At 71.3% G+C, this 461,373-nt stretch carries 394 protein-coding genes, 28 pseudogenes and 1 riboswitch (1 of these 423 cut by a window edge); of the genes and pseudogenes, 213 read left to right on the top strand and 209 right to left on the bottom strand.

Going from position 1 to position 461,373, the window contains the following annotated elements:
* Positions 1-2,143, top strand: partial view of an aminomethyl-transferring glycine dehydrogenase gene (gene gcvP / locus F9278_RS06315; protein ID WP_152167385.1) — the 3' portion only. The gene continues 743 nt to the left of window position 1, outside the view; the window shows 2,143 of its 2,886 coding nt (coding positions 744-2,886); the start codon falls outside the window, past its left edge; the stop codon is at positions 2,141-2,143.
* A gap of 116 nt (positions 2,144-2,259) precedes the next feature.
* On the opposite strand, the gene F9278_RS06310 is transcribed toward gcvP, so the two are convergent.
* On the bottom strand, positions 2,260-2,460 hold the full coding sequence (locus tag F9278_RS06310) for a DUF5999 family protein (RefSeq protein ID WP_086756025.1): 201 nt from the start codon (positions 2,458-2,460) through the stop codon (positions 2,260-2,262).
* A gap of 422 nt (positions 2,461-2,882) precedes the next feature.
* Complete coding sequence (locus F9278_RS06305; protein ID WP_152167384.1) at positions 2,883-3,467, bottom strand: hypothetical protein; 585 nt, start codon at positions 3,465-3,467, stop codon at positions 2,883-2,885.
* A gap of 571 nt (positions 3,468-4,038) precedes the next feature.
* Here F9278_RS06305 and F9278_RS06300 point away from each other — a divergent pair.
* On the top strand, positions 4,039-5,553 hold the full coding sequence (locus F9278_RS06300; RefSeq protein ID WP_152167383.1) for a glutamate-cysteine ligase family protein: 1,515 nt from the start codon (positions 4,039-4,041) through the stop codon (positions 5,551-5,553).
* Positions 5,554-5,672: 119 nt separating this feature from the next.
* Positions 5,673-6,473: a CPBP family intramembrane glutamic endopeptidase gene (locus F9278_RS06295; RefSeq protein ID WP_152167382.1), complete on the top strand. Its 801-nt coding sequence runs from the start codon at positions 5,673-5,675 to the stop codon at positions 6,471-6,473.
* Positions 6,474-6,525: 52 nt separating this feature from the next.
* Here F9278_RS06295 and F9278_RS06290 read toward each other — a convergent pair whose 3' ends face one another.
* Together F9278_RS06290 and F9278_RS06285 are read right to left on the bottom strand one after the other, a co-directional pair.
* The gene (locus F9278_RS06290; RefSeq protein WP_152167381.1) at positions 6,526-7,335 is read right to left on the bottom strand and encodes a PhzF family phenazine biosynthesis protein; all 810 of its coding nucleotides are present in this window, start codon (positions 7,333-7,335) and stop codon (positions 6,526-6,528) included.
* A gap of 123 nt (positions 7,336-7,458) precedes the next feature.
* Entirely contained in the window at positions 7,459-8,238 is a 780-nt protein-coding gene (locus F9278_RS06285) for an SDR family NAD(P)-dependent oxidoreductase (protein WP_152167380.1), read from the bottom strand.
* Between the two features lie 193 nt (positions 8,239-8,431).
* Here F9278_RS06285 and F9278_RS06280 point away from each other — a divergent pair, with 193 nt between their 5' ends.
* Positions 8,432-9,070 (top strand): PadR family transcriptional regulator, encoded by a 639-nt coding sequence (locus tag F9278_RS06280; RefSeq protein WP_152167379.1) that lies wholly within the window; start codon positions 8,432-8,434, stop codon positions 9,068-9,070.
* 133 nt (positions 9,071-9,203) lie between these two features.
* On the opposite strand, the gene F9278_RS06275 is transcribed toward F9278_RS06280, so the two are convergent.
* The gene (locus F9278_RS06275) at positions 9,204-9,632 is read right to left on the bottom strand and encodes a type II toxin-antitoxin system Rv0910 family toxin (RefSeq protein WP_152167378.1); all 429 of its coding nucleotides are present in this window, start codon (positions 9,630-9,632) and stop codon (positions 9,204-9,206) included.
* Between the two features lie 311 nt (positions 9,633-9,943).
* Here F9278_RS06275 and F9278_RS06270 point away from each other — a divergent pair, with 311 nt between their 5' ends.
* Both F9278_RS06270 and F9278_RS06265 read left to right on the top strand, forming a co-directional pair.
* Positions 9,944-10,477: a Clp protease N-terminal domain-containing protein gene (locus F9278_RS06270; protein WP_152167377.1), complete on the top strand. Its 534-nt coding sequence runs from the start codon at positions 9,944-9,946 to the stop codon at positions 10,475-10,477.
* Positions 10,478-10,552: 75 nt separating this feature from the next.
* Positions 10,553-11,560: an EamA family transporter gene (locus F9278_RS06265; protein WP_152167376.1), complete on the top strand. Its 1,008-nt coding sequence runs from the start codon at positions 10,553-10,555 to the stop codon at positions 11,558-11,560.
* Positions 11,561-11,677: 117 nt separating this feature from the next.
* Here the strand turns inward: F9278_RS06265 and F9278_RS06260 are convergent, their stop codons facing one another.
* Entirely contained in the window at positions 11,678-12,379 is a 702-nt protein-coding gene (locus F9278_RS06260) for a pyridoxamine 5'-phosphate oxidase family protein (RefSeq protein WP_152167375.1), read from the bottom strand.
* A 35-nt stretch (positions 12,380-12,414) separates the two neighbouring features.
* On the opposite strand from F9278_RS06260, the gene F9278_RS06255 reads away from it, so the two are divergent.
* On the top strand, positions 12,415-13,746 hold the full coding sequence (locus tag F9278_RS06255) for an aminotransferase class I/II-fold pyridoxal phosphate-dependent enzyme (RefSeq protein ID WP_152167374.1): 1,332 nt from the start codon (positions 12,415-12,417) through the stop codon (positions 13,744-13,746).
* A gap of 16 nt (positions 13,747-13,762) precedes the next feature.
* Here F9278_RS06255 and F9278_RS06250 read toward each other — a convergent pair whose 3' ends face one another.
* The gene (locus F9278_RS06250; RefSeq protein ID WP_152167373.1) at positions 13,763-14,695 is read right to left on the bottom strand and encodes a DMT family transporter; all 933 of its coding nucleotides are present in this window, start codon (positions 14,693-14,695) and stop codon (positions 13,763-13,765) included.
* A 75-nt stretch (positions 14,696-14,770) separates the two neighbouring features.
* On the opposite strand from F9278_RS06250, the gene F9278_RS06245 reads away from it, so the two are divergent.
* Entirely contained in the window at positions 14,771-15,679 is a 909-nt protein-coding gene (locus F9278_RS06245; protein WP_152167372.1) for a LysR family transcriptional regulator, read from the top strand.
* A 30-nt stretch (positions 15,680-15,709) separates the two neighbouring features.
* Here the strand turns inward: F9278_RS06245 and F9278_RS06240 are convergent, their stop codons facing one another.
* Entirely contained in the window at positions 15,710-16,171 is a 462-nt protein-coding gene (locus F9278_RS06240) for a pyridoxamine 5'-phosphate oxidase family protein (protein ID WP_152167371.1), read from the bottom strand.
* A 109-nt stretch (positions 16,172-16,280) separates the two neighbouring features.
* On the opposite strand from F9278_RS06240, the gene F9278_RS06235 reads away from it, so the two are divergent.
* Positions 16,281-16,952, top strand: a complete 672-nt coding sequence (locus tag F9278_RS06235; RefSeq protein ID WP_152167370.1) for a cysteine hydrolase — start codon at positions 16,281-16,283, stop codon at positions 16,950-16,952.
* Between the two features lie 117 nt (positions 16,953-17,069).
* On the opposite strand, the gene F9278_RS06230 is transcribed toward F9278_RS06235, so the two are convergent.
* On the bottom strand, positions 17,070-17,573 hold the full coding sequence (locus tag F9278_RS06230) for a Rieske (2Fe-2S) protein (RefSeq protein WP_152167369.1): 504 nt from the start codon (positions 17,571-17,573) through the stop codon (positions 17,070-17,072).
* Between the two features lie 201 nt (positions 17,574-17,774).
* Here F9278_RS06230 and F9278_RS06225 point away from each other — a divergent pair, with 201 nt between their 5' ends.
* The 7 genes from F9278_RS06225 to F9278_RS06190 all read left to right on the top strand — a co-directional run bounded on the left by F9278_RS06225 (position 17,775) and on the right by F9278_RS06190 (position 23,977).
* Complete coding sequence (locus F9278_RS06225; protein WP_152167368.1) at positions 17,775-18,548, top strand: HipA family kinase; 774 nt, start codon at positions 17,775-17,777, stop codon at positions 18,546-18,548.
* Entirely contained in the window at positions 18,545-18,955 is a 411-nt protein-coding gene (locus tag F9278_RS06220) for a DUF3037 domain-containing protein (protein WP_152167367.1), read from the top strand. Before F9278_RS06225 ends, F9278_RS06220 begins: the two co-directional genes overlap by 4 nt.
* Positions 18,956-19,115: 160 nt before the next feature.
* Positions 19,116-19,877, top strand: a complete 762-nt coding sequence (fabG, locus tag F9278_RS06215; RefSeq protein WP_086801416.1) for a 3-oxoacyl-ACP reductase FabG — start codon at positions 19,116-19,118, stop codon at positions 19,875-19,877.
* Between the two features lie 12 nt (positions 19,878-19,889).
* Complete coding sequence (locus tag F9278_RS06210) at positions 19,890-20,657, top strand: SDR family oxidoreductase (protein WP_152167366.1); 768 nt, start codon at positions 19,890-19,892, stop codon at positions 20,655-20,657.
* Positions 20,658-20,844: 187 nt separating this feature from the next.
* Positions 20,845-22,425, top strand: a complete 1,581-nt coding sequence (locus tag F9278_RS06205; protein WP_152167365.1) for an ABC transporter substrate-binding protein — start codon at positions 20,845-20,847, stop codon at positions 22,423-22,425.
* Between the two features lie 141 nt (positions 22,426-22,566).
* Positions 22,567-23,250: a uracil-DNA glycosylase gene (locus F9278_RS06200; RefSeq protein WP_152167364.1), complete on the top strand. Its 684-nt coding sequence runs from the start codon at positions 22,567-22,569 to the stop codon at positions 23,248-23,250.
* 157 nt (positions 23,251-23,407) lie between these two features.
* Positions 23,408-23,977, top strand: a complete 570-nt coding sequence (locus tag F9278_RS06190) for a tetratricopeptide repeat protein (RefSeq protein ID WP_152167363.1) — start codon at positions 23,408-23,410, stop codon at positions 23,975-23,977.
* 179 nt (positions 23,978-24,156) lie between these two features.
* Here the strand turns inward: F9278_RS06190 and F9278_RS06185 are convergent, their stop codons facing one another.
* Together F9278_RS06185 and F9278_RS06180 are read right to left on the bottom strand one after the other, a co-directional pair.
* A complete protein-coding gene (locus F9278_RS06185; protein ID WP_152167362.1) occupies positions 24,157-24,672 on the bottom strand; it encodes a hypothetical protein in 516 nt (171 codons plus the stop codon).
* Between the two features lie 144 nt (positions 24,673-24,816).
* Positions 24,817-25,329, bottom strand: a complete 513-nt coding sequence (locus F9278_RS06180) for a DinB family protein (RefSeq protein ID WP_152167361.1) — start codon at positions 25,327-25,329, stop codon at positions 24,817-24,819.
* Positions 25,330-25,412: 83 nt separating this feature from the next.
* Between F9278_RS06180 and F9278_RS06175 the strand changes: the two genes are divergently transcribed.
* Positions 25,413-26,321, top strand: coding sequence for a Gfo/Idh/MocA family protein (locus F9278_RS06175; protein WP_152167360.1), 909 nt, complete (start codon positions 25,413-25,415; stop codon positions 26,319-26,321).
* Here the strand turns inward: F9278_RS06175 and lnt are convergent.
* Positions 26,267-27,835 (bottom strand): apolipoprotein N-acyltransferase, encoded by a 1,569-nt coding sequence (lnt, locus tag F9278_RS06170; RefSeq protein ID WP_152167359.1) that lies wholly within the window; start codon positions 27,833-27,835, stop codon positions 26,267-26,269. The two genes, F9278_RS06175 and lnt, sit on opposite strands and share 55 nt — an antisense overlap.
* Before the next feature lie 335 nt (positions 27,836-28,170).
* Positions 28,171-28,644, bottom strand: a complete 474-nt coding sequence (locus F9278_RS06165; RefSeq protein WP_152167358.1) for a nuclear transport factor 2 family protein — start codon at positions 28,642-28,644, stop codon at positions 28,171-28,173.
* Between the two features lie 127 nt (positions 28,645-28,771).
* Between F9278_RS06165 and F9278_RS06160 the strand changes: the two genes are divergently transcribed.
* Positions 28,772-29,365 (top strand): DUF4291 domain-containing protein, encoded by a 594-nt coding sequence (locus F9278_RS06160; protein WP_226966656.1) that lies wholly within the window; start codon positions 28,772-28,774, stop codon positions 29,363-29,365.
* 8 nt (positions 29,366-29,373) lie between these two features.
* On the opposite strand, the gene F9278_RS06155 is transcribed toward F9278_RS06160, so the two are convergent.
* Positions 29,374-30,591, bottom strand: coding sequence for a serine hydrolase domain-containing protein (locus F9278_RS06155; RefSeq protein ID WP_152167356.1), 1,218 nt, complete (start codon positions 30,589-30,591; stop codon positions 29,374-29,376).
* Between the two features lie 126 nt (positions 30,592-30,717).
* Positions 30,718-31,734 (bottom strand): expansin EXLX1 family cellulose-binding protein, encoded by a 1,017-nt coding sequence (locus F9278_RS06150; protein WP_404818861.1) that lies wholly within the window; start codon positions 31,732-31,734, stop codon positions 30,718-30,720.
* A gap of 202 nt (positions 31,735-31,936) precedes the next feature.
* On the opposite strand from F9278_RS06150, the gene F9278_RS06145 reads away from it, so the two are divergent.
* Positions 31,937-32,677, top strand: a complete 741-nt coding sequence (locus F9278_RS06145) for an SDR family NAD(P)-dependent oxidoreductase (RefSeq protein WP_152167354.1) — start codon at positions 31,937-31,939, stop codon at positions 32,675-32,677.
* A 139-nt stretch (positions 32,678-32,816) separates the two neighbouring features.
* Here the strand turns inward: F9278_RS06145 and F9278_RS06135 are convergent.
* The 3 genes and pseudogenes from F9278_RS06135 to F9278_RS06125 all read right to left on the bottom strand — a co-directional run.
* Positions 32,817-33,392: pseudogene (locus F9278_RS06135) on the bottom strand (chloramphenicol phosphotransferase CPT family protein); the annotation flags it as partial.
* Entirely contained in the window at positions 33,389-33,568 is a 180-nt protein-coding gene (locus F9278_RS06130; RefSeq protein ID WP_152167352.1) for a hypothetical protein, read from the bottom strand. The gene F9278_RS06130 and the pseudogene F9278_RS06135, both read right to left, overlap by 4 nt.
* Positions 33,569-33,703: 135 nt before the next feature.
* Positions 33,704-34,579 carry an undecaprenyl-diphosphate phosphatase gene (locus tag F9278_RS06125; RefSeq protein ID WP_152167351.1) on the bottom strand — a complete coding sequence of 292 codons (876 nt, stop codon included), beginning with the start codon at positions 34,577-34,579 and terminating at the stop codon, positions 33,704-33,706.
* Between the two features lie 359 nt (positions 34,580-34,938).
* On the opposite strand from F9278_RS06125, the gene F9278_RS06120 reads away from it, so the two are divergent.
* The 3 genes from F9278_RS06120 (at position 34,939) to F9278_RS06110 (ending at position 37,855) form a co-directional block, all read left to right on the top strand.
* The gene (locus tag F9278_RS06120; RefSeq protein ID WP_193241388.1) at positions 34,939-36,186 is read left to right on the top strand and encodes a Gfo/Idh/MocA family protein; all 1,248 of its coding nucleotides are present in this window, start codon (positions 34,939-34,941) and stop codon (positions 36,184-36,186) included.
* Positions 36,183-37,118: a DUF6807 domain-containing protein gene (locus F9278_RS06115; RefSeq protein ID WP_152167349.1), complete on the top strand. Its 936-nt coding sequence runs from the start codon at positions 36,183-36,185 to the stop codon at positions 37,116-37,118. Before F9278_RS06120 ends, F9278_RS06115 begins: the two co-directional genes overlap by 4 nt.
* A gap of 122 nt (positions 37,119-37,240) precedes the next feature.
* Complete coding sequence (locus tag F9278_RS06110) at positions 37,241-37,855, top strand: cupin domain-containing protein (protein ID WP_404819004.1); 615 nt, start codon at positions 37,241-37,243, stop codon at positions 37,853-37,855.
* Positions 37,856-37,901: 46 nt separating this feature from the next.
* Here F9278_RS06110 and F9278_RS06105 read toward each other — a convergent pair whose 3' ends face one another.
* The 4 genes from F9278_RS06105 to F9278_RS06095 all read right to left on the bottom strand — a co-directional run bounded on the left by F9278_RS06105 (position 37,902) and on the right by F9278_RS06095 (position 40,644).
* Positions 37,902-39,131 carry a DUF5667 domain-containing protein gene (locus F9278_RS06105; protein WP_152167348.1) on the bottom strand — a complete coding sequence of 410 codons (1,230 nt, stop codon included), beginning with the start codon at positions 39,129-39,131 and terminating at the stop codon, positions 37,902-37,904.
* Positions 39,128-39,679: an RNA polymerase sigma factor gene (locus F9278_RS06100; protein WP_193241387.1), complete on the bottom strand. Its 552-nt coding sequence runs from the start codon at positions 39,677-39,679 to the stop codon at positions 39,128-39,130. Before F9278_RS06100 ends, F9278_RS06105 begins: the two co-directional genes overlap by 4 nt.
* Positions 39,676-40,017, bottom strand: coding sequence for a hypothetical protein (locus F9278_RS46075; RefSeq protein ID WP_193241386.1), 342 nt, complete (start codon positions 40,015-40,017; stop codon positions 39,676-39,678). The genes F9278_RS06100 and F9278_RS46075 overlap by 4 nt, the downstream gene beginning before the upstream one ends.
* Before the next feature lie 156 nt (positions 40,018-40,173).
* Positions 40,174-40,644, bottom strand: coding sequence for a winged helix-turn-helix transcriptional regulator (locus tag F9278_RS06095; protein ID WP_152167346.1), 471 nt, complete (start codon positions 40,642-40,644; stop codon positions 40,174-40,176).
* Between the two features lie 102 nt (positions 40,645-40,746).
* On the opposite strand from F9278_RS06095, the gene F9278_RS06090 reads away from it, so the two are divergent.
* Positions 40,747-41,916, top strand: a complete 1,170-nt coding sequence (locus tag F9278_RS06090) for a thiolase family protein (RefSeq protein WP_152167345.1) — start codon at positions 40,747-40,749, stop codon at positions 41,914-41,916.
* Positions 41,917-41,951: 35 nt separating this feature from the next.
* Here F9278_RS06090 and F9278_RS06085 read toward each other — a convergent pair whose 3' ends face one another.
* Entirely contained in the window at positions 41,952-42,734 is a 783-nt protein-coding gene (locus F9278_RS06085) for a TVP38/TMEM64 family protein (RefSeq protein ID WP_152167344.1), read from the bottom strand.
* A 256-nt stretch (positions 42,735-42,990) separates the two neighbouring features.
* On the opposite strand from F9278_RS06085, the gene F9278_RS48100 reads away from it, so the two are divergent.
* The 3 genes from F9278_RS48100 (at position 42,991) to F9278_RS06075 (ending at position 45,394) form a co-directional block, all read left to right on the top strand.
* A complete protein-coding gene (locus F9278_RS48100) occupies positions 42,991-43,116 on the top strand; it encodes a hypothetical protein (RefSeq protein ID WP_264300229.1) in 126 nt (41 codons plus the stop codon).
* A 130-nt stretch (positions 43,117-43,246) separates the two neighbouring features.
* Positions 43,247-44,428 (top strand): elongation factor Tu, encoded by a 1,182-nt coding sequence (gene tuf, locus F9278_RS06080; RefSeq protein ID WP_152167343.1) that lies wholly within the window; start codon positions 43,247-43,249, stop codon positions 44,426-44,428.
* A 120-nt stretch (positions 44,429-44,548) separates the two neighbouring features.
* A complete protein-coding gene (locus F9278_RS06075; RefSeq protein WP_152167342.1) occupies positions 44,549-45,394 on the top strand; it encodes a spermidine synthase in 846 nt (281 codons plus the stop codon).
* Here F9278_RS06075 and F9278_RS06070 read toward each other — a convergent pair.
* The 3 genes and pseudogenes from F9278_RS06070 to F9278_RS06065 all read right to left on the bottom strand — a co-directional run.
* A pseudogene (locus F9278_RS06070) lies at positions 45,356-46,032 on the bottom strand (MFS transporter); the annotation flags it as partial. The gene F9278_RS06075 and the pseudogene F9278_RS06070 sit on opposite strands and share 39 nt — an antisense overlap.
* 2 nt (positions 46,033-46,034) lie before the next feature.
* Positions 46,035-46,309: pseudogene (locus F9278_RS48660) on the bottom strand (MFS transporter); the annotation flags it as partial.
* A gap of 104 nt (positions 46,310-46,413) precedes the next feature.
* Positions 46,414-47,481, bottom strand: a complete 1,068-nt coding sequence (locus F9278_RS06065) for a hypothetical protein (RefSeq protein WP_152167341.1) — start codon at positions 47,479-47,481, stop codon at positions 46,414-46,416.
* Positions 47,482-47,673: 192 nt separating this feature from the next.
* On the opposite strand from F9278_RS06065, the gene F9278_RS06060 reads away from it, so the two are divergent.
* The 3 genes from F9278_RS06060 (at position 47,674) to F9278_RS06050 (ending at position 50,672) form a co-directional block, all read left to right on the top strand.
* Positions 47,674-48,111, top strand: a complete 438-nt coding sequence (locus F9278_RS06060) for a DUF4442 domain-containing protein (protein WP_152173724.1) — start codon at positions 47,674-47,676, stop codon at positions 48,109-48,111.
* A 179-nt stretch (positions 48,112-48,290) separates the two neighbouring features.
* The gene (locus tag F9278_RS06055; protein WP_152167340.1) at positions 48,291-49,883 is read left to right on the top strand and encodes a carboxylesterase/lipase family protein; all 1,593 of its coding nucleotides are present in this window, start codon (positions 48,291-48,293) and stop codon (positions 49,881-49,883) included.
* Positions 49,884-50,021: 138 nt separating this feature from the next.
* On the top strand, positions 50,022-50,672 hold the full coding sequence (locus F9278_RS06050; RefSeq protein ID WP_152167339.1) for a DedA family protein: 651 nt from the start codon (positions 50,022-50,024) through the stop codon (positions 50,670-50,672).
* Between the two features lie 81 nt (positions 50,673-50,753).
* Here F9278_RS06050 and F9278_RS06045 read toward each other — a convergent pair whose 3' ends face one another.
* Positions 50,754-51,296, bottom strand: a complete 543-nt coding sequence (locus tag F9278_RS06045; RefSeq protein ID WP_152167338.1) for a gamma carbonic anhydrase family protein — start codon at positions 51,294-51,296, stop codon at positions 50,754-50,756.
* A gap of 97 nt (positions 51,297-51,393) precedes the next feature.
* Here F9278_RS06045 and F9278_RS06040 point away from each other — a divergent pair, with 97 nt between their 5' ends.
* The 3 genes from F9278_RS06040 (at position 51,394) to F9278_RS06030 (ending at position 53,432) form a co-directional block, all read left to right on the top strand.
* Complete coding sequence (locus F9278_RS06040; protein ID WP_152167337.1) at positions 51,394-52,173, top strand: acyltransferase; 780 nt, start codon at positions 51,394-51,396, stop codon at positions 52,171-52,173.
* Between the two features lie 78 nt (positions 52,174-52,251).
* Positions 52,252-52,827 (top strand): helix-turn-helix domain-containing protein, encoded by a 576-nt coding sequence (locus tag F9278_RS06035; protein ID WP_152167336.1) that lies wholly within the window; start codon positions 52,252-52,254, stop codon positions 52,825-52,827.
* A 44-nt stretch (positions 52,828-52,871) separates the two neighbouring features.
* A complete protein-coding gene (locus F9278_RS06030; protein WP_152167335.1) occupies positions 52,872-53,432 on the top strand; it encodes a YbaK/EbsC family protein in 561 nt (186 codons plus the stop codon).
* 76 nt (positions 53,433-53,508) lie between these two features.
* On the opposite strand, the gene F9278_RS06025 is transcribed toward F9278_RS06030, so the two are convergent.
* A complete protein-coding gene (locus tag F9278_RS06025) occupies positions 53,509-54,069 on the bottom strand; it encodes an NAD(P)H-dependent oxidoreductase (RefSeq protein ID WP_152167334.1) in 561 nt (186 codons plus the stop codon).
* Between the two features lie 151 nt (positions 54,070-54,220).
* Here F9278_RS06025 and F9278_RS06020 point away from each other — a divergent pair, with 151 nt between their 5' ends.
* The 4 genes from F9278_RS06020 (at position 54,221) to F9278_RS06005 (ending at position 58,475) form a co-directional block, all read left to right on the top strand.
* A complete protein-coding gene (locus F9278_RS06020) occupies positions 54,221-54,877 on the top strand; it encodes a TetR/AcrR family transcriptional regulator (RefSeq protein ID WP_152167333.1) in 657 nt (218 codons plus the stop codon).
* A gap of 100 nt (positions 54,878-54,977) precedes the next feature.
* Positions 54,978-55,934, top strand: a complete 957-nt coding sequence (locus F9278_RS06015) for an AAA family ATPase (RefSeq protein WP_226966654.1) — start codon at positions 54,978-54,980, stop codon at positions 55,932-55,934.
* A gap of 35 nt (positions 55,935-55,969) precedes the next feature.
* A complete protein-coding gene (locus F9278_RS06010; protein WP_404818860.1) occupies positions 55,970-57,382 on the top strand; it encodes a vWA domain-containing protein in 1,413 nt (470 codons plus the stop codon).
* Between the two features lie 103 nt (positions 57,383-57,485).
* Complete coding sequence (locus tag F9278_RS06005; protein ID WP_152167332.1) at positions 57,486-58,475, top strand: universal stress protein; 990 nt, start codon at positions 57,486-57,488, stop codon at positions 58,473-58,475.
* A 97-nt stretch (positions 58,476-58,572) separates the two neighbouring features.
* On the opposite strand, the gene F9278_RS05995 is transcribed toward F9278_RS06005, so the two are convergent.
* The gene (locus tag F9278_RS05995; RefSeq protein ID WP_152167331.1) at positions 58,573-58,989 is read right to left on the bottom strand and encodes a CoA-binding protein; all 417 of its coding nucleotides are present in this window, start codon (positions 58,987-58,989) and stop codon (positions 58,573-58,575) included.
* A gap of 165 nt (positions 58,990-59,154) precedes the next feature.
* Between F9278_RS05995 and F9278_RS05990 the strand changes: the two genes are divergently transcribed.
* The 5 genes from F9278_RS05990 to F9278_RS05970 all read left to right on the top strand — a co-directional run bounded on the left by F9278_RS05990 (position 59,155) and on the right by F9278_RS05970 (position 65,456).
* The gene (locus F9278_RS05990; RefSeq protein WP_226966653.1) at positions 59,155-59,847 is read left to right on the top strand and encodes a hypothetical protein; all 693 of its coding nucleotides are present in this window, start codon (positions 59,155-59,157) and stop codon (positions 59,845-59,847) included.
* Positions 59,844-60,389, top strand: coding sequence for a SixA phosphatase family protein (locus F9278_RS05985; RefSeq protein ID WP_152167329.1), 546 nt, complete (start codon positions 59,844-59,846; stop codon positions 60,387-60,389). The genes F9278_RS05990 and F9278_RS05985 overlap by 4 nt, the downstream gene beginning before the upstream one ends.
* A 73-nt stretch (positions 60,390-60,462) precedes the next feature.
* Positions 60,463-61,089, top strand: a complete 627-nt coding sequence (locus F9278_RS05980; protein WP_152167328.1) for a YigZ family protein — start codon at positions 60,463-60,465, stop codon at positions 61,087-61,089.
* A gap of 136 nt (positions 61,090-61,225) precedes the next feature.
* Positions 61,226-62,392 (top strand): exonuclease SbcCD subunit D, encoded by a 1,167-nt coding sequence (locus F9278_RS05975; RefSeq protein WP_152167327.1) that lies wholly within the window; start codon positions 61,226-61,228, stop codon positions 62,390-62,392.
* A gap of 73 nt (positions 62,393-62,465) precedes the next feature.
* On the top strand, positions 62,466-65,456 hold the full coding sequence (locus tag F9278_RS05970) for an AAA family ATPase (protein ID WP_152167326.1): 2,991 nt from the start codon (positions 62,466-62,468) through the stop codon (positions 65,454-65,456).
* An 11-nt stretch (positions 65,457-65,467) separates the two neighbouring features.
* On the opposite strand, the gene F9278_RS05965 is transcribed toward F9278_RS05970, so the two are convergent.
* Positions 65,468-65,923, bottom strand: a complete 456-nt coding sequence (locus F9278_RS05965) for an Lrp/AsnC family transcriptional regulator (RefSeq protein WP_152167325.1) — start codon at positions 65,921-65,923, stop codon at positions 65,468-65,470.
* A gap of 131 nt (positions 65,924-66,054) precedes the next feature.
* On the opposite strand from F9278_RS05965, the gene F9278_RS05960 reads away from it, so the two are divergent.
* Complete coding sequence (locus tag F9278_RS05960) at positions 66,055-66,555, top strand: rhodanese-like domain-containing protein (protein WP_152167324.1); 501 nt, start codon at positions 66,055-66,057, stop codon at positions 66,553-66,555.
* A gap of 65 nt (positions 66,556-66,620) precedes the next feature.
* Entirely contained in the window at positions 66,621-67,148 is a 528-nt protein-coding gene (locus tag F9278_RS05955; protein ID WP_152167323.1) for an immunity 21 family protein, read from the top strand.
* 82 nt (positions 67,149-67,230) lie between these two features.
* On the opposite strand, the gene F9278_RS05950 is transcribed toward F9278_RS05955, so the two are convergent.
* Together F9278_RS05950 and F9278_RS05945 are read right to left on the bottom strand one after the other, a co-directional pair.
* Positions 67,231-68,922, bottom strand: coding sequence for a DUF885 domain-containing protein (locus tag F9278_RS05950; protein WP_152167322.1), 1,692 nt, complete (start codon positions 68,920-68,922; stop codon positions 67,231-67,233).
* Between the two features lie 104 nt (positions 68,923-69,026).
* A pseudogene (locus F9278_RS05945) lies at positions 69,027-69,386 on the bottom strand (Lrp/AsnC family transcriptional regulator); the annotation flags it as partial.
* A 397-nt stretch (positions 69,387-69,783) separates the two neighbouring features.
* On the opposite strand from F9278_RS05945, the gene F9278_RS05940 reads away from it, so the two are divergent.
* Complete coding sequence (locus F9278_RS05940) at positions 69,784-70,779, top strand: trans-sulfuration enzyme family protein (protein ID WP_226966652.1); 996 nt, start codon at positions 69,784-69,786, stop codon at positions 70,777-70,779.
* A 14-nt stretch (positions 70,780-70,793) separates the two neighbouring features.
* Here the strand turns inward: F9278_RS05940 and F9278_RS05935 are convergent, their stop codons facing one another.
* The 5 genes from F9278_RS05935 to pdxR form a co-directional block, all read right to left on the bottom strand.
* Complete coding sequence (locus tag F9278_RS05935; protein ID WP_152167321.1) at positions 70,794-72,089, bottom strand: GNAT family N-acetyltransferase; 1,296 nt, start codon at positions 72,087-72,089, stop codon at positions 70,794-70,796.
* A 136-nt stretch (positions 72,090-72,225) separates the two neighbouring features.
* On the bottom strand, positions 72,226-74,850 hold the full coding sequence (locus tag F9278_RS05930; RefSeq protein WP_450371725.1) for a DUF7824 domain-containing protein: 2,625 nt from the start codon (positions 74,848-74,850) through the stop codon (positions 72,226-72,228).
* A 44-nt stretch (positions 74,851-74,894) separates the two neighbouring features.
* Positions 74,895-76,325, bottom strand: coding sequence for an SWIM zinc finger family protein (locus F9278_RS05925; RefSeq protein WP_152167319.1), 1,431 nt, complete (start codon positions 76,323-76,325; stop codon positions 74,895-74,897).
* Between the two features lie 134 nt (positions 76,326-76,459).
* Positions 76,460-78,055, bottom strand: coding sequence for an alkaline phosphatase D family protein (locus F9278_RS05920; protein ID WP_152167318.1), 1,596 nt, complete (start codon positions 78,053-78,055; stop codon positions 76,460-76,462).
* Positions 78,056-78,388: 333 nt separating this feature from the next.
* A complete protein-coding gene (gene pdxR / locus F9278_RS05915; protein WP_152167317.1) occupies positions 78,389-79,816 on the bottom strand; it encodes a MocR-like pyridoxine biosynthesis transcription factor PdxR in 1,428 nt (475 codons plus the stop codon).
* On the opposite strand from pdxR, the pseudogene F9278_RS05910 reads away from it, so the two are divergent.
* Positions 79,807-80,757: pseudogene (locus F9278_RS05910) on the top strand (DMT family transporter); the annotation flags it as partial. The gene pdxR and the pseudogene F9278_RS05910 overlap by 10 nt on opposite strands.
* A gap of 63 nt (positions 80,758-80,820) precedes the next feature.
* Here the strand turns inward: F9278_RS05910 and F9278_RS05905 are convergent.
* Positions 80,821-81,654, bottom strand: coding sequence for an alpha/beta fold hydrolase (locus F9278_RS05905; RefSeq protein WP_152167316.1), 834 nt, complete (start codon positions 81,652-81,654; stop codon positions 80,821-80,823).
* 159 nt (positions 81,655-81,813) lie between these two features.
* Here F9278_RS05905 and F9278_RS05900 point away from each other — a divergent pair, with 159 nt between their 5' ends.
* Together F9278_RS05900 and F9278_RS05895 are read left to right on the top strand one after the other, a co-directional pair.
* Positions 81,814-82,701, top strand: coding sequence for an RNA polymerase sigma-70 factor (locus tag F9278_RS05900; RefSeq protein ID WP_152167315.1), 888 nt, complete (start codon positions 81,814-81,816; stop codon positions 82,699-82,701).
* A gap of 232 nt (positions 82,702-82,933) precedes the next feature.
* Complete coding sequence (locus tag F9278_RS05895) at positions 82,934-83,695, top strand: GntR family transcriptional regulator (RefSeq protein ID WP_152167314.1); 762 nt, start codon at positions 82,934-82,936, stop codon at positions 83,693-83,695.
* A 128-nt stretch (positions 83,696-83,823) separates the two neighbouring features.
* Here the strand turns inward: F9278_RS05895 and F9278_RS05890 are convergent, their stop codons facing one another.
* Entirely contained in the window at positions 83,824-84,981 is a 1,158-nt protein-coding gene (locus F9278_RS05890; RefSeq protein ID WP_152167313.1) for an ROK family transcriptional regulator, read from the bottom strand.
* 279 nt (positions 84,982-85,260) lie between these two features.
* Here F9278_RS05890 and F9278_RS05885 point away from each other — a divergent pair, with 279 nt between their 5' ends.
* The gene (locus F9278_RS05885; protein WP_152167312.1) at positions 85,261-85,704 is read left to right on the top strand and encodes a hypothetical protein; all 444 of its coding nucleotides are present in this window, start codon (positions 85,261-85,263) and stop codon (positions 85,702-85,704) included.
* A 29-nt stretch (positions 85,705-85,733) separates the two neighbouring features.
* On the opposite strand, the gene mug is transcribed toward F9278_RS05885, so the two are convergent.
* From mug to F9278_RS05835, 10 genes are all read right to left on the bottom strand, one after another.
* Positions 85,734-86,231: a G/U mismatch-specific DNA glycosylase gene (mug, locus tag F9278_RS05880; protein ID WP_152167311.1), complete on the bottom strand. Its 498-nt coding sequence runs from the start codon at positions 86,229-86,231 to the stop codon at positions 85,734-85,736.
* 44 nt (positions 86,232-86,275) lie between these two features.
* Positions 86,276-87,718 (bottom strand): adenylosuccinate lyase, encoded by a 1,443-nt coding sequence (gene purB, locus F9278_RS05875; RefSeq protein ID WP_152167310.1) that lies wholly within the window; start codon positions 87,716-87,718, stop codon positions 86,276-86,278.
* A 59-nt stretch (positions 87,719-87,777) separates the two neighbouring features.
* Positions 87,778-88,128, bottom strand: a complete 351-nt coding sequence (locus F9278_RS05870) for a DUF4326 domain-containing protein (protein ID WP_152167309.1) — start codon at positions 88,126-88,128, stop codon at positions 87,778-87,780.
* A 31-nt stretch (positions 88,129-88,159) separates the two neighbouring features.
* A complete protein-coding gene (locus F9278_RS05865) occupies positions 88,160-88,957 on the bottom strand; it encodes an SGNH/GDSL hydrolase family protein (RefSeq protein ID WP_152167308.1) in 798 nt (265 codons plus the stop codon).
* Positions 88,958-89,051: 94 nt separating this feature from the next.
* Positions 89,052-90,068 carry a hemolysin family protein gene (locus F9278_RS05860; RefSeq protein WP_152167307.1) on the bottom strand — a complete coding sequence of 339 codons (1,017 nt, stop codon included), beginning with the start codon at positions 90,066-90,068 and terminating at the stop codon, positions 89,052-89,054.
* Positions 90,065-91,420, bottom strand: a complete 1,356-nt coding sequence (locus F9278_RS05855) for a hemolysin family protein (RefSeq protein ID WP_152167306.1) — start codon at positions 91,418-91,420, stop codon at positions 90,065-90,067. The genes F9278_RS05860 and F9278_RS05855 overlap by 4 nt, the downstream gene beginning before the upstream one ends.
* 177 nt (positions 91,421-91,597) lie before the next feature.
* Complete coding sequence (locus tag F9278_RS05850; protein ID WP_152167305.1) at positions 91,598-92,023, bottom strand: GNAT family N-acetyltransferase; 426 nt, start codon at positions 92,021-92,023, stop codon at positions 91,598-91,600.
* Positions 92,024-92,101: 78 nt separating this feature from the next.
* On the bottom strand, positions 92,102-92,983 hold the full coding sequence (locus F9278_RS05845) for an LLM class F420-dependent oxidoreductase (protein WP_152167304.1): 882 nt from the start codon (positions 92,981-92,983) through the stop codon (positions 92,102-92,104).
* A gap of 49 nt (positions 92,984-93,032) precedes the next feature.
* On the bottom strand, positions 93,033-95,603 hold the full coding sequence (locus tag F9278_RS05840) for an ABC transporter permease (protein ID WP_152167303.1): 2,571 nt from the start codon (positions 95,601-95,603) through the stop codon (positions 93,033-93,035).
* 4 nt (positions 95,604-95,607) lie between these two features.
* Positions 95,608-96,438, bottom strand: coding sequence for an ABC transporter ATP-binding protein (locus tag F9278_RS05835; RefSeq protein WP_152167302.1), 831 nt, complete (start codon positions 96,436-96,438; stop codon positions 95,608-95,610).
* Between the two features lie 219 nt (positions 96,439-96,657).
* Here F9278_RS05835 and F9278_RS05830 point away from each other — a divergent pair, with 219 nt between their 5' ends.
* Together F9278_RS05830 and F9278_RS05825 are read left to right on the top strand one after the other, a co-directional pair.
* Complete coding sequence (locus F9278_RS05830) at positions 96,658-96,897, top strand: toxin-antitoxin system HicB family antitoxin (RefSeq protein WP_152167301.1); 240 nt, start codon at positions 96,658-96,660, stop codon at positions 96,895-96,897.
* A 4-nt stretch (positions 96,898-96,901) separates the two neighbouring features.
* Positions 96,902-97,276 (top strand): fic family toxin-antitoxin system, toxin component, encoded by a 375-nt coding sequence (locus F9278_RS05825; protein WP_152167300.1) that lies wholly within the window; start codon positions 96,902-96,904, stop codon positions 97,274-97,276.
* Here the strand turns inward: F9278_RS05825 and F9278_RS05820 are convergent.
* Both F9278_RS05820 and F9278_RS05815 read right to left on the bottom strand, forming a co-directional pair.
* The gene (locus tag F9278_RS05820) at positions 97,245-97,949 is read right to left on the bottom strand and encodes a class I SAM-dependent methyltransferase (protein WP_152167299.1); all 705 of its coding nucleotides are present in this window, start codon (positions 97,947-97,949) and stop codon (positions 97,245-97,247) included. The genes F9278_RS05825 and F9278_RS05820 overlap by 32 nt on opposite strands.
* A 147-nt stretch (positions 97,950-98,096) precedes the next feature.
* Positions 98,097-98,783, bottom strand: a complete 687-nt coding sequence (locus tag F9278_RS05815; RefSeq protein ID WP_152167298.1) for an esterase/lipase family protein — start codon at positions 98,781-98,783, stop codon at positions 98,097-98,099.
* 169 nt (positions 98,784-98,952) lie between these two features.
* Between F9278_RS05815 and F9278_RS05810 the strand changes: the two genes are divergently transcribed.
* On the top strand, positions 98,953-101,106 hold the full coding sequence (locus F9278_RS05810) for a helix-turn-helix transcriptional regulator (protein WP_193241385.1): 2,154 nt from the start codon (positions 98,953-98,955) through the stop codon (positions 101,104-101,106).
* A 106-nt stretch (positions 101,107-101,212) separates the two neighbouring features.
* Here F9278_RS05810 and bioD read toward each other — a convergent pair whose 3' ends face one another.
* The 3 genes from bioD to bioB are packed head-to-tail and all read right to left on the bottom strand — an operon-like array spanning position 101,213 to position 104,427.
* Positions 101,213-101,932 (bottom strand): dethiobiotin synthase, encoded by a 720-nt coding sequence (gene bioD / locus F9278_RS05805; RefSeq protein ID WP_152167297.1) that lies wholly within the window; start codon positions 101,930-101,932, stop codon positions 101,213-101,215.
* A gap of 1 nt (position 101,933) precedes the next feature.
* Positions 101,934-103,223: an adenosylmethionine--8-amino-7-oxononanoate transaminase gene (locus tag F9278_RS05800; RefSeq protein ID WP_193241384.1), complete on the bottom strand. Its 1,290-nt coding sequence runs from the start codon at positions 103,221-103,223 to the stop codon at positions 101,934-101,936.
* Entirely contained in the window at positions 103,216-104,427 is a 1,212-nt protein-coding gene (gene bioB, locus F9278_RS05795) for a biotin synthase BioB (RefSeq protein WP_152167296.1), read from the bottom strand. The genes F9278_RS05800 and bioB overlap by 8 nt, the downstream gene beginning before the upstream one ends.
* Positions 104,428-104,640: 213 nt before the next feature.
* On the opposite strand from bioB, the gene F9278_RS05790 reads away from it, so the two are divergent.
* Complete coding sequence (locus tag F9278_RS05790; RefSeq protein WP_152167295.1) at positions 104,641-105,771, top strand: 8-amino-7-oxononanoate synthase; 1,131 nt, start codon at positions 104,641-104,643, stop codon at positions 105,769-105,771.
* A gap of 57 nt (positions 105,772-105,828) precedes the next feature.
* On the opposite strand, the gene F9278_RS05785 is transcribed toward F9278_RS05790, so the two are convergent.
* Complete coding sequence (locus F9278_RS05785; protein WP_152167294.1) at positions 105,829-106,053, bottom strand: DUF397 domain-containing protein; 225 nt, start codon at positions 106,051-106,053, stop codon at positions 105,829-105,831.
* Between the two features lie 9 nt (positions 106,054-106,062).
* Complete coding sequence (locus tag F9278_RS05780) at positions 106,063-106,923, bottom strand: helix-turn-helix domain-containing protein (RefSeq protein WP_152167293.1); 861 nt, start codon at positions 106,921-106,923, stop codon at positions 106,063-106,065.
* A gap of 246 nt (positions 106,924-107,169) precedes the next feature.
* Here F9278_RS05780 and F9278_RS05775 point away from each other — a divergent pair, with 246 nt between their 5' ends.
* Positions 107,170-107,628: an ATP-binding protein gene (locus tag F9278_RS05775; RefSeq protein ID WP_152167292.1), complete on the top strand. Its 459-nt coding sequence runs from the start codon at positions 107,170-107,172 to the stop codon at positions 107,626-107,628.
* 67 nt (positions 107,629-107,695) lie between these two features.
* Here the strand turns inward: F9278_RS05775 and F9278_RS05770 are convergent, their stop codons facing one another.
* The 3 genes from F9278_RS05770 to F9278_RS05760 all read right to left on the bottom strand — a co-directional run bounded on the left by F9278_RS05770 (position 107,696) and on the right by F9278_RS05760 (position 109,682).
* Positions 107,696-108,169 (bottom strand): C40 family peptidase, encoded by a 474-nt coding sequence (locus F9278_RS05770; protein WP_152167291.1) that lies wholly within the window; start codon positions 108,167-108,169, stop codon positions 107,696-107,698.
* Positions 108,170-108,172: 3 nt separating this feature from the next.
* Positions 108,173-108,343, bottom strand: a riboswitch (cyclic di-AMP (ydaO/yuaA leader).
* Positions 108,344-108,715: 372 nt separating this feature from the next.
* The gene (locus F9278_RS05765; protein ID WP_152167290.1) at positions 108,716-109,033 is read right to left on the bottom strand and encodes a hypothetical protein; all 318 of its coding nucleotides are present in this window, start codon (positions 109,031-109,033) and stop codon (positions 108,716-108,718) included.
* A 7-nt stretch (positions 109,034-109,040) separates the two neighbouring features.
* Positions 109,041-109,682: an ATP-dependent Clp protease proteolytic subunit gene (locus F9278_RS05760; protein WP_152167289.1), complete on the bottom strand. Its 642-nt coding sequence runs from the start codon at positions 109,680-109,682 to the stop codon at positions 109,041-109,043.
* 143 nt (positions 109,683-109,825) lie between these two features.
* Here F9278_RS05760 and F9278_RS05755 point away from each other — a divergent pair, with 143 nt between their 5' ends.
* On the top strand, positions 109,826-110,104 hold the full coding sequence (locus tag F9278_RS05755; RefSeq protein WP_152167288.1) for a type II toxin-antitoxin system Phd/YefM family antitoxin: 279 nt from the start codon (positions 109,826-109,828) through the stop codon (positions 110,102-110,104).
* 159 nt (positions 110,105-110,263) lie between these two features.
* On the opposite strand, the pseudogene F9278_RS05750 reads toward F9278_RS05755, so the two are convergent.
* Positions 110,264-111,270, bottom strand: a pseudogene (locus F9278_RS05750) (ABC transporter permease).
* Positions 111,271-111,572: 302 nt separating this feature from the next.
* On the opposite strand from F9278_RS05750, the gene F9278_RS05745 reads away from it, so the two are divergent.
* The 8 genes from F9278_RS05745 to F9278_RS05710 all read left to right on the top strand — a co-directional run bounded on the left by F9278_RS05745 (position 111,573) and on the right by F9278_RS05710 (position 118,881).
* On the top strand, positions 111,573-112,202 hold the full coding sequence (locus tag F9278_RS05745; RefSeq protein ID WP_152167287.1) for a TetR/AcrR family transcriptional regulator: 630 nt from the start codon (positions 111,573-111,575) through the stop codon (positions 112,200-112,202).
* A gap of 193 nt (positions 112,203-112,395) precedes the next feature.
* Positions 112,396-112,698: an urease subunit gamma gene (locus F9278_RS05740; protein ID WP_152173719.1), complete on the top strand. Its 303-nt coding sequence runs from the start codon at positions 112,396-112,398 to the stop codon at positions 112,696-112,698.
* 10 nt (positions 112,699-112,708) lie between these two features.
* Positions 112,709-113,020 (top strand): urease subunit beta, encoded by a 312-nt coding sequence (locus F9278_RS05735; protein WP_152167286.1) that lies wholly within the window; start codon positions 112,709-112,711, stop codon positions 113,018-113,020.
* Entirely contained in the window at positions 113,013-114,734 is a 1,722-nt protein-coding gene (locus F9278_RS05730; protein WP_152167285.1) for an urease subunit alpha, read from the top strand. Before F9278_RS05735 ends, F9278_RS05730 begins: the two co-directional genes overlap by 8 nt.
* On the top strand, positions 114,734-115,408 hold the full coding sequence (locus F9278_RS05725) for an urease accessory protein UreF (RefSeq protein ID WP_152167284.1): 675 nt from the start codon (positions 114,734-114,736) through the stop codon (positions 115,406-115,408). The genes F9278_RS05730 and F9278_RS05725 overlap by 1 nt, the downstream gene beginning before the upstream one ends.
* 256 nt (positions 115,409-115,664) lie before the next feature.
* Entirely contained in the window at positions 115,665-116,354 is a 690-nt protein-coding gene (gene ureG, locus F9278_RS05720; protein WP_152167283.1) for an urease accessory protein UreG, read from the top strand.
* Positions 116,351-117,127, top strand: coding sequence for an urease accessory protein UreD (locus tag F9278_RS05715; protein WP_226966651.1), 777 nt, complete (start codon positions 116,351-116,353; stop codon positions 117,125-117,127). Before ureG ends, F9278_RS05715 begins: the two co-directional genes overlap by 4 nt.
* Positions 117,128-117,291: 164 nt before the next feature.
* Positions 117,292-118,881, top strand: a complete 1,590-nt coding sequence (locus tag F9278_RS05710) for an alpha/beta hydrolase (protein ID WP_152167281.1) — start codon at positions 117,292-117,294, stop codon at positions 118,879-118,881.
* Positions 118,882-118,944: 63 nt separating this feature from the next.
* Here F9278_RS05710 and F9278_RS05705 read toward each other — a convergent pair.
* Both F9278_RS05705 and F9278_RS05700 read right to left on the bottom strand, forming a co-directional pair.
* Positions 118,945-119,259 (bottom strand): annotated as a pseudogene (locus F9278_RS05705) (hypothetical protein); the annotation flags it as partial.
* Positions 119,260-119,347: 88 nt separating this feature from the next.
* On the bottom strand, positions 119,348-120,076 hold the full coding sequence (locus F9278_RS05700) for a lysophospholipid acyltransferase family protein (RefSeq protein ID WP_152167280.1): 729 nt from the start codon (positions 120,074-120,076) through the stop codon (positions 119,348-119,350).
* 320 nt (positions 120,077-120,396) lie between these two features.
* On the opposite strand from F9278_RS05700, the gene F9278_RS05695 reads away from it, so the two are divergent.
* Complete coding sequence (locus tag F9278_RS05695) at positions 120,397-122,520, top strand: PP2C family protein-serine/threonine phosphatase (protein WP_152167279.1); 2,124 nt, start codon at positions 120,397-120,399, stop codon at positions 122,518-122,520.
* Here F9278_RS05695 and F9278_RS05690 read toward each other — a convergent pair.
* Genes F9278_RS05690 through F9278_RS46905 form a run of 3 tightly spaced genes read right to left on the bottom strand, consistent with a single transcriptional unit; the run spans position 122,493 to position 124,103 of the window.
* Positions 122,493-122,771 (bottom strand): hypothetical protein, encoded by a 279-nt coding sequence (locus F9278_RS05690; RefSeq protein ID WP_152167278.1) that lies wholly within the window; start codon positions 122,769-122,771, stop codon positions 122,493-122,495. The genes F9278_RS05695 and F9278_RS05690 overlap by 28 nt on opposite strands.
* Before the next feature lie 35 nt (positions 122,772-122,806).
* Positions 122,807-123,574, bottom strand: a complete 768-nt coding sequence (locus tag F9278_RS46910) for a PucR family transcriptional regulator (RefSeq protein WP_264300163.1) — start codon at positions 123,572-123,574, stop codon at positions 122,807-122,809.
* Positions 123,486-124,103: a sugar diacid recognition domain-containing protein gene (locus tag F9278_RS46905; RefSeq protein ID WP_226966649.1), complete on the bottom strand. Its 618-nt coding sequence runs from the start codon at positions 124,101-124,103 to the stop codon at positions 123,486-123,488. The genes F9278_RS46910 and F9278_RS46905 overlap by 89 nt, the downstream gene beginning before the upstream one ends.
* Before the next feature lie 198 nt (positions 124,104-124,301).
* On the opposite strand from F9278_RS46905, the gene F9278_RS05680 reads away from it, so the two are divergent.
* Entirely contained in the window at positions 124,302-124,553 is a 252-nt protein-coding gene (locus F9278_RS05680; RefSeq protein ID WP_193241383.1) for a hypothetical protein, read from the top strand.
* Positions 124,554-124,706: 153 nt separating this feature from the next.
* Here the strand turns inward: F9278_RS05680 and rocD are convergent, their stop codons facing one another.
* From rocD to F9278_RS05665, 3 genes are all read right to left on the bottom strand, one after another.
* A complete protein-coding gene (rocD, locus tag F9278_RS05675; RefSeq protein ID WP_152167277.1) occupies positions 124,707-125,933 on the bottom strand; it encodes an ornithine--oxo-acid transaminase in 1,227 nt (408 codons plus the stop codon).
* A 25-nt stretch (positions 125,934-125,958) separates the two neighbouring features.
* Positions 125,959-126,789 carry a dimethylargininase gene (ddaH, locus tag F9278_RS05670; protein WP_152167276.1) on the bottom strand — a complete coding sequence of 277 codons (831 nt, stop codon included), beginning with the start codon at positions 126,787-126,789 and terminating at the stop codon, positions 125,959-125,961.
* A 122-nt stretch (positions 126,790-126,911) separates the two neighbouring features.
* Complete coding sequence (locus F9278_RS05665; RefSeq protein WP_152167275.1) at positions 126,912-127,403, bottom strand: Lrp/AsnC family transcriptional regulator; 492 nt, start codon at positions 127,401-127,403, stop codon at positions 126,912-126,914.
* Between the two features lie 91 nt (positions 127,404-127,494).
* Here F9278_RS05665 and F9278_RS05660 point away from each other — a divergent pair, with 91 nt between their 5' ends.
* From F9278_RS05660 to F9278_RS05645, 4 genes are all read left to right on the top strand, one after another.
* Positions 127,495-128,262 carry a LytR/AlgR family response regulator transcription factor gene (locus tag F9278_RS05660; protein WP_152167274.1) on the top strand — a complete coding sequence of 256 codons (768 nt, stop codon included), beginning with the start codon at positions 127,495-127,497 and terminating at the stop codon, positions 128,260-128,262.
* Positions 128,263-128,271: 9 nt separating this feature from the next.
* Positions 128,272-128,646 (top strand): hypothetical protein, encoded by a 375-nt coding sequence (locus F9278_RS05655; RefSeq protein WP_152167273.1) that lies wholly within the window; start codon positions 128,272-128,274, stop codon positions 128,644-128,646.
* Between the two features lie 75 nt (positions 128,647-128,721).
* Complete coding sequence (locus F9278_RS05650; RefSeq protein WP_152167272.1) at positions 128,722-130,467, top strand: sodium/solute symporter; 1,746 nt, start codon at positions 128,722-128,724, stop codon at positions 130,465-130,467.
* Positions 130,468-130,545: 78 nt separating this feature from the next.
* Positions 130,546-131,766 carry a sensor histidine kinase gene (locus F9278_RS05645; protein WP_152173718.1) on the top strand — a complete coding sequence of 407 codons (1,221 nt, stop codon included), beginning with the start codon at positions 130,546-130,548 and terminating at the stop codon, positions 131,764-131,766.
* A gap of 18 nt (positions 131,767-131,784) precedes the next feature.
* Here F9278_RS05645 and F9278_RS05640 read toward each other — a convergent pair whose 3' ends face one another.
* The 7 genes from F9278_RS05640 to F9278_RS05610 form a co-directional block, all read right to left on the bottom strand.
* Positions 131,785-131,940, bottom strand: a complete 156-nt coding sequence (locus F9278_RS05640) for a hypothetical protein (RefSeq protein WP_152167271.1) — start codon at positions 131,938-131,940, stop codon at positions 131,785-131,787.
* 14 nt (positions 131,941-131,954) lie between these two features.
* The gene (locus F9278_RS05635; protein WP_152167270.1) at positions 131,955-133,847 is read right to left on the bottom strand and encodes a serine/threonine-protein kinase; all 1,893 of its coding nucleotides are present in this window, start codon (positions 133,845-133,847) and stop codon (positions 131,955-131,957) included.
* Between the two features lie 34 nt (positions 133,848-133,881).
* Positions 133,882-135,387, bottom strand: coding sequence for a PASTA domain-containing protein (locus tag F9278_RS05630; RefSeq protein ID WP_193241382.1), 1,506 nt, complete (start codon positions 135,385-135,387; stop codon positions 133,882-133,884).
* A 130-nt stretch (positions 135,388-135,517) separates the two neighbouring features.
* Positions 135,518-136,462, bottom strand: coding sequence for a cytochrome c oxidase assembly protein (locus F9278_RS05625; RefSeq protein ID WP_152167269.1), 945 nt, complete (start codon positions 136,460-136,462; stop codon positions 135,518-135,520).
* A gap of 202 nt (positions 136,463-136,664) precedes the next feature.
* Entirely contained in the window at positions 136,665-137,690 is a 1,026-nt protein-coding gene (locus F9278_RS05620) for a 6-phosphofructokinase (RefSeq protein ID WP_152167268.1), read from the bottom strand.
* Positions 137,691-137,955: 265 nt separating this feature from the next.
* The gene (locus F9278_RS05615) at positions 137,956-138,684 is read right to left on the bottom strand and encodes a type 1 glutamine amidotransferase (RefSeq protein ID WP_152167267.1); all 729 of its coding nucleotides are present in this window, start codon (positions 138,682-138,684) and stop codon (positions 137,956-137,958) included.
* A 46-nt stretch (positions 138,685-138,730) separates the two neighbouring features.
* Positions 138,731-139,969 carry a Mur ligase family protein gene (locus F9278_RS05610; protein WP_152167266.1) on the bottom strand — a complete coding sequence of 413 codons (1,239 nt, stop codon included), beginning with the start codon at positions 139,967-139,969 and terminating at the stop codon, positions 138,731-138,733.
* Between the two features lie 152 nt (positions 139,970-140,121).
* On the opposite strand from F9278_RS05610, the gene def reads away from it, so the two are divergent.
* Positions 140,122-140,661, top strand: coding sequence for a peptide deformylase (def, locus tag F9278_RS05605; protein ID WP_152167265.1), 540 nt, complete (start codon positions 140,122-140,124; stop codon positions 140,659-140,661).
* A 119-nt stretch (positions 140,662-140,780) separates the two neighbouring features.
* Here def and F9278_RS05600 read toward each other — a convergent pair whose 3' ends face one another.
* Positions 140,781-141,425 (bottom strand): TetR family transcriptional regulator, encoded by a 645-nt coding sequence (locus F9278_RS05600; protein WP_152167264.1) that lies wholly within the window; start codon positions 141,423-141,425, stop codon positions 140,781-140,783.
* 183 nt (positions 141,426-141,608) lie between these two features.
* Between F9278_RS05600 and F9278_RS05595 the strand changes: the two genes are divergently transcribed.
* Together F9278_RS05595 and F9278_RS05590 are read left to right on the top strand one after the other, a co-directional pair.
* On the top strand, positions 141,609-142,874 hold the full coding sequence (locus tag F9278_RS05595) for an acyl-CoA dehydrogenase family protein (protein ID WP_152167263.1): 1,266 nt from the start codon (positions 141,609-141,611) through the stop codon (positions 142,872-142,874).
* Positions 142,875-142,947: 73 nt separating this feature from the next.
* Positions 142,948-143,610: a thiaminase II/PqqC family protein gene (locus F9278_RS05590; protein ID WP_152167262.1), complete on the top strand. Its 663-nt coding sequence runs from the start codon at positions 142,948-142,950 to the stop codon at positions 143,608-143,610.
* Between the two features lie 10 nt (positions 143,611-143,620).
* Here F9278_RS05590 and F9278_RS05585 read toward each other — a convergent pair whose 3' ends face one another.
* From F9278_RS05585 to F9278_RS05565, 5 genes and pseudogenes are all read right to left on the bottom strand, one after another.
* Entirely contained in the window at positions 143,621-143,857 is a 237-nt protein-coding gene (locus F9278_RS05585; RefSeq protein ID WP_037704958.1) for a DUF6213 family protein, read from the bottom strand.
* Positions 143,858-143,882: 25 nt separating this feature from the next.
* On the bottom strand, positions 143,883-145,268 hold the full coding sequence (locus F9278_RS05580; protein ID WP_152167261.1) for an NADP-dependent succinic semialdehyde dehydrogenase: 1,386 nt from the start codon (positions 145,266-145,268) through the stop codon (positions 143,883-143,885).
* A gap of 65 nt (positions 145,269-145,333) precedes the next feature.
* A complete protein-coding gene (locus tag F9278_RS05575; protein WP_152167260.1) occupies positions 145,334-145,801 on the bottom strand; it encodes an NUDIX domain-containing protein in 468 nt (155 codons plus the stop codon).
* Positions 145,798-146,253 (bottom strand): annotated as a pseudogene (locus F9278_RS05570) (ATP dependent DNA ligase); the annotation flags it as partial. The pseudogene F9278_RS05570 and the gene F9278_RS05575, both read right to left, overlap by 4 nt.
* A gap of 64 nt (positions 146,254-146,317) precedes the next feature.
* Complete coding sequence (locus F9278_RS05565; RefSeq protein WP_152167259.1) at positions 146,318-146,719, bottom strand: hypothetical protein; 402 nt, start codon at positions 146,717-146,719, stop codon at positions 146,318-146,320.
* A 201-nt stretch (positions 146,720-146,920) separates the two neighbouring features.
* On the opposite strand from F9278_RS05565, the gene F9278_RS05560 reads away from it, so the two are divergent.
* Positions 146,921-147,679: a class I SAM-dependent methyltransferase gene (locus F9278_RS05560; protein ID WP_152167258.1), complete on the top strand. Its 759-nt coding sequence runs from the start codon at positions 146,921-146,923 to the stop codon at positions 147,677-147,679.
* Here the strand turns inward: F9278_RS05560 and F9278_RS05555 are convergent.
* The 4 genes and pseudogenes from F9278_RS05555 to F9278_RS05540 form a co-directional block, all read right to left on the bottom strand.
* Positions 147,670-149,733 (bottom strand): integrase, encoded by a 2,064-nt coding sequence (locus F9278_RS05555; RefSeq protein ID WP_152167257.1) that lies wholly within the window; start codon positions 149,731-149,733, stop codon positions 147,670-147,672. The genes F9278_RS05560 and F9278_RS05555 overlap by 10 nt on opposite strands.
* Positions 149,730-151,232, bottom strand: coding sequence for a hypothetical protein (locus F9278_RS05550; protein ID WP_152167256.1), 1,503 nt, complete (start codon positions 151,230-151,232; stop codon positions 149,730-149,732). The genes F9278_RS05555 and F9278_RS05550 overlap by 4 nt, the downstream gene beginning before the upstream one ends.
* Before the next feature lie 227 nt (positions 151,233-151,459).
* Complete coding sequence (locus F9278_RS05545; RefSeq protein ID WP_226966648.1) at positions 151,460-152,941, bottom strand: site-specific integrase; 1,482 nt, start codon at positions 152,939-152,941, stop codon at positions 151,460-151,462.
* Between the two features lie 56 nt (positions 152,942-152,997).
* Positions 152,998-154,134: pseudogene (locus tag F9278_RS05540) on the bottom strand (ATP-dependent DNA ligase); the annotation flags it as partial.
* Positions 154,135-154,909: 775 nt separating this feature from the next.
* Between F9278_RS05540 and ltrA the strand changes: the two are divergent.
* Positions 154,910-156,163, top strand: a complete 1,254-nt coding sequence (gene ltrA, locus F9278_RS05535) for a group II intron reverse transcriptase/maturase (RefSeq protein ID WP_152167255.1) — start codon at positions 154,910-154,912, stop codon at positions 156,161-156,163.
* Positions 156,164-156,236: 73 nt separating this feature from the next.
* Here the strand turns inward: ltrA and F9278_RS05530 are convergent, their stop codons facing one another.
* The gene (locus F9278_RS05530; RefSeq protein WP_152167254.1) at positions 156,237-157,193 is read right to left on the bottom strand and encodes an NAD(P)/FAD-dependent oxidoreductase; all 957 of its coding nucleotides are present in this window, start codon (positions 157,191-157,193) and stop codon (positions 156,237-156,239) included.
* 78 nt (positions 157,194-157,271) lie between these two features.
* On the opposite strand from F9278_RS05530, the gene F9278_RS05525 reads away from it, so the two are divergent.
* From F9278_RS05525 to F9278_RS05500, 6 genes are all read left to right on the top strand, one after another.
* The gene (locus tag F9278_RS05525) at positions 157,272-157,886 is read left to right on the top strand and encodes a helix-turn-helix domain-containing protein (protein ID WP_193241380.1); all 615 of its coding nucleotides are present in this window, start codon (positions 157,272-157,274) and stop codon (positions 157,884-157,886) included.
* A 114-nt stretch (positions 157,887-158,000) separates the two neighbouring features.
* On the top strand, positions 158,001-158,978 hold the full coding sequence (locus F9278_RS05520) for an NADPH:quinone oxidoreductase family protein (RefSeq protein ID WP_152167253.1): 978 nt from the start codon (positions 158,001-158,003) through the stop codon (positions 158,976-158,978).
* A complete protein-coding gene (locus F9278_RS05515) occupies positions 158,975-160,156 on the top strand; it encodes an acyl-CoA dehydrogenase family protein (protein WP_152167252.1) in 1,182 nt (393 codons plus the stop codon). Before F9278_RS05520 ends, F9278_RS05515 begins: the two co-directional genes overlap by 4 nt.
* Entirely contained in the window at positions 160,153-161,238 is a 1,086-nt protein-coding gene (locus tag F9278_RS05510; protein WP_152167251.1) for an acyl-CoA dehydrogenase family protein, read from the top strand. The genes F9278_RS05515 and F9278_RS05510 overlap by 4 nt, the downstream gene beginning before the upstream one ends.
* 194 nt (positions 161,239-161,432) lie before the next feature.
* Positions 161,433-162,311 carry a phosphatidylinositol-specific phospholipase C/glycerophosphodiester phosphodiesterase family protein gene (locus F9278_RS05505; RefSeq protein WP_152167250.1) on the top strand — a complete coding sequence of 293 codons (879 nt, stop codon included), beginning with the start codon at positions 161,433-161,435 and terminating at the stop codon, positions 162,309-162,311.
* Positions 162,312-162,427: 116 nt separating this feature from the next.
* Complete coding sequence (locus F9278_RS05500) at positions 162,428-162,622, top strand: hypothetical protein (protein ID WP_152167249.1); 195 nt, start codon at positions 162,428-162,430, stop codon at positions 162,620-162,622.
* A 45-nt stretch (positions 162,623-162,667) separates the two neighbouring features.
* On the opposite strand, the gene F9278_RS05495 is transcribed toward F9278_RS05500, so the two are convergent.
* From F9278_RS05495 to F9278_RS05485, 3 genes are all read right to left on the bottom strand, one after another.
* Positions 162,668-163,837, bottom strand: a complete 1,170-nt coding sequence (locus F9278_RS05495; RefSeq protein ID WP_152167248.1) for a phosphodiester glycosidase family protein — start codon at positions 163,835-163,837, stop codon at positions 162,668-162,670.
* A 552-nt stretch (positions 163,838-164,389) separates the two neighbouring features.
* Positions 164,390-165,811, bottom strand: coding sequence for an alginate lyase family protein (locus F9278_RS05490; protein ID WP_152167247.1), 1,422 nt, complete (start codon positions 165,809-165,811; stop codon positions 164,390-164,392).
* A 127-nt stretch (positions 165,812-165,938) separates the two neighbouring features.
* The gene (locus tag F9278_RS05485) at positions 165,939-168,008 is read right to left on the bottom strand and encodes a pectinesterase family protein (RefSeq protein WP_152167246.1); all 2,070 of its coding nucleotides are present in this window, start codon (positions 168,006-168,008) and stop codon (positions 165,939-165,941) included.
* A gap of 392 nt (positions 168,009-168,400) precedes the next feature.
* Between F9278_RS05485 and F9278_RS05480 the strand changes: the two genes are divergently transcribed.
* The 5 genes from F9278_RS05480 to F9278_RS05460 all read left to right on the top strand — a co-directional run bounded on the left by F9278_RS05480 (position 168,401) and on the right by F9278_RS05460 (position 173,479).
* Positions 168,401-169,420 (top strand): substrate-binding domain-containing protein, encoded by a 1,020-nt coding sequence (locus F9278_RS05480; RefSeq protein ID WP_152167245.1) that lies wholly within the window; start codon positions 168,401-168,403, stop codon positions 169,418-169,420.
* 249 nt (positions 169,421-169,669) lie between these two features.
* Positions 169,670-172,078, top strand: a complete 2,409-nt coding sequence (locus F9278_RS05475) for a nitrate- and nitrite sensing domain-containing protein (protein ID WP_152167244.1) — start codon at positions 169,670-169,672, stop codon at positions 172,076-172,078.
* 46 nt (positions 172,079-172,124) lie between these two features.
* Positions 172,125-172,553: a roadblock/LC7 domain-containing protein gene (locus F9278_RS05470; RefSeq protein ID WP_020114533.1), complete on the top strand. Its 429-nt coding sequence runs from the start codon at positions 172,125-172,127 to the stop codon at positions 172,551-172,553.
* Between the two features lies 1 nt (position 172,554).
* Positions 172,555-172,911 (top strand): DUF742 domain-containing protein, encoded by a 357-nt coding sequence (locus F9278_RS05465; RefSeq protein ID WP_152167243.1) that lies wholly within the window; start codon positions 172,555-172,557, stop codon positions 172,909-172,911.
* Complete coding sequence (locus F9278_RS05460; protein WP_152167242.1) at positions 172,898-173,479, top strand: GTP-binding protein; 582 nt, start codon at positions 172,898-172,900, stop codon at positions 173,477-173,479. Before F9278_RS05465 ends, F9278_RS05460 begins: the two co-directional genes overlap by 14 nt.
* A 16-nt stretch (positions 173,480-173,495) precedes the next feature.
* On the opposite strand, the gene F9278_RS05455 is transcribed toward F9278_RS05460, so the two are convergent.
* From F9278_RS05455 to tnpA, 6 genes are all read right to left on the bottom strand, one after another.
* Positions 173,496-174,101: a TetR/AcrR family transcriptional regulator gene (locus F9278_RS05455; RefSeq protein WP_152167241.1), complete on the bottom strand. Its 606-nt coding sequence runs from the start codon at positions 174,099-174,101 to the stop codon at positions 173,496-173,498.
* 30 nt (positions 174,102-174,131) lie between these two features.
* A complete protein-coding gene (locus tag F9278_RS05450) occupies positions 174,132-176,150 on the bottom strand; it encodes a galactose-binding domain-containing protein (RefSeq protein WP_152173714.1) in 2,019 nt (672 codons plus the stop codon).
* Between the two features lie 317 nt (positions 176,151-176,467).
* Positions 176,468-177,583, bottom strand: a complete 1,116-nt coding sequence (locus tag F9278_RS05445) for a LacI family DNA-binding transcriptional regulator (RefSeq protein ID WP_152167240.1) — start codon at positions 177,581-177,583, stop codon at positions 176,468-176,470.
* A 148-nt stretch (positions 177,584-177,731) separates the two neighbouring features.
* On the bottom strand, positions 177,732-178,124 hold the full coding sequence (locus tag F9278_RS05440) for an HGxxPAAW family protein (protein ID WP_152167239.1): 393 nt from the start codon (positions 178,122-178,124) through the stop codon (positions 177,732-177,734).
* Between the two features lie 120 nt (positions 178,125-178,244).
* On the bottom strand, positions 178,245-179,501 hold the full coding sequence (locus F9278_RS05435; RefSeq protein WP_152167238.1) for an RNA-guided endonuclease InsQ/TnpB family protein: 1,257 nt from the start codon (positions 179,499-179,501) through the stop codon (positions 178,245-178,247).
* Positions 179,498-179,926: an IS200/IS605 family transposase gene (tnpA, locus tag F9278_RS05430; protein WP_450371700.1), complete on the bottom strand. Its 429-nt coding sequence runs from the start codon at positions 179,924-179,926 to the stop codon at positions 179,498-179,500. Before tnpA ends, F9278_RS05435 begins: the two co-directional genes overlap by 4 nt.
* A 150-nt stretch (positions 179,927-180,076) precedes the next feature.
* Between tnpA and F9278_RS05425 the strand changes: the two genes are divergently transcribed.
* Positions 180,077-180,538 carry a MarR family winged helix-turn-helix transcriptional regulator gene (locus F9278_RS05425; RefSeq protein ID WP_152167237.1) on the top strand — a complete coding sequence of 154 codons (462 nt, stop codon included), beginning with the start codon at positions 180,077-180,079 and terminating at the stop codon, positions 180,536-180,538.
* An 86-nt stretch (positions 180,539-180,624) separates the two neighbouring features.
* Here the strand turns inward: F9278_RS05425 and F9278_RS46900 are convergent.
* Positions 180,625-180,708, bottom strand: a pseudogene (locus tag F9278_RS46900) (VOC family protein); the annotation flags it as partial.
* Here F9278_RS46900 and F9278_RS05415 point away from each other — a divergent pair.
* Positions 180,700-180,867 (top strand): hypothetical protein, encoded by a 168-nt coding sequence (locus tag F9278_RS05415; protein WP_193241378.1) that lies wholly within the window; start codon positions 180,700-180,702, stop codon positions 180,865-180,867. The pseudogene F9278_RS46900 and the gene F9278_RS05415 overlap by 9 nt on opposite strands.
* A gap of 36 nt (positions 180,868-180,903) precedes the next feature.
* Here the strand turns inward: F9278_RS05415 and F9278_RS05410 are convergent, their stop codons facing one another.
* On the bottom strand, positions 180,904-181,932 hold the full coding sequence (locus tag F9278_RS05410; protein ID WP_152167236.1) for a LacI family DNA-binding transcriptional regulator: 1,029 nt from the start codon (positions 181,930-181,932) through the stop codon (positions 180,904-180,906).
* A 280-nt stretch (positions 181,933-182,212) separates the two neighbouring features.
* Between F9278_RS05410 and F9278_RS05405 the strand changes: the two genes are divergently transcribed.
* The 7 genes from F9278_RS05405 (at position 182,213) to F9278_RS05375 (ending at position 195,646) form a co-directional block, all read left to right on the top strand.
* Entirely contained in the window at positions 182,213-183,529 is a 1,317-nt protein-coding gene (locus F9278_RS05405) for an ABC transporter substrate-binding protein (RefSeq protein ID WP_152167235.1), read from the top strand.
* Between the two features lie 64 nt (positions 183,530-183,593).
* Positions 183,594-184,556, top strand: a complete 963-nt coding sequence (locus F9278_RS05400) for a carbohydrate ABC transporter permease (protein WP_152167234.1) — start codon at positions 183,594-183,596, stop codon at positions 184,554-184,556.
* Between the two features lie 50 nt (positions 184,557-184,606).
* Positions 184,607-185,428 (top strand): carbohydrate ABC transporter permease, encoded by an 822-nt coding sequence (locus tag F9278_RS05395; protein WP_152173712.1) that lies wholly within the window; start codon positions 184,607-184,609, stop codon positions 185,426-185,428.
* Between the two features lie 85 nt (positions 185,429-185,513).
* Complete coding sequence (locus F9278_RS05390) at positions 185,514-187,457, top strand: glycoside hydrolase family 127 protein (protein ID WP_152167233.1); 1,944 nt, start codon at positions 185,514-185,516, stop codon at positions 187,455-187,457.
* A 2-nt stretch (positions 187,458-187,459) separates the two neighbouring features.
* Positions 187,460-191,599: an Ig-like domain-containing protein gene (locus tag F9278_RS05385; protein ID WP_152167232.1), complete on the top strand. Its 4,140-nt coding sequence runs from the start codon at positions 187,460-187,462 to the stop codon at positions 191,597-191,599.
* A gap of 108 nt (positions 191,600-191,707) precedes the next feature.
* Positions 191,708-193,849, top strand: coding sequence for a glycoside hydrolase family 127 protein (locus tag F9278_RS05380; RefSeq protein WP_193241377.1), 2,142 nt, complete (start codon positions 191,708-191,710; stop codon positions 193,847-193,849).
* A 114-nt stretch (positions 193,850-193,963) separates the two neighbouring features.
* A complete protein-coding gene (locus F9278_RS05375; RefSeq protein ID WP_152167231.1) occupies positions 193,964-195,646 on the top strand; it encodes a cellulase family glycosylhydrolase in 1,683 nt (560 codons plus the stop codon).
* A gap of 53 nt (positions 195,647-195,699) precedes the next feature.
* On the opposite strand, the gene F9278_RS05370 is transcribed toward F9278_RS05375, so the two are convergent.
* A complete protein-coding gene (locus F9278_RS05370) occupies positions 195,700-198,849 on the bottom strand; it encodes a glycoside hydrolase (protein ID WP_152173710.1) in 3,150 nt (1,049 codons plus the stop codon).
* A gap of 194 nt (positions 198,850-199,043) precedes the next feature.
* On the opposite strand from F9278_RS05370, the gene F9278_RS46895 reads away from it, so the two are divergent.
* Entirely contained in the window at positions 199,044-199,646 is a 603-nt protein-coding gene (locus F9278_RS46895) for a hypothetical protein (RefSeq protein ID WP_152173709.1), read from the top strand.
* Positions 199,647-199,835: 189 nt separating this feature from the next.
* Here F9278_RS46895 and F9278_RS05360 read toward each other — a convergent pair.
* From F9278_RS05360 to F9278_RS46890, 3 pseudogenes are all read right to left on the bottom strand, one after another.
* Positions 199,836-201,821, bottom strand: a pseudogene (locus tag F9278_RS05360) (beta-ketoacyl synthase N-terminal-like domain-containing protein); the annotation flags it as partial.
* A pseudogene (locus F9278_RS05355) lies at positions 201,818-203,041 on the bottom strand (AMP-binding protein); the annotation flags it as partial. The pseudogenes F9278_RS05355 and F9278_RS05360, both read right to left, overlap by 4 nt.
* A pseudogene (locus tag F9278_RS46890) lies at positions 203,025-203,405 on the bottom strand (phytanoyl-CoA dioxygenase family protein); the annotation flags it as partial. The pseudogenes F9278_RS46890 and F9278_RS05355, both read right to left, overlap by 17 nt.
* 27 nt (positions 203,406-203,432) lie before the next feature.
* On the opposite strand from F9278_RS46890, the pseudogene F9278_RS05345 reads away from it, so the two are divergent.
* The 3 genes and pseudogenes from F9278_RS05345 to F9278_RS05335 form a co-directional block, all read left to right on the top strand.
* Positions 203,433-204,098: pseudogene (locus F9278_RS05345) on the top strand (MFS transporter); the annotation flags it as partial.
* A 217-nt stretch (positions 204,099-204,315) separates the two neighbouring features.
* Positions 204,316-204,957, top strand: a complete 642-nt coding sequence (locus tag F9278_RS05340) for a DUF6629 family protein (protein ID WP_152167230.1) — start codon at positions 204,316-204,318, stop codon at positions 204,955-204,957.
* Positions 204,958-205,013: 56 nt separating this feature from the next.
* The gene (locus F9278_RS05335) at positions 205,014-206,507 is read left to right on the top strand and encodes a glycoside hydrolase family 3 N-terminal domain-containing protein (RefSeq protein ID WP_152167229.1); all 1,494 of its coding nucleotides are present in this window, start codon (positions 205,014-205,016) and stop codon (positions 206,505-206,507) included.
* Positions 206,508-206,680: 173 nt separating this feature from the next.
* Here the strand turns inward: F9278_RS05335 and F9278_RS05330 are convergent, their stop codons facing one another.
* Entirely contained in the window at positions 206,681-207,961 is a 1,281-nt protein-coding gene (locus F9278_RS05330; RefSeq protein ID WP_404819003.1) for a glycoside hydrolase 5 family protein, read from the bottom strand.
* Here F9278_RS05330 and F9278_RS05325 point away from each other — a divergent pair.
* Positions 207,921-208,877 (top strand): annotated as a pseudogene (locus tag F9278_RS05325) (BadF/BadG/BcrA/BcrD ATPase family protein); the annotation flags it as partial. The gene F9278_RS05330 and the pseudogene F9278_RS05325 overlap by 41 nt on opposite strands.
* A 254-nt stretch (positions 208,878-209,131) precedes the next feature.
* Positions 209,132-211,477, top strand: a complete 2,346-nt coding sequence (locus F9278_RS05320; protein ID WP_404818859.1) for a glycoside hydrolase family 3 N-terminal domain-containing protein — start codon at positions 209,132-209,134, stop codon at positions 211,475-211,477.
* Here F9278_RS05320 and F9278_RS05315 read toward each other — a convergent pair.
* From F9278_RS05315 to F9278_RS05290, 6 genes are all read right to left on the bottom strand, one after another.
* Positions 211,467-212,381, bottom strand: a complete 915-nt coding sequence (locus tag F9278_RS05315) for a carbohydrate ABC transporter permease (protein WP_152167227.1) — start codon at positions 212,379-212,381, stop codon at positions 211,467-211,469. The two genes, F9278_RS05320 and F9278_RS05315, sit on opposite strands and share 11 nt — an antisense overlap.
* Complete coding sequence (locus F9278_RS05310) at positions 212,378-213,397, bottom strand: carbohydrate ABC transporter permease (RefSeq protein ID WP_152167226.1); 1,020 nt, start codon at positions 213,395-213,397, stop codon at positions 212,378-212,380. Before F9278_RS05310 ends, F9278_RS05315 begins: the two co-directional genes overlap by 4 nt.
* A 2-nt stretch (positions 213,398-213,399) precedes the next feature.
* The gene (locus tag F9278_RS05305; protein WP_193241376.1) at positions 213,400-214,773 is read right to left on the bottom strand and encodes an extracellular solute-binding protein; all 1,374 of its coding nucleotides are present in this window, start codon (positions 214,771-214,773) and stop codon (positions 213,400-213,402) included.
* 149 nt (positions 214,774-214,922) lie between these two features.
* Positions 214,923-215,648: a peptidyl-prolyl cis-trans isomerase gene (locus F9278_RS05300; RefSeq protein WP_226966646.1), complete on the bottom strand. Its 726-nt coding sequence runs from the start codon at positions 215,646-215,648 to the stop codon at positions 214,923-214,925.
* Positions 215,645-219,949: a glycoside hydrolase family 38 N-terminal domain-containing protein gene (locus tag F9278_RS05295; RefSeq protein ID WP_152167225.1), complete on the bottom strand. Its 4,305-nt coding sequence runs from the start codon at positions 219,947-219,949 to the stop codon at positions 215,645-215,647. Before F9278_RS05295 ends, F9278_RS05300 begins: the two co-directional genes overlap by 4 nt.
* Positions 219,950-220,078: 129 nt before the next feature.
* A complete protein-coding gene (locus tag F9278_RS05290) occupies positions 220,079-220,963 on the bottom strand; it encodes a MurR/RpiR family transcriptional regulator (protein WP_152167224.1) in 885 nt (294 codons plus the stop codon).
* A gap of 181 nt (positions 220,964-221,144) precedes the next feature.
* Here F9278_RS05290 and F9278_RS05285 point away from each other — a divergent pair, with 181 nt between their 5' ends.
* Complete coding sequence (locus F9278_RS05285; RefSeq protein WP_152167223.1) at positions 221,145-221,933, top strand: sugar isomerase domain-containing protein; 789 nt, start codon at positions 221,145-221,147, stop codon at positions 221,931-221,933.
* Here the strand turns inward: F9278_RS05285 and F9278_RS05280 are convergent, their stop codons facing one another.
* A complete protein-coding gene (locus F9278_RS05280; protein WP_226966645.1) occupies positions 221,934-224,993 on the bottom strand; it encodes a beta-N-acetylglucosaminidase domain-containing protein in 3,060 nt (1,019 codons plus the stop codon).
* On the bottom strand, positions 224,981-225,385 hold the full coding sequence (locus F9278_RS46885; protein ID WP_226966644.1) for a hypothetical protein: 405 nt from the start codon (positions 225,383-225,385) through the stop codon (positions 224,981-224,983). Before F9278_RS46885 ends, F9278_RS05280 begins: the two co-directional genes overlap by 13 nt.
* A 231-nt stretch (positions 225,386-225,616) precedes the next feature.
* Here F9278_RS46885 and F9278_RS05270 point away from each other — a divergent pair, with 231 nt between their 5' ends.
* From F9278_RS05270 to F9278_RS05245, 7 genes and pseudogenes are all read left to right on the top strand, one after another.
* Entirely contained in the window at positions 225,617-226,111 is a 495-nt protein-coding gene (locus F9278_RS05270) for a VOC family protein (RefSeq protein ID WP_152167221.1), read from the top strand.
* A 32-nt stretch (positions 226,112-226,143) separates the two neighbouring features.
* A pseudogene (locus tag F9278_RS48655) lies at positions 226,144-226,224 on the top strand (hypothetical protein); the annotation flags it as partial.
* Positions 226,213-227,787 carry an FAD-dependent monooxygenase gene (locus F9278_RS05265; protein ID WP_404819002.1) on the top strand — a complete coding sequence of 525 codons (1,575 nt, stop codon included), beginning with the start codon at positions 226,213-226,215 and terminating at the stop codon, positions 227,785-227,787. The pseudogene F9278_RS48655 and the gene F9278_RS05265, both read left to right, overlap by 12 nt.
* A complete protein-coding gene (locus tag F9278_RS05260) occupies positions 227,784-228,626 on the top strand; it encodes a fumarylacetoacetate hydrolase family protein (protein WP_152167219.1) in 843 nt (280 codons plus the stop codon). Before F9278_RS05265 ends, F9278_RS05260 begins: the two co-directional genes overlap by 4 nt.
* 59 nt (positions 228,627-228,685) lie before the next feature.
* Complete coding sequence (locus tag F9278_RS46880; protein ID WP_226966643.1) at positions 228,686-229,018, top strand: helix-turn-helix domain-containing protein; 333 nt, start codon at positions 228,686-228,688, stop codon at positions 229,016-229,018.
* Between the two features lie 41 nt (positions 229,019-229,059).
* Positions 229,060-231,276, top strand: coding sequence for a glycoside hydrolase family 36 protein (locus F9278_RS05250; protein WP_152167218.1), 2,217 nt, complete (start codon positions 229,060-229,062; stop codon positions 231,274-231,276).
* A 47-nt stretch (positions 231,277-231,323) separates the two neighbouring features.
* Positions 231,324-231,857, top strand: a complete 534-nt coding sequence (locus F9278_RS05245) for a MarR family winged helix-turn-helix transcriptional regulator (protein WP_152167217.1) — start codon at positions 231,324-231,326, stop codon at positions 231,855-231,857.
* 15 nt (positions 231,858-231,872) lie between these two features.
* Here F9278_RS05245 and F9278_RS05240 read toward each other — a convergent pair whose 3' ends face one another.
* Complete coding sequence (locus tag F9278_RS05240; RefSeq protein ID WP_152167216.1) at positions 231,873-232,691, bottom strand: DUF4142 domain-containing protein; 819 nt, start codon at positions 232,689-232,691, stop codon at positions 231,873-231,875.
* 217 nt (positions 232,692-232,908) lie between these two features.
* Between F9278_RS05240 and F9278_RS05235 the strand changes: the two genes are divergently transcribed.
* The 5 genes from F9278_RS05235 (at position 232,909) to F9278_RS05215 (ending at position 240,985) form a co-directional block, all read left to right on the top strand.
* Positions 232,909-233,838 carry a cyclase family protein gene (locus tag F9278_RS05235; protein WP_152167215.1) on the top strand — a complete coding sequence of 310 codons (930 nt, stop codon included), beginning with the start codon at positions 232,909-232,911 and terminating at the stop codon, positions 233,836-233,838.
* Between the two features lie 162 nt (positions 233,839-234,000).
* Positions 234,001-236,883, top strand: coding sequence for a SpoIIE family protein phosphatase (locus F9278_RS05230; RefSeq protein ID WP_152167214.1), 2,883 nt, complete (start codon positions 234,001-234,003; stop codon positions 236,881-236,883).
* A gap of 146 nt (positions 236,884-237,029) precedes the next feature.
* Entirely contained in the window at positions 237,030-238,631 is a 1,602-nt protein-coding gene (locus tag F9278_RS05225; protein WP_152167213.1) for a sugar ABC transporter ATP-binding protein, read from the top strand.
* On the top strand, positions 238,628-239,734 hold the full coding sequence (locus F9278_RS05220; RefSeq protein WP_152167212.1) for an ABC transporter permease: 1,107 nt from the start codon (positions 238,628-238,630) through the stop codon (positions 239,732-239,734). Before F9278_RS05225 ends, F9278_RS05220 begins: the two co-directional genes overlap by 4 nt.
* A gap of 84 nt (positions 239,735-239,818) precedes the next feature.
* The gene (locus F9278_RS05215; RefSeq protein ID WP_152167211.1) at positions 239,819-240,985 is read left to right on the top strand and encodes a substrate-binding domain-containing protein; all 1,167 of its coding nucleotides are present in this window, start codon (positions 239,819-239,821) and stop codon (positions 240,983-240,985) included.
* Positions 240,986-241,031: 46 nt separating this feature from the next.
* Here the strand turns inward: F9278_RS05215 and F9278_RS05210 are convergent.
* A pseudogene (locus F9278_RS05210) lies at positions 241,032-241,622 on the bottom strand (PP2C family protein-serine/threonine phosphatase); the annotation flags it as partial.
* Positions 241,623-241,666: 44 nt separating this feature from the next.
* Between F9278_RS05210 and F9278_RS05205 the strand changes: the two are divergent.
* Positions 241,667-242,062, top strand: coding sequence for a hypothetical protein (locus F9278_RS05205; RefSeq protein ID WP_193241375.1), 396 nt, complete (start codon positions 241,667-241,669; stop codon positions 242,060-242,062).
* An 86-nt stretch (positions 242,063-242,148) separates the two neighbouring features.
* On the opposite strand, the gene F9278_RS05200 is transcribed toward F9278_RS05205, so the two are convergent.
* Positions 242,149-243,645 carry an FAD-binding protein gene (locus F9278_RS05200; protein ID WP_152167210.1) on the bottom strand — a complete coding sequence of 499 codons (1,497 nt, stop codon included), beginning with the start codon at positions 243,643-243,645 and terminating at the stop codon, positions 242,149-242,151.
* A 577-nt stretch (positions 243,646-244,222) separates the two neighbouring features.
* On the opposite strand from F9278_RS05200, the gene F9278_RS05195 reads away from it, so the two are divergent.
* The 6 genes from F9278_RS05195 to F9278_RS05170 all read left to right on the top strand — a co-directional run bounded on the left by F9278_RS05195 (position 244,223) and on the right by F9278_RS05170 (position 250,967).
* Complete coding sequence (locus F9278_RS05195) at positions 244,223-245,428, top strand: sensor histidine kinase (protein WP_152167209.1); 1,206 nt, start codon at positions 244,223-244,225, stop codon at positions 245,426-245,428.
* Entirely contained in the window at positions 245,425-245,826 is a 402-nt protein-coding gene (locus tag F9278_RS05190; RefSeq protein ID WP_152167208.1) for a roadblock/LC7 domain-containing protein, read from the top strand. The genes F9278_RS05195 and F9278_RS05190 overlap by 4 nt, the downstream gene beginning before the upstream one ends.
* Complete coding sequence (locus F9278_RS05185) at positions 245,823-246,200, top strand: DUF742 domain-containing protein (protein ID WP_152167207.1); 378 nt, start codon at positions 245,823-245,825, stop codon at positions 246,198-246,200. The genes F9278_RS05190 and F9278_RS05185 overlap by 4 nt, the downstream gene beginning before the upstream one ends.
* Entirely contained in the window at positions 246,175-246,768 is a 594-nt protein-coding gene (locus F9278_RS05180; protein ID WP_013005331.1) for a GTP-binding protein, read from the top strand. Before F9278_RS05185 ends, F9278_RS05180 begins: the two co-directional genes overlap by 26 nt.
* Positions 246,769-246,781: 13 nt before the next feature.
* Complete coding sequence (locus tag F9278_RS05175; RefSeq protein ID WP_152167206.1) at positions 246,782-248,122, top strand: cytochrome P450; 1,341 nt, start codon at positions 246,782-246,784, stop codon at positions 248,120-248,122.
* Between the two features lie 298 nt (positions 248,123-248,420).
* On the top strand, positions 248,421-250,967 hold the full coding sequence (locus F9278_RS05170) for a tryptophanase (protein WP_152167205.1): 2,547 nt from the start codon (positions 248,421-248,423) through the stop codon (positions 250,965-250,967).
* A 172-nt stretch (positions 250,968-251,139) separates the two neighbouring features.
* On the opposite strand, the gene F9278_RS05165 is transcribed toward F9278_RS05170, so the two are convergent.
* Together F9278_RS05165 and F9278_RS05160 are read right to left on the bottom strand one after the other, a co-directional pair.
* The gene (locus F9278_RS05165) at positions 251,140-251,586 is read right to left on the bottom strand and encodes a hypothetical protein (protein ID WP_152167204.1); all 447 of its coding nucleotides are present in this window, start codon (positions 251,584-251,586) and stop codon (positions 251,140-251,142) included.
* Entirely contained in the window at positions 251,583-252,005 is a 423-nt protein-coding gene (locus tag F9278_RS05160; protein WP_152167203.1) for a hypothetical protein, read from the bottom strand. The genes F9278_RS05165 and F9278_RS05160 overlap by 4 nt, the downstream gene beginning before the upstream one ends.
* 204 nt (positions 252,006-252,209) lie before the next feature.
* Between F9278_RS05160 and F9278_RS05155 the strand changes: the two genes are divergently transcribed.
* Genes F9278_RS05155 through F9278_RS05145 form a run of 3 tightly spaced genes read left to right on the top strand, consistent with a single transcriptional unit; the run spans position 252,210 to position 258,092 of the window.
* Positions 252,210-253,682 (top strand): hypothetical protein, encoded by a 1,473-nt coding sequence (locus tag F9278_RS05155; RefSeq protein ID WP_152167202.1) that lies wholly within the window; start codon positions 252,210-252,212, stop codon positions 253,680-253,682.
* Positions 253,682-255,073 (top strand): hypothetical protein, encoded by a 1,392-nt coding sequence (locus F9278_RS05150; protein ID WP_152167201.1) that lies wholly within the window; start codon positions 253,682-253,684, stop codon positions 255,071-255,073. Before F9278_RS05155 ends, F9278_RS05150 begins: the two co-directional genes overlap by 1 nt.
* Before the next feature lie 16 nt (positions 255,074-255,089).
* Positions 255,090-258,092, top strand: a complete 3,003-nt coding sequence (locus tag F9278_RS05145) for a CHAT domain-containing protein (RefSeq protein WP_152167200.1) — start codon at positions 255,090-255,092, stop codon at positions 258,090-258,092.
* Between the two features lie 19 nt (positions 258,093-258,111).
* Here F9278_RS05145 and F9278_RS05140 read toward each other — a convergent pair whose 3' ends face one another.
* Both F9278_RS05140 and F9278_RS05135 read right to left on the bottom strand, forming a co-directional pair.
* Positions 258,112-258,660 (bottom strand): hypothetical protein, encoded by a 549-nt coding sequence (locus tag F9278_RS05140; protein WP_152167199.1) that lies wholly within the window; start codon positions 258,658-258,660, stop codon positions 258,112-258,114.
* An 83-nt stretch (positions 258,661-258,743) separates the two neighbouring features.
* A complete protein-coding gene (locus tag F9278_RS05135) occupies positions 258,744-259,550 on the bottom strand; it encodes a helix-turn-helix domain-containing protein (RefSeq protein WP_152173705.1) in 807 nt (268 codons plus the stop codon).
* A gap of 196 nt (positions 259,551-259,746) precedes the next feature.
* Here F9278_RS05135 and F9278_RS05130 point away from each other — a divergent pair, with 196 nt between their 5' ends.
* The 3 genes from F9278_RS05130 to F9278_RS05120 all read left to right on the top strand — a co-directional run bounded on the left by F9278_RS05130 (position 259,747) and on the right by F9278_RS05120 (position 264,256).
* Positions 259,747-260,136: a nuclear transport factor 2 family protein gene (locus tag F9278_RS05130; RefSeq protein WP_152167198.1), complete on the top strand. Its 390-nt coding sequence runs from the start codon at positions 259,747-259,749 to the stop codon at positions 260,134-260,136.
* A 330-nt stretch (positions 260,137-260,466) separates the two neighbouring features.
* Positions 260,467-262,176 carry a serine/threonine-protein kinase gene (locus F9278_RS05125; protein ID WP_152167197.1) on the top strand — a complete coding sequence of 570 codons (1,710 nt, stop codon included), beginning with the start codon at positions 260,467-260,469 and terminating at the stop codon, positions 262,174-262,176.
* A 55-nt stretch (positions 262,177-262,231) separates the two neighbouring features.
* The gene (locus tag F9278_RS05120) at positions 262,232-264,256 is read left to right on the top strand and encodes an FHA domain-containing protein (RefSeq protein ID WP_152167196.1); all 2,025 of its coding nucleotides are present in this window, start codon (positions 262,232-262,234) and stop codon (positions 264,254-264,256) included.
* A 37-nt stretch (positions 264,257-264,293) separates the two neighbouring features.
* Here F9278_RS05120 and F9278_RS05115 read toward each other — a convergent pair whose 3' ends face one another.
* On the bottom strand, positions 264,294-264,677 hold the full coding sequence (locus F9278_RS05115) for a fic family toxin-antitoxin system, toxin component (RefSeq protein ID WP_152167195.1): 384 nt from the start codon (positions 264,675-264,677) through the stop codon (positions 264,294-264,296).
* Entirely contained in the window at positions 264,674-264,970 is a 297-nt protein-coding gene (locus F9278_RS05110; protein WP_193241374.1) for a type II toxin -antitoxin system TacA 1-like antitoxin, read from the bottom strand. Before F9278_RS05110 ends, F9278_RS05115 begins: the two co-directional genes overlap by 4 nt.
* A gap of 289 nt (positions 264,971-265,259) precedes the next feature.
* Here F9278_RS05110 and F9278_RS05105 point away from each other — a divergent pair, with 289 nt between their 5' ends.
* Positions 265,260-267,101: a VanW family protein gene (locus tag F9278_RS05105; protein ID WP_152167194.1), complete on the top strand. Its 1,842-nt coding sequence runs from the start codon at positions 265,260-265,262 to the stop codon at positions 267,099-267,101.
* A 164-nt stretch (positions 267,102-267,265) separates the two neighbouring features.
* Complete coding sequence (locus F9278_RS05100; RefSeq protein WP_226966642.1) at positions 267,266-267,556, top strand: hypothetical protein; 291 nt, start codon at positions 267,266-267,268, stop codon at positions 267,554-267,556.
* Positions 267,557-267,574: 18 nt separating this feature from the next.
* Here the strand turns inward: F9278_RS05100 and F9278_RS46875 are convergent.
* Positions 267,575-267,877, bottom strand: a pseudogene (locus F9278_RS46875) (thiamine pyrophosphate-requiring protein); the annotation flags it as partial.
* Between the two features lie 5 nt (positions 267,878-267,882).
* Here F9278_RS46875 and F9278_RS46870 point away from each other — a divergent pair.
* Entirely contained in the window at positions 267,883-268,029 is a 147-nt protein-coding gene (locus F9278_RS46870; protein ID WP_226967401.1) for a hypothetical protein, read from the top strand.
* Positions 268,030-268,080: 51 nt separating this feature from the next.
* Here F9278_RS46870 and F9278_RS05090 read toward each other — a convergent pair whose 3' ends face one another.
* Positions 268,081-269,598: a catalase gene (locus F9278_RS05090; RefSeq protein WP_152167193.1), complete on the bottom strand. Its 1,518-nt coding sequence runs from the start codon at positions 269,596-269,598 to the stop codon at positions 268,081-268,083.
* 625 nt (positions 269,599-270,223) lie between these two features.
* Here F9278_RS05090 and F9278_RS05085 point away from each other — a divergent pair.
* A complete protein-coding gene (locus F9278_RS05085) occupies positions 270,224-270,913 on the top strand; it encodes a trypsin-like serine peptidase (RefSeq protein ID WP_319023102.1) in 690 nt (229 codons plus the stop codon).
* A 162-nt stretch (positions 270,914-271,075) separates the two neighbouring features.
* Here F9278_RS05085 and F9278_RS05080 read toward each other — a convergent pair whose 3' ends face one another.
* The 8 genes and pseudogenes from F9278_RS05080 to F9278_RS05040 all read right to left on the bottom strand — a co-directional run bounded on the left by F9278_RS05080 (position 271,076) and on the right by F9278_RS05040 (position 280,043).
* Entirely contained in the window at positions 271,076-271,657 is a 582-nt protein-coding gene (locus F9278_RS05080; protein ID WP_152167192.1) for a hypothetical protein, read from the bottom strand.
* A gap of 202 nt (positions 271,658-271,859) precedes the next feature.
* Complete coding sequence (locus F9278_RS05075) at positions 271,860-272,468, bottom strand: response regulator (RefSeq protein WP_152167191.1); 609 nt, start codon at positions 272,466-272,468, stop codon at positions 271,860-271,862.
* A complete protein-coding gene (locus F9278_RS05070) occupies positions 272,465-274,090 on the bottom strand; it encodes an amylo-alpha-1,6-glucosidase (protein ID WP_226966641.1) in 1,626 nt (541 codons plus the stop codon). Before F9278_RS05070 ends, F9278_RS05075 begins: the two co-directional genes overlap by 4 nt.
* A gap of 120 nt (positions 274,091-274,210) precedes the next feature.
* Positions 274,211-275,059: a carbohydrate ABC transporter permease gene (locus F9278_RS05065; RefSeq protein WP_152167190.1), complete on the bottom strand. Its 849-nt coding sequence runs from the start codon at positions 275,057-275,059 to the stop codon at positions 274,211-274,213.
* Positions 275,056-276,040 (bottom strand): annotated as a pseudogene (locus tag F9278_RS05060) (carbohydrate ABC transporter permease). The gene F9278_RS05065 and the pseudogene F9278_RS05060 overlap by 4 nt, the downstream one beginning before the upstream one ends.
* Positions 276,037-276,273, bottom strand: coding sequence for a hypothetical protein (locus F9278_RS05055; RefSeq protein WP_193241373.1), 237 nt, complete (start codon positions 276,271-276,273; stop codon positions 276,037-276,039). The pseudogene F9278_RS05060 and the gene F9278_RS05055 overlap by 4 nt, the downstream one beginning before the upstream one ends.
* 413 nt (positions 276,274-276,686) lie before the next feature.
* The gene (locus F9278_RS05050; RefSeq protein WP_193241372.1) at positions 276,687-277,682 is read right to left on the bottom strand and encodes an SMP-30/gluconolactonase/LRE family protein; all 996 of its coding nucleotides are present in this window, start codon (positions 277,680-277,682) and stop codon (positions 276,687-276,689) included.
* Positions 277,683-278,444: 762 nt separating this feature from the next.
* Positions 278,445-280,043 carry a PucR family transcriptional regulator gene (locus F9278_RS05040; protein WP_152167188.1) on the bottom strand — a complete coding sequence of 533 codons (1,599 nt, stop codon included), beginning with the start codon at positions 280,041-280,043 and terminating at the stop codon, positions 278,445-278,447.
* 165 nt (positions 280,044-280,208) lie between these two features.
* Between F9278_RS05040 and F9278_RS05035 the strand changes: the two genes are divergently transcribed.
* The 4 genes from F9278_RS05035 to F9278_RS05020 all read left to right on the top strand — a co-directional run bounded on the left by F9278_RS05035 (position 280,209) and on the right by F9278_RS05020 (position 283,984).
* A complete protein-coding gene (locus F9278_RS05035; RefSeq protein ID WP_152173703.1) occupies positions 280,209-281,690 on the top strand; it encodes a CoA-acylating methylmalonate-semialdehyde dehydrogenase in 1,482 nt (493 codons plus the stop codon).
* 130 nt (positions 281,691-281,820) lie between these two features.
* Positions 281,821-282,399: a TetR/AcrR family transcriptional regulator gene (locus F9278_RS05030; protein WP_152167187.1), complete on the top strand. Its 579-nt coding sequence runs from the start codon at positions 281,821-281,823 to the stop codon at positions 282,397-282,399.
* A gap of 78 nt (positions 282,400-282,477) precedes the next feature.
* Positions 282,478-283,260, top strand: a complete 783-nt coding sequence (locus F9278_RS05025) for an oxidoreductase (RefSeq protein WP_152167186.1) — start codon at positions 282,478-282,480, stop codon at positions 283,258-283,260.
* A gap of 25 nt (positions 283,261-283,285) precedes the next feature.
* The gene (locus F9278_RS05020) at positions 283,286-283,984 is read left to right on the top strand and encodes an NHL repeat-containing protein (RefSeq protein WP_152167185.1); all 699 of its coding nucleotides are present in this window, start codon (positions 283,286-283,288) and stop codon (positions 283,982-283,984) included.
* Here the strand turns inward: F9278_RS05020 and F9278_RS05015 are convergent.
* Positions 283,953-284,471, bottom strand: a complete 519-nt coding sequence (locus F9278_RS05015; RefSeq protein ID WP_226966640.1) for a cupin domain-containing protein — start codon at positions 284,469-284,471, stop codon at positions 283,953-283,955. The genes F9278_RS05020 and F9278_RS05015 overlap by 32 nt on opposite strands.
* A 479-nt stretch (positions 284,472-284,950) precedes the next feature.
* Here F9278_RS05015 and F9278_RS05010 point away from each other — a divergent pair, with 479 nt between their 5' ends.
* The 3 genes from F9278_RS05010 to F9278_RS05000 all read left to right on the top strand — a co-directional run bounded on the left by F9278_RS05010 (position 284,951) and on the right by F9278_RS05000 (position 287,597).
* Positions 284,951-285,973, top strand: a complete 1,023-nt coding sequence (locus F9278_RS05010; RefSeq protein WP_152167183.1) for an ABC transporter substrate-binding protein — start codon at positions 284,951-284,953, stop codon at positions 285,971-285,973.
* 86 nt (positions 285,974-286,059) lie between these two features.
* Entirely contained in the window at positions 286,060-286,821 is a 762-nt protein-coding gene (locus F9278_RS05005) for an ABC transporter permease (protein ID WP_193241371.1), read from the top strand.
* Positions 286,821-287,597, top strand: a complete 777-nt coding sequence (locus tag F9278_RS05000; RefSeq protein WP_152167181.1) for an ABC transporter ATP-binding protein — start codon at positions 286,821-286,823, stop codon at positions 287,595-287,597. Before F9278_RS05005 ends, F9278_RS05000 begins: the two co-directional genes overlap by 1 nt.
* 300 nt (positions 287,598-287,897) lie before the next feature.
* Here F9278_RS05000 and F9278_RS04995 read toward each other — a convergent pair.
* The 6 genes and pseudogenes from F9278_RS04995 to F9278_RS04970 all read right to left on the bottom strand — a co-directional run.
* Positions 287,898-288,749, bottom strand: a pseudogene (locus F9278_RS04995) (aldo/keto reductase); the annotation flags it as partial.
* A pseudogene (locus tag F9278_RS04990) lies at positions 288,740-290,029 on the bottom strand (IS3 family transposase). The pseudogenes F9278_RS04995 and F9278_RS04990, both read right to left, overlap by 10 nt.
* Before the next feature lie 202 nt (positions 290,030-290,231).
* Positions 290,232-290,723, bottom strand: coding sequence for a ribonuclease E activity regulator RraA (rraA, locus tag F9278_RS04985; protein ID WP_152167180.1), 492 nt, complete (start codon positions 290,721-290,723; stop codon positions 290,232-290,234).
* Positions 290,724-290,742: 19 nt separating this feature from the next.
* The gene (locus tag F9278_RS04980) at positions 290,743-291,510 is read right to left on the bottom strand and encodes a citryl-CoA lyase (RefSeq protein WP_152167179.1); all 768 of its coding nucleotides are present in this window, start codon (positions 291,508-291,510) and stop codon (positions 290,743-290,745) included.
* Positions 291,511-291,630: 120 nt separating this feature from the next.
* Positions 291,631-292,416: an IclR family transcriptional regulator gene (locus tag F9278_RS04975; protein WP_193241370.1), complete on the bottom strand. Its 786-nt coding sequence runs from the start codon at positions 292,414-292,416 to the stop codon at positions 291,631-291,633.
* 144 nt (positions 292,417-292,560) lie between these two features.
* On the bottom strand, positions 292,561-293,355 hold the full coding sequence (locus F9278_RS04970) for an IclR family transcriptional regulator domain-containing protein (RefSeq protein ID WP_152167177.1): 795 nt from the start codon (positions 293,353-293,355) through the stop codon (positions 292,561-292,563).
* 175 nt (positions 293,356-293,530) lie between these two features.
* Here F9278_RS04970 and F9278_RS04965 point away from each other — a divergent pair, with 175 nt between their 5' ends.
* The 3 genes from F9278_RS04965 (at position 293,531) to F9278_RS04955 (ending at position 296,760) form a co-directional block, all read left to right on the top strand.
* Positions 293,531-294,733, top strand: coding sequence for a CaiB/BaiF CoA transferase family protein (locus tag F9278_RS04965; protein ID WP_152167176.1), 1,203 nt, complete (start codon positions 293,531-293,533; stop codon positions 294,731-294,733).
* A 37-nt stretch (positions 294,734-294,770) separates the two neighbouring features.
* Positions 294,771-295,235: a zinc ribbon domain-containing protein gene (locus F9278_RS04960; RefSeq protein ID WP_152167175.1), complete on the top strand. Its 465-nt coding sequence runs from the start codon at positions 294,771-294,773 to the stop codon at positions 295,233-295,235.
* A gap of 199 nt (positions 295,236-295,434) precedes the next feature.
* Positions 295,435-296,760 (top strand): MFS transporter, encoded by a 1,326-nt coding sequence (locus F9278_RS04955; protein ID WP_152167174.1) that lies wholly within the window; start codon positions 295,435-295,437, stop codon positions 296,758-296,760.
* A 55-nt stretch (positions 296,761-296,815) separates the two neighbouring features.
* Here the strand turns inward: F9278_RS04955 and F9278_RS48445 are convergent, their stop codons facing one another.
* The 8 genes and pseudogenes from F9278_RS48445 to F9278_RS04915 all read right to left on the bottom strand — a co-directional run bounded on the left by F9278_RS48445 (position 296,816) and on the right by F9278_RS04915 (position 304,743).
* The gene (locus tag F9278_RS48445; RefSeq protein ID WP_152167173.1) at positions 296,816-297,235 is read right to left on the bottom strand and encodes an MFS transporter; all 420 of its coding nucleotides are present in this window, start codon (positions 297,233-297,235) and stop codon (positions 296,816-296,818) included.
* 373 nt (positions 297,236-297,608) lie between these two features.
* Positions 297,609-298,273: pseudogene (locus F9278_RS04945) on the bottom strand (sigma-70 family RNA polymerase sigma factor).
* 548 nt (positions 298,274-298,821) lie between these two features.
* Complete coding sequence (locus F9278_RS04940; protein WP_152167172.1) at positions 298,822-299,376, bottom strand: NADPH-dependent FMN reductase; 555 nt, start codon at positions 299,374-299,376, stop codon at positions 298,822-298,824.
* A gap of 179 nt (positions 299,377-299,555) precedes the next feature.
* Positions 299,556-300,332: an alpha/beta fold hydrolase gene (locus F9278_RS04935; RefSeq protein ID WP_152167171.1), complete on the bottom strand. Its 777-nt coding sequence runs from the start codon at positions 300,330-300,332 to the stop codon at positions 299,556-299,558.
* Positions 300,329-300,787, bottom strand: coding sequence for a (2Fe-2S)-binding protein (locus F9278_RS04930; RefSeq protein WP_152167170.1), 459 nt, complete (start codon positions 300,785-300,787; stop codon positions 300,329-300,331). Before F9278_RS04930 ends, F9278_RS04935 begins: the two co-directional genes overlap by 4 nt.
* Positions 300,784-303,189 (bottom strand): xanthine dehydrogenase family protein molybdopterin-binding subunit, encoded by a 2,406-nt coding sequence (locus tag F9278_RS04925; protein ID WP_226966639.1) that lies wholly within the window; start codon positions 303,187-303,189, stop codon positions 300,784-300,786. The genes F9278_RS04930 and F9278_RS04925 overlap by 4 nt, the downstream gene beginning before the upstream one ends.
* Positions 303,182-304,033, bottom strand: a complete 852-nt coding sequence (locus tag F9278_RS04920; RefSeq protein ID WP_226966638.1) for an FAD binding domain-containing protein — start codon at positions 304,031-304,033, stop codon at positions 303,182-303,184. Before F9278_RS04920 ends, F9278_RS04925 begins: the two co-directional genes overlap by 8 nt.
* A complete protein-coding gene (locus F9278_RS04915) occupies positions 304,030-304,743 on the bottom strand; it encodes a CoxG family protein (RefSeq protein WP_152167169.1) in 714 nt (237 codons plus the stop codon). Before F9278_RS04915 ends, F9278_RS04920 begins: the two co-directional genes overlap by 4 nt.
* 346 nt (positions 304,744-305,089) lie before the next feature.
* On the opposite strand from F9278_RS04915, the gene F9278_RS04910 reads away from it, so the two are divergent.
* The 12 genes from F9278_RS04910 to F9278_RS48650 all read left to right on the top strand — a co-directional run bounded on the left by F9278_RS04910 (position 305,090) and on the right by F9278_RS48650 (position 319,043).
* Complete coding sequence (locus tag F9278_RS04910; protein ID WP_152167168.1) at positions 305,090-306,439, top strand: PucR family transcriptional regulator; 1,350 nt, start codon at positions 305,090-305,092, stop codon at positions 306,437-306,439.
* Between the two features lie 336 nt (positions 306,440-306,775).
* Complete coding sequence (locus tag F9278_RS04905) at positions 306,776-307,792, top strand: quinone oxidoreductase family protein (protein ID WP_152167167.1); 1,017 nt, start codon at positions 306,776-306,778, stop codon at positions 307,790-307,792.
* 112 nt (positions 307,793-307,904) lie between these two features.
* The gene (locus F9278_RS04900; RefSeq protein ID WP_152167166.1) at positions 307,905-308,768 is read left to right on the top strand and encodes a DODA-type extradiol aromatic ring-opening family dioxygenase; all 864 of its coding nucleotides are present in this window, start codon (positions 307,905-307,907) and stop codon (positions 308,766-308,768) included.
* Complete coding sequence (locus F9278_RS04895; protein WP_152167165.1) at positions 308,765-309,127, top strand: hypothetical protein; 363 nt, start codon at positions 308,765-308,767, stop codon at positions 309,125-309,127. The genes F9278_RS04900 and F9278_RS04895 overlap by 4 nt, the downstream gene beginning before the upstream one ends.
* Before the next feature lie 108 nt (positions 309,128-309,235).
* The gene (locus F9278_RS04890) at positions 309,236-310,360 is read left to right on the top strand and encodes an alcohol dehydrogenase catalytic domain-containing protein (RefSeq protein WP_152167164.1); all 1,125 of its coding nucleotides are present in this window, start codon (positions 309,236-309,238) and stop codon (positions 310,358-310,360) included.
* 209 nt (positions 310,361-310,569) lie between these two features.
* Positions 310,570-312,174, top strand: a complete 1,605-nt coding sequence (locus tag F9278_RS04885) for a class I adenylate-forming enzyme family protein (RefSeq protein WP_152167163.1) — start codon at positions 310,570-310,572, stop codon at positions 312,172-312,174.
* A gap of 44 nt (positions 312,175-312,218) precedes the next feature.
* Positions 312,219-314,006 carry an acyl-CoA dehydrogenase C-terminal domain-containing protein gene (locus F9278_RS04880; protein WP_152167162.1) on the top strand — a complete coding sequence of 596 codons (1,788 nt, stop codon included), beginning with the start codon at positions 312,219-312,221 and terminating at the stop codon, positions 314,004-314,006.
* A gap of 88 nt (positions 314,007-314,094) precedes the next feature.
* Positions 314,095-314,871, top strand: a complete 777-nt coding sequence (locus F9278_RS04875) for a crotonase/enoyl-CoA hydratase family protein (RefSeq protein ID WP_152167161.1) — start codon at positions 314,095-314,097, stop codon at positions 314,869-314,871.
* The gene (locus F9278_RS04870) at positions 314,868-316,580 is read left to right on the top strand and encodes a CocE/NonD family hydrolase (RefSeq protein ID WP_152167160.1); all 1,713 of its coding nucleotides are present in this window, start codon (positions 314,868-314,870) and stop codon (positions 316,578-316,580) included. The genes F9278_RS04875 and F9278_RS04870 overlap by 4 nt, the downstream gene beginning before the upstream one ends.
* A gap of 54 nt (positions 316,581-316,634) precedes the next feature.
* Complete coding sequence (locus F9278_RS04865) at positions 316,635-317,801, top strand: XdhC family protein (protein WP_152167159.1); 1,167 nt, start codon at positions 316,635-316,637, stop codon at positions 317,799-317,801.
* Between the two features lie 303 nt (positions 317,802-318,104).
* Positions 318,105-318,545: a helix-turn-helix domain-containing protein gene (locus tag F9278_RS46860; protein ID WP_152167158.1), complete on the top strand. Its 441-nt coding sequence runs from the start codon at positions 318,105-318,107 to the stop codon at positions 318,543-318,545.
* A 105-nt stretch (positions 318,546-318,650) separates the two neighbouring features.
* Positions 318,651-319,043, top strand: a complete 393-nt coding sequence (locus tag F9278_RS48650) for a LysR substrate-binding domain-containing protein (RefSeq protein ID WP_152167157.1) — start codon at positions 318,651-318,653, stop codon at positions 319,041-319,043.
* A gap of 190 nt (positions 319,044-319,233) precedes the next feature.
* On the opposite strand, the gene F9278_RS04850 is transcribed toward F9278_RS48650, so the two are convergent.
* The 3 genes from F9278_RS04850 to F9278_RS04840 all read right to left on the bottom strand — a co-directional run bounded on the left by F9278_RS04850 (position 319,234) and on the right by F9278_RS04840 (position 321,957).
* Entirely contained in the window at positions 319,234-319,689 is a 456-nt protein-coding gene (locus F9278_RS04850) for an SsgA family sporulation/cell division regulator (RefSeq protein WP_152167156.1), read from the bottom strand.
* A complete protein-coding gene (locus F9278_RS04845) occupies positions 319,689-320,270 on the bottom strand; it encodes an NADPH-dependent FMN reductase (protein WP_152167155.1) in 582 nt (193 codons plus the stop codon). Before F9278_RS04845 ends, F9278_RS04850 begins: the two co-directional genes overlap by 1 nt.
* A 226-nt stretch (positions 320,271-320,496) precedes the next feature.
* The gene (locus F9278_RS04840; protein ID WP_152167154.1) at positions 320,497-321,957 is read right to left on the bottom strand and encodes an MFS transporter; all 1,461 of its coding nucleotides are present in this window, start codon (positions 321,955-321,957) and stop codon (positions 320,497-320,499) included.
* 449 nt (positions 321,958-322,406) lie between these two features.
* Here F9278_RS04840 and F9278_RS04835 point away from each other — a divergent pair, with 449 nt between their 5' ends.
* Positions 322,407-323,096, top strand: coding sequence for a TetR/AcrR family transcriptional regulator (locus tag F9278_RS04835; RefSeq protein ID WP_193241367.1), 690 nt, complete (start codon positions 322,407-322,409; stop codon positions 323,094-323,096).
* A gap of 199 nt (positions 323,097-323,295) precedes the next feature.
* Here the strand turns inward: F9278_RS04835 and F9278_RS04830 are convergent, their stop codons facing one another.
* Complete coding sequence (locus F9278_RS04830; protein ID WP_226966637.1) at positions 323,296-324,978, bottom strand: ATP-binding SpoIIE family protein phosphatase; 1,683 nt, start codon at positions 324,976-324,978, stop codon at positions 323,296-323,298.
* 968 nt (positions 324,979-325,946) lie between these two features.
* On the opposite strand from F9278_RS04830, the pseudogene F9278_RS04825 reads away from it, so the two are divergent.
* A pseudogene (locus tag F9278_RS04825) lies at positions 325,947-326,777 on the top strand (IS5 family transposase).
* Here the strand turns inward: F9278_RS04825 and F9278_RS04820 are convergent.
* Entirely contained in the window at positions 326,695-327,261 is a 567-nt protein-coding gene (locus F9278_RS04820) for a BAR domain-containing protein (protein WP_226966636.1), read from the bottom strand. The pseudogene F9278_RS04825 and the gene F9278_RS04820 overlap by 83 nt on opposite strands.
* A 281-nt stretch (positions 327,262-327,542) precedes the next feature.
* Here F9278_RS04820 and F9278_RS04815 point away from each other — a divergent pair.
* Positions 327,543-328,528 (top strand): IS5 family transposase gene (locus tag F9278_RS04815; RefSeq protein WP_404818858.1). Its coding sequence is split into 2 segments (ribosomal slippage): positions 327,543-327,950 and positions 327,953-328,528, totalling 984 coding nucleotides; the frame shifts between segments, so codons are not numbered across the junction.
* A 23-nt stretch (positions 328,529-328,551) separates the two neighbouring features.
* Here F9278_RS04815 and exaC read toward each other — a convergent pair.
* The 5 genes and pseudogenes from exaC to xylB all read right to left on the bottom strand — a co-directional run bounded on the left by exaC (position 328,552) and on the right by xylB (position 335,263).
* On the bottom strand, positions 328,552-330,075 hold the full coding sequence (exaC, locus tag F9278_RS46855) for an acetaldehyde dehydrogenase ExaC (protein ID WP_226967264.1): 1,524 nt from the start codon (positions 330,073-330,075) through the stop codon (positions 328,552-328,554).
* A gap of 789 nt (positions 330,076-330,864) precedes the next feature.
* A pseudogene (locus F9278_RS48645) lies at positions 330,865-331,251 on the bottom strand (GAF domain-containing protein); the annotation flags it as partial.
* Between the two features lie 328 nt (positions 331,252-331,579).
* On the bottom strand, positions 331,580-332,179 hold the full coding sequence (locus F9278_RS04805; RefSeq protein ID WP_152167150.1) for an N-acetylmuramoyl-L-alanine amidase: 600 nt from the start codon (positions 332,177-332,179) through the stop codon (positions 331,580-331,582).
* Positions 332,180-332,433: 254 nt separating this feature from the next.
* On the bottom strand, positions 332,434-333,642 hold the full coding sequence (locus F9278_RS04800) for an ROK family transcriptional regulator (protein ID WP_152167149.1): 1,209 nt from the start codon (positions 333,640-333,642) through the stop codon (positions 332,434-332,436).
* Between the two features lie 175 nt (positions 333,643-333,817).
* A complete protein-coding gene (gene xylB / locus F9278_RS04795; protein WP_152167148.1) occupies positions 333,818-335,263 on the bottom strand; it encodes a xylulokinase in 1,446 nt (481 codons plus the stop codon).
* Positions 335,264-335,408: 145 nt separating this feature from the next.
* Between xylB and xylA the strand changes: the two genes are divergently transcribed.
* Together xylA and F9278_RS04785 are read left to right on the top strand one after the other, a co-directional pair.
* On the top strand, positions 335,409-336,575 hold the full coding sequence (gene xylA / locus F9278_RS04790) for a xylose isomerase (protein WP_152167147.1): 1,167 nt from the start codon (positions 335,409-335,411) through the stop codon (positions 336,573-336,575).
* Positions 336,576-337,020: 445 nt separating this feature from the next.
* A complete protein-coding gene (locus tag F9278_RS04785; RefSeq protein ID WP_152167146.1) occupies positions 337,021-337,305 on the top strand; it encodes a hypothetical protein in 285 nt (94 codons plus the stop codon).
* Positions 337,306-337,405: 100 nt separating this feature from the next.
* On the opposite strand, the gene F9278_RS04780 is transcribed toward F9278_RS04785, so the two are convergent.
* On the bottom strand, positions 337,406-338,695 hold the full coding sequence (locus tag F9278_RS04780; protein ID WP_152167145.1) for an SWF or SNF family helicase: 1,290 nt from the start codon (positions 338,693-338,695) through the stop codon (positions 337,406-337,408).
* Positions 338,692-341,538: a DEAD/DEAH box helicase gene (locus tag F9278_RS04775; protein WP_404818857.1), complete on the bottom strand. Its 2,847-nt coding sequence runs from the start codon at positions 341,536-341,538 to the stop codon at positions 338,692-338,694. The genes F9278_RS04780 and F9278_RS04775 overlap by 4 nt, the downstream gene beginning before the upstream one ends.
* 245 nt (positions 341,539-341,783) lie before the next feature.
* On the opposite strand from F9278_RS04775, the gene F9278_RS04770 reads away from it, so the two are divergent.
* The gene (locus F9278_RS04770; protein ID WP_037705135.1) at positions 341,784-341,972 is read left to right on the top strand and encodes a hypothetical protein; all 189 of its coding nucleotides are present in this window, start codon (positions 341,784-341,786) and stop codon (positions 341,970-341,972) included.
* Between the two features lie 57 nt (positions 341,973-342,029).
* On the opposite strand, the gene F9278_RS04765 is transcribed toward F9278_RS04770, so the two are convergent.
* Positions 342,030-342,893: a hypothetical protein gene (locus F9278_RS04765; RefSeq protein WP_152167143.1), complete on the bottom strand. Its 864-nt coding sequence runs from the start codon at positions 342,891-342,893 to the stop codon at positions 342,030-342,032.
* 374 nt (positions 342,894-343,267) lie between these two features.
* On the opposite strand from F9278_RS04765, the gene F9278_RS04760 reads away from it, so the two are divergent.
* Positions 343,268-344,464 carry an IS110 family RNA-guided transposase gene (locus F9278_RS04760; protein ID WP_152167142.1) on the top strand — a complete coding sequence of 399 codons (1,197 nt, stop codon included), beginning with the start codon at positions 343,268-343,270 and terminating at the stop codon, positions 344,462-344,464.
* Between the two features lie 8 nt (positions 344,465-344,472).
* Here F9278_RS04760 and F9278_RS04755 read toward each other — a convergent pair whose 3' ends face one another.
* Entirely contained in the window at positions 344,473-344,769 is a 297-nt protein-coding gene (locus F9278_RS04755; protein ID WP_152167141.1) for a hypothetical protein, read from the bottom strand.
* A 156-nt stretch (positions 344,770-344,925) separates the two neighbouring features.
* The gene (locus F9278_RS04750) at positions 344,926-345,534 is read right to left on the bottom strand and encodes a class I SAM-dependent methyltransferase (protein WP_193241366.1); all 609 of its coding nucleotides are present in this window, start codon (positions 345,532-345,534) and stop codon (positions 344,926-344,928) included.
* A gap of 143 nt (positions 345,535-345,677) precedes the next feature.
* Here F9278_RS04750 and F9278_RS04745 point away from each other — a divergent pair, with 143 nt between their 5' ends.
* From F9278_RS04745 to F9278_RS04715, 7 genes are all read left to right on the top strand, one after another.
* A complete protein-coding gene (locus tag F9278_RS04745) occupies positions 345,678-346,454 on the top strand; it encodes an MHYT domain-containing protein (RefSeq protein WP_152167139.1) in 777 nt (258 codons plus the stop codon).
* Positions 346,455-346,541: 87 nt separating this feature from the next.
* On the top strand, positions 346,542-349,082 hold the full coding sequence (locus F9278_RS04740; RefSeq protein ID WP_152167138.1) for a sensor histidine kinase: 2,541 nt from the start codon (positions 346,542-346,544) through the stop codon (positions 349,080-349,082).
* Positions 349,079-349,516 carry a roadblock/LC7 domain-containing protein gene (locus F9278_RS04735; protein ID WP_152167137.1) on the top strand — a complete coding sequence of 146 codons (438 nt, stop codon included), beginning with the start codon at positions 349,079-349,081 and terminating at the stop codon, positions 349,514-349,516. The genes F9278_RS04740 and F9278_RS04735 overlap by 4 nt, the downstream gene beginning before the upstream one ends.
* A 20-nt stretch (positions 349,517-349,536) precedes the next feature.
* Positions 349,537-350,034, top strand: coding sequence for a DUF742 domain-containing protein (locus F9278_RS04730; protein WP_226966635.1), 498 nt, complete (start codon positions 349,537-349,539; stop codon positions 350,032-350,034).
* Between the two features lie 189 nt (positions 350,035-350,223).
* Positions 350,224-350,829: a GTP-binding protein gene (locus tag F9278_RS04725; RefSeq protein WP_152167136.1), complete on the top strand. Its 606-nt coding sequence runs from the start codon at positions 350,224-350,226 to the stop codon at positions 350,827-350,829.
* 224 nt (positions 350,830-351,053) lie between these two features.
* On the top strand, positions 351,054-351,467 hold the full coding sequence (locus tag F9278_RS04720) for a roadblock/LC7 domain-containing protein (protein ID WP_152167135.1): 414 nt from the start codon (positions 351,054-351,056) through the stop codon (positions 351,465-351,467).
* A 146-nt stretch (positions 351,468-351,613) separates the two neighbouring features.
* The gene (locus F9278_RS04715) at positions 351,614-352,645 is read left to right on the top strand and encodes a DUF6397 family protein (protein ID WP_152167134.1); all 1,032 of its coding nucleotides are present in this window, start codon (positions 351,614-351,616) and stop codon (positions 352,643-352,645) included.
* 8 nt (positions 352,646-352,653) lie between these two features.
* Here F9278_RS04715 and F9278_RS04710 read toward each other — a convergent pair whose 3' ends face one another.
* Complete coding sequence (locus tag F9278_RS04710) at positions 352,654-353,529, bottom strand: acyl-CoA thioesterase (RefSeq protein WP_152167133.1); 876 nt, start codon at positions 353,527-353,529, stop codon at positions 352,654-352,656.
* 19 nt (positions 353,530-353,548) lie between these two features.
* Entirely contained in the window at positions 353,549-356,062 is a 2,514-nt protein-coding gene (locus F9278_RS04705) for a DEAD/DEAH box helicase (RefSeq protein ID WP_152167132.1), read from the bottom strand.
* Positions 356,063-356,228: 166 nt separating this feature from the next.
* Here F9278_RS04705 and F9278_RS04700 point away from each other — a divergent pair, with 166 nt between their 5' ends.
* Positions 356,229-357,023, top strand: coding sequence for a metal-dependent hydrolase (locus F9278_RS04700; RefSeq protein ID WP_152167131.1), 795 nt, complete (start codon positions 356,229-356,231; stop codon positions 357,021-357,023).
* Positions 357,024-357,076: 53 nt separating this feature from the next.
* Here the strand turns inward: F9278_RS04700 and F9278_RS04695 are convergent, their stop codons facing one another.
* The 3 genes from F9278_RS04695 to F9278_RS04685 all read right to left on the bottom strand — a co-directional run bounded on the left by F9278_RS04695 (position 357,077) and on the right by F9278_RS04685 (position 361,485).
* Positions 357,077-357,541, bottom strand: coding sequence for a DUF5709 domain-containing protein (locus F9278_RS04695; RefSeq protein ID WP_152167130.1), 465 nt, complete (start codon positions 357,539-357,541; stop codon positions 357,077-357,079).
* A gap of 231 nt (positions 357,542-357,772) precedes the next feature.
* Positions 357,773-359,554: an ABC transporter ATP-binding protein gene (locus F9278_RS04690; RefSeq protein ID WP_152167129.1), complete on the bottom strand. Its 1,782-nt coding sequence runs from the start codon at positions 359,552-359,554 to the stop codon at positions 357,773-357,775.
* Positions 359,551-361,485 (bottom strand): ABC transporter transmembrane domain-containing protein, encoded by a 1,935-nt coding sequence (locus tag F9278_RS04685; RefSeq protein WP_152167128.1) that lies wholly within the window; start codon positions 361,483-361,485, stop codon positions 359,551-359,553. Before F9278_RS04685 ends, F9278_RS04690 begins: the two co-directional genes overlap by 4 nt.
* Positions 361,486-361,844: 359 nt before the next feature.
* Here F9278_RS04685 and F9278_RS04680 point away from each other — a divergent pair, with 359 nt between their 5' ends.
* The 3 genes from F9278_RS04680 to F9278_RS04670 all read left to right on the top strand — a co-directional run bounded on the left by F9278_RS04680 (position 361,845) and on the right by F9278_RS04670 (position 365,890).
* Positions 361,845-362,540 (top strand): L,D-transpeptidase family protein, encoded by a 696-nt coding sequence (locus tag F9278_RS04680; protein ID WP_193241964.1) that lies wholly within the window; start codon positions 361,845-361,847, stop codon positions 362,538-362,540.
* A 79-nt stretch (positions 362,541-362,619) separates the two neighbouring features.
* Positions 362,620-364,320, top strand: a complete 1,701-nt coding sequence (locus tag F9278_RS04675; RefSeq protein WP_152167127.1) for a peptide-N4-asparagine amidase — start codon at positions 362,620-362,622, stop codon at positions 364,318-364,320.
* 145 nt (positions 364,321-364,465) lie between these two features.
* Positions 364,466-365,890: a cation:dicarboxylate symporter family transporter gene (locus tag F9278_RS04670; RefSeq protein ID WP_152167126.1), complete on the top strand. Its 1,425-nt coding sequence runs from the start codon at positions 364,466-364,468 to the stop codon at positions 365,888-365,890.
* Positions 365,891-366,017: 127 nt separating this feature from the next.
* Here the strand turns inward: F9278_RS04670 and F9278_RS04665 are convergent, their stop codons facing one another.
* Entirely contained in the window at positions 366,018-366,473 is a 456-nt protein-coding gene (locus F9278_RS04665; RefSeq protein WP_152167125.1) for a MarR family winged helix-turn-helix transcriptional regulator, read from the bottom strand.
* A 134-nt stretch (positions 366,474-366,607) separates the two neighbouring features.
* On the opposite strand from F9278_RS04665, the gene F9278_RS04660 reads away from it, so the two are divergent.
* On the top strand, positions 366,608-368,566 hold the full coding sequence (locus tag F9278_RS04660; RefSeq protein ID WP_152167124.1) for an ABC transporter ATP-binding protein: 1,959 nt from the start codon (positions 366,608-366,610) through the stop codon (positions 368,564-368,566).
* A 43-nt stretch (positions 368,567-368,609) separates the two neighbouring features.
* Positions 368,610-369,476 (top strand): endolytic transglycosylase MltG, encoded by an 867-nt coding sequence (gene mltG / locus F9278_RS04655; RefSeq protein ID WP_152167123.1) that lies wholly within the window; start codon positions 368,610-368,612, stop codon positions 369,474-369,476.
* 29 nt (positions 369,477-369,505) lie between these two features.
* Here the strand turns inward: mltG and F9278_RS04650 are convergent, their stop codons facing one another.
* From F9278_RS04650 to F9278_RS04610, 9 genes and pseudogenes are all read right to left on the bottom strand, one after another.
* Positions 369,506-370,582: an NAD(P)-binding domain-containing protein gene (locus F9278_RS04650; RefSeq protein ID WP_152173698.1), complete on the bottom strand. Its 1,077-nt coding sequence runs from the start codon at positions 370,580-370,582 to the stop codon at positions 369,506-369,508.
* Between the two features lie 81 nt (positions 370,583-370,663).
* Positions 370,664-371,225, bottom strand: a pseudogene (locus F9278_RS04645) (LLM class flavin-dependent oxidoreductase); the annotation flags it as partial.
* A gap of 22 nt (positions 371,226-371,247) precedes the next feature.
* Positions 371,248-372,276 (bottom strand): ABC transporter substrate-binding protein, encoded by a 1,029-nt coding sequence (locus tag F9278_RS04640; protein ID WP_152167122.1) that lies wholly within the window; start codon positions 372,274-372,276, stop codon positions 371,248-371,250.
* Positions 372,277-372,335: 59 nt separating this feature from the next.
* Positions 372,336-373,172: an ABC transporter ATP-binding protein gene (locus F9278_RS04635; RefSeq protein ID WP_152167121.1), complete on the bottom strand. Its 837-nt coding sequence runs from the start codon at positions 373,170-373,172 to the stop codon at positions 372,336-372,338.
* Positions 373,145-374,032: an ABC transporter permease gene (locus F9278_RS04630; RefSeq protein WP_152167120.1), complete on the bottom strand. Its 888-nt coding sequence runs from the start codon at positions 374,030-374,032 to the stop codon at positions 373,145-373,147. Before F9278_RS04630 ends, F9278_RS04635 begins: the two co-directional genes overlap by 28 nt.
* 968 nt (positions 374,033-375,000) lie before the next feature.
* Complete coding sequence (locus tag F9278_RS04625) at positions 375,001-375,768, bottom strand: enoyl-CoA hydratase-related protein (protein ID WP_152167119.1); 768 nt, start codon at positions 375,766-375,768, stop codon at positions 375,001-375,003.
* 35 nt (positions 375,769-375,803) lie between these two features.
* Entirely contained in the window at positions 375,804-377,117 is a 1,314-nt protein-coding gene (locus tag F9278_RS04620) for a ferredoxin reductase domain-containing protein (protein WP_152167118.1), read from the bottom strand.
* Positions 377,117-378,736: an amino acid adenylation domain-containing protein gene (locus F9278_RS04615; protein WP_152167117.1), complete on the bottom strand. Its 1,620-nt coding sequence runs from the start codon at positions 378,734-378,736 to the stop codon at positions 377,117-377,119. Before F9278_RS04615 ends, F9278_RS04620 begins: the two co-directional genes overlap by 1 nt.
* Before the next feature lie 832 nt (positions 378,737-379,568).
* Positions 379,569-379,775: a phytanoyl-CoA dioxygenase family protein gene (locus F9278_RS04610; RefSeq protein ID WP_152167116.1), complete on the bottom strand. Its 207-nt coding sequence runs from the start codon at positions 379,773-379,775 to the stop codon at positions 379,569-379,571.
* A 665-nt stretch (positions 379,776-380,440) separates the two neighbouring features.
* On the opposite strand from F9278_RS04610, the gene F9278_RS04605 reads away from it, so the two are divergent.
* Together F9278_RS04605 and F9278_RS04600 are read left to right on the top strand one after the other, a co-directional pair.
* Entirely contained in the window at positions 380,441-381,457 is a 1,017-nt protein-coding gene (locus F9278_RS04605) for an NAD(P)/FAD-dependent oxidoreductase (RefSeq protein WP_152167115.1), read from the top strand.
* Positions 381,458-382,058: 601 nt separating this feature from the next.
* Entirely contained in the window at positions 382,059-383,528 is a 1,470-nt protein-coding gene (locus F9278_RS04600; RefSeq protein ID WP_152167114.1) for a DUF1996 domain-containing protein, read from the top strand.
* Between the two features lie 89 nt (positions 383,529-383,617).
* Here F9278_RS04600 and F9278_RS04595 read toward each other — a convergent pair whose 3' ends face one another.
* The 4 genes from F9278_RS04595 to F9278_RS04580 form a co-directional block, all read right to left on the bottom strand.
* Positions 383,618-384,769 (bottom strand): N(5)-(carboxyethyl)ornithine synthase, encoded by a 1,152-nt coding sequence (locus F9278_RS04595; protein ID WP_152167113.1) that lies wholly within the window; start codon positions 384,767-384,769, stop codon positions 383,618-383,620.
* 28 nt (positions 384,770-384,797) lie between these two features.
* The gene (locus F9278_RS04590; protein WP_152167112.1) at positions 384,798-385,070 is read right to left on the bottom strand and encodes a hypothetical protein; all 273 of its coding nucleotides are present in this window, start codon (positions 385,068-385,070) and stop codon (positions 384,798-384,800) included.
* Positions 385,071-385,466: 396 nt separating this feature from the next.
* Positions 385,467-387,029: a mucoidy inhibitor MuiA family protein gene (locus F9278_RS04585; protein ID WP_152167111.1), complete on the bottom strand. Its 1,563-nt coding sequence runs from the start codon at positions 387,027-387,029 to the stop codon at positions 385,467-385,469.
* An 8-nt stretch (positions 387,030-387,037) separates the two neighbouring features.
* Positions 387,038-389,137, bottom strand: a complete 2,100-nt coding sequence (locus tag F9278_RS04580) for a DUF4139 domain-containing protein (RefSeq protein ID WP_152173697.1) — start codon at positions 389,135-389,137, stop codon at positions 387,038-387,040.
* Between the two features lie 223 nt (positions 389,138-389,360).
* Between F9278_RS04580 and F9278_RS04575 the strand changes: the two genes are divergently transcribed.
* From F9278_RS04575 to F9278_RS46845, 7 genes and pseudogenes are all read left to right on the top strand, one after another.
* Complete coding sequence (locus F9278_RS04575; RefSeq protein ID WP_152167110.1) at positions 389,361-390,701, top strand: ferredoxin reductase family protein; 1,341 nt, start codon at positions 389,361-389,363, stop codon at positions 390,699-390,701.
* 733 nt (positions 390,702-391,434) lie between these two features.
* Positions 391,435-392,001, top strand: a complete 567-nt coding sequence (locus F9278_RS04565; protein ID WP_152167109.1) for an MSMEG_1061 family FMN-dependent PPOX-type flavoprotein — start codon at positions 391,435-391,437, stop codon at positions 391,999-392,001.
* A 58-nt stretch (positions 392,002-392,059) separates the two neighbouring features.
* The gene (locus F9278_RS04560) at positions 392,060-392,929 is read left to right on the top strand and encodes an ABC transporter ATP-binding protein (RefSeq protein ID WP_152167108.1); all 870 of its coding nucleotides are present in this window, start codon (positions 392,060-392,062) and stop codon (positions 392,927-392,929) included.
* The gene (locus tag F9278_RS04555; protein WP_152167107.1) at positions 392,926-393,906 is read left to right on the top strand and encodes an iron-siderophore ABC transporter substrate-binding protein; all 981 of its coding nucleotides are present in this window, start codon (positions 392,926-392,928) and stop codon (positions 393,904-393,906) included. The genes F9278_RS04560 and F9278_RS04555 overlap by 4 nt, the downstream gene beginning before the upstream one ends.
* A pseudogene (locus F9278_RS04550) lies at positions 393,903-396,041 on the top strand (iron ABC transporter permease); the annotation flags it as partial. The gene F9278_RS04555 and the pseudogene F9278_RS04550, both read left to right, overlap by 4 nt.
* 175 nt (positions 396,042-396,216) lie before the next feature.
* Complete coding sequence (locus F9278_RS04545; RefSeq protein ID WP_152167105.1) at positions 396,217-399,645, top strand: hypothetical protein; 3,429 nt, start codon at positions 396,217-396,219, stop codon at positions 399,643-399,645.
* Positions 399,642-399,818, top strand: a complete 177-nt coding sequence (locus F9278_RS46845) for a hypothetical protein (protein WP_226966634.1) — start codon at positions 399,642-399,644, stop codon at positions 399,816-399,818. Before F9278_RS04545 ends, F9278_RS46845 begins: the two co-directional genes overlap by 4 nt.
* A gap of 404 nt (positions 399,819-400,222) precedes the next feature.
* Here F9278_RS46845 and F9278_RS48640 read toward each other — a convergent pair whose 3' ends face one another.
* From F9278_RS48640 to F9278_RS04520, 4 genes are all read right to left on the bottom strand, one after another.
* Positions 400,223-400,744: a hypothetical protein gene (locus F9278_RS48640; RefSeq protein WP_404818856.1), complete on the bottom strand. Its 522-nt coding sequence runs from the start codon at positions 400,742-400,744 to the stop codon at positions 400,223-400,225.
* Entirely contained in the window at positions 400,741-401,937 is a 1,197-nt protein-coding gene (locus F9278_RS04530) for a PP2C family protein-serine/threonine phosphatase (RefSeq protein WP_404818855.1), read from the bottom strand. The genes F9278_RS48640 and F9278_RS04530 overlap by 4 nt, the downstream gene beginning before the upstream one ends.
* A 113-nt stretch (positions 401,938-402,050) precedes the next feature.
* On the bottom strand, positions 402,051-402,815 hold the full coding sequence (locus F9278_RS04525; RefSeq protein WP_152167104.1) for an IclR family transcriptional regulator: 765 nt from the start codon (positions 402,813-402,815) through the stop codon (positions 402,051-402,053).
* 59 nt (positions 402,816-402,874) lie between these two features.
* Positions 402,875-403,729 carry a glycoside hydrolase family 16 protein gene (locus F9278_RS04520; RefSeq protein ID WP_226966633.1) on the bottom strand — a complete coding sequence of 285 codons (855 nt, stop codon included), beginning with the start codon at positions 403,727-403,729 and terminating at the stop codon, positions 402,875-402,877.
* 388 nt (positions 403,730-404,117) lie between these two features.
* On the opposite strand from F9278_RS04520, the gene F9278_RS04515 reads away from it, so the two are divergent.
* The 4 genes and pseudogenes from F9278_RS04515 (at position 404,118) to F9278_RS04500 (ending at position 406,968) form a co-directional block, all read left to right on the top strand.
* The gene (locus tag F9278_RS04515) at positions 404,118-404,732 is read left to right on the top strand and encodes a dihydrofolate reductase family protein (protein ID WP_152173695.1); all 615 of its coding nucleotides are present in this window, start codon (positions 404,118-404,120) and stop codon (positions 404,730-404,732) included.
* A gap of 88 nt (positions 404,733-404,820) precedes the next feature.
* Entirely contained in the window at positions 404,821-405,378 is a 558-nt protein-coding gene (locus F9278_RS04510) for an RNA polymerase sigma factor (RefSeq protein WP_152167102.1), read from the top strand.
* Positions 405,375-406,225, top strand: a pseudogene (locus tag F9278_RS04505) (zf-HC2 domain-containing protein). The gene F9278_RS04510 and the pseudogene F9278_RS04505 overlap by 4 nt, the downstream one beginning before the upstream one ends.
* Positions 406,226-406,317: 92 nt before the next feature.
* Positions 406,318-406,968 carry an ATP-binding cassette domain-containing protein gene (locus tag F9278_RS04500; RefSeq protein WP_226967263.1) on the top strand — a complete coding sequence of 217 codons (651 nt, stop codon included), beginning with the start codon at positions 406,318-406,320 and terminating at the stop codon, positions 406,966-406,968.
* 60 nt (positions 406,969-407,028) lie between these two features.
* Here the strand turns inward: F9278_RS04500 and F9278_RS04495 are convergent, their stop codons facing one another.
* Positions 407,029-408,723, bottom strand: a complete 1,695-nt coding sequence (locus F9278_RS04495) for a dolichyl-phosphate-mannose--protein mannosyltransferase (protein ID WP_152173694.1) — start codon at positions 408,721-408,723, stop codon at positions 407,029-407,031.
* A 319-nt stretch (positions 408,724-409,042) separates the two neighbouring features.
* Here F9278_RS04495 and F9278_RS04490 point away from each other — a divergent pair, with 319 nt between their 5' ends.
* Both F9278_RS04490 and F9278_RS04485 read left to right on the top strand, forming a co-directional pair.
* Positions 409,043-409,183 carry a hypothetical protein gene (locus F9278_RS04490; protein ID WP_404818854.1) on the top strand — a complete coding sequence of 47 codons (141 nt, stop codon included), beginning with the start codon at positions 409,043-409,045 and terminating at the stop codon, positions 409,181-409,183.
* Positions 409,184-409,313: 130 nt separating this feature from the next.
* Positions 409,314-409,880, top strand: coding sequence for a hemerythrin domain-containing protein (locus tag F9278_RS04485; RefSeq protein WP_152167101.1), 567 nt, complete (start codon positions 409,314-409,316; stop codon positions 409,878-409,880).
* Positions 409,881-410,118: 238 nt separating this feature from the next.
* Here the strand turns inward: F9278_RS04485 and F9278_RS04480 are convergent, their stop codons facing one another.
* The 4 genes from F9278_RS04480 to F9278_RS04465 all read right to left on the bottom strand — a co-directional run bounded on the left by F9278_RS04480 (position 410,119) and on the right by F9278_RS04465 (position 412,101).
* Positions 410,119-410,778 carry a GAF and ANTAR domain-containing protein gene (locus F9278_RS04480; protein WP_152173693.1) on the bottom strand — a complete coding sequence of 220 codons (660 nt, stop codon included), beginning with the start codon at positions 410,776-410,778 and terminating at the stop codon, positions 410,119-410,121.
* 317 nt (positions 410,779-411,095) lie between these two features.
* Entirely contained in the window at positions 411,096-411,413 is a 318-nt protein-coding gene (locus F9278_RS04475; RefSeq protein WP_152167100.1) for a hypothetical protein, read from the bottom strand.
* Between the two features lie 140 nt (positions 411,414-411,553).
* Positions 411,554-411,745, bottom strand: a complete 192-nt coding sequence (locus F9278_RS04470; protein ID WP_152167099.1) for a hypothetical protein — start codon at positions 411,743-411,745, stop codon at positions 411,554-411,556.
* A complete protein-coding gene (locus F9278_RS04465) occupies positions 411,742-412,101 on the bottom strand; it encodes an ATP-binding protein (protein WP_319023101.1) in 360 nt (119 codons plus the stop codon). Before F9278_RS04465 ends, F9278_RS04470 begins: the two co-directional genes overlap by 4 nt.
* 222 nt (positions 412,102-412,323) lie before the next feature.
* Between F9278_RS04465 and F9278_RS04460 the strand changes: the two genes are divergently transcribed.
* Entirely contained in the window at positions 412,324-413,586 is a 1,263-nt protein-coding gene (locus F9278_RS04460; RefSeq protein WP_152167097.1) for a helix-turn-helix domain-containing protein, read from the top strand.
* Positions 413,571-414,125 (top strand): GNAT family N-acetyltransferase, encoded by a 555-nt coding sequence (locus F9278_RS04455; protein ID WP_152167096.1) that lies wholly within the window; start codon positions 413,571-413,573, stop codon positions 414,123-414,125. The genes F9278_RS04460 and F9278_RS04455 overlap by 16 nt, the downstream gene beginning before the upstream one ends.
* 342 nt (positions 414,126-414,467) lie before the next feature.
* Here F9278_RS04455 and F9278_RS04450 read toward each other — a convergent pair whose 3' ends face one another.
* From F9278_RS04450 to F9278_RS04425, 6 genes are all read right to left on the bottom strand, one after another.
* Positions 414,468-414,701 carry a peptidoglycan-binding protein gene (locus F9278_RS04450; protein WP_152167095.1) on the bottom strand — a complete coding sequence of 78 codons (234 nt, stop codon included), beginning with the start codon at positions 414,699-414,701 and terminating at the stop codon, positions 414,468-414,470.
* 232 nt (positions 414,702-414,933) lie between these two features.
* Positions 414,934-415,749, bottom strand: a complete 816-nt coding sequence (locus F9278_RS04445; protein ID WP_152167094.1) for a hypothetical protein — start codon at positions 415,747-415,749, stop codon at positions 414,934-414,936.
* Positions 415,750-415,763: 14 nt separating this feature from the next.
* Positions 415,764-415,982, bottom strand: coding sequence for a DUF7620 family protein (locus F9278_RS04440; RefSeq protein WP_152167093.1), 219 nt, complete (start codon positions 415,980-415,982; stop codon positions 415,764-415,766).
* A gap of 1 nt (position 415,983) precedes the next feature.
* Positions 415,984-416,331 carry a hypothetical protein gene (locus F9278_RS04435; RefSeq protein ID WP_152167092.1) on the bottom strand — a complete coding sequence of 116 codons (348 nt, stop codon included), beginning with the start codon at positions 416,329-416,331 and terminating at the stop codon, positions 415,984-415,986.
* A 96-nt stretch (positions 416,332-416,427) separates the two neighbouring features.
* Positions 416,428-417,357: an LIM domain-containing protein gene (locus F9278_RS04430; RefSeq protein WP_152167091.1), complete on the bottom strand. Its 930-nt coding sequence runs from the start codon at positions 417,355-417,357 to the stop codon at positions 416,428-416,430.
* A 49-nt stretch (positions 417,358-417,406) separates the two neighbouring features.
* A complete protein-coding gene (locus F9278_RS04425; RefSeq protein ID WP_152167090.1) occupies positions 417,407-418,150 on the bottom strand; it encodes a hypothetical protein in 744 nt (247 codons plus the stop codon).
* Positions 418,151-418,268: 118 nt separating this feature from the next.
* On the opposite strand from F9278_RS04425, the gene F9278_RS48095 reads away from it, so the two are divergent.
* The gene (locus F9278_RS48095; RefSeq protein ID WP_264300162.1) at positions 418,269-418,400 is read left to right on the top strand and encodes a hypothetical protein; all 132 of its coding nucleotides are present in this window, start codon (positions 418,269-418,271) and stop codon (positions 418,398-418,400) included.
* A 106-nt stretch (positions 418,401-418,506) separates the two neighbouring features.
* Entirely contained in the window at positions 418,507-418,944 is a 438-nt protein-coding gene (locus tag F9278_RS04420) for a hypothetical protein (protein WP_152167089.1), read from the top strand.
* A gap of 4 nt (positions 418,945-418,948) precedes the next feature.
* Here F9278_RS04420 and F9278_RS04415 read toward each other — a convergent pair whose 3' ends face one another.
* Both F9278_RS04415 and F9278_RS04410 read right to left on the bottom strand, forming a co-directional pair.
* A complete protein-coding gene (locus F9278_RS04415; protein WP_152167088.1) occupies positions 418,949-419,158 on the bottom strand; it encodes a MerR family transcriptional regulator in 210 nt (69 codons plus the stop codon).
* A 133-nt stretch (positions 419,159-419,291) separates the two neighbouring features.
* The gene (locus F9278_RS04410) at positions 419,292-419,966 is read right to left on the bottom strand and encodes a hypothetical protein (RefSeq protein WP_152167087.1); all 675 of its coding nucleotides are present in this window, start codon (positions 419,964-419,966) and stop codon (positions 419,292-419,294) included.
* A 207-nt stretch (positions 419,967-420,173) separates the two neighbouring features.
* On the opposite strand from F9278_RS04410, the gene F9278_RS48090 reads away from it, so the two are divergent.
* The 7 genes from F9278_RS48090 (at position 420,174) to F9278_RS04380 (ending at position 426,044) form a co-directional block, all read left to right on the top strand.
* Positions 420,174-420,299, top strand: a complete 126-nt coding sequence (locus F9278_RS48090) for a hypothetical protein (protein ID WP_264300161.1) — start codon at positions 420,174-420,176, stop codon at positions 420,297-420,299.
* Between the two features lie 183 nt (positions 420,300-420,482).
* On the top strand, positions 420,483-420,950 hold the full coding sequence (locus F9278_RS04405) for a hypothetical protein (protein WP_152167086.1): 468 nt from the start codon (positions 420,483-420,485) through the stop codon (positions 420,948-420,950).
* 49 nt (positions 420,951-420,999) lie between these two features.
* A complete protein-coding gene (locus F9278_RS04400) occupies positions 421,000-422,784 on the top strand; it encodes a hypothetical protein (protein WP_152167085.1) in 1,785 nt (594 codons plus the stop codon).
* A gap of 30 nt (positions 422,785-422,814) precedes the next feature.
* Positions 422,815-423,159, top strand: coding sequence for a hypothetical protein (locus F9278_RS04395; protein WP_152167084.1), 345 nt, complete (start codon positions 422,815-422,817; stop codon positions 423,157-423,159).
* Positions 423,156-423,710, top strand: coding sequence for a hypothetical protein (locus tag F9278_RS04390; protein ID WP_152167083.1), 555 nt, complete (start codon positions 423,156-423,158; stop codon positions 423,708-423,710). Before F9278_RS04395 ends, F9278_RS04390 begins: the two co-directional genes overlap by 4 nt.
* A 95-nt stretch (positions 423,711-423,805) precedes the next feature.
* Positions 423,806-425,374 (top strand): AAA family ATPase, encoded by a 1,569-nt coding sequence (locus F9278_RS04385; protein WP_152167082.1) that lies wholly within the window; start codon positions 423,806-423,808, stop codon positions 425,372-425,374.
* 94 nt (positions 425,375-425,468) lie between these two features.
* Positions 425,469-426,044, top strand: coding sequence for a hypothetical protein (locus tag F9278_RS04380; RefSeq protein WP_226966632.1), 576 nt, complete (start codon positions 425,469-425,471; stop codon positions 426,042-426,044).
* A 9-nt stretch (positions 426,045-426,053) separates the two neighbouring features.
* On the opposite strand, the gene F9278_RS04375 is transcribed toward F9278_RS04380, so the two are convergent.
* Positions 426,054-431,150 (bottom strand): CHAT domain-containing protein, encoded by a 5,097-nt coding sequence (locus tag F9278_RS04375; protein ID WP_226966631.1) that lies wholly within the window; start codon positions 431,148-431,150, stop codon positions 426,054-426,056.
* Between the two features lie 170 nt (positions 431,151-431,320).
* Between F9278_RS04375 and F9278_RS04370 the strand changes: the two genes are divergently transcribed.
* Complete coding sequence (locus F9278_RS04370) at positions 431,321-432,055, top strand: DUF3168 domain-containing protein (protein WP_152167079.1); 735 nt, start codon at positions 431,321-431,323, stop codon at positions 432,053-432,055.
* A 1-nt stretch (position 432,056) separates the two neighbouring features.
* Positions 432,057-432,740, top strand: coding sequence for an RES family NAD+ phosphorylase (locus F9278_RS04365; RefSeq protein ID WP_152167078.1), 684 nt, complete (start codon positions 432,057-432,059; stop codon positions 432,738-432,740).
* A gap of 249 nt (positions 432,741-432,989) precedes the next feature.
* Here the strand turns inward: F9278_RS04365 and F9278_RS04360 are convergent, their stop codons facing one another.
* The 6 genes from F9278_RS04360 to F9278_RS04335 all read right to left on the bottom strand — a co-directional run bounded on the left by F9278_RS04360 (position 432,990) and on the right by F9278_RS04335 (position 442,568).
* Positions 432,990-434,105: a macro domain-containing protein gene (locus tag F9278_RS04360; RefSeq protein ID WP_152167077.1), complete on the bottom strand. Its 1,116-nt coding sequence runs from the start codon at positions 434,103-434,105 to the stop codon at positions 432,990-432,992.
* 68 nt (positions 434,106-434,173) lie between these two features.
* Positions 434,174-435,697, bottom strand: a complete 1,524-nt coding sequence (locus F9278_RS04355; protein ID WP_152167076.1) for a family 43 glycosylhydrolase — start codon at positions 435,695-435,697, stop codon at positions 434,174-434,176.
* Complete coding sequence (locus tag F9278_RS04350) at positions 435,694-438,984, bottom strand: discoidin domain-containing protein (protein WP_152167075.1); 3,291 nt, start codon at positions 438,982-438,984, stop codon at positions 435,694-435,696. The genes F9278_RS04355 and F9278_RS04350 overlap by 4 nt, the downstream gene beginning before the upstream one ends.
* A gap of 206 nt (positions 438,985-439,190) precedes the next feature.
* On the bottom strand, positions 439,191-440,324 hold the full coding sequence (locus F9278_RS04345; RefSeq protein WP_152167074.1) for a PP2C family protein-serine/threonine phosphatase: 1,134 nt from the start codon (positions 440,322-440,324) through the stop codon (positions 439,191-439,193).
* A gap of 266 nt (positions 440,325-440,590) precedes the next feature.
* Positions 440,591-441,613, bottom strand: a complete 1,023-nt coding sequence (locus F9278_RS04340) for a zinc-dependent alcohol dehydrogenase (RefSeq protein ID WP_193241961.1) — start codon at positions 441,611-441,613, stop codon at positions 440,591-440,593.
* A 130-nt stretch (positions 441,614-441,743) separates the two neighbouring features.
* On the bottom strand, positions 441,744-442,568 hold the full coding sequence (locus tag F9278_RS04335) for an IclR family transcriptional regulator (protein ID WP_152173692.1): 825 nt from the start codon (positions 442,566-442,568) through the stop codon (positions 441,744-441,746).
* Between the two features lie 57 nt (positions 442,569-442,625).
* Between F9278_RS04335 and F9278_RS46835 the strand changes: the two genes are divergently transcribed.
* Entirely contained in the window at positions 442,626-443,246 is a 621-nt protein-coding gene (locus F9278_RS46835; RefSeq protein ID WP_226966630.1) for a dihydroxy-acid dehydratase domain-containing protein, read from the top strand.
* A gap of 45 nt (positions 443,247-443,291) precedes the next feature.
* Here F9278_RS46835 and F9278_RS04325 read toward each other — a convergent pair whose 3' ends face one another.
* On the bottom strand, positions 443,292-443,780 hold the full coding sequence (locus F9278_RS04325) for a MarR family winged helix-turn-helix transcriptional regulator (RefSeq protein WP_152167072.1): 489 nt from the start codon (positions 443,778-443,780) through the stop codon (positions 443,292-443,294).
* Between the two features lie 66 nt (positions 443,781-443,846).
* Positions 443,847-444,569 carry an IclR family transcriptional regulator gene (locus F9278_RS04320; protein ID WP_152173691.1) on the bottom strand — a complete coding sequence of 241 codons (723 nt, stop codon included), beginning with the start codon at positions 444,567-444,569 and terminating at the stop codon, positions 443,847-443,849.
* Between the two features lie 110 nt (positions 444,570-444,679).
* Between F9278_RS04320 and F9278_RS04315 the strand changes: the two genes are divergently transcribed.
* From F9278_RS04315 to dmpG, 3 genes are read left to right on the top strand one after another with little or no spacing between them, the layout of a single operon-like run.
* Positions 444,680-445,492, top strand: a complete 813-nt coding sequence (locus F9278_RS04315) for a 2-keto-4-pentenoate hydratase (protein ID WP_152167071.1) — start codon at positions 444,680-444,682, stop codon at positions 445,490-445,492.
* Positions 445,489-446,427: an acetaldehyde dehydrogenase (acetylating) gene (locus F9278_RS04310; protein WP_152167070.1), complete on the top strand. Its 939-nt coding sequence runs from the start codon at positions 445,489-445,491 to the stop codon at positions 446,425-446,427. Before F9278_RS04315 ends, F9278_RS04310 begins: the two co-directional genes overlap by 4 nt.
* Positions 446,424-447,443: a 4-hydroxy-2-oxovalerate aldolase gene (gene dmpG, locus F9278_RS04305; RefSeq protein WP_152167069.1), complete on the top strand. Its 1,020-nt coding sequence runs from the start codon at positions 446,424-446,426 to the stop codon at positions 447,441-447,443. Before F9278_RS04310 ends, dmpG begins: the two co-directional genes overlap by 4 nt.
* A gap of 16 nt (positions 447,444-447,459) precedes the next feature.
* On the opposite strand, the pseudogene F9278_RS04300 reads toward dmpG, so the two are convergent.
* Positions 447,460-448,519 (bottom strand): annotated as a pseudogene (locus F9278_RS04300) (amidohydrolase family protein).
* Between the two features lie 197 nt (positions 448,520-448,716).
* On the opposite strand from F9278_RS04300, the gene F9278_RS04295 reads away from it, so the two are divergent.
* From F9278_RS04295 to infA, 3 genes are all read left to right on the top strand, one after another.
* Complete coding sequence (locus tag F9278_RS04295; RefSeq protein ID WP_226966629.1) at positions 448,717-451,398, top strand: LuxR C-terminal-related transcriptional regulator; 2,682 nt, start codon at positions 448,717-448,719, stop codon at positions 451,396-451,398.
* A 209-nt stretch (positions 451,399-451,607) separates the two neighbouring features.
* Complete coding sequence (locus tag F9278_RS04290; RefSeq protein ID WP_152167067.1) at positions 451,608-452,399, top strand: GNAT family N-acetyltransferase; 792 nt, start codon at positions 451,608-451,610, stop codon at positions 452,397-452,399.
* Entirely contained in the window at positions 452,396-452,620 is a 225-nt protein-coding gene (infA, locus tag F9278_RS04285; RefSeq protein ID WP_152167066.1) for a translation initiation factor IF-1, read from the top strand. The genes F9278_RS04290 and infA overlap by 4 nt, the downstream gene beginning before the upstream one ends.
* Here infA and F9278_RS04280 read toward each other — a convergent pair.
* Both F9278_RS04280 and F9278_RS04275 read right to left on the bottom strand, forming a co-directional pair.
* The gene (locus F9278_RS04280) at positions 452,617-453,252 is read right to left on the bottom strand and encodes a serine hydrolase domain-containing protein (protein ID WP_152167065.1); all 636 of its coding nucleotides are present in this window, start codon (positions 453,250-453,252) and stop codon (positions 452,617-452,619) included. The two genes, infA and F9278_RS04280, sit on opposite strands and share 4 nt — an antisense overlap.
* A gap of 50 nt (positions 453,253-453,302) precedes the next feature.
* Complete coding sequence (locus F9278_RS04275; RefSeq protein WP_226966628.1) at positions 453,303-453,533, bottom strand: hypothetical protein; 231 nt, start codon at positions 453,531-453,533, stop codon at positions 453,303-453,305.
* A gap of 189 nt (positions 453,534-453,722) precedes the next feature.
* Here F9278_RS04275 and F9278_RS04270 point away from each other — a divergent pair, with 189 nt between their 5' ends.
* Entirely contained in the window at positions 453,723-454,394 is a 672-nt protein-coding gene (locus tag F9278_RS04270; protein WP_226966627.1) for a TetR/AcrR family transcriptional regulator, read from the top strand.
* Between the two features lie 60 nt (positions 454,395-454,454).
* On the opposite strand, the gene F9278_RS04265 is transcribed toward F9278_RS04270, so the two are convergent.
* Positions 454,455-454,973, bottom strand: a complete 519-nt coding sequence (locus tag F9278_RS04265) for a TetR/AcrR family transcriptional regulator (RefSeq protein WP_152167063.1) — start codon at positions 454,971-454,973, stop codon at positions 454,455-454,457.
* A gap of 69 nt (positions 454,974-455,042) precedes the next feature.
* Here F9278_RS04265 and F9278_RS04260 point away from each other — a divergent pair, with 69 nt between their 5' ends.
* The 3 genes from F9278_RS04260 to F9278_RS04245 all read left to right on the top strand — a co-directional run bounded on the left by F9278_RS04260 (position 455,043) and on the right by F9278_RS04245 (position 457,616).
* Positions 455,043-455,312 (top strand): hypothetical protein, encoded by a 270-nt coding sequence (locus F9278_RS04260; RefSeq protein WP_152167062.1) that lies wholly within the window; start codon positions 455,043-455,045, stop codon positions 455,310-455,312.
* A 450-nt stretch (positions 455,313-455,762) separates the two neighbouring features.
* Positions 455,763-456,971, top strand: coding sequence for a cytochrome P450 (locus F9278_RS04250; RefSeq protein WP_193241364.1), 1,209 nt, complete (start codon positions 455,763-455,765; stop codon positions 456,969-456,971).
* A 39-nt stretch (positions 456,972-457,010) separates the two neighbouring features.
* Positions 457,011-457,616, top strand: a complete 606-nt coding sequence (locus F9278_RS04245; protein WP_264300160.1) for a nuclear transport factor 2 family protein — start codon at positions 457,011-457,013, stop codon at positions 457,614-457,616.
* A gap of 45 nt (positions 457,617-457,661) precedes the next feature.
* Here F9278_RS04245 and F9278_RS04240 read toward each other — a convergent pair whose 3' ends face one another.
* A complete protein-coding gene (locus tag F9278_RS04240) occupies positions 457,662-458,417 on the bottom strand; it encodes an IclR family transcriptional regulator (RefSeq protein WP_226966626.1) in 756 nt (251 codons plus the stop codon).
* 217 nt (positions 458,418-458,634) lie between these two features.
* On the opposite strand from F9278_RS04240, the gene F9278_RS04235 reads away from it, so the two are divergent.
* The 3 genes from F9278_RS04235 to F9278_RS04225 all read left to right on the top strand — a co-directional run bounded on the left by F9278_RS04235 (position 458,635) and on the right by F9278_RS04225 (position 461,055).
* A complete protein-coding gene (locus F9278_RS04235) occupies positions 458,635-459,351 on the top strand; it encodes a CoA transferase subunit A (RefSeq protein WP_152167060.1) in 717 nt (238 codons plus the stop codon).
* A gap of 1 nt (position 459,352) precedes the next feature.
* Positions 459,353-459,988, top strand: coding sequence for a CoA transferase subunit B (locus F9278_RS04230; RefSeq protein WP_152167059.1), 636 nt, complete (start codon positions 459,353-459,355; stop codon positions 459,986-459,988).
* Between the two features lie 380 nt (positions 459,989-460,368).
* Positions 460,369-461,055, top strand: a complete 687-nt coding sequence (locus tag F9278_RS04225) for a response regulator transcription factor (protein ID WP_152167058.1) — start codon at positions 460,369-460,371, stop codon at positions 461,053-461,055.
* Positions 461,056-461,373: the final 318 nt, after the last annotated feature.

Below are 461,373 nucleotides of genomic sequence, written 5' to 3'. Positions count from 1 at the left end.
CGTCACCGTCGCCGCCGATCTGCTGGCACTGACGCTGCTCGCCTCGCCCGGTGAGCTGGGTGCGGACATCGCGGTGGGCACGACACAGCGGTTCGGTGTGCCGATGGGCTTCGGAGGGCCGCACGCGGGCTACATGGCCGTAGGGGAGAAGTTCGCACGCAGCCTGCCCGGACGGCTCGTCGGGGTGTCCGTGGACGCGGACGGACACAAGGCGTACCGGCTCGCCCTGCAGACGCGGGAGCAGCACATCCGCCGGGAGAAGGCGACCAGCAACATCTGTACGGCACAGGTGCTGCTCGCCGTGATGGCCGGGATGTACGCCGTCTACCACGGGCCCGAGGGGCTGCGGACCGTCGCCCGGCGTACGCACCGCTACGCCACCGTGCTCGCCGCCGGGCTCGCGGCCGGTGGGATCGAGGTCGTGCACGGGGCGTACTTCGACACGCTCACCGTGCGGGTGCCGGGACGGGCCGGTGAGGTCGTCGCCGCCGCGCGGGAACATGGCGTGAACCTGCACCTCGTGGACGCCGACCAGGTGTCCATCTCCTGCGACGAGACCACGACCAGGGCGCAGCTGGGCGCCGTATGGACCGCGTTCGGGGTGGAGGGCGACGTCGAGGCGCTCGACTCGGCCGCCGAGGACACGCTGCCCGAGGCGCTGCTGCGCACGGACGACTACCTCACGCACCCGGTCTTCCACGACCACCGCTCCGAGACCGCGATGCTGCGCTATCTGCGCCGGCTCGCCGACCGGGACTACGCGCTGGACCGGGGCATGATCCCGCTGGGCTCCTGCACGATGAAGCTCAACGCGACCACCGAGATGGAGCCGGTGACCTGGCCGGAGTTCGGGCAGCTGCACCCGTTCGCGCCCGCCGGGCAGGCGCAGGGGTATCTCACGCTCATCCGTGAGCTGGAGGAGCGGCTGGCGGAAGCCACCGGGTACGACAAGGTGTCGCTGCAGCCGAACGCGGGCTCGCAGGGTGAGCTGGCCGGGCTGCTGGCCGTACGCGGTTATCACCGGGCGCGTGGCGACGAGCAGCGGACCGTGTGTCTGATCCCGTCCTCCGCGCACGGGACGAACGCGGCGAGCGCGGTCATGGCCGGGATGAAGGTCGTCGTCGTGAAGACCGCCGAGGACGGTGAGATCGACGTCGAGGATCTGCGGGCCAAGATCGAGCAGTACCGCGACGAGCTGTCCGTGCTGATGATCACCTATCCGTCGACGCACGGCGTGTTCGAGGAGCACGTGGCCGAGATCTGCGCGCAGGTGCACGACGCGGGCGGTCAGGTGTACGTCGACGGCGCCAACCTCAACGCGCTGGTGGGCCTCGCCAAGCCGGGCCACTTCGGCGGGGACGTCTCGCACCTGAACCTGCACAAGACCTTCTGCATCCCGCACGGCGGCGGCGGTCCGGGCGTCGGCCCGGTGGCGGTGCGCGAGCATCTGGCGCCGTATCTGCCGAACCACCCGTTGCAGCCGGCGGCCGGCCCGGAGACGGGCGTGGGGCCGATCTCGGCGGCCCCGTGGGGGTCGGCGGGCATTCTGCCGATCTCCTGGGCGTACGTCCGGCTCATGGGCGGTGAGGGGCTGAAGCGGGCCACTCAGGTGGCGGTGCTCAGCGCCAACTACATCGCCAAGCGGCTGGAGCCGCACTACCCGGTGCTGTACACCGGTCCGGGCGGACTGGTGGCGCACGAGTGCATCATCGACCTGCGGCCGCTGGCCAAGTCGACCGGGGTGAGCGTCGACGACATCGCCAAGCGGCTGATCGACTACGGCTTCCACGCGCCGACGATGTCGTTCCCGGTGGCCGGGACGCTGATGATCGAGCCGACCGAGTCGGAGGACCTCGGCGAACTGGACCGGTTCTGCGAGGCGATGATCGCGATCCGCGCGGAGATCGAGAAGGTCGGCTCGGGTCAGTGGCCCGCGGACGACAACCCGCTGCGCAACGCTCCGCACACCGCGGCGGCGCTCGGCGGGGAGTGGAAGCACGCCTACACGCGCGCGGAGGCGGTCTTCCCGGCCGGGGTGTCGCCCGCCGACAAGTACTGGCCGCCGGTGCGCCGGATCGACCAGGCCTTCGGGGACCGGAACCTGGTCTGTTCCTGTCCGCCACTGGACGCCTACGAAGAGTAGTCACACCCGGATACGCGTCGGGGCCGGTTCGGAGAGTGCTTCTCCGGCCGGCCCCTCTTCTGTCCGGGCGGACGTCCTGTGCGGGGACGCTCACCCTGTGCGCACGTGAGTGCGGCTCAGGCGGCGGTCACCACACTGCCCATCGGGCGGTGCGGGGCGATGATCTGGCCGTCCGGCAGGAGCTCACCGGTGTCCTCGAAGAGCAGAACGCCGTTGCAGAGCAGGCTCCATCCCTGCTCCGGGTGGTGCGCCACGAGTCGGGCGCCTTCCCGGTCGGCGGATTCGGCAGTCGGGCACAGTGGCTGGTGCTGGCACATGGTTGTTGGGATCTTTCGGCTTGTCGTGTGGTCTGAGATGGCTGGTTTGTCTGACCCGCGGCTTGATGCCCCGTTCATGGCCGCCCCCCGTTGATAAATCGGTCCGGTCCCAGTGTTGCCCCACGGGCGTCAATCCGCAGGCATTTCGCAGCACGGCTTCTTCACAGGTTGATGACGCATCCCTCGCGCGGACGGTTCATCCCGACCGCACTGTCCCTTCGGGTGGTTCGCCGTGGCCGGATAGGGCTAGTCCTGCCGCGGGAAGGGCGTCCGAATAGCTCGTACGAGCGTATTGGCGCCCGAAAGAGCGGGAATTCTCGGTAACGGAAACAAGTGCCCCGCCACCGGTATATCGGCGGCGGGGCGCGAGCGGTGCGTGTGACGGGGCGACCCTGGTTTCGGACGGGGTTTCGGGTGGGGTTTCAGGCGGGCGATCCGAGGAGCGGCGCGGGTGAAAGGCGGGTGGTCAGCACCGGGAGGAGGTCGGCGACCCGGTGCGGGCGGTGGGCGGCGATGCCCGGTGGCGCGGGTGCCAGCGGGACCAGCAGATCGGTCGGTGCCGGGTGGCCGGTGGTGCCGTCGGCGGTGGGGTCGGCGTGCAGCCAGAGCGTGAGCATGTACAGCTCGGGCACCGACAGCAGGCGAGGCTGGTAGGGCTGCTGCATGACCTCGGCCTGGCGCAGGGCGCGCTCGGTGGAGGCGATGTACGGGCCCTCGAAGAAGTGCGAGAACGCCCAGCCGTCCGGGGTCAGCCGGGTCTCGGCGGCGGCCACGGCGCGGTCGCCACAGCGGATCAGGAACCGCCATCCGGTGAGCCGGGTGGCACCCGTGCCCTCCGGGGTGACGCGGTCGAGCACATGGACGGGCAGGGGCAGTTCGGGTACGGCCGGGCCCTGGGCGTTCTTCAGGGAGGGGGTTCGCGCCTCGTGGACGGCGGTGGGGGAACCGAGTGCCGTGAGGACGGTGCGCAGGGCGGGCGCGGGAGCCGGGGGGACATGCAGCGGCATGGTGGGTCGCCTCTCAATTCGACAGGCACGGTGGCGCGAGGGCGGGGGCGGACGGCGCTGTCAGCTCTCGGGGATCGGAGAGACGGGTGCCCGGGGTCCGGATGCGTGGGTCGGGTCCGCCGCGCAGGACCTGACGGCAGGACCGAGGACCGCGAGTGCCGGCTCTCAGCCTCGTTTGCGGAGTTTATACGACACGTGTTCACCAGAGGTTTCGTCTAGCCGTTCCGAATATGAAGAGCAAGGCGGTATCCGGTCGCCGGAACATGGACGTCACCCCGCTTTTCCGTGGGGGTGTGTCGGTGACCTCGGATTACCGTCGTGTGGCGGACGGCCGGTTCTCGTCGGCGCTTTTCACGAAAGCGCCCAGGGCGGAAAGCGCGTGCTCATTCTTGCCCGGTGAATGTGCCAGAAGCACGCCGAGTGAATAAGGTTGGACGTGACCGCGCTCAGCCTAGCGTGTGCAGGTCGTGCGTGGGACGTTATCGGTGGCTCGGCCTGGGCATCATCATCCGTGGACCCGGGACAGCAGTGGCCGGTTCGTCGGCCTGCCCATCCGAGGAGGGACACTTCGATGGGGGAGAAGGTCGTGGCGGGGCCGTTTGGCCTCTCCGATCGCCAGCAGTACCGCGACAAGCTCCGCCAGTGCCTGGCGGGGCTGGCACGGCTGTTGGAGGAGAAGCGGTTCGACCGCCCCAAGAACCTCATGGGTGTGGAGATCGAGTTGAACCTGGTCGACGGCGACGGTCTGCCGAGAATGATGAATGCGCAAGTACTGGAGCGGATTGCCAGCAGAGATTTCCAAACAGAACTCGCCATGTTCAATCTGGAAGTCAACATTGCCCCACACCGGCTGGGCGGCCGGGTATTCGACCAGCTTTCCGAGGAGCTGCGCACCTCCCTCGCCTATGCCGACCGCAAGGCGATCGAGGTGGGCGCGGGAATCGTGATGATCGGCATCCTGCCCACGCTGGGCCGTGACGACCTGGTCTCGTCGAATCTCTCGGCGGGCGACCGCTACACCCTACTGAACGATCAGATCGTCGCCGCCCGCGGCGAGGATTTCACCCTGGACATCGACGGGGTCGAGCGGCTCGTCTGCACCTCGAAGTCCATCGCGCCCGAGGCCGCCTGCACCTCCGTGCAGTTGCACCTCCAGGTCACCCCGGGCCGGTTCGCCGATGTGTGGAACGCCGCCCAGGCGGTCACCGCCGCGCAGATCGCCATCGGCGCCAACTCGCCCTTCCTGTTCGGGCACGAGCTGTGGCGGGAGTCGCGCCCGCCGCTGTTCCAGCAGTCCACCGACACCCGGCCGCCCGAACTCCAGGCCCAGGGGGTACGGCCGCGCACCTGGTTCGGGGAGCGGTGGATCTCCTCGGCGTTCGACCTGTTCGAGGAGAACCTGCGCTTCTTCCCGGCGCTGCTGCCCATCTGCGACGACGAGGATCCGATGGAGGTTCTCGACGCGGGCGGTGTGCCCTCGCTCGCCGAACTGACCCTGCACAACGGCACGATCTACCGCTGGAACCGCCCGGTCTACGGCATCGCCGACGGGGTCCCGCACCTGCGCGTCGAGAACCGGGTGCTGCCCGCCGGACCGACCATCACGGACGTCATCGCCAACGCCGCCTTCTACTACGGGGTCGTCCGCGCCCTCGCCGAGGAGTCGCGGCCGGTGTGGACGAGGCTGCCGTTCGAGGCCGCCGCGGCCAACTTCGACGAGGCGTGCCGGCACGGCATCGACGCACGGCTGCAGTGGCCGCGCGGGCGCTACGGCGGCGTCGGACCGGTGGACGCGGTGAACCTCGTACGGGACGAGTTGTTGCCGCTCGCGGAGGTGGGGCTGGACGCCTGGGGGGTCGAGCCGGTCGACCGGGACTTCTATCTCGGGGTGATCGAGGAGCGCTGCCGACGTCGGGTCAACGGGGCGTCCTGGCAGGTGGAAACGTTCCATCAGGCGCTGGCCAAGGGGCTCGGCAGGGACGCGGCGCTGGCCGCCACCACGCGGCGGTACGGCGAGCTGATGCACTCCGGGGAGCCCGTCCACAGCTGGCCGGTCGGATTGCCGGAACCGGTACCGCTGGGCTGAGACGCCCGGTGAGCCACCTGTGAGCCCCTGCGGGCTCCTGTGAGGTAAGCCGCCGGAATGTACGGAACCGCCGCGGGTGATGATGGACCCTCGGTGGGGCCGGACAACTGGAGGCGTGGGTGCAGGGGCAGGCGGAGTCGGTTGAGGGTGCGTTGCCGGGGGAGCGGCCGGGGCGACGGATCCTGAGGGACGAGACACTGCTCGTCCTCGCGGTCTCGCTCGGCGCGAGCGGGGTGTCCGCGCTGATCAGCTTCATCGGCTCGGTCACCAGGCCGGGCGGGCTGAAGGACCAGGCGGCCACCATGAACGCCTCGGCCGCGCCGGGGCGGCCCTGGCTCGACCTCGCGTGGCAGCTCTTCGGGATCACGACCGCCCTGGTGCCCGTCGCCCTGGTCGCGCACTTCCTGCTGCGCGAGGGCGCCGGGCTGCGCACCCTCGGGTTCGACCGGACGAGGCCATGGCCCGACCTCGGGCGGGGCGCGGCGATCGCCGCGGTGATCGGCAGCACGGGCATCGCCTTCTATCTGGCGGCCCGCGAACTCGGCTTCAACCTCACGGTGGTGCCGGAGGCGCTGCCCGAGGTGTGGTGGAAGTACCCCGTGCTGATCCTCTCCGCGATCCAGAACGCGGTCCTCGAAGAGGTCATCGTGGTCGCGTATCTGCTGCGCCGGCTCCAGCAGCTGGGCTGGTCGCCGGGCAGCGCGCTCGCCGCCAGCTCGGTGCTGCGCGGCTCGTACCACCTCTACCAGGGCATCGGCGGCTTCATCGGCAACATGGTGATGGGCGTGGTCTTCGTCTATCTGTACCGGCGGTGGGGGCGAGTGGGCCCGCTGGTGGTGGCCCACTCGCTGCTCGACATCGGGGCGTTCGTGGGATACGCGCTGCTGGCGGGGAAGGTGCCCTGGCTGCCGACCCCGTGAGCGGTGGCGTACGGTCCCGGGCGGCGCGGTGGTCGCGGTGGGGACCGTGCGGTCAGGCGAGGAGTTCGCCGTCGATGACGGTGACCGCGCGGCCGGAGAGCAGGGTGCGGTCGCCGCGGAGCTCGGTCCGGACGTTGCCCGAGCGGGCGGAGGCCTGGAGGCCGGTGAGGTCCGGGTTGCCCAGGCGCGCGGACCAGTACGGGGCGAGCGCGGTGTGGGCGCTGCCCGTGACCGGGTCCTCGTCGATGCCGAGGTTGGGGAAGAAGCAGCGCGAGACGTAGTCGTGGCCGGCGGTGGGGTCCTCGGCGCGGGCGGTGGCGATGAGGCCGCGCGCGGAGTAGCGGCCGAGGGAGCGCAGGTCGGGGGCGAGGCCCAGGACCGTCTTCTCGTCGGCGAGTTCCACCAGCAGGTCGCCGAGGTTCGGGCCGGTGTCGACGGCCCCGAGCGGCTCGGCTCCGAGGGCCTCGGCGACGCCCTCGGGGACGGCGACCGGGGTGAGGGGCGCGGTCGGGAAGTCGAGGGTGAGGGAGCCGTCCGGGCGGGGTGTGGCGACGAGGACACCGCTGCGGGTGGCGAACCGGACCGGGCCCTCGTGGGTGTGCGTACTGGTCAGGACGTGCGCGGTGGCCAGGGTGGCGTGGCCGCACATCGCCACCTCGGCGACCGGGGTGAACCAGCGCAGTGCCCAGTCGGCCTGGCCGCCGTCGGGGAGGGGGTGGGCGAACGCGGTCTCGGCGTGGTTGACCTCCTTGGCCACGTCCTGCAGCCAGGCGTCGTCGGGGAAGGCGTCGAGGAGGAGGACTCCGGCGGGGTTGCCGGAGAAGGGGCGGTCGGTGAAGGCGTCGACGATACGAATGCGCATGGGACGACGCTAGGTGGTCCGAGGAGCCGCGGGCCAAGGCCAATTCCAGGAAGGTGGACCGGTTTTCGGGGGCCAGTGGGCTTCGGCGGGGCGCGCGGCCTCGTACGGTGTGGGGTCGGTCGGTCAGTGGACCGAGAAGCCGCCGTCCACGAAGATCGACTGCCCGGTGATGTAGCCGGCGGAGCGGCCCGCCAGGAACACGGCCGCCCCGGCGAAGTCCTCGGCCAGGCCGTTGCGGCCGGCCAGGGTGCGCGCGGCGAGGGCGGCCACGGCCTCCGGGTCGGACGACAGCCTGGTGTTGAGCGAGGTCGGGACGAAGCCGGGGACCAGGGTGTTGCAGGTGACGCCGTGCGGCGACCACTCCTCGGCCTGTGACCGGGCCAGTGACTCCAGGGCGCCCTTGGAGACGCCGTACGCGCCGCTGCGGACGAACGCCCGGTGTGCCTGCTGGGAGGTGATGTGGATGATGCGGCCGTAGCCCCGCTCGGCCATGCCGGGGCCGAAGCGCTGGCCCAGCAGGAAGGGTGCGTCCAGGTTCAGGGCCATGGTGGTGTCCCACACGTCCTCGCCCAGCTCGCTCATCGGCGGGCGCAGGTTGACGCCGGCGCTGTTGACGAGGATGTCGGGCTCGCCGAACGCCTCTACCGCCTGCTCGGCCGCCGCGCGTACGCCGGCGCGGGTGCTCAGGTCGGCGCTCACTCGGGCCGCCCGGCAGCCGTCCGCCGTCAACTCGTCGACCGTGGCCGTCAGTTCAGCCTCCTTGCGCGCGACGATCACCACGCTCGCTCCCGCGCGGGCGAGGGCTCCGGTGATGGCCTTGCCGATGCCGGAGCTGCCGCCCGTCACGACGGCGACGCGGCCGTCCAGCGAGAACAGTGACGCGAGGTAGCTGTTGGAGATCATTCCCGCACCCTAGGCGGCGGGGTGACCGGCGTGCGATGCGGCGGCGTGCGGAGAACGTGGCCGATCGCGGAAGCGGTGTCCGTGGCGGTGGGGTGGATCGCGAGGGAGACATGGACCGGGGGTTGTCATGCGACCGGTCCCGATATATCGTTGAGGCATCGCGACAGATCAACGATGGAATGGAGTGATTGCGATGAGTTCCCGTGGACAGGACTTCGGATTCGAGCGTGGACATGGACGCCGTGGTGGGGAGCACCCCCACGGCCGAGGTGACGCCGAGGCGCTGCGCGCCGCCTTCGGGCCCTTCGGGCCGGGCCATGGTGGTCCCGGGCCGTTCGGACCGTTCGGTGGGGGCCCCTGGGGTGGGCGCGGCCGAGGCGGACCGAGGGGCAGGGCGCGGCGCGGCGATGTGCGCGCGTCGATCCTGGCTCTTCTCAAGGACAGGCCCATGCACGGCTACGAGATGATCCAGGAGATCGCCGAGCGCAGTGGCGGGGCGTGGAAGCCCAGCCCCGGTTCGGTGTACCCCACCCTCCAGTTGCTGGAGGACGAGGGGCTGATCGCCAGCGCGACCGAGGGCGGCAAGAAGCTGTTCTCGCTCACCGAGGCCGGTCGCACCGCGGCCGACGAGGGGCCCGAGGCTCCTTGGGAAGAGGCCTCGCGCGGGGTCGACTGGGAGGCGCTGAGCGAGATCCGGCAGGCCGGCTTCGGTCTGATGGAGGCGTTCGGCCAGGTCTGGAAGACCGGCGACAAGGACCAGCGCGACAAGGCGCTGACCGTGATCAACGAAGCCCGCAAGAAGCTGTATCTGATCCTCGCCGACGAGGACTGAGCCGACTAGGACTGGGTCGACGTGGGTTGAGGCAGTGTGTGGGTGAGCGGTGAGTGAGGGCGCCCCGTGGAGGTTTCCGCGGGGCGCCCTCGCGTGTGCGTGGGGCGTGCGGGTGGTGGTGTGGGGCGCGGGATCAGCTGACGAGGGCGCTCAGTTTGCGCAGCGACTCGCCGAGCGCGGCCGTGGCGGAGTCCTTGAGCTTGCCCGCCATCAGGGAGACGGCGGCGCCGGTGAACCGGCCGTCGATACGGACCCGGGTGGCGTCGCCGTCGGGGGTGAGGGTGTAGCGGGTGGCGAGGTCCACGGCCATCGGGCCCTTGCCCTCGATGGCCAGGGTGCGGGCGGGCTCCAGTTCGGCGATGGTCCACTCGACCTCCGCCGGGAAACCCATCAGCCGCAGGTTCTCCTGGAAGGTGCCGCCCACCGCGAGGGTCTCCGGGCCGCCCTTGGGGAAGCCGGTGTGGGTCGCGTTCCACTCGCCGTACGCGGGCCAGTCGACGAGCCGGGCCCAGACCTGCTCGGCGGGCGCCTCGATGCGTGCCTCCGCGCTGACATCGGCCATGCGACAACCCCTTCGTCTCGGACGCTGGTGTCGCGGAACGTAGTCGTGGGGGCCGGAACATTCAATACTGATGAAGTGTCAGGGATCGGTCCGGGGCGTGTGCGGGGTGCGGGGCAAGGAGGCGCGCGCGCCTGAGGCGGAGCGGTCGGATCTCATCCGTAGGGAGGAGACGTGGCTCCTCCCTACGCAACCTGTGTCGGACGCGAAGATGCTTCCTTTCGTGGATGACCGGAGGGCGGTGGGACTGATGGGGTGAAGGGGTGCGATCCCGAATTCCCCGGCAGTCGGCCGTAGACCATGGTCCGGACCACGTGGAGATCGAGGACAGGCTCACGGACGAGCTGGCCTCGGTGGTCGCCGGTGCGCGCAGACGGGCCCTCCGCGACGGGGACCGGCAGATCGACACCGCCCATCTGCTGCACTCGCTCATGGAGTCCGACGCCGAGGTCCGCGCCGTCTTCGACGAGACGCAGGTCGCCCGGCTGCTCGGCTATCTGGTGCAGCGCAGCATCGGCTACGGACTGCGCTGGCAGATCGGTGTCGAGGACGCCGGTGTCGTCCCGGGGGCACCCGGCACCCCCGGCTGGTCGCCCGTGGCGGCTCGGGTGATGACACAGGCGTACGACCGGGCCGTGCTGCGGGGTGAGCGGGCGGCCCACGGTCTCGATCTGCTCGCCGTGCTGGTCGCGGCCGGCGGGTCGCGGGCCATGGAGGTGCTGGGCGGCGTGGGCGTCGACGCGGAGGCGGTGGCGCGGCGGATCGCCGTGATCGGGGAGGACCCGGACGAGGGGACGGGGACGGAGCCGGTCGAGGGGCACGTCGTGGGAGGTGGTCGGGGGCGCTGAGCCGGGGTCACCGGGAGTCCAGTCGCTGAGACAGGTGTCATTGGGGATGACGCTCCTGTCGTCGGCTGTCATCATGTGCCGGTGCATACGTCTCAGGGGAGTCGGGGGCACCGCGGGCGCGGTGTCGGGCTGGTGCTCGCGATCGGGTCCGCGATCGCCTTCGGTGGATCGGGGACCGCGGGCAAGCCGCTCATAGAGGCGGGGCTCGACCCGCTGCACGTGGTGTGGCTACGGGTCGTGGGGGCCGCGCTGGTGATGCTGCCGCTGGCGGTGCGCCACCGGGATCTGGTGTTCCGGCGGCCCGCGCTGCTCGTCGGGTTCGGGCTGTTCGCCGTGGCCGGTGTGCAGGCCTTCTACTTCGCGTCGATCTCCCGTATCCCCGTCGGTGTCGCCCTTCTCGTGGAGTACCTCGGACCGGCCCTCGTCCTCGGCTGGGTGCGGTTCGCGCAGCGGCGGCCGGTGACGCGGGCCGCCGCCGTCGGGGTCGTGCTCGCGGTCGGCGGCCTCGCCTGTGTCGTCGAGATCTGGTCGGGCCTGAGCTTCGACCCGCTGGGGCTGCTGCTCGCGCTCGGTGCCGCCTGCTGCCAGGCCGGGTACTTCGTGCTGTCCGACCAGGGGAGCGAAGCGGGGGCCGAGGCGCCGAATCCGCTCGGGGTCATCGCCTACGGGCTGCTGGTGGGCGCGGTGGTGCTCACGGTGGTGGCCCGGCCGTGGGGGATGGAGTGGGCGGTGCTCGGCGGCACCGCGCGGATGGACGGGACGCCCGTACCGGCCTGGCTGCTGCTCGGGTGGGTGGTGCTGATCGCCACGGTGCTCGCGTACGTCACCGGGGTGGTGGCCGTACGGCGGTTGTCCCCGCAGGTGGCGGGCGTCGTGGGCTGTCTTGAGGCGGTTGTCGCGATCATGCTGGCGTGGGCGTTGCTGGGGGAGCGGTTGTCGGCGCCGCAGATCGTGGGCGGGGTGGTGGTGCTGGCCGGGGCGTTCGTCGCTCAGCGGGCCGCGCCGCGGAGGGGGGCGTCTCCGAGGGTGGCGTCCGGTGGTGAAGAGGTCGAGCCTGAGCTGTCGGTGGGGCGGGGGCGGTGACGCCGTCGGGGGCCTGTGCGTTTCGGGCCGAGGGGCGCGTGTGGTCGCTCGCGCAGTTCCCCGCGCCCCTTACGGGGCGCGGCCCAAGCGGCACTTCGGTTCGTCAGCCCCCTCGCCCTACAGCGTCCTGAGGTACTCCGGGAGTTCGGTGCCCGGGGCCAGGTCGGGGTCCGGGATCGGGGTGTCGTAGCCCTTGCGGAGGGGGACGACTCCGGCCCAGTGGGGGAGGGTGAGGTCCTCGGGCTCGTCGTTGACGCCGCCGGTGCGGGTCTTGGCGGAGACCTCGTCCAGGTCGAGGCGGATCACGGCGGTGGCCGCGAACTCCTTGCCGTTGGCGGGCCGGGAGTCCCGCGAACGTCCCGGTACGACGTGGTCGACCAGCGCGTCCAGGGCGATCCGCCGCTCCTCCGGGTCGGTGACCTGGTGGGCGATGCCGTGCACCACCACCGAGCGGTAGTTGATCGAGTGGTGGAAGCCGGAGCGGGCCAGGATCAGCGCGTCCACGTGCGTGACCGTCAGACACACCGGGAGGCCCGGGTCGGCCTGGCCCGTCATCCGCAGCGGGCGCGAACCCGTCGAACCGTGCACATAGAGCGTCTCGCCGACCCGTCCGTACAGCGTGGGCAGCACCACCGGGGCGCCGTCACGGACGAAGCCGAGATGGCAGACGTATCCCTCGTCGAGGATCGAGTGCACCAACTCCCTGTCGTACGAGGCCTTCTGCGCGGACCGGGTCGGGACGGTGCGGGCGGTGGGGGTGTAGGCGGCGGGTGGGTGTGTCGTCCGTATCGGTGTGGTCGGCTGCTGGGGCCCCGTCATTGCCTGCTCCATTGCGCTAGTGCATAATCTTGTTTGTGCTAGGAGAATACATGGTGACCGGGCGGCGCGCAGCCGAGATCGCGGCGAGTGTCGAGCAGGCGGTGGGTGCGGGCGAGCTGGAGCCCGGTCAACTGCTTCCACCCATGCGGGAGTTGGCGGTGCGGCTCGGGGTGAATCCGAACACCGTCGCGGCTGCCTACCGCACCCTGCGCGAGCGCGGGGTCATCGAGACCGCCGGGCGGCGGGGGAGCCGGGTGCGGCCCCGGCCGGCGACGACGGGGCGAGAGTACATCCGGGTCGGGGTGCCGGAGGGGGTGCGCGACCTCGCCGACGGCAACCCCGACACCGCGTTGCTGCCGCCGCTGGCGGAGGTGTTCGCCGCCGCCGCCGAGCAGGGCGACCGTGAGCCGGTGCTCTACGGAGTGGGGGCCGTGGAGCCCGAGTTGGCGCGGATCGCGCGGGCCGAGCTGGACGCCGACGGGGTGCCGGACGGGCCGGTCGCCGTCACCTCCGGATCGCTCGACGCCATCGAACGCATCCTGGCCGTCCATCTCAAACCCGGGGACGCCGTCGCCGTCGAGGACCCCGGGTGGGGGAGCGTGCTCGACCTCGCCCCGGCGCTCGGGCTGCGTGTCGTCCCGGTCGGCGTCGACGACGAGGGGCCGCTCCCCGACGACGTACGCAAGGCACTGGCGGCCGGGGCGCGGGCGCTCATCGTCACCGACCGGGCGCAGAACCCGACCGGCGCGGCCGTGAGCGCTCCACGCGCGTGTGCCCTGCGGGCCGTGCTGCGGGACCATCCCGAGACCCTGCTCATCGAGGACGACCACGGCCACCGGATCGTCGACCAGCCCCTGCATCCGCTGGCCGGGGTCACCCACAGCTGGGCGTTCGTGCGGTCGGTCGCCAAGGCGTACGGCCCCGATCTGCGGCTCGCGGTGCTCACCGGGGACGCCGTCACCGTCGACCGGGTGCGGGGACGGCAGCGGCTGGGGCCGGGCTGGGTGAGCCGGCTGGTGCAGCGGGCCGTCGTACGGCTGTGGTCCGCTGGCGCGGTGGACGCCCCGGCCGTGGCGGCGGCGTACGGGCGGCGGAGGGACGTGCTGATCGGCGCGCTCGCGCGGCGCGGGGTCGAGGCGCGCGGCGTCAGCGGGATGAACGTGTGGATCCGGGTCCCGGACGAGACCGGCGCGGTGGCCCGGCTGCTGCACGCGGGCTGGGCCGTCGCGCCCGGCGCGCGCTTCCGGATGAGCGCCCCGCAGGGGATCCGGATCACGGTGTCCACGCTCACCGAGGAGGAGATCGGGAGGCTCGCGGACGCGGTGGCCTCGGCGGTCGGGCCCGGCGCGGGCGGAGGCTACGCCTGATTCCGCCCGCGTCGGCTCAGGCGCGGGATCCGGCCTGGGTCAGGGCCGCGCCCGCCAGGACGATCGCGGCGCCGACCGGTGTCGACCAGGTGAGGGACTCGCCGAGGAGGGCGACACCGGCGGCCGTGGCGATGACCGGGATGAAGTAGGTGACTATCTGGGCCGTCGTGGGGCCGACCTCGGAGACCAGGCCGTACTGGACGAGCATCGCGACACCCGTGCCGAGCGCCCCCAGCGCCACCACCGCCAGCAGCGGCAGGACCGGGAAACGGCTCGGCAGCGTGGTGAACAGCGGGGTGACGAATGCGAGTTGGGCGGTGGCCAGCAGGAGCTGGGTGCCGGTGAGGGAGAGCGGGGAGTGCGTGGTGCCGGCCAGGGTGCGGCGGACGTAGATCCAGCCGATCGGATAGCTGAGGGAGGCCAGCAGGGCCAGCGTGGTGCCGGTGGCGTCGAGGCCGTGGAAGCCCTGCCAGGCGCCGAGCACGGTCAGCACACCGAGGAAGCCGAGGCCGAGACCGGCGACCCGCACCCGTGTCGGGCGGTCCTCCGAGAGCGCGACCAGGGAGAGGGCCATGCCCCACAGCGGCGAGGTCGCGTTGCAGATACCCGCCAGCGTGGACGGGATGGTCAGCTCCGCGTAGGCGAACAGGGAGAACGGCAGTGCGTTGAGGAGGAACGCCGCCACCGTGAGGTGACCCCAGGTGCGGGCGCCGCGCGGCAGCCGCTCCCGCTTCACCGCCATCGCCGCCGCGAGGACCAGCGTGCCGAACAGCAGCCGCCCGAAAGTGACCTGGAAGGGCGCGTACGCCTCCGTACCCACCTTGATCAGGAGGAAGCTGAAGCCCCAGACGAGCGAGAGGAAGCCGAACCGCACCCGCCAGTCGACCGTGGCACGGCGTGGGCGGTCGGGGGTGGGCGCGGGAATCCGGGTGGGCGCGGCGGTGGTCATGGGCACCACGATGGTGGCGAAAGATCTCGTAGCGCAAGCGAGAATTCCTGATCTGAATCTCGTAGCATCACTTACATGTTGAATCTGGAGCGCCTGCGCACCCTCGACGCGCTCGCCCGGCACGGCTCGGTCAGCGGGGCCGCCGAGGGGCTGCATGTGACGACCTCCGCCGTCTCGCAGCAGATGGCCAAGCTGGAGCGCGAGGTGGGGCAGCGGCTCCTCGCCAAGAACGGGCGGGGCGTGCGCCTGACCGACGCCGGGCGGCTGCTGGCCGACCACGCCGGACGCATCCTGTCGCAGGTCGAACTGGCGCATTCGGACCTGGAGGCACAGCGCGGTCAGGTCGTCGGCGAACTGCGGCTGGCCGCCTTCCCGACCGCCGTCCGGGGGCTGTTTCCCGCCGTCTTCCGCGCACTCCAGGACGACCACCCGGCGCTGCGCGTGCGCTCGCGGGAACTCGAACCCGAACTCGCGATCCACGCCGTGATCCGGGGCGACGCCGATCTGGCCGTCGTCCTCGACTGGTACAACAAGCCACTGCCCGTGCCCGAGGGCCTCGCCAGGGCCGCCCTCCTCGACGACCCGGTGGAGGTGGCGCTGCCGGAGGACCACCCGCTCGCCGGGCGCGACGAGATCGAACTGCGGGAGCTGGCGGAGGAGCCTTGGGTCGCCTGGCCCGAGGGCGAGTTCTGCCACGAATGGCTGCTCTACACGCTGCGCGCCCATGGCATCGAACCCCGGATCGCCCACCGGGCCGGCGAGCACCATACCCAACTCGCCCTCGTCGCCGCCGGGTTGGGTGTCTGTATCGCGCCCAGGCTCGGCCGCGACCCGATGCCGGCCGGGGTACGGACCGTGCCGGTGCGCCATCGCGTCCATCGCAGCGTCTACGCGGTGTGGCGCGCGGACGCCGACCGGCGGCCGTCCATCAGGGCGGCGGTGGAGGCGCTGCGGGCGGCGGGGGACGCGTGCGGGGCGGGGTGAACTCCCGTAGCGGAACGAGCCCCGCCGCGGCTACCCCAGCTTGCGGAAGTCCCAGGACGCGATCGCGTCCGGGGTCAGCCGGAGCCAGGCGTGTCTGCCGTCGTGCGGCATCTCGTCGATGCCGAAGTTCCTGCGGGCGAACAGCCGCTCCACCTCGACGAGTTCGGGGACCGGCTCGCCCGTGCGCGGAGCCTCGCCGACGAACTCCACGGCGCCGGACAGCTCGACGCCCCGCAGCTCGCCGTACTCCTCGCCCGCGTCGACCACGACCGCGACGCGCGGATCGCGGCGCAGCGCGGACCAGCGCTTGCTGCGGGTGATCGAGTAGAGCCAGAGCGAGGTGCCGTCCCAGACGAACCAGAGCGGACTGATGTGCGGGGCCCCGTCGGACGAGACCGTCGCGACCCGGCAGGTGCGCTGCGCGCCCAGGAACGCGTCCAGTTCGGCGGGCTCCATCATGATTCTCCGGCCCCGGCGCTGCGTGACGGTCATCCCGAATCCCCTCCGCTGACGTGGCGTCAGAAGAGCATCGGCCGACTTCCGTCCCTGCGCAAGGGGCGTTACGCTCGCCCGCCCGATCGCCGACGACAGGGGGACCGTCATGCCGTCCTACGCGAGTGACCCGAAGCGGCGGCGGGAGCTGGGCGGACTGCTCGATCCCGCCACCGCCGTGCTGCTCACCGTCGAGTGCCAGCGGGGTGTCGTCGGACCGGACGGCGCGCTGCCCGAACTCGCCCACGAGGCCCGGTCGTCCGGGGCGCTCGCCAATGTGGCCCGGTTGGTCGCCGCCGCCCACGCGCGCGGGGTGCAGGTCCTGCACGCCGTCGCCGAACGGCGGCCCGACGGGCGGGGCGCCAACCACAACGCCCGGCTGTTCCGCGCGGCCGAACGGCTGTCCGTACGGCAGTTGACGGGCACCTCCGCCGTACAGGTCGCGCCGCCCATCGAGGTCGCGGACGAGGACCTGATCGTACGAAGGCTGCACGGGCTGTCGCCGCTGGCGGGCACCGACGTGGACGCGCTGCTGCGCAATCTGGGGTGCCGCACGCTGGTCGTCACCGGTGTCTCGGCCAACGTGGCCGTCCCGAACGCCGTGTTCGACGCCGTGAACCTCGGCTACACGGTCGTCGTGCCCGGGGACGCCATCGCGGGGGTGCCTGCCGAGTACACCCCCGCGATGATCCGCCACACCCTCGCGTTGGTCGCTACGGTCGCGACCACTGGGGAGGTGGTGGGGTGGTGGGAAGGGGCGGGTGACGGGGGTGGTGCCTAACTAACGTTTGGTGCACCTGGCAAACGTTTGGTCGGTGCCCAGCAAACGTTAGGCCGACACCTAACTAACGTTTGGCGAATCCAACAAACGTTTGGTCAGCCCCAGCCGCACATCAGATCACGCCAGCATGATCGACTCCCCCGACACGCTGACCTCCTTGGCCGGCAGTGCCTTCGTCGCCGGGCCGCTCTTCACGCTGCCGTCGGCGATCGAGAAGTTGCTGTTGTGACAGGGGCAGTTGATCACGCCGTCGGCTATCGACTTCACCGCACAGCCCTGGTGGGTGCAGACGGAGGAGAACGCCTTGTAGGTGCCCGCCTCCGGCTGGGTGATGACCACGCCCTCGCTCTCGAAGATCTTGCCGCCGCCCTCGGGGATGTCCGAGGTCTTGGCGATCTCCGTGCCGCCCGCGCTGTCGCCGCCCGTGGTTCCGCTGCTCGCCTCGGCGGTCGACTCGGCGCTCGCGTCACCGCCGGCCCCGGCGCCGGAGGAGACCGAGGTCGAGGAGTCGTCGTCCGACCCGCAGGCGGTCAGCGCGACGGCGAGCCCCGCCACGCCGGCCGCCGCCATGACGGTGCGACGGCCCGGAATGGAGGAGGGTTTGATCGTTTCGCTGGTCATGCTGTCGGTTCCTTCCGAGATGGCTTTGCACTTTCGCCCATGGATACGGCGGGCCTGTGCTTGAACGTTCAGACAGGGTGCACATCTTGGCCTGTCCGGGATCACGACGGCGTCAAAACCAGCTGTCTGAAAGCTGTCGGTTCACGGCGCCCGCGGACGGGTCGCCTCCGGGGGCGATCGGCCCGCCGGTAGCCTGGGGCGATGCTCAAGGAAGTCACCGCGACCCGGTACATCACGCCGTTGCGGGAAGGCGGTTCGCTGCCCGGACTCGTCGAGGCCGACGACCGCGGCACGTACGTCCTGAAGTTCACCGGCGCCGGGCAGGGCCGCAAGACGCTCGTCGCGGAGGTCGTCTGCGGTGAGCTGGCCCGGCGGCTCGGACTGCGGGTGCCCGCGCTGGTCACCGTGGGTCTCGACCCGGTCCTGGGACTCGGTGAACCCGACGAACAGGTGCAGGAGCTGATCAAGTCCAGTGGCGGCACCAACCTGGGCATGGACTTCCTGGCCCGCGCCCTCGGCTTCGACCCGCTCGCCTTCGAGGTGAGCCCCGAGGAGGCCGGACGGATCGTCTGGTTCGACGCGCTGATCAACAACGTCGACCGCTCCTGGCGCAATCCGAACCTGCTGATGTGGCACGGCGAACTGTGGCTGATCGACCACGGCGCCACCATGATCTGGCACCACCACTGGCCCGGCGCCCGCGCCTCCGCCGCCAAGCCGTACGACGCCGCCGACCACGCCCTCGCCCGCTTTGGGCCCGATGTCGCCGCTGCCGCCGCCGACCTCGCGCCCCTGGTCACCGAGGAACTGCTCGCCGAGGTGACCGCCGAGATCCCTGACGTCTGGCTGACGGACGAGCCCGGCTTCGCGACACCGGACGCGCTGCGGCGGGCGTACGCGGAACCGCTGCTCGCGCGGGCCGCCGACATCCACGAACGCGTCGAGGGGATCGAGCGCGGCGAGGGGGAGAAGTGAGCGACCGTTTCCTGGGGACCGGGGCCTCCGGGCAGGACGTCTACGAGTACGCGCTGCTGCGGGTCGTGCCCCGGATCGAGCGCGGTGAGTGCTTCAACGCGGGCGTGCTGGTCTACAGCCGCTCCCGGGCGCTCGTGGCGGCCCGTACCCATCTCGACGAGGCCAAGCTGCTCGCCCTGGACCCGGGGGCGGACGCGGCGGGCGTGCGCGCCGCGCTGCGCGCCGTGGAGGGGGTGTGCGCCGGGGGAGAGGCGGCCGGGCAGGCCGCCCGTGACGACGCCGGACGGCGGTTCCGGTGGCTTGTCGCGCCCCGTTCCACGGTCGTCCAGGCGGGGCCCGTGCACACTGGGCTCACCGCGGATCCGGCGGCGGAGGCCGAGCGGCTGCTCGCCCTGCTGGTGAAGTGACCCTGGGGAAGTGACCCGCCGACGTAAGGGATCACACCTGGTGGAACGTTGACACCGGGTGCCAGGACTTCTAGCGTCACGTGTGCTGAAGGTACTAAGCGGTCGCTCACCACCTGGGGGGCGCCGCAGGAGCCGCATCCAAGGGCGAGGAGAACCAGCAATGTCCACCACTGAGCAGCGTGTCGCCGTGGTCACGGGTGGCGCGCGCGGCATCGGCGCCGCGACCGCCGTACGACTGGCCGCCGAGGGGCGGGCCGTCGCGGTGATCGACCTCGACGAGGCCGCGTGCAAGGACACCGTGGAGAAGATCACCGCCGCCGGCGGTCGGGCGCTCGCGGTCGGCTGCGACGTCTCCGACGAGGCGCAGGTCGAGGCCGCCGTCACCCGGATCGCCGAGGAACTGGGCGCTCCGACCATCCTGGTGAACAACGCGGGCGTGCTCCGCGACAATCTGCTGTTCAAGATGAGCGCCTCCGACTGGGACACGGTCATGAACGTGCATCTGCGCGGCGCCTTCCTGATGGCGAAGGCCGTCCAGAAGTACATGGTCGAGGCCAAGTTCGGCCGGATCGTCAACCTGTCCTCGTCGTCCGCGCTGGGCAACCGGGGCCAGGCCAACTACTCCGCCGCCAAGGCGGGTCTGCAGGGCTTCACCAAGACCCTCGCCATCGAACTCGGCAAGTTCGGCGTCACCGCAAACGCCGTCGCGCCCGGCTTCATCGTCACCGACATGACGGCCGCCACCGCCGCCCGCGTCGGCATGGGCTTCGAGGACTTCCAGGCCGCCGCCGCCACCCAGATCCCCGTGCAGCGCGTCGGCCGGCCCGAGGACATCGCCGGTGCCATCGCCTACTTCACCGGCGAGGACGCCGGATTCGTCTCCGGCCAGGTGCTGTACGTCGCCGGCGGACCGCTCAACTAGGGAATCGGGAACATGACTTCGGTGGAACTCCCCGAACTTTCGGGCAAGGTCGCCCTCATCACCGGCGCCAGCCGGGGCATCGGCCACGGCATCGCCGAGGCCCTCGTCGCACGCGGCGACCGGGTGTGCATCACGGGCCGCAACGAGGACACGCTCAAGGAGGCCGTCGAGCGGCTCGGCGCCGACCGTGTCATCGGTGTCGCGGGCAAGGCCCATGACGAGGCCCACCAGCTCCAGGCCGTCGAGCGCACGATGGAGGCCTTCGGCCGCGTCGACTTCCTGGTCAACAACGCCGGGACCAACCCGGTGTTCGGCCCGATCTCTGACCTCGACCTGAACGTGGCCCGCAAGGTGTTCGAGACCAATGTGATCTCGGCCCTCGGCTTCGCCCAGAAGACCTGGCACGCCTGGCAGAAGGACAACGGCGGCGCGATCGTCAACATCGCCTCCGTCGCCGGTGTCTCCGCGTCGCCGTTCATCGGCGCGTACGGCATCAGCAAGGCCGCCATGATCAATCTGACCCTGCAACTGGCGCACGAGTACGCGCCGAGGGTGCGGGCCAACACGATCGCGCCCGCCGTGGTGAAGACCCAGTTCGCCAAGGCCCTGTACGAGGGCCGGGAGGCCGAGGCCGCGGCGGCGTACCCGCTCGGCCGGCTCGGAGTGCCCTCCGACATCGGGGGCGCCGCCGCCTTCCTCACCTCGGAGCAGTCCGACTGGATCACCGGCCAGACCCTCGTGGTCGACGGCGGCATCTTCCTCAACGCCGGGGTGGGCTGACAGAGTACGGCGGGCGCCGGTTCTCTCTTCACCGAACCTTCCGGCGCCCGTCCGCACCCCTCACCGGGACTCGACAACGCCGTCACAAGCGGACTGATCAAGGGCACTTTCAGCCGGGCGCCTGCGGTCGCAGGGGCCTGCGGTATCGTTCGCCCCCTCTTGGTACGGCATTTCGAGGAGCATGCACGTGTTCAACCGGAACCGATACTTGCCGCCACTCGCGGTGATCGCGTCCATATCCATGGTGACCGGATGTGGTGTGTTCTCCTCGGACGCCTCCGACGACGCGGACCCCATCATCGTGGGGACCACCAGTGCGCCGAGCACGCTGGACCCGGCCGCGGCCTGGGACAACTCCTGGGAGCTGATGCGCAACGTCTTCCAGCCCCTGCTCGGTTACGCGCCCGGCGCGTCCGATCCCGAGCCGGACGCCGCCGAGAGCTGCGACTTCACGGACAGCTCCAGCACGGTGTACAGCTGCACCCTGCGCGAGGGCCTGAAGTTCTCGAACGGGCACACGCTGGACGCGAAGGCCGTCAAGTACTCCTTCGACCGGATCAAGAAGATCAACGTCAACGGCGGCCCCGCGGGTCTGCTGACCACCCTCTCCCGGGTGCAGACGAAGGGCGACCGCGAGGTCGTCTTCCACCTCAACCAGCCCGACGCGACCTTCCCGCTGGTGCTCACCACGCCCGCCATGTCGATCGTGGACCCCGCGGACTACCCCGCGGACAAGCTCCGCGAGGACGGCGAGATCACCGGCTCCGGGCCCTACGACCTCGCCTCCTACGACGAGGGCAAGACGGCCGAGCTGGTCAAGAACGAGAACTACAAGGGCATCGCGGACCTCAAGAACTCCGCCATCACCATCCAGTACTTCCAGCAGTCCGACAAGATGGTCAGCGCCCTCAAGAACAAGGACATCTCGGTCATCTATCGAGGGCTCGGGGCCGCGGACATCGTGGACATCCAGGCCAACCACGACGAGGAGGGGCTCCAGATCGTGGAGAACCCCACCACCGAGATCAGCTACCTGGTGTTCAACCCCAAGGACAGCTGGGCCAAGAACCCCGCCGTGCGCAAGGCGGTCGCCCAGGTCCTCGACCGGCCCGCGCTCGCCCACAACATCTACAAGGACACCGTCGAGCCGCTGTACTCCATGATCCCCAGGGGTCTGGTGGGCCACACGACGGGCTTCTTCGACGACTACGGCAACCCCAGCGCGACCAAGGCGAAGTCCATCCTCACCGAGGCGGGCATCACCGAAACGGTTCCTCTCACGCTCTGGTACACCTCGGACCGCTACGGCTCCCAGACCAAGCCGGCCTTCGAGGAGCTGAAGCGCCAACTGGAGGCGTCGGGGCTGTTCAAGGTCACGCTGAAGAGCCGCCCCTGGAAGACCTACTCCGAGGGCTACCAGAAGGGCGAGTACCCGGTCTTCGGCCGTGGCTGGAACCCCGACTTCAACGACGCCGACAACTTCATCGCCCCGTTCGTGGGCGAGCAGAACGCGCTCGGTACGCCGTACAAGAGCCCGGAGATCACGGACAAGCTGCTCCCCGAGTCGCGCGCCGAGAGCGACCGCGGCGCGGTGTCCGAGGAGTTCGAGGAGGCGCAGCAGATCCTCGTGGACGACGCCCGGCTGATCCCGCTCTGGCAGGGCAAGGCGTACACGGCCGCGAACGAGGAGATCGCCGGCCTGGAGAACGTCATCGACCCCGCGACGATGATGATCATGTGGCAGCTCTCCTGGAAGACCAGCTGGTAGCACCGGTCATTCCGGGTGCCGGGGGCCGTTGTCAGTGGGCGGCTGTAGGTTCTGTGCTCTGAAGGCGGTCGTGCTTCGCACGGCCGTCCATGGCCGCGCGTTCCGCGGCCGTGAAGTGAGCGCACACCGGAGGAAGTTGACGTGACCGACATCGCCATGCTGCCCGAGTCCTGGCGCGGGGTCCTGGGGGACGAGCTTCAGCAGCCCTACTTCAAGGAACTCACCGAGTTCGTCGAGGAGGAGCGCGCCAAGGGTCCCGTCTACCCTCCCCGTGAGCAGGTGTTCGCCGCGCTGGACGCCACGCCGTACGAGAGCGTGAAGGTCCTCGTCCTCGGCCAGGACCCGTACCACGGCGAGGGCCAGGGCCACGGTCTGTGCTTCTCCGTACGGCCCGGGGTGAAGACCCCGCCGTCCCTGCGGAACATCTACAAGGAGATGCAGGCCGAGCTGGGCACCCCGATCCCGGACAACGGCTATCTGCTGCCGTGGGCCCAGCAGGGTGTGCTGCTGCTCAACGCGGTGCTCACGGTCCGCTCCGGTGAGGCCAACTCGCACAAGGGCAAGGGCTGGGAGAAGTTCACCGACGCCGTGATCCGCGCGGTCGCCGACCGGCCCGACCCGGCGGTCTTCGTGCTGTGGGGCAACTACGCGCAGAAGAAGCTCCCGCTGATCGACGAGGAGCGCCATGTCGTGGTGAAGGGCGCGCACCCCTCGCCGCTGTCGGCCAAGAAGTTCTTCGGCTCGCAGCCGTTCACGCAGATCAACGAGGCCGTCGCCCGGCAGGGCCACGAGGCGATCGACTGGACGATCCCCGACCTCGGCTGACCGGCCACCGCCCGTCGACCTCACCTTCCCGCTCGCCCGTACGACCGCCGGGGCGCCCCCGCGGTCGTACGGAGCGGCCTGACCGGGATTGCCGGTGCCTGCCGTTAGCGTCGGGAGGGACAGGGCGGGACAGGGGGCGACGAGTGCGGAGGACGCGGTGGTGGAGCGACAGGAGCAGGTGGCACCGGACGCCGTGCTGACCCGGATCGGGCAGGCGGTCATGCTGCACCACGGCGGTGACCGCGAGGAGGCCCGGGACCGGCTCCGGAAGCTGTGGGCGGAGATCGGGGACGACGGCGCCCCGCTCCACCGCTGCACCCTGGCGCACTACATGGCCGACACCCAGGACGACCCGGGCAGTGAACTGGCCTGGGATCTCCGGGCGTTGTCGGCGGCCGACGAGCTGTCGGACGGGCTGTCCGCCGGGCGGTCGGCGGGGCGGCACATCACCGGACACTCCGTCGGGCACCCCACGGGGCACCACGACGAGCTGGCGGTGCGCGCCTTCTACCCCTCGCTCCACCTCAACCTCGCCGCCGACTACGCGAGGCTGGGCCGCCACGACGCGGCCCGCAGCCATCTGCGGCTGGCCCGGGTCGCGCTGGCCACGCTGGAGGACGACGGCCACGGCGACGGCACCCGCACCGCCCTGGCCCGGCTGGAGGCCCGGCTCGACGAGGAGGGCCCCGCCGGGGAGACACCGGGGCCGCCGCGACAGCGGCCCTAGGCCTGCCCTAGGCCCTGTCGTCAAATTCCCGTCTGCCTCGCGACGCCATGCACGCTCCCCCAGTCTCGGCTTCTCTCGACCGGGAGGTACCCCCACGACGCCGCGAGGTTGCCTTCCGGGCGACGGCAGGAATTTGGCGACAGGACCTAGCGCCGGAGCGCGCGCCCCCGGTGGGTGCCTCAGCGGCCGTACACGTCCTTGCAGATGGCGGCCTGGGGGGTGTCCTTGCCCCAGCCGCCGTACCGGTGGCCGAGGGCACAGACGTCGGAGTTCCTCGGTGGCCGTGTCGGGACGGTTCTGGGGAGGGGCGGGATCTCGACATGGGGCCGGGAGGTGGGGGGCGGGCCGTGGCGCTCGGAGGGTTCCCGGCGTTCGTCGCGGGGCGGCGGTGGAGGCGCGGCCGGTGCGTCGGCCGCGGGGGCGGGCGCGGTGGTGGAGGTCGTCGGCACGGCGGGCCTCGGCTTCGTGGGCGCGCTCGGTGTGGGTTCCCGGGGCGGGCCGATCAGCTCCAGGGCCTCCCGCGCCGGGGCCTCCACGATCTGGGTCCGGGTGCTGCCCTCCGGGCGCGGCTCGGACGGCCGGGACGGGACGGTGGACGGCTCCGGCGGGGGCGGGGGCTGCGCGGCCACGCAGCCGGTGAGGGCCGAGACGGCCACGGTGACCAGGAGCGTTGCGGTGGTGGTCGGTCGATGCACGCGCGCAACTCTGCTGTGTCCGGGCCGCTTTGGGGAGGGGGCAGGCGGAGGATGCCCCCACATGGGTGACGCCCGGGACCGTCGACGACGCCACGGGCCCTCGCTCGGCACCCGTCCGCCCCGCCCGGTTCCTGCCCGCCCCGCTCAGTACCCCGTGGCCCCGTCGATCCGCTCCCGGAGCAGGTCCGCGTGGCCGTTGTGCCGGGCGTACTCCTCGATCATGTGGGTGTAGATCCACCGCAGGCTCGGTGTCCGGCCCGACCGCCGGTGCACGGCCTTGCTGATGTCGTCCAGGGCGAACCCCTCGGCGTTGCGCCGGGCGACCGCGATCTCCGTCCGCCAGGTGCCGTGCGCCTCCTCCCAGGTGTCCTCCTCGGTGAGGTGGAACTCCCCGTCCGGGTCCTCCTCGCTGAAGTAGATCGGCCCCTGGTCGTCGTCCACCAGCACCTTGCGGAACCAGATCCGCTCGACCTCGGCCATGTGCCGTACGAGCCCCAGCAGGGACAGCTCCGAGGGCGGCACCGACGCGGTCCTCAACCGGGCGTCGTCCAGGCCCGCGCACTTGATCGCCAGAGTCTCGCGGTGGTAGTCGAGCCAGCCTTCGAGCATGGTCCGTTCGTCGGCGGTGGCGGAGGGTTCGCTACGTGGGGTGGTCATACCGGCCATCGTGGCAGCCCCCGTATGCTGCCGACGAGGCATTTCGACGGCACTCCGTGGACCACCGTGGACGGGAGACCCCTGTGAAGGTCGGCTGCATCGGGCTCGGCGACATCGCGCAGAAGGCCTATCTGCCGGTGCTCGGCACCCGGCCGGGGCTCGAACTCCATCTGCAGACGCGGACACCCGCCACCCTCGCCCACGTCGCCGACAGCCTCCACCTCCCGCCCGGACAGCGGCACGCCGACCTCGACGCGCTGCTCGCCGAGGACCTCGACGCGGCCTTCGTGCACGCCCCGACCGGGGCCCACCCCGAGATCGTCGCGCGGCTGCTGGAGGCGGGCGTCCCGACGTACGTCGACAAGCCCCTCGCGTACGAACTCGCCGACTCCGAACGGCTCGTACGGCTCGCGGAGGAGCGGAACGTCGGGCTCGCCGTGGGCTTCAACCGGCGGTACGCGCCCGGGTACGCGCAGTGCGCCGATCATCCGCGTGAGCTGATCCTGATGCAGAAGAACCGCATCGGCCTGCCCGAACTGCCGCGCACGATGATCCTGGACGACTTCATCCATGTCGTCGACACCCTGCGGTTCCTGGTGCCGGGCGAGATCGAGGACGTGACCGTGCGCGCCCGCACCGAGGACGGGCTGCTGCACCACGTCGTGCTCCAGCTGTCCGGTGACGGGTTCACCGCGCTCGGTGTGATGAACCGGCTCAGCGGCTCGGCGGAGGAGATCCTCGAGGTCTCCGGGCAGGACACCAAACGACAGGTCGTGAACCTCGCGGAGGTCGTCGACCACAAGGGGCAGCCGTCCCTGAGGCGGCGCGGCGACTGGGTGCCCGTGGCCCGGCAGCGCGGCATCGAGCAGGCCGTCCTCGCCTTCCTCGACGCGGTCCGCGTCGGCAAGGTGCTCGGCGCGCGGGACGCGCTGGCCACTCATGAACTGTGCGAGCGGGTGGTGCGGGCGGTGGAGGACCCGCCCGCCTCCTGAGTGTCCGTTGGGGGAGAGCCGGTCCGCAGCCGCAGGGCCCGTACGCCCTCGAACGCGGCCCAGGCCATCAGGACCAGCAGCGCCGCGTGCACCGGCCAGTCGCCGAGGCGGACGTACGGCGTCGTACCGCTCGCCAGCGGCACGTCGTACACCGCGCTCGTGCTCTCGTCCGTGCCGAGCCAGGAGCCGACGCGTTCGCCGTCCGGGCCGTACACCGCCGAGACACCGGTGAGTGTCGCGTGGACCATCGGACGGCCGGTCTCGGCGGCCCGCAGCGCGGCCAGCGAGGCGTGCTGCTCCGGGGCCCAGCTCTGCTGGAACGTCGAGGTCGCCGACTGCGCGAGCAGCAACTCGGCGCCGTCCCGGGCGAGATGACGGCTCATGTCCGGGAACGCGGACTCGAAGCAGACCATCGGGCCGATCCGCAGGCCCTTCCCGGAGTCGAACACGACCTGTTCGGTGCCGCGTCTGCGGTCCTCGCCCGCCGCCTCGCCGACCGAGGTGGCCCAGCCGAGCAGGGAGCGCATCGGGATGTACTCGCCGAACGGGACCAGGCGCATCTTGTCGTAGCGGTCGCCGGTCGGGCCGTCGGGGCCGACCAGCACGGAACTCTTGTAGATGCCGGGACGGTCGGAGCGGCGGGCGTCCACGTTCACCAGGATGTTCGTGTCCGTCTCACGGGCCAGCGCGGCGATCCGGTCGGAGAGGTCGGGGCGGTCGGCGAGGTCGTAGCCGACGCTGCTCTCGCCCCACACGATCAGGTCGAGGTCCCGCCCGGCGAGCCGCCGGGTGAGCGTCTCCTCCCGGGCGAACCGCTTGTCGGGGCCGTCGGTGACACCGGGCTGGACGACGGCGACGCGCACCTCGCCGCTCACGTCGGGGCGCGGCGACCACAGCCACACCGCCGAGGTGGCGAGGGCCGCCGCGACGAGGCCGGCGAGCGCGGGTGCCCGGGAGCGGCGGACCGCGACCAGCACGGTGACCGCGACATTGACGGCCACCACCAGGAAGCTGAGCAGCCAGACACCGCCGACCGAGGCCAGCCGCAGCGCGGGCTCCACCTGCCACTGGCTGGAGCCCAGCAGGCCCCAGGGGCCGCCGAGGCCCTGCCAGGAGCGGACGAGCTCGATCATCAGCCAGCCCGACGGTACGACCAGCAGGGCGGCGGCGACCCGGCCCGGTGAGGGGGTGCCGCTGAGGAACCGGCGCACCAGCCAGGCCCAGGGGGCCCACAGTGCGCCCAGGAGGCCCGCGATGACGAAGGTGAACACATGGAGGTTCGGCAGCAGCCAGTGGTGCATCGCCAGCATGAACGCGAAGCCGCCGAGCCAGCCGTCGTACGCCGCTCGGCGGGCGGTGGGGGCCGTGCGGAGCAGCAGCATCCAGGGGGTCAGCGCGGTGTACGCGAACCACCACAGGGAGGGGGCCGGGAACGCGAGTACGGGGAGGGCGCCGGCCGCGACGATGGCTGCCCGCCGGCGCCATGGGGAGGTGAACCGGTTCGGCGTCCTCATGCAGCGCCTCCCTCCCCAGTGGTGAGTCCTTCCAGTGTGCGCGCCGGGGACGATCTCCGACAGGGGGCGTGACTTTGCTGCCGCTGGCCTTGGCCTGCTTCTCCCACCCACGCACCGCCCGTGCGGGTCGGCTGACAAGTACGGGTCTCCCGTGGGGGTGCCTCGCAGTCGGCGGCTGCGGGCCGTGGGGCCGGGTGGGTGACGGGCCGGGTGGGTGACAGGGCAGGTGTGTGGCGGGACAGCTGCGTGGCGGGCCAGGTGTTCGGCGGGAGGGCTGTGTGGCGGGCCGGGTGGGTGACAGGGCAGGTGTGTGGCTGTGGGGTGGGGTGGGGTGGTCAGGTGGGGGAGGGGTGGGGGGAGCGGCGCCATTTTTCTTGGACCGTCAGTTCGGTTATGCGCCAGCCGTCGGGGGTGCGGATCAGGGTGAAGGCGTAGCGCCCGCCGCAGACGAAGTCGGGGGCGGTGGATCCGCCGTCCTGGCCGGCGAGGCGCATCGGGTTGATGTAGTCGGCCTGGACCTGGGCGGTGTCGCCGGTGTCCTGCTCCAGATATCCGAAGCGCACCCGGCGGTTGACGATCAGATGCTGCCGCATCGGGAACAGTTCCATGCTCCGGGCCAGCCATCGGGCGACCTGCGCGGCGTCGCCCTCGATACCGCCCGCCGAGCGGTAGTCCGCGCGGCCCTCCGGTGCGAACAGATCCCGGTACGCCGTCCAGTCGCCGTCGTCCACCGCCACCGCGTACTCGGTGATCAGGCCGTCGACGGCGAGTCGGTCCATCACGGTCGCGAGCTCCACGCGCTGCGTCATCGGCTCAGTGTTGGGGCAGGAGGCGTGCCACGCCAAGGGGCGTGCGCCCGTTATCGATATTCGGTGGCCCGGAGGCACCGCCGTGATCGAACCTGGTCCGGTGAGTGAGAGTGAACGCCCCTCAGCGGTGACAGAGCCCAGATACCGTGTCCGCGCCCGCCATACCGCCGACACCGTCACCGTCTACCAGGCGTACCGCCCGGGGATCGGCGGCCCGGCCGCCCGGCACGGCCGTTTCCCGGCCGCCTGGAAGCGGGACCGGATGACCTGGATCAAGCCGTCCTTCCTGTGGATGATGTACCGCTGCGGCTGGGGGCTGAAGGAGGGCCAGGAGACGGTCCTCGCCGTCGAGATCGGCCGCGACGGCTTTGATTGGGCGCTGCGCAACTCCTGCCTCTCGCACTATGTGCCGGACCTGTACGAGAGCCAGGCCGCCTGGAAGCAGGAGCTGCGGCGGTCGCCCGCGCGGGTGCAGTGGGACCCCGAGCGGAATCTGCGGTTCACCCCGCTGCCGTACCGCTCGCTGCAGCTGGGCCTGTCGGGTGAGGCGGCGGCCCGGTACGCGGACGAGTGGATCGTCGGCATCACGGACGTGACCCCCCTGGCCAGGGAGGTCCACGGCCTCGTACGGGCCGGTGACCTGGCGGCGGCCACCGCGCTGCTGCCCGAGGAGCTGCCCTGTCCCGTCGCGGACGACATGCCGGCGCATGTGCGCGGCTGAGCCCTCGGTCAGCCCGGGTGCCGGCCGAGGAGTGCGCAGACCGCGTTCTCCTCGATCGTGCGGAGCCGCTCCAGCAGGTCGGGGGCGAGGGTGCGGTTCACCTGGGTGGTGAGGGAGAAGGTGAGCGACCTCCGGCCGTCGGGGGTCGCGGCGATCAGCTGGGTGTAGCCGGGGAAGTTCCCGGTGTGCCCCAGCACCACCCCGCAGCGGGTCTCGTAGCGGAAGATGGCGAGACCGGCCGTGTTGCGGCCGGGGCCGGCCGGTTCGGACGCCCCCTCGATCCAGCGGCGCTGCTCACGCAGGACCCCTCGTGACGTCAGCCGTCCGGCGGCGTAGCCGCGGATGAACCGGGTCATGTCGTGCGGGGTGGAGACGATCCCGCCCGAGGCCCACACACCGGACGCGCTGAGCGCCTCGCTGACGTCCTCCGGCGGCGCGGGCGGCTCGATGGCGTACCCGTGCATGTACGGCTCCGGCATCTCGTAGCCCAGCGGGAGGCTGGTGTCGCGCAGTCCGAGCGGCCGGTAGACGATCCGGTCGAGCAGTTCCTCGTACGGCCGGTGGGTCACGGCCTCCGCCATCAGCGCTACGGCGATGTTGTCGGAGTTGGAGTACTGGTAGCGCGAGCCGGGGCGGAAGCGCAGCCGTTCGTCCGCGACGAAGTCCAGCAGCCGACGGGGGTCGAAGGTGCGGCGCGGGTCCGCCGTGAGCAGTGCCAGGAACTCCGGGTCCTCGCTGTAGTCGGGCAGTCCGCTGGTGTGGTTGAGCAGCTGCCGCAGGGTGACCGACCGCCAGGCGCGCGGCAGCTGGGGCAGGGTGCGGCCGAGGGTGCTGTCGAGCCGGAGGGACCTCTGCCGCACCAGCCGCAGCGCCACGGCACCGCTGTACGCCTTCGCCGTGCTGGCGATCCGCATGTGGTCGGTGGGCTCGATCGGGCGGCCGGTCTCCAGATCGGCGACACCGGCGCGGAGGATGCGGGGCGCGCCGTTCCGTTGCAGTACGACGATCACACCCGGCGGCCCTCCGGGGGTGGCGACCAGGTCGTCGAGCTGCCGTTGCAGCGCGCGCTCGCTCACGTCGTCGGAGCCGGTGTCGGCGGCGCCCGCCGACGGGGCCAGGAGCAGACCGCCGAGGCAGGAGGCGCCGAGCAGGGCGATCAGGGAGCGGCGGAGGGGGAGAGGGAGGGGGAGGCGGGGGCGAGGGCGGGAATCGCGTGAGAGTGGCATGGGGGTCCCGGGATGCTCGGGGGCAGGGGCACCCTCAGCATTGGCCGGGACCTCGGCCGTGCGCGCGCGAGCTTGCGCTATCCGGCGGACGGGGAACGGCGGGCGTTGAGCGGGGGCGGGGCGCGGTCAGCGTGCCGTGAACTGCGTTCCGGTCGCCTGGGCGACGTCCGGCCGTACCGCGAGCCCCTCGACGGTCAGCCGCTCCCCGTAGATGTCGGTGATCCGCAGCGCGCCGCCGCACCCGGTGCCCTGCTCGGAGAGGAAGTAGTTGTACTCGGTACGGGGCAGTGCGGACCAGCCGCCGTCGTCGCGGACCTCCAGCCGGGCCACCGGGTTCCGGTGACCGATCACCTGGATGCCGCACCAGTACTGGCTGGACCCGGTCTTGTACCGGATCGACATCGGGTCGGCCGCGCCGGGGCTCAGCAGGCTCCAGGTGATCGGGATCTGGCCGCGCGAGGGGGCGGCGAGCTTGGCGAACGCCTCGGCGCTGAGGTCGAGTTGGCCGGGCTTGCAGGGCGCCGGGCACTCGTTGGTGATCCGTACGGTGACGGCGGCGCCGCCCGCCGCGCGGACCCGTACATAGGCCCCGCAGGCCTTGGAGACCTCGTAGTCGGTGGTGTTCATCGCGGCGGTCATCACGTCGTCGCTCGCGCCGAAGGAGCAGGCGCCGCCCTCGCCCGTCCCGGCGTCGTAGAAGGTGGCGACCCCCTCGTAGTCGACCCCGGGGCGGATCCGTCCCGCCAGGGGGCCCGAGGCGGAGCCGGCCTGCCGGGTGACGGCGGGTGACGGTCGGGTGGGCTCGGTGGTCGGGGTCGCCGACGGGGTGGTCTTCGCGGTCGACGGGGACGGGGACGGGGATTTCGAGGGTGTGGGGGACGCCTTCTTCCGCTCCGGTGCGGCGGAGGACGGATCGGTCGCCCGGGAGGTCGTCGCGGCGGGTGCGTTCCCGACCTTCCCGGCGGCCTCGCTGTCGCTCTCGCGGTCGGGGCCGAAGGCGATGACGAGCGAGGCGGCGAGCCCGACGGCCGCCACGGCGGCGACGGATATGAGGGCGGTGCGCCGCCCGGGTCCGCGGGAGGAGGCGCGGGCGGCGGAGCGAGGGGAGGAGCGTCGGGAGGAGCGATGGGAACGGGCTGCCACGTTCAAGTCCTTCGGTTCCATGCGTGGTTCGGGAGAAAGCATGAGGCGTGTGGGGCTCGCGTGAAAGGAGCTTGCCACTCATCTGTCGCCGCCGGGGCCGGAATGGTTGCCCTCGCCTTGTTGCGCGGCATACGCCGAAGACGGCGGGTGGGCCGCGATCGTAGGATGATCGGTCGCCGAGTGCGCTGTCAGGGAGGTTGGGATGTCACGTCCGGTCACGGTGGTCACGGGTGGGAGCCGGGGGATCGGTGCCGCGACCTGTCTGCGGCTCGCGGCGGACGGTCACGACGTGGTCGTGGGGTACGTCAACGACGGGGCCGCCGCCGAGTGGATCGCCACGGGTGTGCGGGCGAACGGGGCGCGGTGCGTCACCGTCAGGGCCGACACCTCGGTGGAGGCCGATGTGGACCGGCTGTTCGAGACGGCGGCGGAGCGGCTGGGGGCGGTGACGGGGCTGGTCAACAACGCCGGGGTGACGGGGCCGTTCGGGAGGCTGGCGGACACCGACACGGAGGTGCTGCGGCGGGTGGTGGAGGTCAACCTCCTCGGGGTGCTGCTGTGTTCGCGCCGGGCGGCCAGGGTGATGGCGGCCTCGGGGAGCGGTGCCATCGTCAACGTGTCCTCGGCGGCGGCCACGTTGGGCAGTCCCGGTGAGTACGTCCACTACGCGGCGACCAAGGCGGCGGTCGACACGCTGACGACGGGGCTGGCGAAGGAGCTCGGGCCGGACGGTATCCGGGTCAACGCGGTGGCGCCCGGGGTGATCGACACGGAGATCCATGCGCGGATGGGGGATCCGGAACGGCCGGAGCGAATCGCCGCGTCCGTGCCGCTGCGGCGGCCGGGGCGTGCGGATGAGATCGCCTCGGCGATCGCGTGGTTGATGTCGCCGGAGGCGTCGTACACGACGGGGGCGGTGTTGCGGGTCTCAGGGGGGCGGTGAAGCGCCGTGCGGGGTACGGTCGTTGGCCGGGTGCGGGTGCGGGTGCGGGTGCGGGTGCGGGTGCGGGTGCGGGTGCGGGTGCGGGTGCGGGTGCGGGTGCGGGTGTGCTTGCTCGCGCGGTTCCCCGCGCCCCTTTCAGGGCGCGGAGTCGCTCGAACGCCGTCGGTCTGGGGCGGTGGGGCAGGAACTCCTTGATGCGCAGGGCGCAGGGGAGGGGGTCCGTGCGGCTTGTGTCGCACTCGATGTCGTAGAGACCGTGGGAGTGCACCTGGTCCAGCTGCCGTGCGGCAAGTCCCGCCGGGCGGTCGCCCCGTTCCCGTTCGCGGCGTTCCAGTTCGGCGCGGGGGCAGTGCACGCCGACGAACACGACGTCCTGCGGCACGAAGAGGTCGAGGCAGTCCCGTAGCCGCCATTCCGCGCTCAGGACATGGTCCATGACGACGGTGTTTCCCGCGGCGGCCATCCCGGCGACCGCGCGGTGGTAGCCCCGCCAGGTGTCGTGCAGGACCGCGTTGAGTCGTTCCGGTGGCAGTTCTCGGGGTGTGCGCATGGCGTGGAACGTGTCGACCGGGATGTGGAAGGCCGGTTCGTCGAGGACGCGCAGCAGTTGCGTCGCGAGGGTCGACTTGCCCGAACTGGACGTGCCGTTGAGGAAGATGATCAGGCCGCCGGGGATGTCGTCCCGCTCGGCGGCCGGGCGGGACGGCGCGGTCACGCGGCCTCGATGATGTCTCCGCGTATCGCCGCCGCCCACTCCACGACCAACAGCTCGTACTCCGCCCGCTCCTGTGCCGAAAGCGATCCGCCCGCGTGTCGCCACAACGCTCGGATCTGGTCGTTCAAGTCGGCGGCGGACCGCACGGAACCACGGACAAGGGAATCGGGGGACATGCGGACAAGAGTAGGCGCCGGGACTGACACTGCGCTACTGGGCGGCTACGGATGTCGTATGTGGTTGGTCACTGAGGGGAGTTGGGGGATCGGGGAGTCCGGGGGAGGGGCGGCCCCGGTCGGGCCGGAGGGCGCTCAGCCCGCCGACTCGCCCGCGTGCGGGCTCAGGACGCCCATGGAGACCAGGACCACGATCACGATGCCGAGCGCGATGCGGTACCAGACGAACGGCATGAAGCTCTTGGTGGAAATGAACTTCATGAACCATGCGATGACTGCGTAGCCGACGAAGAACGCGATGATCGTGGCGAAGATCGTCGGGCCCCAGGAGACATGGCCGCCCTCCATCGCGTCCTTCAACTCGTAGCCGCCCGAGGCGATCACGGCCGGGATGGCGAGGAGGAAGGAGTAGCGGGCCGCGGCCTCGCGCTTGTAGCCCATCAGCAGGCCACCGCTGATGGTGGCGCCGGAGCGGGAGACGCCGGGGATCAGGGCCATGGCCTGGCAGAGGCCGAAGATCAGACCGTCCTTGATGCTGAGCTGTTCGAGGCTCTTGCGCTCCTTGGCGGCGCGGTGCTTGCCGCCCGTCTCGTCGCGCGCGGCCAGCCGGTCCGCCACGCCCAGGACGATGCCCATGACGATCAGCATCGTCGCCGTGAGGCGCAGATCACGGAAGGGGCCCTCGATCTGGTCCTTGAGCGTCACACCGAGGACACCGATCGGGATCGAGCCGACGATCACCAGCCAGCCCATCTGGGCGTCGTGGTCGGCGCGCATCTCCTTGTTGAACAGGGAGCGGGACCACGCCGAGATGATGTTGGCGATGTCCTTGCGGAAGTAGATCAGCACGGCCGCCTCGGTGCCGATCTGGGTGATCGCGGTGAAGGCCGCGCCCGGGTCCTCCCAGCCGGAGAAGGCCGCGGTCAGGCGCAGGTGCGCGCTGGAGGAGACGGGGAGGAATTCGGTCAGCCCCTGGACGAGTCCGAGGATGAGGGATTCAAACCAAGACATGAAGTTACGTGGTCCAAGCGCTGATCGTGGAGGGCCGACGGAAGACGTGCCGCGCCGCGGGGCGGGTGATCACAGGTTCTGGGGGGCAGCCTAGCGCCCCTTGGGGACAGGGCTGTCACAGGGGTTTCGCAGGGCCGGGCGAGGGGCGGGCGGAGGGTGTGCGGGGGACGGGTGGAGCGCGGGCGTTCCGAGGCGTGGAACGGCCGGATCCGCGGTGTTGACCAGTCACTATGTCCGCACATACGTTGCTGGCGAGGGAAAGCGCTTGCCGTGGTGAGGGTCGCCGTTCCGCCGGAACCCCCGCCACCAGGCGTTCGCCACCGTCCGATGTCACGTTCGATGGAGTGCTGATCACGTCCATGCCCACACCCAGCAACGACCCGAGCCCGACCCCGGACCAGCTGCCGAACAACGCCCCGGCCCCGCTCGCCGGCCGTCGTGTCCGCGCCGCGATCATCGGCATCGGCGCCATCGGCGGTGGCTCGCATCTGCCCGCGCTCGCGCGGCTCGCCGAGGAGGGCGAGACCGAGGTCGTCGCCGCCGTCGACATCGATGCCGACGCGGTGGCCAAGTTCTGCGCGGAGCACGGCATCCCGCACGGCTACACCGATCTGGACCGCATGCTGGCGGAGGTGCGGCCCGACCTGGTCAGCATCTGCACCCCGCCCACCCTGCACCGTGACCAGACCGTCGCCGCGCTGCGGGCCGGTGCCTGGGTGTGGTGCGAGAAGCCGCCGGTGCCGACGCTCGCCGACTTCGACGCCGTCGAGGCGGAGGAGGGCGCGGAGACCGGTGGGCCGTACGCCTCGATCGTCTTCCAGCACCGCTTCGGCTCGGGCGCGCGGCATGTGCGGAAGCTCCTCGCGGAGGGGAGTCTCGGGCGCCCGCTCGTCGCGCACTGCCAGACGACCTGGTACCGCGACACCGCCTACTACGCCGTCCCGTGGCGCGGACGCTGGGCCACCGAGGGCGGCGGACCCGCCATGGGCCACGGCATCCACCAGATGGATCTGCTGCTCGATCTGCTCGGCCCGTGGAGCGAGGTCCGGGCCATGGCCGGGCGGCTCGTCCATGACGTGGAGACCGAGGACGTCTCCACGGCCCTCGTGCGCTTCGAGAGCGGCGCGCTGGCCACCGTCGTCAACAGTGTCCTCAGCCCCGACGAGGTCAGTCGCATCCGCGTCGACTGCGAACGCGCCACCGTCGAACTGACCCATCTGTACGGCCACTCCAACGCCGACTGGTCCGTCACCCCGGCCCCGGGCACCTCCGACGCGGACGCGGCGGCCTGGCGGGACTTCGGCGAGGACGTGCCCAGCTCGCACGTCGCCCAGCTGCGCGAGCTGGTGGCCAGCATGCGCGCGGGCGAGCGTCCGTGCAGCAGCGGCGCCGACGGGCGGATGAGCCTGGAGCTGATCGCCGCGCTGTACAAGTCGGCGTTCACGGACGCGACCGTACGGCGTGGGGAGATCGGGCCCGGCGACCCGTTCCACACGGCCATGCACGGAGGCGCCCCCGGGTGGGCGCCCGGAACCGCCCAGGTGTCCGCCGGCGCGGGCTCAGGCGCCGCGAACCCCGCCGGCACGAGTGAGGAGATCTCCGCATGACCTTCCACGACGGGCTGCGCGTCGTCCACGCGCACGGCGACCGGATCACGGTCACCGAACCCGCCACCGGTGTCGAGCTGTTGAGCTATGTCTACCGGCCGGAGGCGGCCTGGGAGGCGCCGAAGCCGTATCTGCACCCAATCCGGACGCTGGCCGGGGATGTCGTCACCGACTTCCGGCCCAACGACCACCGCTGGCACAAGGGCCTGCAGCTCACCGCCTCGCACCTGTCGGGCCAGAACCTGTGGGGCGGCAACTCCTATGTGCACGGCGAGGGTTATCTGCCGATCCCCGAGCGGGTCGGCTCGATGACCCACATCGGCTTCGACGTCGTCGAGTCGGACGGCGAGCGGGTCGTGATCGCCGAGCGGCTGACCTGGCATCCGTACACCGGGGAGCTGTGGGCCGACGAGGAGCGCCGGATCGAGATCCACGACGTCGACACCGAGTCGGGTTCCTGGGCGCTGACCTGGACGAGCGCGATCACCAACCGCCGGGACGAGCCACTGCTGTTCGGCAGCCCGACGACCGCCGGGCGCGAGATGGCCGGTTACACGGGCCTGTTCTGGCGCGGCCCGCGGGCCTTCCGGGACGGGCGGATCATCGGGCCCGACGCCGAGGGACCCGAGCTGATGGGCGGGCAGGCGCCCTGGCTGGCCTACTCGGGCGAGCACGACGGCACCGACGGCCACGCCACGCTCGTCTTCGCGCACGCGCCCGAGAACGACCACACGGGAGCCGAGGGAGCCCACCCGGCGCACTGGTTCGTCCGCAACGAGCCGTTCGCCGCCGTCGCCCCCTCCTGGGCCTTCTACGACGAACTGGAGCTGGCCCCCGGCGACACGCTCACCCGCCGCTACCGGATCGTCGTGGCGGACGGCTCCTGGGAGCGGGAGGAGATCGCCAAGTACCTGGAGGCGCATCCGTGGTGAACGGCGACGAGGGCCACGAGGGCTTCGCGGGCTTCGAGGGACTGCCGGGCGGGGTCGCCGTCTCGCACCTGTCCGTGTACGACTGGCCCGCGACGGACGGGGTCTGCGGCGGAACTCCCCATATGCATCTGACCTGTTCGGAGGCGTACGTCGTCACCGGCGGGCGCGGGGCCGTGCAGACGCTGACGACCTCCGGGTACGAGGTGACGCCGCTGGCGCCCGGGACGGTCGCCTGGTTCACGCCCGGCACCATCCACCGGCTGGTCAACGAGGACGATCTGCGGATCACCGTCCTCATGCAGAACAGCGGGCTCCCGGAGGCGGGCGACGCCGTCCTCACCCTGCCCCCGGAGCATCTGACCGATCCGGAGACGTACGCCGCCGCCACCCGTATCCCGGTGGACGCGCCGGAGGAGGAGCAGGAGCGGGTCGCCCGCGCCCGGCGGGATCTCGCGCTGAAGGGCTACCGGGCCCTGCGCGACGCCTCCGGCCCCGAGCCGCTCGCCGCGTTCCACCGGGCCGCCGCCGCGCTCGTACGGCCCCGGCTCGCGGAGTGGCGGGCGCGGTGGGAGCGGGGCGCGCGGGCCGCCGCCGCGGTGACCGGGGAGCAGTTGGACCGGTTGGAGCGGGGGGACGTGTCGCACCTCGCCGACGCCGTCGTACGGGCCGAGGAGCCGTCCGCGTACGGGAAGTTCGGGATGTGCGGGCGGTTGGACGTCTACCGTCCGTCGCCCTAGCGGGCCCGGCCCGGGGCGGGCCGTGGATTCGGCCCGCCCCGAGCACTCAGACGCCGACCGGCCGGTGTGCCGCCCCGCCGGTGTCCACGAACCGCCCCGGGAGCACGGGCAGGTGCGAGGGGGAGGAGCGGAGGATCGGCGGGACCGGTGACGGCCGGGGCCGTGTCACCTCGTCGATGGAGTCGAAGGTGAACGTGACCCGACCGGCGACGTCGTCCAGCCCGGCCGGGAGCCGGTCGCGGACCTGTCCCCATTCCTCCCGGTGGGCGTCGGAGAACGACGACAGCACCCGCACCGGGTCGCGTGAGTCCCCCGTGCTCATCACGGCGACGAGCAGCCGCCGCCCCGCGGAGGCGTCCTCGTCCAGGTCGGTCAGGGTGCTGGAGAGCTCGATCGTGTACAGGTCGGCCTGCGCGTTGTCCCGGGCGATCCGGTCCGTCAGCGCGTCCAGTTCGTGCAGCCGCGTGGCCGCGAGCCCGAGGTAGACCTCGCCCCGCTCGGTGTCCCCGTCCGCCCAGGTGAGACGGAAGTCCTCGATGCCTCGCTTGACGCCGTACAGCGAGTCGCCGGGCAGGGCGTCCGTACTGGCGGCGGCGACGCCGGTCAGGGTTCCCGCCGTGACCCCGAGGGCGACACCGAGGACGACGAGCGTACGGGCCCATCGGGAACGCGGTCCGCGCGCGAAGTCGCGTCCGGGGCGCGGCTGCGTCCGCTGTTCCGGCACCCGGGACGCGGCGGCGGTCTCCCCGTGCGTCCGTTCCACGGCGGCGACCAGCCGCGCGCGCTGCGCGGCCTTCACCTCGGGATCCAGTGCCGGATGCGGCAGGGAGCGCAGCGCGTCCGCCAGGGCGACGAGCCGGGACTGCTCGGGTGCCGCGTCGGCCGAGTCCGTGCCGCTCCCTTGGCCCGGGGCGCCCGCGGGGTGCTCCAGGGCCTGTGCGAGCGCTGCCGCTCGGCGCTGGGGTGTCAGGACGAGCACCGTGCCCGCGCCGGCCCCGGAAAGGACCGCGTCGGAACCGTCCCGGGCGGCCGTCGCCACCGTCGGCACGGTCGGGACGGCGGCGTCCCCGGATCCGGCCGCGCCGGCGGACCGGCGCGCCGCCGCCGTGGCCGGGCGTGCGGCGGTCCGCCGGACCCTGGCCAGCATGGCGGCCTGGGCTTCGGCGGTGAGCAGCGGAAGGTGGGTGTCGAGGTGGGCCTCGGCCAGGGCGAGGCGGTCAGCGACCAGGGCGTCCGGTCGGGTGCCGGGCCTCGCTTCGGGTGTCTCCCGTGTCATCGTTCCTCCTCTCTCGTGCCGAAGAACTCCTGGAGCCGTCTGGCGGCATGTGTCAGTTGGGTGGTCACGGTGCTGCGGCTCTTGCCCAGTTCCTCGGCGACCTGGTCCGGTGGCTTGTGCAGCATCCAGCTCATGACCGCGATCTCCCGCATGGCCGGCGGAAGTTGCTGGAAGGCGGCGATGACGTCGTCATGGGCGATCTTCCCCTCCAGCGGGTCGGCGGCGCTCCGGTGCGGCCCGTCGACGCTCAACCGCTCCTGCAGACGGGCCTCCAGACGGGCTTCCTTCCGCCAGTCGCGGTGGTGTTTCGTGATGCCGTTCCTGAGCGTCCTGAACAGGTACGCGCGGGGGTTCCCGATCGCCGTCCAGCGCGTGAGGATCTCGACGAACGCGTTCGCGACGATCTCCTCGACGTCCGCGCTCGGCGCCTGGAGATGGACGAACGTCACCGCCTGTCTGTAGTACGTGTCGAAGAACTCGGTGAACCGGGCGTGCGGGTCCTCCGGCGCCTGGTCCGGGGTTCCGGCGGGCGGGATGCTGTCGGTCACCGGCCCCCGCCCGCTTCGACCGTGCCGGACGAACGGTTCGCCACGCGGGTGCCGCTGCCGCACGGGCGGCGACGGGGCCGGTGCGCGTGCGGCCGGCGGACCGCCGGCGACCGCTGTGCGGTCTCGCCACGGTTCTCGGGCAGCCGGAGTTCCCAGATCAGCAGAGTGCCCCCGCGTGTTCGGCGCTCTTCTCGTACGGTTCCCCCTGTGCGGGCGAGTTCCCTCAGGACGGCGCGGTTCAACCGCTGACGAGAACGGTCGCGGACCCACAGGGCGATCATCCGGGTGTGGGTCAGCAGACTGATCGCGAGGAGCGCGCCCGGGGCGAGATGGTGCACGGTGGTTGGTCCTTCACTGCGTTGGGGGAGATGACCCTGACGCATACAAGAGGGACTGACCCCCGCTCCTGACGAGACCGCCCGAATCGGAAAGACGGGCGATGCGTCACCCCCCCCGCGCGCGCGTGGAGCACGCCACCGGCCGGACGGGCCCTTCTAGACCGTTGCCGGGCCCTTCACCGACCAGCCCGGGGACTGCGGGTGGGCCGTCAGGTCCTCGTGGTGGACGTCGGCGCCGCAGGCCGTGCAGGTGACCGCCGGGATCAGTTCGTTGCCGCAGATGTGCTCGATCACCATCGGGCGGTCGTCCTCCTGTCGGAGATGGCGGTCGCCCCAGGCCATGAGGGTCATCAGGACCGGCTCCAGTTCGAGACCCGCCCGGGTGGGCCGGTACTCGAAGCGCTGCGGGCGCTCGCAGTAGACGTGCTTGTGCAGGACGCCCGCGTCCACGAGACGGCGCAGACGGGTCGCCAGTACGTCGCGCGGCGCCCCGATGTTGCGGATCAGCTGGTCGAAGCGGCCGTTGCCGAGGCAGACCTCGCGCAGGACCAGCAGCGAGTACTTCTCACCGACGATCGCCAGGGCGTCGGCGATGGAACAGGGGCGGGGATCTCCGGAGGCGGGCATACGCCCAGTCTAGGGGAGGGTTTGCTTTTCCAACTCATCGAGCTATGGTGAGTTCGGATTTCCTACTCACTGGTAGTCGCCCGGCAGTCGTGGAGGCCCACCATGCGTGACGCAGTCGTCGTCGAAGCCGTACGCACCCCGATCGGCAAGGGCAAGCCGAACGGCGCCCTCGCCCATGTCCACCCCGTGGAACTTCTCGCCCACACCCTGCGCGCCCTCGTCGACCGCGCGGGCGTCGACCCCGCGCTCATCGACGACGTCATCGGCGGCACCGTCGACCAGGTCGGCGAACAGGCCATGAACACCACCCGCTACGCCGTCCTCTCGGCGGGCTTCCCGGAGACGGTGCCCGCGACCACGGTCGACCGGCAGTGCGGCTCCTCCCAGCAGGCCGTGCACTTCGCTGCCCAGGGCGTCATCTCCGGGGCGTACGACATCGTCGTGGCCTGCGGGGTCGAGTCGATGAGCCGGGTGCCGATGTGGTCCAACGTGCCGCCCGGCAAGGACCCGTTCGGACCCGGTGTCGCCGCGCGCCACCCCGAGGGGCTCGTACCGCAGGGCATCAGCGCCGAGCTGATCGCCGCCAAGTGGTCGATCGGGCGGGAGGAGATGGACGCGTTCGCGGTGTCGTCCCACCGCAAGGCCGCGGCGGCCTGGGAGGCGGGCCTCTTCGACGCCGAGGTCGCGCCGCTGGACGGGGTGACGCGCGACGAGTGCGTACGGCCCGGCAGCACGCCCGAGATCCTCGCCGGGCTCAGGCCCGCCTACCACGACCCCGGGTTCGCCGAGCGGTTCCCGCAGATCGAGTGGAACGTCACCGCGGGGAACGCCAGCCCGGTCAACGACGGGGCCTCGGCCGTCCTCGTCACGTCCAGCGAGACGGCGGCCCGGCTCGGGCTGCGCCCGCTCGTCCGGCTGCGCGACTTCGCCGTGACCGGCTCCGATCCGCTGCTGATGCTCACGGGGGTCGTACCGGCCACGGAGAAGGTGCTCCGCCGGGCCGGACTGACCCTCGACGACATCGACCTCTTCGAGGTGAACGAGGCGTTCGCCAGTGTGGTGCTCGCCTGGCGGCAGGAGACGGGGGCGGACCTGAGGAAGGTCAACGTCCACGGGGGAGCCATCGCGCTGGGGCATCCGCTGGGGGCGAGCGGGACCCGGCTGACGACGACGCTGGTGCACGCCATGCGGGAGCGCGGCGCCCGCTTCGGGCTGCAGACCATGTGCGAGGCGGGCGGGCTGGCCAACGCGATGGTGGTGGAGGCGGTGTGAGGGCGGTCGGAACCCTCCGGGCCGCGCCCGAGGCCTCAGCGGGCCCGCAAGTGGTGACGCTTCCGCCAGGCCAGCGCCGCCCCGATCAGAGCCGGGATCGCGATGCAGGCCATGGCGATCAGGAAGGCCGGGGAGGTCGGTGAGGAGGCACGGGCGCCGGCGACCACGTAGGCGGCGGTGTTCGGGACGGAGCCGAGGGCCGTCGCCAGGAGGAAGGGGAGGTAGCCCATACGGGAGACCGAGGCGCAGTAGTTGGCCGCCCAGAAGGGGATCCCCGGGAAGAGGCGGGCCGCCAGCATCGAGCGGAAGCCGTGGCGGCTGAGCTGGCCGTCCGCCGACTTCAGCCAGCGGTGGCGCAGCAGCGGGCGCAGGGCGTCCTGGCCCAGCATGCGGCCCAGGCCGAAGGCGATACCGGCCCCGAGGACCGTGCCGCCGAGCGCCGACGCCAGACCCAGCTGGGAGCCGAAGAGCGCGCCCGCCGCGATGTTGAGGATCGGCCGGGGCACGAACGCCACCGTGCACAGCCCGTACGCCACCGCGAACATCACGACCGCCGCCGCACCGCTCAGCTGGGGCGGCCAGCCGTCGGCCAGCAGCCGCTGCGGCTCGAACAGCAGGACCGCCGACACGGCGCCCAGGAGCAGCGCCACGAGCAGGGAGAACCGGGCCCACGGCGAGAGCAGCACTCTGCCCCAGCGGGCGGCGCGTCCCAGCGGCACGGCCGGGACGGCGACAGAGGTGGCGGCGGCGAGCCCCGTGGCGGCGGTCCGGGGAAGGACCGTGGCGGTGCCCCCAGAGCGGGTGGTGGCATCGAGCATTCGACGACGGTAACCGACCTGTGCAGGGGAATGCCGTACGGAACGTCTCACGGGGGTCACAACGAGCGGAACAACAAGCTCGCCGGACACCCTGTGCCCAGCGCCCCGACCAGCACCGCGCACCGCGCCGCCTGCGCCTTCCGGAACACGGCCCCGGCCCCGGCACCGTTCACCTCGTACGTCCTCTTGTGAAGCATCTCTCTTCCCTGCCGCCTGGGAACCCGCGCGTACCGAAAACCATTCGACGCGGGCCGACTTGTCGACGATGATCGACGACATGTTCCGGCACGCCTTCCCTCTCGCCGCATCCGCGACAGTCGCGGATGCCCCGAAGGCTGCCCTCCTGATCGTCGTGGCCGCCGCGGACGGCGCCCGAGGCTGACCCTTCCCGGACATTCCGGCGGACCCCGCAGGGGGAGGGTCGGCAAGACCTGGGGGTCCCCGTCCCGGCAGCGCCCGTAGTCGCGCCGGGGCCTCACTCAGTACCGCTGAAGAGACTTCGAGGTACCGCCATGTCCAAGACGGCCTACATCCGCACGAAACCGCATCTCAACATCGGCACCATGGGCCATGTCGACCACGGCAAGACCACCCTGACCGCCGCCATCACCAAGGTCCTCGCCGAGCGCGGGGCGGGCACGTTCGTGCCGTTCGACCGTATCGACCGGGCCCCGGAGGAGGCGGCGCGCGGCATCACCATCAACATCGCGCACGTCGAGTACGAGACCGACACCCGGCACTACGCGCACGTCGACATGCCAGGCCACGCCGACTACGTCAAGAACATGGTCACCGGCGCCGCGCAGCTCGACGGGGCGATCCTCGTCGTCTCCGCGCTCGACGGGATCATGCCGCAGACCGCCGAGCATGTGCTCCTCGCCCGGCAGGTCGGCGTGAACCACGTGGTCGTCGCCCTCAACAAGGCCGACGCCGTCGACGACGGCGAGGACACCGTGCTGATCGACCTCGTCGAGCTGGAGGTCCGCGAGCTGCTCACCGCGCACGGCTACGGCGGCGACTCCGTACCCGTCGTACGGGTCTCCGGGCTCAAGGCGCTCGAAGGGGACCCGCGGTGGACGGCGTCCATCGACGCGCTGCTGGACGCGGTGGACACGTACGTCCCGATGCCGGAGAGATATCTGGACGCGCCGTTCCTGCTGTCCGTGGAGAACGTCCTGACCATCACCGGCCGGGGAACCGTCGTCACCGGGGCCGTCGAGCGCGGCACGATCCACGTGGGCGACCGCGTGGAGGTCCTCGGCGCCGAGGTGGAGACCGTGGTCACCGGGCTGGAGACCTTCGGCAAGCCGATGGCGGAGGCGCAGGCCGGGGACAACGTGGCCCTGCTGCTGCGGGGCGTGCCACGGGACTCCGTCCGGCGCGGACATGTCGTGGCCGCGCCCGGCAGCGTCGTGCCCAAGCGGCACTTCACCGCGCAGGTGTACGTGCTGTCGGCGCGCGAGGGCGGGCGTACCACGCCGGTGTCCACCGGGTACCGGCCGCAGTTCTACATCCGTACGGCGGATGTCGTCGGGGACGTCGACCTCGGGGAGGTCGCCGTCGCGCGGCCCGGGGACCGGGTCACGATGAGTGTGGAGCTGGGCCGGGAGGTTCCGTTGGAGCCGGGACTCGGCTTCGCGATCCGTGAGGGCGGACGGACCGTGGGGGCGGGGACCGTGACGGCCGTCGAGTAGACGGGCCGGTGGGTGTGGGGGACCGCGGGCCGGTTCGTGGCCGGTCGCGCGGTTCCCCGCGCCCCTTTCCGGGGCGCTGCGGTGGCCCTCCGGCCGGGGGCGGCCCGGCACAATGGCGCCGTGAACGAAGCCATACCCGTGTCCAGGGACATCGATCGAGGAACCGCCAAGCTCATGCCCGACGTCGACCGGGAGCGGGCGTGGCTGCTGACCGTCGACGGGGCGCCCCAGTCCTACGTCGATCTGGACGAGCCCACACATCTGGAGTTCGAGTACGCGCGACGGCTCGGGCATGTGCTGGACACGGTGGCGCGGGACGGGCGGGCCCTCGACGTGGTGCATCTCGGGGGAGGCGCGCTCACGCTGCCCAGATATGTGGCCGCCACCCGGCCGGGATCCCGGCAGGACGTCGTCGAGTACGACCAGGGGCTGATCGACCTCGTCGTCGAGCATCTGCCGCTGCCTCGCGACGCGAGGGTCGCGCTGCACGCGGCGGACGCCCGGGAATGGCTCGAAGCGGCCCCCGCAGGCTCCGCCGACGTGGTCGTCGGGGACGTGTTCGGCGGCTCCCGGGTCCCGGCGCATCTGACGACCGAGGCGTACGCGCGGGCCGCCGGGCGGGTGCTGCGCGCGGACGGGGTGTATCTCGCGAACCTGGCCGATGCCGCGCCCTTCGCGTTCCTGCGGTCCCAACTGGCCACCCTCGCCACGGTGTTCGAGGAGCTGTTGCTGATCGCCGAGCCGGGGGTGCTGCGCGGCCGGCGGTTCGGGAACGCCGTGCTGGTCGCCGCCCATCGGCCGCCCGACATCGCCGCCCTCGCCCGGCGCACCGCCGCCGACGTCTTCCCGGCCCGCGTCGAGCACGGCCCGGCGCTGCGCGCCTTCATCGGCGGCGCCGCACCCGTGCGCGAGGAGGACGCCGTCCCGTCACCCGAGCCGCCGGACGGAGCCTTCGGCATCGGCTGAACCGGGACCACCGACCGTCCCGGTGCCGGTCTCGGCGCCGGCAGCGGAGGCCTGCTCGCCCCCGGGCTCCGCCGCCTTGGCCAAGTCCACCGGCACGCCGCGCCGGGTCAGGTTCCGTATGTCCCGTACGCACAGGACCGCCGCCGTGGCGGCCACGCACAGGCCCGCGCAGCCCCACAGGGCCGCCGTACGCCCGAAGGCGCTCTCCGCCGGGCCCGCCAGCGCGGCGCCGAGCGGCACCATCGCCACCGAGCCGAACCAGTCGTAGGCCGAGACCGGGACAGCTTGTCCTCGGGGATCTCCTGGTGCAGGGCTGTCATCCAGGAGACGCCGGCCACCTCGATCGCCAGACCGCTGACGAACATGGCGAGGCACAGCACGGCGATGGGCGCCGGCACGGCGAGCGCGGCGGCCGGCAGGGCGTACGGGAAGACGCACAGGACGCCGACGAGGAGGAGGCGGCGCGGTTTCCGGCGGGTCATGAGCAGCGCTCCCACGGCGTTGCCGGCCCCGAACAGGCCCAGGGCGAGCCCCCAGGGGCCGGGGCCGCCGAGGCTGTCGCGGGCGACCTGGGGGCCGTAGACCGCGTCGGCGGCGACCATGACCGCGTTCACCAGGGAGAACTGGACCACGATCGCCGACAGTTGAGGGTGTTGGCCGCGACCATCACCCGGTGCCGGGGCAGACGGTCCGCGAGCGCGCCGCCGATCAGCAGGAACAGCACCAGCGGCAGGGTGCGCGCCGCCGCGACCAGACCGACGTCCCCGCCGTCGCCGCCCGCCTCCAGGACCGCGAACGCGGCCGCGATCAGGGCGCCGTGGCTGCCCAGGTTGGTGACGACCGCGGCCGCCGTCAGCAGGGTGTGGTTGCGACCGCCCAGGCGGGACGGCGACGGAAGGCGGCGGGAGTCGTCACGCGCCGACTGTCGCCGCCCCACCCGTACCTGCCAAACCGTTTTCGCAGCGGACACGGCGGGATCACGCCAGGCCGGGACGGCCGCCCCGGCGCCCGGCGGTGGCTCAGCCGCCTGTCGGCTCGCCGTACAGCCGTACCGTGCTGAGGATCTTCTGGACCGTCGCGTCCGGGACCTCGTCGGTGACGCCCTTGTGGCCGTGGAACGTCCAGGAGACGTAGTCACCGGCCGAGTTCTTGAACGCGAACGTGGTCGCCTTGCCGTCGGAGTCGCACTTGCTCTTCTTGGCGACACCCTTCGAGTACGTGGTCGCGACACTGCCCTCGACGCCCGACGCCGTGGTGTACGCCTCGGCCTTGCCGATGGTCATCTTCTTCTTGGAGGCGTCCTTCTGGTCGGTGTAGCCGCCGAAGACCCACCACGCCGAGTCGTTGCGGGCGATGTCCTCGGTGCCCTTGGCGCCCTGCTGGCCCTTGGTACCCACGGCGGCGAGGGAACTCGACTCCTCGTTGCCGTCCTTGTCGTCGTCGGACGTGCACCACTCCTCCTTGAGGACGGCGGGTGCCGACATGCCGATGAGGACCGACCCGTCGCCCTTCTCGTCGTCCTCGAACCCGATGAAGGTGTCGGGCGACCCCACGTCCCACTCGGCGGGCACGTCGAAGGCCGTACCCCACTTGGGGTTGACGACGACCTTCCAGCCCTCGACGGTCGGCTTCGCCCCGGCGTCCTCACCGCGCGGGTTGTCCTCGGTGCTCTCGGACGCGGTCGGCGACGGGGAGCCCGAGGACGCGGACCGGGTCTTGGAGTCGTCCTTGTCGCCGTCGCTCCCGAGGACCAGGAAGCCCGTCACTCCGGCCGCCACGACGACGGCCGTGGCCGCGACGATCGCGATCAGCTTCGTCCGGTTGCCGCCGCCTCCGCCCGGCGGCACCGGAGGGCCCGCGGGTCCCTGCGCACCCCACTGAGGCTGCTGCCCGTACGGGGCGTGCTGGCCCGTCGACTGGTATCCGGGCTGCTGGTAGGGGTTGGGTTGCTGGTACCCCGGCTGTTGGTATCCCGACTGTCCCTGCTGTCCCTGCTGTCCCGACTGGCCGTACCCCTGCTGCTGGTACGGATTCGGCTGCTGCGGTTGGTGCTCGCCCCCGGGCGGCTGCTGCTGTCCTGGCCACATGGCTCGTAACCATAGATGCGCCGGGGGGCGGGGTGCCACGGGAGCCCATGAAGCGCCTTTGCAGTCGGGACGAACGGCTCCAAAACGCCGGGGTCGGACGACTTTTGACCCGGCGCCCCTCGTCCCTCGCCCCGGCACCCCTGGCCAGAAATGGCTACTCGTGGGTAACATCGCGCCGTGAGCGCAGACCAGATGTCGATCGGCGAGATGCTCGCCGCCACGGTGCCGATGGCCAGGACCCTGAACCTGGAGTTCCTGGAGACCACGCCGGAGAAGGCCGTGGTGGCACTGCCGGACCAGGGCGAGTTCCACAACCACGTGGGCGGGCCGCACGCGGGCGCGATGTTCACGCTGGGCGAGACGGCGAGCGGGACGATCGTGCTCGCCGCGTTCGGGGACCAGCTCTCCCGTGCGGTGCCCCTCGCGGTCAGCGCCGAGATCGCGTACAAGAAGCTCGCGATGGGCCCCGTCACGGCCACCGCCACGCTCGGCCGCCCCGTCGCCGAGGTCGTCGCCGAACTCGACGCCGGGCAGCGCCCCGAGTTCCCCGTCACCATCGTCATCCGGCGCGGCGACGGCGCCGTGACGGGCGAGATGACCGTCGTCTGGACCCTGCGCCCCAATTCCTGACCCACGGCGCGTCGCGCCGCCCCACCGATGTCCTGAAAGCGCGGTGCGGGCGGCTTGTTCATGCAATTGACACGAGTCACCTTCGGCTCTAGCGTCCCCGCCGACACAGGCGCCGGACGTGCGCCACGACGTTCACCGCGGCGTCCCCCTCGACGGCCCGCACGAAGGAGTGACGGCTCATGTCAGCAACCGTGTCCCGGCGATCGGCCGCCCCGCGTCCCAGACGGCTGGGCGCGGCGGTGACAGCCCTGGCCGCCGCCCTCGCCGCCGCCCTGCTCACCCCCGCGCCGGCGCGGGCGGAGTCCCCGCCCCCGCCCCTCGTCCGCACCGGCTCCGGCTGGGTCCGCGGCGAAACCACCGCCGAGGGACGGCAGTTCCTCGGCATCCCCTACGCCCAGCCGCCCGTCGGAGACCTCCGCTGGACCGAGCCCCGGCCCGTCCGCCCCTGGCAAGGGGTGCGGGAGGCCCGTGAGTTCGGCGACAGATGCGCGCAGACCGCGAGTTGGGACCCCGGCTACGAGCAACCGGCCCACACCGAGGACTGTCTGGACCTGAACGTGTACGCCCCGAGGGGCGGCGACCGCCGGCCGGTCATGGTCTGGCTGCACGGCGGCGGGCTGACCGCCGGTGCCGGTGAGGACGTCGTGCCGGACGCCTTCGCCCGCCGTACCGGCACGGTCGTCGTGACCGTCAACTACCGCCTCGGCGCCATGGGTTTCCTCGCCACGGCCGACCTCGACGCCGAGTCGCGGGACGGTGTCTCCGGCAACTTCGGGATGCTCGACCAGCAGGCCGCCCTCCGCTGGGTCCGGGCCAACATCGGCCGCTTCGGCGGCGATCCGGGCCGGGTCACCGTCGCCGGCGAGTCCGCGGGCGGCCGGTCGGTCTGCACCCAGCTGGCCTCACCGACCGGGAAGGGCCTGTTCCGGGCCGGGATCGTGCAGAGCGGCGCGTACGGCGACTGCGCGGCCCGCACCCATGAGGCGGCGACGGCCCAGGGAAGGACCTTCCTCGCCAGGCTGGACTGCGCGGACACGGCCTGTCTGCGCGCCAGACCGGCCGAGGAGATCCTCGCCGCCCAGGCCGGGCTGAACTGGGGCCCCGTCGTCGGCGGCGCGTTCCTGCCCGTACAGCCGGCCAGGGCGTACGCCGAGGGCGCGGCGGCCGGGGTGCCCGTCCTCAACGGCGCCAACCAGGACGAGGGCCGCCTCTTCGCCTTCGGCCGCTTCGACGGCTCCGGCGCCCCGCTCACCGCCGAGCGCTACCCGGTCGTCATGCGCACCGAGTTCGGCGACCGCGCCCTCGACCGCTACCCGCTCTCCGCCCACGCCTCGCCCACCCTCGCCTACGCCACCGCCCAGGGCGACCAGCTCTTCGCCTGCTCCGCGCTGCGGCTGAACCGGACCCTCGCCGGACGCGGCCCGGTGTACGCGTACGAGTTCGCCGACCGCACCTCCCCGCCCTTCGCCTCGCTCCGCGCCCTGGGCACCGACTTCGACTTCGGCGCGACCCATGTCAACGAGGTGCAGTACCTCTTCCGTCACTTCGGACTGGAGTCGCCGCTCGACGCCGAGCAGCGACGGCTCTCCCGGCAGATGACCGACTACTGGGGTTCCTTCGTCCGGGACGGGGTGCCCCGGTCGGCCGGTCAGCCCGCGATCCCGGCCGGGGGCGGCGAGGTCCTCACCCTCCGGACCGCCGGCGAGGGCGGCAACGTGCTGAGCACGACCGTGCACGGTGAGCACCGATGCGACCTGTGGGACAACCCGTAGGACTCCGTCGCCGTCGAAGTAAGCGGGTAGGATGCCCCGGCGCGCGCCCCGTCGTGGGCGCGCGCCGGACACCGCGGCAGCGCGCGGGACCCTCACCCTTGATCCGCTACTTGCTCCGTTACACGGGAGGAACCGGCTTTGCACGTCCAGGAGTGGCTCGAAACAGTGCCTCCGCTCGCCATCTATCTGCTGGTGGGGCTGGTCATCGGCCTGGAGAGCCTGGGCATCCCGCTGCCGGGCGAGATCATCCTGGTCTCCTCCGCGCTGCTCGCCTCCCAGCACGGCGAGATCGACCCGGTGGTCCTCGGCGCCTGCGCCACCGCCGGCGCGATCATCGGTGACTCCATCGGCTACGCCATCGGCCGCAAGGGCGGGCGCCCCCTGCTGGCCAAGCTCAGCCGAAGGTTCCCCAAGCACTTCAGCGAGAGCAACATCGCCGTCGCCGAGCGCTCCTTCGACCGCTGGGGCATGTGGGCCGTCTTCTTCGGCCGCTTCATCGCCCTGCTGCGCATCTTCGCCGGGCCCCTCGCCGGCGTCCTGCAGATGCCTTACTGGCGCTTCGCCGTCGCCAACGTCCTCGGCGGCATCCTCTGGGCCGGCGGCACCACCGCCGTCATCTACTACGTCGGTGTCGTCGCCGAGGCATGGCTCAAGCGCTTCTCCTGGCTGGGCCTGGTCCTGGCGGTCCTGATCGGCGTCACCTCGATGCTGGTGATCAAGCGCAAGGCGAAGAAGGCGGCGGAAAAGGCGGAGGTGGCGGAGGGGTACCTGGTCACCGCCGGGGACTAGGGCCGGTCAAGGGGCGCGGGGCCGTATCGACGTGCGGCTCCGCCGCGTGGGCGCGATCAGCCGCACACGGCCTGCGGACCGCTACGCGCCGTACTCCTCCTGCGCCGCCCGGTGCGCCACGGCCAACTCCGTGTAGTGCGTCCCGTTCAAGGTCACCAGCTCCCGCTCCTCGTCGGTGAGGGGCCGCTTCACCTTCGCCGGCACCCCCGCCACCAGCGACCCGGGCGGCACCCGCATACCCTGCGGCACCAGCGCCTGGGCGGCCACCAGCGACCCCGCGCCGATCACCGCGCCGTTCAGCACGGTCGCGCCCATCCCGATCAGACAGTCGTCCTCGACGGTCGCCCCGTGCACCACCGCGTTGTGCCCGATCGACACCCGCTCACCGATCGAGACCGGGAACCCGGGGTCGACATGCAGCGTGCAGTTGTCCTGGACGTTGGCGTCCACGCCGATCACGATCGGCTCGAACTCGGCCCGCAGCACCGCCCCGTACCAGACGCTCGACCCCGGCCGCAGCGTCACGTCGCCGATCACCACCGACGTGGGGGAGACGAACGCCGCCTCCTCCACGTCCGGCTTCCTGCCGCCGAACGTCGTGATCAGGGCCCGCTGCCGGTTCATCGCCGCCTCCAGATGCTGGATGAAGATCAGTGCTCACCCGCACCGTAAGCCATGGCGCGGGCCTCGCGTGGGGTGAAGATCACAGCCGTACGACGTCATGGGTGTGCCGCCCGGTGAGTACGGTGAGCGGGTGCCGAAGAGCAAGAACACGTTCTCGTCCTGGCGGAGCCGCCTAGTGCAGCGGGCCGTCCACGCGGGCTGGGCGTGGCTGCGGCGCACGGGGTCCGTGACCGCCGAGCGGCCCGGCCGCTTCCGGTTCGGCGCGATGGGAACCGGTACCAGACTGGCCTTCCCGCTCGGCACGGTCTTCGGCGAGCCGTGGATCCGGCTGGGCTCCCACTGCATCATCGGCGAGCAGGTCACGCTGACCGCCGGGCTGATGCCCGACCTCGACCTCGGCGCGGAACCGATCCTGCGCATCGGCGACGGCGTCGTCCTCGGACGCGGCAGCCATGTCATCGCCGACACCGCCGTCACCATCGGCAGCGACTGCTACTTCGGGCCGTATGTCTATGTGACGTCCACGAACCACTCCTACGACGATCCGCACGAGCCGATCGGCAAGCAGTGGCCCCGGATGGACCCGGTGTCGATCGGCCCCGGATGCTGGATCGGCACCGGCGCGGTGATCCTGCCGGGGGCGCGGATCGGGCGGAACGTGGTGGTCGCCGCCGGAGCGGTCGTGCGCGGGGTGGTACCGGACCACTCGGTGGTCGCCGGAGCACCCGCGCGGGTCGTACGCCGGTGGGACCCGGTGGAGGGCTGGCAGCCGCCGATCCGGACGCCCGCGCCCGTGCCCATCCCCGACGGGGTCACGCCGGAGCAGCTGCTGGCGCTCGCCGAGTGGGACGCGGAGGGGGCGGGGGAGTCCGCCTGAGAGCCGGGCGCCGCCCAGTAGAGTGGGTGCTCCTGGTGCATCGCACTGAACTCTGCCATTGAGAATATTGGACGGAATGTGTCGGATCTCGACCTGCTGACCCAGTCCCTGGCGCGGAACGTGAAGCGCTGGCGCACCGAGCGGGGGTTCACCCTGGACACGCTCGCGGCCCGTGCCGGAGTCAGCCGGGGCATGCTCATCCAGATCGAGCAGGCCCGCACCAACCCCAGTATCGGCACGGTCGTCAAGATCGGTGACGCGCTCGGCGTCAGCATCACCACGCTCCTCGACTACGAGCAGGGGCCCAAGGTCCGGATCGTCCCCGCCGAGCAGGTTGTCCGGCTGTGGCACACCGAGGCGGGCAGCTACAGCAAGCTGCTGGCCGGTACGGAGGCGCCCGGCCCGCTGGAGATGTGGAACTGGCTGCTGATGCCGGGGGAGGGCAGCGGGTCGGACCCGCACCCCGTGGGCACCGTCGAGATCGCGCATGTCACGGCGGGCGAGCTGACCCTCACCGTGGAGGGCACCGAGTACCGCGTCCCGGCCGGCGCGAGCGTCACCTTCGAGGCCAACGCGGCCCACGAGTACGCGAATCGGGGGGACGTACCGACGGAGCTGGTGCTGACGGTGTCGGTGCCTCCCGTGCGGCACTGAGACACCGAACCGGCCCTCCCCGGGCCTTTGTTACCGTGCGGCCCATGCGCGCACCCATCGGAGACTTCGACCACGCCACCCCCGCCCCCGACTGCCTCGACGACCTCGTCGGCCCGGTCGCCGACGCCGTACGCGACTGGTCCGGCAGCGTGCCCGCCGATCAGATCCTCTACGTCGAGACGGACCCGGCCTGGGCGGACACGGCCGTCTTCGTCCAGCACTACGGGCAGGAGCTGCTCGAACGGTCCGCGAACTGCGTGGTCGTCGCGGGCAAGCGGGGCGGTGAGTCGAGTCTGGCGGCGTGTGTCGTGCTCTCCACCACCCGCGTCGACGTCAACGGCGTGGTCCGCCGCCGGGTCGGCGCCCGCAAGGCCTCGTTCGCGTCGATGGACACCGCCGTCGGCGAGACCGGGATGGAGTACGGCGGCATCACGCCCGTGGGGCTGCCCGCGTCGTGGCCGGTCCTGGTGGACTCGGCCGTCGTCGACCTGCCGTACGTCCTGGTCGGCAGCGGACGGCGGCGCGGCAAGCTGCTGGTGCCGGGGAAGGCGTTCGCGGAGCTGCCGAACGCCGTGGTGGTGGAGGGGCTGGGGGGCACCGCCTGAGCGGCGGCCCCGGAACGTCGACGCCGGGCCCCGGGCATGTGGCCCGGGACCCGGCGAGACACGGCTGAGGGCCGGATCAGGCGGCGGCGGTGCCCGCCTGGGAGGTCAGCTGCTTCAGGACCTGGGTCAGACCGGTGACGACCTCGGCGTCGTCGGCCGGGTGGGTCTCGGCGAAGCGGACGACGGAGCCGGGGATGGAGAGCTTGGCGTCCTCCAGGACCGTGGCGCCGGCGATGCCGACGGCCTTGCGGGTCTCGTCCTGCGCCCACACACCGCCGAACTGGCCGAACGCGGTGCCGACCACGGCGGCCGGCTTGCCGGTGAAGGAACCGGCGCCGTACGGGCGGGACAGCCAGTCGATGGCGTTCTTCAGGACGGCCGGGATGGTGCCGTTGTACTCGGGGGAGAAGAGCAGGAAGCCGTCGGCCTGGCCGGCGGTCTCGCGCAGCCGGGCGGCGGTGGCCGGGAGGGCGGCCTCGTTGTCGATGTCCTCGTTGTAGAACGGGACCTCGGCCAGACCCTCGTACAGCTCGATCTCGACGCCCTCGGGGGCGTGCTTCACGGCGGCCTCGGCGAGCTGACGGTTGTGCGAACCGGCGCGCAGGCTGCCGACGAGCGCGAGGATGCGTACGGACATGAGCTGACTCCTAGCAAGGATGTGCACGTGGGGAAAGACTGTTCAGGCCCGGGTCCAGTGGGGACAGCTAAGCGGACCGGGGTCCGTTGAAATTTGTAGCACCTATCCGGACCGGGGTCCACTTGTCTGTGGTGAGCGTTACGCTCCCTTCATGAAAGAGTCGCTGCCGCCCTTCCCGGCGCCTCAGGAACCCGACCCCCTCGACGGACTGCTGAACCTCGCCCCGACCGCCTCCGACCAGCCACGACTGCGCGCGGACGCGGCCCGCAACCGCACCCGGCTGCTGGAGGTCGCCGCCCGGCTCGCGGCGGACTGCGGGGCCGCGAATCTGACCATGGAGGCCGTGGCGACCGCCGCCGAAGTGGGCAAGGGCACAGTCTTCCGGCGGTTCGGCGACCGCTTCGGGCTCATGGTCGCGCTCCTCGACCACCAGGAGCGGGAGCTCCAGGCCGCGTTCCTGAGCGGCCCGCCGCCCCTCGGCCCCGACGCGCCGCCCGTCGAGCGGCTCCGGGCCTTCGGCGCCGCCGTCATCCGCCACGAGTACGGCCACCGCGATCTCTACCTCGCCGCCCGCGCGGACCTCTCCCGGCGCCACACCAGCCCCGCGACCCAGCTCCGCCTGGGCCATCTGTGCATGCTGCTGCGCCGCGCGGGGGCGACGGGCGACCTCGAACTGCTGGCGCAGACCCTGCTGGGGTATCTGGACATCGGCCTCGTCGACCACCTGGTGGAGCGGCGGGGGATGTCCCTCGAACGGCTGGAGCGCGGGTGGGGGGATCTGGTGGAGCGGCTGGTCGTGGGGGCGTGAAGTGTGAAGCGTGAAGCCGGCGACAGTCAAAGCGACCGCTTGGTAACTTGTCGGTGGTTGTCGGGGACCGGCCTCGCACACAGGGCCATGGGGAGGGCACATGACCTACGAGTCCGTGGACGGGGACAGGGACGGGTACACGGACGGGGGCGGGGGTGGCGTCGCGAGTGAGGCCCGCGAGCGGCCGGAAGCCGTCGGTACCGGCTTCTTCGCCTCCGTGGACGATGTCCTCGCCCGGCTCGCCGACGCGGGATACCTCGCCTCGACGGCCGTCGCCACCACCGTCTTCCTCGCCGACCGGCTCGGCAAGCCGCTGCTGGTGGAAGGCCCGGCGGGCGTCGGCAAGACCGAGCTGGCCAAGGCCGTCGCCCGGGTCGGCGCCGCCCGCCTGGTCCGCCTCCAGTGCTACGAGGGCATCGACGAGTCCCGCGCCCTGTACGAGTGGAACCACGCCAAGCAACTGCTGCGCATCACCGCCGGACGCGACGAGGCCTGGGACGACGCCCGCACCGACATCTTCAGCGACGAGTTCCTGCTCACCCGCCCCCTGCTGACCGCCATCCGGGGCGACGAGCCGACCGTGCTCCTCATCGACGAGACCGACAAGGCGGACGTCGAGGTCGAAGGGCTCCTGCTGGAGGTGCTCAGCGACTTCCAGGTCACCGTCCCGGAGCTGGGTACGATCACCGCCACCCGGCGCCCCTTCACCGTCCTCACCTCGAACGCCACCCGGGAACTCTCCGAGGCCCTGCGCCGCCGCTGCCTCTTCCTCCATCTCGACTTCCCCGACGCCGAGCTGGAGCGCCGGATCGTACGGCTGAGGGTGCCGGGCCTGGACGACACCCTCGCCGACTCCCTCGTCCGCGTGGTCGGCGCGCTGCGCGCGATGGAGCTGCGCAAGGCTCCCTCCGTCGCCGAGACCATCGACTGGGCCCGCACCCTGCTGGCCCTCGGCGCCGACACCCTCGACGAGACCGTCGTACGGGACAGCCTCGGCGTGATCCTCAAACACCAGGACGACATCGAGAAGGCCACGCGGAAGCTGACGTTGACGTGAACACCGGGGCTGGTGATGCGCGTGACGTGACTGACGTGACTGACGTGACTGACGTGCGTACGGGTTCGGGCTCGCCGCTGGCCGACCGGCTGACCGCGTTCGTACGGGCGTTGCGCGGCCACGGGATACGGATCGGGCCCGGTGAGACCGTGGACGCGGCGGCCGTGCTGGAGGTGCTGGGCCTCGCCGACCGGGAGCGGATCCGGGAAGGGCTCGCGGCGGCGCTGCTGCGCGCCGACCGGCAGCGTGCCGTGTTCGACACCGCCTTCGAGCTGTACTTCCCGCTCGGCGTGGGGGAGTTGACGGGCGCGCGGGGGGCCTCGGCCGGGGACCGGGACGAACTGCGCGACCGGCTCGCCGAGGCGCTGGCCGCGAACGACACGGTCGCGCTCGGCCGGCTCGCGGCCGAGGCCGTGGACCTCCTCGGCCGTTACGGCTCCCCCGGCTCGGACGGCTGGTCCGCCCATCAGACGCTGGACCGCCTCCGGCCGCAGACGCTGTTGGCACGGATTCTGGCGGACGCGCGGGAGGCCGGGGCCGGTGGTGGTTCGAGACTCGGCGCGGGTGGGTTCACGGATCGGCTGGACGCCGACGAAGTCAGGCGCCGTATCGAGGAGTTCCGGAACCGGGTGCGTACCGAGGCGCGGCGACGGGTCGCCGAGCGCCGGGGAGCGGAGATGATCGCCGCGCGGGGCATCGCGCCCGGCGCGGACCAGGTCGACTTCCTGATCGCGAGCCGGGAACAGCTCGTCGAACTCCGCCGTACCGTCCAGCCGTTGGCCCGAAAGCTCGCGACCCGGCTGGCCGCCCGGCGGCGTCGGGCGGCGCGCGGCCAGATCGACATCCGGCGTACGCTCCGGCGCTCGCTGTCCACGGGAGGGGTGCCGCTGCGCCCCGTCTACCGGCGGCACCGGCCCGCCCGCCCGGAGATCGTGCTGCTCTGCGATGTGTCCGGCTCGGTCGCCGGGTTCGCCCACTTCACGATGCTCCTGGTGCAGGCGATGCGGGACCAGTTCAGCAAGGTGCGGGTGTACGCGTTCGTCAACCGCGTCGACGAGGTAACCGGCCTGGTCACCAACGGTGAGGCCGACCCCGCCGAACTCGCCCGCCGGATCGCCACCGAGGCGGCGGTCTCCGGCTGGCACGGCAGCAGTGACTACGGGGCCGCGCTCGGGGAGTTCGCCGAGCGTCACCTCGACGCCGTGGGCCCCCGCACGTCGGTGATCGTCCTCGGGGACGCCCGCACCAACGGCTTCGATCCCAACGGGGCGGCCCTGGGACGGATCGTGGCCCGCGCCCGCCGCGTCCACTGGCTGAACCCCGAGTCGCCGGAGCAGTGGGGGACGGGGGACTCCGCCGCCCATGTCTACGCCGAGATCGTCGACATGCACGCCTGCCGGAACGCACGGCGGCTCGGGGAGCTGGTGACGCGCCTGCTGCCGGTGTGACGCGCGACGGAGCCGATTCCCGCCATGGTCCGACTCCCGGCCCTGCGGATCGGCCGCCCTGCGGCGATGCTGGAAACAGACCTCGACGTCAGGAGGTGCGCCCATGTTCCGCACCGTCACCGTGGGCATCGACGGTTCGCGCGAGAGCCTGGCCGCCGCCGAGTGGGCGGCCCGGGAGGCCCGCCTCCGCGCGCTGCCGCTGCGGTTGGTCAACGTCTGGGAGCCGGTGCCCGAGCCGATGGGGCGGGAGCCGGTGCTGGGGCCGGGCACGGGTCCGCCCACGGTGGTGGAGATCCCGGACGCCGTGGGGCGCAGCGCGTGGGGTGACACGGGCGTCGGGAAGGTGCTGAGGGACGCGGCCGACGGGATTCGGCTGCGGCACTCCGGCGTCGACGTGCGTGTGGAGCAGCTGACGGGCCGGGCGAGCGAGGAACTCGTGGGGGTGGCGCACGGCGGGGAACTGCTGGTTCTCGGTTCCCGGGGGCTGAGCGGCCTCGCCGGGTTTCTGCTGGGCTCCGTGGGCATGCACGTGGTCGCGCACACCGAGCGGCCGGTCGTCCTCGTCCGGGCCGGGGAGCAGGCCGCGGACGAACACATACCGGGGCCGGCCGGGGACGAGCACGCGCCGGGACCGGCCGGGGATCCGGGTGTCGGGGGGCCGTTCCGGCCCGTCGTGCTCGGGCTGGACACCGTGCAGCCGGATCACACGCTGATCCGGTTCGCGTTCGAGGCGGCGGTGGCGCGGACGGCATCGTTGCGGATCCTCCACGACTGGCGTCCCCCGCCGCACTCCGGCCTCCGGGAACGGCCCGGTCTGGAGGCCGATCTCGACGCGGACGTCGGACAGGTGGAGGCCGGGACCCTGCGGGAGGTGCTGGTGCCGTGGCGGCGGGAGTTTCCGGGCGTGGAGGTGGTGGAGGAGTCACGCCGGGGCAAGGCGGCGGAGCATCTGCTGGAGGCGTCCGGGGACGCCTCCCTGCTGGTCGTCGGACGGCGGATTCGGCATTCGCCGGTGGGGGCGCACATCGGACCGGTCGTGCACGCGGTGCTTCATCATGCGGGGGTGCCTGTGGCTGTGGTGGCGCATGAGTGAGGTGTCGGGGGAGGGGGAGACGGTGGCGGGCGGGGCGCCGGGTGCGGGTTCGGTGGGTTCGGTGGGGGCTCGCGCCGTTCCCCGCGCCCCTGCGAGATCAAAAGCCTTGTGCCAACCTCGGGATCTCGATCGCCGGGCAGCGGTCCATGATCATGTGTAGGCCCGCTTCGCGGGTTCGGTCGTATGCCTCCTCGTCGATCACGCCCAGTTGGAACCAGACGGCCTTGGCGCCGATGCGGGTGGCCTCGTCGGCGACGGGGCCCGCCAGGTCGCTGTTGACGAAGACGTCGACGACGTCCACGGGGAAGGGGATGTCGGCGAGGGAGGCGTAGCCCTGTTCGCCGTGGACGGTCTCGGCCTTGGGGTGCACCGGGACGACACGCTTGCCGAAGCGCTGGAGGACCTGCGCGACGCCGTACGCCGCGCGGTCCCGGTTGTTGGACAGGCCGACGACGGCCCAGGTGTCGCCGAGTTCCGTCAGGACCGTGCGGATCGTGGCGGGGTCGCCGTACATGCCGTCTCCTTTGTCGGTGGGCCGTGTGGGGGCGCCCTGTGAGGGGGCCCGCCTGCGGCAACAGCGGGCGGTGTCCGGCGATTCCCGGGGCCGGAGGTCGGTTCGATGTCCGGAAATGCCGTCCTCCGCACTGCGTTCGGCGCCTCCCGCGCCTACGCTCAGCCCGTGCTGCGTATCACCGACGCCCGGACCGGCGAGCCCGCCGAGATCCGCAGGGCGCTCACCCGGGTCCATGCCGATGTGTCGGAGGACGACACCTCGGCCCTGCGCGTCCTGCTGGTCGCCGACGTCCTCGCCCGTGCCCTGGAACTTGGCGGCAGCCCAGTCCTCCTCGTCGCCGACCCGCCCGCCGGGCTGCGCGAGCGCGCCGACGACCTCGGCATCCGGCCCAGCGAGGCCACCGTGACGAGGGGAGGGCAGCGAGTGCTGCGCGTGACCGGCTCGGGGAAGCCCATCGGTGCCGGTGCCGAGGTCAGGGTCGAGGTCGCCGCCGTGAGCGGAGCCGGGGAGCCCGCCGTGACGGGCTCCACCCTCCGGCTCGCTCTCCTCTCCCACCCCCACCGGACCCCCGTCCCGCTCGACGCCACCGCCCTCGCCGAGGCCGCCGACACGCTCGCTCACTGGCGGAAGGCGGTCGCGGCCTGGGCGACACGACCCTCGAAGCCGGTCCCCGAGCCCGTGCGGGAGGCACTGCGCGCCGCCTGGGAGGACGATCTCGACGTACGCGCGGTGCTCGGCGTGCTGCGCGAGGTGGAGGGGGCGCGGGACATGCCGGACGGCGCGCGATTCGAGACGTACGCCTACGCGGACCGGCTCCTCGGTCTGGAGCTGACCCGTGAGATCGGAGCAACGGCATGATCGTGCGCGCCGGCGCGGGCCCCCTGCGCAGACTCGTCGTCCTGCGCCACGCCAAGTCCGCCTGGCCCGTGGGCGTCCCCGACCATGAACGGCCCCTGGGGCCACGCGGTCTGCGTGACGCCCCCGCCGCCGGGCGCGCCCTCGCCGAGGCGGACTGTCTGCCCGATCTCGCCGTCTGCTCCACGGCCGTACGGGCCCGGCAGACCTGGGAGCTGGCCGCCGCGGAGTGGGGGACACCGCCGCCCGTACGGCACGACCGGCGGGTGTACGCCGCCGATGTGCCGGAGCTGCTCGACGTGGTGCGCGAGGCCCCCGACCAGGTGAGGACGCTGCTGCTGGTCGGCCACAACCCGGGGCTGGAGGAACTGGTCCTCGACCTGGCCGGCGACGCCCTCGACGACACCCTGGACGACATACGGACCAAGTTCCCCACCTCGGCGCTCGCCTTCCTCTCCTGGCACGGCGAGACATGGGCCGCGCTCGCCCCGGGCACGGCACTGCTGACGGACCTGATCGTGGCCCGGGGGAAGAAGAAGCCCTGAGCGGCGGCGCGGGGCCACCGCCCCGGTGGACGCCCCGCGCGGGCGTGCCCCGGCCTGCGCATAGGGTGGCCGGATGCAGGACGAGTACCGCACCGTCGCCCGCGCCGGCGTGCACGAGACCGAGGTCAACCGCTCGCGGTTCCTGTGCGCGCTCGCCCCGGCGGCCACCGAGCGGGAGGCCCAGGACTTCGTCGCGGCCGTCCGCAAGGAGCGCGCCGACGCCACGCACAACTGCTTCGCGTACGTCATCGGCGCCGACGCGGCCGTCCAGCGGGCCGGCGACGACGGCGAACCCGGCGGCACCGCCGGTGTCCCCATGCTGCAGATGCTGCTCCGCCGGGACATGCGGTACGTCGTCGCCGTCGTCACCCGGTACTACGGCGGGGTCAAACTCGGCGCGGGCGGCCTCATCAGGGCGTACGGCGGTGCCGTGGGCGAGGCACTGGACGAGCTCGGCACCCTCACGCGCCGGCGCTTCCGGCTGGCCACGGTGACCGTCGACCACCAGCGCGCCGGCAAGGTGCAGAACGACCTGCGGTCCACCGGGCGCGAGGTCCGTGACGTGCGCTACGGCGAGGCCGTCACCATCGAGATCGGCCTCCCCGACGCCGACGTCGACACCTTCCGCGCCTGGCTCGCCGACACCACCGCGGGCACCGCCGGGTTCGAACTCGGCGGCGAGGCGTACGGGGACACGTGACCGGGGTCTCACCCGCGTCGCGCGGCACGCGCGCGTGGGGCACACGCGCGTGGGACACGGCGGCGGGCGGCGTGCGCGGGGTCGGTTCGCCGGTAGCCGCCCGTGATGTCCGACCCGCCTGTTAGGTTCGGGGATCATGAGGCTGCTGCACACTTCCGACTGGCATCTCGGTCGGGCGTTCCACCGGGTGAACATGCTCGGCGCGCAGGCCGAGTTCATCGGGCATCTGGTCACGACCGTGCGGGAGCGCGACGTGGACGCGGTGGTCGTGTCGGGGGACGTGTACGACCGGGCGGTGCCCGCGCTGGCCGCCGTCGAGCTGTTCGACGAGGCCCTGCACCGACTGGCCGAACTGGACGTGCCCACGGTGATGATCTCCGGGAACCACGACTCGGCGCGGCGGCTCGGCGTCGGCGCGGGCCTCATCGGCCGGGCCGGCATCCATCTGCGGACCGCGGCCTCGGCGGCCGGGACCCCGGTGATGCTGCCGGACGCCCACGGCGAGGTCGCCTTCTACGGGCTGCCGTATCTCGAACCCGCCCTGGTGAAGGACGAGTTCGGAGTGGAGAAGGCGGGCCACGAGGCGGTGCTCACCGCCGCCATGGACCGGGTCCGCACGGATCTGGCCACGCGCGCGGAGGGCACCCGTTCCGTCGTCCTGGCCCATGCCTTCGTCACCGGCGGCGCGCCCAGCGACAGCGAGCGGGACATCTCCGTCGGCGGCGTCTCCTCCGTGCCGGCCGGGGTCTTCGACGGCGTCGACTATGTGGCGCTGGGTCATCTGCACGGCAGCCAGACCCTCACCGACCGCGTCCGCTACTCCGGCTCCCCGCTGCCGTACTCCTTCTCCGAGGCCGACCACCGCAAGAGCATGTGGCTGGTGGACCTCGGCGCCGACGGCTCGGTGGACGCCGAGCGGATCGACTGCCCCGTCCCACGCCCCCTCGCCCGGATCCGGGGGCGGCTGGACGACCTGCTCGCCGACCCGGAGCTGGCCAGGCACGAGGAAGCCTGGGTCGAGGCCACGCTCACCGACCCGGTCCGGCCCGCCGAGCCCATGGCCCGGCTCTGCGAACGCTTCCCGCACACGCTCAGCCTCGCCTTCGACCCCGAGCGCGCCCCCGGCGACCCCGACATCTCCTACGCCCGGCGCCTCGCCGGCCGTGACGACCAGCAGATCGCCGAGGACTTCGTGGCCCATGTCCGCGGCGGCACCGGACCCGACGAACACGAACGGACCGTCCTCAGAGACGCGTTCGACGCCGTACGGGCCGACGACACGCTCCGAGAGGTCGTGCGATGACGGCGAGGCGATCGGCTTCCGTCGGGCGCTGGGCCCTCCGGGCGGCCCGGCGAGCCGTTGCGGCAGGTGTGCGATGAGGTTGCACCGGCTCGACATCACCGCCTTCGGGCCCTTCGGCGGTGCCCAGTCCGTCGACTTCGACGCTCTCTCGGCGGCCGGGCTCTTCCTGCTGCACGGTCCGACCGGCGCAGGGAAGACGTCGGTCCTGGACGCCGTCTGCTACGCGCTGTACGGCTCGGTGCCCGGCGCACGGCAGAGCGGTCAGGGCATGACCCTGCGCAGTGACCACGCGGCGCCCACGACACGCACCGAGGTCCGGCTCGAACTCACCGTCGCCGGGCGCCGGTTGGAGATCACCCGGCAGCCGCCCTGGGAGCGTCCCAAGAAGCGCGGCGAGGGCACCACACTCGACAAGGGACAGACCTGGCTGCGCGAGTACGACGCGGTCGCTGCCTCCTGGAAGGACCTCAGCCGCTCGCACCAGGAGATCGGTGAGGAGATCACCCAGGTCCTGGGGATGAGCCGGGAGCAGTTCTGCCAGGTCGTGCTGTTGCCGCAGGGCGACTTCGCGCGGTTCCTGCGCGCCGACGCCGAGTCCCGGGGCCGGCTGCTCGGCCGGCTCTTCGACACCCACCACTTCGCCGCCGTCGAGAAGCGGCTCGCCGACCGGCGCCGGGCGACCGAGGCGCGGGTGCGCGAGGGCGACGCGGACCTGCTCGCCGACGCCCACCGCATGCAGCAGGCGGCGGGGGACGCCCCGGAGCTTCCCGAACTGACCCCCGGCGACCCGGGCCTCGCCGGCACCGTGCTGGGCTGGGCCGCCGTCGCCCGCAGCACCGCCCGTGAACGGCTCACCATCGCCCACTGCGCGCGCGCCGCCGCCGAGTCGGCGCGGGCCGCCGCCGACCACGTCCTGGACGACGTACGCGAAGTGGCGCGGCTGCAAAGGCGGTTCGTGGAGGCCCGGGAGGGTGCCGCGCTGCTGGAGGAGCGGGCAGAGGCCCACCGGGAGGACCGGGCGCGGATGGAGCGTGGCCGCAAGGCGGAGGCGGTGGTGCCCGCGCTGGAACTGCGCGAGGAGGCCGAGCGCGAACACCGGTGGGCGAGTGAGGAGAACACCCGCGCGCGTGCCGGGCTGCCGCGCGCGTACGCCGACGCCGGTGCCGCCGGGCTCGCCACCGCCGCCCGCGGGATGTCGCAGGAGCTGGGCGGTCTGGAGTCGGCCCGCCGGGCGGAACGACGGCTCGCCGTACTCCTCACCGAGCGGGCGGAGTTGGCCGACGAGGCGCGCGCCGACACGGACGTCCTCCAGGACACCGGCGACTGGCTGGCCGAGTGGGAGACCACCCAGGCGCGGCTGCGGGCCCGGATCGAGTCCGCCCAGGAGGCCGCCACCCGCGCCGAACAGCTCGCCGAGCGGCGGGAACCCGCCGAGAAACGGCTCGGGGCCGCCCGGCAGCGGGATCAGCTCGGCCGGGACACCGACGACGCCCAGGCGCGCGTGCTCCGGCTGGCCGAGCGAGCGGTCGAGGCCCGCGCGCACTGGCTGGACCTCAAGGACCAGCGACTGTCGGGCATCGCGGCGGAACTCGCCGCCGCACTCGTCGAGGGGCGGCCGTGCGCCGTCTGCGGCGGCACGGAACACCCCGAGCCGGCCCGGAAGGTCGCCGGACACGTGGACCGGGAGGCGGAGGAGCGGGCGCTCGCCGACTTCCAGCGGGCCGACGAGGAGCGTGCCGGGGCGGAGCGGCGACTCGGGCTCGTCCAGCGGGCGTTGGCCGCCGCGAGCGCCGAGGCCGGTGACACGCCCACCGATCGACTCGCCGAGCTGGCGGCCGAGTTGGAGGACGCGTACACGCAGGCGCGGCACGGTGCCTCCGGGCTGCATCCCGCGCGGGAAGCCCTGGCGCACGCCGAGCGGGAGCGGGACCGGCGGATCGCCGCCCGGCAGGAGGCGGCGGTGCGCGCCGCGTCCCGCGACACCCGACGGGACGCGCTGGAGCGCGAACAGACAGCCCTGGAAGCAGAGTTGACGCAGGCCCGGGGCGAGGCCGAGAGCGTGGCCGCGCGCGCCGCCGAGCTGGAGCGGACGGCCGCGCTGCTCACCGAGGCCGCCGAGGCCGTACGGGCGGCCGACGACACCGCGCAGCGGCTCAAGGACGCCGACGCCCGCCTCGCCGACGCGGCCTTCCGCGCCGGGTTCGACACCCCGGCCGCCGCTGCCGCCGCCGTCCTCGACGACGCCGCCCACCGCGACCTCCAACACCGCCTCGACGCCCGGCAGTCGGAGGAGGCGGCGGTGCGGGCCGTGCTCGCCGAGGCGGAGACGGCCGCCGCGGCACAGCTGCCGCCCGCCGACCTCGCGAGCGCCGAGCGGTCCGCCACGGCCGCCGCCCGGCGGCTCCAGGACACCGTCTCCGCGTGGGACGCCGCCGAGCGCCGCCGCGCCGAACTGGACGGGCTGTCCGCACGGGCCACCGCCTCCGTACGCCGACTGGCGCCGCTGCGCGAGGAGTACGACCGCGTCGCCCGGATGGCGGGGCTCGCGGCCGGCACCTCCGCCGACAACGAGCGCCGGATGCGCCTGGAGGCGTACGTCCTCGCCGCCCGCCTGGAACAGGTCGCCGCCGCCGCGACCGTACGCCTCCAGCGCATGTCGTCCGGCCGCTACACCCTCGTCCACTCCGACGACCGGGCCGGCCGTGGCCGCAGCGGGCTCGGGCTGCATGTCGTCGACGCCTGGACCGGGCGGGAGCGGGACACGGCCACGCTCTCCGGCGGCGAGACGTTCTTCGCCTCCCTCGCGCTCGCCCTCGGTCTCGCCGACGTCGTCACCGACGAGGCCGGTGGCGTACGCCTCGACACCCTCTTCATCGACGAGGGGTTCGGCAGCCTCGACGACCAGACACTCGACGAGGTCCTCGACGTCCTCGACGCGCTGCGCGAACGCGACCGCAGCGTCGGCATCGTCAGCCATGTCGCCGACCTGCGGCGACGCGTCCACGCCCAGCTGGAGGTCGTCAAGGAGCGGACGGGCTCGGTGGTACGGCAGCGCGGTCACTGACCCCGGTGGGATCAGTGACCCAGGGGCCTGCGGGGGAGCGGGGAGGAGTAGACGACGCTCGTCGTCACCGATCCCAGGGCGCCGATCTTGCCCGACACCTCCTCCAGATGGCGCATCGAACGGGCGGCGACCTTGATCACGAAGCAGTCGTCGCCCGTGACGTGATGCGCCTCCAGGATCTCGGGCGTGACGGAGACCAGGTCGTGGAAGGGCTTGTAGTTCCCGTTGGGGTAGCGCAGGCGCACGAACGCCAGGATCGGCAGCCCCAGCCGCTCCGGGTCCACGACGGCCGCGTACCCCTGGATGACGCCCGCCTCCTCCAGCCGCCGCACCCGCTCGGTCACGGCGCTCGGCGACATCGACACGGCACGGGCGAGTTCGGCGAAGCTGGCCCGGCCCTCGCGCTGGAGGACCTCCAGGACGCGCCAGTCGGTGGAGTCGGGATCGTACGGGGGATTCGCGGTCATTCCCGATGGATAGCAGGGGAATCCCCGGCCGATCAAGAGTCGAGCCGTGGATCGCCCCTTCAGGAAGTCGATCAACGCTCGTAGATTTCCGGTCAGGGAAACAAGGGCTTCCACGAGGGAAAGGCCAGCTCATGAGCGTCACCGGCACCGCCGCTACCACCACTTCCGCCGTCAACTCCGTCCTGCGGGTCGCCCCCGCCGCTCCGGCCGAGGCCGCCGCGTACTTCCGGGCCAGTCTCGTCTTCCACACCGATGTCTCCGACGTGGCCGCCGCCCTCGCCGCCGACGGCGACCCCGGCTTCGCCGTCCTCGACTCCCGCTCCACCGAGTCCTGGGAGCAGGGCCACATCCCGGGCGCGGTCCACCTCCCCACCGCGCTGATCCCCGAACTTGCCGAGAAGCTGCTCGACAGGTCCGTGCCGGTCGTCACCTACTGCTGGGGCCCCGCCTGCAACGGCGGGACCCGCGCCGCCCTCGCCCTCGCCGAACTCGGCTTCCAGGTCAAGGAGATGCTCGGCGGCTTCGAGTACTGGGCGCGCGAGGGCCTCGCCCACGAGACCTGGGAGGGCGCGGCGAAGCGCGCGGCCGACCCGCTGACCACGCCGGTGAACACCGCGGACTGCGGGTGTTGACAGGCTGTCAAGAAGGGCTCGGGGGCGGCGAGTTCGGCCGCGCGGTCGCCGTGTAGCTTCTGGGCATGGCTGGATACGCGGATACGGTGGTGGTGCCCGGTGCGGTGCGGTGGGTGGAGTCGAGCGGCGGACCGCTCATAGCGTTGCCGGAGGCGGTGCTGTCGTTCTGGGCCGGAGCCGACGGCGACGAGACGTCGTCCGACTACGACCGGGCCTGTGACGTCGACGGATACGTGGGCCTGCTGCCGGTCGGCGACACCCGCGCCCTGGTCCTCGGCCATGAACCCGCCTCCACCGCCTACCTCCCCGAGCACGGCACCTTCGTCCGCTGGTACGCGGCCGACTCGGAGGCCGAACTCCTCGCGGACGTCCCGGCGGCGCTCGCCTCCGCCGTCTGGGAGCCGGAGGCGGAGTGGCGGGTGCCCGGTCCGGTCGTCCTGTTCGACGCCGCCTGGCCCGGCCGCGCGTTCACGGACACGGACCACATACGGGTGGAGCTGGCCCCCGGCCGCTACGGGGTGCGCGCCGCCCATGTCTCGACGGGACCGGAGACCTGGCTCGGCCTCGTCCGGGTGAGCCCCCTGACGGGCTGAGGGGCTCCGCGGCTTCCGGCCGCCCGGACCGGTGCGGCGGCCGGGCCGGACCGAGGACGGCGGTGGGCCCGGCCGGCCCGGATCACAGCCGGGACAGCTCGTCCACCAGGTCGTCCAGGCCCAGGGACCCCTGGGAGAGCGCGGCCATGTGCCACGCCTTGGCGTCGAAGGCGTCGCCGTGGCGCCGCTTCGCGTTCTCCCGGCCCAGCAGCCAGGCGCGTTCGCCGAGCTTGTAGCCGATGGCCTGGCCCGGCATCGTCAGATAGCGGGTCAGCTCGCTCTCCACGAAGTCCGCCGGGCGGCTGCTGTGGGCGCCGAAGAACTCCTGGGCCAGTTCGACGGTCCAGCGCTCGCCCGGGTGGAACGGCGAGTCCGCCGGGATCTCCAGCTCCAGATGCATACCGATGTCGACGATCACCCGGGCCGCGCGCATCATCTGCGCGTCCAGATAACCGAGCCGCTCCTCGGCGTCCTTGAGGAAGCCCAGCTCGTCCATGAGCCGCTCCGCGTACAGGGCCCAGCCCTCGGCGTTGGCGCTCACCCCGCCGATCGTGGCCTGGTAGCGGGACAGGTCGTCCTTGACGTACACCCACTGCGCCAGCTGGAGGTGATGGCCGGGAACGCCCTCGTGGTACCAGGTGGAGACCAGGTCGTACACGGGGAAACGGGTCGCGCCCATCGTCGGCAGCCAGGTGCGGCCGGGGCGGGAGAAGTCCTCGGTCGGGGCCGAGTAGTACGGGGCCGCCGCGCCGCCGGGCGGGGCGATGCACGACTCGACCCTGCGGACCGGCTCGGCGAGGTCGAAGTGGGTGCCGTCCAGCGCCTCGATCGCCTCGTCCATCAGCGACTGCAGCCACTCACGGACCTCGTCGACGCCCTCGATGTGCCGCCCGTGCTCGTCCAGATGCGCCAGCGCCACCCACGGCGTCCCGGCGTCGGGCAGGATCTTCGCGGCCTCCTTCCTCATCTCGCCGAACAGCCGGTGGAACTCGGCCCAGCCGTACCCGTACGCCTCGTCGAGGTCCAGGTCCGAGCCCGTGAAGTAGCGGACCAGCCTGCCGTACCGCTCCCGGCCCGTCGTGTTCGGCGCGTCCGCGACCTCCGGGGCGTACACGTCACGCATCCAGTCCCGCAGCTCCACCACGGCCCTGGTCGCGCCGCGCGCGGCCTCGTCCAGCTCGGCGCGCAGCGCCTGAGGCCCGGCGGCGGCGAAGTCCTCGAACCAGCCGCGGCCCGAACCGTCCGTGTCCGCCCACTCGGTGAGCTGGCCGATGAAGGTCGCCGTCGGACGCGGGCCCGCGTACAGCTTGCGCTCCAGGCCCAGCGCCAGGGACTCGCGGTAACCGGCGTACGCCGTCGGCACCGCGCGCAGCCGCTCCGCGATCGCCGCCCAGTCCTCCTCGGTCTCGGCGGGCGTGATCGTGAAGACCTCGCGCACCTCGTGCGGCGGCGTCACCATGTTGCCGACCGCGCGCAGCCCCTCGTCCGCCTCGTGCACGGCCAGCTCCGCCGTCAGCCGCTCGCGCAGCAGGCGCGCGCACCGGCGCTCGGCGTCGCTGTCCGCGCCCGGCTGCCGCTCCGCCTCGTCGAGCCGTGCGAGCGTCGCCCGGATCAGCTCCGCACGGGCCTCCTGGCCCGCCGGCGAGGTGTCCGGCAACCTGCCGGAACTCTCCTTCACACCCAGATAGGTACCGGTCACGGGGTCGAGGGCGATGAGGTCGTCGACGTACGCGTCGGCGACCTCGCGGGGCAGGAAGCTCTTGGTGTCAGCCATGCCGACAATCTTGGTACGGCAGCGGGACGACGTCAGCTGCTTGACGGGCGCTTGAGCCTTACGTCGGCCGGATTCCGCTCATGGCGTGATCCGGGCCGGAGCCCTCACGGCGCGGTCCGTTCGGTGTCCGGCGGCAGCAGCGGCCCGCACTCCCACTGCTGGAAGATCAACCGGGTCTCCACCCGCGCCACCTCCCGCCGCGAGGTGAACCCGTCCAGGACCAGCCGCTGCAGATCCGCCATGTCCGCGACCGCGACATGCACGGGATAGTCGTCCGGCCCGGTCAGGTGGTAGACGGTCCGCGACTCCGGCAGCGCCCGGATCCGCTCCACGAACGGCCCCACCAGCTCCCGCCGATGCGGCCTGACCTGCACGGACAGCAAGGCCTCCAGCCCGCGCCCCAAGCTTGGCCGGATCAGGTGCAGCTGATGGGTGAGGATCACGCCCAAGCGGCGCGGCCTGGTGGACAAGCCACCGAGGCCGTGCACGCCGGGCGTCGACCCGCCCGGCCGAAGACCGCCGACCTGTCGACCACCTACCGTTCCTTGGCGGCGCGCCGGGGGTGATCCGGTTCACCGGCACGCCCCGAACGGTCTTGGGCGCACCGGTCGTCCGCTTTCGCATCTCGGGCGGTGACACGGATCCTGTCCATGGTCCGAGCCGAGTGGGCGGAGTCCCTCACGACCTGGCCAGTAGATGCGGCCAGAGGCGACGGGAGGCCCTGAACCATCTCACTGGTGGAACAGGGGCCCCGCACGCCGGCACCGCACCCGGCGTCCCAGGTCGCGCAGCAACGCTATCCCGCCCCTCACCGGCTGCCGCAAGCCAGCAAGGTGACGACCATACGATCGAGCTACAAGCGTGCTCGGCAACCCGACCGCCGCCCGCTTCGAGACCGCACTCGCCCGCCTCGAAGGCACCGGGAGCGCGGTCGCCTTCGCCAGCGGCATGGCCGCCCTGAGCGCCGTCCTCCTGGTCCGCGCCTCGATGGGCCTGCGCCATGTCGTCGCCGTACGACCGCTGTACGGCTGCGGCGACCATCTGCTCACCGCCGGGCTGCTCGGCACCGAGGTCACCTGGGTCGACCCGGCCGGGGTCACGGACGCGCTGCGCCCCGACACGGGCCTGGTGCTGGTCGAGTCCCCGGCCAACCGGACCCTCGCCGAACTCGACCTCCGCGCCCTCGCCCACGCCTGCGGCTCGGTCCCGCTGCTCGCGGACAACACCTTCGCCACGCCCGTGCTGCAACGCCCCGTCGAACAGGGCGCCCGGCTCGTCCTGCACAGCGCCACCAAGTACCTCGGCGGGCACGGTGACGTCATGGCCGGGGTCGTGGCCTGCGACGAGGAGTTCGCCGGGCGGCTGCGCCAGATCCGCTTCGCCACCGGCGGGATCCTCCACCCGCTCGCCGGTTACCTCCTGCCGCGCGGTCTGTCCACCCTCCCGGTCCGGGTCCGCGCGGCCTCGGCGACCGCCGCGGACCTCGTCCGCCGCCTCGCCGCCGACCCGCGCGTCGCCCGCGTCCACTACCCGCGCATCGGCGGCGCCATGATCGCCTTCGAGGTCCACGGCGACCCCCAAGAGGTCATCGCCGCCGTCCGTCTGATCACCCCGGCGGTGAGCCTCGGCAGCGTGGACTCCCTGATCCAGCACCCGGCCTCCATCAGCCACCGCGTCGTCGGCGAGACGGACCGCCGGGGCGCGGGCGTCGGCGACCGCCTGCTGCGGATGTCGGTGGGCCTGGAGGACGTCGAGGACCTGTGGACGGATCTGGACGGCGCGCTGGGGGCAGAGGCCGGCAGCCGCGCCCCTTCAGGGGCGCGGGGAACCCCGCGACCGGCCACAGCGCACCGGTAGCCGGCGACGGAGCGTCAACCCCGACTGCGCCCCTCCGCGGCTTCGACCACCCGCACCTCGTCCAGCCGCGCGGTGATCACCAGCGTCCCCTCCTCGATCTGATAGTCGAGCGGCAGCTCAAGCGCCCGCATCGCCGCGACCATCCCCGTGTTGGACGACTGCGTCACCACGTACACGTTCTCGCAGCCCGTACCGGCCGCCATGTCCACCAGCCTGCGGAGCAGCTCGCCGCCGATCCCGCGCCGCTGCCACTCGTCCTCGACGAGCAGCGCGATCTCCGTCTCGTCTCCGTCCCAGAGGAGGTGACCCAGCCCGACGAGACGGCCCGAGGCGGTCTGCGCGGCGAGCGTCCGCCCGAAGCGCGGGCTCAGCAGATGCTTGAGATACCGGTCGGCGTCCCCGACCGGCCCGTGGTACCGCATGCTCAACGTGCGCGCGGAGCACCGCTCGTGCATCTCCCTGGCCGCCCGCAGATCCCCGCCGTCGGCCCGTCGCACCGTGATGTCGTTGCCCTCGGGCAGCGTCAGCACGTCCTCGCCGCGAGGGACCCGCGGCCCCAGCCGCGCGTCCAGCTCCACCAGGGCCCGCGCCCGCGCGAACTCCGTCGGCGTGAACGGCAGATACGGCCGCTCCACCGTGATCACCCCACCCTCCGGCGCCCGCAGCCGCATCACCGTGTCCTCCAGGACCCCTTCGACCGGGGCGCTCTCCTGAGCCCGGCCCGAGCCGGGAGCGGTGGCGGGCAGCGAGCGGATGGTGCAGCGGCCCAGCAACTGCCGCAGCGCGAGCGGCAGTTCCGCCGCGTCCAGCGCCGTACGGGTGGCCAGGCCGAGGATCCGGGTCGGCGCGTCCACCAGGTCGTGGGCATCACCGCGCTCGATCCAGGTCTCGGAGCCGCCCGCCTCCGCCACGGCCCGCCCGATCGCGGTGGCCGACAGCTCCTCGGGCGCCCGGAGCAGGAACTCGTCCACCGTGCCCTCGGCCAGCGGATGCGTCTGGAGGCTCAGGATGTCGACCCGGTGCTCCGCCAGCGCCGTGCACAGCACGGCCAGTGAGCCCGGCCCGTCCTTCACGGTCGTCCGCATCCGCCACATCAGCGTCGCACCGGTGACCACCGGCGCGTCCGCCTCGGACGGCCCGGCCTGCCGCCCATCGGCGAGCGGCGGCCGGGCGTCGGTATCACTGGTCGGCGGCGCGTGCCCTTGGCGCCGTTCCCACCAGCCACGGAACCCGGCCGTGGCCGAGAGCAGGTGGTGGTGGATCGCGCGTCCGTTCCGCGCCCGCATGGCATCAGAGATGTCTGGAGTCATGGGGCCACTGTGAACGAACGGTGTTGCGTGATCACGAACGCTTTGTGACTGACCGGTAAAAGCATCGTTCCGCACCTTTTGTTGCATTTTGTATGACTGGTGCTGTCGGAACCGATGCCCATCGTGACCGCAGAGGTCAGACGGCCGTCTCCTCCAGCGTCGCGCGCAGCCGCCGGGCCTGGGACACCAGCTGGGACGAGCCCCGCCGCTCCGCGACCTCCGCGAGATACGGCAGCTCCCCGCGCGCCCCGGACCGCTCCACGCATTCGGCGGCGACGCCCACGAGATCCCCGAGACCGCGCGGAGCCGGAGCCGGCTTCGCCCCCTGCCCGTCCGCGAGTACGGCGAGCAGCGGCGGCAGCGCCTCCCGCAGCACCGACCAGGCCGTGCCGTACGCCCCCGTCGAGGCCGCCGTCCGTGTCGCCTCGGCCAGCCGCGCCGGTTTCACACTCCCCAGAACCGCCAGCGCCCCCAGATCGGTGCCCAGCCGCCTCGCGTCCAGCCGCCCCCGCGCCGCCAGCACCAGCAGGGCGTCCACGGCGGCGAGCCGGTCCTCGGCCCGCCGCGCGCCCAGCCCGTACGCCACACAGAGATGGACGGCCAGGCCCGCCTCGCCCTCCGCCTCGGCGAGCGCCGGCAGGAACCCGTACCCGCCGCGGGTGTCCTCGATGGTGGCCATGGAGAGATCGCGCAGGACGCGTCCCGCCACCAGCTCCGGCCGTCCCGGCACCATCGCCAGCCAGTGCTTCCACTCGTCGTCGTCCCCGTGCGGGCAGTAGTACCGGTCCGTGTACACGGACGACGGACGGCCCAGCCGACGGAACTCCGGCGGGAACGACTCGCCCCGCATCTCCGGCAGTTCACCGAACTCCACGAGCCTCCTCGGCCCGGCCGTACGGCTCCGCTCGACGGGCTGCGACGGTACGTCGGTCAGCAGCCACTCGGCCAGCCGGTCGCCCTCCCTGGTGCCCAGCTTCCGGGCCGCCGTCGCGGCGGAGGCGAGCGCCGACGGGTCGTCGCGCCGCACCCGCAGCAGGGCCTGCGCGAAGTCCGCCTCGCCCGGCCGGGCACCCGACCGCCGGTAGACGTCCAGCCGCTCCACCAGGTCCGCCGCCGCCAGCGAACCCGTGCTCCAGGTGGGTGTCGCCAGCAGGAACGGCAGCGGTTCGGTCCGGATCCGATACGCGATCTCCCGCAGCCGGGCGTCGAACGACCAGGCCAGACCGCTGTGCACACAACCCGCCGACTCGTCGGCCCGGTTGCGCGCCGGACGCAGGGTGTCGGTGCGCACCCGCTCGAAGAGCGTCGCGACGACGATCTCCAGACCGTGGGGCGACTCCCGGAAGTACTTGTCGACGGGCCCCGCGTCCATGTCCGTCCACCAGCGTCCGGCCGCCGCCGGGCCCAGTGCCTCCACCAGCGCGTCCCGGTCCCGGTGCGCGTGCCGTACGAGTCCGTCCAAGGCCCGCTCGAACGCGCCGACCCCGCCCTCCGAGGCCAGCAGGGCACCGATCTCCTCGGCCAGTTCGGTCACCGTCTCCGGCGCGGTGGCGAGCCGGGTCGGCGACGGCACGGGCGGGAGCAGCTCCTCGTACACCTCGGTGGCGGGTTCCTCGGCCCCCGGGGCACCGAGGAGCCGGAGGGCCCGGACACGCGGCCCCGGGCTCAACTGGGCGGCGAGGTCGGTGATCTCGTCCCGCGCCCGGCTCGCCCCGCCGTCCTCGTCGAGATCGCCGAGGTGGCGCTCCATCAGCTTCAGCGCCCTCTCCTGCACCTCCGTGTCCTCGTGCCCGAACGCCTGGGCGGCCACCGGCAGCAGCTCGGCCGCCGTGGACGGGTCCGCCTTGAGCACCTTGCCCAGCAGGACGAGCTGAGCCCGGACGAGCTTCTTCTCGGTGCGGAAGAGCACCGCGCCGGACAGCTCCGCGAACCGGCGCGACCCCAACGCGCCGTCCAGCGCGAAGCCCGCGAGGACCGACTGCGCGTGCGCGGCCACCGTGGAGGGCGCGTCGGCGCACAGCGCCGTCCAGTCCGCGATCCGCTCGCACCGCTCGTCGCGGGTGAGGTCGAGCGCGGTCAGCAGGCCCAGGAAGACCTTGTTGTCCGCGGTGGAGCCGCCGCCGCGCAGCAGCCGGGCCACACACCCGTCGACCATGACCTTGCGGTCGAGGAGGCCCTCCCGGGTCAGCTGGGTGAGCGCGTACGTCCAGTCGTTGAGCCCGACGCCGTACCGCCAGTTGCTGCGGGCGCCGATCTCCTCGGTCTCGAACAGCGCGGCCACCAGCTCCGCCAGATGCGGGTCGTTCCGCAGGTTCCCGATGACCGTCCCGGCCTGCCGGCGCGCCCGCCCGATGTGGTCCATCCAGCCGCGCACATAGGCCTCGGAGGTGGGCACGGGGCAGCCCGCGAGCCGTACGAGGCCGGCCATCAGGTCGTACGGGACGTCGGCCGAGAGCGGGCGCTCCGCCAGGCGGCGCACGACCTCGGCGAGCCAGGCGGGATCACGGTCGCCCAGGACCTCGATCAGGACCGGTGGCGGTGCCTGCCGCCAGCGCAGCTCGGACCCGGTGAGCCAGGCCGCCACGGCGGCGGCACCGGTCTGGCAGGCGGCACCGGCCGCGTGCAGCGTCGGATACGCGCGCTGGGCCGGGGAACTCCAGGGCTCCGCCCGCAGCTCCTTCCGCAACTGCTTCAACTCCGGCACGCACGCCCGCCGTTCGGCGTCCGTCATCCCGTCCACCAGCGCGACCAGGTCACTCATGTTCCCCGACCGCACCGCCCTCATCAGCGACCCCGACCCCGCAGTCATCGCGCACCCCCGTCGTTCCGTGCCCCGCCCCGTCCGGCGTCGGCCTCTGTGTCGTCCCGCTCCGCCGTCGCGCCCCGGCGGACCACGCGCACCGCCAGCGCGTGCTTGCAGGGGCCGCGACCGCCCCGGTACTTCGCCCACCAGAGGCAGGAGCAGGTCAGGGTGCCCGCGCTGTCCCGTACCCGGTGGACATGGCCGTCCTCGGCCGTGACCGTGCCGACGTCGCCGTCCAAGGAGACCGCCCCGGCCGCCACCAGGGCGCGGGCCGAGCGCAGCCGTGGATTGTGGCGCTCGACGCGGTCGGCGTCGTAGGGGAGTTCGCGGTGGAAGTACGCGGCCTCCGCCGTGTCGTAGCCGACGCGTCCCGAGGTGCCCAGCCGGGTCAGCGCCGCCCGCACCCGCTCGGCCGGCAGGCCGGAGGAGGCGGCCAGGTCGCCGACGTCTACGCGCGGCTCCCAGGCGAGCAGGACCCCGATCAGCTCCGCGTCCTCGGCCGCCTCGTCCGTGGCCAGGGCCTCCAGCACACCGCCCTCGCCGGAGAAGCCCCGCGCGGCCTCCGGGGACAGCGTGAGGGTGAGCCGCATCCCGGGGAGCACGACCTCCCAGGCACTGGCCAGGGCGGCTTCCCCGGTGGCCGGCGGGCCGTAGACACGCAGGGCCGTGGCATGGCGCAGCACCCGCCGCAGGGCGACCAGCCGCTCCGGGCCCGGCAGACACACCGCGCCGAGGACGGGCCGGGTCGTCGGCCGCAGGGCGCGTCCGGCGGGCACGACCCACTGGGCGCCCCGCGAGGCCCCGCGAGCGCCACCGCGCGGCAGCGACCGCAGGAACCGCACGGCCTCGGCGGCGGGCAGCTCGGCCCGCAGATCGAACCCGGCCGCTGTCACCTGGGCCTCGGCGAAACCGCGCAGCCAGCGGTCCGGCAGCGGCACCTTCTTCTCCACGACCGGACCGTCCAGGGTGGTCACCGCCAACTCCTCGGGGCCGACCCGCAGATGCAGCGGATCGTCCCCGCCGAGCCGGGACAGCGCCTCCCGCAGCGGGTTGTTGACGTCCACGTTGGTCGTGCCGTGCCCCACCTCGCCGCCGTCCAGGCCCGGCTCCAGCACGTCAAGCCGGGCGTAGACCCCGCCGCAGCCCGAGAAGGACTCGAACCGCAGCCGGTCCCCGTTGCCCGTCACCACCGGATCCAGCGAGGTCCGCAGCTGCTGCTGGAAGTACCGCGCCGTCGCCACGTCGGCCACCGCCAGCAGCCCGGCCGCCGCCACCTGAGGGGAGGTCAGGAAGCCCGAGAAGAACCGCGGATGGTCCTCGACCCCCGTCGGGGTCGCACCCCGGGAGGTCTCCAGCCCCAGCCGGCGTCCGCCCGCCACGGACTCCAGCACGGAGGGTCGCGTGTAGGCCACGGCCTGTAGAGATCGCGTCATGGGAAAACCGTAGGCGCGACCACTGACAATCGCCCTGACCTGCGCAAACGCGAGGGTCAGGGGCTCATGTCGTACGGGCTGCGGGCTGAGGGCTGAGGACTGAGGGCTGCGGGCTGAGGGTTACGGCCTGCGGCTTACTGTCCGACGAGCCCCGGATGCAGCACCTTCGTGTAGAGCACGGTCCCGTCCTGCTCCCGCAGCCGGACCGTCAACTCACCGCTGTGGCCGTCGATGTCGACCTCGCCGAAGAACTGGTAGCCGCCCGCCGGCGACACGTTCGCGGCGGTCGGCGCCTTCACGAACACCCGCTCGGGTCCGAAGGTGTTGTCCAGCGCGTTCGCCGGGAAGGCACCGGCGTTGAGCGGGCCGGAGACGAACTCCCAGAACGGCTCGAAGTCGGTGAACGCGGCCCGCGACGGCTGGTAGTGCTGCGCCGAGGTGTAGTGCACATCGGCCGTCAGCCACACCGTGCCGGTGATCTTCCGGTGCTTGACGAACCGCAGCAGCTCGGCGATCTGCAGTTCGCGCCCGAGCGGCGCGCCCGGGTCGCCCTGCGCCACGGCCTCGATGTTCGGCTTGCCGTCCCCGGTGTCCGGCACGACCAGTCCGAGCGGCATGTCGGAGGCGATCACCTTCCACACCGCACGCGACCGCGACAGCTCCCGCTTGAGCCATTCCAGCTGCTCGGCGCCGAGGATGCCGACCGGGTCGGTGGTCTGTGTGTCGGGCGAGTTGGCGTTGCGGTAGGTGCGCATGTCCAGCACGAACACGTCCAGCAGGGGACCGTGGCGCAGCACGCGGTGCACCCGGCCCTCCCGGGCGCCCGGCCGCAGCGTGGAGATGGGGAAGTACTCTCTGAACGCCCGCCGCGCCCGTGCCGCCAGCACGTCCACGCTCTTCTCGGTGTACCGGGTGTCGGTGAGGATCTCACCCGGGTACCAGTTGTTGGTGACCTCGTGGTCGTCCCACTGCACGATCCCCGGGACCTGGGCGTTGAACCGCTTCAGGTTCTCGTCCAGGAGGTTGTAGCGGAAGTTGCCCCGGAACTCGGCGAGCGTCTCGGCGACCTTGGACTTCTCCTCGGTGGTGATGTTCCGCCAGGTGCTGCCGTCGGGGAGCGCGGCCGTCGCCGCGATCGGCCCGTCGGCGTAGATGGTGTCGCCGCTGAACAGGAAGAAGTCCGGGTCCAGCGCGCCCATCGCGTCGAAGATGCGGTAGCCGCCGCGGTCCGGGTTGATGCCCCAGCCCTGCCCGGCCAGGTCGCCCGACCACACGAACCGCGCCCCGGTCCTGCGTTTGAGCGAGGTCGTACGGAACGTGCCGGTGACCGGTTCGCCGGTGCGGCGCGGGTCGTCCGGGTCGGCGAGGAGCACCCGGTAGTGGATCTGCTCGCCCGACGGCAGACCGTCGAGCCGTGTCGTACCGGTGAAGTCCGTGTCGGCGCCGAGGAGCGGGCCGTGCCATCGGCGCGCGTGGCGGAACGACTCGGTGGCGGACGTCTCGACGATCATCCGCGCCGGACGGTCGGACCGCACCCACACCAGCCCGGAGTGCGCGCTCACGTCACCGGTCTGCACACCCCACCCGGCCTTGGGCCGCCCCGACAGGGCCAGCGCCGGTACCGAACCGAGCGCGACGGAACCGGGCAGCGCCAGCGCCGCCGACGCGGCGAGCGAGCCGCGCAGCACGCTGCGGCGACCGGGCAGGGGACTCGGCGGACGGTGTGACATGAATGCGCCTCCAGTGACGGATCCGGCCAATGTGCACTGCCACAACTACTGGTACGCCGCAGCGCACACGGAAACGACAAGTGAACAACTGTCCGGCCCGCACGGAAAGCCGACGCCACGTCATGTCCGGGTGATTCGGCGCGTCGTCGGGTGCGGGTGGGTGGGGGCCGATCGCGCAGTTCCCCGCGCCCCCGAAAAGGGCCGCAGGCCCTTCAAGGGGCGCGGGGAACTGCGCGATCGGCCCCCACCCACCCGCAGATGGGGATGGGGTCGAAGGGGCGCAGCCCCCGGGGATGGGACGGGTAGGGGCGGCGGGGGCGAGGAAGACCACGGTCACCCGACCGCCGACGCCAGCACCCCCACCCCCTCCCGAATCCGCGCCGGAGACAGATGCGCGTACCCCAGCACCAGCCGCACCCGACCCCCCTCCTCCGGCACCCGCCCGTACTGCCCCAACCCCCGCACGGCGGCCCCCGCACCCCCAGCCCGAGCCAGAAGCCGCTCGACCGGCCCGTACCGACCCGGCAGCGAGACGATGACATGCAACCCCGCCGCGATCCCCGACACCTCCGCCCCGGGAAAGCTCTCGGCGAGCGCGGCCACCAACACATCACGCCGCTCCCGATACGCCCGCTGGCACCTCCGCAACTGCCGGTCGTAGTCCCCCCGTTCCACGAACCGCGCGAAGACCGCCTGATCGAGGGTGGGATGCCCGAGATCCATGGTCCGCTTCCGCTCGACCACCTCCTCCGCCAGCGCCGCCGGCACGAGCAGCCACCCCAGCCGCAGCCCCGGCGCGAGCGACTTGCTGACGGACCCGGTGTACGCGACCCGCTCGGGATCGAGCCCCTGGAGGGCGCCCACGGGCGCCCGGTCGTAGCGGAAGTCCCCGTCGTAGTCGTCCTCGACGATCAGCCCGTCCACCGCCCGCGCCCAGTCGAGCAGCTCGCCCCGCCGCCGCGCGGAGTACGCGATCCCCGTCGGGAACTGGTGTGCGGGCGTCGTCACCACCGCCCGCACCCCCGACTCCCGCAGCGGCCCGAGCGCGATCCCCTCCGCGTCCAGCGGCAGCGGCACGGTGTCCAGCCCGGCGGCGGCGTAGAGCGTCGCGTGCTCGGGGCTGCCCGGGTCCTCGACACCGGCGACACGCGTCCCGCGTGCGTGCAGCACGAATCCGAGAAGGGTCGTGGCCTGCGCCACGCCGGACACGACGAGGATCCGTTCCGGATCGGCGACCACGCCCCGGCGCCGGGCGAGCAACTCGGCGAGGGCCGTGCGCAGCCGGGGCAGCCCGCGCGGATCCGGGTAGCCCAGCGCCCGGTGCGGCAGCTCCGCGAGCACCCCGCGCTGCGCCGCGGCCCACGCGGCGCGCGGGAACAGCGACAGGTCCGGCGTCCCGGGCACGAAGTCGGCGCGGGCACCGGGGGAGCGCGGAGCGAGGTCACACGCGCGGGGCGGGGCGGCCCGCACGGCGGCGCCCACCCAGGTCCCGGCACCCCGGCCACTGCGCAGATATCCCTCCGCGACCAGTTGCTCGTACGCGTCCGTCACCAGGCCGCGCGACACCCCGAGATCGGCGGCCAGCTCCCGGCTCGACGGCAGCCGGGTGCCCCGCGCGAGCCGCCCCGACCGGATCGCCTCCCGCAGCGCCGCCTGCAACGTGCGCCCACGCGCGCGTGGGGACGCGTCGGCGACCGGCAGCAGCAGCTCCCAGGCGGCTGCCCAGGCGGCGGACTCCGGATTGGTCCCCGATGACGTCATGGAAGTGGACCTTAAACCGGGCCGCCCGCCTCCCTAGCGTCGCGACCATGAAGCCCACGCCCACCCCGTCCACCCCGTCCACCCCGCCCACCGAGTCCGCCGCCCCTGCCGCCCCCGCCGGCCGTGGCGCGCTCCTCGCCGCCCTCGCCTGCGTGCTCGTCGGCGGCTCCTTCACCGCCAACAGCGTCCTGGGCGACTACCCGTACGCGGGCGGCCAGTTCCTCCGCTACGGCTTCGCCTGCCTCCTCCTGCTCCCGCTCCTCGGCCGGGGCGGCACGGCACCCCTGCGCCGCCTCACCGCACGGCAGTGGGCGCGGCTGGGGCTGCTCGCGGCGGTCGGCACGGTCGGCTTCAACGTCGCCGTGATCGCCGCCGAACGCACGGCGGAACCGGCCGTACCGGGGGTCCTCGTGGGCTGCGCCCCGGTGGTCGTGGCCGTCCTCGTGCCGCTGCTGGAGGGCCGCCGCCCGCAACGCCTCGTCGTCCACGGGGCGTTGCTGGTCGCGGCCGGCGCGTTCACCGTCCAGGGCTGGGGGCGGACGGACGGCGCGGGCATCGCCTTCTCGGTGTGCGCGCTGGCCGGCGAGGTCGGGTTCGCGGTGCTTGCGGTGCCGGTGCTGCGACCGCTCGGTCCGAGGCTGCTGTCGGCGGCCGTCTGCGGGGTGGCGGCGGTCGAGTCGGCGGTCGTCGGCCTCGCCGTCGACGGCGGGTCCTGGCTGCGCCGCCCGGACGGCACGGAGACCGCCGCGCTGCTGGGGCAGGCGGCGGTCGTCACGGTGGTCGGGTTCGTGTGCTGGTACATGGGCGTGCAGCGCATCGGCGCCGAGCGCGCCACGCTCTTCTCCGGTCTCATCCCGGTGGCCGCCGCCTGCACGGCCCCGCTCGTCGGCACCGGCTCCTACGGTGCCGCCCAGGCCGTCGGCAGCGCGCTGGTGGGCGCCGGAGTCGCCCTGGGATCGGGGGCGTTGACCCGCCGCGAGGCGAGGCCCGCCGTCGCGAGCGGGTCAGCGGCTGCCGTCGAGGATGACGCGGGCGACCAGGGCCGGATCGTCGTTCATGGGGCAGTGGCCGCAGCCGGGCAGTCGCACGAGACGGGCGCCGGGGATGACCCGCTTGGCGCGGACACCCTGGCGGCGGACGAGCAGCCAGTCCCGGGTGCCCCAGGCCACGGTGATCGGCAGCCCGGGGACGTCGTCGGTGAACAGGACGCTGCCGCCGGCCCGGAGGGTCTCGTCGAACCCGGTGGCCCCGGCCAGCGCGAGCGTCTCGGCGACCACCGCCTCCGGTGAACGGCGGCTCGGGCGGGCGTAGATGGTGCTCGTCAGCGCGGTACGGCCGACCGCCGAGCGGGACAGGCGCTCGACCAGGGGCAGCGGCAGCCGCCGTGAGATGTGCCGCATGGTGAGCAGGACCCCGAACGCGTAGCGCCGCTCGGCCTCGTTCCAGAATCCGGCCGGGGAGAGGGCCGTGACGGACCGTACGAGCTTCTCGCGGCCCAGCTCCAGGGCGAGCAGGCCGCCCAGGGAGTTGCCGGCCACATGGGGGCGGTCCAGCTCCAGGGCCTCGCAGAAGGCGCCGAACACGGCGGTCGTCGTGGGCAGGTCGTAGGTGAGGCCGTCCGGCAGCGCGGGGGACTCGCCGAAGCCGGGCAGGTCCACGGTGATGACCTCGCGCTCGGCCGCCAGGATGTGGACCACGGGGTCCCAGGCCTGCCGGTGGTGGCCGATGCCGTGCAGCAGGAGCAGCGGCTCGCCCGCGCCCTCGCGCGCGTAGGAGACCGTCACGGGCCGCGGGCCGAGCGGGGTGGGGACCTGGAAGGAGACCGTGGCGGCGGACATGGTGCAGCTCCTCGTCTGGGAGGGGGCGCGCTGACGTGCGGCGTTCATAGACAGCTTGTCAGCAACTGCTACCGGCGGGTAGTCCCTGTGGGTAACAAGCCGCCGCGCGTCCCCGGAATCGCCTGGACAGGGCGGTGTCCCTCGGGTTGGGATGGAAGGGTGACCACCGATATCGCGACCGACGTCTTCGAAGAGCACCGTCCCGTCCTCATGGGAGTCGCCTACCGCATGCTCGGCAGGATCGCCGACGCGGAGGACGTGGTCCAGGAGGCCTGGCTGCGCTGGTCCGGCGCCGACCGGTCGGAGGTGCGCGAACCGCGCGGCTATCTGGTCCGGATCACCACTCGGCTCGCCATCGACCGGCTGCGCCAGGTGCAGTCGCGCAACGAGTCCTACCCCGGCCCCTGGCTGCCGGAGCCGTACGTCACCGACTACGGGGCCACCGTCCCGGACACCGCCGAGCGGGCCGTCCTCGCCGACACCGTCTCCCTCGCCGTGCTCGTCGTCATGGAGTCCCTCTCGCCCCTGGAACGCGCGGTGTTCGTGCTCCGGGAGGCCTTCGGCTTTCCGTACGCCGAGATCGCGGCCATGATCGACCGCGCCGAGCCCGCGGTGCGCCAACTCGCCGGGAGGGCCCGGCGGCACGTCGACGAGCGGCGCCCGCGCTACGAGGTCGACCCCGCCGAACGCCGAGAGCTGACGGAGAGGTTCCTCGCCGCCGCGACCGGCGGTGACCTCGACGGGCTCATGGCGCTGCTGGCCCCCGACGTCCGGCTGGTGGGCGACGGCGGCGGCATCGGCAAGGCACCGGTGCGGGTCCTCGAAACCGCCGACAAGGTGGGACGGTTCCTGCACGGCGCGGCGGGCAAGGGCATCCCGGACGCCGCGTTCCGCTTCATGGAGATCAACGGCGGCCTCGCGGTGGTCCTGTTGGCCGGTGACAAGGTCGACAGCGTGTTGCAACTCGACGTCGCCGACGGGCGCGTGCAGTGCGTCTACGTCGTGCGCAACCCGGAGAAGCTGCTCGCGCTCACGGCGGTGTCGTAGACCGCGCGGCGCCGAGCGACGCCCTGTCAACGGTCGTACGACGGCCCGTCGTACGACCGTGAAGGCTCGATGAACGCTGTGTCGCGTCCGACCTGTCGAATGCCTGAGGGTTCGATGATTGGTCTTGACCAAGGGTGGGGGCAGGCCTATGGTCGCAAGAAAGTGCAACAACCTTTAATAAACAAGGGCGCCAAAAACGCCGCCGGGCCACGGCGAAGCAGCGGAGGACAGGGTGGGGACCCAGCAGCTGGAATCGGTGCCGGAACCGAAGTACTGGCATCTGAAGACCGTGCTCACTGAGGCATTGGACTCCGAGTTCTCGGTGGGGGAGATCCTGCCCAACGAACGTGATCTGGCGGCCCGTTTCGGCGTCGCGCGGGCCACCCTCCGCCAAGCGCTGGAGCAGCTCGAACTGGAGGGCCGGCTGCAGCGCCGTCGCGGCGTCGGCACCACCGTGGCGCCCCCGCGCGTGGGGGTCGCGGTCGGCACCGAACAGCACGCGTGGCCGGGCACCGTCGGCGACGCGTGGCAGGCCGTGGACTGCGTGGACTCGGCACCGCCCGTCGCGGTCGCCGACATCCTGGACAGCGTGCACGGCGAGCAGGTGCACGTGGTGCGCCGCTCCCGGATGTCGCACGGCCAGCCCGTAGCCGCCGAACTGCTCTACATCCCGGCGGACTCGGTGCCCGCCCTCTCCGCCATAGACACTCCTTCCGGTGCCGCACGCGCGCGTGCCGTGCTGCGTGAGCTGCAGCGCCTGGAGCTGGAGGGGCAGGACCGCTCGGTGGAACTGGGCTCCGCGCGCGCGGACGACGCCAAGGAGCTCGACCGGCTGCCCGGTGCGCCCGTCCTCGTCGTCACCACCCGCTTCTACGCGGAGGGACGCACGGCGGCCGTCTCCCTGGCCACCTACCGTGCTGACACGTGCCGCCTGACCTTCGGCACCTCGGGCGACGTCGAGATCCACCACGGCCCGGAGCGCCGCGCCTCCTGACGAGCCGCACGCCCCCTTCGAGCCGCACCCGCCGCGCTCCGGACATCCGGAGCGCGGCGTTCTCGTACGCGCACTCGGACATCCGAGGGGCGCGGCGTACCAGTACCCGCACCCGTACGCGGTGTCGGTCAGCGGCGTGCCGTGACCGTGCCCTCCACCGCGAACAGCTGTTCCTCGACATGGTCCAGGGCCAGCCGGAGCGCGCCCATGGCGACGGCCGCCTCGCCCAGCCGGGAGAGGGCGACGCGGGGCGGGCGGAGGCAGTAGCGGGCCAGTTCGTGGCGGAGGGGGTCGAGGACGTCGTCGATGCCGGTCGCCCAGCCGCCGACGACGACGAGTTCGGGGTCGAGGGCGAGGACGAGGGCCGTCACGTCGTGGACGAGCCGCTGTATGAAGCGGTCGACGGCCTCACGGGCCCGTTCGTCGCCCTCGCGCGCGTGCTTGAAGACCTCGGCGACGGCCTGCTCGTCCAGCGGATGCAGCGGCTCGTCCGTGGTCGACAGCAGCGCCTCCGGGGTGGCCTCGCGGCCCAGCAGATGCAGCGCGCCGATCTCACCGGCCGCGCCCCCGTACCCCCGGTGCAGCCGCCCGCCGATCAGCGAACCGGCGCCCGGGCTCAGCCCCGCCAGCACGAACACCACATCGTCCGACTCGGCGGCGGCGCCCTTCCAGTGCTCGGCGACGGCGGCGGCGTTGGCGTCGTTCTCGACCAGGACGGCGCACTTGAAGGAACGGCTCAGCCGCTCACCCAGATTCAGGCCCGTCCACTGTGGCAGGGCCGCGCACAGCCGTACGGCACCGTCGGCCTCGATGACCCCCGGACTGCCCACGCCGACCGCCCGCAGCGAGCCCCGGGAGACGCCCGACCTGCGGAGCAGCTCGGCGACGGTGGAGCGCAGCCGCTCCAGCCGGTCGTCCGCCGACGCCGACTCGGAGACGTCCTTGGACAGCGAGCCCAGCACCCGCCCGTCGAGGTCCGCGAGCAGCGCGGTCACCTGGTGCGAGCCCACGTCCAGCCCCAGCAGATGGCCCGCCTCGGCCCGGAACCGGTAGTGCCGCGCCGGGCGCCCCTGCCGTCGGGCGGCGCCCTCCTCGGCGGCCCGCTCGACCACCAGACCGGCCTCGACCAACCCCTCGACGACGCCCTCGACCGTGGGCCGGGACAGCCCGGTGACCCTGGTGATCTCGGTGAGGGTCGCGTGGTCCGTGGCCCGCAGCGCGTGCAGCACCACGGCCGAGTTGATTCTTCGAAGCAGAGAGGGATCCCCGCCGGTCAGTCGCCCCAACGCCTGTCCTCCCAGCTCGCGCCCATGTCCGCCGGATGGTACCCGCCACGACGGACCCCGGCGAGTGCCTGGCGCCCCCGACCTGCGGAATCCGGGCGCCCGCGACCTGCGGAACCCTGCCCGCCGCCGATCCTCGGGATTCCCGCCGGCTCCTACCGCGGGTCAGCGGCCCGCCGGGCTCACGACCGCCCCATCCGCGGCGTCCGCCGGGGCGGATGGGGCGGCCCCGGCCTCCTGACGCCGTGCCAATTGTCAGTGGTGCCCGCTTTACTGGACCTCATGAGCATCACGCAGCATCTCGCCGTCATCGAGCGGCTGTGCTCCGAGGACTTCCCTGCGGAGCCCGGCCGCTCGGACGCCGGCACGGCCGGACCGGGCTGGCACATGGCCGAGTTAGAGACGAGCACGGACTTCTGGGAGGACGACGGAACGCGGCGGGAGGAGGCCGAGGAGCAGTACGAGGCGGAGCGGGACGCACTGTCGGAGCGGCTCGCCGCGCGGTGGGGTGCCCCCGATGTGTTCAGCCTCCGGAGCGTGCTCGACCGTTCGACGGACGGTGAGGACATACCCGAGCCCTGGGGACCGCTCAGCTCCCACGTCCCCGACGTACACCTGTGGCGGGCCGACGGCCACGGCCGCTGGGTGGCGCTCGGCGTCTCCCAGTGGGACAAGGAGCTGCCGTACCAACTCGTCGCGCTGATAACGGAGATCGACCCACCCTGACCAGCGGGGCGGGGCGCCGCGCCGGCCCGTCAGGCGTCCGCCGCCACCCGCAGCCGTCCGAACTCCTCCGCCATGGCCGCCGCCGTCCAGTGCGCGTTCAGCCCGCTGGGGTTGGGCAGCACCCACACGCGCGCGTCCCCGATCGTCCGCTCCTGCGGCCCGACCGCGGCCTTGCGCTCGCCGAACGCGGCCCGGTACGCGGTCACGCCGACCACCGCGAGCCAGCGCGGCCGGAGTCGCTCCACCTTGGCGGTCAGCAGCCGCCCGCCCTCGACGTACTCCTCCGGCGTCAGCTCGTCGGCGCGTGCCGTGGCGCGGGCGACGACATTGGTGATGCCGAGCCCGTACGACGGCAACTCGCCCTGCTCGGACGGCTTGAGGAGCCGGGGCGTGAAGCCGGACAGATGCAGGACGGGCCAGAAGCGGTTGCCGTGCCGGGCGAAGTGGTGGCCGGAGACGGCCGTCATCAGCCCCGGGTTGATGCCGCAGAAAAGAACCCGGAGGCCGTCCGCGGTGACATCCGGCACCAGCCGGTCGCGGGCGGCCTCCAGTTCGGCCCGGGTCCAGCGGGTCAGAGGATCGCTCCCGGCGTGTAGCCGGCGGCCTCCGGGCGCTGCTTCACGATCTCCTCGATCCGCGCGACGACCACGGCGACCTGGTCGGCGGCGGCGCCCGTGAAGGAGAGCTTGTCGGCCATGAGGGCGTCCAGCCGGTCACGGTCCAGGGGGATGCGGTCGTCGGCGGCGAGCTTGTCGAGGAGTTCGTTGCGCTCGGCGCCCTGCTCGCGCATGGCGAGCGCGGAGGCGACGGCGTGCTCCTTGATGGCCTCGTGCGCGACCTCACGGCCGACACCCGCGCGCACCGCGCCCATCAGCACCTTGGTCGTGGCCAGGAAGGGGAGGTACCGGTCCAGCTCACGCGCGACGACGGCCGGGAACGCGCCGAACTCGTCGAGCACGGTCAGGAAGGTCTCCAACAGACCGTCCAGCGCGAAGAACGCGTCCGGCAGCGCGACCCGGCGCACCACCGAGCACGACACATCGCCCTCGTTCCACTGGTCGCCGGCCAGCTCGCCGGTCATCGACGCGTACCCGCGCAGGATGACCATGAGGCCGTTGACGCGCTCGCACGACCGCGTGTTCATCTTGTGCGGCATCGCGGACGAACCGACCTGACCCGGCTTGAAGCCCTCGGTCACCAGCTCGTGCCCGGCCATCAGCCGGATCGTCTTCGCGATGGAGGAGGGCGCCGCCGCCAGCTGGACGAGGGCCGTGACGACCTCGTAGTCCAGCGAGCGTGGGTAGACCTGGCCGACCGAGGTGAACGCCTGTGCGAAGCCGAGGTGTCCGGCGATCCGGTCCTCCAGCTCCGCCAGCCTGGCGGCGTCCCCGCCCAGCAGATCCAGCATGTCCTGGGCCGTGCCCACCGGGCCCTTGATACCGCGCAGCGGGTACCGGCCGAGCAGCTCCTCGACCCGGCCGTACGCCACCAGCAGCTCGTCGGCGGCCGTGGCGAAGCGCTTGCCGAGGGTGGTGGCCTGCGCGGCCACGTTGTGCGAGCGGCCCGCCATGACCAGCTCGCCGTACTCACCGGCCAGCTTGCCGAGGCGCGCCAGGACGGCCACCGTCCGGTCGCGGACCAGCTCCAGGGAGAGCCGGATCTGCAGCTGCTCCACGTTCTCGGTGAGGTCGCGGGAGGTCATGCCCTTGTGCACGTGCTCATGCCCGGCGAGGTCGTTGAACTCCTCGATCCGCGCCTTCACATCGTGCCGCGTGACCTTCTCGCGCTCGGCGATGGAGGCCAGGTCGACGGTGTCGAGGACCCGCTCGTAGTCGGCGAGCGCCTCGTCCGGCACCTCGATCCCGAGATCCTTCTGGGCCCGCAGCACGGCCAGCCAGAGCTGCCGCTCCAGCCTCACCTTCTGCTCGGGCGACCAGAGCGTGGCGAGCTGGGCGGAGGCGTAACGTCCGGCGAGGACGTTCGGGATGCGGGGCTTGGCTGGCGCAGAAGTCACGTGTACGGATTCTACTGGCGATTCGCGCAGGTGAGCGCCGAGGGTCTCTTCGGAGGAACCTACGAGGGCCGGTCCGGGGCGTCCGCCAGCTCCGCCAGGATGTCGCCGTGGCACGGCTCCGGTGCGCACCAGCAGGCCAGGGTCTTGCCGCGCAGTTGCGGTACGAGGGCCATGAGGTCGGGGTCGGAGGTCAGGTACTCGCGGTACTTCGCCATCACCTCGGCCCGGGTCCCGTCGCGCTTCTTCTTCTCGGTGTCGTACTGGAACGGGTTGAAGAGCGGGTGCCGCGGCAGGTCCCAGTGGCCCATGGTCCAGCGGCGGCCGATGTACACGAGGTCGCCGGGGGCGAATTCCAGCCGGGGGCCGAAGTCGCGGATACGGCCCTTGAGGTTGATCACTGTCGTGGACACGTGGGCCTCCCGGTGCGGGTACGGCGGTTCCTTACGCTAGCGGGCCCTCGTACGGCAGCAACTCGGGTCGCTTGGCCGGCAGGCCGTCGCCCGAGGAGCGGCCGGTGAGGCGGCGGCCTATCCACGGCAGCAGATACTGGCGGGCGAACCGGGCGTGGGCCACCTGGCGGGCGGTCCAGCCGGGCGGCGGAGTGACAGGCATCGGCGTGCGCCACTCCGGGTCCTCCGCCTCCTGGCCGAGCGCCTGCCAGACCGCCTCGGCGACCCGGCGGTGCCCCTCGGCCGTCAGGTGCAGCCGGTCCACGTCCCACATCCGGGGGTCGGCCAGCGACGGCGCGCCGTACAGGTCGACGACGAGGGCGCCGTGCCGGGCGGCCAGCTCGTCGATGCAGTCGAACAGCTCCTCCATGCGCGGCCGGAACCGCTCCAGGACCGGGCCCTGACGGCCGGGGCTGCGCATCAGCACGAGCTGCTTGCAGGAGGGCGCGAGGCGCTCCACCGCCTCCTCCAGCAGACCGCGCACCCGGCCCATGTCGCACTTGGGCCGGAGCGTGTCGTTGAGGCCGCCGACCAGCGTGATCACATCCGCCCGCATCGCCGCCGCGACCCCCACCTGCTCGGCGACGATCTGGCCGATCAGCTTGCCGCGCACCGCGAGGTTGGCGTACCGGAAGCCGGGCGTCCGTGCGGCCATGCGGCCCGCGAGGAGATCCGCCCAACCCCGGTAGGAGCCGTCGGGGAGGAGGTCGGACATGCCCTCGGTGAAGGAGTCGCCGACCGTGACGAGGCTGGAGTAGGTGGGGCCGGAGTGGCTGGGATTCGTCTGCATGGCGACAGAAATGGTACCCCGTGCACATACCCAGCGGTCGGTCACCCTCCCCGCACACTCGCCTGACCCTCGCCACACGCTGGGCCGGCCCTCGTCACACGCTGGGCTGACCCAGCAGCTCCCGCAGTACGTCCTCCATGGTCACGATCCCGGCCAGTCGGCCGTCCTCGCCCAGCACGGCCGCCAGGTGCGTCCGGCTGCGGCGCATCGCGGTGAGCACGTCGTCCAGCGGGGTGGTCTCCCGGACCCGGGCGATGGACCGCATGTCCCGGACGGAGAACGGCACATCGCGCGGCGTCGTGTCGAGTGCGTCCTTCACATGGAGATAGCCCACGATCCGGCGCCCCTCGTCGACCACGGGGAAGCGGGAGAACCCGGACTCGGCCGACAGTCCCTCCAGCTCCTCCGGGGTGACCCCCATCCCCGCGTACACGACCCGCTCCAGCGGGAGCACCACATCGCGCACGGGCCTGCGGCCCAGCTCCAGCGCGTCGCGCAGCCGCTCCTGCGCGCGGTCGTCGATGAGTCCGGCCTCGCTGGAGTCCGCGACGAGACGGGCGAGTTCGGTGTCCGAGAAGGCCGCCGTGACCTCGTCCTTCGTCTCGATCCGCATCAGCTTCAGCAGGGTGTTCGCGAAGGCGTTGATCGTGAAGATCACCGGACGCAGCCCGCGCGACAGCGTCACCAGCGGCGGGCCGAGCAGCAGCGCGCTGCGCACCGGCTCCGCGAGCGCGATGTTCTTCGGCACCATCTCGCCGAGCAGCATGTGCAGATAGGTGGCGAGGGTCAGGGCGATCACGAAGGACACCACGTGCCCCGCGCCCTCCGGTACACCCATCGCGTGGAACACCGGCTCCAGCAGATGTTCGATCGCGGGCTCCGCGACCACACCGAGGACCAGCGTGCACAGGGTGATGCCGAGCTGTGCGGCGGCCATCAGCGCGGACACGTGCTGCAGACCCCACAGCACGCTGCGGGCCCGCCGGTCGCCCTGTTCGGCGTACGGCTCGATCTGGCTGCGGCGCACCGAGATCAGCGCGAACTCGGCGCCCACGAAGAAGGCGTTGACGACCAGCGTCGCGAAACCGATCAGCAGTTGGACGGCGGTCATCGCGTCTCTCCCTCGCGCGTCCGGTGCTCGTCTTGTTCCTCGTCGGACGCGGTCGGCGCGTGCAGCAGCACGCGTGCGGCCCGGCGTCCGGCAGCGTCCACCACGTCCATCCGCCAGCCGACGACCTCGACGGTGTCACCGACGGCCGGAATACGCCCCAGCTCGGTGGCGACGAGACCCGCGAGCGTCTCGTACGGCCCGTGCGGCGCGCGCAGGCCGACGCGGGCCAGCTGGTCGGTGCGGGCCGAGCCGTCGGCCGAGTACAGCTCGCGGCCGTCCTCGTCGGTGCCGACGGGTGCCAGGTCGGGTGTCTCGTGCGGGTCGTGCTCGTCCCGCACCTCGCCGACGACCTCCTCGACGATGTCCTCCAGCGTCACGACACCGGCGGTGCCGCCGTACTCGTCGATGACGACGGCCATCGTGCGCTTGCCGGAGAGCCGGTCGAGGACCCGGTCGACGGTCAGGGACTCGGGGACGAGGAGCGGTTCGCGCAGCAGTTCGGCGACGGAGGTGCGCAGCCGGCGCTCGGCGGGCACGGCCAGCACGTCCTTGATGTGCACGGTGCCGACCACCGAGTCCAGGCTGCCCCGGTAGACGGGGAAGCGGGACAGGCCGGTGGCCCGGGTCGCGTTCGCCACGTCCTCGCAGGTCGCCTGGGCGTCCAGGGCGATGACCTGGACGCGCGGGGTCATCACGTTCTCCGCGGTCAGGTCCGCCAGGTTCAGGGTGCGCACGAACAGTTCGGCGGTGTCCGCCTCCAGGGCGCCCTCCTTGGCCGAGTGCCGGGCGAGGGCCGCCAGCTCCTGCGGGCCGCGCGCGGAGGCCAGCTCCTCGGCGGGCTCGATGCCGAAGAGCCGTACGAGACGGTTGGCGGTGTTGTTGAGGTGGGTGATGAACGGCTGGAACGCGGCGCTGAACCAGCGCTGCGGATTGGCCACCTTCTTCGCCACCGGCAGCGGCGCGGAGATCGCCCAGTTCTTGGGCACCAGCTCGCCGACCACCATCAGCACGACGGTCGACAGCGCCGTACCGATCACCAGCGCCACCGAACTCGACGCGGAGGCCGGGATGCCGACCGCCTCCAGCGGGCCCGCGATCAGCTTGGCGATGGACGGCTCGGCGAGCATGCCGACCACCAGGTTGGTGACGGTGATGCCGAGCTGGGCCCCGGAGAGCTGGAACGTCAGGTTCCGTACGGCCTTGAGGGCGCCGGCGGCGCCCCGCTCGCCGCGCTCCACGGCCCGCTCCAGCCGGCCCCGGTCGACCGTCGTCAGGGAGAACTCGGCGGCGACGAAGGCACCACAGATCAGCGAGAGCAGCACCGCCACCAGAAGGAGGAGCACTTCTGTCATCGGGTCACCTCCGTCCCATGGTCGGACAGGGGCGGGAGGATCGCGCGATGTCGTGCACCGGCTCGGGTACGAGGTGTACCGAGGCGGGTACTGGGAGGCTCGCCCATGGGCGGACGCTCACAACCTTTCCGTAGAGGTTGACGGGTCCACCCATGGTAAAGGACCGGCAAAGGACCGTCAGTCCCCGAGCGGCTTCACCCAGCGGCGCCACTTCTCCTCGGGCGCGTACCCGGCCGCCCGCCACGCATGCTGGGCGGTCTCGTTGCGGACGAGCACCATCGCGTCCCCGCGCCGCCCGCCGAGCCGTACGAAGCGCTCCTCGGCGGCGGTGAGCAGTGCCGAGCCGATGCCCCTGCGCCGCCGCTCGGGGTGCACCGCGAGCCGGTACAGATGGCACCGCCAGCCGTCGAAGCCGGCGATGACCGTGCCCACCAGTTCGCCGTCCAGCTCGGCGAGGATCAGGGTCTCGGGGTCACGGGCCACCAGCCGCTCGACGCCCGCACGGTCGTCGCTGATGCTGGTGCCCTCGGCGGCCACCTTCCAGAAGGCGAGGACGGCGTCGAGGTCGTCGGGCGTCGCGGCCCGTACACGCAAGTCGATCATGAACCGATCCGATCACGGGGCCGGCCGGCGGACCTGGAATTCCAGAATCCGGACAGGGACGGCACGGCCCACCCGCGGTCACCGGCCCCGCAGCGCCTCGACCACCTTCGCGAAGACCTCCATGTTCGGCTCCAGGACGGTCAGATACGAGAATCCGTACCGCTCGCGCTGCGCCAGCACCTGTTCGACGATCTCCTCCAGCGTCCCGACGAGGACCAGCGGCAGCTGGAGGACCTGCTCCTCGTCGAGGCTCGGGAGATGGCCGAGCCACGGCCGCACGGCGGCGCCGCGGTCCTCGGTCAGTTCGACGATCTGGATCAGCAGGTTCAGTTCGGCGGGTTCCTTCCGCCCGGCCGCGAACTCCTGGTAGCGGCCCACCCGTTCGTCGAGTTCCCCGGCGGTCAGCGCCTCCAGCGTGCCGCCCGCCACCGTCCGCGCGCCCGTGAACGCCGCGATGTCCGCGTGCTCGGCGGTGATCCGCAGCATCCGGTCACCGTTGGCGCCGACGAGCAACGGCACCCGGGGCCGCTGCGCGGGCCGCGGCTGGTGCTCCTCGGAGCCGAACAGCCGGTCCAACTCCTCGACCGTACGCAGCAGATGGTCCACCCGCTCGCCCGCCGACCCCCAGGGCAGCCCGGCCTTCTCGTGCTCGGCCGGTACGTACCCGGTGCCGAGCCCCAGTTCCAGCCGCCCGCCGGTCAGCGCGTCCGTGGTGGCGACCTCGCGGGCCAGCAGCGTCGGGTTCCAGAAGCCCGCGTTGAGCACGAACGTGCCGAGCCGTGGCCGCTCGGTCGCCTCCGCCGCCGCGACCAGCGACGGGAACGGGGCCGGCATGCCCAGATGGTCCGGGACCAGGATCACGTCGTACCCGAGCTGTTCGGCCCTGCGGCACTTGGCGCGCCACTCCTCTCCCGACGTGGGGCTGAGCAGACTGACTCCGAAACGGAACGGGCGCGGCATGAACTCTCCTCAACTGCAAGGGACTTGAGCCGACATCCCGGCGAGTACATCATTCGTGCGCGATGGCCGCCAGCACGTTCATCCGGGAGGCGCGCAGCGCGGGCAGCAGGGCCGCCACGACACCCACCACCGCCGAGCCGACCACCACGGCGACGACCGTGCCCCACGGGATCGCCAGCGCCTTCATGCCCTGCAGCGCCAGCACCTGCTGCACACACACGCCCCAGACCAGGCCCAGCGCGAGGCCGAGGACCGCGCCGAACACGGCGATCATCACCGACTCCAGCCGGATCATCCGCCGCAGCTGCCGCCGGGCCAGCCCGATCGCGCGCAGCAGCCCGATCTCCCGGGTGCGCTCGACCACCGACAGGGCGAGGGTGTTGACCACGCCGAGCACCGCGATGACGATCGCCAGGCCGAGCAGCGCGTAGACCAGATAGAGGAGTACGGCGATCTGGTTGCGGATCAGCTCCTTGTAGTCGGCCTGGTCGCGGACCTGGACCTGGGGATAGGCGTCCAGGGTCCGTTCCAGGTCGGCGCGCAGCTCGTCGGCGCCGACGCCCGAGCCGGCGTTCACGTACAGCGACGAGTCCTGGCCGTCGGGCACGTACTTCTCGATGGTGCCCATCCCGAAGTACAGCCCGCCCTGCATGCCGAAGCCGTCGGCGGTGTCCTGGTCGGTGAGCGCGGCCACCTTCAGCTCGGCGCTCTTCCCGGCGGGGAAGCGGACCGGGATCGTGCTGCCCACCTTCACGTCGTGCTCCCGCGCGAAGTCCACGTCCATCGCGAGGGCGCCGTCCGCCAGCGCGGCGGCGCTGTCGCCCTCGGCGTAGGTGACGTTGGCGACCTCGTCGAGGTCCGGGTCGTAGGCCGAGGCGGTCGTCTCGATCCGGTCGCCGTCCGGCAGCCGTACCTCCACCGGGGTGAACCGCTGCCGTACGACCAGGCCGGCGCCGTCCGTGGCGCGGACCTTGTCGGTGACCTCCTGCGGGAACGGCATGAAGTTCTGGTTCTGGATGACGAAGTCGGCGCCGAGGGTCTTGTCGATCTCGTCGTCGAAGGACTTGGTCATCGACGCGCTCGCCACGGACATCCCGCCGACCAGCGCGATCCCCACCATCAGCGCGGCGGCGGTGGCCCCGGTCCGGCGCGGGTTGCGCAGGGCGTTGCGCTGGCTCATCCGGCCCACGGAGCCGAACAGCGCGGGGAACGCGCCGCCGAGGACCCGGATGACCGGACGTACGAGCAGCGGTCCCGCGATGACCGTCGCGATGAGGGTGAGGACCACGCCGAGGCCGAGCAGGGAGGCCGCCGTACCCGTGTCCGTCGACAGCGCGCAGCCCGCGAGCGCGGCGGCACCGGCCGCCCCGACGACCCCGCCGACGATCGCGCGCACCTTCAGTGGCCGTCCCACTCCGGCGATCTCGGCGTCCGAGAGCGCCGCCATCGGGGACACGGTCGACGCCCGGCGCGCCGGGAGGTAGGCCGCCACGAAGGTGACGCCCAGCCCGACGACGTACGCCGCGATGGGCGTGCCCACGCCGATCACCATCTCGGCCGAGCTGAGGTTCATCCCGAAGGCGCCCATCAGCTCGATCAGCCCGAAGGCCAGCGCGATGCCCGCGGCCAGGCCGAGCGTCGACCCGACCAGGCCGAGGAGCGCGGCCTCGGTGAGCACCGACCGCCGCACCTGCCGCCGGTCGGCGCCCAGCGCGCGCAACAGGCCCAGTTCGCGGGTGCGTTGGGCGATGAGCATGGAGAAGGTGTTGACGATGAGGAAGACCCCGACGAGTGTCGCGATCCCGGCGAAGCCGAGCATCACGTACTTGATGACGTCGAGGAATCCGCCGAGCGAGGCGGCGGCGGACTCGGCCTGCTCGTCGGCGGTCTGGTAGTCGTACGCCGTCGGCCCCAGCTCGTCGGCGATCCGCCGCTTGAGGGCGTCGTCGCTCACCCCCGGCTCGGCGGTCACCGAGATCGTGGTGGCGGCGTCGGGGTCGCCCAGCAGTTCGGTCTGGGCGGCCCGGGTGTCGAGGAAGACCAGCGCGGCGCCGGGGTTGGTGGTGGTGAAGGTGGCGATGCCGACGATCTTCACCTTGAAGGAGCCCGGCTGGGCGAGCACCGTCAGGGTGTCGCCGATGCTCACGTCCTTGTTCTTCGCGGTGTCCGCGTCGAGCAGTGCCTCGCCGGGGCCCTCCGGGGCGTGTCCGCCGGTCAGCTTCACGGGGCTGCGGTCGGTGACGTACCAGTTGGTGGCGATGGTGGGGGCGCCCGTGGTCGGACCCACCGACTCGTTCTCGGCGTCGACGACCGTGACGTTCTCCACGGCCGCGTCGACATGGGTGTCCGCGACGCCGTCGATGCCCGCGACCCGCTGCGCGAGCGAGGCGGGCACGGTCTCCACGGCACCGGTCGGCAGCTGGCCCGACAGATCGTCGTCCTTCGGGCCCACGGTCACATCGGCCGAGGTGGAGGCGAAGAGCCGGTCGAAGGTACGGGTGACCGTGTCCGAGAAGATCAGGCTGCCCGAGACGAACGCCACGGACAGCACGACCGCCAGCGCCGAGAGCAGCAGCCGCCCCTTGTGCGCGAGGAAACTCCGCAGGGTCGCCTTGAGCACGGTCTCAGCCCTTGTCGAGGTCGGTGGGACCGGCGGACCGTACGCTGCCGGGGGGCTGGGGGTTTCCCCCGGAAAAGAGGCGCATGCGTTCGAGCACCGCGTCCGCCGAAGGCCGCTCCATGCGGTCCACGATCCGTCCGTCCGCGAGGAAGAGCACCAGGTCGGAGTGGGCGGCGGCGCCCGGGTCGTGGGTGACCATGACGACCGTCTGGCCCAGCTGGTCGACCGCCTCGCGCAGGAAGCCGAGCACTTCGAGCCCGGCGCGGGAGTCGAGGTTGCCGGTCGGCTCGTCGGCGAAGATCAGCTCGGGCCGGGAGACGAGCGCGCGGGCGCAGGCGACACGCTGCTGCTGGCCGCCGGAGAGCTGGGAGGGCCGGTGCTTGAGCCGGTCCCGCAGCCCGAGCGTGTCGATGACCTGGTTCAGCCACTTCTCGTCGGGCTTCTTGCCCGCGATGTCCATCGGCAGGGTGATGTTCTCGGCCGCGTTCAGCGTCGGGATCAGATTGAACGACTGGAACATGAAGCCGATCCGGTCCCGGCGCAGCCGCGTCAGATCGCGCTCCTTGAGCCCGGTGATCTCGGTGTCCCCGAGCCATACCTGTCCGGCCGAGACGGTGTCGAGCCCGGCCAGGCAGTGCATCAGCGTGGACTTCCCCGAGCCCGAGGGGCCCATGACCGCGGTGAAACGGCCGCGCGCGATGTCCACGTCGACCGAGTCGAGGGCGAGCACCGTCGTCTCGCCCGAGCCGTACGCCTTCGTCAGGGCTCGGGCGCGGGCGGCGATACCGTCGGCTTCCGCGCGGCCGAGGGTGTGCTCAGCGGCAGCAGTGGACAAAACGGCCTCCAGGCTCGAACCAGTTCGAATTCCGGGCGTTCCCGGCCGAGCCTAGTGTGACGCGAGGCACAGTCGAAATCCTCCCGAAGTCCGAGACCGTCTCCGTCGCAGGTCGGGTTCCCGATATCGATGTAAGGGGCACGTGAAGTGCGCCCCTAAGGGGCGTGCGCGGCAAAGGCGCCCTTGCCTCCGCTAGCACTCCGGCGCTAGCGTCGAACCATGGCCAAGACCCAGCTGAACGTACGGGTGGATGAGGACACGGCCCGTGTCGCCCGTGAACGAGCCCTGGAGCGCGGGATGAGTGTGAACCGGTACATCGAGGAACTGGTCCGGCAGGACACCGGCGAGGCGGGCCACACCTTCGTCGAGTCAGCCGCCGACTTCATGAAGCAGTACGAGGCGGTGTTCGCCGAGGAGTTCGGCACCGAGCCCGAGGGCCGGCGCGAGGGACGTCGCTGATCCCTTGAGCCAGCTCCGCATCGACCTCGCCTGGCTCCTGATGGTCGCCGAACGCAAGACACCCGGGGACCCCCAGGTCACCGACTGGGGCGCCCTCGTCGCGGCCGTCGCCCGGCACGAGGCCCAGATCTTCGACGTCGCCGTCTACGACACCCCGCACGCCCGCGCCGCCGCCCTCCTCCAGGTCCTGCTGCACATCCCGGCGCTGGAGCGCTCCAACGCGCTGTTCGCCTCCGCCGTCGCCTACGGCTATCTCGTGGCCAGCGGCGTCAAGGTCGTCACCACCGCCGAGCAGGTGCGTGAACTGGCCCGACTGGTCAAGAGCGGCGAGGCCAGCGTGCACGAGATCACCCGGGAGCTGCGCCAGTGGAGTCTGTGAGACCGGTGGACTCCGGGGCACCGGGCCGCCGGGCCCGGCCCAGCACACAGTAGGAACTGGGCAGCCGCGGCCCCTGCTCGGGCACCAGCACCTCACGGACCGGCCCGACCTCGAAGCCGGCGGCCCGCATCACGGCGACCGGATCACGGGACACATGGCAGCCGCCGAACAGCAGCGGCCACACCGAACCGTCCAGCACCCGCTGGGTCGTCCGCATCGCCCCTCCGCCGCCCCGGCCGTGCTCGAAGAACCGCAGCTCACCACCGGGGCGCAGCACCCGCCGCACCTCGTTCAGTGAGCGCCGGACGTCCCGCACGCTGCACAGCACCAACGACACCACGGCCGCGTCGAAGGCCTCGCTCTTCACCGGCAGCGCCTCCGCCGCGCCCGGCACCACGTCCACGGGCACGTCGGCGCGCAGGGCGGACTCCAGGGCCAACCGCCGCAGGGAGTGCTCCGGTTCGATCGCCACCACCTCCGAGACCGTGCCCGGGTAGCGCGCGAAGTTCAGACCGTTCCCGGCGCCGATCTCGATCACCCGCCCCGAGAGCCCTTCGAGCAGCTCGTCGCGCAGCGGCCCGATCCTCGGCTCCGCCGACACGCTGAGTCTGGCGTAGAACCGGGCGAAGAGGGGGTGGTGCACGGCGTCCTTCGTGGCGCGGGCGCGGGCCATGAGGACCTCCCGAAGAGGACGGCAGATACCGCGATTGTCCCCCGGGAAGCACCGGCTCACCCGTCGCACAGCCGTGGGGAACGACTGTGCGACGGGTGTGGGGGAGCGCGGTGCGCCGCGCCGGCGGCCCGTGCGCCCGGCGCCCGGTCAGGCGATGAAGGCCCGGACCCGGTCGTACACACCGTGGTCGTTGTTCATGTCGGTGTGCGAGACGCACCCGACCCCGACGTTGGTGGCGCCACTGAGGATCGCGGTGGTGTCCGGGGTGAGCGCTTCATCGCAGTTCGACCAGTAGCTGGCGTACGAGACGCTGCCCGGGGTCTCGTCACCGGAGTTGAGCGAGGTCAGGAACGAACTGCCGGTGTACATCTCCGAGCAGGACGTGTAGAGCCACCGGCACCAACCGGCCACGGTCGTCCCGTGGTTGACACCGGCCGTCGAGACGAAGTCGTCCACGTACGCCGTCCCGCCGAGATTCTTCAGGTAGTAGCGGGAGTTGAGCGCGCCCATCGAGTGGACGACCAGGTCGACCTTGGCGGCGCCGGTCGAGGCGAGCACGCTCTGGATCTTGGTCTGCAGCTGCCGGGCCGTCGTCACGTTCGACTTGCCCCAGTCGTACGACCAGGCGTACAGCTCCGAGGCGGTGTAACCGTCCTCCTTGAAGTAGGAGACCCATTCGTCCCAGCTGCTGGACGAACTGCTCAGTCCGTGCACGAAGACGACCGGGTTGTGGGCGGCGGCCCGCGCGGGGGAAGCGGAGAAGGTGAGCGACAGAAGGAGCGTCGTGGCCACGGCGGAGAGAGCCGTGGCGGCACGGAGCATGCGGCGCTGCATGGTGCCTCCTGAAACGGGTGGGGTTGCCAGGAGTGTCGGGGCGGGTCTACGCGCGCCGCATCGGCGAAATCGCCGGTCTTTACTGGTCGGTTAACCCGCCAGTAACGTGATGGGTGTGGTGACTCCGGTGAATCCCCCGCACCTTCCGCGTCGCTCGCCACCACCCCCCATGAACGTGTGGTCGAGCCCGAACGCAGCGTCGGCCCAAGTGCCCACGCTGTCCGAAGGCGTGCGCGTACGCCTGCTGCACGCCGCCCACGGCGACCCCCGCGCCGCCGCGGAACTCGCCGCCGCCCTCACCCGACGCCAGCTCACGGGCCTCGACCCGCTCCCCGCCGAACCCCTGGCACTGGCCCCCACCCTGCTGCGCACCCACCGGCGGGACGTCCGGGCCCTGCCCGGCGACACCCGCTTCCTGCTGCTCCTCGCCGCCGCCGACCAGCACCCCGTGCCCACGCACGCCTACGCGCGGGCCGTCACGGCGGCCCGCCTCGACACCCGCCCCCTCGACACCGCCGAGGCGGCGGGCCTCGCGCACGCCACCGCCCAGGGCATCGTCTTCCGGGACGCCTGGACCCGGATCGCCGTCTACGAGTCCGCGTCCATGGCCGACCGGCGCGAGGCCCACCGCCTTCTCGCCGCCGTCCTCAACGGCGAGGGCGAGAGACCCGGCCGGTCCTGGCACCGGGCCGCCGCCGCCCTCGGCCCCAGCCGCCGCCTCGCAGGCGAACTCCGCCTGGCGGCACGGGTGGCACGTGCCATCGGCGACCCCGCCCTCGCCTCCGCCCTCGCCGAACGCGCCGCCACGCTCACCCCCGAACCCGCCGAACGCACGCCCCTGCTCGCCCAGGCCGCCGCCGAGGCCTGGCGGTCGGGCGACGGAGACCGGGCCCGCCGCCTCGTCGCCGCCACCGCCGACGACGCCCTCGCCGGACTGCTCGCCCTGCGTGCCGGAAACGCCGCCGAGGCCTTCGACGCCCTGCTCACCGCCACCGTCCGGCACGTCGGCGACCACACCCCGGACCGGTCCGCGCATCTGCTGGCACGAGCCACCGAGGCCGCCATCTACACCGGGGACCTCCGCCGCTGCCGGGAGGCCGCCGCCGTCGCCGACGCGCTCGGCATCCTGCCGCCCAGCACCCTCGGCGCGCTCGCCGCCGCGTTCGAGGGACGCTACGACGACGCCCGGGACGTCCTCGAAGCCGCCGCCGGACGCTGCGGCCCCGGCGGCGACCCCACCCGGCTCATCCACTCCGGGATCGCCGCCCTCCTCCTCGGCGACCACACCCGCGCCTTCACCGCCACCGCCCGCGCCGCCGCCTCCGCACGGGCCCGGGGCGACACCGTGAGCGTGCCGCAGGCCATGGAGTTCCGGGCCTACGCCGAGTTCTGGACCGGGCGCCCCAAGGCCACCGAGGCCGCCGCCCTGGACGCCCTGCGCCAGGCGTACGCCACCGGGCAGGACAACGGCGCCTGCCACCTCCAGGCCGCCCTCGCGATGTTCGCCGCCGTCACCGGCGACGAACAGGTGTGCCGGGAACGCGCCGAGTCCACCCGCGCGTACGCCCTGGAGCGCGGCCTCGGACTGCCCGCCGCGCTCGCCATGTTCGCGCTCGCCTTCCTCGACCTGAGCACCGGCCGGTACGCCGCCTCCGCCGCCCGCCTCCGCGCGCTGGCCGGCTTCGGCCCCGGACACGGACACCGGGCCATCCGGCACATCGCCACCCCGCACTACGTCGAGGCCGCCGTCCGCACCGGCGAGACCCGGGTGGCCGTAGCCGCGCACGCCGACTACGACCGCTGGGCCCGTACCGTCCGCAGCGCCGACGACCTCGCCCTCAGCGCCCGCTGCCGGGCCCTCCTCGCCACCGGGGAGGAGGCCGTCGAGCACTACCGCACCGCGCTCGACCTGCACGCCTCCGGCACCCGCGACTTCGAACGCGCCCGTACGGAACTGTTGTTCGGCAGCGCGTTGCGTCGTCTCCGCAACCGCACCGAGGCCCGCGACCGGCTGCACAGCGCGCTGGAGGCCTTCGACCACTTCGGCTCCCCGCACTGCGCGGCCCAGGCCCGCGCGGAACTCCGGGCCCTGGGGGAGCGCGCCGCCGCCGCGCCCGCCGCGGAGGACCTCGCGGCCCGGCTCACCGCCCAGCAGCTGATGATCGCCCGCATGGCGGCGGACGGTGCCACGAACCGGGAGATCGCCTCGCGGCTGCTGCTCAGCCCGCGCACGATCGATCACCATCTGCGGGGGGTTTTCTCGCGGTTGGGGATCAGGTCGAGGATCGAGTTGGTGAGGCTGCTGGGGGAGCGGGAGGGCTGACGCCGGGCCGCGCCCCGTCAGGGGCGCGGGGCTGTATCCATATGCGGCTCCGCCGCGCGGGCGCGACCAGCCACGACGAACCCGCAGCCGGCGCAGCACGGCACCCCTATGGCGCGATTCCCGCCGTGGTGAAGGAAACCGCGTCCCACACCCCACCCAGCGCCGGCGCCAGCCAACCACCCGCCCTCGCCCGGAAGTCGCGAGGCGCCATCGCCCCCGCGCCCGCCGGTACCGCCCCCAGCAGCGGAGCGTTCGCCACCACCGGCAGGTCCGCCAGGTTGCAGCGCGCGGCCAGGTCCGGGGCATCGGGCCAGCTGCCGATGACCACCCCCGCCAACTCCAGCTCCCGCGCGGCGAGTTCGCGGGACGTCAGCTCGGTCGCGTTGAGGGTGCCGAGGCCGGCCGGGGCGACCAGCAGGACCGGTGCCGCCAGCAGCCGGGCCGTGTCCGCCAGGGTGCCGCCCGCCTCGTCGAACCGTACGAGGAGGCCACCCGCCCCTTCGACCAGCACCAGGTCGTGTTCGACCGCCAGTTTGGCCGCCGCCTCGGCGACCTCCTCGGGGTGCACGGGCGCGAGCCCGGACCGCCGGGCGGCGGTCCCCGGGGCCAGGGGTTCGGGATAGCGCGCGAGTTCGCGCGCCGTCACGGCCCCTGCGAGCCGGGCCACCTCGTCCGCGTCGCCGCGCTCCTCCGGCCGTACCCCCGTCTGCGCGGGCTTGAGCACGGCCACGGACCGGCCCGCCGCCACGGCGACGGCCGCGACGGCTGCCGTGGTGACGGTCTTGCCGACCTCCGTGCCCGTCCCCGTGATCACCAGGACCTTCATGTCATCCCTCCCGCACGGCCGCGCACACCGCGCGCGCGATCCGTGCCACGTCCTCGTCGCCCGTGACGTACGGCGGCATCGTGTAGACGAGATCCCGGAACGGGCGCAGCCACACGCCCTCGCGCACCGAAGCCGCCGTCGCGGCGGCCATGTCCACCGGGCGGTCCAGCTGCACCACGCCGATCGCGCCGAGGACCCGTACGTCCTTCACGCCCGGCACCTCGCGGGCCGGCGCGAGCCCTTCCCGCAGCCCCGTCTCGACGCGTCTGACCTCCGACAGCCAGTCCTGGCCGAGGAGCAGTTCGATCGAGGCGCAGGCGACGGCCGCCGCCAGCGGGTTGCCCATGAAGGTGGGGCCGTGGGCGAGCACCGGCACCTCGCCCCGGGAGATCCCGTCGGCCACCCGGGCGGTGCACAGGGCCGCCGCCATGGTCAGATAACCGCCGGTCAGCGCCTTGCCGACGCACATCACATCCGGTGTCACCGCCGCGTGGTCCGCCGCGAACAGCGCGCCCGTGCGCCCGAACCCGGTCGCGATCTCGTCGAACACCAGCAGCACGTCGTGCGCGTCGCACGCCTCGCGGAGCACCCGCAGATACGTGGGGGAGTGGAACCGCATCCCGCCCGCGCCCTGCACCACCGGCTCCACGATCACGGCGGCCAGTTCGTCGGCGTGCTGTTCGATCGCCGCGCGCAGCGACTCCGCGTACGACTCCTCGTACGCGGCCGGCGGCGGGTCCGTGAACACCTGCCGGGGCAGGACGCCCTGCCACAGCTCGTGCATCCCGCCCTCCGGGTCGCACACCGACATCGGCTGCCAGGTGTCCCCGTGATAGCCGCCGCGCCAGGTCAGCAGGCGCCGCTTGCCGGGGCGGCCGAGCGAACGCCAGTACTGGAGGCACATCTTGACCGCGACCTCGACCGAGACCGACCCGGAGTCGGCGAGGAAGACATGCTCCAGACCCTCGGGCGACATGTCGACAAGGTGCTTCGCGAGCCGTACGGCGGGCTCATGGGTGAGCCCGCCGAACATGACATGGCTCATCCGGCCGAGCTGCTCGCGCGCCGCCTCGTTCAGGACGGGGTGGTTGTAGCCGTGGATCGCCGACCACCACGAGGACATGCCGTCGACCAGCTCGCCCGAGCCGTCCGCGAGCTTCAGCCGGACCCCGCTCGCCGACTCCACGACGAGCGGTTCCCGCCGGCCCGGCATGGGCCCGTACGGATGCCACACATGCCGCCGGTCCAGCTCGACCAGCTCGGCCACGCTCCGGTCGGGCAGCTCAGGCATTGGGCGCGAGATCGGTTCCGGTGCCCCGACGGCGTACGGCGACCAGGTCCGTACGCGCCTCGCCCGCCGGGGTCCTGACGGCCGGCGCCTCGGCGGCGGAACCGCACACCCCGCCCCCCGCGTGCGACCCGCAACCGGCGCCCGCGCCCTCGTCCGCGTGCGACCCGCAGCCGCCCCCGGCGGAAACGGCCGCGACGTGCGCCCGGTGCTCCGGCAGTGTCACCTGGTCGGTGCCCTCCACCTCGAACCCGGCGTCCGCGATCATCTCCAGGTCGGCCTTGCCGGCCTGGCCCTCGCTGGTGAGGTAGTCGCCGAGGAAGATCGAGTTGGCCAGGTGCAGGGCGAGCGGCTGCATCGTCCGGAGATGGACCTCGCGACCGCCCGCGATCCGCACCTCGCTGTCCGGGCAGACGAACCGCACCATCGCCAGGATCCGCAGACAGCGCTGCGGGGTGAGGTTCCACTCCTTGGCGAGCGGGGTGCCCTCGAAGGGGATCAGGAAGTTCACCGGCACCGAGTCCGGGTCCAGTTCGCGCAGCGAGAAGACCACGTCGACCAGGTCCTCGTCGCTCTCGCCCATGCCCGCGATCAGCCCGGAGCACGCCGACAGTCCGGCGGCGTGCGCCTTCCGCACGGTGTCCACCCGGTCGGCGTAGGTGTGGGTGGTCGTGATCTCGCCGTAGGTCGCCTCGGACGTGTTCAGGTTGTGGTTGTACGCGTCCGCGCCCGCCTCACGCAGTCGTTCCGCCTGACCGTCGGAGAGCAGACCGAGACAGGCGCACACCTCGACGCCCTCGTTCTGATCCTTGATCGCCTTGATGGTGTCGGAGACCCGGGCCACGTCCCGGTCGGTCGGACCGCGTCCGGACGCCACCAGACAGACCCGCTTGGCGCCCCCGGCGAGCCCGGCCGCGGCGGCCTTGGAGGCCTCGTCGGGCTTGAGCCAGCTGTACTTGAGGATGCCGGCGGTGGAGCCGAGCCGCTGGGAGCAGTAGGAGCAGTCCTCGGGGCAGAGACCGGACTTGAGGTTGACCAGATAGTTCAGTTTCACCCGGCGCCCGTACCAGTGGCGGCGCACCTTCCCGGCCGCGGCCACCACGTCCAACAGCTCGTCGTCGGAGGTACCGAGAACGGCGAGCGCCTCGGCACGGCTCGGCGGCTCGCGCCGGAGCCCCTTGTCCACCAGCGTGTTCAGCAGGTCCATGAGAGCCGATCCTGTCCTACGGGACCGCTTCCGGCCAAGGAGAGTTCGGACAACAGAGTGGGATCGGCGTGTGGGTATCACCACATCGTGAGCGGTCGGCGGGGCCGTTAGTGTCTGTGCACTGCCTACAAAAGCACCGGCGGCACCGTGCACCACGGCGCCGGCCCCGCGGCCTGCCCGCGGCACACCGCCCGCCCACACCCCGGAGGACCCATGGCGTTCGGCTGGATCGACGAGCAGGCGTCGGCGCGCCGCCGCGCCGGGCTCGTACGGACCCTGCGGCCCCGCCCCGCCGACTCGCCGCTCCTGGACCTCGCGAGCAACGACTACCTCGGTCTCGCCCGGCACCCCGAGATCACCGAGGGCGCCGCGGAGGCCGCGCGGCGGTGGGGCGGCGGTGCCACCGGCTCCCGGCTCGTCACCGGCACCACCGAGCTGCACGGCGAGCTGGAGCGGGAACTCGCCGACTTCTGCGGCTTCGAGGCCGCCCTCGTCTTCTCCTCCGGCTACGCCGCCAACCTCGCCGCCGTCACCGCGCTCGCCCCGCACGGCTCCCTGATCGTCTCGGACGCGGGCAACCACGCCTCGCTCATCGACGGCTGCCGGCTGGCCCGGGGCACCACCCAGGTCGTCGCCCACGCCGACCCGGAGTCGGTCCGCAAGGCACTGGGCACGGGCGGCGGGGTGCCCGCCGTCGCCGTCTCCGACACCGTCTTCTCCGTGGACGGGGACGCCGCCCCGCTGGCCGCCCTCGCCGCCGTCTGCCGGGAGTACGGCGCCGGGCTGATCGTGGACGACGCCCACGGACTCGGCGTCCTGGGCGACGGGGGCCGGGGCGCGCCGTACGCGGCGGGGCTCGCGGGCGACCCCGACGTGGTCGTGACGGTCACGCTGTCGAAGTCGCTGGGCAGCCAGGGCGGTGCCGTCCTCGGCCCGGCCCACGTCATCGACCATCTGGTCAACGCGGCCCGGACGTTCATCTTCGACACCGGCCTCGCCCCGGCCGCGACCGGCGCGGCGCTCGCCGCGCTGCGGCTGCTGCGCCGGGAGCCGCAACGGGCCGCGCGGGCCCGTGCGGTGGCGCGGGAGCTGCACACACGGCTGACGGCGTCGGGCCATGAAGCGGTGCGGCCCGACGCCGCCGTGGTGTCCGTACGCGCGCCGTCGCCGGATCAGGCGGTCCGATGGGCGGCCAACTGCCGGGCGGCGGGTCTCGCCGTCGGCTGTTTCCGCCCACCGTCCGTGCCCGACGGCGTCTCACGGCTGCGGTTGACCGCCCGCGCGGATCTCACACAGGGGCAGATCGATCGAGCCGTGGGGATCATCGGCGATACGCGACCGTGAGTCGGCGTCCCGGCCGAGCGTCGCCACGAGCGGAAGCGCACACGCTGTCGGTGGTGGTCACCGCAGCGTGGTGATGAATCCCTCCCAGGCGTCGGGGTCGAACAGCAGGGCGGGCCCCGCCGTGTTCTTGGAGTCGCGTACGGCCACCAGACCGGCCCAGCGGCCGGGCCCGGGACGGGCCGTCTCCACGCAGTTGTTCATTCCGGTGCTGCGACTGCTGCGCAGCCATCGCACTCCGCGCAGTTCGGTACTGGTGGTTACGTTCCGAGGCAGTGCGGACATGGTGCCTCCTTACGCGCCGGTGGCTAGTCCGGCGATGTAATCCAACGAGTCCTCGGGCGAAAGGGCGTGGATCTGAAGGGCGTTGAAGGCCTCGACATACGCCTTGAGGTCTTCTTTCCGTTCGAGGTAGAGGCTACTCGTCAAGTGGTCGAGAACAACCACGTCCAGATCAGATGTGCTCCGAAACGAGAAAATTACGAAAGGGCCGGTGACGCCGATATGCGCCCCGGCAGTGAACGGGAGCACCTGCAGTCGCACTTGGGGAAGCCGCGCCGCCTCGACCAGATGGACCAGCTGCCGCGTCATGATCTCCGGGCCACCCACCTCACGTCGGAGAACGCCCTCGTCGAGCACCGCGCTCAGCCTCATCGGCGGGCTCCCGCGCAGAACCTCCTGCCGCGCGAGCCGCACCTCCACGAGCGCGTCGATTTTGTCGTCTTCCAGCCCCTCCACCGCGGCCCGGGTCACCGCCCGCGCGTACTCGGGGATCTGCAGCAGCCCCGGCACCACCGAGGTCTCCAGCGTCCGCATCCCCCCGGCCTGCGACTCCAGACTGATGAAGTCCCGGTACGTCGGCGGCAGTACGCCCCGGTACGCGTGCCACCAGTTGTGCCGCCCGCCGCCGTCCTCGGAGCCCGCCAACGCCAGGAGCAGCTCCCGTAATTCGGTGTCGTCCACCCCGTACGCGTCCAGCAGCTTGCGTACGTCCGCGGGCTTCACCCCGCTGGCGCCCGTCTCGATCCGGCTCACCTTGGACTGGTGCCAGCCCACGCGGTCGGCCGCCTCGATACTGGTGAGCGCGGAACGGGTGCGCAGCACACGCAACTCGGCACCGAGCTTGCGGCGGCGTACCGCCGGACCGTACTGCATGGGATTCTCCTTCCGCCCGGCGCGCGAAGTCGGGGTGACGACAGAGGATGGACGAAGACCCCACCCGAATACGGTCGGCCGTCGGATAGTTCACCGCTTCGAGCGACAGATATATGCATATCTTGGTGGATCGCACCCGAGACAGCCCAGGTAGTGGCAGTCTGGCGCGAAGCACCAGTCCGGGACCGTAGTCGAACCATCCGCTCCCTGTCGGACACCGGTCCCGTGGGAAAGGGACGCCTCGCCATGGCAGATCACCTGGAAGCATCCGTCACTCTGCCGAGCGATCCCGCCTCGGTGTCCGCCGCCCGGAACTACGTCGCCGGCGTGCTCGCCGAATGGGGCCTGCCGGGCGACACCGACATCGCGGAGACCGTGCGCCTGATCGTGTCCGAACTCGCCACCAACGCCGTCCAGCACACCCTGGGCCAGTCGCCCACCTTCACCGTGGACCTCGCCCTCGACCGGGACGAGCACCTGCGCATCGGCGTCACCGACAGCCATCCACGCTTCCCGAAACGACTGCCGGCCGCCGTCCAACAGGACAACGGCCGGGGCATGGTCATCATCCGCTGGCTGACCGCCGAATGCGGCGGCAGGCTGAGCGTCAGACCCACTCGGGAGGGCGGCAAGACGGTGGCGATCGAACTTCCGTGGACGGTCCCCGTGCAACCGGTCACGGCGGGCGGTCCGCAGGAGACATGAGGACCGCGATCGGCGCGCACCAGAGGCGTCGGGGGCGGCGGAGCGCTCCGCCGCCCCCGACGGTGGGTCAGCGGACCCGGCCGTACCAGACGTTCTTCGTCCAGAGCTTCTGCAGCCGGACGACGTCACCCGTCTTCGGCGAGTGCCAGATCTTTCCCTTCCCCGCGTAGATACCGACGTGATAGACGCTCGAACCGGAGTGGAGGAAGACGAGGTCTCCGAGCTTGCGGTTGCTCGCGGAGATGTGCTTCGTCTTGTTGTACTGCTGCTGAGCAGTACGGGGCAGCTTCTTGCCCGCCTTCTTGAACGAGTAGAGCGTCAGCCCTGAGCAGTCGAACCTGCCCGGACCCGTGGCGCCGTACTTGTAAGGGGAGCCCTTCTTGGAAGCCGCGACCTTGAGTGCCTTCGACGCCACTGTGGCGGCCTCGGCGCCGGATGCGGCGCCCGGGACCACGATGCTGCCGCTCACTGCGGCGATGGTGAGAGCCGAGGCCGTGCCGGCCCGGGTCAACAGCGACGGGACACGATTCAGCGCAGTCATGCGCAACCCTTCGTCAGCCGCCTGTGAAGGATGACCTGTCGGATTCGGGCTGGCGAAGTTGCCCGGCCGCTGACGCGGCTTCACCCCAAGGGCTGCTCGGCCCGGTCATGGGTTGACCGTTCCGGCGACCCGTCGTGCTTGGGTCCTCCACTCCTGCCGATGCACTCCTGTCGACCGGTCATCCGGGTAGCGGCAGGACTCGGCGTCCACCCGGATCGCCCCGCCGCTGCGGCGGGGGCTTGTCGTCAGGAAGGGATCTTGGCGCACGGACGTCCGAAAATCCCAACGGAACCATGGATTTGTGGTCTTACTCACCACTCCCCCGTTCGGGTGGACAGGGGGATTTCGGCGGGTGTGTCCAAGTGGCCGAGGAGGTCCGCACCAGCACCGGAATGGCGTGCTCCGGCCATGTACCAGGCGTGTTGCGCAACTTGACAGGTCCTTGCGACGTATGGGCCGATGGGTCGATCGCGGTAGGCCGTCCGAAGGGCGTGAAACCCGGACCGGACGCCCCGTCAGTAGTACGGCGCGCGGGCCTGGATCGGTTCAGGTCGGTGAGTCCTCCGGTTCCGGGGGCAGGGCCACCCGGCCGGCCCGCCGTTCGCCGTCGAGGACCCGCAGGGCCCGCGCGAGCGTCGGGGCGTGCACCTCGTTCTCCCCGCGCCTGTGCATCAGTTCGAGCGCCTCGCGCAGGGCGATCGCCTTCGCGACGAGCGCCTGCGCCGCACGCAACCCGCGGTAGGTGTCGCCCGGACGGGCCGGATTGATCCGGCCGAGCAGATCGACCACGTCCAGGTAACGGTCGATCAGCTCCGCCTCGGCGCGGGTGAGCGCGGGCAGCGGCGGCAGTTCGGGTGGCAGCATCCGCGCCTCACCTCGCGCCGGGGAGCGTGGGCGAGCCCTTGCGGCTCCGGATCACCCGGTCGGCCAACCCGTACGCCACCGCCGCCTCGGCGTCGAGGAACAGGTCCCGCTCGATGTCGGCGGCGATCCGCTCCGGGCCGCGCCCCGTGTGCCGGACGAGCATCTCCTCCAGCATCCGGCGGTTGCGCGTCAACTCCGCCGCCTGGATGACCAGATCACTCGTCTGCCCCTCGATCCGGTCGGTCGTCCCCGGCTGGTGGATCAGCACCCGCGCCCCCGGCAGCATGAACCGCTTGCCGGGCGTGCCCGCCGCCAGCAGCACCGCGGCGGCCGAACCCGCCTGCCCCAGACAGACGGTCTCCACATCGCAGGTGACGAACCGGATCGTGTCGTAGAGCGCCGTCATCGCGCTGAACGAGCCGCCCGGCGAATTGATGTACAGCGAGATGTCGCGGTCCGGCGCCTGGTACTCGAGATGCATGAACTGCGCCATCACGTCGTTCGCCGACGTGTCGTCGATCGGTGTCCCGAGGAACACGATCCGTTCCTCCAGCAGCTTCGAGTACGGGTCCATCGTCCGGTGACCCGCACCGGTGCGCTCGGTGAACTCGGGCAGCACATGTCGGGCCGACGGTCGGTTCGCGGGCATGGGGACGCCTCCTCTGGAACGGCTTCTGTACAGAATGTACAGGACGTACGAGGGGCTGGGGAGGGGCCCGGCGAGAGACGGCGCCCCGCGAACGGGATCTTCCGCTCGGGGCGGCGCGCGGTGCCCGGTCTAAGCTGGACTCCATGGCCTACGAGATTCCGGTGACGCAAGCCAGGGCTGAGCTCGCCGATCTGATCAACCGCGTGGTCTACGGCGGTGAGCGAGTCGTGGTGACGCGGCACGGAAAGCCCCTCGTCGCCCTGGTCTCCGCCGCCGACCTGGAGCAGCTCGAAGCCCTCCAGGAACCCGCGGACGAGCCGGTGATCAGCGCCGTCTCCCGAGTCCGTGAGGTCACACCGGCGACGAGGGAACAGCAGCGGTTCGGCATCGCGGCGGAGCATCGGGGGACGGGGGCCTCCTAGCGGGTGCCGCGAAGGCGGTGGCGTGAAGGCGGTGGCGTGAAGCCGAGGGCGCGTGACGCTGCCCCGCCGCCCACATGGCAAGAGGCCGTGCGCCCCCGTCCGCTACAGCGGGGGCGCACGGACGGTTCCGGTGGTGGCCGGGCTCGGACTCGGGAGCGGTCAGCTCGCCGGAGCCGGAGCCGGAGCCGGAGCCGGAGCCGGAGCCGGAGCCGCCGCCGCGGCGGCGGTGGTCCGCCCGATGGGCTTCGGGCGCCGCTTGAGCAGATCGCCCAGGAGGACGGCGGCCAGGCCGAGGGTCGCCCAGGTGGTCAGGACCAGGGCCGGGGTGAGGGCGGCGGCGCCGTCGAAGAAGGACACCGAGCGCAGCAGGGACGCACCCGCCCCCGGCGGGAGCAGCTGACCGAGGTCGCCCACCGGCTCCGGCAGCATCTGGGGTGCCGAGGACGCGCCCGCGAACGGGTTGCCGAGGAACACGATCAGCAGGGCGCCCAGACCCAGGCCCGCCTTGCCGAGCAGGGAGGCGAATCCGGCCACGGTGGCGCCGACGGCCAGGGTCGCCAGGCTCAGCACGCCGGCCTCGGCCCACCGGTGCCCGCCGAGCACACCGAGCCAGCTGTCCGTGATCGCGGTGGCGGCCAGTCCGACCAGGACGGCGGCGCCGACCAGCGCGCCGGCCGCACGCCACCGGCGCAGCCCGAGCAGCGTGACCATGGCGCCGGAGGCGGTGCCGGCCAGGGCCAGCGGCAGCACGCTCGAACCGAAGGCCGAGCCGCGCGGGTCGTTCGCCGGACCGGCCACCACGTCGTCGGTCGTCACCTGGACGCCCTCCGCGGCGGCCTGCTGGACCACCGCCTGCTGCAGCAGCTGGGCGACCATCGGGCTCGCGGCCGACGCGGTGAGCAGCTTGGGTCCCGCCTGGGTGACGACCACCGCGCCGTATACGGTCCGGTCCTCGATCGCGTCCCGGGCGGCGGCCTCGTCGGCGTAGCGGTGGATCTCGAAGGCGCCGTCCCGCTGCTCGAGCTGCTGCTCGACCTGGGCGACGGCGGTCGCCGGTCCGGCCACGCCGAGCGGCAGGTCGCGGGGGCGGTGCGGGCGTTGGGCCAGGCGAAGGCCCACAGGGCGAGCGCCGCGATCAGCGGGATCAGGACGACGACCGCGATCATGCGGCGGCTCGGGGGTGCCGAGTGCGCCGAGGGCGCCGAGCCGGGGGTGGCGGGAGTGGCGGGAGTGGTGCCGGTGCCGGTGCCGGTGCCGGTGGCCTGGGCCGCGGTGGGTGCAGCGGACGGGGCGGACATGGTTCTCCTTGGGTGGGAGGGGAGCGGCCGGTGGGGTCGCTTCCGTGGGGGGAGAGGTCGCTCGGCGGCGACGATCTCCAAAAAGAAGGATCGTTCGTTTTTCTTGACTTCACCATGCTCCCGGTGGCTGCGCCTTGTCAAGAAGGAACGTTCGTTTTACGTTTGGCGGTATGCCCCGCGTATCCCAGGAGCGTCTCGACGCCCGCCGCCGCCAGATCCTCGACGCCGCCGCCCGCTGCTTCGCCCGCAACGGCTTCCACGCCACCTCGATGCAGGACGTGCTGAAGGAGGCCGACCTCTCCGCCGGGGCGGTCTACCGCTACTTCACCGGCAAGGAGGAGCTGATCGCGGCGATCGTCGGCGAGGTCCTCGACCGGGTGCGCGGAGCCTTCGAGGAGGCCGCCGCCCAGAGCCCGCCCCCGCCGCCGGACGTCCTGATCGGGGCCGTCCTGCGCCGGATCCTGCACGGGCAGCCGTCGCTGGGGGAGACCGAGGAGTCCCTGTATCCGAGGCTGATGGTGCAGGTGTGGGGCGAGACGCTGCGCAACCCCGAACTGCACGCCATCCTCGTCGAGGGGTTCGTCACGGTTCGTCAGCCCTGGGTGAGGATCGTCGAGGGGTACCAGGACGCGGGGATGATGCGCGCCGACATCCCCGCGCTGAGCGTGGCCCGCACGATGGTCGCGCTGGCGCAGGGCTTCGCGGCCCAGTACGCGCTCTTCGGGGACGTACCGATCCAGGTGGTCGAACTGGGTGTGAAGGCGCTGACGAGCATGGGCGACCCGGAAGCCCGGGACTGACCCGGACCGACGCGGGACCGAGTGGGACTGCCCCGGACCGGGCGGCCGGTGGTGCGGCGCGCGCGGATCACGGTCCGGTTAACGTCGCCGAAACGCCACCCAATTAGCCTGCGGCCACGCCACCAGCGATTTTGCCCGGTGGCGAGGCAACCGGATCCCGCACGGTCCGGAGCGAGGATGTGAGGTGGACGCCGTGCAACTGACCCCGCACGAGCAGGAGAGGCTGCTGATCCATGTGGCGGCCGACGTGGCGGAGAAGCGCCGGGCCCGCGGCCTGAAGCTGAACCACCCCGAGGCCGTCGCGCTCATCACCGCGCACCTCCTCGAAGGCGCGCGGGACGGCCGCACGGTGGCCGAACTCATGGTGTCCGGGCGGAAGTTGCTCACCCGGGACGACGTCATGGAGGGCATCCCCGAGATGATCCACGACGTTCAGGTCGAGGCGACCTTCCCGGACGGCACCAAGCTCGTCACCGTCCACGACCCGATCGTCTGAGGGGGCCTCGATGATTCCCGGAGAGATCCTCTTCGCCGCGGACCCGATCGTCTACAACGAGGGCCGTGAGGTCACCCGGCTCACCGTCCTCAACGCCGCCGACCGGCCCGTCCAGGTCGGCTCCCACTACCACTTCGCGGAGGCCAACCCCGGCCTGGAGTTCGACCGTGCCGCCGCGCGCGGGCTGCGGCTGAACGTCGCGGCCGGCACCGCCGTCCGGTTCGAGCCGGGGATCCCCGTCGACGTCGAACTCGTCCCCCTCACCGGCGCCCGTGTCGTGCCCGGACTGCGCGGGGAGACCGGAGGTGCCCTCGATGCCTGAGATCTCGCGTGCCGCGTACGCCGACCTGTTCGGCCCGACCACCGGTGACCGTATCCGGCTCGCCGACACCGATCTGCTCGTCGAGATCGAGGAGGACCGCTCCGGCGGCCCCGGACTCGCCGGTGACGAGGCCGTGTTCGGCGGTGGCAAGGTCATCCGCGAGTCCATGGGCCAGGCCCGCGCCACGCGCGCAGAAGGCACCCCGGACACCGTCATCACGGGCGCGGTGATCATCGACCACTGGGGCATCGTCAAGGCCGACATCGGCATCCGCGACGGCCGGATCACCGGCATCGGCAAGGCCGGCAACCCCGACACCATGGACGGCGTCCACCCCGACCTGGTCATCGGCCCCGAGACGGAGATCATCGCGGGCAACGGGCGGATCGTCACCGCCGGCGGCGTCGACGCCCATGTCCACTTCATCTGTCCGCAGATCGCCGACGAGGCACTGTCGGCCGGTGTCACCACACTGGTCGGCGGCGGTACGGGACCGGCCGAGGGCTCCAAGGCCACGACCGTCACCCCCGGCCCCTGGCATCTGGCCCGGATGATGGAGGCGATGGAGCACTACCCGCTCAACATCGGCTTCCTGGGGAAGGGCAACACGGTCTCGCACGAGGCGATGCTGTCCCAGATCCGCGGCGGCGCGCTCGGTCTCAAGCTGCACGAGGACTGGGGCTCGACCCCGGCCGTCATCGACGCGTCCCTGACCGTCGCCGACCGCACCGGTATCCAGGTCGCCATCCACACGGACACGCTGAACGAGGCCGGGTTCGTCGGTGACACGCTCGCCGCGATCGGCGGACGCGGTATCCACGCGTACCACACCGAGGGCGCGGGCGGCGGGCACGCGCCCGACATCATGACCGTGGTGTCCGAGCCGCACGTCCTGCCCAGCTCCACCAACCCGACCCGGCCCTACACCGTCAACACCGCCGAGGAACACCTCGACATGCTGATGGTCTGCCACCACCTGAACGCGGCAGTGCCCGAGGATCTCGCGTTCGCGGAGTCCCGGATCCGGCCCTCCACCATCGGCGCCGAGGACATCCTGCACGACCTCGGCGCGATCTCGATCATCTCCTCCGACGCACAGGCCATGGGCCGGGTCGGCGAGGTCATCCTGCGGACCTGGCAGACCGCGCATGTGATGAAGCGGCGGCGGGGCGCGCTGCCGGGCGACGGCCGCGCGGACAACCACCGGGTACGTCGCTATGTCGCCAAGTACACGATCAACCCCGCCCTCGCGCAGGGTCTCGCCCGCGAGATCGGTTCCGTCGAGACGGGCAAGCTCGCCGACCTCGCCGTCTGGGAGCCCGCGTTCTTCGGCGTCAAGCCACAGCTCGTGATCAAGGGCGGGCAGATCGCGTACGCGCAGATGGGCGACGCCAACGCGTCCATCCCCACGCCGCAGCCGATCCTGCCGCGTCCCATGTTCGGGGCCGTCGGGCGGGCACCCGCCTCCAACTCGTTCAACTTCGTGGCGCCGCTCGCCATCGAGGACGGGCTGCCGGAACGGCTCTCGCTCGGGAAGCGGTTCGTCGCCATCGAGTCGACGCGCGGGGTCACCAAGGCCGACATGCGCGAGAACGACGCGCGGCCCGAGGTACGGGTCGACCCTGACAGCTTCGCCGTGCACATCGACGGGGAGCTGGTGGAGGCGACTCCGGCCGCCGAACTGCCCATGGCCCAGCGGTACTTCCTCTTCTGATGGCCAGGGCGACTCTTCTCGTACTGGCCGACGGCCGGTTTCCCGCCGGGGGGCACGCGCACTCCGGCGGGGCCGAGGCGGCCGTCAAGGCCGGGCGGATCACCGGGGCGGCGGACCTGGAGGCGTTCTGCCGGGGGCGGTTGCACACGGCCGGGCTGGTGTCCGCGTCGCTCGCCGCCGCCGCCGCGCTGGGGGTCGATCCGGTCGAGCTGGACTCGGCCGCCGACGCCCGTACGCCGTCGCTCGCGCTGCGGGTCGCTTCGCGGCGGCTGGGGCGGCAGTTGACGCGGGCGGCGCGGGCGACCTGGCCTTCGGCCGAACTGGACGCGCTGGCGCGGGAGTTCCCCAAGGGGGCGCATCAGGCGGTGGTGTTGGGGGTGACTGCTCGTGCGGCCGGGTTGGGGGCGGACGACGCGGCGTACTGCTCCGTGTACGAGAGTGTGAGCGGGGTGGCGAGTGCGACGGTGCGGTTGCTGAGTCTTGATCCGTTCGATGCGACCGGGGTGTTGGCGCGGTTGGCTCCTGAGATGGATGTGGTGGTGGGGGCGGCGGTGGAGGCGGCTCGGGGGGTGGGGGGCGGGGGTGTCGGGGTTCTGCCGGCGGCTTCCGGGCCGTTGGGGGAGATCGGGGCGGAGGTGCATGCGGCTTGGCCCGTACGGCTGTTCGCCTCCTGAACCGTTCTCGCCCCCGCCGCCCCTACCCGTCCTGTGTTGTCGAGTGCGGGTCCGGTGGGGCTTCTCGCGCGGTTCCCCGCGCCCCTGAAGAGCCGGGGCTGCGCCCCGTGCTCTTCGGGCCGAAAAAGCAGGGCGCAGCCCGCTTTTTCAGGGGCGCGGGGAACCGCGCGACCAGCCCCCACCCACCCGCACCCGCCGACACACCGAATCCCCCGAGCCCTTCCGCGAACCCAGCAAACGTCAGGAGCCGCTAGCCATGCATCTCGATCACACCCACTCCCACGACGGCCCGGCGGCCATCGGCGCGGACGCGCACCGGCCCGATGGGACGCGTCGCGCGCTGCGGATCGGGCTCGGTGGGCCCGTCGGGTCCGGTAAGACGGCCACCGTCGCCGCGCTCTGCCAGGCCCTGCGGGACGAACTGTCGCTCGCGGTGGTGACGAACGACATCTACACGCGGGAGGACGCGGAGTTCCTGCTGCGCGAGGCCGTGCTGCCGCCGGAGCGGATCACGGCCGTGGAGACGGGCGCGTGCCCGCACACCGCGATCAGGGACGACATCTCCGCGAACCTCGAAGCGGTGGAGGATCTGGAGGACGAGGTCGGGCCGCTCGACCTCATCCTCGTCGAGTCCGGGGGCGACAACCTCACCGCCACCTTCTCCAAGGGGCTCGTGGACGCGCAGATCTTCGTCATCGACGTGGCCGGCGGGGACGACATCCCGCGCAAGGGCGGCCCCGGGGTCACCACCGCCGACCTGCTCGTCGTCAACAAGACGGACCTCGCGCCGCACGTGGGGTCCGACCTCGCCCGGATGGCCGCGGACGCGAAGGCGCAGCGCGCCGAGCTGCCGGTGGTGTTCCAGTCGCTGCGGAGCGAGGCCGGGGTCGGGGACGTCGCCGCCTGGGTGCGGGAGAAGCTCGCGGCGTGGACGGTAGGAGAGTGACGGAACGCGTACGAGGGACCTCCGGGGTCAGGGCCACCGCCCGTATCGCGGCCCGTGCCGACGGGCGGGGCGGTACGGCCCTGCCCGTGCTGGAGAGCGACGGGCCGCTCGCCCTGCGCCGCACCCGGGGGAGCGGCGACGAGGCGCGGATCATGCTCGTCGGGGCCATGAGCGGGCCGCTCGGCGGGGATCGGTTCGCCGTCGAGGCGGAGGTCGGCGAGGGGGCCCGGCTGCGCGTCGGGTCGGCCGCCGCGACCATCGCGCTGCCGGGGCAGGCCAAGGGCGAGGCCCGCTACGACGTACGGATCGATGTCGCCGCCGGAGGTGAACTGCGGTGGCTGCCGGAGCAGTTGATCTCCGCGAACGGCAGCGATCTGTCGGTGTCGACGCGGGTGGACCTCGCCGCCGGGGCGCGGCTGGTGTTCCGGGAGGAGCAGGTGCTCGGACGGGTGGGGGAGGAGCCCGGCCGTCTCACCAGCCGGCTGACCGTTCTGCTCGGCGGGCGTCCGTTGCTCGATCAGCAGGTGGGGTGCGGGCCGGGGGCGCCCGGCGGCTGGGACGGGCCCGCCGTGCTGGGCGGGCTCCGCGCGTTGGGGCAACTCGTGGTCGTACGGCCGGAGTTCGTCGAGCGGACGCCCGCGCCCAGGGTGCTGGGGGAGACCGCCGTCCTCACCCCGCTCGCCGGGCCCGCCGTCCTCGTCAGCGCGCTCGCGCCCGACGCGCTGCGACTGCGGCGGGTGCTCGACGAGGCCCTCGCCGAGCTGGACGGCTGAGAGGGGCCTGGCACCGGACATCCGCTGAACGGGACTTGCCGCACCGGTTATCGGATTAGTAAAGAACTGTTCGCCCCCCTGTCCTCAGATGCCTCACAGGTACGAGGATCCCCGTGACCATTCGAACATCGAATCTACGTACGGGGAGTTCCCTCTTGAGAGGTATGAGGCCGACCAGCAGGGCGGCAGCGTTCGGCTCCGCCGGACTGCTCGTCACGGCGACGCTGATAGCCGGTGCCGTGACCGCCCCCGTGGCCAGCGCCGCGGACGGCGGGCGGACGCAGGACCGCGAGGCCAAGGGCGTGGCGGTCGCCGCCGCGAAGGCGGCGAAGAAGGGCATCACCTGGCAGGACTGCCCCGAGAGCTGGGGCCTGGAGAAGCCGATCAAGTGCGGCTGGGTCACCGTGCCGCTGGACTACGCCAAGCCGAACGGCAAGCAGATCAAGCTGGCCGTGGACCGGATCGGCAGCACCGGCACGAAGAAGGAGCGGCAGGGCGCGCTCGTCTACAACCCGGGCGGTCCGGGCGGCTCGGGGCTGCGCTTCCCGCGCCGGGTCACCACCAAGGCCCCGCTGTGGGTCAACACGTCCGAGGCGTACGACTTCGTGGGCTTCGACCCGCGGGGCGTCGGCAAGTCGGCGCCCATCTCCTGCGTCGACCCGCAGGAGTTCGTGAAGGCGCCGAAGACGGACCCGGTCCCGGACTCCGAGGCCGACAAGCGCAAGCAGCGCAAGATCGCCGCCGACTACGCGGCAGGCTGCAAGAAGCGCAGCGGCGCGATGCTGCCGCACATGACGACCCCGAACACCGCGCGCGACCTGGATGTCATCCGGGCCGCCCTGGGGGAGAAGAAGCTCAACTTCCTCGGTGTCTCCTACGGCACGTACATCGGCGCCGTCTACGGGACCCTCTTCCCCGACCATGTGCGCCGCATGGTCGTCGACAGCGTGGTGAACCCCTCGCGCGAGAAGATCTGGTACCAGGCCAACCTGGACCAGGACGTCGCCTTCGAGACCCGCTGGAAGGACTGGACGAAGTGGGTCGCGGCCAACGACGCGACGTACCACCTCGGGAACACCCAGGCCAAGGTGCAGGCGAAGTGGCTGGAGCTGCGCGCCACCGCGAAGGAGAAGCCCCTCGGCGGCCTCGTCGGCCCGGCCGAGCTGATCTCCTTCTTCCAGAGCGCCCCGTACTACGACTCCGCGTGGGCGCCCACCGCGCGGGTGTGGAGCGAGTACGCCGCCGGTGACACCCAGGCGCTGGTCGACGCCGCCGCCCCGGACCTCACCGACACCGCGGGCAACGCCGCCTCGGAGAACGGCAACGCCGTCTACACGGCGGTCGAGTGCACCGACGCCAAGTGGCCCACCAGCTGGAAGAAGTGGGACCGCGACAACACCGAGCTGCACAAGAAGCACCCGTTCATGACCTGGGCCAACGCCTGGATGAACCTGCCGTGCGCCACCTGGCAGTCCCAGCAGTACACCCCCGTGGACGTGAAGACGAAGAAGGGCCTGCCGCCCGTCCTGATCGTCCAGTCCGAGCGGGACGCGGCCACCCCGTACGAGGGTGCCGTCGAGCTGCACAAGCGGTTCAAGGGCTCGCGTCTGATCACGGAGACCAAGGCCGGCTCCCACGGAGTCACCGGTCTGGTCAACCCGTGCGTCAACGAGCGGGTCGACACCTATCTGCTCACCGGCAAGGTGGGCAAGGCCGATGTGAAGTGCGCTCCGCACGCCACACCGACGCCGTAGGGCCATGAGAGGGGGAGGGGGTGACCGACGAAATCGGTCGCCCCCTCCCCCCTCTGCTCACACGGTCACCCCGACCGCCGCCCCGACCCGGTCGGCCACCGCCAGCAACTGCCGGGCGTGTTCCGGTCCGTACGCGACCATGTCCACCAGCACGTCGCGGCCGTCGCCGATCGTCGCCGCCAGCGCCGCGTCGTCACCCCGGTCGGCCGGTACGGTCCGTACCTCCTCCGGCCGGTCGGCGTCCCGGCCGCCGCCCCGCGGGACGGCCGTCACAGCCCAGCCGTCCCGCGCCGGCGCGTCCACGGCCACGCGCCCGATCTGTCCCGTCGCCCGATCACCACAGCCCGTCGTGTCATGCCCCGACCGTACGACGCCCACGCCCCGGCCGCGGTGAGGATCTGCTCCTGGCAGAACGCCCGGCCGCCCGGCTCCCTGAACCAACTCGGTGCCGTACGTGGCGCCTTGCTCAACTCAACGGCATGCGCGGAAACTTGCGCTCCTTCGCGGCCTTCGCCGCCGCGGCCTCCTCCGCCTTCACCACGGCCGCGTACTGGTCGACGTACTCCTGCTCGGAGAGCGTGAGGATCGCGTACATGATCTCGTCCGTGATGGCGCGCAGGACGGCCTTCTCGTTCTCCATGCCCTCGTAGCGGGAGAAGTCGAGGGGCTTGCCGAAGCGGATGACGACGGGGTGGATGTTGGGGATGACCTTGCCCGGGGGCTGCGCCTCGAAGGTGCCGATCATGGCGCAGGGGATCACGGGCACCCGGGCCTTGAGCGCCATGACCGCGACGCCGACCTTGCCCTTGTAGAGGCGGCCGTCGTGCGAGCGGGTGCCCTCCGGGTAGATGCCGAGGAGTTCGTCCTTGCCCAGCACGCCGAGACCCTCGCGGATGGCGGCCTGACCCGCGTCCTTGCCGGAGCGGTCGACCGGGATCTGCCCGGCGCTGTGGAAGAAGAACGCCGTCAGCCGGCCCTTGAGACCCGGGCCGGTGAAGTACTCGGCCTTCGCCAGGAAGGTGATGCGGCGCTTGAGGATCGCCGGCATCAGGAAATGGTCCGAGAAGGACAGGTGGTTGCCGGCGACGATGGCCGCGCCCGACGACGGCACGTGTTCGAGGCCTTCGATGCGAGGCCGGAAGACCAGTCTCAGCAGCGGCCCCAGAAGCACGTACTTGAGCAGGTAATAGAACACGGCGTCTCCCTCGCGCTACCGGATCGGCCAACTTTGCTGACGTTGCGTCAGGCGCATGAGCGCTGGTGAGCCTCGTCCCGCGTGTCGACGATTGATCGTAGCCCGACACGCCGCGTCACCGGGAGCACCCGTACCCGCCCCGCATCCCCTCACACGTACTTCCGGCCCCCGGCTCTCGACCGGAGACAGCCGCGCCGGAGTCACCGGAGCACCCCGCCTCGTCCCGCCCCGTCCTGTCCCTCCGGCCACGTGACTGATCCACATGCCGTCGTCCGCGTGGGGGCTTAGCGTCGGCATATGGGCGTCAGGTGTTGCGCCGCATGACCGGGTCCGGTGTGGAGCCGGGTGTGGTCGATCCGCTCGGTGAGACCTTGGCGGCGGCGGTGCGGCGGGCCGGCGCCCGGTCCGGCGGTGTCTATCTGCTGGACCCCACGGAGTCCGTCGTGGGCCTCATCGCCCTGTGCGGCATCCCGGTCGACGCCTTCGCACCATGGTGGCGGGCCCCCTTCTCCGTGCACGGTCCGACCCAGGACGCCGTACGCAACGAGCGGCTCGTCTGGGTCAGCTCCCTGGACGAGCTGGCCCGCAGCTACCCGCGCGTCGCGGCGAGCATCCCGTACCAGGTCGCCTTCGCGGTCGTACCGCTCAGAGACGTCCGGCACTGCCGGGGCGCGCTGCTGCTGATGTGGCCCCCCGGCCGCTCGCCCCGGCTCAGCCGCCGCGAGCGCGAGGACATCGTGGCCGGCGCCGGCCGGATCGCCCGGGTCCTCGACGCCGCCGCCCACCCCCCGGTCATTCCGGACCGGCCACGCTTCGTCCGCCCCCACCACGCGGAGCCGAGACCGAGGTCCGGGCTCGCCGCCGCCCAGCTGGTGGAACGGCTGCCCCTCGGCGCCCTCGGCCTCGACCTGGGCGGCTGCGTCACCTACATGAACGCGGCGGCGGCCGATCTGCTCGGCAGTCCGGTAGAGCGGCTGGTGGGGACCCAGCCGTGGAAGTCACTGACCTGGCTCGACAACATCGCGTACATGGACGCCTACCGCACCGCCGTGAGCAGCCGCGAGCCCGTCGCCCTGACCGTCCTGCGCCCACCGGACCAGTGGCTCGACCTCCGCCTGCACACGGACGACACCGGCACCAGCGTCCTTATCGCCCCCGACCCCACCACCCGGCCGCCCGGCGCCCGGCCGACCTTCACCGGCACCCCCTCGCACAGCCGTATCCATCTGCTGATGGCGCTGGCGGCGGCACTGACCGAGACCCTCGGCGTCCAGGACGTCGTCGACCTCGTCGCCGAGCGGATCCTGCCCGCGTTCGGCGCCCACGGCATGATCATGTCCACCGCCGACGCCGACCGCATACAGATCATCGGACACCGCGGCTACGACCCCGCCGTCATCGAGCAGTTCGACGGACTGCCCACGGACGCCGACCTGACCCCCGCCGGCCGCACCCTGACCACCGGCGCCTCCTCGTTCTTCGCCGACCGCGGCGAACTCTCCCGCCTCTACCCGAGGGCCCCGCAGATCACCGACAAGCACGCGTGGGCCTTCCTGCCGCTGCTCAGCTCCGGCCACCCCATCGGCTGTCTGCTCCTCGCCTACAACGAACCCCACCCCTTCACCGCCGCCGAACGCTCCATCCTCACGCCCCTCGCCGGGCTCATCGCCCAGGCCCTGGACCGCGCCCGCCTCTACGACGCCCAGCACAACCTCGCCCACGCCCTCCAGCAGACCCTGCTGCCGCACGCCCTGCCCACCGTCACCGGACTGGACGTCGCCGCCCGCTATCTCCCCGCCAGCCACGGCATGGACATCGGCGGCGACTTCTACGACCTGATCCGGCTCACCGACACCACCGCCGCCGCGGTCATCGGGGACGTCCAGGGCCACGACATGACGGCGGCGGCCCTCATGGGCCAGGTCCGGATGGCCGTCCACTCGCACGCCACGGCCGGCGCCACCCCCGACCAGGTCCTCACCCGCACCGACCGCGACCTCGCCGACCTGCACGCCAGCCGTTTCGTCTCCTGCCTCTACGCCCACCTCGACCTCGCCCGCCACCAGGTCACGCTCGCCAGCGCCGGACACCCGCCCCCACTGCTGCGCCACCCCGACCACCGCACCCACCCCGTCCACATCTGTCCCGGCCCGCCGCTCGGCATCGGCATCGGGACCCCCGCCTACCCGCTCACCACGCTCTCCCTGGGCCCGGAAACCCTCCTCGCCCTCTACACCGACGGTCTCGTGGAGGACCCCGGCAGCGACATCACCGGGACCATCGCCGACCTCGCCGAACACCTCGGCACGTCCGGCGACCTCCCCCTGCACCAGCTCGTGGACAGCCTCGTCCAGCACACCCGGCGCACCGACGACATCGCCCTGCTCCTGCTGCGACCGCACGCCGGTACGGCACCTCACATCGGCAGCTCGGGCCAGACGTAGTACGAGTCGAAGGGCCCACCGCTGATGTGGACCAGCCTGACGAAACTCGTCGCCACCAGCTCATCCCGGGCGAGACGGCCGGCGTTCCTGGTGTCGATACAGATGCCGTTGACCTTGTAGTCCGGCTCCAGCAGCTCCCTGAAGAACCGCTCGGGGTCGGGGCTCATGGCCTCCCAGTCCCCTTCGTCGAACTCGATCTCGAAGACTTCGAGGGTCTGCGGTTCACCGTCGTGCTTGCGGACCGTCGCCATGATGGATGTCCTTCCGGGAAGTGAACGACCTCCTCTCAGCTTGTGCGCCTGGGCCTCGGCGGCAAGTCGACCGCGATCTCCTTGGGCCGCGCGGGTGTCTCGGGCGCCCCGCCCAACTCGTCGGACAGACAGGCGAGATACAGGGCCATCGTGGCGCGGTGGTCACGCAGCGGCCGACCGGTCAGCCGCTCGATCTTCTGCATCCGGTAGACCACGGTGTTCCGGTGCACGTGCAGTGCCTCGGCCGCCCGGACGAGATTGAAGCCGCCCTCGCACCACGCGGTGACCGTGTCCCGGAGCACCGGCCAGTCCGGCTGGGCCCGCAGCTCGGCCGCGGTCGTCGCCAGCAGCCGCCCGCGCGCGGGCTGGCCCACCGCCGCCAGAACCTGGTGGATCCGCAGCTCGGCGATCAGATGGACCGGGGCACCGGCCCCGCCGGCCCCCGGCCGCCCGGCCGGACCGCCCGTCCGCCGGGCGGTCAGCCGGAGCGCGTCACAGGCGTCCTGGTAGGAGTCGTGGAGGGCGCCGACGGAGTCCGCCGGTTCACCGATCCCGGCGCGGGCCGTGAGGGAGTTCTGCGCGGCGATGACATCGGCGACCCGGCGGCAGTCGGCCACCAGGGACGCCGTCGCCCGGTCGGCCCGCAGCCGGTGCAGCACACCGATCCGGCCCGGGGCCGTGGTGGCGACGATGTCCTGCGGGTCGGCGAAGACCTCACGGACCGTGCGGAGCAGCTCCGAGCGGACCAATGCCATGTCCCGGGCAGGCGCTCCGCCGTGCCGTCGGCCGCCCGGCTCGGCCACGGTCACCTCGAAGGCCACCGCGACCCGGGGCCACCGCGACCCGGGGCAGCCGCAGATCGAACCCCAGCTCGGCCGCCCGGAAGTGCAGGAAGTCGCCCTCGACGACCTGGGGGTCGTAGGAGGAGAGGTCCGCGAACAGCTTCTCGGCCGCCCGCTCGGCGAGCAGCCGGGAACGCAGCATCACCGACTCCCGCAGCAGGATCTCCGTCTGCCGCTTCACCAGCAGACCGAACCGCCGGACCTGGGCGGGGGTCCCGGTGATCCCGACCGTGCCCACCGCCTGCCCGTCCGTGACCAGCGGCAGAGTGACCCCGGGCCGCACACCCCGCAGCCTGAGGGCCTCCGGGGCGCTGTGCGCGGCCGGTTCCTGGGTGCGGATCACCTCGACGGAGGCCTCGTGGAAGGTGCCGACCCGGCTGCCGTCGCCGCTGCCGATGACCATGCCCTCCGCATCGGTGATCAGCACGTTGAAACCGATGACCGCGGAGGTGTCCCCGGCGATCTCCTGCGCGAGTGACGGGCTCAGCACGGGTGTTCCTCCCGTCGGGGGATGGACCGGAGCTGGACGCACCGTACAGCGGAGGGGGCGCTGTCCACCACAAGTCCGTACGAAGCGAACAGTGACCCGTGACCGGCCCGCTCGTAGCCTTTGGGCCCATCACCTCCCGCCGAGGCACACCGCGGTGAACGGCGGGTTCCCGCAGGCCGATCTGGAAGGCCCACCCCGATGAACCGTCTGCGCTCGCTTGCCGCCGCCCTGTCCGCCACCCTCCTGCTGTCCACCGTCGCCGCCTGTGGTGGGGACGGTGACGACGGCCCGAAGAACGTGTCCGCGAAGACCGCCGCGCTGGGCACCCTCACCCCGGGCGTCATCAAGGTCGCCGTCCAGCCGTACGCGCCGTACACCAGCGTCCAGGGCGACAGGATCGTCGGGCCGGACGGCGACGTCCTCAACCGGATCGCCAAGAAACTCGGCTGACCGCCGGGCTTCTTCGCCCCCGCCGCCCCTTCCCTTCCCTTCCCTTCCCTTCCCCAGGGGCTGTGCCCCTTCGACCCCCGGGTGCGGGTTCGTCGTGGTTGCCCGCGCAGTTCCCCGCGCCCCTTTTGGGGCGCGGGTGTTGCACTCCGGCTCTCAGGAACCCTCTTCCAGAACCTCCCCCAGCGTCCCCAGCGCCGAGCGGAGTTCCGGCGCCGTGATCGTCAGGGGTGGGGCCAGACGGATCGTGGAGCCGTGGGTGTCCTTGACCAGGACGCCGCGGTCCATGAGGCGGTGGCTGATCTCCCGGCCCGTGCCGATCGCGGGGTCGATGTCGACGCCCGCCCACAGGCCGCGTGCCCGGAAGCCGAGCACACCCCGGCCGACGAGTCCGGTGAGGCCGTCCCGCAGGACCGCGCCGAGTTCGGTGGCCCGGCGCTGGAACTCCCCGGTGCGCAGCAGCTCGACCACCGCCGAACCGACCGCCGCCGCGAGGGGATTGCCGCCGAACGTCGACCCGTGCTCACCGGGACGCAGCACCGACAGCACCTCCCGGCGGGCCACCACCGCCGACACCGGCACGATGCCGCCACCGAGCGCCTTGCCCAGCAGCACGGCGTCCGGCTCGACGTCCTCGTGCTCGACGGCGAGCGTCCGCCCGGTGCGGCCGAGGCCCGACTGGATCTCGTCCGCGATGAACAGACAGCCCGTGCGGCGGGTCAGCTCACGGACCCCGCGCAGATAGCCGTCGTCCGGGATCAGCACCCCCGCCTCGCCCTGGATGGGCTCGATCAGCACCGCGGCCGTCGTCTCGTCGATCGCCGCCTCCAGCGCGGCGAGATCGTTGTACGGGACCACCCGGAAACCGGGCGTGAACGGGCCGAAGCCGTCCCGCGCCACCGGGTCCGTGGAGAAGCTGACGATCGTCGTCGTACGGCCGTGGAAGTTGTCGGCGGCGACCACGATGGTGGCGCGGTCGGCGGGGACGCCCTTCACGTCGTACGCCCATTTGCGGGCCACCTTGATCGCGCTCTCCACGGCCTCGGCGCCCGTGTTCATCGGCAGCACCATGTCCAGGCCGGTCAGCGCGGCCAGGGACTCGGCGAACTCGGCGAGCCGGTCGTTGTGGAAGGCCCGCGAGGTGAGGGTGAGCGTGTCGAGCTGGCGGTGCGCGGCCTCGATCAGCGCCGGGTGGCGGTGGCCGAAGTTCAGGGCGGAGTACCCGGCCAGCATGTCCAGATAGCGACGGCCCTCGACGTCCTCCACCCAGGTGCCCTCGGCGCGGGCGACGACCACGGGCAGCGGGTGGTAGTTGTGCGCGAGGACGGGCTCCTCGGCGCGGATGAGGTCGGCCGACGAACGCGTGTGGACGGGGGCGGTCATGAGCGGACCTCCTGGGTCGTGCGGGTCACGGGCGGATCTCCTGGGTGACGCACTTGATGCCGCCGCCGGCCTTCTGGAACTCCGACAGGTCGACGGGGACGGGAACGTAGCCCTGCCGGGCGAGCTGGTCCGCGAGTTCCTTGGCGCGGGGCGAGATGAAGACATGACGGCCGTCGGACACCGAGTTCAGACCGAAGGCCATGGCGTCCTCACGGGTCGCGATCACCGCGTCCGGGTACAGCCGGGCGAGGACCGCGCGGCTGCCGGGCGAGAAGGCCTCCGGGTAGTACGCGATGTTCCCGGGGGAGCCGTCGCTCCCGTCGTCGAGGACGAACAGCGCGGTGTCCAGATGGTAGAAACGCGGGTCCACCAGCTGGAGGCTGATCACGGGGACGCCGAAGAACTCCTGCGCCTGGCGATGGGCCTCCCGGGTGGTGCGGAAGCCGGTCCCGGCGAGCAGATGGCGACCGGTCGGCACCAGATCGCCCTCTCCCTCGCACACCGACTCCGACCGGAACACCTCGTACCCGGCGCTCTTGAACCAGGAGTCGTAGGCGGTGGACTCGGGGCGCCGCTCCGGCGCGTGGAACAGCGAGCCGAGGACCCGGCCGCCGAGGACGAGCGCGCAGTTGGCCGCGAACACCATGTCGGGCAGCGCCGCCACCGGCTCCACACTGTCCACGGTGTGGCCATGGGTCCGGTAGGCGTGGATCAGCTCCCGCCACTGATCCTGGGCGAGATCGACGTCCACGGGGGTGTCCGGATGCATCCAGGGATTGATCGAGTACTGCACGGCGAAGTGTCTGGGTTCACAGACGAGAAAGCGCCGAAGGCGCGGCACACGGCTGTCGGGCACAGAGGGTTTCTCCGCTTCCTGCGAGTGTCGGCTGGGATGACACCACGGTAGGAATCAGGCCAGGCGCACGACAAGGAACGAACGTTGCGTGTTCGCGCAGTAATGCTGCGTATCGATCGCACTCAGCGCATGTTCGCTGCGTCCTGGGTCGCACCGGCCTCCGGAGCCTCCGGCAGCAGGTGCGACAGCACCATGTAACTGATCGTCTTCCGGATGAACGGCTCGGCGCGGATCCGCTCCAGCACCTCCTCGAAGTGCTCCACGTCGACGGCCCGGACATGCAGCAGCGCGTCCGCGCCCCCGGTCACCGTCATCGCCGCGGTGATCTCCGGATGGTTGCGCACCACCTCCGCGAGCCGCCGGGGCGGCGCCGCGCCCTCGCAGTACACCTCCACATACGCCTCCGTGCGCCAGCCGAGCGCCGCCGGCTGCACCGTGGCCGTGAAACCGGTGATCACCCCGGTCTCCCGCAACCGGTCCACCCGCCGCTTGACCGCGGTGGCCGAAAGACCGATGGCCGAGCCGATCTCGGCGAAGCTGGTCCTCGCGTTCGCCATCAACGCCGTGATGATCTTCCGGTCGAGTTCGTCGAACGCCGCGGACTTGCTGCTCATGCGGGCACTGTATCCAGCGACCCCCCTGTGCGAGCCCCGCGCGGCGCGCGCCCGTGTGCAGGCGTGCGAATTGCTCCTACACTCCACGTTCATGCTGCGCGCGCTCGCCGTCGATGACGAGAAACCCTCCCTGGAGGAACTGCTGTACCTGCTGAACGCGGATCCACGGGTCGGCAGCGCCGAGGGCGCGAGCGACGCCACCGAGGCGCTGCGGCGGATCAACCGGGCCCTGGAGTCGGGCCCCGACGGGCCCGAGGCGATCGACGTCGTCTTCCTCGACATCCACATGGCCGGACTCGACGGTCTGGACCTCGCCCGTCTCCTCACCGGATTCGCCCGGCCCCCGCTCGTCGTCTTCGTCACCGCGCACGAGGGCTTCGCCGTCCAGGCCTTCGACCTCAAGGCCGTCGACTACGTCCTCAAACCCGTCCGCCGCGAACGTCTCGCCGAGGCGATACGCCGGGCCGTCCAACTCCGCGAGGCGACCACCGCCCCGGCCCCGCAGATACCGGTCCACGAACCCGACCCCGACCACATCCCCGTCGAACTCGGCGGGGTGACCCGCTTCGTCGCCGTCGACGACATCACCCACGTCGAGGCCCAGGGCGACTACGCCCGACTCCACACCCCCCAGGGCAGCCACCTCGTCCGCATCCCCCTGTCCACCCTCGAAGAGCGCTGGCGCGCACGCGGGTTCGTCCGCATCCACCGCCGCCATCTCGTCGCCCTGCGGCACGTCGGCGAACTCCGCCTGGACGCGGGCACGGTCAGCGTCCTCGTCGGCCCCGTGGAACTCCAGGTCAGCCGCCGCCACGCACGCGAACTGCGCGATCTGCTGATGCGCCGGACCACGGGCTGAGGAGCCGCCATGCCGCACGACCCCAGCGAGCGCCCCGCCGAGCGCCGTGTCGTCGTCACCGGGGTGCCCCGGCGCACCCGGCGCACCACCGGCCACCACCAGCGCCCCCGCACCGAGATCGACGAACAGACCACTCTCGGCCACACCTACGTCCGCTCCCTCATGCGCAGCCAACTCCGCGCCGCCCTCGCCGTGTTCACGGTCCTGGTCCTGCTGGTCGCCCCGCTGCCCCTGGTCTTCGCCGCGATGCCGGACGGCGCCGGCCTGGAATGGGCCCTCCTCGGCTTCGCCGTCTACCCCCCGCTGGTCCTCCTCGCGTACTGGCACGTACGCCGCGCCGAACGCAACGAACAGGACCTCGTCCGACTCGTCGAGGACCGCTGAGGCGATGAAAGCCACGGAAACGACGGAAGCGACGGAAGTGACGGAAGTGATGGGTGCGACGGAAGCAGTGGACCCGTGAACGAGAACTACGCCGTCCCGGCCGTCGCCCTCGTCGTCGTCGCGACCGTCTTCGTCGGCGCCTTCGGCCTGCGCATCTCCCGCACCACCTCCGACTTCTACGTCGCCTCCCGCACCGTCGGCCCCCGCCTCAACGCCGCCGCGATCAGCGGCGAATACCTCTCCGCCGCCTCCTTCCTCGGTATCGTCGGCCTCGTCCTCGTCCAGGGCCCCGACATGCTCTGGTACCCGGTCGGCTACACCGCCGGCTATCTCGTCCTTCTCCTCTTCGTCGCCGCCCCGCTGCGCCGCTCCGGCGCCTACACCCTGCCGGACTTCGCCGAGGCCCGCCTCGCCTCCAAGACCGTACGACGGCTCGCGGGGGCCTTCGTCGTCGGCGTCGGCTGGCTCTACCTCCTGCCCCAACTCCAGGGCGCGGGGCTGACGTTGAACGTCCTCACCGACGCGCCGGAGTGGCTCGGCGGGGTCATCGTCGCCGTCGTCGTCTCCGCCACGGTCGCCGCCGGAGGCATGCGCAGCATCACCTTCGTCCAGGCCTTCCAGTACTGGCTGAAGCTCACCGCCCTGCTCGTCCCCGCGCTCTTCCTCGTCCTCGCCTGGCAGGGCGACGGCGCCCCGCGCCACGCCTTCGACGAGCCCGCGACCTTCCGCGAACAGCGCGTCGTCCGGGTCGACGAGACCCTCGACCTGAAGCTCGAAAGCCCCCTGACCGTCACCGCCACCGGCACCATCGACGGCCGCCGCCACGACGACCGGCGCGTCCACCTGCCCACCGGCACCCACCGCGTCGAGCGGGGCACCCGGCTGACCTTCACCGAGGGCGACACCGTCCCCGTCGCCGATCGCGGCACCAACGGCGGCATGTCCACCTCCCTCGCCGCAGGCCGCGAGGAACGCCCCCTGTACGCCACCTACGGGCTGATCCTCGCCACCTTCCTCGGCACCATGGGCCTGCCCCACGTCGTCGTCCGCTTCTACACCAGCCCGCACGGCGTCGCCGCCCGCCGCACCACCGTCGTCGTCCTCGGCATGATCGGCTTCTTCTACCTCCTGCCGCCGCTGTACGGCGCGCTCGGCCGGATCTACGCCCCCGACCTCACCCTCACCGGCGACGCCGACGCGGCCGTCCTGCTCCTCCCGGACCGCATGATCGGCGGCCTCGGCGGCGACCTGCTCGGCGCGCTGGTCGCGGGCGGCGCCTTCGCCGCGTTCCTGTCCACCGCCTCGGGCCTGACCATGGCGGTCGCGGGCGTCCTCACCCAGGACGTCCTGCCCGCACGCGGCGTACGGCACTTCCGGCTCGGCACGGTCCTCGCCATGGCCGTACCGCTCGCCGCGAGCGGCCTGGTCGGCGGGCTGCCCGTCGCCGACGCCGTCGGCCTCGCCTTCGCCGTGTCCGCCTCCTCCTTCTGCCCCCTGCTGGTCCTCGGCATCTGGTGGCGGCGCCTCACCCCGCCGGGCGCCGCCGCCGGCATGCTCGTCGGCGGCGGCGCGGCCCTGCTGGCGGTCGCCGCGACCATGGCCGGATACCCCGGCACCGGCACCCTGCACGCCCTGCTGGCCTGGCCCGCCCTCTGGTCCGTCCCCCTCGGCTTCCTCACGATGGTCCTGGTGTCCCTGGCCACCCCCGGCAAGGTCCCGCCCGAGACCCCGGCGATCCTGGCCCGCTTCCACCTCCCCGAGGAACTGGTCGGCGGCCGGACCCGCGCGGCGACCAAGGAGGTCGAACTGTGGCGGGGATGAGGCCCCAAGGGGCGGGACCGGCGGGACGGAACCCGCGCGCGGTGTACCGGGAGCGGGAGGTGGGCGATGAGCGCTGAGGTGACCGGGTTCCTCGCGGGGTTCTGCGTGGCCGTGCTCCCGCTGCTCGCGGCCGGGTTCTGGCTCGGCCGGCGCACGGCCCGGACGCGCAGCAGTCTCGGCGGGCTCGGCACGCCCGTCGAGCACGCCACGTTCCAGACCCTGCACACCGCCACACTCGCCGCGCCCCCGCTGCGCGCCGGACTCACCGAGGAGACGGCCCGCAGATCCGCCAAGCGGCTGCGCACCCTGCTCGGCACGGACGCGCTCTGCCTCACCGACCATGAGTCGGTCCTCGCCTGGGAGGGCGTCGCGGAGCACCACCGCGCCGAGATCATGGGACGGCTGGCGGGCCCCCTGGAGACCGGCCGGGGCGAGGCCTTCCCGCTGACCTGCGACATCCTCGACTGCCCGGTGCGCTGGGCGGTTGTCGCCCCCCTCACGGTCGACGACCGTGTCCACGGCGCGCTCGTCGCCTGCGCGCCCCGGGAGTCCGCCGTCCTCGTGCGCGCGGCCGGCGAGGTCGCCCGCTGGGTCTCCGTCCAGTTGGAACTGGCCGATCTCGACCAGTCCCGCACCCGGCTGATCGAGGCCGAGATCAAGGCCCTGCGCGCCCAGATCTCCCCGCACTTCATCTTCAACTCGCTCGCGGTGATCGCCTCGTTCGTCCGCACCGACCCCGAGCGCGCCCGCGAACTCCTCCTGGAATTCGCCGACTTCACCCGCTACTCGTTCCGCAAGCACGGCGACTTCACCACCCTCGCCGACGAACTGCACGCCATCGACCACTACTTGGCGCTGGTCCGGGCCCGCTTCGGCGACCGGCTCTCGGTCACGCTGCAGATCGCCCCGGAGGTCCTGCCGGTCACCCTGCCCTTCCTCTGCCTCCAGCCCCTCGTGGAGAACGCGGTGAAACACGGCCTCGAAGGCACCACGGTGAACGCGGCGGGCAAGAGCCACATCAGCATCACCGCCCAGGACGCGGGCGCCGAGGCCCTGGTCGTCATCGAGGACGACGGCGTCGGCATGGAACCCGAGGTGCTGCGCCGCATCCTCGCCGGCGAGACCAGCCCCTCGGGCGGCATCGGGCTGAGCAATGTCGACGAGCGGCTGCGCCAGGTGTACGGCGACGACCACGGCCTCGTCATCGAGACCGCGGTCGGCGCGGGCATGAAGATCACCGCCCGGCTGCCGAAGTACCAGCCGGGCGTACACCCGGACGGGGGAATACCGCGAGGCTGAGGGCGTCCGGCGTGGGCCTCAGGTGCGCGACGCCACCATCCCCAGGGTCAGCAGACCCAGGACGACCCATCCGAACCACAGCCAGCCATTGCTGCCTAGCGCCACCGAGTAGGCCGTCACCGCGACCAGCCCACCGACGGTGAGCACCCCCATGGCCTTCGTCGAACCGGGCATCGCAACACCCTTCCTCAGGCTTCTTCTCCCTCCATGGTGCCTCCACTACCGGAAATGACAGTGCAGACGACAAAATGTGCGCCTTTTTTCCAGCCGTCCTCGCTGATCCAGAAACCGGAACCGGTCAGACCGGGCTCATAGCCGTACTGCTGCGGCGGCAGATTCTCCCGGCAGGCGTCGAGGGCCTGGTCCTGGGCCGTCTCGTACGTCGTGCCGGGGCTCATCTCGTGGAAGCCGAGCACTTTCTGCCGGTGGCGGTCCTGGCAGGAGACCAGCCGGATCCTGTTGCCGGAGATCGGGTCGAGGCAGTCCTGTTTCTGCAGGGTGGCCACATCGACGAGCACCGTGGAACCCACCGTCCGGTACGCACCGATCGGTCCGTACACCGGCCTGCGCTCGCCCAGCAGCAGACAGGCGACCCGATGCCCCGCGGCGTCGAAGCCGTCGTCGGTCGGCAGGACGGCATAGGTCCGGACGCCCACGAGCTTCTCGCGGGCCTCCACCGTGAGCTGCTCGCACCGCGCGGCCCCGCTCGTCCGGGCGTCCTCGGCGGACGACACCTCGAAGGAGGCCATCACCTGTCCGTCCATGGCCCGCCCCACGCACTCGGGCACGATCCGCAGCCGGGCGGCGTCCGTGAACGGGGCGTCGGTCCAGGTGACGTCCACACAGTCGCCGTCCTTCAGCGGCTCGGCCAGCCCCACGGTCCGCCCGTACGGCAGCCGCGCGCTCAGCGTGTCACCGCTGCCGCCCAGCCCGCCCGGCAGCTCCCTGACGTTCCCCATGGCCCACCAGATCCCGCCGACCACCAGGGCCAGCCCGAGAGTGGTGGCCATCCCCGCGAGAAGAGCCCGGCCGCGATGCCGACGGGGGCGCACGCCGGTACCGCCGGGCCGGGCGGGAGAGGGTTCCGGCGGGGGCGTCGGCGCGTGCCACGGTGTCCCGTGGGCCCCTGGCGCGGCGAAGACCTCGCGCTCCGCCGTGTGCGTGGGCTCGCTCGCCCAGTGCGGCTGCGAGCCCAGGTCGGGCGCGGTGCGGCGATGGGCCTGCGGGGTCACGATCGCGGACAGCGCCGCCTCGGCCTCGACGGCGGTGATCCGGCGTACGGGGTCCTTGGCGAGCATGGCGGCCAGTACGGGTTCCAGCGCGCCCGCCCGCAGCGTCGGGCGCGGCTCCTCCAGGACGACGGCGGTCAGCGCGGCGATCTCCGTGGCACGGTCGAAGGGGCCGTAGCCCTCGACGGCGTGGTACAGCGTGCAGCCCAGCGAGAACAGGTCGGACGCGGCCGTCGGCGGCCCGCCCTGCGCCCGCTCGGGCGCCAGATATCCGGCGGTCCCGACCAGGACGTGCGTACGGGTGTATCGGGTCTCCCGGGTGTCGGGCTGGACGGAGATGCCGTAGTCGGTGAGGAGCACGCGCGCGTACGGCGATCCGGTGCGGTCCGGGGCGAGCAGGATGTTGGCCGGCTTGACGTCCCGGTGCATGACACCGCGCTCGTGCCCGGCGGTCAGGGCGTCCAGCACGGACAGCCCGATCCGGGCGCACTCGGCGGGCGCGAGGGCACCGCGCCGTGCCACGAGGGCCTTCAGGTCGAGGGCGCCGGGCACGTACTCCATGACGATCCACGGCAGTTCGCCGTGTTCCAGGACGTCGTGCACGGTGACCACGTTCGGGTGGTGGCGGAGCCCGGCGGCGTGCCGGGCCTCGGCGCGGGCACGGGCCACCCGCGCCGTGCGCTCCCGCTCCGCCTCGCCCGGGTTGCCGAACACGATCTCCTTGAGCGCCACCTCGCAGTCCAGCTGCCGGTCGTGCGCCAGCCAGACATGGCCGCTGCCCAGCCGGTTCAGCAGGAGATAGCGGTCGGCGATGACCCGGCCGACTCCCGACTGCGGTGCTCCTGACTGCATCGGTCACTCCCGGAATTCAGGTCCGTCGGATCCGTCAGATCCACATGAACTGGGCCGGTTCCCCGACGGGTTCACCCGGGGGAGCGCTCGTCGGATCGGGGGCGCTCGTGGTCGGGGTGCCGGTGGGCGGGCCGCTGTCCTCCGGCGGGGTGGGATCGGGGTCGGGCGTCGGCGGCGGCCCGGTCGACCTGGTGGAGCCGGGAGGCGGCGAGGGAACGGCCGGGGCGGAGGTGGGCGTGGGGTCGGGCGGCGGCTCCCCGGACGACTTGGACGGCGACGGCACGAGCGAGGTGCCGCCCGTCGACGGGGGAGTGGTCGGTCCCGTGGGCGAGGACCCGCCGTCCGCCGGGGAGGAGCCCCCGCCCGACGGAGTCGTGTCGCGGCCCTTCGGCGTCGAGTCCCCCTCCGACGGCGACGACCCGCCCGGCGACGACCCGCCCGGCGACGACCCGCCCGGCGACGAACCGCCGGACGGCGAACCATCCGTCTCCGAGGGCCCCGTCGGCCCGGTCCCGGTGGACCCCGATCCCGACCCCGATCCCGATCCCGACCCCGACCCCGACCCCGACCCCGATCCCGATCCCGATTCCGAGGCCCTGCCCGGCCACTCCACATGCAGTGCCACCGCCGCGCCGAACGCCAGCTCGGCACCCGGTCCCGGGCTCGATCCGGTCACGGGCGCGTCACCCGGCGGCATCCCGTCCCCGGCGACGGTCACCGCCAGGCCCTTGTCCGCCATGGCCGCGCTCGCCTCGCCGAAGGTCATCCCCCGGACCTTCGGCACGGCCTGCCGTAGCCGGGTGTCGAACGTCGTGTCGGACTCGCCCGTGGTGCCGACCTCCCGGCTGATGCCCCGGTCCGGATCCTCGACATCGACGAGCCTGATCTCCCGCAGCCGCTCGGGAGCGGGCTTGACGACGACCACCGCGGACTTTTCGAAGCCCTTCCACTTCTTGTGGTCGCCGGCGAACTCGACCTTGACGCGCTCGGGGTTCCCGTCGAACGCGCGCAGCGGATTTCCGCAGCTGCACTTCACGGCGGGCAGGCCCTGATCGTCGACCAGAACCGCGATTCCGGATTCCAGCAACGCGTCGAAGGGGACGGCTTCGCCCTTCTTGTAGTCGTGGTTCTTCACGAGGGTGTCGTGGCGCAGGAGAACGGGTGTGAGTTCATCGAGACGACGTCCGATTCCATCGACATCGACACCAGCGATCCGGGCCCATTCCTGAGCCTTTTTCTTGTTCTCCGGAGCGGTGAGGAAATCCTCCAGCCTGCCCACGTCACAGATCTTCGGTTTCTGCGTGCCCCCGTACAGACCGGGGGTGTTGCCCTGCTGGAGACCGCTGTGCGGCTCAAGGGACCGCAGGTCGGGCTGGTCACGGCCCAGTTGTTCGCCCTCGTCGAAGAAGGGGGCGAGGGACGGGATCCCCGCGGCCACCGCCTGCACCGCGAGCAGTGAGGGGGCGGAGTCACCGCACCCGCCGAGGACCAGTACACCCACCAACAGCAGACATGTTCGCAAGCGTGTGTGAATTGTCATGACCGCTCCCCCCAGCGGTTTCCCCCGTCACCCCACAGAGCTGACGCGGGGCTCACACAACATGCTACTTAAGGGCAAAGCCTCGCCGTCAAGGAAAAAGAAAAAGGGGAAAGGGGAAGGGGAATGTGGCTCAGCGACCACGTGCGGCGAGTGAGGCGAGATAGGCGTTGTACGCCTCCAGTTCCTTGTCGCCGTCCCGGTCGGCCGCGCGGTCCGCGCGCTTGGCCTGCCGCTGCTCGGAGCCGTACCACTGGAACAGCAGCGCGAGCAGCACGAGCACCGAGGGGATCTCGCTGAACGCCCACGCGATGCCACCGGCCGCGTTCTGGTCGGCGAGCGCGTCGATACCGAGGGAGGCGGGCGGGTTCTCGTACGTCTTCACCATCGGCGCGGACGCCATCATCAGCGCGATGCCGAAGAACGCGTGGAACGGCATGCCCGCGAACAGTTCCAGCATCCGCATCAGATAGCCGGGCCGGTGCGGGCCCGGGTCGACGCCCATGATCGGCCAGAAGAAGAACAGCCCGACCAGCAGGAAGTGCGTCATCATCACGATGTGCCCGAGCGTCGACCCCATCAGGAAGTCGAACAACGGCGTGAAGTACAGCCCGTACAGGCTCGCGATGAACATCGGGATCGTGAACGCCGGATGCGTGACGATCTTCATGTACCAGCTGTGCAGGAACATCAGCAGCAGCTCACGCGGCCCCTTCCGGCCCCTCCCCGCCACCGGCAGCGCCCGCAACGCCAGGGTGACCGGCGCCCCCAGCAGCAGCACGATCGGCGCCAGCATGCTGATCACCATGTGCTGCACCATGTGCACGCTGAACATGACCATGCCGTAGTCGTTCAGCCCCGTGCACGTCACCAGCATCACCAGCAGCACACCCAGCACGAACGCGACCGTCCGTCCCACGGGCCACTTGTCCCCCCGCCGCACCAGCCGCACGACGCCCCACCCGTAGAGGGCGAGGGCCGCCAGACAGGCGACCAGGAAGAACGGATCCGCCGACCACGAGAGCCCCCGCCCGAGAGTGAAGGGCAAAAGCCCCATACCGTGCCCGCTGTGATCCATCCGCCGGCTCCTGTTTCATGGGGGTTGCGCGCTGTACGTCCGCCCCAAGAGTAGAACCGCCCCCGGTCACGATCATGACCGGGGGCAAGCCTTGAAGGGGCGCGGGGCTGTCTCGATATGCGGCTCCGCCGCGTGGGCGTGACAAGCCACGAACCACCCGCAGCCGACGGACCACCCGCTGAACCGAGCTCCTAGTCGGAACTCACAGCACACACTCCGCCTCGGCGTACCGCTCGGAAGGCACCGTCTTCAACGTCTCCACCGCCTCCGCGAGCGGCACCATCACGATGTCCGTCCCCCGCAGCGCGGTCATGTTCCCGAACTCCCTCCGGTGCACGGCCTCCACCGCGTGCCACCCGAACCGCGTCGCCAGCACCCGGTCGTACGCGGTCGGCGTACCGCCCCGCTGCACATGCCCGAGGATCACCGGCCGCGCCTCCTTCCCGAGACGCTGCTCCAGCTCGATCGACAGCTGCCGCGCGATCCCGGCGAACCGCTCGTGCCCGTAGATGTCCTTGCCGCCCTCGTCGAACTCCATCGACCCGGCCTTCGGCTTGGCCCCCTCCGCCGCGACGACGATCGCGAACCTCTTGCCCGCAGCGAACCGCTCGCCGACCCGCGCGGTCAACTCCTCGATGTCGAAGGGCCGTTCGGGGACGACGATGGCGTGCGCGCCGGCCGCCATGCCGGAGTGGAGCGCGATCCAGCCGGTGTGGCGGCCCATGACCTCCACGACCAGGACCCGCTGGTGGGACTCGGCGGTGGTCTTCAGCCGGTCCAGGGCCTCGGTGGCGACGCCCACGGCCGTGTCGAAGCCGAAGGTGACGTCCGTGACCGCGATGTCGTTGTCGATGGTCTTCGGCACACCCACGACCGGCAGACCGCTGTCCGACATCAGCCGGGCCGCCTTGAGGGTGCCCTCGCCGCCGATGGGGATGATCGCGTCGAGACCCAGCTCCTCGACATGGCCCTTCGCCCGCGCCACCCCGTCCCGCAGATGCGAGGGCTGGACCCGGGAGGAGCCGAGGATCGTGCCGCCGCGGGCCAGGATGCCCGCCACCGCGTCCAGATCGAGCTTGAGGTAGTCGCAGTCCAGAAGACCCTTCCAGCCGTCCCGGAAGCCGATGACCTCGTCGCCGTGGTCGACGACGGCGCGGTGCACGACGGACCGGATGACGGCGTTCAGCCCTGGGCAGTCGCCGCCGGATGTGAGGACACCAATGCGCATAGCCCGAATACCTTCTCGACGTGGGCCGGGGACCGGACCACGCTGTCCGGCTGGAATCCCCGCCACCCTACCGGCGGCAGGGGGCGGGCCCGTAGCGGGCGTCCGCCTGCTGGACGCCCCCGCACAGGTGAGCGGAGCCCTGGTCAGACGGGCTTTCACACATGAGCGGGGGCAGTGTCGGACGGGCTTTCGTACGGGCACTGAGGAACCGTTTCGCGGGCTCCTCGGCCCGTCCCGCGCGGCGTGTTACGCGGGCTGGGTCGCCTTACGCGGGCTGGGTCGCCGCCGAGATGCGCTCGTCGCGCAGCGCCTCGAACCAGCGGTCGTCGGTCGGCGGCAGCGCGTTCACATCCAGCGCCAGCTTCAGCAGCAGGTCCGCGATCTGCGGGTTCCGCGCCAGCACCGGCCCGTGCATGTACGTACCGAACACGGTGTCGTTGTACGCGCCCTCCGTGCCGTCGCCCGTGCCGTTGCCCTTGCCCAGCCGCACCTGGGCGAGGGGGCGGGCGGTGGGGCCGAGGTGGGTGACGCCCTGGTGGTTCTCGAACCCGGTCAGCTGCGGCAGCCCGAGGCGCGGGTCGATGTCCGCGAGGACGTCGCCGACGCACCGCTCGCCCTCGCCGCGGGTCGTCGTCACATCGAGCAGACCGAGGCCCGGCTCGCGCTGACCGAGGTCGTTGACGAACTCGTGGCCGAGGATCTGGTACCCGGCGCAGACCGCGAAGACGATCGCCCCGTTGTTCACCGCCTGGTACAGATGCCGGTCCCGGCGCAGCCGCTCGGCCGCGAGCCGCTGCGGACGGTCCTCGCCGCCGCCGATCAGATAGATGTCGCCGGAGGTCGGGATCGGCTGGTCGCTGCGCACGTCCAGCCGGGCCACGTCCAGGCCCCGCTGCCGCGCCCGGCGCTCCACGACGAGGACGTTGCCCTGGTCGCCGTAGGTGCTGAGCAGGTCCGGGTAGACCCAGACGATCCGCAGGCTGTTGTCACTCATGAGTCAGTGCCCCTCAGAGTCGTGGGAGTCGTTCGTCGTGGCGTGCTCAGTTGCCCACGCGGCGGCGCAGGTCCTGGAACGCGGTGTAGTTGGCGATGACCTCGATCCGGCCCGGCGGGCACATCTGCACCGCCTGGTCCAGGGTGTCGCAGACCTGGAAGTGCTGGTTCGCGACCTCCAGCCGCACCGCCAGGTCGAGCTTGCGGTCACCGAGCACGAAGATCGGGTGCCCGGTCAGCCGCGTGTAGTCGACGTCCCAGAGCCAGGAGGTGTCGGTGCCGTCGGCGCCGCGCGCGTTCACCGAAAGGATCACCGGCGACGGCGGCGGGTCGATCAGCGAGAACGTCTCCAGCCAGCCCGCCGGGTTCTTGGCGAGCAGCAGCCGCAGATCGCGCTGCATGAACTGCACCACGTCGTACCGGCCGGCCACCGCCTGCACCTGGTACATGCGTTCCAGGGCGACCTGCGGGGGCACCCCGAAGACGGCGGCGGTCGCGGCCGACGAGGCCGCGTTGGCCTTGTTGGCGCGGCCCGGCAGCTGGAGGTGGATCGGCCAGGCCGAGCCGTGCGGGTCGAGGACGTGGTCGCCGGAGAGCGCCCAGCTCGGCGTCGGACGGCGGAAACCGCACTCGCCGCAGAACCAGTCGTCACCGGGGCGCTGCATCACACCGCCGCAGGACGGGCAGGACCAGGCGTCGTCCTTCCACATCTGGCCGACCGCGACCCAGATCACGTTCGGCGACGACGAGGCCGCCCACACGATCAGCGGGTCGTCGCAGTTGGCCACCACGACGGCCTTGGTGCCGGCCAGGCCCTCCCGCCACGCCTCCGCCATCATGCGGGTCTCGGCGGCACGGTCGAGCTGGTCGCGGGAGAGGTTCAGCAGCGCGATGCACTTGGGGTCGGTGTCCCGCGCGACACCGGCGAGGTACTTCTCGTCGACCTCGATGACCGCGAACTTGGAGTCCGAGTTCCCGGCGAGCGCCGAGGTGATGCCCGCGGGCATGTTGGCGCCGAGCGCGTTCGAGACGACGGGGCCCGCGGCCCGTAGCGCCTCGGCGATCAGCCGGGTCGTGGTGGTCTTGCCGTTGGTGGCGGAGACCAGGATGACGTCCAGGCTCTGTGCGAGCCGGGCGAGGAGGTCGGGGTCGAGTTTCAGTGCCACCCGGCCGCCGATCACAGATCCGCTACCGCGCCCCGCGGCACGCGATGCCGCCGCGACCGCCTTGCCCGCCGTCACGGCCAGCTTGGCCCGCGGCGTGAGCGGGTCCGAGTTGCCTGCCATCAGTTCTCGATCCTCCTTGCGTACAGCGCCGCGCCCTGTCCCGGCAACGTGTGGACCAAAGCCTATCGAGATCCACTCACGCGCCCGAATCTCGATGGGTGCGTTGCACCGGCCGGCCCGGCCAAATCGGGTGGGAACGTACTCTTGCGGCCATGCGTAGCCGCTCGATTCCCGGCGCCCGAGGGCGCGTTCTCCCCATGACGCTGTTCGGGGACCCCGTATTGCACGCCCCCTGTGAAGAGGTGAGGGAGTTCGGGCCCGAACTGGTGCGGCTTGTGGAGGACATGTTCGCCACAATGTACGACGCGCGGGGCGTGGGTCTCGCCGCGAACCAGGTCGGCCGGGGATCGCGGGTCTTCGTGTACGACTGTCCGGATGACGACGATGTGCGGCACGTCGGCCATGTGGTGAACCCGCGGCTGGTGTCGGCGGAGGGGATCGTGCTGCGCGGGCCGGAGGGGTGTCTGTCGCTGCCGGGGCTGGAGGCGGGGGTCGAACGGTACGACGAGGCCGTGGTGGAGGGGTTCACGGTGGACGGGGACCGGGTGCGGGTGTCGGGGAGCGGGTTCTTCGCGCGGTGCCTTCAGCACGAGTGTGATCATCTTGAGGGGCGGGTTTTTGTGGACCGGTTGTCGGGGTGGCGGCGTTCTCGGGTGTTGCGGAAGGCCGCGCGGGCGCCGTGGGGGGTGTGAGTTCGTCGGCGGGTGCGGGTCCGTGGGGCTTCTCGCGCCCACGCGGCGGAGCCGCATGTCGACACAGCCCCGCGCCCCTTGCCGGGCGCGCTGGTGCCCGACTCCGCCGAAAAGGAGCCCTAGAAACCCGGGCCGCCGACCTTGTCGCCCGCCGCTGCCAGGCGGCCCCAGAGGAGGTCTGCCAGGCAGCGGACCAACTCCGCCCTGGTGCAGGGGCGTTCGCCCAGCCACCAGTCGCCGGCCGCGTGCATCATGCCGACGATGCCGTGGCCCCAGACGCGGGCGAGGCGGTGGCTGTCGGGGCCGAGGTCGAGGCGGTCCTCTATGACCTTGCCGAGTTCCTCGCCCATGCGGCGAAGCAGCGGGGCGGAGTGCTTGCCGACGTCGAAGCCCTGGTCGCCGGGCTGGCCGCCCTCGGCGGGGTGCATCAGGAAGCGGTAGACCTGCGGGCGGGCCTCGATGGCCGCCAGATAGGTGTCGAGGGTCGCCTCCACGCGTTCGCGGCGCTCCGCCGGGGCGTCCAGCGCGGCGCGCAGGGCGTCCAGGAGGGCATCGGTGTGCCGCTGGGCGAGAGCGGCGTAAAGTCCGCTCTTGTCGCCGAAGTGGCGGTAGAGGATCGGCTTGGTGATGCCGGCCTCGGCGGCGATGGCGTTCATCGATGCTCCGGGGCCTTCGCGGAGCACCACCCTGTCCGCGGCCTCCAGCAGCTCGCGCCGACGGCGGTCGGCGGACCGCTCCTGGTCGGTCCGCTGCGTGGTGTCCATGAGTCTCTCCCCCAAATGCTGATGACAGTGACGCCCTGCGCAAACTAGCACTGATCGGCGCGACCCGATCGAACGGGTCGAACGGGCTACCGGGCCCGCCCCGGGAGTTGACTTTTCCTACCGACGGGTAACAGACTCGCAGTTACCGCAGGTAACATCTTAGTGCAATGCTGGAGGCGCGTCATGGCCGAGTTCACCATGGAACTCAACGAGGAACAGCGAGAGGTTCGCGACTGGCTCCACGGATTCGCCGCCGATGTGATCCGCCCCGCGGCGGCCGAGTGGGACGAGCGCGAGGAGACCCCCTGGCCGGTGATCCAGGAGGCCGCCAAGGTCGGTATCTACTCCCTCGACTTCTACGCCCAGCAGTACTTCGACCCCACCGGCCTCGGCATCCCCATGGCCATGGAGGAGCTGTTCTGGGGCGACGCGGGCATCGCCCTGTCCATCGTCGGCACCGGCCTCGCCGCCGTCGGCGTCCTCGCCAACGGCACCGAGGAGCAGATCGGCACCTGGATCCCGCAGATGTACGGCGACGCGGGCGATGTCAAGGTCGCCGCGTTCTGCTCCTCCGAGCCCGACGCCGGCTCCGACGTCGCCTCCCTGCGCACCCGCGCCGTGTACGACGGGGCCAAGGACGAGTGGGTCCTCAACGGCACCAAGACCTGGGCGACCAACGGCGGCATCGCCAACGTCCACGTCGTCGTCGCCGTCGTCGACCCCGAACTCGGCTCCAAGGGCCACGCGTCCTTCATCGTCCCGCCCGGCACACCCGGCCTGTCCCAGGGGCAGAAGTTCAAGAAGCACGGCATCCGCGCCTCCCACACCGCCGAGGTCGTCCTGGAGGACGTACGCGTCCCCGGCTCCTGCCTCCTCGGCGGCAAGGAGAAGCTCGACGAGCGTCTCGCGCGGGCCCATGAGCGGGCGAGGAGCGGTGGCGAGCGAAGCGAGATGGGGGTCCCCCCGGCCGGAGGCTGGGGGAGGGTGAAGAACGCGGCGATGGCCACGTTCGAGGCCTCCCGCCCGGCCGTGGGCGCCATGGCGGTGGGCACCGCCCGCGCCGCGTACGAGGTGGCCCTCGACTACGCCAAGACCCGTGAGCAGTTCGGCCGGCCCATCATCGACAACCAGGGCGTCGCCTTCCAACTCGCCGACATGCGGACCTCCGTCGACGCGGCCCGGCTGCTGGTGTGGCGGGCGTCCTGGATGGCGATCAACGGCCGCCCGTTCACCGCGGCGGAGGGCTCCCAGTCGAAGCTGTTCGCCAGCGAGACGGCGAAGAAGGTGACCGCGCAGGCCATCCAGATACTGGGCGGCAACGGGTACACCCGGGAGTACCCGGTCGAGCGGATGCATCGGGATGCGGCTATTTACACCATTTTCGAGGGTACGAGTGAGGTGCAGCGGCTGGTGATCGCCCGGACCCTGTCGGGGATGCCGATCCGGTAGCGCCGAGGGGGTGCCCGTGTCGGTCGGGCTGTTGTTCAGCGGTGACGACAGATGAACCCGACAGGAGTGCTCGATGACGCGTACGGCCGGAGAAGTGCTGGAAGCGATGACCGCGCGGCTCGCCCCGGAACCCGACGCCAACCCCCTGCTGCCCCTGGTCGCCTCCGGTGCGGCCGGGCTCGGCACCCTCGCCGCGCTCGCCGGGGAACAGCGACTGGTGATCGCCGCGGACCTGCTCTCCTTCCGCCATCTGGCCGGGCGGGCGGCGGCCGGGGAACCGACGAGCGCCCCCTTCTTCGAGATGCTCGCGGAGGGGGAGGCGGTGGCGGCGGGGCGGCTCGGGGCGTTCGCCGAGGCGTGCGGGGTGGACGAGCAGAGGGCGGCGGCGTACGCGCCACTGCCGGGCTGTCAGGCCTACCCGTCGTACGTCGCCCGGCTCGCGCTCGGCGCGTCCCCGGCCGACGTGGTGCTCGCCCTGAGCGCCAACTTCGCGTCCTGGGGCGGCTATTGCGCGGTGATCGCCAAGTCCCTCCGCGATCACTACGCCTTCACCGACGAGGCCTGCGGTTTCTTCGACTTCTTCGCCGAGCCGGCCCCGGAGCTGGAGGAGCGGGCGAGGGCGGCGGTTCAGGCGGGGCTGGACGCGGGGCGGATCGACGAGGAGACGGCCCACGGCCACGGCCGACTGCTGCAGAGCTACGAATCGATGTTCTGGACCACACTGGCGCGCCCCTGAAAGCGGCGCCCTAGCCGGAGGCCGCCCCACTGCTGTGGGCGATGCACGCCACATCGATCCGGTCCGCCAGCTTCGCCAGCTCGATCGTGAGCGCCGCCACCGTGTCCTCGTCGAGTTCCTCACCCGCCTCCACGAGGTGCAGCCACCGGCCGCCCACCGTCCGCAGCAGCTTGCTCACATCGGCCGCGGACACCTGCAAGGTCCCGCGGTCGTCGACGATCAGAGGCAGAGTCACTTCGCGGTTCACAACGGGGATGGTAGCCGCGTGACGCTCACGCCCCGTGCCACACGGTGGTGATGTTGCAGAACTCCCGGATTCCGTGTCCGGACAGCTCACGCCCGTATCCGGATCGCTTGACCCCACCGAACGGGAACGCCGGGTGGGAGGCGGTCATCCCGTTGACGTAGACCGCGCCGGCGTCGAGGTCACGGACGAAGCGGTCGACCTCGGCGGCGTCCCGTGTCCACACGTTGGAGCTGAGTCCGAAGGGCGTGTCGTTGGCGATCGCGACCGCTTCGTCGAGGTCGGCGACCCGGTACAGCGTGGCGACCGGGCCGAACGCCTCCTCGTGGTGGACACGCATCTCCGGAGTGATGTCGGCGAGGACGGTCGGCGGATAGAACCAGCCCGGCCCGTCGGGGCGTTCGGCGCCGCACAGGACCGTGGCGCCGCTCTCCACGGCCTCGTCGACGAGTTCCTCCAGATCGGCGCGGCCCTGCTCGGAGGAGAGCGGGCCGACGTCGGTCCGCTCCTCCAGCGGGTCGCCGACCCGCAGCGCCCTCATGCCCGCCACGAACCGCTCGGCGAACGCCTCGTACACGTCGGCGTGCACGATGAACCGCTTGGCGGCGATACAGGACTGCCCGTTGTTCTGCACCCGGGCCGTCACCGCGATCTCCGCCGCCCGGTCGACGTCGGCGGACGGCATCACCACGTACGGGTCGCTGCCGCCCAGTTCCAGGACCGTCTTCTTCACCTCGTCACCGGCGACCGAGGCGACCGCCCGGCCGGCGGGCTCGCTGCCGGTGAGGGTGGCGGCCTTCACACGCGGGTCGCGCAGGATGTCCTCGACCGCTCCGGAACCGACCAGCAGGGTCTGGAAACAGCCCTCGGGGAAGCCCGCCCGGAGGAAGAGGTCCTCCAGGTAGAGCGCGGTCTGCGGGACGTTGGAGGCGTGCTTGAGCAGGCCCACGTTGCCGGCCATGAGGGCGGGCGCGGCGAAGCGGATCACCTGCCAGAGCGGGAAGTTCCACGGCATCACGGCGAGCACCGGGCCGAGCGGCCGGTAGCGGACCAGGGCGCGGGACGCGCCGGAGTCCTTCACATCCGCGTCGGACGGCTCCACGTCGGTGAGCAGCACCTCGGCGTGGTCGGCGTACCAGCGCATCGCCTTCGCGCACTTGGCGGCCTCGGCGCGGGCCTGCTTGACCGGCTTGCCCATCTCCGTCGTCATCACCTTGGCGATGTCGTCCGCGTCCGCGTCGAGCAGCTCGGCGGCCCGGTGCATCAGCCGGGCCCGTTCCGCGAAGGACGTGGTCCGGTACGCGTGGAACGTGGTGTCGGCGGTGGCGAGACGGCGCTCGATCTCCTCCTCGCCCAGGGCGTCGTAGGTCTTGAGCGTCTCGCCGTTCGCCGGGTTGACCGTGGCGATGGGCATGGGGGGCCTCCTGCGTGGGCTGTCCTTCGACCTTCCCGCGCGACGGCGCGTGCCGCAACGCGGACTCAGGCCGAGTGCTCCGGCAGACGGTCGAGAAACTCCGCCTGTGCCGGGACGATCACGGCCCGCGCCCGTTCCACGGTCAGCCACTCCACGCGGTCCAGCTCGGGGAACTCCTGGATCCGCCCCGACCTCGGCGGCCATTCCATGCGGAAGGTGCCCGGTACGACGGTCGCCGGGTCGAGGTCCGCCTCGATCGCCCAGGCCGTGACGATCTTGCCGTTCCTCTGCCGTACCTCGCCCAGCGGTACGGCCTCCCCGTCGGGCGGCGCCAGCCCCAGTTCCTCCTGGAACTCCCGGCGGGCCGCGTCCCAGGCGGTCTCGTCCGGCTCGTACTCGCCCTTGGGCACACTCCACGCGCCCGCGTCCCTGTGCGCGAAGAACGGGCCGCCCATATGGCCGAGCAGCACCTCCACGCCGTGCTCGGTACGGCGGTGCAACAGCAGTCCGGCGCTGCGCTTGGGCGTGGTCAACGCGTCACCTCGGGGTGTGCGGCGAGCAGGGTCTCGACCGTATCGGCTTCCGCCGGGGTCTTGTCCTCGCGATAGCGGACCACACGGGCGAAGCGGAGGGTGACACCGGCCGGGTAGCGGGTGGAGCGCTGGAGGCCGTCGTAGGCGATCTCGACGACCAGTTCCGGGCGTACGGTCACGCCCCAGCCGTGTTCCTCGACGGCCAGCTCGGTCAGCCGCCGGGTCTGCCAGGCCAGCAGGGCGTCCGTCAGACCTTTGAAGGTCTTGCCGAGCATCGCGAACGAGCCGTCGGCCGCGCGGGCGCCGAGGTGGAGGTTGGAGAGCCTGCCGGTCCGGCGGCCGTGGCCCCACTCGGCGGCCAGGACCACCAGATCGAGGGTGTGCACGGGCTTGACCTTCAGCCAGGACGCCCCGCGCCGGCCCGCGCTGTAGGGGGCGTCGAGGGCCTTCAGCTTCCCTGTCAAGTTCAGCGTGTTGAAGCGAGGCCGGCGGACGGACAGCGTCAAGGACCACGCCTCACCTCCTCGCGATGACGTGCACCTTGCCCCCGGCCTCTGCCAGCTGCTGGCGAAGCTCTTCGTTTTCAAGTTGTGCGAGATGGAGGGCGCCGACGAGAGCTTCATTGTCTGCCTTCAACTGTCGGATCTCTTCCGCATCATCCTTCCGTAGTCGCTTCAACCTGGCGACCTCCCGGCGGAGGCGTTGTTCGCTGTCTGGAGTGCCGCCGAGGGCTCGCACCTTCTGGTAGAAGAGGTTCTTGAGGTCGAGGTGCCGTTGGGTGAGCGCGTTTCTCGGAACTCCTGCCTCTACTGCCAGAGCGACGATGGTTAGAGCGCCGCTTGAGTTCTCCGATTCTCCAGTGAGGATTCGTTCCATGGCCGCTTTAATGCGGATGCGCTCGTCGTGTGTGGGACTCACTCTGTTTCCTTAAATTTCTGTTTGGGATCCCGGATTCGGCGGGACCCGGTGGGCGCAGTTGCGCAGTGATTCTCGAAGCCGACGAAACGACTCACCGTCTCGCTGCCCAGCCACCAGGGCCCGGGCAACTGCACGCGCTTAGGCGCCGATCTCGCTGTGCACCGTTGGCAACTCCACCCTCCGCCCGCAAAGATCGCGGGTATGGCATCCCACGTGAACCAAGCCCGCGCCCTGTCCTTTGATACCGTTGCCACGCAGTACGCTGCGACCCGCCCGGGCTATCCACCAGCCCTTTTTGACGCCGTAGAGGAACTCGCCGGCCGAGCGCTGGCCGACGCCGACGTGCTGGACTGTGGGGCTGGCACCGGCATCGCCACCCGGCTGCTGAGCGAACGCGGCGCCCGCGTCGTCGCCCTGGAGCCGGGCGCCGGTATGGCCGCGGAGCTGCGCCAGGCCGAGCTGGAGGTTCCGCTGGTGCGGGGTGAAGGGAACCGACTGCCCTTCGCCGCCAGCAGGTTCGACGTGATCACCTACGCCCAGGCTTGGCACTGGACCGACCCGGCCCGCTCCGTCCCCGAAGCACTGCGTGTGCTGCGCCCGCACGGCGTGTTGGCCCTGTGGTGGAACCAGGCCGACGTCAGCGTCCCGTGGATCGCGGCGGAGGAGGACCGGCTCGCGCCCTTCACTCGCGGTTTCCCGACGACTGTGGCCGAGCTCTTTGCTTCGTTTCCGGTCAGGGTGGCTACCCGCGAGATCACGTGGTCGCGCCGGATCACCGTCGAAGAGCACGTCCGCAACCTCGCCACCCACTCGCACTTCGTGGTCATGGACCCCGTCGAGCGGACAGAACTCCTCGACGCGAACCGTACCGCGCTTGCGCGGCTCTTCCCCGATGGCGAGCTTGATGAGCCGTACCGGTGCGGTCTGACCGTCGTACGGCCGGCCACCACTCATGCCTGATCAGAGCTGGAACTCAAAGGGTCACTGAGGATGACGCGAGAGCGGTCGTGGTGGTCGGCTTGGGCGCGAAGAAGGTCGGCTCGGGCGCGCATTCGATGACCGAGTGGATCTGGAACGTTGAGGGCTTGCCCGTTCAGGGATTCTGCCTCCTTCCTCATGAGCCGGGCATGGCTATCGAGCCGTGCCACGTTCGAGCATGACGAGACGCATCGGTCCAGGCGAGGCGATTCTCTGTTGGTGACACGATTGCAGAGCGCCCGGTCGGGTTTATAGACACACATGAGCATGGCCGATGGGTTGTCATAGACCGCCAGTGATGGGTTCTGAAGAAGTGCACGAGCCTGCCGTGCGGTGACCACGGATCCGGAGAATTCAGGGGCATGCTGGGCCGCGTTGATCGCTCTCCGAGCTGCTGAACCAGATACTCCTTCACCGTTCGCCAAGTCATCGTTGAGCGCGGCGAGAGTGTCGGCAACCGACAGGGCCGTTTCAACGTCCAGGAGGTCATGGATCCCGTCCCGACTTCGGGATGCGTATCCGACGCTCATGGCAGTACGCATATGTCCGTACTGAATAGCGAGTGCGACCAGGCCGCCCGGACGCCTTGCTATATGCCAGGCCAACGTTCGACGAAAACGTGATACCCCGACAGCTCCGTACTTGTCAGCTGGGATCACCTCATGAGGGCGCCCAAAACGCTTGGCAAGGTCCGAAGCCCACATGGTGAAGTTTTCGATCCTCTTGTTCATCGTTTCTGGTATAACGCCGCCGAACAAATATCCCTCCGGGGTCAGGCGCTCAACGATGCGAATAGCCTTGACCACCGGGTCAATTGCAACCCACGGCACATCGCGTAGGACACCTTGAGGAACGTGATTCCCCTCGTCGTCGAGTGCCGTCTTGAAGACGCGGCTGTAGATTAGGTGCCGTCCTGACCTCGGATCGGGGCAACATCCCTTTTCGAGTCCCTGAACTTCGCGGGGGCGCATTCCGGTCAGGTACGAGACCGCTACGTAAGCGGCAGTGAGCAGATGGCGCCTTAGGGCCTCAACCTCCGAGTAGTCGATGAATTCCGTCCATGGAAGTCCATCGATTTGTCCAACTACCTCAGTGAGGACTGGAGCTGGTCCGCTGGCAGACAGAAGATGATCCCTCCAAGACCCTTCGATAACCTGACGGTGGACCTGGCGAATCGAAGCACCTGTCACGAAGGAGATGTACTTTGCCGCGAGGCCACTCCGGTTTCCGGCAGCCATACTGGGCGGCGATATTCCGGCAGTTATCAGCCCTCTTAGATATTCCTCAAGCGCAGCCCCACCCGCTGGAGTGGAAGGTGTCAGTTCACTTTGGGTCAGTATCTCTTCCCTCCTGTCGATGGCGCGAAGGATGTCGTCGGAAAAATCGTCGACCACGCGGAGGGCCCAGATGAGCAATGGGCCCATGGTTTGAGGTGTGATCGGGGCGGTGACGTTCTCGCCAGTGGACGATCCGGCTGGAAGGAAGTCATCGGCTCCTTCACTGAGCCACGGTGGTTCGCAGATCCCGATAGGCAAGGGATTCGAAGAGTCGAGAGCCCACAGTCGCGTGATAGAGGCCAGCACCTTCTGGACGGAAACGCGTGGCTGGCCTCGGCTTCCAAGATGGAGGGCATACGCTCGCAAATTCTCAGGAGTGCAATCGCGCAGCGAGGCATGACCTGATTCCTCCAGCCACTGGCAGAAGGCCCGCCATTTCATAGCCATGGGATAGACCTGGCCTGGAGACACCGTGGTTCGCCAACGGGATGGCTTTCCTATCAGAAAGCTTGTGGGCAGCGATGTGTTGATCAGCAACCAGACCAGATAACGCAGCTCTGATTGAAACGAGACAGGGAAGCGATCCCAATGAATCGTCTCGATTGATGTCCCTGGCCCGTGCGCCAGGCCAGCCAGATTCCAGGACCGGTCTCCGAAGCGGGGTATCGGTCCGGTGAAACCCTCGGCTATCAGACCGGGGAGAATGGCATCAGCATCCGGAGCCGGATAGAAGTAGACCTCTTGAACGGAAACGGTCACAGATCGTACTGTCCTTCCAGGAGTCGCTTGACGACTTCCTTGTCGCCTGACGAGACTCTTGCCGACGCATCAGTCCAGATAGCGTCACCCAGCCGAGCCTTCAAGTCCTCCAGGCGCATAAAAGGAGAGCCCCACTCCTCTGCCCATATTTCGTCTCCCAGAACGGAGCGCAGACTGGCTATCGAGCGATGCAGATATCCCAAGCGGGGATGATGTTTTGGGTGTATCCGCGCGTTCGGGCAGGCCGTACACATCAAGAACGAGGCATTGCAGCCCATTCCCGGTGTGCTGAACGGACTGTTCTCGTAGTCGGAGCAGTCCGCGGTGGGCGTCTCCTGCCCGCCGGCCTCGGCGGACGCGGCCAGTTGCGCACGCAGGACGACCTGCTGAGCATGGGCGAGGGCGCTCTCGGCCCCTTTCGCGATGATCGGGACGGAGGCTTCCTGAACCTGGGGCTCGGGGAGGACGTAGACGCTGTCGTGGGTTTCCTGGCTGTTCTGACCGGGCTCTCGACGATGCAGTGCATTCACTGTCTTGCGCATCCTGCGCAGGGGCGCACCAGTCAGGCCGGTTTCGTTCAGCCAGCAGTCCGCAGCATTCTTCGTGAGTCCGATGCTGAACGGTGTGACGGGAGATAGGTTCCTCGACCCCGGCTGGGAGTTTCGCCAGACGAGGAGGAAGTCGAGGCTGTTGTCGGCAGCAGTGACGAAAGCTCTAGCGTGAGACGTCGCCTCCAGTGCCTGTGTGATCAGTCTCCCCGGGGTGTCGGCACCGCCGTCCGTGACGTTCCTCGTCTCGAAATGACGCCCCGCGCCCCGTCTTGGCTTTTCCAACTCCATCCGGTAGGTGGGGAATCCCCCGGATCCGCTGTCGGACATGGCCCGCGGTGTGCACATGTCTGATACGACCGTCGCGTTCAGCCCGAACTCCATGACAAGCAGAACAGACAGCGCATATGCTTCGGCGCGGCTCAGGAATAGGCGCATCCAGGTCCACTGGGCGTTGTCGCCCCCGAGCGCGGTGACGTACTGCGGAAGATTGCGCTTCCAGCCATTGTCGCGGCGGATGTGAGGAACGTAGCCGGTCCGGGTAAGGGCGTCCAAGGCTTCCCCGATGAGCCAATCCCGGCTCTGCGGTTCGAAGGCACCAGCGCGCCACTGATGAAGATGTGCAGTGTTGGATTGGATCCTGAGGTGGGCGGAGCGGAATATCTTCCGGGCCGCCGCACGTACCTCCTGAAACTCGTCCGGGGCCAGTGCTTGCTCCTTGGTCCTGACAGTTGGAAGCCGCTTGGCCATCGCGGATCTCGTCGCCTCGCTTAGGTCCGCTTGTTTGCGCAGGAAGCCGCCCAGAGAGGTGACTTGGTGGTAACCGTAGATGCCCTCAGGCCGACGCATCCGCCATCTGTTCCACAGAGCTGGCGTGAGGTCTTCAAGTCTCTGAGGCGGGATATCCTGTCCGGCGCAGAAGCGACCGAACGCGAGAAGGTAGAACCACATGGCTCGGCTGGACTTGAGGGAGTCCCAACCGCCCCCTGGAGCACACTTCTCGGAGAACCACCGTGCGAAGGCGTGTTGCAGCTCAGCGCTTACCGGAAGCTGGTCGAACTCGAAGGTGTCGATGTTTCCTTTCTTGTCGCGATGCTCGACTTTCAGCCCATCGTGCTGACGAGGGGCTGGCCGGTGATGTGACTCCGTCGGCAACGCGGCCTTCCGCCCTCGCCGGCTCACAGGACTGCCCAATCATCGCGCAGGTCCTGAATCCGGCTAGTTTCCGCTGCGAGTTGGGCGAGAATCCAGGATACGTCGTCAACTGCCGAGTCAGTCGAGTCGTCTGATGCTCGCCCAGGCGTGGCAATCAGAGAGTGCAATTGCAGGTCGGAAACGGGTGCCAGATAGATCTTGCGGGTGGTTTCGACGTCCGCGTGCCCGAGTAGGTCCTGGACCATGCGCCACGGATCTCCATAAAGGAGAAGGAAGTCCCGGCGCTCTTGAGGTGTCAGGCCGAGACGGACGTCCATGACATGGTGAAGCACAACCAGCATGTAGAGAGCGAAAGAATGCCGACACATGTGTGGGGTGCAGAAAGGAGGTTCAGCGATCGTTTTGGCCAGAACCTTCTGGCACCGGTCCGTAGCGGTGCGGAATATTCCCTCCCACGACGACGGCTGAAACGGTAGCCCTGACTCGTTGAGCCATACCCAAAGAGGCTCGGGACCGTCGGGTCCTTCCGTGAAAAGAAGAGCCCGCTCTTCGACACCTGCCTGTGCCAGTGCCGTCTTTCCGACCGTTCCGTCACGGTCGCGCCAGTGGAGAACCTTCATGCGGTGCCCCGAGACCGAAGTCACAAGACGCAGCTGCGGAAGTCTTTCATACCTTCCCTGACGTTGGGCCCGGCGGATGCTTGCCGCCCGGGTCGATTCACAGTACGTCTCTATCTCACCCACGACCGGGCTCGCGACGTAAAAGGTTCGAGCACGTTTCGACTTCGTTACCACCGGAGCAAGCCGACTTGCATAGTACCGGCGCTCGTCCATCGTCAAATTCGGGATCTCCAGTGTCAGTAGAGAGGCCCCCTCGGTAAGCCGAACCCCGGACGAGAACAACAGATTGGCGAAGGCCGAATTTCGATCCGCCAAGCGACCAGCCCAGGCCGCGTCGGGAACCCCGTCGGCAGAGAACCCGCGCAAGCCAACGTCTACCCACCGACGGAACGTCCTGGGCGTCAGCCAGCGCACATTACTGGACCTCGCGTCTTTGGCCCGGGCGGCAGGCACCTCCACGATCTGCCCGTGCCGCCCGATCGCCTCACGCGTCTCAATCGGACTCACGGACACGTACTGCTGCTTGACCGCCCACGAGTACAAGCGACCCAAAGCAGCGAGGCCACGGTTCCAACGTGCGCCGCCGACCTTCTCCGGATTGCGAATAGACCTCGTCCGCCAGTCCTCAAAGTCCCACAGATCGCTGGAAGTTGCCTCATCCCAGTTCTTGCCCCGGACCCACAGGAAATCGAAGAAGACGCAATAGTCGGTCGTATAGTTCCGCTTTGACTCCGGCTCAAGCCGGGAAAACGACGAACGGGCCAGAAACTGGCTCAGCCGTCCGTCGACCTGGCAGTTGGGCGACAACAGAATCGGAGTCCCTGGCCGGATCCCCGCACGTGTCTCGCGCTCCTCCAAGTCCTCCCAGCCGCCCAGCGCCGACACTCGGGTCGCCTCGACGACCCGCCTCGCCGACACCCAGTAGACACGCCACCCTGACACCACGAACCTCCCTGCTGACCTGCTTCAACACGCAGATTCAACAGGGAATTCAGCACGACGCCCTCGTGGCCGCGTTCCAGGGTGTCGGCGAGGAAGCGCTCCGCGGTAGGCAGATCGGCGGGGTCGGTCACGAGGGTGCGGCGGACCCGCATCGGCTCGGGGACGAGCCGGGCCAGTTCGGTGTGACGGTCGGTGCAGGGCAGATCCAGGAGGTCCCGGCCGTCCACGGACAGCGCGTCGAAGAAGACGGGGGAGACGGGCACCTGCTCGGCCGCCGTCGTCACGTCCAGCCGTGACCCGACCCGTCCGGCGGTCTCCTGGAAGGACCGAGGCCGTCCGTCCCCGTCGAACGCGATCACCTCGCCGTCGAGGATGAACCGATCGCCCCGCAACTCCCGCGCGGCGGCCGTGAGTTCGGGCAGCCGGTCGGTGATGTCGTCCAGGGGCCGGGTGTAGACCCGTACGGCGTCGCCGTCGCGGTGGACCTGGACACGGATGCCGTCGAGCTTCTCCTCGACCGCGCAGCCGCCCAGCTTCGCCACGGCCTCGGCGACGGAGACCGCGCTGTGCGCCAGCATCGGCAGCACGGGCCGTCCGACGGTGAGCCGGAACCCCGCCAGGGCCGAAGGGCCCTCCGCCAGCAGGGCCCGTGCCACGGTCTGGAGGGAGCCGGCCAGCATCACCGCCCGCCGTACGTCGGCGGCGGGCGCGCCGGTGGCACCGGCCAGCCCCTCCACGGCCACGGCGTCCAGGGCGCCCTGGCGGACCTCGCCGGTCAGCAGGCCGAAGAGGTAGCGCTGCTCGTCCTCGGTGGCCGCCGCCAGCAACTCGCCCACCAGGCGCTTGCGCGCGGCCTGTGAACCGGGTCCTGTGGTGCCGCCGATCGCCGTCAGCCGGGCGTCGACCTCACGGACGGTGAGGGTGGGTTCGGTGGCCGGGGGGATCCGCTGGTCCAGGACCTTCCAGCCGATGCCGAGCCGGCCCTGGGGGAGGCGGCCGGCGAGGTAGGGGATGACGATCGGCACGTCGTCCGCCTCGGCGTCCCGGAAGAGGTCGGCGAGCAGGGTGGTCTTGCGGGACCGGGCCGAGGTGGTGGCGATCTCCTGGGAGGTGCGGGCCAGCCGGGCGAGCAGCATGAGGCCATGGTCCTACGGAGTTGAGCCGGGCGCCTATGGGTGGTGCCGGGCGCCTATGGGTGGTGCCGTGCGCCTGTGGGGTGGGGTGCCTGTGCGTCGGCGGGTGCGGGTCGGTGGGGCTTCTCGCGCAGTTCCCCGCGCCCCTGGAGGCGATGGCCCTGCGGGCCGGTCGCCTCGGTGCCGCGTGCGCCCAGCATGGGCGGTTGCTTGGGGGTGGAAGTCCCCTGGGGGAAGAGGTGGTGCTAACCCCGAGCCGGAGGCAAGGGCGTCATCGTGAGGTGGGGTCTGGAGGAAGCCCGAGGCGAGACCTGGGTACCGAGGAACACGAACCGTGTATGAGGCGTACTGGTCGGGTGAGCCTGCACGCGAAGGTGAAGCCCGTCACTGCCAAGAAGGCCAGTGCGTAGACGCGGCGGGGATCCAGGGACAGTGATCGTTCTTACCTGGGGAGATCTGTCCGGGTGTCGGTTGTGCTGAAGATGTCGCCGCGCCGACGGTCCGTGCTGGAAGGTGCGGGCTGACCGGGCAGAAGTCAGCAGAGGCCGTAGTACCAGCCGGGATGGGCACGGTGGCTGGGAAGGGCTGAACATCGAGTGGAACGGGTGATGTGGTGGTTGCTCGTGCTGGTCACAGGGACCGCAGCAACACTGCTTCGGCGGTGCCGCGGGGGGAGGAGCCGGTGCATCCGGCGGAGCCCACGGCGGAGCGTAGTGGCCGGTCGGCGCACTCCACGGAGGACGTTCACCGCGAACAGCGTTCCTCGCTTTGGGAGTTGATGCTCTCGAAGGAGAACCTGCTCGCGGCGCTCAACCGTGTCGAGGTGAACCGGGGTGCTCCCGGGGTGGACGGTATGACCACGGCCGAACTCAGGCCGTGGATCGCGGTGCACTGGCCCGAGGTCCGGGCCGAACTCGATGCGGGCATCTACCGGCCGGCGCCGGTCCGTCAGGTGATCATCCCGAAGCCTGGCGGCGGTGAGCGGATGCTGGGGGTGCCGCGGGTGCTGGACCGCTTGATCCAGCAGGCCGTCGCGCAGGTGCTCGTGCCCATTTTCGATCCTGGTTTTTCGGGGTCGTCCTTCGGGTTCCGTCCCGGCCGGTCCGCCCATCAGGCGGTCAGGGTCGCGCGGCGTGCCATCGAGGACGGCAACCGGTGGGTCGTGGACCTTGATCTGGACCGGTTCTTCGACCGGGTCCAGCACGATGTCCTGATGGCACGGGTCGCGCGCAAGGTCACTGACCGCAGGGTCCTGAAGCTGGTTCGCAGGTATCTGGAAGCCGGGGTCATGGTGGACGGCGTGAAGACGCCGGGCAGGGAGGGGACCCCGCAGGGCTCCCCGCTCTCGCCCGTCCTGTCGAACATCATGCTCGACGACCTGGACCGGGAACTGTTCAGGCGCGGTCACCGGTTCGCACGTTACGCCGACGATCTGCGGATCTTCGTGCGGAGCAGGCGGGCTGCTCAGAGGGTGCTCGACTCGGTCACGGCCGTGGTCGAGCAGCGGCTGAAACTGAAGGTCAACCGGGTGAAGTCGAAGGTGGTCCCAGCTTCCGTCATGACGATGCTGGGGTTCGGCTTCTACTTTGTCCGGGGTGGGAAGGTCAGGGTCCGGGTCGACCCGAAGGCGGTCGAACGCCTGAAGGTTCGGCTCAAGGAGCTGACCTCGCGCCGGTGGAGCGTTGCGATGGCTGACCGCATCGCGCAGATCAACCGCTTCACCACAGGCTGGATGGGCTACTTCCAGCTCGCGGACACTCCCAAGGTGTTCCAGGAGCTGGACAAGTGGTTCCGTCGCAGGATGCGGCAGATCCGCTGGAAGGAATGGAAACGGTACGCGACCAGACGTCGTAACCTGCGGGCGCTCGGGATCGGTGAGCGTGATGCTCGGGAATGGGCGGCCAGCAGCAAAGGCTACTGGCGGGTCGCGAAGTCACCTGTTCTGGACAGGGCACTGCCCATCTCCTACTGGGACGACCTGGGCCTGAAGATGCTCAAGCCGACCTGGCAACGGTTGAGACCAGCTTGGTGAACCGCCGGATGCGTGACCCGCATGTCCGGTGGTGTGGGAGGAGGGACGGGCGACCCGTCCCTCCTACCCGATTCTATTCCCGTGTTGCCGCGTCCAGGTCCGTCATCAGGAGGTCTCCGTTGATCGTCGCTCCCGCCCGGTAGCCGGACGACGCCGCGTTGATGACCTGTTCCGAGAAGCCCATCGCGTTGCCCGCCGCCCAGACTCCCGGGACCGTGGTCAGGCCGGTGGGGTCGACCACGGGGTAGGCGCCGAAGGGGGTCTCGTGCAGGTCGGCGCCCAGTTCTTCCAGGAGGCTCGTCCGCGGGATCGGGCGGGGGGCAGTGAAGAGGACCGAGCGAGGGTGGGTCGTGCCGTCGGTGAGGCGGACGCCGGTGAGGCGGTCGTTCTCGACGATCAGGTTCGCCACCTTCCCGGGCACCACCCGGACCCCGGCCGCGGCGAGGCGGCGCAGGTCGTCGTCGGAGAGATCGGACTCGGGGACGGTGTGCGGGAACAGGGTCACGTCCTTGGACCACTGGGAGACGATCAGGGCCTGGTGGACGCTCATCGGGGTCGTGGCGAGGACGCCGAAGGGCTGGTCGCGGACCTCCCAGCCGTGGCAGTAGGGGCAGTGCAGGACGTCCCGGCCGAAGCGTTCGGCGACGCCGGGGACGGCCGGCAGCTCGTCCTTCAGTCCGGTGGCGACGACCAGGCGCCTGGCGTGCGCTGCTCGGCCGTCCGCGAGGGCCACGGTGAAGCCCTGGCCCTCCTCGTCCCGGGTCACCTCCACCACCCGGTCTTGGACAAGTTCGACGCCGTACCGGGCGATCTCCTCCCGGCCGATCGCCAGGAACTCCGCCGGCGGCATGCCGTCCCGCGACAGATAGCCCTGCATGTGCGCGGCGGGCGCGTTGCGGGGCTCGCCCGCGTCGACGACCAGGGTGCGGCGCCGGGCCCGGCCGAGGACCAGGGCGGCGGAGAGTCCCGCGGTACCGCCGCCGATGACGATCACTTCGTACTGCCGGGGCGCTTCGTACTGCTCGGTCATGGTGACCACCTCCACGACCGACGGTCGCCCGCCCGCTGCCGTATTGACAAATGTCTTTGCCGAAACTGCAATTGCCGTATGAGCGATTTCGGTGAGGCGAGTGACGTGAGTGAGCCGGTGGCCGGGACCGACGAGGTGCTCGCCGGGGTCGGGCCGCGGCTGCGGCGGATCCGGAAGGAGCGGGAGGCGACGCTCGCCGGGCTGTCGGAGGCGACCGGCATCTCGGTGAGCACGCTGTCGCGGCTGGAGTCGGGGCTGCGCAAGCCCAGCCTGGAGCTGCTGCTGCCGATCGCGCGGGCCCACCAGGTGCCGCTGGACGAGCTGATCGGGGAGCCGCCCGTCGGTGACCCGAGGGTGCGGTCGAAGCCGCTCCAGCGGCACGGGCGGACGTACTGGCCGCTCACCCGGCAGCCGGGCGGCCTCCAGGCGTTCAAGGTCCTCGTGCCGCAGTCGAAGCAGGAGCCGGATCCGCGCACCCACGAGGGGTACGAGTGGCTGTATGTGATGTCCGGGAAACTACGTGTCGTGCTCGGCGAGCATGATGTGGTGATGGTGGCCGGGGAGGCCGCCGAGTTCGACACCCGGGTGCCGCACTGGTTCGGGTCGACGGGGGAGGGGCCGGTGGAGTTCCTGAGTCTCTTCGGGCCGCAGGGGGAGCGGATGCACGTACGGGCCAGGCCCTCGCGGTCGTGACGCACGCTACTGGGGTCCAGCTGTTCCCTGGATGGCAAGCGACCGCTTAGTATGCATGCGTCAGTCGACCCCGGGTCAGACGAAGCAGTCCGAAGCAGTCCGTGGAGGCACCGCATGCAGGCATGGCAAGTGCACGAGAACGGCGAGCCGAGCGAGGTGATGCGGCTCCAGGACGTGGAGCGGCCCACGCCCGGCGACGGCCAGGTCCTGCTGAAGGTGCGCGCCGCGAACATCAACTTCCCCGACGTGCTGATGTGCCGGGGGCACTACCAGGTCAGGCCGCCGCTGCCGTTCACCCCCGGCGTGGAGATCTGCGGCGAGACCGAGGACGGCCGCCGGGTCATCGCCAACCCGGCGCTGCCGTACGGCGGTCTCGCCGAGTACGCGGTCGCCGATGCCGCCGGGCTGCTGCCCGCGCCCGGGTCGCTGGACGACGCCGAGGCCGCGGCCCTGCACATCGGCTATCAGACGGGCTGGTTCGGCCTCCACCGCCGGGCCCGGCTCGAAGCGGGGGAGACCCTGCTCGTGCACGCCGCCGCCGGAGGGGTCGGCAGCGCGGCGGTACAGCTCGGCAAGGCGGCCGGGGCCACGGTCATCGGAGTCGTCGGCGGCGCCGACAAGGCGGCCGTGGCCCGCGAGCTGGGCTGTGACGTGGTGGTCGACCGGCGGAGCGAGGACGTCGTCTCCGCCGTGAAGGAAGCCACCGGAGGCCGGGGCGCGGACGTGATCTACGACCCCGTGGGCGGCGAGGCCTACACGCAGTCGACCAAGGTCGTCGCCTTCGAGGGACGCATCGTGGTCGTCGGCTTCGCCAGCGGGACGATCCCCAGCCCCGGCCTCAACCACGCCCTCGTCAAGAACTACTCGATCCTCGGCCTGCACTGGGGCCTGTACAACACCAAGAACCCGAAGCTGGTCCAGCACTGCCACGAACAGCTCACCGACCTGGCGGCCCGGGGGATCGTCAAGCCGCTGGTGAGCGAGCGCACGCCGCTCGACGGGGCCGCCGCCGCCGTACAGCGCGTCGCGGACGGTGTGACCACGGGCCGGGTCGTCGTGGTGCCCTCGCCGGAGAACGGAGCCCTCGCATGACCGACGCAGCCGACCTCAGGCGCCGCACCGCCGAGTTGCTGGCCGCGTACCCGCCGGCCACCACCGACCGGCTGGACTTCCTGCGCGCCCGCTTCGACGCCGGGCTCGCCTGGGTGCACTACCCCGAGGGCCTCGGCGGACTCGGCGCCCCGCGCTCCCTCCAGGTCGTGGTGGACGCCGACCTGGAGGCGGAGGGCGCCCCCGGCAACGACCCGCGCCGCATCGGCATCGGCCTCGGCATGGCCGCGCCGACGATCCTCGCCTACGGCACGGAGGAGCAGAAGCGGCGGTATCTGCGCCCGCTGTGGACCGGTGAGGAGGTCTGGTGCCAGCTCTTCAGCGAGCCCGGCGCCGGGTCGGATCTCGCCGCCCTCGGGACGCGGGCCGTGCGGGAGGGCGACGACTGGGTGGTCAACGGGCAGAAGGTGTGGACGTCCAGCGCGCACATCGCCCGCTGGGCCATCCTCATCGCCCGCACCGACCCGGACGTGCCCAAGCACCGGGGCATCACCTACTTCATCTGCGACATGACCGACCCGGGCATCGAGGTCCGGCCGCTGCGACAGGTCACCGGCGAGGCCGAGTTCAACGAGGTGTTCATCACCGACGTGAGGATTCCGGACACCCGTCGTCTCGGTGCGGTCGGCGACGGCTGGAAGGTCGCGCAGACCACGCTCAACAACGAACGCGTCGCCATCGGCGGGATGCGGCTGCCCCGCGAGGGCGGCATGATCGGCCCGGTCGCCAAGACCTGGCGCGAGCGCCCCGAACTGCGCACCCACGACCTCCACCAGCGGCTGCTGAAGCTCTGGGTCGAGGCCGAGGCCGCCCGGCTCACCGCCGAGCGGCTGCGCCAGCAGCTCGTCGCCGGACAGCCCGGCCCCGAGGGCGCCGGCATGAAACTCGCCTTCGCCCGCCTCAACCAGGAGATCAGCGGCCTGGAGGTCGAACTCCGGGGCGAGGAAGGCCTGTTGTACGACGACTGGACCATGCGGCGCCCCGAGCTGGTCGACTTCGTCGGCCGTGACGCCGGCTACCGCTATCTCCGCTCCAAGGGCAACAGCATCGAGGGCGGGACCACCGAGGTCCTGCTGAACATCGTCGCCGAGCGCGTCCTGGGCCTGCCCGGCGAACCGCGCACCGACAAGGACGTCGCGTGGAAGGACCTCGCCCGATGAGCGCACAGCCCGACCTGCTGTACTCGGAGGACGAGGAGGCCCTCCGCGCCGCCGTCCGCGACCTGCTGAACGACCACTGCGACGCGGCGGGCGTGATCGCGCGCGCCGAGACGGACGCCCCGCACGACCGTGAACTGTGGAAGCTGCTCGCCGACGGCATGGGCCTCGCCGGGCTGCTCGTCCCCGAGGAGCAGGGCGGCCAGGGCGCCACGCACCGCGAAGTCGCCGTCGTCCTGGAGGAGTTGGGGCGGTCCGTCGCCCCCGTGCCCTTCCTCACCAGCGCCGTCGTCGCCACCGAGGCGCTGCTCGCGGGCGACGCCGGCGACCTGCTCGCCGACCTGGCCTCCGGCCGCCGGATCGGCGCCCTCGCGGTCGCCCTGAACGTCTCCGCGGGCAGCGCCTACAAGGTCGTACGGTTCGAGGACGGCGCCCTGCACGGGGAGCTGACCGGGATCGCGGACGCGGCCGTCGCCGATGTGCTGCTGGTGCCCGCCGACGACGGGGGCCTGTACGCGGTGGACGCCTCCGCCGCGACCGTCACCCCGCAGGTGTCCCTGGACCTGACCCGGCCGCTGGCGAAGGTCACGCTCGACGGGGCGCCCGGCCGGCTCCTCGGCGACGCAGAGCCCGCCGTACGCCGGGCTCTGCGGGCCGGGGCCGGACTGCTGGCGTCCGAGCAACTCGGGCTCGCGGAATGGACGTTGACCGAGACGGTCCGCTACCTCAAGGAGCGCAAGCAGTTCAACCGGCCCGTCGGCGGCTTCCAGGCGCTCAAGCACCGGCTCGCGCAGCTGTGGCTGGAGGTCGTCAACCTGCGCGCCGCCGCCCGGAACGCGGCCGACCAGCTCGCCACCGGCGGCGCCGACGCCGATCTCGCGGTGGCCGTCGCCCAGGCCTTCGCGGCGCCCGTGGCCGTCCACGCGGCCGAGGAGGCGCTCCAGTTGCACGGCGGCATCGGCATGACCTGGGAACACCCGGTCCACCTGTGTCTGAAGCGGGCGAAGGCCGACTCGATCGCCTACGGCACGGCGGGCGCCCACCGGGCGGCCCTGGCCGAACTGGTCGACCTCCAGGCTCCCTGAGGCGCCCCGCCCGACAACCGGCGAAGGACAGACGAAGCCCGCCCCACCAGGGGCGGGCTTCCTCGTGTGCGCGCGACGACCCGAATGAACGTACGGCGGCGGTCCGGCCAACTCCCCGCACGGGACTGCTCATCGGCCCCATCCGGCTCGCATACTCGCTGAGTCCGGCACCGGCCCCACCCGGGAGGCAGAGCATGGCCCGCACCACTCGACGCAGAGCCCTCACCACCCTCGGCGCCGCCCTCGCGGGCGCGGTCGCCCTGCCCGCCACGAGCGCGCTGGCCGGCGAACAGCGGCACCGCCCCCGCCCGTTGTGGCGCGCCCACGCGCACAACGACTACGCGCACCCGCGCCCCCTCCTCGACGCCCTCGACCACCGCTTCGGCAGCGTCGAGGCCGACATCTTCCTCGTCGGCGACCAACTCCTCGTCGCCCACGACGCCACCGACCTCGACCCCACCCGCACCCTGGAATCCCTCTACCTGGACCCGCTCGCCGCCCGCGTCCGCGCCAACCGCGGCTCGGTGTACCGGGGGCAGCGGGGGCCGCTGCGACTCCTCATCGACATCAAGACCGAGGGCGCGTCCACCTATCTCGAACTCGACCGTCATCTGCGGCGCCACCGGCAGCTGTTCACGACGTACGCGCACGGCCGGGTGCGCCCGGGTGCCGTCACGGCCGTGATCTCCGGGGACCGGGCCGCCCGGGTGCCGATGCAGGCGCAGACCGTGCGGCGCGCCTTCTACGACGGCCGGCTCGCCGACCTCGTCGGTGCGACACCCGCGCCCGCCTCCTTCATCCCGCTGATCTCCGACAACTGGTCGCTCAACTTCACCTGGCAGGGCGTCGGTCCGTTCCCCGACGCCGAGCGCGCCAAGCTGCGGCGGATCGTCTCGACGGCCCATGGGCGCGGGCAGACCGTGCGGTTCTGGGCGACGCCGGATCTGGCGGGCCCCGCCCGGGACGCGCTGTGGGGTGAACTGGTCGCGGCGGATGTGGACTTCCTCAACACGGACGATCTCGCGGGCCTCGAAGCGTTTCTGGACGGCCGGCGGGTGGGGCGGGCGGCGTAGGCGCGACACGTCGACACCACTCGTTCGGCGGACAGGTCCGCCGCACGGACGAACCCTCCGCTACGTCACACTTGCGGCCGAATGCCGCGAAGTGGGCGTGGCGGAGGAGGTTGACGATGGCCATTTCCATCTCTGTGGTGGTGCTGCTCGTGATCCTGACGGTGGTGTTCATGCGCAACGGCGCGCTGAAGTTCTCGCATGCGGCCGTGTGCGTGCTGTTGGGGTTCTACATGGCGAGCACGAGTCTGGCGCCGACGATCCACAACGGCCTGACGGCCACGGCGGACATTGTGAGCAGCCTGAAGCCGTGACTCAAGACCCCGGGCGAGCCCCTTGCTCCCAAGGGGCTCGCAGCCTCACGGCCTGGCGAAGACGCCGATGCCGTTCGGGACGGCTCGTTCCGTGCCGTCGGACGGATGGTTGCGGACGGTGACCGCGGTCGCGCCCGGCGCGCGGGCGACCAGCGTGGAGGAGCCGCCGCCGTCGAGGCTGAACGCGTCCACCGAACCCAAGTCGCGCATCTCGGCGGCGACTTCGGCGATGGTGAGGCCCGTGCGGTACGCCGCCGCGCCGTCCAGGGCGAGCAGCAGCAGGCGGTGGCCGCCGTCGGCGATGCCCGCGGCCGTGCGCACCGCCGAGGTCGTGTCGTTCAGGCCGGGCAGTGGCCGGCCACCGCGCAGGACCGGGTAGCCGCCGAGCGCGAAGGTGTACGGGGTGCCGGTCGAGGCGACGAGGAGGTGCCGTACCTCCACCGTGTCCCCGGGGGCGAGCTTGCGCAGCTGCTGGGCGCCCGCCTCACGGCCGACCAGGACGGTGGCGCCGGCCGCGATGGCGCCGCTGCCGGGCGTGCCGGCCGAACCGACCACCCGGCCGTCCTCCACCAGCACCTCGTGCGTGTCGGTGCTGCACGGCGCCGCCCGGTCGGTGTCCGTGCCGCAGACCGCGCGCATCCGGGAGACGGTGCCCCAGTCCGAGGTGAACGCCCCGACGGAGCCGACCGGCAGCGCGTACTGGTTGAGGCCGCGCAGCGGGAGATCGCCCTCGGCGGTGGTGACGGAACCGTCGAGGGCGATGCTGTCGAGACGGGCCGTGCCGTCGGTCGTCACCCCGAGCACGTCCTTGGTGGTGGTGCCGGGCGGCAGGGCGGGGCCGAAGCGCTGGCCCTTCGGCACGGCGGCCTTGAGCGCGTGCCCGGCCGCGATCGCCGGGCCGACCGGCGCCCCGGTCGCCGCCACACCGGGGTGCTGGGTCTCGGTGATGTTGAAGAAGTCGCCGTTGACCCCGGCCACCGCGCCCGCCGACGTGGCCAGCCGGGACACGGTCGCCCGCGCGGCCACCTTCCCCGGGTAGAGGAGGCCGACGCCCACCTTGGGGTTGCGGAGATCGACGGTCAGTACGTGGGCGTGTGTCAGGCCCTTGGCGGCCTGGATGTCGAAGTGGGTGTACTCGATGCCCGGCGCGACGACCACGGCCCTCGGCGCGCCCACGGCCGGTGCCGCCCCCACGAGGGCCGCACCGGTCAGCACGCTCCACGCCGAGAGAACCGTCAGTACCGTTCTGGACCGTCCAGCACGACGTGCCACGGTGCCCCCTGATGTCTCGTCAACTGTCCCAGGACTCAGGGGAAGTGCACCAGACGACTACCGGTCCGGCGGTTGCCCGGCCTCGACGACGCGGGAACGGATCAGAAAACGCACCCGTTCGGGTGACAGTTGGATTCCAGGCTTGGCATGCGTTGGGCCGACCGGCTTAACGTTGCCGTGCGAACTGGGACGCGGGTGCGGTGCCAGCGTGCGGGGCCCCTGCTCCACCGGAGTGATGGTTCAGGGCCTCCCCGTCGCCTCTGGCCGTGTCGATGCGGCCAGTTCGTGCAGGGAACTGGCCTCCCGGGCTCGGACCACGGACAGGATCCGTGTCGCCGCCCCGGGGTTGAGTACGCCGGGGACCAGTGCGCCCAAGACCGTTCGGGGCGTGCGGCTGGAAGGGGCTCTGCCTCGCTCAGTCCACAGGAACGGTCAGCTCTACGCGCGGGATCATGGCTGTGCCTACGCCAGGTTGACGAGAACGTCGCATGCCGATCAGTCGGCTGCGCCGCCGCCCGAGTGAAAGCGGCGGCGCAAGAGGAGGAGGCCGCCCGCGAGGGCCGCGACCCCGCCCGCGGCGGTCCAGGCCGGGAAGTCGGAGGTGCCGGTGGCTGCCAGATCCTCGCCCCGGCCGGCCCGGCCGCCCTGGGCGCTCGCGGAGGGGGAAGCCGTTTTCGAGCCCGGCGCGGTCGTGGTCCTGTCCCTGCTGAATGCCAGGGTGCCGAAGCCCAGCTGGTCGAAGCCGCCGCTGTTGGGGCCGTAGTCGCCGCCACCGCCCTCGGGGGACGACTTGGCCGCGATACGGGTGACGTAGGAGGCGTCGAGACCCCGGCGCCTGGTGTAGTGGTTGGCGATCATGGCCCAGATGGGGCGGGTCATGTTCGGGTCGACGCCGGCCGCCCGGGACGCCGTCTCCCGGCCGGACCAGCCGTTGATGGCGCCCTTCGCACGGGTGTTCTCCGTGTAGGCGACCTGGCCGCCCATGCACCACTTGGCCACGTACTGGGCGCCCTTGAGGAAGCGGTTGTCGTCGTAGCCGTACAGGTCGATGCCCTGGTTCCAGGCCATCTCGCAGAAGGTGCCCATCAGGCCGACGCCCAGCAGTGCGTGGCCCTGGTCGCGGCCGGCCTCCAGCCACTCGGCGAGGCCGTCGTCGTGGACGACCGGGACGGCCTTCTCGACCGCGCCGAGGCCCTCGCCGTTCTTGAAGTAGTCGACGGCACGGGCGACCTGCGCCTTGTCGTCGCAGAAGATGCCGGCGGCCAGGACGCAGGCCATGTTGGCGAGGTCCCAGTTGGGCCAGTAGTTGGTGATCACGGCGCCGTTGTGGCGGACCAGGAAGTCGTCGCTGATCGGGGCGAAGACCTCGCTCAGCATCTCCTGGAAGCGGTCGAGCGCGAAGTCCGGGTGGTCGCGGACGAGTTCGGCGGCGTTGGCGATCTGGTAGCCGTAGAGGCCGGCGGCGAGGAAGCGGTCGGCGTTGCCCGCCAGGGAAGTGAGCCTCGCCGACCAGTCGTTGAGGATCGCCACGGCGGTGTCGGCGTGGGCGGCCTCGCCGGTGATGTGATGGCGCAGACCGTTCTGGTAGGCGGCGTGGATGTCGTTGTAGAGGATCACGTAGTTCTGGCCGGTGCCGCCGCGGACCACGGTCTCCTGCGGGTTGGCCTTCCAGCCGCTCTGCGCGTGCCGGTTGGCGGTCAGCCGGGCGAAGCCCGCCGTGTAGGGCTGGGCGCCCGCCTTCACCTTGGCCGCCATCCGCCGGAGGTCCGCCCCGGTGTGGAGCAGACCGGGGTGCGCGAAGCCGCCCGCCGCGGCGGCCGGGGTCGCGGCCGGGACCGTACCGATGCCCAGTCCCGCCGCGCCCGCGGCGACACCGGCGAACTTCAGCGTGCTCCGGCGGCTGATCTCTGCTGTCACGTGGGGGTCCTCGGGTCTCGGGTACGGCTGCCTGACGCACAGGAGACGCACCGGCCCCGGGGCGATAACAGAAACCCGGGGCGGTGCGTCGTCGTGTGCGTGGCGCTGTCGCCCAGGGCCCCAGCCGTCAGGCGCCCGGCGTCCAGCCGCCCAGCCAGTCCGCGACCTCCTGGTCGGCGGCCTGGGCGTCGGTCAGCTGCGGCCGGTCGGCGTTCGCGCTTCCCGAGCCCGCGCCGGTGTTCCTGTACTCGGCGAAGCGGTCGTCCTTCCAGGAGAAGCCGCCCATGTCGGACCAGGGCGTGGACTTGACCGCGGCGCTGAGCGTGGAGTTGCGGACCGTGGTCTGCGGGTCCACGGTGGTGTCGCCGCCGGGGTGCCAGTTGCGGCCGAGGAAGAAGCTCCCGGCGGACACGTCACCGTTGACGGTGGAGCGGTTGATCAGGATGCCCTTGCGGTTGCCGGGTGTGCTGGGGGCGGTGACGTACCCGGCGGAGGTGCCGTTCCAGCGCTTCTTCAGGGTGATGACCGACTTGTCGACGACCACCGTGGCCCGGCCGAAGATGAAGTCGACATTGCCCGTGACGTACGAGTTGGCGATGTAGACCCGGCCCGGCTTGTCCTTGGCGGCGGTCTCCAGCTCCAGGGTGTCCTGGTCGCCGTTGACGATGACCCCGTCGAGGACGATCCGGTCGGCCTGGGTGAGCAGTGCGACGGCCTGGTGGCCGGAGAGGGACTGGTTCGCGGCCTCGTCGAAGTCGTTGGTGACGGTCAGATTGCGGACCTGGGAGTCGTCGGACTGGACGGACACCGTGGCGCTGCCGGGCGTGCCGTAGGTGCCGGAGCCGTCCGGCTTCTGCGTCCCGGCCGCGTTGCCGTAGACGATCGTGGTGTCCTTGCGGCTGCCACCCGAGCCCTGGACGGTGACGTGCGGCTTGTTGGAGGGGATCTTGACGACCTCGCGGTAGGTGCCGGGCGCGACCGAGATCACCACGCGTGCGGTGTTGCCGACGGGCACCGCGTCGACGGCCTTCTGCACGGTGGTGTACTGACCGCTGCCGTCCTTGGCGACGGTGAGCGTGGTGGCCGCGGCGGCCTTGGTCCCCGTATCCGTCGTCGCCGTCGTGCCGAGGGAACTCCGGGGTCCCGCACCGGACTTGAGGAGGGCCGGCACATCGGCCGCCTTGTCGAGGGTGTAGCTGTAGTACGTCTTCGGGTCGAAGGCCGTGCCGCCGCTCTCGTTGCGGCCGGAGGTGCCGGAGAAGACGTTGCCGCGCTGGACCAGGGCGGCCGTGGCGTCCTTGGTGACCGGGTTCTTCAGGCCCTGGAAGTAGCTGTTCTCCAGGACCATCTTCGTGTTGCCGCGCGCGTAGTTGCCGTACGACGAGGTGATGTCCGTGCCGGAGACGTCCTCCAGGAAGTTGTTGTAGAGGTGCGCGTGGGCCACGTTGTCGGTGGACGGGTTGCGCTGTTCGGTCTCGCGGAACCAGTTGTGGTGGATCGTCAGATCGGCGGTGGTGTTGGTGGTCCAGCCGATGCCGAAGGTCTTGTTGTTCTGGCTCAGCTTGTTCCAGGACACCGTGACGTAGGTGGTGTCCTTGCGGCTGTCGATGAGGCCGTCCGCCATGTGCCGCAGATCGTTGTGGTCGATCCAGACGTGGTGGGCGCCGTCCATCTGGATCGCGTCGAAGTCGTGGTCCTTGTCGTTCCAGGTGCCCTGGTAGGAGTCACGGATCGTCAGATTGCGGATGATGACGTTGTGGACGCCCGAGCCGAGGAAGAAGCCGCCGCCCACGATCTGGCCCGAGGTGCCGGAGCCGACGATCGTCTTGTCGGAGGCGACCTTGATCTCCTTGCCCACCGGGTTCATGTCGATCGTCGCGGCCACGACGATGACATACGGCTCGGCGGCGGTGGCGTACTTCTCCAGATCGGCCAGGGTCCTCACGGTGACCGTCTTTCCGTCCCGGCCACCGTAGGTCCCGTTCTGGCCCAGCGCGTTCACCGAGGCGAAGCCGTCGGCGGTCTCGGCGGCCCAGGCGGGAGCGGCAGCCGCGGCACGCGGCCGGGCGTCCTCACCGAACACACCGAACACCGTGCCGTAGGCCAGGGTCCCGGCGGCGACCAGGGTCAGGGGGACACCGGCCACGAGGGCGGTGCTCCTTCTGCGGTGGCGGGCCTTGCCGTGGTTCTCGCTCACGCGTCGCTTCCGTTCCGTACGGGGATGGTCGTCAGCCCAGCAGTCGCCGCCGAATGTGAAGAGGTTGCCGCGCCCAGGTGCTGATTTCGGCCAGTCCGCGGGGACTTCGGGTCGGGGCCGGGAGTGGCCGGGCATCGACCCCGAGGTGCCGGATGGAACGGTCCATCCGCCGATATCGGTGCTCGGGGCGGCCGTTGACACGTGTGTCCTGGTCAGGGCCGGTCGTCACAGCACTACATCGATTCCGTTGTTCACTTGACTACCGGGCGTCACACGCGATTGGCTCCGCCCAGCGAAAGTCAGCCAGTCGCCGCACGTCATCGCGGTGATGACGACACCTTCGCCCTCCTCAGACCTCCCACCCCGGTAGCACAGCGAGGTGCCGCACCCCCATGAACCCACCCCCCGCACCCCATGGGATCTTCCGCGCCGTCCGCGCCGTCCGTGCCGTGGCACTCGCCGCCGCCGTCTGCCTGACCGTCACCGGCTGCTCGGTGTTCGGCGGTTCGGAGAGCGATTCGGACACGGACACCTCGGGGGCCCCGGGCGGCGGGATGAAGGTCGCGCTGATCGCGCACGGCGCCGAGGGGGACGCGTTCTGGGACCTCGTCCGCAGGGGCGCGGAGGCCGCGGCCGCGAAGGACGGCATCGAACTGACCTTCGTGAGCGACCCCGACGCCGAGGGGCAGGCCGCGCTGGTGCGGGAGGCGACAGCCGACAAGGTCGACGGCATCGCGGTGACTCTGGCCAAGCCGCAGGCGATGCGCGGCGCGGTCGCCGCGGCCCGCGCCGCCGGCATACCCGTGGTGGGCCTCAACTCCGGCATCGACGCCTGGAAGGCACAGGGCCTGCTGGGCTTCTTCGGCCAGGACGAGAGCGTCGCGGGCCGGGCGCTCGGCGACGAACTCGACGCCCGCTCCGCCGAGCACGCCATGTGCGTCATCCACGAGCGCGGCAATGTCGCCATGGAGGCCCGCTGCGCCGGCGTACGGAAGACCTTCGGCGGGCGCACCGAGAACCTCTACGTCGACGGCACCGACATGGACGCGGTGACCGACGCGATCGCCGCGAAGCTCCGGCAGGACCCGACCATCGACGAGGTCGTCACCCTCGGGGCGCAGTTCGCGCTCGCCGCCGTGGACTCGGTGGACGATTCGGGCAGCAAGGCCCAGGTCGCCACCTTCGACCTCAACAAGGACCTGGTCAAGGCCGTGAAGAACGGCGACATCCAGTTCGCCGTGGACCAGCAGCCCTACCTCCAGGGCTATCTCGCGGTCGACGGGCTCTGGCTCTACCGGAGCAACGGCAACATCAGCGGGGGCGGTGTCGCGCCCGTGCTCACCGGCCCCGCGTTCGTCACCAGGAAGAACATCGCCGGAATCGCCGAGTTCGCGGCCGACGGGACCCGTTGACGTGTACCGCGCAGACAAACGGAACCTTCCGTTCGGGCATGACCGCGCCACGGAACCCAAACATCCGGAACGGTCGTGTAACGGCGACGCCAAACTTCCGACCACCCCTGCGACGTGCGTTCACTTGTGCGGATAACATCCTGCGCATCCCCTGTGCGCCGTACTGACAGGTGTCCACCCGCCGTCCCCGGACCCCTGTCGCCCCGCCCCTGATCCCTTCCGCTCCCCGCCAACCGCCCAAGGACGACGATGCCCCCACGGACCGGCGCCCGGCGCCGTCTCGGCTCCATACGTCTCTCGCTGATCCTCCTGGCTCTGATCCCCAGCGTCACGCTGGCCGTGAGTTGGGGTGTGACGACGACCCAGATGTTCTCGGAGGGACTGCGGCTGCGGACACAGACCGGACTCAGCAAGTCCACCGGCGCGATGGGAACCGAAGCCACGCTCGCCCTGCAGCGCGAGCGGGCGCTGTCCGCCGCCTACATGGCGGCCCCCGGCAGCTCCATGGACGCTCTGGAGCAGCAGCGCAGGGAGACCGACAAGGCGGTCGCCAAACTGGACCGCCGCGCGAGCGAGATCGAGGACGCCCCCGCCCGCATCGGCGACCAGCTGTACGCGGTCATGGGCGCGTCGAACAGCCTGGAGTACTACCGCGACCAGGTGGACACCCCCACCGACATCACGCCCGAGCAGATCCTGGACCACTACAGCGAGATCATCGACGGCCAGATCCACGCCTTCCAGGCGCTCTCCCAGGTCGACGACGGCGACCTCACCTCGCAGGCCGGCCCGCTCGTCACCCTCGCGCAGGCCGCCGAACTGGTCTCCAAGGAGGACGCGCTCCTCACCCTCAACTGGCCCTCGGGCCGCCTCGACGAGCCGACCAGCGAGCGCTTCGCCCAGATCGTCAGCGCCCGCCGCTGGCTCGTCGACAACCAGCTCGTCCCCTCGCTCGACGGCGAGGTGAAGATCCAGGTCGAGCGGATCATCCAGGGCGCGGACTGGCAGGGGCTCCAGGCTGTCGAGGACGAGGTCCTCGCGGCCCGCGCCACGGGCTCCGGGGCCGCGCGGAAGACCGAACTGCCCGACGCCCAGGCCCGCTGGGACGCCTCGATGACGAAACTGTCCGCCCAGTACGAGCAGTTGATCCGCACACAGACCAAGGCCCTGCTGGACCGCAGCGGCGAGGAGGCCCGTGAACTACTGATCACGGCCGGCTCGCTGAGCACCGGCGGTCTCGCCGCGCTGCTGCTCTGCGTCGTGATGTCCTGGCGCATCACCCGCTCCCTGTCCCGTCGGCTCACCGGCCTGCGCACGGCCACCCTCAGCCTCGCCGAACACAGGCTGCCCGACATCGTCGCCCGTCTCGACCGGGGCGAGAAGATCGACGTGGACGAGGCCGCCGCCCCGCTGGACTACGGCACCGACGAACTCGGCCAGGTCGCCAAGGCGTTCAACGCCGCCCAGCGCACCGCCGTGCACACCGCCGTCGAACTCGCCGACACCCGGCGCGGCTTCCAGCGCGTCATCCTCGGCATCGCCCGGCAGAGCCAGAACCTCGTCAACCTCCAGCTCACCAAGCTCGACAAGCTGGAACGCCAGCACCAGGACCCGGAGATCCTCAAGGGCCTGTACGAACTGGACTCCACCGCGAGCCAGCTGCGCCGCTACGAGGAGAACCTGGTCATCATCAGCGGCGAGCGCCCCGGCCGCAGCTGGACCGAACCGGTCGCCCTGATCGACATCCTGCGCAGCGCCGTCGGCGAGGTCGCCGAGTACCAGCGGGTCGAGGTGCACGCCGACGACGACGTGTGGATCGCCCCGCCCGCCGTGGCCGACGTCATCCACCTCCTCGCCGAGCTGATCGACAACGCCACCTCGTACTCGCCCGCGCCCAGCCCGGTCAGCGTCCGCGCCGCGACCGTCGCCAAGGGACTCGCCCTGGAGGTGGAGGACCGGGGGCTCGGCATGTCCGAGGAGGACTACGCCGCGTTCAACAGCCAGCTGGCGGTGCCCCCGCAGTTCGACGTGGTCGCCCTCGCCGACGACCTCCGGCTCGGCATGTTCGTCATCGCCCGCCTCGCCAACCGGCACGGCATCACCGTCACCCTGCGGGCCTCGCCGTACGGCGGCACCACCGCGATCGTGCTGATCCCGGACGAGATCGTGGTCCGCGACGCCCCCGACCCCGACGAGGACGTCACCGACACCGCCGAACCGCCGTCGCGCACCTCGCTGGTGGCCGCCCGGGTCGCCGCCGCGGCGGAGCCCGAGCCCGAACCCGTACGACCGGAACCCGGCCGTGTGCCGGAGGAGCGGCCCGTCGCGCACGCGCGGACCGCCGACGCCGTCAAGGACGCGAACGGGTCCCGGCCGACCGCCGACCGGAAGCCCAGGCCCGGGAAGAAGGGGGGCCTGGTGCCGCTGCCCCGCCGGATCCCGCAGACCAGCCTCTCCGCCGAGCTGAAGGAGGAGTCGGAACCCTGCCTGGACGGCGACGCCGACGACTTCACGGCCGAACGCGCCGCCTCCTCACTCGCCGGATTCCAGCGCGGAACCCTCCAGGCACGTGACGACGACGCGGAACCCGAGTACGCATCAGGGGAGGAATCCGCATCCGAAGACCCAGGAGACCGGATCCCCGCCTCCGGCACCTGACGTCCCACCGACTCCCCACGCAGACCGCTCATTGAAGGACACAGAGATGACACGCCCCATCCCCGCCACGCACAGTCAGCTCGACCAGCTGCTCACCGGACTGGTGGACCGGGTCGCCGAGGTCGACCACGCCGTCGTGCTCTCCGAGGACGGACTGGTCGTCAGCAAATCCACCGCGTTCCTGCGCGACGACGCCGAGCGGCTCGCGGCGACCGCGTCCGGGCTGATGAGCCTCAGCAAGGGCGTCAGCATGGACTTCCGCGGTGGCCCCGTCCGCCAGCTGCTCATCGAGATGGGCAACGCCTTCCTGATCCTCACCAACGCCGGACCCGGCGCCAACCTCGCCGTGCTGACCCGGCAGGGCGCGGACGTCGGCGTGGTCGCCTACCAGATGAACATGCTGGTGAAGAAGATCGGCGAGCACCTCAGCGCGGCCCCACGCGCCGGTGTCGTCGCGGCCGACAGCGGCGAGTGAGGTGAACGGAGGCGACGCGGCGGGCCGCCTGGTTCGCCCGTTCACCCTGACGGGCGGCCGGACCCGGCCCGCCCGTGGCGACTTCACCCTCATCACCATGGTGACCGCCGTGGACCCGCAGCCGGCCGGGGGCACCCGGCCGCAGCCGGAGCACGCGCGGATCCTCAAGCTGTGCGCCGAGCCGATCGTGGTGGCGGAACTGTCCACCGGTCTCGACCTGCCGGTCAGCGTGGTCGCCATCATGCTCTGCGACCTGCTGGAAGCGGGCCGGATCAGCGTGCGCCAGCCACGTCTGATCTCCCGCACCCCCGACCTGGACCTGCTGAAGAAAGTGAGGGACGGCCTTGGCCGGCTCTGACCCCACCCCCCAGGGGATTTCGGCTCCCGACACGGTGAAGATCCTCATCGCCGGTGGATTCGGCGTGGGAAAGACGACCATGGTCGGGTCGGTCAGCGAGATCGTCCCGCTGCGTACCGAGGAACCCCTCACCACCGCCGGTCTGGACGTCGACGACCTCGACGGCATTCCGGAGAAGAAGTCCACCACGGTGGCCCTGGACTTCGGCCGGATCAGCATCGGCCAGGACCTCGTGCTCTATCTGTTCGGCACGCCCGGACAGCAGCGGTTCTGGTTCATGTGGAACGACCTCGCGATCGGCGCCCTCGGCGCCGTCGTCCTCGTCGACGTCCGCCGCCCCGAGTCCAGCTTCGCCGCGATCGACTTCTTCGAACGCCGCAAGATCCCGTTCGTCATCGGCGTCAACGGCTTCCACGGCGAACACCCCTACGAGCCCGACGACATCCGCGACTCCCTGGCCCTCCCCGAGAACACCCCCGTGATCCTCTTCGACGCCCGCGAACGCACCTCGTCCCGCGACGTCCTGATCGCCCTCCTGGACCAGTTGATCGCGGCGTCGGCCCGCTGAGGCCGGCGCCGGGACCCTACGGACGGACCTCCTCGCGCACCAGCCCGGCCACGTGGTCGGTGATCGTGTCGAGGATGTCCGTCCAGGTCGTGTCGGAGCCGAGGACCAGGTAGTTGAGGGTGAGGCCGTCGGTCATGGCGGCGAGGTAGCGGGCCAGGACCGGGACGGGGACGGTCAGTTCGAAGCCCATCGAGTGCCGTAGCCGCTCGATGAGGTCGGCGTAGGTGACGCAGTACATCTCGTACTGGCGCCGCGCCAGATGCTCGAAGCCGGGCTCGCGCAGGGCGTACTGGGTCAGTTCGTAGGTGAGCATGTGTTCGCCCGGGTGGGCGGAGACATGGTCCCAGTACGCCTGGAAACCGGCCCGGACGGTCTCCCTGAGCGTCTCCCGGGGCCGGATCGCCTCCCGTACCAGCGTCACATAGTGACCGGTGATGGTGGTGATGACGGATTCCAGCAGTTCCTGCTTCGACTCGAAGCAGTAGTGGAAGACGCTCAGTGACACGCCCGCCTCGGCCGCGATGGACCGGGTCGTCGTCCTGGGGACGCCGTCCCGGGTCATCGCGCGGATCGCGGCCTCGGTGAGCTGTCTGCGTCGTTCGGCCGACGGCAGGCGTGCCATATGGATCCCTCTTCCCCCGTGGTGGTGCGGTCAGCCGCTGTGGACGCCGACCTCGTAGAGGGAGTAACCCCAGTCAGTGCCGCGGTCGGTCCCCAGCATCCGAACATATCTCGCCGTCACGGCCGAGAACTTGGCCGTGTCCAGACCGCCGTCGCCCGCGGTGGTGGACCACACGGTCTTCCAGGTCGTGCCGTCGGTGGAGACGTCGATCTGGTACGCCTTGCCGTAGGCCCGCTCCCAGTCGAGGGTGACCTTCTTGACGGTGCGCGAGGAGCCGAGGTCCACCCTCCACCACTGGGAGTCGCTCCAGTCGCTCGCCCAGCGGGTGCCGCCGTCACCGTCCACGGCCCGGCCGGGCTGATAGCTGGTGACGGGGTTCGACTCGGACGAACTGGCCGTCGCCGTCCTGCCCTTGGCGAGGTTCACGCCGGCCTGGTGGGCCTCGGAGGAGCCCCAGGTGTCGAGGTAGGACTCGGCGCCCTTGAAGAGGTCGTCCACGACGCCCTGGCCGCCGACCAGCCGGATGTCCTCGATCCAGTCCGGGATCATGCCGACATGGGCGGCGCCGTCGGTGTTGTAGTTCCAGGTGCGGGTGCCGGTGGTCTGCTTGTCGACGGTGGAGCCGCCGTCGGCGGTCTTGAAGGGGTACGTCACCGGGTTCGCGGTGTCGGCGCCGCGCGGGGCGGGGTGGTCGCCGATGCCGTTGAAGTCGGTGCCGTAGCCGTAGCCCACGTTGTACTTGGTCCGCAGGGCGTCGGTGCGCTCGGCCTCCTCGCTGAACTCCTCGGAGCCGTGCATGTACTGGGCGACGAAACCGCCGAGGGAGTAGACCCGCTCGGTCCAGTTCAGGTCCATCCAGCTGTGCGAGGACAGCACGCCCGGGTAGGACGCGGCCTCGAAGATGTCGAGGACCTGACCGGTGGCCTTGACGCTCATGTGGTCGATCTCCAGCATCATCTTGCGCTGCATCATGCCCTGCACGGCGTACTCACCCAGCTCGGTCAGTCCGCGCACATTGCACTGGGCGTCCGCGTCGTACTCCGGCACCTCGGTGCCCGCCGGCAGATCCTCCTCGGCCTCCGTCGAGGCGTCACCGATCGGGTTGTCCTTCTGCGGGCCCTTGCACGTCTCGGTCTGCCAGAACGTGCCGGTCGACAGGAACTGGCCGACGTTGATCGCCGTACCGAGACCGTGCTCGTCGAAGCGGACGCCGCACAGCGCGTTGTCGAACTTGTGGCACAGGAACATGCTGCGCACACCCAGGTCGTACAGCTCGTCGAGGCCCTCGTCGATGTCCTCCTTGCTGCACTGCGGGATGTCGAGGATCTGCTTGCAGCCGAACGGCTCGGAGGTCTCCACACCCAGGACGACGGCGAGCTTGCCCGCCGCGATCACCTCACGGGCCTGCGCGCTGTCGGTGACGATCCGGAACCAGCCCTTGCCGGTGCCGCCGTACTGCGCGTCGATGTAGTCCTGGAGGTCGTAACTCAGCTTCGCCTGAAGCCGGATCGAGGTCATCTCGTCACAACTGCGGTCCTTGAACGGGTAGATCGAGCAGATCATCCCGTTGGTGACCAGGTCGTTGACCAGCACCCGCTGACCGCCGCGCCAGGCGCGCTCGATCCAGGCGTAGTAGTTGGCCTGGTGCGTCATCGAGTCGTACGCCGGCCAGTCCTTGAACGTCGGGTAGCCGACCGGGTCGTGCTTGCCGTCGCCGCCGTGGGTGATGTAGTCGAAGAGCGCCAGGGAGCCGTCCGGGTAGTGCTCCGGACAGTCCTTCAGCGCGTCCGCGATGCCGGACGTCGAGAACACCTTGCCGCAGATCAGCCGGCCGCCGAACGCCTCGTTGGAGAACAGGTGGTTGTGCGCGTCGACGAAGCCGCGCACATCACCGGTCGCGGTGGTCCCCTTGAACGGCTCGCCCGTGACGTTGATCTGCGAGTCGGGCGACGGCCGGTTGGTGGGCAGCCACCAGTCGCCGGTCGCGGCCGAACTGGACGACGGGCTGAGCAGCATGCCCATCGCGGTGAGGAACAGCGCCAGCACCATGAGGGGTCTGCGTCTGCGGTGGGCGCGGGGAGGCCTGGTCATCACTCACGTCCTCGGTCTGGGGGAAGCACGGTCGATCGGCCAGACCGTTCCGGGACGCGTTGAACACCCACGACGCCATAGCCCGATTGTCATGGCTGGCACAAGCGATGTGACGAGAATCGCTACTGCGGTGATCCGAGTCAATAGTCCGGGACGGTTGACCTGATGGAGTCCGAGGGTCTACGGCTCCCCGTACGCCGGGTTGACGCTTCGTCAAGATCCCGTGAAGGAGCGGCGGTTGTTCCGCCGCCCCCTCTGCCGAGTGGTGCGTACGCTCACGAAAGCGTGCGTACCGACTGGCGGATCACCAACTGGGTGCTCAGCACCACATGGTCGTCGCCCCCGAGGCGCTCCTCGCGCTCCAGCGCCAACCGGACCGCCGTACGCCCCAGATCCTCGTACGGCACCCGGACCGTGGTGAGCGCGGGGGAGAGGTCGGCGGCGAAGGGGACGTCGTCGAAGCCGACGAGGGAGACGTCACCGGGGACGTCGAGACCGGCCTCGCGCAGCGCGGCGAGCGCCCCCGTGGCGACCATGTCGGTGCCCGCGAAGACCGCCGTGAAGTCCAGGCCGGCGGCCAGCGCCTCCCGCGTGCGCTGGTACCCCGAGACGCGGGTGTACGGACCCGGCAGCTCCAACTCCTCGGCGGGCGTGACCCCGTGGGCGCGCAGGGCGTGCAGGAAGCCGTCCCGGCGCTGGTCGGAGGTGCTGAGACCGGGGACCCCGCCCAGGAAGAGGACGCGCCGGTGCCCGGCGGTCAGCAGATGGTCGGTGGCCTGGAAGGCGCCGCCCCGGTTGTCGTACTGCACCACCGTCACCGGCAGATCACCGGGCAGCGGCGGGCGGCCCACCAGCACCAGCCGGGAGCCCGCCGCGTCCAGCGCCGTGGCGTACTCGGCCATCCGCCGCCGGTACGCCTCGTCCTGCGGGGCCCCGCCCACGAGGAGGACCGCCGCCGCGTGCTGCTCGCGCATCAGCTGGACCAGATCGTCCTCGCGGGTCGAGTCGTCGTGCGTGGCGCACACCAGGCTCAGCCGGCCCCGGTCGGCGGCCTCCTGCTCCACCCCCGCCGCGACATGGGCGAGGGAGGGGCCCGTGATGTCCTTGATGACCAGGGCGACGGGGCCGGCGACCCGGCCGGAGAGCGCCTTGGCGTGCACGTTCACCACATAGTGCAGGGACTCGACCGCCGCCATGACCCGGGCCCTGGTCTCCGTGGACACCGGGTAGTTGCCGGCCAGTGTGCGGGAAACGGTTGCTACGGACACGCCGGCCCGTGCGGCGACATCCCGAATCGTGCTGGGCCGCTCGCCGCCCGTGGCGCTGCTCCGCCGACGCCTGACCCCGCCGGAATCGGCGCTGTTCCGGCGACCGTTTTCATTGACCGTCACGGTTCGACGTTACTGCATGGGAGGCTGGTCGCGGGGCTCGGCCCGGGAACTGGGGCCCGTAATACAGTAAGCGTTTACTGTCGTCGGGGTGGGATGACGCTGCCGCTCGGGGGCCTGGTCGCCCGCCGGGGCGTGGTGACGATGCCGCTCAGGGCGCCTGGTCGCCCGCCGGGACCGCGGCGGGCGCGGCGCCGGCGCCTTCGACGGGGGCGGCCGGGCCGGGGACGGTCGCCGGCAGCGGGGCCGGGGTGCGGCTGCGGCCGGCCAGACGGCAGCCGAGGCAGTCGACGTGGCCGCCGGGGGCGGAGCGGTCACGGGCCCTGAGGCGCCACTGCTCCCGGGGGCGGGGGCCCGGCGCCTTGCCCCAGCCGCTGAGGTGCAGACCCCAGGTGGCCAGGAGCGCCAGCACGCAGAGGGCGGTGCCCAGGACGAACCCCGGGGTCCAGCCGCAGATGCCCAGTCCCAGCGCCGTGGACCCGACGGTGCCGATGGCGGTGCCGGTCCAGCCGGCGACGGTGTGGCCCTCGTCGTAGAGACTCATGTGTCTGCTCCCCTCGCGCGCCGTAGTCGCACCGCGTCATGCCGCGGTGCGACTACGGCGTCGGACTATGATGTCTTAGCGAGTAAGGAACCTACGCTTGTCTTTGCCCCGGAGGCAATATCAGTGACTCCACCCACGCGTGAACGCGCGGGCTTCCTGCGTCGGTGGCCAGGCCGCCGCGCAGAGGACCAGCCCGGCCCTGCTGAGGACGTTCGTCGCGCCGACGTGGTCCGCGTTCGCCGTGAACCCGCACGCCGTGCATGCGGACTTCGCTTGGGTGGCACGGTTCCCCTTCGCGACATGCCCGCATTCGGGGCACGTGCGGGAGGTGTTGCGCGCGTCCACCGAGACCACGGGGCGACCTGCACTCTCAGCCTTGTTCGCCAGGATTCTGAGGAACTGCGTCCAACCCGCGTCGAGGATGCTGCGGTTGAGTCCCGACTTCGCGGCAGCGCCGTTCGGCAGGAAGCCGCCGGGCCGGTCGGGGTCGGGCTTGGCGACAGGGCTCTTGGCCATGCTCGCCGTGTTCAGCCGTTCACGCGCGATCACGTCGTGGCCACGGACCAGCGTGCGGGCGGTCTTGTGGTGGAAGTCGGCGCGCTGCCGCCGGATCTTGCCGTGCAGCTTGGCGACCTTCCGGGCGGCGGCCCGATGTGCCTTGGTGCGCTGCAGGGTCCGCTTGGGGAACGTCGCGAGGTGCCGCTGCGCTCCGGCCAGTTCGTCGGCCATCGCTTGAAGGAAGCGCGGGTTGGCGACGTGTTCGCCGTCCGAGGTGGTCAGGAAGTGGGCGACGCCCAAGTCGATACCGACGATCGCCCCGGTGGGCGGCAGCTCCTCGGCGCGTACCTCGTCGCAGGCGAGGACGACGTACCAGCGGTTTCCCTCGCGCTTCACGCTGATCGTCTTGACCTGGCCCAGTACGGGCCTGTGCTGGTGCACGCGGACGTGCCCCACGCCTTGGAGGCGGACACGGGTCCGCGTGTCGTGGGGCGTCGAGTCCCAGCGGCAGCCGTCGCCGTCCTTCGGGAACGCCACGGTGTCGAAGTGGCCGACGCCTTTGAAGCGTGGGTAGCCCGGTGTTCGCCCAGCCTTGAGGCGGCGGAAGAACGCCCGGAACGCCTTGTCGAGGCGGCGCAGGGTGGCCTGCTGTGAGGAGAATGACCAGCGTCCTTGACGCTCTGGGTCGAACGCGCGGACCTCCTTGAGCTGCGCGGACTGGTCCCCGTACGTGACGCTCGTCTTTGAGGTGTGCCGGTAGGCGTCGCGCCGCTCTCGCAGGGCGCCGTTGTACAGCGAGCAGTGGTCCCTCAGTATCTCGCCCAGTGCGGCCGTCTGACGGGCCGTGGGGCGCAGGAGGAACTTGTACGCGCGGATCACGAGCCGTCCCCCTTCTTCCGCGGGCGTTCCCACTGGGTGTCGATGTACCTCTCGACCGTGGCTGCCGACACGGCGCCGACCGATGCCGCGAAGTACGACGACGACCACAGCGCGGGCATCCGTGACTTCAGGTGCGGGAACTCCTCGCGCGGCACGCGGGAGGTGAAGCCCTTGAACTGGTTGGCCACGTACGAGGCCGACGACTTCGGGTCGTGCTGCACGAAGGGGTGGACGTGGTCGGGCATCACCTCAAGGGCGATGATCTCCCAGCCGCGTTCCTGCGCCTTCTGCCGGATCAGTTCGTCCAGGCGTTCCGCGACCTGGCCGCCGAGGACCGGACGGCGGTACTTCGGGCACCACGCCACCTGGAGCCCGAGGTCGTATACGCCGCCGGAGAATCGGCGAGCCTTCCTGGTCACAGTCACGCGATCGCTATACACGCGCCGCAGGTCTAGTGCGGCAGAAAGGTCGACTCAGGTGAACAGAGCGGATCCATGCGCACAGCCGAGGTCAGAACAGGGCTCAGAAGCCATTCCCCACCCCGCTGAAGCGGGGCCTCCCCTGGCTAGGTTCTGATGGAGGCCGAGCGCCTCCCCACCGTTCCCGACGCGATCAGTGCGATGGACGGCCTGATCGCGACGATGATCGTCGGACAGCAGGAGTTCGCCCGGAAGCTCGGGCTGAGCGTCACGGACCTCGTCTGTTTCGCGTACGTCCTCGGTGCCGTGGACGAACCGGTTGGCGCCGGTGATCTGGCCGAACGCGCGCATGTCACCACGGGCGCGGTGACGGGCGTCCTCAACCGTCTGGAACGCGGGGGGTTCGTGACCCGGCAGCCGGACCCGGCCGACGGGCGCCGGGTCCGGGTGGTGCCGGTCCCGGACGCCGCCGAGCGGGTGGTGGCGGTCTACGGGCCCTTCTATTCCCGGCTCGCCGAGCTGTTCGGCCGGTATTCGGCGGACGAACTGGCCCTGCTGGTCGACGGGTTCGCGCGGGCGGAGGAGCTGGCGCGGGGATATCTGGACGAGAGCCGTTAGGGAGGGTTCGGCTGCCTGGCGGGGAGGTTCACGGGAGAGTGGGCAGGCGCGACACCGGTCGTGCGCGCCTGCCGCATTACGGCCCCTCAGCCCCGCGGTGCGACGCGGACACGGTTGCCGTCGGGATCGGCGGCGAGGAAGGTCGGCCCGAACCCCGCGTCATGGGGCTCGCTCACCCGGCGCTGCCGCCCGCGGCCCAGGAGTGGTGGGCGGCGCGGGCCGCCCACCGGGTGCGGTTCCCCTCCGGGCATTCTCCGCACCTCTCGCACCCCGACCGGGTGGCGGCCGCCCTCGCCGAAGCGGTGGTCCAGGGCGCCGTGGACGGCTGACCAGCCCGGCCGTGGTGCCCGCGTCGACGGCCGACGTCACGACAGCGGTGCCGTGGAGCCCCGGATCACCACCTTGCAGGGGAGGGTCTGCACGCCGGTGTGGGCCGTGCCGGCGATGGCGGTGAAGAGGGCGTGGGCGGCGACGCGGCCGACCTGTTCGAGGTTCATGTCGACGCTGGTCAGGGGTGGGCGGGAACCCGTGGTCATGATCTGCCAGTTGTCGAAGCCCATCACGGCGATGTCCTCGGGGACACGGTGGCCGCGTTCGCGCAGGACGTCCATGACGCCTCGGGCGATCTGGTCGCTGCCGCACAGGACGGCGTCGATGTCGGGATGGCGGTCGAGGAGCATCGCGGTGGCGGCCCGCCCCCACCCCTCCGACCAGGCCCCGAACCGGGGTTCGCCGATCAGGGAGAAGCCGGCGTCGCCGAGCGCGGCCCGCGCCCCCTCCGCCCGGTCCCGCGCGGCGAGATAGCCGGGGTCGCCGGTGATGTGGGCGATCCGGGTGCGGCCACAGGCGAGGAGATGGTCCACGGCGATACGGCCCGCGCCCACGTTGTCCGGGACGACGGAGAAGTCCTCCGGGTCCTCGGAGGGGGCGTAGGCGTAGACGACCGGGACCGGCAGCTCGCGGCCCAGCGAGGGGCGGGGGTCGGTGCGGCTGCCCACCACGATGAGGCCGTCGACCCGGCGGCCCAACAGGGCCCGCAGATGGTGCTGTTCACGGATCGCGTCGCCGCGCGCGTCGCACAGGAACACCGCGACCTCGCCCGCGCCGAAGGCGTCCTCGGCACCCATCAGGATCGGTATGCCGAATCTGCCCTCCAGATCGCTGGTGAGCAGGCCGACCGTGCCGGTACGCCCGGCGAGCAGCCCGCGCGCCACCTGGTTGGGGCGGAACGACAGCCGCTCGGCGGCCTCGACGACCCGCTGCCTGGTCTCCGCGCGGACCTGACTGCGGCCGTTGAGCGCCTTGGACGCCGTGGCGATCGAGACTCCCGCCAGCCGGGCGACGTCGCCGAGCGTGGCGGGCTGCGAACGAGAGGGGCCGGCGGCCTGTGCCATGGGTGATCTCCTGTCTCGCCACGCGTGCCGACCTCGCCGAGGATGACACGCCCCACCCCGAACCGTACGGGAAACGTTTCGGTCAAGATGGTGGCACGTGTTTCTGTGAGCCGCCGACAACCGCTCTCTGCAAGGGGATTGACGGGTGTTCGCGTGCGTCCTAGCGTCTCAGAAAGCCTTTTCGGTTTCTTTTCGTTCCCATCACTCGGTTCAGTGCCACCACATCACCGGCCGACCGGCTGGCCCCGCACGGCCTGCCGCGAATCAAGGGGGATCGAACATGGGGAGCACGGTCGGACCACGTGGCCGCGCGGGCCGCCTCGCCATCGGGGCCGTCGCACTGCTCGCCGCGGCGAGCCTGGTCACCGCCTGCGGGTCGGGGGACGGCGGTTCGGACGACGGCGCAGGCGGCGGTGCGGCGAACGCCACCGGCGCCGACGACGGCGCCACGCTGACGATGTGGACCCGCGCCGCGACCAAGCCGCAGAGCGAGGCCCTGGTCAAGGCGTACAACGCGAGCCACAAGAACAAGGTCGAGCTGACCGTCGTGCCGACCGACGACTACCAGGCCAAGGTCGGCGCCGCCGCCGGCTCGCGCGACCTGCCGGACCTGTTCGCCTCCGACGTGGTCTTCGTCCCCAACTACACCTCCAGCGGCCTCTTCGCCGACCTCACCGAACGCGTCGACGCCCTGCCCTTCGCCGACGACCTTGCCCAGTCGCACATCAAGGCGGGTACGTACGAGGGCAAGAAGTACGTGGTGCCGCACACCCTCGACCTGTCGGTGCTCTTCTACAACAAGGACCTCTACCGGAAGGCGAAGCTCGACCCCGAGAAGCCGCCCACGACCCTGGCCGAGTGGGACGAGCAGGCGCGCGCCGTGGACGCGCTCGGCGGGGACGTCAACGGCACCTTCTTCGGTGGCAATTGCGGCGGCTGCGGGGTCTTCACCTGGTGGCCGTCCATCTGGGCCGGGGGCGAGGAGGTGCTGAACGAGGACGGCACCGAGGCGCTGCTCGCCTCCCCCACCGCCAAGAAGGTCTACGACACCTACCGGGGCTGGGTCGACGACGACATCGTGGCACCCGGCGCCAAGGACGAGACGGGCACCACCTGGACCGGGATCTTCCCGAAGGGCGAGGTCGGCGTCATGCCCATGCCGTCGACCACGCTGGGGCTGATGCCGAAGGACCTGGACCTCGGGGTCGCCCCCATCCCCGGGCCCGACGGCGGCAGGTCCACCTTCGTCGGCGGTGACGCCATCGGAATCTCCGCGACCAGTGAGAAGGCCGACCAGGCCTGGAACTTCCTCGCCTGGACCCTCGGCGACAAGGCACAGGTCGACGTCGTCGCCGCGCACAAGGACGTCGTGGCCCGCACCGACCTGGCGTCCAACAAGCACTCCGACGCCGACCCCCGGCTCGTCGCCGTCAACGAACTCGTCGCCGACGGACGGACCCCGTACGCCCTGAAGTTCGGCCAGACCTTCAACGACCCCAACGGGCCCTGGCTGACGCTGATGCGCGACGCCGTCTTCGGCGACGGGACGTCCGTGGACAAGGACAACGAGGCGGTCAGCGAGTCCCTCGCCGACTGAGTGGGTCACATCGGAGACGAGGGCACCGACGAGGGCACTGACGAGGGCACTTCGGAGGAGAGGCATGCGGGTGAAGGTGGCCGAGTCCGCGCCGACCGCGCACCGGGCCCGGCCCGAACACCGGGGCCGCCCGCCCCGCGCTTCGGCGCCCCGGTGGCGGTCCCGCAAGGTCCGGGGCCTCGCCTACGCGGCCCCCACCGCCGTGTTCGTCACGGTCTTCTTCCTGCTGCCCCTCCTGCTCGTCGGGCAGATGTCGCTGAGCGACTGGCCGCTGCTCGCCGGCGACCGGGGCGTCAACGCCCCCGAGAACTACACCGACATCACCGACGCCCCGCTGTTCTGGCCCGCCGTCCGCTTCACCCTCCTCTACACCGGCGTCGTCACCGTCGTCCTGCTCGGCCTGGCGCTGCTGCTCGCCCTGCTCGTCCAGGAGTCCCGGCCGGGCGCCGGCTTCTTCCGTACGGTCTACTTCCTGCCCAGCGCCCTGGGACTGGCCTCCGCGTCCCTGCTCTTCTGGGGGCTGTACAGCCCGACCACCGGCCCGCTGAGCGACCTCCTGGAGGGACTCGGTCTCGCCGACGACGAGGTGTCCTTCCTCGGCACCCCGACCGCCGCCCTGATGTCGACGGTGTTCCTCATCGTCTGGAAGTTCGCCGGGTTCTACATGCTGATCCTGCTCGTGGGCCTGCAACGCATCCCGCACGAGGTGTACGAGGCGGCGCGGATGGACGGCGCGAGCCGCGCCCAGATCTTCCGCTCCATCACCCTGCCCCTGCTGCGCCCGTCCCTCGCGCTCACCCTGCTCCTGTGCGTCACCGGATCACTGCTCGCCTTCGACCAGTTCTTCATCCTCACCAAGGGCGGCCCCGACAACAGCACCGTCACCGTCGTGCAGTTGATCTACCGCGAGGCCTTCCAGCGGCTGGACCTCGGCACCGCCGCCGCCCTGTCGATCCTCGTGCTCGCCGTGCTGCTCCTGCTCAACGCCCTCCAGTTCCGCGGCCTGCGCCGCGCCGACGAGTCATGAGACCTCAGGAGAGCCGACCCGTCATGAGACCTCAGGAGAGGGGACCGACCGTGCTGTCCCGCGCCCTCGGCCGTACGCCGTACTACGTCGTCGCCGGAGGGCTGGCCGTCATCTTCCTCTTCCCGCTGCTGTGGAACACCTGGGCGTCGGTCGGCCCGCAGCCCGGCACCGCGCAGGAATCGGGGTACGGGCTCGGCAACTACCGGACGCTCCTCGACTACGACGCGGGCCTGTGGCGGTACCTGCTCAACAGCACGTTCGTCTCCGCGCTGACCGTCGCGCTCACCCTCGGCGTGTCCCTGCTCGGCGGCTACGCCTTCGCCCGCTTCGACTTCCCCGGCAAGAACGCGCTGTTCCTGCTGACCCTGGCCATCCTGATGGTCCCGTACGCCACCCTGCTCATCCCGCTCTACGTCCTGCTCGACAGGCTGCATCTGCAGAACTCCCTGATCGGGCTGAGCCTGGTGCTCGCGATGTTCCAACTCCCCTTCGCCACCTTCATGATGCGGATCTCCTTCGAGGCGGTGCCACGTGAGCTGGAGGAGTCCGCGCTCGTCGACGGGTGCGGCACGGCGGGCGCGCTGCGCCGGGTGCTCCTGCCGGCGGTACGGCCGGGACTGATCACCGTGGGGCTGTTCGCGTTCCTCGCGGCCTGGAACGACTTCATCGCACCCCTGATCCTCATCTCCGACAGCGAGAAGGCGCCGCTGCCGCTGGCCGTCGCCACTCTGCGGCAGCAGAGCATGGGCGCCGTCGACTACGGCGCGACCGAGGCGGGCGTGGTGGTCCTCGCCGTGCCCTGTCTGCTCCTCTTCCTGCTGCTGCAACGGCACTACATCCGGGGCTTCATGTCCGGCGCGCTCAAGGGCTGAACCCGCCCGACCGCCGGAGGACGTGGACGGCCCACCGACGACCGAAGGGACGAACCGAAGGCATGAACAGGTGAGGGACATCGCGGTGACGTCATCCGTCCTGCCCGTCGCGCCGACCCGTGGCCGCCTCAGACCGCTCGGCCTCGACGAGGTCAGGATCACCGGCGGGTTCTGGGCCCGGCGACGGCACACCAACACGACCGCCACGCTCGGCCACTGCCGTGACTGGATGGACCGCGTCGGCTGGACCGGCAACTTCCGGGCCGCCGCCGAGGGCAGGATCGAACGGGACCGGCGCGGCCGGGAGTTCGCCGACTCCGAGATCTACAAACTGCTCGAAGCCATGGCCTGGGAGGCCGCGAACGGCGGCGGCACCCCACTGGACACCGGGATCACCGCCCTCACCGACCTCGTCGCCCCCGCCCAGGACCCGGACGGCTATCTGAGCACCGCCTTCGGACGGCCGGGGCAGCCGGCCCGCTACAGCGACCTCGAAGAGGGCCACGAACTGTACTGCCAGGGCCATCTGATCCAGGCCGGTGTCGCCCAGGCCCGCGCCCGGGGCGAGGGCGAACTCGCGAAGATCGCCCAGCGCGCCGCCGACCACGTCTGCTCCACCTTCGGCCCCGGCGGCATCGAGTCCTTCTGCGGCCATCCGCAGATCGAGTCCGCCCTCGTCGAACTGGCCCGGCTCACCGGCCGGCAGCGCTACCTCGACCAGGCCGCGCTGTTCGTCGAGCGACGCGGCCACGGCACCCTCACCGAGGGCGAGTTCGGCGCCGCCTACTTCCAGGACGACGTCCCGGTCCGCCGGGCCACGGTCCTGCGCGGCCACGCCGTCCGCGCGCTCTACCTCGCCGCCGGCGCGGTCGACGTGGCCGTGGAGACCGGCGACGAGGAACTGCTCGCCGCTGTCGTACGGCAGTGGGAGGCCACGGTCGCCCGCCGCACCTACCTCACCGGCGGCATGGGCTCGCACCACCGCGACGAGTCCTTCGGCACCGACTTCGTGCTGCCCCCCGACCGCGCCTACTCGGAGACCTGCGCCGGGGTCGCCTCCGTGATGCTCGCCTGGCGGCTGCTGCTCGCCACCGGCGAACCCCGCTTCGCCGACCTCGTCGAACGCACCCTGTTCAACGTCGTCGCCACCTCCCCGGCCGAGGACGGCCGCTCCTTCTTCTACGCCAACACCCTGCACCGGCGGCACCGGGGCAGCGCACCGCGACCGGACGTCGACAGCCCCCGCGCCGACTCGGGCCTGCGCGCCCCCTGGTTCGCGGTGTCCTGCTGCCCGACCAACGTGGCGCGCACCCTGGCCCAGCTCCCCGCCTACCTCGCGACGGCGGACGACGAGGGCGTCCAACTCCACCAGTACGCCGACGCCGACCTCGCCACCACCCTCACCGGCGGCCGGGGCGTCGCCCTGCGGATCCGCACCGACTACCCGTCCGACGGCGGTGTGACCGTCCGGGTCGGCCGCTCCCCGGCCGACCCGTGGACCCTCTCCCTGCGGGTGCCCGCCTGGGCGGCGGGCGCCCCCGCGTGGCTGACCGACCCCGACGGCATCCGACGCCCGGTCGCCCCGGGCACGGCGACCGTCACCCGGGTCTTCCGGCCCGGCGACGAACTACGGCTCGAACTGCCCGTCGCCCCGCGCTGGATCCACGCCGACCCCCGCATCGACGCCGTACGCGGCACGGTCGCCGTCCAGCGCGGCCCGCTGGTGTACTGCGCCGAGTCCGTCGACCTCCCGGAAGGGCACGACGTCGACGCCGTACGGGTGGACACGTCCGTCGCGCCGGAGGACGGGCCGTCGGGCGGTGGCCCGGAGGGCGCGGTGGTGGTGGCCGGGGAGGTCGCCGTACGCGCGGGGCGGGGCGAGGCGCCATGGCCGTACGCACCGCTGGAGGAGCACGGCGAACAGCGGCCCGCCGACCCCGCCGGGATCGTCCTCGTGCCCTACCACTCGTGGGCCGACCGGGGCCCCTCGACCATGCGGGTGTGGCTGCCGACGGGGGAGGCGGAGTAGGCATGCGCGGACCACGAAGACGGCGGCAGCGCCGAACCCTGGCCGGAGCGCTGGCCGTCGGGCTGCTCGTCACGCTCGCCGCCGCCGTTCCTGCCGAGGCGGACAACGCGGGGATCGGGTATCCGGTCTACTCCGGATCGGCCGATCCCGTACCGGAGTTGCCCGCCGGCTTCACCGTCCGCCGCACCATGCGCGCCCAGTACGACGCGGACCGGAGAGCCGGGGACGGCACCGACTTCTGGATGGACCGGATGCTGGCCCGCGAGGGCGACGACCCGGCGGGGGACTGGCTGTTCACCCGGGGCCGGGCGGTGTTCATGAAGGAGCACGACCCCGGGCGGCTCGGCTTCGGCGGGAAGGTCGCCTACTGGGAGAGCATCGACAACCGGGCCGCGTACACGATCGACCTGGCCGTGGACGGCGAGCGACTCGCCCTCCGTGAGGACATCAACTCCCGGACGCAGACCCCCAGTCATTGGCGCAGCCAGTTCACCCATGAGGCGACCGGGCTGAAGGTCACGCAGACCAAGTTCATCACCGACGCCAATGTGGCCGTGACGAACCTGGCCCTCGCCAACGGCGGGTCCGGCAGCCGCGAGATCACCCTGCGCGCCTTCTCCCCGTACACGGGCACTGCGGAGGGCCGCGAACTCACCGGCGCGGTGGCCGCGAAGAACAACCTCACGACCGTCTTCCCCCGGCTGAGCGGTGACGGCTTCGCCCCCGAGGGCGAGGCGCTGACGCGCACTCTCACCGTCCCGGCGGGCCGCACCCTCACCACGAAGGTCCAACTCGGCTTCGTCACCGAGGAGATCACCGACTCCCGGCCCGCGTACGACTCCGTGCGCGGGGCGACCCCGGCCGCCGCCTTCCGCCGGCACGTCCAGGCGTACAACCGCTGGTGGGCCGAGAACCTGCCGTTCATGGACCTGCCGGACGACAACATCGAGAAGACGCTCTACTACCGCTGGTGGCTGCTGCGTTACAACTACCTCGACGCCGACATCCCGGGCGGCGACTACCAGTTCCCCACCTCCATGGAGGGCGTCCTCGGCTACAACAACGCCATCGCGCTGACCGTCGGCATGTTCGTCGACGACCTCAAGTACCTGCGGGATCCCAGCTATGCGTACGGGCCGTGGGTGTCGGCCGGTGAGGTGTCGAAGAGCGGCAAGTACTCCGACAACCCCGGCGACCCGGAGAACTGGTCCAACAGCTACACCCAGTACATCTCCGAGGCCGCCTGGCGCTCCTACCAGGTGCACGGCGGCCCGGACGGCATCCCGCGCAACCTCGCCCGGTACGCGGAGAAGGACGTCAAGGGCCAGCTGGCGGCCTACGACCACGACGGCAACGGGCTGATCGAGTACGACTGGGGCGCCATGACCGGCAACGACGCCGACGCGGTGTCGTTCGACTGGAAACCGGGGAACCTGGACCGGGCCGAGTCGGCGTACGTGTACAGCAACGCCACGGCGGCGGCCCGCGCGTACGACGTGCTCGGCGAGACGGGCAAGGCCGAGGAGATGCGCGGGATCGCGCGACGGGTGAAGGACGCGGTCCTCGCGCACCTCTGGGACCCGGAGGAGAAACTGCTCAAGCACCGGCACGTCGCCAGCGACAGCCTGGTGCCCTGGAAGGAGATCAACAACTACTACCCGTACAGCGTGGGCCTGATGCCCACGCCGGACGAGGACCCGCAGTACCTCGAAGCCCTGCGGCTGTGGGCGGACGCCGAGCAGTACCCCGTCTTCCCGTTCTTCACCGCCAACCAGGCCGACAAGGCGGAGGCCGCCGAACAGGGGCACCCGGGGAGCAACAACTTCTCCGTCATCAACTCCACCGTCACCTTCCGCTTCCTCTCCTCGGTGCTGCGGAAGTACCCCAACCGGTACATCGACCGCACCTGGTACAAGAAGCTGCTGTCCTGGAACGCCTGGGCCCACTACGTCGACGGCGACAACAGATGGCCCGACCAGAACGAGTTCTGGGCCGACGGCAGCGCCGACCCGCAGCGGATCGGCTACCGCTCCTGGATCCACCACACCATCCTCGGCACCACCAACTGGACCGTGATCGAGGACGCGATGGGCTTCCGGCCGCGCGACGACCGGAGGGTCGAACTGTCCCCGATCGACGTCGACTGGCCGCACTTCGCCGTCACCGACATCAACTACCGGGGCACCGACGTGGCGGTGATCTGGGACGAACCGGGCGACGGGAAACGGCCGTACGGACGGCAGGTCCCCGAGGGCTACTCCCTGTACCTCGACGGGAAGCTCGCCCTCACCGCCGACCGGCTCACCCACCTCGTCTACGACCCCGTCACCCGCAGGGTGACCCTTCCCGACGGGGGAGGGGCCAAGGTCCGAACGACCGGGCTGCGCACGGTCGTCGCGGCACCGCAGGACGTGGAGTACGGCCGGAAGGACCGGGTCACCGACCTGTTCGCCAAGGCCGGGCAGGACCTCACCGGCACGGCCACGGTCAACCTCGCCGCCGGTGCCACCGCCCGCGCCTCCCACGAGGCCGAGGGCCGGGGCGTGGCCGGGGCGGTCGACGGCTTCACCGTCAACGAGCCCCACTGGGGCGCACGCGGCTCGGGCAACGCCGAGGACTGGTACGAGGTCGACTTCGGGCGGACGAGAGAGGTCGACGACGTCCGGCTGTACTTCGCCGCCGACAAACGGCCGGGCGGATATGCCGAACCCGCCCTCTACACCGTGCAGTTCCAGGACGGTGAGGGGCGTTGGCGGGATGTCGTCCGGGCCGCCCGGACGCCCGTCCATCCCCGGGCCAACCTCAACCAGGTCCGCTTCAAACAGGTGAGCACGCGGAAGCTGCGGGTGCTGATGCGGCACCGCGACGGGCACACCAGCGGCCTCAAGGAGTTCCAGGCCTTCGCCACGGGTGTCCGGCCCCCGGCGGCCCGCAACCACGCCCCCTATGTCGAGGCGTGGCAGGACACCACGTACAGCCGCCCCGGACAGGTGCGGCTGACGGGCGTCGTCGAGGACGACGGCCTGCCGGAGCGGAAGCTCTCCGCCGCCTGGACGATGCGGGACGGGCCCGAGGGCGGCACGGTCATCCTCGACGACCCGAACACCCCGGGCACGGTGGCGCGCTTCACCGCGCCCGGCACCTACACCCTCGAACTCACCGCCACCGACGGCACGTCGACGACAACGAAGAAGGTCGTGGTCAAGGCCGAGGGGCTGTCCGGCGGGCAGGTGAACGTGGCACCCTTCGCGACCCCGACCGCCTCCCACACCTCAGGCTGGGAGTCCGTGGCCGCCATCAACGACGGCCGCGAACCCGCCTCGTCCGCCGACGCCCCGCGCTGGGGGAGCTGGCCGGAGAAGGGTACCCAGTGGGTCCAGTACACCTGGGCGGACCCGGTCCGCGTGGACGGCTCCGACCTGTACTTCTTCCGTGACGCCCAGCCGGGCGCCGGTGACGGGGTCGGCGTTCCGGCGTCCTGGGTCATCGAGTACCGGGACGGCGACACCTGGCGCGAGGTCGCCTCACCCAGCGGCTACGGCACCGCCGAGGACGGCTACAACCGGACCACCTTCACCCCCGTCACGACGACGGCCCTGCGCGCCCGGCTCACCGGGCACCCGAACCTGGCCCTCGGCGTCCAGGAGTGGAAGGTGTACGCGGAGACACCGGAGGCCGTGCGCGAGGTCCACATCCCCACCCCGCGCGGCACGGTCCCCGAACTGCCCGACGAGGTCACGCTCGTGTACGCGGACGGCGGCACCGCCCGCTCACCCGTCGTCTGGCCCGCCCTCACCGAGGAGCAGGTCGCCGAGGGCGGCACGAGCGTACGGGTCACCGGTATCGCCGACCGCGCGTCACGGCCGGTCGACGCGACCGTGTGGGTGCGGCAGACGGACGCCGTGGAGGTCACCGGCGTCGCGGAGGAGCGGATCACCACCCGCGTCGACCGGGCACCCGTACTCCCCGCGACCGTCGTCGCCACCTACAACGACGGCTCCAAGGACAGCCGGATCACCGTCACCTGGGACCCGGTCGAGCCGGAACGGTACGCCGAGCCCGGCACCTTCGAGGTGACGGGGACCGTGGCGGGCACGACGTACCGGGCCACTGCCGCGGTCACCGTGTCGGGGCCGCCGTGACCGGGCCGGCCCTTTGCAGGGGCTGCTCGTAAAGGGCGCGGGGAACTGCGCGGGACCAGCCACGCACCAGCCGCACTCGCCCACCGACAGAAGATCGGAGTCGACAGCATGTCCCAACCCCCCACCCGGCGCAGGATGCTGAGCCTCGCCGCAGGAGCAGCCGCCGCCGGCCCGCTGGCGCAATCCACCTCGCTCGCACACGCCACCCCGTCGGCCCAGGCCGTCACAGCTGCGGCGCCCGTCCCGGCCACCTGGGCGGTCCACCCCTTCCCCCTCGACCAAGTAACCCTCGGCGACGGCGTGTTCAAGGCCAAGCGCGATCTGATGCTGACCTACGCCCGCTCCTACCCGGCCGACCGCATCCTCTCCGTCTTCCGCGCCAACGCCGGACTCGACACCCGCGGCGCCCGGCCGCCCGGCGGCTGGGAGACCGCCGACGGCAATCTGCGCGGCCACTACGGCGGCCACTTCCTCACGCTCGTCGCCCAGGCGTACGCGGACACCCGGGAGGCGGCCCTCAAGACCAAACTGGACTATCTGGTCGGCGCCCTGGGGGAGTGCCAGACGGCGCTGGCGGAGCGCGGCAACCCGAGACCGAGTCACCCCGGCTTCCTGGCGGCGTACCCGGAGACGCAGTTCATCCTGCTGGAGAGCTACACCACGTACCCCACGATCTGGGCGCCCTACTACACCTGCCACAAGATCATGCGGGGCCTCCTCGACGCCCACACCCTGGGCGGCAACGCGCAGGCCCTCACCATCGCCGCCAGGATGGGCGACTGGGTGCACAGCAGGCTAGGAAGGCTGCCCAAGGCGCAGCTGGACCGAATGTGGTCCATCTACATCGCCGGTGAGTACGGCGGCATGAACGAGGTGATGGCCGACCTCCACGCCCTCACCGGCAAGGCGGAACACCTCGCCGCCGCCCGCTGCTTCGACAACACCGCGCTGCTCGACGCCTGCGCCCAGGGCCGGGACGTCCTCGACGGGCGGCACGCCAACCAGCACATCCCGCAGTTCACCGGGTATCTGCGGCTGTTCGACGAGACGGGGGAGGCGCGGTACGCCGAGGCGGCCGGGAACTTCTGGGGCATGGTCGTGGGGCCCCGGACGTACAGCCTGGGCGGCACCGGGCAGGGCGAGATGTTCAAGGCGCGGGGCGCGATCGCGGCCACGCTGGACGACAAGAACGCCGAGACCTGCGCGACGTACAACATGCTCAAGCTCAGCCGGCAGCTGTTCTTCCGGGAGCCGGACGCGGCCCGGATGGACTACTACGAGCGGGGGCTCACCAACCACATCCTCGCCTCCCGCCGGGACACGGCGAGCACGGGCAGTCCGGAGGTCACCTACTTCGTCGGGATGGGGCCGGGCGTCGTGCGCGAGTACGGCAACACCGGCACGTGCTGCGGCGGCACGGGCATGGAGAACCACACCAAGTACCAGGACTCGGTGTACTTCCGCTCCGCCGACGGCGACGCGCTGTACGTGAACCTGTATCTCGCCTCGACCCTGCGGTGGCCGGAGCGGGGGATCGTCCTCGACCAGACGAGCGCCTATCCGGCCGAGGGGGTGCGCACCCTGACGTTCCGGGAGGGCGGGGGCACGTTCGATCTGCGGCTGCGGGTGCCGTCCTGGGCGACCGGCGGCTTCACCGTGACGGTCAACGGGGTGCGGCAGCGGGTCGAGGCCGTGCCCGGGTCGTATCTGACGCTCGGCCGGACCTGGCGGCGCGGCGACCGGGTCGCCGTCTCCGCGCCGTACCGGCTCCGGGTGGAGCGGGCCCTGGACGATCCCACGGTCCAGTCGGTGTTCCTCGGTCCGCTGCTGCTGGTCGCGCAGAGCACGGAGGCCGGGTTCCGCAACTTCTCCTTCTACAAGGACTTCACCCTGCGCGGCGATCTCGCGGACGTGCTCCGGCCCGAGGGCAGACCGCTGCACTTCACCACGCACGGGCTGACCCTCGCGCCGTTCTTCGCCGGGAACGACCTCCGCTACCACGCGTACTTCAGGCGCTCCGAGCCCGTCGTCGTGTTCGGCACGGCCGCCTCCGGGGTGCCGAACCGGGCTCGGGGCGACGGGCTGACCTTCCTCGACGTGCTCTGGGCGCAGGCGCCCTTCGCCACGTCCGAGGCCTTCGTACGGGCGGTGCGCGCCCTCGCCGACGGATGGGTGGCCGAGGGCCGCCTCACCGGCGCCGAACGGGACGCGATCGTCGCGGCGGCGGTCCGGGCGGGCCTGCGGGGCTGACCGCGCGAAGGGCCGACGTGTGAGCAGGCTTGACGTGTACGGGGCGAGATGGGTTTATGGGAGCGCTCCCATAAACCCCTCGCTCCTCGACGCCCACCCCCACCTGGAGTCGCAGTGAGAACTGGAACAAGCACGCAGCGAAGGAACCCCCGCAGCGCCCTCGGCGCTCTCCTCACCGGCCTGGCGAGCCTGCTCGCGCTCACCCTCCTCGGCGTCCTCGCCCCGACAGCGGCCCTGGCCCGGTCCGCGCCCGAAGTCCGGGCCACCGGCCTGCACATCGGCGGCGGACGGCTGCTGGAGGCCAACGGCAACGACTTCGTGATGCGCGGCGTCAACCACGCCCACACCTGGTACCCGGGCCAGACGCGGTCACTGTCCGACATCAAGGCGCTGGGCGCCAACACCGTCCGCGTCGTCCTCTCCGACGGGCACCGCTGGACGAGGAACAGCCCCGCCGACGTCGCGAGCGTCGTCGCCCAGTGCAAGGCCAACCGGCTCATCTGCGTCCTGGAGGTGCACGACACCACCGGATACGGCGAGGAGGCCGCGGCCGGCACGCTCGACCACGCCGCCGACTACTGGATCAGCCTCAAGGACGTCCTCGCCGGCGAGGAGAACTACGTCATCGTCAACATCGGCAACGAGCCCTGGGGCAACACCAACCCCGAGGGCTGGACCGCCCCCACCAAGGCCGCCGTGCAGAAGCTGCGGGCCGCGGGCTTCCAGCACACGATCATGGTGGACGCGCCCAACTGGGGCCAGGACTGGCAGGGCGTCATGCGCGCCAACGCCCGGTCCGTGTACGAGGCCGACACCACCGGCAATCTGATCTTCTCCATCCACATGTACAGCGTCTTCGACACCGCCGCGGAGATCACCGACTACCTGAACGCCTTCGTGAACGCCGGACTGCCCCTCCTCATCGGCGAGTTCGGCGGCCCCGCCGACCAGTGGGGCGATCCGGACGAGGACACCATGATGGCCACCGCCGAGCAGCTCGACCTCGGCTATCTCGCCTGGTCGTGGAGCGGCAACACCGACCCGATCCTCGACCTGTCGATCGGCTTCGACCCGACGCGGCTGAGCGCCTGGGGCCAGCGGATCTTCAACGGCGCCAACGGCATCGCGCAGACCGCCAAGGAGGCCACGGTCTTCGGCGGCGGCACCCCGGGCGACACCCAGGCACCGACGACCCCCGGCACCCCCACCGCCTCGGCGGTGACGGCGACCTCGGCCACGCTCTCCTGGACCGCCGCCACCGACAACGTCGGGGTCACCGGTTACGACATCGTCCGCGTCAGCGGCTCCACCGAGACCAAGCTCGCGGCCTCCACCACCAACTCCGTCACCCTGACCGGCCTCACCGCCGACACGGCGTACACCTTCGCCGTCTACGCCCGTGACGCCGCCGGGAACCGGTCGAACCGCTCGGCCACGGTGAACGTCACGACCGACGAGGGCGGCTCCACACCCACCGGGAACTGCTCGGTCGCCTACCGGGCCACCAACGAGTGGCAGGGCGGCTTCCAGGGCGAGATCGTCATCCGCAACACCGGCACCACCGCGATCAGCGGCTGGACCCTGGCCTTCACCTTCGCAGACGGCCAGACCGTCACCAACATGTGGGGCGGCACGCCCACCCAGAGCGGCGGCGCGGTGAGCGTGAAGCCCGTCTCCTACACGAACACCATCCCGGCCGCCGGCTCCGTGACGGTCGGCTTCATCGGCGCCAAGGGCACCACCAACACCGCGCCGACGACGTTCACCCTCAACGGGGCCACCTGCGCGAGCGGTTGACCCCGGGGCACGAGCCGACCGGCGGGGACCGTCACCGGTCCCCGCCGGTCACCTCAGCGTCGTACGAGCGCGATCCGGTACGTCCGGGTCCGCGTACCGTCCTCGCTCGTCACCGTGACGACGGCCGAGGCGCTGTCGCCACGCTCCACCTCGACGGTCGCGTACGGGTCCCGCGCCGTCGCCGTGACCTCCGCCCGGCTCGGGTCGTCCGTGACCACCCGGTAGGCGGTGGTGTCGGGGTCGAACGACCCGATCGGCTCGCCGGCCACCTCGACGGACCCGGCGGCGGCGTCCGAGGAGACACCGGGGGACTTGGCGTACACCTCGATCTCGCCCAGGGTGATGTAGCCGCCCGGCCGCGCGGTCATGACCACGCGGACGCCGGTCACCGGGCCCGCGTCGAGCGGGACGTCGATCACCGGGGTGCCCTCGGTACCGACCGCGACGGACCCGCTCGCGTCGGTCCACGGACCGTTCTCGGTGGCCCGGACCTGCACCTTCAGGCTCTCCGGGAAGGAGATATTGGTGCCGTCCCGGTGGAAGTGGGCGACGACCCGGGTGAGGTCGCGGGCCTTCGGGAGGCCGAAGGTGATGGTGTCGGACGGGTTCTTGGTGCCCGACCTCCAGTTGGACCAGGCCTTCTCGGCGGTGGTCCCGTTGCGCAGCCGCTCGGCCGAGTAGCCGCTCTCCGTGAAGGTCGCGGCGACCGAGACCCCGGTGTCGGGCGCGATGTTGGCGGCCGTGCCCTCGGTGACCTGGACACGTACGGTCGCGGTGGCGGTGGAGCCGTCCACGATCCGCGCCGTGCCGGACAGGGTGACGACACCGGTCTCGTCGAACGCCCCCTCGGGGGCCGCCTCCCAGGTCACCGGGAGGGTGGTCCGGCCGCCGTGCCGGCCGACGCCGACGACCGTCGCCGGGAGTTCCGGAGCACCGCCCACGAACGTCTTGGCGCGTCCCGCGACGGTCGAGGCGACGGTGTCGACGGTGACGAGCGCCTTCGCCCGGACCTTCCGGCCCAGCGCGTCCGTCGCCTCACCTCTGACGCGTACGGTCCCGGGCTTGCGCCACTTGCGGTCCGACGGCACGTCCCACACCACGGGCAGCGAGCCACGGGCGCCGTCCGGGAACACCGGGGTCACCGTCTCCGGCAGCCTCGGCGGAAGCCCCGGCACGGTGAACGCCTCGGCCTGCTCGGTGCTCAGCACGGTCTCGTCGGACACGGCCCAGCGCTGGTTGGCGGCCGAGGTCGGGGTGTACGTCGACACCTTGGCGCCGTCCGCCGACGACTGCCCCGTGACATCGAGGAGACGGCCGGTGGCGGCGTTCACGAACGTCCAACTGCCGTCGCCCGTGGTCGACATGACCCACTGAGCGGCGTCGGGGACCGCACCGTCCGCCGGGTCTTCGAGGACGGCCTGGTTGTCGCGTACGGCGAGCCGCCCGCCGGTGTCCGCGTTGGTGAGCGTGTAGCGGGCGCGGTTGCCGCTGCCGGGGGTGAGCCGCTCCACGGACCACAGCTGACGGGCCTGGGCCGCGTCGGTGGTGCGGAGGACGACTCCGGTGCCGTCCTCGGACGGGGCCAGCGACTTGCCGCTCTGCGCCCCCTGGAGGCGGTGGACGTGGCCGGGCTGGACGAGGGCGGCGTCCTTCGCCACCCCGCCGACACCCTCGACCAGGAAGGTGGTGACGGACTTGGCGGGCACGTCGAGCGTGGCCGAACGGTCCTTCACCGGCACCGGTGTTCCCTCGACGAGGGCACCGGCGTCGCTCGTCACCACGGGCGTGACGGTGGCGTCGGAGGAGAACTTGCGGAAGCGCGAGAGGTCGAGGGTGACGGAACGCGCGGTCGTGCCGCTGTTCACATGGACCACGGTGGCCGCGCGGCCGGACTCCTTGACGGCGGCGACGCTGGACGGGTCGTCGACCTTCACGAAGTGGTCACCGGGGCGGATGTGATGGGTGAAGTTCCGGATGGTGTGGAACTTGGAGTTGGCCCGGATCGGGCAGGTCTCCAGGGTGTCGGTGGCCGTGCAGTTGAACGGGACATGGATGCTGCCCCAGTTCTTGCCGGCCGCCGCCTGCGGGATCGAGTCCTCGATCGGCTGCCAGAACACCCAGGCGGAGGGCTCCAGTTCCCGCATGTCGTCGACCATACGGGTGGCGATGCCGAGGCCCGGTTCCATACTGGTGAAGTCGCTGCCGGTGCCCCAGGTGCCCTCGACCTCGCTCATCCAGAGCTTCTTGCCGGCGCCCTTGGCGATGTCACGGGCGGCGGTGCGCATGCCGGTGCCGTAGGTGTGCACATTGAGCTGGGGCACCGCCGCCCGCGCGGAGGCGTCGTAGGCGTTCCAGTTCTGGGTGAAGATCGTGGGGTTGGTCTCGTCCATCGCGGAGATGTCGGCGTCGGTCGCCGCGCCCCGCAGCGCCTTCTCCAGGGCCAGGACCACCTTCTGCTGGAGCGCCGGGCCCGCGTGCGCGCCCTCCTGACGGCCGCCGGTGGGCTGGCCGTTCGCGCCGATCTGGGTGCCCCAGTAGTTGGTGTTGGGCTCGTTCAGCGGCGCGATGGTGTCGAAGTCGATACCGTGCTCCTCTTCGAGGCGCTCGGTGACCTTCACCAGATAGGTGGCGAACTCGTCGACACGGTCCGCGCGGATCTGGTCCGTGTTCGCGTCGAAGCCGCCGGAGACATAGCCGCTGACGGTCTGGAACCAGGGCGGCGAGTTGCTGAACGCCTCCCAGGTGTCGACCTTGTCCTTGATCTGGTCCACCCACCAGCGCTGGCCGGAGTCGGCGTCCCAGTTCCAGTGCTCCGGGTCGTTCGGGTCCCACCACTCCATGTCCTGCCGGGTGGTGCCCTCGGGGGCCTTCCAGAAGCCGTCCATCGTCGCGCCGGCCTTCATGTAGTCCTTGCGGACGTCGGGGGCGTTGCCGCCGCCGATGTTGTAGCGCGCGATGGTCAGACCGAGGCCGTCCTCCCCGAACAGCATGTCGACCAGCTGTCTTCGGATCGGCTCCGGGTAGTTGCCCGTGGCGTTGGCGAACCAGACGAGGCTCGTGCCCCAGCCCTCGAACTCCTGCTGCTGGTACGACGGGTCGACGCGGACGGTGACCGCGCTCGGCGCCGCCGAGGCGGAGACCGCCGTGTCCGCGCTCGCGGTGGGCGCGGCCATGAGGCTCGCGCCGAGGACCCAGGGGGCCATGGACGCCAGAGTCCGGACGATGCGATGTCGTGGGGTCACGACACTCCTTTCCACACCACAGAGGCGGCGCGATTTCGTTGACATGCCCAAAACACGTGCTTAGCATTCAGGAAACTGAAAGCGCTTTCTAGCCCTGGTGTGCAGGAATTCCCCCCCCGACCTCCTCCCCCCCCACGAAAACCGGAGGCATTCCCATGAACTCACCGCGCAGGAAGGTGGTCGTCGCGGCGCTGGCGGCGGCGCTGCTCGCCGGACCCGGTGTCGCGCAGGCGGCCCCGCAGGCCGCGCCCGTACCCGCGGAGCGGGCGGCGGCGGCCACCATCACCTGGACCCTCGTCCGGGCGAGCAACCCGACGCAGGACCAGCAGTCGGCGTACGCCACCATCACGGCCGCCATGAACGCGGCCGTCGCCCGCTACAACAACCTCAGCGACCTCGGCAAGACCATCACCGTCCGCTACGAGCCGGGCGTCCCGACCGCCGACGGCAACATCAACGGCACCATCCGCTTCGGCTCCAACCGCAGCTATATGAACGAGCGGACCGCGCTGCACGAGATCGCGCACACCATCGGCGTGGGCACCAGCGCGGGCTGGTCGCGGCTGGGCGGCACCGGCACCTGGACCGGCTCGCGGGCCACCGCGCTCGTCCGGCAGTACGAAGGGGCGAGCGCGAAGATCTCCACCGGGGGCGGCCACTTCTGGCCGTACGGGCTCAACTACGACAACGAGTTCTCCGGCACGGCGGCCGACCGGCATGTGCGGATCGTGTCCGCGATGGTGGGCGACGGGCTGTAGCCCGCGTGTCAACTCGGCCTGTGGCGGTGGAAGTTGGTGCCTGGTGACAAAGGTGCCGACGGTGGCTGCGTTGTTGTGAGCATGGGACGGTGGGGTCGCTCGCGCGGTCCTACCGTCCCCGCATGAACACGAGTCGCAGCAAGGGAAAGAACCTGAGAGCGCTGCGCGGCGCAGCGCGTCGCGGTGGAGGGTGCCGAGGGCGAGGGCACCGGGGGCGTTGTCCGTGATCGCCCGGGTCAGGACGGGGTGGGGGGAGAGTTCGAGGAAGGTGGTGTGGCCGTCCGCCGCGGCTGCGGCGACGGCCCGGTCCAGACGCACGGGCCGCCGCAGGTTGGCAGCCCAGTGCGCGGCGTCGAACACACAGTCGCCGCGCGGGTCGTCCAGCACGGTGGAGCAGACGGGGACTTCGGGGCGTCCTCCCCGGATGTCGGCCAGCTCCGCCGTCAACTCGACGAGCAGCGGCTCCACCTGCGGGGAGTGCCCGGCCCCGACCACCCGCATCGCCCGCGCGGCCCGCCCCTCCCCCTCCAGCCGGCGCACCAGCCGGGCCACCGCCTCCTCGTCCCCGGTGACCACCTTCTGGCCGGGCGAGGAGTGCACGGCGACCCACACACCCGGGAAGTCCCGCTCCAGCGCGCCGAGTTCGGAGTCGTCGAGGTCCACGACCGCCATCGCGCCGCCCTGCGGCCCGCTGAGCAGCCGGGCCCGTACGGCGACCACCCGGGCCGCGTCCGACACCTGCAGCGCGCCCGCGCACACCGCGGCGGCCACCTCGCCCAGGGAGTGGCCGATGATCGCGGCGGGCTCCACCCCGTGCGCCCGCCACAGCTCGGCGAGCGCCAACTGCGCACAGAGCAGCACCGGTTGGGCGACCTCCAGGCGGTCCAGGGGGCCGCCGGAGGACAGCTGGTCGTGGAGGGAGAGCCCGGCGCGTGCGTAGGCCGTCGTCAACAGGGCTTGCTGGGCTGCCGGGTTGGGGGCCAGGAGGCCGTTGGAGCGGCCGTCGGAGTTGACGGCGGTGGCCCGGACGACGGCGAGGATCCGGTCACCGTCGCGTTCGGCGTCGGACAGCCGCTTCAGCAGCACCGCCGCACAGCCCTCGCCCCGGCCGATGCCGTCGGCCGCCGCCGAGAACGGCTTGCACCGGCCGTCCGGCGCGAGCGCGCCCGCCCGCCGGAACGCCACCGTGACGGTCGGGGACAGCAGCAGATTGACCCCGGCGGCGATCGCGAGATCGCTCTCGCCCGTGCGCAGACTGACACACGCGTGGTGCACGGCCACCAGCGACGACGAACACGCCGTGTCCACGGCCATGCTGGGCCCCCGCGCGTCCAGCACGTACGACAGCCGGCCCGCCGCCACGCTCAGCGCCCCGCCGGCCGGCGCCCAGGGGTCGACGGCGCCCGGGTCGGCGCCGGTGAGCTGCCCGTACTCCGGCGCGGAGACCCCGACGAACACCCCGGTGGCGCTGCTCGCGAGGGACCCGGCCGGGACGGCGGCGTGGTCGAGGGTCTCCCGTACCACCTCCAGCAGGATCCGCTGCTGCGGGTCCATCACCGCTGCCTCGCGCGGGCTGATGCGGAAGAAGTCCGCGTCGAATCCGGCGACATCGTCCAGATTGCCGCCGTAGGGGAGCGCGTCGGTGGGCGGGTACGGCGTGAAGTCCCGCCACCGGTCCTCGGGGACGCGCCGGATCGCGTCCACGCCGTCGAGCAGCGACCGCCAGTAGTCCGCCGGGCCGTGCACACCACCGGGCAGCCGACAGCCGACCCCGACGACGGCCACCGGCTCACCGGGCATCACGGGCGGGGGGTTGAGGGAATTCACGGGCCTCACGGGTCTCGCGGGTGTCCTGGGGGTGGTCACCCGGACCCGGGCGTCGGCGTGCGCCGCCGTGTCGCGCAGGCGGGCCACCAGCGCGTCCCCCGTCGACGCCTCCCACAGCAGGGTCAGCGGCAGCTCACGGCCCGTGGCCCGCGACAACTCCCCGGCCAGCACGACCGCGTCCCGCGAGGACATCCCGAGATCCGTGAACGGCCGGTCCATGGGCACGTCCTCGGCGGCCGAACCGCTCCACGCCGCCACCCGCTCGGCGATCAGCCGCCGCAACGCGCCCTCCTCCCCGGCGCCGACCCGCCGCCACGGCGTGCCCTCGCCGTCCCCCACGACCCTCATCCCTCGGCCCCCACCGCGTAGGCACCCGCCAGATACCGTTCACGGGTCAGCGCCCGCGCGACCTTTCCGCTGGAGGTCCGGGGCACCGTGCCCGGTGGGACGAGGACCACGTCGGAGAGCCGCAGCCCGTGCCGTGCGGAGACGGCCGCGCGCACGGTCCGGACCAGGCCGGGGACGTCGATGTCGGCGAGCGGCACGTTCCGGGGATGCTCCGCGACGACGACCACCCGCTCCCCGCCGCCGCCCGGCACCCCGAACGCGGCCAGCCGGTCCCGCCGTACGGCCGGATGCGCGTCCTGGGCCGTGGCCTCCACGTCCTGCGGATAGTGGTTGCGCCCGTCGACCACGATGAGATCCTTCAGCCGCCCGGTGACGATCAACTGCCCGTCCAGGACCGTCCCCAGATCACCGGTCCGCAGCCACTCGCCCGGCCCCGTCGTGGCATCCGCGAGCACGGCGCCGAAGACCCGCCGCGACCGCCGGTCCTGGTTCCGGTAGCCGCGCCCCACGTTGGGGCCCTGCACCCAGATCTCGCCGACCTCGCCCTCCGCCAGCGCGGCCCGTGACACCGGGTCGGCGATCCGGACCCGCTGGCCCGCCGGAGCGCCGCAGCCCGCCAGCAGCACGGCCCGCGGATCGTCGGGCCGCGCGGGCAGCGCCTTGCCGGTGGCCGGCGCGTCACGGTCGAGCGCGAACCCGCGCATCGGCCGCCCGGGGCGGGCCGCGCACACGAAGACGGTCGCCTCGGCCAGCCCGTACGACGGGCAGTGCGTCTCCGGGGCCAGGCCCTGCGCGGCGAACGCGGCGTGGAAACGGTCCGCCGTGCCCGGCCGCACCGGCTCGCTGCCGTTGATCAGCGCGGTGACACCGTCCAGCCGCAGCCCGGCCTTCTGCTCCTCGGTGACCGTCGAGACGCAGTAGTCGTAGGCGAAGTCGGGCGCCGCGCTCAGCGCGCGAGGGTGCGCCGCCAGCAGCCGCAGCCAGCGCACGGGCTCGTGCAGGAACGCCATCGGATCCATGAGTACCGACAGCAGCCCCCGCACCACCGGCGCCGCGACACTCAGCACCAGCCCCATGTCGTGGTAGAGCGGCAGCCAGCCCACACAGGTCACCGGATGCGCGTCGGCACCGTAGGCGGCCAGCGCCTGGCGGGCGTTGGCGACGACGTTGGCGTGCGTGATCTCCACGCCCGCCGGGGTACGGGTCGAGCCGGAGGTGTACGCGGTCGTTGGCGCCCGGCTTCGCGAAGTGGTCGCCCCGGGAGGTACCGGCGGCGCACTCCTCCTCGATCAGTCCACGGCACGCGGCGGACGCCCGGTCCACGACCGCCGGATCGGTGAACGCGCCCTTGAGCACCACGATGCCGGGGCCGTCCAGCAGGGTCCTGACCAGCTCGCTCCGCACGGTCCGGCGGCCCTCGGGAGTGGCCGTCAGGGCGCGGAGCCGGTCGCTGTCGTAGAGCGGCACGTTCCGGTCGATCCGTTCGGCCGAGGGGTGGTCGGCGGGGTCGGTGCTCCGCTCCACGAGCGCGCGGAACGTGTCGAGATCGCAGTCCGCCTCGGTCAGAGAAGAGTCCTCGTGAATGCCACGCCCCCGACCACGACCACACCCATGACGCCGCCCCCGACACCGGCCCCGGCGAACGCCCCGCGAGAACGGCGGACCGCGACGCTCGTCATGGCCTGCGTCGGCGTGTTCGTCGCCTGTCTGCCGGTGACGAGCGTGTCGGCGAGCCTGCCCGCGATCCAGCGAGCCCTCGGCGCCTCGACCTCCCAACTCTCCTGGGTGTCCGACGCGTTCGTGCTCCCGATGGCCGCGCTCATCCTCACCGCCGGTGTCTTCGGCGACGTCCACGGCCGCAAGCGGGTCTTCCAGGCGGGCCTCGCCCTCAGCGGCGCGGGTGCCCTCGTCGCCCTGTGCGCGCAGTCCGTGCAACTGCTCTGGGCCGGTCAGGCCCTGGCCGGGCTGGGCTCGGCCGCCCTGCTGCCCAGCACCCTGGCCCTGATCAGCCACGCCGTCCCGGACCCGCGTGAACGGGGCCGGTTCATCGGACTGTGGGCCACGTCCCTGACCGCCGCGCTGGCGCTCGGCCCCGTCATCGCCGGTGTCGTCCTGGACCACTTCGCCTGGTGCTGGATCTACCTCCTGCCCGTCCCCGCCTCCCTCGCCGCGCTGGTCTGCGCGGCGAAGCTCCTGACCGACTCCCGGGCCCCGGGCAACCGCCGACCGGACTGGCCCGGCCAGTTCACCGCCGCACTGACGATCACCGCACTCGTCTTGCTCCACCGCTGTCTGAGCGAGAGGATCGGCGCCCTCGAAGGAGTCCGGTCCGTCGAGACCACCCTGACCCTCCGTCAGGTCAAACAGCTCACCTACGAACCCGCACGCTGACACCCGGACGGCGTGCGGGGCTCACGGGAGTGTCCGACCCGGGACGGCGGTGCGCGCGACATAGCGTGGCCCGCGCAGATGACGGCGGACCCGGGATGGCGCGATGTGCTGGAGTGCGACGGCCGATCTCGTGGCGGGCGCCGGTGTCGGAGCCGTCGGCGTGGCCTGTGCGGCGCTGGTGCGCGACCGGCGGGATCTGCCGCTCGCGGCGCTGCCGCTGCTGCTCGGGGCCCACCAGATCGTGGAGTCGGCGGTCTGGTCCTCGCACGGCGGCAGCGGGCCCGCCACCGTCGCCTGGGCCGTCATCGCACTGCCGCTGCTCGCCGTGTGGGTACCGGCGGGCGTGTGGTGCGCGGCCCCGCCGGCCGCCCGGACCCGGCTCACCGCGCTCCTCGCGATCGGCGTCGCGACCGCCGCCGCGCTGGCCCATGGCCTCGCCACCGGCCCGGTGACGGCCGAGATCCGGGGCCGTACCGTCGGCTACACGGTCGACCTCTCCCACCCGGCCCTCCTCGCCGCCGGCTATCTCCTCGCCACCGTCGGCTCCCTGCTCCTCTCCGGCGACCGGCGGCTCCTGGTGCTCGGCGTCCTGGCCGCCGTCGGCGCCGCGATCTGCTGGGCGCTGTGGCGACTGGAGTTCGTCTCGACCTGGTGCGCCTTCGCCGCCGTCTGCTCGGTGGTGCTGCTCGGCTGGGTGCGCGCACGACGGCGGCCGTGCTCCGGGGGCACCGCGGATCCTTGGTGAATCAATCATCCACCGAACTGTTGACTTCCGGCTTGTCCAGCCAGAGGATTTCGGAGGTGACACATTCCGCCGCCGGGCCCCTCGGCCCGGTCCTCCCCGCGGCCCTCGACGAGGCAGCACACCGCTGCCTCGTCGCGGGCTTCGACGGTACGACGACCGTCCCCGACACCCTGAAACGGCTGATCGACCGCGGCCTGGGCGGGGTCATCCTGTTCACCCGCAACATCCGCGACGCCGACCAGGTCCGCGAACTCACCGGCACCCTGCGGGCGTTGCGCCCGGACCTGCTGGTGGCCATCGACAACGAGGGCGGCGGCATCGGCCACCTCGTCGCCGCGGGCGCCCCCGAGGTGCCCGGCTCCTGGGCGCTCGGCGCCGCCGACGACCCGGGCCTGACCGCCGCCTGCGCGGACGCCCTCGCCGGGCATCTGCTCTCGCTCGGCATCACCGCCTCCTACGCCCCCGTCGCCGATGTCCAGAGCCGCCCCGAGAACCCGATCGTGCGCACCCGCGCCTTCGGCGGCGACCCGGAGCTGGTCTCCCGGCATCTGCGGGCCTGGATCGAGGCCACCGAGGCACGCGGCGTGGCCTCCTGCGCCAAGCACTTCCCCGGCCACGGCGGCACCGTCACCGACAGCCACCACGAACTGGCGGTCGACCCACGGCCGTACGAGGACCTCGACCTCGCGCCCTTCCGGGCCGCCGTCGACGCGGGCGTGCCCATGCTGATGAGCGCGCATGTCGTCTTCCCGGCCCTCGACCCCGACCGGCCCGCCACGCTCAGCCCGCGCATCCTCTCCGATCTGCTGCGCGGCGAACTCGGCTTCGACGGCGTCCTCGTCAGCGACGCGCTGGAGATGAAGGCCATCGCCGACCGCTACGGCGAGGCCGCCGGCGCCCGGCTCGCGCTCGCCGCCGGGGCGGACCAGGTCATCGTCGCCGTACCGGATCTGGAGGTCACCCTCGCCTGCCGGGACGCCGTGCTCGACGCGCTGCGGACGGGCGACCTCGCCGAGGAGCGGGTGACCGAGGCGGCGGAACGGGTACGGCGGCTCGCGCTGGGGTACGCGGTGCCGTTCCGGCCGGGTGCCGCGGGCGGGTGGGACGCGGATGCCGGGCTGACGGCGGCGCGACGGGCCGTACGGCGTGGGGGGTCGTTGCCGGGAGCGGTGCCGGGCGCCCATGTCGTCGACTGCTTCCCGCCCCCGCATCCCGCCCTCAACTGGGGCGGGGAGGATCTGCTGACCGAGGTCCGCGCCCTCGACCCCACCGCCACGGGGACCGCTGTCGCCGGGGAGCCGGACGACATCGGGGCCGTCGTGGGGGAGGTGCTGCGGGCCGCCGGGGCGCGTCCGCTGGTCCTCGCCCTGTGCGACGCGGAGCTCTACCCCTGGCAGGGGCGCCTCAGGGACGCGCTGCTGGGGGTGCGGCCGGATGCGCCGGTGGTGTCGACGGGGCTGCCCGAGGTGGGTGACGTGGTTGCCGCGTATGGGAGGGGGCGGGTGAATCTGCGGGCCCTTGCCGAGGTCCTGGTGGGGCGCACGGCCTGAGCGAGGCCGGTCCCCGGCGGGGGGTGGTTTCCGCCGTGGACGGGCCTCCGGTCCGTGGGGCTTCTCGCGCGGTTCCCCGCGCCCCTGAAACGTAGGGGCTGCGCCCCGAGCGTTTCACCGGGGCGCGGGGCCGGGGCGGGCGTTCATGGCCGTCCGGCACCCCGCCCCGCCCCTCACTTCCCCTCGATCAACTCCGTGATCCCCCGCGCCGCCAAGTACGCCGTGTCCTCCGCTCGCTCCGCCAGAACCACGGCCGGGCGGACGCCCTCCTGGCGCAGGCGCGTCCAGGTGTCGAAGAACGCTCCGCCCGGTCCGGACACCGAGCGGGTGGCCGGGGCGCAGTCCAGGACCAGGGCCGTCGTGCGGGGCGTGGGTGGGGCCGTGGTGGTGCGGATCTCGGTGGCCGTCGTCGACAGGGCCTCCGCGATCGGCTTCGGCCGGCCCGTGGAGTCGAACAGGCCGAGTGTGTACTCCAGTTCGGGGAAGTCGGCCAGGGCGCGGTCGACGTCGTGGGAGCACCACCAGGTGACGCCCCACAGCCGGTCGCAGCCGGCCGCGTTCAGCAGGGTCGCACGGGCGAAGTCGGGGGCGTCGGCCGCCGGGATGTGCGGCTCGGGGGCGCCGGTCTCCTGCACCCAGACCGGGCGGTCCGGGTCGGTGGCGTAGGCGGTGGCCAGCTCCGTGCCGTACTCCGCGAGGTGGTGCACCTGCGGTGAGCGCGGGCCGTAGCGGCCGGCGCAGTTCGCGGAGAACACCCAGGGGTGGACGGTGGTGAGGTCGCCCTTGCGGGCCGAGGCCTCGGGGGTGAAGGGGTGGTCGTCGCCGTACCAGGCGTCGTCGTACGCCGAGTGCGTGACCAGGCCCCCGCCCTCGCCGAGCCCGTCCCGGGCGGCGGCCAGCAGGGTGTCCAGGTAGTGGTCGACCTCGGCCACGGTGACCGGGTTGTGCGCCACCAGGTTGTTCAGCTCGTTGCCGAGCTGGAGGCCGATGAGGTGGGGGTGGCCGGAGAGGGCGCGGCCGAGCGTGCGCAGCAGCAGGGCCTGCGCCTCGATCGCCTCCGGGTCGGTGAAGACGTTGCGGTGGTGCCAGCTGCGGGTCCACTCCGGATAGAAGTCGAAGCTCGACAGATGGCCCTGGACGCCGTCCACCAGCACGTCGAGACCGCACTCGGCGGCCAGGTCGACCAGCCGGACGAGCTGGTCCACGGCCGAGGCCCGGACCAGGGTGCGGTTGGGCTGGAGCAGCGGCCAGAGGTGGAAGACCCGGACGTGGTCCAGGCCCAGTCCGGCGATCTGCGCCAGGTCCTCGCGCACGCGCCCGGGATCGAAGTCGTGCCAGGCGTGGAACCAGCCCCGGCGTGGGGTGTAGTTGACGCCGAAGCGGAGTGCGGGCGCGGGCGAGAGCGGCGTGCTGATGGCGTCCTCCTCAAGAGACGGACCTTGTCTCCGGCGAATGTATCAACCACCATGGACGGCAATGAATAGTGATTTGAACCAAGGTTCGGTGGAATCCCCGGCGCCGGCCGAGCGGCCGGTCACCGACGGCTCCCCGAACGCCCCGGCCTATGTCGTCGGCATCGACGCCGGTGGCACCCGTACCCGTGCCGTCCTCGCCGGTCTCGGGGACGGCCGCGTCCGGGGCGGGGGCGCGGCCGGGCCGGGCAACTCGCTCACCGTGCCCGGACCGGCCCTCGCCGACCACCTCGCCGAGGCCGTCGCGCGGGCCGTGCCCGAGGAACTGCGCGGGCGGGTGGTCGCGGTGGCGGGCGGCTTCGCGGGGGCCGGGCACCAGGCCCAGGGCGCCGACGAACCCGGCCGGCTGCGGGCGCGCGCCGCCCTCACCGCCGCGCTCGCCCGGCTCGGCATCGACGCGCCCGCGGTCGGCGTCCACAGCGACATCGAGACCACGTTCGCCGCGGCCCCCGGCCATCCCGCCGACGGGCTGGTCCTGGTCGCCGGCACCGGCGCGGTCGCGGCCCGGATCACCGCACGGGTGCCGACCGCGACCTCCGGCGGCGACGGCTGGCTCCTCGGCGACGACGGCGGCGGCTTCTGGATCGGCCGCGCGGCCGTACGGGCCGCCCTGCGCGCGGCGGACGGCCGCAGCGTGCCCACCGCGCTCGTCCTCTCGGTCGGCCGCGACCTCGGACTGCCGGAGGAGGTGCTGCCCGCGGCGGGGTACGGGACCATCGGCGCCGTCGCGTGGAGTGCCGAGCGGCGCACCGCCTACCGCGCCCGTCTGCTGCCCGCCGTGATGGACCGGCCGCCCGTCCGGCTGGCCGACCACGCACCCGGGGTGGTGCGGACGGCCGAGGACAAGGACGCGGTGGCCGTGCAGATCCTCCAGGAGGCCGCCCGCCGCCTGGCCGAGACCGTCACCGCCCTGGCACCCCGCCCCGGCGAACCGCTCGTCGCCACCGGCGGCCTGCTCGCCCCGCACGGCCCCCTCCTGCTCCCGCTCACCGAACGCCTGGCCCCCCCACGGACTCGCCGTCACCGCGGTCTCGGACGGCTCCCCGGGCGCCGTCGCCCTGGCCCGCCTCGCCCACACCACCGGCCACTGACCCGGCGACACCCCCCGCCGTCTTCCGCCCCGTACCGCCCCGATGCCGACAAGGACGACCCATGCCCCCGCAGGACCAGCCGGTCGCCCCGGCCGCCACGCCGACCTCGCCCGCGCGGCCCCCGTACCTCGACCCCGCCGCCCCCCTCGACACCCGGGTCGCCGACCTCCTCTCCCGAATGACCCTCCGCGAGAAGACCGGCCAGCTCAACCAGCGCATGTACGGCTGGGACGCCTACCGACGCACCCCGGCCGGTGACTTCGCGCTCACCGACGCCCTGTACGCCGAGACCGAACGCTTCGCGGGCCTCGGCGCCCTCTACGGCCTGATGCGCGCCGACGCATGGTCCGGCGTCGACCACGGCGTGGGCCCCGGCGCCGCCGACAGCGCCGATCTCGCCGACCTCGTCCAGCGCCACGTCCTGGAACGCAGCCGCCTGCGCATCCCCGCCCTGTTCGTCGAGGAGGTCCCGCACGGCCACATGGCCCTCGACGGCACGGTCCTCCCCGTCAATCTGGCCGTCGGCGCCACCTGGGACCCCGCCCTGTACGAGCGGGCCGCCGCGCACGCCGCCGCCGAACTCCGCGCCCGGGGCGGCCACCTGGCCCTCGTCTCCGCGCTGGACATCGCCCGGGACCCGCGCTGGGGCCGTACCGAGGAGTGCTTCGGCGAGGACCCGTACCTCGCGGCCCGCCTGACCGAGGCCCTGGTGCGCGGCATGCAGGGCACCAAAACGCAGGACACCGGCGAGTCGTTCGCCGCCGACCGCGCCCCCGTCGTCCTCAAGCACTTCGCCGGACAGGGCGCCACCGTCGGCGGTCGCAACTCCGCCGAGTCCGAACTCGGCCTCCGCGAACTCCACGAGATCCACCTCCCCGCCGCCCACGCCGGGGTCCGCGCCGGCGCCGCCGCGGTGATGGCCGCCTACAACGAGGTCGACGGCGTCCCCTGCTCCGGCAACCGCGCCCTCCTCACCGCACTGCTCCGCGACCGCTGGGGCTTCCAGGGCCTGGTCATGGCCGACGGGCTCGCCGTGGACCGCCTCGCCCGTATCACCGGCGACAAGGTCTCCGCGGGCGCCCTCGCCCTGGACGCCGGGATCGACCTCAGCCTCTGGGACGAGGGCTTCACCCACCTGGAGGAGGCCGTCGAAAGCGGCCTGGTGAGCGAGGCCGCGCTGGACGCCGCCGTCGCCCGCGTCCTGCGCCTGAAGTTCCGCCTGGGCCTGTTCGAACACCCCTGCACCCGCCGCGGGCCGATCCCCGAACACACCGGCCGCGCGCCGATCCCCGGGCAAACCGACCGATCCTCGGTCCTCGAACACACCGGCCGCGCCCTGAGCACCGACCTCGCCCGCGCCTGCGTCACCCTCCTGCACAACCCCACCGGCGTCCTGCCCCTCGCCCCCTCGGTACGCCGGATCGCCGTGCTCGGCCCGCACGCGGACATCACCGCCCATCAACTCGGCGACTACACCGCCCCGCAGCGCCCCGGCACCGGCGTCAGCGTCCTCGACGCCCTGCGCGAGCTGGCCCCGCTCGGCACGGACGTCCGGCACTCCCGGGGCGCGGCCCTCACCGGCGGCGACCGTACCGGCATCCCGGCCGCGATCGCCGAGGCAGCCGCGGCCGACCTGGCCGTGCTCGTGCTGGGCGGCAGCAGCGCCCGTACGCCCGACACGGAGTTCGACGCCAACGGGGCCGCGCGGACCGTCGTGTCGGAGATGACCTGTGGCGAGGGCGTCGACCTCGCGGGGCTGCGGCTGGGGGAGGCCCAGCACGCGCTGCTGGACGCGGTCGTCGCGACGGGCACACCGACGGCGGTGGTCCTGATCCAGGGCCGCCCGCACGCGGTCCCCGCGACGGCGGACGCGCTGCTCACCGCCTGGTACCCGGGCCCGTGGGGCGGCACCGCGATCGCCGAGGTACTGCTCGGCCTCACCGAACCCATGGGCCGCCTGCCCGTCTCGGTACCGCGCTCGGCGGCCCAACTCCCCGTCTACTACAACCACAAGGACACCGAGTACGGCTCCTACGTGGACGAGAGCGCCGAGCCCCTCCACTCCTTCGGGCACGGCCTGTCGTACACGAGCTTCGCCTACGGCACGCCACGCCTCGTGGGGGCGGCCGGCGTAGAGGTCGAGGTCGCCAACACGGGGGAGCGGCACGGGCGTACGGTCGTCCAGGTGTACCTGCGGCGGCTGATCACCCCCGTATGGCCGCGCACCCTCGAACTGTGCGCGTTCGAGGGTGTCGGCCTGGCGCCCGGTGAACGCCGTACGGTCTCCTTGTCCTTCGAGGTGCCCGACGCGGTCGGCGCCGTCGAGATCCGGGTCGCCGGGTCGGCGCGGGGGGCACGCGACGCCGTACCCGTCGTGCTGGACCTCGGGCCGGGCCTCAGAGCTTGACGGCCCCGGACGAGACGCCCTTGTAGAACCACCGCTGGGTGATCACGAACAGCACCAGCACCGGGATCACGGAGATCACCGAGCCCGCCATCACCATCCGCTGGTCGTAGCCGAAGGACGAGGACTGGAGGCGGGCGAGGCCCAGGGTCAGGGTGAAGTGGTCCTCGGTGCGGAGCACGATCAGGGGCCAGAGGAAGTCGTCCCAGGCGCTGATGAAGGTGTTGATGGTGACGACGAGGATGGCACCCCACGCGGACGGCAGATACAGATACCGGAACCGCTTCCACTCGCCCGCCCCGTCCAGCATCGCCGCGTCCTCGATCTCGCGCGGCACGGCGAGGAACGCGGCCCGCATGATGAGGACGTTGATGGCGGCGACGAAGCCGGGCAGCCAGACACCCGCCAGATTGTCGACCAGACCGAGGTCACGGACGCTGAGGAACAGCGAGACCATGATCGACTCGAAGGGGAACATCATGGACGCCATCAGCAGCACCCAGACCAGCTTGCGGCCCTTCCAGCTCGGCTTGGAGAGCATGTAGCCGGCGAGGGTGGAGAAGACCAGCTGGCTGGTGACCGACAGCGCGACGACGACCATGCTGTTGCGGATGTACGTCCACACCGGGACCTGGTCGAACACCTCGCGGTAGGCGCGCAGGGTCGGGTCGCGTGGGAAGAGGGAGGCGTTCGCGCCGAACACGTCCTCGCCGACGCCCTTCAGCGACGACAGCAGCTGCCACAGCAGCGGGCCGACGGTGATGCCGAGCACGAACAGCAACAGCAGGTAGCGGACGATCAGTTCGCGCGGGCGGCCGTAGTCCCGCCAGCGCGGCATCAGCCGTCGTCGCTTCCGCACCGGAGCCACGGCCGCCGTCGTCGCCGGCTCCTTCACGGCCGTGGTCATGACTCGTCCTCCTTCGTCAGGCGCTGTGCGAGCAGCGTGAGGCCCAGGGTGAGCACGAAGAGGGCGACGCTGACCGCCGAGCCGTAGCCGGCGTTGCCGGTGAGCGGGTCGAGGGCGACGTCCCGGATGTAGAAGGGGAGGGTGCGGTCGGCGCCGCCGGGGCCGCCGGTCGCGCCGCCGAGCATGTAGATCTCGGTGAACACCCGCAGCGAGCCGATACCGGTGAGGGTGCCGACCAGCATCATCGAGGTGCGCACGCCCGGCATGGTGACGTGCCAGAAGCGGCGGATCGCGCCCGCGCCGTCCACGGCGGCGGCCTCGTGCAGCTCCTTGGGCACGTTCCCCAGCGCGGCCAGATAGAAGATCATGTACCAGCCGAGGCCCTTCCACAGGGTGAGCCCCATCGCGCACAGCAGGATCAGCCAGGAGTCGGAGAGGAACGGGATCGCCGACCGGATGATGTGGGCCTTCTGCAGCCAGGTGTTGACCAGGCCCTGGTCGCTGAGCAGCCACTGCCAGCTGAGGCCGACGACCACGCTGGAGGCGAGGACCGGGGTGTAGAACGCGGAGCGGAAGAAGCCGATGCCCGGCAGGTTCTTCTCCACCAGCACGGCCAGCGTCAGGGGCAGAATCACCATCAGCGGGACCACGATCAGCGCGTACAGCACGCTGTTGCGGGTGGCGAGCCAGAAGTCGGAGTCGCCCAGCATCCGGGTGTAGTTGTCCAGGCCCACGAACGAGGCGGCGCCGCCGAGCGGTTTGGCGTCGGTGAACGACAACAGGAGCGTGTTCAGGAACGGGTACAGCCCGAAGACGGTGATGCCGATGATCGCCGGTGACATCCACAGCCACGGCAGCCACCAGCGGCGGTACAGCGCGGCGCCGCCCGCGTCGGCGGAGGGGCCCGGCCCGAGGGCCCGCAGCAGGCGGCGCCGGCCGCTCGGTTCCCCGGGGCGGGGGTCGCGGGAGGAGACCGCGACCCCCGATCCCTTAGTGGGGGGAGAGAGGGTGGTCATACTCAACTGCCCTGCTCGATCAGCACGTTGGCTTTCTTCTGGGCCTCGTCCAGTGCGTCCTGGGCGCTCTTCTTGCCCTGCATGGCCAGCTGTATCTGGGCCGTGATGGCGTTCAACTCGCCGGGGGTGAGGGCGATCTCGTCGGCCGTGGAGGTCTTGCGGTCACTCGCGACGATCTTGCGGGCCTCGGCGAACGGGTCGTCGCCCTCGACCGACTGGAAGAACGGGTCGTCCAAGGAGGCCGTGGTGGAGGGGAAGATGACGACGTTCGGGTCCTTCGCCCACTCCAACTGGTTTTGGGCGTTGGTGAGGAACTGCGCGAACGACAGCGCGGTCGCCGCGTTCTTGCTGGTGGACGCGACACCGATGTACTGCGGGGCGCCGACGGTGTGACCCAGGTCGTCCAGCATGAAGCGGGCGACGCCGGTCTTCTTGTAGACGCTCGGGTTGTTCTGCTGGATGAAGCGCAGGAAGTTGGGGTTGGTCGGGCCGTAGACCAGCTTGCCCTGGCCGTAGACGTTGGCCGGGTCCTGGGTGGAGGAGAGCGAGTCCCTCGGCATGCCGCCGGCCTTGTAGAGCTTCGTCATGGCGTCGACCCACTGCGCGGTCTTCGGGTCGTCGGCGAACGTGAACTTCTTGCCGTCGGAGGAGAGGATCTTGATGTCCATCTGCTGCCAGTCGGCCGGGATGCGCAGCTGCGGGTTGGCGAGGAACGCGTAGTACTTGCCGTCCGAGACCTCGGCGATCTTCTGGGCGTCCTCGAACAGACCCAGCACGGTCGTCGGAGGTTTGGCCGGGTCGAGGCCCGCCTTCTCCATCAGCTCGGTGTTGAAGGTCTGCACGATGCCGCCGGAGTACCAGGGCAGGACGCTGTGCACCTTGGTGCCGGAGGCGTCCGCGTAGACGCTCGACTTCCACAGGTTGGGCACGAACGGCCCGCCCGCGTCCGGGGCCTTCTTGTCCAGATCGAGGAGGTAGCCGGTCTTGGTGAGCGCGATCGCCGTGTTCACGTTGATGTTCACCACGTCCGGCAGCGTGCAGCCCTGCGCGTCGGCGACCAGGCGCTGGGTGAAGGTGGCGTCGCCCGGGTCGTCGACCCACTTCACGGTGGTGTCCGGGTGGGCCTTCTCGAAGGCCTTGATCACGCCGTTGAAGTAGTCGCCGAAGTCCTTCTTCAGGTTCGTCGTCTGGAAGGTGATCGTGCCCTTGACGTCACCGGTCAGCTTCCCGGACCCGACGTTGCCCTTGTCGACCTCGCAGCCGCCGGCGGTGGCGTCCCCGCTGTCGGAGCCCCCGCCCGACAGGCCGCAGCCCGCGGCGGTCAGGGTGAGGGCGATGACACCCACCACACATCCGGTCAGTCGTCTCGCGCGCATGTCGCCTCCTGCGATCAGTCAGCCGCTGGGTCGGGTAGCTGGTTCAAATCACCAACTTGGACTCCGATTGATGAAAAGGTGGACCAGAATTCATCGGAGGTCAATGGCTGGCCGTGTTGCGTTTCGGTTCCGAGGGGTTTGCCGGGCGTTCAGTGCCGGTGCTCGTGATCGGGGTGCGAGGGGTCGCCCGGGTGCTCGTGCCCCGGCGTGTACTCCACCTCGGCACGGGCCCGGTCCAGCCAGTCGAAGAAGGCCTGCCGGCCCATCGCCCGCCGCAACTCCCGTACGACGTCGTCGTGGACCTCGTCGTACGGCAGGAAGTCCCCCGGCGCCGCCCCGCCGTAGGGGTCGACACCGCGCCGCAGCGCCTCCGAGGTGAGGAAACGGTCCGGATTGCGGTCGTAGTAGCCGCGTACGGCCTTCTCCGGCACCCGCTGCTCGGCCTCCAGCGCCGCCAGCAGGGTGCGCGCGGCGGGGGAGTGGGCGAGCGCCACGGCGATGATGCTGCCCAGGTCGGCGACCTCGGTCCCGCGCACCGCGAGCGCGCGGGCCAGCGCCGCCTCGGCCGGGGGCGTCAGCCCCCGCGCGGCACAGGCCCGCCGGGCCAGTTCGTCCGCGACCACGACCTGCGTCGCCCATCGCCGCCGCTGTCGCTCCGCCCGCGCCCGCCCCTCCGGCCGCGCCTCCCGGTCCCGCGCGGGCACGGCGTCCAGCACGGCGTCGACCCGGCCGCGGGGCACCGGCTCCCCGGCGACGAGCGCGGCGGGCCCGGTGGGGTGCGCGTGCGGGTGTGGGTGCGGCGCGGTGTGGGGATGCGGCTCCGCGTGGCCGACGGCCGCCGGTCGTGGGTCCAGGACCTCGGGATGCTCGCTCATGGCCTCACCTCCAGGACGACGGCCTCCGAATAGGCCACGCAGCCGTGCCAGCCGGCCTTCGCCATCAGCCAGTACGAGCCCGGTGGCACCGCCGAGCCGTCGACCTCGACCACCTGCTCGGCACTCTCCCCGGGCGCCAGGGCGAACCCCTGGAGGCCGGGTCCGACGCCCGCCCAGGTGCCCCAGGACGACAGCGCCCACAGCTGCCCGCTCACGGGCCCCCGGGTCGGGTTCCGCAGGTGGACCGGCACCCGCAGCCGTTCGCCCCGGCGCACCTCGACCCGGTCGACGCCCAGCCCCAGCACGAGACTCGGCCCGGTCCGTCCGTCGGGTTCGCCCTCCGCCGCCTCGCCGGGGACGTCCAGGGGGACCACGTCCTCGAACGTCTGCCCGCCGTAGGTCAGTCGGGCGGCGAGCCCGTAGCGGCCGGGCACCGGGTCCGGTGGCGGTGTCACCGTGACCTCGGTGAGCGAGAAGCCGCCGGGGCCGAGCGCGTACGGCAGTTCGGCGGGCTCGGCGCGCCAGCCGGGCGGCACCTCCAGGGCCACCGTGCCCGACACGGGCGCGTCGGTCAGCTCGGAGGAGACACGGACCGTCGCGGTGACCGGACCGTCGGCGGTGAGGGCGGCCGGCGAGAGATACACGGCGACGGGCAGGTTCCCTCGGGGCGCGGGGCCGGAGTTGTGCAGCCAGTAGCGGGTGTGCACCGGCTGGGCGGGCTCGTGCGCGGCGACACCGGGCCCCTCGGCCCGTCTGCCGCCCAGCGGCGAGGCCAGCACGGTGGCCACCTCGAACCCCGTGAGGTCCAGCTCCAGTACCCCGTCCGCGCCGGGGGCCAGCGCCTCACCGGGCCGCTCCAGCACATCCGCCCGGCTGCCCTCCGTCCACGCGGAGGGGCCCGTCACCCGTGCCCGCACCGGCCGTCCGTCGACCTCGTGCGCCCGGACGACGACGCCGCGCGCCGGATCCGCCGGCGCGGTACCGCCCCGGGCCAGCGGCGACCCGGCGGGCTTCAGCGCGTCCAGCAGCACCCGGCCCTCGGGCTCCAGCGTCAGCAGTGCCACGGTCCTCGGCAGCCCGGTCGGTGTCCCGGCGGGCTTCCGCAGCCGTGCCGTGAGCGGATGGTCGGGCTCCCGCAACCGGCCCGTCAGCGGCCGGTTGAACGCGTGCCCCGCGCGCGGCCAGCCCAGCGCGCGCCAGTCGCCCTCGCCCGCGACGACCGCGTACGCGAAGGTGTGCGACCAGCGCTGGAGCTGGAAGCCGGAGCCGTCGGGGGCGGTGCGGCGGGGCGGGTCGACCCAGATACCGGAGGGCCAGCCGGTGCAGGACCGCATCAGCGACATGTAGAGGTCGCCGGAGGAGGTGACCACACAGCCCGGGGTGCCCCGGTTGAGGATCGCGAAGCCCCGCCCGTCCCAGGCGTCGCCCGGCGGCAGCGCCTCGCCGCCCCCGGCCGCGACGGCCCGTACGGTCGCGTCGTCCAGGTCGGCGATCAGCGCGTCCACGGCCTTCGCGTCATCCTCGGGGCGGGCGCCCGCCACCACGAGCAGCGGCAGTCGCTCCAGGTCGCGAAGATCGGCGCCGGGCACCCACTCCTCGCGCAGCGAGGCACGCGGGGCCACCCACACCGACGCCAGGCCGTCCTCGGCGAGTTGGCGGCGCAGCTCGCGGGCGGCGGCCGGGTCCCAGCCGAGAGCCTCGGCGACCAGGGAGTTGCGCTCGGGGCCACCGATCGCGATCCGGAGGTCCGGCAGATTGGAGTCGACCTCCAGATCGCCGTAGCGCGGACCGCCCGCGAGCGTCGAGGTGGCCGTGACGCCCGCGCGGACCAGGGCCGCCGCGAGCGGGGTGCCCAGTTCACCGGCGGTGTCCCAGTCGCCGAAGACCAACTCGGCGACACCGACGGACCGATGGCCCAGCAGCGTCCCGGTGTCGTCGTGGACGGCGACCCGGGCCGTGGAGCCGAGCCCGAACCAGGTGTTCGCGGGGTTGTCCAGCGTCCACGGGAACTGCTCGCTGTCGACCTCCACGAACCCGAAGCCGCGCCCGATCACCGCGTCCGCGACCTCGTGCACGGGCAGTCCGCCGCGCACGTCCGAGGGCCAGCGCACCCGGATCAGCCGGTCGGCGCCGTCGTAGCCGTCCACGGTCGTCGTCACGTCAAGCCGGTCGACGCCCGCCCAGAGCGTGAGCCGCTGGGTGTAGCGGAAGAGCCCCAGGTCGGCGCGGACGGTGATGCGCGAACCGGCCGCCGAGTGCTCGACATCGATGTCAGCCGTGACGTCCCGGCTACGGACGGCGGTGGTACCGGTCGGGGTCAGATGCCAGGGCCCCTCACCGAAGCGCGGATGCCTCGGGTACTCCTCCTGCACCACCAACTCGTTGCCGATGTCCCCGGCGCGCAGCAACTCCCGCCAGGCATCGGCCCCGGCGCGCGCCCGCAGACCGCTGACGCCGCCTCCTCTCGCGGGGTCGACGGTCACCTCGTAGAACTCGTTGCGGATCGTCGTGCCCGCACCGGCCGTCCAGCCGGTCACCGCACCCTCCGCGAGGGAGAGTGCCTTGAGACCCATGCCGGGCACCTCGGGCACGACGACCGTCAGCTCGCCGTCCTCGGACACGGCGGGCAGCGGCAGCCCGTCATGGTCCAGCGGGACCCGGCCGGGGTCGGCGACGGTGAGTACGTCCCGTCTCCGCCAGGTCGCGGAGTTGAAGACCACCAGGTCGGTGCCGTCGCCCGGCAGCGGCACGACCCGGTCGGCGAGCGCCTGGGTGGCGTCGGCGTGCACGGTCTCGGCCAGGTCGTACAACTCCCGCCAGCCGGTGAGCAGATCGATGTACACCTGGTCCGACTCGGAGCCGGTGATGGCGTCGTGGTGGGCGCCGTAGATCAGCTGCCGCCAGGCCTTGTCGAGGGCCGCGTCCGGATACGGCTGCCCGGTGGTGAGGGAGGCCAGGGTCGCCCAGGCCTCGGCGTCGGCGAGCAGCGACTCGCCGTACCGCTGGGCCTGCTTGGTGTCGATGTAGGAGACGTCCTTGCCGGTGTACACCGGGTTCATGTCCCGCGTCTGCGGGGACGCCGTGCGCCCCTCCCGCTCCAGCTCGGCCCGTACGGCGGTGAAGAAGTCCCGGGGGATCCCGCTGATGAACCGGGGCCAGACGTACCGCTCGTTCCAGTCCCGGTGGATGCCCATCACCCAGCGGCAGGGCGGGGCGTAGTCGCCGCCGACCGGCAGCAGCACGTTGCGGGTGAGCGCGACCTTCTTCAGGCCCCGGAAGAGCTTGAGCGCGGCGGCCTCGGCCTCGGGGAGCGTGGGCGCGTTGTCGATGGCCCAGCCCGCGCCGTAGTGGTTGACCATGTACGCAGTCAGCAGCCCGCGTCCGCTGGGGGCGATCCAGCTGAACTCGGCCGGGAACTGCATCCGTCGCGGGTCGCGCGGCTCCTCGCCGAACACCGACAGCGTCGGCCCCCACTGGTGGAAGGGCCCGCGCGCCCACGAGCTGGACGTGACCCCCGCGTCCGCCATCAGTCCCGGGAACTGCGGGTCGTGCCCGAACGCGTCCAGCTGCCAGGCCGTCTCCGGCGACGCCCCGATGATCCCGCGCTGGAAACCGTCGCCGTACAGCGCGTTGCGTACGGTCGCCTCGGCGCCGGTGAGGTTGGTGTTGGGCTCGTTGTAGGTGCCGCCCATGATCTCGACCCGGCCGGTGCGGATCAGCTGCCGCAGGAAGGACCGCTCCTCGGGGAAGGCGTCCCAGTAGGGCTTGAGGTAGTCGACCTCGGCGAGCACGAAGGTGTACGCCGGGTCGCGCCGGGCCAGATCGCAGTGGGCCCGCACCAGGCTCATCCCGCTCTGGCCGCGCGAGTCGAAGGTCCGGGCGGGCAGTCCGGTGCGGCCGGGGTCGTCGGCTACGTCCCAGGTCTCGGTGTAGGCGGCCTGGGTGTTCCACCAGACGGGGTCGTAGTGGAAGTGGCTGACCATGAACATGGTCCAGCCGGGCTCGGCGACCGTGAACTCGGCCGCCAGCCGGGCCACTTGGTCCCCGTCGGTGGCGGTGACGGTGATCTCGCGGCGGTCGCCGGGGGAGAGGCCGTCCGTGGCCACGGGTATCTCGGCGCGTACGGTGCCGTCCTCGTCGGCGGTGACGACCGTCTCCCCGACGGCGTGGACGTCCGGGCCCGCCAGGGTCAGCCGGACCGGTCGGCCCGCGTCGTGCGCGAGGGTCACGGCGACCACCTGGTGCGGCTGTTCCTCGGTCCCGACGAAAAGCTCGGTCGACTCGACAGAGATGACGCGCATGAGGCTCCTACGAGTGCTCGGCGGAGTCCCATCCTGGCAGCGTGGGGTGGTTCAATCAACCATGCATCGGAATATTGGTTGATTCATCCATGCAAAGTCGCGCGGACCGTCGGCCGGTGCCCCGCCCGCTCAGCGAGGCCGCCGCGCCTTCACGGCGTGTGCCCCCGCGATGTGGTCGGTCAGCGCCAGGGAGGCGCTCGCCCGCTGGTACGAGAGCTGGCCGACGCGCACGTACAGGCAGTCGATGAGCATCAGCACCGAGTGGCGGGCGCCGATGCTGCCGGTGCGGAAACTGGTCTCCGAGGACGAGGAGATCAGCCGGATGTCGGCGGCGCGGGCCAGCGGCGAGCGCGGGTCGGCGGTCAGCGCGACCGCGGTGGCGCCGCGCTCCTTGGCCAGCTCGAACGGCTCGATCACCTCCCGGGTGGCCCCCGAGTGGGAGATGCCGATCGCCACGTCCGCCGGGGTGAGCAGGGCGGCCGAGGTGGTCGCCGCGTGCACCTCGGTCCAGCCGCGCACCGCGCAGCCGATGCGGAACAGCCGGGTCTCCGTCTCCTGCGCGACCGCGCCGCTGCCACCGACGCCGTACACGTCCACCCGCCGGGCACGGGCCACGGCCTGGGCCGCGCGCTCGACCGAGTCCAGGTCGATCCGGTCGATGGTCTGCTGGATGGCCCGCAGATCGGCGGTGCCGACGACCTGCACGACCCGCTCCAGGCTGTCGTCGGGGGAGATGTCCGGCCCGATCTCGGTGTTGCCCCACTCGGAGGACTCGCCCCGGCCCCGCTCCTGGGCCAGCTCGATCAGCAGATGCTGGTACGAGTCGAGGCCGATGGCCCGGCAGAACCGGGTGACCGTGGCCTGCGAGGTGCCGGTACGGCGGCCCAGCTCCGCGGCCGAGCAGTGGGTGACGGCGGCCGGATCCTCCAGGATCAGCTCGCCGACCTTCCGCAGGGAGCCGGCCAGCCGGGGCAGCTCGGTGCGGATCAGGGTGGTGACATCGGTCGAGGGCATGCGAAGAAGGTATCAGCCACCCGTTGACACCACGGCTGAATACCAGGACCGGTCTTTGCTCTCGCACCCGGGGACACCAGGGGGGTGAACTGCGCCATTGCCCTCGATGCGCCGCCTGTGATTCAGTGATTCACTGATAGGTGAGTATGGGGTGGTTCAATCCACCAGTGGGGAGTCTCAGGTGTCCGTCGAGTCCGCCAGCGAGTCCGTGACCGAGCCCGTGAGCGCCGACCGTTTCGCGCGCGAGGGACTGGCCGTCCTGCACCGCCTCACCGAGTCCGCGCGCGCCGACGTGAGCGCCGCCGCCGCCCTGATCGCCGACTGTGTCCGCGAGGACGGTGTCGTCCAGGCCTTCGGCACCGGCCACTCCCAGGCCATGGTCCTGGAACTCGCGGGCCGCGCCGGCGGCTTCGTGCCGACGAACCGGATCCAGATGGCCGACCTCGTCCTCTTCGGCGGCGACCACCCGAGCGGCCTCGACGACCCGCTCCTGGAGCGCGAGCCCGGCGTAGCGGTCCGCCTCTACGAGCTGGCCGACCCCCGCCCCCAGGACCTCTTCGTCGTCATCTCCAACTCCGGCGTCAACAACGTCATCGTCGAGATGGCCCTGCACGCCAAGGAGCGCGGCCACCGCCTCCTCGCGATCACCTCCCTCGCGCACACCACCTCCGTGCCCGCCACCCACCCGAGCGGCCGGAAGCTCGCCGACCTCGCCGACGTCGTCCTCGACAACGCGGCCCCGCGCGGCGACGCCCTGCTGGAGCTGCCCGGCGGCGGCGCGGTCTGCGCCCTCTCCACCCTGACCGGCGTCATGCTCGTCCAGATGACGATCGCCGAGGCCGCCGCCCAGCTCCTCGCCTCCGGCGACCGCCCCCCGGTCTATGTCTCCGCCAATGTGCCCGGCGGCTTCGAGGGCAACCTGGAACTGGAGAAGCGGTACGCCGGACGCATCCGGCGCACCGCCAGCTGATCACCCCACCGGTACGGGGGTGAGCGCCACCGCCAGGGGATAGGCGCCGGTCGTCAACGGCGTCCCGGCCGTGCCGGACGCGGTGTCGACCGGCACCAGCCGGTTCCCGTCGGCCGTGGTGACGTACGCGGTGCCGCCGTCCCAGCCCAGGCCGATGTCGAAGGCGGACCTGCCGACGGTGACCCGCGCACCGGGCGCACCGGTCACCGTGTCGACCGGCGTGGCGTAGTCCCCGGTGCTGGGGCTCACCCACAGCGTCCGCCCGTCCGGTGACAGCCCGAGCCCGTACGCCTGGCCGGAGACGAGGAGCGTCGGCTCGGTGTCCTGGGTCGCCGTGTCGATCGGAGTCACCGTCGACCCACCGGAGTTGGACACGTACACCCGCTTCCCGTCCGGCGCGGCGACGACATTGAACGGCCGCGGGCCGACGGGGATCGCCGCCCCCGCCCTCCGCGTGCTCAGGTCGACCGGCGAGACGGTGTTGTCGTGGATGTTCGCCACGTACAGCGTCCCGCCGTCCGGAGTGATCGCCATGTTCTCCGGCCCCGACCCGACCGCGACGGCCGCGCCCGCCTTCAACGTGCCGGTGTCGACCGGCTGCACTGTGCCGTCGGTGTAGTTGGCGACCCACAGCGTGCCCCCGTCCGGCGTGAGCGCGAGCCCGGCGGGCACGCGTCCCACACCGACCGTGGCGGTGACCTCGCCGCGCGCCACATCGATCACGCTGACCGAATCGGAGCCCTGGTTCGCGGCATAGGCGGTACGGCCGTCGGCGCTCACCACCACCTCACCGGGGTTGGCGCCGACGGCGATGTCGGTGCTCTTCCCGGAGGACAGGTCGATCGAACTGACCGAAGCCCCGCTGAAGTTGGCCGTCAGGGCTCTCGGCGTGCCCGCCCCGTCGGTGACCTGGACCGGGACGGCCCGGTCCAGGACGCCCGCGCCGGACAGCACGACGGAGTGCACACCCTCGGTGACACCGGTCAGGGTGACGGTGGCCGTGGCGCTGCCCCCGGCCGGGACGGACACGGTGCCCTCGGTGGACGAGGCGGTGACCCCGTCCGGCACGGCGAGCTTCCAGGTGACCGACCGTGCCTCGGCGGCGGACGAGAAGCGGAGGGTCACCGCCTCGGAGGCGCCGGGCCTCAGGGAGATCGCCCCCGGTGCGAAGGAGGCGTCGACACCGGGATCGGGGGCGTGCTGGAGCATCGCCGTGTACAGGAACTGGTCCATCACCCCGGCCGACACCTGCTGTGGAATCGCGTCCAGCGCCTTCCGCTCGCCCCGCAGCCGGTTCCAGTACGCCGACACGGCCTCGGAGTCACCGCGCTTGCCGGCCAGCAGCAGATTCACGGCGGTCAGCCCGGCGGTGCCGTACGCGCCGACCTTGTCCAGCCAGGGCGAAGTCTCCTTCAGGAACCCGGGGTTGGCGAGCCGGGCGCGCAGTTCGGCGGGGGTGGCGGCCATGTCGGTGAAGTACGACCGGAGCGCGGTGGCCGCCCGGTCGAGTCCGCTGTCCTTCTCGTACGCCTCACGGAACGCGGCGACGAGCCCGGTGAGGGTCGGGGACTCGGTGGCGTCGAGCTGGGAGGAGTAGCTGTTCTCGGCGAAGATCCGCAGCCATTTCGCGGCGCCGGGACCCGCCGCCAGATCCCGCACGGAGGCGAGGAAGGCGGCCCGCGGGTCGTAGGCGTCCGCGTTCCACAGATAGGCCGCCGAGGTGAACAGCGCGAGCCTGCTCGCCTCGGCCTGGACCATCGGGTTGGCGGTGACACCGACCGACTCACGCGCCACACCGGCCTCCCGGCCCGTGTAGGGCCCGAGGAGGAGACGGCTGGTGACGTAGTCGTTGACCGGGTAGTTGTCCCACACCAGGATCGGATGCCCGTACACCTCACGGGCCTGCCGCAGCTGCGCGGCGGTGATCGTCGGCGCGATCACCCCGACCCCGGTCCACTCGACGACGACGTCCGGGTCCAACTCCTCCCGCAGCGCCTTCTTGTACGGGGTGTCCGCGAGGTCGGAGTACTCGGTGGGGACCATCTCCAGCGGGTCGAGTCCGGTGCGGCCGGCGGAGAACTCCTCCCACACCCGGTTCAGCAGATGCGCCTGGGCGGCACCCGCGCCGCCGCCCCCGCCGCCGAACTCCTCCTCGTCCGCCGCGCAGTTCCACTTGGTGTAGCTGATGTCGTCCAGCGGGACGGCGAACGAGCGCACCCCGATGTCGTACAGCGAGGCGAACTTGCGGACCAGCGCGGTGATGTCGTCGCCGGAGGAGTAGCAGACCGACAGACCGGGCGAGAGGGCGTAGGTGAAGCGGACGTGGTTGGCGGCGGCCCGGTCGACCAGTTCGCGCAACTGCCCGAGCCGGTCGGCCGGGTACGCGTCGCGCCACCGCTCCCGCAGATAGGGGTCGTCCTTGGGGGAGTAGACGTACACGTTCTGCTTGGTGCGGCCGTAGAAGTCGAGCTGGCTCAGCCGCTCGGCCTGGGTCCACGGGGTGCCGTAGAAGCCCTCGATCACACCCCTCAGTCTCGCCGTGGGCCAGTCGCGGACGGTGACCTCAGGCAGGCGCTTGCCGGTGAGGAGCTGGCGGAGGGTCTGGGCGGCGTAGAAGGTGCCGGTGGTGTCGGTGCCGGAGAGGGCGAGCAGGGCGCGACCGGAGTGTCCCGCCTGTCGTCCGGAGGCGAGGACGTACCCCTCCGCGGGCAGCCCGGCGGGGGACTTGACGCCGAGCCGCTTCAACGCGCCCGCGGTGGCCGGGTTCTCGCCGGGCCCGCCGACATAGACGGTGAGTCCGGCGGCGGGCGGACGTTTCCCGGCCGGCACGGTGACGATCCGGTCGGCCCCGGCCGCCCGCAGCGCGGCCTCGACGACCCGGCGGGCGGCGGGGTCGGTCTCCGGCCCGACCACCTCCACCACCCGGTCCGGGACGGCGAGTCGACGCCCACCGCCCTCGATGTGCCGGGGCGTCGGCCACACCTCGGGGACGGCGGGGGAGGCTGGCGCGGCGACGGCCACCGACGGAAGCGAGGGAAGGGTCAGGCTCAGAGCCAGCAACAGCGCCCACCGCAACCGGCGGGGTCTGTGGGGGTGTTCGGTACGTGGGAGGAAAGAGGTGATTGAAGCCATCGAGGAATGCTAGAGATGCTGAATCGATCATTCAAGAGCCCGAACTCGACCGGCCGCGGTTCTCCTCCGGCCCCTCCGTCGGCCACCTCCGCCCCCGCATCGACCCGCCGCAACGCGCAACCGGCGATGAGCTGGGTCATCGAACCCGAGAACGCGCCCGAGGCGGCGACGACCAGGCTGCCGACCGTGATCGGCGGCCCGCCGGCGACCAGCGGGCGCCCGCGCCCGAAGAGGTCGCCGAGCACGCCGAAGTTCAGTTCCAGGATCGCCGTCGGCAGGGTGAACGCGGCCGGGATCCAGGCCGGTGCGGCGACCGACACCCCGAGATCCCGCTGGATCTCCCCTGGGTGGGGTGGTTCATGAGGGCTCTCCAGGGCGGTAAGTCCTGAATATTCGGATGTATGTTTCGTCGAGCAGGACGCTGCATCTTCCTTCACTCTCTCGTCAAGAGGCGTGCCCCTTTCGGTTGCCCACTGGCTCGATTGACGCACTGCACTTCCCGACCTAAGGTCCTGAATAACGGAAAAGCAATCCTGAAGAAAGAGACACTCATGTCGATCATCGGCCTCGGACACACCGGCTTCTGGGTCGACGACCTGGAGAAGATGCGCGACTTCTACGCCCGGGTCCTCGGACTGACCGTGACCGACGAGGACGAGGAGCGGGGCATCGTGTTCTTCTCGTCCCGCCCCGAGGAGGAGCACCACGAGTTCGTGCTCCAGCGCGGCCGGACCGCCGCGCCCGGCGCCAAGCTCAGCCACCAGGTGTCCTGGCGGGTCGACTCGCTGGAGTCGATCATCGACTTCCACCACCGGTTCCGCGCCGAGGGCATCGAGGTCCAGCAGGAGGTCACCCACGGCAACGCGATCGGGATCTACTTCTTCGACCCCGAGGGCAACCGCAACGAGGTCTATCTGCGCGTCGAGCGCGACGTGCGCCAGCCGTTCCGCAAGAGCATCGACCTCGACCAGTCCCCGCGGGACATCCTCGACGAGGCCGAACGGCTGCTGACCGAGGGCGGCCCGGCCTACCAGCCCGTCCAGTAGCCCCAGCCACCGCCGCACGACGGAGCGCCCTCATGACAGAGCCCTCACCGCCCGCCGTCCTGGTCGTCGGAGCCGGCCCGACCGGACTGACGGCCGCCCATCTGCTCGGCTCCCGGGGCGTCCGCGTCCTGCTGGTGGAACGGAACGCCACCACCAGCGACGCCGCCAAGGCCATCAGTCTCGACGACGAATCGCTGCGCACCCTGCAGTCGGCCGGCCTCGACGAAGCGGTCCGCCCGATCATCGTGCCCGGCACCGGCACCAAGTACTTCGGCATCGGCGGACGCCCGCTCGTGCACGCCCGCGGCACCGGCGACCAGCGTTTCGGGCACCCCTTCAAGAACCCCTTCGCCCAGCCCGACCTGGAACGGGTCCTGCGCGAGAGGCTGCGCCGACTCCCCACGGTCGACGTCCGCTTCGGCACCCGGCTGACGGCTCTGGACCAGCGCCCCGACGGCGTACGGGTCTCCCTGCGCGCCGGCGGCGAGGACGGACCCGTCGAGACCTCGGACGTCTCCTACGTCCTCGGCTGCGACGGCGGTCGCAGCACCGTGCGCGAGCTGCTGTCCGTCCCCATGCGCGGGCGCAGCTTCCCCGAGGTGTGGCTGGTCGCCGACACCCTGGGCGACGGGCACGACCAGCGCTACGGCATGCACCACGGCGACCCGGACCGGCCCGTCGTCATCGTCCCCGGGCGGGACGGCCGCTGCCGCTACGAGTTCCGCCTCCGGCCGGACGAGTGCGCGGCGGGCACCCCACCCCCCTTCGCCCTGGTGCGCGAACTCCTGCGCCCCTACCGGGAGATCGCACCGGAGGAGGTGGAGCGCGCCGTCGCGTACAGCTTCCACGCGCTGCTGGCCGACCGGCTGCGCGACGGCCGCTGCTTCCTCCTCGGCGACGCCGCCCACATGATGCCCCCGTTCGCCGGGCAGGGCCTCAACTCCGGGGTGCGCGACGCCGCCAACCTCTGCTGGAAGATCGCCGACGTCCTCGCGGGCCGGGCCGACGACACCCTCCTCGACACCTACGACACCGAGCGCCGCCCGCACGCCCGAGCCGTCATCGACCTCTCCGTACGCCTCGGCCGCGTCGTCATGACCACCAGCCGGACCCGCGCCCGTCTGCGCGACCTGCTGGTCCGTGCGGCCATGCGCACCCCGCCCGGACGCCGCTATCTCACCGAGATGCGCTACCGCCCCGACACCCGTCTGCGCGACGGGGCCGTGGTCCATCTCGACGACCGCCCGCGGCCGTTGACCGGAACGGCGCTGCCGCAGCCCCAGGTGCTGTGCGGCCCGCACCACCGGCGCACCCGACTCGACGACGTCCTCGGCCGGGACTGGAGCCTGCTCGGCATCGACGTGCCGGACGCCGCCTGGCCGGCCGTCACCCGGTCCGGCCTTCCGGACGCCACCCGCGTGGACGTCCACCTCGGCGACCGTGCGCCCCGCGACCGTGACGGCCGCACCGGCATCGCCGACGCCGACGGCCGCCTCGACACCCTTTTCGCCGCTCTGACCGGCCACTTCGTCCTCGTCCGCCCCGACCGCGTGGTGGCGGCCGTGTTCACCCCGGACCGGGCCGGGCTCGTGGGCACACGGCTGCGGCACGCCACCGGAGCCGGCGGACACCCCCGAACCCACCTTCACCCCCACCCTCAGGGAGTACACCGATGAGGCTCGCCACCGTCCGTCTCGCCGACGGGTACGAGACCACCACCGTCGCCCGGCAGGAGGGCCAGGAACTCGTCCTGCTGCCGTACGCCGACGTCGGTGCCCTGCTGGCCTGCGGGGACCGCTGGCGGGAGTGGGCCGCCCGGGACGGCGAGCGCGTCCCGCTCGCCGACGCGTCCCTCGCCCCCCTGGTGCCCCACCCGAACAAGATCGTCTGCCTGGGCCTCAACTACGCCACCCACATCAAGGAGATGGGCCGCCCCACCCCCACCCACCCCACCCTGTTCGCCAAGTTCGACGGCTCCCTCGTCGGCGCGCGGGACGACATCCACATGCCGTCCGTCAGCGACGACCTCGACTGGGAGGCCGAACTCGGCGTCGTCATCGGCCGTCCCGGCCGCCGCATAGCGCGGGAGGCGGCCCTGGACCACGTCGCCGGCTACACGGTCGTCAACGACGTCACCGTCCGGGACTGGCAGCACCGCACCAGGGAGTTCCTCTCCGGCAAGACCTTCGAGGCGACCACCCCGGTCGGCCCCCTGCTCGTCACCCCCGACGAACTCCCGCCCGGCGCCTCGGGCCTGACCATCTCCTGCGCGGTCGACGGACACGTCACACAGAAGTCCAACACGGCCGACCTGCTCTTCGACGTGGCCGAGATCATCGCGTACGTCAGCACCATCATCACGCTGCTGCCCGGCGACCTGATCTGCACCGGGACCCCGGGCGGCGTGGGCGCGGGCCGCGATCCGAAGGTGTTCCTGCGGCCGGGGCAGGAACTCGTCACCACGGTCGAGGGCATCGGCGAACTGCGCAACACCGTGGTCAAGGACCAGCCGTAACCGCCGCACGAGGGAGGCGACCGGGCGCGGTCGACGACGATCCGCGCCCGCCCGCCACAGTGCCCCGCACGGCAGGAAACGCCTCCCCCGCCTACCGCGACCGCAACTCCACGGCCGACCGGGCGCTCGACATCCTGACCATGTTCGACGACACCGGCCTCGTCTTCTCCGGCACGGCGGTGGCCGAGCGGCCCGGCGCCGCCCGCTCCACCGCGTACCGCTACCTCCAGAGCCTTGTCGCGACATCACCGACCGCATCACCGTCGTCGCGGGCTGACCCGCCAACAGACGCCCACGGACGCCCACGGGGGCCTCGCGAGCCACGGGGCCTCGCGGAATCCGGTGGGAGCCACCGGCATCTTGCGGTGACCGGCTGGAACTGGCTAGCGTGAGCGAGGTCGAGTAAACGTTTTCTGTATCGTGGAGCGCCCTCATGACCCTCACCCATCTGTGCTGGGGGAGCGACGAGTTGTCGCTCCTCGTGTCCCTCGACCCGGCCGGACCGGCACGGCTGTCGGCCGTGGGGGAGGTGGCGGGGCTGCCCGACCCCGGGCGGGAGCCCGGGGTGTGCGAGCGGCTCGCGCGGCGGGCGCTGCCCCTGGTGGAGGTCCAGGTCGCGGGCGGTGGGCGGCTCGGCACCTCGGGCAAGCGGCATGTGGACGGGGCGCTGTCGCGAGGGCTGCGCTGCACCGGCCACGAGGAGGAGGCCGACTCCGGGACACGGACGTTGCGTGTCCGGATGGCCGACGACGCCACCGGGCTGCGGGTGACCGCCGTGTACCGGCTGCGGGACGGCGTACCCGTGCTGCACGCCGAGGCCCGGGTCAAGAACGCCGGCGATTCCCCGGTCACCCTGGAATACGTTTCCTCTCTCGCTCTGTCCAACCTGGCCCGCAGTCTCCCGCCCGGCGAGCGCTGGGAGGACGGCCTCTCCCTCTGGCTGGCCGCCAACCCCTGGAGCGGCGAGTTCCGCTGGTCCCGGGCCACCCTCGCCGCACGCGGCCTGTACGACGTCGGCATGGTCGCGTACGGCCAGACCGGGTCGAAGAACCGTGTCGCCGTGACCAGCACCGGGGCATGGTCCTCGTCCGAGTACCTGCCCATGGGGTGTCTGGAGGAGACGGCGACCGGCCGGGCCCTGCTCTGGCAGATCGAGCACAACGGCTCCTGGCACGCCGAACTGGGCGACCGCTTCGACGACGTGTACCTCACCCTGTCCGGCCCCACGGACCGTGAACACCACTGGCGCCGCCGCCTCGCCCCGGGCGAGTCCTTCCGTACGGTCCCGGCCGCCGTCGCCCTCGTACCGGAAGGCGGCCCGGAGGCGGCCCTCGCCGCGCTGACGGCACACCGGCGGGCCACCCGCCGGCCGCATCCGGACCTCGACCGGCTCCCCGTCGTCTTCAACGACTTCATGAACAGCCTGATGGGCGAGCCCAGCACCGAGGCGCTGCTCCCCCTGGTCGACGCGGCAGCGGCGGCGGGCGCCGAGGTGTTCTGTGTCGACGCGGGCTGGTACGACGCCGAGCCACCGGGCGCGGTCGGCCCCGGCGGGGTGCCGGGCTGGTGGGACGCGGTGGGGGAGTGGGAGGAGTCGAAGTCGCGGTTCCCCGGCGGGCTCCGCGAGGTCGTCGACCGGATCCGCGCGGCGGGCATGGTGCCGGGGCTGTGGCTGGAGCCGGAGGTCGTGGGGGTGCGCAGCGCGGTCGCCGCCGAACTGCCCGACGAGGCGTTCTTCCGACGGGACGGCGTCCGCCTCGTGGAGTGGGGCCGCCACCAGCTCGATCTGCGCCACCCGGCCGCCCGCGCCCACCTCGACGGGGTCGTGGACCGGCTCGTACGCGACTACGGCGTCGGCTATCTCAAGCTCGACCACAACATCGACATCGGCGCGGGCACCGACGGCCCCGACGGTACCGACAGCCCCGGCGACGGCCTCCTCGGCCACAACCGCGCCCATCTCGACTGGCTCGACGGTGTCCTCGACCGCCATCCCGGTCTGGTCCTGGAGAGCTGCGCGGCCGGCGGCAGCCGCACCGACCACGCGATCCTCTCCCGGCTGCCCATCCACTCGGTCACCGACCAGCAGGACTTCCGGCTGCTCCCGGCCGTGGCCGCCGCCGCCCCCACGGCCGTCACCCCGGAACAGGGCGCGATCTGGGCGTACCCGCAGCCAGGGCACACCGCCGCCGAACTCGGCACGGTACTGGTGTCGGCGATGCTCGGCCGCGTCCACCTCAGTGGCCGTCCCGACCTCCTGGACGACGCGCGATCGGCCCTGGTCCGCGAGGCCCTCGCCACGTACAAGACCTACCGCCACCTCCTGCCCACCGCCCGCCCGCACTGGCCCCTCGGGTTCCCGGGCTGGCGCGACGGTCTGCTCGCCCTCGCGCTGACCGCCGAGGACGGTACGACCCTGTTGGCGCTGTGGCGGCGCGAAGGGGCGCCCGCGACGGTGGAGTTGACGCTGCCGGGGGTCGGCGGCGGTCCGCCCCGGGTGCTGTTCGAGGCGGGGGAGCGTACGAACCTCGACTGGAACGCGTCGGGTCATGTGCTGCGGGTGACCCTGCCGGTGGAGGGGTCGGCGGTGCTGATCGCCTTCGACGGGACCTCGCGTTCGGTCGTTCGGTCATGGGGAGGGAAAATCTGAGCGGATCCGCCGACGGGCGGCAGGACGCGGCGGGATAGAAAGGGACCATGACTGAACGCGATGGTCTGGCAAGTGACGTGGACGACGTCGATGAGGTGACGCGCGCGGTGCTCACCGCGTCGCGGCTGTTGGTCGCGATCTCCGCACGGTCACTCGCCGCCGTCGGGGAGCGGGTGACGCTGCCGCAGTTCCGGATGCTGGTGGTGCTGTCCACGCGGGGCGCCACGAAACTCGTCGTGCTCGCCGATCAGCTCCAGGTCGCCCCGTCCACCGCGATGCGCATGGTCGACCGGCTGATCGCGGCCGGACTCGCCGACCGGCAGACCAACCCCGACAACCGCCGCGAGACCCTGCTGCGGCTCACCGACGAGGGCCGGCGCGCCGTCGAGGAGGTCATGGCCCGGCGGCGCACCGAACTCGCCACGGTCGTCGAGCGCCTCGCTCCGCACCAACGGGCGGCGCTCGTCGACGCGTTGACCGCGTTCAACACGGCGGGCGGGGAACCGGCGGCCCCGGCGCCGGACGACACGGAGACGTACCCGCTCGGCTGGGTCGACACATGGGTGGGCCGGGGAGCCTGAGCCCTCGCGGGGCGGTCAGTCCACGGTGGAACCGTCCGCCCCGGTCGCGGAGTTGTCCGCCGAGCCGCTCCCGGAGCCGTCCGTCGAGCCGTCCGTCGAGCCGTCCGTGGGCGGGGCCGTCGGGGCGGTCGTCCGCACGTTCAGATCCGGGCGGGGCGTCAGCACGACCATCGGCGCTCCCGGCTGCGGCACGGGCGGGGTGACCTGCTCCGAGGGGAGCTTCGGCGGGTTGGTCTGCTGGTAGTTGACCTGGTCGTGGTTGACCAGGCCGGTCTTCTCCAGCACGGTGATGTGGTCGAGCACGGTGTCGTTGGCGAGGTCGGCCAGCTGGCGCACCATGGTGTTCCGGGTGCTGGCGCGGATCTTGGCGATGGTCGGGAAGATCTGCCCGTGGGTGACCCGCATGATGGTGACCGCGGTCGAGTCGAACTCCTTGCCGGTGGCCGCGTCGGCGGTCGCCACGAACTGCTGCTGTTGTGGGCTGGCCTGGTTGTTGAGGGTGATGCCCAGTTCGGGCGCGATCTTGCGGCACAGCTCGTCGAGGCCCGCGTGCCCGACGACCAGATGCTCACCGGCCTCCTTCATCTCCGGTGTCGTACCGCGCTCCATGGCCATCTCGCCGAGCGGGTACTCCCACAGCCCGGCGGCACGCACCTTGATGACGAAGTCCCGGTCCGCCTCCGTGAGGGGGCCGTACTGGGTGTTGGCGATGATCCGCTCGGGGGTGGCGGACGTGTTCTCCACACCGACCATGGCGGGATAGGCGAGCGCGGCGACGGTCATCAGCAGACCGCCGCTCACGAAGATCGTTCCGATGCTCCATGTGCGACGCATGTAAAGGGCACCTCCTGGCAGGGGAGTCGGTCGCCAAGGGGTACGGACGGGACCGCCGAATGAATCATTGCGCTGGGTAAAATTTGCAGTGTGCTCGAATCCAGTGGCGAGGACGGCGACGGTGTGGGCGACATAAGGTGCTTTTCGGGTACTTCCGCTGTCCCTTTGTGACACCGAGCGCGAACGGTGAGTGGTGAGCGGTGAGTGGTGAGCAGGGATGAACGCCTACAACGGGCCCGCCGTCTCCCGGTCGGAGTTCGACGCGCTCTTCGAGGCGGTCCGTACGTGGGGACGCTGGGAGCGGGCCGATCGCGGGGCCTGGAACCGGGTGACCGCCGACCATGTGCGGCGGGCCGTGGGGAGCGTGCGGTCGGGGGTGGTCGTGCCGATGGCACTGCCGTGGAACACCCGGCCGGGTCCGGACAACCGGAAGCCCGCCCTGCACCACATGACCGATCTGGGGGATGTGGAGAGCCCGGAGCCCACGACCCACAAGGACTTCATCGCCGCCGACTACCACGGCAAGGGCGTCACCCATCTCGACGCCCTCAGTCACATCGCCTATCGCGGACTGCTCTACGACGGCCGCCCGGCCCGGGAGGCGGTGGGCGCCGCCGGGGCCCGGTTCGGCGCGGTCTCCGCGCTCGGCCCGCTCGTCACGAGAGGGGTGCTCCTCGACCTGCCCGCCGTCCTCGGTGTCCGCTGGCTGGAGCCGGGGCGCGCGGTGCGTGCCGGGGACGTCCTCGCCGCCGAGGAGGCGCTCGGTGTGACCATCGGCGACGGCGACGCGGTGCTGCTGCGCTCCGGACACGTCCGCCGCCGGCGGGAACTCGGCGCCTGGGACCCCGACGCGGCGAGCGCCGGGTTCCATGTGGACGCCGTGCCCCTGCTGGCCGAACGGGGGGTCGCGCTGCTCGGGGGCGACGGTGACAGTGATGTGCGGCCGTCTCCCGTGGCGGGCGTGCACTCCCCGGTCCACGCCCTGGCGGTGACCGCGATGGGGGTGCCGTTGCTGGACAACCTCGACCTCGAAGCGCTCGCGGAGGCGACCGCCGAGGCGGGGCGATACGAGTTCCTGCTTGTCGTGGCCCCGCTGAATGTCCCGGGCGGAACGGGGTCACCTGTCAACCCGGTCGCGGTTCTTTGAGGGGCGGGTTCTTTGTCCGCGGGTGGGTGGGGCGCCCGCCCCTACCCGGTCACCGCGTGTGAGGAAACCCCTGAACCGTGACTCATGTTGCTGATGCCCGTATCCTCGTCAATGCCAGATATTTCCGATAAGCGGATTGTCCAGGGCGCGAGTGAGGCCAGCGTGGTGCGGTCCGACGACGAGCCGATACTCCCGGGACGTGCGACAGACGGCACGGGTCCCACCCTTTTCCGTGAGCGGTTTCTCCAGGGCGAGCCGCTGGAGACCGGCGTGCGCACCTCGATCCTCAGCTCCTGGCGGCGCTGCCGGTCCCTGGGGCTGTCGCCGGACCGTTCCGACCTCCCTTTCCGCGACGACTTCGACCGGGACGACCGGATCGCCCGCGCCGCCGTACCCGTCCTCGACCGGCTGGAGTCCAGGTTCGCCGGCAGCGCCATGAACATCTCCGTCGCCGACGCGAACGGCACGGTGCTGCTGCGCAGGTTCGGACAGACGTCGCTGGCCAGAGGGCTTCCGGACATCCAGACCGTCCCCGGGTTCGTGTTCGCCGAGCGGTTCGCCGGCACCAACGGCATCGGGCTCGCCCTCGCGGAACGCCGCCTGATCCGGGTCTACGGCGCCGAGCACTTCGCCGAACGCTCCCAGGCCAGCGCCTGCCGCGCGCTCCCCGTGCGCGACCCGCTCAGCGGCCGTATCGAGGGCGTTCTGTGCTTCGGCTACCCCCGAGGCTTCGAGCACCCCGCCCTCGACGCCGTGATCCGCAAGGCGGGCGCCGCCATCGAGCGACGGCTGCTGGGCCAGAGCTCCGTACGGGAGCGATCCCTGCTGCGGGCCTACCTGGACGCCGGGGCCGAGGCCGGCGCCGGCCCGCACCACAGCGTCGGCGTCGACGAACTGGCCCTCGGACTGCGCCCCGTCGACCGGGCCACCCTCCTGGAGAAGGCCGCCGAGCTGATCTCCCGCGCACAGCGAGCCGCCGTCGACGTCCCCCTGACCGACGGCAGGCGGGTCACCCTCGTGAGCCGCCCGATGACCAGCGCCTCCGGCGTCGAGGGCATCGCCGTCGAGGCCGTGCTGCCCGGTGTTCCACGGCACGAGCCGCTCGCCGCCCCGCGCCCGGCCGGGCAGGTGCTGAACGTCCCCGTCGAGCCCGCGCCCGCCCTCGGGCCCTCCGACATCCCGGCCGCCCGGCGCCTGTCGAGCAGCCCCCTCGCCGTGGCCCCCGGCCCGCTGCCCGCCGTCCCGGCCCCCGGCCGGATGCGCGGCGCCGCGTCCCCCGGCAGGATCACCGCGGGCGTCGACGGCACCGCGACCGGCGGTCCCGGCTCCGTGCCCCCCGAGAGAGGACTCCTGATGGTGGGGGAGCCCCATGTCGGCACCTACGCCCTGGCCGCGCGCCGCCGACTGGAGCTGCTGTCCGAGGCCAGCGCCCGGATCGGCACCACCCTGGACGTACGCCGCACCGCCCAGGAACTCGCCGAGACGGCCGTCCCCCGCCTCGCCGACTTCGTCACCATCGACCTCGCCGAACCCGTGCTGCGCGGCGAGGAGGCCGCCGACCCGCGCACCGATCTGCGCCGCACGGTGGTCCACGGCATCCGGGACGACCTCCCCTTCAGCCCCGTCGGCAAACAGGTCGACTACGGCCCGAACGTCCCGCAGCTGCGCTGTCTGACCAGCGGGGAAGCGGTCCTGGAGCCCGACCTGAGGACGGCCGCGGGCTGGCTCGCGCAGGACCCCGAGCACACCGACCGGCTGCTCGGCCACGTCCACTCCCTCATCGCGGTGCCCCTGGTCGCCCGTGGCGTCGTCCTCGGCGTCGCCGCCTTCTACCGGGCGCAGGACCCCGCCCCCTTCGGCGACGACGACCGCTCGCTGGCCCGCGAACTCGCCAGCCGGGCCGCCCTGTCCATCGACAACGCCCGCCGCTACACCCGTGAACGCACCATGGTCCTGGCCCTCCAGCGCAGCCTGCTCCCGCAGGGGCTCCCCGACCAGGACTCCGTCGAGGTCGCCCACCGCTATCTGCCCGCCGAGTCCGACGTCGGCGGCGACTGGTACGACGTCATCCCGCTCTCCGGCACCCGCGTCGGCCTCTTCGTCGGCGACGTCGTCGGCCACGGCATGCTCTCCGCCGCCACCATGGGCCGCGTCCGCACGGCCGCCCGCAGCTTCGCCGAACTCGACTTCCCGCCGGACGAGGTCCTCACCCACCTCGACAACCTCGTGGGTCGTCTGGACCGCGAGGACCCCGTCTCCGACGGCGGCGGCATCATCGGCGCGACCTGCCTGTACGCCGTCTACGACCCGACCTCGCAGCAGTGCACCCTGGCCCGCGCCGGCCATCCGCCGCCCGCCGTGGTCCAGCCCGACGGCACCGTGTCGTTCCCCGAACTGCCCGCCGGACCCCCGCTCGGCCTCGGCGGCCTGCCCTTCGAGTCCGTCGACATCCATCTGCCCGAGGGCAGCCGGCTGGTCCTCTACACCGACGGACTCATCGAGGACCGGGACCGCGACGTCGACGTGGTCCTCGACCAGCTGCGCGCCGCCCTCGCCCACCCCGAGCACACCCCCGAGGAGACCTGCCGGGCCGTCCTGGACACCGTGGCCTCCGCCCACCCCTGCGACGACATCGCCCTGCTCGTCGCCCGCACCCACGCCTTCGACCCGGACCGTGTCGCCGGCTGGGAACTGCCCGCCGACCCGGCCCGCGTCAGCGAGGTCCGCGCCGCCGCCATGCGCCAACTCGCCGACTGGGGGCTCCACGAGGCCGCGTTCGCCGCCGAACTGATGCTCAGCGAACTGGTCACCAACGCCGTCCGGCACGGCGGCGGACCCATCCGGGTACGGCTGCTGCGCGACCGCTCCCTGATCTGCGAGGTCGCCGACACCAGCAGCACCGCCCCGCATCTGCGCCGGGCGGCCACCACCGACGAGGGCGGACGCGGCCTGTTCCTGGTCGCCCAGCTGTCCCAGAGCTGGGGCACCCGCTACACCCCGGAGGGCAAGGTCATCTGGGCCGAGTGCGGACTCGACGGCGGCTGACGGGACCGACGCCCCGGGCCGGGCACTGACCCGTTGGGGTCATCGGCGGTGGCTAAATGCCGTAAATGAAGTGATATGAGCGGTTAGCATCGCTGGCGCAAGTCGAAGTCGGGAAGAACCCGCCAGGCCGACCCCCGGAGCTGTCCGTGCACGACGCTCACGACACCTCTGCGCAGCCGGCCCCGCCCAGCGGGCCGGAACCGCTGGTCCGTGTCCGCGGCCTCACCAAACGATTCGGCGGCACCCTCGCCCTGGCCGGGGTCGACCTCGACGTCCGCGCGGGCAGCGTCCTCGCGCTCCTCGGCCCCAACGGAGCCGGAAAGTCCACCCTCATCAAGATCCTCGCCGGTGTCCACCACGCCGACGCGGGCCTGGTCACCGTGGACGGGCACCCGCTCGGGAGCCACGCCGCCGCCTCGCGGATGTCCTTCATCCACCAGGACCTCGGGCTCGTGGAGTGGATGACGGTCGCCGAGAACATCGCCCTGAGCACCGGGTACGCGCGCCGCGCCGGACTGATCTCCTGGCGGCGCACCCGGGACCGCTGCACCGAGGCCCTGGCGCTCGTCGGCGGACACCTCGACCCCGACGCCCCGATCGCCCGGCTCGCCCCCGCCGAACGGTCCCTGGTCGCCATCGCCCGCGCCCTGGCCACCCGGGCGCGGCTCGTCGTCCTCGACGAACCGACCGCCCGCCTCCCCGCCGCCGACTGCGCCCGCCTCTTCCGCGTCCTGCACACCCTGCGCGACCGGGGCCACGGCATCCTCTACGTCAGCCACCGCCTCGACGAGGTGTACGAGGTCGCCGACACCTTCGCCGTCCTGCGCGACGGCCGTCTCGTCAGCCACGGCTCCACGGCCGGCCACAGCCCGCCGCGCCTGGTGCGCGACATCACCGGCGAGGAACCGTCCGGCCCCGGCCCCGCCGAGGCACCGACCGGTCACCCTCCCGCCGCCGCACGGCCCTCCCGCCGCCCCGCCGCCGCACGGCCCGGTGACCCGGTGGTGCTGACCCTCGACGGCGTACGCGCCTCCGGCACGGCACCGGTCGACCTGGAGCTGAGAGCGGGGGAGGCCCTCGGCCTGGTCGGACTCTCGGGCGCCGGACACACCGACCTGGGCCGGGCCCTCGCCGGCGCCCGGCCCCTCCTCGGCGGCCACGTCCTGCTGGACGGCGGCCCGTACCGCCCCCGTACGGTCGCCGACGCCGTCGCCCACGGAGTCGCCCTCGTCCCCGGCGACCGGCAGCGCGAGAGCTGTCTCGCCGAACTGACCGTCCGCGAGAACCTGTTGGCCAACCCCCGGGCCGGGGACGGGCCGGTACCGCGCTGGATCCGCCCCCGCCGGGAACGCGCCGAGGCGACCGCCCTGATCGACCGGTTCTCGGTGCGGCCCCGGGACAGCGAGGCCACCATCGCCACCCTGTCCGGCGGCAACCAGCAGAAGGTCGTGATCGGCCGCTGGCTGCGGACCGGACTGCGGCTGCTGATCCTGGAGGAGCCGACGGCGAGCGTGGACATCGGCGCCAAGGCGGCCGTCCACCGACTGCTCGACGAGGCGCTGGCCCGGGGCCTCGCGATCCTCCTCATCTCCACCGACTTCGAGGAGGTCGCGGGGGTGTGCGGACGAGCCCTGGTCTTCGTCCGGGGAGCGGTGACGGCCGAGCTGAGCGGTCCGGCCCTCACGGTCGCGGGACTGACCCGGGCGGCCTCGGCCATGCCCCCCGCCGGCACCGCGACGACCCCGTGACGGCCCCGCCCTCCCCGCCCACGCACCGCCGGCGCCCCCGGCGCGGGTCCGGCCTCGGCCTCGGCACCGGCGGGCATCTCATCGGCGCCTACGGCCTCCTCGGCCTCACCGCCCTGCTCGTCCTGGTCTTCTCGCTGGCCCTGCCGCGGACCTTCCCCACCCTGGACACCCTCGACTCGATCCTCTCCGCCCAGTCGATCCCGGCCGTCCTCGCGCTCGCCGCCATGGTCCCCATCGTCACCGGCGCGTTCGACCTGTCCATCGGCTACGGCCTCGGCCTCGCGCACGTCATGGTGCTCTACCTCGTCGTCGAGGCGGGCTGGCCCTGGCCGCTCGCCTGTCTCGTCGTGATCGCCGGCGGTCTGGTCGTGGGCGTACTCAACGGCGTCGTCGTCGAGTTCGGCCGGATCGACTCCTTCATCGCCACCCTCGGCACCGGCAGCATGATGTTCGCCGTGACCGGCTGGATCACCGACGGTGGCCGGATCGTCCCCGGCCCCCAGGGCCTGCCGCCCGCCTTCACCGACCTCTACACCTCCACCTTCCTCGGCCTCCCCGTCCCCGCCTTCTACGTACTGGCGCTCGCGGTCGTCCTCTGGCTGGTGCTGGAGCGGCTGCCGATCGGCCGCTGTCTGTACGTCGTCGGGTCCAACCCGCGCGCCGCCGACCTGGTGGGCATCCCCGTCCGCGAGTACACCGTCTGCGCCTTCGCCGCGTCCGGCCTGATCGTCGGCTTCGCCGGGGTGCTCCTCGCGGCCCAGCAGCAGATCGGCAACCCCAGCGTCGGCCTCGACTATCTGCTGCCCGCCTTCGTCGGAGCCCTCCTCGGCTCCACCGCCATCAAACCCGGCCGCCCCAACGCCCTGGGCACCCTCGTCGCCGTCGCGGTCCTCGCCGTCGGCCTCACCGGCATCGCCCAGCTGGGCGCCGACTTCTGGACCGTGCCCCTGTTCCACGGCGGCACCCTGCTCCTCGCCGTCGGCCTGGCCGGCTACGCCGCCCGCCGCCGGATGCGCACCGGCGCCTTCGCCGCCCGCGACGCGCCCGCCGAGGCCTCGGAGCCACCGCCCGCCCCGCCGCCGACGGCCGGAAGCGCCCCATGACCCCCGGCGCGCCGCCCGCCACCGAGTCCGCCGCCGCCGCGATCCGGCCGCGTTCTCCCGCTCGTCCCTCCGCGAGGAGTCTTCGTGCACCACACCCGCAAGGCCCACTCCGGCGCCACCCCGGCCCGGTACGCGGCGACCGCCCTGCTGACCGTGACCAGCGCCCTGCTCGCCGGCTGCGAACGCGGATCGTCGAGCGGCACGGACGCCACCGCCACCGGCAGGAGCGGCTGCCCCGAGGCCCACGCCGAGGCGCGGACCGCCGTCGGCCGGGCGGAACGCACCGACGTCCCCTGGAACGGCCCGACCACCGGCCCCGAGGCCGTGACCGGCCGGACCCTCGTCTACGTCGCCCAGACCATGACCAACCCCGGAGTGGCGGGTGCCGCCGAGGGCGTCCGGGAGGCCGCGCGGGTCATCGGCTGGAACGTCCGGGTGATCGACGGCGGCGGCACCCCGGCCGGCATCCAGGCGGCGATGAGCGAGGCGGTGACCCTGCGGCCCTCGGGCATCGTCATCGGCGGCTTCGACCCCAACGCGACCGCGCAGCAGATCGCCCGCGCCGAACGGGCGGACATCCCCCTGATCGGCTGGCACGCCGTCGCCGCGCCCGGCCCCAGCCGGCGCCCCGCCCTCTTCACCAACGTCACCACCCAGGTCGAAGAGGTCGCCCGGATCAGCGCCCAGTGGGTCATCTCGACCTCCAACGGCGACGCGGGCGTCGTGATCTTCACCGACGCCTCGATCCCCTTCGCCAAGAACAAGTCCGACCTGATCAGGGAGGAACTCGCCACCTGCGCGGGCGTGGACCTCCTGGCGCACGAGAACATCCCGATCTCCGACGCGAGCAGCCGCACACCCCGTGAGGTGTCCTCGCTCCTCTCCCGTTTCCAGGGCCGCTGGACGTACTCCGTGGCCATCAACGACCTGTACTTCGCCGACGCCGCGCCCGCCTTCCGCGCGGCCGGCAAGGACGGCTCCGGACCGCCCTTCAACATCGGCGCCGGGGACGGCGACCCCTCCGCGTTCCAGCGCGTCAACAGCGGCCAGTACCAGGCGGCCACCGTCCCCGAACCGCTCTCCCTCCAGGGCTGGCAGATCGTCGACGAGTTCAACCGCGCCTTCTCCGACCGGCCCGCCAGCGGCTATGTGGCGCCCGTCCACATCAGTACGGCCGACAACAGCGACGGCGCCACGAGCTGGGACCCGACGGGCTACCGGGAGGGGTACCGGAAGATCTGGGGCAGATGAGACCGAGGCGGAAGGGGCCCGCGTCGGATCGGGGCGCCGCCCCGGGTCACAGCCGCAGGACGATCAGCGCGGTGTCGTCGGTGTTGCCGGAGGCCGGAAGGAGATCGCCGAGCAGGGCGTCGGCCAGGGTCTCGGGGTCTTGCTCGCGATGGTGGGCCAGGGAGTCCGCGAGGCGCTCCAGACCGGTGTCGATGCCCTCGGTACGGCGCTCGATCAACCCGTCCGTGTACAGGACCAGGGCCGAGTCCTCGACGAAGGGGATCCGGACCTGGGGGCGGGCCACCTGGACGGGCCGGGCGGCGAGCGGCGGGTCGGTGGCGCCGTCGAGGAAGGTGACGGTGCCGTCCGGGTGCTCCAGGGCGGGCGGCGGGTGGCCCGCGCGGCTGTAGGTGATGGTGTGGCTGTCCCAGCCGATGAAGGTCGTCACACAGGTGGTCGACTCGGCGCCCTCCACGGAGCGGGCGTACACGTCGAGGGCCTCCAGGGCCTGGGCCGGGCCGTCGGCGACCCGGGTGGCCCCGCTCAGCGCGCTGCGCAGCTGCCCCATGGCACAGGCCGCCGCCAGACCGTGGCCCACGACGTCGCCCACCGCCACCGCGAGGCCCTTGCCGGGCAGTCCGACCAGGTCGTACCAGTCCGATCGCGGAGGACATGGTCCGCGTCAGTCGTCCCGGGGCTCCGATGAGCGCCACGCTGGCGGTGATCAACCGTCTGGGCAAGGCCATCGACGGGCCTGCCGGTGACCTCGAAGCGGCGGCCGAACGCGTCGCGGGGCGCGTAGGGGCCGCTGTCGGGGCGCTCCGAGCCTTCCTTCAATGGGCGGCCGACACTCCGCGCGGCGAATGGCCGGAGGGTGCGGCGGAGGTGCTCGACCAAGTGGTGACCGCGTGCTCGCAGCCGCAGAACTTCACTGCCGAGTTCCAGGAGGTGATCGCACTGATCAACATGTTCGGCTCCTCCAGCAGGCATCTGCGCAGGCCCGCCCGGCGGATCGCCCGGTCCTTCCAGACCTTGTTCCGCAGCGTGACCGCGCTGGAAGAGTGGCGGAGCACGGCCGTGGAGATCAGGCAGGGCTGACCTCCACGGCTTCCGTAGCACCGAGGGGCGCCCGGATTCACTCCGGGCGGCCTTCTCGTCGGCTGTGGCCGGGGCAGTCCCGACGGTCAGAAGATGCCGGGGCCCGGGGTCAGGATGCCCTTCGGGTCGTACCGGTTCTTCCAGGAGCGGAACTGCGGCCACAGCGAGCCGTAGTGGGCCTGCCAGTCGGCCGCGGTGAAGGGGCAGGCGCCGTGCGGGTAGCGGACGCCGCCGACCGCGGCGGCGTCCTGGTAGTAGCGGTAGTTGCGGTCCATCATCCGCGTCGCGAAATCGGGGTCGGGGCCGGACCGCGCCGCGTCCGTCAGCACGCTGACCAGCCAGACCCACGGGCCGGTCGTGTCGTCGGGGAGCCGCAGCAGGGGGCGGCCGTAGGTCGACCGCAGCATCGGGAACACCAGGCCGAAACCGGTCGGTCCCAGGTCCTCGGCGGTCAGGGACGAGAACACCGTCTCGACGTAGTCCTCCACGGCGCCGTCCGGCAGGAAGAGGTCCGACCAGGGCTTGACCTTCGCGTCCCAGTCCAGGTTCGCCGCGAAGGAGTCGTACAGGTTCGTGACCAGGGAGATGTAGTCGAGATAGGGGGCGTCCTCGAAGACGGCCGAGTCGGCGGCCGGGCCGAGTCCGCGCAGCAGCCGGGAGCCGTCGGGGGTCTCGTCGGGGTTGTGGAAGACGGTCGCCCACAGCGTCAGGGGCTGTGCGGTGCCGGGCTGGGGGATGCTGCCGAGCGAGTCGAACTCGCCGCGGTTCGCGAGGACGCGGACGTCCTGGAAGAACGTCGGGATGTCCGCGTAGCCGATCCGGTACGTGCGGGCCAGCTGCTTGGCCGGGACCAGGTCGACGGTCGCCCGGGTGATCACGCCGCACTGGCCGAGTCCGGCGAGCGCCGCCTCGAACAGGTCGCTGTTCTGGGTGTCGGAGCACCACTTCGTCCGGCCCCCGCCCGTGACCACCTGGAGCCGCCGGGCGTGGTCGACCTGGGCGCCTGCCCGGTAGGCGGACATCATCCCGATGCCGCCCATGGACAGGGTCCCGCCGACCGTCGTTCCGAGGTAGCTGGTGATCGAGGCGGGGGTGAGGCCCTGCTCGTACGCCGCCGCTATGAGGTCCTTCCACAGCACGCCGGCGTCGACGTCGGCGCCGTTCGTGCCGATCGAGTGGATCGTCTCCAGCGACCGCATCTCGATGACGAGGCCCCCGCTGACGAGCGGCTGGCCGAACATCGCGTGGTGGGCGCCGGCCGGTGCGACCTCGATGCCGTGGTCGGCGCAGAAGCCGACCATCTTCCCGATGTCCTGGACCGAACCCGGCCGGAGCACCGCGCAGGGTCTTCTGACGAAGATGTTGCCCTGGTCGTGCGCGTTCGCCGCGAGGGACTCCGCGTCGAAGGCGAGGGTGCCGTCGAGGGACGGCGCGGCGGCGAAGGACGTGCTGTCCGCCGCCGCGGCCTCGGCGACCCACTGCCGGTTGACGAGGTCGAAGCCGGCCACGAGGGCGAGGGTCCCGGCCGCGAACCGGGTGAGGAACTGACGCCTGTTGACGGCACCGTCCGCTGGGTGTGACATGCCTGTCTCCGTGATGTGCACGCGGCGGGGCGTCGGCGCACCGCCGCTGGTTCGTCTTGCCCTTGGCGCGAAATCAGCTGAGCGAGCCGTGTGGGCCGACGGCGACCGGCGGTTGTGCGTGCGCGCACGAATGCCCTGCCCCGAGTCCGGAGCAGGGCCGGTGGTCTCCCCCCACAGCGTTCCCCCCGAAGTTCCGCTTGCGGCCCATCATCGCTCCCGGAGGGCCGCCGCGCGATGGGTGGAACCGCCAACTGTGGCCGAATCCAAGGCCGGTGAGCGCCGATGTCACACCGCGCTTCGGATACCTGTCGGTCGGTCGGATTCGGCCATGGCGCGAATCGGTGTACGGGATGTTCCGGTTCGGCGCAACTGTCGGGAGGGCCGCCCCTGTTGACGATCCGTCATCAGCGTGAGTGATGATACGATCACCGCACTTACCGAACGGACGGATGGGTGCAAAACGCGCATCCATCGTCTTTGGTGAATTCCTCGTGGCAACCCTGGAATGGCTGACCTTCGGTATGTGTGAATTGACAGGAATTCAGTAGCTGGCTCTCAGCCGCCTGAAGAGGGTCTCATGACGCAATACATGCAAAATCCGGCGCTCTGGGCACTCCTTGTCGTAACCCTTGTCGCCGTCGCCCTCATTGTTCGTCAGCGACGGGCGGCGCGCAGATTACGACAGGAGATCGCAGGGCTTCGAAACCACTACGGTGAGTTGGAGAGCCAATACTCGGAGTCCGTTCGCTCGGCCCAGCAGGAGGCCGAGGGGGCGACGAGGACCGCCCTGAAGTCCGCCATGCGGACCCTCCAGGGTCTCGCCGCGGAGCAGCAGCGCATCATCTCGGGGCTGCAGCGCAAGTACGGCGATTCCGTCATGCTCCAGGACCTCCTGGAGATCGACCACATGAACGCGCAGTTCGGCCGGCGCGCCCAGTCCATCGCCGTGCTGTGCGAGGGCTGGCTCGGCCGGCACCGTGACGTGGCCTCGGTCTACGACGTGGTCCGCAGCGCCCAGGGCAGGATCCGCCACTTCCACCGGGCGCACATCCTGTCCAAGGTCGACTTCGGCGTCACCAGCCGGGCCGTCGAACCGGTGGCGCTGGCCCTCGCGGAACTGCTCGACAACGCGACCAGCTACTCCAGCCCGGACACCGTGGTCGAGATCAACGTCCGTTCCGTGCCCAAGGGCGTCTGCATCATCGTCGACGACGCCGGCGTCGGGATGAACGAGGAGGAGAAGGCCAGGGCCGAGAAGCTGCTCACGAGCGAGCGCGCCACGGGCGTCTCGGGCCTCGGCAACCCGCCGCAGTTCGGCTTCGCGGTCATCGGTGTGCTCTGCGAGCGGTTCGGCTTCACGGTGTCGGTGGACTCCACCTCCCCCTACGGAGGTGTGCGGGCGGTCGTGCTGCTGCCCGACGAACTGCTCACCAGCATGCCCGAGCCCAAGCAGCCCGAGGCGTCGATGGAACCCATCGCGTCCCGGCCGGAGCCGGCGGCCGTCGAGACGGCACGGTCGGCGTACACGCCCGACATCGAGCCCTCGCTGCCCGTCGGCACGACCGAGGACGGTCTGCCCAAGCGGCGCCGCAAGCGCCCGATGGCCCTGGTCTCGACCGGACCGTCCGCCTCGCCCACGCCCAAGCGGCGCAGCGAGGACACGGCAGCGATCATGGCCGCCTTCAAGCAGGGCACGGACGCGGGCCGCGCCACACATCCCGAGGCGGGGGAGCGTCCGGGCGGTACCCGTGACGCAAGCAGCGAAGGGCACGACGTCCCATGAACAACGATCTTTCGTGGATGCTCGACAGCGCCTTGGAGATCCCCGGAGCGCTCCACGCCGTCCTCGTCTCCTCCGACGGGCTCCTGAGGGCCCGTTCGAAGGACGTGCACAAGGACGACGCGGACAAGGCCGCCGCCGCGATGAGCGGCATGCAGTCCCTCAGCCGGTCGCTGGCGTTCTTCTGCTCCCGGTCGGACCTGCGGTGGCAGCAGACCCTGGTCGAGTTCGACGGCGGCTGGATCTTCCTCATCTCGGCCGGTGACGGCGCCTACCTCGCGGTGTCGGCCTCCTCCGACGTCGACATGGCGGACATCACCTTCCGGATGCAGCAACTCGTGGGCCAGCTCGGCAAGGTCATGACCGCTCCACCCCGGGAGAACAGCGTGGTAGGGCCATGACCGACTCCGACAAGCAGGAGCACGAAGCCGCCGAATTAGTGCGGCCGTACGTCATCACCGGCGGTCGCAGCCTGCCCGGCGAGAGCCAGTTCTCGCTGATCACGCTGGTCACGGTGGTGGCCGACCAGCAGCAGCGGCCCGCCCGCCTCTCGCCCGAGGAACAGAACCTGCTGCGGATATGTGTCGGCGGCTATCTCTCCGTCGCCGAGATCGCCGGACACATCCAACTGCCGGTGGGCGTGGTGAAGATCCTGCTTGCCGCCCTCTCCGAGGCCGGCTATCTCGTCACCCGCTCACCGGAGACGCGTGCACCCGTCGCCAACCTGAAGATTCTCGAGGAGGTGCTCAATGGTCTCCAGTCCAAGTTTGGATGAGCGGGCCTACGTCCCCGGCGGAGAGACGCAGACCGCCGTGAAGATCCTGGTCGTCGGGCACTTCGCGGTGGGCAAGACCACGTTCATCGGGTCGATCTCCGAGATCTCGCCGCTCTCCACCGAGGAGACGATGACCCAGGCCGGCGAGGCCATCGACGACCTCAAGGGCGTCCAGGGCAAGACCACCACCACGGTCGCCATGGACTTCGGCCGCCTCACCGTCAGCGACCGCGTCGTCCTGTACCTCTTCGGCACCCCCGGCCAGCAGCGCTTCGTACAGATGTGGGAGGACATGGCACGCGGCGCCCTCGGGGCGCTCGTGCTGGTCGACCCCGAGCGCCTGGCCGACTCGTTCGCCGTGATCGACCTGATCGAGCAGTACGGACTCGACTACGCGATCGCGGTCAACCATTTCGACGGTACGTCGATACGTGACGCGAGGGCGCTGCGCGAAGCGCTTGATCTGCTCGACGACACCCCCATCGTCACCTGCGACGCGCGGGACGAACGGTCGTCGGCCGAAGCACTGATCACGCTCGTCCGCTATTTGATGGACCGCGCCCGTTAGGAGCAGAGCAGACATGACATCTGATTCCGCCTTCCCCGCCCCACCACCCGGCTGCCCGGCCCACGACAGCGGACTGCGGGTCCCGCTGTACGGCTCGGAGTTCGCGGCCGATCCGCAGGCGTACTACGCGCACATGCGGCACTACGGTCCCACCGCCCCGGTCGAGATCGCGCCCGGTGTGGACGCGACCCTCGTCACCGACCATGCGACCGCCCTGAAGCTGCTCCAGGACTCCGGCAACTTCCGCAAGGACGCCCGCCGTTGGCGCGACGTCGCCGAGGGCAAGGTCGGCCCGGACAGCCCCGTCGTCCCGATGCTGGGCTACCGGCCCAACGCCATGTTCACCGACGGCGCCGAACACGCGCGACTGCGCCAGGCCATCACCGACAGCCTCGCCAAGGTCGACTCCCGCCGGCTGAGCGACATGACCAAGCGGGCCTCCGACTACCTCATCGCCCAGGTCGCGGCCCGTGGTTCGGTCGACCTGATGAACGACTACGTCAAGCAGCTGCCGCTGCTCGTCTTCAACGAGCTGTTCGGCTGCCCGGCGGACATCGGCGACCGGGTCGTCTTCGGCATCTCCGGAGTCTTCGAGGGCGTCAACGCCGAGAAGGCGAACGCGGTGCTGGGCCAGGCCGTGTTCGAACTGGTGGCGCTCAAGCGGGCCAAGCCCGCCGACGACGTCACCTCGTACCTGATGCGGCACGAGGCGCGGTTGACCGACGAGGAACTCGTCCACCAGCTGATCCTGCTCCTCGGCGCGGGCGCCGAACCGCTGCGCAACCTCATCGGCAACACCCTGCACCGGCTGCTCCTGGAGGACCGGTACGCCGACGGCGGTCTCATCGAGGAGGCCATCGACGACACGCTGTGGGACAACCCGCCCATGGCGAACTACGCGCCGCACTACCCCGCGGCCGACGTGGAGTTCGGCGGGACCAGGCTGCGGGCCGGTGACCTGGTCCTCGTCAGCATGACGGCCGCGAACACCGACCCGGCGCTGGCGGCGGCCCGTCGGGCCGGCGGTGGGCGGGCCCACCTGTCCTGGAGCGCCGGCCCGCACGCCTGCCCCTCCAAGGAACTCGCCCGGCTCGTCACCATGGTGGCCATCGAGAACCTGCTCAACCGGCTGCACGACATCGAGATCGCGGTGCCCGAGGACAGCCTGACCTGGCGTCCCGGCCCCTTCCACCGCGCGCTCGCCGCACTGCCCTGCCGCTTCACCCCGCAGGTGGTGCAGCGGCCGAACCCGCCCCGTACGACGGAGGCGTCCGCACGTGGCGAGAACGCACCGGCGGGCCGGAAGGCGGAGCGAGGTGTGTGGGGCTCCTTCCTTTCCTGGTTGAAGGGGTGACGCACGCAACAGCCTGTAACAGAACGCACTGCATGAGTATTCAACCAAAGGGGTAGTAACGCGGCGGCATTCGTGGTGACCAACGAACAAAGGGAGGTGTCGTGGACCACATATCCACCGGCGCCGCTTCTGCTCGACATCCGGACATTTCCCGCCGTACCCGACGACACATCGCCTTACCTCACGCGGAGGCCACAAGGGGCGTGACCCGCCACCAGTCGACGCGAGACGAGATACCCGCCCAGGTCGGCGGGTATCTTTCTGTGTCCTCTCGCGCTCTCGGCACCCGGGAGCACCGGTGAGCGCCACCGGGTCCGGCACCGGGAGGACCCGGGAGGACCGGACGCTGGGCGAACTCGTCGCGGGCCAACTGCTGCGGCTCTGCCGGGAGTCGGGGCTCGCACGAACCGACGCCGAGACCTACGCGCGTCTACTGACCGACTCACTGGGCGCGGTGGCCGAACGGCCCCTCCGACTGCCGCCCCCTTCCCGGACCTTCCTGTCGGACGACTCCACACCGGTGGAGTTCTCCCTCTCCTTCACCCCGGACGCGCCGGCGTCGGTACGGGTGCTGCTGGAACCGGGATGCGGTACCGGCAGCCTCCGGGAGAACGGCCGCGCCGGACTGGACGCCGTCCGGTCGATGGCCCGGCGCTGGGGCTTCGCCACCGACCGACTCGACGCCCTGGAGGACCTGTTCCTCCCCCCGGACCCGCAGGGCCCGCTGGCCCTGTGGATCGCGCTGGAGCTGCGCCCCGGCGGTGTCCCCAAGGTCAAGGTGTATCTGAACCCGGCCGCGGCGGGCCCTTCGAGAGCCGCCGGGACGATACGGGAAGCACTGGACCGGCTGGGCCACCGGCGCGCCTTCGACGCGCTGCCGCCGGCCGACGCCTACCCGTTCTTCGCACTCGACCTGGGCGACTGGGCGACACCCCGGGTGAAGATCTACGCGACACACCGCGGGCTGCCGCTCACCGCCGTCGGTCATCTGTGCCGGACGGAAAACCGCCCCGACAGCGCGCTGTTGGAGGAGTTCCTCCGCACCGTCGGCGGCTTCGACGGCACGACGGGGAGCCCGTCGGCCGCGGCGGTCCGGTTCGACCGGCGGCCCGTCCTCACCTGTCACTCCTTCACCCGGACCACCGGCGGCCCCACCGGTTTCACCCTCCATGTCCCCGTCCGGGACTACGCCCGCGACGACGAGGAGGCGCTCCGGCGGGCGCTGACCGTCCTCGGCCGCCACGGGCTGGACACCGGCTCGCTCGCCCGGTCACTGACCGCCGTCACCCCCCGGTCACCCCGGGACGGTGTCGGGCTCATCGCGTACGTGGCACTGGCCCACGAACGCGGCCGGCCGCCCCGGGTGACCACGTACCTCTCGTCGGAGGCGTACGAGGTCCGGTCCCCCAACACTTCGTCGAACATCCCGCCGACCGGCGGCGAAGCAACCCGCAGTACGTCAGGAGCAAGGATCTGTATGGAGCCCTACCGCATCAAGGTCGTCGAGCCCATCGCGCTCACCACCCGGGAACAGCGTGAGGCGGCGCTGGAGCGCGTGCACTACAACCTCTTCGACCTGCGCGCCGAGGAGGTGACCATCGATCTGCTCAGCGACTCGGGCACCGGTGCCATCTCGGCCGCGCAACTCGCGGCGGGCATGGAGGGCGACGAGTCCTACGCGGGCTCGCGCTCCTTCTACCGCTTCCACGAGACCGTGACCGAGCTGACCGGCTACCGGCACATCCTGCCGGCCCACCAGGGGCGCGCCGCCGAGCGCATCCTGTTCAACACGCTCCTCGAACCCGGCGGCATCGTCCTGGCCAACACCCACTTCGACACCACGCGGGCCAACGTCGAACTCTCTGGATGTCAGGCGCATGACATCCCGTGCGTCGAGGCCCGGGATCTCGACAGCGAGCGCCCCTTCAAGGGCAACATCGACCTGGACCGGCTCCGGAGCACGCTCGAAGGGCCGGACGGCTCCCGCGTCCGCGTCGTGATCATGACGATCACCAACAACGGAGGCGGCGGGCAGCCCGTCTCCATGGAGAACCTGAAACAGACCGCCGAGATCTGCCGCCGCCACGGCGTCCCGATGATCCTGGACGCCGCCCGGTTCGCCGAGAACGCCTGGCTGGTGACCCGGCACGAGGAGGCCTATCGGGGCCTTACCCCGCGCCAGGTCGCCGAGGAGGCGTTCCGGCTGGCCGACGGCTGTGTCATGAGCGCCAAGAAGGACGGCATCGTCCACATCGGCGGCTTCATCGGGCTCAACGACCCCGAACTCGCCGAGAAGTGCGAACGGCTCCTCATCGCCACCGAGGGCTTCGCCACGTACGGCGGACTCGCGGGCCGCGACCTCGACATGATGGCCACCGGTCTGCTGGAGGTGACCGAACCCGCGTACCTCGCGGAACGCGCCGACGTCGCCTCCCACCTCGCCGACCGGGTCCGCGCGGCGGGCGTCGACATCCTCGAACCCCCGGGCCTGCACGCCCTCTACCTCAACGCGGGCCGTCTGCTCCCGCACATACCGCCCCACCACTACCCGGGCCACGCCCTCGCCTGCCGCCTCTACCTCGAAGGCGGCATCCGTTCGGCCGAGCTCGGTTCCCTGTACCTCGGCGAGGAGGACGAGGACGGCAACCCCACCAAGAGCGCGCCCTACGAGCTGGTCAGACTGGCGCTCCCGCGACGCGTCTACACCCGTAGCCACTACGACCATGTCGGCCGGACCCTGGAGCGCATCGCCAAGAACGCGGCCTCCGTCCACGGCTACCGCATCTTCGAGCAGTCCCCGATCCTGCGCCACTTCCGCGCCAAACTCCAGCCCGTGACCAACTGACCCGCACCTCCGCCAGACCGAAGGGCGCCTGACGGGTATCCACCCGGACAGGCGCCTTTCTGGCCTGCCGACGGGGGTCGTCCGTGGGGCGGTCGTAGGTCGTTCGTGGGCCGTTCGTGGGGCGGTCGTAGGTCGTTCGTGGGTCGTTCGTAGGTCGTTCGTCCGGGCTCTCTCAGGACTCGACGCGGTACAGGCTGCCTACCGGGTCGACGACGACTTCGAAGCGAAGGCCCACCCGGAGGCCGTAGTCCGAGGAGCGCTTCCAGGTCGTCTCGAACGTCCCGAATCCCGGTCCGCTGATCCGCAGACCGACCAGGACCCCGGCGTCCTCCGCGTCCTCCCAGGCGGTGAGGTCGGTGACCTCCGCCGTCGACGCGACCCCGACCGTGTCGAGCCGCCGGTTGCGCTCCCGCTCCAGGCCGGCGTAGGCCCACAGGGCGATGCCGACAGGTGTGCAGAGCACGGTGCACAGGATGCCCCCGAGCAGCAGTTCGGCGTCGGCGAGGAACGCGCGGACCAGCATGACCGGTCCGCACAGGCACAGCGCCGCCGCCGAGGTGTACAGGAGCAGGGCGCCGAACAGACCGATCCTGTCCACCCGGGTGGGCCCGGGGGTCACGGGGTCACGCCGTCCCCGGCGTAGAGGTAGGCACCGGGCCGGGCGGGGTCGGCGATCAGCAGCACCTGGTCGCCGACGCGGGGTATCCGCAGCTTGGAGACGATGGTCTGAAGGGTGATCGGGTCGGTGGCGCCGGGCAGTTGGAGGACCAGGTCGACGACCGGGTCGAAGTTGACCAGCTTGCCGGTGTCGCCGAGCGAGACGACGATCGCCGGTGTCGTCGGTACGCCCGCGGCGAGCAACTGCCGCACCTCGACGGCGGAGTTGTACGAGCCGATCGACTGCTGGACCCTGGCGAAGTCCTCGTTGCCGAGGAACGCGCGTGTGGTCCGGCCGTAGAAGCCCTTGCCGCTCGCCACCTTGCCGGCGATCTCGGCGGCCTTCTCCTCACGGCTCTTGCGCCGCCCGAAGATTCCCATGACGTTGCTCCCTCGTTTCCGGATTCTCGATGTGCCGATGTGCCGATGTGCCGATGTGCCGATGTGCCGATGTGCTGATGTGCTGATGGGTCGGCGATGTCGGCTTTGCTGCCTGTGCCGGTTGACGGTGTGGACGCTAGGTGGCCCGGGACACCTACCGATCCCAGGTTCGGCCGCCCGTCGCCCCCGGCGTACGCTCCCCACATGCCGTTTCCGAGCCAGTCGGCCGACGAGCGCCGACCGCGTGCCCTGGTCATCGACCACGCCTGGCGCGCCCTCGGACCGGGCACGGAACCGCTGAGCGGCCCCGGTGGGGCGCCGTTGACCCGGACGGTCAAGCTGATCGTGCTGCCGCTGATCGTCAGGCCGGCGCTGCGTCCCGAACTCGCGGCGGACTTCCTCGGCCCCGAGCAGGCCGCACACCTCGACGGGCTGATCCGGGAGGCCGGCGCGTGCCTGGCGGCGACGGCACAGTGGTTCACGCGGCTGAAGAAGGCCCGCCGGGCACTGGGTGTCGTCGAGGGCAATCCCCAGGATCTGTACTTCCAGCGCTGCTTCGAACTGGCCACCGAGCACGGACCACCCTCCGCCGACGCGGACACGATGGCGAGGGCCGTGGTCGAGGAGGTGGCGGAAACCCTCGGCGGGCGCACGGTGGACGCGCTCAAGGACTATCTGGCCGACACCGGCCGACGTCTGAGACTCGACGGCGAGCTGGCCTCCGCCTGGGAGAACCGCCACTCGGGCCCGGCCATGGCCCCGGCCACGCCGTCGCCCCCGGCCATGGCCCCGGCCACGCCGTCGACCCCGGCCCCGGCCCCGGCCCTGGCTTCGGCCCCGGCTTCGGCCCCGGCTCCGGACATGAGCGCGGCGGTCGCACGGGCCGCCGAGGTCCTCGATGCCTGCGCCGCGCCGGGCCGGGCGGGCGACCCGTCGTCGTACGCGGCCATGGTGGAGGCGGGCCACGGAGAGCTGTTCGGCCGGGCTCTGTGGGCGCGGGCGAACGGTGTCTGGGGCCGCGGCGACCTGCCGGCCCCGCTGGGGCTGACCGGGCGCCCGGTCCCGCCGCGCCCGGAGATCGGCCGGGGCGCCTCGACGGCCACACTGCCCGCGCCGCTGGACCGCACGCTCTTCGAGCGGCTCTTCGTCGTCCTCCAGTCGTCGGCCCGCCGGGAGGAACTGCCGACGGTGCCGGAACTCGTCGCGCGGGAGGCCGGCCGCAGTTGCGCTCCGCTCGGTCTGCGCGACGAGAGTCTGCGTGTGGTCGTGGTCCTCGGCGGCCTGCTCGCGGCCGGGCTCGATCCGCTCGGCACCGGGCAGGCGGTACCGGGGCGCACCGCCGCGCACCGGGCCGTCAACAGCCGCTGGCGACGGGAGGCGTCGGTCCTGCGCGCCCGCCGGATGACCGTCTCGCCCCGTCCCGACCCGGACGGCGGCGCCCTCGATGCCCTCGCCCAGGACCTTCGTACGCCATGGGCCGCGTACATGCGGCGACTGTGGGTGCGGCTGCACGGGCGGGACGTCCGCGACGCACCCCTCGCGGACCCCGCGTCTGCCTGGGCGGTGCTCGACGGGGTCGCCCGCTCGGTGATGATGGACCACCGCGCCCGGGTTCGGTCGGCACTGCGCACCCTGTCGACGGGCTCCGCGCGACCGGCCGGAGCGAGGAGCGCGTGATGGCGGGGGCAGGGCGCGTCGATGTGCATGTGGTGTGGGACGAGGTCGAGGGCGAGGACGACGGCACGATTCGGATAGCCGTCTACCCCTCGGCCGGCAGCGGCGGGGATGGCGGCTGGGACGGTGCCGGTGCCGGTGAGTACGGCGATGTCCTCGCCGTGGGCCCCGACTTCACCCGGGCCGTCCTCGATGTCGCGGGCGCCGTGCTGACCTGGCCCGTCCTCGGCGATCCCGGTCCGCCGTCGGCGCATGTTCATGACCCGGGGCGGGCCCAGCAGTGGCTGTGGGCGCTGTACGGCGAGGGGGTCGCCGCCGCCGTCCACGACTGTGCGACACGGGAACCGGGCGGCGTACCGACACGGGAACCGGGCGGCGCACGGGTGGCGGCCGACCCGACCGCCCTCGCGGGCTGTGCCGCCCGGCTCGCCTTCGCCCACTGGGCGGCCCGGTGGTGGCCGGCCTCGTACGCGGACGGCATACCGGCGCTCGAACCGGACGTGCTCGGCCTGGAGACGGCCGCACTCACCCACCGCTGCCAGCAACTCTTCGACGACGAGGGCGATCAGCCCGACGACTGCGCGGCCGAACTGATCACGGAGCATCAGGCTGCCCTCGACCCGCTGATCCAGTGGTGGCGCGCGACCCCACGACCGGCCGTCGGCACGGCACTCCACCTGGAGGGCGTCCTGCGGCTGATCGACGACGCGGCGGACGGCGCGGGACTGGACGGGCCCGCCCTGCGGCACCTCGGCGCGGCCCTTCAACGACCCGGCCCGACCGGCGCACCGGCCGACCCCGGCGCGCTGTTCGCCCGGCACGACGGCTACGCACTCGCCGCGGGCGAACCGCTCACGGCGGGCGGCCGAGTCATCGCCCGGGGCACGGGGACCAACGACTGGCGCCGCTACCCGCCCGGCCTCGTCGACGCGACCGAGTCCGCGGTGTCCTGGACGGTCCGCGCGCTCGGCGCACGGCGGCGCATCGAGGTCGAGGTCGTCGCACACGGCGCGGCGCCCGCCACCGGCACCTCCCTCGTCGCGGAGGTCCATGTGAACGGCGACGGCCCGCACCGGGTGCCCCTCAGCCGACGGGACGACATGTGGGCCGGGCGGTCCGGCCTGGACGCCGCGATGCCGTCCGAGATCCGCGCACCGCGTATCGAGGCCGGCGTCCTCCTTCCCGGCTTCGACCCGGGGCCCGGTACGTCCGGCGGTGCCGAGGACCGCGTCGGCCGGGACGCCGTCCGCGCCCTGGTCCGGCGACGCCTGACCGCCGCGACCCAGCCTCCGGCGCACGGCGGTTCGCCGTACAACGGTTCGCCGTACGAGACCTGTTCGGCACCGTTCCTCGCCGAGACCGTGGCCGCCGCTGCCACCGACGCGGACTACTGACAAGGACTGCTGACGTATGCCGGACGAGCACATCGAGTTGCAGGGCGAGGGCGAGGGTGCGGGTGCGGGAGCGGTGTGGCTGTACGGGGAGCCGTTCGACAGCGGCTTCGCGCTGGCCGAGGAACATCAACTGGCGTCCGACCTCACGGCCGCGTACGCCGTCTACGAGGAACTGCTCACCGTGGCCGAGTCCATCGAGGACTCGCCCGACGTACGGTTCCTGCGCGCGCATCTGCTGTGCGACCTCGCGAGCGTCCGGCTCACCGCCACGGACCTGCCCGGGGCCGAGGACGCCGTCGAGCGCTCCCGTGCGCTGCTCGACGGCATCGCCTCCGCGCCGATGGGGCCGCGAGGCCGCCAACTGTGGCTGGAGACCCTGCTGAAGACCATGATCGCCAGGGCCGACGTGCTCCGCGGAACCGGGCGCCTGGACGAGGCGCTGGCCTGTCTCGACGAGGCGGTGGCCAGGCTGTCCCAGTTCGACGACCCCGAGGGGCTGCGCGCGGCCGAACTCGGTCTGAACCGGATCCTTCTGCTGATGGACCGGGGTGAGTGGGGAGCGGCCGAGGAGTACGCCTCGGTGCTGCTGTCCGCCCTGGAGTCGACCGAACTGGAGGCCGTGCCAAGGCTGTTGACCGCCCTCGCCATGATCTGCTCCTCGACCGGGCGGTACGACCAGGCCGAGGACCATCTCGCCCGCGCCGAGGAGCGCTTCCGCGCGCTGGGGGACACCGGCGAGCAGTGGACACTGCTCGCGCACCGGGCGTCCGTCGCGCTGAACCGGGGCGAACTCGACCTCGCGGAACGGCTGTTCACCGAGGCGTCCGCGTTCTTCGAGCGACAGCGGTGGTACGGTGACCTCGCGGTCTGTGAACAGGCCCGAGCCTTCCTCGCCGGCCGACGCGGCGCCCTCACCCGCGCGGGCGACCTGACGACGGCGAGCCTGGCCCGGTTCGAACAGCTCGGCGCCTCGATCGCCGCCGCCGACACCATGCTGCTGGCCGCCCGACACGCCTACGACCGCGCCGATATCACCGAGATGCGGCGACTGGCCCAGCAGGCCCGTGACGTCTACGAGGAACGGGAGATGTACGAGCGCTGCGCCCAGGTCGACCTGCTGCTCGCGGGCGTTATCGAGGACAACCTGAACCGGGCGGACCACGGCGACCACGAGCGGCGGTCCGTCGACACCGCGCTCTCCCTCGCGGTCCCCGCCGCACTGGCCCTCCAGGCGGCGCGCTATGACTTCGTCACCGCGCACGCGCGCAATCAGTGGCTGCAACTAGCCGACGAGGCAATGGAGTTGGTGTTCCGTCTCGCCGTACGCCGACAGGATCAGGGGCTTCTTTTCGAGCTGGTGGAACACCGAACCGCAGGCGCCTCCTTGGCGCTTGACCGCCCGGCATTCGAGCGGGACGGCGCGTCAGGTATGTCGGGCCAGTCGGGCCAGTCGGGCCAGTCGAGCCTTTTGGGTCTGTCGGGTCCGTCGGGTCTGTCGGTCTTTCCGGGTGCGGCCATGAAGGCGTACGGGCGCGTCGACGGTCCGATGGTGCTCGGGGGCGTGGCCGCGGAGGCCGCCGCCTCCGTGGGGCTGCGTGTGGCGCCGCCGCCGAAGGTGCGGATGGCGGCACAGGGCCCCGGCCGGGTCGCGCTCCAGGAGTACATCGCGGCGGCCGAACTCCGCTATCGGCGACGGCTCGTGGACGAGGAGGAGGTCCCGTTCTGGATCACCGACGACCTCACGGAACGTCCGGTGGTGCAGGTCCGGCTGGCCGACGCCGACGATCTCTTCATGACCTGGACGTGGGCCGGCGGTGCCCGGGGGTTCGGTACCGGGCACGCGCCCGCCGGTGAAGTCGACCGGGCCGTGGGGGAGTTGGCCGCCGCGCTGCCGGAGACGGGCGGGGGAGCGGAGGGGATGCGGTGCGCGCTCGACTCGGGCGCGCTGACCGACCGGCGCACCGAGCACCGGCTCGCGCGACTGCTGGCCGAGGCGCTGTGGCCGGAGGGACTGACCGCGCAGATACGCCAGGTGTCGGAGCGCCTGGGCCGTCCACTGGTACGGATCCAGCCGTCGCCCCGGGTCGCCCAGGTCCCCTGGGAACTGCTCGCCGTCGACGACACGGCCGACGTACGGCTTATCGAGCTGGCGGACATCGTGACCACCGCGCCGGCGTCGCTGCGACGGCGGACGGCCCCCGCCGCGCGGCCGACTCCGGACCCGGATCCCGACGCCGACGCCGACGCGGTCGTTCTCGTCCTGGATCCCCGGGTGCCCGGATTCCGGGCCGACTCCCCGCTCGGCTCGGTCCTGGGACCGCCCGGCGCGGACCCGGAACTGCTGTCCTTCGTCCGGCGCCGTCTCGACGCGGGTGCCGTCGTACCGTCCGTCACCACCCCGGCGGAGGCGTTCCGCCGCACCGACCTGGACCGGGACTGGCTGAGCGGCGTACTCCGCAAGGGAGCGCGCCGACTCATGTACGTCGGGCATGTGAGCGGCGCGCCGGTCGAGGGCGGGCAGAGCGAGGACGGCGCGCTCCATCTGTGCTGCGGTCCGCAGCACGACGGCCTGGCCGAGCCGGTCCGCACCCATCGACCGCTGTCGGCCAAGGACCTCCTGCTGGGCACAGTGTCCCTGCGCGCCGACGGTGAGCCGGGGGCGAGGGTCTGGCCCGCGCCGCCGCGGGTCGCCCTCATCGGCTGTGAGAGCGGTGGCGACCTGCGTTTCGCCGAGTCGTTCGGCCTGGCGACGGCGATGCTCCACAACGGCGCCGAACTCGTCACCGCCACCCGCTGGGCTCTGCCGACCAGCTTCGCCTTCCACCGGCTGGCCGGCCTGCCCGAGTCCGTACGCCCGCTGACCGAGGCGGTCGTCGCCGTCGACACGGCCCACGAGGATCCCGACCCCGTGCACCGGCTCGGGCGCTGGCAGCGCGAGCAACTCCACCACTGGCGCGCCGGCGGCCGGATCGAGCACTCGCCCCTGCTGTGGGCGGCCATGACCTGCGTCGTCACCTGACGGGTCACGGGCGGTGGGGTCATGACAGGCTCAAGGCGGCCTCGATCTCCCGGGCCAGGGCAGCGGTCGCCGCCTCGCAGGCCCGGCTCCGGGTCCGGAACGCTTCCTCCCAGCTGTCCGGGCTGTCCGGCTCGCACTGTTCACGCCGGTGGTAGCGGTCCTCGGTGACGCGGTCGAGCGCCAGAAGAGCGTCCTGCAGCCGGTCTGCCGCCACCCGGACCTCCGTGTCGGTGGTGAAGACCTTCGCCGCTGTCGACATCGCCGCGTACTCCTGCCACCGTCCGACCTTGAGGCGGCGGGTCTCGGTGCGCACCTCCGCCTCGACCGGGTGGGAGAGCGCGTTGTGCAGGTCCCAGGTGGCCGACTGCCACAGGGAAGCGCATTTGAGAAGCTGAAAGTAGACGTCACGCTTGTTGTCCAGCCTCCACCGCAGCTGTGCCGCGTCGAGTTGATCACGCGTCTGCCGTCGCTGCGACCTGGCTGTCACCGATCCCGCCCAGACCGCGCCACCGGCGCCCAGGGACGCACCGAGAAGACCGACCAGTCCGGTGAGCAGTTCAGATGCCATACCGTCATCATCGGCGGAGCATGAGGAACCCAACCAGACCAACGGGGTTCAGGGGTCAGGGGTCAGGGGTCAAGGGTCAGGGGTCAGGGTTCAGGTCGCGGCCATGGGCGAGGACGACTGGTCCCGTCGGCCTCCTCGAAGTAGGCGGCGCACTCCGTGTCCGCCGGGTAGTACGACTCGATCGCGACCTCGTCCAGCGTGATGTCCATCGGGGTGCCGAAGGTGGTGATGGTCGAGAACAGCCGCAGTTCTCGACCGTCGAGGCGGAGGATCATCGGGATCACCACATCGGACGCGATCGAATCGTTCGTCCCGGCCTCGGCTTCGGGCTCCAGCAGTTCTTCGTAGAGCGCGGTGAGTTCGGCGTCGGGGGCGATGGCGAGCTGACGCGTGATCCGGGAGCGGAACACCGCGCGGACGTCGGCCAGATTGACGACCAGACGGGCGAATCCGCGCGGGTCCAGTCCCAGCCGCAGCAGGTTGACCGGCGGCCGGAGCAGATCCGGATGGACATCCGCGAAGAACGGCTCGACCGCGCGATTGGTCATCACGATGTTCCACCGGCGGTCGAAGGCCAGCGCCGGGTACGGCTCATGTGCGCGGAGGACCCTCTCGACCGCGTCCCGGGCCACCGTCAACGCGTCGTCGTCGAGGGGGCGTTCGGTGTATCTGGGGGCGAAGCCGGCCGCGAGCAGCAGCAGGTTGCGGTCGCGCAGCGGCACATCGAGGTGGTCCGCGAGCCGGAGGACCATATCGGCACTGGGGTTGGACCTGCCGGTCTCGACCAGGCTGATGTGACGCGCCGAGACGTCCGCCGCGATCGCGAGATCCAGTTGGCTGAGTCGTCGGCGATGCCGCCACTGCCGTAAGTGTTCCCCGACGGTACGCATGGTCATCGACAGCACGTGCCGTGGAGCCGTACGCCAGGAGATCGGACTCCGCGATGAGATCCGAATTCCGCGATGAGATCCGTCTCCGCCATGACATCCGTCTCCGCCATGACATCCGACTCCGCCATGACATCCGACTCCGCCATGAAATCCGACTTCATCGACAACCTGTCGGGGCCGCGGAAACACTGCGGCCATGACCACAGACAACAAGGGCATCGTTCAACGGGCACTGACGGAACTGATCGGGACGGGCGGCGTCGAGGCGCTCGAACCCTTGCTGCGCGACGACTTCGTCCATCATCGGCCGGACTCGACGTCCTCCACCAAGACGGAGTGGCTCGCCGCCGTCCGGGCGGCCCTTCCTCCGCTGGCCGGTATGCGGGTCGGGATCCACCATCTGCTGGCCGACGGCGATCACGTCGTGATGCACTCGCGGCGGCAACTCCCCGATGCCGGGCCGGAGATCACGGTCGTCGACATCTGGCGGATCGACGACGGGCTGATCGCCGAGGGATGGGAGATCATCGAGCCGACGGCTCAGGCAGCCGCCAATCTGGTGTGGTGGGAGCCGGTCGAGCGCTGACCGGCCGCACACGCCCCCTCGACACCGGCAACTCCCGAAACTTGTTACTGGCTACTTGTTACTGGCTACTGGCTACGTTCTCCCGAGAACGCCCGCCGGGTGGAGGCGCTCCGGGCGAGGTGTCGCCTCGGGTGCTGGCATCGGGCTTGATGCCCGGCCATAATCAACGGGGCGGCAAGACGGTGTTGTTCGAGGTCACTGGCGTCAACTGACGCCTCCGCACGGACATTCAGCATCTCCGGTCCGGCCGATACCCTGCGCATGCCTGGAACCTCGAAGCATTCATCGTGTTGCCGCGGACGGTTCGCAGAGACAGGGGAGTTGACCTTCATGCCCAACCAGGACGCGGCCTCGCCGGACGGCGGTGGCGAACGGCTGGTCGCCGGCCGGTACCGACTGCTGTCCGTACTCGGCGAGGGCGGCATGGGCACGGTGTGGCGCGCTCTCGACGAGGTGCTGCGCCGCGAGGCGGCCGTCAAGGAGGTCCGTGCCGCCGCGGAACTGCCCGCGCAGCGCAGCGCGCAGCTGTACGCCCGGCTGGAGCGGGAGGCCTGGGCGGCGGCGCGGGTCAACGCCCGTGGGGTGGTGTCCGTCTACGACGTCGTCACCTTCGACGGCCGGCCGTGGATCGTCATGGAACTGGTCCGGGGCCGCTCCCTGGCCGATGCCATCAGCTCCGGGGGCGCCCTGCCGCCCAAAGAGGTCGCGCGCATCGGCGCCGAAGTGCTGGCGGCACTGCGCGCGGCACACGGCGCGGGAGTGCTGCACCGCGATGTGAAGCCCGCCAACGTCCTGCTGGCCGACGAGGGCCGGGTCGTGCTGACCGACTTCGGGATAGCCACCGTCGAGGGCGACTCACCGCTGACGATGACCGGTGAGGTGGTCGGCTCGCCCGAATACGTGGCGCCGGAACGGGCGTTGGGCCGGACCCCGGGTTCCGCGTCCGACCTGTGGTCGCTGGGCGCCCTGCTCTACATGGCCGTACAAGGCCGTTCGCCGTTCCGTCGGACGACGGCCCTGGCCACGCTGCGCGCCATCGTGGACGACGAGCTGCCGCCGCCGCACCGCGCCGGGCCGCTCGCACCGGTCATCGAAGGGCTGCTGCACAAGGACCCCGATCAGCGGATGACGGCGGAGGAGGCCGGGCGCCAACTCGGCCTGATCGCCGGGGAGTCGGCGCTCCCGTCACGGGAGGACGCCTCTGCCGACGCCACACTCGCCGATGCCACGGGCTCCGATGCCACGGGCTCCGACGCCACGGACTCCGTCACCGCCTTGGTGACCGCCGATGTCACCACCGCTGAGGAACTCCCCACCACCGCGCCCGCGCCCGCGCCCACGTCCGCCTCCACGCCTGCCTCCACGCCCGTGTCCGTCAGGTCCGCGCCGCTGGGGGTGTTCGGGCCTCCTCCTGGAGGGGCGGGGTTCGGACCACCGATCACGGTGCCCGACCCCGGCTTCGGACCCGACAAGGGCTCCGCTTCCGTATCCGCCCCCACCGCCGCCCCCACTGCCACCCCCACTCCCACCTCCGCCCCCACTCCCGCCCCCGGGCGGCGCAACCGTCGTACCGGGTATCTGATGGGAGCGGCGGCGGCCGTGCTGGCTCTGCTCGGTGGTGGGCTGACGTACGCGCTCGTGGGCCGGGACGGCGACGAGGACGGTGGGACGGGGACCGGCGGGAACGCGGCGCAGCCCGTGTCGGTGACGGTGACGGGCGGTGCGACCACGTACGACGGGAGCTGCCCGCCGGCGGACGGCCGGGCACCGTGGTTCACGGCGACGTTCAAGACGTCCCAACGGCCGGTCCAGTTCTCCTACCGGTGGGTCTCGGAGAACGGGTCGGTGGTGGACCGGGAGTGGCGGACTCTGGCGTTCCGGGAGGGCGACGAGACCACCAAGAGGGAGACGGTGCGGCTGTCGACGTACGCGCAGGAGGGGACGTTGAGCAGCGGGATGGCGGTGGAGATCCGGTCGCCGTTCGACGCCAAGTCCAACTCGGTTTCTTTTTCGGTGACTTGCCGTGCGAACAGTGAGTGATAGGGCGACACACCGTACATAATCGAACTAATTTGGCCTCTCCGAAGGAGTTTCCGTGCTGTCGGTCATAGTGGGACGCAGCGGTCCATTCGCCGGTCAGAGCGTCGTCCTCGGCGACGCTCCGCTGACGTTCGGGCGCAAGAGCGACAACGACGTCGTCATCGTCAGCGTCAGCGCCTCCCGGTTCCACGCCGAGATCGTCACCGAGAACGGCGCGTACGTGCTCCGCGACCGCGACAGCAGGAACGGAACGTACGTCAACGAGCTGCGCGTCACCCGGCACGAGCTGACGCCCGGCGACACCATCCGTATCGGCGACGAGACCTTCCTGTTCGAGACGCAGGAGGCCGTGGAGACGGTCATGGACCTCTCCCAGCTCGCCCTGCCCCGTGCCGACGCCGCCGCGAACCCAGGTGTGCTGCGGGTCACGGTGTCCGGCGGCGGCCCGGTCGGCCTCGCCTTCGCGCTGCTGCTGGAGGACGCGCTCCCGGGGCGGGTCTCGGTCACCGTCCACGACGGCCGGTGGGTCCGCGACGGCACCACCGTGGTCTGGAAGGACGAGACCCAGGGCAACGTGCGGCGCCAGCAGGTCGTCACCGTCCAGAGCCGGCAGTATCTGGCCCTGTCAGAGGAGATCCGGATGGCGCTGTTCGGGGACGGCGGCCAGTTCTCCGAGATGTGGCCGCTGGGACCCGACTCCGTGGACGGGCGCCCGCCCCGCAACATCCGCATCGCCTACATCGAGGACCGGCTGCTGGAACTGGCCAACAGCAAGCCCGCGATCCGTCTGGTGCCGAAGAAGTTCGACCCGGTGGAGCAGGGGCACCTCATCGCCCGCGACCATGTGCTGGTGATCTGCGAAGGCGGCCGGTCCCGCACCCGCGAGCACTTCGCGGACCGCTTCGGCGCGGCCGACGCCACCATCTACTCCCTCGACGGGGAGCACCTCCAGGACGTGATCCTGGGGCTGCGGGTCAAGTCCCGGCTCTCGGACCCGATGAGCGTGCTGCTCACGGTGGCGCAGAACCGCTTCCTGCTCAACTCGCTGCGCGGCGAGGGCTTCCTGAACATGCGGCTGACCCGTGAGGAGGCGCGCAACGTCATCGGTATCGACCCGGTGCGGCAGGTCTTCGAGGAGTGCATCGCGGCCCGGCCGTGTGTGATGAGCCGGCACGAGGACAACGAGTTCGTCTGCCCGACGCACGGGACGCTGTTCCTGCCGGCGCTGCTGCGCGGCTCGCCGCTGTGGAAGCGGATCCAGGAGGGGCTGCGGCTGTTCGGCGTCGACGAGGACGACCTCAGCGCGATCACGTCGTTCCGGCTGGACATGGTGCAACGCCCCAGGTTCACCGCCCAGTTGACCCGCCCGACCGCCGACCGCCCCGGGACGTACGGCTTCCTGCTGGGCGACGCGGCCAACGCCATCCACTTCTGGCCCGGCCGCGGTCTCAACAGCGGCCTCGCCTCGGCCGTCTCCCTGGCCCGCTCCCTCAGCCGCGTCTGGCGTGGCCGCCCGCTGCGCGACGCGGACTTCATCCGGCACGAGGCGGCCATGTCGATGCTGCAGTACCGCCACAAGAGCCGCGCGTGGAACGCGATGGTCACGACGGACGAGCGGGGCGTGACCCGGGCGATCAAGGACATCATCGACCGCAGCATGGAGGCTACGGCGGGACCGGCGGGACCGGCGGCCGGAGTTGCCCGGCCTGCCGCCGGAGGCGCCGGGCCGGCGCCCCGGGTTGCCGGGTCGGCTGCCGGGGGCTCGGCGTCCGCTGGGGCGTCGGGGGCCGACGTGGAGATCCTGCTGGACCGTATGCGGTCCATCCGCGAGCGCCTCGCGGAACGCCTGCCGGGCCTGCCCGACGATGAGCAACTGCGGTCCCACCTTGCCGCGTTGGCGCCCTCGACCCTGCGGACGCTCCAGGAGAGCGGCGCGTGGGACACCCTCATCGTCGGCGGCGAGGAGGCGGACATCGACATCTTCTACCAGCAGGACGCCCCGGTCTTCGTCCCCGCCACACCCCGCGCCACCGACCCACTCCCCGACCCCCGCACCTCGGCGATCCTGGGCCCGTCCTGACAGTCGCCTGTTCCCACGGTCCCCGGTTCGCCGCGTACTACGCGGCGCTCCAGTCGCGCAGCCGACGGGCGATCCGGGCGACGCCGAGCGTTCCGGAGGCGGCGTCGCGTACGAGCGCGACGGCCGCCTCCGGCGGGTAGTCGAGGGCGCGGGTGTTGAGGATCAGATAGGCCTCGGTGGCGTGCCAGGCGAAGGCCGCGTTGGAGTGTTCCAGGCACGGCAGTTTCGCGAGGGTCTGCAGGAGTGCGGCGGCCTTGAGGTACGGGGATCCGTACATGTCGTGCTCCAACGCCTTGGCGTTGACCCGGGCGACAGCGGCGTAGAACGGTCCGTAGTCGTCGATCCGTGGGCCACCGTCGAGGCGCTCGGCGGCGTGCAGCAGGAACGTGACATCGAGCGGGACGGGGCGCGGCGGGGTCATGTGACGCGGCCTCGCTCCCGGGCGTCGAGTTCCTGCCGGGCCTGCCGCTCGGCCGCCCGCTGCTCGGCGCTCGGATCCACGGTGCCGGACCCGGCCGCGAAGGCGGCGCCGCTGCGGGCCGTGGAGGCACCGAAGCCCTCCAGGAACCGCCGCTCCACGGCGGTCGCACGGTCGTAGGCCGCCGAGAGGATGTACTCCTGCATGCTGACCCCGGCCTGCTTCGCGGCAGCCGCGATGGCGGCCCGCTGCTCGGGGTCGGGGAAGCGCAGACTCATCGCTTTGGGATCCGCCATGGTATCGATGGTACCGGTGATACCGCGACATGTACGGCTATATCGATCGCACGCCCAGGGCTGGCGGGGGTGGGGACGGGGACGGGGGCAGGGACAGGGACAGGGACAGGGGCGGGGCGCGGCGACGGAAGTGATCTGCGACATACGCCCTCGTCGCCCGTTATGGGTAACTTGAGGTGCTTGCTCCGTCCGTGGCACCGCCTCGCCGAGCGCACCGCCTCATCGAGCGCACCGCCTCGCCGAGCGCACCGCGAGTGCACCGCCTACCGATCCCCGGTCCGGGAGACCCATGCGCCCTCGAATAGCCTCCGTGCCGCCCCTTGCCCTGACGGGCGGTGTGCTGACCGTCGGCCTCGGTGGCCTGTATCTGGCCGCGCTGCTGGTCACGGGCGGTGAGATCGAAGCGGGTACGACCGTGCGCGGCGTGGACATCGGTGGCCTCAGCCGCACCGAGGCCATCCGCAAGCTGGACGCACACCTGGCGGTGGCCGGCTCACGGGAGCTGGCCGTGACGGTCGGCGACCGCGCCGGGACCGTCGACCCGCGGCAGGCCGGACTCACCTTCGACGCCGAGGGGACCGTCGACAGGGCGACGCGCACAGCCTCGGATCCGGTCGGCGTGGTCGGCGGGTTCTTCCGGTCGGGGGGTGACATCGAGCCGGTCGTACGCGTCGACGAGGACAAGGCCCGCACCGTTCTCGGGAAGCTGGCGCGGAACCTCGACCAGAAGGTCCGCGAGGGGGCCGTGACCTTCGACGACGGCCAGGTCGAGCAGGTCGCACCGCACCGGGGCCACGCCCTGGACGTGGACGCCGCGGTCGGCACCCTGCGGACCTCCTTCCTCCACGGCGCGGCGGACACGGTCACGGCGCTGCCCACCCGCGAGACCGAGCCGAAGGTGGCGGCCGAGGAGGTGCGGCGGGCGGTGCGCGAGTTCGCGCGGCCGGCCATGTCGGGACCCGTCACGCTCACCGCGGGCGGCAGACAGTTCACGGTCACTCCGGCCGTCGTGGGCGAGTACCTGACGATGCGGCCGGACGACTCCGGCAGGCTGATACCGACGCTGGACGGCAAGGGCCTGCGCTCGGCACCCGCGGTCGCCGGCCCCCTGGACGACATCACCACCAAGGCCGAGAACGCCGAACTACGGCTGGACGGCGACCGAGCCGTGGTGGCCGACGACGCCCGGACCGGCGTACAGGTCACCGACAAGGCGCTGGGCAAGGCCGTGCTGCCGCTGCTCACCGAAACGGGCGCCGGCGCCCGTACCGGGGAAGTGGCCGTGCGACGGATCCAGCCGGAGGTGACCCGCGAGAACGCGGCGCGGCTCGGGCTGACGGAGAAGATGTCGTCCTTCACGGTCAACTTCGAACCGGCCGCGTACCGCACGAAGAACATCGGGCGGGCCGCCCAGCTCATCAACGGCTCCGTCGTCATGCCCGACAAGACCTGGAGCTTCAACCGGACCGTGGGCGAACGCACCAAGGCCAACGGCTTCGTCGAGGGCATCATGATCCTCGACGACCAGTTCACCAAGGCATCCGGCGGCGGGGTCTCCGCCGTGGCCACGACCGTGTTCAACGCGATGTACTTCGCCGGCGTCGAGCCCGTGGAGTACGGCGCCCACTCCTTCTACATCGAGCGCTACCCGGAGGGCCGTGAGGCCACGGTCGCCTGGGGCAGCCTCGACCTCCGGTTCACCAACGACTCCGGCAACGCGGTGTACATCCAGGCCGAGGCCACCGACACGTCGGTGACCGTCAGCTTCATCGGCACCAAGAAGTACGACGAGATCAAGTCGGAGAAGGGCCCCCGGACCGACGTCAAACCCCCGGCGAAGAAGGTCAGCACCGACGAGAAGTGTGTGCCCCAGACCCCGCTGGAGGGCTTCGACGTCACCGTCGACCGGGTCTTCTACAACGACGGCAAGGAAGTGAAGCGGCAGCCGTTCCACACCCACTACACCCCACGCGACGAGATCACCTGCGAGACGCCGGACGGGGAAAAGCCCGACGAAGAAAAGTCCGACGAAGAAAAGCCGGACTCAGAAAAGCCGGACGCGGCGGAGCCCGCCACGGAGGCGCCCCGCACGGAAGCCTCCGACACATCCAACGCCTCGACTGTTCGCTGAACGCATGCCCGAGCGCGGCAGTTCGCAGCGAGCCGAGGTGCCGGAGCGCCCATGACCTCTCTTGTGGGACGCGGGGCCGGCGGCGGTACCGCCGAGGAGGAACTCCAGGCGGAGAGCGAGGAGTTGGTCAGGCCAGGGCGGACGGTGGCGAACGGGCCGAGGTGGTGGCGCGGGCCCGGTGGCGGGAGTGGCTGGAGCGGGTGTTCCAGGAGCACCGTGATGACCCGCAGCTGCTGCGGGTCATGATCGAGGAGGCGTCGTTCTCCCAGGACCTGCTGGACGCGATCGAACGACACGGAAGGGACCGCGTCGAACAGGTCCGCGAACTCCTCGGCCGGCACCCGGACGTCCGCGCACGATTCCGGTCGAGACGTTCGAGAACGAGCTGGTGGACATGGTCACCCGCTATCTGCGCGGTGACTGATGGCCGGTCACCCGTGACCCGTGACCCGTGACCCGTGACCCGTCAAGCCGCCGACCAGGTCGACCTCGAAGGGGTGGCGCAGGCCGACCATGTGCGGGCCGATGGAGCCGGTGACGTACGGCAGGTCGTCGTCGAGGGCGTCCTTGCCGAGCAGCGCCTCGGCCACTCCCGCGCCGAGCCGGTAGGTGACCGCCAACACCTCCTGACGGGCACCGCGGGCACCCTGCCCGACCAGGATCGCGTCCTTCTCGCCCGCGTTGAGCACGTAGGCGGCGCGGATGAGATCCTCCTCGGCCGACACCGGCGCGCAGTGCGGCACACCGAGGCGGGAGGGGACCATCTTGAAGGCGTGTCAGGGTGGTGCGCGTCGACCTCCTGCTGATCGGACCGGAATCGGTGGGTGAATCGGTGCGTGAATCGGTGCGTCTCCGCGTCGGCGAAGCCGGCACGGCGTCGGAGCCGGCGTCGGAGCCGACGCCGGAGCTGTGCGGAAACCCACCGTGATCATGCGTGACCGTGGGTGACCGTGGGGGTCGGTTCGTCAGGTCGTCGTGCTCAGGCCTTGTCCTGCATGCCGCGCCGGGCGGGACTGCCCTGCTCGGCGGCTTTGGGATCCTTCTCGCCCGCCTTGGCGCGTACGCCCTGGGCGATACGGTCGCCGATGCTCTTGTCGATGTTCGACCAGTACTCGAAGGCCCGCTTCAGGACGGGCTCCGAGACGCCGTTGAGGAGATGACCGACGACGTTGTCGACCAGACGGTCGCGGGCGGCGTCGTCCAGAACCTCGCGCACCATGGTGCCGGCCTGGCCCCAGTCGTCGTCCTCGGCATGGCTGACGTAGGCCGTACGGGTGAGGGCGCCGTCGGCCTCCCAGCTGGGCGGGGAGTGGCGCGCGGTGTCGGCGGCGGGACCACCCTTGGAGTTGGGGGCGTACACCGGGTCGGCGGTTTTCCGGTACGCCATCGCCCCGTCCTTGGAGTAGGTGTGGACGTCCACGACGGGGGCGTTCACCGGAAGCTGCTGGTAGTTGCCGCCGATCCGGTGGCGGTGCGCGTCCGCGTAGGAGAACAGCCGGGCCAGCAGCATGCGGTCCGGGCTGGGACCGATGCCGGGGACGAGGTTGTTGGGCTGGAAGGCCGCCTGCTCGATCTCCGCGTGGTTGTCGGTCGGATTGCGGTCGAGTGTCATACGGCCGACCGGGATCAGCGGGTAGTCGCCGTGCGGCCACACCTTGGTGAGGTCGAAGGGGTTGAAGCGGTAGCTCGCGGCCTCCTCGTACGGCATCACCTGCACATGCAGGGTCCAGCTGGGGAAGTCGCCGTCGCGGATGTGCTCGAACAGATCACGGGTGTGGTAGTCCGTGTCGGCGGCGGCCATCTGGTCGCCCTCGTGCTGCGTGAAGTACTCGATGCCCTGGTCGGTCTTGAAGTGGTACTTCACCCAGAAACGCTCGCCGGCGGCGTTGATCCACATGTAGGTGTGGGAGGTGTAGCCGTTCATGTGGCGCCAGGACCGCGGGATGCCGCGGTCGCCCATCAGCCAGGTGACCTGGTGGGCGGACTCGGGGGAGAGCGTCCAGAAGTCCCACTGCATGTCGTGGTCGCGCAGGTTGTTGTCGGCGCGGCGTTTCTGGGACCGGATGAAGTGCTGGAACTTCATCGGGTCCTTCACGAAGAACACCGGTGTGTTGTTGCCGACCATGTCGTAGTTGCCTTCGGCGGTGTAGAACTTCACCGCGAAGCCGCGCGGGTCGCGCCAGGTGTCCGGGCTGCCGCGCTCACCCGCGACGGTCGAGAAACGGGTGACCAGGTCGGTGCGGGTTCCCGGCTGGAAGACGGCCGCCTTGGTGTAGGCGCTGACATCGTGGGTCACCTCGAAGTGCCCGAAAGCGCCGCTTCCCTTGGCGTGGGGCTGGCGCTCGGGGATCCGTTCCCGGTTGAACTGGGCCATCTGTTCGATCAGATACGCGTCCTGCAGCAGGATCGGACCGGCGGGCCCCACGGTGAGCGAATGCTCGTCGCTCTCGACCGGGGCGCCGGAATCGGTCGTGGTGACAGGGGGAGTCTCCGTCATGAATCTGCCTCTCGTCGTACGAGCGGTGGCGTACCGGGCACGTCGTCCGCGCCCGGAGCCTGTCGGTCCCGTGCGGGCCAGGTGACCTTCATCGGCCGCCGCAAACATCGCCTTCCCGACCAATGTGCGGTTGTTCCGAGAACCGTGCCCGCCTCCTCGCCCGGATGGGTGCGCATGGGTGCGCCTCCCCGGCCAGGGGTTGATTTGCGCCCATCGTGACGTGCACCTGTCGAACTTGCGGGTGGGCTGGCACTCTGCGTTGCGCGAGTTCGTCCTCGTCCCCCACCGCAAAGGGAGTACGCGTGACAGACATACGCCGCGGGGCCCGCCGCCCGCGCAAGTCCCGCTCCGTCCTCGCCGCCCTGCTCGGCGCCGCCGCCCTGCTCGGCGCCGCCGCCCTGCTCGGCGCCGCCGCGCTGCTCGGCACCGGCGTGGTCGCCTCGCCCGCCGGGGCGGCCACGGCCTCCGCGGACCCCGCGTCGTTCTGGACCACGGAACGGATGCGTGGGGCCGCCCCGCTGGATCTGCTGCCCGTGGACCGCGTCGGGGTGAAGGCACCCTCGCTCGCCAAGGGCGAGAAAAGGACCGTCGCCCCACCCTTCCGGGCGCCCCCACCGATGTCGGGGTGCTTGCCTTCCCCCAGAGCGGCGGGCCCTGGACCGGCGGCGGCGCCGTGGTCTCCACGGCCGGACGGGTGTTCTTCACCTACCAGGGACGTACGGCGTCGTGCTCCGGCAACGCCGTCACCAGCGCCAACAAGAGCACCGTCATCACCGCCGGGCACTGTGTGAAGCTGGAGGGCGCCTGGCACACCAACTGGGTCTTCGTGCCCGGCTACCACGACGGCCAGGCCCCGTACGGCAGATGGAGCGCCACGAAGACCATGTCCACACCGCAGTGGACCGCGAGCGAGGACATCAACTACGACGTCGGCGCGGCCGTCGTCGCCCCGCTGGACGGGAGGCTGCTGACGGACGTCGTCGGCGGGCAGGGACTGGCCTTCAACACCGGCTACAACCAGACCATGTACGCCTTCGGGTTCCCCGCCGCCGCCCCGTACGACGGGGAGAGGTTCATCTACTGCAGCGGCACCACGAACCGTGACTTCCTGCTCTCCGACGACCACGGCATCAACTGCAACATGACCGGCGGCTCCAGCGGCGGCCCCTGGTTCACCCAGTTCAACGAGTCCACGGGCACCGGCCTGCTGTCCTCGGTGAACAGCTTCAAGTACAACTTCCTGCCCAACCGGATGTACGGGCCGTACTTCGGCACCGACGCGCAGAACCTGTACCAGAGCGCGCAGTCGTCCTGACCGACGGTCGGAACAGTCGCATCGAACTGGGCCCGCACGACGCCGCGGGCCCAGTTCTCGGTGCGTCCACGGAACCTGAGCAGCTCCGCGACGATCGAACCCCTCGATCCCGACCTCCGCTCGGCGCGGTCAGGGCGCTGGGCGCTGCGGAATCGCGGTGGTTCACCGCATGACGGGACGGTTGGCGGACGTGTACTCGTCCGCGAGGGTGAAGACGCTGGCACAGCAAGGGCATTCCGCTTTGCCGAACAGGTAGGTGATTCCGTCGGCGAGTACGTCCTGTCCATCGCGGACAGCGATGCGATGCATCCACCGGCCGGTTCCGGTGAGTTGCTCGGCGGCCACCGGCCGCAGGTCCCGTCGTATCTCCTCATCTCCGTCCCACACCTGCGAGTAGTGCCCGAAGTCGCCGATGGCGGTCGTCACTCCCACGCCGCAGTGGGGACAGTCCACGTGGTTGATGTCGTCCGTGAAGCCCTCCAGGGTGTTCGCCCAGTGGTACTCCTCGTCGACGGCGAGCAGGGCGCGGAAGGACACGAGGTAGTCGACCGGCCGCGTCCGCAGGTACCGGTCCAACACCCCACGCAACTCCTTGATCGCGCCGGCGCAGCCCGCCAGCAGATCGTCGCAGCCGTGCAGCCCGGCCGCGCGCTCCAGAATCCTCCCGGCCAGGCCGCGCGCCTGCGCGCTGCGTGGCGCGAGGGACACCAGACGTGGCAGCGCGGCGAAACTGGCCGGGGACACCAGGTCATCCTCAAGGACGAGGCGCCAACCCAACTCCTTCCAAGCTTCGGGATCGTCGTGGAGTTCCACCCGCTCCAAGAGCTTCGGAACACGATCAACCTCGAACCAGCAGTCACGCATCTCGGCCCAGTCCACCACTTCTGCATTGAATCGCAGGACCGTCGACAGCGTCGGCGCGGACCTGGCACCCACCACGCTCGGGTCAGGGTCTCGGCGGGTTCGGCTGGACGAGGCCGGTCTGGTAGGCGATGACGACCAGTTGGGCGCGGTCGCGGGCGTGGAGCTTGGCCATCGCGTGGTGGATGTGCGTACGTACGGTCAGGGGGCTGAGGTAGAGCCGCGCGGCGATGTCCGCGTTGGTGAGTCCGTCGGCGGCCAGGGCCATGACCTCGCGTTCACGGTCGGTGAGGTCGGCCAGGTTCTTCCGAGCCGCGGGGTGGGTGCCCGGCTGGGGGGCGGTGAGGAAGCGGGTGATGAGGTTGCGGGTCGCCTGGGGAGAGAGCAGGGCGTCACCGGCGGCGATGGTGCGGATGCCGGCGACGAGGCCCTCGGCGCCGACGTCCTTGCCCAGGAAGCCGCTGGCTCCCGCGTGCAGGGCCCTGGCGACGTGTTCCTCGGTCTCGAAGGTGGTGAGGATGAGGACGCGGGTGTCCGAGAGGACGGGATCGGAGCAGATCGCAGAGGTGGCGGTCCGGCCGTCCGTGCCGGGCATACGGATGTCCATGACGACGATGTCGGGGTGGTGGACGCGGGTGAGGGCGACCACCTCGTCTCCGTCGGCGGCCTCGCCGACCAGGACGCGGATGGTCATGGGGTGCTGTCCTCGGCGGGCGCACGGAAGCGGGCGCTGACCTCGTCCGCGAGGTGTTGGTGTCCGGCGCGGCGCAGGCCGTCCTCGATGAGTACCGTGGCAGGCGCCCAGATCGGGCCGCGCCAGTACCCGTCGGGCCCGTAGTGCGGGGAGGCGGGGTGCTCGGTCGCCAGGCCGAACGCGGTGAGATGGGTGTCGATGCGTTCGGCCGGCCGGTCGTGGACCTTGGGGGGCGCGCGGTCGCCGAGCACGATGGGCATCAGGTCGAGGAGGCTGGCGCTCGCGGAGGGGGTGCCGCCGTGCGCCGGACGGCTCAGGAACCGTTCGCCGTCCCACAGTTCGTCCAGCAGGGCGGCCTGAAGGGCGTCGGCCGTCTCGGTGCGGCGACGGGCATCGTCGTCGAAGCCCAGTTCGGCGGCCAGCCGGGCCAGTTCGTCGAGCTGGAAGATCAGCACCGAGGTCAAGTCGGCGGTGACGGCCACGCGGTCGGGATCGAAGGTGGTGGCGTTGTCCCAGCCGCTGTCGTTGCCGTGCTGATAGTGGGGCAACGAGGCGCCGGGGGCGCGCCGTACGGTGAGCCAGAAGTCCGTCCAGCGGGTCAGTCCGCCGTACGCCTCGGTCAGCTGCTCCGGGGTGGGCGGATCGGGGAGCCGTCGCCTGAGGTGGCCGAAGGCCCAGCCGTGGATGGGTGGTTTGACGAAGTTGTGGAGCACCTCCGAGTGGGCGACGGAGCCGGGCAGCGCGCCGCTCTCGTCCTGGTGGTCGAAGGGCAGCGAGAACCGGTCCCAGGCGAGGCCGGGCGAACCGGGCCCCAGGGCCAGGGAGTTGAGGCAGTGGTCCCAGCTCCAGACCTTGTCCATCCAGTGCTTGGACATCAGTACCGCGGGCCGGCCGACCAGACCCGCCGGGCGCACGGTCGCCGACCACAGCACATGGGCGGCGAGTTCGGCGGCCGGCGCGCTGTCCGAGCGCCAGGGGACCACCGTGTCGACGAACTCGGAGAACGACCGCCGCGCGGCCCGCGTCACCTCGTCGAACGTCGCCGCCGAGCGGTAGGGCGACCGCGCGCTGTCGAGTTCCTCGATGACTGTCTCCCACGTTCCGTCGGTCCCGGCGGTGACGGTGATTCCGCGGTCGGCCACGCCCAGCGCCTGGGCGCCGTGCGCGTCGGCGACCGTGCCGGACAGCACGGTGATCCGGTAGCGGCGGCCGGTCTCGTACGAGGTGAACGTGTGGGAGACGTCCACCGGGTCGCGGAAGAAGTAGGTCCCGCTGAAGGGGGTGAGGATGGATGCCACCGCGCTGATACCGAGTCCGAGGCCTGTGCCGTGCACGCGTACGGTGTCCGGTGACTCGTAGGCGAGGTCGACACGCCCGCCCGTACCGGTCCAGCTGAGCCGGCTCGGTGTCGCCAGGACAGCGGTCTCCGCCCGCTCGCCCGTCGCCGCGTCGAGGGGGACGAGGCGCAGGACGGCGTGCATGCCGTTCTGGTGCGAGACGAGGTGGAGGTCTTCGGCGCGTGTCTTCTCCGCCAGCACGGGCGAGATGCCGAACCAGGATCCGTGTGTGCTGAAGGGTATGTCGTGGACGGAGAAGGCCGGGCCGGGTGGGGCGGCCTGCATGAGGGCGGTACTCGTTTCTCGAGCGGGGTGGTCGGCGGTCTGCCGGGGGCGACGGTGCTCGCGCGGCGGCTCGTGAGCGAGGTCGCGCGCGGTCGGTCCACTGTCTGTCCTTGACAGTTGTCAGTCCTTGACGGCGCCGGCGGTCACACCGGCGGCGACATAGCGCTGGGCGAGGACGAGGATGACCGCGGCGGGGAGGGAGGCCACGACGGCGGTGGCCATGATGGCGTTCCACTGCTGGTTGTTGTCGCCGATGTAGTGGTGGATGCCGAGCGTGATCGGTTCGTGGGCGCCGCCGCCCGCGAGGGTGCTGGCGAAGACGAAGTCGGACCAGGACCAGGACCACAGGAACGCGAACAGGGAGACCGTGACGACGGCGTTGCGGCTCATCGGCAGCACGATCGACCAGAAGGTGCGCAGCGGCCCCGCTCCGTCCGTCTTGGCGGCCTGGAGCAGTTCGCCGGGGATGCCGGACATGAACGCGGTGAAGATCAGGACACCGAAGGGGACGGCCAGCGTGGAGTCGGCGACGATCAGGCCGGGGACGGACTGGAGCAGACCGAGCTGGAGGTAGATGGCGTAGAAGCCCATCGCCATGATGATGCCGGGGATCATCTGGGCGGCCAGGAGCACGAAGTTGAGCAGTCCGCCGCCGCGTGGGCGCAGCCTGGCCAGCGCGTAGCCGGCGGGTGAGGACAGGGCCACGGTCAGCGCCACGGTGCCGAGGCCGATGACGAGGCTCGTACCGAGGTAGGGCGGCTGGTCGTCCAGCACGGCCCGGTAGCCCTCGAAGGTGGCGTGGGCCGGGAACAGGTCGGGCGGGCTCTTGCGCATGTCCTGGTCGCGGGTGAAGGACACGTTGAGCATCCAGTAGACCGGGAAGAGCATGATCCCGGTCAGCAGGAGGCCGATGGCTGACTCTCCCCAGGTAGAGCGGCGTCGGCGGGGGATCGTTCGCGCGTGCGTCATGACAGCGCCTGCTTTCGCTGGACCCGGACGTAGACCAGGCCGAAGGCCAGGGCCGCGACGACGAGCAGGTTGCCGACGGCCGCGCCGGGGCCGAAGGCGGGGAGCAGGTTGCCGAAGCCGAGCTGGTAGGACCAGGTGGCGAAGGTGGTGGACGAGTCCGCCGGGCCGCCCTTGGTCATGATCCAGATGGTGTCGAAGACCTTGAGCGTGTAGACGAGGCCGAGGAGGAGGGTGATGGCGGAGACCGGGCGCAGCAGCGGGAAGGTGATGCTCCGGAACCGCCGCCAGGGGCCCGCCCCGTCGAGGGCGCCGGCCTCGTACAGGCCGGCCGGGATGGACTGCAGTCCGCTGTAGAGCACGACCAGGTTGAACGGGACGCCGATCCAGATGTTCGCGATGATTACCGAGGTCAGCGACCAGGACGGCGAGGTCAGCCAGTTCACGGGGCCGATGCCGATCGCGTGGAGCGCGGCGTTGACGATGGCGGAGTCGCTGTTGAGCATCCACGACCAGGTGGAGGCCGACACGATCAGCGGGAGCAGCCAGGGCACCAGGAACAGGGCGCGCAGGGTGGCGGAGAGACGGAAGTGCGGGTGGAAGAAGACCGCCAGCGCCAGGCCGATCGCGTACTGGACGACCAGGCACACGACGGTGAAGACGACAGTGCAGCAGAGCCGGAGCGAACGTCGGGTCGTCGAAGACCTTCTGGTAGTTGGCCAGTCCGGTGAAGGGGGCGTCGCCCTGGACGAAGGAGCGGACGGTGTAGTCGCGCAGGCTCAGATCGGCGTTGCGTTAGATCGGATAGGCGTAGAAGAGGATCAGATAGAGGGTGACCGGGGCGAGGAACGTCCAGGCCGCCCACTGCGGGGAGGCGGGACGGCGCCGGGGCGTGGTGCTGGCCCGGGGTGGGGCGGCGACGGTGGCCGCCCCGTCCCGGTCGGGCACCCGCCGACGGTCCGGCAGAGGTGTCGTGTGCTTCATCGGCGGGCCGGAGTCCCGATCACTTGACGGCGGACTGGGCCGCGCCGAGCGCGTCCTTCGGCGACGCCGACCCCGTTGTACTGCGGGTACGGGTCCCAGATCGTGTACGTGCCGCCGTCCTCGGCCTTCGTGGAGGTGTCGCCCCCACCGGAGGAGCACGCGGTGGCACCGGCGGTGACGGTGACGACGGTCAGGACTGCGGCGGTGAGACGCCGTCTGGCAGATGTGTTCATCGCGGTTCCGCATGGGTTTTGGCACAGGTGTGCCCTGGGATCGGCACAGGTGTGCCCTAGCTAGGCGCACCGGAGGTTGTCAAGGCCGTGCACGCCGACGTGCTGCGCGCCCCAGTCGTCCATCAGTAACTGCTGTGCCTGGGCCGTGCCACCGGCCCTGGTGGTCAGCGCGACGCTGGCGCCCCTGATCGCGAGGTAGGTGACGAAACACGCTGAGGGCGGCGATGAGCACGGTGGCACCGATGTCGGTGGCGGCATGCGGACGGTGGCCGCCGGCGGTCGAGGGGGCAGCGGGCCTGGCGGGGCCCTCCTCGGCTGGAGCGAGTGCGTTGGGCCGGGCTGGGCCGGCTCGGTTCGTGGGAGGTGGGCGGTCTGCGGCGGCCGGGTCGTGTGCCCTGGCCGCCGCAGGTGTGTCAGGCCGGGTCCGGGATCGCCGTGATGGCGTAGTCGGTGTTGGCGGGGTCCGCGGAGTAGAAGTGGGCGTTGGTCAGGTAGAGCGTGTTGCCGTGGCGGGCGACCGTGGTGGGGGTGTCGAACCGGGGATCGGTCACCTCGTGCGCGAGCCGGCCCTCAGTACCGGTCTTGTTGAGGTGCAGGACGGACAGCTTGTTGGGCGTGTTGCGCACGACGTAGAGCGTGCGGCCCTCCAGGCGCATGCCGTCGCCCCAGGACATGTCCGCGCCATGGACGTCGACCGGCGTGGCCCGGCCGGTGGCCGGGTCCACCCGGAACAGTGTGCCGGTGTTGGTCTGGATGACCAGGAGCGCCTTGCCATCGGGGGTGGGGGTGATGCCGTTGGCGTTCCAGCCCTGGTCGCCGTCACCCTTGTAGGGCATGCCCTCGAGGGGGATGGTCCTGACCTGGCTCTGCTCGGGCAGCTCACCGTGCTGGCCCAGGGGCAGCTTGTACAGGTTCGGGGACAGGGAGTCGGTGACGTAGATGGCCCCGTCGAGAACCGCGAAGTCGTTGACGGCGGTCGAGGTGTCCTTGGCGAGCTGGTAGGTGGCCAGCAGATTGCCGCTGCGGGAGTCGATCACCCGGACGTCTCCGCCGTAGCCACCGGCGACGAAGAGGCGTCCCTTGCCGTCGAGCATGATGCCGATCGATCCGACGCCGGTTGCCGGGGTGAGTACCTTCCGCTCCCCGGTCCTCAGGTCGAAGCGGTAGATGGTGCCGTCCGCGAAGGATGTGACGTAGGCGGTGGAGCCCTTGATCACGATGCCTTCGGGCCGCTCGCCTCTCGGCATCGGCAGGGTCGTCGGCCACTGCGACGGGTGCGCGGAGGCAGTGGCGGCCACTGCGGGCGCCTTCCCAGCGAGGAAGGGGGACGACTCGTTGGCGTAGGCGCTCGGCGCGGCGGCCAGCGCCACGGCGATCAGACCGGCGGGCAGGGCAATGGGCAGTTTCATGATCCAGATTCCTTCAGGTTCAGATGCTTGGGCCGGACGGTGGCCGGCACGGGAGGCGCGCATCGCAGTCCCTATATGAAAGTACTTTCAATATAGTGCGCTATGGCCACTTGAGTGTCAAACATCAGCCAGACCGAGGAACAACATGACGACAGGCAGGCAGCACCGGCACTGCCCAGCGCCACCGGTACCGCGACCCTGCGCGACGAGCGGCTGACACTCGAGCCCGGATCACTGACACGGCCCGTGAGTTGTTCGGGGAACCCGGCTTCCCCGTACCGTCTCGCGGCCATCACGACGCCCGCCGGGGTCCTGCAGCACCGCCTGACGGGACCCCTGGCGGAAACGGGAATGGTGTGTCGCCCGCACGCTTGTGGGCGACGAGACCCCTTCATACGTGGGGCCTCATGAACAGTTCGCGGTGTTGGATCGCCGAGCAGCGGGACGCCCCGGTGCCGCGTGTTCTGTCTCGGGCCGGGCAATCCGGTTCGGCCACCTGCCCGGCGGGTGCGGTCGCCGGTGCCCGCGGCGGTGACCATCACGCCCAGTAGCAGGCCGAGTGTGTCGACCACGACGTGCCGCTTGCGGGCATAGGGCGCTCGGGATGGGGTGTAGAGGCTTCCCCACGTGGGCTCGCGTCGGCGTGTGAGTCGCGCTCGGCGGCAGTGAGGCGGCAGGTGAAGGTGGGCCACAACGCTCCGCGCAAGCAGCCGCAGGGTGTGGGCGGGCCGTTCTTGTGCAACGGCGAGCCTCGCGAATGCGTCAGCGGGCGTCGATGACCATGAGCGCGGTGTGGAGCGAGGTGCGTGACTCGACGGAATCGAGGGAGACGCCCAGAATCCGTTCGATGAAGCGCAGACGGCTGTAGAGGGTGGGGCGGCTCAGGCCCGCAAGGCGTGCGGTGTGTGTCTTCGAGCCGGAACAGTCGAGGTGGGTGCGCAGCAGGGCCAGGAGGTTGTCGCCGGTGCGGGTGTCGTGGTCGAGCAGGCGTCCCAGTTCGGTCTCCGCGAACCTCTGGACACGGTGGTCGTCGCGCAGGAGAGCGACAAGTCCACGTAGACGTACATCGGTTGAGCGGTAGAGGCGGTTGGGTTTGGGCATGGTCAGGCCGACGTCGGCGACGTGTTCTGCCTCGGCGAGACCCTGTGCCGCTCCGATGAGGCTGGACGATGAGGGTGCGGTGCCGGCGGCCCAGCCGTCTGTGCCGCTTCGCCCGGTCAGTCGGTCGCGCAGGCCGGTGCACACGGCGTCGAGTACGTGATCGGCTCCCTTGGACGCGCACGAGATGACCGCCGAGACGGTCCCTTCGCGGCGGATGGAGGCGATCGCGGTCTCGCCTGTGGCGGCCACTGCCTGGCGGACGGCGTTCAGGAGACGACGGTCGACCTCCCCCTGCGTCAACGCGTCGGTGTTGGGGCGCCGCGGGACGCGCACGGACAGCGGGGCGTACTGGTTGTTCGGGGTGAGACCCAGGGCGGCCGCCCGGGCCATGGCCTCGGGTTCCTCGCCGATCCGGCCGCTCAGCAGGTCGTCGAGGAGGCCGCCGAGCGCCTGGACCACGAGGGCGTCGCGCTCCTGCTGGATCATCCGGTGCAACTGGAGGGACTGTGCGGCGCGTTCGAGGACCATGCGGGCGCGGGATGCGTGAGGTGTCCGGGCGGGCAGGACGAGTCGGCCCCACCGTTCGGAGCCGACGCCCACGGGGACGGCCGACCAGGCGGAGCCGTGTGCTGGGGTGCTCGCGGAGTCGTGGAGGCGTGAGCGTTCGGCCCACTGGCGCAGGAGGTCGGCGGTCGGGGTGTGGAGCGCGCAGTAGGCCAGCACGTGTCGGCTGACGTCTTCCAGGACGAGAGGTGCGCCCAGGGTCTGTGCCGCGCGCGTGACGATGTCGGTGGTGGAGGCACGGGCGATGTTGAGCGAGGTGAAGACCTCGTGGGTGGTGCGGGCGAACTCGACCTCCTCGTACTGGTCGGCCACGATCAGCCGGTGCACCTGCTGGGTGACTTCGACGAAACGGATTCTGTCGGTCAGGGCCACGAGTGGCAGGGCGAGCGAGTCGGCGAGGGTCGCCAGATGCTCGGGCACGGTGCCGAGACGGGCGCCCAGTTCGACGACGAGGCCCGCCACGTCCTGCGCGGCCAGCATGGTCAGGTAGGCCTCTGCCTGCCATGCGCCCTCGGTCAGGGGAAGACCGGTGGTCAGGACGAGTTCTCCGCCCTCCAGCAGGTCGGTGAGATCGGTGAGATCACTGATGTGCACCCAGCGAACCGGGCGGTCGAGGTGTTCGCGGCCGCCGACGAGGTGCGGCCGGCCCGCGGCCATGGCGGACAGCTGGAGGACTTCCCGGATGCTCGGCTGCATTGACGCATCGTAAAGAACTCCCCTCACAGGTGAACAGATCGTCGGAGCGGGTTCTGGAAGCCTCGCAGCAGGCGGGCGGACGGCCCTGCTCGGAGCGTCGGCTCCGTCTGTTGTGAGTGATCGAGTGAGGGTGAGGAAACCGTGGCGATCAGCGACCTGGCACGCATGGGCCATTGGGTCAACAACAAGGCGTTTCCCGGCACCAGCGGACGTGCCGCCGCAGTGACCAATCCGGCGACCGGCGCGGTGACGCGCGAGGTGGCGCTGGCCGACGTGGCGGACTCCCGTGCGGTGATCGAGGCGGCCGCGGCCGCCTTCCCGGCCTGGCGCGACACGTCACTGGCCAAGCGCACAGCGATCGTGTTCCGCTTCCGCGAACTGCTCAACCAGCGCAAGAACGAGCTCGCCGAGATCATCACCAGCGAGCACGGAAAGGTCCTGTCCGACGCGCTGGGCGAGGTCACCCGCGGACAGGAGGTCGTGGAGTTCGCCTGCGGCATCCCGCACCTGCTCAAGGGCGACTTCAGCGAGAACGCCTCGACCGCGGTGGATGTGCACTCGGCCCGGCAGCCGCTCGGCGTGGTCGGCGTCATCGCGCCGTTCAACTTCCCCGCCATGGTGCCCATGTGGTTCTTCCCCGTGGCCATCGCGGCCGGCAACACCGTCGTGCTCAAGCCGAGCGAGAAGGCGCCGTCGGCCGCACTGTGGCTGGCCGCGCTGTGGGCAGAGGCGGGGTTGCCCGCCGGTGTCTTCAACGTGCTGCAGGGCGACAAGACCGCCGTCGACGAGTTGCTGTCCCACCGGGCCGTCAAGGCCGTCAGCTTCGTCGGCTCCACCCCGGTCGCCCAGTACGTGTACGCCACGGGAACCGCCAATGGCAAGCGGGTCCAGGCTCTCGGCGGAGCCAAGAACCACGCCGTCGTCCTGCCCGACGCCGACCTGGACCTGGCCGCCGACGCCATGGTCAACGCCGGGTTCGGGTCGGCGGGCGAGCGCTGCATGGCCATCTCGGCCGTGGTGGCGGTCGGCGCCGTCGCCGACGAACTCGTCACGAAGATCGCCGAGCGGGCCCGGACCGTCAGGACGGGCGACGGCACCCGGGGCTGTGACATGGGGCCCCTGGTGACCGCCGCGCACCGCGACCGGGTCGCCTCCTACATCGACCAGGCCGAACAGGACGGCGCGAGCCTGGTCGTCGACGGCCGCGAGGTGCGCGCCGACGGCGGCCGGGACGGGTTCTGGCTCGGCCCCACGGTGATCGACCACGTCACTACCGACATGAGCTGCTATACGGACGAGATCTTCGGGCCGGTCCTGTCCGTACTCCGGGTGGACTCCTACGACGAGGCCCTCGAACTGATCAACTCCAACCCGTACGGCAACGGGACGGCGATCTTCACCAACGACGGCGGAGCCGCCCGCCGCTTCTACAACGAGGTCGAGGTCGGCATGGTCGGCATCAACGTGCCGATTCCCGTGCCGGTGGCCTACTACAGCTTCGGCGGCTGGAAGAACTCCCTGTTCGGGGACACGCACGCGCACGGCACCGAGGGAGTGCACTTCTTCACCCGCGGCAAGGTCGTCACCTCCCGCTGGCGGGCCCCCAGCCACGGCGGCCTCAACCTCGGCTTCCCTCAGACCGTCTGAAGGAGACACCGCCGTGGCTCCTCAGCCGCACACGGATGATGCCCTTCCAGGCACACCGCACCGGCCTCGACGGAGCACGGCGGCGTCCAGCTTCTTGACCTGAAGGTACAGAATGCGTACTGTTCCGGCCATGGGACGGCCGAAGCAGTTCGATCCGGACATCGCGGTCGAGCGAGCCATGGAGGTGTTCTGGCGGAAGGGGTACGCCGCCACAACGCCCCAGGACCTGGTCGACGCACTCGGTCTGGGCAAGGGGAGTCTCTACAACGCCTTCGGCAGCAAACGAGCGCTGTTCGAACTGGCTCTGCGTCGCTACCGCGACAACCAGACGGAACTGCTGGCGCAGTTGCTCGACGAGACAGGTCCGGTGAAGGACCGGCTGCGCACCATGCTGCGACTCCTGGCGGAGATGGATCTGGCCGACCCGGACCGTCGCGGCTGTATGGCGGTGAACACCGCTGCGGAACTGGCGGGAACGGGCGAGACCGCGACCGCGGTGGTCCGCCGGATGTTCGACCGAACCGAAGACGCGTTCCGTCAGCTGATCGTGCAAGGTCAGCGTTCGGGGGAGATCGCATCCGACCGTGATCCCGAGGCCCTCGGGAGTCTGCTGCTGAACAGTGTCGTCGGGCTGAGGATCCTGGCCCGCGTCGCCGACGGGCCGGACCGCCTGTCCAGGGTGATCGACGCGACCGTCGACGCCCTCTGATCACACGAACCGAACCGAACCGCCGACTGGCCGACCCCTGCCCAAATTTTGTACTCACAGGTAAAGAATTGGTGGATCATGAAGCTCAACCTCGACTCCAAGACCGCAATCGTGACGGGTGCCGGCCGAGGCATCGGACTGGCAACCGTCAGGACACTCATCGCGGAGGGCGCCCGCGTCGTCGGCGCCGCCCGCACGGTCACGCCCGAACTGAAGGAAACGGGAGCCGTCCCCGTGTCGGCCGACCTCAGCACCGCCGACGGGGTGAGCGCATTCATGGAGCAGGCGCTCGCTGAGCTGGGCGGCCTCGACCTGTTGGTGAACAACGTCGGCGGAGGTGACGCGCTGGAGCCGGTCGGCTTCCTTGGCACGGACGACGCGGCATGGCAGGCCATCTTCGACCTCAACCTGCTCAGTGCGGTTCGCGTCACCAGGGCAGCCATGCCCAGCCTCATCGAGCACCGCGGCTCGGTCGTCAACGTCTCGTCCGTCAACTCAAGGCTTCCTGCCGCGGGTCCGGTGGCCTACAGCGCGGCCAAGGCGGCACTGACAGCCCTCGGCAAGTCGCTGGCCGAGGAGTTCGGCCCTCAGGGCGTACGAGTCAACACCGTGTCGCCCGGTGTCGTCCGCACGTCCGTCTGGGAGGACCCCGACGGGTTCGGCGGCAAGATCGCCGCTCTCGCGGGCGCTGAGCATGCCGCGTTCCTCGAGCAGATTCCGCAAGCGTTCTCGATCACCACCGGCAGGATCAGCGAGCCCCACGAGGTGGCATCACTGATCGCGTTCCTGCTGTCCGATGTAGTCGGCAATGTCACCGGTGCGGACTACGTCATCGACGGTGGCACGCTCAAGGCCACCTGACCTGCGAAGAGTCCCGCGTGCCGGGATGCGCCGGAACGCCGCCAGTCCCGCCGGCTTCTTCCCCGAGGGCATAGCGATCGGCAGCGGCCCCACCGCGTACATCACCTCTCTGGCAAACGGTGACGTGTACAAGCTCGACCTCGACACCGGCACAGGCCGGCTTCTCACTCGCGGACCGGGCGCAGGCGCGGCCGGCATCGCCCTCGACACCTTCGGCCGTCTGTTCGTCGCGGGCGGGCAGGCAGGCACTGCCTGGGTGATCAACCCGGCGACCGGGGGAGTCGTCACGACCTACCGGCTCGCTGCGGAAGGCTTGGTCGTCAACGACTTCGCCTTCACCCGGGATGCGGCCTGGGTCACCGGCTCACTGGTCCCCGTGCTGTACAAGCTCCCCTTCGGCCGCCGAGACGGCCTGCCCTCGCAGGCCGACGTGGTCCGGGTGCCGCTCGGCGGTGACATCACCTTCCAGGAGGGCTTCAACGTCCCCGCCCAACGCCCGCTTCACCCATCCATCACCGCGGAACGCCGAGTGCACCGTGGTTTCCATCCCGGCGTAGTCCCGGCAAGCAGCGACGAAAGGCATGGGACGGCGCAGTCCAGGTCGCCCGTGCCGGCCGGTCCCGCTCCCTGCGCACTGTGCCGCAGGGAGCTGTCCTGTTGGGCAGGTTGTGGTGTCCCGGCCCGTCAGGGCGTCAGTCACCGGGAGTTGTTCCGATCAGGATGAAGGCCATCCGGGCGGGCTCGGTGCCGAGGTTCCGCCAGGCATGCCGGGTCTTCTGCTGAATGACGACGTCACCGGCTTCGAGGGGAGTCGGGTCGCCGACCTCGAGCTCGAGCCAGATCCGGCCCTTCAGGACAATGCCGTAGTCGACGGAGTCGGTGAGGTGGAGGCCGCTGCTGTCCGTCTCGAAGCGCTCGGCCATGCCGGGCTGGTGCTCAATGGTCTCCGCCGCCGCTGCCTCGGGGTCGAACCCGTCCGCGGTCATGACCGACACCGGTGGGAACTCGACCACGATCAAGCGCGTCTGACCTGGGTCAGGGTGCGCGAGTACGCCCTTCGGTGCCGCCTCGTCGACGTCGGCCCGGGGGATCGGGTCCGTTGCCCACAGGATCGAGGTCAGCATCCCCGGGATCGACTCGAACTGGTGCTCGGTCGGTGCCGGGCCGTCGGTGAGCACGACGGCCTTGCCGTCCCGATGACCGGTTACCACGCGTCTGACGAGAGCGACCATGTGGTCCGTCCCTTCCGGATCTGTGATCCGCCCGAAAAATGTCTCATGGGTGAGACGTGGATGACACATTCGTGGACTTTTACGCTTCTGTCAATGGTTCGGTCGCCGTCACGACGCGCGTTGTGGGTCGTGATGTGAGGCCGCGCCGAAAGGGGTTTGCTTCTGACGGACTCATGGGTCTCGACCTTGGGATCATGTGGATCATCCCACGTCGGACCGCTTGCGCATGTGCTCGCAGTTGAAGTTGTCGGCGGCTGCCGACGTATGGATGAGGTGCCCCGTGGTGGGTCACTGTCGGGATGCGTGGCGCTCGCTGTTGTCGCTCACCCGAGACTTCTCGTCTTGGTGAGGAGACAATAGGTATTGACGTGAGGTGGGGGTCACACCATTCTGATGCTCCCGGCACAGTCGACGGGCAGCGAGGCCCGGTGTCGACGTAAGGGGTAAGGAACGGTGCAATGGGAAAAACGAAGATCGCAACAGTTCTCGCTCTAGTGGCGGCCGTGAGCGGAGTGCTCAGTGCCTGCGGCGGCGAACCGGCACGAGCCGCCGGCGATTGCCGCAACTTCAAGATCGCCGTAGCCGATGACGACGTCCGCCGCACGGCGCTGTGGGCGATCAGCCACGATCAGATCGACACATCCAAGTTCCCTGGTCTGAAGGTGAGTTATCTGACCATCCCGGCGCTCATTCAAGCGGTCGGAACGGATCAGTACGACGTCATCGAATCGTCTCTGATCGGCGTCCCCCTGGCGAGGAGCAAGGGGATCGACCTCCGCATCCTCGCTGTCTCCTCGGGACGTGCGTCCCACAACAAGCCCACTCCGAGTGCGCCCGGCATCTATGTGCCGAAGGGCAGCGACATCAACAGCGTCAAGGACCTGGCCGGCAAGAAGATCGGCGTCACCAGTTTCGGGTCGACGACGACGCTGAACAACCAGATCGTCCTCCATGAGAACTACGGCTTCAACGCGGAACTGCAGGGCGGCGACATGAAGTGGGTCGAGCTCGACCCCGCCCAGTTGACCACCGCCCTCGACCGCGGACGGGTCGACGCTGCGGCAGTGACCAGCTTTCCCGCGTACGTCCTGGGCACCGATGGCAAGCATCGTCGCGTCATGGACACCGACGCCGAATGGCGAAAGGCGACCGGCGGTCACAACATCGTCGGCGGGGCCTACGTGGCCCTTGCCGACCAGGTTGATGCGAACGAGACTTGCTACCAGGCCTTCCAGGCCATGCTCACCAAGTCGATCGACTACGCGAAGGCGAACCTCGAGAAGATCGCCGTCGACGTGGCGGAGCAGACCGGACTCCCCAAGGGATTCATCCTCACGCAGTGGGGTGAAGGGACGGTCTACGACTACCTCGGCAACCTCGACGGCAGGGCGGTCGCCGACGCCCAGTCCTTCCTGGACAAGGCCGCCCAGACCGGGGACATCCCCAAGCCCTTTGAGATCCAGGACGTGGTCGTACGATGACGAAGGCACTCATGCGCGCGCCCAGAGCAGTTGAGGGCAAGGTGGCCGACCGGGGAGCGAAGAGGCCGCCGGCCAGGTCTCGCATCATGAGCCGTGTCCTCGCCAATGGCGTTCCACTGCTGGTCGTCGTCGTCTGGTACTTCGCCGCCCAGAACCAGCCGGAGTACCTGCTGCCTGCCCCCTTGGAGGTGGCGAAGTCCCTCAAGGAGATGCTGATCGGGAACCTCGCCGATCAGACGTTCATCTCTATGGTCCGGATCGTCCTGGCCGTGGTCATCGCGATGGCGATCGGTGCCGTCCTGACTCTCATCGCGCATCTCCTTCCCGTCGTGGACGGCCTCTTCGGCTCTCGGCTGCTTCCGTTCGTCAACGCGGTCCCGTCAGTGGGGTGGGCGATCCTCGGCGTCATCTGGCTCGGTGTGTCCGACGGCGCCGTCGTCTTCGTCGTCGTGCTGATCCTCCTCCCGTTTTCGATGGTCACCCTGCGCGAAGGGCTCCGAGCGATCGACCCCGAGCTGCGCGAAATGGGGAGAAGCTTCACACGGCGAAGGTATCTGGTGGCCCTGAAGGTTGAGCTGCCGTTGCTGTTCCCCTACGCGCTGGCCGCCGCTCGACTTTCCTTCTCGGTCGGATGGAAGGTGGCGATCATCGCGGAGTTCTTCGGGGCCGAGCGCGGTCTTGGCCTCGTCATGAACCAGGCCCGCCAGAATTTCCAGACCGAGACCGTCTTCGCGTCCATTCTGGCGGTCGTGACCATTGTTTTCGTGGTGGACCATCTCGTCTTCGATCCGCTCGGGAGACTCGCTTCACGGCGATCGGGAACGCTTGTCGAGGAGAGGAACAACTGATGACTTCCACTCAGACCGCCGCCCTGGCGGTGAGGATAGAGGACATGCAGATCCAGTTCGGGTCTGAGACGATCATGTCCGACTTCCATCTGGATGTTCAGGAAGGCGAATTCCTCTGCGTCCTCGGCGCCTCGGGTTGCGGTAAGTCCACGACTTTGCGGATCCTGGGTGACCTGATACCGCCCAAGGCCGGAGAGGTCACCGTCTTCGGAAAACCACCTCACGAGGCTTGGTCGGAGCTCGCTTACGTGTTCCAGAGCCCTCGTCTGCTCCCCTGGTTGTCGGCCCGCGACAATGTCGTCCTGGGGATGACCCTCAGGGGAATGAGGGGACGCCGCCGAGAATTCCGTGAGGTCGCCGAAGAGAAGCTCAGTCTCCTCGGCCTGAGTCACGTCTCCCGCAAACCCGCTCATCAGCTTTCCGGAGGAGAGAAGCAGCGGGTCGCCATCGCGCGAGCCGTTGCGGTTCAGCCGCGGATGCTCTTGATGGACGAGCCGCTCAGTGCCTTGGACATCAAGACGCGGACGAAGCTCCGGGCCGATCTCGTGACGCTGTGGGAACGCACCGGCACGACGATCGTTTTCGTCACGCACGACGTCGAAGAGGCCGTGGCGCTGGGCACCCGAGTGGTCGTGCTCTCTTCTCGTCCCGCTGAAGTCATCCACGACGTGCGGGTCGACGCCGCGCAGCCACGGGATCTCAGCTCCATGGACATGGTCGACCTTCGGCGGGAACTCACCCGAGGGCTCGATCCGGCCGAGATCACGGGCGTGTGAACGCCACGAGGTTGCGCGACGGTGACGCGTCTGTCTGCTTCTGAGAGGCGATGACGCGAGGCGTTGCGCACCGTGCATCAAGCGACCGTCCGCCGATGTCGTCGACAGGGCGGACGGTCGCACGTCCGTTGGGCCGCCATCTCGTACCGGCCCGCAGACCGCGGGGGAGACCGTCACGATCGTTCCCCCTCCAAGACCGCCCCGACCAAGGGGGAACCGGAGTTCACGGCCCGAATCACCGGCTTCGCATCCAGGTGGTAGACACCGAGATCGGTCCGGGCGCGGGGTTCCCCGGCCGGCTCAGCCGTTGACGAAGGTGAGGCTGGCCGCGTCGTTGCGGGGCCCCGCGACCTGCTCGGGCGGGGCGGCGGCCTCGATGGCGGCGAGGTCCTCGGTGGACAGCACGAGGGCCAGGGCCGCCAGGTTCTCCTCCAGGTACCGCTGCCGCCGGGTTCCGGGGATCGGCACCACGTCGTCGCCCCGGTGCTGCACCCAGGCAAGGGCGAGCTGGCCGGCGGTGACTCCCTTGGCCGCGGCCAACTCGTTCAGCCTCGTGACGATCGCCAGGTTCCGTTCGAGGTTGCCGTCGGCGAAACGCGGCTGCCTGCGCCGCATGTCGGTCTCCGCGAGCGCCTCGACCGAGTTGTAGCGGCCGGTCAGGAAGCCGCGCCCGAGCGGGGAGAACGGGACCAGGCCGATGCCCAGCTCGCGGCAGACCGGGGCGATCTCCGCCTCCAGGTCGCGGGTCCACAGCGACCACTCGCTCTGCAGCGCGGCGATCGGGTGCACCGCGTGCGCCCGCCGGAGGGTCATTGCGCCGGCCTCGGACAGCCCGAGATGGCGGACCTTCCCGGCCCGCACCAGCTCGGCCATGACGCCGACGGTCTCCTCGACCGGCACCTCGGGGTCGACGCGGTGCTGGTAGTAGAGGTCGATGTGGTCGACGCCGAGCCGGCGCAGTGACGCTTCGCACGCCTGCCGCACATAGGCGGCGTCGCCGCGGACCCGGGTGGGCTCGCCCAGGCGGTTGGCGAAGCCGAACTTCGTGGCCAGCACCACCTCGTCGCGACGTCCGGCGATGGCTCGTCCGATCAGTTCCTCGTTGTGCCCGGCACCGTAGAAGTCGGAGGTGTCCGGCAAGGTCACCCCGCGGTTGAACCGCCCCGGGTTCGTTGGAGATCTCTGTTGGTGGCTGTGAGCTGGGGTTTCGTGGTTGCTCGGTAGTAGTTGGCTTCGTATTCGACGGGCGGAATGTGCCCTATCTCACCGTGGAGCCGGCGGTGGTTGTACCAGTCGACCCACTCGGCGGTGGCGAGCTCGACGTGCGAGAGCGTCTTCCACGGCCGCTGCGGTTTGATGACCTCGGTCTTGAACAGACCGATCGTCGACTCCATCAGCGCGTTGTCGTACGCGTCGCCGACCGAGCCGATCGAGGCCGCGATGCCAGCCGCGTCGAGGTGTTCGGCGAGGCGAAATGAGGTGTATTGCGACCCGGCGTCGGAGCGGTGGACCAACTCGCCAGGGGCCGGCGGACGGCCGTCGCGGTCGCGCTGCCACAGCCCCATGTCCAGGGCGTCCAGGACGAGTTGGGTCTCCTTCGACACGACGCGGACCAGCCGACAATGCGACGCGAGAAGGTGTCCACGACGAACGCGACATAGACGACGCCCGCCCAGGCCGCGACGTGTGTGAAGTCGGCAACCCAGGTGCGGTTCGGAGCCGGGGCGACGACTCGCGGTCGAGCAGGTCCGGGGCCCGGGCGGCGGCCGGATCCGGCATGGTGGTGATGACCTTCTTGCCGCGGACGGCGCCGGCGATGCCGAGCTCGCGGATGAGGCGCTCGATCGTGCAGCGGGCCACCTCGTGGCCCTGGCGGTTGAGCTGTCGCCAGACCTTCCTGGCGCCGTAGACCCGGTAGTTGGACTGGTAGACCTCCTTGATCTGTTCCTTGAGTTCTTCGTCCCGCACGGTTCGTGCCGAGAGCGCCAACAGGCGCTTCCTGGCCGCGTAGTAGGTGGAGGGGGCGATGCTGATGCCGTGTGCTGCCAGCACGGTGCAGATCGGCTCGACACCGCCGAAGCGGTCCCGCGTCTCGTCGATGAACGCTACGAGCGCGTGTGTGGCCGGTCGAGCTCGGCCGCGAAAAAAGCCGAAGCCGCCTTGAGGATCTCGTTCGCCCGCTTCAGCTCGGCGATCTCCTTCTTCAGGCCCTTGACCTGCGCGGCCTCCTCGGTCGTCGTCCCCGGCCGCTGCCCGGTGTCGATCTGGTCCTGGCGGATCCACTTGCGCAGCGTCTCGCGCGAACCGATGCCGAGCTTCTCCATCACCGCGTTCAGCGCGGCGGTCTCGGTCGGATAGCCGTCGCGGATCTCCGCGACCATGCGGACCGCGCGCCTGCGCAGCTCGGGCGGGTACATCGAGGGTCGTGCCATGACTCGGAGTCCTTACACGGAATCGAGTCTCCATTCGAACCGGGGCGGTTCACGCGGCGCGTCCTGGGCATCCTCGCCACCGAGGGTCAGCGCCGTGATCCGACTGCCCGGCCCGTCAGTTGCTCCGACGCCCGGGGCGGTCGGGCTGCCCCGGCCGCGCCCCGTGCCTGTGGGCGGGGACGCAGCGGGACGACGGGGGTCGCTAGCCGCGCGTCGCGGGCAGGACAACGACCCCGTCGTCGTCGCTGACGACCTCGTCGCCGGGAGAGAAGGTTGCCCCGCCGAAGCTCACGGGGACGTCCCGCAGGCCCGTCCGGGCCTTGCCACTGCGGCGCGGGTTGGACCCGACGGCCTTGATGCCGAGGTCCACCTGGCGGAGCGCGGCCACATCGCGCACCGAGCCGTGGATGATGATTCCCTCCCAGCCGTTGGCCGCGGCCGTGACGGCCATGTTGTCACCGAGCAGCGCGGAGTGGCACGAGCCGCCGCCGTCGACGACGAGGACGCGGCCGGCGCCGGGTTCGGCGACCGCCTCCTTGACCAGGATGTTGTCGTCGTGAACGCGGATGGTGGTGGCGATTCCGCGGAAGACGCGGCGGCCGCCGTACTGGTGGAGCTGGGTGTCGCAGGAGTCCAGGCCTGCGCCGTGCTCGTCGTAGAGGTCGGCGGTCGGGACAAGGGGCAGCGTGGTCATCGATGTTCTCCGTGCGGCTCTAGGGCTCGTAGGTGACGGCGGCTTCGGCGGCCGAGGCCAGGCCGAATCCCATGGGCGAGTCCATCTCTTCGAGCAGGTGGGCGACGAGGCTCATGGTGCGGCCGACGAGGGGGACACCCTTCATGGCCCGCAGGGGAAACCCGACGTCGAGCAGGGCTGCCGGGATCGCCCCCGACACGTTGAGCGGCAGCTCACGGCCGTACACGAGCGGGACCGCTCGGGTCATGGCGTGGAGTGCGCTGGTGTGGACACCCTGGGCGCCCAGGCTCTCGGTGAACTCGAGCAGCCTCGCCGCGCGCGGGTCGCCGGCCTTGTGCACCGGATGTCCGACGCCCGGGGCGGCGGCGCCCTGGTCCTTGAGCTGTTGCAGCACGCTCTTTGCCGCGCCGTCCAGGTCGTCGTCCGCTGCCAGGTCGACGATCTGCTTCAGCGCCCGCGCGGTGGTCTCGGAGCTGCCCAGGACGACCGAGCCGGCGCCCAGCAGACCCGCCGCGACGGCGCCCTGGAACGCCTCCGGCGCGCAGGCGTAGGTCATGCGCGCCGCCTGTACGGAGGGGACCAGGCCGTGCTCGCCGATCGCCACGATGCAGGCATCGAGGATGCGCGCCTGCGTCGCGGACGGTCGGCTCCCGGTCAGGAGCACGTAGAAGAACTCGGCGGTGGTCGTCCGGCCGATCAGCTCGTCCGCGAGGTCGAGACCGCGCACGACGATGCGGTCGGGGGTCACCTCCGCCATCGAGGTCTTCATGTGTGTGGATCGAGCCATGTCCTCCACCCTCCCTCTCTTGCGCTATGCGCCATGCTTTGCGCTTAGCGCAAGAGTACAGGAGGTACTCCAGGCGCGGGAGGGGTGGTGGCGGGCGGCGGCAATGGCCAGGGCGCTCGCCTACGAGGCCGGCTCCGCCTCGGGTTCGTCGTTCTCGACCTCGGGCGGGTACGTACCGCCGGTGCGGTCGGTGATGCGTCCCGCGGTGGCACTGATCAGCCGGCCGACCGGCTCGATGTTGCCCTCGTCCAGTTCGCTCGAGAAGGCCAGCGTGCCCACGGACAGATGCGGCTTGCCCGCCCGGTCGAAGACCGGTGCCGCGGTACCGCTCTGGGCGAGATTGAACTGCCGGACGCTCGTGCTGAAGCCGCGCCTGCGCACTTCGGAGAAGACCTTGGCCAGCTCGTCGAGGTCGACGACCGTGTGTTCCGTGAACCTTTCCACGGCCCGGCTGCGGGCCGCGGCGAGGAAGTCACCGAACGGCCGATGGGCGTACGTCGCCTGCATGAGTGCCGGGGCGGAGAACGGGAAGCGGTCGCCGACGTCGACGATGACCCGCACCCCTCGCCGGGGATCCGACACCGCGATGACCGTGTAGCCCCCCGATCCGTCCTGCCTGGCTGCGAAGACGACGTAGCCGAGACGGCGGCTGAGGTTGTCGATCTCCTCCTGGACCACCTCTACGGCCGAGTCGTCGCTGACCCCGGTCAGGGCCAGCAGGCCGGGGCCGAGTGTCCAACCGCCTCGGGATTCCAGCTTGTTGACCCAGCCGGCGCGCTGCAGCGTCGTCAGGATGTTGTAGCAGGTCGAACGATTGAGCCCGAGTTCGTTCACCAGGGCGGTCGGCGAAACGGCTCGTGGCAATTCCGCGGCAAGGCGCTCGAGGATGCGGATCGCTGCGCTCACAGCGGGAACCTCGTTAGGCACGGGCATCTTCCCTGTTAGACGCGGGCCTCCTCGCCACGCTGCCGAGTCGAGCCCGCTTGCGTTAGTCCTAGTGAGAGGACTCTACATCCCGTACGCGGGACACAGGGAGGTTTGGCCACGGCTTCACTGGGAGCGTCCTCGGACGGAGTGTGCCAGTACGGGGTGCTGGCGGAGGGCCTCGCTGATCTGGAAGCGAGCTCGTTCCAGCAGGTTCCGCCGCGTCTCGAGCAGTTGGTCGAAGCCCGTCTCCGTGGGTGTCGTCGCGCAGTTGACGGCGGCGATCACCTGTCCGTCCGTGTCGAGGATGGGCATGGCGACCGAGATGACGCCGTAGGTGAGGAGTTCGTTCGATCCGGCGATCCCGCTGGTCGCGGCGTGCTTGATCGCCGCCAGGAGATCCTGGTGGTCGACCAGGGTCTTGTCGGTGTAGCGCCTGAGCTCGGATCGCGCGAGGACGTCCTCGACGACGTCCGGCGTGGAGGCGGACAGGATCGCGTGCCCCAGGGAAGAGGCGTACGCCGGATACCGGGTGCCCACGGTGGGAGTCAGTTGATACGGCCGTTTCACGGAGACGGTCGCCACGTACACCACGTCGACGCCGTCGAGAACGCCCACGGAAGCGCTGTCGCCGGTCCGGTCGACGATCTCCTGCAGGAACTGGTGCATGACCTCCTGCATGCTCACGGACGACAGGAACGCCTCACTGAGCCTGAGGACGCGCGGGGTCAGGAGGTAGCGCTTGCCGTGGGTGGTGATGAAACCCAGTTCCTTGAGTGTCAGGAGCGACCGGCGCGCCGCGGCGGGGGTCACCCCGATGATGCGGGCGACCTCACTGATGGTCAGTTCCGGCCGCTCCCTGTTGAAGGCCTGGAGAACCTCCAGGCCTTTCGCGAGCGACGAGACGTGATCGGATCCCATTGGCCCTCCCCTCGGCCGCTACGCGGCGACATTGTGCGCTATGCGCAATGAGGATAGCGCGCAGCGCCAACCAGGGCCATTCTCGCCCCCTTGACCTGCTTGACGTCAGTTCGGACGCCCTCGTACTGTGCGCTATGCGAAAAGTTGGTCGCTATGCGAAAGAGTGGGTACGGTCATGGAACGCGAATCCTCGGCACCTCCCGACCCCGCGGACCTTCCCCTACGGGGCCTGCGCGTGGTCGAACAGGGCTCCTTCATCACCGGCCCGCTCGCATCCCTCCTGCTGGGTGACATGGGCGCCGATGTGATCAAGGTCGAGCGGCCCGGCACGGGGGACGTCTTCCGCTCCTACGACGGCACTCTGTACGCCCCCACGTTCCGCGCGGTCAACAGGAACAAGCGCAGCATCACCCTGGACACCCGGGACGCCGAGGACCGTGCGGTCTTCGATGACCTGATCGAATCCGCCGACGTCTACATACACAACTTCCGGCCTGGCGCCGCGGAACGACTGGGCGTCGGGAGCGAGCGGCTGCGGGCCCTCAACCCGGACCTCGTGTACTGCGCCATCAGCGGCCTCGGCAGCACCGGCCCCTACGCGGCGCGCCCCGCATACGACACGGTTGCGCAGGCCTACAGCGGGATGCTCAGCCTGACCCTGGACCGGTCCGATCCCCGGATCAGCGGGCCGGCAGTCGCCGACGCGGTCACCGGGCTCTACGCCGCCCAGGGCGTCTTGGCGGCCCTGGTGCGGCGCGGTATCCGGGGTGGCGGCGGGCTCGTCGAGATCTCGATGATCGAGGCCATGGCGCACTTCCTCGCCGAGCCGTACTCCAGCTTCTTCGGAACGGGCGAGAATCCTGGGCCGTACGGCAGGGCAGCGGTCTCGCAGAGCTATGCCATGCGCTGCTCGGACGACCGTCTGATCGCCCTGCATCTGTCCTCGCCACCGAAGTTCTGGCTCGGGCTCATCAACGCGGTGGGGCTTCCCGAACTGGCCGAGGACCCGCGCTTCGCGGCCCATGCCGCACGGATCGCGAACTACGACGAGCTCCGGGCGATGCTGCAGGCCGCGTTCGCGAAGCGGCCTCGCGACGAGTGGCTCGTGGAGCTGTCGTCGGCGGACGTTCCGCATGCCCCGGTCCTGGAGCCGAGTGAGGCCATCCAGGACCCGCAGTTCCAGCACCTCGGGGTCGTCATATCGGCGCTTCACCCGACCGAGGGGCTGGTCGAGCACATTCGTCCCCCACACCGCTTCGACGGCGCCACCGCCACGCAGATGCTCGCGCCGCCCACCCTCGGCGAGCACAACGACGAGATCAAGAGAGAGCTTGCCGAGCGGAGGCAGGCGAAGCCGCGAGCGGGCGACGGGGCCTGACCGGGCTCCACCCCCGCACCGAGTGCAGGAGAGCGTCATGCTGCGAATCGATGGCCGGCAACACGTCAAGGCCGGGAAAGAACAGGGGGTGACCACCGGCGCCACCATCGCCGAGCCGGTCACCGCCACCCTTGAGACGGATTCCCCCGAGGCTCCCGGGCCGACCGCACCACCGGCCGACGGCGTGCTGACCTTCCAGCGGTGTCGCTGGTGCCGTACTCCCAACTACCGCCGTTCGCTCTGCCGTGCCTGCGGCTCCACGGATCTGGTCTGCGAACGCGGCTCGGGCAGGGGAGTGGTCGTTCGCCGCGACATCACCCTGCACAACACCTGCTTCGTGACCATGGAGGAGGGGTTCAGCCTTTTCTGTAAAGTCACGGGGGCCCCGCCGATGGGAGTGGTGTCCGGGGCCCGGGTGCGCGTGGTGTCCGCCACCGAACCCCCGCGTCAGGCCCTTCCCGTCGTCGAGTTCTGCGGCTCCACGTCGGCCTTCCACCGCTGAGAGCGGCGGAACCCCGGTCGATCCCATGCCGTGCTTCCGCCGGCTGCCTGTGGTCCCCAGCGTTGCTGCAGCCTTCTTGACCGCCTTGACACCCTCAATTTAATGTCTCTCATGCAGGACGTGACGTCCTTGATATAGGACGCCGACTCCGTTGCCTCCTCGTTTCCCGGGTCGTCAGCGGCCCCGAAAGGAGACATCAATGGCCGAAATCGCCGCCGCCCGAACCGCACGGGCCGGAACACTGACCCGCACCCAGCGCCGCTCCCTGTTCGCCGCCAATCTCGGCTGGCTTTTCGACGGGTTCGAGACCTACGCGCTCATTCTGACCGCCGGCGTCGTGCTGCGACAGCTCGACCCGTCCGCGTCGGCGACCCAGGTTTCCTTCCTCACTGGCGTGACCATCTCCCTCACCCTTCTCGGCTGGGGATTCGGCGGGATCCTGGGCGGGATCTTCGCCGACTACTTCGGCCGCCGCCGCGCACTGCTGACGTCGATGGTCCTGTACGCGACCTTCACCGGCCTCACGGCGCTGTCGTGGTCCTGGACCTCGTTCCTGGTGCTGCGGTTCATCACCGGCTTCGCGCTCGGATCCGAGTGGGGCACCGGCACCGCCCTGGTCGCCGAGACCTGGCCGAAGAACGCGCGGGCGAAGGCCGCCGGCCTGATGCAGTGCGGACTGGGACTCGGCTTCTTCGTCGCCTCGGCATGCTGGTACTTCATCGCCCCTCTCGGCGCCGACTCCTGGCGCTACCTCTTCCTGATCGGCGTGCTGCCCGCGCTGTTCGCTTTGTGGCTGCGGCGGAAGGTGCCCGAGTCGGAGCAGTGGACCGCCGCACATCAACGCCGACGCGAGCTGCGCGAGCGTGGCGACGACGAACTGACCGCGGGGGAGCGGTCCTTCACCCGGCTGACCCTGTACCAAGTGCTGTCCGACCCGAAGCTGCGCATGCTGACGATCCTCGGCTCGCTCATGTCCCTGGCCACCACACTCGGCTGGTGGGGCGTCTCCACCTGGGTGCCGGCCTACGTCGGTTCCCTCGCGTCCGACTCCGGGCAGGACGCCGCCGCCTGGGCGAGCCGGGCAGGCATGATCTACAACGTCGGCGCGGTCGCCGGCTACATCGCCTTCGGTTTCCTCGCCGACCGGTTCGGCCGGAGACCCGCGGTCCTGCTGTATTTCGGCGCCTCGCTCGTGCTCACCCCGGTGCTGTTCCTGTGGACGCACGATCTCCGGTTGATCGTGCTCGTCCTCGTCGTGAACGGGTTCTTCACCCTGGGCCAGTACACCTGGATGCCGGTGTGGCTGCCCGAGTTCTACCCGACGCACCTGCGGGCGACCGGTGCGGCGTTCGTGTTCAACGCCGCGCGCTTCATCGCGTTCCTCGGCCCACTGACCGCGGGCGCCATCATCTCCCGGCTCGGCGGCTACGGGATCGCGGCCACCACCGTCGGTCTCATCTACGTGCTGGGGCTCGTCGTCGCGCTCTTCTGCCCCGAGACCAAGGGCAAACCCCTGCCTGAGTGAGTGCCTCCGTGCACAACCCCGGCTGACCCGGGGGGCCCTCCGGCGGAGCATGCGATCACGGATGGGCGAGCACCGTGCCGATGACCGCGCTGGACACCGAGGTGCCGATCGAGCGCATCAGGCTGTTGAGACCGTTCGCCGCCGCTGTCTGGGAGGGATCCAGGGCGCCCCAGGACCGCAGGATCACGACCGCGGCGCTGAACAGACCCAAGGTGATGGTGCTCGCCCAGCCCCAGTCGCCACCCTTGCTGATCGGCAGCAGCAGCGCCACCAGGCCGGCGGACAGGCCCACCGCACCCAGCAGGTCCAAGCCGCCCGGGGCAGACGGTGGGGACTGCGGCACCACCCACATCGTCAGCGCCATGACGAGCAGGCCGATGCCGGCCATGGTGCAGAAGAGCACGTGCCAGTCGACGTGTTCGACGAGCAGGACGCACCCGCGCATGATGCTGAGACCCAGCGCGATGGCCCCCATCACGAAACCCTGCAGAGTCCGCCCCACCACCATGACGACGAGCTGCGAGCGTCGCGGTGATCGCCCAGCTCGCGTAGGACGACGAGGTGCGCAGCAGGGCCGGCAGGGCAGCCAGGACCGGAACGAGCGCCGTCTGGACGGCGCACATCATCCCCGCGAATGCGAGCGCCGCCAGCGCGGCGGCCTCGCCCGGACGGTCGCCCGCCACGATGCCTCCACCACGGCGTGTGGCCGACGGCGGCTCGGCGATCCGCTCGACTGGCGTGCCACATGGATACCGGACACGCCGGACGACGGTGGCAGCATGTCGAAAGCCCTTCTGCTGGATGCGGATGTCCATCGGCAGGTGTGCGCTGTGGCCGCGGGACGTTGCTCAACGCGGACGCGCCGGCGCCCTTCCGGGCAACAGACCCCGCGGACGCGGCGGATCGGTCTGGTTCGAGCTGACGGGCGGCACGCGCGGGGGGACGGACCCGCGCCCACGCGCATAGTCCTGCAGCAGCACGCGCAGTTGGCCCCGGCCCCGGTGCAGGTGGGTGGCCACCGTGCCGATGGGGGTGCCCATGATGTCGGCGATCTCCTGGCGGGTGTACCCCTCGACGTCCGCCAAGTAGACGGCGATCCGGGGCTCCTCCGCTATCGCCTGGAGCGCGGCCTTCACATCCGCATCGGGCAGGAGGTCGAGCTCCTGGCGCTCGGCGGAGCGCAGCCCGTCGGCATGTGCGACCCGGCCCGGGCCGGCTGCCGGTCGTCGGTCTCCTCCGTCCGGCTGCGCTGGGGCTCCCGTCGCATGGTGCGGTAGGTGTCGATGAACGTGCTGGTGAGGATTCGGTAGAGCCATGCCTTGAGATCGGTGCCCTGCCGGAACTGGCCGAAGGAGGTGTACGCCTTCGCGTACACCTCCTGCACCAGACCCTCCGCGTCGGCCGGGTCGCGCGTCATGCGCACCGCGGCCGAGTACATGCCGTCCAGGAAATCCAGGGCCTGCGCGAAGTGCGCGTCGTGCTCCGCGGCGGACTCGTGCGTCTCCCGGCGCAGCTCACTCTCGCGGTCATCGGCGCCGGCCTCCGGATGTCTCGACACGTCATCGCGGCCATCGGGAACTCTGTACGCCGGGCCTGGTCGCGCAGGGCGGCGGTGACGGCCGTGTCCGACGTATGTCTGTCCGCCGAAGTCACACGGCTCGTCAGCGCACCGTCCGCGGTGCCGACCGGTGCCCGATGAGACGCCCCTGGCTGCCGAGCGCGGCATCTGGGCGGTGTCCCGGGTGCACGGACCGCCCTCACCGCGCTGGAGAGGGCCGGCCGCGGAGGCGTCACGGACGGTGTCGAACCCGTCGGGCGTCGTCCCTTGGAACTCCGGTTCTTGAGTCTGCATGGCATCTCCTCATGAACTGATCGATGATCGATCATTCAGGTGGGGGTGTTGGGCGGCTTCTCAGAATGTGCGTCAGTCGGGGCCACTGACCTGCGGGTGCCGGTGCCCACCGGTCCGGGCTGTCCGGGAAACCGGACCGGTGGGCTGTCATCGGGCGGCCGGGCAGAGCAACCGCCGCGAGGGGCGGGTCATCGCGGCCTGGTTTGCCGTCAGGCGTCCGTCAGGCAGACGTCTGCCAGGGCGGTGAGTATCCGGGGCATGGATTCGGCGATTTCCTGGTCCTTGGCCGCGTGGGTGGCGTCAAAGCGGTCTCCGGAGAAGGGCACGGCGAGCTTGATGCCCTCGACGACAGCTCCACCGGCGATGCCCGCAACCTTGCGGGCATCATCCTGGGCCCACACGCCGCCGTACTGTCCGTGGGCGGCGCCGATGACGCCGACCGGCTTCCCGCTGATGGCGCCCTGGCCATAGGGACGTGAGAGCCAGTCGATGGCGTTCTTCAGCAGGGCCGGCATCGCGCCGTTGTACTCGGGTGCGCACAGCAGGAGGGCGTCGGCGGCCCCGGCCGCGGCGCGCAGCGCGTCGGCGGCGGGAACGTTCCCCGGCGTGTCGATGTCCTGGTTGTAGAAGGGGAGTTCGGCCAGTCCTTCGAAGATCTGCACCTCGACGCCGACGGGTGCGTGCGTGACGGCCGCTTCAGCGAGCTGCCGGTTGTGCGAGCCGGACCGAAGGCTTCCGACCAGAGCGAGAATCCGGGTGGGCATGACTGCTCCTTGTTGATGAGTGGTGTGACTGGTACTGGTGCGCGCCTCGTCGTCGAGGTGTTGGGGGCTGACAGTCCCCGTTCGGCGGAGCGAATCGCCGCCGTGACCTCGTTTCCGGCGATCGCGGCGGCGATGAGCCACGCCTGTCGTCCCGGCATCCGTGGCGGGGACGGTCACGTTCACGGGGCGAGGTGCTCGCTGGCCAGTGCCCGGGCCTGCGGGCTCTCCACGAGGCTGAGGTGCCGGACCTCGGGAAGCACCTGGAGTCGCGATCCGGCGATGCCGGCGTGCAGGGCCTCGGCCATAACCGGCGGGGTGGCGTAGTCGTCCTCACCGACGAGCACCAGGGTGGGGGCCGTGATCTCCCCGAGCCGTGCGGAGTCGTCGTAGGCGCGCAGGGCCCGGCAGGCCGCGGCGTGCGCCGGGGAGTCGGTCCGGGTGAAGATCCGGGAGATACGTTCGACCTCGGCCGGGTCCTGCTTGAGGAAGCGTGGTGAGAACCAGCGGTCGACCTGGAAGGCGAGTTGCTGCTCGCGTGGGACCGTGATGGCCTTTGCCGCCCGCTCGCCCCAGGCAGTCTCCTTGCCCGGGCCGTAGTCGGCGGTCGTGTCGGCCAGCACCAGGCTGTGCACGAGGTGGGGATGGCGCACCGCGAGGGCCACCGCCGTGCAACCGCCCATGGAGAGCGCTGCGACCCGGGCCGGCCCGGCGCCGAGGTGGTCGACGAGGGCCGCGACGTCGGCGGCGAGATCAGGGACCGAGAACTCGGTGCCGTCCCACACGGAGTCGCCGTGCCCGCGGGCGTCCGGTGCGACGACCCGGAAACGCGGCGTCAGTTCGTCGATCCATCGGCGCCACAACTCACCGGCCTCGGCGAGGGGGTGGAGCAGGACGACGAGCGGACCGGATCCTTCGTCGAGGTAGTGCATGGAGCCCCAGGGGCGTTCCAGGATCACGGTGCGGTCCTGTCCGCCGCGAGCCGCACGGCCTTGATGATCTCCGGGTAGGTGGCGCAGCGGCAGATGTTGCCCTCGAGGTGATCGGCGATCTCCTCATCGCTCGGCGTCGGGTTCTCCGCCAGCAGCTCCTTGGTCATGAGCACGAAACCGGGGATGCAGTACCCGCACTGCATCGCGTCGCTGTCGACGAAGGACGAGACCACGGGGTCGTCCTCCGCGAGCCCGTCGGCGGTGGTCAGCGGGACACCGTCGTACCGCACGGCCGAGGCCAGGCAGGAGGACACGCTCGTGCCGTCGGCGAGGACGGTGCAGGCACCGCAGGCGCCGACACCGCACCCCTCGCGTGTGCTGGTGATGCCGATCCGCTGGCGCAGCGCGTCGAGCAGCACCGTGGTGTCGTCGACTGCGACCTTGTGCGGTGTGCCGTTGACCCGCAGAGTGATCTCGTTCATCGCTTCGCCTTCCGGGCGTTCTCAGAGGCCGCGAGGTGGTGCAGCACCCGCTCCGGCGTGAGGGGCAGGGTCGTGATGCGGACGCCGCAGGCGTCGCGGACCGCGCCGGCGTAGGCCGGGGCGATCGGCAGGATGGTGGTCTCACCGACGCCCTTGGCGCCGAACGGCCCCTCGCGGTGCGCGCTCTCGACGATGATCGGGGTCATCTTCTCGGGCACGTCCTTGATCGAGGGCAACTGGTAGTCCAGGAGCGTCGCGTTGGTGATCTGACCCTGGTCGAAGACCAGCTCGTCGAACAACGTGTGTCCGATGCCCATCACCGCCGCGCCGGTCAGCTGCTGCTCGACCAGCGTCGGGTTGATGGCCCGGCCGACGTCGCCCGCGATCGCGAGGTGCTGGGTGCGGATCCGCCCGGTGTAGGTGTCGACCGCGATCCGGACGGCCGCGGCACCGGCGAACCAGTGCTCGGTCACCTTCTCCGACAGGCCGGTGTCGTGGTCGTAGGGCACCCACCAGCTGGTGAAGTTCTCCGAGGTGGTGACCGTCGCCCCGCGGGCGCCGAACTTGGCACGCACCAGTTCGGGCAGTGTGACGAGCTTGTCGCTCTTCTTGTGGGTCACGCCCCGTGCGTCGAGCACGAGCTCCCTCGCGGGCACGCCCCACTGCTCGGCCGCGAAGCCCAGCAGCTTGGTCCGCATCGCCTCGGCGACGAGCCGCACGGCGTTGCCCGTGTGGTAGGTCGAGCGGCTTCCCGCGGTGATCGTGTCGTAGGGGGTCGCGTCGGTGTCGGCACGGACGACGTGGATGCGGCGGCTGTCGAGGCAGAGGACCTCGCCGGCGATCTGCGACATGATCGTGTCGCTGCCCTGGCCCATGTCGACCGTGCTGATCAGCAGTGTCGCGGAGCCGTCCTGGTTGAGGTTGAGCGTGGCGTTGGCGATGGTCGGCGTGAGGACCGCCTTCATGCCCACGGCGACGCCCTTCCCGTGCACCCACCGGCCGTCGCCCTGCGGTGTGGGCTTGTCCCACCCGATCGCCTTGGTGACCTCGTCGATGCAGGTGAGGAAGTCGGCGCTGTGCATCTTCGTACCGACGGTGGCGATGTCGCCCTCGCGCAGGAGATGGCGCCGGCGGTAGAGGTAGGGGTCCTCCCCGAGTTCGCGGGCGAGCTCGTCGACGAGGGTCTCGTGCGACCACGTGACCTGGGGGACGCCGAAGCCGCGGAACGGGCCGGCCGAGACCTTGTTCGTGTAGATGCAGCGTGACCGCACGTCGACGCTCGCGATCCGATAGGGCCCGGGCGCGACCAGGCCCGACTTGGCGGCGATCCGCGGTCCGACGTCGGCGAAGGCACCGGTGTCGTACCGCACGTCGGAGCTCACGGCCACGATGTTGCCGTCGGCGTCCGCGGACATCGAGCCGATCACCTCGGCACCGTGCCGAGTGGTCAGCAGGAACGCTTCCTCACGGGTCGCGTCGATCCGGACCCGGCGGCCCGTGGTCCAGGCCAGGGCTGCGGCCAGCGGCTCCAGACGGTCGTACATCTTGCACCCGAAGCTGCCGCCCAGCGGCCGTGTCATGATCCTCACGCGGGACAGTGGCAGGTCCAGCAGATCCGAAACCGTCTGCCGGACGTACGACGGTGTCTGGGTGGTGGAGAGCAACTCCAGCCGGCCGCTGTCGACCCACGCCGTCGTCGACGGCAACTCGATGGGCACGTGATGGGTGGGCGGCGCCCAGGTCGTCGCGGAGACGGTCGTCGCGGCCCGCGCGTGCTCGGCGGCCGAGTCGCCGAGCACCTGCCGGTACTCGTAGGCGACGTTCGTGCCCCGCACGCCGTGCAGGTGGGCGAGGTCGGCGAACACCGAGCTCGGGCGCAGCTCTTCGTGGACGAACGAGTCGCCGCGCAGCGCGTCCTCGACGTCGTATACGGGTGGCAGCTCCTCGTACTCGACGGATATCTCGTCGACGGCGGAGCGGGCGGTCGCGAGGTCGGTGGCGAGCACCGCCGCGACCGCCTCGCCGACGAAGCGGGTCTTGTCGACCGCGAGGCACGGCTGGTCGGCGAAGGCGGGGCCCGTGTAGATGCGGTCACCGAGCACCTTGTACAGGTCGCTGCCGGTGACCACCTCCAGTACACCGTCGATCTCGAGGGCCGCCTCGGTGTGCACGGCCACGATCCGGGCGTGGGGCATCGTGCTGCGATGGACGCCGACGAACACGGTGCCGGGCGCGATGCCTTCGTCACCGGTGTAGCGGATGGTGCCGCGCACCCGGCCGAGTGCGTCGAACCGCTTGCGGCGCTCGCCGACGCCGTAGCGGGGATCGGGCTCGTCGGCAGCGGGCTCCACCTCGACGGGCGGGGTCTTGGCGCGCGGTGTGGTGTGGAGGTTCTTAGTCACGGGGGAGCTCCTTCAGGCTGCGACGGACGGCCTCCTCGACGGCGACCCGGCCCAGGTGCGCCTTGTACGACGCGCTGCCCCGGATGTCGGCGATCGGGTCCATCGCGGAGTTCGCGATGTCGATGGCGGCTTCGACGGCCTGCTGCTCGTCCATGTCCGGCGTGAGGTCGTAGGCCAGGTAGACGGTCGTGGGGGCTACGGCCCCCAGTCCGATCCGGATCTCGACGAAGTCACCGTCGGGGACCGCGAGGACCGCTGCGGAGGCGCAGGGCCAGTCGTGCTCGCTGAGGCTGCGCATCTTGGCGAAGCTTCCCCGCGCGCCCTCGGGCTGGCGCGGCACGGTGATGGCCGTGATCAGTTCGCCGTGCTCGACGGCGGTCTCCTGGAAGTCGGTGAAGAACTCACGGATCGACACCTCACGCGTGCCCGCGGCGGAGGCGAGGTGGACGGTGGCGTCGAGGACGACCAGCGCGGTCGGCGGGTCGAGCCGGTAGTCGCCGTGGGCGATATTGCCACCCGAGCTCGCAGTGTTGCGGACCCGGGGATGGGCGGCCTGCCCGTAGGTCTCGGCAGCGAGCGGAGCGAGCCGCCGCACCTGCGGATCGGTCTCCACCCGGCGCAGGGGCACCAGTGCTCCGACGGTGAGGCCGTCGGCGGTGGCGGTGAGGTCGCGCAGACCGGGAACCCGCCCGATGTCGACGAAGTCCTCCGTGAAGAGCAGGCCCTGCTTGCGCAGGATCTGGATGGCGGTGCCACCGCCGTAGACCATCACGTCGTCCAGCTCGCCGAGCAGGGAGGTCGCCTCTTCGAGGGACTCCGGGCGGTGGACGCGGACGGCGGTCACCTGCGGCCGCCCTTGCGCCCGCCGACCAGGATGCCGTAGGCGAACGACGCGGCGACGGCGAGGCCGAGCACGAGCCAGTTCTGGCGCGGCTGCTCCTCGACCGGAGCCACGGCGAACCGGGCTGCGCCGGCCGGCTGCGGCACCGGGGCCGTCGTCAGGCCGCCTGAGTCGACCGGCTGGGTGGCCGGGACTGCGCGGAGCTTCTTGTCCCCCTCGCCCTTCCCGCTCTGCGGCACCGGGCGGCCGGTGCAGATGGCGGTGAGGGCCTCGGCGAAGTGCTTCTCCACCTCCGCGGTGCGGCGGCGGATCACTGACTCGCCGAGTCGGCCCAGCTTGCCCCGGATACCGAGCTCGAACTCGTAGCTCACCTCGGATGTGTCACCGGTGGCACCCTGCGGGGTCACGGTGAGCGTCGCATCCATCCGGATGGTGCTGCCCAGACGGCGGTCCTCACCGCGCAGGACGGCCTTCACCACCGCCGGCTGCGCTGAGTTCTCGGACATCGTCAGGGAGGTGATCTCCGCTGTGAAGCCTGCCTTGAACCGCACGTGGGCGACCTCGTTGACGAGGCTGCCCTTGTAGTGGGTTTCGTCGGTCTGGACCAGTTCCTCGCACCCCGGAATGCAGGAACTCATCGTGGTCGGGTCGAGGAACAGGGTCACAACCTTGTCGGCTGCGGCTGGAATCGTGAACGAGGACGCTAGTTTCATCGAATGACCGCCATAGAGGATCGTATGTTTTGCATAGAGGACGTTAGAAGGGTGCCTCTGCGACGTCAAGGTGCACGGGTCCGGGCGCTGGGCTGCGGCTCCACCGCGGCCGGCCTCCCGCCTAGCCGCCGACCAGGCCTGCGGCTACCCTTGACAAGGCAGAAGGTGCGCGGAAAGATCCCCCGACCTCCTGGGGTCAGGACCTCGGTGCCGAGACCCCGGCAAGGTGCACGGTTCGACCTCGCACCGCCTTGCTCCGACGGCGCGGCCCGAGCGGAGCGCACCCGCACATGGCACTGCTCCCACCGCGGGGCGGGCGGGCACATGCGACCTGGTGGTGTGGGACATGGCTGCTGACCCGGGCATGCGCGTCGGATCTCCGCGCGTCGGATCTCCGGCGGTGCGTGAGGACTGGTTGGAGCAACTCCGTCCCGACCCCGCAATGCCCGTTCCGGAACCCGTGGCCGACCCGGAACTGGTCGACACCGTGCTCCGCCGCCTCGGACCGGGTGCTGTCGCCTGGGCCGCGCAGGTCGGCGCCGAGGTCGCCGCACGGCTCTCGGAGGGCATCCCGCCCCTCGGCAACGACCCCACCCTGCCCCCGGCCACGGAGTCGATCACGCTCAGCGCCCTGCTGGAGATGAGCGGGGCCGGCGCCGTTCCCGCGATCACCGACGACGCGAAGCGCAACATCACCCAGTGCGCGAACGGTGAGATCACCCTGGAGGAACTGGTCAACGGCCTCCGGCTCGGGCACGCCTGCATGTCCGAGGTGTTCCTGGCCGCCTGTGAGCAACTGGCTCCCCTTGAGCGCCGGGGGGCCTCCCTCCGCTCCGTGTCCGCACGGCTTTTCCAGCACTGGGACCGGTTCGCCAGGACGGCTTCGGAGATCTACAGCCAGGAGCACGCCCGCTTCACGGCCAGCCCGGCGGCCGCACGCGTACGAGCCGTACAGGACCTCCTCTCGCGGGACGAGGGAAGTCTCGCCCCGCGCGGCGGCCTGATCGACGAGTTCGAGGGCGTGCTGCAGTACTCGCTCCAGCAGGTTCACCAGGCCGTTGTGCTCTCCCATGACGGCAGCGGTAGCTCTACGGTCGGCGCCGAGGACCTGCGGAGGCTCGGCTACCGGATAGCGAGGGCGTCGCAGTCCCTCCAGCGCCTCGTGCATCCGGCGGAAGACGAGGTCTGGGTGTGGCTGGGCGGTGTCGGCAGAGGGCTCGAAGCCGTCGACCCGGCGGTGTCCCTGCCGGGCGGGGTCGTGGTCTCCGTCGGAGGACGCGGGGCCGGGGTCGCCGGTTTCCGGACGACCCTCCGGCAGGCGTGCGAGGTCCGTGACCTGCGCGCGCGGGTGAGCAGCCCACCCGCTCTGTGGCGCTACCGGGACTTGGAGGTCGTGCTGCTCATGGCAGCCGACTTCCCGCGCGCACGCGCCTTCGTGGCCGGCCGACTCGACGGGCTGCTCGGGCGGGACCGGCAGGCGGCCGAGCTTCGGCACACCCTGAAGACCTACTTCGACGCGCACTCGAGCCCGAACGAGACGGCGCGGCGGCTGCACATCGCGCGGAACACCGTATCGGCCCGCGTGCACAAGGCCGCAGAGTGCCTGGGGCGCGACTTCGCCGGCGACATCTTCGACCTGCACGCCGCGCTCGTGCTCGCCGACGTCTTCGGCGACGAGATCCTGTGCCAGGGCTGACCGCCTCCGGAGCGCGTGTCGGGCCCTGCGTCGCCCGGTCGGCTCTGTCATTGCGCTGATCGCCCAGTCGGCATCGTAGGAACTGGGCAATCGGACCACTCGGCACCGGACCGTGCGCCGTCGGCTCAGTCGCAGCACACATCGGGGGATGGACGGAACCTTCCGTTCGACCTGGTCCACGGTTTTTAGTTGGCGCGGACAGAATGACGCCTCAATGACCTGGGGAGTGGAGCCGATGTCCGCTATGTTGGATCAACAGTGCGGGGTGTTCATGCCGGGACGCATGCTCCGCCTCGACCTGACGAGCCCTTCCGGCCTGTCCGTCGGGGGGCTGGTATGGGAGTGACCAGCCCGGGCGCGGCACCCGGCATCACGGTCCGCGCCGGTGTCCTGGAGGAGTACAGGACCGCGCCGGTGGTCCGGTCCCGGGCCCTGCCACCGACCCCGCCGGGACACACGCTGATCCGCACGCTCGCGGCGCCGATCAGCCGACTGGATCTGCTCTGCGCCTCCGGTCGGGCGTACCTCGGCGCGCCCGCGCTGCCGTACGTTCCGGGCGTGCAGGGCGTCGGTGCGGTCGTCGGCCCGGCCGGGGACGCGGGCGGCCTGGTCTGGTTCCGCACCTGGGCCGGCATGGCGCCGGGCGACGGCGCCCTCAGCGAAGTGGTGGCCGTGCCGGACGAGGACGTGTTCCCGGTGGTCAACGACGTCGACCCCGGGTTGCTCGCGGCCCTGGGCCTGTCCGCGGTCGCCGCTCTGATGGCGATGACCTGGACGGGTGGACTGGTCGCCGGTGAGTCGGTCCTGGTGCTGGGCGGCGGCGGTGTGGTCGGGCAGTCCGCGATCCAGCTCGCCCGGGCACGCGGCGTGAAACGCGTCGTGGCGCTCTGCCGCTCCGACCGGAGCATGGCTGCGGCCCGGTCCCTGGGTGCCGACTGCGTGCAGATGCGGGACGACGAGAGCCCCGCCGAGCTGGCGGCCCGGATCAACGAGCTTTCGAGCGACCCGTTCGACCTCGTGCTCGACGGGCTGTGGGGGGAACCGGCAGCGGCCGCCATGCTGTGTCTGCGGCCGCGGGGGCGTCTGGTGAATCTCGGCGCCACGGCCGGTGACCAGGCGGTCTTCGCCTCGTCCGTCGTACGCGGAGGTGCCCGGCAGATCCTCGGCTACTCCAACAACGACCTGTCCCGCGAGCAGCTGCTGGCCGCGCTCGACGAGATCGGCGAGCTCGCGGCGGCCGGCCGCCTGGAGGTCGCCTTCGAGCGGGTCCCGCTCGACCGGCTGCCGGAGGCCTGGTCCGCACAGAAGACCGGTACCGCGTCCGCGCGGCAGGTCGTGACGTTCGGTCCGTAGCGGTGCAGCCGCATTTGCAACCACCTACCGGGGCGGTCCGTGGCCGCTCGACCCAGCCGGTCCGGACGGACTGTGACCTGCTCCTGATCATGCCCACCTAGAGGAGACTCCGATGGCGACTGTGTGCGCAGTGATCGCCTCAACGCACCATCCGTTCTACTACCGGGCCAGCACGGCCACCGGAGCCGACCGCCCGCCGTTCGCCGACGAGTGGGTCGCGAAAATCGAACGGTTCCGCGCGACGCTGACCTCGGCCCGCCCCGACGTGCTCGTCATGGTCGGCGCGGACCACTTCCACCAGCTGTGGCTGGACAACATGCCCCAGTTCCTCGTCGGCAAAGCCCCCGTCTACGACGCCAACTGGTGGAACGAGGAACGGGAGTTCGGGCTTCCGCGCATGAAGTTCCAGGGCCATGAGGAACTGTCGGCCCACATCCTCCGGAAGGGGATCGACGCGGGCTACGACCTCGCGTTCAGCAACGAGCTGCGGATCGACCACTCGATCACCTGCCCGATCATCACCCTGAGGCCAGAAGCGGATCTGCCGATCGTACCGATCTACACGAACATCTTCGCGCCGCCGCTGCCCAGGCCGGAGCGGTTCATCAGGCTGGGCGAGACGATCCGGGAGATCATCGACTCGTGGCCGGAGAACCTGCGGGTGGCCGTGATCGGGACCGGCCACCTGTCGCTCGAACTCGGCGGGCCCCGCCAGTTCGGCGAGCACGGACCGGACCCGGAGTTCGACCGCAAGGCCGTCAACTGGATCGCGTCGGGCGACTTCGACGGATGCCTCTCAGAGGTGACGCTCGACAGCCTGCACCTGCCGGGCAACGCCACGCACGGATTCATGGACTTCATGCTCATGATGGGTGTCGCCGGGGAGAACGCGAAGGCGGACTACGTCGACACCCTCGACCTCTACCACACGATGGAGGCCTACTTCACGTGGTACCCGGAAGGGGCCCCGCAGTGAGCAGATATCTCGTCAACAAGTTCCTCTTCACCATTGACCGGGACAGCGAGCTGACGGAGCGGTACCACGAGGACCCGCGCGGAACCGTCGCGTGGTGGGAGGAGCACGAGGCCAACCGGATCCTGGGCGCCCGCGACGACGAGCGCAGCACCTGGCTCGCCTTCGACGACGTCGAGCGGGAGGCGCTCAGCACGCACGACTACGTCACTCTTTTCCACCTGGGTGCCCACCCCTTCCTCACCGTGACGCTGTTCATCGCGCTTTTCGAGCACGACTTCGACGAACCACTGGGATTTCACAGGGAGTACGCGCGCCGCCTGGCGCACGTCACGCTGCCCCATCCCGACATCTCCACCTGACCCGCAAGGTGCAACAGGCCTTCCCTCTTCTTTTCACACTGCTGCTTTCTCTTCACACTGCTGCGTCTGCCCAGGGGTGAGGGGGTCCCGAACAGTGAGGTTCAGACCATGCCAAAGATCAATGTCGCCCGTCTCGTCGCCCCGGGCAAACCGCTTGAGGTCGGCTTGGCCGACAAGCCGGTTCCAGGCCCGAACGACGTCCTGGTCAAGGTCGCGGCCTGCTCGCTCGTGCCCAACTCGTTCAACGTCATCAATGGCTACACCCCGTTCGTGATGCAGGACTTTCCCGCGGTGTTCGGGCTCGACGTGGCGGGGACGGTCGAGGCGGTGGGTGAGCACGTCATCGATCTCGAGGTGGGGGAGCGGGTCTACGTCGACCCGTGGCTGACCTGCAACACATGCCACCAGTGCCGGCGCGGGCGGACCGACCTCTGCCCATACGGCTGCCTGCGCGGTTACATGGCGCCGACGGAACACGGTGGGCAGCTGATCAACCAGTACCCGCTGGGCGGCCTGTCGGAGTACGTGCTGTCCCCGGCGGCGAAGGTCGCCCGCCTGCCGGAGTCGATCGATCTGCTGACGGCCTCGCGGTTCGGATACGTCGGAACCTCGTTCGCCGCTCTCCTCAAGGCCGGCCTCGGCCCCGGCAAGAGCCTGTTGATCAACGGGGTGACGGGAACGCTGGGTGTCGCCGCGGTGGCGATCGCCCTCGGCATGGGCGCGACGAAGATCCTGGGCGTCGGGCGCAACCGCGAACTGCTGGAGCGGGTGCGGCAGATGGCCCCCGGCCGCGTCGAGACGATCTCGTCCGAGGACGGAGTCGACCTCGTGGCCTGGGCGAAGGAGCGCACCGGCGGCATCGGCGTCGACGCGATGTACGACTGCCTGGGCATGGGCGGCGACGCCGGTGGCACCAGCGCGCTCCTGCGGGCGGTCAAGGACGGTGGAGGTGCGGCCCTGGTCGCGGGCGGTGCCGTGGGTGACGTCACGCAGACCTACATGGAGGTGCTGATGCAGGACGTCCACGCCAAGGGATCCAACTGGTTCAACGCGGCGGAGATCGACCGGATGATCGCCATGATCGCCGCCGGCGTGATCGACCTGTCGTACATGGAGCACCGCAGCTTCGCCCTGTCCGAGGTCAACGAGGCTTTCGAGTTCGTCGGGTCGCGGCCGGGGGGCTTCGTCAACGTGGTGGTCCTGCCCGGGGAGAGCGGCACCGCGGCCGCGTGAGAACCGTGTGCGCAGCGATGGACGACGAGCGGAACGACCTCTCCCGGAGGGCTGGCGACCTCTCCCGTAGGGCTGAGGAGTGAGCGGCGCGGCGATCAGGCGGTTGGTGACGGGCCGGCGCGCGGGAGTGACCGGATCCACTGAAACCGCCGGCCCGCGACGGATTGCGGGCCGGCGCCCAGTTCGGACTGGGTACGAAAGGAGCAGTTATGTCGACGGGTAGTCCGTTGACGGTGTGTGCGGCGTTCGATCGGGTGGCGCGCGTGTTTCGCGACTCCGAGGCCGCGGCGGACAGCGTCTCGCGGTTGACGTTCGGTGAGCTGGACGAGGCGTCGCGCCGCATGGTGTCGTTGCTGCGCGCCGAAGGTGTCGTGCCCGGCATGCGCGTGGGGTTGCTGACCCTGCCTTCGACGGTGCACCTGGTGGCGTGGCTGGCGGTGGTGCGGTCAGGTGCGATTCCGGTGGTCTTCCATACCCGTGAGGCGGCGCAACTCCTGGCGCGGCTGTGCGACAAGTTCGACATCGGCCTCGTGCTGCACGACGCGTCGCTCACGCCGACCCTGACCGCGATGGGCGAGGTGTGCGCCGGTCCGCTCAGGGGGATCCCGCTGCGATCCGGCGCCACGGGTTCCGCCGAGGCACTGGTGTCGGGGCGGGAAGTCCCGCGGGACCTGGCAGGGTTCGCGCCGGCTCACGACCTGCCGGTACCGGCCGAGGACGACCCCGCTGTGATCATCCTGTCCTCGGGGACGACGTCGCTGCCCAAGGGGGTCCTGCACAGCCATCGGGGTGCGGTGGACGCGGCACGCACCGCCCTGGGGATCTACGCCGGCCTGCGTCCGGGACAACGGGTGATCGTGCCCTACAGCACCGCCTTCACGGGGTGCTATGCGACGTGGGTGCCGTTCCTCAACGCGGGCGCGTGCTGTGTGTTCCTGGAGAAGTTCGACCTGCCGGAATACCTGGCCGCCATCCGGCGTGAGCGGATCACGCACGTGTCCCTCACCCCGACCATGTGGCGCAAGCTGCTGACGCTGGACTCGAACGCGGACACCTACGCCAGCGTCGTCCAGGCCCAGTTCGCCGCGGAGCCGATGGACAGCACCACACTGCGGCGGATCCGGGACACGGTGTCGCCGAACATCGTCCAGGCCTATGGCTCCACCGAGATGTTCGGCATGGTCAGCGTCAACGTCGCCAAGGACATGCGGGGTGAACGCCTCAACAGTGTCGGACGCCCGTGTCTCAACACCGAGGTGCGCATCGTCCGGGAGGGCGGCAGCGCCCATGACCTGATGCCGGTCGGCGAGGTGGGCGAGGTGATGGCGACCTCGCCGAGTGTGGGCGAGGGCGTCTGGGGCGACGAGGCGTTGACAGCGAAGCTGTTCCACGTGGACGAGGACGGCCGCCGCTGGTGGCGTTCCGGCGATCTGGGCCGACTCGACGAGGACGGTTTCCTGTTCCTTGAGGGCCGCAGCGACGACATGATCATCTCGGGCGGCATCAACATCATGCCCAACGCGGTCGAAGAGGTGCTGCTGGGCCATCCGTCCGTGACTGAGGCGGCAGTCGTCGGTCTGCCGCATCCGGAGTGGGGCCAGCAGGTCCACGCCTTCGTGGTGACCGGTGACCCGTCGTTGACGGCGAAGGCCCTGGAGGACTTCATGGCCACGTCGCCACTGTCGGGCTACCAACGCCCGCGCAAGTTCCACTTCGTGTCGTCGTTGCCGAGGACGGCGACCAACAAGCTGAACCGCCGGCGGCTCCGCGAAGCGGGAGAACCGGCTCGGGAAGCCGTGACCGAGTCCGGCTGAACGGTTGTCCGCAACCGAGTCGGAGGAAGCTGGAAAGGACTGTCATGCCTGATTACCAACCTCCCCTGGACGATCTGAAGTTCGTCCTCAACGATGTCCTCGCCGTGGGACACCTGACGGAGTTCTCCGGTTTCGAGAACGTCGACGAAGACCTCGTCTCGTCCACGATCGATCTTTTCGGCGATTTCGCAGCCAAGGAGATCGCACCGTGGAACGCCGAAGGCGACCGCGTGGGCGCAACACTGGGCCCGGACGGTGTCGTGTGCGCGCCCGGCTTCGTCGACGCCTATCGTGGCTACGTCGACGGCGGCTGGCCTTCGCTGACCTGTCGCACCGAGGATGGTGGCGACGGCATGCCGGGCTTCCTCTACACCATCATCGAGGAGGTACTCGCCGGCGCCAATTTCTCCTTCGCCATGGCCCCACTCACCTCACCGGGCGCGTACGAGGTGATCAGCCGGCGTGCCTCCGACGAACTCAAGGCCCGGTACCTGCCGAAGATCGTCACCGGTGAGTGGATGACGGCGATGTCGCTGACGGAACCCCACTGCGGAACGGCGCTGGGTCTGTTGCGGACCCGGGCGGAGCTGAACGCCGACGGCAGCTTCCGGATCACCGGCACGAAGATGTTCAACAGCTGGGGCGATCACGACCTGACCGAGAACATCGTCCACCTCGTCCTCGCGCGGCTGCCCAACGCACCGGAAGGGATCAGGGGGATCAGCCTGTTCCTCGTCCCGAAGTACCTCGTGGGGCCCGACGGCGAACTCGGTGAGCGTAACGGGTTCTCCGTCAGCTCGCTGGAGAAGAAGCTCGGCGTCCACGCCAGCCCGACCTGCGTGACGAACTTCGACGGTGCGACCGGCTATCTCGTCGGAGCCCCGAACCGCGGCATGGCGAACATGTTCATCATCATGAACCACATGCGGCTGGCGACCGGAGCCTGTGCCGTGGGCGTATCGGACGCGGCCTACCGCAACGCGCTGAACTACACCCGCGAGCGCCTGGCGGGACGCTCGGTGACCGGCCCCAAGCATCCCGAGCTGCCCGCCGATCCGATCATCGTGCACCCCGACGTACGCCGGATGCTGATGACGATGCGTGCCCTGGTCGAAGGCGGGCGGGCCTTCTGTTTCTGGGTGAGCCTGAACCTGGACCTCGCCGCGGTTCACCCCGACCCACTGGAGGAGGAGGCCCACGAGGCACTGGTCTCGCTGCTCACGCCCGTGGTCAAGGCGTTCTTGTCCGACAAGGCATCCGAGTGCACCGACATCGCGCTGCAGTGTTTCGGCGGACACGGCTTCATACAGGACAACGGTGCCGAGCAGTACCTGCGAGATGTGCGGATGCTGCGGCTGGGGGAGGGAACCAGCGGCATCCAGGCGATGGACTTCATCGGCCGCAAAGTGGTGGGCGACGACGCCCAGACCCTGAGCCGGTACTTCGACTCGATCCGGCAGACGCTCGACCTGCTCGACGGGACCGGTCTGCCCGGCATCACCGACGAGCTGCGACAGGCCCTGGACTCGGTCGTGCGGCTCACACAGGAGGAACTCCCCCGCTGGAAGAGGGACCCGGAAGGCATGGCGGCGGTGTCGCTGGACTACCTGCACATGGTGGGGTACCTCTCCCTCGGGTTCATGTGGGCGAAGATGGCCGGCACTGCGGACAAGGGTCTGCAGGGGGCCCCGGCGGACCCGACGTTCCTCCAGAACAAGCTGCGGACCGCACGCTTCTACTGCTCCTACCTGCTGCCCGAGATCGAGACGCTCGCCATCCGGATCCGGGCCGGCGGGAGCGCCGTCATGGCCATCCCCGAGCATGAGTTCTGAGTCGGCGGCGCAGCCGGGCCGACCCTCACTCCCGCACCCCCAACGATCGCCGTCCGCGACCAGCGGCGGCACATCACAGAGGAACGTCATGACTGAACAACCGCTCGTCCGCACAGAGATCAAGGGCTCCATCGCCATCGTCACCCTGAACCGGCCGGAGAAGCGCAACGCCCTGTCCCAGAAGCTGTACTACTCCCTGAAGGATACGTTCAGCGAACTCCCGGACGCGGTGCGGGCGGTCGTGTTCACGGGTGAGGGCAAGCACTTCTGCGCCGGGCTCGACCTGGCCGAGCACCGGGAGTCGGAGCCGTTCGAGAGCAGTCTCTTCTCGCGGGCCAGCCACGAGATCGTCAAGTCGATCCGGTACTGCGGGCGTCCCGTGATCAGTGCCCTCCAGGGCGCGGTCATCGGCGGCGGCTTCGAGATGGCGTCGGCGACGCAGATCCGCGTCGCCGACACCACGACGTTCTTCCGCCTGCCCGAGGGCAGGCGCGGATTCTTTCTCGGCGGCGGCGGGACCGTCCACGTCTCGCGGCTCCTCGGACCCGACCGGATGACCGAGCTGATGCTCACCGGCCGCAAGGTCGACGCCGAGGAGGGGCAGCGGCTGGGCCTGAGTCACTACCTCGTGCCCGAGGGCGAGTCCCTCGCCAAGGCCCTGGAACTGGCCGAGCAGGTCAGCGAGAACGCCCCCATCGCCAACTACATGATCGTCAACGCGATCAGCCAGATCAGCGAGATGCCCAGCGAGGCCGGCCTGTTCACCGAGAGCATCGCCCAGGCGCTGTCCCTGACGCGGGCGGACGCGAAGCAGGGGATCGACGAGTTCCTGATCAACAAGCGCGACGCCAGGTTCGGGGCATGAGCGCGCCGGGAACGGCAGCGGGAACGAGCGGTGGGCCGGAGATGCTGGTCGAGCGCGACGTCGCCATCCCCATGAGCGACGGTGCCGTGCTGCGGGCGAACGTCTACCGGCCCGCCGACGGCGGCCGTTGCCCGGTGATCGTGTCGGCGACGCCGTACGGCAAGGACGTGCACGTCCGGAATCTGTTCCCGTCCGTCTGGCAGGTGCTGCTCGATCACTACCCGGAGGTTCTCGAGGCCTCGTCCGGGCAGCACATGATCTGGGAGTGCATAGATCCCGAGGTGTGGGTCTGTCACGGCTACGCCGTGGTGCAGATGGACGTGCGGGGCACGGGCAAGTCGGCAGGCTTCATGGAGCCGAACTCGCCGGCGCAGATCGACGACTGCTGCGACGCGATCGCCTGGGCCGGCGAGCAGCCGTGGAGCAGCGGATCGGTGGGACTGGTCGGGCTGGGTTACATCACCGCGGCGAACTGGCGGGTCGCGGCGCGCAAAGCACCCTGTTTGAAGGCGATCATCCCCTGCCAGGGGACCTACGACTTCTACCGCGACCGCACCCACAACGACGGCATCTACTCCAGCGGCTTCACCACCCACTGGTGGGAACGCGAAGGGAAGAACAACCAGCACGGCAACCCCGCCTGCACGTTGCCCGACATGTACACCGGCGAGGTCAACACCGGTCCGCCGCTGAGCGAGGAGGAACTGGTCCGCAACCGGGTCGACTACCCCGGCGAGATTCTCGCCCATCCGTTGCTCGACGAGTGGCACCAGGCCCGGACCGCCGATCTCGCGGCGATCGACCTGCCCGCGCTGGTGGTCGCGAACTGGGGCGGGCTCGGGCTCCAGTCACGCGGGACGATCAACGGCTGGAAGGGGCTGTCCTCACCTGAGAAGTGGCTTCTGGTGGAAGACGGCTCCTACTTCTTCACGTTCTTCACCCCCGAACGGGTCGCTCTCTTCCGGGCCTTCTTCGACCGCCATCTGAAAGGGATCGACAACGACTTCGACCTGTCGCGGGTGAGTGTCGCGGTCCGGACCGTCGACGGCGGGGCCGACATCGTCGAAGGCTCGGACTGGCCGCTGCCCTCCACGACCCTGCGGTCCCTGCACCTGGACTTCGCCGAGAACATGCTGTCGCCGACGGCACCAGAGCGGCCCACCCAGGCCTCCTACTCGCCGTTCGAGGACGCTGTGATCCTCTCGACGGCCCCCCTGGAGGAGGAGCTGACCCTCGCCGGGCCCCTCGCGTCGCGGCTCTGGCTGTCGTGTGAAACCCCCGACACCGACTTGTTCATCACGGTCCAGGCGTTCGCTCCCGATGGCGAGGAGGTGACGTTCCTGGCCGCGGTCGACCCGGCCGCGCCGCTGACGCAAGGCTGGTTGCGGGTCTCCCAGCGCAAGCTCGATCCCGACCGCTCGACCGAACTGGAACCTCTCCATACCCACGACGAGCGACAGCCCCTTGTGCCTGGAGAGGTCTACGAGGTGACCGTCTCGCTCTGGCCGACCAGCCTGCGGCTCCCGGCAGGCAGCCGCCTGCAACTGACCATCGCCGGCCGGGACTTCGAGCGGGCGGAGGGTCAGAAACCCGTGGTCTTCATGTCGCACGACGATCCGCGGGACCGTCCGGCGGAGATCTTCGGCGGACGCGTCACGCTCCACTCGAGCCCCGAATGGCCTTCAGCCGTGGTGCTTCCCGTTCTGTGAACCCCGCCACCGGCGACGTATCCGCGGCTCGACCGGAACCGGTTGGAGAACGACATGCTGGACATTGCCCAAGCCCTGCACCCATGGATCGCGCAAGGACGCGACGTCGCCGTGGCCACCGTCGTGGCGGTGAGCGGCAGCACGCCTCGTCCACCCGGCGCCGCGCTCGCCGTCGACGCCCACGGTACGGCGATCGGGTCGGTCTCCGGCGGCTGCGTGGAGGGGGCCGTGTACGAGTTGTGCGAACAGGCCCTGGCTGACGGCGAGACGACGTCGGCACGCTTCGGCTACAGCGACGACGACGCCTTCGCCGTGGGCCTGACCTGCGGCGGAGTCATCGACATCCTCGTCACGCCGGTCCGCTCGGACACTCCCGGACGGAACGTGTACGCCACGGTGCTTGCCGCCGCCGAGGCGGGGGATGCCGTGGCACTGGCTCGGATCACGGACGGGCCGACCGAGGTGATGGGGCACGCTCTTCTCGTACGCCCCGACGGCTCGTACGAGGGTGGCTTCGGCGCCCACCCCGGACTGGACCGCACGGCCGCCGCTGAGGCCCGAGCGCTCTTGGACGCGGGGCGCACCGGGACGGTCACCGTCGGGGCCGACGGCTCGTACTGCGGACGGCCGCTCACTCTGCTGGTCGAGTCGACCGTTCCGGCACCGCGCATGATCGTGTTCGGCGCGATCGACTTCGCCTCGGCGCTGGTGCGGCTCGGCAAGTTCCTCGGTTACCACGTGACCGTGTGCGACGCCCGCCCCGTGTTCGCCACCAGAGCACGGTTCCCGGACGCGGACGAGGTGGTCGTCGACTGGCCGCACCGCTATCTCGCAGCGACCGCCATGGACGGACGCACCGTGCTGTGTGTGCTCACCCACGATGCCAAGTTCGACATCCCGCTCCTGCGGCTGGCACTGCGGCTACCGGTCGCGTACATCGGGGCCCTGGGCTCCCGCCGCACCCACGAAGATCGCCAACGGCGTCTGCGCGATGCCGGAGTCACCGTGGGGGAGTTGGCACGCCTGCGCTCTCCCATAGGCCTCGATCTCGGGGGGCGGACCGCGGAGGAGACCGCACTGTCCATCGCCGCCGAAGTCGTCGCCGCCCGGCGCGGCGGCACCGGCGCGCCGCTGACCGGCGCGCACATCCCGATCCACCACGACGGCCCGGCCAAGCCGCTCGGCGCAACCGCCGCACGGAGCCGTGCGGCCTTGGGCTGAAGCCTCTTACCCGGCCTCGGGACGTACGGCGGCCGGCCGAGACCGCCATCAGAAGACGCCGACATGAGCGACAGCTGCCGCGGCGTCAGGAAAACCGGAGAGCAGGGCGACGATGCCCATCCGGAGGTAGATCGACCGCCGTCAAGGCGAGCAGGACACTGCGCGGTGCGAGGCCGACGTACAGGGTGTCGGGTGTGCCACCCTGGGGGCGAGTCCGCTGCCGCAGGGTGATCAGTACGCCGCTGACCAGGGCCGACGGTCCGGCCAAGGGGAGCATGGTGACCAGCCAGGCCACCACGGCGGGTGCCACGACAACCTCGAAAACCAGCATCACCGTGCACGCGGTCACAGGGCCAGCGGCCTTGCGGCCAGCGGACCGACACCGATGCCGCCGATGCAGCTCACCGAGGTACGCGGTGGCCGTCGCGGTCGTCAGGCCCACCGAGGCCCCCATTGAAGATCCTGGCCACCAGCAGTCCTGGCAGGCCCGCAACGAGCCGTGCTGCGGCTTGCCTCCACCTTGTCCAGTCGGCGTTGTCCGTCTCCATTCGGTCGCTGGAACGGGAGTTGGGCGGCCGGCTGTTCGATCGCACCACCCACCGCGTCGAACTCATCGATGCGGGGCGGGTGCTGCTGGCGGAGGCGCGTAGCGCGCTGAGCGCGGTGGATGCCGCCCGAGACGCCGTCGCTGCTGCGCACGGCGGACTGGGCGGCACCGTGCCGCTCGGCAGACGCACTCGCTGACGTTGATCGACTTGCCGCCGTGCTGACTCGTTACCGCCAGGAACACCCGCAGGTGCAGATCATCCCAAGCGCTGTTATGGGCGGAGTGGTCGAACTGGCCGCCGTGTGCTCGACGGCACGCTCGATCTGGCCTTCGCCGCCCTGCCCGGCGACTATCTGCCCGGCCTGAAGGCACACCCAATAACCTCCGAGCCGATCTTGCCGGCCTGCCCGGACGACCACCCGCTGACCCGGCGCCGGGTCGTCCTGCTCGCTGAACTCGGCGGCGAGAGTTTCGTGGGATTTCCTCCGGATGGGGGACCCCGTTCAGCGCGGACCGGCTGTTCCTGGCAGCCGTGGTGCGTCGGTGATCGCTGTGGAAGACCCCGGTATCCCCACGGTGCTCGAACTGGTCAAGGACAAAAGCGGCTTCGCGTTCTGAGCGTCTCGATGGCCGCGGGCTCACGCCCCGTCGCCCTCCGGCCGTGCGCCCGGAGGCGTGGTGGGAGGTCTCGCTGATCACGGACACCGAGGGCCGCCCGTTCGCGGACGGCCCAGGCGTTCATCGACCTGCTGATCGGCGCCTTCCCACTCGTCCGGCCGCAGCCGCACCGCCCGCTCGGCGAAGGCATCGCGGATCGTCGGGGGTAGCGCGATGCCGCCGAGCCTTCCGTGACGTGGTCGCCGACGGAGACCACGAGCCGTTCCTTCATCGGGTCATGTCCGGCTTGTCAGGGCCGCTGAGAAGTTGCTGGACGGTTCCGTCCATATCCAGATGACGTTCCTCGGTGCCGACCGGCACCACCGCCAGAGTTCTCCGCAGGAAGGCGTCAAGGGATCGCCCCGAGGCCACTACGACAACCGCTTCCTTGTTCCCGCGCGGGCGTAGGCCGATGCATACCTTGCCCAGAGAGGCATGCTGTGACGGCCAGATCTGGACGTCACCGACGCCGACGAGGCGATTCCGTCCGCCCAGGAGGAGATCGCGACCGATGACCCATCGCACCCTCGCGTCAGGGGACGGGTGGAATGTCATGACCACAGCATACGGATCGGCGCTGCTGTATCGCAGATCAACGATCACGGGCTGGTCCACCCCATCTTCGACAAGGAGGTGGACGAGTATCCTGCACACCACCGAAGTGAGATCATCCAGGTTCTCCATCACATCACCACGCGGTCTCTGACCCTGACGGTCTTGAGGGCGAGGGCCCAGGACTCGAGCTGGTCGAACAAGACGGTGGCGGCGGCGCTGTGCTGCTCGCCGGGCTTGAAGACGGAGAAGTCCTCGAAGTCGGTGAACAGCGAGAAGGACAGCTGCTGGCGTACGTGGGCCAGTTGCAGTTCACTGGCAACGGCCCGCAGGTGCTCTTTGGCCCGTGCGCCGCCGAGGGAGCCGTAGGAGACGAAGGCGGCAGCCTTGTTGTTCCACTCTCGGTACAGGTAGTCGATCGCGTTCTTCAGCACGCCGGAGGTGGAGTGGTTGTACTCGGGGGTGACGAAGACGTATCCGTCGAACTCGGTGATCTTCGCCGCCCATGCCTTGGTGTGTTCGTCCTCGTACTGGCCCATGGACGGCGGGATGGCCTCGTCCAGGTGAGGCAGGGGGTAGTCGGCAAGATCGACCGGCTCGTAGTCGGCGCCGGTGCGGGCCGCTGCGCGGGACACCACCCAGTCGGCGACGGCCTTGCCGTTGCGGCCGGGACGGGTGCTGCCGACGATGATGGCGATCTTCAGGTCAGTCATGCGGTGTTCTCCTTGATGGGTTGGTCGGCCGGGTGCCGAATCAGGTCTGAAGGTGGCGCCGATCGAGGCGTTGAGCCGCGGGCGGCGGCCTGCCAGGCGCAACAGTGGTGCGGTGGGAGTGACGGCCCATGTGGCCCGAGACGTGTGTGGGTCTGAAGGGCGCCAGGCTGTGGGCGGCGGTGGCGGCCGCACGACAACACCCTGCGGTGATGGTCGGCCTGCACGACTAGGTCTCCGCCGAGCGGCGGCGAGAGACGAGCACCGTAGCGACGCAGCCCACCACGCCGGTACTCAAGAGCACGCCGGTCGTCAGCAACGCTGCCCTGAGCCCGGATGCTGCCGAACCGCCGTTGTGCAGTTGGCCCACGTAGATGGAACCGAGGATGGCGGGACCGAGCGCTCCACCGAACTGCCTCATCGCCGTGCTGGCCGCGGAGGCCATACCTGCCAGATGCCAGGGGGCCGAATTCACCGACACCACGGTGCCCGAGGTGAGCATCAGTGCGACGGAGACGCCGAACACAGCCAGGCGCCAGGCAAGATCCGGGAAGCTCGTTGAGGTGTCGATGTTCGCGAGCAGCAGTGTTCCCACCGCGCCGATCACCAGACCGGCAGTCAGGACGTGGACCGGCTCGACCATGCCCAAGAGGCGTCCCGCGAAGGGGCTGACCAGCGCGGCTGTTCCTGGAACGAAGATCAGCCTCAGTCCGATCTCCAGTGCGGAGCGAGGCTGCCCACTGCCCAGGTACAGGCTCAGCAGAAACGTGATTCCCACGATGGCGAACAGGGCGATGAGCGACGAAAATGCTGCCACGCTGAAACCCGTCGAGCGGAAGAGACGCAGGTCCATCAACGGAGCTGGGGATCGCAACTCGGACAAGATGAAAGCTGCGACGGACACGGCGCCCACGGCAAAGCCTGCCTGGGCGACAGGCGACCCCCACCCCTGCGCCCCGCCTTCAATGACACCAAAGATGATGGACGCGATACCGATCGTCGCGCTGATCTGCCCGGGCCAGTCCAGCTGCCGACCCACCGCATTCTTCGACTCGGGCAGCGTAAAATGTGCGAATACTCCTGCCGTCACCGCAAGAAGGCCAGTGGGCAAAAATATCCAGCCCAAGTCGGCGAATTCCAGTATTGCGCCACAAATCAACGGCCCCGCAGCGAGACCTCCCACGATTCCGGTCGCCCAAATACTGATGTAGCGCCCGCGTGCACGGGGATCGGGGACTGCGTGCGCAATCAAGGCGAGAGTCGTCGGCAGCAACAAACCTGCCCCCAGCCCCGACACTGCCTGACCTGCCCAAAGTGTCGGAACAGCGGCCGAGCCGAGCAGACTCGCCAGCCCGGCGGTGACCGCACCGATCGCCGTGAGTATCAATCCGATCGAGAAGACGCGCCGTCGCCCGTACAGGTCGCCGAAAACTCCGCCCGACAGAACTGCCGCCGCCATGGGAATCACATAGCTATCGGTCACCCATTGCAATTCCGTGGTGTTCGCGTGGGTGGCCTGGGCAATGGTGGTGAGAGCGCCGCTTACGCCGTTGATGGGCAGGTAGGTCACGAACACGCCGAGGACAGCGATGATGACCGTTTTTCCCACAGGGTTCGGGGAGTCCGGCTTTGCTTTTCTGTGCTTCGCTTTACCTTTTTCACTGGCGGGAAAGGTGGATGTGGAAGCCATTAGGATTCCCCTTTTTGTTAATTCTGTATGAATCGCCGATGCAGGTTGTGTGCAACAGGCGGCGAGCGGGCCGGTCCTCGGGAGGTGGAATTGCCGTTTTGCTGGCCGGACGAGTTGGCGCCTGTCGCGTGGCGCGTAGAGATTGCCGCCGGTGATGGTGCCGAGCCGCTCTTGGGCGGCCGTGTTTGACGTCCTGGGGTCGTGGGTCAGGTTCGGCGGTCGACCCGTAACCGTCCACTGTGTCCGCGCAACAACCGCGACGGTGACTTCGGGTGCCGTTTCAGCGCGTGGGCTAGGTCCGCACGCTGGGTGGCTGCCGGCCGACAGCGGAGCCGCGGATGGTGCGGGCGGGCGTACAGGCCGTCGACGAAGCGCATCACGATCACCGCCTACTCCATCTTATCGAGCTACTTTCAATATAGTGTGCTATATCTGCTAGTGTGTCAACCGTGAGTGATGTGCAAGGTCGACGAGACGGGCAGGCAGGTTCTTCGGGCTCGGCGCGACGGCGCCGGTACAGATCTGCACTGCGCGACGAGCGTGCGGCCGACACGCGTGGGCGCATTGCCGCCGCGGCCCGTGAGCTGTTCGCCACACGAGGGTTCGCCGGTACGACTGTGGCGCTCATCGCCGAGCATGCCGGGGTGGCCACACCAACCGTGTACGCCGTGTTCAGCAGCAAAGGCGAAATCATGCGCGAGCTGGTGAGCCGCCTCGAAACCGAGGCCGACGGTGAAGACTGGCGCGCACGTATCGAGGCCGAGCCTGACCCCCGACGCAAGCTGGAGTGGTACGCGGCATGGCACCGCACCCTGTTCGCCACCGGCCGGGACGTGCTGGCCGCAGCACTCAACGCCGGTGGCGACCCTGCTGTCCTGGACCTACGAGAACAGGGCGACCGCAACGCGCAGGCCTGGCTGGAACCCATCATCGACGCGCTGGCCGCCGCCGACATGCTCGCGCCGGGCCTGACCCAACAGCAGGCCGTCGACCGCGGGTTGATGCTGAGCAGCCTGGAGCTCTACTTCCGCGCCACCAACGGACGCGGATGGTCCGATGAGGCATACCAGCAATGGCTCACCGAGCTGCTCCATCACCAACTGCTGGTCACTCCCGGCGTCCCGGACGGCAAGAACTAGACCCCAATGCGGTGGGTGGTCCACTTGCCGACTTCGTTGGAGGACCGCCGTCGGTAGCCGCTGGGTCGGATGAGTAGGTGGCGGCGAGCCGCCGGTTCTGATGGCCTCGTGGTGATGAATGCGCGAGCAGTGACGACCACCGGCGACCGACGTGGTTGGTCGACGTCCAGGGAGCCCCTGGGCATTTGTTGCTCTCCGGTCATGTGTCTGTCGCGGCGCGCCTTGTCTGGGCAGTGCTATGTGGACGGCCAGGGACCGCTGTGCCGGCCGGATGCGGGAGGCTCTGTTCTGCCCAGATGCACTTGCCGTCGCTGAGGTAGCGAGCGCCCCAGCGGTCGGAGAGGGCTGCTACCAGCTGCAGTCCTCGGCCTCCCTCGTCGGTGTATGTGGCACGGCGGATGCGGGGGGTGGTGAGGCTGCCGTCGTAGACCTCGCAGATCAGTGTCCGGCTGCGCAGCAGGCGCAGGCGTATGGGGCCCTTGGCATGCCGGACGACATTGCCGACGAGCTCGCTGGCCAGGAGTTCGGTGGTCATGACGAGGTCGTTCAGTCCCCAGCCGGCCAGTTGCTCGCGGACGTGTTGGCGGGCCTGTGCGGCTGCCCGGGGATGTCGGGGCAGGCTGTACGTGGCGATGTCGCCGGTGGCCGTGGGCATGGTGCGGGCTATGAGGAGTACCGCGTCGTCGTCGGTTTGTTCATGGTCGGGGAGCAGCGCCGAGAGGACCTGGTCGCACAGGTCGTCGAGGTGTCCGGAGGTGGTGTCCGGGTCTCCGTTCGGGAAGCAGGGCGTCAGGGCCGCGGCGCGGGCCAGAGTCTGCTGGAGCTGGGTCAGTCCCTGTTCGAGGTCCCCGGTGGAGGCTTCGAGAAGGCCGTCGGTGCAGAAGGCCAGGAGGCTTTCCTGTGGCAGTTGCAGTTCGTGCAGAGTGAAGGGCGGTTCGGCCGCGCCCAGAGGCGGGTCGGGGGCCAGGACCGGGCGGTGGACCGTGCCATCACGGTGCAGGACGAGCGGTGGGGGGTGACCGGCGAGGGACAGTGAGAGGGTACGGCTGACGGGGTCGAAGACGGAGTACAGGCAGGTTGCGTAGGAGTCCTGACCGAGCTCGTGGACGATGTCGTTGAGGCGGCTGAGCAGCTCGTCGGGAGGCAGTTCGAGGTCGGCGAGGGTCCGCAGGGCCGTGCGCAGTCGGCCCATGGTGGCCGCTTCGGTGATTCCGTGCCCCATCACGTCACCGATCACCATGGCGACCCGGTCGGCGGACAGCGGGATCACGTCGTACCAGTCACCGCCCACCTGGTCGCCACGGCCTGCGGGCAGGTAGCGCGCTGCCGCGTGGACGGCAGGCAGGTGCGGCAGCTCCCGGGGCAGCAGATCACGTTGCAGCTCCTGCGCGCGGGAGTGTTCACCGTCGTACAAGCGGGCCCGCTCCAGCGCCTGGCCCACCAGACCGCTGAGGGCCATCAACAATGTGCGCTCCTCACCGCTGAAGGAACGAGGCCGGTCGAAGGAGACGACACAGCAGCCCATGGCGCGCCCGGAGCCGATCAGAGGCAGGAACGCCCACGCCTTCTTCGAGGACGCGACCGCCACGTCCGCCATGCCCGGATAACGCCGCCTGAACTCGTCGATCGATCCGATGAAGGCGGGTGTACGTGTGCGGAGCACTTCGGCGTCCACGGAATGGGATGACAGCGGGCGGCCGTCCAGCCGGCGTGTGAATTCCGGTGGAACTCCGACCATGCCGACGAGGCGCAGACGGTTGCCTTCGACGACATCGATCCCCAGCCCGTCGGCGTGGAGGGGAGGCAGGATGTGCCTGGCGACAGCTTCCACGACGTCCTTGGACGTGAGGGCATCGGCGAGCGCTGCGGTCAGTTCGCTCATCAGGACACTCCGCTCGGCCCCGGTCGCCGGACCATCGCCCGGGGGTGCCACCGGCGTGCCCTCCAGGCGCGCAGCGGCCCATTTGGCAAGCGAAAGCAGAAAGGACCGCTGTACCTCCTCCGGCTCGGTGGCCCGTGTGGTGAGCACCGACAACGCACCGACCGGCGCGTCCGCGCCCTCCAGGGGCACCGATGCCGTGCCGGTCGCCCCTACCCCCAAGCTGTCGCTCGCCATCCAGACGAAGGCGCCATGCCGCACGGCGCTTGCGGGAGCCACGTCCTGATCACTGCGTAGATCTCTCCACGCCTCGATGCTTTGCTGGTCAAGGCCCGAGGCCGCAGCAAGGCGCAGCGGGCCGCCGGCGGAACCGCGCCGATGCACCAAGGCGCCCAGGCCGGCCAGACACGTCGTCGCCTGCCGAAGAGCCAGCGCCAGCGTCTCCGCGTCAGAGCGCAATTCCGGCGAAGCTGCCATGAAGCTCAGCTCCGCCGACTTCGGCCACTCGACGCGACCCCCAGGTGCGGCATCTCTGGCAGCCACGACACCTCCTGCTCACCCAAATTTTGGGGCATGACCCTAAAATATCCCTAAATCAGGTAAAAAGGGTAATCCCTCGTGTCAGCCTTCACCCCCTTCACGACTCATCGCGAACTGCTTGACGTGGCGGCGTTATGGGCCTCGCTGCCGTTAGCGCGGTGTTCAGTGCGTTGTGGCAAACCGGATCTTGTTCGGGCGGCAGTGGGTGATCGTCTGGACGGAGGTTCGGGTGCGGTCGCGGGCATGAGAGAACGGGCCCCTTGGTAGTGACGCGGTTACGACACCAGCACGACCGAGGAAGCCCGTTGCCTGATCAGTTCAGCAGTATCTCTGTGCATGCGTCCACCGCGGTCACTCTTGGGTGTGACTGCTACGTGCACCGGTTCGGTTCGCTCGCTCCGGGACGGCGGGCAGGCTGCTGTCCGAGTGACATGACGGATGCGGAGTGGGCCGAGGTCCGCTCCGCGGTGCCAGTGCCGGCCTGGCTGCTCAAGCAGGGCGGGCGTCCGGAGGCGTACTGCCACCGGACAATGCTCGACGCGGTGCGCTATCTGGTCGACAACGGTATGAAGTGGATGGCCATGCCGGTCGACTTCCCGTACTGGCGGGCGGTCTACGACTTCTTCCGCCGCTGGCGGACCTACGACTACGTGCGTGAGCTGTACGAACGCCTGCGACGTTCGGCGAGGGAACGCTCAGGGCGCAACGCCGAGCCCAGTGCCGGAGTCATCGACAGTCAGTCGGTGGACGCCTCCGAGACCGTCGGCGAGGACAGTCGCGGATACGACGGCGGGAAGTCACGTGACGGGCGCAAGCGTCACATCCTGACCGACACCGAGGGCCTGCTCCTCGAGGTCACCGTGACCACGGCCGATGTACACGACTCCAAGGCCGCCCCCGCACTGCTGGAGACGTTCATGGACCAGCCGGGACGGCTGCTGCAACTGGTGTGAGTCGACAGCGCCTACCAGGGTCCGGCGCTGGCGAAAGCGTTCGCCCGCCACGGAGTCCGGACCGAGGTCGTGCGCCGCTCCGACGGCCAACGCGGATTTGTCGTACTGGCCCGCAGGTGGGTCGTGGAGCGCACGCTGAGCTGGCTCTCCCGCTCACGCCGCCTCAACCGCGACCACGAACGCCGCCCCGACCACCACGCCCAGATGGTGTGGTGGGCCGCCGTGATCAGACTGTCCCGGCGCCTGGCCGCAGACGCTCCGCGCCGGCCGGAGAAGCGTCCCGGCCGACTACTCCGGGCTCGGGCATGAACCGTCCGTCCTTCGCCCGCACCAGCCAGCCCCGCTTCTCCAGCACATAGGCACGGTGCCGGATCTTCTCCACCTCGTTCTTGATCTCCGCTTCCCGGCCCACCGCCCGCGTCAGCTCCACCCCGTTCACCGGCCCCGAAGCGGCCACCACCGCGGCGAACACCTCCCGATACAGGCCGCCGAGCACCTCCTCACCCATGCCCGAGCGCCACACCGGCGGCCGCTCACCATGCCCCGCGCCGGAGCCGCCCGATCCCACGGCGGCAGCCATCTCACCATCAGACGGCACCGGAACCGGCGTATTCACCGGGCTCTCCCCGGCCAGCACCGACACAAGCTCCTCACGCCCCACCCGGGCCCGCTCGACCCGCTCCCGCGCGGCATCCACCTCCGCCTGAGCCTGCTCCAGGACCTCCGTCCAGGACTCCAGATCCTGCCTCGCCCGCGCCTCACGCTGTTCCATCAACCCCAGCACCGACGGCATCGCACCCTCCTCGATCAACAACAAGCCGCCCGCTGCCTGCCCCTACCTCAGGGCGATCACGCCCCGCGCACGAAGAAGCCCCTGCTCATCGAACAGGGACTCCCTTTGCCACAACGCACTCAGTCGGTCCCTGCTCTGGGCGGGCCGAGAGGAAGGCGCCTGGCAGGCAAAAGCCCAGGTCAGGCGCCTTTCCGTATGCGTCTAGGGCCTGTCTGGAGTTTGGATCAGGAGTTCGGTAGATCGCCTGCGCGCGAGGGCTCGGTCTTGATAGGCCATCAGTCATGGCGCGAGGCGATCTCACCGATGAGCAGTGGGCCCTGATCGAGCCGCATCTCCCGATTGCCGCGGTTGGTCCCATCCCTGACCTGCGGAAACACTTCAACGCGGTGATGTGGCGGTTCCGGACGGGTAGCCCCTGGCGTGACCTGCCGACCGAGTTCGGGCCCTGGCAGAGCACGTACGACCGCTTTCGGATCTGGGCGAGGCGGGGCGTTTTCCAGGACCTGATGCAAACAGTGATCGCTGAGGCCGCCGCCCGCGGCCAGGCCGACTTGGGCCTGGTCAGCGTGGACTCTGCGACCGCCCGGGCCCATCATCACGCCGCCGGGATGGCCCTGGACCCCGAGCAGTTGGCGGCCTTGGAAATGGCCGTCGAGGCCGAAAAGGGGGCGAGGGCAAGGCACAAAGAACGCAGGACGGACAGGCTGAGGATGAGGCGCGCGTCGAGCGGCGACGGGTCCGCCGACGACACCGGGCCCGGTTGAAAGCCGCCGAGCTGGGGCGTTCCCGGGGCGGACTGACGAGCAAGATTCATGTGGCGGCTGACCGACGCTGTCGCCCGCTTGCGTTCGTCCTCACGCCCGGGCAGGCCGGTGACAGTCCGCAGTTCGCCCCGGTCCTGGAACGGGTGAAGGTGCGCGGCCCGATCGGGCGCCCGCGGACCCGGCCGGATGCGGTGGCCGCGGACAAGGCGTATTCGTCCCGACGCAACCGCCGCTACCTGCGACGACGCGGGATCCGAGCCGTGATCCCGGAGAAGGTCGACCAGGCCGCGAACCGCAAGAAGCGTGGCAGCGCCGGCGGCCGGCCAGTCTCATATGACGCGACGCTCTACAAAGAGCGCAACACCGTGGAACGGTGCATCAACCGGCTGCGGAACTGGCGCGGTATCGCTACCCGGTACGACAAGAACCCGGAGAGTTACGAGGCCGGACTGCACCTGTGTGGTGCGATGCTCTGGCTCCGTAGCATCGCACCACACTTGTGATCCGAACTCCAGACAGGACCTAGCTAGAAGAAGCCCAGCTTCTTCGGCGAGTCTGACACCAGAAGATTCTTGGTCTGCTGGTAGTGGTCCAGCATCATCTTGTGCGTCTCGCGGCCGATGCCCGAACCCTTGTAGCCGCCGAACGCGGCGTGGGCCGGGTAGGCGTGGTAGCAGTTGGTCCAGACGCGGCCCGCCTGGATCGAACGGCCCGCGCGGTAGGCGGTGTTGGTGTCCCGCGTCCAGACCCCCGCGCCCAGACCGTACAGCGTGTCGTTGGCGATCTTGATGGCGTCGTCGAAGTCGTTGAACGACGTCACGGAGACCACCGGCCCGAAGATCTCCTCCTGGAAGATCCGCATACGGTTGTCGCCCTCGAAGATCGTCGGCTGGACGAAGTAGCCGCCCTTCAACTCACCGTCGTGCTCGATCCGTTCACCACCGGTGAGGACCTTCGCACCCTCCTGCCGGCCGATGTCCAGATAGGAGAGGATCTTCTCCAACTGGTCGTTGGACGCCTGCGCGCCGATCATGGTGTCGGTGTCCAGCGGGTGCCCGGTCTTGATCTGCTCGGTGCGGGCGACGGCCGCCTCCATGAACTCGGCGTAGTTGCCACGCTGCACCAGCGCCCGCGACGGGCAGGTGCACACCTCGCCCTGGTTGAGCGCGAACATCGTGAAGCCTTCGAGGGCCTTGTCGCGGAAGTCGTCGTTCGCCGACCACACGTCGTCGAAGAAGATGTTCGGCGACTTGCCGCCGAGTTCGAGGGTCACCGGCGTGATGTTCTCCGAGGCGTACTGCATGATCAGCCGCCCGGTCGTCGTCTCGCCCGTGAACGCCACCTTCGCCACCCTCGGACTCGACGCCAGCGGCTTGCCGGCCTCCACCCCGAATCCGTTGACGATGTTCACCACACCCGGCGGCAACAGGTCCGCCACCAGACTCATCCAGACATGGATGGACGCCGGGGTCTGCTCGGCCGGCTTGAGCACGACCGCGTTCCCCGCCGCCAGCGCGGGCGCCAGCTTCCAGGTCGCCATCAGGATCGGGAAGTTCCACGGGATGATCTGGGCGACCACACCCAACGGCTCGTGGAAGTGGTACGCCACCGTGTCGTCGTCCAGCTCCGCCAGCGAACCCTCCTGCGCGCGGATCGCCCCCGCGAAGTAACGGAAGTGGTCGATGGCGAGCGGGATGTCGGCGGCCAGCGTCTCCCGCACCGGCTTGCCGTTCTCCCAGCTCTCCGCGACCGCCAGCTTCTCCAGATTCGCCTCCATCCGGTCGGCAATCTTCCGCAGGACATCCGAACGCTCGGTCACGGACGTACGGCCCCAGCCGGGCGCTGCCGCGTGCGCCGCGTCCAACGCGCGCTTCACGTCCTCGCTCGTACCCCGCGCGATCTCCGTGAACGGCAGCCCGTTCACCGGACTCGGGTTCTCGAAGTACAGCCCCCGCGCCGGCGGCACGTACTCGCCGCCGATGAAGTGGTCATAACGTGCCTCGTAGGAGACGACCGCACCATCCGTACCGGGCGCTGCGAAACGGGTCATGAATACCTGCCTCCCGAGAAGCGCCACCCGCCGTTGGGCAGCTCTCGCGAGCAGGCTAGAAACTCGAATGTTGCAACGACGTTGCGCCCCCGCCCCGCCCCGCCCCAGCCCGTTGAGGGACCTCCCGACCTCCCGACCTCCGCACGGATGCCGAAGGCGTCCCCACTCCGCTGGGGCCGACAGTTCCGATTCCAGTTCGCGCAGTCGGGACCGTGCGGCCGGTGTGGGGTGCACGGCCGTGAGCGCTCGCCATACCTCCAGGTCGTCCTCGCCCCAGGGGGCGTGTGCCCAGTCCGCCAGGAGGTCGGGGTCGCGGCGGGCTATCAGGGCGGTACGCAGCCCGTCGGCGAGCCTGTGCCGCAGTCGTACGACGGCGGGTGCCTGGGAACCCGGCAGCAGCGGACCCGCGTACGCCGACGCGGCTGCCGTCACCGCGCCCGTCTCCAGCCACCGTTCCACGACCGCCACATCGGACTCGACGGGAACCGTGAGCCGATACGGCCGTGACCCCAGCAGTCCCGGCCCGAGCAGTCGGCGCAGCCGGGCCAGTTCGGCTCGTAGCGTCACCGGTGTCACCGACTCGTCCTCGTACAGCGCGCAGAGCAGCTCGTCCCCGGAGAGTCCTTCCGGGTGCCGCGCGAGCAGCACCAGGATCTCGCTGTGCCGGCGGCTGAGCCTGATCTTCCGTCCGCCGACGACGAGTTGGGCCTCGTCACGGCCCAGAGCCACCAGGTCCAGCGTGTCCGCCGCGGCCCCGGGCGGGGTGAGCAGGGCGAGTTGGGACTCGGCGGCCCTGGCCACCGCCTGGACGAAGCCGAGGCTGTGCGGATGCGCCAGGCCGTCCCCGCCGGTGATGTCGACCGCGCCGAGCACCCGCCCGGTGCGGGGATCGTGCACCGGCGCCGCCGCGCACGTCCACGGCTGCACCCGCCGTATGAAGTGCTCGGCCGCGAACACCTGCACCGGCCGGTCCACGGCGACCGCGGTGCCGGGCGCGTTCGTCCCGACCGCGGACTCCGCCCAGCGCGCCCCCGGTACGAAGTTCATCCGGTCCGCCCGCCGTCTGGTCGCCGCGTCCCCCTCCACCCACAGCAGTCTGCCCTGCGCGTCGCACACGGCCAGCAGGTGCTCGCCGTCCGACGCGAACGTGCCCAGCAGTTCGCGGACCAGGGGCATCACCCGGGCCAGCGGATGCTCCGCGCGGTACGAACCAAGGTCGCCGTCCATCAGTTCCACACGCGCGGTGCCCTCGGGCCCGACGCCCGCCCTCGCCGAACGCCGCCACGAGTCCGCCACGACGGAGCGCACCGGTCGTGCCATCGTGCCCTGCTGTGTGAACGCCTCATGCGCGCGGCGCAGCACCCGCACCCGTTCGACGGGGTCGGCTCCGGGCTCCAGAGCCACCCATGGATCGGTCAACTCGGCCTCCCGGAAAAGCGCTCATGGCTGGAACCATCGTCACCGCCGGACCCGCACCCCGACAAGCCACGCGCCCGCTACAACCTCAGCCGGTGTTCACCAGGCGTATGTAGCGATCCCAGTCCCAGTGCGGCCCCGGATCGGTGTGATCGGTGCCGGGCACCTCGTGGTGGCCGATGATGTGGGCGCGGTCCTTCGGTATGCCGTACGTGTCGCAGATCGCCGCGGTGAGGGCCGCCGACTGCTCGTACATGGCGGCGGTGAAGTACTCGGGCCGGTCCACCCAGCCCTCGTGTTCGATGCCTATGCTTCGCGCGTTGTAGTCCCAGTTGCCCGCGTGCCAGGCGATGTCGTGCTCACGGACACACTGGGTGACCCGGCCGTCGGCCGATCTGAGCAGATAGTGGGTGGAGACCTGCTTCGCCGGGTTCCAGAAGACGGGCAGGGTGTTCTTGTACGTCGTCTGTGTCACGTGGATGATCACCAGGTCGATGGGCCGGTCGGTCGGGCGGTCGGCCGCGGTGTAGTTGGCCGCGCTCGCCGGATCCCAGCGGGCGGGAGTGCGGTCGGGGGGTGGTGACTGGGCGCCGGCCCGGGGGCTCGGGAGCAACGCGTAAGGGATCGCGGCGAGGGCGGTGCCCTGCAGCAACAGCCGCCTGCTCGGCAAGGGCCTGGTTCGCTCCATCCGGGTCCACCTTTCTCGAGGTCATGGACGGCGTGCTGGGGCCGTCATGGTCGAAGACGCATCCGCAGGTCGAATGGCTGCGCCTCACGTGAATCACGGTACGGCGATCATCGATCGAGCCGTTCGAGCATGCGAAAAACGGTGGAAAAGCGGCGAGTTGTGGATAACTTCGTCACCCGGAAGAGGGAAGAGGAAGGAGGTGGGAAGAGGGAAGTGGCCAGGTCGGCTTGTGGCCGGTGTCCGTGCCGACGGTGCTACGGCCGCACCCCGACCGTCGCCGGATCGTCCAGTACGGCTCGGACGACCGAGTGCGCCGCGCCCAGCAGTGGCCCCTCGGAACCCAGTCGGGACACGGTCACGGCACAGGCCGGACCGGCTGTCCGCCGCGCCAACTCCCGCTCCAGCGAGGGCAGCAGCCAGGGCGCGAGGGCGGCCAGGGCGCCGCCCAGCACCACGGTCTCCGGGTCCAGCAGATTGACCGCGCCGGTCAGCGCGATGCCGAGTGCCGTGCCGGCGCCGCGCAGGGCCCGGTGGACGTCCTTGTCACCGGCGGCGGCCTGTTCGGCGAGGAACTCGACGCCGTGTGAGCCCGGTTCGAGCCCGGCCGCCCGCAACACGGCCTCCTCGCCGGCGTACTGCTCCAGACAGCCGCGTCCCCCGCAGGCGCAGTCGGGCCCCTCCGGCCGTACGGGAACATGTCCCAGCTCGCCGGCGAAACCGCGGGTGCCGCGGAGCAGTCGGCCGTCCACGACGACGGCGCCGCCGATGCCGATCTCCGCGGAGACGTGCAGGAAGTCGGATGGTGTGCCGTCGCCGAGCCAGAGTTCGGCGAGGCCACCGAAGTTGGCCTCGTTGTCGACGGTCACCGGCAGGCCGCCGGGCAACAGGGCGCCCAGGTCGGTGTCGTGCCAGTCGAGGTTGGGGGCGCGGACCACGGTCCGGGCGTCGCCGGACACCAGTCCGGGCACGGCGACCGCGAGTCCGGCGGCCCACAGGCCCTCGCCCTCCGCCTCGGCGACGACTCGCCGGACCAGTACGGTCAGTTCGTCGATGACCGGTTCGGGTGCCCGGCCGCGGTTGGTGCCGTGCCGTACCGCCCGCGCTCGTACTTCGCCGCGCAGGTCCACGGCGCAGACCGCGAGGTGGTCGACCCCGATCTCCGCGCCGATGCCTGCGGGTCCGCGCCCGCTGAGGGCGAGCGCCGAGCCGGGGCGCCCGACCCGGCCGGGGCGTTCGGGACCCAGTTCCTCCAGGAGGCCCGAGCGGATCAACTCGTCCACCAGCGTCGACACGGCGGCCCGGGTCAGGCCGATGCGCGAGGCGACGGCGGCCCGCGACAAGGGCCCCTCGGCGTTGACGCTGTGCATGACCCGGGAGAGGTTGCGGCGGCGCATGCCCTGCTGGTTGTCGGGCACACGACGGCCGGAGCCGCCCGCGTGGGTCTCGTGCAGTGGTGCGGTCATGCCTCCCTCGGCTCCCGTCGCTGTGTCCTGGTGGGTGTCCTGCGGACCATGCAGATCATGCCGGAATCGGATTTTCCCACGTCGGACACCCCCTGGCCCGATCAGCTGCCATCCGATCGGCCGCTCCCGGTGTGCCGGCGCCCGATCGACTGCGTCCCGATCGACTGCTTTCCGGTCAGATGCCGCCCGGTCCGCGCTCCAGCAGCGGTGCCGCGTCGGAGAGGACGCCGGAGATCCTGGCGAGTGTCGCCTCGTCCCGCTCCACGGCCTCCAGCACCGGCCCCCGCGTGGTGTCCCAGCGGCGGGCGACCGCGGCCGGGTCCTCGCCCGTGAGCAGTCCGGCGGCCTGCGCGGCGGCGCCCAGCGCCACGAGTTCCTTCGCCTCGGGGACCTGCACGGCCCGCCCCGACAGCCGGCGCACGGTCTCTTGCCAGGCCGTGCCCCGCGCGCCCCCGCCGATGAGCAGCAGCGGCGCGGAGGTGTCCGCGTCGGCGTCGAGCACCAGGTCGAGGGCGCCGAGCAGGGAGTGGACGGCGCCGTCGTACGCGGCCTGGAGCAGCTGTCCGCCGGTCGTGTCGTGCCGCAGTCCGTGCAACAGGCCCGAGGCGTGCGGCAGGGCCGGGGTGCGCTCGCCGTCCAGGTAGGGGAGGAGGGTGACGCTCGTGCCGGGCTCCACGGCCTCGCGGTCCAGGCCCAGCAGCGCGGCGACCCGGTCGACGGCCTGGGTGCAGTTCAGGGTGCAGGCCAGCGGCAGCCAGTCGCCGTGCGCGTCGGCGAAGCCCGCCACCGTGCCGGTCGGGTCCGCGGGGCGGTGCCGGGAGACGGCGTACACCGTGCCGGAGGTGCCGAGGCTCAGCACGGGGGTGCCGGGGCGCAGCCCGAGTCCCAGCGCGGCGGCGGCGTTGTCACCCGTACCGGCGGCGACCAGGGTGCCCTTGGCGAACGGCAGCTCATGGGCGTCCCGTACGGTCCCGGCGACCTCGCCCGGCCGGACGACACGGGGCAGCAGCGCCGGGTCCAGTCCCACATGGGCGAGGACCTCCGCGTCGTACGCCTCGGTAGTCGAAGCCCACCACCCCGTGCCGGAGGCGTCGCCGCGGTCGGTCGTGCCCTGGCCGGTGAGGCGCTCGGTGAGGTAGTCGTGCGGCAGACGCACGGCGGCGGTCGCACGGACCGCGTCGGGCTCGTTCTCGGCCAGCCAGGCCCACTTCGTGACGGTGAAGGACGGGCCCGGCACACTGCCGGCACGCTCCGCCCAGGCCTTCGTGCCGCCCAGTTCCTCCACCAGACGGGCGGCCTGCGGTGCCGAGCGCACGTCGTTCCACAGCAGCGCCGGACGGACCGGCTCGCCCCGGGCGTCGAGGGTGACGAGGCCGTGCTGCTGGCCGCCGATCGACACCGCCGAGGCCTCGCGGGCCGCCTCCCCGCACTGGTGCAGGGCCTCGCACAGCGCGCCCCACCACTGGCGGGGATCGCTCTCCCGTCCCGCGCCGGAGGACACGGTGTGCGACGCCTGCCCGCTCGCCACCACCCGTCCCGTCGACGCGTCGACGACCAGGGCCTTGGTGGACTGTGTGGACGAGTCCACACCGACGACGAGCGGACCCTCGGCTGCTGACATCGGGCTCTTCCTCTCACACGGCTCGTGACCGCGGCTGACGCGGCCGACGTCTCCGTCCGGCTACATCTTGCCTTCCCAGAGACGCGTCCGCATACTAATTTGTAAATCGCCATGACGAAATAGTCGGAGCGCAAGGAGCCGCGGCATGAATTACCAGCCCACCCCCGACGACAGGTTCACCTTCGGCCTGTGGACCGTCGGCTGGCAGGGAAGGGACCCGTTCGGCGACGCCACCCGGCGCGCCCTCGACCCCGTCGAGTCGGTGCAGCGTCTGGCGGAGCTCGGCGCCTACGGCGTGACCTTCCACGACGACGACCTGATCCCCTTCGGGTCCTCGGACAGCGAGCGCGAGGAGCACGTCAAGCGGTTCCGCGCCGCCCTGGACACGACCGGTATGACCGTGCCGATGGCCACCACCAACCTCTTCACGCATCCCGTCTTCAAGGACGGCGCGTTCACCGCCAACGACCGCGACGTCCGCCGGTACGCGCTGCGCAAGACGATCCGCAACATCGACCTGGCGGTCGAACTGGGCGCCAAGATCTACGTCGCCTGGGGCGGCCGGGAGGGCGCCGAGTCCGGTGCCGCCAAGGACGTCCGGGACGCGCTCGACCGCATGAAGGAGGCCTTCGACCTCCTCGGCGAGTACGTGACCTCCCAGGGCTACGACCTGAAGTTCGCGATCGAGCCCAAGCCGAACGAGCCGCGCGGCGACATCCTGCTCCCCACGGTCGGTCACGCCCTGGCCTTCATCGAGCGCCTGGAGCGCCCGGAGCTGTACGGCGTCAACCCCGAGGTCGGCCACGAGCAGATGGCCGGGCTGAACTTCCCGCACGGCATCGCCCAGGCCCTGTGGGCGGGCAAGCTCTTCCACATCGACCTCAACGGCCAGTCCGGCATCAAGTACGACCAGGACCTCCGCTTCGGCGCGGGCGACCTGCGCTCGGCCTTCTGGCTCGTCGACCTGCTGGAGAGCGCCGGCTACGCGGGCCCGAAGCACTTCGACTTCAAGCCGCCGCGCACCGAGGACTTCGACGGCGTGTGGGCGTCGGCCGCGGGCTGCATGCGCAACTACCTGATCCTCAAGGAGCGTGCGGGCGCCTTCCGTGCCGACCCGGCGGTCCAGGAGGCCCTGCGCGCGGCACGGCTGGACCAGCTGGCCCAGCCGACGGCCGCCGACGGCCTGGAGGCCCTGCTCGCGGACCGTACGGCCTTCGAGGAGTTCGACGCCGAGGCCGCCGCCGCTCGCGGCATGGCCTTCGAGCAGCTCGACCAGCTGGCGATGGACCATCTGCTGGGCGCGCGCGGCTGATCACGCGCGCGTGGGAGGCCCTTTCCGCCCGAAGCGATCAGGGCTCCCCCCCCATTCGGCCGACATCGGTATCGGCCGACTCTTGCGCCTCTCCCGATCGATCCCTGCGCGGAGTTCTCCGGAATCGTGCGATCCATGGCATGAGTCCGTATCAACTCCCGTGCAGGGCTCGCGCCCTGGCCGTTTCGCGGCGACTCTGGACGGTATGGGCATGCCGCCGCCACCGTCCCAGCCGCCCCGGCCCCCGGACGGCACACCGCCGTCGAACGGCTCAGGGTTCGGCCCGCCACCAGGGGGCTACGGCCCGCCGTCGGGCTGTCCGACCGGGGGAGGTGGTGGCTACCAGCCCCCGGGTCAGGGCGGGGGCTGGCAGCCACCCGACCCGCCCGGCGGACCATCCCCGGGCGGGCCACCTCGCGGTGGACGCCGCGAAGGCGTCCTCCTCGTGCTCGTCGCGATCATCGTCGTCGGGGCCGTCGTCGCCGTGGTGCTGGCGACCACCGGCGGCGACGGATCGCCGGACGAGAAGCCCTCGGGCGGGACGAGCGACGGTACGAGTCCTTCGCCCACCCCGTCGCTGAGCCTCCCGTCCCGATTGCCCAGCGACCTTCCCTCGCTGCCCTCGGGCTTCCCGAGCGACCTGCCCAGCGGCTTTCCGAGCGAACTCCCCAGCGGCTTTCCCAGCGACCTGGACTCGCTCTTCCCGGCCCCTGCCGGCGACACCGGATGAGGAAGACCGTCCGGCCGCCCTACCGCCCGCCCAGGGACCGGCCCGCTTCCGCACGCCCAGGACCGGTCCCCTTCGGGCCTCAGGCCTCAGGCCTCAGGCCTCAGGCATCGGCCTCGGCGCCGACCGAGGCCAGGACCGTGACCGGGTCGTGGGCCGCCGGGCCAGCGGGCGCCCAGCGGCCACGCTCCTTGCGGTAGGGCCACCAGCGGCCGTCCCGCCCCAGCCGCAGCTGGGCCGAGCCGCCGACCACCGTCCAACGGTTGTGCGCGAACCGCAGGGCGGGCCGTTCGCCCTCGTCCCAGGCCGTCTCCAGAGCGGCCCGCGCGCGAGCGAGCGCCTCCGCCTGTACGGGCCATTCCTCGTCGAGTACGGCGAGAGCGGTCACCCCGCCGTACCGCCAGGCGCGTACGGCGAGCGCCAGCCCTTCCCGGCCGCGCTCGGAACCCCGCCCCAGCCGCGCTCCGACCCCCGGCTCCGGATCACCCGAGGCCAACCGCACCGCGTCCTGATCGAGCGTCAACTCGTCGTCCAGCGGCTGCCTCTCGTGCCCCGGGCGGAGTGCCTCGGCCAACAGCCGATGGGCCTCCCGGGCCGTCTGTGCCGCCAGGAACTCGAGTGCGGTCGGGTCCACCCCGGGCGCGGGCGGGGCCTCGGTGTCCAGGGAGGGCGGCAGACCGGGCTCCGATGGCGGCCGGGGCGACTCGGGGAGCGGCGGAAGGATGTCGCCCGCCGCGAACGCCTCCACGGCGTCCAGGCCCTCCTGACGGCCGTCCTGGACGCCTTCCGGCGTCGCCTCCGCCTCCGCCACGGGCGCGACGCTGCGGTCCTGGAGCTCGTCCAGGAGCGCGCGCTCGGCGCGGCCCCGCATCAGCAGCAGCACGAAGGGGTCCTCGTCCAGGAGCCGGGCCACCTGGTAGCAGAGGGCCGCGGTGTGTCCGCAGTGGTCCCAGGCACCACAGTCGCAGCGTGCCTCCAGATCACCGAGACCGGGCAGCAGTTCGACTCCATGGGCCGCCGCGTCCTCGACCAGATGCGGCGGCATCTCGCGGTCGAGCAGGGCGGCGACGTGCCCGGCCCGCTCGGCCGCCATGTCCAGGAAACGGTCCCAGCGGTCCGAGGGCAGTTCCTGGAGCAGCACATCGGCACGGTGGGCGGTGCCGTCGCGGTCCTGCACCACGGCGGTGACGCGCCCGGGGCGCACCGACACCGCGCCCACCGCTCCCGCGCGCGCGAGCCTGCGCCCCACCTTCACCTGAGCCCCGTCCAACGCCGCGTCCTCCAGCGCCCTCAGCCAGGCCAGGCCCCACCACGTCCCCGCGAAACCCCGCCCGTGCGCGGGCGTCGACGCCGCGAACGTACGTTCCTCGTCAGCTCCCGTGCGATCCGTCATCGTGCGTCCCCTCGCAGCTCCACCAGGTCGGCCAGATCGGCGTCGGACAACTCCGTGAGCGCCGTGTCGCCGGCACCCAGCACCGCGTCGGCCAGCTCCCGTTTGCGCAGCAGCATGTCCGCGATGCGGTCCTCGATCGTTCCCTCCGCGATCAGCCGGTGCACCTGCACCGGGCGGGTCTGGCCGATGCGGTACGCCCGGTCCGTGGCCTGAGCCTCGACGGCCGGGTTCCACCAGCGGTCGTAGTGCACGACATGCTCGGCACGGGTCAGGTTCAGCCCTGTGCCGGCCGCCTTCAACGACAGCAGGAAGACGGGGACCTCGCCCTCCTGGAAGCGTTCGACCATCGCCTCGCGCTCGGGGACCGGTGTCCCGCCGTGCAGGAACCGTGTGGGCACGCCGCGTGCCGCCAGATGACGTTCCAGCAGGCGTGCCATCCGGACGTACTGCGTGAACACGAGGACGCTCGCCCCCTCGGAGAGGACGGTGTCCAGCAGTTCGTCCAGCAGCTCCAACTTCCCGGATCTGCCCGGGATCCGGGGCCGTTCCTCCTTGAGGAACTGGGCGGGGTGGTTGCAGATCTGCTTGAGCCCGGTCAGAAGCTTCACGATCAGACCGCGTCGCTCCATGCCGTCGGCGGCGGCGATCTCCGCCATGGTCTCGCGGACCAACGCCTCGTACAGCCCGACCTGTTCCCTGGTGAGCGACACGGCGTGATCGGTCTCGGTCTTCGGCGGGAGCTCCGGCGCGATCCCCGGGTCCGACTTGCGGCGGCGCAGCAGGAACGGTCGTACGAGACGCGACAGCCGCTCCGCGGCGGCGGGATCCCTGCTGCCCTCGACGGCCTGTGCGTACCGGGCGCGGAAGGTGCCGAGCCCGCCGAGGAGACCCGGAGTGGTCCAGTCGAGGATCGCCCACAGCTCGGACAGGTTGTTCTCCACCGGAGTGCCGGTGAGCGCCACGCGCGCGCGTGCCCCGATCGTGCGGAGTTCCTTCGCCGTGGCCGAGTAGGGGTTCTTCACGTGCTGCGCCTCGTCCGCCACGACCATGCCCCAGGGCACGTCGCCGAGCCTCGGCGCGTCGAGCCGCATCGTGCCGTACGTGGTGAGGACGAACTCCCCGTCGGCGAGCCCGGCCAGGCCGCGCCGGGACCCGTGGAAGCGGCGCACCGGCACACCCGGCGCGAACCTCTCGATCTCGCGCTGCCAGTTGCCCATCAGTGAGGCCGGACAGACCACGAGGGTGGGGCCCGCGGACGAGGCGTCCGCCTGCCGGTGCAGATGCAGGGCGATCAGGGTGATCGTCTTGCCGAGGCCCATGTCGTCGGCGAGGCAGCCGCCGAGCCCCAGGGACGTCATCCGGGCCAGCCAGCCGAGGCCACGCAGCTGATAGTCCCGCAGGGTCGCGGCGAGCCCGGCCGGCTGCCCGACCGGCTCCTGCGCCTCGGGGTCCGACAGCCGCTCCCGCAGCGTCGCCAGCCACCCCGTCGGCCGGACCTCGACCGTCCGGCCGTCGACCTCCGTCGAGCCCGTCAGAGCGGCACTGAGCGCGTCGACCGGCGACACCTTGCGGTCTTGCTGCGCACGCGCGTGGCGGATCTCCTCCGGATCCACCAGGACCCACTGGTCGCGCAGCCGCACCATGGGACGGTTCGCCTCCGCCAGCTGGTCCAGCTCCTGCCGGGTGAGCCGCTGGTCGCCCAGGGCGAACCACCAGTCGAAGGCGAGCAACGCGTCCGAGGAGAGGTACGACGGGGTGTCCGACGCGGCCTTGACGGGTCCCTGTTCGGCGTCGGGTGGGCCGATCACCGCGCGGGCGGTCAACTTGCGCGCCAGTTCCTTGGGCCAGTGCACGTCGACGCCGGCCGAGGCCAGCAGCCGGGCACCCTCACCGAGCAGCTCGGTGACCTCCTCGTCCGCGAGTTCCACGACGTCCGGCACGGCTGCCGAGAGCAGCGGGGCGAGCGGGGCCCAGGCGCGTGCCGCGCGGCGCAGCGCCAGCAGGGCGTCCATCCGCGCGCGCGGGCCGAACGCCTCGGCGCCGGCCCACACGGCGGAGGCGTCCGCGACGAGCGCCGGGTCGCTCACACTGTGCACCTGCGGGACGGCACGGAACGGCAGCCGAGTCCCGTCCCCTTCGCCGGCACGAACCGAGGCCAGCCCGGGGATCTCGACCCGCAGCGAGACGCGGACGCCCACGTCGTGACCGGCGGCGACATCGGCGGCCCAGGCGCGCTGCTCGGGCACGTACTGGGGGTCCCGCGCGGCGAAGGCCGGACCGCCGGCCGCGACGCCCGCGGCGGGGGAGCGGGGCAGTGAGTCGATGACGGCGTCGAGGAAGTCGCGCAGCAGCCGCTCCGGATCGGGCAGCCGCAACGGCTCGCCTTGGTCCACGGGCACGGCGTGTGCCTCGGGCGGCATCGCGGCGGCGAGGGCCCTGACCCGGTCCAGGTCCTCCGCCCGCAGCGGGCCCGCCCGCCAGGCGTCGTGGCCGCTTGCGGTCACGCCGGGCAACAGCAGGCCGCGCGCGGCGAACTGGAGTGCCAGTACGGAGGCCGCACCCCAGAAGACGGCCGACCGGTGGGCGCCCGTGGCGGTACGCGCGCGCGTGAGCACCGGAAGAGCGGCGCGCACCGGCAGCGAGACAGCGGGCACCGCCACCTGTTCGACGCCCTCGCCGCCGGGCAGGACGACCGTCAGCTCCTCGGGGGAGCCGTGCTCGACCAGGGGCGGCGCCGAGCCGTCCTCCCGCCAGAAGGCGACACGACCGGCGCGGGCGGGGTCAGCGGCCAGGAAGACGGCACTGCAGTGGGCCGGCTCGGAGACTTCGTACGGTGGCGGCACAGGGATGCTGAACTCCTCAAATTTGACTACCGTAGCCAGAATTGCCGGGGTTACCTCACTTCAAACCTCCGAAAGGCGTGCAATGGGGTGACGTAGGTCACTTTTCCCGCCGGGTGGCAGGGGCATCTCAGGGTTGTACGGGGGTTCGACTCAGGGACGTGTCAGGGTCGTGATCCGGAACCGCGGGGAGCCCGCTCCCGTTTTCAGGACAGAGAGCGGCACTTGCCGCGAAGGAGGCGACGGAGATGTCGAAGAGCACGAAGATCGTCGCGGGGGGTGCGGCAATCGGGATCGTCCTGCTGATCCTGTTGCCGTTCCCCTTCTGGGCCAATCTCCTGATAGTCCTGGGGATCCCCACGGCCGCGTACCTCGCGCTGGACCCCTCGCAGCGCCGCAGGCTGCGCCGGGTCGGACGCAAGGAGCTCGGCCGCTGAGCCGCCACCGGCCCGCGGGTGCGGGCCGGTGCGGTACCCGAGGTTCGGAGCCGGGACTCAGTTCGGGCGTACGGCGATCTTGTCGAGGGACTCCAGGAGGCCGGGAAGTTCCGGCCCCCGGCCCACCGGCAGCACCTCGCCGGGTTCCTCGTCGAGAAGGACGAACGCGATGTCGTCGGTCCTGGCCACCATCGACCAGCCAGGGCCGTCGGCACGCAGGGTCCGGGCGTCGCCCGGCGCGAACGACGAGCGGACCCGCCCCAGGGGCGGCGGGGAGTCCACATACGCCCGTGCCTCCGCGAGCACGCGGCGGATACCCGTACGCGGGGTGCCCTCGCCCTTCCCGGAGTCTGCTCCCCGCCCGGCCTCCGCGGTGTCACCGGTCGCCGTCCGGTTCGGGCCGTCCTGACCGGCGAAGGCGGCGTCGTCGATCTGCTCCCGCCACATCGACCACTGCAGCGCGATCTCGTCGGCGCCCAGACGCCGCTGCGCGGGACCCCAGGTGTTGGTGTCCGGCGGGCTCAGCGGAGGCAGATCCGAGACCTCCGGATCGGGGTCGTGCGGGGCGGGCACACCCGGCGCCGCCACGGCGACCGCGAGGGGCCAGCCGGGCAGCGCGGCCACGACCGAGTCCTCGTCCGGCGACAGGTCGTACTCCATGCCGCAGTCCCACGACGCGATGGCCACGGCGACCAGCGACACGTCGTCGACCGCCACCGTCCACCGGGCGCCCTCGCCGTCCTGGCCCAGGACGATTCCGTACCCGTCGGCGAGCGGCGCGAGCCCGAGGGCCGCGCAGGCCTCCGGATAGTCGTCGCCCAGCACACTGGGGAAGTTCGCGGGCGTGAGCAGTACCGCCGTCAGCACGTACAGCGCGTCGTCGTCCCCGGCGGTGACGGCATCGTCGTCCGTCCCGGCCATGCCGGCCTCCCATCGCTCTCGCTCGTCCGTCGGCGCACCCTAATGCGCCCGGCGTGCCCTTGTCACGAGCGTGAACGCCGTGCGGAGCCGCGGGTGTACGGGTGGACAGGGCGAATCGACCGGAGACCCTCACTCGTTCAGGCGGCTCTACCGTCTTGATCAGGTTGATCGAGCCATTCGTAGGGTTGGGTCGCCCAGGGGTGCTGGGTGTGGCTATCAGGCGGCTGCCGTCTCGTGGCTCTGCTCGCTTCGCCGCCCGGCACCCCACGACGACTCGGCCGCCGATTAGGAAGTGCGAACAAGTCGCTGAGTAGAGCAATGCCGGCGAGGTCGTCCGTGGTACGAACAGCACGAACACAGACGTCAGGAGCGCGATGAGCCGGATATGGGCGGGGATCGACAGCGGCAAGGGCCACCATCACGGCCTCGTGGTGGATGCCGACGGCAAGACGCTGCTTTCGCGGCGGGTCGCCAACGACGAGCCCGAGCTGCTGAAGCTGATCGGTGACGTCCTCGACCTGGCCGACGGCCGCCAGGTCACCTGGGCCATCGACATGACCGGCGGGGAACCCGCGCTGCTGCTGGCCCTGCTGATCAACCACGGCCAGGAAGTCCGTTATATGCCCGGTCGGCTGGTGAACAGGGCCTCCGACGGCTACCGGGGCGAGGGCAAGACCGATGCCCGCGACGCCTACGTGATCGCCGACCAGGCCAGGATGCGACGTGACCTGCGGCCCGTCCGCCCCGGCGACGAAGCCGCCATCGAGTTGAAGCTGCTGACCGGACGCCGGGCCGACCTGGTCGAGGACCGCACCCGCGCGGTGAACCGCCTGCGCGGCACCCTGCTGAGCATGTTCCCCGCCCTGGAGCGGGCCCTGGAGGTCACCAACACCGGGCCCCTCAGGCTGCTGACGGGCTGTCAGACACCGGCCGCGATCCGCCGCGCCGGGATTTCGCGGCTGACCACCTGGCTGGCCAACCGCAAGGTCCGAGGCGCGAGATCCCTGGCCGAGGCCGCGGTCGAGGCCGCCGAGCGGCAGCACACCGCTGTCCCCGGGGAGAAGACCATCGCGAAGCTGGTCCACACCCTGGCCGAGGAGGTGATGGCCCTCAACCAGCAGGTTTCCGAGATGGACACGCTCATCGAGGGCCGGTTTCGCGAGCACGAACTCGCCGACATCCTCCTGAGCGTCCCCGGCATCGGCACGGTGCTCGGCGCGGAGTTCCTCGCCGCTGTCGGCGGCGGCCTGGAGGAATTCGACTCGCCGGATGCTCTGGCGGCCTTCGCCGGCGTCGCCCCCGCGCCTCGCGATTCGGGCAAGGTCAGCGGCAACCTCCACCGGCCGATGAACTACCACCGACGACTCCAGCGGGTGTTCTACACCTCCGCGCTGGTCAGCGTCCGCTGCGACCCGAACTCGCGGAAGTTCTACGACCGCAAACGCGCGGAGGGCAAGAAGCACGTCCAGGCCGTGCTCGCCCTCGCCCGCCGACGCGTCAACGTTCTGTGGGCCCTGATCCGTGAGCGACGGTGCTATCAAGTCGCACCTCCAGTGACAACGGCTGCTTGACAACAGCATTAGGAAGCGGGCAGCCCCAGAAGTGACCGTGCGACCGTCTGCGGCGACTCGTCCCGCTCCCGTGCGAGCGCGATGACCGCCCGACACGCCAGCTCGCTGACCCCGAAGGACAGGGCCTCGGGCGACACCCAGGTCACCGTCTCGTCGATCTGCTCCTGGTCGTCCTCGGCGCAGGCCGAGATGTAGGCCGCCGCCGCCTCGAACAGGTTGTGTGTGCGCTTGGCCTCCTGGGCGGTGGGCTCCGTGCGCAACGAGTCGAGAAATCTGCCGATGGACTTGCGAACGCTTCCGAACATATGGGCTACCTACCCCCGTGTCGGTATCACAGCTCGTCCCACTCCACTCAACGTAGAGAGGGAGTCGCGGACACAGAAGGGGGAGGGCGGGGTGAAGCACGGCGAACGGCACATTCAGGACTGGGCGCGGAACGACCCCCGGCCCGGCACCGGGGATCAGTCGACGCGCACGGCGAGCGCGAGGAAACGGGCGGCCTCGTCGGCGTACGACGTCATGCGCCAGCCCGCACCGGCCAGCAGCGGACCGAGGTTCGCCTCGGCGCGCAGGTCCTCCGGGGTGATCCGCCGCCCCTGGCGCGCGGCGAGTGCCGCCCGGCCGATGGGGTGGAAGAGCGCCAGCGTGCCGCCCGGCCGGACCACTCGCGCCAGCTCCCGCAGATTCTCGGTGGGGTTCGGCAGATGCGCGACCAGTCCCGCCGCGAACACCGCGTCCAAGGACTCCGTGCGCAGCGGCAGCACAGCCACGTCGGTGAGTAGCAACTGCCCGTCACCGCCCCGTCCCGCCCGTACGGCAGCCTCCAGCATCGCGGCGGTCAGGTCGGCCCCGAGCACCACCCCGGAAGGCCCCACGGCGGCCCGCAGCGGCGTCAGGGCCCGTCCCGTGCCGCACCCCGCGTCGAGCACCCGGTCGCCCGCGCCCAGGCCGAGTTCGGCGACCGCGGCGGCGTAGGCGGGCCCGTCGTCGGGGAACCGGGCGTCCCAGCGCGCGGCCCGTGCCGTGAAGAACTCCTGGACGTGTGTGTGGTCGTCGCTCATGCTCCGCATGATCCCTCACCGGAACGACGGACCGACTGACGCGCACGTTCGGACGGCAGGCGATCGTTCCAGTGCATATACGCGCCACATTCCAGCACCTTTCGAAATGCGCCCCCTTTGTGCTCCTGTGCTCCCACTAGCGTCCCGGAGCCATGGGACACCTGGACCACGCCACCTTCGGCTGGCTGACCCCCGCACTGTCGTACGTCATGGCCTCCATCGGCGCCGCGCTCGGACTGCGCTGCACGGTCCGCGCGCTCGCCGTCACCGGCAGGTCCCGCCGCAACTGGCTCTTCACCGCGGCGTCCGCGATCGGCACCGGCATCTGGACCATGCACTTCGTGGCGATGCTCGGCTTCGGCGTCAGCGGCACCGAGATCCGCTACGACGTGCCGCTGACCATCCTGAGCCTCCTCGTCGCCATGACCGTGGTCTGCGCCGGGGTCTTCGCCGTCGGCCGCAGCCCGGACCGCGTACGCGCGCTGCTGCTGGGCGGGCTCACCACCGGCCTGGGCGTCGCGAGCATGCACTACCTGGGCATGGCGGCCGTACGACTGCACGGCGACGTCACCTACGACCCGGCACTCGTCACGCTCTCCGTGGTGATCGCCGTGGTCGCGGCGACCGCGGCCCTCTGGGCGGCGCTCAACATCAGGTCGCCTGTCGCGGTCACCGTCGCGTCTCTGGTCATGGGCGGGGCGGTGAGCAGCATGCACTACACCGGGATGTGGGCGGTGCGGGTGGAGGTCACACCGTCCGGGGCGGTACTGCCCGGGGCCACGGCGATGCAGTTCATCTTCCCCCTCGCCGTCGGCCTCGGATCCTACCTCTTCCTCACCTCGGCGTTCGTCGCACTGTCGCCGACGGCCGGGGAACGCGAGGCCTCCGCGTCTGCCCAGCGGCCGGTCGAGAACGCCGCCGCCCACTAGCCGCCCGGCGCCCTTCGAGGTTCGTCCATCAGCCGCGCGCGGCGGCCTTCGCGGCCCGCCCTCCGCACCACTTTGATCGAGGAGGCCATGCGTACACCCCGCAGGACCCCGACAACCGGCGCCGAGACGCCGCCCCAGCCCGCGATACGGGGCCGCCGCGCCCACGCGGGACCCCCGGCCGACGAACGCCTCGACCCCGACGGGACCGGCGCCCCGACGCCGGGGCCGCCCACGCGCGCGGGGAGCCGACACATACGCCCCCGCACCGTCCGGGCCAAGATCGTCTGCCTGCTGATGGTGCCCGTCGTCTCCCTCCTCGCGCTGTGGGCGTACGCCACCGTCACCACCGCCCAGGACTTCGCCCGCATCCGCCAGGCGCAGCACGTCGACGCCTCCGTACGCGGCCCGGTCGCCGCCGCCGTCGAAGCGCTCCAGGCCGAACGCGTGGCCGCCGTACGGCACGCCACCGCGCCCTCCGCGGAACGCGAGAGCGCGCTGCGGAGGCTGTCGCAGCGCACCGACCGGGCGGTCGACGCACTGCGCCTCGGCGACCGGCACACCATCGCCGACGGCGCCGACCTGCCCCCGGCGGTGGCCGCACGCCTCGCCGGTTTCGTGACCGGAGCAGAACAACTGCGGGGGCAACGGACGTCGGTGCTCGACCGTCGCAGCGACTGGACCGAGACGTACGAGCGGTACACCACGACCATCGCCACGGCCTTCGGCGTGGGCGGCGCGCTCACCGGCATCCAGGACGCCGGCCCCGGCTCCGACGCGCGCGTGCTGCTGGAGTTCTCCCGCGCGGCAGAGGCCCTGGCCCAGGAGGACACGCTCCTGGCCGGCGCCCGCCTGGCAGGCACCCTCGACCGGGAGCGGTTGCGCCTCCTCACCGGCGCCGTCGACACCCGCCGCACCCTGACCGAAGCCGCCGGCGCGGATCTGCGCGGCTCCGAACAGGCCGCCTGGCAGGCACTCGCGGAGGGGGACGCCTACGGCGACCTGCGGGCCGTCGAGGACGAGGTGCTCGCCGACCACCCGGGGGCCCACGCGCTCCGTACCGCTCCCGAAGCGGCCTGGACGTCGGCCCACGCGCGCGTGCGGGACGGCATGCGCGGCATCGAGGCCGGCGCGGCACACGAAGCAGCCGACCGGGCCGACCCGTTCACCCGCGCCCTGCTCACCCCGGCGGGCGCCGCGGTGCTCCTCGGCCTCGCCGCCGTCGCCGCCTCGCTCGTCATCTCCGTACGCATCGGACGTGGCCTGGTCGTCGAGCTGGTGAGCCTGCGCAACGGCGCACTGGAGATCGCCCGCCGCAAACTGCCGCACGCCATGCGGCGACTGCGCGCCGGGGAGGAGATCGACGTCGACACCGAGGCCCCGCCCGGACCATCCGCCGAGGACGAGACCGGTCAGGTCGCCGAAGCCCTCGCCACCGTGCACCGGGCGGCCCTCCGCGCGGCGGTCGAGCGCGCCGAGCTCGCCGGCGGCATCTCCGGTGTCTTCGTCAACCTCGCGCGCCGCAGCCAGGTCCTCGTGCACCGCCAGCTGAGCCTGCTCGACAGCATGGAACGCCGCTCCGACGACCCCGACGAACTCAGCGACCTCTTCCGCCTAGACCACCTCACCACCCGGATGCGCCGCCACGCGGAGAGCCTGATCATCCTCTCCGGAGCCGCTCCGGGGCGTGCCTGGCGCATGCCCGTCTCCCTGACGAACGTGGTCCGCGCGGCCGTCTCCGAGATCGAGGACTACGCGCGCGTGGAGGTACGACAACTCCCCGAGGCGAGGATCGTCGGCACGGCGGTCGCCGACCTTACCCACCTTCTGGCGGAACTCGTGGAGAACGCGGCCCAGTTCTCGCCGCCCCACACGCGCGTGCGGATCACCGGCGAACCGGTCGGCAACGGATACGTCGTGGAGGTCGAGGACCGAGGGCTCGGCATGGGCAAGGAGACCCTCACCGAGGCAAACCGCCGCATCGAACAGTCCGAGGCGCTCGACCTGTTCGACAGCGACCGGCTCGGCCTGTTCGTGGTGAGCCGCCTCTCCGCCCGCCACGGCATCAAGGTCCATCTGCGGACCTCGCCCTACGGCGGCACCACCGCGGTGGTCCTCCTCCCCACCGCCCTGCTGCACAGCGGCGTGCCGGAACGTTCCCCCCGGGCCACGGCCGAAGCCCGGCCACGACCCGAGGAACGCGAATACGCGCGCGTGGCCGCCGCCCCGCACCAGGAACCCGTGGAACAGTCCGCGGACCGGCGGGCCCTCATGGCCCCCGTCGCCTCCACCGGGCGCGGGAAGGGTGCGGCGGACGGCCCGCCCGAACCACCCACCGGCCTCACCACGCTGCGGCCCCACCGCCACCAGCCCGAACCGGAACGCACCGACGAACTGCCGCGCCGCGTACGCCAGGCGCACCTCGCCCCTCAACTGCGAGAACAGCACACCGGGCAACCCGAGCCGGCCACGACCCCCCGGGCGGACGACGAACGCACCCCGGAACTCGTACGGGACCGCATGGCGGCCTACCGCGACGGCTGGGCCCGAGGCGGCGGCAGGGCACCCGGCAAAGGCGTCACCCCCGGCCCCGCGACGGGCAGCGACAGCAGCGAAGGAGACCCCGCATGATCCAGGACCCGAGCACCAGGGCCACCGAACGGTCCGGTGAACTCGACTGGCTGCTAGACGACTTGGTACTGCGCGTGCACGAGGTACGGCACGCCGTGGTGCTGTCCAACGACGGACTCGCGGTCGGCGCCTCCGCCGACCTCAAGCGCGAGGACGCCGAACACCTCGCCGCCGTCGCCTCCGGCTTCCACAGCCTCGCCAAGGGCACGGGCCGCCACTTCGGCGCCGGCGGTGTACGTCAGACCATGGTGGAGATGGACGACGGATTCCTCTTCGTCGCCGCCGCCGGAGACGGCTCCTGCCTCGCCGTCCTCACCTCCGTCACGGCCGACATCGGCCTGGTGGCCTACGAGATGGCACGCCTGGTCAAACGCGTCGGAGAGCACCTCTTCACACCGACCCGCGCCGGCGGGCGCCCGCCCGCGGCCGGATGAACCGGGGACGGGCCGTGCTCATGACCGAGGGCAGCACAGGAGCTTCGTACGAGCCGCCGGAACGCGAGGCGGACAGGGGGACGGACAGCGGGCTGGAACGCGGGACGGAAGGCGACACCGGCGCTTCGCACGAGCCCCCGGGCAGCCGGTGGTACGACAACGAGGCCGGGCCGCTCGTCCGCCCCTACGCCATGACGGGCGGGCGCACCAGACCCGGCCCGAGCGGCGTCCGCTTCGACCTGATCGCACTGGTCTCCCTGGACCCCGGCGCGCCCGGGGCCGACGACGACACCTCGCTCGGCCCGGAACATCGCGCGCTCGTCGAACTGTGCCGCACCGAGACCCAGTCGGTCGCCGAACTCGCCGCGGGCGCCGACCTGCCCGTCGGAGTGGTGCGGGTGCTCCTCGGCGACCTCCTGGAGCTGGGCCGCGTCACCGTCAGCCGCCCCGTACCACCCGCGAGACTGCCGGACGAACGGATCCTGCGCGAGGTGATCGAAGGACTGAGGGCGCTGTAGATGAACACGGACATGGGGTCGCCCCGTATCGACTTGTGCATCCAACCCGGCACCAAATGTACGCAAAGCAGTCAGCGACATGAAAAACCGGTCCAACGCCACACGGACGAGTGGCAGTTGCCATGATGCTGACTTCTCACCAGCCGAACCGACGTCGACCGCGGCCGACACTCCCGAGAGAAGTGATCGATGGTCTCCGAGCACTCCGATGAGACAGAAGGCGACACGGGCGCCCTGGCATTGAAGATCCTCGTCGCCGGTGGATTCGGCGTGGGCAAGACCACGCTGGTCGGCGCGGTCAGCGAGATCAGGCCGCTGCGCACCGAGGAACTCCTGAGCGAGGTGGGCCAGTCCGTGGACGACACCGACGGGGTCGACCAGAAGGTCACCACCACCGTCGCCATGGACTTCGGACGCATCACCATCAGGTCCGGACTCTCGCTCTACCTGTTCGGCACCCCGGGCCAGGACCGGTTCTGGTTCCTCTGGGACGAACTGGCGCAAGGGGCGTTAGGCGCCGTCGTCCTCGCCGACACGAGGCGACTGCAGGACTGCTTCCCGGCCGTCGACTACTTCGAGCACCGCCACATCCCGTTCGTGGTCGCCGTCAACTGCTTCTCGGGGGCCCGCGCCTACGGCGTCCCCGACGTCTCCCGCGCCCTCGACCTCGACCCCGGCACCCCCGTGGTCCTCTGCGACGCCAGGGACCGCGACTCCGGGAAGGAAGTGCTGATACGGCTCGTCGAGTACGCCGGACGGATGCACACCGCCCGACTGCTCGACTCCGTGGGCTGAACAGGCGTCAACATGCCCTTCCCTGGCCGGTTTCCGTCCCTTGACACCGGTGTTTCGGGTGGGGAAGCACCCGTTGTCGCCGTTCGCGAAGAAGGCCCGCCATTCCTTGTCGGTCATCTTCCCTGCCATGTCCCCATCCTGCTTGCTCCCGGGGCGGCAGTGGGGAAGGCTGAATCGTCGGATCCTCCTTGCCAGGGAGAACGACACAACGGGGAGAACGAGCGATGGCTCAGAACGCGGGACTCGGTTGGCTGCTGGACGATCTGACCGAACGCGTGGAACCCATACGGCACGCGTTGGTGCTGTCCAACGACGGACTCGTCACCGCGGCGAGCACCGGTCTGCGGCGCGAGGACTCCGAACACCTCGCCGCGGTCTCCTCGGGACTGCACAGCCTCGCCAAGGGCTCGGGCCGCCACTTCGGGGCCGGCGACGTACGGCAGACGATGATCGAGTTCGACGACGCGGTGCTGTTCGTCATCGCCGCCGGACCGGGCAGTTGTCTGTGTGTGCTCAGCGCCGCGGAGGCGGACATCGGTCAGATCGCCTACGAGATGACGCTGCTGGTGAACCGCGTCGGCGAACACCTCCGGGTGGACGCCCGCCAGCCCGAACGCTCGGCTGCGATGGACCGCTGACCTGCGGTTTCCCTGATCGCGGGCAGAGTTATCCACAGGCCCGCCACGACTTCCGGCGAACGGGCTACGGTTTTTCCCGAGGTGAGCGCGCATCCGGCGCGAGCACCGCAGCACCGCAGCACAGCGGCACAACGGGGAGAACCACCATGTCCGGCAACACGATCACGCATTCCGCGACGCACGGTACGACCACCGAGCCCCGCACACCCACCACGCCGAGCGGCGTCCCGGCGACCGCCGGGACGACCGGCCGCACACTCGCACTGAGCCGCGCAGCCCGTGAACTGGGCCTGAAACGGAGCGAACTCGACCTCGCCGTACTCCTGGGCTGTCTGCGGACGGTCGTCGACTACGGAGGCGGAGACCGTCGGGTCGCCCGAGCGGAGATCGACCGGCTCCGCGCCGAGAAGGGCTTCCCGGAGACACTGCGGGAACGCGTCGACGCCGTGGGCTCCGCCGATGGCGCCGAGATCCTCGGCGTACCGGTCTCCCGCTTCATGCGGCTCGCACGGTTGGGGGTGGTCTCTCCGGTCAAGTTCTACCTCAACCGCTACCGGGCCGTGGTCTGGCTCTATCTGGCGGCCGAACTGAAGGAGTTCGCGGCCGACGAGCGGAACGCCCCCTGGCTGACCGGCCGAACCCCGGAAGACCTCAGGCGTCGGCTGGACGCCGGGCTCGACCTGCGCCCCCGGAACTGGCGCGGACGCCGCCTCGGATTCCTGCTCCGACAGGCCGACGACCCCTGGAAGCGCGCTGCCGCTCCGGCCTCCCTGCTCGATCCGACCCAGGTCGCGGAGATCGTCCAGGACCCCTACGAGCGCGCCCACCTGCACCACCACCGGCCCATGCCGGCCGACCACGGCCCACCCGACTCTCCCGCCGCGCGGATCACCGCGCGGATCATGACGGCGGACGACCCCGACGAGATCGCATGGCTGCGGACGAACCTCCGGCAGTCCCTCGCCGAGGCCCGCGCCCACCGACTCGCCCCGAGGCCCCGGCGGAAACCACCCGCATCCACAGCCGCCGGCCGGCCCGGGACACCCGCCGTGGCGGCGCGACCGGCGCCGAACACACCCCGGGGCGGGCGGCGGCCCGGGAAGCGGCGGCCGACGGCGGGCACGGCACCCGAGGGGCGACGCGGCCTGCTGGGCTGGCTCCGGCGCGGAAACCCCTGACCCGCAGGTCAGGCGCCGAGCTTGCGGAAGAGCCCCTCCTGCACGACCGACACGAGCAGACGCCCCTCCAGGTCGTGGATACGGCCCCGGGCCAGTCCGCGACCGCCCACCGCGATCGGGGACTCCTGGTCGTACAGGAACCACTCGTCCGCGCGGAACGGCCGGTGGAACCACATGGCGTGGTCCAGCGACGCCATGTCGAAGCCACGCGGACCCCACAGGGGCTCGACCGGGATACGGACGGCGTCCAGCAGGGTCATGTCGCTGGCGTACGTCAGCGCGCACGTGTGCACGAGCGGGTCGTCCCCCAGAGGGCCCACGGCCCGCATCCACACCGCGCTGCGCGGCTCGGCGTTCTCGACCTCCTCGGGGGTCCAGCGCAGCCGGTCGACATACCGGATGTCGAAGGGCTGACGCCGGGCCATGCGCTCCAACTGCTCGGGGAGCGTGCCCAGATGCTCGGTGATCTCCTGCGTCACCGTCGGCAGCGACTCGGGGTCCGGCACCTTCCGGGCCGGCGGCAGCTGGTGCGCGAAGCTCCCCTCTTCAGGCTTGTGAAAGGAGGCGGTCAGATTGAAGATCGTGCGGCCCTGCTGCACGGCGGTGACCCGGCGCGTGGTGAACGACCGCCCGTCGCGGACCCGTTCGACCTGGTACACGATCGGCACCCCCGGGCGCCCAGGGCGCAGGAAGTACGCGTGCAGCGAGTGCACCGGCCGGTCACCCTCCGTGGTGCGCCCGGCGGCCACCAGCGCCTGCCCGGCGACCTGGCCGCCGAAGACCCGCTGCAGGGACTCCTGCGGGCTGCGACCGCGGAAGATGTTGACCTCGATCTGCTCCAGGTCGAGCAGGTCCACGAGCCGCTCGGCGGGGTTGGTCGTCATGTGCTGGCCTCTCCTGTGCTCACAGCTGACCGACGTCGGTGACCTTGACGACGGCGCGACCCTCGGCGTCGGAGGCCGCGAGGTCGATCTCCGCGCTGATGCCCCAGTCATGATCGCCGTTCGGATCGGCGAAGGCCTGCCGGACGCGCCACAGCCCGTTCTCCGGCTCCTCCTCGATCATCAACAGCCGGGGGCCACGGGCGTCGGGGCCCGTGCCGAGGTCCTCGTACTCGTCCCAGTACCTGTCCATCGCCTCGCCCCACCGCTCGGCGTCCCAGCCGGACTCGGCGTCCATCTCACCCAGCTCGCCCACCTGGTCCAGAGCGGCGAGTTCGACCCGGCGGAACAGGGCGTTGCGGACCAGGACCCGGAAGGCGCGCGCGTTTGCGGTGACCGGCTTGACCTGGTCGGCCCTCTCCTGGGCCTCCTCTGCCGTCATCTCCTCGGGGTTGGCCAGCTGTTCCCACTCGTCGAGGAGACTGGAGTCGACCTGGCGCACCATCTCGCCGAGCCAGGCGATCAGATCCTCCAGGTCGTCCGACTTCAGGTCGTCGGGGACGGTGTGATCGAGGGCCTTGTAGGCGCCGGCCAGGTAGCGCAGCACGATGCCCTCGGTGCGGGCCAGCTCGTAGTACGAGGTCAACTCGGTGAACGACATGGCCCGTTCGTACATGTCCCGGATCACCGACTTCGGCGACAGCGGATGGTCGCCGACCCACGGATGGCTCTTGCGGTACGTGTTGTACGCGTGGAAGAGCAGCTCCTCCAGCGGCTTGGGGTAGCTCACGTCCTGGAGCCGCTCCATGCGCTCCTCGTACTCGACCCCGTCCGCCTTCATCGCGGCCACGGCCTCACCGCGCGCCTTGTTCTGCTGGGCGGCGAGGATCTGCCGCGGATCGTCCAGCGTCGACTCGACGACGGAGACCATGTCGAGGGCGTACGACGGGGACTCCGGGTCCAGCAGTTCGAACGCGGCCAGCGCGAAGGTGGACAGCGGCTGGTTGAGGGCGAAGTCCTGCTGGAGGTCGACCGTCAGCCGGACGATGCGGCCCTCGGCGTCCGGCTCGTCCAGCTTCTCGACGATGCCGCCGTCGAGGAGCGAACGGTAGATCGCGATCGCACGGCGGATGTGCCGCAGCTGCTGTTTGCGCGGTTCGTGGTTGTCCTCCAGCAGATGCCGCATCGCCTCGAAGGCGTTGCCCGGCCGGGCGATCACCGACAGCAGCATCGTGTGGGTGACCCGGAAACGGGAGGTCAGCGGTTCCGGGTCGGAGGCGATGAGCTTCTCGAAGGTGTTGTCGGTCCAGCCGACGAACCCCTCGGGCGCCTTCTTGCGGACCACCTTGCGGCGCTTCTTCGGGTCGTCGCCGGCCTTGGCGAGCGCCTTCTCGTTCTCGATGACATGCTCGGGCGCCTGCCCCACCACGTAGCCCGCCGTGTCGAAACCGGCCCGCCCGGCGCGCCCCGCGATCTGGTGGAACTCACGGGCCCGCAGCGTGCGCACCCGGTTGCCGTCGTACTTGGTGAGGGCGGTGAACAGCACGGTGCGAATGGGGACGTTGACACCCACGCCGAGCGTGTCCGTACCGCAGATGACCTTCAGCAGACCCGCCTGGGCCAGCTTCTCCACCAGCCGCCGGTACTTGGGCAGCATGCCGGCGTGGTGCACACCGATGCCGTGGCGCACGTAACGGGAGAGGTTGCGGCCGAACTTGGTGGTGAAGCGGAAGTTGCCGATCAGCTCGGCGATCTGGTCCTTCTCCTCCCGTGTGCACATGTTGATGCTCATCAGCGCCTGGGCCCGCTCCACGGCCTGCGCCTGTGTGAAGTGCACGATGTACACGGGAGCCTGTTTGGTGGCGAGCAGTTCGGTGAGGGTCTCCGTGAGCGGGGTCAGCACGTACTCGTAGGAGAGCGGCACCGGGCGGGTCGCCGAGCGGACCACCGAAGTGGGGCGGCCGGTGCGGCGCGTGAGGTCCTGCTCGAACATCGAGACGTCGCCGAGCGTCGCCGACATCAGGATGAACTGGGCCTGCGGCAGCTCCAGGATCGGGATCTGCCAGGCCCAGCCCCGGTCGGCCTCCGCGTAGAAGTGGAACTCGTCCATCACGACCTGGCCGACGTCGGCGTGCTTGCCGTCGCGCAGCGCGATGGAGGCCAGTACCTCGGCGGTGCAGCAGATAATGGGGGCGTCGGAGTTCACCGAGGCGTCGCCGGTGAGCATGCCGACGTTCTCGGTGCCGAAGATCTTGCACAGCTCGAAGAACTTCTCCGAGACCAGCGCCTTGATCGGGGCCGTGTAGAAGGTGACCTCGTCGCGGGCGAGGGCCGCGAAGTGGGCGCCCGCCGCGATCATGCTCTTGCCGGAGCCGGTGGGCGTCGACACGATCACGTTCGCGCCGGAGACCACCTCGATGAGCGCCTCCTCCTGGTGGGGGTAGAGGGTGAGACCGCGTTCCTGGGCCCACGACTCGAAGGCTTCGTAGAGGGCGTCGGGGTCGGCGGTCCGCGGCAGCTGATCGATGAGGGTCACGCCCCCATCTTGCCTGCCCGCGCACCCGATGGGGGAATCGGCTGCGGGACCGAAGATCGCGAACGCTACGCTGTGGCGCCGACGGAACGTCAGCGCACCTGGACAACTGGACAGCGGCACAAGGCACCTGGACAGCGGCACGAACGGAATGGGACGGGGCACGGCCATGATGGGACCAGCACACTCACTGTCGGGAGCCGCGGCCTGGCTCGGCGTAGGGGCGGCGGCAGCCGCCGCCGGGCACACCATGCCCTGGCCGGTCCTGCTGGTCGGAGCTCTGATCTGCGCGGGCGCGGCGCTCGCCCCCGACCTGGACCACAAGGCGGCCACGATCTCGCGCTCCTTCGGCCCGCTGTCACGCTGGGTCTGCGAGATCGTCGACAAACTCTCCTACGCCGTCTACAAGGCGACGAAGAAGCAGGGCGACCCGCGCCGCTCGGGTGGGCATCGCACCCTCACGCACACCTGGCTGTGGGCGGCACTGCTCGGTGCCGGTGCCTCCGCCATCGCCATCACCGGTGGCCGCTGGGCGGTGCTCGCCCTCCTCTTCGTGCACATGGTCCTGGCCATCGAGGGGCTGCTGTGGCGGGCGGCCCGGGGCTCCAGCAGCGATGTGCTGGTGTGGCTGCTGGCGGCGACCAGCGCCTGGATCCTCGCGGGCGTCCTGGACAAGCCGGGCAACGGGGCGGACTGGCTGTTCACCCAGCCGGGCCAGGAGTATCTGTGGCTCGGGCTGCCGATCGTGCTCGGCGCGCTGGTGCACGACATCGGGGACTCGCTGACCGTGTCGGGCTGCCCGATCCTGTGGCCGATACCGATCGGCCGCAAGCGCTGGTATCCGCTGGGCCCGCCGAAGGCGATGCGGTTCCGGGCTGGCAGCTGGGTGGAGCTGCGGGTGCTGATGCCCGTGTTCATGGTGCTCGGGGGCGTGGGCGCGGCGGCGGCCCTGAACTTCATCTGAGGGGCCCCGAGCCTCGTTCGACATGTCGCGGGCCCCGGACGGGGCCCGCCGCCCTACCGGGTGTCCTCGTCCACGATGTGCATGGCCGCCTCCTCGGCGGAGGCGGCGGCCCCGTCGATGCCCACGTCGGTGGCGATCAGCCCGCTCTCCTCGTCCTCGTGCGCACCCTCGTCGGGAGCGACGAGACGGCCGGAGCGGAGGTCGCCCACCTCGTTGTCGAGGAGCTCGCCGTCGCTGTCGGAGGAGTCACCGATGCCGTCCCCGTCGGGGTAGGCGATGTCCGGCAGCTCCTCGGCGAGGCGCTGCTCCAGGGTCTCGCCGCGCAGCCGCTCCGCGGCGGTCACACCGGAATGCTCCACCGCCCAGGGTCGCTCCGGTGGGGACCAGCCCCGGTCCAGGGGGTCGGCCACACCGTCGGCGACCAGGGTGTCCTCGGCGTCCAGCAGCCCCGCGTCGTCCTGGATCTCGGATCCGTCCGGCTGGTAGACGTCGTCTCCCCATCCGCCGGTGCTGTCCACGGGTACCTCCAGTGCTGGGACGGGCCCGGCGCCACCGCTCGGCGACGCTGGACACGCGGACCGCTGGGCGACGGCCCGAACCCCGTGAACCGGCCGGTTCACGGGCGTCCCCCGAATCAGTGCCCACCACCAGCCTTCCACTCGCGTTCGGCACCGCGCAACGGCAGGGGCCCGGCGACCGCGCACCCCGGCCGCGGCCGAGGGCGCGGGCCGTGCGTCGTCCCGTGTCCGTCAGCCGTGCCACGACCTCCACAGTGCCGCGTACGCGCCGTCCGCCTGGACCAGGTGGTCGTGGCTGCCCAGCTCGCTGATGCGGCCGTTCTCGACGACGGCGATGACGTCGGCGTCATGGGCGGTGTGCAGACGGTGGGCGATGGCGACGACGGTGCGGCCGTCGAGGACGCGGGCGAGGGAGCGTTCCAGATGGCGGGCCGCGCGTGGGTCGAGGAGCGAGGTCGCCTCGTCCAGGACCAGTGTGTGCGGGTCGGCGAGGACCAGTCGGGCCAGCGCGATCTGCTGGGCCTGGGCCGGGGTGAGCGCCAGCCCGCCGGAGCCGACCTCGGTGTCCAGCCCCTCGTCCAGCGCCCGCGCCCAGGCGTCGGCGTCGACCGCGCCCAGCGCCGCCCACAGCTCGGCGTCCCGGGCATCGGTGCGGGCGAGGCGCAGATTGTCGCGCAGGGAGCCGACGAACACGTGGTGCTCCTGGTTGACGAGCGCCACATGGGAACGGACGTCCTCGGCGGGCATCCGGGACAGCTCGGCGCCGCCCAGGGTGATGCGGCCGTCGCGGGGGGCGTAGATCCCGGCGAGGAGTCTGCCCAGGGTCGACTTTCCCGCGCCGGACGGGCCGACGAGGGCGAGCCGGGTGCCGGGCGCGACCTCCAGGGACACCTCGCGCAGGACGTCGACGCCCTCCCGGTACCCGAAGCGCACCTGGTCGGCGTGGACATGGCGTCCCTCGGGGGCCACAGCCGGGTCGCCGGCGTCCGGCTCGATGTCCCGGACACCGACCAGGCGGGCCAGCGACACCTCGGCGATCTGCAGCTCGTCGTACCAGCGGAGGATCAGATTGATCGGGTCGACGAGCATCTGGGCGATGAGCGCGCCCGTGGTCAGCTGGCCGAGCCCGAGCCAGCCGTGCAGGACGAACACCCCGCCGATGATCAGGACCGATCCGAGGACCGTGGTGTGTGTGAGGTTGAGGACCGGGAAGAGCACCGACCGCAGCCACATCGTGTACCTCTCCCACGCGGTCCATTCCCGGATCCGCTGGTTGGAGAGGTCGATACGGCGGGTGCCGAGGCGGTGTGCCTCGACGGTGCGGCCGGCGTCCACGGTCTCCGCGAGCACGGCGGCGACGGCGGCGTATCCGGCGGACTCCGAGCGGTAGGCGGAGGGGGCCCGTTTGAAGTACCAACGGCATCCGACCACCAGCAGCGGCAGGGCCAGCAGCACGGCGAGGGCCAGCGGGGGCGCGGTCACGGCGAGTCCGCCGATGAGCAGCACCACCCACACCACACCGATCGCCAGCTGGGGCACCGCCTCGCGCATGGCGTTGGCGAGGCGGTCGATGTCCGTGGTGATGCGGGACAGCAGATCACCCGTGCCGGCGCGTTCCAGGACGCCCGGCGGCAGGCCGACCGACCGCACCAGGAAGTCCTCCCGGAGGTCGGCCAGCATCCGCTCACCGAGCATGGCGCCGCGCAGCCGCACCTCCCGTACGAACACGGCCTGGACGACGAGGGCGACGACGAACACGGTCGCCGTGAGTTCCAGATGGAGTTCGCGGGCCCCGTCCGAGACGCGTTCGACGAGGGCGCCGAGCAGGTAGGGGCCCGCCATCGAGGCCACGACGGCGATCGTGTTGACGGTGATGAGCAGGACGAAGGCCCGGCGATGCCGGCGGAACAGTTCGGCCACGTAGGCGCGGACGGTCGCGGGGGCGCCGACGGGCAGGGTGTTCGCCGTCGTCGGTGCGGCCGGGTCGTAGGCCGGTGGCGCCACGCCGATCATGCGGTCTCCTCGATCTCTTCCAGTTCGTCCAGCACATCGCTGAGGGCGGTCCTGCGGTCCTGCGGCCGGTCCGTGAAGGCGGCCTTCTCGGCCGTCCCGCCGGTCGTCCCGCCGGTCGTCCCGCCGGCCGTTCCGCCGGTCGTCCCGCCGGCCGTTCCGCCGGTCGTCCCGCCGGCCGTTCCGCCGGTCGGGCCGGTCTCCTCGTCGGTCTCGCGGGTGACGACGGCTCGGTACCGGGGTTCCTTGCGCACCAGATCGCGGTGCAGACCGACGGCCGCGACCTCGCCGTCGTGCACCAGGACGACCCGTTCGGCGAGGTCGAGGAGGAGGGGTGAGGAGGTGAAGACGACCGTCGTACTGCCCGCCCGCAGGGACCGGATGCCGTCGGCGACCCGGGCCTCGGTGTGCGAGTCGACGGCGGAGGTCGGCTCGTCCAGGACGAGCACGCCCGGGTCCGTGACGAGGGACCGGGCCAGCGCGAGCCGCTGGCGCTGGCCGCCGGACAGGGACCGGCCGCGCTCGGTGATCCGCGCGTCCATCGGGTCCTCGGTGTCCAGCGACCCCTGGACCAGGGCTTCCAGCACATCACCGCACTGGGCGGCGGCCAGCGCCTCCTCGGCGGTGACCTCGGCCGAGGCGGGGACGGTGAGGAGTTCGCGCAGGGTGCCGGAGAGCAGCACCGGGTCCTTGTCCTGGACGAGGACGGCGGTACGGGCGGAGTCGAGGGGCAGTTCGTCGAGCGGTACGCCGTCGAGGAGGACGGGGGTGCCCTCCTCCGAGGCATGGCCGCCCAGCCGTTCCGCGAGACGTCCGGCCGCGTCCGGGTCGCCGCACACCACGGCGGTGAGGCAGCCGGCGGGCGCGAGCAGCCCGGTCGCCGGGTCGTACAGGTCTCCGGTGGGCACGATCGCCTCGCGGGAACCCTCGATGTCCGTGGCCCGCTCCAGCGACAGCACCCGGGCGGCCCGCTTGGCGGACGGCCGGGAGAAGGAGTACGCCATGGCGATCTCCTCGAAGTGCCTGAGCGGGTACGTCAGCAGCATGACCGCGCTGTACACGGTGACCAGTTCACCGACCGTGATCCGGCCCTCGCGGGCGAGACCCACGCCGTGCCAGACGACCGCGATCATCAGCAGTCCGGGCAGCAGGACCTGGATGGCGGAGATGAGGGCCCACATACGGGCGCTGCGGACGGCGGCGTGCCGGACCTCCTGGGAGGCGCTGCGGTAGCGGTCGAGGAAGAGGTCCTCGCCGCCGATGCCGCGCAGCACACGCAGACCCGCGACGGTGTCGGAGGCCAGCTCGGTGGCGCGCCCCGCCTTCTCGCGCTGGAAGTCGGCGCGGCGGGTGGCGCGGGGCAGCAGCGGCAGGACGGCCAGGGCGAGGACGGGGACGCCGACGGCGACGACGACGCCGAGCGCGGGCTGGTAGACGACCAGGCCGACACAGACCAGCACCACGGTGAGGGCGGCGGCGGTGAACCGGGAGACGGCCTCGACGAACCAGCCGATCTTCTCGACGTCGCCCGTGGAGACCGCGACGACCTCACCGGCCGCGACCCGGCGGGTGAGGGCCGAGCCGAGCTGGGCCGTCTTGCGGGCCAGCAGCTGCTGGACGCGCGCGGCGGCCGTGATCCAGTTGGTGACCGCCGAGCGGTGCAGGAAGGTGTCGCCCAGCGCGATGGTGAACCCGCACAGCAACAGCAGCACGCCCGCGAGGGCGAGCCGGGAGCCGGAGCGGTCCACCACGGCCTGGATGGCGAAGCCGACGCAGAACGGCAGTCCGGCCACGGAGGTGAAGTGCAACAACCCCCAGGCCAGCGCCTTGAACTGTCCGCCGAGCTGATTCCGGCCGAGCCACCACAGGAATCGGGGACCCGAGCGCGCGTCCGGCACACCCGGGTCTTGATACGGAAGGTCTTGAATCTGCATGACGTCCCAGAGGATCGTGTGAGGGTGGGGAGAAGAAGGGGGAAGTGGGGAGAAAAGGGGCGGCGAGGGTCGACGGCCAGCCGTGAAAGGTTCGCGTCGCGGCGTGGTCGGAGGCAAACGGTTTTCCGGTGCCGGGCAAAGTTTCGGCCGGGACCACCCGTGCGAGGCCCGGTGGGCGGGACGGCGGGCGTCCGTGTCCGGTGCGCGGTGCGACGATGGTCCGTATGCGAATAGGCGGTACGAGGCGGGGACGAACCGGCGTGACGGGCGATGCGGACGAGGGTCGTGCGGACGACACGGGTGCGACGAGGGGCGCGGCTCGGGTCGGGCTCGCGGCCGTGGTCTGTGGTGCGCTGGTGATGTCCCTTGCGGCGTGCGGTGGTTCGGGCGACGCGAGCGACGGTGCCAGGGCCGACACGAACGCCACGAAGGCGGGGGAGAAGGCCGATCGCGCCGGAGCGGGGAATGTGGATCCGACCCGTATCCCGGATGTCGGCGACCGTCTCCAGAAGCAGATTCCCGCCGAGTCCAGCCAGGTGGTGGCCGTCTACGGGGAGGGCAAGGACGACGCCGACGCCACGGTGGTCCTCTACACGAAGAGTGGTTCGGCCTGGAAGAAGACCCGCAGCTGGGAGGGGCACAACGGCAAGAAGGGGTGGACCACCGACCATCGGGAGGGCGACAGGCGCAGCCCCGTCGGTGTGTTCACGCTCAGCGACGCCGGAGGGGTCCTCGCGGATCCGGGGGCCAAGTTGCCGTACAGCCGGTCGGCGTCGTTCCAGGCGCCTCACTACTGGGCCAAGTCGCACTGGCACGACTTCGACTACGTGATCGCCATCGACTACAACCGCGTCAAGGGCACCTCGCCGATCGACCCGACACGTCCCGAGGGGCAGTCGAAGGGTGGCAGCATCTGGCTGCACATGGACCATGGCAGCGGCACCTCGGCCTGTGTCAGCCTGTCCAAGTCCGGCATGGAGTACCTGCTGCGCACCCTCGACCCGGCGCGGCATCCGGTGATCGTGATGGGGGACAAGGCCGAGCTGAAGGCCTGAGACGCCCGGTACGGACGAGCCCGGTTGTGGCCGGAGATCCCATTGCGGCGGGGCGCCGACTCCCCGTAGAACTCCGGCCATGAGAAGCCGGATCATCATGTCCATGCTCACCGGGGCGACCCTCCTGGCGAGCACCCTCCTCGGAGCCACCCCCGCCCAGTCCGCCAACGCCCCCGCCCAGTCCGCCGCCACCCCCGCCTCCGTCGTCGAACCCTCCGCCCTCGTCGCCGAACCCCCCGCCGTCCCGGCCGAGTTCGGCACCGACTGGCACGACCCCCTCACCGCCGCCCCGCCCGTCGCCAGACCCGAGAACACCAGGTCGTGCGAAGTGACGGTCGCCGAGGCGCAGTTCAGGGACTTCACGCCGTACCGGGGGACGTACACACCACCGGCGGAGTGCGGGAAGAAGTGGAGCAAGGTCGTCCTGCGGCTCGACGGCAAGGTGAAGGGCCGCCAGTTCGACCGCCTCGGCCATCTCCACATCGGCGGTGTCGAGGTGTTCAGGACGTCCACCCCGCAGCCCTCGCCCGACGGCATCGAGTGGTCCGTGGAGAAGGACGTCACCCGCTACAGCGAGACCCTGCGCACCGCGCAGCCGGTCGAGATGCTCATCGGCAATGTCGTCGACGACACCTACACCGGCGTCCTCGACGTCAAGGTCACGCTCACCTTCTACGCGGGCAGGCCCGACGCGAAGACGGCGAGGACCGTCCCCGACCGGGTCCTCACCCTCCAGGACGGCACCACGCTCACCACCCCGCGCAACAGCGAGCGCGTCATCGCCGAGGTGTACGCGACCGGCTCCGGCGGCGGCTGCGAGGAGTACTGGTATCTGACGGTGCCCGAGGCGGCGCCGTACTCCTGCAAGGCGGACGAGGGGCCGTACCGCGAGGTGCAGATCTCCGTGGACGGGCAACTGGCCGGAATCGCCGCGCCGTTCCCGAACGTCTGGACCGGCGGCTGGTCCAACCCCTTCCTCTGGTACGTCGTCCCCGGCCCCCGCGCCTTCGACATCCAGCCCCTGCGCTACGACCTCACCCCCTTCGCGGGCCTCCTCAACGACGGCCGCCCGCACCGGATCGAGGTCTCGGTGGTCGGCGTGCCCGAGGGCCAGACCGGCTGGAGCGCCCCGGTCAACGTCCTCGTCTGGCAGGACGCGAAGAGCACGCACGTCACCGGCGCCCTGACCAAGGTCGAGGCGGGCGACCTCGCCAACTCGTCGACGTACACGCCCGGTACGGAACACCGTCTCGACACCGAGGGGAGCCACGCGCTGACCGTCGCCGGCTATGTCGACACCTCGCACGGCCGGGTCACGACGACCGTCCGCCGGAGCCTCACCAACACCTCCACGCACACATGGTCGGACGGCGAGAACCCCGACGCGCTCGACGCGCGGTGGAGCGACGACGAGACGGTCACCGTCAAGGGAGGCGGCAGCGGAGGCGGAGGCGGGCCGGTCCGGACGGCGCGTGTCCAGCGGTCGTACACGATGGACGGAACGACGACCCTCGGGGCGGGCGACCGGCTGCGGACCGTGCTCACGCTCGGCGACCGCGCGACGGTCACCGAGACGCATGGCGGGCGGCGCACGGCCTGGTCCCGGCTCGACGACACCTACACGGGTGACGCCACCTACACGGCGAACGTGCCGCGTGACCAGCGGCACGCGGTCGGCACGACGAGCGAGCGCTATCGCACGCACGGCTCGGACGGCTGCTACGACCGTTCGCTGGTCTCCGTACAGGGAGTACTGACGGAGGACCGAATGGGCTGTTGACGCCGTATGCGTGCGATGCGGCGTCTGTTCGATGATTTACCTCGGTGAAACGCGGCGGTCTTCCCGGTGAGCGACAACTCCCCGATAGTGATCGGCGCGGAAGCACTTTTCCGCATGACAGAAAGTTCCTTCGGAGGAGTGCCCCGTGCCGCAGTCCGTACCGTCCCTGCCGCGACGCGTCGCACGCATGCTGCGTACCTCATTGTTCGCACAGGTCGGAGTCGCGCTTGTGCTCGGAATCGTCGTCGGAAGGTTGTGGCCGGACACGGCCACGACCTTCCAACCGCTCGGCGACGGTTTCATCCGTCTCATCAAGACGGTCATCTCGCCCCTGGTGTTCTGTGTGGTCGTCGTCGGCATCGCCAAGGCCGGCAACCTCAAGGCCTTCGGGCGGATCGGGCTCAAGGCCCTGATCTGGTTCGAGATCGCCTCCACGGCCGCGCTGCTCATCGGTCTGATCGCCGCCAACGTCTTCGGCCCCGGCTCGGGAATGAACGTCGACCCCTCGAAGCTCGACACCTCGGCGGTCGACGCGAAGACCGCCGGCGGTGAGCTGCCGACGACGAGCGAGTTCATCCTCAACGCGCTCCCGCAGAGCGCGATCGGCGCGTTCGCCGAGAACGCGCTGCTCCAGGTGCTCGTGCTCGCCTGTCTCACCGGCGCCGCGCTGCTGCACCTCGGCCACAGCAAGGTGCCCAAGATCCTGCCCGCCATCGAGCAGGCCCAGGAGGTCATCTTCGCGATCGTCGGCTTCGTCATGAAGCTGGCCCCGCTCGCCGTGTTCGGCGCGATGGTCCACCTGGTCGGCGAGTACGGCCTCGGCGTGATGAAGACCTACGCCAAGCTGATCATCCTCTGCTACGCCGTCGCCCTCGTCTTCCTCGTGCTGCTGGGTGTCGCGCTGAAGCTGATGACCGGGCTGAGCCTGTGGAAGTTCGTCCGCTACACCCGGGCGGAGATGCTGCTCGCGCTCGGCACCGCCTCCAGCGAGTCCGTCATGCCGCGCATGATGCAGAAGCTGCGGCAGGCCGGTGCCCGGGACGACGCCGTGGGCCTGGTGCTGCCCACCGGGTACTCCTTCAACCTCGACGGCGCGTCCATCTATCTCTCCATCGGCACGCTGTTCATCGCGCAGGCCGTGGGCGTGGACCTCAGCCTCAGCCAGCAGGTCACCGTCATCCTGGTCCTGATGCTGACCAGCAAGGGCATGGCCGGCATCCCCGGCTCGGCCTTCCTGGCGCTGTCGGCGACCGCCGCCTCGCTCGGCGCGATCCCGGCCGGCGCGGTCGCCCTGCTCCTGGGCGTCGACCGCATCATGGACTCGATGCGCGTCGCCACCAACCTGCTCGGCAACTGCGTGGCCGTCTTCGCGGTGTCGAAGTGGGAGGGCGCGCTGGACACCGACCGGGCGAGGAAGATGCTCGACGGGGAGATCCAGTTCGTGGAGGAAGAGGACGAGGAAGCGGCGGACGGGGATGCAGCGGGTGGGCCCACCGGGGCTCCCGTGAAGGCGGAGGTTCCCGTGCTCTCCAAGGACGAGTCCAAGCAGCCGGTTCCCGACGTGAGTTGACCCTCCCTCCTCCCTCCTCTCCTTCCTTCCTCCGGTCCTCCGGAACCGAAAGGGGCCCGGCGCAGCGATCTGCGCCGGGCCCCTTTCGGTGTGCCCGTCGACCCGCCCTCAGGCCGGGCGGAGCCGCTCAGCAGCCCTGCTCCACCACCGGCGCCCCGTCGATCAAGGTGTCGAGCAACCCGCCGAGCACCCCCCGCTGATCGTCCGACAGCGGTGCCAGGATCTCCTCCGCCGCCGACCGGCGCGCATGGTGCAGCTCGCGCAGAACCTTGAGGCCCTCGTCCGTGACCTCTATCCGGATCACCCGCCGATTGGTGGGGTCGGGCGCCCTGCGCACCCGTCCGCTCTCCTCCAGCGCGTCGACCAGGGTCGTCACGGCCCGGGGTACGACCTCCAGCCGCTCCGCCAGATCGGCCATGCGCGGCGGCGCCTCGTAGTGCGCGAGGGCGCGCAGCAGTCGTGACTGCGCCGGGGTGATCTCCAGCCCGCTCTGCTGGAGGTGGCGCTTCTGGATGCGGTGCACACGGCGGGTGAGGCGCAGCAACTGCTCGGCGAGCAGCCCGTCGGCGTCGGGGATGGTCATACGGGAACAATATCAGGACCATGTTCATTGTGAGTATAGGTAACAATGAGCTAAGCTCCGTAAGTCGTCGAGCCCGTTCACGACCGTGGCTCGCCTCGCACCGTCCCCACCCGTCTCACCTCCCGTAGGAGCCCATGCGTCCCGACAATGAACCCGCCCGGGGGCCGTCCGGCGTCTCGCAGGAACAGCCCCGCCAGGTCCGCCGCATCCTGAAGCTCTTCCGCCCCTATCGCGGCCGGCTCGCGATCGTCGGCCTGCTCGTCGGCGCCGCGTCGCTCGCCTCGGTCGCCACCCCCTTCCTCCTCAAGGAGATCCTCGACACCGCGATCCCCGAGGGCCGCACCGGGCTGCTGAGCCTGCTCGCGCTCGGCATGATCGTGAGCGCGGTGCTCACCAGCATCTTCGGTGTCCTGCAGACACTGATCTCCACGACCGTCGGCCAGCGCGTCATGCACGATCTGCGCACCGCCGTGTACGGCCGGCTGCAGCGCATGTCGCTCGCCTTCTTCACCCGGACCCGCACCGGCGAGGTCCAGTCCCGTATCGCCAACGACATCGGCGGTATGCAGGCGACCGTCACCTCCACGGCCACCTCCCTGGTCTCCAACTCCACCAGCGTGATCGCCACGGTCGTCGCCATGGTCGCCCTGGACTGGCGGCTCACCGTGGTCACCCTGCTTCTGCTGCCGCTGTTCGTGTGGATAAGCCGCCGGGTCGGCGACGAGCGCAAGAAGATCACCACCCAGCGCCAGAACCAGATGGCCGCCATGGCCGCCACGGTCACCGAGTCGCTCTCCGTCAGCGGCATCCTGCTCGGCCGCACGATGGGCCGCGCCGACTCGCTCACCAAGTCCTTCGCCGACGAGTCCGAGAGGCTCGTCGACCTGGAGGTCAAGGTCAACATGGCCGGGCGCTGGCGCATGGCCGTCATCACCGTCGTCATGTCCGCGATGCCCGCCGTCATCTACTGGACCGCCGGTGTCGCGCTCCAACTCGGCGGCCCGTCCGTCTCCGTCGGCACGCTGGTCGCCTTCGTCTCGCTCCAGCAGAACCTGTTCCGGCCGACCGTGAGCCTGCTCTCCACCGGCGTCCAGATCCAGGCCTCGCTCGCCCTCTTCCAGCGCATCTTCGAGTACCTCGACCTGCCGATCGACATCACCGAGCCCGAGCGCCCAGTCCACCTCGACCGGGTCAAGGGCGAAGTCCGCTTCGAGAACGTCGAGTTCCGCTACGACGGTGACGACCACGCGCACGGCGACAGCGACGCGCACGGCGACAGCGACGCGCACGGCGACGCGCACGGCCATGGCGACCCCGGCGCCCCGGGCACCCCCGGCGACCCCGCGAAGGCGCGCCCGATCCTCGACGGCATCGACCTCACCGTCCCGGCCGGCGGCAGCCTCGCCGTCGTCGGGCCGACCGGCGCCGGCAAGTCGACGCTCGGCTCTCTGGTGCCGAGGCTGTACGACGTCACGGGCGGCCGGGTCACCCTCGACGGCGTCGACGTACGCGACCTGGACTTCGACACCCTGGCCCGGGGCATCGGCGTCGTCTCCCAGGAGACGTACCTCTTCCACGCCTCGGTCGCCGACAATCTGCGCTTCGCCAAGCCGGACGCCACGGACGAGGAACTCCACGCGGCGGCGCGGGCGGCGCAGATCCACGAGCACATCGCGGCCCTGCCCGACGGGTACGACACGGTCGTCGGCGAACGCGGCCACCGTTTCTCCGGCGGGGAGAAGCAGCGCCTCGCCATCGCCCGCACCATCCTGCGCGACCCGCCGGTCCTCATCCTCGACGAGGCGACCAGCGCCCTCGACACCCGCACCGAGCACGCGGTGCAGCAGGCCATCGACGCGCTCTCCGCCAACCGCACCACCGTCACCATCGCCCACCGGCTCTCCACCGTCCGCGAGGCCGACCAGATCGTCGTCCTCGACTCCGGCCGCGCGGTGGAACGCGGGACGCACGAGGAACTGCTGGAGCGCGGCGGACGGTACGCGGCGCTCGTACGGCGGGACGCGCGGCTGAAGTCGGACCGAGAGGTGGTCAAGACGCCGACGCCGGAACCGAAACTGGAACCGACAAGATGAAGATATGCCGGGTTTAAGGTGATATGCGGGTTACCGTGCCCGCATGCAGATGAACACTCCGCCACGGAGCACGATTCGACTGACGCGTCGGGGCCGGGCCGCCCTCATCGCGGCCGGGGCCGTCGTGGCGGCCACCGCCGTGGCGGTGCCGCTGCTGAGCGTGGAGGGCGGTGGCGGCGCGGCCGAGCGTCCGACGTCCCTGGTGATCCCGGAGGGCTGGCGCGCCCGCCAGGTCTACGAAGCCGTCGACAAGGCCCTCGCGCTGCCCGCAGGATCCACCAAGAAGTCCCTGGCCAAGGCCGATCTGATGCTGCCGGCCGACGCCGAGGGCAACCCGGAGGGCTATCTCTTCCCGGCGACGTACCCCTTGAAGGAGAAGGCGAGCCCCGAGTCCCTGCTGGCGTTCATGGTCGAGACAGCCAACAAGAAGTTCAACGGCGGTCAGGTCACGGCCGGGGCCCAGCGCAACGCGATGAACGTCTATCAGGCGGTCACCATCGCCAGCATCATCCAGGCCGAGGCGGCCACCGAGGAGGACATGGGCAAGGTGTCCCGGGTCGTCTTCAACCGGCTGGAGCGCGGGATGCCGCTGCAGATGGACTCCACCATCAACTACGCGCTGAACCGTTCGACGCTGGACACCACCGTCGACGACACGAAGCTCGACAGCCCCTACAACTCGTACCGGCGCATGGGTCTGCCGCCCACCCCGATCGCCAATCCGGGCGAGGCGGCGATGCGGGCGGCCGTCAATCCGGCGGAGGGCGACTGGCTGTACTTCGTCACCGTCAAGCCGGGCGACACCCGTTTCACGGCGAACTACCAGGAACACCTGGGCAATGTCGCCGAGTTCAACGCCAACCGGCAGAAGGCCTCGGCGAGCGCGGCACCGCCCTCGACCACCGGCTGAGGTGCGGGCCGCGCGCCGGTCCCGGGACGTCAGGCGGCGGCCGGCTCCCTCGCCAGCAGCCGCCGGATGTCCCGGACCGCCGCGCGGCCCGCGCGGTTGGCGCCGATGGTGCTCGCCGAGGGGCCGTAGCCGACCAGATGGATCCGTGGGTCGGCGACCGCGCGGGTGCCGTCGATCCGGATGCCGCCGCCGGGCTCACGCAGCCGCAGCGGGGCGAGGTGGTCGATGGCGGCGCGGAAACCGGTCGCCCAGAGGATGACATCGGCGTCCACCCGGCGGCCGTCGTCCCACGCCATGCCGTCGGGCGTGATCCGGTCGAACATCGGCAGCCGGTCCAGGACACCGTCCGCGAGACCCCGCCGGATCGCGTCGTTCAGCGGCAGCCCCGTCACCGACACCACACTCCTCGGCGGCAGCCCCTGCCGCACCCGCTCCTCCACCAGGGCGACCGCCGCCCGCCCGGCGCCCTCGTCGAACGGCCCCTCGCGGAACACGGGCGGGCGCCGCGTCACCCAGGTCGTCGAAGCGGCGTACGGCGCGATCTCCAGCAGATGCTGCGTCCCGGACGCGCCCCCGCCCACCACGACCACCCGCAGCCCCGCGAACTCCTCGGGCCCCGGGTACCGGGCGGTGTGCAACTGCCGCCCCCGGAACGTCTCCTGACCGGGATAGCGCGGCCAGAACGGCCGGTCCCAGGTACCCGTCGCGTTGATCAGCGCCCGCGTCGACCACGTACCGTCCGAGGTCTCCACCAGCAGCCGCCCGCCCTCGCCCTCCCGTACGGCACGTACGTCCACGGGCCGCCGCACCCGCAGGTCGAAGGCGTGTTCGTACGAGTCGAAGTACTCCCCGATGACCTCGGAGGACGGTCGCGCCGGATCGGCCCCCGTCAGCTCCATGCCCGGCAGCGCGTGCATCCCGTGCACCTTGCCGTACGTCAGCGACGGCCAGCGGAACTGCCAGGCGCCGCCCGGACCGGGGGAGTGGTCGAGCACCACGAAGTCGCGCTCCGGCTCGAAACCGGCTCGCCGCAGGTGATAGGCGCCGGCCAGCCCCGCCTGGCCGGCGCCTATGACGACTACCTCGACCTCACGCGTGTTGTTCACGCTTCTACCAACGGGGAGGAGGCCGAGGATCTTCCCGGGCGTTCCCGGTCCTCCCCGGCGCTCGCGCCCGCGCCCGCCGGCAGCCCGCGCGCCGTCAGCTCCGGGATCACGCCCTCCCCGAACCAGACCGACCCCCGCCCAGAGGTTGGGATGGATCTCCAGCTCCGCCCGGGAGCCGCCGTGCAGGGCGAGCATCCGCCGCTGGCCCTCCGACTCGCTGCGCCCGAGTGCGGACTGCGCGGCGGCGATCGTGGCGGCGTCGAGGTCGTCGAGCAGCCGGTTCGCCGTCAACCACGCCTGAGCCGACGAGTCCCGCGAGATGGTGTGCAGCCGGATGCCGAACCGGACCGTCCGCCGCCGACGAGCCGCCGAAGAAGAGCCGCGGCACCGGGTCGGGCGGCAGCGCGGTCAGCGCGCCCTCCACCGTCGCCGCCATCCGCGCGGCGAGCGTCGGCGAGATCACCCCCGGCCGGAAGGCGACCAGGAACTTCAGCCGCCGGGTGTGCTGCGCCAGTGCCACCGTCGTCAGCCAGGCGTCCTCGCACCAGGTACCCGTCGGCGTCGTCAGCACCGCGTCGAAGCCCAACTGCTCGGCCGCCTTGGCGATCTGGGCCAGTTACCCGATGTCGGGCGGACGCACTCCGGGCAGCGAACGGCCGCCCGTGTCACGACCCTTCCGAGGGACGGGGAGCGGTGGTCGACGGCGGGAGGTCGCCGTTGAACCGGGTGTCGGTGAAGTCGCCGAAGTCGACCTCGTTCGGGATCAGCTTCAACTCGGTGAAGGCGTCGGCGATCTCCTGCTCGGAGGCGATGAGCGGCTTGTCCACGGCGACCGGGACCCGGGTGGTGTACGTACGCCTCACCGCCGCCAGCGCCACGTCCTCGGGCAGCCCGGTCTCCTTCGCCCAGACCTTCGCCCACTCCTCCTCGTGCGAGTACACCCAGGTGTAGGCGCGCCGCAGCCGGTCCAGATAGTCCTTGATCGCGGCGGACTTCTTCTTGTCCGCGAGCGCGGCGGGCGCCGCGACCTGGAAGGTGAGTCCGTTGGTGATCCCGTCCCCCGTGGTCAGCACACGCCCCTGCCGCGCCTTCAGCACCTGCGAGGTGTACGGGTCCCACACCGCCCACGCGTCGACCTTGCCGGAGGTGAACGCGGCGAGCGCGTCGGCCGGTTGGAGGTACTTGACCTCGACGTCGCCGAAGTCCAGCCCGGCCTTCTTCAGGGAGGCGACCAGCTGATAGTGCGCGGACGACCCCTGTGCCACGGCGATGGACCTGCCCTTGAGCTGTGCGGTCCGCGTCAGCTTCGAGTCGTTCGGTACGAGGATGGTGTCGCCCTTGGAGGTGCCGTGCCAGGCGGCCACGACCGTGATCCTCGACTTGGCCCCGGCCGCGAAGACCGGGGGTGTGTTGCCGACGCCGCCGATGTCCACGGCCTTGGCGTTGACGGCCTCCAGGAGCGGCGGTCCCGAGGTGAACGTGGACCATTTGATCCTGTAGTCGAGGTCGTCGAGTTCCCCGGCCGCCCGCAGGATGGCCTCCGAACCGCCCTTCTGGTCACCGACGTTCAGCGTGAGCGACCCCTTGCCGTCGGTCCCGTCGCCGGTCGAGGTGCTCGCGGAGGAGTTCCCGCCGCAGGCGGAGAGGAGCAGGGCCAGGGGGAGGAGCAGGGCAGGAGCGAGACGTCGTCGCATGGGGGTCCGTTCGGTGTGGTTCAGGTGGGGGGATTCAGGCCAGCCGGGGGCGGGCGGGCTCAGGCGGCTTCGGCGGCGGTGTCGACGCCCAGCCGTTCGAGGAGCCGGCCGCGCAGCTCGGCGAAGCGGGGGTCGGTGATGTCGCGGGGCCGGTCCAGGTCGACGGGTGTCTCGTAGGCGATGACGCCCTCGTCCATCACCAGGACACGGTCGGCGAGCAGCACCGCCTCCTCGACGTCGTGCGTGACGAGCAGCACCGCGCAGCCGCGCCGCTGCCACAACTCGCCCACCAGGCGCTGTGCCTTGATCCGGGTGAGCGCGTCGAGCGCGCCGAACGGCTCGTCGAGCAGCAGCAGATCGGGCTCGCGGACCAACGCCCTTGCCAGGGACGCGCGTTGGGCCTCGCCGCCGGAGAGCGTCTTGGGCCAGGCGCCGGCGCGGTGCTCCAGGCCGACCTCCGTGAGGGCCCGTTCGGCGAGGGCGCGTTCGGGCCTGCCCGGCAGCCCGAGCAGTACGTTCCGCCACACCCGCTTCCACGGCATCAGGCGTGGCGCCTGGAACGCGACGGCCTTGCGGCGCGGCACCAGGACGGTGCCCTCGATGTCGCGGTCGAGGCCGGCGAGGATGCGCAGCAGGGTGGACTTGCCGCAGCCGCTGCGGCCGAGCAGGGCCACGAACTCGCCCGGCCGGACGTCGAGTCGGAGGTCGTCGATGACGGCACGGCCGTCGAAGGAGCGGGTGAGACCGTCCACGTGCACGGCGTGCGGCGCGGTGGCCGACGCGGTCTCAGGGCTCTCCGGGCTCTCGGGGTTGTCCGGGCCCTCGGGGGTCTTCGGGGTCTTGGGGGCCGAGCCGGCCTCCTGCGTGGTCACCGGCCGGTGAACGTCGGTCGCCATTGCAGCAGCAGCCTTTCGAGGGAGCGGACGATGAAGTCGGCGAGCAGGCCGAGGAAGGCGTAGACGATCAGACAGACCACGATCACGTCGGTCCGCAGGAAGTCCCGGGCCTGCACCATGAGGAAGCCGATACCGGCGTCCGCGTTGATCTGCTCGGCGAAGACGAGCGCGAGCCAGGCGATGCCGAGGGAGTACCGCAGACCGGTCATGGCGCTCGGCAGCGCGCCCGGGAGCACGACATGCCGGACCAGACCCCAGCGCGACAGCCCGAGGGACTCCCCGGCCTCGATCAGCTGGGAGTCGACACCGCGGATACCGGCGTACACGTTCAGATAGAGCGGGAACGACACGCCGAGGGTGATGATCGCGACCTTCGGGGCCTCGCCGATGCCGAACCAGATGATGAACAGCGGGATCAGACCCACGAACGGCACGGTGCGCAGCATCTGCACACTGGCGTCCACGAGGTCCTCGCCGACCCGGAACAGCCCCGACACCAGGGCGAGTCCGGTGCCGACGGCTGTCCCGAACACCAGGCCGAGCGCCACCCGTCGCAGGGACGTGCCCATCGCGGAGGGCAGCGAGCCGTCGGCGATCAGATCCCCCGACACCTGGGCGATCCGCCCCGGAGAGGCGAGCACGTCGGGGGTCAACACCCCGGTGACGCTGAGGAGTTGCCAGAGGGCCAGCAGCAGGAGGGGGCCGGAGGCGCGGCGCAGCCAGCGGGGGACACGGGTGCGGCGGGTGGAGATGGGGACGACGGGTTCGAGGGCGGGGGCGGCGGAGGGGGCGCCCTCTCTGCCGCGTGTATCGGGAATATCCGTCTTGGGCAGGTCGGGTGGGGCGTGACTGATGCTCATGAGAGCTCCATGGGGGGAGGGGGGAGCGCGCGCCGAGAAGAGGCGCCGCGCGCGATGCCGCCGCGTCGCCGGACGCCGGTTCACGGAATGCTCAGCGGAACCGGTTCGTCGGACACGCGGGTGGGGCGGCGGCACGCAGGCCGAGGGGGGAAGAGGGTGAGGAGACGTCAGCAGCCGCGACGACACGCGGCGGAGGCCACCCGCAGCAGGTCGATGTGACCGCGCGAAGTGAGCAGGGCTGAACGCAACATGCGGCGAAAGTAGTCAGCCGGTCCGCACACGGTCAATGGTGTCTCGCGGAGTGGACGCGGTGTATCACCAGGTGAGCCACTCGGTGTGCGGACGGTCGTTCCCGCGCGGTGACGAGGAGGTGCGCGAGGATGGAACCATGTCCGATGTCGGCGAAGAGTACGCCCACCCGTGGCTGATCGGTTCATCTCCGCTCGAGCGGAGATGAACCGACGACCCTCTCGGGCCGCAAGCCCAGCCAATCTTTGCTCTCCGCGCGAGCGGAGGGTCGAAGGCTAGAGGCTCCGTTCCTCTCATCCGGGGATCGGAGCCTCTGCGCGTTGGAAGGGGAATCCGCTGTGCGAGGGTTCTATCCCCTTGGCTGGACTGGGCGGACGCGGCTGTTGCCGTAGAAGCTGTCTGGCTCGTCGCCCCCCAGGGGCCATTGAGGGGCCACAAGGACAGGAACAGACCGACAAGCACTGCACGGGACTGACACGGATCAGCACGTCTGACCTGCAAGAACGGCGTGAATCGGCAATGATCGGCAAGGGCCGCCAAGATCCCCAATGGACTCAATAATCCTTCGGCCGTGAGTTCGAGTCCCGGACGTCCGGGCACCGCCCCTGATCCGACCTCGGCCTTCCCCTTACGGGACCTGGACTCACAACCCGCACATGACGAGGGGCGGCGGACCGAGACCCCGTCCGCCGCCCCGCTCACCGGGTCAACTCACCCCGTCAGTGCCCCTTGAAAACAGGCGTCCTCTTCTCCATGAACGCGCTCATCCCCTCCCTCTGGTCCTCCGTCGCGAACAGCGCATGGAACACGCGCCGTTCGAAAAGAAGCCCGTCGCGCAGACCGGTCTCCAGGGCCCGGTCGACCGACTCGCGGGCGGCCGTGACGGCCGGGCTGCCGTAGGAGGCAACTGTCGCGGCGGCTTCCATGCCCTCGGTGAGGACGCGGTCGTCTGGGACGACCCGCGACACCAGGCCCGAGGCCTCCGCCTCGCGGGCGTTCATCGTGCGGCCTGTGAGGATCAGATCCATGGCCTTGGCACGGCCGATCAGGCGGGTGAGCCGCTGGGTGCCGCCGATGCCGGGGATCACGCCGAGCTTGATCTCCGGCTGGCCGAAGACCGCCGACTCGCCCGCGATGATCAGGTCACACATCATCGCGAGTTCGCAACCGCCGCCCAGCGCGTAGCCGTTGACCGCCGCGATCTTCGGCGTCCGGAATCCGGCGAACTCCTCCCAGCCCGCGAAGTAGTCCTCCTCGGCCATGTCCGCGGCAGACTTCCCTGCCATCTCCTTGATGTCGGCACCGGCCGCGAATACCTTCTCCGAACCGGTGACGACGAAGCAGCCGACATCCGGGTCGCGGTCCAACGGACGCATTGTGTCGAGGAGTTCGGCCAGCAGCTCGCTGCTGAGGGCGTTCAGGACGTGCGGCCGGTGGAGTCGTACAGTGACGACGCGGTCATGACGTTCGATCTTGAGGGTGTTCATCGTCTCTCCCTCTCTCCTTCTCTCCTGACGGTCTGTTACGAATCCCAGATCGCGCCGTACGCGGGAATGCCGCGCCGCTCGAGACCGTGAACGACCTGCCAGGTCAGCTTCTTATTGGAGATGCAGATGACAGCTTCGGCGCCGAAGTCGCGGTACGCGGTGTACGCGAGCCGCACCATGTCCGGTTTGCCGTACTGCGAGGTGTCCCAGAGCAGCGCGTTCGGCTGGACGGCGAGGATCTCGTCGACCAGGCCGTCGCCATAGGTCCTGCGGGGATCACGCGTCGCCCACACGAGCCGTGAAGGCACCTCGGCGGCCAGCAGATGCGGCAGGCAGGGGCCGATACCGCTGCCCGTGGCGACGTAGATCACCTTGCTGAACAGGGTCTCGATATTGGCGACCCCTGCCGTGGTGATGCCCTTGACCCAGACCTTCGGGGGCGCGTCGTCGATGAACGAGCCCGTCCAGTCGCCCGCACGGGAGATGGTCAGCCGGAAGCCGGGTTCGCCGGGTGAGGGCACGTTGGCGAAGGAGTGCCACTCGGTGAGCGGGCTGCGGCTGATGGCGGTGGAGGACCCCGCGAAGGGGGTCACGCCGTGGTCGAATCGGGCCAACGCGACGTGCGTGGAGGGCTGTTCGATCCGTACGTCCACTTTGCGCAGCCGCAGCCAGGGCAGGGCGACGCTGAAGGTGATTACGGCCAGCACCCCGAGGGTGACCGGCCCCTGCCCGCCCAGCAGCGTGTGCGTCCAGAACAGTGCGAGGGCGCTCCAGCCGCCGAAGCGGTGGATCTTCTCGAAGTGGTCGTGGAAGCGGGAGCGGAAGGGCGGCAGCGCGGTGACGACGATGACGGCGAGCAGGACGACGAGAATCCAACTCACGGTGATGAGTGCCAGGTTAGCGCCATCGACGGTCACCACGACCGCCCCCGCGAGGAACCACACGGCTCCGGCCAGTGCCCCGCCCACGTGCAGTCCGCCGAAGTGGTACACCTTCCCGAGAGTCCACCGCACCTTCAGCGGCCAGCTGTTAGGAGCCCAAGTCGCGAGCCGGAAGAAGAGGTTGATGACGTACTGCTGCCGGACAACCACGGCGAGCGCGAGGTTCACGAGGGACGCGTAGCCGATGGCCTCGGCGTTCGGCGTCCAACTCGCCGCCAGCAAGCTGATGTTGGCCAGCACCACCAGGGCCGCCAGGCGGTTGTAGTGCATCAGGCGGGGGTGCTTGAGGAGGCGACGGGGCGCGGACGTGAGCGGAGGGAGTTCGGCGAGGGCCGCGGGAGAGGCGGGAGGCGCTGCGCGCGTGGCGCCTCCCGCCTCCACGGTTGAGGCCTCAGCGGACGACGTCATCAGGCTGCCCCCTCTCGCACTGCCGGCACTGGCAGCAGGGGTGCTCCCTCGCCATGAACCGTCACCGCCGACGCGGAGGGCCGCGCGGCCTCCTCCCGCTCCGCCGCCAGCCGAAGCAGTGCCGCCCGGTCGACCTTGCCCCGGTCCGTCTCCGGCAGAGCGGCCACCGGGAGGACCATGGCCGGCACGCAGTAGTACGGCAGTACGTCGGCCACCGCGCGCCGGGCCGCGTCCGGGTCGATGTCGGCCGGGCAGACGAAGGAGATCAGGCTGCGGGCGTCCCGCTTGAGTGTGACGGCGCGGGAGCAGCCCGCCACCGACTCCAGCACCGAGGAGACGGAGTCGAGTTCCACGCGGAAGCCGCGGACCTTGACCTGGTCGTCGGTACGGCCCAGATGCTCGAGTTCGCCGTCGGGCGTCCAGCGGCCGAGGTCGCGGGTACGGAACATGCGGTGCCCGCCGCCGAGGAAGGGGTCGGGGGCGTACCGCTCGGCGTTCAGCGCCTCGTTGTTCAAGTAGCCCGCCGATACGCAGTCGCCCCCGGCCCACATCTCGCCGACCTCCCCGATGGGCAGCGCACGCCGGTGCTCATCGAGGACGTACACCGTGTTGTTGGGGGTGGGGCGGCCGATCGTGAGCAGTGCGTCGTCCACGTGGTGGTGGCGCATCGTGTTGACGATCGTCGTCTCTGTGGGCCCGCAGGAGTTGTGGAAGGCGGACCGCCGGGCCCAGGCGTCCGCGAGCGGGCGCGGGCACGGTTCGCCCGCGACCGCCACCGTCCGCACACGGGGGCAGCCCGCCGGGTCGATCCCGGTCAGCACCGTCGGCGTCGCGATCAGCACGTCCGCCGTACGGGCCGCCGCCGCGACGTCCTTGCCGCGGACGACGAGCGTGCCGCCGTGGGCCAGACAGCCGAGGATCTCCCAGGCGGCCATGTCGAAGGCGATGTTGAGGAGTTGGGCGACCCGGTCGCCTGGGCGGATGCCCAGGTCACCGGGTTCGGTGAGGAGGATGTTCGCGACGTTGCGGTGGGTGACCTTCACCCCGTTGGGCTTGCCGGTCGTGCCGGAGGTGAACAGGACGTAGCACCCGTCATCGGGGCGCACGGGCCGCTCGAGACGGACCGGCCCTTCCGCGGGGAGGTTGGCGAGAGCGTCGTCGTCGAGCGTGATCAGCCGGTGTCCGGCGTCAGCCGGAGGCACCCGCAGCGTGTGCTCCGCTTGAGTGAGGACGACCCGGGTTCCGGCGGTGCGGATGACGTGCCGCAGTTGGTCGGCGGGCGTGAGGCCGATGTCCTGCGGGACGTACGCGGCGCCGGCCTTCAGCGTGCCGAGCAGTCCGACGAGCATCGGGATGGAGCGGCGTACGAAGAGGCCGACGTGATCGCCGGGCCGTACGCCCTCCCGTACGAGTCTGGCCGCGAGCCGGTCGGCACGACGGTTCAGCTCGCCGTACGTGATCGTCGTGTCCAGGTGCTCGGCGGCGACTGCGTGCGGCGCGGCGGTGGCCCGCCGTTCGACGGCGTGGTGGACGAGGGGGTCGGGGACGCGGACTTCAGGACCTTGGCCGAACTGCCAGAACAGGGCCCTGTCTCGGAGGGACAGACGGCTCAGGGGCATGCTTCACAGACCTCCTGGCTGTGTGGGGAGAAGATGCCTCGGGCGACTGAACGCTGACGTGCGTCGGTATGTCGAGCATCGTGCGGAGGTGCAGGGCCGCAACACCGGAGTGCGGTGGCGGCTCCAATAGCTTCAACGTTCAATGTGGGCTGCGTCACTGGGAAAACAAGTCACATGACTGAACTGACAGCACATCGACAGCTTCCGTACGGGCAGTCGACAGGAACCTCGCGTGCAGCGTGTGTAACGCGACATGTTGATCGAGTGGGATGTTGCCCACTCGATTCCTGATGTTCGTCATCGCTGGTTGGTGAGCGGATTGCCCGCGTCGAGGGGGAGGTGGATGGGGACGCCGATCTGCCCCGACAACTGCTCGCCGTCGCCGACTGGAGGAGGGCTCTCGGGCCCGCTGAGTGACGGAAGTGGCGCACTGGCATCCACCCCATGCCTGCGTTCTGATTCGCTGTCATGGACGGGAGCGCAGCGACGGTCTTGGCAAACTCGACGCAGTCGCGCTCGAGCGCTCCTCCGGGAAGACCGTCACCGAGGTGGCCCGGCAGCCTGGGGTCAGCGCCGAGGGCCTGCGGAACCGGGTCAGCAGGATGAGACCGTAGCCAGGGGCACCGGGAGCTGCCGACAGCCGAACGGGAAGAGCTGCGCCGGCTGCGGAGGCTGGCCGCCGAGCAGGCGGAGACGAACCAGGCGCTGCGAAAAGCGGCGGTCTTCTTCGCGAGGGAGAGCGATCGACGAGCGAGGTGTACGCGTTCATCGAGGCGGAGAAGACTGGTCTGGACGGCTTGCTCGGTTCTCGTTGAGCGAGCCCGTTCGGCCGCTATCCGGTGGTGCCTTGTCCTGCGTGCGACGGTCTGCTCGACGACCGCCCGCGCTGCGGATCGGTCTCGTCATGGAAGCCCTCGGCGGACGGGAAGAGCAGGTTCAGCTCGTCGGCCGCGGGCTTCAACTCGTCCGGAGGAATGAAGCCAGGGAGAATCACGAAACCGTCTTCACGCCACGCCTGTGCCGCTTCTGTGAGATCCATCGGGCCAGGGTGATTACGGCGAGACGCGGGCAATCGGTTCCTCGGTAGGTCGTGCGGCTCCGGACCGGACGATCTTCGACTTCCGCCCCGCCCCGCCTTGCAGAAGCCGGCGCGGCACCCCGAGACCCGAGTGATGGGGTCGTGGTCCACCTGGTCATGCGCTGGGCACAGGGGTCCGCGACCGGGATGATGAGTGAGCTGGCTGCGTCGATCGCCCAAGGGGAGTGGCAGTTGATGAAAGCGTGTGTTGTCGGGGCCGGCCCGGGGGAATCGTCACCGCCAAGGTACTGCTGGAGAACGGCTTCGACGTCACGGTCTTCGACAAGTACCGGCAGGTCGGCGGAGTTTGGTCGTCAGGAGGCTGCTACGACGGGCTGGCCAACCAGTCCGCGCTCGCATCTTCGAGTTCGCGGACCTGCCCAACCGTTTGCACTTCGCCAGCGCGGCGGACACGCAACGCTACTTGGAGAACTACGCCGAGACCTTCGGCGTGCTGGACCGCGTTCGACCCGGCACAGAGGTGATCTCCATCCGGCCGGTGGACGGCCCTGGGCGGGTGGGCGCCTCCGGCTGGTCGATCGACTCTCGGCCCGCTGGGGACAAGGCGGCGGAGGTTCATCGCGAAACATTCGACTAGGTCGTTGTCGCCACCGGGGCTCATCATCATGCCCGAGCTGCCCGAGCTGCCCGAGCTGCCAGGGCGTGAATCGTTCCGTAGGGCCGTGCTGCACTCCAACGAGGTGCGGGCGGGGACGTTCGCCGGCCGGCGCGTGGTCGTCGTGGGCGGCGGCAAGTCCGCGTTGGATCTGGTCACTCGCGCCGCACGCGAGGCGGCCTCGGCCACCCTCGTGCAGCGCAAGGTGAACTGGATGGTCCCCGAGCGGTTCCTGCTCGGTCTGGTCGGCTACAAGTGGATCCTGTTCACCCGGCTCGGTGAGGCGCTCCTGCCCCGCTACCACGATCCGGCCTGCATCCGTCCGATCGACTGCCTCGACGAGCGGGTCAAGGGAGCCCTGTGGTGGCTCATCACCCGCGACACGCTGTTGTCCACCGGGCTGTACCGACTACCGAGGGAGCTGCGGCCCGCTCACAAGCTCCCCTTCCACCTGGCTCACGCGGGAGTGATGCCACGCGGCTACGTGCGGGCCGTCCGCCGCGGGCTGATCGCCCCCAGGATCAGTGCGGTCGAGGCGTACACCGACAAGGGACTGCGACTGGCGACCGGCGAGGAAGTGGCGGCGGACGTCATCGTGTTCGCCAGGGGGCATCACAAAGTCTTCCCGTTCCTGGATCCGAGAGTACGGGTGCACGATTCCGCCGGGCGGCTGCGGCTCTACCGGGGCATCGTGCCACCCAGCGCCGACCGGCTCGGGTTCGTCGGTTTCCGGCAGGTTTTCAACAACATCATGGGTATGGAACTCACCGCGCACTGGCTGACCTGTCATTTCCGGGCGGCGCTGCGCACCGCCCCGAGCGGCAGGAGATGCGGGAGGCCATCGACGCTCGCCTGGCTTGGCAGGAACAGGTGCTGCCAGGCTCCGGCGGCTACGACTTCGGCCCCTACGACATCCACTGCGCGGACGAACTCCTGCACGACATGGGGTTGCCGTCCCGCCGCGCCGGCAACCTACCGGCCGAATACCTGCTTCCCGGCGGACTCGCACACTGCTATGCGGGCCTGACTCGATCGGGTTCGAAATGAACGCGGGGCGTGAGCGGCCCCGATGGCGTGATCGGTGGCAGGTGATCTCCTGTCAGTGCTGGATGTCGTTGGTCACCCAGTTCGGGGAATCCCGTCGGAGGATGACGGGCCCGCCTCAGCCGTTCGCGCTCCTTTGACGCTCTGAGGGCCTGACACCCCCCGAGGGACCGCGAAACGCCAACTGACCTGGGGTTTCTCCCGCTCACCGCTTCACGTGACGGGATTCCGATGACGCATCACATGGAGATTCCGCGCTCGGGTAACTTGGCGTTGTCTTAACGGAGTTTGGTGGACACCAACAGGGACAATCCCCGCCGTCAGGTCCGCATCTCGTTCCTCGGGTAGGTCGGATCCACGGGCAGTGGGATCGGGGTACCGCGGACGATCGAGCGGAACCGGTGTCGCGGGTGCGGCAGGGGAGTTGGTCCGGTCCGACTTGTGGGGCCATGTGGTGTTTGCGTCTGTGTGAAGCTACGAATCTGAGAATTCGCTGAGCATTTCGCGCGCAGATCCGTATCTGAGGGCGCGCTTCACCCCTGCCGGAAGTCCTGCCGGCTCCGGAGATGTCCTTGAGAGGCCCGATGAGACGCAACACGCGAAAGAGATCCAACACTGCCCGCCGGGCGGTAGGCGCGGCGGCCGCACTGGCCGTGGGGGCAGGTGGGTTGGTGGCGGTCAACATCTACGCCTCGGCCGACGAGACCGGCGGGGCCAAGGGGTCCGTCCAGAACCAGGCGCTCGCGGCCGGAACCTCCACCATCGACTGCCCCGACGTCGGGCAGAAGCTGACCTCGGTGCCCGCCCAGGCCAAGGCCCAGGTCGACAGGGAACTGGCACTCCTCGACAAGCAGATCTCCGAGGCGTACCAGCGACTCTCCACCTCCCAGAGGGCCATTCAGCAGGACCCCAACTTCGCGCAGAACGCGATCGTGGGCCCGCTGAAGGACAAGCGGAAGGCGACGATCGACCGGATCGCCACCACCATCGGCCGGGTGGCGGCCAAGCCGCAGGGCCTTGACGCCCTCGCGGCCTGCACACTGCGCGCCACCGGCAACCAGCCCGCGCCCGCGGCGAGCGGCGGCAACAACCAGGGCGGCAACCAGGGTGGAAACAACACCAACGCCGGTGTGGCCGGCAACGGTCCCGTCGCCGCCGACTTCGTGGACATCACCAAGGTGAAGGCGAATGTGACCACCCCGGCCAGGTCGGCGAAGGCGTCGAAGGGCACCTTCGCCACCCAGTGCGGTGTGAACGCCAACAAGCTGTACAACAGCGACAACGTCATCGTCGCGCCCGGTGTCACCAACGGCGCGCACCACATGCACGACTATGTCGGCAACCAGGACAACGACGCCTTCTCCAGCGACCAGGACCTCGCCAAGGCGGGGACCAGCTGCAAGAACAAGGGCGACAGGTCGTCGTACTTCTGGCCGGTGCTGCGTCTCCAGGACGGCACCAAGGAGTTCGACGCCGCGCAGCAGGGCGGCGGCGCCGAGGGCAACACGGGCCGGATCCTGACGGCCAAGAAGGCCACCTTGAACTTCGTGGGCAGCCCGCGCGGCAAGGTGGTGGCGATGCCCAGGCTGCTGCGCATCATCACCGGTGACGCCAAGGCCTTCGTCAACGGCACGGCCAACGCCAACGCCTCCTGGAGCTGCACCGGCTTCGAGAACAAGGTGCAGTTGAAGGACAAGTACCCCCTCTGCCCCTCGGGCAGCGACGTGGTGCGCACCTTCAAGTTCCAGAGCTGCTGGGACGGCAAGAACATCGACAGCGCCAACCACCGCACGCATGTGGCCTTCGCCGACGCGGCGGGCAAGTGCCCGACCGGCTTCAAGGCCATTCCGCAGCTGGTGCAGCGGCTGGTGTACGACGTGGACGCGCCCAGCGTGAAGGACAACGGCAAGACCCGTCCGTTCTACTCGCTGGACAGCTTCCCCGAGCAGCAGCACAAGCCGGTCACCGACCACGGTGACTTCATCAACGTCTTCGACCAGAAGCTGATGAACAAGGCCGTCCAGTGCATCAACACCGGACGCAAGTGCAGCTGACCTTCGAGTAGTACGTGGTGCCGGGCGGTGGGCGTCGTGCTGACGACGCCCACCGTCGTCGTGTCCCAGGCCGCTCGCGCGGTCGTGTGTCAGGCCGCTCGCGCGGAGGAGCGCGGTGCCCGGGAGTGCGGGTAGAGGGCCTGCCGGTGCTGGAAGGAGAGGATCTTCGGGTTCCGGACGACACCGTCACGGATCTCGATGGCCTTGCCGACCGTGGCGTCCCGGTCCCATGCCTTGGGGCCGCCCATGACCTTGCGCAGGTAGGGGAGGAGCGCCTCGCTGATCTCCCAGGTGGCGGAGTTCCACAGATGGGACGGGCTGTGGTCGACCGCGTAGGAGTGACAGCCCCGGCCCACCGTGAACACGGGCTCGCCGAAGGTGGTCGGGCGGGCCCAGTCGAAGCCCATGCCCCTGTCGCAGGCGACGTCGATGAAGTAGGTTCCCGGCCGGAACAGGGCGAGTTCCTCGTCGGTGACGAACATGAGCGGCGCGTCGGTGTCCTGCAGCACGCAGTTGACGATGATGTCGAACCCGGCCAGATACTCGGCCAGCGGCTTCGAACCGGCCGCGGTGACCGCCCGCAGTCGCGACGGATCGTCCTCCCGCTCCTCGAAGTGGGCCATCACCACCGACGGCATCGGTGAGGCCACCGCCGCCGCGGCGCGCTGGGTGAGCACCGTGACATCGGTGACTCCCATGGCGCCCAGACCCGTGACCGCTCCGCGCGCCGTGGCGCCGAAGCTGATGACCACCGCGCGCTGGCCGGTGAGTCCGCCGAGTTGCAGGGCGTGCAGCACCGAGCAGTAGCCGGCGAGTTCGTTGTTCTTGTGGAACACATGGACGCTGAAGGCGCCCGTGGAGGTCCAGTGGTTCATGGCCTCCCAGGCGATGAGGGTCAGCCGCCGGTCGATGCCGAGCTGGGTCATCCGCTCGTCCTGCACACAGTGCGGCCACCCCCACAGGACCTGGCCCTCGCGCAGTTCGGCGACGTCCTCGTGCGTCGGCTTGGGCAGCACCACCACCTCGCACTCGGCGAGGATCCGCTCGCGGGAGCGCAGGCCCCCCACGAGCGGGCGCAGCGCGTCGTCCGTGACCCCGAACCGGTGGCCGTAGCCCTCTTCGAGGAAGATCCTCTCGCGTACGTCCGGGGCGATCCGGTCGAGGTGGCCGGGGTGCAACGGCAGGCGGAACTCGTTCTCCTTGCGGGAGGAGGCGAGTACTCCGAGACTCATCAGGCTCATGCGCGTCCTCGTCGTTTCATGTTCGTGGTCAGGCACGGTCGGTGCGATGCCTGCGCAGGCGTTCGTCCATCGGGAGCGGCGCCTCGTCCAGACCGGTGACCGATCCGCTCGCCATCCGTGCGCACGTCCCGTGGCACGCGAGCTGCTGCTTGTCGTCACGGTGGGAGACCACCACCGCTTCGGTGTCCGGCGCGCCGCGGTAGTCGGTGCCGCAGATGAGACAGGCCAGCCCCGAGAGCATCTCGGCGGTCGGTTCGGGGCGGCCGCGGCGGCGGCCGGAGATCGCGTCCTGTGAATACATGTGTCCTGTGTCCTCTTGTTCGGTCCAGGGCGTGCGCGAGGTTCCGGAACATCGGGGAACACCTCGGGAATCAGGAGATCTCCGCTACCGAGGGGCGCGGAACGAGGCGGGGAACGAGACGCGGAACGAGACGGGGAACGAGACGGGGAGGCCGACGCGAAGGCAGGTGTCAGGAGACATGGTGCGGCTCATTTCCGGTCGGATCCGAAGCGGTCCGGCCCTTGCCGTTCCCCGAGGGCGACGCCGAAACGGATGACGGCATGCGAGGTGCACTCGATACCGCAACCGTACTCCCCTCCGGCCCCGCGGCGAGCCGAACGCCGCAGCTGACCAGCGGGCGCACCCCACGGCGTCCGGGCGGCGGGCCCTTCACGGCCCGCTCGCGGCCCGCGCCGCTCAGAGCCCGGTGACCTTGGCGCTCGCCGACAGCTCGTAGACCAGGGTGACCGTGCGGTGCCCGTCGGGCGGGAGAGGGACCTCCCAGCGGACGATGCCCTCGGCGTCGACCGCGTCGGGCGCCGGGGAGCACGCGTCCTTCCGCAGGCGCACCTCGACCGCCGAGACCTCGGAGACCGGGATCCGCTCCCGGAGCACGACGAGCCGCTCGTCGTGCTCCCCGGGGGCGGAGAACCGGGACAGATGCAGCCGGACCGTGCGGGTGACCACGGTCCGCTGGGTGATTCCGGCGGAGTCACGGGACTCCTCGGTGTGCCGGGCCACCCGGAAGTCGTCGCCGCTGCCGAAGGCCAGCTCGACGGGGGCGCCGGGGGCGGTGAACTCCAGCGTCCCGCGACCGCTGAACCCGCTGCCCCGGACCAGATCCACGGGCCCGGCGAGCAGCGCGTGCCCGGACCGGTTGTCGAACCGCACCACCTGGTTGACCAGCGGCGACACCTCGGGCGAGCAGGCGTACTCGCTGCTCGCGGCCGTGGTGGACACCGAGAGCGGCACCCGGTGGGCGCGGCCGTCCCCCGCCACGGAGACCGGCGTGGGGGACCTCAGCACCCGCGCCTCGCCGCCGTCGTCCACCCCGGGCAGACCGAGCACCGGGGCGGGCCCGAGGTCCCCGATCTCCTCCTCGCGCAGTTCGACGTCGACCGTGCGGCGCTCCGCAGGGGAGCGGTCCTCCAGAGTCAGCCGGTCCACGCGCAGCCGCGGCGGATCACCGGCCAGCGCCGAGCGTGCCGTCGACAGCGTCAGCCGTACGTCCGACCAGTCCTCGCCGGTGCGCTGCCAGACCATCGCGTCGGTCTCCAGCGTCAGGGAGTCCCCGTCGAGCACGGCACGGTAGGCGGGCCGCCACAGCGCGCACGGGGTCAGATGGCTCAGCCGCAGTCCGACCGGTCCGGCGACCGCGGCCTCCACGGTCAGCTCGACATGGGCGAGCAGTTCGGCGGGCTCGTCCTCGGCGAGGTCCATGGCCCGCTCGACCGCGGTGAGTTCGGTGGCGACGGCGGTCAACCGGGCCTCCACGGCGCGCAGTCGCTCGGCGTACGTGTCGCGCTCCTCGTCCACCCGGTCCAGTTCGCGGGCCCAGCGCGGCCGTTCGCTCTCCCCGGAACCGGTTCCCTCGCCGATCTCCCGCAGCAGATCGGCGGCGAGCCGGCCCAGCAGGTCGAGGCGGGCCCGCAGCCGGTCGCGTCGCTGTTCCAGGCCCTGCCGCTCCTCTTCGAGGGCGTGGACGCGACGGCGCAGCGCGGAGTCGTCGTCGGTGGGCGGCAGCGGGCCGCGTGGCGTCCAGGCGCGGACGATCCGCGCGTCGAGCACGGTCGCGGAGTGGTCGCCGGTCAGTTCGGCGTGGAGGGTCCGGTCGACGGCGAGCGCGGCCACCGGTCCGAGACGCAGCCGCTGGACGCCGGCCGTCAGGTCGAGCACGGTGGTGCGCTCGACGTGGGCGCGATCCTCCAGGCAGGTGACGGCGGTGACGGGGAGGGGGATCGGCTTCGGGGCCGTGGACATGGGGTGTGTCAGCTCCTGCGGTTGCCGCCGGCCAGGGCCTTGCCGGTCGGGATGCGGATCTCGTAGCCGCCGTCGAGGGCGGCGGTGGCGCCTGCGGGCAGGTCCAGTCGCCAGACGCGGGTGCCCGGCGCGTGCCGGTCGGGCCCCGTGCCCTCCTCGGGTGCCGTCCAGCCGGCCTCGGCTCGTTCGTCGATCCGCACGCCCGGCTCCGAGGTGACCGGCACCCGCTCGCGGACCTCCACGGTGACGGGCCGCGCGAGCCGGTTGGCCAGCTCCACGTGCACACGGTGGTCGAGCACGGTGGTGTTGCCGCGCAGACCGGAGGTCGCCTCGTGCACATTCGTACGGCGGGTGACCCGGATGCCCTCGGCCGGCCCGAGCCCCACCCGGCGGACGGCGCCGGGGGCGAGCGTGGGCAGCGCGGCGGTCAGCAGGAAGTCGTCGTCGACGGTGACCTCCACCGGACCGGCCAGCAGCGCCTGGTCGGTGGCGTTGGAGAGCACCAGCGTCGCGTACACGGTCTGCTCCACGGACGGCACACAGAGGTACTCGGTGCGCAGGCCGACCGGGATCTCGCCGACGGTGACGGTGTGCCAGGTGCCGTCCGAGGGGATGTCGGCGCGGGCGGCGGCGTCGAAGCGGTGGTCGAAGGAGCCCGCCGACTCTCGGGGCCGCACGGCCTGTCCGGGCAACGGCAGTTCGGCCACGGCCTCGGCGCGGCGGCGGTGCTCGGCCGCCACCGGGTCGTAGGAGGAGCCGGGGAACAGCCGTCCCCTGTGGCCGGGTTGGTCGTCGGGGCCGCACAGGACGAGGGCGGCGTAGTCCAGTTCGGTGTCGCTCGGCCTCGGCGGACCGGACGCCGGTGCCGGAGGGGGCGGTGGCGCGGACCGGCCGGGAGCCGCGGGCGCCTTCGGGGCGGGGGCGGCCTCGAAGGACATGGCCTGGGCACGTGGCGCGCCGCCCGGTCGGGCGGCGGCCGGCCGCGCGTACGCGGGCATGGCGCCTGCGAGGGGCTCCGGGGGCGCGCCCTGCGCGCCGCCGGGCGCCGGGGCCATCACCGGAGGCCCGCCGTAGCTCTGCGGTGCCGACGGCCGGGGAGGAGGCGGTGGGGGAACGGGGCCACCCGCGGCGCCCGCGGAGGCGGCCCCGGCCGCGACGGCCCCCCGGGCGCCGGTCGCGGCGGGGCGGGGCCCGGCGGTCTCGTACCCGGTGAACAGGTCGGCGAGCCCGGACGGGGGCTCGCGCCAGCCGGAGGGCGCGGAGGCGGGCTGACGGCGTCCGACGCGGATCGAGCGCAGCCTCGGCAGATCGGTGCGGCGCCGCAGATCGGCGGTGGCCAGCGCGATACGGACACCGGTCCAGTCCTCGCCGGTCCGCTGGGCGACCGAGGCACGCAGCACCAGCCTGCCGGTGTCGTCGCCCTGGCGGTGCGTCAGGCGGTACGTCGGCACCCAGACGGCGCCCGGCACCCCGTACTCCACCTCCAGCTCCACCTCCGTGCCCCCGGCGCCGTCGAGGGTCAGCAGCGCGCAGACCGTGGTCTCCACATGCGCCGCCGGGGCGTCGGTGGAGGCACGGGCCAACCGGTCGGCGGCGACGTCGAGTTGGTGCTCGACGTCGTGCAGCTCCTTCTCCAGCTCGACGAGGCGCAGATGCAGTACCGTCAGCCGCTCGTCGACGAAGTCGGCGAGTTCCAGCCAGGCGTCGACCGCGGTGCGGCGGTGCGGGTCGTCCCGCTTGCGGGCGGGCGGGACCGGGTGGAGCGCCCTGATCTCCTCGATCAGGCCCAGCTGCCGGTCCCGGCGGCCCCGTGCCGCCGCGCACGCGTCGCGCAGCCGCTCGACCTCGCCCCGCAGGGCGTCGGGGGCGTCCGCGCCGAGCGGCTCGGCCTCGACGTCCACCCGGGCCTCGGTGACACGCGTCCCGGGGGCGCCGAGGACCCGGGCCCGCAGGGACGCCGGGTCCAGGGAGCGGGGGAGTCCCGTCACCCGTACCCGGCCGTCGGGCGGCACGAGGCCACGGGCGAGGCGGCGGCAGAGCGCGCCCCGCGCGTACACCGCGACCGAATCGAGGGTCGAACCCCACCGCTGTGCCGACTCGCTCGTCATGTGCTCCGCCCCCGCCGTGTCCATGCTGAGCGAAGCCTACGCGGCCGTGGTCGCTCGGGCGGCGACGGCCGGGAGATCTCGGCGACGGTGGTCCCGCGGCCGTGGCCACGGCGCGTGAATCGGCCACTCCGTGGGTAGCCCTCCAGCGCGCGTCCTCGGCCGTGCGTCCTCGGCCGTGCGTCCTCGGGCCGTGCGTTCCGGTCTCGATCCGTGAGGGGGAGCGATGGGGGCGACAGGCTCATCAGGTGTCCGGCGGGGCACCGTACCGCCGGTGGTCGCGGCGCGCCGGGCGCTGTGGACGTTCGTCCTCGTCAACCTGGTGATCGTCGAGGTGCTCTTCGTCACCGAAGGCTCCGGCAAGAACGAGGTGCTCACGGTCGCCAAGTTCTTCGGGCTGCACGCCGCCGTACTGATGCTGTTCCAGCTGCTGTTGGTGGCCCGGCTGCCGTGGCTGGACCGCCGCATCGGCATGGACCGGCTGACGGTGTGGCACCGGTGGGTCGGCTCCGGCCTGCTGTGGACGGTCCTCACACACGCCGTGCTGGTGGTGCTCGGGTACGCGCGGCTGGACGACGCGTCGATGGGGAGGACGTTCCTCGCGCTGGCCGGTGTCCCCGCCTCGCTGCTGGGCATGTGGGCCGCCGCGTTCCTCGTCGTGATCGTCGCGGTCTCCACCCGCCGGGTGCGGCGGCGGCTGCGGTACGAGACCTGGCACGGTCTGCATCTGCTGCTGTACGTGGCGCTGGGACTGGCGTTCGCGCACCAGCTGTTGGAGACCACCACGTTCAACTCCTCGGCGCCGGCCAGAATTTACTGGTGGGCGCTGTGGCTGTTCGCGTTCGGTGCCCTGCTGACGGGGCGTGTCGTCGTGCCGGTGTGGCGGAATCTCCATCACCGGTTCCGGGTCGTGGCGGTGGTGCCGGAGTCGCACGACGTGGTGTCGGTCCATGTCACGGGCCGTCACCTCGACAGACTGCCCGCCCGCGCCGGGCAGTTCTGCGTCTGGCGGTTCCCCGGACACAACCACTGGTGGTCGGCGAACCCGTTCTCGCTGTCGGCTGCGCCCGACGGCCGTACGCTGCGGCTGACGGCCAAGGCGGCCGGCGAGACCAGCGCCGGTCTGCGGCATCTCCCGGTCGGGACCCGGGTGTTCGTCGAGGGGCCGTACGGGGCGTTCACCTCTCTGCACCGCACCCGGCCCGGCGTCCTGCTGATCGCGGGCGGGGTCGGGATCACCCCTGTCCGTGCCCTCCTGGAGGAGGAACCCGCGGGCGACGTCGTCGTGCTCTACCGGGTGCGCAGCGAGCGGGACGCGGTCCTGATCCACGAGATGGGGGCACTGGTCGCGGCGCGCGGCGGACGGCTCCGTCTGCTCACCGGCCGCAGGGGGGAGGGGAGGCCGCCGTTCGAACCGGAGAGTCTCCTGGCCCTGGTCCCCGACATCACCGACCGCGATGTGTACGTCTGCGGCCCGCCCGGGATGACCACGGCCGTGCTGAGCGGTCTGCGCGCGCTGCGCGTGCCCCGGGGACAGGTGCACGCCGAGAGGTTCGGGCTGGGCTGAGCGGGGGCGGGGCCGGGGCCGGGAGAAGGGGAAGGTCGCCGCTCCGTAGTGCCGTCGCCGTGTGAACACCTACGGGCACGTCGTACTGCCGCCGCCCGGCGCCTGACCGGGCGCCGACACCGACGGTTTGATTCCCGGCCCCGTCCGCCCCGCAGGGCGGTCAGGGGCCGCTGTCGTGCGCCCGTCCCGGATCCGGTCCCCGACGCACACGACGACGGAAGTTCACGACTGTGCCGAACCGTACGACCCCTCTGACCCCCGCGCGCCCGGCCACCGGCCGCCCGCGCCCCGCTCCGCCACGGCCCCGCCCCCATCCTCGTCGCGGCCGTGCTGTGGGGCACGACCGGGACCGCCGGCTCGCTGGCACCGGCCCCCTCGGGGAGCCCGCCGTGGCGGCGGTCCTCGGGTGACCGTCCTCGGTGAACGCCTGCCGGCCGCCTCCTGGTGCGGGCTGGGCGTCCTCGTGCTCGGCCTCGTCCTGCCGGCGGCGCCGACCGGCGGCGGGCGCCGGGGCCGCTAGGCAGCGGGCACGCTCGGGTCCGGCCCCGCCGGCTGTGGGGCCGGACCCGCCGGGTCTGGCGCCGGACGCCGGGTATGGGGCCGGACCGGCTGGGTCTGGCGCCGGGGACCGACTACCTGGACCATGCACCGATCATGTGATTAGGCTGACCTGACTTGCGCCTCGGCTCCGAGGCGCAGTCACCGCCGGACGCGTACACCTTGGGGGTCGGCCTTGCCGCGCACGATCGAGACCACCGCCGGGGGCGGGCCGGAAGCAGCGGCCGAGGACGGCTGGGTCGAGCTGGGGTCGGCCGACGAGTTGCGGGAACTGCTGGGCGAGCCCTGGCCCGTGGTGATCGAGAAGGTCCACGACCGGCTCACCGAGCAGGACCGGGGCATCCTGGCCCGCTCCCCGCTCTGTCTGCTGGCCACCTCCGACGTGCGGGGCAACTGCGATGTCTCGCCGCGCGGGGACGGGCCGGGGTTCACCCATGTCGTCGACGCCGGCGTGATAGCCCTGCCCGACCGGCCGGGCAACCGGCGCGGCGACAGTTTCCACAACATCCTCGACAACCCGCACGCCGGCCTGCTGTACCTGATACCCGGCAGCAAGGAGGTCCTGCGGGTCAACGGCCGGGCCCGCATCCTCACCGACGCCCCGTTCTTCGACGCGATGGCCGTGGACGACCGGCGGCCCGCGCTGGCCCTGGTGCTGGAGATCGACGAGATCTATCTGCACTGCCCGGCCTCGCTGCGCCGCTCCGGGATTTGGGATCCGGCGTCCTGGCAGACCGGCTGAATCCGGCCGAAGAGGGACCCCTGTCGGCCAAAAATTAAGGTTAGGCTAACCTTCGTATGTGAGATCTGGTGAGGAAGCAGCCGACACCCCGAGGCTCCGCGGCCATGAACTGAGGGCCACGGATGTGACCGTGTCGTACGACGGCGTGGACGTCGTGCACGACGTCGCGATCGGACTGCGGCCCGGTGAGGTGACCGCGCTGGTCGGTCCCAACGGCAGCGGGAAGTCGACGCTCCTGCGGACCATCGCCCGGCTCCAGCGGGCCCGGCACGCGGCACTCAGGATCGACGCCGACACCGACGGACTGGCGCTGACCGCCCGTGAGTTCGCGCGACACGTCGCCCTGCTGACGCAGGGCCGGCCCACGCCCAGCGGACTGACCGTGCGGGACGTCGTCGAGTTCGGCCGCTACCCCTACCGGGGCCGCTTCGGCCGCCGGGATCCGGACGCGACGGCCGCCGTCGACCGGGCGCTCGCGCTCACCGGTGTCACGGACCTCGCCGAACGCGGCGCCGACCATCTGTCCGGCGGGCAGCTGCAGCGGGTGTGGCTCGCCGGCTGTCTCGCCCAGGAGACCGGCGTGCTCCTGCTGGACGAGCCGACGACCTATCTCGACCTGCGCTATCAGGTCGAACTCCTCGACCTCGTCCGCGATCTGGCGGACGACCACGGGATCGCCGTCGGTGTCGTCCTGCACGACCTCGACCAGGCGGCGGCCGTCGCCGACCGGATCACGCTCCTCGAAGCGGGCCGGATCGTCGCCGAGGGGCTGCCCGAGGACGTCCTGACACCGGAGCGTCTGACCTCCGTCTACGGCATCCGCATCGAGGTCGACACCGACCCTCTCACCGGCCGGCTGCGCACCCGCCCGATCGGCCGTCACCACACCCGCACCACCCCAACCGAAAGGCTCGGCTCCACCTCATGAGACGTCTCCTGCTCACCGCGGCCACCACCGCCGCGGCGCTCACCCTTGCCGCCTGCGGCACCACCGAGCCGGCGGCCGAGAGCTCCAAGAAGCCGTCCGAGGGCATCACCCTCACCGACTCCACCGGCAAGAAGGTCGAACTCGACGGCCCCGCCACCAAGGTGGTCGCCACCGAGTGGAACGAGGTCGAGTTCCTCATCACCCTCGGCGTCGACCCCGTCGGTGTCGCCGACGTCAAGGGCTACAAGACCTGGGACCAGGCCGTCCCGCTGAAGAACGAGCCCAAGGACATCGGCACGCGCGGCGAGCCGAGCACGGACACCGTCGCCGCCCTTGAGCCCGACCTCATCGTGGCCTCCTCCGACCTGCCGGCCGCCGCCGTGAAGCAGCTGCGGGAGATCGCCCCCGTCCTGGGCATCCAGTCCGCGGACGCCTCCGACCAGGTCGGCCAGATGTTCGAGAACCTCGATCTCATCGCCGAGGCCACCGGCACCACCGACCAGGCCGAGACGGTCAAGGAGAGCTTCGAGGCCAAGGTCGCCGAGGGCAGGAAGACCCTCGCCGACGCCGGACTCGACGGCACGGACATCGCCTTCGCCGACGGCTATGTCGCCTCCAACCAGGTCTCCCTGCGCCCGTACACCAGCGGCTCGCTCATCGGCGCCGTCAACGAGCAGATCGGTCTGAAGAACGCCTGGAAGGTGAAGGGCGACGCCGACTACGGCCTCGGCACCACCGACGTCGAGGGCCTCACCGACCTGCCGAAGGACGTCCAGTTCGCCTACATGGGCAACGACGAGGACGAGACCAGCAACCCCTTCACCAACGAGCTGGCCGAGAACGCCGTCTGGAAGTCCCTCGCCTTCGTCAAGGCCGGTGACGTGCACCGACTGCCCGACGGCATCTGGATGTTCGGCGGCCCCGAGTCGATGGAGGCGTACATCGACGCCGTCGTGGACGCGCTGACGAAGAAGTAGCCGGCGCGGCGGCAGCAGAAGGACCGGAAACAACAGCGGCAGCGAACAGTAGCAGAAGCAACGGAGCCATGGCCGTCACCGCAACGCCCCCCGCCACCCGTCCGTCGACGGCCGCGACCCGGTCGGGCGCGGCCGCGGTGACGGCCGGCCTCGTCCTCCTGGTCGTGGCCCTCGCCGTCGTGGACATCACCCAGGGCACCGCCGCCGTCGGCGCCGCCGAGGTGCTCAAGGCCCTGACCGGGCGGGCCGATCCGGCAGACGCGTCGGTCGTGATCGCCTCCCGGCTGCCCCGGATGACCGCCGGCATCCTCGTCGGCGTCGTCCTCGGCGTGGCGGGCGCCGTGCTGCAGGCCGTCAGCCGCAATGTGCTGGCCGCGCCCGACACCCTCGCCGTGAACGCGGGTTCGTACTTCGCGCTCGGCGTCGTCGGGGTCACCGGTGTCTCGCTGCCGCTGCTCGCCTCCTCCGGCATCGCCTTCGTCGGCGGGCTGCTGGCGGCGGCCGTCGTCCTCGCCCTCTCCGGCCTCGGCACGGGCACCGTACGACTGGTCCTCGCCGGCACCGCCCTCGCCCTCGGCCTCAACTCCATGACGGAGGGCCTGCTCCTGCTGTTCCCGCAGGAGACCGAGGGCCTCTACCAGTGGAACCAGGGCAGCATCGGCCAGAACGGCTACGGCGGCGTCCTGCAGATGCTGCCCGTGGTCGCCGTCGGCCTGGTCGGGCTGGCGCTGACGGCCCGTCGGGTCGACGCGCTCGCCCTCGGCGACGACGCCGCGCGGGGGCTGGGCGTCCCCGTCCGCGCCACCCGGGTGACGGTCGTCGTCCTCGCCACCCTGCTGTCCGCGGCGGCCGTCACCCTCGCCGGACCGATCGGCTTCGTCGGCCTGTGCGCGCCCGCGCTGGTCCGCCCCCTCGCCCGCCGCTTCCGGGGCTTCGTCCGCGCCCGGGGCACCCTGCCCGCCGCCGGACTCGTCGGCGCCGGTCTCGTCCTCGGCTCGGACGTGCTGCTGCGCGCCCTCGTCCCCGCCGACACGGCGGTCGCCGTGCCCACCGGCGTCGTCACCAGTCTGGTCGGAGCCGTGTTCCTGGTGGTGATGGCGCTACGGCTGCGGGACACGGCCGGGGCCGAGGCATCGGACCGGCTGCGCACCCCCAGCCGTACGGCGTTCCTGGTCACGGTCGCCGTCCTGGTCGCCGTGACCGTCGGCGTCGTCATCGCCGGCGTCCTGCTGGGCGACACCAAACTCCTGCTCGGCGATGTCGTCAACTGGGCGCAGGGACGGGCCGGGCCGACGGTGTCCTTCGTCCTCGACACCCGGGTGCCCCGCGTCCTCGCCGCCCTGTGCGCGGGCGCGGCGCTCGCCCTCGCGGGCACGCTGGTGCAGGCCGTGACCCGCAACCCGCTCGCCGAACCGGCGATCCTGGGCGTCTCCGGCGGAGCCGCGCTGGGCGCCGTCCTGCTCGTCACCACCGTGCCCGTCGCCGGGGGCTGGGGCATCGCGGGCGCCGCGTTCGCGGGCGCCGCCCTCGCCTCCGTGGTCGTCTTCGGGCTGGCGGCCCGGGGCGGCTACCAGCAGAACCGGCTGGTCCTCGTCGGCATCGGCGTGGCCGCCGGCACCACGGCCCTGATCAGTCTGCTGATCGTGCTCACCGACCCGTTCAACGCGACCAAGGCGCTGACCTGGCTGTCCGGTTCGACGTACGGGCGGACCATGCCGGACGTCCTGCCCGTCGCGGCCGTGCCGGCGGTGGGCCTCGTCGTCGCGATCACCCGCCGCACCGAACTCGACCTCGTCTCCCTCGACGAGCACACCCCCCGGCTCCTCGGCCTGCGGCTCTCCCGGGCCCGGCTCGGGTTCCTGACGGTGGCCGTGCTGCTCAGCGCCACCGCCGTCGCCTCGGCCGGCACGATCGGCTTCGTGGGCCTCGTGGCACCGCACGCGGCACGGGCCCTCGTGGGCCGACGGCACGCCCGGGTGGTCCCGGTCGCCGTCCTCCTCGGCGCGGGGCTCGTCTGCACGGCCGACCTTCTCGGCCGTACGGTGATCGCTCCCGCGCAGCTCGGGGCCGGGCTGATGACAGCGGTGATCGGTACGCCGTACTTCTTGTATCTGCTGGTGCGTGGCCGGCGGTAGTTCGTCGGGTGCGGGTCCGGTGGGGGCTGGTCGCGCAGTTCCCCGCGCCCCTGAAAAAGCAGGGGCCGTTGTTCTTAGAGGCGCGGGGAACTGCGCGAGAAGCCCCACCGGACCCGCACCCTGCGTCCCCGCATAATCGATCGCCCGAACCGATCTCGCCGGGCAGAATCGCCACATGCCCACCACCGCGGAGCAGTTGCTCTCCGCCCTCGAACCGCTGCCGTTCCCCGCCCGCCTCGCCCTGACGGCACGGACCGCCCGCGGGCTCGCGGAGCAGGAGGCGCTCGCCCCGCTGCTGGCCGAGCTGGACGGGCGCGGCCCCTACGAGCGGCGGCTCGCGGCGTTCGCGGCCCTCGTCGGACGGGACGCGGCGTTCCTCGCGGAGCGACTGGCCGACCCGGACCCGGTCGTCGCCGGATACGCGCGGCGCGCCGCACGCGACCTGCCCGTACCCGACCGGGCCGTGGAGGCGGCGTACGACGACGCACCGGCCGTCCTGCGCGGACGACTGGCACGGCTGCTCGCCTCCGGCGGGCGTACCGCGCTCGCCGAGCGGCTGGTGGCGCGACTGCGCGCGGAGTGGGGCGACGCCGAGGCCGCGCGGCTGCTGCCGGCCTGCTCCACACCGTTCGTGGCACGGGAGTTGCCGGGGCTCGCCCACGCCGTCGACAACTGGACGCGGCTGGCGTCCCGACACCCCGACCCGGTGCTGGACCACGCCGAACGAACCCTGGCCGACCGGGCCGGCGGAGAGCAGAGGGACGACTGGTGGCGCGTGTACGCCACCACGGTCGCGGCCCTCGCACCGACGCGCCCCGAGCGGGTGCTGACCCTGCTGGAGCGGCACGGACCCGGCAGTCTGCCGCGCGCGCTGAACAACGGACTCGGCCCTCTCGCCACCGCCGACGCCGACCGTGTCATCCGCTGGATCACCGCTCCCGACCGCCGTGAACAGCGCCATGAGCCGCTGCCGCCGCCCGGAGTGCTGCGGCGGCTGGTGCGGGCCGAGCCCGCGTCGGTGGCCGCGCTGGGCCGGCACTGGCTGAACCGGAGCGCCCACTTCGCCGCCCTGGTGAAGGCCATGGCACCCGGCCTGCGCCCCGCGTTCGTGGACGCGATGGCCGAAGGGGGAACCCACTGGAGCCCGGCGTTCAGCGTCCTCGGCCTGCTGCCCCGTGAGCAGCGCTGGGCGGAGGTCCGGCGGGCGGTGGCCGAGTCCGACGGCACCGACCACTGGTGGGAGGACCTGGACACCCTCGCCCACGGCCCGCTCGACGACGCCCGCCCCGAACTCCTGGCCGCGATCGGACGGTCCGACGCCGACGACCGGGCCCTCGCCTGGCCCCTGTACGTGGCCTGCGCCGCCCGTGACGGCGGCCGGGAGGCGATCACCGAACTGCTGACCACCGCGGTCCGCCGACTGCGCAACGACCGGGACCCGGTACGCGCCGCCGCGCTCGGCGCGCTCGCCGAGGAGCACCCGCGGGTCTTCGCCGCCGACCACGCCCCGCTGCTGGACGCGCTCGCCACCGACGCCCTGGAGGCACGCGACAGTTCGGCCGCCACGACGACCGCGCTGCGCACCCTCGCCGTACGCCTGTTCGTCGAGCACGCGGCGGACGGGCGGCACGCGGCGGGCGAAGAACACACGGCCGACAGCGGTGCGGCTCTGCGGGAGTGGGCCCTGCGCACGCTGGAGCGGCTCACGAAGCGGGTCGGTGTCCCCGACCTCGGTCCGCTCCACCGTGTGCTGCGCCGGGGGCAGGAGCACCAGGTCGTCGAGGCCCTGCGGCCCCGGCTCGACGCCGGGGCCGGACGGGCCGACTTCCGGCTGCTGCTCGGCCTGGCTGCCGCGCTCGGCCCGCGCGCCCGGCGACTGCCCGAACTCCAGGACCGGCTGGCCACGGCCCTGGAACGCGGCGACGACGAGACGTTCCGGGAGGCGGCCGGCCTGTGGCTGGCCGCACCCGCGACCCGTGACGAACGGGCCGCCGCGATCGTCGCGCGCGAACCGTCGGCGGTCGCCCTGCCGTCCGTACGGCGGGTGCTGACCCGGCGGCGCACGGATCTGCTCGACACCCTGCTCGGCGACACCCCGCCCTACGGGCGCTTTCTGGCGGACGGGGCCCGGCGCCCGCTGCCGGACCTCGGCGACAGCGACCGCTGGCTGCCCCGCCAGCAGCGGGCGGCCGTCCGACTGGCCGGACGGGCGGTCGCGGACGACTCGCTTCCGCTCGACGAGCGGGCCGCCCTGATCCGGGCCGCCGCCCCGGTCGCCGAGTTCGGGCGGGCCCTGGCGTTCGCGCACCGGGACGACACGGAGGTGATCGTCGCCGAGGCCGCGCTCGGCGCGCTGCCCTGGACCGACCGGCCCCACGACACCCTGGCGACGCTGCTGGAACACTCGGGCGGCGACCGGGCCAGGGTCGCCGTGTACGCGGCGGCCCGCGCCGCCCGCTACACCGCCCCGTCCGGACTCGCCCTCGCCCTGGGCGCGTTGCTCTCCGGGGAGCGGCCCGTGAAGGTCACCTCCCGCAAGGAGGCCGTACGGCTCGCCGCGCGTTTCCTGCCGCCCCGGCGGGCGGTCGCCCTGCTGGCGGGCGCCTTCCACGCCCCCGACCACCACCCGGACGTCCGGGCCGCCGTCGTCCGCGCCCTGCCGCCGCTGCTCGGCGAGCCGGAGGCCCGGACCCTGCTGGAGGACGCCGCGCACGACGACAGCCAGGCCGTGCACGAAGCCCTCCTGGCCGTCACCCCCTGGGAGTTGGCCGAGGCGCACCGCCGCGCCTACGCCGCCGTGGTCGTCGCGGCGTACGACACGACCCTCGCGCTCACCGAGGGCTTCGGCGGCTACTTCCTGCTGCGCGCCATGGGCGTGTGGTGCCGCTGCTCGCCCGAGCTGGCCCTGCGGATCTCCCGGACCGCGAGCGGCCTCGGCGACCGCGGGCACTGGCAGCACGCGGCGTGGGTACTGCGCGACCTGGCCGCCTCCGAGCTGCCGCACCCCGTGGGCGGCGGCGCGCCGGGCAGCGTGTTCCACGGCGCGGTGGCCGAGCTGCTGGCCGCGACACACACGGCGGAGGGCGGCGCGGACGCGCTGGAGGGCCGGGACCTGCCGGCGCTGCAACGGCTCCGGCACCTGACGTCCTTCGGGTACGTCGACGGAACGCGCCCCGAACTGCTGGAGGCGATCGCGGCACAGCTCGCGCCGGAACCCCTGCTCGCGCCCGAACGCGCCCAGCTGCTGGGGCAGTTGGTCGACCACACCGTGGAGCCCGCGGCACTGCTCGTACGGCTGCGGGACCTGGCCGACGCCCTGGAGGGCGCGGGGGTGAAGGTGGCGGTCCACACGTCCGGCCGGTTGCGGTCCTCCTCGGCGTACCGCGCTCATCCGGGGCGCACGGAAGCCCTGCTGACCGCCGCCGACGGCTTCGCCCGCGACGGCGGCACCGCGACGGGCCTGCTGGCGGTCGGCCTGGTGAAGGCGACGGGTGTCGCCCTCGGCTGGCCCGAGAAGTGGCGCTCGCTGCTGCGTCTGCTGCGCGGGCACGCGAACGCCGATGTACGGCACGAGGCGTACCTGACCCTGACCGCGAGCGAATGACCGCTCGGCGCCGGCGAGGAGAGCACACCCGAGGGACGGGGGAGGCAGCGGACACGCGCCCGGACGACCGGCACTGGCACCTCACCGACGACCTCACCGACGACCTCGGCGACTTCCTCGCGCGGGCCGGGCGTTCCTGCGCTCGCGCCCGGTCCCGCACACCGTGCAGCTGACGGTCACCGAGACACTCCGCACACGCGGGCCGGACGCGTACGGCCCCGAGGCGCCCGTGCTCGGGCTGCTGGAGGGAGGGGCGAGGTCCACGCCACGTTCCTCCGGACCCGCCCCACCGTCCGCACCTCACCCCACTCACCCTCGGACCGGTCGCCGCCCTCGCCGCCCTGCTGTCCGGCCTCGGCCACCGCCTTCCCGGCGTCGGCGCGGACCACGCCACCGCCACCGCGTTCGCGCGGGCCCGGCAGCGGCACACCGGCGCGACGCCGGTCCTGCGCGAGCGACAGTGCCTGTACCGCCTCGGCACCCTCACTCCACCGAGGCCGCTCCCCCCGGGGCCGGGGCCGGGCCCGGGTCGCGGACCGCCGGGACCGCGCGCTGCTCGTCCGCCGGCACCACGAGTTCACCGCTGCCCTCGGGGCACCCTCGCCCCGGAGACCGCCGCGCGGGCCGCCGCCCTCTTCGCCGAACGGCACGCCACCGTGGGGGAGACCCCGGACGGCACCCCCGTCTCCATGGCGGGCCTGAGCCCGATGACCGCCGGCCAGATCCGGGTGGCCCCCGTCCACACCCCGGCCCCGCCGCGCGGCCGTGGCGACGCGGGCGCCGTGACGGCCGGGGCGAGCCGGGCGGCACGGGACGCGGGCGCGGCGGAGGTCCTGCTCTTCACGGATCTGCCCGACCCCGCCAGCACATCGCCGCCGCGCGGATCAACCGGTCCCGCAAGGACGGTCTGGAGGCCTACGTGACCGAGGCCGGTGTCGTCCTGGTCGGCAGCGGGATGAAAGCGTGCGACGTGATCCCCGACGACCGGCTGATCGCCCGGCGCGGGGCTGCTGGACACGCCGTTCCACGCCGAGGGGAACATCGACATCGCCACGGCGGGCGGCTGCCCGGCCTCCGGGTACCTCGCGACCTGGGTCATGACCGCGACCGGGCGCCGCACTCGACCACGGGGGTTCCGGGAGCGGTCGGCCTGCGCAGCAGGAGCAGGGCCGCGTCGTCGTGCAGCCGGCCGCCCACATGCGTGAGCAGTTCGTCGTGCAGGGCGGTGAGGGTGTCGGCCGGCTCGTCGGACAGATGGACCGCCAGCCGCTCGGCCAGCGGGTAGAACGCGCGGTCGCGGTCGCGGGCCTCCGTGACACCGTCCGTGTAGAGCAGCAGCTGATCCTCGTCGCCGAACGGCAGGGTCTGCAGGGCGGGGAGCTCCCCGGTGAGGGCGCGCAGCCCGAGGGGCGGGGCCGGACACGCGGGCTCCACCGGGACGACCCCGCAGCCGCGCACCAGCAGCGGCGCCGCGTGACCGCAGTTGACCAGCTCCAGCTCGTCCGGCCGGGGGTGCCCGGCGACCACGGCCGTCACGAAGTCGTCGCCGCGGAGATTGCGCGCGAGACTCCGTTCGATCCGGTCGACGACGGCGAGCAGATCCGGCTCCTCGTACGCCGCCTCGCGGAACACGCCCAGCACCAGCGCGGCGATCCCGACCGCGGGCAGCCCCTTGCCGCGCACATCGCCCACGATCATGCGCACCCCGTACGGGGTCGGCACCAGGGCGTACAGATCCCCGCCGATCCGGGCCTCCGCGGCGGCGGCGCTGTAGCGGACGGCCACCTGGAACGGGCCGACCGTCGCCGGTACCGGCTGGAGCAGCGCGTGCTGGGCGGCCTCGGCGACCGAGCGGACGGCCGCGAGCACCCGCTCGCGCCGCCCGCGCAGCGCGCTGGCCAGACCGCTCGCCAGGGTCACGGCCACCAGCGCGGACAGCACGGCGGCCAGCTCACGGCCCGGCGCGCCGTCCCGGACACCGAGCATCGCGCCCAGCACCCCGGCGAGCAGCCCGACACAGAGCACCCCGCGCGGCCCGCTGGTGGTGGCGGCCAGCGCGGGCCCGGCGGCCAGCAGCGGCAGCCAGGTCAGCCCGGCGCCGCCGAGAAGGCCGACGACCACGATCACGGAGACGATCAGGACGGGCAGCAGCGGCAGCATGGGCAGCGCGGGCGTACCCGAGGCCAGCTGCGCGGCGATCCGGCCGCGGGTCGTCCTTCCCGGGGCCGACGCTCGGTTCCTGGCCTGCCGGACGGTCCCGTGGTCGCCGCCGAGCTCTCGGGTCTGCCTCATGTATCGCCGCCGGTCCTCACCTGTGTGCGGAGCGCGCACTCCCGAACGCCCTCCTGAATTGTCCGTTTCATCCAGGAAAGAGGATCGGCTCCGGAGTCACAAGAAGGTGCTTTTCAGATAGTGAGTGACAGGCCCCTGGTCACTCGGCTCGCGGTCGGCAGCAGCCGTGCCCGGACCTCCTCCAGCCGGGAGAGCCGGTCCGCCCGCAGCGAGACACCGAGCGAGCCGAGGGTGTCCCCGCTGTACACGGGAACCGCGATGCAGACCGTGCCGAGGGCGTACTCCTCCAGGTCCGTGACGGCCGGCGCCACCGGGGACGAGTCCAGGCGGCGCAGCAGCTCCGGGGCGTCGGTGATGGTCCTCGGGGTGAGATCGGCCAGCTGGTGCCGGGAGAGATAGTCCCTGCGGGACTCCTCGTCCAGCTCCCGCAGCACCGACTTGCCCAGCGCGGTGGCGTGCCCGGCGTCCTCGAACCCCACCCAGAGGTCGACCCGGGGCGCCCGGGGGCTGTCCACGATCTCGGCGACCCGGATCTCGCCGTCCTCGTAGAAGGTCAGATAGGCGGCGCTGGTCAGTTCGTCCCGCAGCGCGGCGAGCGTCGGCCGGACCCGGCTGAGCAGCGCCTGTCCCCGGCCGGTGGTGTGCAGTGCCTGCACCTTGTCGCCGAGCACGAACCCGCCGTCGGCCAGTTTCCGCAGGTAGCCGTCGTGCACCAGGGTCCGCAGCAGATGGTAGGCGGTGGCCAGGGGCAGCCCCGTCTCGCGGGCCAGCTGCTTCGCCGGCGCGCCGTTCTCGTGCGCGCTCACCGCCTCCAGCAGGCGGAAGGCCCGCTGCACGGACGTGATGAGCGTGGGGCCGGGCCCGTCGTGCACAGCCATAAGACCAGCGTGCGCCGGGCGCGCGGGACGGGCAAGCGCCGCCGGGCCACGGTCACGGGTCACTTCCAGTCGTACGCGTACGCGGCGACCCAGGTGATGTCCAGCTGGGCGCTGCTGCCCGGAGCAGCGCCCGGCCCCTCCAGCGCGCTCTCGTTCTGCAGCACCCAGGACAGGGGCCGGTTCGGCACGTCCCGGGTGTCGTGGCCCACCTGGCGGCCGTCCACGAAGAAGCGCACATGGCCGGGCGTCCACTCCGTCGACACGGTGTGCCACTCCGTCCAGTCGTCGGCGCCGGGGAAGTAGCCCTGCTCCCCGCCGCCGCAGGGATGGTGGAAGGCGGTGAGGTCGCCGGTCCACTCGCCCTCGGGGTGGTCCAGCTCGCAGCCCCCGCCGTAGTGCAGCCACGCGGACTTGTAGCCCGGCGCGAGCTTCGTCACCTTGATACGGGCGCTGTACTTGCCGTACTTCATCTGCATGACGGCACGGGGTACCACCGCCGCAGCGTGCACGGGACCCCCGTCGGCGGGCCGCCACATCCGGATGGACATCCGGCCGTCGCCGTTCTCCGCAGGGCCCACGCTCACGGTGTCCTCCGGGTGGTAGACGCCCACGACGTCCCGGCCCCGGTCGCCCGCCGTGTCGCGCCAACCGGTCGGGTACGCCCACCAGTTGTCGCGGTACGCCCCGCGCAGGCCCCCGCAGTACGCGGCGGACGTGTCGACCCGGTGCTCGCAGTCGCGGAACCCGCCCAGCGGCACCCGGTCGCCGTCGAAGTCCTCCGCGAGGACCTGCCAGAAGGGCCCGCAGTCGCCCCGGGGCAGTTCGGTGCCGGTGGCACGGCAGGCGTCGGCCGACACGGGCGCTCCCTCGGCCCGGGGCACCCCGACGAGCGCCACCAGGAGCAGGAGGCTCATGGAGGGCCACAGTGCCCGTCCACGGCGTTTCGGAGCGGCGTGCGAACCCATCGGGAAAGCCCCCTTCGACCCACTGCGACATGAGCGGCGACATGAGTGGCGACATGAGTGGTGCGAGGTGGTGCGAGGTGGTGCGAGGGAGCATCCTCACGGCGGGCCCGCTCCGACGCCATACCCGGAGCTGGGCGCCTGGCGGAGGGCCGGACTCCGCTCCCGCCCGGGCGGACATCGGAGGTTTCGGGAATACCGGCGGCGCTGGATCACCCGCCCGGCGGGGAAACAGGCGGGGCGTGTCGAATGCGGTCGCTCCCGATCGACGTGAGGGTGAAGGCGGAACCCCCTCGGGCCGACAACGGCCCGCCGGACCACAGGAGCTTCCCTCATGACCATGATCGTGACCTCGGACCTGGCCGTCTCCCTCGACGGATACGTCGCCGGCACCGATGTCTCTCCCGACAACCCCGGGGGCGACGGCGCCGAAGCGCTCTTCGAGTGGATCCACGGTCTGGCGAGCTGGCGGGAGCGCCAGGGCATGACCGGCGGGGCGGAGAACCGCGACTCCGAGCTGATGCGTGAATGGTTCGACGCCACCGGTGCCGTGGTCATGGGGCGGACCATGTACGACCTGGGCGAGGAGTTCTGGGGCGACAACCCGCCCTTCCGCACCCCCGTCTTCGTGCTCACCCGCCGGCCCCGGCCCACCCTGGTCAAGGAGGGCGGCACCAGCTTCACCTTCGTCACCGACGGCGTCCACGCGGCCCTCGACCGCGCGCGGGCCGCCGCGGGTGACCGGAACGTCGACATCGCGGGCGGGGCGAGCACGGTGCGTCAGTACCTCCGCGAGGGGCTGATCGACGAGCTGCAGCTGCACGTCGTGCCCGTCCTCCTCGGAGCGGGCCTGCGGCTCTTCGACGATCTCGGCCCAGGGCGGCGCGACCTCGAAACGGTCCGGGTCGTCCACACCCCGCTCGCCACCCACCTGAAGTACCGCTTCCCGAGGTGACCGCGCGCCTGTCCGGCCCGCCCGCCCCTCTGTGACGGGGATCACTCCCGAAGGAAAACCCGTCGCGCGGGCCCCGCGTCTGGTCGGTGTGAGATCAGTCAGGAAGGCGCCGACGGGGCCGGACGAGGAGCGTCTCGTCCGGCTTGTGGCCGGGGGTGACCGCGCGGCGTTCGAGGAGCTGTACCGGCGTACGGCGCCGTGGCCGGCGGTGCGGTTGCGGCGCCGCTGCGCCGACGAGCAGATCGTCGCCGAGGTCATGCGGGAGACGTATCTGGCGGTGTGGCGGGCGGCGGGCGCGTTCGCCGGGGCCGCGGTCGGCGGGAGTGCCGTCGGCTGGCTCTGGACGATCGCGGCCCGCCGCCTCGTCGACGCGTTCCGCCGCCGGGCCCACCACGCGGAGCCGCCACCCGCCGCCGCGCGGCCCGTGGCGCCCGCCGCCGAGGACGAGGCGCTCGCGGCGACCGTCGGCGGCGACGTCGGGGACGCGCTGCGCCGCCTCGCGCCCGAACTCAGGGAAGTACTGCAGGCCATGGCGCTCGACGGGCTGACCGTCCGGGAGACCTCGGTCCTGCTCGGCGTGCCCGAGGGCACGGTCAAGACCCACGCCCGCCGGGCCCGGACCGAGATGCGGAAGGCCCTGGCATGAGCGTGGAACACGCGTCGACGCGGCTCATCGACGGCTACGCACGCGGCGACACGGACATCGCCGCCGACGAGGTGTGGGCCCTGGAAGCCCATCTGGAGGCGTGCCGGGACTGCCGGGACCGGCTGTCGGCCGCCACCGCGGCGACCGTGCCCGCCGTGACCGCCCTGGTCGGCGCGGTCTGGTCCGACCTCGAACCCCAGCTGGCCGCGACCTCGCCCCTGCCCCGCCGCCGCTGGTCGGCACGGCTGTCGCGGTGGCTGACCCCCCACGATGGCGCCCTGGCTGGCCATGATCATGACCGTGACGCTGCTCGCGCTGCTGTTCGACTTCGCCGACCCCGGCACCGGCCTCGGGACCTCCTCCGGCGAGGTGTCGCCGGTGCTGCCGCTCGCCCCCGTCCTGCCCGTGCTCGGCGTCGCGGCGTCGCGGCGTCGTGGCGTCGTGGTCACGTGGACTGGACCCGGCGTACGAGCTGACGGCCTCCGTGCCCCGGGCCGGGCTGCCCCTGGTGCTGCGGCGGACCACGGCCGTGCTCGCCGTGGTCGTCCCCCCGTTGCTCGCGGGCGGCTGGCTGACGGGGGTGACGGCCGCCCAGTGGCTGCTGCCCTGTCTGGCGTTCACCTCGACGACCCTGGCGCTCGGCGGAGTCGTCGGCGTCACCCGTGCCGCCGTCGCGCTGATCGCGGTCTGGGCCGCCGTCGTGCTGGCGCCGACCCTGGCCACCAGCCGTACGCCCTACGCCCTGCAGACCGAGGGACTGCCCGTATGGGGGCTGATCCTCACCCTCGGCATCGGTGTGGTGATCGCCCGCAGAGGCGCGTACACCGAGCTGGGAGCCCACCGATGACCGGGACGGCCGGCGGGACGGCCGACGAGACGGCCGGTCGGCTCTGCGAAGCGATGAACCGGTCGAAGACCGGAAGGAAGGAACATCACGTGATGTCCGCGGTGAGCGCGGCCGATCTCGCGCCGACGCCCTACGCCTGGGAGATCCGGGCCACGGGGCTGAAGGTGCGGGTCGGCCGGAAACGGATGGCCGTCGACGGGCTCGACCTGTCGCTGGGCACCGGCGTGCACGGCCTGCTCGGACCCAACGGGGCCGGCAAGACCACCCTCATCCGGGCGCTGGCCACCGTGCTGCGCCCCGCCGAAGGCTCCCTGGAACTGCTCGGCGAGTCCACGGGAGGCCTCGGCGAACACCGGGCGCTGCGCCGCCGGATCGGCTATCTGCCCCAGGAGTTCGGCTACTACAAGCGGTTCACGGTCCGCGAGTTCGTCGAGTACATGGCGTGGCTGAAGGAGGTCCCCAAGGCGGACATCCCGGCGGCCGTGCGGCGCGCCGTGGAGCGGGTCGGTCTCGCGGACCGCGCCGACGACCGGATGAAGACCCTGTGCGGGGCGCGGTACGCGTGGACGCCGCCCGTCGCCTGGCTGTCGTCGGTGGTGTTCGCCCCGACCCCGACGAGCGTGCCGACACAGGTGGCGACCTGGATGCTGCTGCCGCCCGGCACGGCGGCGGCCACCTGGACGGCCGTCACCCTCGCGATCACCGGCACCGCGGCGTACGCCCTCGCGGGCCCGAGGCGGTGACCGGTCCCGGCCCGCCGTCCGGGAAGCGCCCGAGGAACGTCCACGGTGGCTCCGGATCCCTCAGATCCAGGTGTCGAGCCACATACGGACCTGCCAGTCGGGATACGGGATCGTGAGCCCCGTGTAGATCGGGAAGAAGTAGATGAAGTTCCAGGCGACGAGCAGCACCACCGCCCCCGCCACCATCGCTCCCCGCGCACGGCGGTCGGCGCTCGCCCCCGGCGGGCCCACCAGCGCGCCCAGGGTCATCGCCACGGCCAGACACAGGAAGGGCACGAAGACGACGGCGTAGAAGGAGAACGTCGTACGGTCCTGGTAGAGGAACCAGGGCAGATAGCCCGCGGCCACGCCGCACAGCACGGCGCCCGCACGCCAGTCGCGGCGCAGGGCCCACCGGAACAGCAGATACACGAGGGCGCAGCACGCCGACCACCACAGCACCGGGGTGCCCAGGGCGAGGATCGCCTGCGAGCAGCCGGTGATCGCGTGACAGCCGGCCTCACCCGGCTCGGGGGACCGGTAGGAGAACAGCACGGGGCGGCCGAGGACCAGCCAACTCCACGGATTGGACTCGTACTTGTGGAACGCGTCCAGGTCCATGTTGAACCGGTAGACGACGGACTCGTAGTGCCACAGGCTGCGCAGCGGCGCCGGTATCCACGACCAGGGGCCGCCCCGGCCGTCCGCCCAGTGCCGCCCGTAGCCGTCGTCGGACAGGAACCAGCCGGTCCACGTCGTCACATACGTCACCACGGCGACCGGGGCCAGGGACAGCGCCGACCGGCCGAGGTCCTTGCGCAGCACCGCCAGGTACGGCCGCCGGGCCCCCGCGACCCGGCGGGCGCCGACGTCCCACAGCACGGTCAGGACCATGAAGAAGGCCAGGAAGTACAGACCGTTCCACTTGGTCGAGGCGGCCAGGCCCAGACAGACACCGGCCGCGAGCCGCCAGGGCCGCCACCCCGTCCCGGCACGGTCCCCGGTGTCCGCGTCCGGGCCCACGCGACCGTCCTCGCCGACCGGCAGCGCCGCCGCGAGCCGGGCCCGCGCCCGGTCCCGGTCGAGCAGCAGACAGCCGAAGGCCGCCAGGACGAAGAACATGACGACGAGGTCGAGCAGCGCGGTACGGCTCATCACGACATGCAGACCGTCCAGCGCCAGCAGCACACCGGCCAGACAGCCCAGGAACGTCGAACGGAACAGCCGGCGGCCGATGCGGCACAGCATCAGTACGGACAGCGTCCCCAGCAGGGCCGGCATGAAGCGCCAGCCGAACGGTTCGAGACCGAACATCCACTCGCCGACGGCTATCACCCACTTCCCCGTCGGCGGATGCGCGACGAAGCTCCCGGTGTCGGAGAGCGGGATCACCTGCGGGTCGGCCAGCACCTGCGGGTCGGCGACCTCGCGCTCCGGCCAGGTGCCCTCGTGGCCGAGCCGCAGCAGGGACCAGGCGTCCTTGGCGTAGTACGTCTCGTCGAAGGCGAGTTCGTGCGGCCGGTCCAGGCGCCAGAAACGAATCGCTCCGGCGAGCAGGGCGACGAGCAGGGGTCCCAGCCAGCCCGTCGCCCGCGCGATCCGGTACGCCGGCTCCGGACCCAGCCCCACCCGCTCCCACAGCCGGGTGCCCGGCTCGGGGAAGGGCGGCACCAGCCGTTCACGGATGTCGCTCCGGGGGCGCCCGGCATACCCGAACAGGCGCAGCCGGTCGGTCCGGTCGAGGGGCGCCGTCGTCGAACGGGTGCCTTGGAGCATCGCGGTGAAGAAGTCCTTCGAGAGTGCGGGCGAGAGCGCGGGCCGACCGCCGCCGGAGGTCGACACTCCCGAGATCGTAATGCGCACCCGCCCGTCGAGCGGATCGATACGGATCGATACGGATCGAGACAGAGCGAGGTGGATCGAGGTGGATCGACAAGGACCGCTACGGGGTTGTCGCGGATCGAGGGCGAACAGGCCCGGCTCGTCGTCGAGTTCGCGGCGGTTCCCTCCCGCGCCGACCGTCCGCGCGCGGGGCTGTCCGTCGGTGCCCCGAATCCCGGGTGCGGGGCGGCGCCGGGCTGGCACGGCCGCCCTGGTGCGCCACGCCCGTGACCACGGCGTACGCACCGTCTTCCTCGCCTACGCGGAGGACGCCGTCGCCCGCGTCTACACCCGGCTGGGGTTCCGCCCCGCCGGCTGCACCCTGCTGATCGCCGACCAGCCCGCCCGCTCGTAGACGCTCCGCGAGGCATGGCCGCGCCCCGCGTGGCTGGGCCGTTCGCGGGTACTCGGGAGCGGGCCGCGAGGGGTGCGGGGGCGAGGGGTACGGATGCGGAAGCGGGTCGGCCAGGAGAGGAGCGAGGGACATGGGACACGGCGGAGACGTCATCGCCGAACTGACCACGGACCACGGGGAAGTGGAGGAGATGTTCGGCCGGATCGCGGGGCTGCCCGTCGGGGATCCCCGGCGCAAGCGGTACGTGGACCAGGTCACCATCGAGCTGGTGCGTCACTCGGTCGCCGAGGAGGCGTACCTCTACCCGGCGGTCCGCGAGCACGTCCCCGACGGTGACGCGCTCGCCGACCGGGAGCTGGCGGACCACGCCGAGGCCGAGCGGACCCTGAAGGCGCTGGAGCGCTGCGCGGCGAACGACCCGGACTTCGATCTGCTGGTCGGCCGACTGACCACCGAGATCAGGGCGCACATCCAGGACGAGGAGACCCGTCTCTTCCCGCTGCTGCGCGCGTCGTGTTCGGCCGAGGCCCTGGACGGCCTCGGCGAGAAGGTCCGCGCGGCGAAGAGGACGGCGCCGACCCGGCCCCACCCGGCGGCCCCGGGCACCCCGCCGGCCGACAAGCTGCTCGCCCCGGGCCTGGGCCTCGTCGACCGGCTCCGCGACACGCTGACCGGCCGGGGCAGCAAGGACACCTGACCCGGCGCACCGAGGTGCCTCCGGGTGCGTGACCGGCCGGATTGCCGGCGCCGGAGTGGCCGATCGAGGTGTGGGAAGTCGGGGCGGGGGGACTTGGAGTGCAGGCCGGGTTTCGACGGCGTTCCCCTGGGGGTCGTCCCGGCCCAGGCTTCTCTGGTTCTGACCACGTGCCGGAGGAGCCGTCCCCGGAGGGCCGCCAGCCGTCCTCGCGGGACCGTCGGCCGTCGCCGCCGGACCGTCAGAGGCCGCCCTGTTCGCAGACCCGGCGGGCGACGTCACGGAGTTTGATGTTGTTCTCCTGCGAGAAGCGGCGCAGCACGTCGAACGCCTCGTCCTCGGTGAGGTGGTGGCCGCCCATGAGGATGCCCATGGCCTCGCCGATCACATGGCGGGTGGCGACGGCCCGCTCCAGCTGCGCGTGGGTGCGGGCGCTGGAGAACGCGACCGCCGCGTGCGAGGCGAGCAGCCACCCCGCCAGCTCGCTGACCTCGGTGAACGCACCGGGCGCCCGGGAGTAGAGGTTCAGGGCGCCGAGGTCCTCGTCCTCGGTGAACAGCAGGAAGCCCATCATGCTGCCCACCCCCAGCCGCCGGGCCCGTGGCGCGTAGGCGGGCCAGCGCGGCTCCTCGCCGGAGAGGTCGCGGATACGGAACACCCGGCCGCCCTCCGCGTTGTGGGCGGCGTCGAAACAGGGTCCCTCCCGCAGATGTTCCTGCAGCGCGTCGCTGTCGATCACCAACTGCTCGGTGGGAGCCAGTGTCTCCACCGACGAGCCGTGCAGCACGAGGATGCCGGCCGCGTCACAGCCCTCCACCAGCTCGGTGGCCGAGGCGGTGATCCGCTCCAGGGTGGAAGCCACCGAGGGCTGGGCCAGGAATTCCCGTGCCATCGACGCCATCTGCTGTGCGAAACGGTCCCAGTCCACACCGTCCTCCGTATCACCCTCGTCCGGACGTGGCTGCCCGGACGTCCTGGTCTCCAGCCTCGCACGCGAGCGCCCGTGCGGAGGCAGCGACGACAGCCGTCTTCCCGCGCCCTGCCGCTCTACGCCCCGGGCGGCCAGCGGGGGGCATCGGGGGTCACCGCGCGGCGGCGTCGACCGCGTCGAGGTCGGGCAGGTCCAGCGCGCAGACGCGGTCGGCCTCGTCGGCGGGCAGGCCGAAGTGCCGCACCATACTTTTCTTGGAGCGTATCTGCTTGAGGGTTTTCGGTCCCCTACTCGAACCTCTGTTTGCATGAGTCCAAGGTGAAGTCCCAGAACCCCGAGGAGCCATCCAAGTACAGCCGGGTCCACTCCTTGCGAACGCGATCGAGCGGAGCGCCGGGCATCTGGATCTCGATCTCCCGGCCGTCCTCGGTGTGGAGCGTGAACACATACCGTCCCTCGCCGTAGTCGGCCGAGGGCTTCCGATCGTGCGAGGTGACGGTCACGCCGAACTGGGGCAGTTCCTCGGCGAAGGCGGTCACGTTGGTGACGGCCTGCTCCTCGGTCGCCTCGGCGACCGGGCCGGATCCGGGGGTGATGAACGACATGGCCTCACCCTCTGACCGGGCACCGACAACGAAGAGACCCCGGCCGTTTCGGGACAGCCGGGGTCTTTCCTCCTCACGGGTAGGGGGGAGCCATCTGGGTTAGTTGGCCTCTACGCCGCGAGGGGTTCGGGGAAGCTCGGTCACCTGAGCCAGCTGTTGTCCAGCGGCACGGTGACGGTCAGCCGGTCGGGGTTGTTCTGGGTCCACTCAGGGCCCCCGCCCGTGAGGGGCCGCACGATGTAGACGCCGCCGGAGACATCCGTGACCATGCCCCTCCGGCCCGCGTCCTCGTCGTGGACCTCGTCACCCACCCACGCCTTGCCGCCCTTCATCGCTCGACCTCGACTTTCAGCTCGGCCCAGACGGTCTTGCCCCAGCGGTGGAGGTCCGTGCCCCAGCGGTCCGAGAGGGCGTCGACCAGGAAGAGGCCACGCCCACGGATTTGGTCCCCGTTGGAGTCGGTCCGCAGCTCCGGCATGACGCGGGAGCGGTCGACGACCCCGAGGCGGATCCAGCCGTCGGAGGGGCGCGAGACGAGGACCCTGATAGAGGGGAGACGGCCGTGGTCCACGGCGTTGGAGACCAGCTCGGTCATGACGTTCAGGGCGTCGTCGATCAGGTCGTCCTGGTGCCAGGCCGACAGGGCCGTACGGACGAGTCTGCGGGCCGCACGCGCGCTCTCCGGCACGCGGTCGAACGTCTGCGAGTATCCCGGGTGCCCCGTGGGGCGTGGCGTAGCGGTCACAGTCATCAGGACCTCAAGGGGTGCGGGTGTGAGTGGCCTTACCCGAGTGAACGGCTCCTGGCCTCCGCATGGCCGGAAAAATCGGCACGTGGTGTAACCAGCCCGACCGGAAATTTCTGCTCCATAGACCCTCACTGACGAGGGATCAATCCCTACGGTGGGTACGTGGAGGGGAACGAGAGCCTCAGCAGCGCGATGCAGGAGCGCGGCTTGACACAGGTGGAGTTGGCCGACGCGGTGAACACCCGGCTGGTCTGCGCCGGGCACGAGGGGACGGTCGGTGACCGGACGATTCGCAACTGGCTCACCGGAAAAACCCGGTGGCCCCACCCCAAGCAGCGCGAGGCGTTAGAGGCAGTATTCGGATGTACGGCCGAGGAGCTGGGTTTCAGCCCTCCGGTCGGAAGACGACTCCCCGCCACCGAACCGGAGTCCCCTGTGGAACGACGGAACTTCCTTACCGCCACGACCGGAACAGCCGCTGCCGCTGTGCCGTTCGTCGGAGCGCCTCAGCGGGTCGGCACCTCCGACGTCCTCCGGCTCCGCTCGGGTCTCGACGCCCTGATGGAGCTGGATGACACGAGGGGAGGCCACGAGGGCCTGGAGCGAGCCGCGCTGTCGGGGGCGGCCGATGCCCTGGAGAAGCAGAAGCTCGGAACCACCCAGCGCATCCGGCTCCGGCTCTTCTCGATCGCCGCCGACTACACCGCCACGGCCGCCTGGAGCGCAATCGACGCCAAGCAGGCCGACCGGGCCCAGGCTCTCTTGGGACGGGCGCTGTACCTCGCGGGCATGGGCCAGGACCCGTTGGCGGAGATGAGGGTCTGGAACTCCTACGCGATGCTGGCCCACCAGCGTGGGGAGCACACGGAGGCCATCGACTCCGGCTTGGCCGCCCAGGCCACGGCGGTCACCAGGCGGGACCCACTGTTCGCCTCCCTCGCCCACGCCCGTACGGCCATCGGCCACTCGAACCTCGGCGACCGCCAGGCCGCTTTGCGCTCTCTCGGACATGCGCGAGAGGCCCTGAGCAAGGCGGACCGGGATCAGCCCCGTCCAAGCTGGATGGCCTTCTACGGCCCGGCTGAGCTGACGGCCATGACGGCCATCGTCCGGGACCGGATCGGGGACGCCGCAGAGGCCGAGGCAGCCTCCCACAAGGCCCTGGGCGCGATCCCCGAACAGTTCCGCCGGAACCGGGCGTTGGCCACGACGCGGCTCGCTCTGGCACAGCTCCATCAGCGGGACATCGACCAGGCCTGCTCCACCGCGTCGAACGCCTTCGAGTTGATGGTGGGCACTCCCCTACCGGGCCGGATGCGCTCTCTTCTCGGCGACTTCTACCGTGACTTGATCACGCTTGCGCCGGACGCCGGGGTCGCCCGAGAGTGGGGAGACCGCTACCGAGCCGAATGGAGCAGAGCTTGAGCGCCGCCGATCTGGTCGTACGCCGCTTCAGCAACAAGGACTTGGCGCAGATCCGTCAGGCCCTGATCGACGTGCACGCCGACGCCTATGCGAACGCCATGGATGACGAGTTCAACCAGCACTTTCCCTGGTTCGTCGACCACTGGGGCGGTAACCCGGACTTCGATTGCGTGATCGCGTACGACGGTGGGGAGGCGGTGGCCTTCGCCTACGGCGCTCCGTCCACGGCGTACCGCGAGTGGTGGCGAGAGCACCTCGACCCGGCGCCGGAGAAGAGCCGGACGTTCTCCTACTCGGAGTTGGCCGTCCGTACGAAGTGGCGCAAGACCGGGACGGCCGAGTTGGTCACGCGGGCGCTCCTGGACGAGCGGGACGAGGACCTGGTGGTCCTCCTCGTCGACACCGAGCACCCCCGCGTGCAATCCATGTACGAGTCCTGGGGCTTCCGGAGGGTCGGGCAGCGTCAGCCCTTCCCGGACTCTCCGGTCTACGCCGTGATGCTGGCCGAACTGCCGTTGGCTGGAGGCGTGAGGGATTGATGACCACCAGAGCGGTTGCGTTGGTGTTCTGGGCAGTGACGGGTGTCTTGGGTCTCGTTCTGTTTCTGATCAACTCCGAGGCTGTGTACTGCGCACGGAACCCGGGCAGCAGCGGAAACATGCGTGCCCCGGACGGGTGCCTTGTCGAGCCGAGCACCTTGGCCGTGGTTCTCGGCAACATCGGGGGCGGGATGCTCCTGATCGGCAGCGTCGGTTTTGTGTGGACAGCAGTTGTGGCACTCCGCGCTGAGTTGGGCCGGTAATTGCGAAAGAGCCCCCGACCTCCACGAGGGAGATCGGGGGCGCTTGTGTGTCCCGCCAGAGGAACGATGTAGGCCCAGTTCAGACGTTCGGGACCTTGAGCTTGGACCAAGAGGCGGGCCCCGGGAGCCACTTGGCGGCCGAGCTGGTGTACTCCAGCTTCCGATGGAACTTCTCGTACGAGTCGACGTCGGCCTCACCGACCTTCGGGCCGGGCCCCTCCTTGTACAGGCCGCAGCCCTCCGCCACGAGTCGCTTGCCCATGGCGGTGAAGATCGGGCTGGCCTTGCCCAGGGCGGGCCTGGAGCCGCTCATGGAGAAGGCCGTGCCCGGGAAGGGCTCGAATGCAGACTTCTCCGTCTTGACGATGAAGTCCGGCCAGATACCCGGGTCCGTGTGGTCGTTCTCCGGGACGTGACCGTGGGCGAACCAGCTGCTCCTGATGCGCCAGATCCGCTCGTCCCGCTTCGAAAGGAAGCCGTTGGGCTTTCCCCATCGGCCAGGAGTTGGCGACGACTCAGGAGGCCACCCAGGCGTTCAGCTCGTCTCATCCCTTCCCCTTGCAGGGCGTGTCGGTGAGCTTCTCGAACGTCTTTCCGCCGACGCGGCACCAGAGGAAGAGCGCCTCCACCTGGATGACGACCGAGCCGACTCGGCTGGTCAGGGTCTCGCCGGAGAGGTCCCGCAGGGACAGGGATCGGGAGTTCGCCGGGAAGAACTGGACCATCCTTCCGGTGAACGGGTCCCACAGGACGTGGGGAGCGGCCTGGCGCCCAGAGGCGTTTGAGCCGAAGTACGTCCGCAGGTTGGCGCACGGGACGAGGTCCTGCGGCTTGGCCTTGGTGGCTTTGCGGTCCCAGGTTGTGTGGGCGATGGCCTTCGCCGGGCCGCCGTCCATCGGGGCGGTGTTGGCGATCGAGAGTCTCTTGGCACAGGGCATCCAGAGGTCGGACACGGTGGCTTCCATGAGTGTGCGTGGGCATGAAGAAGCCCCCTCCGGTGCCGTGAGGCGTTTCCCGGAAAGGGCGGTCGAAGGGGACTCAGGGGTCCGTGGGTGGGCCTTGTGTGTGGTTCCGCAGCTACACCGGAGGTAGGAGAAGAGCCGGACCAGGAGGAGGCCGTCGATGGCCGCCAGGAGGCCGAGGGAGAGCGCGATGTCCCGCCACGGCCCGGGGCTGGCGGCACCGCGGATTCCCAGTAGCAGGAGCGACCGGGCGTAGATCAGGCCGATGATGATGACCCACCAGGAGGCGCTGATCTCGACCATCCGGAAGAAGCGCCGGGGGCGGTGCAGGACGAGGAACCCGACCGAGGCGGCCAGGCCCACGCCCAGGAGGACGTACAGGGTCAGGGTGTAGGGCATGGAGCCTCCTTGCGTCAGCCGCTGAGTCGGCTGAGGACGATGCCCTCGATCCAGTCGCTGTAGGCGTTCGCTCGGTTGTGGACTCTGATCTGCTCCTTCACCCGGATGCTCTCGGTGAGCTTGGCCTCGACCTCGGGCTCGTGCGCCTGGGCCGGCTGGAGGGACTTTTCGGCGGCCCTCTTCGCGGTCTCCGCCTCGGGAGACACCTGCGGCTGTCGGGTGAAGGGCCGCATCTCAGGCACTCCTGGGAAGTTCGGGGTAGTGTCCGAGTTCTTCGAGGAGCCGGGTGACTGTCTTGCCCTGCTCGATCGCGACGTCTCCGCGCTCCTCGGCCTTGGCGAGCTGCTCGTGCGTGAGCTGGTGAGCGTCGCGTTCGTTCTCGAACGCCTGGCGCCAGCTGTCCTTCTCGGCCATCAGGTTGTTCATGACGTACTTCGGCACCATGACGCCGACGATCAGCAGGATGACGGCCAGGCCGACGATGCCGTACTGGCCGAACTGGTTGAGGATCTTGCCGATGTCGGGACTTCCGCCCGTGTCCTCCGCTGTGGCCACGATCCAGGCCAGGTCAGGGATCAACAAGGGGACCTCCTTGCGGAGTGTGCGCAGGAAGGTCCGGCGCGGTTCGGGACATGCAGAAGGTCCCGACTCTCGGAGCCGGGGCCTTCGGGGTGACGATCAGACTGTCTTGGCCTTGAGTACCGCGACTTCCACAGGGGGGAGTGTCTGGCTGTGGGAGACGACCAGCGAGTTGATCGTTGGAGGTGTGTTGGCCTTCCGCAGGGCAGCCATCTCGTCCGGACCGACCACCTCGAAGGAGCACAAGGAACAGGCGAAGCAGTGCGCTCTGTAGTGCGTGTCTGTAGCCGTCACTTCGGTCGGCGCGAATGTGAGAGTGCCCGGACCGCCGCAGGACGGGCAGTCGTCCCCGGAAGTGCTGTAGAAGGGAATGCCGTCCGCGTCGTTCTCCACGAAGCTCATCCAGGGGTATGAGAGGAGCTGCTGCTCCGTCAGGACCAGCTCCTTGGATCCAGGCGGAAGGTATTTGAAGCGGTCCTCGAACGCGTGCCGGGCCTGGGTGATCCGGAGCTGGACGTCCCGGAAGACTTGGTCCTCCTGCTCGTTCACCGCGTCCCTGACGGCCTTCGTCCACCGCCCCCAGAACTCGTCCAGCGCCTTGCCGAGGTCGTTGAGCAGCGCCTCGATCGTCCGGGCGAGGGGAGAAATCATCCCCTTGACCAGGGTGCTGTTGGGGGCGGCATGGGCGGCTCCGTTCCGCAGAGCGATCAGCAGGTCGAGCTGACTGTCCGCCCGCAGTACGCCGATTCTCCGAAGGCGAGCGATGGCATCCTTGGCCCCGACGGTGCGGACCTTATCCTCGTCTACGGAGAGGTGGCCACCGAAGTGCAGGAGCATGTCTTCGTTGCGAGGCTCCGCGATGTAGGCCGGGTTCTTCGAGACGAGCACTGCCTTGGCGAGCTTCTCGACCGCGAGCCCTGCGTGGAGCGCGAACTCGTCGTACTCCGGGCGGCCATGGTCATGCAGAGCCTTGTGGGCGGCCTTCCTGGCGCCCTTGAAGAAGCTCTTGGCGGAGAGCGAATCGTCCATGAATTGCACACTAACTGACCCTGTATTACAGATGCGACCGGATTCTTCCCTAGGTAGGCATGATCGTCAGATCAAGGTCATCCGGATGTGCCAGGGCTGACATCAGCTCGTACGGAATCGCCGCAGGGAGAGGCCACTTGATGGGCGCATCTGTGGGCCAGATCGGGCGCAACGAGGGCAAGGGTTCGAACGGGGTCAGCCTTTTTCCCTCGGCCACGTCCGGGGCCCGGATGGTCTGCACGACCATGCAGCCGATCTTGAGCGTGGTGATCCATCCGGTACTGCGGACTCCGTCGGCGCTATAGCCTTGGCACAGCGTGTCCACAAGAGGAACGGAGTCGTCAGGCGGATAGTTCATGAAGCCAAGACGTCCGAGCATCGACCTTGTGGGCTCACGAGTCACATGGAACGAGGCGAAGTCACTTGCCGGGATTACGCCTCGCGCGTCGGCAGGGTGCGTGTGCTGAAACATGAGCATGGTCTTCAGGGACCATGCCGCAAGCGCTCTCTGAGCCTCAGCGTCGAGAGTGCACGGGTTCCCCCGGATCAGGTCGGGCAGGAAGTGCCTGACGTTCTCCTCCAACTGGTTCATCCAGCCGCTGTTGCAGTTGGAGCAGACCGATTTCACCTGTTCGTTCAGCGGCGGAGCCTCGTGGTGCCGGACCGCGTCCACGCTCAACCGGATGTATCGGTGCTGCCGGACCGTCGGGTCGAGTGCGACCTTGAGCCAGCGCGGTAGTACGTGCTCCTTCGTCAGAGGCGTGCACCCGCAGAAGACACAGACCTTGGCCATGCTGTGACGATAGCCGCCCCTGAACTACTGCCGACCGCAATTTTGCACCCGGCCCCGAGAAGAACCACACCTAGGAAATTCCCTGAGGCCGGGGGCTCGTTCAGCTCAGGCCGCGCGCGTGAGCTGGAGCATCGAGTCCGCGCGGACGATGGTGGCCGTGGAGTCGGTGGCGTTCTGGGCCCACCGGAACTGCACGTTGCCCGTCGTGGAGGAGGCGGCCACCGTGGCCCAGATCTGGAAGGCCACCTGAGTGGATCCGCCCGGAGCGGAGTACACGTCCACATCACTGTCAGGCGGCCAGGTGCGTACGGATGTCGACGTGGGAATGTTCTAGCCCGCAGGAGTGGGGGGCAAGCATGGTCGCGACCGTGACGGCTATCGGTGGTCTTCTGGGGCTCATCGTGTCGCTGGTGTTCCTGGCGCTACAGACGCGCGCGGTATCCCAACAGGTTCTGTTCAGCAACAACCTGGCTGGTACTCGGGTTCTCGACCCGACGGTCGCGGGGCTTCGCGAGGTGCATCTCAAGATGTTGGAGTACCCGGGAATGCGCTCGCATTTCTACGAGGGCGCCCCTGTGCCGACGAGTGATCCGGACAGGGAGCGCGTCATGACGTTCGCGGAGATGATGGCGGACGTGCTCGGTGAGGGGCTCCAGGCGCTTGAGCGCATTCCAGAGAGCGACAACAATGAATGGATTTCGTACTGCCGTTTCGTGCTCGATAAGAGTCCGGCTGTATTGGCCTTGGTCGAGGCTCACCCGGACTGGTGGCCTCATCTGACCGCTCTGCGCTAAGCGTTCAGGTCGCAGGCGTCAGAATGCGCTGGGCCTTGGTCCGGGTGGCCAACTCGGCCCTGGCGGCGTCCAGGTGGCGAAAAAGCTTCTGGCCCCGGTGGCCGAGCCGTCCGACCGTCAGGTGACCTCGGCGGATCCAGGAGCAGACCGTCTGAACGCTGACGCCCGCGAAGAGCTCCGCTTCCTTGACCGTCATCCAGACGTCGTCCTCCACTGACGGCCTCCCCGAGAACGCGAAAAGGCCCCGGTCTCCAGAGGAGTCGGGGCCTGGTCGTGGACACAAAGGTCCTGCTGATCGCGATCAGGTGATGCAGTGTTTCAAAACGCAAGCATGTCTCTGACGGGCGTCATGACGCGGCTTCGGGCTCGTCAGGCGAGGGCGAGACGGGATGGGGGATGCCGAGGAGATCCCGGAGTTCGCGGGCACGCTCCATGCCGTCCTCGCTCAGGCCACTCTGAACCGCCTCGTGGTTCAGCGCCTCCAGCTCTTTGCGCGCGTCCTGACGCTTGTTGAAGTCGATCGTCTGCCGGATGACCTCTGTCATGTCCCGCTTCGCAGGGGTCTTGGAGCCACGGACGAACAGGCCCAGGACTTTCACGGCCTCCGCCACGAGAAGGCCCACCTCGATCCGGTACTCCGGCCAAGCAGGCAGTCCGTACCAGATCTTGATTTCATTGAGCAGCGTCAGGGCATGGCTGCGCGTGTCCTTGTGCGTATCCGGAAGGAGCATGATCGGGCCCTCGGCCTCTTTGATCATCCCGCGTAGTTCCCGGTTCCACGTTGCTCGGGTGCTTCCTGTGCCCATCCCCTCGAAGGTCTGAGCCTCCAGATGCCCTTCAAGCCGCTTGAGGGCGTCGAACCCTCGTTGGGCGTTTGCTTGCGCCTGGGCAAGTGCTGCCGCTTTGTTGCTCACTGACGACTGCCACCAGGCGCCGAGGATGCTGAAGGCCCCACCAGCCACGGCACCGATCAGCGCGGCGCCAAACTCCATCGACCAGAGCTTGTCCAAGAACTCGTTCATGCTGGTCATCATGCCGACGGGACCAACCCCGTGGGGCTGATCCCGTCAAGTCCTCGGCGGTCGGCTCGCTTCTAGCGCGGGCTGCTCGCCACCCAGTACGGCTTCACGGCACAAGCTCGCCCACCTCACGCTCGGCGTCGGCCACGACTACCCGGTGCGCCACCGGTACCACGGGAGCGTCGTCGTCGGGGCCGACCCCGCGCCGCCATGGCCGAGTTGCCGAAGTCGCCCCGGATCGTCGCGCTCGCCGCGCTCGTCGCCGACCAGCACACGGTCCTGACCGCCGCCCACGCGTACACCGTGGAGCGCGGTGTGCCCGTGATCCGTGCGTAGCCGCGATCCGGCCGTGATGCCAGGGCGACGACCGGTTGTTATCCGGTACTTATCCGGGTAGTAAACGGTCATTGTCGATTGATATCGCTCAACTTAGGCGCTGTTGATGGGGCGTCAATACCCTTCGGATACCGCGCGTCACCGACGAGACGCATGTCGGGCCATGTTCAGCAGGGGGGACCCATGGGATCCGTTGAGCGGCCTCGCCGCATCGTCGTGCCTCCGGGTACGTCCGTCGCACCCGACACCGCCCGGATCGCCGCGCCCGCGGCACCCGGACCCGCCGCCACCCGGCAGCTGTTCGCCACCCGGACACAGGAACTCCTCGGCCAGGTACGCCGGTTGGACGCCGCCGTGGACGACGCCGCGGTCCGGGACATCGCCGCCTGGCTGTCCGAGGAGTACGTCGGCCGCGGCGCGCCGATCCCCGTGGGATTCGTCGCGCAGTGCCTGCTCGGCTCCCCCTACGTCGACCATCGACTCGGCCTCGACGGGCGCATCCTGGGCCACTGCGCGGCCCACGACGTGATGCCCCCGCCGTTCGACACCGCCCGCATGCTGGCCCGCTCCGGCGCGTACGCCTTCGTCGAGGTCTACACGGACGGACTCGTCCTCCCCGTCCTGCCCGACGGCAGCGTCGTCAGGCCCTGAGCCGGCGCACCGCGCTTCACGAGAACCACGGTACGGAACGGAGACAGGTGTGAGTGAGATCAACCTCGGGCCGATCGTCAACAGCATCAACAACCTGGAGCGCCAGTTGCAGCGTTCCGTTCGCTCGCTCGGTGGTCAGATCGAGCAGGTGGACGGTGAGGTCCGCGAGGTCAGAGCCGTCTCGGCGAAGACCCAGGACCGTCTGGAAGTGCTCTACGAGAAGTTCCTCGAACACGTCGGAAGAACCGAACGCATCGCCGCCGCCCAGCGCGCGGAGATGCGGATCGTCGGCATCAACGACGAGATCGAGCACAAGTACGGGCACCACAAGGTGGTCCGCCGCAGCGCGACCGGCATCCTCCAGGCGTTCGACACCGGACTCGTCCAGGAGGAGACCGTCCGCCAGGTCAGCGAAGAGCTGATGATCCAGACACCGCGCTACTGGCTGGCCCCCGCCCTCGTCGGCCTGGCGGCCTGGGCCGGCGACGACGAGGCCCTGTGCGCACGGGCGGTGGAGGAGGCCTTCCGGCGCTCCACGTCGAAGACGTCCCTGTTCTTCGCGCTGATCCTGCGCCGCCAGGGCCGGCAGGAGGCCTCCGTGCGCTGGCTGCGGCACTACCTGGAGGGACAGGACCCCCGGGTCCTCGGCCGCGAGTTCCAGGTCATCCTGGAGTGCGTCTCCCAGGGAGCCTTCGGACCCCAGGGCCGTCAGCTGCTCACCCGCACCCTGGACGACTGGCGGCAGCGCCTGCTGGACGACGAGACCGTACGCGCGGCCCAGGCCGGGCGCTGGCGGCAGGAGATCGACTCCCTGCGGGCCCCGTCCGCCGAGGACGACTTCCCGCGCCTGGCCGCCGTCTGCCCCCAGTGGCCGGTCCTCGACGACGTCCTCGCCCGCGCCCGCGCGCACGAGGCGCTCCTCGACAGGTTCCGCACCCTCATGGAGAGCGAGATCCTGCCCGCGCACAACCTGGAGGACACGGTCGACGACATCCTCGACAACCTGGTCCGCAACTCGGACGAGGAGGAACTCCCGCTGCAACGCGCGCTGTTGCTGAACCAGGCCATCGTGCGCCACGAGGGCGACGAGGAGGCCGCGCGGCAGGAGGCGGACATGCGGTCCGAGGCGCTGGAGGAGACCCGCAACTACCTGAGCGTGCAGTCGGTCGCGGCCCTAGACCCCACGGCCGTGGGCGCCTCGCCCGCGGCACAGCGCCTGGCCGTCGCCTCGTGCCAGGAGTGGTTCGCGCAGGCGCACGCCGGATTCAGCCGCGACTACCGGGCCGCCGTGCCCCCGAAGATCGAGATCTCCCTGCGCAACACCTACGGCGTCAGCCACGGCACCGAGCGCTTCAAACTCACCACCTGGACCAAACCGCTCACCGACGACCTGCCGGACCTGGAGGCGTCACTGACCCGGCACTGGACCGCCTACGTCGAGATGTACGTCAAGTCCCTCGCCTACAACCACACTTCGCAGCTCGCCCTCCTCGGCGCCACGGTCGCCGCGATCCTGATGGTCTTCCTCGGGGTCCATGTCGGGTTCGCGTTCCTCGCGGCGATCGCCGTCGGAGGCATCTGGGGAATCGTCCTGTACAACCGCGCCGAAGCCGCGCGCACCGCGCAGGAACAGGCCCGCGAACTGCTCGGCCGGCACATGCAGGACGCCCTGGGGCGGCTCAGGGGCGCCCACGCCGAACTCACCGACTGGCAACAGCAGTACTGGGCGGCCGACTTCGTGGAGGCCGAGGCCCGCACCTTCATCGCGTCCCTCAACACCGCCACCCAGGCGCCGTCCCCCTTCGAGGGCCGCGTCGTCGGCGCCGGCGACTGAGACCACCGGGACCTCCGAGAGGAAACGACCATGAGCGACGACCTCCCCTTCTCGCCGGACTCGACGCCCCCGTGGCTCAGGCCCGAGATCCCGGAGCACCTGCGGCCCCTCGCGGCGCCACCCCGGCCGGACCGGGCTCCCACCCTCCCCGACCAGCGGGACACCGACACCGCAGCCGCGGCCGTACCCCCGCCACCGGCGACGGCACCGCCGACCGCGCCCGCCCCCTGGGCCGTGCCCGCCGCACCGCCGCCGGGGCAGCCCGCACCCGACCCCGTCACCAGACGGCTGCGGCGGACCGTCACCGACCTGCCGTCCTGGGACCCCCTGCCGCCCGGCGAACAGCTCGTACGCCGCCCCCGGAGGGACCTGTGAACCGCACCCGGTGGGGCGGCGAGAGCGACTACCAGATCTGGGCCCGGACCCTGGACCGGTGGGCCGACGGCGACCGCACCGACCCCCTCCAGCTGCCGCCGCTGTCCGCCGACGACCTCCCCGCCGACACCTGGCAGCGGCTGCTGGCCCGTATCGCCTCCGCCGTCGACCGGCGACTGCAGAGCGGACTCGACCTGATGGTCCGTGAGGTGAACGACGCCTCCGACGAGTTCTCCGTCGGCCGGGCCCTCACCCGCGGCCGTGACGTGCTGCGCTCCGTCCGCTCCGTCATCACCCACACCAGCCTGCCCGCCGACTTCCGCCGACGGATGGCGAGCCTCATGGACGAGCACACCCAACGGCTCCAGGAGGACCTGGAACGGGGGGTGCAGTCCCTGCTCGCGGACGGCGCGGACCCGCACGCCGTCGAGATCCGGCGCCGCACCCTGCGCGACAACCCCCTCACCGCCGTGCTGACCGAGCCCGCCGCGCCGCCACCCACCGGCTGGTACGAGCCGACCGGCGGCCGGCGTGTCATCACCCCCGACTGACGGCGCCACCGGCGACACGTACCGCGACACCACCGACGACATCCACCGTCGGCACCACCCACCGCGCCACTGACGGCATCACGAGAGAGCCCACCATGTCGAACTACGCCGACAGCAAGCGTGACCTGGACAACTACCTCACCGCGCGGGTGCCCGTCGTCGGAGTGCGCACCATCGAACAGGCCCGCGCCCTGCGCATGTTGAAAGAGGTCGCCACCCAGCCGAGGCGCGCCAACCAGCAGTTCTGGATCCACACCAGAGCCACCGGCCTGCGCGATCTGCGATCCGGGTCGGCCGTCCTCGACGACCGCTCGCTGACCGGCGCCATGGACTTCGCCGCCGCCCAGTTCAGCGCCCGCCCGCACGCCACCCTCGTCCTCGTCGACCCCGGGGAGCTGGAGTCCGACACCCCCTTCACCCGCAATGTCGCCGAACTCGCCCGGATCGCCGACACCCACGCCGGATGCGTCGTCCTCATCACGGACAACCCGATCTGGAGCGGACTGCAACGCCTCGGCATGAGCCTGCAGTTGGACCTGCCGAACGCCGACGAGATGTACGAGACCATCAGCGGCTTCCTCAGCGACCACCGGGGCGTCGTCTCCATCGCCTGGACCGAGCACGACGCCCGCCGGGCCGCCGAGTTCCTCCAGGGCGTCACCGAGGGCGAGGCGGTGAACCTGCTGGCCACCCTCATCGCCAAGGGCTCGGTGGAGGCCGCCGACGTACTGGCCCTCGCCAGCTCCAAGGACCGCATCTTCAACAACCTCGCCGGCCTCGAACGCCTCGCCCGCAAGGACGTCGACTACTCCGTCGGCGGTCTCACCAATCTGCGCGGCTGGCTGGAGCGCAAACACCGGCTCATCCACACCGACCTGCGGGGCACCCAACTCCGCCCGCCCCGCGGTGTCCTGCTCGTCGGAGTACCCGGCTGCGGCAAGTCCCTGTCGGCCAAGGCCATTGCCCAGCAGTGGCAACTGCCCCTGTACCGACTGGACATGGCCAGCATCCACGGCCGCTATCTGGGGGAGTCCGAGGGCCGGATGCGGGAGGCGCTGGACGCCGCCGACCGGGTCGCCCCGTGCATCCTGTGGATCGACGAGATCGAGAAGGGACTCGCCGGCGCCCACGACAGCTCCGGCGTCCAGCAGCGCATCATCGGGCAGTTCCTGTTCTGGCTCCAGGAGTCCGACTCCCGGGTCTTCGTGGTCGCCACCGCCAACGACGTCCGCAGTCTGCCGCCCGAACTGCTGCGCAAGGGCCGCTTCGACGAACTGTTCTTCGTGGACCTGCCCGACGAGCACGACCGCCGGGAGATCATCACGCTCTACTACCGGCGCTACGTCAAGGCAGAGCCCCACCCGGACCAGCTCGACCGTCTCGTGGATCTCTCGGAGGGCTTCGCGGGCTCCGACATCGAGTCCGCCCTCCACGACGTCGGCGCCGAGGTCCTGCTGGGCGGCGGGGCGGACCGGCTCGACCCCGCGTTCGTCGAGGAGACCTTCGCCAACACGGCACCGCTCAGCCGCAGCAACCCCGAACAGATCGAGGAGATCCGCGCCTGGGGCCGGGAACGCGCGGTACCCGCCGGCCGGTCCACCGTCTCCACCGCGACACCCGGCACGGGCATGCCCCGCCGAGTCGTCGTCCTCGGCGACAGGTGAGCAGACGACGACACCTGAGCAGACGACGACACCTGCACAGGGCGGCATCTGCCCAGTGGGGCGGGGGCGGGGGTGAAGGGTGGGGGACGCGTGGGTGGCCCTGGCGGTCGCCGCGGTCGGTGTGATCGGCACGCTGGGCGCCGCGCTGCTGACGCAGGGCAGGGCCGACCGTGCCAAGCGGCTGGAGCTGGACGCGCTGGCCCAGCAGCAGCGCCAGGAGCGTGAGCACGCCGAGCGGGTGCGCCGGGACGAGCTGTCGGCGGCCCGGGGCAGCGAACTGCTCGACCTGCGCCGCGCCTGCTACATCGCGCTCAACACCGCCGCCCGGCAGTACCAGACCGCCCAGGTCAACCTGTGGCACGCGCTGAAGGACGGCACCGGCCTCGAAGAAGCCTGTCTGCAACAGCTGGACGAACGCCGCTCCGCCCATCGGGAGTGCTGGGCCGAGGCCCAGATGATCGTGCCGACGACCGTGCTCGGCTCCGCGAGCGCCGTCAGCCGACGCCTCAACATCGGCTACGGCACGCTGAAGAAGGCCCTCGCCGGGCCGTCCGTGGACGGCCCGGCACTGGACGCGTTCGAGCCGGAGCTACGGGCGGCGTGGACGTCGCTCGCGGACATGCGCCTCGCGATGCGCCGCGATCTGGGCGTCGACGACCTCGGCCCCTGAACCGCTCGTTCACTGCCCGTGGTGGGCGAAGGAGGCCCACACCTCCAGCTCGTCCAGCGGACCGTGCGCCGCGTCCCCGACCAGCGCCTCGAACTCCGCCAGCTCGGGAGGCAGGACCCGCCCGGGGTCCAGCATCCACAACTGGGCGGAGCGCAGGGCGTCCCGGGGCGGTGTCCCCCGCCTCATGTGGTGATGGACGAGAAGCACCAGCAGCGTGGTCCGGGGATCGTCGGCGACGGCCCAGCGGGAACCGACGACCGCCGTCGCCCCCACCCCCAGGAAGGCCGTCGCCAGGGTCAGCGCCTCGTCGTGGTCGCTCAGGGTCAGATCGCTGGTGCAGTTGGCGAGCAGGACCGTGCCGCCCGGCATCCCGGGGTCGCGACCGGCCGCCCCGGTCAGCAGGTCCTGCACCGACACCGTGTGCGTGGCGTCCAGCTTGAGGACGGAGTCGTTGGACGTCGGGCCGGTGTCCGCGTGGCAGTTGACATGCAGGAGCGCGGTCGGTGCGGACCCCCGGCCCGGCAGGAAGGGCTCCAGCGACCGGGGTTCGGGCGGCAGCGTCACCGGCCCCGCCCCGAGGGCGTCCCCCGCGCCGCCCAGACCGCCGATCACGGTGACCTCCGGATGCAGCGACGCGACGAGCGCCGCCTCGCGCCGCATCGTCGGCGACCCGTCCGGGTCCACCACGACGGCCACGGCCCCCTGGCCCAGGGCGGCCGTCGGTCGGGCGGCCACCTCGATGAGCTGACGGGCACTGGCACAGTACGAGACGACGGCCCGCTCGCACGCGTGGCCGGCCCCGGACGCCGAGGGGGCGGCGGACTCCGGGCCGTGCGCCGCGTGCCAGGGGACGATGCCGAGGGAGCCCACGGGAGCCAGGACGATCCGTGGCGTACGGCCCGGCCACCAGGCCTCGGCGGCGGCCAGCAGCGGTGTCATGGCGGCCTCGCCCGCCCACACGCACAGCTGTTGGAGCGCCTGCCGCCACTCGCTCTCCCGCCGCAGCAGCCGCTTGCGGTGCAACTCGTGCATGACCAGCGGGTGGTGCGGCGCGGGGCCCTCCAGCCGGCCCGCCTCCTGGAACTCCAGGAGAGCCCGGTCGTACGCGCCGACGGGCCCGGCGGAGACCGAGGTCAGCCCCGGCAGCCGCAGGGAGCGGACCGCCCCGGTGGCCGTGACGATCACCGCGTGGCCGGGTGCCCCGTCCTCGCCGGGTACGAGGTAGGCCAGCGCGTCGGTGCCCAGTCGGCGCAGGGTCCGCCCCAGCCGGGCCGGGGTGGGCGCGGAGACGAGACGTTTCTCGGCCGTGCTGCCCGCCAGCGCGTCCAGCACCCGGCGCCGCAGGTCGTCCGGGACCCCGCCCGGCTCGTCCCCGTGCCTCTCGGTGGCGGTCCGTACCCATTCGTCGGCCAGATCGGTCCGGTCGGCGTTCCGGAGCAGGTCGGGGACGGTGACGTTCATCGTGGCGGCGTTCAGCACGAGTCCGCGGCCGAGTTCGAGCGCCTCGAAGGCCGCCTCGGGCAGTCCGTCGGCGAGGCTCCAGCGGACCAGCCGCAGCATGTCGGGTGCGATGGCCCGCGCGGCTTCGAGCCCGTGGTCCGCGCCCGACTGGAGGAGCACGGAGCGGCCGTGCGCGGTCAGCGCCGACCGGCCCGTCTCCCGTGACTCCCGCCGGTGTTCGCCGTCCCCGGGGCCGAACGCGCGATGGGTGAGGGCGATCGTCCGGATCAGCGCGACGGCGAAGGGGTCGCCCGGACTCGCGTTCAGCATCCCCCATGCCTCCCGCAGCACGGCGAGCGCCTCCTCCAGATCCTCGCGCCGCCCCCCGTCCAGATACCGGGCCAGCAGCAGACTGCCCAGCCCGTACAGACACCGGCCGCGCGACCCGTGGAACTCGTGCGGACCGTGCTCCGCCGCGTCCCGCGACAACTCGATCCCCCGCCCGAGCAGTTCACGCCTCGCGGCCCCGCCCGCCGGGTCCCGCGGCCCGCCCCCACCGGACGGGCCGGGTGCCTCGGGGGCGTCGACGGCACGTTCCGCCAGGGCCGCTGCCGCGCGCAGGTGCAGCGCGGGGCGGTGCGGGCTGCGGGCCGGGCAGGTGGTCGCGGCCTCGACGAGGGCGTCCACCGAGGCGCGCACGGCCGCCGCGTCACCCGTCTCGCGGGCCGTCCGCAGCGCCCGCGCGGCCAGTTCGGTACGGACGGCCGGGACCGCGTGATGGTTTGCTGGAAGCAGGCGCCCGGCCTCCTCCCAGGCCCGCACGGCGTCGTCGGCCAGGGCCGAGGAGTGGCGGCGCCGGGACCGCGTGAGCAGCAGCCACGCCGACCCGGCCGCCGCCAGCAACTCGGCGCGGAACGGGGCGTGTTCCGTCCGCTCCGGGGTGTGGAAGAGATGCGGCGGCACCCGTGGATCGCCCGCCTCGGCCAGCACGGTGTGCAGCGGCGGCCGGGTGAGGTCGTCCGGCGTCCGGTCGAGCAGCAGGTCGTACTCGTGGACGGCCGCGTCGAGGTCGGCGTGGTCGCCGAGCAGGACATGCCGGTCGAGGAGCAGATGGGCCAGGAACTCGGCGCACCGGTCGGCGAGCGCGGCGCCGGCCGGACCGGCCCCCGGCACCCGGTCCGACGCCGGGCCGCCGAGGAGGGACAGGGCCTGCCGTACGAGGGCGATGGCCCGGGTGAGGTCCTGCCCGTCCCGTTCCCGCAGCCAGCGGCGGTAGTGCGTCAGGGAGCGCGCGGCGGCCACGGCCGGGCTTGTGGGCCCCGGGCCACCGGCCAGGATCTCGGCGACCCGGCCGAGGGGGAGGGCGAACGGGTCGGGCGAGCCGTCGCCGAGCAGCACGGTGGCGGCGGCGTCGATCGTGGGCGGCGCCGGCTCGCCTTCGTCGTCCCCCGCGGCGGTGGGGGCGGGGTGCTCGGGTCCGGGCGCCGGGGGTGGGGACGCCGGTGTCCGGCCCGCGCCCGGGAACAGGGTGCCCAGCAGTGCCCGGAGGTCGGTCATGGCGCCGACGCGCAACGCCTCGTCGATCATCGCGCGCATCGTGGAACCCGGTGGGAGCATCGCGCGGGCCTGCCGCAGGGACGCCGTCGTGGTGGCCCGGTCGGTGAGAGTGGCCTCTCCGCTCTTGTCGAGGACGAGCCCCAGGGTGCCCGCGACGGCCAGCATGACGGCCTTGAGCCCCCAGGCGTCGGCCTCCAGTCGCGGGGCGGCCCGCCGTAACCGGTCCGACCAGGCACGGCAGTTCGCCGCCGGGGGCGTCGCGTCCGGTGACCGGATGAAGCCCACCATGACGGAGATGAGGACCAGATACGGTTCCCGTTCGAGGGTGGCCGGGTCCAGCAGGCTCGTGAGCAGCTGCAGATCGTCCTCGACGGAGGGGAACCCGGTGACGTCCGGGACGAGCCGCTCGCCCGGGTTCTGCGCGGCGGCGGTGAACGGCTCGGTGTACCAGACGCGGTACAGGATCGCGGTGCGGAAGGCCCCGTGGAGGTCGTCGTCACGGAGTTCGCTGTCGGTCGGCAGCCCCTCCAGGACCACGCGCAGGATCCGCAGGGCGTCCCGGAGCGACGCGTGGCGGACCTCGGGCAGGGCGCAGGCGAAGTCCAGCAGCAGCGCGATGCCCAGGATGCACTGGGCGCCCAGATGGAGTTCGTCCTCGTGGTGGTAGAGCCCGGTGGCCGTGCGCAGCAGGTCGATGGCGTCCCGGAGGTCCGCCACCATACGCGGTCGGGCGCGGGCCAGTGCCAGGTCCGGATCGGCGGTGCCGGTCATCAGCGCGCTGTTGGTCAGGTCGTACATGTGGGGCATGCCGCGGTCGATCGCCCGCCGGTTCAGGGCGATCGCGGCCTTGAGCACGAGCAGGGCGCGGTCGGTGTCGTCCGGGCCGATGAGGGCGGCGAGTTCACGCGCGCGGGCGGCGAGCCGGCCGATGCCGTCCTCGTCGAGGAGTCCGTTCGAGTGCTCGATCCAGAGCAGGTCGACGATCCCCGCGAGACAGGCCACCCGGCCCTCGTGGTCCTCGGAACCGGCGTCGGGGGTGGCGGGCAGCCGGGTGAGGGCCGCCTCCCACAGGGCGTTCGCCTCGGCGCGGTCGACGGCCGGCGCGGGGTCGTCGGGATGCGGTGCCTCCCGGTTGCGCTCGGACCGTTCGCCCAGCGCCAGCCCCAGATTCGTGGCGATGCGGTGGGCGGCCTCCGCGGGCAGCGAGGGATGGTCGAGGGCGGCCCGGTACCAGTCGATCGCGGTCGACTGGGCCCGCTGACCGCTGTCGTACTGCGTGAGCGCGTCGCACATGTCGCAGCCCAGCTCGGCCGCGTCCGCGCCGTCCTGACCCGGGTCGGTCACGAGCGGGCGCAGCAGGTCCAGCAGCGCGCCGAACTCCGAGGCGGCGTCCCCGGATCCGGGTGCCCGGTCGGCCGACTTGTCGTAGCGGTCGGTGAGTTGGAGATAGGACAGCAGCGCGAGGTCGAAGGCGACCACGGGCCGCAGGTCCGGGACGAGGTCGTCGGCGTCGTACGCCGTCCGCAGATGCCGGATCGCGGCGTCGCGGTCCGCGAGCCGCTCGGGGCTGTCGTGCTCGGGGCAGCGGCAGCGGTCGGAGAGGACCAGGCCGAGCACCAGGTGGCACTGGACCGCGTCGGGCAGATGACGCGCGTCCGGGCCGTCGAGGGTCGGGCCGAGCAGCGCGGCGACCCGGTCGGCGTCGGCCGTCCGGCGCGGCCCCGGCTCGCCGGTCCGCCAGCGCTCCGCCACGTCGAGGGCGAGTTGGGAGCGGATCAGCACCAACTCGCCCAGGTCCGGCGGTTCTTCGGGCCCGTGGGTCGTGTACGCCTCGACGGTCAGGGTGTGGACGAGGTCCCGTCGCGCGATCGCGTCGTCCAGGTCCTCGGGGCGCTGCCCGTGCGCGTGGCGGAGCTGGGCCGCGTCGGCCGACATCCCGAGCAGCAGCCGCCGTTCGCCCGCGCCGGTCGGGGAGTCGGTCAGCCCCGCCAGGATCCGCTCCACCTCGTCGAGGAGTTCCACGGCCCGATCCCCCTCTTCCCGCTCCAGGGCTTCCTCGGCCGCTTCGAGAAGTCGTAGGGCGACGTCGATCCGGGTAAAACGATCCATGCCGCCGGATTCTCCGGAGTGATCGTCCGGTCCCTGATTATCCGTGTACACGAAAGCCCCCTGTCCGCTGCGCGGGAATGACCCCCCGCCCCGGCTCGCGAATTGCCAATCGGATCGTAGCTCACTAGCGTACGGCCGCATCCGGATTCCGGATTCGAGGAGGGGAACAAATGGACGAGTACGAGCAGCAACTAATCGCCGCGCTCGTGTCGGAACCACAGTCGATCCGGGAAAAGCTCTCCCCGGAGGACCGGCAACAGCTCGATGTCCTGCTGGACATCGTCGCCGAGGGCGGGAGCGACGAGCGGCTGCGGGGGATCGCGCGTGCCGTCGCCGCCCATCTGCGCGCGGCCCTGCCGGGCGACGAGGGCAGGGCGGTGGGCCGCCGGTACACCTCCTCGTCGCTGGTGCGGCGAGCACCGCACGACGTGCTCCTGGAGCGCTTCACCCTGGGCGGGGCGGACGACCGCCCGACCGGCGCGCGGCCCTCCGTACGGACCCCCGGCGGGGCGGGTGGCGCGGGCGGAACAGGTGGCGTGGGCGGGGTGCCGGTCGAGGTGCGCTGGGCCTCGGCACGGGACCGGCTGCTGGCCGAGCCCGCCCTGACGGCGGAGGAACTGGCGGAGCACTTCGGCGGGGAGACGGAGCAGCCCGACCTCATCAGGCTCCCGGCCTCCGGCGGCCCGGAACGGCTGCCCGCCTTCCAGTTCGGCGCGGACGGACGGCCTCGTCCGCTGGTGCTCACCATCAACGCGATGCTGGGCGCGGCGGCCGACCCCTGGGGTGTGGCCGACTGGTGGCTGGGCCCCAATCCATGGCTGGACGCCGTGCCGGCGACCCTGCTCGGCGCGGGGCTGGACGAACAACTGCTCGCCGCCGCGAGCGTGGTGGGGGAGGACTACTGACATGGCCCGTGGAGCGAAACTGCCCGAGAAGGGCACGGCGGACGCCCGGAAGGTGGTCCGGAAGGCCGGTGAACTCCTGTACCGGGTGCACGCGCGGCGCCGCAGGGCGGACGGCTTCAACCCGGAGCCGCAGGACCATCACTTCGGCGGAGGCCGCTTCGACAGCACACCGAACGACACGTACGCGTACCTCTACGCGGCCCCCAAACCCGAGACGGCGATCATCGAGCGGTTCGTCCGCACCCTGCGCTTCGACGGCCGGGGCAACCACCGTGTGCTGCCGCTGCGGGAGCTGGAGGGCAGGCTGCTGTCGCAGGTGCGGCTCGCCCGGGACGTCGAGCTGGTCTCCCTGTGCAGCATTCCGCAGCTCAACGCCGTGCAGCAGAGCGACTGGTGGCTGGTGGAGTCCGAGCCCACGGAGTACGCGTTCACCCGGCGCTGGGGGCACTGGCTGCGGGCCGAGGCCCCGTGGGCGGACGGCTTCGTCTGGCGCTCGCGGCTGGACGGCCCCAACGAGTCCCTGGTCCTGTTCGGCTCCGCCGCCGAGAGCGATCTGCTGACCGTGACCGACGAGCCGTCGAGGGTCCTCGACGACGAGGACGGTCTGCGCTGGCTCGCCGCGACCCTGGAGGAGTACCGCGTCGAACTCGGGGCGGTGGACCCGTTCCCCGGGATCGGGTCCTGACACCGTCCCGCGTCACCGTCCCGGGGCGCTTTCCGGGCGGCATCCGGTAGTTTTCCGGTTTCTCCCGGGGGATCGGTGGAACGGGTTCCGATATCCGCCGCCGTCCGTGCATAATTCCGGGTGAAAGGTCACGGGGGAAGCGGGAGGAATGAAGCACGGTATTCGAGTTCCACGGGGCGAGTGAATTCGAATACCGTGCTCTTTCCTGCCTCCGCTGTTCCTGTCCCGGCTCTTTCGCGCCGCCCGTTTTCAGGGGTGCCGGTCGGTCACCACGTCGATCACCGTACGGGCGCTCAGCGGATTGCGGGTCACCAGATGCACCGACCAGTCGGGGTCGGCCTTGAGCACCTGTTCCAGTGTCCCGACGACGGTCTCGGCGCTGGTCCGCGCGTCCAGTCCGCCCCGGCCCGCCCCGAGCAGCGGCAGCGCGATGGACCGCAGGGGGACCCGGCCCGTACGCCGTTCCGCCGCCGCCAGCTGGAAGACGCGGCGCACGGCCGCCGCGACGGCCGCGGGCGCGGTCTCGTATCCGTCGCCCTTCGCCGAGGGCGTGGCGACCGCCGCGTGCAGGATCCGCCGCACCCCCTGCGCCGACAGGGCACCCGGTGAGGTGACGGCGACCGTGCCCGCCGCCACGGGGAGCCCCGGCACCCCGAACGTCCGCACCCAGTCGGCGAGTTGGCGTGCAATCACATCGTCCGTGATCCGGCCGACGGCGTCCTTCGTGGCCCCGGCCCGCCGCAGGCTGCCGGAGACCGTGCGGCGGAACGTCTTCGACATCTCGAAGTAGATGTTCTCCGAGGAGACCAGGACGTCCACACCCGTGACCAGCTCGATGGGCGCCACATGCAGGGTGAGCAGGACGTCCCCGTGGGCGAACGCGGCCCGTAACACATGGCGCCCCGCCCGGACGGGCGCGGTGGCGCTCTCGGAGGAGCCACCGCCGAGATCCGGTACCACCGGCGCCGGGTCGTGGCCCGCGAAGTTCAGGACGGCGCGGGCCACTTGATGGAGCATCAGCTTCTCCTGGTGCTTGCGGAAGCGCTCCGCCCCGACACCGTAGACATGCGCCGCCCGCGCCCGGCGCTCCTTGCCCGACCGGTCGCGGGTGCCGGAGGCGAACCCGAAGGAGTGGAGGGCCGCGTCGCGCAGCAGCTCCCCGTCGAGACCCAGCACGACGGTGTGCAGCATCCGCTCCACGGCCTCCGGCTCCCCGCGACCGTCCGCGACGCGCGAGCGCAGTGTCGCCAGCTCCGCCTCGTGCAGCCGCGGCAGTCCGAGCGCCCGGACCCGGCCCAGTTCCTCGACGAGTCTGTCCAGCTCCGTCGGGAGGTCGGGCCGGGCGTGCTCCTGCTCTTCGCTCACCGCTCAAGGATGGGCAGGAGGCCCGCCCCCGGCAAGCGGTTTGGGACGATCGGGAGAAAACGGTCCCGTTACTCGCCCGAGGGCGCGGTCAGGGTGACACCGAGGGCGACCGGTGTGCCGAAGTTCGGGGTGCCGTCCGCGTTCCAGGTGAACTTCTGGGCCCTGGTGGACCGGTTCATGTCGCAGCCTCCCGAGGCGGAGTTGTTGGCGTGGTAGACCATCCAGTCCTCGGTGCCGTCCGGCGACTTGAAGAACCCGTTGTGGCCGGGGCCGTACACACCGTTCGCGTTGGACCGCTGGAACACCGGGTTCGGTGACTTCACCCACGAGGACGAGCTGAGCGGATCGCCGCCGTTGTAGGTGAGCATGCCGAGTTTGTAGTCGGGTGTGGAGCAGTGGCTGGCGGAGTAGACGATGAAGGTCCTGCCATTCCGTTGCAGTACCTCGGCGCCCTCGTTGACGGCGCCGCCCACCGTCTCCCAGCTGTGGGTGGGCGTGGACAGGACACGACGGGTGCCGCTCGCGGTCCACGGGTTCGACAGCGGGCGGATGAACATGGGCTGCGAGCCGTTGTAGTACGTGCCCAACAGATAGAGCCGGCCGTCGAGTTGGAGGATGCCGGGGTCCAGTTCCCAGGTGTTGTCCTGCGTCGGGTCGAGCAGGTCGGCCTTGAAGCTGTACGGGCCCATCGGGTCCAGGCCCGCGCTCTCCAGCACATGGATCCGCTGGGTGCCCAGGTCGAAGGGCTCCCGTCCGGCCGTGTAGTAGAAGTACCAGCGCTTGCCGTTGGGCCCGTCCAGGAGATGGAACTCCGGGGCCCACATCGTGCCGGCCCCGTCGGGGCGGGTCAGATTGAAGATCACCTGTTCATTGGCGGTCGCCAGCCCCGCGAGCGTGCTCGCCCTGCGCATGGTGATCGTCGAGTTCCAGGTGGTGGTGGCGAGATAGTAGAAGCCGTCGTGGTAGGTCAGCCACGGGTCGGGGCCGCGCTGGGCGAGGGGGTTGGTGAACGTCCTCGGGGCCGTGCCGCCGCCGGTGAAGCCGGGCAGCCGCCACACCCTGCCGTTCGCCGCGGCGCACGGCAGCTGCACCAGATTGGTGTCGGACGCCGACGAACCCCCGCTCGGCGCCACGCACTTGCCCGAACCGACGGAGACCAGGTTGAAGGTCTTGTCCGTCCCGGCGACCGACACCGGGCTGAGCCGCCACTGCTGGTTGGCCGCGCCGTGGCAGGGCCACTGGATGATCCCGGCGTTGTCGGCCGTGGAGGCGCCGTACACATCGACGCACTGCCCGGACTGGGTGGTGATCGTGTAGACGTCGGCCGTCCCCGCGACCGGGGTGAACGACAGGCTCTGGTTGCCCGCGCCGCCGGCACAGGCGAAGGCACGCAGCTGTGTCCCGTTGGCCGTCGAACCGCCGGGCAGATCCAGGCAGTTGCCGCCGTTCTGGTTCACCCCCGTCGAGGTGAAGGAGACGGCGGCGGCAGCGGGCTGCGGTGCCACCAGGAAGGCCACCGCCAGGGCGGCCGAGGCGATCAACGCGGAAAGAGACCTCAAACGGGTCGTGGACGGGAATCTGGGACGAGTCACGGTCCGTACACCTTTGCTTCGAGGAGTCCGACGGAGTTCGTGCCGTTGCCGGTGAGCAGCACCCGGAGCCGGGTGGTGCTCGTGGCGTCGAAGGAGACGGTGTTGTACTGGTTCTTCGCCAGCGGAAAGCCACCGGCGCCCGGTACGTCCACGTACCCGCTGCCGTTCCAGTACTGGAGCTTCCACGAGGCGGGCATGTCGATGCCCTGGTCGTCGTCGAAGAAGTACACCTCGGCCTTGTTCAGGGTCTTCGCCGACGGCCAGGTCAGCTCGGCCCACTGCTGGCCCGTCTCCGGCCAGGTCCCCCAGCGCGGGTTCACGGTGTCGTTGGACGACGGCGGATCGATCCCGTCGTTGACGGCGGTGACACTCTCCCAGGACGAGGTGTACGACGCCGACGCCGTCGCCGACGAGGCCAGGTTGGCCGGCGGCTGGACCCCGCCCCGGTTGAACACCTTCACCTCGGTGAGCCCCGTCTTCGCGCCGGACGCGTTGGTGGCCAGCACCCGGACCCGCTGGGCGCTGATCGACGGAAACCGCACCCGGTTGTAGTTGGCCCGGGGCGCCGTCGGCGACTTCGTCTGGTCGGGGACGCTCACCCATGAACTGCCGTCGTAGTACTGGATGGTGTACGCGGAAGGTGCTCGGTACGTCGTGCTCGCCGGGCGGCTGTCCTTGAAGTGCAGCCGGACCTCGTTGAGCGTGCGGGCGGTGCCGAGGTTCAGCTCGTACCAGTCCTGGGCGTTGGCGGAGCCGCCCGCGCCCCAGAAGGGCTCATTGGTGGGGTAGCCGTCGACCGCGCCGGAGACGGCGCTGCCGGACCCGGTGTGCGAGGCGGACACCGTCGCCCCGGCCGCGAGGTTGGTGAGGTCGGCCGTCAGGTCGACGCCCGCCTTGGCGAGCATGTCGACCATCTGCGGGCTGTCCTGCACCACCTGGTTGGGGGCCTTCAGCCCGGCCATGGCGGTGTGGTGGGTGACCGTGCCGCTGGTGGTGACATCACCGGTCGCCGGGTCCCAGACCAGCGGCACCAGCGAGCCGACCGTGGCCACCCGGCTGCCGTTGACATAGATCGAGTAGCCCTCCGGGATGCCCGGGTACCGCACCACACCGTCGGCCGGGTCGTCCCAGACGACGGACAGATCGGCGCCCCGGTAGCGGAGGTTGTTGACGGTGAAGTGGCTCCAGCCGATGTCGATCGGCGACAGCTCCACCTTCGCGTCGCTGCGCGGACGCAGCCCGGCCACGTCCTCGATGACCGTCCAGTTGCTGCTGCCGAGGATGTTGTGGTGGATCCAGGAGCGGTAGTTGATCGAGCTGCCGTTCCAGTCCGCCCAGAACTCGTTGGCGTCGGGCCACTGGGTGTTGCCGCCGACGTACTGCGCCCAGGTGTTCCAGTACAGGAGCTTCTTGTAGTCGGTCGCGTTCATCCAGGAGTTGGGGTAGTTCCGCAGCACCGACGAGTACAGCCGGAACTGCACGGTCGAGTTGATGGTGGAGAAGTTGTTGGAGCCCGGCTCCCCGGCGTCGGCCGCCGCCTTCTTGTCGACCTGGTTGGCCGTGTAGAAGGGGAAGATCGGGTACTGCGCCGGGTCGTCGTACAGCCGCAACGCCTGCTTGTAGGCGGTGGTGTTGGGGACCGCGCCGACCGAGAACGGGTAGTAGTTGTTGATCTCCTTCCAGGGCACCCACTCGTTCGTCGACTTCAACCGGTGCTCGAACAGCTGCCTGTTGGGGTTCCACAGCACATTGACGATCGCGTCCTTGATCTGATTCGCGAGCGTGCGCATCTCGGTGGCCTTGGCCGTGTTGCCGATCGCCTCGTAGGCCTGGGCGGCGGCGAGCGCGCCGCTGTACTGGTAGGCGGACTCGGCGCGGTCCATGTTGCCGGGCTTCCAGTGGAAGGACACCGCGTCGGCGTCGTTGCCGGTCAGGGCACCCCAGTCGTACTCGATGAGCTTGTTGTCGTCATGGTCGTAGTACGCCAGTTGCCCCTTGACGTCACCCTCGGCGTAACGCGCCAGGTTGGCGGCGATGCCCGGCTGACCGCCGTGGATCTGATAGCTCTTCCAGGCCGCCTCGGCGATGTACTGGGTGTAGCTGTTGGACCAGTTCTCCGGGTCACCCGGATTGTCGAGGAACCGCCCGCCCTTCGACGTCTGGCCCACGCTCAGCCAGTCCCCGTACGCGTAGGCCGGGTTCCGCAGATACTTCAGGTCGTCGATGTGCATCGGCTGGGTGAGCGCGATGGCGTTGTTGTAGCCGAGGACGCCCTCGGTCGAGGTCGGGAACTGGAAGGTCTGGCCCGGGATGTCCGCGTCGAGGCTGTTGAAGCGCATCAGCCACCAGCGGTAGTAGATGTTCTTCTTGATCGCCGGTTCGGGTACGTCGATGTAGGGCACGTTCTGCGCCCACCACAGGTTGTACGCCTTCACATGGGTGGCGAACGCGGTCGCGGGCGAGTACCCGGCGTAGGCGTTGTACTCGGTCAGCGACTGGGGGATCTCGTCGGTGACGAAGCCCATCACCACCTTGGCCGTCACGGTGGCCCCGGCCGCGATCGTCACGGACCGGTTGAGGCCGCCGCTGGAGACGCTGAAACCGTCGCCGGTGAGGCGCGGGCGGAGCGTGGTCAGGTTGTTGTAGGCGTTGACCTGGCCGGTGAGTTCGCTGCCGGTGCCCGAGGTGGCGTACGGCGAGGTCGCCCGCAGCTGGAGCGTCGTGGACGTGGAACCGTTGTTCTTGAGGGACAGGTTGGTCACGGCCACGTTGTTGTCGGTGATGAACTTCGTCTGGTCGACCGTGATCGAGCCGCTCGTGTGGACGCTCTTCCAGTGGCTCGGCGTCTGCCGGCGCTGGGCGACCTGCTCGGTGAAGGTGCCCGGGGTGACCGCCACGGTGTAGGCGCTGCTGTCGTTGATGCTCTCCCAGTAGGCGGCCCGGCCGCCGAAACCGAACTGGGCCGGGTTGTGCTCCTTCATGTACAGCGCCCGCCCGCGGCTCATCAGCCAGGGCCCGGCGGGATCGTTGCCGGAGCGGGCGAGGAGCCGGTCCATCCAGAAGTCGGTGCCCGAACTCTCCGCGTCGTAGATGGACTTCATCATGTCGCCCGAGGTGTGGGCGACCGGCGGTGCCGGGATCGCGGGCCCGCCGAAGGTGGGGAACCCGATGGTCTGCGCCGCGGCGGCCGGGGGAGCGGCGACGACGGAACACGCGCTGAGCGCCAGGGCGACGAGGAGACACCTCGTGCGCCGACGTCGTATCAGGAGGCTGTGCGGTCTTCTCATCGGCTGCTCCCTGTCCCGTTGACGACACATGTGCGTGAACCAGGGGGTACGGAAAAGCGACCTGAAAGGTTTTCGCAACGTAGGAGCGGGCTGTTGAAGTGTCAAGGGAGGCGGGAGAGGGCCGAGTTCGCGGGGCGAGCGGTTCAGGACACCCGAATGCCCCCGCGGGCCCCTACCGTGCCGCAGAAACCCTTTTCGGTACCGGTTCAGTGACGCGGTGAGCGGCGGACCGTCAGGATGGCCACGTCGTCGTGCGGGCCGCCGCCGCCCGCGTACGCGCGGGCGTCCTCGTACAGGGCCCGGGGCAGCTCGGTGGGGGAGAGGTCGAGGTGCTTGGCGAGGCGTTCGTCGACCGGGTAGAACGTGCCGTCGGCGGCGCGGGTCTCGGTCAGACCGTCGGTGCTCAGCAGCAGCGTCGCGCCCTCCGGGAACGCGAACCAGCCCACGGTCGTCGGTTCGACCGCCAGCTCGGCGAGCCCCAGCGGGACCCCGGAGTCCAGCTCCGCCGAGGTGACCGCCCCCTCGTGCAGCACATGCGGCGGGATGTGCCCGCAGTTGACGGCCTGCGCCTCGTCGGTCAGCGCGTCGATGCCGACCACCAGGGCGGTGACGAAACGCTCGTCGTCGCCGGTGTTCTCGGCGTAGGAGTTGTGGCGGACGACGGCCGCGTCCAGGGCGTCGGCGAGCGCGGTGAGCGTGGGCTCACGATGAGCGGCCTCACGGAAGGCGCCGATGACGGCGAACGCGGCGCCCACGGCCGCCAGTCCCTTGCCCTGGACGTCACCGATCAGCACCCGGGCACCCCAGGGCGAGGCGACCACGTCGTAGATGTCGCCGCCGACGAGCCGGTCCTCCTGGAGGGGCTCGTAGATCCCGTTCACCAGGACGTCGTCGGTGAGGAGGGGCAGCGGGTGGAGGATGTGCCGCTGCATCGCGGCGGCCGTGGAGCGCAGCCGGAACATCTCGTGCTCGCGCCCGATCCGCCGGTGACAGGCGTACACCGAGGCCACGCCCAGGGTGAGGGTCAGCAGCACCAGCAGGAGCCGGTCGAGCCACCGGTCCGCGTCCACGTCCCGCACGACAGCCGTGGTGGTGACGACGAGCGTGGTCCACGCGGCGACGAACGCGGTCTGCCGTACGGTGCACAGCGCGGACGCCGTGCCCGGCAGGAACACCAGCAGTCCGAGCAGCCACACTTCGGAGCCGGAGAGCACCCCGAGCGCCTCCACCAGCGCCGTGACCGCCAGTACACCGAGGATCAGCTCGGCATTGTGGGGTGGCTCGATGGCCCCGAAGGTGTCGTCACCCTCGACGGCTCTCTTCCGGCGGCTGGCGGCCATGCGCACTCCTGGGCGGCTCGTGATCTCCCCGTACGGTAACCGCCCCGCCGGTGGGGCTCCGCGAGCCGGGTTGCCTGTGGCAGGGGTGTGTTGTCGGGTGCGGCCCGGTGGGGCTTCTCGCGCAGTTCCCCGCGCCCCTGAAAAGCCGGGGCCGCGCCCCGTGCTTCTCACCCCGCCCGGCCGTCGTCTTCCAGGCCCGCAGGGCCTGGTCCTTCAGGGGCGCGGGGAAACTGCGCGACCAGCCCCCACCGGGCCCGCTGCCGATCTCAGCCCGCGCCCCGGCCGGGGGCCACATGGATCTTCGGTCCGGCCCCCGCCCCGGCCGGGCGCGCACCGGCGAGTACCGGGCCGACCTCGTCGAGGGTGACCGTGGCGGCGACCAGGGGCCGGGGGTCCACGACCCCGTCGGCGTACGCCTGGATCGTGGCGGCGAGGCCGGGGGAGGCGGAGAGGACACCGACGGCCGTGACGTCCTTGAGGACGAGCGCGCGGGTGTCGATCCGGCTGGGCCCGGCCGCCAGCCCGATGTACACGACACGGCCCCCGGGCTCCACCGACTCCAGCGCGCTGCCCGGCAGATGACCGGCGTTGGTGGCGTCCACGACCGCGTCGAAGGGGAGGCCGGGGACGGAGTCCTCCGTCCAGGTGTGCGCGAAGCCCAGCTCGCGGGCGAAGGCGAGGGACCCGGCGGTCCGACCCATGAGGTGCACCTCCGCCCCGGCGGCCCGGAGGAACAGCGCCACCAGAAGCCCGATCGTCCCCGGACCCAGGACCAGGGCGCGGTCCCCCGGCCGGGTCGCCGCGGCCCGCGCCGCCCGCAGGGCGTTGCCGCCCGGTTCCACGAGCGCGCCGAGCGCCGCGTCGACGGAGTCCGGCAGGGCGTGCAGGGAGGAGACGGGCACGGCGAGCCGCTCGGCCAGGGCACCGGCCAGACCCCCGCGGATGCCCACCTCCCGCCGCCGCTCGCACACATGCTGGTCGCCCCGGAGACAGCGGCGGCACCCACCGCACCCGAGCATCGTGTCGCCCATGACGCGCCGGCCGACCCAGCCGGGGTCCACCCCGTCACCGACCGCCGACACCCGCCCGGCCCACTCGTGGCCGAGCCGCATCGGATAGGCGGCGTGCCCCTGGTGGAGGTAGGCCATCGTGCCGTGGAAGAACTCCAGATCGGTGCCGCACACCCCGACCCGCTCCACCTCGACGACGACCTCACCGGCCCCGGCGACCGGCGCCGGCAGCTCCTGGACCTCGTAGGCGCCGGGGGCGGTGAGGACGAAGGCGCGCATGACGTTCACGGGTCGTTCTCCAGAGGCGGGTCAGGGCCGTTTCAGGGCCGGTTGGGGACCGGTTCGGGATCGGCGGGCCGGTTCGGGGGCGGTGCGTCGCAGCGGGGGCGGGTGGCCGGGCGGGACGTCGTCAGCGGTACGGCTCGCCGAGGCGCCCGAGGAGCGCGCGGATCTCGTCGAGCGCGTCGACCAGGACGGTCAGCGGCGTCCGGTAGGCCAGCGCGCTGACGCTGACCGCCCCGGAGGGCATCGTCGGCGAGGTGAGGAACACGGGCAGGGCGAGGCAGTTGACCCCGGTCTCGTTCTCCTGGTCGTCGCAGGCGTAGCCCTGTGCGGCCGTGGCCGTCAGTTCACGGTGCAGACCGGCGGCCGTGCACAGGGTCCGCGGTGTGCGGCGTGCCGGGGGAGCGGTGCCGATCCACGCCTCGACCTCCGCGAGGGTCCCCAACCGCCCGGCGAGCAGCAGCTTTCCGACGGCGGTGCTGTGGGCGGGGTTGCGCCCGCCGATCGTCGACGTGAGCCGGACCGCGCCGGCGGGCGGGTCGACCTTCGCGCGGTAGACGACCTCGTGGCCGTCGAGCACCGCGTAGTGCGCGGTCTCACCGAACCGGTGGGCCAGCGCCTCCAGCACCGGCCGGACCCGGAGATGTTCGGGCCGTGCCTCGTGATGGGCGAAGGCCATCCGCAGGAACTCGTCCCCGAGTCCGTAGCGGCCCCGCACGTCCTGGTCGGCGAGCCCGGCCCGGCGCAGCGCCCCGAGCGCCCGGTGCACGGTCGGCTTGGGGCTGCCGATCGCCCGGGTCAGCTCCTCCAGACCCACCCCGCCGGGGTGGCGGGCCAGTGCCTTGAGGACCGCGAGCACCCGGTCCGACCCCACAAGTCGGCCGCCCCCGGCGCCCGTTGGGCCGGCCTCGCCGAGGTCTGTCGATCTTTCGTGCGCCTGCGTATGCTTCAGCTGCCTCATCGCGTTCCAGACTGTAGACCGCCGTACCGATAGTCGGAAGGGGCTCCGGTGACGCTCCGCAGTGCGCAGTGGTACGGGGGACAGGACCGCAACGCCTATATCCACCGGGCGTGGATGCGGCGGGGCGTGCCGGGCGACGCCTTCACGGGTCGGCCGCAGATCGCCCTCGCCAACACCGCCTCGGATCTGACCCCGTGCAACGCGCATCTGGACGAGGTCGCGGCCTCGGTCCGCAACGGCGTGTACGAGGCGGGCGGCATCCCGCTGGACCTGCCGGTGGTGTCGCTGGGCGAGACGAACGTACGGCCCACCGCGATGCTCTGGCGGAACATGGCCGCGATGGCCACGGAGGAGATGCTGCGGGCCAACCCCATCGACGGGGTGGTGCTCCTCGGCGGCTGCGACAAGACGATCCTGGTCGCCAGCCGCGGTGGCTCCTACGCGCCGGGCACCCCGCGCGAGGGCTTCGAGTTCGTACGGAACTATCTGGAGGCCGTCCTCCACCGCACCCTGGGCATGGAGCTCGACTTCATCGTCCCGGAACTCACCCTGGCACCCCGCAACCCGGCCATGGCCGAGCTGATCCCCCTCTTCGAGGACTCCCGCAAGCGCGCCTTCGAGGACGCGGCCCTCAAGGCCGGCGAACTCGTGGAGCGCCTGTCGGCGTGACCCCGGCCCCCGGGGCCGGGTGACATCCCGCCCCGGGGCGGGATGTCACCCGGTGGTGTCGTCCACGGGGTGGGCGACCCGGGTCAGCAGCTCCATCAGTCGCGCGGGCTCGTCGGGCGCCAGGTCGGCGACCAGGCGCTCGGCCAGCGGCTCCGCCGCCTCGTGCGCCGCGTCGAACAGCTCCAGTCCACGCGGGGTGATCTCCACCGCCCGTGCCCGCCGGTCGCCCGGAACGGCCTTGCGGACGGCCAGCCCCCGGCGCTCCAGGTCGTCCACGATCCGCATGATCCCGGCCTTGTCCGACCCTGTCGCCGCCACCAGGTCCCGCTGGACCGTGGGCCCGTGGTTGACCAGCTCGATCAGCACGGCGAAGTGCCGCAGCTCCACACCGAGCGGCCGGAGCGCCTCCGTCATCACCGTCGCCGCCCGCCAGTGCGCCCGGCGCAGCAACAGACCGAGCGCGAACGGCGATCCGTCCCCGGGGCGATCGGTGGCCCGCGCGGCGGTGGCTCCCTGGGGAACGTCGGAGGTCATACGGCCCACACTACCGGCGTGCGCTCGCCCGATACGGTCTCGATCGACACCGGGCAGGGTGGCGGCTCAGCCGCTCCGCCGCAGCACCCGGGACAGACCCAGGGCCGCCGTCCGTACCGCCGGGGCCAGTTGGGCGGGGCTGAAGCGGGTGAGCGGGACGGCCACCGAGAGGGCGGCGACCGTGGTGCCGCCGGCGAAGACCGGGGCCGCGATGCAACTCACGCCGAGCGCGGCCTCCTGCTCCTCGTAGGCAAGCCCCGAGACCTGGATCTTCTCCAGGGCCATCCGCAGCCGCGCCGGGTCGGTCATCGAGTACGGAGTGAGGCTCGGCAGCGGCCGTGACAGCACCTCCTCGGTCAACTCGGCGCCGGAGAAGGCCAGCAGCGCCTTGCCGACCCCGGTGCAGCTCAGCGGGAGGCTGCCGCCGATGCGGGAGGGCAGCCGCAGGGCCTCATGGCCGTGGATGCGTTCCAGATAGACCACGTCCAGGCCCTCACGGACACCGAGATGCACGGTCTCCCGGGTGGCCTCGAACAGGTCCTGGAGGAACGGCAGCGCCGTCTCGCGCAGATCGAGCCGGTGCGGCACCAGCGACCCGAGCTCGAACAGTTTCGCGCCGAGCCGGTACCGCGGGCCCGTGCGCTCCAGCCAGCCCAGCCGTACGAGGTCCGCGCCCAGCCGGTGCACGGTGGGCTTGGGCAGACCGGTCAGCTCCGCCAGTTCCGACAAACGGAACGGACCACCGCTGGGACTGAAGCATTCCAGGATGATCGTCGCCTTTTCCAGCATGCTGCCGGTCTCACTGTTCCGTACCACGGAACAAAGTTTGTGCTCTTCCGGGCCCGATGTCTATATCGGTCCTGTATCCACCGCACCGCTTCTCTCTCCCGGAGGCAACCGTGACGCCCGCTCTCGACCCATCGGCCGTGGTCAAGGCCGCCGACCTGCTGGCCGAGGCCACCCGTACCGGGGTCCCCTGCCCGCCCGTGCGCGACCTCTTCGACGGCGGCGGCGACCTCGCGACCGCGTACGCCGTCCAGCAGCTGAACGTACGACGCGCCGAGGACACCGGCCGCCGGATCGTCGGCCGCAAGATCGGCCTGACCTCCGCCGTCGTGCAGCGGCAACTCGGCGTGGATCAGCCGGACTTCGGCGCGCTGTTCGCCGACATGGCCGTGCCGGACGGTGGCGAGGTGCCCGCCGGGCGGCTGCTCCAGCCCAAGGTGGAGGCCGAGGTCGCGCTCGTCCTCGGCCGCGATCTGCCGCACCGCGAATGCACCGTCGTCGACGTGCTGCGCGCGGTCGACTTCGCGCTGCCCGCGCTGGAGATCGTCGACAGCCGGGTGCGCGGCTGGGACATCTCCCTCGTCGACACCGTCGCCGACAACGCCTCCTGCGGTCTGTACGTCCTCGGCGCCACCCCCGTCCCGCTCACCGCCGTGGACCTGCGGGCCGTGACGATGACCATGCGGCGCGACGGCGAGACCGTCTCCGAGGGCACCGGCGCGGCCTGTCTCGGCAGCCCGCTGAACGCGGCGGTGTGGCTGGCCTCGGCGCTCGCCGAGCGGGGCGATCCGCTGCGCGCCGGCGACCTGGTGCTGACCGGCGCCCTGGGCCCGATGGCGCCCGCCGCACCGGGAGACCTGTTCGAGGCCCACATCGCGGACCTGGGTTCCGTACGGGTCCGGTTCGCGGAAGGGGCCGATCAGTGAGCACCAAGGTCGCCGTCATCGGCTCCGGCAACATCGGCACCGACCTGATGATCAAGATCCTGCGGCTGTCGGAGAGCCTGGAGATCGCCGCGCTGGCCGGGATCGACCCGGCCTCCGACGGCCTGGCCCGCGCCCGCCGCCTCAAGGTCGCCACCACCCACGAGGGCGTCGAGGGGCTGGTGGGGCTGGACGAGTTCGCCGACGTCGAGATCGTCTTCGACGCCACCTCGGCCGGCGCCCACCGCCACCACGACGAGGTGCTGCGCCCCCTCGGCCGCACCCTCGTCGACCTCACCCCGGCCGCCCTCGGCCCGTACGTCGTCCCGCCCGTCAACGGCGACGCCCACCTCGGCGCCCCCAACGTCAACATGGTCACCTGCGGCGGCCAGGCCACCATCCCGGTCGTCGCCGCCGTCAACGCGGTCACCCCGGTCCACTACGGCGAGATCATCGCCTCCATCGCCTCCCGCTCGGCGGGCCCCGGCACCCGGGCGAACATCGACGAGTTCACCGAGACCACCTCCTCGGCCATCGAGCGGGTCGGCGGCGCCGCACGCGGCAAGGCGATCATCGTCCTCAACCCGGCCGAACCCCCGCTGATCATGCGGGACACCGTGCACTGCCTGGTCTCCGACTGCGCCACCGAGGAGGTCGCCGCGTCCGTCGAGGAGATGGTCGGCCGCGTGCGGGCGTACGTCCCCGGCTACCGCCTCAAGCAGAAGGTCCAGTTCGAGCGCGTACCGGCCGACGACCCGCTGTGCGCCCTCGCCCCCGGCGCGGGCGAGGCGCTCAAGGTGTCCGTCTTCCTCGAAGTGGAGGGAGCCGCGCACTATCTCCCGGCCTACGCCGGAAACCTCGACATCATGACCTCGGCCGCGCTGCGCACCGCCGAGCGCATGGCCGCCCACCGTGCCGCGGAGGTGGCAGCCCGATGACCCGTCTGTACGTCCAGGACGTGACCCTGCGGGACGGTATGCACGCCGTCCGGCACCGCTACACCGTCGACCAGGCCCGCACGATCGCCGCCGCCCTGGACGCGGCGGGCGTGGCCGCCATCGAGATCGCGCACGGCGACGGCCTGGCGGGCTCCAGCGTCAACTACGGCGTCGGCGCCCACACCGACTGGGAGTGGATCGAGGCCGTCGTCGGCGCCACGGCGCGGGCGGTGCCCACGACCCTGCTGCTCCCCGGCATCGGCACCCTGCACGATCTGCGGCAGGCGTACACCCTCGGCATCCGCAGCGTCCGGGTCGCCACCCACTGCACCGAGGCCGACATCTCCGCCCAGCACATCTCCGCCGCCCGCGACCTGGGCATGGACGTCGCCGGGTTCCTGATGATGTCCCACCTGGCCGAACCCGCCGAACTGGCCCGCCAGGCCAAGCTGATGGAGTCCTACGGCGCCCACTGCGTCTATGTCACCGACTCCGGCGGCCGGCTCACCATGGACGGCGTACGCGACCGGTTCCGCGCCTACCGCGACGTCCTCGACCCGGCCACCGAGCTGGGCATCCACGCCCACCACAACCTCGCCCTCGGTGTGGCCAACACCGTCGTCGCGGTCGAGAGCGGTGCCGTACGTGTCGACGCCTCCCTCGCCGGGCAGGGGGCCGGGGCGGGCAACTGCCCGCTGGAGGCGTTCGTGGCGGTCGCCGACCTGATGGGCTGGAAGCACGCCTGCGACCTGTTCCCGCTGATGGACGCCGCCGACGACCTCGTACGTCCCCTCCAGGACCGTGAGGTGCGTGTCGACCGCGAGACCCTGAGCCTCGGCTACGCGGGTGTCTACTCCAGCTTCCTCCGGCACGCGGAGACGGCCGCCGCCCGGTACGGCCTCGACACCCGCACGATCCTCGTCGAGGTCGGCCGGCGCGGGATGGTCGGCGGCCAGGAGGACATGATCACGGACGTCGCGCTGGACCTGGTGGCCCGCGCGGAGAGCGGGGGCTGACCCGCCCCGGTGGGGCTCAGCCGGAGCCCGGCTGGACCAGCGCGAAGAGCAGACGGGCCGCCCGGCGCCGGGCGGCCCGCCGCAGCCGCACCGGGACCGGGACGCTCCGCCGGGCGACGGGGGCAGCGGCCAGCCGGGGGAAGAGCGCCTCGGCGTTGACGCGGTTGATCGCGGCGAGGGCGGCCGGGTCGACGCCTGTCCAGGCCGGTCGCGAAGTACTGCCCGGCGGTGGTGGGGGCGAACGGCCAGTCGCCGCCGAACAGGACGTGCCCGGGGCGGGCGAAGGCGAGCAGGCTGGGCAGGGCGGCCGGGCTGGAGGACAGGGCCGTGTCGAAGTAGATGTCACGGAAGTCGTCCAGGACGTCCAGGGTGCTGCGGCCGGTCCCGGCGGAGATCGCGGCGGCCATCCGGTGGGAGGCGTACGGCAGGAAACCGCCGCCGTGGCTGAGGACGAACCGGATGCGCGGGTGGTCGCGGACGATCTTGTTGCGGACCAGCAGGAAGGCCGCCCGGGACGTGTCGAGCAGGAAGTCCGCCGCGAAGGGCGGGACACCGGGGACCGACGGGCCCGGGAGGTCGGCGGGGTGGACGAGGACGACGGCGGCACGGTCGTCGAGGACCCGCCACAGCCGGTCCTGCCGCGGCGCGCCCAGATAGACACTCTGGTCGTTGGCCAGCAGCGTGACCCCGTCCGCGCCCAGCTCGTCCAGCGCGCGGGCGGCCTCGGCGGCGGACGCGACCGGGTCGGGCTTCGGCAGCGTCGCGAAGAGACCGAAGCGGCCCGGATGGTCGGCGGCCACCGACGCGCCGTGGTCGTTGAGCCGCCGGGCCAGGGCGACCGCCTCCTCCGGGTCGGTGAGGAAACCCGTACCCGGCGTGGACACGGACAGGATCGCCGTCTCGGTGCCCAGCAGCGCCATCAGCTCCAGCGCGGCCTCGGGGCTCCAGTCCGGCAACGCGCGCCCGCCCGCCTCGGCGATGCCCGCCTCGGCGATGCCCGCCTTGGCGAGGAGATCGCGGTAGAAGGGCGGTACGGCGTGCTGATGGACATCGATCCGACCGGGGGTGTTCGTCATGGCTTGGCCTCCTGTGGGGTCCCGGACGCCGACTTTGTTGTAGCGTCCATTCCAATTGGGGTAATCGCTACAGCAATAGGGGGGCAATGTTCCGCAAAGAGCGCCGCAGAGCCTCCCGGGCTGTGCGGCGGGCAGGCGCGGGGGAACACTGGGATGCTGAACGGGGAGCGCTGCCCAAGTCCTGTCGACCAGTGGTGGTGAACGCCGTGGCAGGGTCCGAGGAGAGTGGTCCGGGGCCGGCCGTCCCCTGCGCCGATCCCCAGGGCGACCCGTTCCTGCGCACCCGGTTCGCCGTACCGGCCAGGCCCGCCACGTTCTTCCGCAGAAAACGCCTGACCGACCACCTCGACCAGGCCCTGCGCACCCCGCTGTCCATGGTCAACGGGGCCGCCGGCGCCGGCAAGACCCTGCTCGTCGCCGACTGGGCGGCGGGACGGGACCGGCCCGTCGCCTGGCTCACCACCGAGGCCGGCGACCAGGGCCCCGGCATGTTCTGGGCCTACTTCCTCCAGGCCCTGCGCACCGCCGGAGTCCCCCTGCCGCCGGAGATCGGCTGCCCGGCCGACGCCGGCCAGGTGGACCGGACGCTGCTGACCCGGCTCGCCGCGGAACTCGGCGCCCGGGAGCGGCCCGTGATCGTGGTGCTCGACGAGTACGACCGGGTCACCCACCCGGAGATCGCGGACCAGCTGGAGTTCGTCCTGCACCACGCGGCACGGGGGCTGCGCCTGGTCCTCGTCACCCGCACCGAACCGCTGCTGCCCCTGCACCGCCACCGGGCGGCCGGCGACATGACGGAGATCAGGAACGCCGAGCTGGCCTTCACCCCCGAGGAGGCGACCGTCCTGCTGGGCCTGCACGGCCTGCGCCTCCCGGTGCCGGTCGCCCGGACCCTCGTGGAACGCACCCGGGGATGGGCCGCCGGTCTGCGGCTGTGCGCGCTGGCCGCGCGGGAGAGCCCGGACCCGGAGACATATCTGAAGCGGTTCGAGGCCGAACGCACCGCCGTCGCCGACTTCCTGCTCGCGGAGGTCCTCGAACGGCAGCCCCCCGAGACACAGGACCTCCTTCTGCGGGTCAGCGTCCTGGACCGGTTCCACCCCGAGCTGGCGGACGCCCTGACGGAACGCGCCGACGCCGCCGGCATCCTCGCCGCCCTGCACCGGGAGAACGCGTTCGTCGAGGACCTCGGGCACGCCCGGTACCGGCTCCACCCGCTCTTCGGGGAGATCCTCCGCGCCCATCTGCGGATGCGCCGCCCCGGCCTGGAACCCGAACTCCACCGCCGGGCCGCCCGGTGGCTGCGCCGCTCGGGCACCCTCACGGAGACGCTCGGCCACGGCGCCGCCGCCGGGGACTGGGAGTTCACCGCCGGTGCCCTCGTCGACGACCTCGCCATCGGCCGGCTCTTCACGGGCCTGCGCTCCGACGACCTCACCGAACTGTTCTCCGGCATGGGCCCCGAGGCGACGAGCCCCGCCGCGCACCTCGTACGGGCGGCCCGTGAGCTGTCCCACCGCGAACTCGACCGGGGCCTGACCCATCTGCGGCACGCGGAACGCACCCTGGCGGCGCAGGAGGACCGCGCGGAGGCCGAGGACGAACCCGGCCCGGTGGCGGCCCGGCTCAGCTGCCTCCTGCTGGAGACCCTGGCGGCCCGGCTGACCGGCTCACCGGGACGGGCGGAGCAGGCGGCCGGAACGGCCGAGCGACTGCGCGAACAGGTCCCCGCCGACCTCCTGGACAAGCACCCCGAACTCACCGCCCTGCTCCTGGCCCACCTGGGGTCCACCCGGCTGTGGGCCGGACGCTACGAGGAGGCGCGGGCCGCTCTGGCGCTGGTCGCCGACGGCACCGGCGACGCCTCGACGGCACTGCCCCGCGAGGACTCCCTCGGCCGGCTCGCCCTCATCGACTATCTGCACGGCTGGCCCGGCCGGGCCGAACGCAAGGCCATGGCCGCCCTGACCGTATCCGAGCGGTACAGCCTGCCCCAGCCCTCCGGCTTCGGCATCGGACGGCTGGTGCTGGCCGCCGTCGCCGTCGACCGGGACGAACTGCGGCTGGCCCGCGCCCACCTCGACGCGGCGGCGGACGCCCACCCCGCCATGCGGGACCCGGTGACGGAGGCGGGCCGGGCACTCGCCACCGCCCGCCTGCTGCTGGCCCAGGGCGACACCCGCGCGGCCCTGGCCGCGACCCAACCCACCGTGACCGCCGATGTCGCCTCCCCCTGGGCGGAGGGACACACGGCCCTCGTCGCCTCCGCCGCCCAGCTCGCCCGGGGCCGGCCCGAGGAGGCCGCCGCACTGCTGCACGCCGTACCCGGCCACCAGCCGGTGTGCGCGGTGGGCGAGGCACGGGCCCGACTGGCCGCGGGCACACCCCGCGCCGCACTCGACCTCCTGGACGGCGTACTGCCCGAGCACCACACCGGGCCCGCCGTGACCGTACGGGCCCTGCTGCTCCGCGCCGAGGCCGCGCACGCCGCCGGGGAACCGGCCGCCGTCCGCCGGCTCGTCGCCCAGGCCCTCCACGAGGCCCGGCGCGAACGGCTGCGCCGCCCCTTCGCCGAGGCCGGCGGCTGGCTCCGCCCCCTCCTCGACACCCCGCCCCTGAGAGGCCTCGCGGCCGGCTGGCTCACCCCCGGGCCGCCGTCCCACCCCGAGGACCGGCCACCGGTCGTGGAGGAACTGAGCGGACGCGAACGCGATGTGCTGCGCCGGCTGGACCGCATGATGTCCACCGAGGAGATCGCCGCCGACCTCTGCGTCTCCGTGAACACCGTCAAGACCCACCTCAAGAGCGTCTTCCGGAAACTCGCCGTCAACCGCCGCAACGACGCCGTACGCCGCGCCCGCGAACTGCGCCTGCTCTGACCCGGCCGCGGAGGCCGTGGAAAAGGCTTTGAGCGAGGTGGTGCCCCGCTGCTACGTTCGCGGTGGACCGTGCAGTCGTCGTCTTCTGGAGGTGAGCCCCGTGAACACAGTTACCCGTGGGTGCTCCCTCAACCCGTCACGGTCCGACGGCTGACGTCCGGTGTCGCCAGGAGCGCCTGAGAACGAAGGCACTCCTGAAGGAGACTCCGATGGACACCAAGCCATTCACGAACGGCCTGAGCGAGGACGCGGTGGTGATCACACGCGTCGCGGACCGGCACTGGCACGCGCTGGAGGACGACCTGGTGGTCGGCCGCGGCCACGCGGAACACCGGCCCGACGGACGTCTGTTCGTCAGCGTCGACGCCTGGCACGACACCGTCTTCGACCGGCTCGCCGAGGCCATGACGGCGCACCTGCCGGCACCGCTGTACACGGTGGTCGACGAGGCCGACGCCGAGCTGACCGCCGGCTGGCTGCGGGCCGGGTTCACGATCCGGCGCCGCGAGTGGGAGTACGTCGTACCGACCGACCCTCGGATCACCGGCCTCGAAGCGGTCCCACCGCCCTCGGGCGTGACGATCGTGCCCGCCGGTCGGACGGACGAGCGTCTGCTGCGGGCGGTGGACCGCGCGATCCGTGCCGAGGTCGAGGCGACCGTCGGGTGGCAGTCGATGCCCGCGGAGGTGGTTCCCCGCCCCGAGGGCGACACCATCGTCGACCCGTCGAAGTACGCGGTGGCAGCGGCACCGGACCGTTACCTCGGTCTGATCCGGGTGGTGAGGGTGATCCGGCCGCGCATCGGGCTCGTCGCCGTCCTGGCCGACGAGCGGCGCCGGGGCATCGCGAGGGCACTGCTCGCCCACGCGCTGGGGACGCTGCACCGCTCCGGGGCCGTCGCGGCCTGGACCGAGGTGCAGGAATCCAACCGGGCCGCCTCGGCACTGTTCGAGGGCATCGGCGCCCGACCGCTGGGCAGCAACCTGGAACTGGTGCGATGACGAGGAACAGGAACGTCATCGAGGTCGAGGGCAGAGTCGTCGAGTGCCTGCGCAGCGCCATGTTCACCGTGGAGCTGGAGAACGGCCACCAGGTGCTCGCACACATCAGCGGGAAGATCCGCAAGAACTACATCAAGATCATGCTTGAGGACCGGGTACTCGTTGAACTCCCGCCGTACGACCTGACACGCGGCCGGATCGTGTTCCGCTACCGGAACTAGGGCGATCGGTCGGCCCGGCCTGCCCGGAGTTGCCCGATCAGATCCAGCGTGAGAGGTCGGGCAACCTCCCGCAGATCCCATCTCCCTTCCTGGACCGCCTGGTTGCCGGCCCAGAACACCATCAGGTCACCGCGTACGGCGTGCACGTTCACGCCGTACGACCAGTCGTTGCCGCCGGAGTGGGTGGCGAGACTCCCGCCGGGCATGACGATCCAGCCGTAGCCGCAGGCGTAACCGTCGTAGCCAGGCAGTCCGGTGGGGACGTGGGCCTTGAACATCTGGGCCCGCGCCTCGCGGTCCAGGAGGGTGTCGTCGGTCAGGGCGCGGTGGAAAAGGAACATGTCGCGGGCCGTGGACAGCAGGCCGCCGTTGCCGCGCAGGTTCCAGTACGGGCCGTCGGGGGCCCAGGGGTGGTCCAGCGGCCGTCCTTGGGAGACCCCGTGTTCGTCGTACTCCACCGCGATCCGTGAGGTGTCCCAACGCGGCAGGACGTAACCGGTGTTCCTCATGCCCGCGGGAGCGAGGATCCGCCGTGCCAGGAAGTGTTCGTAGTCCATGCCGGAGGCGATCTCGACGACGGCGGCAAGCAAGCTGTAGCCCAGATTGGAGTAGGAGAACCCGCTGCCGGCCACCGCCGTCGTCGCTGTCGCTGCCGCTGTTCACGCGCGTGTCACCCCCGATGTCATGGGCTGCTTTCCGCGGGCAGGCAGTCGCCGGAGGCGAAGAGCTGCGGCCACGCGCTGTTTCCCTGGTACGCGGCGATGGTCCAACGGGTGTAGTTCCAGCGCTTGTCGCTGTTGTACTCGGCGAGCAGCGCGGGGCAGGCCGTCTTGGTGACGACGTCCTGGAAGTGGGATTGCTGGGCGCGGCCGGAGAGCGTGCCGGAGCCGTCCAGGGCCCACACGTACACCATCTTCTCGACGGGATCGAAGCCCAGGGGGACGCGACCGATCGGATTCTGACATGCGTCAGATTGCGACTATAATCTGACGCATGTCAAGTAAACTGTCGGCCGGTCCACCGGTCCTCGGAGCACGAAACAGGCGCGTCGGCGCGACGGAGGAGTCCGCGTCGGCGCGATCGGGAAAACATGGAGGCAGGGATGTCGGCGAGAGTCAAATCAGGGCGACGGCCGGGGCGTCCCGGCGCGGGCACTCCCGCCGTGCCGGAGGAGCGGAACGTCCTCCAGCGTGGGCTGGAGGCGTTCGCGGAGCTGGGCTACGACCGGGCGTCCGCCCGTGAGCTGGCCCGTCGTCTCGGCGTCAGCCACAACTTCATCAACGACCGGTACGGGTCGAAGGCGGCCTTCTGGCGTGCGGTCGTGGACTGCGCGCTGGGCGTGCAGCTCGCCCGGCTGCCGCGGCCGGACACCGCCGTCGACGAGGCCGAGCAGCTCAGACGGTTCATCGCCGACCTCTACTGGAACGCCGTGGAGACGCCGTTGATGGGACGACTGATGGTGGACGAGTTCTCCCGGGACACCGAGCGGCTGGACCATCTGTACGAGCACTACATCGTTCCGACCTTCGAGCTCGTCCGGCCCGCCGTCGAGCGGCTGGTGACGTCCGGACGCATGGCACCCGTCCCGGCGGACGTGCTGTTCTTCGCCATCATGGGCCCCGTGTCGGGAATGCTGGAGGTGCCCCTGGCCCGGCGCCTGGGCAGACTCGAGAACGCCTCGCCGCGGCAACTGGCGACAACCGCCGAATCACTGGCCCAACTTGTCGTCAACGGGCTCCTCGGCGCGGGGTCGGGCGACCTGGCTCGTACGTGATCGGGCGGCTCGGCCGAGGCGGACCCGCGACGGCGGGGCGTCGGAGCGGCGTCCGGTGTGTCATCCGGTGGGTTGCAGGACCGCGCTCAGGGCGCGGACCAGATGACGCCGGCGCGCTGCGGGGGTGAGGCCGACCGTCGCCGTCTGTGAGTCGTCGAGGAGGGCGAGCAGGACGGCCTGGGCGTGCATGATCTGGTGCGCGGTGGCAGCCGCCGCCGTGGTGCAGCCGAAGCGCTCACTGAGGTGGGAGGTGAAGTACTCGGCCGCGTGCCGCATCATGTCGGCGCCCTGGGCCTGGAGTTCGGGATCGGCGCGTCCGGTGATCATGAAAGCGTGGAACACCGACCGCCGCTCGGTGAAGACCCGGAGGAACAGGTCCACCAGGCGTGCCAGGAGTTCGTCGGGGTCGTCGAGGCTCCACAGGGACTCCGAGGTGGCCAGCCAGTCGGTCACGGTGCTGTCCAGGAAGTGCTGCTGGGCGGCGACGAGCAGTCCGCGGCGGTCGCCGAAGCGGTGGTAGAGGGCGCCGTTGGACACCCCCGACTCACGGCTGACGGCGGCGATGCTCAGTCCTTCCATGCCCCGCAAAACAGAGTGAACGCTCTATTTTGGATCGGAGCGTACGCTCTGGTCCGTGGGCAGTCGACAATGACCACAAAACCTGGCGGGAAACCCGGGGCCGCGGCACCGTCCGCGAAGCGCACCGCCCCGCCGTCCGCGCTGACGGCGGGGGTGATCGGCGCGCTGGTCGGCGTCCTCGTCAACTACCTGCTCGTCGGCGTGCCCGACGGCGCGGCGGCCAACGCCGTCAATCACGCCATGAGCGGGCTCATCAGCGGCTTCGCGGCCGGCTTCTTCGGCTTTCTCTCGCACCGGCGCGAAGAGGCCTCGGCGTCGAGGCCCGAAGGCGTCGTCTAGGCGGGCCGTCGCCCGCCCGCCCGCCCGGCCGTCGCCCGCCCGCCCGGCCGTTGCCCGGCCGCCCGGCCGTCGCCCGCCCGCCCGGCCGTCGCCCGCCCGCCCGGCCGTTGCCCGGCCGGCCGCCGTACTCCTCTCCTCGCTCCTCCCCGTCGGCCCCCTTTGTGCGCTCGGCGCACCGCCCTCACGTCATTCGCACAAGAAACCCATGACTTTGTGCGTGAACGTTCAAGTAGGTGGATAGGGTCCGATCATGCAGGGCCAGAACGACTCCGGTCATTCCCCCGAGCCGGGCCGCGGAACCGCCCGCCCATGCCCCTGGCCTGCCGCACCCCTGGCCGACCCGTGCCCGTGACACAGTCCTCCGGGTCGCCGACGCCAAGGACCTTCTCCTCGCCCTGACCCGTATCGCCACTCACCGAGTGACAGAGAAAGAGCATCGGAGCCCCCCACATGAGCCCGACGGACACCCTGCCCCCGCTGCCGTCCCTCCCGCCCCTGCCCCATCGGCGTCCCCTCCTCGATCCCGCCGCCGAGTACGGCCGTTGGATCACGGAGCGCCCCCTCGCCAGGATCACCCTGTGGGGAGACACCCACCCCTGGCTCGTCACCCGCCACGAGGACGCCCGCGCGGTCCTCAGCGACGCGCGTTTCAGTTCCCGGAACACCCGGCCCGGCTTCCCGGGCCTTCAGCCGACGCCACCGCCCACCACCCCCGGCCAGCTCTTCGCCATGGACCCGCCCGACCACACGCGGCTGCGGCGCATGCTCATCCCCGAGTTCACCTTCCGCCGGGTCGAACAACTGCGGCCGGCCATCCGGAACATCACCGGCGAGCTGCTCGACGGTCTCGTGAAACAGGAGCGGCCCGCCGACCTCGTCGAACACTTCACCCTGCCGCTGCCGCTCCTGGTCATCTGTGAACTGCTCGGGGTGCCCTACGAGGATCGTGACTTCATCAACCGGCACGCCGCCGCGTTCGCGACCGTGTCGGCCGGGCCGGAGGCGATGCGCGCCGGCTGGGGCGCCCTCTTCGGCTACCTCCAGCGGCTGCTGGCCACCAAGTCGCGCGCACCCGGCGACGATCTGATGAGCAAGCTCGCCACGGAACGGGTCGCCACCGGCGAGGCGAGTGCCGAGGAGGCCGCCGGGATGCTCGTCCAGCTCCTCATCGCGGGCCACGAGACCACCGCGAGCATGCTCTCCCTCGGCGTCGTCGCCCTGCTGCGGCACCCGGAGCAGCTGGCCGCGCTGCGGGCCGACGAGGATCTCGTGCCCGGCGCCGTGGAGGAACTCCTGCGCTACCTCACCGTCGTCCACATCGGCATGCGCCGTATCGCCACCGAGGACGTCGAGATCGGCGGTGTCACCATCCGGGCCGGCGAGGGCGTGGTGGTCGCCTTGCAGGCCGCCAACCGGGACCCCGCCGTCTTCGCCGACCCCGACCGGCTCGACCTCGCCCGGCAGGCCGACCGGCACCTGGCCTTCGGTCACGGTCTCCACCACTGCCTCGGCCAGTCGCTGGCCCGCGCCGAACTCCAGATCGCGCTGCCCATGCTGTTCCACCGGCTGCCGGGACTGCGCCTGCACGGGACCGCCGAGGAGTACGCGTTCGAAGGGCGCGCCATCCACGGCGTACGGGAGCTGCCCGTGGCCTGGTGATCCCGGCGCGACGCGAGGGTGACCCGTCCCTTCGGACCGGTGCCGGACGCCTTCCGGCACGAGGTCCACCGGGTCATCGCCGATGGCGACCTGGTCGCCGTGCACGGCACTCACCACGGCGTGGGGCCGGTCCCGCTCGTCGCCTTCGACGTCTTCCGGGTCGATACGGACGGCAAGGTGGCCGAGCACCGGGACGCCCTCGCCCCGCGGGTCGCGGTCACCGTCTCCGGCCGTTCGCAGACCGACGGCCCCACCGAGCCGGGGGACACCGACAGGACCGAGGCCAACCGGGCCCTGGTGACGGAGTTCGCCCAGCAGGTCCTTGTCGGCGCCGACCGCTCGGCGCCGACCGACTGCTTTTCCACCGAGACCTGCCACCAGCACAGCCCCGAGGTCGGCGACGGGGTCGACGGCTTCGGCGCGGCAGCGGAGCGGTGGGCCGAGCAGGGCAGGAGCCGCCTGTACGAGAAGGTTCACAAGGTCATCGCCGAAGGCGACTTCGTCCTGGTGCTGTCCGAGGGCGAGTTCGGTGTGCCGGTCGCCTACTACGACCTGTTCCGCCTCGCGGACGGCAGGATCGTCGAGCACTGGGACGTCGTCATGCCCGTCCCGGCCGAACTCCCGCACGACAACGGGCTGTTCTGACCGCGTCGCTCGGGACCGTCGGGCCCGCTCCCCGCCGGACGGGGGTCAGCGCACGGACCTCGTGAGCCGGTGTGCCTCCTCCAGGAGCAGACGGCCCAGCGACTCCTGGCGATCGGGGCGGAAGCGCGACTCGATTCCGGTGAGGGTCAGTGCCCAGCCCGGAACGCCCGCGCGGTCGAACACCGCGGCGGCCATGCCCCACGAACCCTCGACGATGAGCCCGGGGTTGAGGGCCCAGCCGTGTGCGCGGGTCGCCGCCAGCCGCTCCCGGAGGCTCACGGCCGTGTAGGCGTCGCCCCACCGCCGGACGAGGTCCGTCCTGCGCAGATAGTCCTCCGCCTGGCCGCCGGGAAGGTGGGCGAGGATCGCGATACCGGCCGAGGCGACACCCAGCGGGAAGCGGGCGCCCTCGTGGAGCACATAGGAGCGGATCGGGAAATCGCCGTCCTCCCTGAGCAGCACCACGGTCTCGTCCCCTCGGCGGACCGAGAAGAACGCGCTCTCGCCGGTCTCCCTGGCCAGCCGGAGCACGCTCCCGCGCGCCTCCTCGGTGAGGTCGTAGCGCGCCGCCGACGCCATACCGAGCACATATGTCTCCGGACCGAGAAACCAGAGTCCCGAGCGGGCGTCGCGGTCCACCAGCCCTTCCGCCGCCAGCGATTCGAGCAGTCGGTGTGCCGTGGCACGTGGCAGGCCCGCCTCCTCGGCGACCCGGGTCGTCGAGGCACCGGACGCGGTACGGCCGGACAGCGCCCGGAGCAGTGCCGCCGCCCGTGCCACGACACTCGGTGACTCACTCACGGGCTTCGGGCGCTGCATGGGCTTCACGGCCTTCCCCGGTTGTCGCTGTCGTCGCCCACCCTAACGTGGGCGTCCACTCAGTGGACGAAGAATCGCCGATCGTCCGCTGGGCGGGAGAAGAGACGTCATTGATTGACCCTCCACCAGGCCCATTGTCATAAAGAGGGGCGACCACTGAATGAACAGTGCGGAGCACCTCCTGAAGGGACGGACGGCCATGGCCATGCTGAGAGCCAGTGCGGAGGAAGCGCTGGCGGGAACGCTTCGTGACGGGATCACCCTCGCGGTCGGCGGGTTCGGACTGTCCGGCAACCCCGTCGATCTGATCGAGGCCGTGCGCGACTCGGGCGTACGCGACCTGACGATCGTGTCGAACAACATGGGGATCGACGGGAAGGGCCTGGGACTGCTCCTGGAGAACAACCAGGTGACCAAGGTCGTCGCCTCGTACGTCGGGGAGAACAAGCTGTTCGCCCGGCAGTACCTCGACGGGACGCTGGAGGTCGAGTTCTGCCCCCAGGGCACGCTGGCCGAGCGGCTGCGCGCGGGCGGCGCCGGGATAGCCGGCTTCTACACCCGGACCGGGGCCGGTACATCGGTGGCCGAGGGCAAGCCCCACGCCGACTTCGACGGCCACACCTATGTCCTGGAACGCGGCATCGTCGCCGACCTGGCACTCGTGCACGCGCACACCGCCGACGCGGCGGGCAATCTGCGCTACCGGCGGACGGCCCGCAACTTCAACCCGCTGGTGGCGACGGCGGGGCGGGTCACGGTGGTCGACGCCGAAGTGGTGATCGACGGACATCTCGACCCGGACGACGTGATGACGCCCGGGATCTACGTCGACCATGTGGTCCGGGCCGCCGACCGGCCCAAGGAGATCGAGCGCCGCACGGTGCGGCGGCCGAGCGTCGTCGGGCAGGGGGTCTGACATGCCTTGGAGCCGGGACGAGATGGCGGCGGTCGCCGCGGGAGAACTCAGGGACGGTGACTACGTCAACCTCGGCATCGGTATTCCGACGCTGGTGGCCAACCATGTCCCCGACGGTGTGAACGTGCTGCTGCAGAGCGAGAACGGTCTGCTCGGCATGGGGCCCTTCCCCTATGACGGCGAGGAGGACGCGGACCTGATCAACGCCGGAAAGCAGACGGTCACCGCCGTGCCCGGGGCCTCGATCTTCGACTCCGCGACGAGCTTCGCGATGATCAGGGGCGGTCATGTGGACCTGGCGATCCTGGGCGCGCTCCAGGTGTCCGCCACCGGGGATCTCGCCAACTGGACGGTCCCGGGCAGCTTCGTGAAGGGCATGGGCGGTGCCATGGACCTGGTGGCCGGCACCCGTCGGGTGGTCGTGCTCACCGACCATGTGGCGAAGGACGGCTCACCGAAGATCGTCACGGAGTGCACGCTGCCCCTGACCGGAGTGGGTGTGGTGCATCGCGTCATCACCGATCTCGCCGTCCTCGACGTCACTCCCGACGGGCTGCTGCTCCGCGGGCTCGCCCCGGACGTCGCCCTGGACTACGTCCTCTCCGTCACGGGAGCGCCCGTCACGGTGGCCGTCTGATCCACTCCGACGTCCAGCCGCACGTCCGCAGGGAACCGGCCCGGTTCGTGACGTCCCGTTCCGGTCGGCCGGTCGGTTCTGGGAACTTCCTGGGAAACGGGCCGGCATCCCCCTCGGGTACGCGTGCGACCTGCGTGGTCGCCTTCTCGGCTCTCAGAGACCTCTCAGGACCACTCGGGAACGTCGTACGCGGGACCGCCACTGTGCGCGGGCCCAGACGGACACGCGGCGCCGCCCTCCCCCCCTTCCGGCGCCGCGTGTCTCCGTACGAGCGAAGCGGAGTGGTCGTCGATGGCAGGAACCAGCGTCCGGCCCGGTACGAGGGCCAGGTCACCACGCCCCGCAGCACGCCCCACCGCGCCGGTGCGGCTGATCGGTCCGTGGCAGACGCCCTGGAAGGCGCGGCGGCCGTGCTGTGCGCGGCCCCGCGGCACGCCGGGTTCACGGTCGCCGCGGCCGGGACGGGACAGGAGGCGCTGGACCGGGCGCGGGAGGTCTCACCGGATCTGGTCCTGCTGGACGTGATGCTGCCCGACCCGGACGGCTTCGAGGTGATCCGGCGGCTGCGCGAACAGGACCGCCCCGCCACGGCGTCCCGGACCGGATATGTGCCCGTCGTGTTCCTCACCGCCCGGGACGCCACCCAGGACAAGATCGAGGGGCTGGTCCTCGGCGGGGACGACTACGTGACCAAGCCCTTCGACCTCCACGAGCTGATCGCCCGCATTCGCGCCGTCCTGCGCCGCACCAGCGGAGATCCGACGGCCCTGCTGCGCGTCGCCGACCTGGAGCTGGACGCCGAGGGGGTACAGGTGGCCAGGGCCGGGGAGCCGCTGCGACTGTCGCCCACCGAGTTCCGGCTGCTGCACTACCTGATGACCAACCCCGGGCGCACGGTCTCCAAGCCGCAGATCCTCCAGCGGGTCTGGGACTACGACTTCAACGGGGACACCGGCATCGTCGACACCTACATCAGTTATCTGCGCCGCAAGATCGACAACGGCGGCCCGAAGCTCATCCACACCGTGCACGGCGTCGGATACGTGCTGCGCGGACCGAGGCCGTGACCAGCCCTTGTGCCCCCGGCCCCCGTGCCCCCGACCCCCGTGCCCCCGACCCCCGTGCCTCCGGCCCCTGGGCGAGGGCGTCGCTGCGCAGCCGGGTGCTGTTCCTGGCCGTCGCGCTGCTCACGGTCGGGTTCACGGCCTTCGGTCTGCTCACGGGGAGCGCGCTGCGCGGCTATATGGAGGACCGCGTCGACGCCCAACTCCGCGCGGCGGCACAGGTGTTCTCCCTGGTGCCACCGGCGGCGGCGGAGAGCGGCGCCGCGCGGAAGCCGCCCGCCGGCCTCGCCGACTTCAGTACGGACGTCCTCGGCATGGACG

It is taken from the genome of Streptomyces phaeolivaceus (genome assembly GCF_009184865.1).
Taxonomy (GTDB): Bacteria; Actinomycetota; Actinomycetes; order Streptomycetales; family Streptomycetaceae; genus Streptomyces; species Streptomyces phaeolivaceus.
This window is presented reverse-complemented; position numbering and strand designations above follow the sequence as displayed.

Coding starts and splice junctions, on each gene's coding strand:
- F9278_RS06310 (WP_086756025.1), bottom strand. CDS start 2,460: ATGTGCCAGCACCAGCCACTGTGCCCGACTGCCGAATCCGCCGACCGG.
- F9278_RS06305 (WP_152167384.1), bottom strand. CDS start 3,467: ATGCCGCTGCATGTCCCCCCGGCTCCCGCGCCCGCCCTGCGCACCGTC.
- F9278_RS06300 (WP_152167383.1), top strand. CDS start 4,039: ATGGGGGAGAAGGTCGTGGCGGGGCCGTTTGGCCTCTCCGATCGCCAG.
- F9278_RS06290 (WP_152167381.1), bottom strand. CDS start 7,335: ATGCGCATTCGTATCGTCGACGCCTTCACCGACCGCCCCTTCTCCGGC.
- F9278_RS06285 (WP_152167380.1), bottom strand. CDS start 8,238: ATGATCTCCAACAGCTACCTCGCGTCACTGTTCTCGCTGGACGGCCGC.
- F9278_RS06280 (WP_152167379.1), top strand. CDS start 8,432: ATGAGTTCCCGTGGACAGGACTTCGGATTCGAGCGTGGACATGGACGC.
- F9278_RS06275 (WP_152167378.1), bottom strand. CDS start 9,632: ATGGCCGATGTCAGCGCGGAGGCACGCATCGAGGCGCCCGCCGAGCAG.
- F9278_RS06260 (WP_152167375.1), bottom strand. CDS start 12,379: ATGACGGGGCCCCAGCAGCCGACCACACCGATACGGACGACACACCCA.
- F9278_RS06250 (WP_152167373.1), bottom strand. CDS start 14,695: ATGACCACCGCCGCGCCCACCCGGATTCCCGCGCCCACCCCCGACCGC.
- F9278_RS06245 (WP_152167372.1), top strand. CDS start 14,771: ATGTTGAATCTGGAGCGCCTGCGCACCCTCGACGCGCTCGCCCGGCAC.
- F9278_RS06240 (WP_152167371.1), bottom strand. CDS start 16,171: ATGACCGTCACGCAGCGCCGGGGCCGGAGAATCATGATGGAGCCCGCC.
- F9278_RS06235 (WP_152167370.1), top strand. CDS start 16,281: ATGCCGTCCTACGCGAGTGACCCGAAGCGGCGGCGGGAGCTGGGCGGA.
- F9278_RS06230 (WP_152167369.1), bottom strand. CDS start 17,573: ATGACCAGCGAAACGATCAAACCCTCCTCCATTCCGGGCCGTCGCACC.
- F9278_RS06225 (WP_152167368.1), top strand. CDS start 17,775: ATGCTCAAGGAAGTCACCGCGACCCGGTACATCACGCCGTTGCGGGAA.
- fabG (WP_086801416.1), top strand. CDS start 19,116: ATGTCCACCACTGAGCAGCGTGTCGCCGTGGTCACGGGTGGCGCGCGC.
- F9278_RS06210 (WP_152167366.1), top strand. CDS start 19,890: ATGACTTCGGTGGAACTCCCCGAACTTTCGGGCAAGGTCGCCCTCATC.
- F9278_RS06180 (WP_152167361.1), bottom strand. CDS start 25,329: ATGACCACCCCACGTAGCGAACCCTCCGCCACCGCCGACGAACGGACC.
- lnt (WP_152167359.1), bottom strand. CDS start 27,835: ATGAGGACGCCGAACCGGTTCACCTCCCCATGGCGCCGGCGGGCAGCC.
- F9278_RS06165 (WP_152167358.1), bottom strand. CDS start 28,644: ATGACGCAGCGCGTGGAGCTCGCGACCGTGATGGACCGACTCGCCGTC.
- F9278_RS06155 (WP_152167356.1), bottom strand. CDS start 30,591: ATGCCACTCTCACGCGATTCCCGCCCTCGCCCCCGCCTCCCCCTCCCT.
- F9278_RS06145 (WP_152167354.1), top strand. CDS start 31,937: ATGTCACGTCCGGTCACGGTGGTCACGGGTGGGAGCCGGGGGATCGGT.
- F9278_RS06130 (WP_152167352.1), bottom strand. CDS start 33,568: ATGTCCCCCGATTCCCTTGTCCGTGGTTCCGTGCGGTCCGCCGCCGAC.
- F9278_RS06125 (WP_152167351.1), bottom strand. CDS start 34,579: ATGTCTTGGTTTGAATCCCTCATCCTCGGACTCGTCCAGGGGCTGACC.
- F9278_RS06120 (WP_193241388.1), top strand. CDS start 34,939: ATGCCCACACCCAGCAACGACCCGAGCCCGACCCCGGACCAGCTGCCG.
- F9278_RS06115 (WP_152167349.1), top strand. CDS start 36,183: ATGACCTTCCACGACGGGCTGCGCGTCGTCCACGCGCACGGCGACCGG.
- F9278_RS06110 (WP_404819004.1), top strand. CDS start 37,241: ATGCATCTGACCTGTTCGGAGGCGTACGTCGTCACCGGCGGGCGCGGG.
- F9278_RS06105 (WP_152167348.1), bottom strand. CDS start 39,131: ATGACACGGGAGACACCCGAAGCGAGGCCCGGCACCCGACCGGACGCC.
- F9278_RS06095 (WP_152167346.1), bottom strand. CDS start 40,644: ATGCCCGCCTCCGGAGATCCCCGCCCCTGTTCCATCGCCGACGCCCTG.
- F9278_RS06090 (WP_152167345.1), top strand. CDS start 40,747: ATGCGTGACGCAGTCGTCGTCGAAGCCGTACGCACCCCGATCGGCAAG.
- F9278_RS06085 (WP_152167344.1), bottom strand. CDS start 42,734: ATGCTCGATGCCACCACCCGCTCTGGGGGCACCGCCACGGTCCTTCCC.
- tuf (WP_152167343.1), top strand. CDS start 43,247: ATGTCCAAGACGGCCTACATCCGCACGAAACCGCATCTCAACATCGGC.
- F9278_RS06065 (WP_152167341.1), bottom strand. CDS start 47,481: ATGTGGCCAGGACAGCAGCAGCCGCCCGGGGGCGAGCACCAACCGCAG.
- F9278_RS06060 (WP_152173724.1), top strand. CDS start 47,674: ATGTCGATCGGCGAGATGCTCGCCGCCACGGTGCCGATGGCCAGGACC.
- F9278_RS06055 (WP_152167340.1), top strand. CDS start 48,291: ATGTCAGCAACCGTGTCCCGGCGATCGGCCGCCCCGCGTCCCAGACGG.
- F9278_RS06045 (WP_152167338.1), bottom strand. CDS start 51,296: ATGAACCGGCAGCGGGCCCTGATCACGACGTTCGGCGGCAGGAAGCCG.
- F9278_RS06040 (WP_152167337.1), top strand. CDS start 51,394: ATGGGTGTGCCGCCCGGTGAGTACGGTGAGCGGGTGCCGAAGAGCAAG.
- F9278_RS06030 (WP_152167335.1), top strand. CDS start 52,872: ATGCGCGCACCCATCGGAGACTTCGACCACGCCACCCCCGCCCCCGAC.
- F9278_RS06025 (WP_152167334.1), bottom strand. CDS start 54,069: ATGTCCGTACGCATCCTCGCGCTCGTCGGCAGCCTGCGCGCCGGTTCG.
- F9278_RS06020 (WP_152167333.1), top strand. CDS start 54,221: ATGAAAGAGTCGCTGCCGCCCTTCCCGGCGCCTCAGGAACCCGACCCC.
- F9278_RS06015 (WP_226966654.1), top strand. CDS start 54,978: ATGACCTACGAGTCCGTGGACGGGGACAGGGACGGGTACACGGACGGG.
- F9278_RS06005 (WP_152167332.1), top strand. CDS start 57,486: ATGTTCCGCACCGTCACCGTGGGCATCGACGGTTCGCGCGAGAGCCTG.
- F9278_RS05995 (WP_152167331.1), bottom strand. CDS start 58,989: ATGTACGGCGACCCCGCCACGATCCGCACGGTCCTGACGGAACTCGGC.
- F9278_RS05985 (WP_152167329.1), top strand. CDS start 59,844: ATGATCGTGCGCGCCGGCGCGGGCCCCCTGCGCAGACTCGTCGTCCTG.
- F9278_RS05980 (WP_152167328.1), top strand. CDS start 60,463: ATGCAGGACGAGTACCGCACCGTCGCCCGCGCCGGCGTGCACGAGACC.
- F9278_RS05975 (WP_152167327.1), top strand. CDS start 61,226: ATGAGGCTGCTGCACACTTCCGACTGGCATCTCGGTCGGGCGTTCCAC.
- F9278_RS05970 (WP_152167326.1), top strand. CDS start 62,466: ATGAGGTTGCACCGGCTCGACATCACCGCCTTCGGGCCCTTCGGCGGT.
- F9278_RS05965 (WP_152167325.1), bottom strand. CDS start 65,923: ATGACCGCGAATCCCCCGTACGATCCCGACTCCACCGACTGGCGCGTC.
- F9278_RS05960 (WP_152167324.1), top strand. CDS start 66,055: ATGAGCGTCACCGGCACCGCCGCTACCACCACTTCCGCCGTCAACTCC.
- F9278_RS05955 (WP_152167323.1), top strand. CDS start 66,621: ATGGCTGGATACGCGGATACGGTGGTGGTGCCCGGTGCGGTGCGGTGG.
- F9278_RS05950 (WP_152167322.1), bottom strand. CDS start 68,922: ATGGCTGACACCAAGAGCTTCCTGCCCCGCGAGGTCGCCGACGCGTAC.
- F9278_RS05935 (WP_152167321.1), bottom strand. CDS start 72,089: ATGACTCCAGACATCTCTGATGCCATGCGGGCGCGGAACGGACGCGCG.
- F9278_RS05930 (WP_450371725.1), bottom strand. CDS start 74,850: ATGAGTGACCTGGTCGCGCTGGTGGACGGGATGACGGACGCCGAACGG.
- F9278_RS05925 (WP_152167319.1), bottom strand. CDS start 76,325: ATGACGCGATCTCTACAGGCCGTGGCCTACACGCGACCCTCCGTGCTG.
- F9278_RS05920 (WP_152167318.1), bottom strand. CDS start 78,055: ATGTCACACCGTCCGCCGAGTCCCCTGCCCGGTCGCCGCAGCGTGCTG.
- pdxR (WP_152167317.1), bottom strand. CDS start 79,816: ATGACGTCATCGGGGACCAATCCGGAGTCCGCCGCCTGGGCAGCCGCC.
- F9278_RS05905 (WP_152167316.1), bottom strand. CDS start 81,654: ATGTCCGCCGCCACGGTCTCCTTCCAGGTCCCCACCCCGCTCGGCCCG.
- F9278_RS05885 (WP_152167312.1), top strand. CDS start 85,261: ATGAGCATCACGCAGCATCTCGCCGTCATCGAGCGGCTGTGCTCCGAG.
- F9278_RS05865 (WP_152167308.1), bottom strand. CDS start 88,957: ATGCAGACGAATCCCAGCCACTCCGGCCCCACCTACTCCAGCCTCGTC.
- F9278_RS05860 (WP_152167307.1), bottom strand. CDS start 90,068: ATGACCGCCGTCCAACTGCTGATCGGTTTCGCGACGCTGGTCGTCAAC.
- F9278_RS05855 (WP_152167306.1), bottom strand. CDS start 91,420: ATGACAGAAGTGCTCCTCCTTCTGGTGGCGGTGCTGCTCTCGCTGATC.
- F9278_RS05850 (WP_152167305.1), bottom strand. CDS start 92,023: ATGATCGACTTGCGTGTACGGGCCGCGACGCCCGACGACCTCGACGCC.
- F9278_RS05845 (WP_152167304.1), bottom strand. CDS start 92,983: ATGCCGCGCCCGTTCCGTTTCGGAGTCAGTCTGCTCAGCCCCACGTCG.
- F9278_RS05830 (WP_152167301.1), top strand. CDS start 96,658: ATGGCCAAGACCCAGCTGAACGTACGGGTGGATGAGGACACGGCCCGT.
- F9278_RS05820 (WP_152167299.1), bottom strand. CDS start 97,949: ATGGCCCGCGCCCGCGCCACGAAGGACGCCGTGCACCACCCCCTCTTC.
- F9278_RS05815 (WP_152167298.1), bottom strand. CDS start 98,783: ATGCAGCGCCGCATGCTCCGTGCCGCCACGGCTCTCTCCGCCGTGGCC.
- F9278_RS05810 (WP_193241385.1), top strand. CDS start 98,953: ATGAACGTGTGGTCGAGCCCGAACGCAGCGTCGGCCCAAGTGCCCACG.
- bioD (WP_152167297.1), bottom strand. CDS start 101,932: ATGAAGGTCCTGGTGATCACGGGGACGGGCACGGAGGTCGGCAAGACC.
- F9278_RS05800 (WP_193241384.1), bottom strand. CDS start 103,223: ATGCCTGAGCTGCCCGACCGGAGCGTGGCCGAGCTGGTCGAGCTGGAC.
- bioB (WP_152167296.1), bottom strand. CDS start 104,427: ATGGACCTGCTGAACACGCTGGTGGACAAGGGGCTCCGGCGCGAGCCG.
- F9278_RS05790 (WP_152167295.1), top strand. CDS start 104,641: ATGGCGTTCGGCTGGATCGACGAGCAGGCGTCGGCGCGCCGCCGCGCC.
- F9278_RS05785 (WP_152167294.1), bottom strand. CDS start 106,053: ATGTCCGCACTGCCTCGGAACGTAACCACCAGTACCGAACTGCGCGGA.
- F9278_RS05780 (WP_152167293.1), bottom strand. CDS start 106,923: ATGCAGTACGGTCCGGCGGTACGCCGCCGCAAGCTCGGTGCCGAGTTG.
- F9278_RS05775 (WP_152167292.1), top strand. CDS start 107,170: ATGGCAGATCACCTGGAAGCATCCGTCACTCTGCCGAGCGATCCCGCC.
- F9278_RS05770 (WP_152167291.1), bottom strand. CDS start 108,169: ATGACTGCGCTGAATCGTGTCCCGTCGCTGTTGACCCGGGCCGGCACG.
- F9278_RS05765 (WP_152167290.1), bottom strand. CDS start 109,033: ATGCTGCCACCCGAACTGCCGCCGCTGCCCGCGCTCACCCGCGCCGAG.
- F9278_RS05760 (WP_152167289.1), bottom strand. CDS start 109,682: ATGCCCGCGAACCGACCGTCGGCCCGACATGTGCTGCCCGAGTTCACC.
- F9278_RS05755 (WP_152167288.1), top strand. CDS start 109,826: ATGGCCTACGAGATTCCGGTGACGCAAGCCAGGGCTGAGCTCGCCGAT.
- F9278_RS05745 (WP_152167287.1), top strand. CDS start 111,573: ATGCCCCGCGTATCCCAGGAGCGTCTCGACGCCCGCCGCCGCCAGATC.
- F9278_RS05735 (WP_152167286.1), top strand. CDS start 112,709: ATGATTCCCGGAGAGATCCTCTTCGCCGCGGACCCGATCGTCTACAAC.
- F9278_RS05730 (WP_152167285.1), top strand. CDS start 113,013: ATGCCTGAGATCTCGCGTGCCGCGTACGCCGACCTGTTCGGCCCGACC.
- F9278_RS05725 (WP_152167284.1), top strand. CDS start 114,734: ATGGCCAGGGCGACTCTTCTCGTACTGGCCGACGGCCGGTTTCCCGCC.
- ureG (WP_152167283.1), top strand. CDS start 115,665: ATGCATCTCGATCACACCCACTCCCACGACGGCCCGGCGGCCATCGGC.
- F9278_RS05710 (WP_152167281.1), top strand. CDS start 117,292: ATGAGGCCGACCAGCAGGGCGGCAGCGTTCGGCTCCGCCGGACTGCTC.
- F9278_RS05695 (WP_152167279.1), top strand. CDS start 120,397: ATGACCGGGTCCGGTGTGGAGCCGGGTGTGGTCGATCCGCTCGGTGAG.
- F9278_RS05690 (WP_152167278.1), bottom strand. CDS start 122,771: ATGGCGACGGTCCGCAAGCACGACGGTGAACCGCAGACCCTCGAAGTC.
- F9278_RS05680 (WP_193241383.1), top strand. CDS start 124,302: ATGAACCGTCTGCGCTCGCTTGCCGCCGCCCTGTCCGCCACCCTCCTG.
- rocD (WP_152167277.1), bottom strand. CDS start 125,933: ATGACCGCCCCCGTCCACACGCGTTCGTCGGCCGACCTCATCCGCGCC.
- F9278_RS05665 (WP_152167275.1), bottom strand. CDS start 127,403: ATGAGCAGCAAGTCCGCGGCGTTCGACGAACTCGACCGGAAGATCATC.
- F9278_RS05660 (WP_152167274.1), top strand. CDS start 127,495: ATGCTGCGCGCGCTCGCCGTCGATGACGAGAAACCCTCCCTGGAGGAA.
- F9278_RS05655 (WP_152167273.1), top strand. CDS start 128,272: ATGCCGCACGACCCCAGCGAGCGCCCCGCCGAGCGCCGTGTCGTCGTC.
- F9278_RS05640 (WP_152167271.1), bottom strand. CDS start 131,940: ATGCCCGGTTCGACGAAGGCCATGGGGGTGCTCACCGTCGGTGGGCTG.
- F9278_RS05635 (WP_152167270.1), bottom strand. CDS start 133,847: ATGCAGTCAGGAGCACCGCAGTCGGGAGTCGGCCGGGTCATCGCCGAC.
- F9278_RS05630 (WP_193241382.1), bottom strand. CDS start 135,387: ATGACAATTCACACACGCTTGCGAACATGTCTGCTGTTGGTGGGTGTA.
- F9278_RS05625 (WP_152167269.1), bottom strand. CDS start 136,462: ATGGATCACAGCGGGCACGGTATGGGGCTTTTGCCCTTCACTCTCGGG.
- F9278_RS05620 (WP_152167268.1), bottom strand. CDS start 137,690: ATGCGCATTGGTGTCCTCACATCCGGCGGCGACTGCCCAGGGCTGAAC.
- F9278_RS05615 (WP_152167267.1), bottom strand. CDS start 138,684: ATGAGTGACAACAGCCTGCGGATCGTCTGGGTCTACCCGGACCTGCTC.
- F9278_RS05610 (WP_152167266.1), bottom strand. CDS start 139,969: ATGGCAGGCAACTCGGACCCGCTCACGCCGCGGGCCAAGCTGGCCGTG.
- def (WP_152167265.1), top strand. CDS start 140,122: ATGCGTAGCCGCTCGATTCCCGGCGCCCGAGGGCGCGTTCTCCCCATG.
- F9278_RS05600 (WP_152167264.1), bottom strand. CDS start 141,425: ATGGACACCACGCAGCGGACCGACCAGGAGCGGTCCGCCGACCGCCGT.
- F9278_RS05595 (WP_152167263.1), top strand. CDS start 141,609: ATGGCCGAGTTCACCATGGAACTCAACGAGGAACAGCGAGAGGTTCGC.
- F9278_RS05590 (WP_152167262.1), top strand. CDS start 142,948: ATGACGCGTACGGCCGGAGAAGTGCTGGAAGCGATGACCGCGCGGCTC.
- F9278_RS05580 (WP_152167261.1), bottom strand. CDS start 145,268: ATGCCCATCGCCACGGTCAACCCGGCGAACGGCGAGACGCTCAAGACC.
- F9278_RS05560 (WP_152167258.1), top strand. CDS start 146,921: ATGGCATCCCACGTGAACCAAGCCCGCGCCCTGTCCTTTGATACCGTT.
- F9278_RS05550 (WP_152167256.1), bottom strand. CDS start 151,232: ATGTGGTTCTACCTTCTCGCGTTCGGTCGCTTCTGCGCCGGACAGGAT.
- ltrA (WP_152167255.1), top strand. CDS start 154,910: ATGCTCTCGAAGGAGAACCTGCTCGCGGCGCTCAACCGTGTCGAGGTG.
- F9278_RS05530 (WP_152167254.1), bottom strand. CDS start 157,193: ATGACCGAGCAGTACGAAGCGCCCCGGCAGTACGAAGTGATCGTCATC.
- F9278_RS05525 (WP_193241380.1), top strand. CDS start 157,272: ATGAGCGATTTCGGTGAGGCGAGTGACGTGAGTGAGCCGGTGGCCGGG.
- F9278_RS05520 (WP_152167253.1), top strand. CDS start 158,001: ATGCAGGCATGGCAAGTGCACGAGAACGGCGAGCCGAGCGAGGTGATG.
- F9278_RS05515 (WP_152167252.1), top strand. CDS start 158,975: ATGACCGACGCAGCCGACCTCAGGCGCCGCACCGCCGAGTTGCTGGCC.
- F9278_RS05510 (WP_152167251.1), top strand. CDS start 160,153: ATGAGCGCACAGCCCGACCTGCTGTACTCGGAGGACGAGGAGGCCCTC.
- F9278_RS05505 (WP_152167250.1), top strand. CDS start 161,433: ATGGCCCGCACCACTCGACGCAGAGCCCTCACCACCCTCGGCGCCGCC.
- F9278_RS05500 (WP_152167249.1), top strand. CDS start 162,428: ATGGCCATTTCCATCTCTGTGGTGGTGCTGCTCGTGATCCTGACGGTG.
- F9278_RS05480 (WP_152167245.1), top strand. CDS start 168,401: ATGAACCCACCCCCCGCACCCCATGGGATCTTCCGCGCCGTCCGCGCC.
- F9278_RS05475 (WP_152167244.1), top strand. CDS start 169,670: ATGCCCCCACGGACCGGCGCCCGGCGCCGTCTCGGCTCCATACGTCTC.
- F9278_RS05470 (WP_020114533.1), top strand. CDS start 172,125: ATGACACGCCCCATCCCCGCCACGCACAGTCAGCTCGACCAGCTGCTC.
- F9278_RS05455 (WP_152167241.1), bottom strand. CDS start 174,101: ATGGCACGCCTGCCGTCGGCCGAACGACGCAGACAGCTCACCGAGGCC.
- F9278_RS05450 (WP_152173714.1), bottom strand. CDS start 176,150: ATGGTGCTGGCGCTGTTCCTCACCGCGATGGGCATGCTGCTCAGCCCG.
- F9278_RS05440 (WP_152167239.1), bottom strand. CDS start 178,124: ATGAGTCTCTACGACGAGGGCCACACCGTCGCCGGCTGGACCGGCACC.
- F9278_RS05425 (WP_152167237.1), top strand. CDS start 180,077: ATGGAGGCCGAGCGCCTCCCCACCGTTCCCGACGCGATCAGTGCGATG.
- F9278_RS05415 (WP_193241378.1), top strand. CDS start 180,700: ATGGGGCTCGCTCACCCGGCGCTGCCGCCCGCGGCCCAGGAGTGGTGG.
- F9278_RS05410 (WP_152167236.1), bottom strand. CDS start 181,932: ATGGCACAGGCCGCCGGCCCCTCTCGTTCGCAGCCCGCCACGCTCGGC.
- F9278_RS05405 (WP_152167235.1), top strand. CDS start 182,213: ATGGGGAGCACGGTCGGACCACGTGGCCGCGCGGGCCGCCTCGCCATC.
- F9278_RS05400 (WP_152167234.1), top strand. CDS start 183,594: ATGCGGGTGAAGGTGGCCGAGTCCGCGCCGACCGCGCACCGGGCCCGG.
- F9278_RS05385 (WP_152167232.1), top strand. CDS start 187,460: ATGCGCGGACCACGAAGACGGCGGCAGCGCCGAACCCTGGCCGGAGCG.
- F9278_RS05380 (WP_193241377.1), top strand. CDS start 191,708: ATGTCCCAACCCCCCACCCGGCGCAGGATGCTGAGCCTCGCCGCAGGA.
- F9278_RS05370 (WP_152173710.1), bottom strand. CDS start 198,849: ATGGCCCCCTGGGTCCTCGGCGCGAGCCTCATGGCCGCGCCCACCGCG.
- F9278_RS46895 (WP_152173709.1), top strand. CDS start 199,044: ATGAACTCACCGCGCAGGAAGGTGGTCGTCGCGGCGCTGGCGGCGGCG.
- F9278_RS05340 (WP_152167230.1), top strand. CDS start 204,316: ATGTGCTGGAGTGCGACGGCCGATCTCGTGGCGGGCGCCGGTGTCGGA.
- F9278_RS05320 (WP_404818859.1), top strand. CDS start 209,132: ATGCCCCCGCAGGACCAGCCGGTCGCCCCGGCCGCCACGCCGACCTCG.
- F9278_RS05315 (WP_152167227.1), bottom strand. CDS start 212,381: ATGACCACGGCCGTGAAGGAGCCGGCGACGACGGCGGCCGTGGCTCCG.
- F9278_RS05310 (WP_152167226.1), bottom strand. CDS start 213,397: ATGACCACCCTCTCTCCCCCCACTAAGGGATCGGGGGTCGCGGTCTCC.
- F9278_RS05305 (WP_193241376.1), bottom strand. CDS start 214,773: ATGCGCGCGAGACGACTGACCGGATGTGTGGTGGGTGTCATCGCCCTC.
- F9278_RS05300 (WP_226966646.1), bottom strand. CDS start 215,648: ATGAGCGAGCATCCCGAGGTCCTGGACCCACGACCGGCGGCCGTCGGC.
- F9278_RS05295 (WP_152167225.1), bottom strand. CDS start 219,949: ATGCGCGTCATCTCTGTCGAGTCGACCGAGCTTTTCGTCGGGACCGAG.
- F9278_RS05290 (WP_152167224.1), bottom strand. CDS start 220,963: ATGCCCTCGACCGATGTCACCACCCTGATCCGCACCGAGCTGCCCCGG.
- F9278_RS05270 (WP_152167221.1), top strand. CDS start 225,617: ATGTCGATCATCGGCCTCGGACACACCGGCTTCTGGGTCGACGACCTG.
- F9278_RS05260 (WP_152167219.1), top strand. CDS start 227,784: ATGAGGCTCGCCACCGTCCGTCTCGCCGACGGGTACGAGACCACCACC.
- F9278_RS05250 (WP_152167218.1), top strand. CDS start 229,060: ATGACCCTCACCCATCTGTGCTGGGGGAGCGACGAGTTGTCGCTCCTC.
- F9278_RS05245 (WP_152167217.1), top strand. CDS start 231,324: ATGACTGAACGCGATGGTCTGGCAAGTGACGTGGACGACGTCGATGAG.
- F9278_RS05240 (WP_152167216.1), bottom strand. CDS start 232,691: ATGCGTCGCACATGGAGCATCGGAACGATCTTCGTGAGCGGCGGTCTG.
- F9278_RS05235 (WP_152167215.1), top strand. CDS start 232,909: ATGAACGCCTACAACGGGCCCGCCGTCTCCCGGTCGGAGTTCGACGCG.
- F9278_RS05205 (WP_193241375.1), top strand. CDS start 241,667: ATGAGCGCCACGCTGGCGGTGATCAACCGTCTGGGCAAGGCCATCGAC.
- F9278_RS05200 (WP_152167210.1), bottom strand. CDS start 243,645: ATGTCACACCCAGCGGACGGTGCCGTCAACAGGCGTCAGTTCCTCACC.
- F9278_RS05195 (WP_152167209.1), top strand. CDS start 244,223: ATGACGCAATACATGCAAAATCCGGCGCTCTGGGCACTCCTTGTCGTA.
- F9278_RS05190 (WP_152167208.1), top strand. CDS start 245,425: ATGAACAACGATCTTTCGTGGATGCTCGACAGCGCCTTGGAGATCCCC.
- F9278_RS05185 (WP_152167207.1), top strand. CDS start 245,823: ATGACCGACTCCGACAAGCAGGAGCACGAAGCCGCCGAATTAGTGCGG.
- F9278_RS05180 (WP_013005331.1), top strand. CDS start 246,175: ATGGTCTCCAGTCCAAGTTTGGATGAGCGGGCCTACGTCCCCGGCGGA.
- F9278_RS05175 (WP_152167206.1), top strand. CDS start 246,782: ATGACATCTGATTCCGCCTTCCCCGCCCCACCACCCGGCTGCCCGGCC.
- F9278_RS05160 (WP_152167203.1), bottom strand. CDS start 252,005: ATGGGAATCTTCGGGCGGCGCAAGAGCCGTGAGGAGAAGGCCGCCGAG.
- F9278_RS05155 (WP_152167202.1), top strand. CDS start 252,210: ATGCCGTTTCCGAGCCAGTCGGCCGACGAGCGCCGACCGCGTGCCCTG.
- F9278_RS05150 (WP_152167201.1), top strand. CDS start 253,682: ATGGCGGGGGCAGGGCGCGTCGATGTGCATGTGGTGTGGGACGAGGTC.
- F9278_RS05145 (WP_152167200.1), top strand. CDS start 255,090: ATGCCGGACGAGCACATCGAGTTGCAGGGCGAGGGCGAGGGTGCGGGT.
- F9278_RS05140 (WP_152167199.1), bottom strand. CDS start 258,660: ATGGCATCTGAACTGCTCACCGGACTGGTCGGTCTTCTCGGTGCGTCC.
- F9278_RS05135 (WP_152173705.1), bottom strand. CDS start 259,550: ATGCGTACCGTCGGGGAACACTTACGGCAGTGGCGGCATCGCCGACGA.
- F9278_RS05130 (WP_152167198.1), top strand. CDS start 259,747: ATGACCACAGACAACAAGGGCATCGTTCAACGGGCACTGACGGAACTG.
- F9278_RS05125 (WP_152167197.1), top strand. CDS start 260,467: ATGCCCAACCAGGACGCGGCCTCGCCGGACGGCGGTGGCGAACGGCTG.
- F9278_RS05115 (WP_152167195.1), bottom strand. CDS start 264,677: ATGACCCCGCCGCGCCCCGTCCCGCTCGATGTCACGTTCCTGCTGCAC.
- F9278_RS05110 (WP_193241374.1), bottom strand. CDS start 264,970: ATGGCGGATCCCAAAGCGATGAGTCTGCGCTTCCCCGACCCCGAGCAG.
- F9278_RS05105 (WP_152167194.1), top strand. CDS start 265,260: ATGCGCCCTCGAATAGCCTCCGTGCCGCCCCTTGCCCTGACGGGCGGT.
- F9278_RS05090 (WP_152167193.1), bottom strand. CDS start 269,598: ATGACGGAGACTCCCCCTGTCACCACGACCGATTCCGGCGCCCCGGTC.
- F9278_RS05075 (WP_152167191.1), bottom strand. CDS start 272,468: ATGACCATCCGCGTCCTGGTCGGCGAGGCCGCCGACGGAGACGAGGTG.
- F9278_RS05070 (WP_226966641.1), bottom strand. CDS start 274,090: ATGCAGGCCGCCCCACCCGGCCCGGCCTTCTCCGTCCACGACATACCC.
- F9278_RS05065 (WP_152167190.1), bottom strand. CDS start 275,059: ATGACGCACGCGCGAACGATCCCCCGCCGACGCCGCTCTACCTGGGGA.
- F9278_RS05055 (WP_193241373.1), bottom strand. CDS start 276,273: ATGAACACATCTGCCAGACGGCGTCTCACCGCCGCAGTCCTGACCGTC.
- F9278_RS05050 (WP_193241372.1), bottom strand. CDS start 277,682: ATGAAACTGCCCATTGCCCTGCCCGCCGGTCTGATCGCCGTGGCGCTG.
- F9278_RS05040 (WP_152167188.1), bottom strand. CDS start 280,043: ATGCAGCCGAGCATCCGGGAAGTCCTCCAGCTGTCCGCCATGGCCGCG.
- F9278_RS05035 (WP_152173703.1), top strand. CDS start 280,209: ATGGGCCATTGGGTCAACAACAAGGCGTTTCCCGGCACCAGCGGACGT.
- F9278_RS05030 (WP_152167187.1), top strand. CDS start 281,821: ATGGGACGGCCGAAGCAGTTCGATCCGGACATCGCGGTCGAGCGAGCC.
- F9278_RS05025 (WP_152167186.1), top strand. CDS start 282,478: ATGAAGCTCAACCTCGACTCCAAGACCGCAATCGTGACGGGTGCCGGC.
- F9278_RS05020 (WP_152167185.1), top strand. CDS start 283,286: ATGCGCCGGAACGCCGCCAGTCCCGCCGGCTTCTTCCCCGAGGGCATA.
- F9278_RS05010 (WP_152167183.1), top strand. CDS start 284,951: ATGGGAAAAACGAAGATCGCAACAGTTCTCGCTCTAGTGGCGGCCGTG.
- F9278_RS05005 (WP_193241371.1), top strand. CDS start 286,060: ATGAGCCGTGTCCTCGCCAATGGCGTTCCACTGCTGGTCGTCGTCGTC.
- F9278_RS05000 (WP_152167181.1), top strand. CDS start 286,821: ATGACTTCCACTCAGACCGCCGCCCTGGCGGTGAGGATAGAGGACATG.
- rraA (WP_152167180.1), bottom strand. CDS start 290,723: ATGACCACGCTGCCCCTTGTCCCGACCGCCGACCTCTACGACGAGCAC.
- F9278_RS04980 (WP_152167179.1), bottom strand. CDS start 291,510: ATGGCTCGATCCACACACATGAAGACCTCGATGGCGGAGGTGACCCCC.
- F9278_RS04970 (WP_152167177.1), bottom strand. CDS start 293,355: ATGGGATCCGATCACGTCTCGTCGCTCGCGAAAGGCCTGGAGGTTCTC.
- F9278_RS04965 (WP_152167176.1), top strand. CDS start 293,531: ATGGAACGCGAATCCTCGGCACCTCCCGACCCCGCGGACCTTCCCCTA.
- F9278_RS04960 (WP_152167175.1), top strand. CDS start 294,771: ATGCTGCGAATCGATGGCCGGCAACACGTCAAGGCCGGGAAAGAACAG.
- F9278_RS04955 (WP_152167174.1), top strand. CDS start 295,435: ATGGCCGAAATCGCCGCCGCCCGAACCGCACGGGCCGGAACACTGACC.
- F9278_RS48445 (WP_152167173.1), bottom strand. CDS start 297,235: ATGGGGGCCATCGCGCTGGGTCTCAGCATCATGCGCGGGTGCGTCCTG.
- F9278_RS04940 (WP_152167172.1), bottom strand. CDS start 299,376: ATGCCCACCCGGATTCTCGCTCTGGTCGGAAGCCTTCGGTCCGGCTCG.
- F9278_RS04930 (WP_152167170.1), bottom strand. CDS start 300,787: ATGAACGAGATCACTCTGCGGGTCAACGGCACACCGCACAAGGTCGCA.
- F9278_RS04915 (WP_152167169.1), bottom strand. CDS start 304,743: ATGAAACTAGCGTCCTCGTTCACGATTCCAGCCGCAGCCGACAAGGTT.
- F9278_RS04910 (WP_152167168.1), top strand. CDS start 305,090: ATGGCTGCTGACCCGGGCATGCGCGTCGGATCTCCGCGCGTCGGATCT.
- F9278_RS04905 (WP_152167167.1), top strand. CDS start 306,776: ATGGGAGTGACCAGCCCGGGCGCGGCACCCGGCATCACGGTCCGCGCC.
- F9278_RS04900 (WP_152167166.1), top strand. CDS start 307,905: ATGGCGACTGTGTGCGCAGTGATCGCCTCAACGCACCATCCGTTCTAC.
- F9278_RS04890 (WP_152167164.1), top strand. CDS start 309,236: ATGCCAAAGATCAATGTCGCCCGTCTCGTCGCCCCGGGCAAACCGCTT.
- F9278_RS04885 (WP_152167163.1), top strand. CDS start 310,570: ATGTCGACGGGTAGTCCGTTGACGGTGTGTGCGGCGTTCGATCGGGTG.
- F9278_RS04880 (WP_152167162.1), top strand. CDS start 312,219: ATGCCTGATTACCAACCTCCCCTGGACGATCTGAAGTTCGTCCTCAAC.
- F9278_RS04875 (WP_152167161.1), top strand. CDS start 314,095: ATGACTGAACAACCGCTCGTCCGCACAGAGATCAAGGGCTCCATCGCC.
- F9278_RS04870 (WP_152167160.1), top strand. CDS start 314,868: ATGAGCGCGCCGGGAACGGCAGCGGGAACGAGCGGTGGGCCGGAGATG.
- F9278_RS04865 (WP_152167159.1), top strand. CDS start 316,635: ATGCTGGACATTGCCCAAGCCCTGCACCCATGGATCGCGCAAGGACGC.
- F9278_RS04850 (WP_152167156.1), bottom strand. CDS start 319,689: ATGGAGAACCTGGATGATCTCACTTCGGTGGTGTGCAGGATACTCGTC.
- F9278_RS04845 (WP_152167155.1), bottom strand. CDS start 320,270: ATGACTGACCTGAAGATCGCCATCATCGTCGGCAGCACCCGTCCCGGC.
- F9278_RS04840 (WP_152167154.1), bottom strand. CDS start 321,957: ATGGCTTCCACATCCACCTTTCCCGCCAGTGAAAAAGGTAAAGCGAAG.
- F9278_RS04830 (WP_226966637.1), bottom strand. CDS start 324,978: ATGAGCGAACTGACCGCAGCGCTCGCCGATGCCCTCACGTCCAAGGAC.
- F9278_RS04820 (WP_226966636.1), bottom strand. CDS start 327,261: ATGCCGTCGGTGCTGGGGTTGATGGAACAGCGTGAGGCGCGGGCGAGG.
- exaC (WP_226967264.1), bottom strand. CDS start 330,075: ATGACCCGTTTCGCAGCGCCCGGTACGGATGGTGCGGTCGTCTCCTAC.
- F9278_RS04805 (WP_152167150.1), bottom strand. CDS start 332,179: ATGGAGCGAACCAGGCCCTTGCCGAGCAGGCGGCTGTTGCTGCAGGGC.
- F9278_RS04800 (WP_152167149.1), bottom strand. CDS start 333,642: ATGACCGCACCACTGCACGAGACCCACGCGGGCGGCTCCGGCCGTCGT.
- xylB (WP_152167148.1), bottom strand. CDS start 335,263: ATGTCAGCAGCCGAGGGTCCGCTCGTCGTCGGTGTGGACTCGTCCACA.
- xylA (WP_152167147.1), top strand. CDS start 335,409: ATGAATTACCAGCCCACCCCCGACGACAGGTTCACCTTCGGCCTGTGG.
- F9278_RS04780 (WP_152167145.1), bottom strand. CDS start 338,695: ATGACGGATCGCACGGGAGCTGACGAGGAACGTACGTTCGCGGCGTCG.
- F9278_RS04770 (WP_037705135.1), top strand. CDS start 341,784: ATGTCGAAGAGCACGAAGATCGTCGCGGGGGGTGCGGCAATCGGGATC.
- F9278_RS04765 (WP_152167143.1), bottom strand. CDS start 342,893: ATGGCCGGGACGGACGACGATGCCGTCACCGCCGGGGACGACGACGCG.
- F9278_RS04760 (WP_152167142.1), top strand. CDS start 343,268: ATGAGCCGGATATGGGCGGGGATCGACAGCGGCAAGGGCCACCATCAC.
- F9278_RS04755 (WP_152167141.1), bottom strand. CDS start 344,769: ATGTTCGGAAGCGTTCGCAAGTCCATCGGCAGATTTCTCGACTCGTTG.
- F9278_RS04750 (WP_193241366.1), bottom strand. CDS start 345,534: ATGCGGAGCATGAGCGACGACCACACACACGTCCAGGAGTTCTTCACG.
- F9278_RS04745 (WP_152167139.1), top strand. CDS start 345,678: ATGGGACACCTGGACCACGCCACCTTCGGCTGGCTGACCCCCGCACTG.
- F9278_RS04740 (WP_152167138.1), top strand. CDS start 346,542: ATGCGTACACCCCGCAGGACCCCGACAACCGGCGCCGAGACGCCGCCC.
- F9278_RS04735 (WP_152167137.1), top strand. CDS start 349,079: ATGATCCAGGACCCGAGCACCAGGGCCACCGAACGGTCCGGTGAACTC.
- F9278_RS04730 (WP_226966635.1), top strand. CDS start 349,537: ATGACCGAGGGCAGCACAGGAGCTTCGTACGAGCCGCCGGAACGCGAG.
- F9278_RS04725 (WP_152167136.1), top strand. CDS start 350,224: ATGGTCTCCGAGCACTCCGATGAGACAGAAGGCGACACGGGCGCCCTG.
- F9278_RS04720 (WP_152167135.1), top strand. CDS start 351,054: ATGGCTCAGAACGCGGGACTCGGTTGGCTGCTGGACGATCTGACCGAA.
- F9278_RS04715 (WP_152167134.1), top strand. CDS start 351,614: ATGTCCGGCAACACGATCACGCATTCCGCGACGCACGGTACGACCACC.
- F9278_RS04710 (WP_152167133.1), bottom strand. CDS start 353,529: ATGACGACCAACCCCGCCGAGCGGCTCGTGGACCTGCTCGACCTGGAG.
- F9278_RS04700 (WP_152167131.1), top strand. CDS start 356,229: ATGATGGGACCAGCACACTCACTGTCGGGAGCCGCGGCCTGGCTCGGC.
- F9278_RS04690 (WP_152167129.1), bottom strand. CDS start 359,554: ATGATCGGCGTGGCGCCACCGGCCTACGACCCGGCCGCACCGACGACG.
- F9278_RS04685 (WP_152167128.1), bottom strand. CDS start 361,485: ATGCAGATTCAAGACCTTCCGTATCAAGACCCGGGTGTGCCGGACGCG.
- F9278_RS04680 (WP_193241964.1), top strand. CDS start 361,845: ATGTCCCTTGCGGCGTGCGGTGGTTCGGGCGACGCGAGCGACGGTGCC.
- F9278_RS04675 (WP_152167127.1), top strand. CDS start 362,620: ATGAGAAGCCGGATCATCATGTCCATGCTCACCGGGGCGACCCTCCTG.
- F9278_RS04665 (WP_152167125.1), bottom strand. CDS start 366,473: ATGACCATCCCCGACGCCGACGGGCTGCTCGCCGAGCAGTTGCTGCGC.
- F9278_RS04660 (WP_152167124.1), top strand. CDS start 366,608: ATGCGTCCCGACAATGAACCCGCCCGGGGGCCGTCCGGCGTCTCGCAG.
- mltG (WP_152167123.1), top strand. CDS start 368,610: ATGCAGATGAACACTCCGCCACGGAGCACGATTCGACTGACGCGTCGG.
- F9278_RS04640 (WP_152167122.1), bottom strand. CDS start 372,276: ATGCGACGACGTCTCGCTCCTGCCCTGCTCCTCCCCCTGGCCCTGCTC.
- F9278_RS04635 (WP_152167121.1), bottom strand. CDS start 373,172: ATGGCGACCGACGTTCACCGGCCGGTGACCACGCAGGAGGCCGGCTCG.
- F9278_RS04630 (WP_152167120.1), bottom strand. CDS start 374,032: ATGAGCATCAGTCACGCCCCACCCGACCTGCCCAAGACGGATATTCCC.
- F9278_RS04625 (WP_152167119.1), bottom strand. CDS start 375,768: ATGAACACCCTCAAGATCGAACGTCATGACCGCGTCGTCACTGTACGA.
- F9278_RS04620 (WP_152167118.1), bottom strand. CDS start 377,117: ATGACGTCGTCCGCTGAGGCCTCAACCGTGGAGGCGGGAGGCGCCACG.
- F9278_RS04615 (WP_152167117.1), bottom strand. CDS start 378,736: ATGCCCCTGAGCCGTCTGTCCCTCCGAGACAGGGCCCTGTTCTGGCAG.
- F9278_RS04610 (WP_152167116.1), bottom strand. CDS start 379,775: ATGGATCTCACAGAAGCGGCACAGGCGTGGCGTGAAGACGGTTTCGTG.
- F9278_RS04605 (WP_152167115.1), top strand. CDS start 380,441: ATGCCCGAGCTGCCCGAGCTGCCCGAGCTGCCAGGGCGTGAATCGTTC.
- F9278_RS04600 (WP_152167114.1), top strand. CDS start 382,059: ATGAGACGCAACACGCGAAAGAGATCCAACACTGCCCGCCGGGCGGTA.
- F9278_RS04595 (WP_152167113.1), bottom strand. CDS start 384,769: ATGAGCCTGATGAGTCTCGGAGTACTCGCCTCCTCCCGCAAGGAGAAC.
- F9278_RS04590 (WP_152167112.1), bottom strand. CDS start 385,070: ATGTATTCACAGGACGCGATCTCCGGCCGCCGCCGCGGCCGCCCCGAA.
- F9278_RS04585 (WP_152167111.1), bottom strand. CDS start 387,029: ATGTCCACGGCCCCGAAGCCGATCCCCCTCCCCGTCACCGCCGTCACC.
- F9278_RS04580 (WP_152173697.1), bottom strand. CDS start 389,137: ATGACGAGCGAGTCGGCACAGCGGTGGGGTTCGACCCTCGATTCGGTC.
- F9278_RS04575 (WP_152167110.1), top strand. CDS start 389,361: ATGGGGGCGACAGGCTCATCAGGTGTCCGGCGGGGCACCGTACCGCCG.
- F9278_RS04555 (WP_152167107.1), top strand. CDS start 392,926: ATGAGACGTCTCCTGCTCACCGCGGCCACCACCGCCGCGGCGCTCACC.
- F9278_RS04545 (WP_152167105.1), top strand. CDS start 396,217: ATGCCCACCACCGCGGAGCAGTTGCTCTCCGCCCTCGAACCGCTGCCG.
- F9278_RS46845 (WP_226966634.1), top strand. CDS start 399,642: ATGACCGCTCGGCGCCGGCGAGGAGAGCACACCCGAGGGACGGGGGAG.
- F9278_RS48640 (WP_404818856.1), bottom strand. CDS start 400,744: ATGACCCAGGTCGCGAGGTACCCGGAGGCCGGGCAGCCGCCCGCCGTG.
- F9278_RS04530 (WP_404818855.1), bottom strand. CDS start 401,937: ATGAGGCAGACCCGAGAGCTCGGCGGCGACCACGGGACCGTCCGGCAG.
- F9278_RS04525 (WP_152167104.1), bottom strand. CDS start 402,815: ATGGCTGTGCACGACGGGCCCGGCCCCACGCTCATCACGTCCGTGCAG.
- F9278_RS04520 (WP_226966633.1), bottom strand. CDS start 403,729: ATGAGCCTCCTGCTCCTGGTGGCGCTCGTCGGGGTGCCCCGGGCCGAG.
- F9278_RS04515 (WP_152173695.1), top strand. CDS start 404,118: ATGATCGTGACCTCGGACCTGGCCGTCTCCCTCGACGGATACGTCGCC.
- F9278_RS04500 (WP_226967263.1), top strand. CDS start 406,318: ATGTCCGCGGTGAGCGCGGCCGATCTCGCGCCGACGCCCTACGCCTGG.
- F9278_RS04495 (WP_152173694.1), bottom strand. CDS start 408,723: ATGCTCCAAGGCACCCGTTCGACGACGGCGCCCCTCGACCGGACCGAC.
- F9278_RS04485 (WP_152167101.1), top strand. CDS start 409,314: ATGGGACACGGCGGAGACGTCATCGCCGAACTGACCACGGACCACGGG.
- F9278_RS04480 (WP_152173693.1), bottom strand. CDS start 410,778: ATGGCGTCGATGGCACGGGAATTCCTGGCCCAGCCCTCGGTGGCTTCC.
- F9278_RS04475 (WP_152167100.1), bottom strand. CDS start 411,413: ATGTCGTTCATCACCCCCGGATCCGGCCCGGTCGCCGAGGCGACCGAG.
- F9278_RS04470 (WP_152167099.1), bottom strand. CDS start 411,745: ATGAAGGGCGGCAAGGCGTGGGTGGGTGACGAGGTCCACGACGAGGAC.
- F9278_RS04455 (WP_152167096.1), top strand. CDS start 413,571: ATGGAGCAGAGCTTGAGCGCCGCCGATCTGGTCGTACGCCGCTTCAGC.
- F9278_RS04450 (WP_152167095.1), bottom strand. CDS start 414,701: ATGAGCGGCTCCAGGCCCGCCCTGGGCAAGGCCAGCCCGATCTTCACC.
- F9278_RS04445 (WP_152167094.1), bottom strand. CDS start 415,749: ATGCCCTACACCCTGACCCTGTACGTCCTCCTGGGCGTGGGCCTGGCC.
- F9278_RS04440 (WP_152167093.1), bottom strand. CDS start 415,982: ATGCGGCCCTTCACCCGACAGCCGCAGGTGTCTCCCGAGGCGGAGACC.
- F9278_RS04430 (WP_152167091.1), bottom strand. CDS start 417,357: ATGGACGATTCGCTCTCCGCCAAGAGCTTCTTCAAGGGCGCCAGGAAG.
- F9278_RS04425 (WP_152167090.1), bottom strand. CDS start 418,150: ATGGCCAAGGTCTGTGTCTTCTGCGGGTGCACGCCTCTGACGAAGGAG.
- F9278_RS04420 (WP_152167089.1), top strand. CDS start 418,507: ATGGTCGCGACCGTGACGGCTATCGGTGGTCTTCTGGGGCTCATCGTG.
- F9278_RS04410 (WP_152167087.1), bottom strand. CDS start 419,966: ATGAACGAGTTCTTGGACAAGCTCTGGTCGATGGAGTTTGGCGCCGCG.
- F9278_RS48090 (WP_264300161.1), top strand. CDS start 420,174: ATGGCCGAGTTGCCGAAGTCGCCCCGGATCGTCGCGCTCGCCGCGCTC.
- F9278_RS04405 (WP_152167086.1), top strand. CDS start 420,483: ATGGGATCCGTTGAGCGGCCTCGCCGCATCGTCGTGCCTCCGGGTACG.
- F9278_RS04395 (WP_152167084.1), top strand. CDS start 422,815: ATGAGCGACGACCTCCCCTTCTCGCCGGACTCGACGCCCCCGTGGCTC.
- F9278_RS04385 (WP_152167082.1), top strand. CDS start 423,806: ATGTCGAACTACGCCGACAGCAAGCGTGACCTGGACAACTACCTCACC.
- F9278_RS04375 (WP_226966631.1), bottom strand. CDS start 431,150: ATGGATCGTTTTACCCGGATCGACGTCGCCCTACGACTTCTCGAAGCG.
- F9278_RS04370 (WP_152167079.1), top strand. CDS start 431,321: ATGGACGAGTACGAGCAGCAACTAATCGCCGCGCTCGTGTCGGAACCA.
- F9278_RS04365 (WP_152167078.1), top strand. CDS start 432,057: ATGGCCCGTGGAGCGAAACTGCCCGAGAAGGGCACGGCGGACGCCCGG.
- F9278_RS04350 (WP_152167075.1), bottom strand. CDS start 438,984: ATGAGAAGACCGCACAGCCTCCTGATACGACGTCGGCGCACGAGGTGT.
- F9278_RS04345 (WP_152167074.1), bottom strand. CDS start 440,324: ATGGCCGCCAGCCGCCGGAAGAGAGCCGTCGAGGGTGACGACACCTTC.
- F9278_RS04340 (WP_193241961.1), bottom strand. CDS start 441,613: ATGCGCGCCTTCGTCCTCACCGCCCCCGGCGCCTACGAGGTCCAGGAG.
- F9278_RS04325 (WP_152167072.1), bottom strand. CDS start 443,780: ATGACCTCCGACGTTCCCCAGGGAGCCACCGCCGCGCGGGCCACCGAT.
- F9278_RS04320 (WP_152173691.1), bottom strand. CDS start 444,569: ATGCTGGAAAAGGCGACGATCATCCTGGAATGCTTCAGTCCCAGCGGT.
- dmpG (WP_152167069.1), top strand. CDS start 446,424: ATGACCCGTCTGTACGTCCAGGACGTGACCCTGCGGGACGGTATGCAC.
- F9278_RS04290 (WP_152167067.1), top strand. CDS start 451,608: ATGGACACCAAGCCATTCACGAACGGCCTGAGCGAGGACGCGGTGGTG.
- infA (WP_152167066.1), top strand. CDS start 452,396: ATGACGAGGAACAGGAACGTCATCGAGGTCGAGGGCAGAGTCGTCGAG.
- F9278_RS04275 (WP_226966628.1), bottom strand. CDS start 453,533: ATGGTGTACGTGTGGGCCCTGGACGGCTCCGGCACGCTCTCCGGCCGC.
- F9278_RS04270 (WP_226966627.1), top strand. CDS start 453,723: ATGTCGGCGAGAGTCAAATCAGGGCGACGGCCGGGGCGTCCCGGCGCG.
- F9278_RS04265 (WP_152167063.1), bottom strand. CDS start 454,973: ATGGAAGGACTGAGCATCGCCGCCGTCAGCCGTGAGTCGGGGGTGTCC.
- F9278_RS04260 (WP_152167062.1), top strand. CDS start 455,043: ATGACCACAAAACCTGGCGGGAAACCCGGGGCCGCGGCACCGTCCGCG.
- F9278_RS04250 (WP_193241364.1), top strand. CDS start 455,763: ATGAGCCCGACGGACACCCTGCCCCCGCTGCCGTCCCTCCCGCCCCTG.
- F9278_RS04235 (WP_152167060.1), top strand. CDS start 458,635: ATGGCCATGCTGAGAGCCAGTGCGGAGGAAGCGCTGGCGGGAACGCTT.
- F9278_RS04230 (WP_152167059.1), top strand. CDS start 459,353: ATGCCTTGGAGCCGGGACGAGATGGCGGCGGTCGCCGCGGGAGAACTC.